Annotated in this window: 394 protein-coding genes, 4 tRNA genes, 8 pseudogenes and 1 riboswitch (2 of these 407 cut by a window edge); of the genes and pseudogenes, 202 read left to right on the top strand and 204 right to left on the bottom strand. The window is 59.9% G+C overall.

Going from position 1 to position 461,373, the window contains the following annotated elements:
- The 14 genes from PSH64_RS03260 to PSH64_RS03195 form a co-directional block, all read left to right on the top strand.
- Nucleotides 1-170, top strand: the end of a protein-coding gene (locus PSH64_RS03260; protein ID WP_305479890.1) for a methyl-accepting chemotaxis protein. Its footprint begins 1,777 nt before the window's first position; the window shows 170 of its 1,947 coding nt (coding positions 1,778-1,947); its start codon lies off the left edge, out of view; the stop codon is at nucleotides 168-170.
- Nucleotides 171-449: 279 nt separating this feature from the next.
- Nucleotides 450-818 (top strand): hypothetical protein, encoded by a 369-nt coding sequence (locus tag PSH64_RS03255; protein WP_230175426.1) that lies wholly within the window; start codon nucleotides 450-452, stop codon nucleotides 816-818.
- 199 nt (nucleotides 819-1,017) lie between these two features.
- Complete coding sequence (locus tag PSH64_RS03250) at nucleotides 1,018-2,766, top strand: protein-disulfide reductase DsbD (protein WP_305479889.1); 1,749 nt, start codon at nucleotides 1,018-1,020, stop codon at nucleotides 2,764-2,766.
- A 132-nt stretch (nucleotides 2,767-2,898) separates the two neighbouring features.
- Nucleotides 2,899-3,351, top strand: a complete 453-nt coding sequence (gene aroQ / locus PSH64_RS03245) for a type II 3-dehydroquinate dehydratase (RefSeq protein WP_007937215.1) — start codon at nucleotides 2,899-2,901, stop codon at nucleotides 3,349-3,351.
- Nucleotides 3,352-3,399: 48 nt separating this feature from the next.
- Complete coding sequence (accB, locus tag PSH64_RS03240; protein ID WP_105340403.1) at nucleotides 3,400-3,861, top strand: acetyl-CoA carboxylase biotin carboxyl carrier protein; 462 nt, start codon at nucleotides 3,400-3,402, stop codon at nucleotides 3,859-3,861.
- A 17-nt stretch (nucleotides 3,862-3,878) separates the two neighbouring features.
- Nucleotides 3,879-5,237: an acetyl-CoA carboxylase biotin carboxylase subunit gene (gene accC / locus PSH64_RS03235; RefSeq protein ID WP_105340404.1), complete on the top strand. Its 1,359-nt coding sequence runs from the start codon at nucleotides 3,879-3,881 to the stop codon at nucleotides 5,235-5,237.
- 254 nt (nucleotides 5,238-5,491) lie between these two features.
- Nucleotides 5,492-6,370 carry a 50S ribosomal protein L11 methyltransferase gene (gene prmA / locus PSH64_RS03230; protein WP_105340405.1) on the top strand — a complete coding sequence of 293 codons (879 nt, stop codon included), beginning with the start codon at nucleotides 5,492-5,494 and terminating at the stop codon, nucleotides 6,368-6,370.
- 30 nt (nucleotides 6,371-6,400) lie between these two features.
- Nucleotides 6,401-7,630 carry a DUF3426 domain-containing protein gene (locus PSH64_RS03225; protein ID WP_305479888.1) on the top strand — a complete coding sequence of 410 codons (1,230 nt, stop codon included), beginning with the start codon at nucleotides 6,401-6,403 and terminating at the stop codon, nucleotides 7,628-7,630.
- 185 nt (nucleotides 7,631-7,815) lie between these two features.
- Complete coding sequence (gene dusB / locus PSH64_RS03220; RefSeq protein WP_305479887.1) at nucleotides 7,816-8,826, top strand: tRNA dihydrouridine synthase DusB; 1,011 nt, start codon at nucleotides 7,816-7,818, stop codon at nucleotides 8,824-8,826.
- A complete protein-coding gene (gene fis / locus PSH64_RS03215; protein WP_007907419.1) occupies nucleotides 8,823-9,143 on the top strand; it encodes a DNA-binding transcriptional regulator Fis in 321 nt (106 codons plus the stop codon). Before dusB ends, fis begins: the two co-directional genes overlap by 4 nt.
- An 81-nt stretch (nucleotides 9,144-9,224) precedes the next feature.
- A complete protein-coding gene (purH, locus tag PSH64_RS03210) occupies nucleotides 9,225-10,832 on the top strand; it encodes a bifunctional phosphoribosylaminoimidazolecarboxamide formyltransferase/IMP cyclohydrolase (protein ID WP_105340408.1) in 1,608 nt (535 codons plus the stop codon).
- A gap of 155 nt (nucleotides 10,833-10,987) precedes the next feature.
- Nucleotides 10,988-12,283 (top strand): phosphoribosylamine--glycine ligase, encoded by a 1,296-nt coding sequence (purD, locus tag PSH64_RS03205; RefSeq protein WP_305479886.1) that lies wholly within the window; start codon nucleotides 10,988-10,990, stop codon nucleotides 12,281-12,283.
- 99 nt (nucleotides 12,284-12,382) lie between these two features.
- The gene (locus tag PSH64_RS03200; RefSeq protein ID WP_305479885.1) at nucleotides 12,383-15,157 is read left to right on the top strand and encodes a hybrid sensor histidine kinase/response regulator; all 2,775 of its coding nucleotides are present in this window, start codon (nucleotides 12,383-12,385) and stop codon (nucleotides 15,155-15,157) included.
- 82 nt (nucleotides 15,158-15,239) lie between these two features.
- Entirely contained in the window at nucleotides 15,240-15,836 is a 597-nt protein-coding gene (locus PSH64_RS03195; protein ID WP_018928428.1) for a MarC family protein, read from the top strand.
- A gap of 88 nt (nucleotides 15,837-15,924) precedes the next feature.
- Here PSH64_RS03195 and PSH64_RS03190 read toward each other — a convergent pair whose 3' ends face one another.
- The 5 genes from PSH64_RS03190 to cobG all read right to left on the bottom strand — a co-directional run bounded on the left by PSH64_RS03190 (nucleotide 15,925) and on the right by cobG (nucleotide 27,818).
- Entirely contained in the window at nucleotides 15,925-22,992 is a 7,068-nt protein-coding gene (locus tag PSH64_RS03190; protein WP_305479884.1) for a TcdA/TcdB pore-forming domain-containing protein, read from the bottom strand.
- A 471-nt stretch (nucleotides 22,993-23,463) separates the two neighbouring features.
- The gene (gene cobJ, locus PSH64_RS03185; RefSeq protein WP_305479883.1) at nucleotides 23,464-25,167 is read right to left on the bottom strand and encodes a precorrin-3B C(17)-methyltransferase; all 1,704 of its coding nucleotides are present in this window, start codon (nucleotides 25,165-25,167) and stop codon (nucleotides 23,464-23,466) included.
- Nucleotides 25,167-25,898 carry a precorrin-2 C(20)-methyltransferase gene (locus PSH64_RS03180; protein WP_018928431.1) on the bottom strand — a complete coding sequence of 244 codons (732 nt, stop codon included), beginning with the start codon at nucleotides 25,896-25,898 and terminating at the stop codon, nucleotides 25,167-25,169. The genes cobJ and PSH64_RS03180 overlap by 1 nt, the downstream gene beginning before the upstream one ends.
- Nucleotides 25,898-26,524 carry a precorrin-8X methylmutase gene (locus PSH64_RS03175; protein WP_007937188.1) on the bottom strand — a complete coding sequence of 209 codons (627 nt, stop codon included), beginning with the start codon at nucleotides 26,522-26,524 and terminating at the stop codon, nucleotides 25,898-25,900. Before PSH64_RS03175 ends, PSH64_RS03180 begins: the two co-directional genes overlap by 1 nt.
- Complete coding sequence (cobG, locus tag PSH64_RS03170; protein ID WP_305479882.1) at nucleotides 26,517-27,818, bottom strand: precorrin-3B synthase; 1,302 nt, start codon at nucleotides 27,816-27,818, stop codon at nucleotides 26,517-26,519. Before cobG ends, PSH64_RS03175 begins: the two co-directional genes overlap by 8 nt.
- A gap of 143 nt (nucleotides 27,819-27,961) precedes the next feature.
- Between cobG and cbiE the strand changes: the two genes are divergently transcribed.
- From cbiE to ureC, 24 genes are all read left to right on the top strand, one after another.
- On the top strand, nucleotides 27,962-29,173 hold the full coding sequence (gene cbiE / locus PSH64_RS03165) for a precorrin-6y C5,15-methyltransferase (decarboxylating) subunit CbiE (protein ID WP_305479881.1): 1,212 nt from the start codon (nucleotides 27,962-27,964) through the stop codon (nucleotides 29,171-29,173).
- The gene (locus PSH64_RS03160) at nucleotides 29,166-30,263 is read left to right on the top strand and encodes a cobalt-precorrin-5B (C(1))-methyltransferase (RefSeq protein ID WP_105340414.1); all 1,098 of its coding nucleotides are present in this window, start codon (nucleotides 29,166-29,168) and stop codon (nucleotides 30,261-30,263) included. Before cbiE ends, PSH64_RS03160 begins: the two co-directional genes overlap by 8 nt.
- Nucleotides 30,260-30,982 carry a cobalt-precorrin-6A reductase gene (locus tag PSH64_RS03155; protein WP_305479880.1) on the top strand — a complete coding sequence of 241 codons (723 nt, stop codon included), beginning with the start codon at nucleotides 30,260-30,262 and terminating at the stop codon, nucleotides 30,980-30,982. The genes PSH64_RS03160 and PSH64_RS03155 overlap by 4 nt, the downstream gene beginning before the upstream one ends.
- Before the next feature lie 254 nt (nucleotides 30,983-31,236).
- Entirely contained in the window at nucleotides 31,237-31,548 is a 312-nt protein-coding gene (locus tag PSH64_RS03150) for a hypothetical protein (RefSeq protein ID WP_105340416.1), read from the top strand.
- A 49-nt stretch (nucleotides 31,549-31,597) separates the two neighbouring features.
- Entirely contained in the window at nucleotides 31,598-31,996 is a 399-nt protein-coding gene (locus tag PSH64_RS03145) for a DUF2946 domain-containing protein (protein WP_305479879.1), read from the top strand.
- 48 nt (nucleotides 31,997-32,044) lie between these two features.
- Entirely contained in the window at nucleotides 32,045-32,524 is a 480-nt protein-coding gene (locus PSH64_RS03140) for a copper chaperone PCu(A)C (RefSeq protein WP_305479878.1), read from the top strand.
- Nucleotides 32,525-32,545: 21 nt separating this feature from the next.
- Nucleotides 32,546-33,013, top strand: a complete 468-nt coding sequence (locus PSH64_RS03135) for a DUF2946 domain-containing protein (RefSeq protein ID WP_305479877.1) — start codon at nucleotides 32,546-32,548, stop codon at nucleotides 33,011-33,013.
- 84 nt (nucleotides 33,014-33,097) lie between these two features.
- Nucleotides 33,098-35,215, top strand: a complete 2,118-nt coding sequence (locus PSH64_RS03130) for a TonB-dependent copper receptor (RefSeq protein WP_305479876.1) — start codon at nucleotides 33,098-33,100, stop codon at nucleotides 35,213-35,215.
- Nucleotides 35,216-35,427: 212 nt separating this feature from the next.
- Nucleotides 35,428-36,807, top strand: coding sequence for a PepSY domain-containing protein (locus tag PSH64_RS03125; RefSeq protein WP_305479875.1), 1,380 nt, complete (start codon nucleotides 35,428-35,430; stop codon nucleotides 36,805-36,807).
- Nucleotides 36,808-37,010: 203 nt separating this feature from the next.
- Complete coding sequence (locus PSH64_RS03120; RefSeq protein ID WP_019582251.1) at nucleotides 37,011-37,799, top strand: ABC transporter ATP-binding protein; 789 nt, start codon at nucleotides 37,011-37,013, stop codon at nucleotides 37,797-37,799.
- Nucleotides 37,796-38,743, top strand: coding sequence for an ABC transporter substrate-binding protein (locus PSH64_RS03115; protein WP_064616048.1), 948 nt, complete (start codon nucleotides 37,796-37,798; stop codon nucleotides 38,741-38,743). Before PSH64_RS03120 ends, PSH64_RS03115 begins: the two co-directional genes overlap by 4 nt.
- Nucleotides 38,740-39,750: an iron ABC transporter permease gene (locus PSH64_RS03110; RefSeq protein WP_305479874.1), complete on the top strand. Its 1,011-nt coding sequence runs from the start codon at nucleotides 38,740-38,742 to the stop codon at nucleotides 39,748-39,750. The genes PSH64_RS03115 and PSH64_RS03110 overlap by 4 nt, the downstream gene beginning before the upstream one ends.
- A gap of 460 nt (nucleotides 39,751-40,210) precedes the next feature.
- Nucleotides 40,211-40,579 carry a DUF6124 family protein gene (locus PSH64_RS03105; protein ID WP_305479873.1) on the top strand — a complete coding sequence of 123 codons (369 nt, stop codon included), beginning with the start codon at nucleotides 40,211-40,213 and terminating at the stop codon, nucleotides 40,577-40,579.
- A 451-nt stretch (nucleotides 40,580-41,030) separates the two neighbouring features.
- Nucleotides 41,031-42,296 carry an urea ABC transporter substrate-binding protein gene (gene urtA / locus PSH64_RS03100; protein WP_105340426.1) on the top strand — a complete coding sequence of 422 codons (1,266 nt, stop codon included), beginning with the start codon at nucleotides 41,031-41,033 and terminating at the stop codon, nucleotides 42,294-42,296.
- Nucleotides 42,297-42,461: 165 nt separating this feature from the next.
- Entirely contained in the window at nucleotides 42,462-43,964 is a 1,503-nt protein-coding gene (gene urtB, locus PSH64_RS03095) for an urea ABC transporter permease subunit UrtB (protein ID WP_305479872.1), read from the top strand.
- Nucleotides 43,964-45,043, top strand: a complete 1,080-nt coding sequence (gene urtC, locus PSH64_RS03090) for an urea ABC transporter permease subunit UrtC (RefSeq protein WP_105340429.1) — start codon at nucleotides 43,964-43,966, stop codon at nucleotides 45,041-45,043. The genes urtB and urtC overlap by 1 nt, the downstream gene beginning before the upstream one ends.
- Complete coding sequence (gene urtD / locus PSH64_RS03085; protein WP_305479871.1) at nucleotides 45,040-45,909, top strand: urea ABC transporter ATP-binding protein UrtD; 870 nt, start codon at nucleotides 45,040-45,042, stop codon at nucleotides 45,907-45,909. Before urtC ends, urtD begins: the two co-directional genes overlap by 4 nt.
- A gap of 131 nt (nucleotides 45,910-46,040) precedes the next feature.
- Nucleotides 46,041-46,739, top strand: a complete 699-nt coding sequence (gene urtE / locus PSH64_RS03080; RefSeq protein WP_305479870.1) for an urea ABC transporter ATP-binding subunit UrtE — start codon at nucleotides 46,041-46,043, stop codon at nucleotides 46,737-46,739.
- 30 nt (nucleotides 46,740-46,769) lie between these two features.
- Complete coding sequence (locus PSH64_RS03075; RefSeq protein WP_305479869.1) at nucleotides 46,770-47,609, top strand: urease accessory protein UreD; 840 nt, start codon at nucleotides 46,770-46,772, stop codon at nucleotides 47,607-47,609.
- 158 nt (nucleotides 47,610-47,767) lie between these two features.
- The gene (ureA, locus tag PSH64_RS03070; RefSeq protein WP_007937143.1) at nucleotides 47,768-48,070 is read left to right on the top strand and encodes an urease subunit gamma; all 303 of its coding nucleotides are present in this window, start codon (nucleotides 47,768-47,770) and stop codon (nucleotides 48,068-48,070) included.
- Between the two features lie 9 nt (nucleotides 48,071-48,079).
- A complete protein-coding gene (locus PSH64_RS03065; RefSeq protein WP_305479868.1) occupies nucleotides 48,080-48,613 on the top strand; it encodes a GNAT family N-acetyltransferase in 534 nt (177 codons plus the stop codon).
- A gap of 6 nt (nucleotides 48,614-48,619) precedes the next feature.
- Nucleotides 48,620-49,153 carry a GNAT family N-acetyltransferase gene (locus PSH64_RS03060; RefSeq protein ID WP_018928452.1) on the top strand — a complete coding sequence of 178 codons (534 nt, stop codon included), beginning with the start codon at nucleotides 48,620-48,622 and terminating at the stop codon, nucleotides 49,151-49,153.
- Entirely contained in the window at nucleotides 49,153-49,458 is a 306-nt protein-coding gene (locus PSH64_RS03055; protein ID WP_008146494.1) for an urease subunit beta, read from the top strand. Before PSH64_RS03060 ends, PSH64_RS03055 begins: the two co-directional genes overlap by 1 nt.
- A 141-nt stretch (nucleotides 49,459-49,599) precedes the next feature.
- Nucleotides 49,600-51,300: an urease subunit alpha gene (gene ureC, locus PSH64_RS03050; RefSeq protein ID WP_105340433.1), complete on the top strand. Its 1,701-nt coding sequence runs from the start codon at nucleotides 49,600-49,602 to the stop codon at nucleotides 51,298-51,300.
- Between the two features lie 73 nt (nucleotides 51,301-51,373).
- Here ureC and PSH64_RS03045 read toward each other — a convergent pair whose 3' ends face one another.
- The gene (locus tag PSH64_RS03045; protein WP_305479867.1) at nucleotides 51,374-56,290 is read right to left on the bottom strand and encodes a dermonecrotic toxin domain-containing protein; all 4,917 of its coding nucleotides are present in this window, start codon (nucleotides 56,288-56,290) and stop codon (nucleotides 51,374-51,376) included.
- Between the two features lie 241 nt (nucleotides 56,291-56,531).
- On the opposite strand from PSH64_RS03045, the gene PSH64_RS03040 reads away from it, so the two are divergent.
- Entirely contained in the window at nucleotides 56,532-57,659 is a 1,128-nt protein-coding gene (locus PSH64_RS03040) for a sensor histidine kinase KdpD (RefSeq protein ID WP_105340434.1), read from the top strand.
- Nucleotides 57,660-57,720: 61 nt separating this feature from the next.
- On the opposite strand, the gene PSH64_RS03035 is transcribed toward PSH64_RS03040, so the two are convergent.
- Nucleotides 57,721-58,026, bottom strand: coding sequence for a chaperone modulator CbpM (locus PSH64_RS03035; protein ID WP_105340435.1), 306 nt, complete (start codon nucleotides 58,024-58,026; stop codon nucleotides 57,721-57,723).
- Nucleotides 58,027-58,051: 25 nt separating this feature from the next.
- A complete protein-coding gene (locus tag PSH64_RS03030) occupies nucleotides 58,052-58,999 on the bottom strand; it encodes a DnaJ C-terminal domain-containing protein (RefSeq protein WP_305479866.1) in 948 nt (315 codons plus the stop codon).
- Between the two features lie 296 nt (nucleotides 59,000-59,295).
- On the opposite strand from PSH64_RS03030, the gene PSH64_RS03025 reads away from it, so the two are divergent.
- Complete coding sequence (locus PSH64_RS03025; RefSeq protein WP_105340436.1) at nucleotides 59,296-60,570, top strand: Hsp70 family protein; 1,275 nt, start codon at nucleotides 59,296-59,298, stop codon at nucleotides 60,568-60,570.
- A gap of 134 nt (nucleotides 60,571-60,704) precedes the next feature.
- On the opposite strand, the gene PSH64_RS03020 is transcribed toward PSH64_RS03025, so the two are convergent.
- The 3 genes from PSH64_RS03020 to PSH64_RS03010 all read right to left on the bottom strand — a co-directional run bounded on the left by PSH64_RS03020 (nucleotide 60,705) and on the right by PSH64_RS03010 (nucleotide 63,056).
- Nucleotides 60,705-61,718 carry an AI-2E family transporter gene (locus PSH64_RS03020; RefSeq protein ID WP_007937079.1) on the bottom strand — a complete coding sequence of 338 codons (1,014 nt, stop codon included), beginning with the start codon at nucleotides 61,716-61,718 and terminating at the stop codon, nucleotides 60,705-60,707.
- A 171-nt stretch (nucleotides 61,719-61,889) separates the two neighbouring features.
- A complete protein-coding gene (locus tag PSH64_RS03015) occupies nucleotides 61,890-62,195 on the bottom strand; it encodes a PsiF family protein (RefSeq protein WP_105340437.1) in 306 nt (101 codons plus the stop codon).
- A 72-nt stretch (nucleotides 62,196-62,267) separates the two neighbouring features.
- Entirely contained in the window at nucleotides 62,268-63,056 is a 789-nt protein-coding gene (locus PSH64_RS03010; RefSeq protein WP_105340438.1) for a helix-turn-helix transcriptional regulator, read from the bottom strand.
- A gap of 98 nt (nucleotides 63,057-63,154) precedes the next feature.
- On the opposite strand from PSH64_RS03010, the gene PSH64_RS03005 reads away from it, so the two are divergent.
- A complete protein-coding gene (locus PSH64_RS03005) occupies nucleotides 63,155-64,042 on the top strand; it encodes a DMT family transporter (RefSeq protein ID WP_019582233.1) in 888 nt (295 codons plus the stop codon).
- Nucleotides 64,043-64,156: 114 nt separating this feature from the next.
- Here PSH64_RS03005 and PSH64_RS03000 read toward each other — a convergent pair whose 3' ends face one another.
- The 3 genes from PSH64_RS03000 to PSH64_RS02990 form a co-directional block, all read right to left on the bottom strand.
- The gene (locus PSH64_RS03000; RefSeq protein ID WP_305479865.1) at nucleotides 64,157-65,047 is read right to left on the bottom strand and encodes a triacylglycerol lipase; all 891 of its coding nucleotides are present in this window, start codon (nucleotides 65,045-65,047) and stop codon (nucleotides 64,157-64,159) included.
- Between the two features lie 106 nt (nucleotides 65,048-65,153).
- Nucleotides 65,154-65,459 (bottom strand): multidrug efflux SMR transporter, encoded by a 306-nt coding sequence (locus PSH64_RS02995; protein WP_008068934.1) that lies wholly within the window; start codon nucleotides 65,457-65,459, stop codon nucleotides 65,154-65,156.
- A complete protein-coding gene (locus tag PSH64_RS02990; protein ID WP_105340442.1) occupies nucleotides 65,460-66,098 on the bottom strand; it encodes an FMN-dependent NADH-azoreductase in 639 nt (212 codons plus the stop codon). It abuts the gene before it with no gap.
- Between the two features lie 121 nt (nucleotides 66,099-66,219).
- Between PSH64_RS02990 and PSH64_RS02985 the strand changes: the two genes are divergently transcribed.
- Nucleotides 66,220-67,164 carry a LysR substrate-binding domain-containing protein gene (locus PSH64_RS02985; RefSeq protein WP_305479864.1) on the top strand — a complete coding sequence of 315 codons (945 nt, stop codon included), beginning with the start codon at nucleotides 66,220-66,222 and terminating at the stop codon, nucleotides 67,162-67,164.
- 202 nt (nucleotides 67,165-67,366) lie between these two features.
- Here the strand turns inward: PSH64_RS02985 and PSH64_RS02980 are convergent, their stop codons facing one another.
- Complete coding sequence (locus PSH64_RS02980) at nucleotides 67,367-69,442, bottom strand: AsmA family protein (RefSeq protein ID WP_305479863.1); 2,076 nt, start codon at nucleotides 69,440-69,442, stop codon at nucleotides 67,367-67,369.
- Nucleotides 69,443-69,820: 378 nt separating this feature from the next.
- Here PSH64_RS02980 and PSH64_RS02975 point away from each other — a divergent pair, with 378 nt between their 5' ends.
- The 7 genes from PSH64_RS02975 to PSH64_RS02945 all read left to right on the top strand — a co-directional run bounded on the left by PSH64_RS02975 (nucleotide 69,821) and on the right by PSH64_RS02945 (nucleotide 75,008).
- Entirely contained in the window at nucleotides 69,821-70,291 is a 471-nt protein-coding gene (locus tag PSH64_RS02975) for a hypothetical protein (protein ID WP_105340445.1), read from the top strand.
- 159 nt (nucleotides 70,292-70,450) lie between these two features.
- A complete protein-coding gene (locus PSH64_RS02970) occupies nucleotides 70,451-71,083 on the top strand; it encodes a TetR family transcriptional regulator (protein WP_008009759.1) in 633 nt (210 codons plus the stop codon).
- A 181-nt stretch (nucleotides 71,084-71,264) separates the two neighbouring features.
- A complete protein-coding gene (gene ureE / locus PSH64_RS02965) occupies nucleotides 71,265-71,765 on the top strand; it encodes an urease accessory protein UreE (protein ID WP_105340446.1) in 501 nt (166 codons plus the stop codon).
- Nucleotides 71,762-72,436, top strand: a complete 675-nt coding sequence (locus tag PSH64_RS02960; protein WP_105340447.1) for an urease accessory protein UreF — start codon at nucleotides 71,762-71,764, stop codon at nucleotides 72,434-72,436. Before ureE ends, PSH64_RS02960 begins: the two co-directional genes overlap by 4 nt.
- A 23-nt stretch (nucleotides 72,437-72,459) precedes the next feature.
- A complete protein-coding gene (gene ureG / locus PSH64_RS02955; RefSeq protein ID WP_018928472.1) occupies nucleotides 72,460-73,074 on the top strand; it encodes an urease accessory protein UreG in 615 nt (204 codons plus the stop codon).
- A gap of 34 nt (nucleotides 73,075-73,108) precedes the next feature.
- Nucleotides 73,109-73,681, top strand: a complete 573-nt coding sequence (locus tag PSH64_RS02950) for a HupE/UreJ family protein (protein ID WP_105340448.1) — start codon at nucleotides 73,109-73,111, stop codon at nucleotides 73,679-73,681.
- Between the two features lie 199 nt (nucleotides 73,682-73,880).
- Entirely contained in the window at nucleotides 73,881-75,008 is a 1,128-nt protein-coding gene (locus tag PSH64_RS02945; RefSeq protein WP_305479862.1) for an AGE family epimerase/isomerase, read from the top strand.
- 136 nt (nucleotides 75,009-75,144) lie between these two features.
- Here PSH64_RS02945 and PSH64_RS02940 read toward each other — a convergent pair whose 3' ends face one another.
- The 8 genes from PSH64_RS02940 to PSH64_RS02905 all read right to left on the bottom strand — a co-directional run bounded on the left by PSH64_RS02940 (nucleotide 75,145) and on the right by PSH64_RS02905 (nucleotide 85,123).
- Complete coding sequence (locus PSH64_RS02940) at nucleotides 75,145-75,915, bottom strand: SDR family oxidoreductase (protein ID WP_305479861.1); 771 nt, start codon at nucleotides 75,913-75,915, stop codon at nucleotides 75,145-75,147.
- 828 nt (nucleotides 75,916-76,743) lie between these two features.
- Nucleotides 76,744-77,460, bottom strand: a complete 717-nt coding sequence (locus tag PSH64_RS02935; RefSeq protein WP_105340451.1) for an ABC transporter ATP-binding protein — start codon at nucleotides 77,458-77,460, stop codon at nucleotides 76,744-76,746.
- On the bottom strand, nucleotides 77,457-78,329 hold the full coding sequence (locus PSH64_RS02930; protein WP_105340452.1) for an ABC transporter ATP-binding protein: 873 nt from the start codon (nucleotides 78,327-78,329) through the stop codon (nucleotides 77,457-77,459). The genes PSH64_RS02935 and PSH64_RS02930 overlap by 4 nt, the downstream gene beginning before the upstream one ends.
- Nucleotides 78,326-79,606 (bottom strand): high-affinity branched-chain amino acid ABC transporter permease LivM, encoded by a 1,281-nt coding sequence (gene livM, locus PSH64_RS02925; RefSeq protein WP_105340453.1) that lies wholly within the window; start codon nucleotides 79,604-79,606, stop codon nucleotides 78,326-78,328. The genes PSH64_RS02930 and livM overlap by 4 nt, the downstream gene beginning before the upstream one ends.
- 3 nt (nucleotides 79,607-79,609) lie before the next feature.
- Nucleotides 79,610-80,524: a branched-chain amino acid ABC transporter permease LivH gene (locus PSH64_RS02920; protein ID WP_105340454.1), complete on the bottom strand. Its 915-nt coding sequence runs from the start codon at nucleotides 80,522-80,524 to the stop codon at nucleotides 79,610-79,612.
- A gap of 171 nt (nucleotides 80,525-80,695) precedes the next feature.
- Nucleotides 80,696-81,829, bottom strand: a complete 1,134-nt coding sequence (locus PSH64_RS02915) for a branched-chain amino acid ABC transporter substrate-binding protein (RefSeq protein ID WP_105340455.1) — start codon at nucleotides 81,827-81,829, stop codon at nucleotides 80,696-80,698.
- Between the two features lie 363 nt (nucleotides 81,830-82,192).
- Nucleotides 82,193-83,476, bottom strand: coding sequence for an FAD-binding oxidoreductase (locus PSH64_RS02910; RefSeq protein WP_105340456.1), 1,284 nt, complete (start codon nucleotides 83,474-83,476; stop codon nucleotides 82,193-82,195).
- A gap of 156 nt (nucleotides 83,477-83,632) precedes the next feature.
- A complete protein-coding gene (locus PSH64_RS02905; protein ID WP_305479860.1) occupies nucleotides 83,633-85,123 on the bottom strand; it encodes an aldehyde dehydrogenase family protein in 1,491 nt (496 codons plus the stop codon).
- Nucleotides 85,124-85,312: 189 nt separating this feature from the next.
- Here PSH64_RS02905 and PSH64_RS02900 point away from each other — a divergent pair, with 189 nt between their 5' ends.
- The 3 genes from PSH64_RS02900 (at nucleotide 85,313) to nadE (ending at nucleotide 88,513) form a co-directional block, all read left to right on the top strand.
- Nucleotides 85,313-86,224 (top strand): LysR family transcriptional regulator, encoded by a 912-nt coding sequence (locus tag PSH64_RS02900; RefSeq protein ID WP_105340458.1) that lies wholly within the window; start codon nucleotides 85,313-85,315, stop codon nucleotides 86,222-86,224.
- A gap of 230 nt (nucleotides 86,225-86,454) precedes the next feature.
- The gene (pncB, locus tag PSH64_RS02890; protein ID WP_105340459.1) at nucleotides 86,455-87,681 is read left to right on the top strand and encodes a nicotinate phosphoribosyltransferase; all 1,227 of its coding nucleotides are present in this window, start codon (nucleotides 86,455-86,457) and stop codon (nucleotides 87,679-87,681) included.
- Nucleotides 87,682-87,685: 4 nt separating this feature from the next.
- A complete protein-coding gene (nadE, locus tag PSH64_RS02885; RefSeq protein ID WP_105340460.1) occupies nucleotides 87,686-88,513 on the top strand; it encodes an ammonia-dependent NAD(+) synthetase in 828 nt (275 codons plus the stop codon).
- Nucleotides 88,514-88,698: 185 nt separating this feature from the next.
- On the opposite strand, the gene azu is transcribed toward nadE, so the two are convergent.
- The gene (gene azu / locus PSH64_RS02880) at nucleotides 88,699-89,145 is read right to left on the bottom strand and encodes an azurin (protein ID WP_105340461.1); all 447 of its coding nucleotides are present in this window, start codon (nucleotides 89,143-89,145) and stop codon (nucleotides 88,699-88,701) included.
- A gap of 345 nt (nucleotides 89,146-89,490) precedes the next feature.
- Between azu and PSH64_RS02875 the strand changes: the two genes are divergently transcribed.
- Entirely contained in the window at nucleotides 89,491-90,078 is a 588-nt protein-coding gene (locus PSH64_RS02875) for a TIGR00730 family Rossman fold protein (protein WP_007902708.1), read from the top strand.
- A gap of 68 nt (nucleotides 90,079-90,146) precedes the next feature.
- Entirely contained in the window at nucleotides 90,147-90,338 is a 192-nt protein-coding gene (locus PSH64_RS02870) for a hypothetical protein (RefSeq protein WP_105340462.1), read from the top strand.
- A 151-nt stretch (nucleotides 90,339-90,489) separates the two neighbouring features.
- On the opposite strand, the gene PSH64_RS02865 is transcribed toward PSH64_RS02870, so the two are convergent.
- From PSH64_RS02865 to rnr, 13 genes are all read right to left on the bottom strand, one after another.
- Nucleotides 90,490-91,380 carry a transglutaminase family protein gene (locus tag PSH64_RS02865; protein ID WP_105340463.1) on the bottom strand — a complete coding sequence of 297 codons (891 nt, stop codon included), beginning with the start codon at nucleotides 91,378-91,380 and terminating at the stop codon, nucleotides 90,490-90,492.
- Nucleotides 91,380-93,866, bottom strand: coding sequence for a circularly permuted type 2 ATP-grasp protein (locus PSH64_RS02860; RefSeq protein ID WP_305479859.1), 2,487 nt, complete (start codon nucleotides 93,864-93,866; stop codon nucleotides 91,380-91,382). The genes PSH64_RS02865 and PSH64_RS02860 overlap by 1 nt, the downstream gene beginning before the upstream one ends.
- An 88-nt stretch (nucleotides 93,867-93,954) precedes the next feature.
- Nucleotides 93,955-97,230 carry a DUF2126 domain-containing protein gene (locus tag PSH64_RS02855; RefSeq protein ID WP_305479858.1) on the bottom strand — a complete coding sequence of 1,092 codons (3,276 nt, stop codon included), beginning with the start codon at nucleotides 97,228-97,230 and terminating at the stop codon, nucleotides 93,955-93,957.
- 188 nt (nucleotides 97,231-97,418) lie between these two features.
- Nucleotides 97,419-97,868, bottom strand: a complete 450-nt coding sequence (locus PSH64_RS02850; protein ID WP_305479857.1) for a hypothetical protein — start codon at nucleotides 97,866-97,868, stop codon at nucleotides 97,419-97,421.
- Nucleotides 97,865-98,785, bottom strand: coding sequence for an NAD synthetase (locus tag PSH64_RS02845; protein ID WP_305479856.1), 921 nt, complete (start codon nucleotides 98,783-98,785; stop codon nucleotides 97,865-97,867). Before PSH64_RS02845 ends, PSH64_RS02850 begins: the two co-directional genes overlap by 4 nt.
- A gap of 214 nt (nucleotides 98,786-98,999) precedes the next feature.
- The gene (locus PSH64_RS02840) at nucleotides 99,000-101,303 is read right to left on the bottom strand and encodes a YgiQ family radical SAM protein (protein ID WP_105340466.1); all 2,304 of its coding nucleotides are present in this window, start codon (nucleotides 101,301-101,303) and stop codon (nucleotides 99,000-99,002) included.
- 191 nt (nucleotides 101,304-101,494) lie between these two features.
- Nucleotides 101,495-102,889 (bottom strand): replicative DNA helicase, encoded by a 1,395-nt coding sequence (gene dnaB / locus PSH64_RS02835; protein ID WP_105340653.1) that lies wholly within the window; start codon nucleotides 102,887-102,889, stop codon nucleotides 101,495-101,497.
- 136 nt (nucleotides 102,890-103,025) lie between these two features.
- On the bottom strand, nucleotides 103,026-103,472 hold the full coding sequence (rplI, locus tag PSH64_RS02830) for a 50S ribosomal protein L9 (protein ID WP_003197251.1): 447 nt from the start codon (nucleotides 103,470-103,472) through the stop codon (nucleotides 103,026-103,028).
- 19 nt (nucleotides 103,473-103,491) lie between these two features.
- A complete protein-coding gene (locus tag PSH64_RS02825) occupies nucleotides 103,492-104,385 on the bottom strand; it encodes a hypothetical protein (RefSeq protein ID WP_105340467.1) in 894 nt (297 codons plus the stop codon).
- 36 nt (nucleotides 104,386-104,421) lie between these two features.
- A complete protein-coding gene (gene rpsR / locus PSH64_RS02820; RefSeq protein WP_002551829.1) occupies nucleotides 104,422-104,652 on the bottom strand; it encodes a 30S ribosomal protein S18 in 231 nt (76 codons plus the stop codon).
- A gap of 28 nt (nucleotides 104,653-104,680) precedes the next feature.
- Nucleotides 104,681-105,103, bottom strand: a complete 423-nt coding sequence (gene rpsF / locus PSH64_RS02815) for a 30S ribosomal protein S6 (protein WP_105340468.1) — start codon at nucleotides 105,101-105,103, stop codon at nucleotides 104,681-104,683.
- Between the two features lie 317 nt (nucleotides 105,104-105,420).
- Complete coding sequence (gene rlmB / locus PSH64_RS02810) at nucleotides 105,421-106,188, bottom strand: 23S rRNA (guanosine(2251)-2'-O)-methyltransferase RlmB (protein WP_018928494.1); 768 nt, start codon at nucleotides 106,186-106,188, stop codon at nucleotides 105,421-105,423.
- Entirely contained in the window at nucleotides 106,185-108,815 is a 2,631-nt protein-coding gene (gene rnr / locus PSH64_RS02805; RefSeq protein WP_305479855.1) for a ribonuclease R, read from the bottom strand. The genes rlmB and rnr overlap by 4 nt, the downstream gene beginning before the upstream one ends.
- A gap of 226 nt (nucleotides 108,816-109,041) precedes the next feature.
- On the opposite strand from rnr, the gene PSH64_RS02800 reads away from it, so the two are divergent.
- The 4 genes from PSH64_RS02800 (at nucleotide 109,042) to PSH64_RS02785 (ending at nucleotide 112,193) form a co-directional block, all read left to right on the top strand.
- A tRNA-Leu gene (locus PSH64_RS02800) sits at nucleotides 109,042-109,128 on the top strand.
- 165 nt (nucleotides 109,129-109,293) lie between these two features.
- Nucleotides 109,294-109,380: transfer RNA gene (locus PSH64_RS02795), tRNA-Leu, on the top strand.
- 237 nt (nucleotides 109,381-109,617) lie between these two features.
- Nucleotides 109,618-110,628, top strand: a complete 1,011-nt coding sequence (locus PSH64_RS02790; RefSeq protein WP_305479854.1) for an extracellular solute-binding protein — start codon at nucleotides 109,618-109,620, stop codon at nucleotides 110,626-110,628.
- A complete protein-coding gene (locus tag PSH64_RS02785) occupies nucleotides 110,628-112,193 on the top strand; it encodes an iron ABC transporter permease (protein WP_105340471.1) in 1,566 nt (521 codons plus the stop codon). Before PSH64_RS02790 ends, PSH64_RS02785 begins: the two co-directional genes overlap by 1 nt.
- A 52-nt stretch (nucleotides 112,194-112,245) precedes the next feature.
- On the opposite strand, the gene PSH64_RS02780 is transcribed toward PSH64_RS02785, so the two are convergent.
- The 12 genes from PSH64_RS02780 to PSH64_RS02725 form a co-directional block, all read right to left on the bottom strand.
- Nucleotides 112,246-114,180, bottom strand: coding sequence for a methyl-accepting chemotaxis protein (locus PSH64_RS02780; RefSeq protein ID WP_305479853.1), 1,935 nt, complete (start codon nucleotides 114,178-114,180; stop codon nucleotides 112,246-112,248).
- Between the two features lie 139 nt (nucleotides 114,181-114,319).
- Nucleotides 114,320-115,612, bottom strand: coding sequence for an adenylosuccinate synthase (locus tag PSH64_RS02775; protein ID WP_105340473.1), 1,293 nt, complete (start codon nucleotides 115,610-115,612; stop codon nucleotides 114,320-114,322).
- A 54-nt stretch (nucleotides 115,613-115,666) separates the two neighbouring features.
- A complete protein-coding gene (locus PSH64_RS02770; RefSeq protein WP_305479852.1) occupies nucleotides 115,667-116,854 on the bottom strand; it encodes an ATP phosphoribosyltransferase regulatory subunit in 1,188 nt (395 codons plus the stop codon).
- A gap of 317 nt (nucleotides 116,855-117,171) precedes the next feature.
- Nucleotides 117,172-118,041: a protease modulator HflC gene (hflC, locus tag PSH64_RS02765; RefSeq protein ID WP_086944078.1), complete on the bottom strand. Its 870-nt coding sequence runs from the start codon at nucleotides 118,039-118,041 to the stop codon at nucleotides 117,172-117,174.
- The gene (gene hflK / locus PSH64_RS02760) at nucleotides 118,041-119,213 is read right to left on the bottom strand and encodes an FtsH protease activity modulator HflK (protein WP_105340474.1); all 1,173 of its coding nucleotides are present in this window, start codon (nucleotides 119,211-119,213) and stop codon (nucleotides 118,041-118,043) included. The genes hflC and hflK overlap by 1 nt, the downstream gene beginning before the upstream one ends.
- A 96-nt stretch (nucleotides 119,214-119,309) precedes the next feature.
- Nucleotides 119,310-120,611 carry a ribosome rescue GTPase HflX gene (gene hflX / locus PSH64_RS02755; RefSeq protein WP_105340475.1) on the bottom strand — a complete coding sequence of 434 codons (1,302 nt, stop codon included), beginning with the start codon at nucleotides 120,609-120,611 and terminating at the stop codon, nucleotides 119,310-119,312.
- 12 nt (nucleotides 120,612-120,623) lie between these two features.
- A complete protein-coding gene (gene hfq / locus PSH64_RS02750) occupies nucleotides 120,624-120,884 on the bottom strand; it encodes an RNA chaperone Hfq (RefSeq protein WP_007902656.1) in 261 nt (86 codons plus the stop codon).
- A gap of 94 nt (nucleotides 120,885-120,978) precedes the next feature.
- The gene (gene miaA / locus PSH64_RS02745) at nucleotides 120,979-121,950 is read right to left on the bottom strand and encodes a tRNA (adenosine(37)-N6)-dimethylallyltransferase MiaA (protein WP_105340476.1); all 972 of its coding nucleotides are present in this window, start codon (nucleotides 121,948-121,950) and stop codon (nucleotides 120,979-120,981) included.
- Nucleotides 121,950-123,860 (bottom strand): DNA mismatch repair endonuclease MutL, encoded by a 1,911-nt coding sequence (mutL, locus tag PSH64_RS02740; protein ID WP_105340477.1) that lies wholly within the window; start codon nucleotides 123,858-123,860, stop codon nucleotides 121,950-121,952. The genes miaA and mutL overlap by 1 nt, the downstream gene beginning before the upstream one ends.
- Nucleotides 123,857-125,287: an N-acetylmuramoyl-L-alanine amidase gene (locus PSH64_RS02735; protein WP_105340478.1), complete on the bottom strand. Its 1,431-nt coding sequence runs from the start codon at nucleotides 125,285-125,287 to the stop codon at nucleotides 123,857-123,859. The genes mutL and PSH64_RS02735 overlap by 4 nt, the downstream gene beginning before the upstream one ends.
- Complete coding sequence (tsaE, locus tag PSH64_RS02730) at nucleotides 125,288-125,758, bottom strand: tRNA (adenosine(37)-N6)-threonylcarbamoyltransferase complex ATPase subunit type 1 TsaE (protein ID WP_105340479.1); 471 nt, start codon at nucleotides 125,756-125,758, stop codon at nucleotides 125,288-125,290.
- Complete coding sequence (locus PSH64_RS02725; RefSeq protein WP_305479851.1) at nucleotides 125,746-127,245, bottom strand: NAD(P)H-hydrate dehydratase; 1,500 nt, start codon at nucleotides 127,243-127,245, stop codon at nucleotides 125,746-125,748. The genes tsaE and PSH64_RS02725 overlap by 13 nt, the downstream gene beginning before the upstream one ends.
- 63 nt (nucleotides 127,246-127,308) lie before the next feature.
- On the opposite strand from PSH64_RS02725, the gene queG reads away from it, so the two are divergent.
- Nucleotides 127,309-128,373 carry a tRNA epoxyqueuosine(34) reductase QueG gene (queG, locus tag PSH64_RS02720; protein WP_105340481.1) on the top strand — a complete coding sequence of 355 codons (1,065 nt, stop codon included), beginning with the start codon at nucleotides 127,309-127,311 and terminating at the stop codon, nucleotides 128,371-128,373.
- Nucleotides 128,374-128,400: 27 nt separating this feature from the next.
- Here the strand turns inward: queG and PSH64_RS02715 are convergent, their stop codons facing one another.
- On the bottom strand, nucleotides 128,401-129,012 hold the full coding sequence (locus PSH64_RS02715; RefSeq protein ID WP_105340482.1) for a trimeric intracellular cation channel family protein: 612 nt from the start codon (nucleotides 129,010-129,012) through the stop codon (nucleotides 128,401-128,403).
- A gap of 200 nt (nucleotides 129,013-129,212) precedes the next feature.
- On the bottom strand, nucleotides 129,213-129,755 hold the full coding sequence (orn, locus tag PSH64_RS02710) for an oligoribonuclease (protein WP_018928509.1): 543 nt from the start codon (nucleotides 129,753-129,755) through the stop codon (nucleotides 129,213-129,215).
- Nucleotides 129,756-129,862: 107 nt separating this feature from the next.
- Between orn and rsgA the strand changes: the two genes are divergently transcribed.
- From rsgA to PSH64_RS02690, 4 genes are all read left to right on the top strand, one after another.
- Entirely contained in the window at nucleotides 129,863-130,894 is a 1,032-nt protein-coding gene (gene rsgA, locus PSH64_RS02705; RefSeq protein ID WP_105340483.1) for a small ribosomal subunit biogenesis GTPase RsgA, read from the top strand.
- A gap of 211 nt (nucleotides 130,895-131,105) precedes the next feature.
- Nucleotides 131,106-131,513 carry a TIR domain-containing protein gene (locus PSH64_RS02700; protein WP_305479849.1) on the top strand — a complete coding sequence of 136 codons (408 nt, stop codon included), beginning with the start codon at nucleotides 131,106-131,108 and terminating at the stop codon, nucleotides 131,511-131,513.
- Nucleotides 131,514-131,515: 2 nt separating this feature from the next.
- The gene (locus PSH64_RS02695; protein WP_305479848.1) at nucleotides 131,516-132,475 is read left to right on the top strand and encodes a caspase family protein; all 960 of its coding nucleotides are present in this window, start codon (nucleotides 131,516-131,518) and stop codon (nucleotides 132,473-132,475) included.
- On the top strand, nucleotides 132,475-132,960 hold the full coding sequence (locus PSH64_RS02690; RefSeq protein ID WP_305479847.1) for a toll/interleukin-1 receptor domain-containing protein: 486 nt from the start codon (nucleotides 132,475-132,477) through the stop codon (nucleotides 132,958-132,960). Before PSH64_RS02695 ends, PSH64_RS02690 begins: the two co-directional genes overlap by 1 nt.
- Before the next feature lie 204 nt (nucleotides 132,961-133,164).
- On the opposite strand, the gene PSH64_RS02685 is transcribed toward PSH64_RS02690, so the two are convergent.
- From PSH64_RS02685 to motA, 6 genes are all read right to left on the bottom strand, one after another.
- Entirely contained in the window at nucleotides 133,165-133,926 is a 762-nt protein-coding gene (locus PSH64_RS02685) for a hypothetical protein (protein WP_305479846.1), read from the bottom strand.
- Nucleotides 133,920-135,074 carry a hypothetical protein gene (locus tag PSH64_RS02680; RefSeq protein WP_305479845.1) on the bottom strand — a complete coding sequence of 385 codons (1,155 nt, stop codon included), beginning with the start codon at nucleotides 135,072-135,074 and terminating at the stop codon, nucleotides 133,920-133,922. Before PSH64_RS02680 ends, PSH64_RS02685 begins: the two co-directional genes overlap by 7 nt.
- 211 nt (nucleotides 135,075-135,285) lie before the next feature.
- Nucleotides 135,286-135,555 (bottom strand): hypothetical protein, encoded by a 270-nt coding sequence (locus PSH64_RS02675; RefSeq protein ID WP_305479844.1) that lies wholly within the window; start codon nucleotides 135,553-135,555, stop codon nucleotides 135,286-135,288.
- Nucleotides 135,556-136,017: 462 nt separating this feature from the next.
- Entirely contained in the window at nucleotides 136,018-137,184 is a 1,167-nt protein-coding gene (locus PSH64_RS02670) for a sterol desaturase family protein (RefSeq protein WP_305479843.1), read from the bottom strand.
- A 110-nt stretch (nucleotides 137,185-137,294) separates the two neighbouring features.
- Entirely contained in the window at nucleotides 137,295-138,341 is a 1,047-nt protein-coding gene (gene motB / locus PSH64_RS02665; protein ID WP_305479842.1) for a flagellar motor protein MotB, read from the bottom strand.
- 3 nt (nucleotides 138,342-138,344) lie between these two features.
- Nucleotides 138,345-139,196 carry a flagellar motor stator protein MotA gene (motA, locus tag PSH64_RS02660; RefSeq protein ID WP_105340487.1) on the bottom strand — a complete coding sequence of 284 codons (852 nt, stop codon included), beginning with the start codon at nucleotides 139,194-139,196 and terminating at the stop codon, nucleotides 138,345-138,347.
- A 166-nt stretch (nucleotides 139,197-139,362) separates the two neighbouring features.
- On the opposite strand from motA, the gene PSH64_RS02655 reads away from it, so the two are divergent.
- From PSH64_RS02655 to PSH64_RS02640, 4 genes are all read left to right on the top strand, one after another.
- Nucleotides 139,363-140,895: an HDOD domain-containing protein gene (locus PSH64_RS02655; RefSeq protein WP_105340488.1), complete on the top strand. Its 1,533-nt coding sequence runs from the start codon at nucleotides 139,363-139,365 to the stop codon at nucleotides 140,893-140,895.
- Nucleotides 140,896-141,182: 287 nt separating this feature from the next.
- Nucleotides 141,183-141,998 (top strand): thiosulfate sulfurtransferase, encoded by an 816-nt coding sequence (rhdA, locus tag PSH64_RS02650; protein WP_305479841.1) that lies wholly within the window; start codon nucleotides 141,183-141,185, stop codon nucleotides 141,996-141,998.
- An 18-nt stretch (nucleotides 141,999-142,016) separates the two neighbouring features.
- The gene (gene asd / locus PSH64_RS02645; RefSeq protein WP_305479840.1) at nucleotides 142,017-142,877 is read left to right on the top strand and encodes an archaetidylserine decarboxylase; all 861 of its coding nucleotides are present in this window, start codon (nucleotides 142,017-142,019) and stop codon (nucleotides 142,875-142,877) included.
- Between the two features lie 103 nt (nucleotides 142,878-142,980).
- Nucleotides 142,981-144,771, top strand: a complete 1,791-nt coding sequence (locus tag PSH64_RS02640) for a molecular chaperone (RefSeq protein ID WP_305479839.1) — start codon at nucleotides 142,981-142,983, stop codon at nucleotides 144,769-144,771.
- A 123-nt stretch (nucleotides 144,772-144,894) separates the two neighbouring features.
- On the opposite strand, the gene serB is transcribed toward PSH64_RS02640, so the two are convergent.
- On the bottom strand, nucleotides 144,895-146,109 hold the full coding sequence (gene serB / locus PSH64_RS02635; protein WP_105340493.1) for a phosphoserine phosphatase SerB: 1,215 nt from the start codon (nucleotides 146,107-146,109) through the stop codon (nucleotides 144,895-144,897).
- Between the two features lie 134 nt (nucleotides 146,110-146,243).
- Here serB and PSH64_RS02630 point away from each other — a divergent pair, with 134 nt between their 5' ends.
- Complete coding sequence (locus tag PSH64_RS02630) at nucleotides 146,244-147,770, top strand: AhpA/YtjB family protein (RefSeq protein ID WP_305479838.1); 1,527 nt, start codon at nucleotides 146,244-146,246, stop codon at nucleotides 147,768-147,770.
- A gap of 235 nt (nucleotides 147,771-148,005) precedes the next feature.
- Here the strand turns inward: PSH64_RS02630 and PSH64_RS02625 are convergent, their stop codons facing one another.
- The 9 genes from PSH64_RS02625 to PSH64_RS02585 all read right to left on the bottom strand — a co-directional run bounded on the left by PSH64_RS02625 (nucleotide 148,006) and on the right by PSH64_RS02585 (nucleotide 157,299).
- Nucleotides 148,006-148,719: a membrane integrity-associated transporter subunit PqiC gene (locus PSH64_RS02625; RefSeq protein ID WP_105340495.1), complete on the bottom strand. Its 714-nt coding sequence runs from the start codon at nucleotides 148,717-148,719 to the stop codon at nucleotides 148,006-148,008.
- A 176-nt stretch (nucleotides 148,720-148,895) separates the two neighbouring features.
- Nucleotides 148,896-151,160 carry a DNA topoisomerase IV subunit A gene (gene parC, locus PSH64_RS02620; protein ID WP_305479837.1) on the bottom strand — a complete coding sequence of 755 codons (2,265 nt, stop codon included), beginning with the start codon at nucleotides 151,158-151,160 and terminating at the stop codon, nucleotides 148,896-148,898.
- 10 nt (nucleotides 151,161-151,170) lie between these two features.
- On the bottom strand, nucleotides 151,171-151,692 hold the full coding sequence (locus PSH64_RS02615; protein WP_305479836.1) for a TIGR02281 family clan AA aspartic protease: 522 nt from the start codon (nucleotides 151,690-151,692) through the stop codon (nucleotides 151,171-151,173).
- A complete protein-coding gene (locus PSH64_RS02610; RefSeq protein WP_105340498.1) occupies nucleotides 151,689-152,678 on the bottom strand; it encodes an esterase-like activity of phytase family protein in 990 nt (329 codons plus the stop codon). The genes PSH64_RS02615 and PSH64_RS02610 overlap by 4 nt, the downstream gene beginning before the upstream one ends.
- Complete coding sequence (parE, locus tag PSH64_RS02605; protein ID WP_019582186.1) at nucleotides 152,678-154,585, bottom strand: DNA topoisomerase IV subunit B; 1,908 nt, start codon at nucleotides 154,583-154,585, stop codon at nucleotides 152,678-152,680. The genes PSH64_RS02610 and parE overlap by 1 nt, the downstream gene beginning before the upstream one ends.
- A gap of 42 nt (nucleotides 154,586-154,627) precedes the next feature.
- Nucleotides 154,628-155,236, bottom strand: a complete 609-nt coding sequence (locus tag PSH64_RS02600; RefSeq protein WP_105340499.1) for a YqiA/YcfP family alpha/beta fold hydrolase — start codon at nucleotides 155,234-155,236, stop codon at nucleotides 154,628-154,630.
- 74 nt (nucleotides 155,237-155,310) lie between these two features.
- Nucleotides 155,311-156,126 carry a 3',5'-cyclic-AMP phosphodiesterase gene (cpdA, locus tag PSH64_RS02595; RefSeq protein WP_105340500.1) on the bottom strand — a complete coding sequence of 272 codons (816 nt, stop codon included), beginning with the start codon at nucleotides 156,124-156,126 and terminating at the stop codon, nucleotides 155,311-155,313.
- Nucleotides 156,127-156,238: 112 nt separating this feature from the next.
- Nucleotides 156,239-156,691 (bottom strand): DUF1249 domain-containing protein, encoded by a 453-nt coding sequence (locus tag PSH64_RS02590; RefSeq protein ID WP_007939629.1) that lies wholly within the window; start codon nucleotides 156,689-156,691, stop codon nucleotides 156,239-156,241.
- The gene (locus tag PSH64_RS02585; protein WP_105340501.1) at nucleotides 156,682-157,299 is read right to left on the bottom strand and encodes an NUDIX domain-containing protein; all 618 of its coding nucleotides are present in this window, start codon (nucleotides 157,297-157,299) and stop codon (nucleotides 156,682-156,684) included. The genes PSH64_RS02590 and PSH64_RS02585 overlap by 10 nt, the downstream gene beginning before the upstream one ends.
- A gap of 229 nt (nucleotides 157,300-157,528) precedes the next feature.
- On the opposite strand from PSH64_RS02585, the gene PSH64_RS02580 reads away from it, so the two are divergent.
- Entirely contained in the window at nucleotides 157,529-158,275 is a 747-nt protein-coding gene (locus PSH64_RS02580) for an RsiV family protein (protein ID WP_105340502.1), read from the top strand.
- On the opposite strand, the gene cytX is transcribed toward PSH64_RS02580, so the two are convergent.
- From cytX to PSH64_RS02565, 3 genes are all read right to left on the bottom strand, one after another.
- A complete protein-coding gene (cytX, locus tag PSH64_RS02575) occupies nucleotides 158,244-159,536 on the bottom strand; it encodes a putative hydroxymethylpyrimidine transporter CytX (protein WP_305479835.1) in 1,293 nt (430 codons plus the stop codon). The two genes, PSH64_RS02580 and cytX, sit on opposite strands and share 32 nt — an antisense overlap.
- 104 nt (nucleotides 159,537-159,640) lie before the next feature.
- Nucleotides 159,641-161,530, bottom strand: a complete 1,890-nt coding sequence (gene thiC / locus PSH64_RS02570; protein ID WP_105340504.1) for a phosphomethylpyrimidine synthase ThiC — start codon at nucleotides 161,528-161,530, stop codon at nucleotides 159,641-159,643.
- 166 nt (nucleotides 161,531-161,696) lie between these two features.
- A riboswitch (TPP riboswitch) is annotated at nucleotides 161,697-161,802 on the bottom strand.
- Between the two features lie 7 nt (nucleotides 161,803-161,809).
- Nucleotides 161,810-161,977, bottom strand: coding sequence for a hypothetical protein (locus tag PSH64_RS02565; RefSeq protein WP_181150631.1), 168 nt, complete (start codon nucleotides 161,975-161,977; stop codon nucleotides 161,810-161,812).
- 31 nt (nucleotides 161,978-162,008) lie between these two features.
- Between PSH64_RS02565 and PSH64_RS02560 the strand changes: the two genes are divergently transcribed.
- On the top strand, nucleotides 162,009-163,442 hold the full coding sequence (locus PSH64_RS02560) for a TolC family outer membrane protein (protein ID WP_105340505.1): 1,434 nt from the start codon (nucleotides 162,009-162,011) through the stop codon (nucleotides 163,440-163,442).
- A 100-nt stretch (nucleotides 163,443-163,542) separates the two neighbouring features.
- On the opposite strand, the gene waaA is transcribed toward PSH64_RS02560, so the two are convergent.
- Entirely contained in the window at nucleotides 163,543-164,820 is a 1,278-nt protein-coding gene (gene waaA, locus PSH64_RS02555; protein ID WP_305479834.1) for a lipid IV(A) 3-deoxy-D-manno-octulosonic acid transferase, read from the bottom strand.
- Nucleotides 164,821-164,842: 22 nt separating this feature from the next.
- On the bottom strand, nucleotides 164,843-165,733 hold the full coding sequence (locus PSH64_RS02550) for a LysR family transcriptional regulator (RefSeq protein ID WP_305479833.1): 891 nt from the start codon (nucleotides 165,731-165,733) through the stop codon (nucleotides 164,843-164,845).
- A 103-nt stretch (nucleotides 165,734-165,836) separates the two neighbouring features.
- Here PSH64_RS02550 and PSH64_RS02545 point away from each other — a divergent pair, with 103 nt between their 5' ends.
- The 4 genes from PSH64_RS02545 (at nucleotide 165,837) to PSH64_RS02530 (ending at nucleotide 169,368) form a co-directional block, all read left to right on the top strand.
- Complete coding sequence (locus PSH64_RS02545) at nucleotides 165,837-166,169, top strand: multidrug efflux SMR transporter (RefSeq protein WP_007939639.1); 333 nt, start codon at nucleotides 165,837-165,839, stop codon at nucleotides 166,167-166,169.
- Nucleotides 166,170-166,385: 216 nt separating this feature from the next.
- Nucleotides 166,386-167,561: an FAD-binding oxidoreductase gene (locus PSH64_RS02540; RefSeq protein WP_305479832.1), complete on the top strand. Its 1,176-nt coding sequence runs from the start codon at nucleotides 166,386-166,388 to the stop codon at nucleotides 167,559-167,561.
- Complete coding sequence (locus PSH64_RS02535; RefSeq protein ID WP_105340510.1) at nucleotides 167,558-168,370, top strand: aldo/keto reductase; 813 nt, start codon at nucleotides 167,558-167,560, stop codon at nucleotides 168,368-168,370. The genes PSH64_RS02540 and PSH64_RS02535 overlap by 4 nt, the downstream gene beginning before the upstream one ends.
- Before the next feature lie 32 nt (nucleotides 168,371-168,402).
- Nucleotides 168,403-169,368 (top strand): metal ABC transporter ATPase, encoded by a 966-nt coding sequence (locus PSH64_RS02530; RefSeq protein WP_105340511.1) that lies wholly within the window; start codon nucleotides 168,403-168,405, stop codon nucleotides 169,366-169,368.
- Nucleotides 169,369-169,447: 79 nt separating this feature from the next.
- Here the strand turns inward: PSH64_RS02530 and PSH64_RS02525 are convergent, their stop codons facing one another.
- The 6 genes from PSH64_RS02525 to msbA form a co-directional block, all read right to left on the bottom strand.
- Entirely contained in the window at nucleotides 169,448-170,254 is an 807-nt protein-coding gene (locus PSH64_RS02525) for a hypothetical protein (RefSeq protein ID WP_305479831.1), read from the bottom strand.
- A gap of 52 nt (nucleotides 170,255-170,306) precedes the next feature.
- On the bottom strand, nucleotides 170,307-171,011 hold the full coding sequence (locus tag PSH64_RS02520) for a hypothetical protein (RefSeq protein ID WP_305479830.1): 705 nt from the start codon (nucleotides 171,009-171,011) through the stop codon (nucleotides 170,307-170,309).
- A gap of 3 nt (nucleotides 171,012-171,014) precedes the next feature.
- Nucleotides 171,015-171,989, bottom strand: coding sequence for a glycosyltransferase (locus PSH64_RS02515; RefSeq protein ID WP_305479829.1), 975 nt, complete (start codon nucleotides 171,987-171,989; stop codon nucleotides 171,015-171,017).
- Nucleotides 171,990-172,111: 122 nt separating this feature from the next.
- Nucleotides 172,112-173,533: a bifunctional D-glycero-beta-D-manno-heptose-7-phosphate kinase/D-glycero-beta-D-manno-heptose 1-phosphate adenylyltransferase HldE gene (hldE, locus tag PSH64_RS02510; protein ID WP_105340515.1), complete on the bottom strand. Its 1,422-nt coding sequence runs from the start codon at nucleotides 173,531-173,533 to the stop codon at nucleotides 172,112-172,114.
- Between the two features lie 220 nt (nucleotides 173,534-173,753).
- The gene (locus tag PSH64_RS02505) at nucleotides 173,754-174,458 is read right to left on the bottom strand and encodes a sulfotransferase family 2 domain-containing protein (RefSeq protein ID WP_305479828.1); all 705 of its coding nucleotides are present in this window, start codon (nucleotides 174,456-174,458) and stop codon (nucleotides 173,754-173,756) included.
- 184 nt (nucleotides 174,459-174,642) lie between these two features.
- The gene (msbA, locus tag PSH64_RS02500; RefSeq protein ID WP_105340517.1) at nucleotides 174,643-176,445 is read right to left on the bottom strand and encodes a lipid A export permease/ATP-binding protein MsbA; all 1,803 of its coding nucleotides are present in this window, start codon (nucleotides 176,443-176,445) and stop codon (nucleotides 174,643-174,645) included.
- A 156-nt stretch (nucleotides 176,446-176,601) separates the two neighbouring features.
- Between msbA and PSH64_RS02495 the strand changes: the two genes are divergently transcribed.
- Nucleotides 176,602-178,467 carry a bifunctional O-antigen ligase/aminoglycoside phosphotransferase family protein gene (locus tag PSH64_RS02495; protein ID WP_105340654.1) on the top strand — a complete coding sequence of 622 codons (1,866 nt, stop codon included), beginning with the start codon at nucleotides 176,602-176,604 and terminating at the stop codon, nucleotides 178,465-178,467.
- A 160-nt stretch (nucleotides 178,468-178,627) separates the two neighbouring features.
- On the opposite strand, the gene PSH64_RS02490 is transcribed toward PSH64_RS02495, so the two are convergent.
- The 7 genes and pseudogenes from PSH64_RS02490 to PSH64_RS02460 all read right to left on the bottom strand — a co-directional run bounded on the left by PSH64_RS02490 (nucleotide 178,628) and on the right by PSH64_RS02460 (nucleotide 186,209).
- On the bottom strand, nucleotides 178,628-179,512 hold the full coding sequence (locus PSH64_RS02490; RefSeq protein WP_105340518.1) for a glycosyltransferase: 885 nt from the start codon (nucleotides 179,510-179,512) through the stop codon (nucleotides 178,628-178,630).
- The gene (locus tag PSH64_RS02485; RefSeq protein WP_305479827.1) at nucleotides 179,509-180,663 is read right to left on the bottom strand and encodes a glycosyltransferase family 4 protein; all 1,155 of its coding nucleotides are present in this window, start codon (nucleotides 180,661-180,663) and stop codon (nucleotides 179,509-179,511) included. Before PSH64_RS02485 ends, PSH64_RS02490 begins: the two co-directional genes overlap by 4 nt.
- A pseudogene (locus tag PSH64_RS02480) lies at nucleotides 180,660-180,920 on the bottom strand (hypothetical protein); the annotation flags it as partial. The gene PSH64_RS02485 and the pseudogene PSH64_RS02480, both read right to left, overlap by 4 nt.
- Before the next feature lie 79 nt (nucleotides 180,921-180,999).
- Nucleotides 181,000-182,433 (bottom strand): PIG-L deacetylase family protein, encoded by a 1,434-nt coding sequence (locus tag PSH64_RS02475; RefSeq protein ID WP_305479826.1) that lies wholly within the window; start codon nucleotides 182,431-182,433, stop codon nucleotides 181,000-181,002.
- A gap of 8 nt (nucleotides 182,434-182,441) precedes the next feature.
- On the bottom strand, nucleotides 182,442-183,338 hold the full coding sequence (locus PSH64_RS02470; protein WP_105340521.1) for an antimicrobial resistance protein Mig-14: 897 nt from the start codon (nucleotides 183,336-183,338) through the stop codon (nucleotides 182,442-182,444).
- Nucleotides 183,338-184,468, bottom strand: coding sequence for a glycosyltransferase (locus PSH64_RS02465; RefSeq protein ID WP_105340522.1), 1,131 nt, complete (start codon nucleotides 184,466-184,468; stop codon nucleotides 183,338-183,340). The genes PSH64_RS02470 and PSH64_RS02465 overlap by 1 nt, the downstream gene beginning before the upstream one ends.
- Nucleotides 184,452-186,209 (bottom strand): carbamoyltransferase, encoded by a 1,758-nt coding sequence (locus tag PSH64_RS02460; RefSeq protein WP_105340523.1) that lies wholly within the window; start codon nucleotides 186,207-186,209, stop codon nucleotides 184,452-184,454. Before PSH64_RS02460 ends, PSH64_RS02465 begins: the two co-directional genes overlap by 17 nt.
- A 297-nt stretch (nucleotides 186,210-186,506) precedes the next feature.
- Here PSH64_RS02460 and PSH64_RS02455 point away from each other — a divergent pair, with 297 nt between their 5' ends.
- Nucleotides 186,507-187,310 (top strand): hypothetical protein, encoded by an 804-nt coding sequence (locus PSH64_RS02455; RefSeq protein ID WP_146114666.1) that lies wholly within the window; start codon nucleotides 186,507-186,509, stop codon nucleotides 187,308-187,310.
- A gap of 81 nt (nucleotides 187,311-187,391) precedes the next feature.
- On the opposite strand, the gene PSH64_RS02450 is transcribed toward PSH64_RS02455, so the two are convergent.
- From PSH64_RS02450 to glnE, 9 genes are all read right to left on the bottom strand, one after another.
- Nucleotides 187,392-187,727, bottom strand: a complete 336-nt coding sequence (locus PSH64_RS02450; protein ID WP_105340656.1) for a YceK/YidQ family lipoprotein — start codon at nucleotides 187,725-187,727, stop codon at nucleotides 187,392-187,394.
- A 212-nt stretch (nucleotides 187,728-187,939) separates the two neighbouring features.
- On the bottom strand, nucleotides 187,940-189,391 hold the full coding sequence (locus PSH64_RS02445; RefSeq protein ID WP_305479824.1) for a lipopolysaccharide kinase InaA family protein: 1,452 nt from the start codon (nucleotides 189,389-189,391) through the stop codon (nucleotides 187,940-187,942).
- Entirely contained in the window at nucleotides 189,391-190,143 is a 753-nt protein-coding gene (locus tag PSH64_RS02440) for a lipopolysaccharide kinase InaA family protein (protein WP_105340526.1), read from the bottom strand. Before PSH64_RS02440 ends, PSH64_RS02445 begins: the two co-directional genes overlap by 1 nt.
- Complete coding sequence (locus PSH64_RS02435; RefSeq protein ID WP_105340527.1) at nucleotides 190,140-190,874, bottom strand: lipopolysaccharide kinase InaA family protein; 735 nt, start codon at nucleotides 190,872-190,874, stop codon at nucleotides 190,140-190,142. The genes PSH64_RS02440 and PSH64_RS02435 overlap by 4 nt, the downstream gene beginning before the upstream one ends.
- Nucleotides 190,874-191,680 carry a lipopolysaccharide core heptose(I) kinase RfaP gene (gene rfaP / locus PSH64_RS02430; protein ID WP_105340528.1) on the bottom strand — a complete coding sequence of 269 codons (807 nt, stop codon included), beginning with the start codon at nucleotides 191,678-191,680 and terminating at the stop codon, nucleotides 190,874-190,876. The genes PSH64_RS02435 and rfaP overlap by 1 nt, the downstream gene beginning before the upstream one ends.
- Nucleotides 191,680-192,801 carry a glycosyltransferase family 4 protein gene (locus PSH64_RS02425; RefSeq protein ID WP_305479823.1) on the bottom strand — a complete coding sequence of 374 codons (1,122 nt, stop codon included), beginning with the start codon at nucleotides 192,799-192,801 and terminating at the stop codon, nucleotides 191,680-191,682. The genes rfaP and PSH64_RS02425 overlap by 1 nt, the downstream gene beginning before the upstream one ends.
- The gene (gene waaC, locus PSH64_RS02420; RefSeq protein WP_105340530.1) at nucleotides 192,801-193,862 is read right to left on the bottom strand and encodes a lipopolysaccharide heptosyltransferase I; all 1,062 of its coding nucleotides are present in this window, start codon (nucleotides 193,860-193,862) and stop codon (nucleotides 192,801-192,803) included. Before waaC ends, PSH64_RS02425 begins: the two co-directional genes overlap by 1 nt.
- A 1-nt stretch (nucleotide 193,863) precedes the next feature.
- On the bottom strand, nucleotides 193,864-194,898 hold the full coding sequence (waaF, locus tag PSH64_RS02415) for a lipopolysaccharide heptosyltransferase II (protein WP_305479822.1): 1,035 nt from the start codon (nucleotides 194,896-194,898) through the stop codon (nucleotides 193,864-193,866).
- A 349-nt stretch (nucleotides 194,899-195,247) separates the two neighbouring features.
- Nucleotides 195,248-198,184, bottom strand: coding sequence for a bifunctional [glutamate--ammonia ligase]-adenylyl-L-tyrosine phosphorylase/[glutamate--ammonia-ligase] adenylyltransferase (gene glnE, locus PSH64_RS02410; RefSeq protein WP_305479821.1), 2,937 nt, complete (start codon nucleotides 198,182-198,184; stop codon nucleotides 195,248-195,250).
- Nucleotides 198,185-198,568: 384 nt separating this feature from the next.
- On the opposite strand from glnE, the gene aceE reads away from it, so the two are divergent.
- The 5 genes from aceE to msrA all read left to right on the top strand — a co-directional run bounded on the left by aceE (nucleotide 198,569) and on the right by msrA (nucleotide 208,605).
- A complete protein-coding gene (gene aceE / locus PSH64_RS02405) occupies nucleotides 198,569-201,214 on the top strand; it encodes a pyruvate dehydrogenase (acetyl-transferring), homodimeric type (protein ID WP_105340533.1) in 2,646 nt (881 codons plus the stop codon).
- 11 nt (nucleotides 201,215-201,225) lie between these two features.
- Nucleotides 201,226-203,184, top strand: coding sequence for a dihydrolipoyllysine-residue acetyltransferase (aceF, locus tag PSH64_RS02400; RefSeq protein ID WP_305479820.1), 1,959 nt, complete (start codon nucleotides 201,226-201,228; stop codon nucleotides 203,182-203,184).
- A gap of 273 nt (nucleotides 203,185-203,457) precedes the next feature.
- Nucleotides 203,458-204,852 (top strand): alkaline phosphatase D family protein, encoded by a 1,395-nt coding sequence (locus tag PSH64_RS02395; protein WP_305479819.1) that lies wholly within the window; start codon nucleotides 203,458-203,460, stop codon nucleotides 204,850-204,852.
- A gap of 223 nt (nucleotides 204,853-205,075) precedes the next feature.
- Nucleotides 205,076-207,769, top strand: coding sequence for a bifunctional diguanylate cyclase/phosphodiesterase (locus PSH64_RS02390; RefSeq protein WP_305479818.1), 2,694 nt, complete (start codon nucleotides 205,076-205,078; stop codon nucleotides 207,767-207,769).
- A gap of 188 nt (nucleotides 207,770-207,957) precedes the next feature.
- Nucleotides 207,958-208,605, top strand: coding sequence for a peptide-methionine (S)-S-oxide reductase MsrA (gene msrA / locus PSH64_RS02385; protein WP_305479817.1), 648 nt, complete (start codon nucleotides 207,958-207,960; stop codon nucleotides 208,603-208,605).
- 123 nt (nucleotides 208,606-208,728) lie between these two features.
- Here the strand turns inward: msrA and PSH64_RS02380 are convergent, their stop codons facing one another.
- The 7 genes from PSH64_RS02380 to putP all read right to left on the bottom strand — a co-directional run bounded on the left by PSH64_RS02380 (nucleotide 208,729) and on the right by putP (nucleotide 220,328).
- On the bottom strand, nucleotides 208,729-209,568 hold the full coding sequence (locus PSH64_RS02380; RefSeq protein ID WP_105340538.1) for a 23S rRNA (adenine(2030)-N(6))-methyltransferase RlmJ: 840 nt from the start codon (nucleotides 209,566-209,568) through the stop codon (nucleotides 208,729-208,731).
- A gap of 255 nt (nucleotides 209,569-209,823) precedes the next feature.
- Nucleotides 209,824-210,147 (bottom strand): hypothetical protein, encoded by a 324-nt coding sequence (locus tag PSH64_RS02375; protein WP_305479816.1) that lies wholly within the window; start codon nucleotides 210,145-210,147, stop codon nucleotides 209,824-209,826.
- A gap of 362 nt (nucleotides 210,148-210,509) precedes the next feature.
- On the bottom strand, nucleotides 210,510-210,926 hold the full coding sequence (locus PSH64_RS02370) for a hypothetical protein (protein WP_305479815.1): 417 nt from the start codon (nucleotides 210,924-210,926) through the stop codon (nucleotides 210,510-210,512).
- 11 nt (nucleotides 210,927-210,937) lie between these two features.
- Nucleotides 210,938-215,728: an RHS repeat-associated core domain-containing protein gene (locus PSH64_RS02365; protein WP_305479814.1), complete on the bottom strand. Its 4,791-nt coding sequence runs from the start codon at nucleotides 215,726-215,728 to the stop codon at nucleotides 210,938-210,940.
- On the bottom strand, nucleotides 215,728-216,465 hold the full coding sequence (locus PSH64_RS02360) for a DUF4123 domain-containing protein (RefSeq protein WP_105340542.1): 738 nt from the start codon (nucleotides 216,463-216,465) through the stop codon (nucleotides 215,728-215,730). The genes PSH64_RS02365 and PSH64_RS02360 overlap by 1 nt, the downstream gene beginning before the upstream one ends.
- Nucleotides 216,455-218,467, bottom strand: a complete 2,013-nt coding sequence (locus PSH64_RS02355) for a type VI secretion system tip protein VgrG (protein WP_305479813.1) — start codon at nucleotides 218,465-218,467, stop codon at nucleotides 216,455-216,457. Before PSH64_RS02355 ends, PSH64_RS02360 begins: the two co-directional genes overlap by 11 nt.
- 376 nt (nucleotides 218,468-218,843) lie before the next feature.
- Nucleotides 218,844-220,328 carry a sodium/proline symporter PutP gene (gene putP / locus PSH64_RS02350; RefSeq protein ID WP_105340544.1) on the bottom strand — a complete coding sequence of 495 codons (1,485 nt, stop codon included), beginning with the start codon at nucleotides 220,326-220,328 and terminating at the stop codon, nucleotides 218,844-218,846.
- Nucleotides 220,329-220,790: 462 nt separating this feature from the next.
- On the opposite strand from putP, the gene putA reads away from it, so the two are divergent.
- A complete protein-coding gene (gene putA / locus PSH64_RS02345; protein WP_305479812.1) occupies nucleotides 220,791-224,744 on the top strand; it encodes a trifunctional transcriptional regulator/proline dehydrogenase/L-glutamate gamma-semialdehyde dehydrogenase in 3,954 nt (1,317 codons plus the stop codon).
- A 258-nt stretch (nucleotides 224,745-225,002) separates the two neighbouring features.
- The gene (locus PSH64_RS02340; RefSeq protein WP_305479811.1) at nucleotides 225,003-226,805 is read left to right on the top strand and encodes an acyl-CoA dehydrogenase; all 1,803 of its coding nucleotides are present in this window, start codon (nucleotides 225,003-225,005) and stop codon (nucleotides 226,803-226,805) included.
- A gap of 143 nt (nucleotides 226,806-226,948) precedes the next feature.
- On the opposite strand, the gene PSH64_RS30365 is transcribed toward PSH64_RS02340, so the two are convergent.
- From PSH64_RS30365 to PSH64_RS02325, 4 genes and pseudogenes are all read right to left on the bottom strand, one after another.
- The gene (locus tag PSH64_RS30365; RefSeq protein ID WP_370694471.1) at nucleotides 226,949-227,656 is read right to left on the bottom strand and encodes a methyl-accepting chemotaxis protein; all 708 of its coding nucleotides are present in this window, start codon (nucleotides 227,654-227,656) and stop codon (nucleotides 226,949-226,951) included.
- A 204-nt stretch (nucleotides 227,657-227,860) separates the two neighbouring features.
- Nucleotides 227,861-228,724, bottom strand: a pseudogene (locus tag PSH64_RS30360) (cache domain-containing protein); the annotation flags it as partial.
- 262 nt (nucleotides 228,725-228,986) lie between these two features.
- Complete coding sequence (locus PSH64_RS02330) at nucleotides 228,987-229,289, bottom strand: cell division protein ZapA (protein ID WP_007903196.1); 303 nt, start codon at nucleotides 229,287-229,289, stop codon at nucleotides 228,987-228,989.
- Nucleotides 229,286-229,516: a hypothetical protein gene (locus tag PSH64_RS02325; RefSeq protein WP_007903194.1), complete on the bottom strand. Its 231-nt coding sequence runs from the start codon at nucleotides 229,514-229,516 to the stop codon at nucleotides 229,286-229,288. The genes PSH64_RS02330 and PSH64_RS02325 overlap by 4 nt, the downstream gene beginning before the upstream one ends.
- A 169-nt stretch (nucleotides 229,517-229,685) precedes the next feature.
- Here PSH64_RS02325 and PSH64_RS30355 point away from each other — a divergent pair.
- From PSH64_RS30355 to trxC, 6 genes and pseudogenes are all read left to right on the top strand, one after another.
- A pseudogene (locus PSH64_RS30355) lies at nucleotides 229,686-230,513 on the top strand (MCP four helix bundle domain-containing protein); the annotation flags it as partial.
- 30 nt (nucleotides 230,514-230,543) lie between these two features.
- Complete coding sequence (locus PSH64_RS30350) at nucleotides 230,544-231,416, top strand: methyl-accepting chemotaxis protein (protein ID WP_370694470.1); 873 nt, start codon at nucleotides 230,544-230,546, stop codon at nucleotides 231,414-231,416.
- A gap of 259 nt (nucleotides 231,417-231,675) precedes the next feature.
- Entirely contained in the window at nucleotides 231,676-233,418 is a 1,743-nt protein-coding gene (locus PSH64_RS02315; RefSeq protein WP_105340549.1) for a potassium/proton antiporter, read from the top strand.
- A 34-nt stretch (nucleotides 233,419-233,452) separates the two neighbouring features.
- Nucleotides 233,453-236,803: a mechanosensitive channel MscK gene (mscK, locus tag PSH64_RS02310; RefSeq protein ID WP_105340550.1), complete on the top strand. Its 3,351-nt coding sequence runs from the start codon at nucleotides 233,453-233,455 to the stop codon at nucleotides 236,801-236,803.
- A 48-nt stretch (nucleotides 236,804-236,851) separates the two neighbouring features.
- A complete protein-coding gene (selO, locus tag PSH64_RS02305; RefSeq protein WP_305479809.1) occupies nucleotides 236,852-238,315 on the top strand; it encodes a protein adenylyltransferase SelO in 1,464 nt (487 codons plus the stop codon).
- A 174-nt stretch (nucleotides 238,316-238,489) separates the two neighbouring features.
- The gene (gene trxC, locus PSH64_RS02300) at nucleotides 238,490-238,924 is read left to right on the top strand and encodes a thioredoxin TrxC (protein ID WP_305479808.1); all 435 of its coding nucleotides are present in this window, start codon (nucleotides 238,490-238,492) and stop codon (nucleotides 238,922-238,924) included.
- A gap of 133 nt (nucleotides 238,925-239,057) precedes the next feature.
- Here trxC and PSH64_RS02295 read toward each other — a convergent pair whose 3' ends face one another.
- Complete coding sequence (locus tag PSH64_RS02295) at nucleotides 239,058-239,828, bottom strand: ParA family protein (RefSeq protein WP_105340553.1); 771 nt, start codon at nucleotides 239,826-239,828, stop codon at nucleotides 239,058-239,060.
- A 357-nt stretch (nucleotides 239,829-240,185) separates the two neighbouring features.
- Here PSH64_RS02295 and PSH64_RS02290 point away from each other — a divergent pair, with 357 nt between their 5' ends.
- From PSH64_RS02290 to queC, 22 genes are all read left to right on the top strand, one after another.
- Nucleotides 240,186-240,911 (top strand): beta-ketoacyl synthase chain length factor, encoded by a 726-nt coding sequence (locus tag PSH64_RS02290; RefSeq protein WP_105340554.1) that lies wholly within the window; start codon nucleotides 240,186-240,188, stop codon nucleotides 240,909-240,911.
- Nucleotides 240,887-241,696, top strand: a complete 810-nt coding sequence (locus PSH64_RS02285) for a 1-acyl-sn-glycerol-3-phosphate acyltransferase (protein WP_105340555.1) — start codon at nucleotides 240,887-240,889, stop codon at nucleotides 241,694-241,696. The genes PSH64_RS02290 and PSH64_RS02285 overlap by 25 nt, the downstream gene beginning before the upstream one ends.
- Nucleotides 241,677-241,937 (top strand): phosphopantetheine-binding protein, encoded by a 261-nt coding sequence (locus PSH64_RS02280; RefSeq protein ID WP_105340556.1) that lies wholly within the window; start codon nucleotides 241,677-241,679, stop codon nucleotides 241,935-241,937. Before PSH64_RS02285 ends, PSH64_RS02280 begins: the two co-directional genes overlap by 20 nt.
- A gap of 9 nt (nucleotides 241,938-241,946) precedes the next feature.
- Nucleotides 241,947-242,201, top strand: coding sequence for an acyl carrier protein (locus PSH64_RS02275; protein ID WP_105340557.1), 255 nt, complete (start codon nucleotides 241,947-241,949; stop codon nucleotides 242,199-242,201).
- Entirely contained in the window at nucleotides 242,198-242,743 is a 546-nt protein-coding gene (locus PSH64_RS02270) for a hypothetical protein (protein WP_105340558.1), read from the top strand. Before PSH64_RS02275 ends, PSH64_RS02270 begins: the two co-directional genes overlap by 4 nt.
- Entirely contained in the window at nucleotides 242,740-244,422 is a 1,683-nt protein-coding gene (locus PSH64_RS02265; protein ID WP_105340559.1) for an acyl-CoA synthetase family protein, read from the top strand. Before PSH64_RS02270 ends, PSH64_RS02265 begins: the two co-directional genes overlap by 4 nt.
- The gene (locus PSH64_RS02260) at nucleotides 244,415-245,149 is read left to right on the top strand and encodes a glycosyltransferase family 2 protein (RefSeq protein ID WP_305479806.1); all 735 of its coding nucleotides are present in this window, start codon (nucleotides 244,415-244,417) and stop codon (nucleotides 245,147-245,149) included. Before PSH64_RS02265 ends, PSH64_RS02260 begins: the two co-directional genes overlap by 8 nt.
- A complete protein-coding gene (locus tag PSH64_RS02255; RefSeq protein WP_305479805.1) occupies nucleotides 245,146-246,093 on the top strand; it encodes a glycosyl transferase in 948 nt (315 codons plus the stop codon). Before PSH64_RS02260 ends, PSH64_RS02255 begins: the two co-directional genes overlap by 4 nt.
- Entirely contained in the window at nucleotides 246,074-247,618 is a 1,545-nt protein-coding gene (gene hutH, locus PSH64_RS02250) for a histidine ammonia-lyase (RefSeq protein ID WP_105340562.1), read from the top strand. The genes PSH64_RS02255 and hutH (PSH64_RS02250) overlap by 20 nt, the downstream gene beginning before the upstream one ends.
- Nucleotides 247,611-248,036 (top strand): thioesterase family protein, encoded by a 426-nt coding sequence (locus PSH64_RS02245; RefSeq protein ID WP_105340563.1) that lies wholly within the window; start codon nucleotides 247,611-247,613, stop codon nucleotides 248,034-248,036. The genes hutH (PSH64_RS02250) and PSH64_RS02245 overlap by 8 nt, the downstream gene beginning before the upstream one ends.
- Before the next feature lie 167 nt (nucleotides 248,037-248,203).
- A complete protein-coding gene (locus PSH64_RS02240) occupies nucleotides 248,204-248,770 on the top strand; it encodes an outer membrane lipoprotein carrier protein LolA (RefSeq protein WP_105340564.1) in 567 nt (188 codons plus the stop codon).
- Nucleotides 248,754-251,093: an MMPL family transporter gene (locus PSH64_RS02235; RefSeq protein ID WP_305479803.1), complete on the top strand. Its 2,340-nt coding sequence runs from the start codon at nucleotides 248,754-248,756 to the stop codon at nucleotides 251,091-251,093. The genes PSH64_RS02240 and PSH64_RS02235 overlap by 17 nt, the downstream gene beginning before the upstream one ends.
- Nucleotides 251,093-252,250, top strand: coding sequence for a sodium:proton antiporter (locus PSH64_RS02230; protein WP_305479802.1), 1,158 nt, complete (start codon nucleotides 251,093-251,095; stop codon nucleotides 252,248-252,250). The genes PSH64_RS02235 and PSH64_RS02230 overlap by 1 nt, the downstream gene beginning before the upstream one ends.
- On the top strand, nucleotides 252,237-253,484 hold the full coding sequence (locus PSH64_RS02225) for an NAD(P)/FAD-dependent oxidoreductase (protein ID WP_105340567.1): 1,248 nt from the start codon (nucleotides 252,237-252,239) through the stop codon (nucleotides 253,482-253,484). The genes PSH64_RS02230 and PSH64_RS02225 overlap by 14 nt, the downstream gene beginning before the upstream one ends.
- Entirely contained in the window at nucleotides 253,481-254,206 is a 726-nt protein-coding gene (locus tag PSH64_RS02220; RefSeq protein WP_305479801.1) for a class I SAM-dependent methyltransferase, read from the top strand. Before PSH64_RS02225 ends, PSH64_RS02220 begins: the two co-directional genes overlap by 4 nt.
- Complete coding sequence (locus PSH64_RS02215; protein WP_105340569.1) at nucleotides 254,206-254,688, top strand: DUF3261 domain-containing protein; 483 nt, start codon at nucleotides 254,206-254,208, stop codon at nucleotides 254,686-254,688. Before PSH64_RS02220 ends, PSH64_RS02215 begins: the two co-directional genes overlap by 1 nt.
- Nucleotides 254,685-255,881, top strand: a complete 1,197-nt coding sequence (locus PSH64_RS02210) for a beta-ketoacyl-[acyl-carrier-protein] synthase family protein (RefSeq protein WP_305479800.1) — start codon at nucleotides 254,685-254,687, stop codon at nucleotides 255,879-255,881. Before PSH64_RS02215 ends, PSH64_RS02210 begins: the two co-directional genes overlap by 4 nt.
- Nucleotides 255,878-256,333, top strand: coding sequence for a hotdog family protein (locus tag PSH64_RS02205; protein WP_105340571.1), 456 nt, complete (start codon nucleotides 255,878-255,880; stop codon nucleotides 256,331-256,333). Before PSH64_RS02210 ends, PSH64_RS02205 begins: the two co-directional genes overlap by 4 nt.
- Entirely contained in the window at nucleotides 256,333-257,061 is a 729-nt protein-coding gene (fabG, locus tag PSH64_RS02200; protein WP_305479799.1) for a 3-oxoacyl-ACP reductase FabG, read from the top strand. The genes PSH64_RS02205 and fabG overlap by 1 nt, the downstream gene beginning before the upstream one ends.
- The gene (locus PSH64_RS02195) at nucleotides 257,061-258,287 is read left to right on the top strand and encodes a beta-ketoacyl-ACP synthase (RefSeq protein WP_305479798.1); all 1,227 of its coding nucleotides are present in this window, start codon (nucleotides 257,061-257,063) and stop codon (nucleotides 258,285-258,287) included. Before fabG ends, PSH64_RS02195 begins: the two co-directional genes overlap by 1 nt.
- Nucleotides 258,288-258,315: 28 nt before the next feature.
- Nucleotides 258,316-258,759, top strand: coding sequence for an excinuclease (locus tag PSH64_RS02190; protein ID WP_305479797.1), 444 nt, complete (start codon nucleotides 258,316-258,318; stop codon nucleotides 258,757-258,759).
- Between the two features lie 338 nt (nucleotides 258,760-259,097).
- The gene (gene queC, locus PSH64_RS02185; RefSeq protein ID WP_305479796.1) at nucleotides 259,098-259,796 is read left to right on the top strand and encodes a 7-cyano-7-deazaguanine synthase QueC; all 699 of its coding nucleotides are present in this window, start codon (nucleotides 259,098-259,100) and stop codon (nucleotides 259,794-259,796) included.
- A gap of 34 nt (nucleotides 259,797-259,830) precedes the next feature.
- On the opposite strand, the pseudogene PSH64_RS02180 reads toward queC, so the two are convergent.
- Nucleotides 259,831-259,974 (bottom strand): annotated as a pseudogene (locus PSH64_RS02180) (VUT family protein); the annotation flags it as partial.
- A 162-nt stretch (nucleotides 259,975-260,136) separates the two neighbouring features.
- Here PSH64_RS02180 and PSH64_RS02175 point away from each other — a divergent pair.
- Complete coding sequence (locus PSH64_RS02175) at nucleotides 260,137-260,391, top strand: hypothetical protein (protein WP_305479795.1); 255 nt, start codon at nucleotides 260,137-260,139, stop codon at nucleotides 260,389-260,391.
- 45 nt (nucleotides 260,392-260,436) lie between these two features.
- Here PSH64_RS02175 and PSH64_RS02170 read toward each other — a convergent pair whose 3' ends face one another.
- On the bottom strand, nucleotides 260,437-261,339 hold the full coding sequence (locus PSH64_RS02170; RefSeq protein WP_305479794.1) for a LysR family transcriptional regulator: 903 nt from the start codon (nucleotides 261,337-261,339) through the stop codon (nucleotides 260,437-260,439).
- A gap of 118 nt (nucleotides 261,340-261,457) precedes the next feature.
- On the opposite strand from PSH64_RS02170, the gene PSH64_RS02165 reads away from it, so the two are divergent.
- Nucleotides 261,458-262,732 (top strand): MFS transporter, encoded by a 1,275-nt coding sequence (locus tag PSH64_RS02165; protein WP_105340574.1) that lies wholly within the window; start codon nucleotides 261,458-261,460, stop codon nucleotides 262,730-262,732.
- 156 nt (nucleotides 262,733-262,888) lie between these two features.
- Here the strand turns inward: PSH64_RS02165 and hemE are convergent, their stop codons facing one another.
- The 11 genes from hemE to PSH64_RS02110 form a co-directional block, all read right to left on the bottom strand.
- On the bottom strand, nucleotides 262,889-263,956 hold the full coding sequence (hemE, locus tag PSH64_RS02160; RefSeq protein ID WP_018928609.1) for a uroporphyrinogen decarboxylase: 1,068 nt from the start codon (nucleotides 263,954-263,956) through the stop codon (nucleotides 262,889-262,891).
- 251 nt (nucleotides 263,957-264,207) lie between these two features.
- Nucleotides 264,208-265,626, bottom strand: a complete 1,419-nt coding sequence (locus PSH64_RS02155) for an FAD-dependent oxidoreductase (RefSeq protein WP_105340576.1) — start codon at nucleotides 265,624-265,626, stop codon at nucleotides 264,208-264,210.
- A gap of 33 nt (nucleotides 265,627-265,659) precedes the next feature.
- The gene (gene gltB, locus PSH64_RS02150) at nucleotides 265,660-270,105 is read right to left on the bottom strand and encodes a glutamate synthase large subunit (RefSeq protein WP_305479793.1); all 4,446 of its coding nucleotides are present in this window, start codon (nucleotides 270,103-270,105) and stop codon (nucleotides 265,660-265,662) included.
- Nucleotides 270,106-270,455: 350 nt separating this feature from the next.
- On the bottom strand, nucleotides 270,456-272,063 hold the full coding sequence (locus PSH64_RS02145) for an AAA family ATPase (RefSeq protein WP_305479792.1): 1,608 nt from the start codon (nucleotides 272,061-272,063) through the stop codon (nucleotides 270,456-270,458).
- Nucleotides 272,064-272,073: 10 nt separating this feature from the next.
- Complete coding sequence (gene aroB / locus PSH64_RS02140) at nucleotides 272,074-273,174, bottom strand: 3-dehydroquinate synthase (RefSeq protein WP_305479791.1); 1,101 nt, start codon at nucleotides 273,172-273,174, stop codon at nucleotides 272,074-272,076.
- Between the two features lie 150 nt (nucleotides 273,175-273,324).
- Complete coding sequence (aroK, locus tag PSH64_RS02135) at nucleotides 273,325-273,843, bottom strand: shikimate kinase AroK (protein ID WP_019581860.1); 519 nt, start codon at nucleotides 273,841-273,843, stop codon at nucleotides 273,325-273,327.
- Between the two features lie 4 nt (nucleotides 273,844-273,847).
- A complete protein-coding gene (gene pilQ / locus PSH64_RS02130) occupies nucleotides 273,848-275,923 on the bottom strand; it encodes a type IV pilus secretin PilQ (protein WP_305479790.1) in 2,076 nt (691 codons plus the stop codon).
- A gap of 13 nt (nucleotides 275,924-275,936) precedes the next feature.
- Nucleotides 275,937-276,464, bottom strand: a complete 528-nt coding sequence (locus PSH64_RS02125) for a pilus assembly protein PilP (protein ID WP_105340581.1) — start codon at nucleotides 276,462-276,464, stop codon at nucleotides 275,937-275,939.
- Nucleotides 276,461-277,084 carry a type 4a pilus biogenesis protein PilO gene (pilO, locus tag PSH64_RS02120; protein ID WP_105340582.1) on the bottom strand — a complete coding sequence of 208 codons (624 nt, stop codon included), beginning with the start codon at nucleotides 277,082-277,084 and terminating at the stop codon, nucleotides 276,461-276,463. The genes PSH64_RS02125 and pilO overlap by 4 nt, the downstream gene beginning before the upstream one ends.
- Nucleotides 277,085-277,648: a PilN domain-containing protein gene (locus PSH64_RS02115; protein WP_305479789.1), complete on the bottom strand. Its 564-nt coding sequence runs from the start codon at nucleotides 277,646-277,648 to the stop codon at nucleotides 277,085-277,087. It abuts the gene before it with no gap.
- The gene (locus PSH64_RS02110; RefSeq protein WP_305479788.1) at nucleotides 277,648-278,712 is read right to left on the bottom strand and encodes a pilus assembly protein PilM; all 1,065 of its coding nucleotides are present in this window, start codon (nucleotides 278,710-278,712) and stop codon (nucleotides 277,648-277,650) included. The genes PSH64_RS02115 and PSH64_RS02110 overlap by 1 nt, the downstream gene beginning before the upstream one ends.
- Nucleotides 278,713-278,926: 214 nt before the next feature.
- Between PSH64_RS02110 and PSH64_RS02105 the strand changes: the two genes are divergently transcribed.
- Nucleotides 278,927-281,368, top strand: a complete 2,442-nt coding sequence (locus PSH64_RS02105) for a penicillin-binding protein 1A (protein ID WP_105340585.1) — start codon at nucleotides 278,927-278,929, stop codon at nucleotides 281,366-281,368.
- Nucleotides 281,369-281,633: 265 nt separating this feature from the next.
- Here PSH64_RS02105 and PSH64_RS02100 read toward each other — a convergent pair whose 3' ends face one another.
- The 3 genes from PSH64_RS02100 to rpmE form a co-directional block, all read right to left on the bottom strand.
- Nucleotides 281,634-282,902: a malic enzyme-like NAD(P)-binding protein gene (locus tag PSH64_RS02100; protein ID WP_018929144.1), complete on the bottom strand. Its 1,269-nt coding sequence runs from the start codon at nucleotides 282,900-282,902 to the stop codon at nucleotides 281,634-281,636.
- A gap of 183 nt (nucleotides 282,903-283,085) precedes the next feature.
- Nucleotides 283,086-283,874, bottom strand: coding sequence for a thermonuclease family protein (locus PSH64_RS02095; RefSeq protein ID WP_305479787.1), 789 nt, complete (start codon nucleotides 283,872-283,874; stop codon nucleotides 283,086-283,088).
- Nucleotides 283,875-283,909: 35 nt separating this feature from the next.
- On the bottom strand, nucleotides 283,910-284,128 hold the full coding sequence (gene rpmE / locus PSH64_RS02090; protein ID WP_105340587.1) for a 50S ribosomal protein L31: 219 nt from the start codon (nucleotides 284,126-284,128) through the stop codon (nucleotides 283,910-283,912).
- Between the two features lie 330 nt (nucleotides 284,129-284,458).
- Here rpmE and PSH64_RS02085 point away from each other — a divergent pair, with 330 nt between their 5' ends.
- The 10 genes from PSH64_RS02085 (at nucleotide 284,459) to PSH64_RS02040 (ending at nucleotide 297,550) form a co-directional block, all read left to right on the top strand.
- Nucleotides 284,459-286,678, top strand: a complete 2,220-nt coding sequence (locus PSH64_RS02085; protein ID WP_105340588.1) for a primosomal protein N' — start codon at nucleotides 284,459-284,461, stop codon at nucleotides 286,676-286,678.
- A gap of 239 nt (nucleotides 286,679-286,917) precedes the next feature.
- Nucleotides 286,918-288,654 (top strand): arginine--tRNA ligase, encoded by a 1,737-nt coding sequence (gene argS / locus PSH64_RS02080; RefSeq protein ID WP_105340589.1) that lies wholly within the window; start codon nucleotides 286,918-286,920, stop codon nucleotides 288,652-288,654.
- Nucleotide 288,655: 1 nt separating this feature from the next.
- On the top strand, nucleotides 288,656-289,363 hold the full coding sequence (locus PSH64_RS02075) for an SPOR domain-containing protein (protein WP_305479785.1): 708 nt from the start codon (nucleotides 288,656-288,658) through the stop codon (nucleotides 289,361-289,363).
- Between the two features lie 298 nt (nucleotides 289,364-289,661).
- The gene (hslV, locus tag PSH64_RS02070; protein ID WP_007936812.1) at nucleotides 289,662-290,192 is read left to right on the top strand and encodes an ATP-dependent protease subunit HslV; all 531 of its coding nucleotides are present in this window, start codon (nucleotides 289,662-289,664) and stop codon (nucleotides 290,190-290,192) included.
- Between the two features lie 54 nt (nucleotides 290,193-290,246).
- Nucleotides 290,247-291,587: an ATP-dependent protease ATPase subunit HslU gene (gene hslU, locus PSH64_RS02065; RefSeq protein WP_105340591.1), complete on the top strand. Its 1,341-nt coding sequence runs from the start codon at nucleotides 290,247-290,249 to the stop codon at nucleotides 291,585-291,587.
- 166 nt (nucleotides 291,588-291,753) lie between these two features.
- Complete coding sequence (locus PSH64_RS02060) at nucleotides 291,754-292,131, top strand: gamma-butyrobetaine hydroxylase-like domain-containing protein (RefSeq protein WP_105340592.1); 378 nt, start codon at nucleotides 291,754-291,756, stop codon at nucleotides 292,129-292,131.
- 258 nt (nucleotides 292,132-292,389) lie between these two features.
- Nucleotides 292,390-294,069, top strand: coding sequence for a class II poly(R)-hydroxyalkanoic acid synthase (gene phaC, locus PSH64_RS02055; RefSeq protein ID WP_105340593.1), 1,680 nt, complete (start codon nucleotides 292,390-292,392; stop codon nucleotides 294,067-294,069).
- 134 nt (nucleotides 294,070-294,203) lie between these two features.
- Nucleotides 294,204-295,058: a poly(3-hydroxyalkanoate) depolymerase gene (phaZ, locus tag PSH64_RS02050; RefSeq protein ID WP_086944125.1), complete on the top strand. Its 855-nt coding sequence runs from the start codon at nucleotides 294,204-294,206 to the stop codon at nucleotides 295,056-295,058.
- 129 nt (nucleotides 295,059-295,187) lie between these two features.
- The gene (gene phaC / locus PSH64_RS02045; RefSeq protein WP_305479784.1) at nucleotides 295,188-296,870 is read left to right on the top strand and encodes a class II poly(R)-hydroxyalkanoic acid synthase; all 1,683 of its coding nucleotides are present in this window, start codon (nucleotides 295,188-295,190) and stop codon (nucleotides 296,868-296,870) included.
- A gap of 59 nt (nucleotides 296,871-296,929) precedes the next feature.
- Nucleotides 296,930-297,550 carry a TetR/AcrR family transcriptional regulator gene (locus PSH64_RS02040; RefSeq protein WP_105340595.1) on the top strand — a complete coding sequence of 207 codons (621 nt, stop codon included), beginning with the start codon at nucleotides 296,930-296,932 and terminating at the stop codon, nucleotides 297,548-297,550.
- Between the two features lie 192 nt (nucleotides 297,551-297,742).
- On the opposite strand, the gene PSH64_RS02035 is transcribed toward PSH64_RS02040, so the two are convergent.
- The 3 genes from PSH64_RS02035 to PSH64_RS02020 all read right to left on the bottom strand — a co-directional run bounded on the left by PSH64_RS02035 (nucleotide 297,743) and on the right by PSH64_RS02020 (nucleotide 299,505).
- Nucleotides 297,743-298,552: a phasin family protein gene (locus PSH64_RS02035; protein WP_305479783.1), complete on the bottom strand. Its 810-nt coding sequence runs from the start codon at nucleotides 298,550-298,552 to the stop codon at nucleotides 297,743-297,745.
- A gap of 10 nt (nucleotides 298,553-298,562) precedes the next feature.
- Nucleotides 298,563-298,985, bottom strand: a complete 423-nt coding sequence (locus PSH64_RS02030) for a phasin family protein (protein WP_105340597.1) — start codon at nucleotides 298,983-298,985, stop codon at nucleotides 298,563-298,565.
- 244 nt (nucleotides 298,986-299,229) lie between these two features.
- A complete protein-coding gene (locus PSH64_RS02020; protein ID WP_018929158.1) occupies nucleotides 299,230-299,505 on the bottom strand; it encodes a polyhydroxyalkanoic acid system family protein in 276 nt (91 codons plus the stop codon).
- Between the two features lie 153 nt (nucleotides 299,506-299,658).
- Between PSH64_RS02020 and ubiE the strand changes: the two genes are divergently transcribed.
- The 11 genes and pseudogenes from ubiE to PSH64_RS30340 all read left to right on the top strand — a co-directional run bounded on the left by ubiE (nucleotide 299,659) and on the right by PSH64_RS30340 (nucleotide 307,856).
- Complete coding sequence (ubiE, locus tag PSH64_RS02015) at nucleotides 299,659-300,429, top strand: bifunctional demethylmenaquinone methyltransferase/2-methoxy-6-polyprenyl-1,4-benzoquinol methylase UbiE (RefSeq protein WP_007936800.1); 771 nt, start codon at nucleotides 299,659-299,661, stop codon at nucleotides 300,427-300,429.
- Nucleotides 300,429-301,052, top strand: coding sequence for an SCP2 domain-containing protein (locus PSH64_RS02010; protein ID WP_305479782.1), 624 nt, complete (start codon nucleotides 300,429-300,431; stop codon nucleotides 301,050-301,052). The genes ubiE and PSH64_RS02010 overlap by 1 nt, the downstream gene beginning before the upstream one ends.
- Nucleotides 301,049-302,653 (top strand): ubiquinone biosynthesis regulatory protein kinase UbiB, encoded by a 1,605-nt coding sequence (gene ubiB, locus PSH64_RS02005; RefSeq protein WP_105340599.1) that lies wholly within the window; start codon nucleotides 301,049-301,051, stop codon nucleotides 302,651-302,653. Before PSH64_RS02010 ends, ubiB begins: the two co-directional genes overlap by 4 nt.
- A 91-nt stretch (nucleotides 302,654-302,744) precedes the next feature.
- Nucleotides 302,745-303,146 (top strand): phosphoribosyl-AMP cyclohydrolase, encoded by a 402-nt coding sequence (gene hisI, locus PSH64_RS02000; protein ID WP_007936797.1) that lies wholly within the window; start codon nucleotides 302,745-302,747, stop codon nucleotides 303,144-303,146.
- On the top strand, nucleotides 303,139-303,471 hold the full coding sequence (locus PSH64_RS01995) for a phosphoribosyl-ATP diphosphatase (protein WP_007899279.1): 333 nt from the start codon (nucleotides 303,139-303,141) through the stop codon (nucleotides 303,469-303,471). The genes hisI and PSH64_RS01995 overlap by 8 nt, the downstream gene beginning before the upstream one ends.
- Before the next feature lie 24 nt (nucleotides 303,472-303,495).
- Entirely contained in the window at nucleotides 303,496-303,774 is a 279-nt protein-coding gene (locus PSH64_RS01990; protein ID WP_105340600.1) for a twin-arginine translocase TatA/TatE family subunit, read from the top strand.
- A 10-nt stretch (nucleotides 303,775-303,784) separates the two neighbouring features.
- Nucleotides 303,785-304,237, top strand: coding sequence for a Sec-independent protein translocase protein TatB (tatB, locus tag PSH64_RS01985; RefSeq protein WP_305479781.1), 453 nt, complete (start codon nucleotides 303,785-303,787; stop codon nucleotides 304,235-304,237).
- The gene (gene tatC, locus PSH64_RS01980; protein ID WP_007936792.1) at nucleotides 304,234-305,028 is read left to right on the top strand and encodes a twin-arginine translocase subunit TatC; all 795 of its coding nucleotides are present in this window, start codon (nucleotides 304,234-304,236) and stop codon (nucleotides 305,026-305,028) included. Before tatB ends, tatC begins: the two co-directional genes overlap by 4 nt.
- On the top strand, nucleotides 305,025-305,732 hold the full coding sequence (locus PSH64_RS01975; protein WP_018929166.1) for a 16S rRNA (uracil(1498)-N(3))-methyltransferase: 708 nt from the start codon (nucleotides 305,025-305,027) through the stop codon (nucleotides 305,730-305,732). Before tatC ends, PSH64_RS01975 begins: the two co-directional genes overlap by 4 nt.
- 207 nt (nucleotides 305,733-305,939) lie before the next feature.
- Nucleotides 305,940-306,950: pseudogene (locus PSH64_RS30345) on the top strand (methyl-accepting chemotaxis protein); the annotation flags it as partial.
- A gap of 33 nt (nucleotides 306,951-306,983) precedes the next feature.
- The gene (locus PSH64_RS30340; protein ID WP_370694469.1) at nucleotides 306,984-307,856 is read left to right on the top strand and encodes a methyl-accepting chemotaxis protein; all 873 of its coding nucleotides are present in this window, start codon (nucleotides 306,984-306,986) and stop codon (nucleotides 307,854-307,856) included.
- 158 nt (nucleotides 307,857-308,014) lie between these two features.
- Here PSH64_RS30340 and PSH64_RS01965 read toward each other — a convergent pair whose 3' ends face one another.
- The 21 genes from PSH64_RS01965 to hutC all read right to left on the bottom strand — a co-directional run bounded on the left by PSH64_RS01965 (nucleotide 308,015) and on the right by hutC (nucleotide 334,073).
- A complete protein-coding gene (locus tag PSH64_RS01965) occupies nucleotides 308,015-308,749 on the bottom strand; it encodes an amino acid ABC transporter ATP-binding protein (protein ID WP_105340604.1) in 735 nt (244 codons plus the stop codon).
- Nucleotides 308,742-309,701, bottom strand: coding sequence for an amino acid ABC transporter permease (locus PSH64_RS01960; RefSeq protein WP_305479780.1), 960 nt, complete (start codon nucleotides 309,699-309,701; stop codon nucleotides 308,742-308,744). The genes PSH64_RS01965 and PSH64_RS01960 overlap by 8 nt, the downstream gene beginning before the upstream one ends.
- Nucleotides 309,702-309,868: 167 nt before the next feature.
- A complete protein-coding gene (locus tag PSH64_RS01955; RefSeq protein WP_305479779.1) occupies nucleotides 309,869-310,666 on the bottom strand; it encodes a transporter substrate-binding domain-containing protein in 798 nt (265 codons plus the stop codon).
- A 228-nt stretch (nucleotides 310,667-310,894) separates the two neighbouring features.
- A complete protein-coding gene (gene mdoH / locus PSH64_RS01950) occupies nucleotides 310,895-313,465 on the bottom strand; it encodes a glucans biosynthesis glucosyltransferase MdoH (RefSeq protein WP_105340607.1) in 2,571 nt (856 codons plus the stop codon).
- On the bottom strand, nucleotides 313,458-315,272 hold the full coding sequence (locus PSH64_RS01945) for a glucan biosynthesis protein G (RefSeq protein WP_105340608.1): 1,815 nt from the start codon (nucleotides 315,270-315,272) through the stop codon (nucleotides 313,458-313,460). The genes mdoH and PSH64_RS01945 overlap by 8 nt, the downstream gene beginning before the upstream one ends.
- Before the next feature lie 321 nt (nucleotides 315,273-315,593).
- Nucleotides 315,594-316,031: a D-aminoacyl-tRNA deacylase gene (dtd, locus tag PSH64_RS01940; protein WP_105340609.1), complete on the bottom strand. Its 438-nt coding sequence runs from the start codon at nucleotides 316,029-316,031 to the stop codon at nucleotides 315,594-315,596.
- On the bottom strand, nucleotides 316,028-316,999 hold the full coding sequence (gene pip / locus PSH64_RS01935) for a prolyl aminopeptidase (RefSeq protein ID WP_105340610.1): 972 nt from the start codon (nucleotides 316,997-316,999) through the stop codon (nucleotides 316,028-316,030). The genes dtd and pip overlap by 4 nt, the downstream gene beginning before the upstream one ends.
- Nucleotides 317,000-317,114: 115 nt before the next feature.
- Nucleotides 317,115-318,035, bottom strand: coding sequence for an alpha/beta hydrolase (locus PSH64_RS01930; protein WP_305479778.1), 921 nt, complete (start codon nucleotides 318,033-318,035; stop codon nucleotides 317,115-317,117).
- Nucleotides 318,036-318,147: 112 nt separating this feature from the next.
- On the bottom strand, nucleotides 318,148-319,095 hold the full coding sequence (locus PSH64_RS01925; protein ID WP_305479777.1) for a choline ABC transporter substrate-binding protein: 948 nt from the start codon (nucleotides 319,093-319,095) through the stop codon (nucleotides 318,148-318,150).
- A 257-nt stretch (nucleotides 319,096-319,352) separates the two neighbouring features.
- Entirely contained in the window at nucleotides 319,353-320,156 is an 804-nt protein-coding gene (gene hutG / locus PSH64_RS01915; RefSeq protein ID WP_305479776.1) for an N-formylglutamate deformylase, read from the bottom strand.
- Nucleotides 320,157-320,166: 10 nt separating this feature from the next.
- Nucleotides 320,167-321,372 carry an imidazolonepropionase gene (gene hutI / locus PSH64_RS01910; RefSeq protein ID WP_305479775.1) on the bottom strand — a complete coding sequence of 402 codons (1,206 nt, stop codon included), beginning with the start codon at nucleotides 321,370-321,372 and terminating at the stop codon, nucleotides 320,167-320,169.
- A 17-nt stretch (nucleotides 321,373-321,389) separates the two neighbouring features.
- On the bottom strand, nucleotides 321,390-322,799 hold the full coding sequence (locus PSH64_RS01905) for an amino acid permease (protein ID WP_305479774.1): 1,410 nt from the start codon (nucleotides 322,797-322,799) through the stop codon (nucleotides 321,390-321,392).
- Between the two features lie 82 nt (nucleotides 322,800-322,881).
- Nucleotides 322,882-324,420, bottom strand: coding sequence for a histidine ammonia-lyase (gene hutH, locus PSH64_RS01900; RefSeq protein ID WP_305479773.1), 1,539 nt, complete (start codon nucleotides 324,418-324,420; stop codon nucleotides 322,882-322,884).
- Between the two features lie 111 nt (nucleotides 324,421-324,531).
- The gene (hutH, locus tag PSH64_RS01895) at nucleotides 324,532-326,070 is read right to left on the bottom strand and encodes a histidine ammonia-lyase (protein WP_305479771.1); all 1,539 of its coding nucleotides are present in this window, start codon (nucleotides 326,068-326,070) and stop codon (nucleotides 324,532-324,534) included.
- Nucleotides 326,071-326,240: 170 nt separating this feature from the next.
- Complete coding sequence (locus tag PSH64_RS01890; RefSeq protein WP_305479770.1) at nucleotides 326,241-327,071, bottom strand: glycine betaine/L-proline ABC transporter ATP-binding protein; 831 nt, start codon at nucleotides 327,069-327,071, stop codon at nucleotides 326,241-326,243.
- Nucleotides 327,068-327,919 (bottom strand): proline/glycine betaine ABC transporter permease, encoded by an 852-nt coding sequence (locus tag PSH64_RS01885; protein ID WP_008058061.1) that lies wholly within the window; start codon nucleotides 327,917-327,919, stop codon nucleotides 327,068-327,070. Before PSH64_RS01885 ends, PSH64_RS01890 begins: the two co-directional genes overlap by 4 nt.
- A gap of 70 nt (nucleotides 327,920-327,989) precedes the next feature.
- Nucleotides 327,990-328,958: an ABC transporter substrate-binding protein gene (locus PSH64_RS01880; RefSeq protein ID WP_305479769.1), complete on the bottom strand. Its 969-nt coding sequence runs from the start codon at nucleotides 328,956-328,958 to the stop codon at nucleotides 327,990-327,992.
- Between the two features lie 68 nt (nucleotides 328,959-329,026).
- A complete protein-coding gene (locus PSH64_RS01875) occupies nucleotides 329,027-330,499 on the bottom strand; it encodes a cytosine permease (protein ID WP_305479768.1) in 1,473 nt (490 codons plus the stop codon).
- 153 nt (nucleotides 330,500-330,652) lie between these two features.
- Nucleotides 330,653-332,335, bottom strand: a complete 1,683-nt coding sequence (gene hutU / locus PSH64_RS01870) for a urocanate hydratase (protein ID WP_105340621.1) — start codon at nucleotides 332,333-332,335, stop codon at nucleotides 330,653-330,655.
- Nucleotides 332,336-332,782: 447 nt separating this feature from the next.
- The gene (locus PSH64_RS01865; protein ID WP_305479767.1) at nucleotides 332,783-333,352 is read right to left on the bottom strand and encodes a HutD family protein; all 570 of its coding nucleotides are present in this window, start codon (nucleotides 333,350-333,352) and stop codon (nucleotides 332,783-332,785) included.
- Nucleotides 333,353-333,362: 10 nt separating this feature from the next.
- Complete coding sequence (hutC, locus tag PSH64_RS01860) at nucleotides 333,363-334,073, bottom strand: histidine utilization repressor (protein WP_162135916.1); 711 nt, start codon at nucleotides 334,071-334,073, stop codon at nucleotides 333,363-333,365.
- Between the two features lie 146 nt (nucleotides 334,074-334,219).
- Between hutC and PSH64_RS01855 the strand changes: the two genes are divergently transcribed.
- Nucleotides 334,220-335,584: a formimidoylglutamate deiminase gene (locus PSH64_RS01855; RefSeq protein ID WP_305479766.1), complete on the top strand. Its 1,365-nt coding sequence runs from the start codon at nucleotides 334,220-334,222 to the stop codon at nucleotides 335,582-335,584.
- 133 nt (nucleotides 335,585-335,717) lie between these two features.
- Here the strand turns inward: PSH64_RS01855 and PSH64_RS01850 are convergent, their stop codons facing one another.
- Together PSH64_RS01850 and PSH64_RS01845 are read right to left on the bottom strand one after the other, a co-directional pair.
- Nucleotides 335,718-336,287 carry a lipocalin family protein gene (locus PSH64_RS01850; RefSeq protein WP_105340624.1) on the bottom strand — a complete coding sequence of 190 codons (570 nt, stop codon included), beginning with the start codon at nucleotides 336,285-336,287 and terminating at the stop codon, nucleotides 335,718-335,720.
- Nucleotides 336,288-336,320: 33 nt separating this feature from the next.
- The gene (locus PSH64_RS01845; protein WP_019581819.1) at nucleotides 336,321-336,575 is read right to left on the bottom strand and encodes a hypothetical protein; all 255 of its coding nucleotides are present in this window, start codon (nucleotides 336,573-336,575) and stop codon (nucleotides 336,321-336,323) included.
- A gap of 284 nt (nucleotides 336,576-336,859) precedes the next feature.
- Here PSH64_RS01845 and PSH64_RS30335 point away from each other — a divergent pair.
- Both PSH64_RS30335 and PSH64_RS30330 read left to right on the top strand, forming a co-directional pair.
- Nucleotides 336,860-337,846: pseudogene (locus PSH64_RS30335) on the top strand (cache domain-containing protein); the annotation flags it as partial.
- A gap of 141 nt (nucleotides 337,847-337,987) precedes the next feature.
- The gene (locus PSH64_RS30330) at nucleotides 337,988-338,752 is read left to right on the top strand and encodes a methyl-accepting chemotaxis protein (RefSeq protein WP_370694468.1); all 765 of its coding nucleotides are present in this window, start codon (nucleotides 337,988-337,990) and stop codon (nucleotides 338,750-338,752) included.
- Nucleotides 338,753-338,814: 62 nt separating this feature from the next.
- On the opposite strand, the gene PSH64_RS01835 is transcribed toward PSH64_RS30330, so the two are convergent.
- The 5 genes from PSH64_RS01835 to PSH64_RS01815 all read right to left on the bottom strand — a co-directional run bounded on the left by PSH64_RS01835 (nucleotide 338,815) and on the right by PSH64_RS01815 (nucleotide 348,424).
- Nucleotides 338,815-339,417 (bottom strand): DUF924 family protein, encoded by a 603-nt coding sequence (locus PSH64_RS01835; RefSeq protein WP_105340626.1) that lies wholly within the window; start codon nucleotides 339,415-339,417, stop codon nucleotides 338,815-338,817.
- A 3-nt stretch (nucleotides 339,418-339,420) separates the two neighbouring features.
- Nucleotides 339,421-340,431 (bottom strand): class 1 fructose-bisphosphatase, encoded by a 1,011-nt coding sequence (locus PSH64_RS01830; protein ID WP_105340627.1) that lies wholly within the window; start codon nucleotides 340,429-340,431, stop codon nucleotides 339,421-339,423.
- A gap of 302 nt (nucleotides 340,432-340,733) precedes the next feature.
- The gene (locus PSH64_RS01825) at nucleotides 340,734-342,101 is read right to left on the bottom strand and encodes a DUF3999 domain-containing protein (RefSeq protein ID WP_305479764.1); all 1,368 of its coding nucleotides are present in this window, start codon (nucleotides 342,099-342,101) and stop codon (nucleotides 340,734-340,736) included.
- The gene (locus PSH64_RS01820; RefSeq protein WP_305479763.1) at nucleotides 342,098-345,685 is read right to left on the bottom strand and encodes a DUF2339 domain-containing protein; all 3,588 of its coding nucleotides are present in this window, start codon (nucleotides 345,683-345,685) and stop codon (nucleotides 342,098-342,100) included. Before PSH64_RS01820 ends, PSH64_RS01825 begins: the two co-directional genes overlap by 4 nt.
- 288 nt (nucleotides 345,686-345,973) lie before the next feature.
- Complete coding sequence (locus PSH64_RS01815; protein WP_105340630.1) at nucleotides 345,974-348,424, bottom strand: glycogen/starch/alpha-glucan phosphorylase; 2,451 nt, start codon at nucleotides 348,422-348,424, stop codon at nucleotides 345,974-345,976.
- 255 nt (nucleotides 348,425-348,679) lie between these two features.
- Here PSH64_RS01815 and PSH64_RS01810 point away from each other — a divergent pair, with 255 nt between their 5' ends.
- Nucleotides 348,680-349,117 carry a YkgJ family cysteine cluster protein gene (locus tag PSH64_RS01810; protein ID WP_105340631.1) on the top strand — a complete coding sequence of 146 codons (438 nt, stop codon included), beginning with the start codon at nucleotides 348,680-348,682 and terminating at the stop codon, nucleotides 349,115-349,117.
- A 219-nt stretch (nucleotides 349,118-349,336) separates the two neighbouring features.
- Here the strand turns inward: PSH64_RS01810 and typA are convergent, their stop codons facing one another.
- Nucleotides 349,337-351,157 carry a translational GTPase TypA gene (gene typA, locus PSH64_RS01805; RefSeq protein ID WP_008028025.1) on the bottom strand — a complete coding sequence of 607 codons (1,821 nt, stop codon included), beginning with the start codon at nucleotides 351,155-351,157 and terminating at the stop codon, nucleotides 349,337-349,339.
- A 139-nt stretch (nucleotides 351,158-351,296) separates the two neighbouring features.
- Nucleotides 351,297-352,751, bottom strand: a complete 1,455-nt coding sequence (gene thiI / locus PSH64_RS01800; RefSeq protein ID WP_105340632.1) for a tRNA uracil 4-sulfurtransferase ThiI — start codon at nucleotides 352,749-352,751, stop codon at nucleotides 351,297-351,299.
- Nucleotides 352,752-353,079: 328 nt separating this feature from the next.
- Here thiI and glnA point away from each other — a divergent pair, with 328 nt between their 5' ends.
- From glnA to ntrC, 6 genes are all read left to right on the top strand, one after another.
- Nucleotides 353,080-354,486 carry a glutamate--ammonia ligase gene (gene glnA / locus PSH64_RS01795; RefSeq protein ID WP_018929197.1) on the top strand — a complete coding sequence of 469 codons (1,407 nt, stop codon included), beginning with the start codon at nucleotides 353,080-353,082 and terminating at the stop codon, nucleotides 354,484-354,486.
- A 134-nt stretch (nucleotides 354,487-354,620) separates the two neighbouring features.
- Nucleotides 354,621-355,169: a chorismate mutase gene (locus PSH64_RS01790; protein WP_305479761.1), complete on the top strand. Its 549-nt coding sequence runs from the start codon at nucleotides 354,621-354,623 to the stop codon at nucleotides 355,167-355,169.
- 101 nt (nucleotides 355,170-355,270) lie between these two features.
- Nucleotides 355,271-355,786 (top strand): DUF4124 domain-containing protein, encoded by a 516-nt coding sequence (locus PSH64_RS01785; protein ID WP_305479760.1) that lies wholly within the window; start codon nucleotides 355,271-355,273, stop codon nucleotides 355,784-355,786.
- The gene (locus tag PSH64_RS01780; RefSeq protein ID WP_105340636.1) at nucleotides 355,783-356,391 is read left to right on the top strand and encodes a DUF4124 domain-containing protein; all 609 of its coding nucleotides are present in this window, start codon (nucleotides 355,783-355,785) and stop codon (nucleotides 356,389-356,391) included. Before PSH64_RS01785 ends, PSH64_RS01780 begins: the two co-directional genes overlap by 4 nt.
- A gap of 230 nt (nucleotides 356,392-356,621) precedes the next feature.
- Nucleotides 356,622-357,707: a nitrogen regulation protein NR(II) gene (glnL, locus tag PSH64_RS01775; RefSeq protein ID WP_105340637.1), complete on the top strand. Its 1,086-nt coding sequence runs from the start codon at nucleotides 356,622-356,624 to the stop codon at nucleotides 357,705-357,707.
- A complete protein-coding gene (gene ntrC / locus PSH64_RS01770; RefSeq protein WP_105340638.1) occupies nucleotides 357,704-359,140 on the top strand; it encodes a nitrogen regulation protein NR(I) in 1,437 nt (478 codons plus the stop codon). The genes glnL and ntrC overlap by 4 nt, the downstream gene beginning before the upstream one ends.
- A 556-nt stretch (nucleotides 359,141-359,696) precedes the next feature.
- Here the strand turns inward: ntrC and PSH64_RS01765 are convergent.
- The gene (locus PSH64_RS01765; protein WP_105340639.1) at nucleotides 359,697-360,137 is read right to left on the bottom strand and encodes a hypothetical protein; all 441 of its coding nucleotides are present in this window, start codon (nucleotides 360,135-360,137) and stop codon (nucleotides 359,697-359,699) included.
- Between PSH64_RS01765 and trmL the strand changes: the two genes are divergently transcribed.
- Entirely contained in the window at nucleotides 360,136-360,591 is a 456-nt protein-coding gene (gene trmL / locus PSH64_RS01760) for a tRNA (uridine(34)/cytosine(34)/5-carboxymethylaminomethyluridine(34)-2'-O)-methyltransferase TrmL (RefSeq protein ID WP_007939438.1), read from the top strand. The genes PSH64_RS01765 and trmL overlap by 2 nt on opposite strands.
- Before the next feature lie 131 nt (nucleotides 360,592-360,722).
- Here the strand turns inward: trmL and secB are convergent, their stop codons facing one another.
- From secB to PSH64_RS01745, 3 genes are read right to left on the bottom strand one after another with little or no spacing between them, the layout of a single operon-like run.
- Nucleotides 360,723-361,208 (bottom strand): protein-export chaperone SecB, encoded by a 486-nt coding sequence (gene secB, locus PSH64_RS01755; protein WP_007897410.1) that lies wholly within the window; start codon nucleotides 361,206-361,208, stop codon nucleotides 360,723-360,725.
- Between the two features lie 54 nt (nucleotides 361,209-361,262).
- Complete coding sequence (gene grxC, locus PSH64_RS01750; RefSeq protein ID WP_007939440.1) at nucleotides 361,263-361,517, bottom strand: glutaredoxin 3; 255 nt, start codon at nucleotides 361,515-361,517, stop codon at nucleotides 361,263-361,265.
- 1 nt (nucleotide 361,518) lies between these two features.
- Nucleotides 361,519-361,932, bottom strand: a complete 414-nt coding sequence (locus PSH64_RS01745; protein ID WP_105340641.1) for a rhodanese-like domain-containing protein — start codon at nucleotides 361,930-361,932, stop codon at nucleotides 361,519-361,521.
- Nucleotides 361,933-362,085: 153 nt separating this feature from the next.
- On the opposite strand from PSH64_RS01745, the gene gpmI reads away from it, so the two are divergent.
- The 5 genes from gpmI to PSH64_RS01720 all read left to right on the top strand — a co-directional run bounded on the left by gpmI (nucleotide 362,086) and on the right by PSH64_RS01720 (nucleotide 368,690).
- Nucleotides 362,086-363,615, top strand: a complete 1,530-nt coding sequence (gpmI, locus tag PSH64_RS01740) for a 2,3-bisphosphoglycerate-independent phosphoglycerate mutase (RefSeq protein ID WP_105340642.1) — start codon at nucleotides 362,086-362,088, stop codon at nucleotides 363,613-363,615.
- A gap of 292 nt (nucleotides 363,616-363,907) precedes the next feature.
- A complete protein-coding gene (locus tag PSH64_RS01735) occupies nucleotides 363,908-365,200 on the top strand; it encodes a murein hydrolase activator EnvC (protein WP_305479758.1) in 1,293 nt (430 codons plus the stop codon).
- Nucleotides 365,201-365,234: 34 nt separating this feature from the next.
- On the top strand, nucleotides 365,235-366,554 hold the full coding sequence (locus tag PSH64_RS01730; protein WP_105340644.1) for a S41 family peptidase: 1,320 nt from the start codon (nucleotides 365,235-365,237) through the stop codon (nucleotides 366,552-366,554).
- A 1-nt stretch (nucleotide 366,555) separates the two neighbouring features.
- The gene (locus tag PSH64_RS01725; protein ID WP_105340645.1) at nucleotides 366,556-367,353 is read left to right on the top strand and encodes a divergent polysaccharide deacetylase family protein; all 798 of its coding nucleotides are present in this window, start codon (nucleotides 366,556-366,558) and stop codon (nucleotides 367,351-367,353) included.
- Nucleotides 367,354-367,451: 98 nt separating this feature from the next.
- On the top strand, nucleotides 367,452-368,690 hold the full coding sequence (locus PSH64_RS01720; protein ID WP_305479757.1) for a serine protease: 1,239 nt from the start codon (nucleotides 367,452-367,454) through the stop codon (nucleotides 368,688-368,690).
- Between the two features lie 3 nt (nucleotides 368,691-368,693).
- Here PSH64_RS01720 and PSH64_RS01715 read toward each other — a convergent pair whose 3' ends face one another.
- From PSH64_RS01715 to PSH64_RS01685, 7 genes are all read right to left on the bottom strand, one after another.
- Entirely contained in the window at nucleotides 368,694-369,449 is a 756-nt protein-coding gene (locus tag PSH64_RS01715) for an ABC transporter substrate-binding protein (RefSeq protein ID WP_105340647.1), read from the bottom strand.
- 73 nt (nucleotides 369,450-369,522) lie between these two features.
- Entirely contained in the window at nucleotides 369,523-370,293 is a 771-nt protein-coding gene (gene hisF / locus PSH64_RS01710) for an imidazole glycerol phosphate synthase subunit HisF (protein WP_007897430.1), read from the bottom strand.
- A gap of 9 nt (nucleotides 370,294-370,302) precedes the next feature.
- Nucleotides 370,303-371,040, bottom strand: coding sequence for a 1-(5-phosphoribosyl)-5-[(5-phosphoribosylamino)methylideneamino]imidazole-4-carboxamide isomerase (gene hisA, locus PSH64_RS01705; RefSeq protein WP_019581800.1), 738 nt, complete (start codon nucleotides 371,038-371,040; stop codon nucleotides 370,303-370,305).
- A 42-nt stretch (nucleotides 371,041-371,082) separates the two neighbouring features.
- Nucleotides 371,083-371,340 carry a DUF2164 domain-containing protein gene (locus PSH64_RS01700; protein ID WP_018929213.1) on the bottom strand — a complete coding sequence of 86 codons (258 nt, stop codon included), beginning with the start codon at nucleotides 371,338-371,340 and terminating at the stop codon, nucleotides 371,083-371,085.
- Nucleotides 371,341-371,979 (bottom strand): imidazole glycerol phosphate synthase subunit HisH, encoded by a 639-nt coding sequence (gene hisH / locus PSH64_RS01695; RefSeq protein ID WP_105340648.1) that lies wholly within the window; start codon nucleotides 371,977-371,979, stop codon nucleotides 371,341-371,343. It abuts the gene before it with no gap.
- A complete protein-coding gene (hisB, locus tag PSH64_RS01690; protein WP_305479756.1) occupies nucleotides 371,979-372,572 on the bottom strand; it encodes an imidazoleglycerol-phosphate dehydratase HisB in 594 nt (197 codons plus the stop codon). The genes hisH and hisB overlap by 1 nt, the downstream gene beginning before the upstream one ends.
- Before the next feature lie 547 nt (nucleotides 372,573-373,119).
- Nucleotides 373,120-374,781, bottom strand: a complete 1,662-nt coding sequence (locus PSH64_RS01685) for an OFA family MFS transporter (protein WP_105348865.1) — start codon at nucleotides 374,779-374,781, stop codon at nucleotides 373,120-373,122.
- Between the two features lie 265 nt (nucleotides 374,782-375,046).
- Between PSH64_RS01685 and PSH64_RS01680 the strand changes: the two genes are divergently transcribed.
- The 5 genes from PSH64_RS01680 (at nucleotide 375,047) to PSH64_RS01660 (ending at nucleotide 379,276) form a co-directional block, all read left to right on the top strand.
- Nucleotides 375,047-375,451, top strand: coding sequence for an acetyl-CoA sensor PanZ family protein (locus tag PSH64_RS01680; protein WP_105348862.1), 405 nt, complete (start codon nucleotides 375,047-375,049; stop codon nucleotides 375,449-375,451).
- A 78-nt stretch (nucleotides 375,452-375,529) separates the two neighbouring features.
- Nucleotides 375,530-377,764: an AsmA family protein gene (locus tag PSH64_RS01675; protein ID WP_105348860.1), complete on the top strand. Its 2,235-nt coding sequence runs from the start codon at nucleotides 375,530-375,532 to the stop codon at nucleotides 377,762-377,764.
- Entirely contained in the window at nucleotides 377,761-378,828 is a 1,068-nt protein-coding gene (gene mutY, locus PSH64_RS01670) for an A/G-specific adenine glycosylase (RefSeq protein ID WP_305479755.1), read from the top strand. The genes PSH64_RS01675 and mutY overlap by 4 nt, the downstream gene beginning before the upstream one ends.
- Nucleotides 378,825-379,097 carry an oxidative damage protection protein gene (locus tag PSH64_RS01665; protein WP_007939458.1) on the top strand — a complete coding sequence of 91 codons (273 nt, stop codon included), beginning with the start codon at nucleotides 378,825-378,827 and terminating at the stop codon, nucleotides 379,095-379,097. The genes mutY and PSH64_RS01665 overlap by 4 nt, the downstream gene beginning before the upstream one ends.
- A gap of 103 nt (nucleotides 379,098-379,200) precedes the next feature.
- A tRNA-Phe gene (locus PSH64_RS01660) sits at nucleotides 379,201-379,276 on the top strand.
- Between the two features lie 84 nt (nucleotides 379,277-379,360).
- On the opposite strand, the gene PSH64_RS01655 is transcribed toward PSH64_RS01660, so the two are convergent.
- Nucleotides 379,361-379,810, bottom strand: a complete 450-nt coding sequence (locus PSH64_RS01655; protein ID WP_105348834.1) for a hypothetical protein — start codon at nucleotides 379,808-379,810, stop codon at nucleotides 379,361-379,363.
- A 264-nt stretch (nucleotides 379,811-380,074) separates the two neighbouring features.
- Here PSH64_RS01655 and PSH64_RS01650 point away from each other — a divergent pair, with 264 nt between their 5' ends.
- The 6 genes from PSH64_RS01650 (at nucleotide 380,075) to vapC (ending at nucleotide 383,884) form a co-directional block, all read left to right on the top strand.
- Entirely contained in the window at nucleotides 380,075-381,130 is a 1,056-nt protein-coding gene (locus PSH64_RS01650) for a YhcG family protein (protein WP_305479754.1), read from the top strand.
- 69 nt (nucleotides 381,131-381,199) lie between these two features.
- Nucleotides 381,200-382,174: an alpha/beta fold hydrolase gene (locus PSH64_RS01645; RefSeq protein WP_305479753.1), complete on the top strand. Its 975-nt coding sequence runs from the start codon at nucleotides 381,200-381,202 to the stop codon at nucleotides 382,172-382,174.
- A 36-nt stretch (nucleotides 382,175-382,210) separates the two neighbouring features.
- The gene (locus PSH64_RS01640) at nucleotides 382,211-382,627 is read left to right on the top strand and encodes a hypothetical protein (RefSeq protein ID WP_305479752.1); all 417 of its coding nucleotides are present in this window, start codon (nucleotides 382,211-382,213) and stop codon (nucleotides 382,625-382,627) included.
- Between the two features lie 6 nt (nucleotides 382,628-382,633).
- Nucleotides 382,634-383,086 (top strand): hypothetical protein, encoded by a 453-nt coding sequence (locus PSH64_RS01635; RefSeq protein WP_105348824.1) that lies wholly within the window; start codon nucleotides 382,634-382,636, stop codon nucleotides 383,084-383,086.
- A 160-nt stretch (nucleotides 383,087-383,246) separates the two neighbouring features.
- Nucleotides 383,247-383,477: a type II toxin-antitoxin system VapB family antitoxin gene (vapB, locus tag PSH64_RS01630; protein ID WP_105348822.1), complete on the top strand. Its 231-nt coding sequence runs from the start codon at nucleotides 383,247-383,249 to the stop codon at nucleotides 383,475-383,477.
- Nucleotides 383,477-383,884, top strand: a complete 408-nt coding sequence (gene vapC, locus PSH64_RS01625) for a tRNA(fMet)-specific endonuclease VapC (RefSeq protein ID WP_105348820.1) — start codon at nucleotides 383,477-383,479, stop codon at nucleotides 383,882-383,884. The genes vapB and vapC overlap by 1 nt, the downstream gene beginning before the upstream one ends.
- Nucleotides 383,885-383,962: 78 nt before the next feature.
- Here the strand turns inward: vapC and gabP are convergent, their stop codons facing one another.
- Together gabP and PSH64_RS01615 are read right to left on the bottom strand one after the other, a co-directional pair.
- Nucleotides 383,963-385,354, bottom strand: coding sequence for a GABA permease (gene gabP, locus PSH64_RS01620; RefSeq protein ID WP_105348817.1), 1,392 nt, complete (start codon nucleotides 385,352-385,354; stop codon nucleotides 383,963-383,965).
- Between the two features lie 215 nt (nucleotides 385,355-385,569).
- On the bottom strand, nucleotides 385,570-385,791 hold the full coding sequence (locus PSH64_RS01615; RefSeq protein ID WP_146114721.1) for a hypothetical protein: 222 nt from the start codon (nucleotides 385,789-385,791) through the stop codon (nucleotides 385,570-385,572).
- Between the two features lie 116 nt (nucleotides 385,792-385,907).
- Between PSH64_RS01615 and PSH64_RS01610 the strand changes: the two genes are divergently transcribed.
- The 14 genes and pseudogenes from PSH64_RS01610 to PSH64_RS01545 all read left to right on the top strand — a co-directional run bounded on the left by PSH64_RS01610 (nucleotide 385,908) and on the right by PSH64_RS01545 (nucleotide 400,421).
- On the top strand, nucleotides 385,908-386,681 hold the full coding sequence (locus PSH64_RS01610; protein WP_007897462.1) for an ABC transporter ATP-binding protein: 774 nt from the start codon (nucleotides 385,908-385,910) through the stop codon (nucleotides 386,679-386,681).
- 13 nt (nucleotides 386,682-386,694) lie between these two features.
- A complete protein-coding gene (locus tag PSH64_RS01605; protein WP_019581788.1) occupies nucleotides 386,695-387,441 on the top strand; it encodes an ABC transporter substrate-binding protein in 747 nt (248 codons plus the stop codon).
- A 78-nt stretch (nucleotides 387,442-387,519) separates the two neighbouring features.
- Entirely contained in the window at nucleotides 387,520-388,215 is a 696-nt protein-coding gene (locus tag PSH64_RS01600) for an ABC transporter permease (protein ID WP_007939468.1), read from the top strand.
- Entirely contained in the window at nucleotides 388,212-388,901 is a 690-nt protein-coding gene (locus tag PSH64_RS01595) for an ABC transporter permease (RefSeq protein ID WP_007897471.1), read from the top strand. The genes PSH64_RS01600 and PSH64_RS01595 overlap by 4 nt, the downstream gene beginning before the upstream one ends.
- Nucleotides 388,882-390,114, top strand: coding sequence for a methyltransferase (locus tag PSH64_RS01590; RefSeq protein WP_305479751.1), 1,233 nt, complete (start codon nucleotides 388,882-388,884; stop codon nucleotides 390,112-390,114). Before PSH64_RS01595 ends, PSH64_RS01590 begins: the two co-directional genes overlap by 20 nt.
- A 337-nt stretch (nucleotides 390,115-390,451) precedes the next feature.
- Nucleotides 390,452-390,616 (top strand): annotated as a pseudogene (locus PSH64_RS01585) (FkbM family methyltransferase); the annotation flags it as partial.
- 78 nt (nucleotides 390,617-390,694) lie between these two features.
- Nucleotides 390,695-390,770 (top strand) — tRNA-Thr (locus tag PSH64_RS01580).
- Between the two features lie 171 nt (nucleotides 390,771-390,941).
- Nucleotides 390,942-392,264 (top strand): integrase arm-type DNA-binding domain-containing protein, encoded by a 1,323-nt coding sequence (locus PSH64_RS01575; protein ID WP_305479750.1) that lies wholly within the window; start codon nucleotides 390,942-390,944, stop codon nucleotides 392,262-392,264.
- A 907-nt stretch (nucleotides 392,265-393,171) separates the two neighbouring features.
- Nucleotides 393,172-394,152 carry an integrase domain-containing protein gene (locus PSH64_RS01570; RefSeq protein WP_305479749.1) on the top strand — a complete coding sequence of 327 codons (981 nt, stop codon included), beginning with the start codon at nucleotides 393,172-393,174 and terminating at the stop codon, nucleotides 394,150-394,152.
- On the top strand, nucleotides 394,149-394,424 hold the full coding sequence (locus PSH64_RS01565) for a hypothetical protein (protein WP_134660395.1): 276 nt from the start codon (nucleotides 394,149-394,151) through the stop codon (nucleotides 394,422-394,424). Before PSH64_RS01570 ends, PSH64_RS01565 begins: the two co-directional genes overlap by 4 nt.
- A gap of 394 nt (nucleotides 394,425-394,818) precedes the next feature.
- Nucleotides 394,819-396,300 carry a class I SAM-dependent DNA methyltransferase gene (locus PSH64_RS01560; protein WP_134660394.1) on the top strand — a complete coding sequence of 494 codons (1,482 nt, stop codon included), beginning with the start codon at nucleotides 394,819-394,821 and terminating at the stop codon, nucleotides 396,298-396,300.
- The gene (locus tag PSH64_RS01555) at nucleotides 396,300-398,015 is read left to right on the top strand and encodes a restriction endonuclease subunit S (protein WP_305479748.1); all 1,716 of its coding nucleotides are present in this window, start codon (nucleotides 396,300-396,302) and stop codon (nucleotides 398,013-398,015) included. Before PSH64_RS01560 ends, PSH64_RS01555 begins: the two co-directional genes overlap by 1 nt.
- 10 nt (nucleotides 398,016-398,025) lie before the next feature.
- Entirely contained in the window at nucleotides 398,026-399,930 is a 1,905-nt protein-coding gene (locus PSH64_RS01550; protein WP_305479747.1) for an AAA family ATPase, read from the top strand.
- Nucleotides 399,931-400,277: 347 nt separating this feature from the next.
- A complete protein-coding gene (locus tag PSH64_RS01545) occupies nucleotides 400,278-400,421 on the top strand; it encodes a hypothetical protein (protein WP_305481110.1) in 144 nt (47 codons plus the stop codon).
- A 453-nt stretch (nucleotides 400,422-400,874) separates the two neighbouring features.
- Here PSH64_RS01545 and PSH64_RS01540 read toward each other — a convergent pair whose 3' ends face one another.
- The 8 genes from PSH64_RS01540 to PSH64_RS01505 all read right to left on the bottom strand — a co-directional run bounded on the left by PSH64_RS01540 (nucleotide 400,875) and on the right by PSH64_RS01505 (nucleotide 405,762).
- The gene (locus tag PSH64_RS01540; RefSeq protein ID WP_305481109.1) at nucleotides 400,875-401,624 is read right to left on the bottom strand and encodes a hydroxypyruvate isomerase family protein; all 750 of its coding nucleotides are present in this window, start codon (nucleotides 401,622-401,624) and stop codon (nucleotides 400,875-400,877) included.
- Between the two features lie 179 nt (nucleotides 401,625-401,803).
- Entirely contained in the window at nucleotides 401,804-402,082 is a 279-nt protein-coding gene (locus tag PSH64_RS01535; RefSeq protein WP_305479746.1) for a hypothetical protein, read from the bottom strand.
- Nucleotides 402,083-402,125: 43 nt separating this feature from the next.
- Entirely contained in the window at nucleotides 402,126-402,524 is a 399-nt protein-coding gene (locus PSH64_RS01530) for a carboxymuconolactone decarboxylase family protein (protein ID WP_007939479.1), read from the bottom strand.
- Nucleotides 402,525-402,838: 314 nt separating this feature from the next.
- Nucleotides 402,839-403,549: an SDR family NAD(P)-dependent oxidoreductase gene (locus tag PSH64_RS01525; protein ID WP_105348870.1), complete on the bottom strand. Its 711-nt coding sequence runs from the start codon at nucleotides 403,547-403,549 to the stop codon at nucleotides 402,839-402,841.
- 42 nt (nucleotides 403,550-403,591) lie between these two features.
- Nucleotides 403,592-404,248 (bottom strand): DsbA family oxidoreductase, encoded by a 657-nt coding sequence (locus tag PSH64_RS01520; RefSeq protein ID WP_105348793.1) that lies wholly within the window; start codon nucleotides 404,246-404,248, stop codon nucleotides 403,592-403,594.
- Nucleotides 404,245-404,466, bottom strand: coding sequence for a 4-oxalocrotonate tautomerase family protein (locus tag PSH64_RS01515; RefSeq protein ID WP_105348790.1), 222 nt, complete (start codon nucleotides 404,464-404,466; stop codon nucleotides 404,245-404,247). The genes PSH64_RS01520 and PSH64_RS01515 overlap by 4 nt, the downstream gene beginning before the upstream one ends.
- Nucleotides 404,467-404,674: 208 nt before the next feature.
- A complete protein-coding gene (locus tag PSH64_RS01510; protein WP_105348788.1) occupies nucleotides 404,675-405,352 on the bottom strand; it encodes an RES family NAD+ phosphorylase in 678 nt (225 codons plus the stop codon).
- Nucleotides 405,352-405,762, bottom strand: coding sequence for an MbcA/ParS/Xre antitoxin family protein (locus PSH64_RS01505; protein ID WP_105348786.1), 411 nt, complete (start codon nucleotides 405,760-405,762; stop codon nucleotides 405,352-405,354). The genes PSH64_RS01510 and PSH64_RS01505 overlap by 1 nt, the downstream gene beginning before the upstream one ends.
- Before the next feature lie 624 nt (nucleotides 405,763-406,386).
- Between PSH64_RS01505 and PSH64_RS01500 the strand changes: the two genes are divergently transcribed.
- Entirely contained in the window at nucleotides 406,387-407,313 is a 927-nt protein-coding gene (locus PSH64_RS01500; protein WP_305479745.1) for a LysR family transcriptional regulator, read from the top strand.
- On the opposite strand, the gene PSH64_RS01495 is transcribed toward PSH64_RS01500, so the two are convergent.
- The 11 genes from PSH64_RS01495 to PSH64_RS01445 form a co-directional block, all read right to left on the bottom strand.
- On the bottom strand, nucleotides 407,230-407,547 hold the full coding sequence (locus tag PSH64_RS01495; protein WP_105348781.1) for an AzlD domain-containing protein: 318 nt from the start codon (nucleotides 407,545-407,547) through the stop codon (nucleotides 407,230-407,232). The genes PSH64_RS01500 and PSH64_RS01495 overlap by 84 nt on opposite strands.
- Nucleotides 407,526-408,242 (bottom strand): AzlC family ABC transporter permease, encoded by a 717-nt coding sequence (locus PSH64_RS01490; RefSeq protein WP_105348778.1) that lies wholly within the window; start codon nucleotides 408,240-408,242, stop codon nucleotides 407,526-407,528. The genes PSH64_RS01495 and PSH64_RS01490 overlap by 22 nt, the downstream gene beginning before the upstream one ends.
- Complete coding sequence (locus PSH64_RS01485; protein WP_181150740.1) at nucleotides 408,239-408,652, bottom strand: GNAT family N-acetyltransferase; 414 nt, start codon at nucleotides 408,650-408,652, stop codon at nucleotides 408,239-408,241. The genes PSH64_RS01490 and PSH64_RS01485 overlap by 4 nt, the downstream gene beginning before the upstream one ends.
- A gap of 46 nt (nucleotides 408,653-408,698) precedes the next feature.
- Complete coding sequence (locus PSH64_RS01480; RefSeq protein ID WP_105348776.1) at nucleotides 408,699-409,445, bottom strand: 2OG-Fe dioxygenase family protein; 747 nt, start codon at nucleotides 409,443-409,445, stop codon at nucleotides 408,699-408,701.
- 230 nt (nucleotides 409,446-409,675) lie between these two features.
- A complete protein-coding gene (locus tag PSH64_RS01475; RefSeq protein ID WP_305479744.1) occupies nucleotides 409,676-410,962 on the bottom strand; it encodes an OprD family porin in 1,287 nt (428 codons plus the stop codon).
- Nucleotides 410,963-411,200: 238 nt separating this feature from the next.
- The gene (locus PSH64_RS01470) at nucleotides 411,201-411,596 is read right to left on the bottom strand and encodes a nuclear transport factor 2 family protein (protein WP_105348772.1); all 396 of its coding nucleotides are present in this window, start codon (nucleotides 411,594-411,596) and stop codon (nucleotides 411,201-411,203) included.
- Between the two features lie 17 nt (nucleotides 411,597-411,613).
- Nucleotides 411,614-412,285, bottom strand: a complete 672-nt coding sequence (locus PSH64_RS01465; RefSeq protein ID WP_305479743.1) for a DsbA family protein — start codon at nucleotides 412,283-412,285, stop codon at nucleotides 411,614-411,616.
- A gap of 202 nt (nucleotides 412,286-412,487) precedes the next feature.
- Nucleotides 412,488-412,700: a hypothetical protein gene (locus PSH64_RS01460; protein ID WP_030129326.1), complete on the bottom strand. Its 213-nt coding sequence runs from the start codon at nucleotides 412,698-412,700 to the stop codon at nucleotides 412,488-412,490.
- Between the two features lie 245 nt (nucleotides 412,701-412,945).
- Nucleotides 412,946-414,052 (bottom strand): agmatine deiminase, encoded by a 1,107-nt coding sequence (aguA, locus tag PSH64_RS01455; protein ID WP_105348767.1) that lies wholly within the window; start codon nucleotides 414,050-414,052, stop codon nucleotides 412,946-412,948.
- 4 nt (nucleotides 414,053-414,056) lie between these two features.
- A complete protein-coding gene (gene aguB, locus PSH64_RS01450) occupies nucleotides 414,057-414,935 on the bottom strand; it encodes an N-carbamoylputrescine amidase (protein WP_305479742.1) in 879 nt (292 codons plus the stop codon).
- A 209-nt stretch (nucleotides 414,936-415,144) separates the two neighbouring features.
- Nucleotides 415,145-418,057: an aminotransferase gene (locus PSH64_RS01445; protein ID WP_305479740.1), complete on the bottom strand. Its 2,913-nt coding sequence runs from the start codon at nucleotides 418,055-418,057 to the stop codon at nucleotides 415,145-415,147.
- 179 nt (nucleotides 418,058-418,236) lie between these two features.
- Between PSH64_RS01445 and rfbC the strand changes: the two genes are divergently transcribed.
- The 4 genes from rfbC to PSH64_RS01425 all read left to right on the top strand — a co-directional run bounded on the left by rfbC (nucleotide 418,237) and on the right by PSH64_RS01425 (nucleotide 422,584).
- Entirely contained in the window at nucleotides 418,237-418,782 is a 546-nt protein-coding gene (gene rfbC / locus PSH64_RS01440) for a dTDP-4-dehydrorhamnose 3,5-epimerase (protein WP_305479739.1), read from the top strand.
- Nucleotides 418,783-418,888: 106 nt separating this feature from the next.
- Nucleotides 418,889-420,697 carry an ATP-binding protein gene (locus PSH64_RS01435; protein ID WP_105348757.1) on the top strand — a complete coding sequence of 603 codons (1,809 nt, stop codon included), beginning with the start codon at nucleotides 418,889-418,891 and terminating at the stop codon, nucleotides 420,695-420,697.
- On the top strand, nucleotides 420,694-422,088 hold the full coding sequence (locus PSH64_RS01430; protein ID WP_305479737.1) for a sigma-54 dependent transcriptional regulator: 1,395 nt from the start codon (nucleotides 420,694-420,696) through the stop codon (nucleotides 422,086-422,088). The genes PSH64_RS01435 and PSH64_RS01430 overlap by 4 nt, the downstream gene beginning before the upstream one ends.
- Before the next feature lie 40 nt (nucleotides 422,089-422,128).
- Nucleotides 422,129-422,584 (top strand): YiiD C-terminal domain-containing protein, encoded by a 456-nt coding sequence (locus PSH64_RS01425; RefSeq protein ID WP_105348752.1) that lies wholly within the window; start codon nucleotides 422,129-422,131, stop codon nucleotides 422,582-422,584.
- Between the two features lie 65 nt (nucleotides 422,585-422,649).
- On the opposite strand, the gene cysQ is transcribed toward PSH64_RS01425, so the two are convergent.
- Together cysQ and nudE are read right to left on the bottom strand one after the other, a co-directional pair.
- A complete protein-coding gene (cysQ, locus tag PSH64_RS01420) occupies nucleotides 422,650-423,477 on the bottom strand; it encodes a 3'(2'),5'-bisphosphate nucleotidase CysQ (RefSeq protein ID WP_305479735.1) in 828 nt (275 codons plus the stop codon).
- Between the two features lie 11 nt (nucleotides 423,478-423,488).
- Nucleotides 423,489-424,055 (bottom strand): ADP compounds hydrolase NudE, encoded by a 567-nt coding sequence (gene nudE, locus PSH64_RS01415; protein WP_105348747.1) that lies wholly within the window; start codon nucleotides 424,053-424,055, stop codon nucleotides 423,489-423,491.
- 90 nt (nucleotides 424,056-424,145) lie between these two features.
- On the opposite strand from nudE, the gene yrfG reads away from it, so the two are divergent.
- The gene (gene yrfG / locus PSH64_RS01410; RefSeq protein WP_305479732.1) at nucleotides 424,146-424,808 is read left to right on the top strand and encodes a GMP/IMP nucleotidase; all 663 of its coding nucleotides are present in this window, start codon (nucleotides 424,146-424,148) and stop codon (nucleotides 424,806-424,808) included.
- 117 nt (nucleotides 424,809-424,925) lie between these two features.
- Here yrfG and lysM read toward each other — a convergent pair whose 3' ends face one another.
- A complete protein-coding gene (gene lysM, locus PSH64_RS01405) occupies nucleotides 424,926-425,366 on the bottom strand; it encodes a peptidoglycan-binding protein LysM (RefSeq protein ID WP_105348741.1) in 441 nt (146 codons plus the stop codon).
- Between the two features lie 137 nt (nucleotides 425,367-425,503).
- Between lysM and PSH64_RS01400 the strand changes: the two genes are divergently transcribed.
- The 4 genes from PSH64_RS01400 (at nucleotide 425,504) to PSH64_RS01385 (ending at nucleotide 430,512) form a co-directional block, all read left to right on the top strand.
- Nucleotides 425,504-426,391, top strand: a complete 888-nt coding sequence (locus PSH64_RS01400) for a LysR family transcriptional regulator (protein WP_105348739.1) — start codon at nucleotides 425,504-425,506, stop codon at nucleotides 426,389-426,391.
- A gap of 95 nt (nucleotides 426,392-426,486) precedes the next feature.
- Nucleotides 426,487-427,326, top strand: coding sequence for a formate dehydrogenase accessory sulfurtransferase FdhD (fdhD, locus tag PSH64_RS01395; protein ID WP_105348736.1), 840 nt, complete (start codon nucleotides 426,487-426,489; stop codon nucleotides 427,324-427,326).
- The gene (locus PSH64_RS01390; protein WP_105348734.1) at nucleotides 427,323-429,671 is read left to right on the top strand and encodes an FdhF/YdeP family oxidoreductase; all 2,349 of its coding nucleotides are present in this window, start codon (nucleotides 427,323-427,325) and stop codon (nucleotides 429,669-429,671) included. Before fdhD ends, PSH64_RS01390 begins: the two co-directional genes overlap by 4 nt.
- A gap of 355 nt (nucleotides 429,672-430,026) precedes the next feature.
- Entirely contained in the window at nucleotides 430,027-430,512 is a 486-nt protein-coding gene (locus tag PSH64_RS01385) for a glycine zipper domain-containing protein (protein WP_105348731.1), read from the top strand.
- A gap of 67 nt (nucleotides 430,513-430,579) precedes the next feature.
- Here the strand turns inward: PSH64_RS01385 and PSH64_RS01380 are convergent, their stop codons facing one another.
- The 4 genes from PSH64_RS01380 to PSH64_RS01365 form a co-directional block, all read right to left on the bottom strand.
- Entirely contained in the window at nucleotides 430,580-431,011 is a 432-nt protein-coding gene (locus PSH64_RS01380) for a thioesterase family protein (protein ID WP_305479728.1), read from the bottom strand.
- Between the two features lie 175 nt (nucleotides 431,012-431,186).
- A complete protein-coding gene (locus PSH64_RS01375; protein ID WP_105348726.1) occupies nucleotides 431,187-432,413 on the bottom strand; it encodes a 3-hydroxyacyl-CoA dehydrogenase in 1,227 nt (408 codons plus the stop codon).
- Between the two features lie 216 nt (nucleotides 432,414-432,629).
- Complete coding sequence (locus PSH64_RS01370) at nucleotides 432,630-434,564, bottom strand: ATP-dependent DNA helicase RecQ (RefSeq protein WP_305479726.1); 1,935 nt, start codon at nucleotides 434,562-434,564, stop codon at nucleotides 432,630-432,632.
- Nucleotides 434,565-434,984: 420 nt separating this feature from the next.
- Entirely contained in the window at nucleotides 434,985-435,488 is a 504-nt protein-coding gene (locus PSH64_RS01365) for a polysaccharide deacetylase (protein WP_105347261.1), read from the bottom strand.
- A 305-nt stretch (nucleotides 435,489-435,793) separates the two neighbouring features.
- On the opposite strand from PSH64_RS01365, the gene PSH64_RS01360 reads away from it, so the two are divergent.
- The 5 genes and pseudogenes from PSH64_RS01360 (at nucleotide 435,794) to PSH64_RS01340 (ending at nucleotide 438,611) form a co-directional block, all read left to right on the top strand.
- A complete protein-coding gene (locus PSH64_RS01360) occupies nucleotides 435,794-436,081 on the top strand; it encodes a hypothetical protein (RefSeq protein ID WP_305479724.1) in 288 nt (95 codons plus the stop codon).
- A 96-nt stretch (nucleotides 436,082-436,177) separates the two neighbouring features.
- Nucleotides 436,178-437,305 (top strand): hypothetical protein, encoded by a 1,128-nt coding sequence (locus tag PSH64_RS01355; protein ID WP_305479722.1) that lies wholly within the window; start codon nucleotides 436,178-436,180, stop codon nucleotides 437,303-437,305.
- Nucleotides 437,306-437,645: 340 nt separating this feature from the next.
- Nucleotides 437,646-437,945, top strand: a complete 300-nt coding sequence (locus tag PSH64_RS01350) for a type I-C CRISPR-associated protein Cas8c/Csd1 (RefSeq protein ID WP_253417255.1) — start codon at nucleotides 437,646-437,648, stop codon at nucleotides 437,943-437,945.
- Nucleotides 437,946-438,058: 113 nt separating this feature from the next.
- Nucleotides 438,059-438,190, top strand: a pseudogene (locus PSH64_RS01345) (transcriptional regulator); the annotation flags it as partial.
- A 67-nt stretch (nucleotides 438,191-438,257) separates the two neighbouring features.
- A complete protein-coding gene (locus tag PSH64_RS01340) occupies nucleotides 438,258-438,611 on the top strand; it encodes a DUF1493 family protein (protein ID WP_305479721.1) in 354 nt (117 codons plus the stop codon).
- Nucleotides 438,612-438,763: 152 nt separating this feature from the next.
- On the opposite strand, the gene PSH64_RS01335 is transcribed toward PSH64_RS01340, so the two are convergent.
- The 3 genes from PSH64_RS01335 to PSH64_RS01325 all read right to left on the bottom strand — a co-directional run bounded on the left by PSH64_RS01335 (nucleotide 438,764) and on the right by PSH64_RS01325 (nucleotide 442,030).
- A complete protein-coding gene (locus PSH64_RS01335; RefSeq protein ID WP_105347275.1) occupies nucleotides 438,764-440,305 on the bottom strand; it encodes a phosphoenolpyruvate carboxykinase in 1,542 nt (513 codons plus the stop codon).
- A 179-nt stretch (nucleotides 440,306-440,484) separates the two neighbouring features.
- Nucleotides 440,485-441,387 carry an Hsp33 family molecular chaperone HslO gene (gene hslO / locus PSH64_RS01330; RefSeq protein ID WP_105347278.1) on the bottom strand — a complete coding sequence of 301 codons (903 nt, stop codon included), beginning with the start codon at nucleotides 441,385-441,387 and terminating at the stop codon, nucleotides 440,485-440,487.
- Nucleotides 441,388-441,622: 235 nt separating this feature from the next.
- Nucleotides 441,623-442,030, bottom strand: a complete 408-nt coding sequence (locus PSH64_RS01325; RefSeq protein WP_305479719.1) for an RNA-binding S4 domain-containing protein — start codon at nucleotides 442,028-442,030, stop codon at nucleotides 441,623-441,625.
- Nucleotides 442,031-442,303: 273 nt separating this feature from the next.
- On the opposite strand from PSH64_RS01325, the gene PSH64_RS01320 reads away from it, so the two are divergent.
- Together PSH64_RS01320 and rimK are read left to right on the top strand one after the other, a co-directional pair.
- Nucleotides 442,304-442,723, top strand: coding sequence for an ATP-dependent zinc protease (locus PSH64_RS01320; protein ID WP_230138903.1), 420 nt, complete (start codon nucleotides 442,304-442,306; stop codon nucleotides 442,721-442,723).
- A complete protein-coding gene (gene rimK / locus PSH64_RS01315; RefSeq protein WP_007903081.1) occupies nucleotides 442,720-443,625 on the top strand; it encodes a 30S ribosomal protein S6--L-glutamate ligase in 906 nt (301 codons plus the stop codon). The genes PSH64_RS01320 and rimK overlap by 4 nt, the downstream gene beginning before the upstream one ends.
- A gap of 128 nt (nucleotides 443,626-443,753) precedes the next feature.
- Here rimK and PSH64_RS01310 read toward each other — a convergent pair whose 3' ends face one another.
- Both PSH64_RS01310 and ompR read right to left on the bottom strand, forming a co-directional pair.
- Nucleotides 443,754-445,067 carry an ATP-binding protein gene (locus PSH64_RS01310; protein WP_105347286.1) on the bottom strand — a complete coding sequence of 438 codons (1,314 nt, stop codon included), beginning with the start codon at nucleotides 445,065-445,067 and terminating at the stop codon, nucleotides 443,754-443,756.
- Nucleotides 445,068-445,182: 115 nt separating this feature from the next.
- Complete coding sequence (ompR, locus tag PSH64_RS01305; RefSeq protein ID WP_105347289.1) at nucleotides 445,183-445,923, bottom strand: two-component system response regulator OmpR; 741 nt, start codon at nucleotides 445,921-445,923, stop codon at nucleotides 445,183-445,185.
- Nucleotides 445,924-446,284: 361 nt separating this feature from the next.
- On the opposite strand from ompR, the gene PSH64_RS01300 reads away from it, so the two are divergent.
- The 7 genes from PSH64_RS01300 to tauD all read left to right on the top strand — a co-directional run bounded on the left by PSH64_RS01300 (nucleotide 446,285) and on the right by tauD (nucleotide 454,799).
- Nucleotides 446,285-448,609 (top strand): Tex family protein, encoded by a 2,325-nt coding sequence (locus PSH64_RS01300; RefSeq protein WP_105347291.1) that lies wholly within the window; start codon nucleotides 446,285-446,287, stop codon nucleotides 448,607-448,609.
- The gene (locus PSH64_RS01295; protein WP_105347293.1) at nucleotides 448,609-448,992 is read left to right on the top strand and encodes a PaaI family thioesterase; all 384 of its coding nucleotides are present in this window, start codon (nucleotides 448,609-448,611) and stop codon (nucleotides 448,990-448,992) included. The genes PSH64_RS01300 and PSH64_RS01295 overlap by 1 nt, the downstream gene beginning before the upstream one ends.
- Before the next feature lie 293 nt (nucleotides 448,993-449,285).
- Nucleotides 449,286-450,869: a glutamate--cysteine ligase gene (gshA, locus tag PSH64_RS01290; RefSeq protein WP_105347296.1), complete on the top strand. Its 1,584-nt coding sequence runs from the start codon at nucleotides 449,286-449,288 to the stop codon at nucleotides 450,867-450,869.
- A 337-nt stretch (nucleotides 450,870-451,206) separates the two neighbouring features.
- A complete protein-coding gene (tauA, locus tag PSH64_RS01285; protein WP_305479716.1) occupies nucleotides 451,207-452,184 on the top strand; it encodes a taurine ABC transporter substrate-binding protein in 978 nt (325 codons plus the stop codon).
- A gap of 16 nt (nucleotides 452,185-452,200) precedes the next feature.
- Complete coding sequence (tauB, locus tag PSH64_RS01280) at nucleotides 452,201-452,995, top strand: taurine ABC transporter ATP-binding subunit (protein WP_305479715.1); 795 nt, start codon at nucleotides 452,201-452,203, stop codon at nucleotides 452,993-452,995.
- The gene (gene tauC / locus PSH64_RS01275) at nucleotides 452,992-453,825 is read left to right on the top strand and encodes a taurine ABC transporter permease TauC (RefSeq protein WP_105347307.1); all 834 of its coding nucleotides are present in this window, start codon (nucleotides 452,992-452,994) and stop codon (nucleotides 453,823-453,825) included. The genes tauB and tauC overlap by 4 nt, the downstream gene beginning before the upstream one ends.
- A gap of 131 nt (nucleotides 453,826-453,956) precedes the next feature.
- Nucleotides 453,957-454,799, top strand: coding sequence for a taurine dioxygenase (gene tauD, locus PSH64_RS01270; RefSeq protein WP_105347310.1), 843 nt, complete (start codon nucleotides 453,957-453,959; stop codon nucleotides 454,797-454,799).
- 123 nt (nucleotides 454,800-454,922) lie between these two features.
- Here tauD and mgrA read toward each other — a convergent pair whose 3' ends face one another.
- Entirely contained in the window at nucleotides 454,923-455,960 is a 1,038-nt protein-coding gene (gene mgrA / locus PSH64_RS01265; RefSeq protein ID WP_105347311.1) for an L-glyceraldehyde 3-phosphate reductase, read from the bottom strand.
- A 226-nt stretch (nucleotides 455,961-456,186) separates the two neighbouring features.
- Nucleotides 456,187-457,077 carry a LysR family transcriptional regulator gene (locus PSH64_RS01260; RefSeq protein ID WP_305479712.1) on the bottom strand — a complete coding sequence of 297 codons (891 nt, stop codon included), beginning with the start codon at nucleotides 457,075-457,077 and terminating at the stop codon, nucleotides 456,187-456,189.
- 125 nt (nucleotides 457,078-457,202) lie between these two features.
- Here PSH64_RS01260 and PSH64_RS01255 point away from each other — a divergent pair, with 125 nt between their 5' ends.
- Together PSH64_RS01255 and PSH64_RS01250 are read left to right on the top strand one after the other, a co-directional pair.
- A complete protein-coding gene (locus tag PSH64_RS01255) occupies nucleotides 457,203-457,943 on the top strand; it encodes an SDR family oxidoreductase (RefSeq protein ID WP_305479711.1) in 741 nt (246 codons plus the stop codon).
- A 62-nt stretch (nucleotides 457,944-458,005) separates the two neighbouring features.
- Nucleotides 458,006-458,266: a hypothetical protein gene (locus PSH64_RS01250; RefSeq protein ID WP_305479710.1), complete on the top strand. Its 261-nt coding sequence runs from the start codon at nucleotides 458,006-458,008 to the stop codon at nucleotides 458,264-458,266.
- 14 nt (nucleotides 458,267-458,280) lie between these two features.
- Here PSH64_RS01250 and betT read toward each other — a convergent pair whose 3' ends face one another.
- A complete protein-coding gene (gene betT, locus PSH64_RS01245; RefSeq protein WP_305481108.1) occupies nucleotides 458,281-460,236 on the bottom strand; it encodes a choline transporter BetT in 1,956 nt (651 codons plus the stop codon).
- Between the two features lie 425 nt (nucleotides 460,237-460,661).
- Nucleotides 460,662-461,373: the 3' portion of a serine O-acetyltransferase EpsC gene (gene epsC / locus PSH64_RS01240; RefSeq protein ID WP_305479709.1), read on the bottom strand. Its footprint extends 215 nt past the window's final position; the window shows 712 of its 927 coding nt (coding positions 216-927); the start codon falls outside the window, past its right edge; the stop codon is at nucleotides 460,662-460,664.

Raw genomic sequence — 461,373 nt, 5'->3', positions numbered from 1 at the left:
TCACTGCCCAGCAGAGCGGCGCTGTCAGCGAAATCCGCGATCACAGTGAGCGGATTCATCAATTGGGTGGGGATAACTTGCTGAGGATTGGTGAAGGGCGCAGCCAAGGCGAACATTTACTGACATTGGGTGGGCAGTTGCATACAGCGGTGCAGGCATTTCGGGTTTAAGGGCTCGGGCCTGAACGCTACCAACGAGCAAGATTATCGACACCTGAGTTTTTGTATGAAAACTCCTGTTTATCTATACGGTGCTTTTAGTCATCGTTTTGATGCTAGAGTTTAGCGCTTCAATCAATCGAGCGTGCACAGGAGTGCCCCGTGATAGTTCCAACGTCGCCCCCTGGCGTATCAACGTCCGATACAGGAACTACTCAAAAAACTGCATACACAATCGTCGCCTCCTCCCTGCTAGCTGTATGCTTGGCTTACATCGGCTGGACATGGCTCATGTCTTCCGGCAACCCAGTGCTGACCGATGTAGTACTTAAACTACCCCTTGGCGAAAACGGCTTCATCTACGGCGTCAAAGATGATCGAGGCGGAGCAACAGTACCGTTCAGCTATCGATACTATGTCTATCGCGAACTGACATCCAACGAGCAAATAGCGTCTGAACTCAAGACCGCTGGTCCGTTCTTAGTCACCCGAGATCCAGCCATAAAGGTCGATATCCAAGGTTCAACTATCAATGTATCGACCAACCAGGAAGTCTATGAGTATCACAGCAGCACGCTGTTTCGACATACCAACAGTAACCACTACACCCCTGTAACAATCAACTTGTGTAAACACTCCAGCGATCAACCAACAAAGTAAGCCCGAAGCCTGACTGAAACACCTCCCTGCAGGAGCTGCCGAAGGCTGCGATCATTTGATGTTGATCCTGGCGGCGGATCGAGCGTTGAAGATCAAAGCAAAATATCGCAGCCTTCGGCAGCGCCTACGGGAGATCGGCGTAGTCGCATACATTGCACACTCAGCTATCATGCCCGCACCTCCAATACGCGAGATTGTCATGCGCCGTTTGCTCTGCCTGCTGTTTTTAGTGCTCGCCCTCCCGGCCTCCGCCGCCGGGTTGCTGGACAGTCGCCCCAGTTCCACCCTGGGTTCGATCAACAACAGCGCCGATTTCCTGCCGGTGCGCGAAGCCTTTCAGTTGAGCCTGGTAGAAAGCACGCCGCAATCGATCAAGCTGCGTTTCGTCGCCACCGAGGGTTACTACCTCTACCGCCATCGTTTCCAGTTCCGTGCCGAGCCGGCTGACGTCGGCCTCGGCGCGGCGCAACTGCCCAAGGGCGAACAGAAGCACGATGAATACTTCGGCGATGTCGAGGTTTACCACGGGATTCTCGATGTAGAGCTGCCGCGCACCGATTCCCGCGCCTTTACGCTCGCCGTGACCTATCAGGGCTGCGCCGACAAAGGCCTGTGCTACCCGCCCGAGACTGAGCGCCTGAGTATTGATGGCAGCGGCACCACGACCACGACGACAACCTGGAGCTGGCGCGAACTGGCGCTGTTTTTCCTCGCAGGCCTCGGCCTGACTTTCACCCCGTGCGTGTTGCCAATGCTGCCGATCCTTTCCGGCGTGGTCTTGCGGGGCCAGGTCGGCGGCATACGTGGCTTCAACCTGTCGCTGGCTTATGTGCTGCCGATGGCCATCTGTTTCGCTCTGCTGGGTGCCTTGATGGGCATGTTCGGCGCACAGCTCAATCTACAGGCACGCTTGCAGTCAGCCTGGGTGCTGGCGCCGTTCGCGCTGTTTTTCGCGGTGTTTGCCTTGGCAATGTTCGGGGTGTTCGAACTGAAACTGCCCTACGCCATCAGCAGCCGCCTGGACCGCATCGCCGGGCGTACCGAAGGCGGCTCATTGTGGGGCGCGGCGGTGCTGGGCGTGGTGTCCAGCCTGCTGGTTTCGCCCTGCGTTTCGGCGCCCCTGGCCGGCGCGCTGCTGTATATCAGCGCCAGTGGCGATGCTCTGGGCGGCGGTTTGAAGCTGTTCATGCTCGGCCTGGGCATGGGCGCGCCGCTGTTGCTGGTGGCAACCGGCGGCGCGGCCTGGCTGCCGAAAAGCGGGCCATGGCTGATCTACGTGAAAAACGCGATTGGTGTATTGCTGCTGGGGCTGGCGATCGGTTTGCTCAGCCGGGTATTGCCGGGTCAGATCACCTTGCTATTGATCGGCTTGCTCGCCGGTGGCGTCGGTTTGTTCATGGGCGCGCTGGAATTCGTCTATAAACCGCCGAGAAAACGCCTGGGGCAATTGCTGGGGATGTTCCTGCTGTTTTATGCGCTGGCCTGTTGGTATGGCGCGTTCAGCGGTCAGACCGATCCGTTCAACCCCATTGGCCAGGCCCGCATCGTCGCCCGCAACGAGCAGCAACCGCAAATCACCAGCACCTGGCAAACCATCACTACTCCAGCCGAACTGGACCGCGTTCTCGCCGAAGCCAAAGCCTCCGGCACGCCGCTGCTGCTCGACTGGTACGCCGACTGGTGCATCAGCTGCAAAGTCATCGAACACGAAGTGCTCAACGATGCCAACGTCGTCGAACGCCTCAAAGGTTATCGACTGATCCGCTTCGACATCACCGCCAGCAACACCGAACAACGCGCCCTGCTCGACCGCTACAAGCTGTTCGGCCCTCCAGCGTTGATGTTTTTCAGCAAGGACGGTGTCGAACGCACCGATGTGCGAGTGATCGGTGAGATAAACGCCGCGGACTTCGCCGAACGTGTTGTGAAAGCAAATGACCGGATTTAATCACCCGGTCACATATTTCGCGCAAACATCGGCCATCGTGCTGGCTATTGCATAGAACTGGACAGTCACAAAGGCTTTGCGGCATAGTCGCCGGGTTCTGACAATTGCACACAGTTAACAAAGGAGCAGCAGATGGCGACCCTATTGGTTTTGCACGGCCCCAACCTGAACCTGCTCGGCACCCGGGAACCGGGCGTCTACGGTGCAACCACCCTGGCGCAAATCAACCAGGATCTGGAACAGCGCGCGCGCAATGCCGGCCACCATTTGCTTTACCTGCAAAGCAACGCCGAGTACGAATTGATCGACCGCATCCACGCTGCCCGCGGCGAAGGTGTGGATTTCATTCTGATCAATCCAGCAGCTTTTACGCATACAAGTGTCGCATTACGTGACGCGCTGCTGGCGGTGAGCATCCCATTCATCGAAGTGCATTTGTCTAACGTGCACAAACGCGAACCTTTCCGCCATCACTCTTACTTCTCCGATGTAGCGGTGGGAGTGATCTGCGGCCTTGGCGCCAGCGGTTATCGACTGGCCCTGGAGGCCGCACTAGAGCAGCTTGAAAGACAGGCAACGGCTTGAACAACAAGCGTTAAACGCCCCTGACCGACCCTTGGGAGTTGATGATTCATGGATATCCGTAAAGTTAAGAAACTGATCGAATTGCTGGAAGAGTCCGGCATCGACGAGCTCGAGATCAAGGAAGGCGAAGAGTCCGTACGCATCAGCCGTCACAGCAAGACGCCGGCTCAGCAGTACTATGCACCGGCGCCAATGCATGCACCGGCGCCTGCGCCAGTTGCTGCTGCTCCGGCTGCCGCCGCTGCTCCTGCGGCTCCAGCTGCGCCTACGCTGAACGGCAATGTTGCCCGTTCGCCGATGGTCGGCACTTTCTATCGCAAATCCTCGCCGTCCTCGCCGTCCTTCGTTGAAGTCGGCCAGACCGTGAAGAAAGGCGACACCCTGTGCATCGTCGAAGCCATGAAGATGATGAACCACATCGAGGCTGAAGCCAGCGGTGTGATCGAATCCATCCTCGTCGAAGACGGCCAGCCGGTTGAGTACGACCAACCGCTGTTCACCATCGTTTGAATCGCGGAGAGCCTTTGATGACTGCGAAGTTGGAAAAAGTTCTGATCGCCAACCGCGGTGAGATCGCCCTGCGGATTCTGCGTGCCTGCAAGGAAATGGGCATCAAGACCGTCGCCGTTTACTCCAAGGCCGACAAAGAGCTGATGCACCTGGGCCTGGCAGACGAATCCGTCTGCATCGGTCCGGCCTCCGCTGCGCACTCCTACCTGCACATTCCGGCCATCATCGCCGCCGCTGAAGTGACCGGCGCAACCGCCATTCACCCAGGCTACGGTTTCCTTGCGGAAAACGCCGACTTTGCCGAACAGGTCGAGAACTCCGGCTTCGCGTTCATTGGCCCGAAAGCCGAAACCATCCGCCTGATGGGCGACAAGGTATCGGCCAAGCACGCCATGATCGCCGCTGGCGTTCCAACCGTTCCGGGTTCCGACGGCCCATTGCCTGAAGACGAAGAAACCGCCCTGCGCATCGGTCGCGAAGTCGGTTATCCGGTGATCATCAAAGCTGCTGGCGGCGGCGGTGGTCGCGGCATGCGCGTGGTGCACAAAGAAGAAGACCTGATCTCCTCGGCGAAACTGACCCGCTCCGAAGCGGGCGCAGCGTTCGGCAACCCGATGGTCTACCTGGAAAAATTCCTGACCAACCCACGTCACGTGGAAGTTCAGGTACTTTCCGACGGTCAGGGCCACGCCATCCATCTGGGCGACCGCGATTGCTCGCTGCAACGTCGTCACCAGAAGGTTCTCGAAGAAGCGCCGGCCCCGGGCATCGACGAGAACGCACGCGAGGAAGTCCTCGCCCGCTGCGTCAAGGCGTGCATCGACATCGGCTATCGTGGTGCCGGCACTTTCGAGTTCCTGTACGAGAACGGCCGCTTCTACTTCATCGAGATGAACACTCGTGTCCAGGTAGAGCACCCGGTATCGGAAATGGTCACCGGCATCGACATCGTCAAGGAGATGCTCAGCATCGCCGCCGGCAACAAGCTGTCGTTCACCCAGGATGACGTGATCATCCGCGGTCACGCGCTGGAATGCCGGATCAACGCCGAAGACCCGAAAACGTTCATGCCGAGCCCAGGCACGGTCAAGCATTTCCACGCACCAGGCGGCAACGGCGTTCGCGTCGATTCGCACCTGTACAGTGGCTATGCCGTTCCGCCGAACTACGACTCGTTGATCGGCAAGCTGATCACCTACGGCGCAACCCGCGACGAAGCCATGGCGCGCATGCGCAATGCGCTGGACGAAATCGTTGTCGACGGGATCAAGACCAACATCCCGCTGCACCGTGATCTGACCCGCGACGAAGGCTTCTGCAAAGGGGGCGTGAACATTCACTACCTCGAGCACAAGCTGGCTGGCGAGAAGCACTAAGCTTCAGCCGGAACATGACAAAGCCGCTTTCGAGCGGCTTTGTTGTTTCTGGGGATTTCATCCAAATTGAAGCAACACCCATTACCTGTGAGAGCGGGCTTGCTCGCCAAAGCGGTCTGTCAGTTACATCAATGCTGGATGTGCCGACGCCTTCGCGAGCAAGCCCGCTCCCACAAAAGCTCCGCGCTCGCGTAAACTTGCGCGCTTCTCGCAGCCCGCTAGGCTGCAATCTATATTTTTCAAAGGTGCCCGCCATGCCTTGGCTGCAAGTCCGTCTCGCCATCAGCCCAGAACAAGCCGAAACCTACGAAGACGCTTTCCTTGAAGTGGGCGCCGTATCGGTGACCTTCATGGACGCCGAAGATCAGCCGATCTTCGAGCCGGAACTCAACACCACCCCGCTGTGGTCGCACACACACCTGCTGGCCCTGTTCGAAGGCGGCACCGAGGCGGCCAGCGTGCTGGCCCACCTTGAGCTGCTGACCGGCAGCCCGTTGCCCGAGCATCACAGCGAAGTGATCGAAGACCAGGACTGGGAACGCAGTTGGATGGACGGTTTCCAGCCGATGCGCTTCGGTCAGCGCCTGTGGATCGTCCCGAGCTGGCACGCCGCGCCCGAGCCGGACGCAGTGAACCTGCTGCTGGACCCGGGCCTGGCGTTCGGCACCGGCACTCATCCGACCACCGCGCTGTGCCTGGAATGGCTCGACAGTCAGGACCTGAAAGGTTGCAACGTGCTCGACTTCGGTTGCGGCTCGGGGATTCTGGCGATTGCCGCCCTGCTGCTCGGCGCGAAAGAAGCGGTCGGGACCGACATCGACGTGCAGGCGCTGGAAGCCTCCCGCGACAACGCCGGGCGCAACAACATTGCCGAAGAGCTGTTCCCACTGTACCTGCCGGAAGATCTGCCACAGGTGCAGGCCGATGTGCTGGTGGCCAATATTCTTGCCGGTCCGCTGGTGTCCCTGGCGCCGCAACTGTCCGGCCTGGTCAAGCCCGGTGGTCGCCTGGCGCTGTCGGGCATCCTTGCCGAACAGGGTGAAGAAGTCGCCGCCGCCTATGCCCAGGACTTCGATCTGGACCCGATCGCCAATCGCGATGGCTGGGTGCGCATCACTGGCCGTCGGCGCTAGAATGAGCGCCTGCATAAACCGGATTGCCGCATGACCGATAGCTTCGTCACCCAGTGCCCGCATTGCCAAACCAGCTTCCGTGTCAGCCATGCTCAGTTGAGCGTGGCCCGCGGAGTGGTTCGTTGCGGCTCGTGCTTGCAGGTATTCAACGCCGCCAGGCAGTTGCTTGAGCAGCGGGCGGGCAAGGAGACGGTCAAACCGGTTGCACCGGCGCCCGTCGAACCGCCCGTGCAGCGAGCCATCAGCCAAAAGCAATGGACCGCCGCCGAAATGGATCTGGACAGCCTCGACCTGGACGAAGAACTCGCCCGGCTCGAGCAGCGGGAAATCCAGCCGACGACAGAATTCGGTCGTCCCCGGGAAGACAGCCTCAGCGCTCGCCGCGACAGCGCCGAGCACGACGACACTCCCTGGTCCGACAGCCTCTTCAGTGAATCGGCCGCCGATCGCGCGCCAGTCGTCGACGTGCAGATACCAGAACCAACGGCCGAACCGACGATCGAGCCGGGCAAACACTCGCGCACCGAGCCTTCGCTGTCCCTGGAGCCCGTGGCGCTGGGCGATGAGCCCGAAATACAGCAACTGCGCCTGCACGACCCACTCGACGCCCCGATCCCCTTCGCAAGCCTGTCGGCGAAAACCGATGACGATGAGCTCGACGACGACTTGCCCTCGGTCGAAACCCTGCGCAAGCGACGCGAGCCGGCCATGCGCGCTGAAGTTTTGCAGGATCTGACCGACGACCCGCTGCAACTGGATTGGCAGAGACGCCGCTCACCCTGGGGTCGGCGTTTTTTCTGGTTGCTGTTGATCCTGCTCGCTGCCGCCGGCCTCGCCGGCCAATACGTCGCCTACCATTTCGACGAACTGGCGCGCCAGGATCAATACCGCCCGTGGTTTCAGCAACTGTGTCCACGAATCGGCTGCACAGTGCCATCCAAGGTCGACATCGCCAAAGTCAAAAGCAGCAATCTGGTGGTCCGCAGCCACCCTGACTTCAACGGGGCGCTGGTGGTCGACGCCATCATCTACAATCGTGCGCCCTTCTCCCAGCCGTTCCCGCTGCTGGAGCTGCGCTTTGCCGACCTTAACGGCCACCTGATCGCCAGCCGCCGCTTCAAGCCCGGCGAGTACCTCAACGGCGATCTCGAAGGCCTGGTGGAAATGCCGCCGCAAACGCCGATCCACATCGCACTGGACATTCTCGACCCAGGCCCCAAAGCGGTGAACTACAGCCTGAGCTTCCACTCGCCCGAGTGAAACGGCACATCGTTACAGGCTTGACGGCAGATTTCTGACTCTGACCGTTCAAACCAAACCGTTGGCGATAACAGAATAACTGTTCAGATTTTGTTCAATTCAGCCTTTATCCAGTCATCGAGAGCGGGTATCATGCCAACCCTTTTTCGAACTCTCATGATCCGGCCCCACAACAGGGAAGTCCTATGTCGGCGGTACGCATCGGTCCATACACGTTGCACAACGGTTTGATCCTCGCCCCCATGGCGGGTGTCACCGACCAACCCTTTCGTCAGCTGTGCAAACGTCTGGGCGCAGGACTTGTAGTCTCGGAAATGGTCACCAGCGACATGAGCTTGTGGAACACCCGCAAATCGCGGATGCGCATGATTCACGACGGTGATCCCGAGCCCCGCTCGGTACAGATCGCTGGCGGTGATGCGCAGATGCTGGCGGATGCGGCCCGGGCCAACGTTGAACTGGGCGCACAGATTATTGACATCAACATGGGCTGTCCGGCGAAGAAGGTCTGCAACAAGGCTGCCGGCTCCGCACTGTTGAAGGATGAAGCATTGGTGACCGAGATCCTGCAGGCCGTGGTGGCCGCAGTCGATGTGCCGGTCACCCTGAAGATCCGCACCGGCTGGGACCGGGCGAACAAGAACGGTCTGACGGTGGCGAAGATCGCCGAGCAGGCAGGCATTACGGCGCTGGCGGTGCATGGCCGCACCCGTGCCGACCTGTACACCGGTGAAGCCGAGTACGACACCATTGCCGCGATCAAACAGGCGGTGTCGATTCCGGTCTTCGCCAACGGCGACATCGATTCGCCCGAGAAAGCCCGGTACGTACTCGATGCGACCGGTGCCGATGGCCTGTTGGTGGGTCGGGCTGCCCAGGGGCAGCCATGGATTTTTCGTGAGATCGACCATTATCTGCGTACCGGCGAAAAACTCCCGGCACCGGAACTGATCGAGGTGGAACGTATTCTGCTTGAGCATCTGGCCGCGCTGCATGCCTTCTATGGCGACCTCATGGGCGTGCGCATAGCTCGCAAGCATGTGGGCTGGTATCTCGCAACCTTGCCGGGCGCCAGGGAGTTTCGCGCCCACTTCAATCGTTTGGAAGATACGGAAGCACAATGCGCCTACGTTCGGGGCTTCTTCACCGAACGTTACAAGAGCCTGACAGGGGACGGAGAAGGGGTGGCCGCATGACGATGATGACCGAGACTTTAGTGAGTGGAACAACACCCGTGAGCGACAACGTGAATTTGAAACAGCACCTCAATACACCGAGCGAAGAAGGTCAGACCCTTCGCGGGAGTGTCGAGAAGGCGCTGCACAATTATTTCGCCCACCTTGAGGGCGCTGCCGTCACGGATGTGTACAACCTGGTGCTCTCCGAAGTCGAGGCTCCCCTGCTCGAATGCGTGATGAACTATGTCAAGGGCAACCAGACCAAGGCCAGTGAGCTGCTCGGACTGAACCGCGGCACCCTGCGCAAGAAACTCAAGCAGTACGATTTGCTGTAAGCATTCAATCAAACCAGAAAGGCGCCCGCGTAAAACCGGTCGCCTTTTTTGCTGACTCCTTTGCTTTTGATGGAAATTGAGATGACCGACCAGACTACCCGCCTGCCGATCCGCCGCGCCTTGATCAGCGTTTCCGACAAGACCGGGATCCTTGAATTCGCCAAAGAGCTCGAAGCCCTGGGCGTCGAGATCCTCTCCACCGGCGGGACGTTCAAGCTGCTGCGTGACAACGGCGTTGCCGCAGTGGAAGTCGCGGATTACACCGGCTTTGCCGAGATGATGGACGGTCGGGTGAAAACCCTGCACCCGAAAATCCACGGCGGGATCCTCGGTCGTCGCGGTATCGACGACGCCATCATGAACGAGCACGGCATCAAGCCGATCGATCTGGTAGCGGTCAACCTGTATCCGTTCGAAGCCACCATCAACAAGCCGGGCTGCGACCTGCCGACCGCCATCGAGAACATCGACATCGGCGGCCCGACCATGGTCCGTTCGGCAGCCAAGAACCACAAAGACGTGGCCATCGTGGTGAATGCCAGCGATTACGCCAGCGTCCTGGAAAACCTCAAGGCCGGCGGCCTGACCTACGCTCAGCGCTTCGACCTGATGCTCAAGGCCTTCGAACATACCGCTGCCTACGACGGCATGATCGCCAATTACATGGGCACCGTGAACCAGGCGGCTGAAACCCTCTCGACCTCCGGCCGCAGCGAATTCCCGCGCACCTTCAACAGCCAGTTCATCAAGGCTCAGGAAATGCGCTACGGCGAGAACCCGCACCAGAGCGCGGCGTTCTACGTTGAAGCCAAACCTGCCGAAGTCGGCATCGCCACCGCGACCCAACTGCAAGGCAAGGAGCTGTCGTACAACAACGTGGCCGACACCGACGCCGCGCTGGAATGCGTGAAGAGCTTCGTCAAGCCGGCCTGCGTGATCGTCAAGCACGCCAACCCGTGCGGCGTGGCCGTGAGCCCGGACGCCGAAGGCGGCATCCGTCAGGCCTACGAACTGGCCTATGCCACCGACACCGAGTCGGCGTTCGGCGGCATTATCGCCTTCAACCGCGAGCTGGATGCTGAAACCGCCAAGGCTATCGTCGAGCGTCAGTTCGTCGAAGTGATCATCGCCCCAAGCGTCAGCGAAGAAGCCCGCGCCATCGTGGCGGCAAAAGCCAACGTACGCCTGCTGGCCTGCGGCGAGTGGTCGGCTGATCGCGTTCCGGCCTGGGACTACAAACGTGTCAACGGCGGTTTGCTGGTGCAGAGCCGCGACATTGGCATGATCAGCAGCGAAGACCTGAAAGTGGTGACCAAGCGCGCCCCGACCGAACAGGAAATCAACGACCTGATCTTCGCCTGGAAAGTCGCCAAGTACGTCAAGTCCAACGCCATCGTCTACGCCAAGAACCGTCAGACCATCGGTGTCGGTGCCGGTCAGATGAGCCGCGTGAACTCTGCGCGCATCGCCGCGATCAAGGCTGAACACGCAGGCTTGCAGGTTCAGGGCGCGGTCATGGCCTCGGACGCGTTCTTCCCGTTCCGTGATGGCATCGACAACGCGGCCAAGGTCGGTATCACTGCGGTGATCCAGCCAGGTGGCTCGATGCGTGACAGCGAAGTGATTGCAGCCGCCGACGAAGCGGGCATCGCGATGGTGTTCACCGGCATGCGCCACTTCCGTCACTGATACGACGATCAACTGTGGGAGCGGGCTTGCTCGCGAAGACGGCGGCACATCCAGCATTGATGTGACTGACAGACCGCTTTCGCGAGCAAGCCCGCTCCCACATAAGAGCACCCCAGCGGTGCTATCAAGAATTAGCGTCATCCGAGGTTTTTGAAATGAATGTTTTGATCATTGGCAGCGGTGGCCGTGAACACGCCCTGGCCTGGAAAGTGGCTCAGGATCCGCGCGTGCAGAAAGTGTTCGTTGCCCCGGGCAACGCCGGCACCGCCATTGAAGCCAAGTGCGAGAACGTCGCCATCGAAGTGCTCGCCCTCGAGCAGCTTGCAGATTTCGCGGAGAAAAACGTTTCCCTCACCATCGTCGGCCCGGAAGTACCGCTGGTCGCCGGTGTCGTCGATCTGTTCCGCTCCCGTGGCCTGGATTGCTTCGGCCCGACCGCTGGCGCTGCTCAGCTGGAAGGTTCGAAAGCCTTCACCAAAGACTTCCTGGCGCGCCACAAGATCCCGACCGCCGACTACCAGAACTTCACAGAGATCGAGCCGGCCCTGGCTTATCTGCGTGAAAAAGGCGCGCCGATCGTGATCAAGGCCGATGGCCTGGCCGCCGGTAAAGGCGTAATCGTAGCCATGACCCTGGCCGAAGCCGAAGACGCCGTGCGCGACATGCTCGCCGGCAATGCATTTGGCGACGCCGGTTCGCGCGTGGTGATTGAAGAGTTCCTGGACGGCGAAGAAGCCAGCTTCATTGTCATGGTCGATGGCAAGAACGTGCTGCCGATGGCCACCAGCCAGGACCACAAACGCGTCGGTGACGGCGACACCGGCCCGAACACCGGTGGCATGGGCGCTTACTCCCCGGCTCCGGTCGTCACGGCCGAAGTCCATCAGCGGGTCATGGACCTGGTGATCTGGCCGACCGTTCGCGGCATGGCCGAGGAAGGCAACGTCTACACCGGTTTCCTCTATGCCGGCTTGATGATCGACAAGGCTGGTAACCCAAAAGTTATCGAGTTCAACTGCCGTTTCGGCGATCCTGAGACCCAACCGGTGATGCTGCGCTTGCAGTCGAGCCTGGTGTTGCTGGTCGAAGCTGCTTTGGCGCAAGCGCTGGACAAAGTCGAAGCGCAATGGGATCCACGTCCGAGCGTCGGCATCGTATTGGCCGCCGGTGGTTACCCGGGTGACTACGCCAAAGGCGTCGCCATCAACGGTCTGGATGCAGCAGCGGCACTGGAAGGCAAAGTCTTCCACGCCGGCACTGCACTCAAGGACGGTCAGGTGGTGACGGCCGGTGGTCGGGTGCTGTGCGCAACCGCCATGGGTACCAGCGTCGACGCAGCCCAGCAGCAGGCTTACAAACTGGCGGCTAAAATCGACTGGGAAGGCTGCTTCTATCGCAAGGACATTGGCTACCGCGCCATTGCCCGCGAGCGTGGCGAAAATCAGGAATAAGCCATCCTTTCGGCCAGGCAAGGGCTTGCGGCCCTTGCCGGACTATTCCGGCGCCGCGCATAGTTATATTCTGGCATCAACCTACGAAGGGATTTCGCCGTGCGCTGGCTCAGGATTGCCATAGGCTTCACCGTCACTCTGCTGACCTTGCTCTGCATGCTCCCGGCCCAGGCCGCGCAAGGCAGTGGCTGGGCGGTATTGCTCGACGAACAGGGCGATCTGCAGCTGAGCGATATCCGCTCCAGCCGCTACACCAATCAATTCAGCCCCACCGAACTCGAACGCCTCACCGCGGCCGGGCCCGAGGGCGCGTTATGGCTGCGTTTCAGGCTCGCACCCGGCAAACACGAACAATTGCTGCGGGTGTTCGCACCGGACCTGTCGCACCTCAATCTGTATGTGCTCGACGGCGACCAGCTGATCGATCAATTGAATACCGGTACCGGGCAGCCCCAGGCTGAACGCCCCCTGCCCAGCAGCGACTTCATGTTGCCGCTGCCACAAAGCGACAAAACCCTCGATGTCTATCTGCGGCTGGTCTCCGAACACCAGTTGCGGCCTTACGTCACCCTGCAATCAGCGATCATGTCCGCGGCCACTCAGAGCCAGACACTGATCTATGGCCTGCTCTTTGGATGCATCGGGATGCTGATCCTGCATAACCTGACGCGTTACGCCTACACCCGTTCGCGCAGCAGCCTCTGGCTGGCGGCATGCGAAGGGTTGCTGCTGCTCAGTCTGGTATTGCTGCTGAACCTGGCCCGGCCATGGTTGCCGAACTGGTCCGCCGTGCAGACGCCCGGCGCCTATCTGGCCTTGCTGCTGACCGCACCTTGCGGCCTGATGTTCGCCTACCGCTTCTTCGCCCCGCTCGGCCCACACCCGCTGAACAAGCTGTTGCTGGGGGACATCCTGATCATCGTGGCCTGCGGCCTGCTGTTGTTGTTCGTCAACACACTGCCGCTGAACCTGATCACGTACGCACTGGTTGCCCTGGCGGGCCTGAGCATGTTGTTCGTCAGCGCCCATCACTGGCAAAAAGGCTATCGCCCGGCGCGCCTGTTCGTGGCGGCCATGGTGGTGTTCAACCTCGGCACATTGATTATCCTGCCGGCACTGCAGGGGTTGACCCTTGTCGCCCCTCAAGGCCTGATCATCACCCTGCTGGTGTTTATCTGTATCAGTGGCCTGCTGATGAGTATTGCCCTGGGCGAGCGACAGCGCAGCATCACCGAAGACCGTTTCAGCGTCAGTCGCGATCTGGCTGCCAGCAATGCCGAAATAAACGCCAAGGCCGAATTCCTGGCGAAAATCAGCCACGAAATCCGCACCCCGATGAATGGCGTGCTGGGCATGACCGAACTGCTGTTGGGCACACCGCTGTCGGTCAAGCAGCGCGACTATGTGCAAACCATCCATAGCGCCGGCAACGAACTGCTGACCCTGATCAACGAAATTCTCGACATCTCCAAGCTCGAGTCCGGGCAGATCGAACTGGACGACGTGCAGTTCGACCTCAATGCCCTGATCGAAGACTGCCTGAGCATCTTCCGCGCCAAGGCCGAGCAGCAGAACATCGAGCTGATCAGTTTTATCCAGCCGCAGGTACCGCGCGTCATCAGTGGTGATCCGACGCGCCTGCGCCAAACCCTGCTGAGCCTGCTGGAAAACGCCCTGAAGAAAACCGAAGAAGGCGAGATTCTGATCGTCGTCGCGCTGGATGAGCGCAGCGCCAAACCGCGGTTGCGTATCGCCGTGCAAGACAGCGGCCCACCGATGGAGGCTGAAGAACGCGACGCACTGATGCACGCTGAATTGCACAGCAAGCACTTCCTTTCGGCCACCAGCCTGGGGGGCAATCTGGGGCTGGTGATTGCCCGGCAGCTGATCCGTTTGATGCAGGGCGAGTTCGGCATCAAGAGCGGCGCCAACCAGGGCAGCACACTGTGGCTGACCCTGCCACTGGACCCGGACCGCCTCGAACATCCGACCTCGGACCTGGACAGCCCGTTGCAAGGCGCACGCGTTCTGGTCGTGGACGACAACGACACCTGTCGCAAGGTGCTGGTGCAGCAGTGCAGCGCCTGGGGCCTGAACGTCAGCGCCGTGCCGTCCGGCAAGGAGGCCCTGGCGCTGCTGCGCACCAAGGCCCACTTGCGCGATTATTTCGACGTGGTCCTGCTGGACCAGAACATGCCCGGCATGACCGGCATGCAACTGGCCGCCAAGATCAAGGAAGACCCGAGCCTGAACCACGACATCCTGCTGATCATGCTCACCGGCATCAGCAACGCGCCGAGCAAGATCATCGCGCGCAACTCCGGGGTCAAGCGCATCCTCGCCAAGCCAGTGGCCGGCTACACCCTCAAGACCACCCTGGCGGACGAGCTGAACCAGCGCAACAAAGGCCCGGCCACTTCGCAGCATCTGCCCACCGGCCCAACCCTTCCGGTCAAGGTCCCCAGCGACTTCCGTATTCTGGTGGCCGAAGACAACAGCATCTCGACCAAGGTCATTCGCGGCATGCTGGGCAAGCTCAACCTGCAACCGGACACCGCCAGCAACGGCGAAGAAGCCCTGGTGGCGATGAAGGCCCAGCGTTACGACCTGGTGTTGATGGACTGCGAAATGCCAGTTCTCGACGGCTTCTCCGCCACCCAGCAATTGCGTGCCTGGGAGGTCGGCAACCAGCGGATTCGCACCCCCGTGGTGGCGCTGACCGCACACATCCTCGCCGAGCACAAAGAGCGCGCGCGCCAGGCCGGCATGGACGGGCACATGGCCAAACCTGTCGAACTGTCGCAGCTGCGCGACCTGATCGAGCATTGGGTTGCCCAGCGCGATCATCAGAATCGTACGGCTTCGACGTTCTGAGCAATCTCCCGTCGCGCGCCGACAACTTTCTAAACCGGCTGATAGACTCCGCTCCAACAATCTCCTGCCACGAGTCGACATCATGCTCCACGTGTTATTCAGCGTTTACCTGAAGATGCTGGTGCTCTACAGCCCGTTCTTCGTGTTGTCCTGTTTCATCAGTCTGTCCCGCGGTTATTCGCGCAAGGAACAACGTCGCCTGGCCTGGAAAGTGGCAATTGCCACACTGGTTTCCAGCGTCTTGCTGTACCTGTTCGGGAGAGTGATATTTGACGTGTTCGGCATTACCGTGGATGCATTTCGTATCGGCGCCGGCAGCGTGCTATTCATCTCGGCGCTGGGCATGGCCCAGGGCAAGTCGGTGGTGCAGACCGATAACGTGCAGCAGGACGTGACCATCGTCCCGCTGACCATCCCCCTGACCGTCGGCCCGGGCACCATCGGTGCGCTGTTGGTGATGGGTGTCAGCCAACCGCACTGGGACGACAAACTCACCGCGATCCTCAGCATTGCCCTGGCTAGTTTCACGGTGGGGGTGGTGCTTTACTTGTCGAACCGCATCGAGCGAATTCTCGGCGACCAGGGCCTGCAGATCGTCAGTCGCTTGATGGGACTTTTTGTCTGTGCACTGGCGGCACAGATCATCTTTACCGGCGTGAAAGGCTATCTGGTGCCCTGAGAGGCGCACAGCTCCGTCATCCCGTGAACGTGGGCCGCGAACGGAATCGTTCGCGGCCTTTTTTCATGAAACCTGCCCCAGTCGCCGCTTAACCTGCGACTGCCGGCTCCGCCAACAGCTCCTGCAGCGTTGCACTGCCGGCTTTTCCTTTCCTGTCGCGCAACCGCGCCACGAACATCGATACCGGATGTGATTGCAGCTTTTCAAACGCAAGGAACACATCACCGCGCAATGCCGGGTCGGCGGAACACACATCGCGGAAGATCAGACTGTGTTCACTGTCCGGGTCAACGATGACCAGATGCTCCTGAACAATCTCGAACTGCAATCTTTGCGGCTCATCGAAGGCCCAGATCAATTTGCCTGGAATGGCCGGCACTTCACCCAGCGCGTGCCGGCAGTCGACGATGACTGAGTCGAGCCTCAGCCAGACAGCCTTCGTCAGGTGACAAGTCACGGCGCCCTGCCCCAATCGCAGAATCAACGTATTGACGTCATCGGGAATCAGCGGCAGGAGATCACCCAAGGTCTTTTCTCCTTCGACAACCAGCACTTCGGCGTTGCGCTGGACATAATCGAACGGCCCGATGCTTCGCCTGTCCGGATACACACGCACCCGTCCTTCCCGGGCCTCATGCAGCAACACATTGACCTGGCCTTGAGTGCCCAACAGCGCATAGTCCGCGGGTAGATCCTTACCGGTAATCCGGATCAGCCGAGCGCTTTGGACGGCATACCACTGCAAGCTGTCGGGTTCGGACTCCACAGATACAAATTCGCCATGCTCCTCCGTTTCCAATAACGCCTGGAGATCTTCGATCAAGTGGTCGCCATGGGCGCTCGCCCAGTCGTGGCTGACGCCGGTGATGATCTCCACCTCTTGATGGCGCAGCTCCAGCAATACGCCGTCAACGGTTGTCCCACGCAAGCCGGCACCCTCGATGGTCACGTCGGCAAAACGCCAATCCGCCCACCTTTGTTGATGAGCCGGCAACCTGTCGTTCAGCAACAGTCGCGAGCCCGTGCCGAATGCCTGATCAAGTTGCTGCGGATCGATGAACATCTGACTCCAGATTTCACCGCTGGACAGATCGAACAGCCAGACCGCCTGATTGTCCGGGGTAACGCCAAGCAGGCGAATTTCCTTGTCGAGCCCCGGATCGCACAGCACCAAGCGGTTATTCACATACCAGGCACACACGTTGCCGTTATCGGCGAAATTGCGCAGACCGACAATGGCAATATTGTTGCCCGGGTAACGCTCGGCAATCGGCTCCAGCGCCTGCCACCACTGGGCACGACCCTTGAGCCACTGCTCGCTCAGGCCGCCCAGCTGCACCTCGCCTTGCGCGCTCAGGTTGAAAAACAGCCCGTCCTCATCGAGTGCCACATAGCCGCTCTCCACGGCCACGACCTGCTTGAGCCCGGCGGGCTGCACCCATTGGTGGGCCCATTGTCCCTTGCCCTCTGTCATGGTCCGTTGCAGTCGGCAAAGGGTCTGGGCGAGCCGGTCGTAAATGAAGAATATGTCGCTGTCGTCGGCCATCGGCAACAGCAGCAGATCGTTCAGGTGCTTGATCGAATCAGCCCAGCCACGCGTGTGTTGAGGCCGGGGCAGGGGATGAATGAGCAACTGATCGCGACTGCGAACCCACGCCATATCTCGCCGATCCGGGTCAAACTTCCAGCAGATCGAAACGTAAGGCGCCGGCTGCCAGTCGACCGTCGTGAAGCCGTCCCGCTCAGGAACTGGATTGAGGGACACATACTTGCCAAACACCGATGACCAGTCGGCCAGCGTTTCACTGGCAAACACCAACGCCTGCAGCTCCCGCGCCATATCGTGAGTCACGGCACTCAACAGCAGTCGCCCTTCATGAATCAGGTAACGGTACTGCCTGGCGGCCTGATTGCCCGCGACGTACTCCTGCACGACATGAATCACACCATGAGCATCCGCTTCGAGGCTGCGAATGGAGCCTTTGCCCTCCTCTAGCAGTAAGCGATAACGATTCTTGAGCAAGCCTGTGGCGGCATCGACCTGCCAGATCTGGTAGCCCTCCGGTTGGTAGAAATAGGCAAAACCCTCAACCACCATCGACAGCTGTGCCTCATCGGCTTCAAGGACGGTTTCGTTGCGGATATACAGGAAACGATCTTCAGCGCAGTCATACCAGGCATTGGTGTAACGGGGCTTGTCCGGCGCCTCGAACGGAATCAGATAACGATGGATCTGCGTGTACGGCAATACCAGTCGATGCTCCTGCGCGAGGCCTTTGTAGTGCGCCAGCAATGCCTGTTCATCGAGTCCTTCAGGCGCTGTCTGCTGGAGAATGTCCAATCGGCGTTTGCCAGGATCAACGCTGAACAACTGCTGATCCGCCACCCGGATCAGCACCTCATGACGACCTTTGCCGGAAATTTTCACATGGACAGTACCTATGTACAGTTCGCCGTAAGGCTCGACGCGAATATCACTTTCACTCGCCCAACTAGCCTGCAACACCCAGCGGCATTGCTTCAGGCTTGGAGAGACAAGACTGATACTTGCACCGGGATTGAGCATCAATGAACAGCTCCCCCCCGCGCCTGTCAGCTCATACGACAGCTTGTCGTGCCAGGCATCCGGCAAAACGGGGACCACCAGTGAACGATCCACCCCATCCAGTTGCACCTCGATGACTGTTTCGCGATACACCGGATTCAGGCGATGGAGGATGTAATGCGACGGAAAGGAATAGAACGTAAACAGAAATAGCCACCGACCATCCGCTTGCTTTTTTTCAAGGCGCCGGGCCGTGTCAAAACCGGGGTCGTGAAATGCGAAGGCAAAAGGCAGCGCCTTGTACTCATAGCCGTAAAAGGTTTGCGGTGTGCATGGCAGCACAATGGTTTGCCCTGTGGGCGGTGCAAATTCTTTTTGACCGGGCAGGTTCAATTCCTGGCGGATATTGATCGCCCGCGTGTAATCAACATCGAAACCCGGCACTCCAAAGTGGTCGTGCAGTGGAAACAGCTTCGGGCTGTCGAGCAGCAACTTGCCAGCACCCAGATCTATGCGCTGGACGATCAGCGAAGGCCGCACGACCCAGGCGCCAACGGTGTGATCGAACCGGTAACCGTGCGAGCGATAACCCCGATCCATGTCGTCGAAGAACTTGCCGACCTCCTCGGCGTCTCGCAAGATGCTGGCAAACCCTTGGGCGAGTGCAGCAACACCAATGGCCAGGCCACCAAGAATCACCCCGGCGCCACCGAGCACCGCAGCGGCGGTCGATGCGCCGGCCAATCCTGCACCGATACCGCCTGCCGTGAGCGCCAGGCTGGCGGTATCGAATGTCAATTGAGTACCGAACTGGGCCTTCTCGACTTCGTTTTGCGCCGTCGACAACTGATAAATATCAAAGCCGACATTGGCCAGCCCCAATACGGCGCCGACACCTTCACCGGCTGCGTGCCCCAAAGCTTCGCCGACGACCGGAGCGCAAGTACGGGCGATGATTTTCTCTTCTCTCAGCGCGGTGCGAACCAACTGCACCAGGCCAACCACATCCACGACGGTGCCATGCGCCAACTGGGCATAGTTGACGTAAGCGTGCAGGCGCACGGCGGTAGTCAGTGTCCGGCCCTCCCCTTCCCGTCCACGCAACGCGTTCATCAACGCCTGAATGGCGAACCCTGCGTTGAGGGTGTGAACACTGCCGACTTCGGTCGGATCCACGACGCCGCCCGTCTCGACCGGTTTACGCGCCAGGGTCGAAAACTGTTCCGACAGCCAATTCTTGATCCGCAACAGACGGTGATCGCCGCTGATCACCTGAACCTCGTGTTCCGGGTCTGACGGATTGATCAGACTCAGCCGATATTTGCCCTCGGGGGTAATTTCCAGTGTTTCGAACAACGGCACCAGCGGCGTTACCGACGCATGCAAGTCCTGCAAACCGACGCTGGCGTGTGCGATCTGCTGTCCCCACCAGTGGCTATCGAGCTCCAGCAAACTGCTGCCCAGGTGCCAATTGTCGACCAGCGATTGCCCACGGGCACTGTTCAGGCGCTGACGAACCGGACGCAGCGGTGCTCCCGGCAACGGTTCGGACTTCAGTAGCTGCTCCACGGCAAATCCGGCAGACAGCCTCAAGACAGACACTTTTTCCCCATGCAGGTCAATCAGGTCAAACTCCGGCCGGGCTTGCGAGCCATAGGCTGCGTAATGCCGCGCCATGCCTTGCTTCAGAAAAAAGTATTCCAGTGCCCGCTTGAACATGGCCGGTTGCTCGAATTCGAACAACGCAAAGTTGGGGTCGTAAAAATGATAAGTGGTGTGATCGCCCTCTACGGTCTTGGCCACCAGCATCGAATGATTGTCGGAGTTAAGCATCAGCGTGCGGCTGCCTTCATGTTGCTCGAGAGCGGCAGTGACCTGATCCAGATCCGCGCGGTCAAGCGGTGCCCCTACATCGTTCAATTGCACATCCCGCAGCTCTTCGAGCGATTGAAGGAAGGTTGCCGAATCAGCTTGGTCGGGATCGATGGCGGACAGATAGAAACGCTCACGCAACTGTCGAGAGGCCACGTCGTCCTGCAGCAGTGCCGCGCTCATCACCAGGGCCAACGGGTAGCACCGGCCGCCAACCGCCTCGCCACCGCTGCGCAGCAGCAGATCCTGGGGAACCAGTTTGATGCTGCTGGCTTCGATCTCGTCGAGTATCTGCCCCACCTTCTCGACGATCTGCATGCGATGTTCAAGGGTGGCCACTTGCTGGATTTGCGCCACATGGCGACCCCACTGGCCCGTCGTCTGCGCCTGTGTCAATGCAGCCTTTTTCAGTTCAAGCGCGCTGCCGGCCGTCCTCGGCGCCGGTTCTGAATCGCTGATCAGACCGACCATGAACCCCGGGGCCTCGCGCTTGTACAGTTGCCGCTCAATGACGGCGTAACGGCCTGAAGCGCCTTGCCCGACCATGCTGTTGGCCAGATTGTCCAGCTCACCGGTGAACTCTACAAAGCGTTGGTTATGCAGTGAGTCCATCCCCAACAACACCCCCAGCGCCAGCCTCTGCAAGGGGGTCGTCTCGACGAAGTGACGGGAGCCATTGGCGATGTCGCTCAGCACCTCGTCGACACCCAGGTTGCGGTTTTGCCCTTGGCTCAGGAAAGCAGGGGCTTGCGATTCGAGGGGCTGATTACGGATTGCCTGGCGATCATCAAAACTCAGCGGCAGTGGAACCTCGAAGCGGATAGCGCCAGTGTGCCCCCGACTCATCGCCGCCATGAACGGCTCGCCCAGCCCTTCGACCAGACGCTCCAGCACGTGGGTCAGCAGCACCGGCCGCTCTTCGATCACCGGCCAGCCCTGCTCGAACTCAATCGTCGGGCCTTTGAGTAATTGCCCGATATCGCCGCTGTAACGGGTCTTGTATTGGCCTTCCTGCCAGCGTTTCTGCTCATTACCGACCCATTTATCAGGGTCGGTTTCATTGTCCTTCCAGGAATGGTCCAGTTCTTCTTCGGTGGCGCGGTTGACCGACGCGTAGCGCGCGATGGCGGCCTCCTTGCGCACGGTCTCAGCCACCGAGGGGGTAAAGTGGGCTCTTGCGTAATCGGCCATGCCATCACGCACGGCTCCAGGGCCGGTCAGATAAATAGTCCCTTCGCTCTGAAGCCGAATGCCGTCGCGAAAGTAGGTCGCAATGGCATCGATCAGAAACCCTGCAAATATTTCCTCTTCCATCGACAGCTCAATCAGCGGCCCATACGTTCCTTCCACCACTTCCTGCACCAGCGGCGCCATGGCATCAACATCGCTCAAAGCAATGCCTCGTCGGGCGGCCAACCGGTTCGAAGCCTCAATCACCTCATAGTTGAACCGGAAACGCTCGAGCACGGTTTGCAGAATCGTCGAGCGGGGATGCGCCATCAGAAATGCATTCGTTATCGAACTGCCTTCCGACGCCGCTCGCAGCATAAAGGGTCGGGCCAACCGATCCGCCGGTGGCTGAAATACCTCACTCAGGCCCGGCCGGCTTTTTACAAAAGCCTCCAGTGCCGGCAAATGCTCAGGGGGAATTGTCTCGATGTAACTGGAGGATGCCCGACGCCCAGGCATCCATTCGGGATTGTCATTGAGCAATAACTGCAAAATCCCCAAATGCGCATCGGAACCCAAACCGTGGAGATCGACTCCGCCCAGCGTTCTCGATAACGGCGGCAGGTTATCCACATCGGCATAGATGCCACCTTCGCCAAACAGAACTTCAACACGCACCACATCGGACGCCGCCGCCAGATTGCCGCGCAATCGCATTTCCTGTTCGTAGATGCCCTGTAATTGCAACGGCACCTCGGCCGCATCAAGATCGCGCAATTGGAAACCGTTCATGTCCTGCACACTGCGGTGATTGCTTTCCTTCAACGCTTGCAGCTGCGCCGCATCCTGGCCGTAGGCCCGGGTCAGCAGGTCCATCCGTGCCTCGTCGGCTGATTCACCGTTTGCCACTGCCGCATTGATGTGTGCGTACATCTGTTGCTTCAGAACAATGGCGCGTTCCTCATACAGGGTCGCCAGCTCATCTTCGGAGATACTTTTGTCTGCGACCTGCATCAGGGCATGCGCCTTGGCGGCTTCTACAATCAGTTTGTTGGTTTGATAAGCCAGCAGCGCATCGCTGTCATACCAGAGATTGAGGGTGTAGCCATGCTCGGCCAACACCTGTTTCCACAGGTTGAGGTAATCGCGCTGTATGGCGCCGAGACCGCCACCGAGCCAGACAAAATGCAACACCTTGGGAACTTCCGTCGCCACTGTGTTCATCTGCTCGACACTGAACCGAAGACGCGACTCATACCGTTCGACTTCGTCATGTATCTGCGATAGTGGCATCGCGGTGTCGTCAGCATTGCCCGGCGTCTGCGAATCAAGATTGCGCTTGACCCGATTGTTGCCCAGCAACAGTGTCAGCGTGTGTTTGAATAACCCTAACGGTTCGAGCAGTCTTGGCGACTCCAGCAGCCCCACACAGGCAAAGTAATAACGCAATAGTTCCTCGTAGTGTGGACTGTCTTTATGCGACGACAATCCGCGCTCAAGATCCGCCAGTTTGAAAAGACTGACAAAATCAACATAACCATCCTTGTTCCGGCGCTCAATATCGTCCATACGTACCCCGTTACTGTTTCGATAATTATCAACAAATAGACCAACCAATAAGCACAGACACTCAAACAGCAGAGCATCTAAAACCTTGATTTGAAAGTTGAAAACTACGCTTTGAAACAGGCAAGCTCAAACAGGAAAAAATTCAATTGATTTCAATAAAACAGAAACAAAATATTCAACCACATGCACTACCGACACCAAAAGTTACTTAACACCTCGCCAATAAACATGAAACTACTGCCCACTCAAACAAACCTGCCACGCACACAACAATGCAAAATATTTAATATTTCCGAATAAATAAAACAAGACATTAGTGACCGAAAAAAGACGACAGGCAACCGCGCCAAATCCCATGACAGCCGCTGAAAAGGACGACACGTTCAAACGTGGAAAAAACCATCCCGAGCACTGGGATTCCAGCGCGGTGAAGTGACGGAAAAGACCGCGGCCCCGAAGGGCCGCTGGCTATCAGGATGCCGGCTTTTCACCGTACCAGCGTGGCGTATACACCCAATCACCACCCTCGGCACGAGGGAACGCGCAGGTGGTGGACGAGCCGACGAGCACCATGGTGCGCATGTCCACTTGATCCGGGGTCAACGCCCCCAGGGTGGTCGTGCGCAAGGTCTGTCCCGGTCGGCCGATATCCCGTCCCAGCACCACCGGCGTTTCAGGTTTGCGATGCTGCGCGACGATCTCCAGCGCACGCCCCAACTGCCATGGCCGTGAACGTGAGATCGGGTTATAGAACGCCAGGGCCAGGTCCGCTTCGGCGGCCAGGTCCAGACGCTTTTCGATGATCGACCACGGCTTGAGGTTGTCCGACAGGGACATCACGCAGAAGTCATGCCCCAGCGGCGCACCGGCCTGGGCAGCGGTGGCGAGCGACGCGGAGACGCCCGGCAGGATCTCCAGCTCGACAGTGTGCCAGGCCGGGTCACTCGACTCGTGCAAGGCTTCGAGCACCGCCGCCGCCATCGCGAACACGCCCGGGTCGCCTGAGGACACCACGATCACCGAACGGCCCCGGGCCGCCAGTTCGAAGGCGTGGCGGGCACGCTGCATTTCTTCACGGTTGTCGGTGCAATGCAGCACCTGATCCGCGCGGAAGGGACCGGCCATGCGCACGTAGGTTTCGTAGCCGAGCACATCGGTGGCCCGGGCCAATTCGGCCTTGACGGCGGGCACCATCAGTTCGGCGGCGCCCGGTCCGAGGCCGATCACGGCCAGACGCCCGCGTGGGCGGCCGATTTGCGTGAGGTCCAGCGGCTGTTCGGTCACGGCCACAGCCGCATTGTTTGTCGTTGCGATGATCGTCGCCTCGGGCACCGCGCTACGGGCCAATGCGCCGATGTCGCTCGCCGGCGCGACAAAACGCAGCGGCACTCCCAGCGCAATGGCCGCTTCATGCAACGCCGGGCTGGCCATTTCAGTGTCAGCCGCCACCAGACAGGCCAGCGCCTGCACCGCGATGTTCGCTTGCTGTAACGCCGCGCGAACAGCGCTCGGCAAATCCGCCGCGGCAGCACCAATCGCCACCGCAACACTGCGCGGATAAATCACCAGCTCATTGGCACTCGCCTCACGGGCGTCGCTGCCGACATGGATCGAACGCTGCGCCAGCGGATCTTCCACCAACTGCGCCTGCTGCAGCCACGGCGCCGCGCCTTCGATGCGCACGCTGTGCCCGGCGAGCAAATCAGAGACAAAACGCTTGCCCAGTTCCAGATCGCCAAGGGCGTAACCGCTTGGCGGATTGAGCAGGCAGGTGCCAAAGCGCAGTTCACCGCTGGTGGTGATCGCCGCGGCGACCTGCAAACCGGCAGCGATCTTGCGCGCCATGACGTTCACGCCACCGAGGCCACCGAGCAAGGGCACCACCGCGCTGCCGTCTTCGGCCACGGCCAGCACCGGCGGCTCGGCGCCCTTTTCCAGCAACAGCGCCGCCAGGGTGCGAATGACGATCCCCGCCGCGCACAGGGCAATGATCGGCGTGTCCTGCTGATACAGCTCGCGCAGGGTCGCGCCGAATTCGGGATAAGTGCGGTCGGCGCCCTCGACCCTTCCGGCCAGGCCGTGGATCAACGCGGCCGGATACACCTGTTGAATGCGGCGGGCAGTGGCCAGACTGCCCTGGCCGAGAATGACGATTGCGGGCGTGGAATGAGTCATCAGCCTTGCCACCGCTCGCCGGGAACGATGATCAGCGAGAAATACGGCGAGGACATCGGCTCGACCTGATCCAGCGGCACGATTTTCTGGTTGGCCATGGTCGCGCGCTCGACGTACAGCGCACGCTCTGCCAGACCGAGTTCTTCGAGCACCTGACGGACCTTGGGAAAGTTGCGCCCCAGTTTCATGATCACTGCCGCATCGGCATCGGCCAGGCGACGCTTGAGGTCTTCGTGGGGCAGCACGCCGGACAACACCGACAGGCTCTGATTGCGATACACCAGCGGTGCACCGAGTACCGAGGCACCGCCGAGCATCGAGCAGACACCCGGCACGACTTCGGCTTCGTAACGCTCGGCCAGTCGATCGTGCAGGTACATGTAGGAGCCGTAGAAGAACGGATCGCCTTCGCAGATCACCGCCACATCACGGCCGGCGTCCAGATGCGCGGCGAGTTGTTCAGCGGCCGTATCGTAGAAATCGCTGATCACTTGTTCATACGACAACGGCGCCGGCAGCGCTTCGGTGGTCACCGGATAAACCAGCGGCAGCAGGGTTTGTGGATCTTGCAGATGCGCTTCGATGATGCCGAACGCATTACCCTTCTTGCCCTTGGCGACGAAGTACGCCACCACCGGCGATTCGCGCAGCAGGCGCAAAGCTTTGACGGTAATCAGTTCCGGATCACCGGGGCCGACGCCCAGGCCAATCAAACGTCCAGGTTGCTGCATCATTCGATCTCCGTGGCGAGGGCATTGACGGCGGCGGCGGCCATGGCGCTACCGCCCAGCCGGCCTTGCATGATGACGAAAGGCACGCCACGGCTGTCCGCCGCGAGCATCGCCTTGGATTCGGCGGCGCCGACGAAGCCCACCGGGAAGCCGAGAATCAGTGCCGGCTTCGGCGCGCCGGCATCGAGCATTTCCAACAGATAAAACAGTGCGGTCGGTGCGTTGCCGATCACCACCACGCTGCCTTCCAGATGCGGGCGCCACAGCTCCAACGCGGCGGCGGAACGGGTATTGCCCAACTCGCGGGCAAGCTCCGGCACGCTGTCGTCGCGCAGGGTGCAGATCACCGGGTTGTTGGCCGGCAAACGCGCGCGGGTCACGCCCTCGCTGACCATCCGCGCGTCGCACAGAATCGGCGCGCCAGCGGCCAGCGCATCGCGCCCGGCCTTGCCGGCGCCTTCGGAAAACTGCAGACCATCGATGGCCTCGACCATGCCGCAGGCGTGGATCACCCGCACGGCGAGTTTCTCCAGATCGGCCGGAATACGCGCAAGGTTGGCCTCGGCGCGAATGATCGCGAAGGAGTTGCGATAGATCTCCTGACCGTCGCGGATGTAATCAAGCATCAAGGGAACTCCGTGAGCGGGCGTCGAGCAAGGCTGCGACCGCTTCAATAGTAAGGTTGTGTGCGTGCAGGGCGCCGAAACCCGGCTGCCCTGCATCGCGAAAATAGAGGTCGTAGTGACCAGGGGCGACAGCCAGCAGCGTGACCGGTGCTACATGGGCCGCGGCGCAGGAACGCTGGCAGCCGGACAAATGCACTGCTTGATCGTGACGTTGCAACAGCGCGGCCAATTGCATGGCGTCGCTCTTGGTATCGGCCAGGCCCTTGCCGCAGCCAGCGGAACCGGTGCAGGCGATCAACCGTGACAAAGGCTGATCAGCGCCACATAGCAGGCCCAGTTGCTCCAGACGCCTAATCACTTCAGGCGCCCGCTCTTTGCGAACGTTGGGCAGCAACAGACTTTGCCATGGAGTGAAACGCAGACTCGCGTCGCCGAATTCCCACGCCAGTTGCGCCACGCCCCTGAGCATGACGGGATCGAGCCGCCCCAAAGGCGGGACGGCGCCGACATAGACGTATTCGGTTCCAGCCTGTGGATGATCGCCGATGTGCAGGGCACCTGGGGTCAACAAGCGCTGCCAATCGGTAATCGACTTCAAGGGCACACGCTCGGCCAGGCGAGCGAGAAACTCTGCGAGTGGATACTCGGCCAACAAATGACGCATCCGTGTTTGATCTGGACGCGCCAGGTCGAGAAACAACTCCAGCACCGCTACCACCAGTGCGTGCCCCTGCTCGCGTGACACCGCGCCTGCGGGCCTGTCCGTAGGGCAACCCGCCAGACCGAACGCCAGCAACAGCTCGCCATTTCGCTCAGCAGCAGACAACCACAGATCATGCGGGTGTTCGAGCATCGCCAACGCCTCGCCGCCATCGAGTTGCACGGCAAACTTGGCGCTGAGTTCGTGGAAACGTTCGTGACTCTGCAGCGTGGTGAGAATCTGCTCCGCCAGCGCATGCGTGTCGAAGAGCATGTGCCGATCAATCCCGGCGGTCGGGCTGAGCATCAGATTGCGCACATCGTCGCCCGCCGCGGTACGCGGCCCCAACCCTGCGGCGAGCAGGCTGTCGATCAATGCCGCCTGTTCACGGCCGATCCCGCGAATCTGCAGGTTGGCCCGGTTGGTCGCCTCGATCACGCCCCCGGCAAAGCGTTCGGCCGCGCTGGCCACCGCTTCAGCCTGGGCCGCGCTGATCGAGCCGCCGTTCAATTTGATCCGGCAGATACCGCCATCCAGCGCCGGGACAATACGCAGCAACCCCGGGCAAGCCGAGGGGCGTAAGGCGGAAGACATCGGGCGTTCGTTCAAAGGGGCGACCGGCTGTGTGGGAAAAGCGCTTCGCGGGCGAAGGCGCGGTATTATGCCTGCTTTGTCCGACGGCATGAAAAGCCTGCCCGTCGGAACATCCCGTTTGAGGCATTTTTTGAGGACTGCAGATGTCGCCCTGGCTGACAGTAGTAGGTATCGGTGAAGACGGCTTCAAGGGGCTGGGCAAGAACGCCCGTCGCGCCCTGCTGGGCGCTTCGCGGATATTCGGCGGCCAACGGCAACTGGATTTGTTGCCTGTGTGCATTCGCGGCGAGCGCCAGCTCTGGCCCAGTCCATTTTCCCTTGAACCCCTATTGGCGCTGCGGGGCGAGCCGGTTTGCGTGCTGGCCAGCGGCGACCCGATGTTCTTCGGCGTCGGTGCCAGCCTGGCGCGGCAACTGCCCGGCGCAGAAATGCTGATACTGCCCGCCCCATCTTCCGTGTCACTGGCGGCCGCTCGCCTGGGCTGGCCGTTGCAGGATGTGGTGACCCTGTCGGTGGTCGCCCGTCCCGTCGCCGCGCTCAATGCTCATTTGTTCAGTGGTGTGCGTTTGCTGGTGCTGAGCAACGACGGCCAGAGTCCAGCGGCCATTGCGGCGCTGCTGCGTGAGCGCGGTTTCGGGCCGAGTCGCCTGACCGTGCTGGAACATCTGGGCGGCGAAGCCGAACGGCGCATCGAGGGCGCTGCCAACGACTGGAGCGACCCGGCGATCGCCGATCTGAACCTGATCGCCATCGAATGCATCGCTGAAACAAACACACCGCGCCTGTCGCGTCTGGCCGGCCTGCCGGACTCGGCCTTCCAGCACGACGGCCAACTGACTAAACGCGACGTGCGCGCCATCACCCTCGCCCGCCTCGCCCCGATCCCCGGCGAACTGCTGTGGGACGTCGGCGCCGGCAGCGGTTCGATCGGCATCGAATGGATGCGCGCTCACCCGAGTTGCCGGGCGCTGGCCATCGAAGCGGATGAGGGACGGCAGTCGTTGATCGAACACAACCGCGATGCCCTGGGCGTTCCCGGCCTGCAACTGATTCGCGGCAGTGCGCCGCGAGCCCTGAACGGGCTCGAACGCCCGGACGCGATTTTCATCGGCGGTGGCGTCACTCGTGAGGGCGTGCTCGATACCTGCTGGGCGCAACTCAAACCCGGCGGCCGGTTGATCGCCAACGCCGTCACCCTGCAAAGCGAAGTGACCCTGATGGCCTGGCGTGAACGGCATGGCGGTGAGCTGACCCGCATTCACGTCGCCCAGGCGCAACCGTTGGGCGAGTTCGATACCTGGCGTCATGCGCTGCCCATTACCTTGTTGGACGTGACGAAACCCCTCGATGCGTGACGAAACCGCCGAACAACCCGCCCCGCTGCGCAGCGGCTTGACCACCGGCAGCTGCGCCACCGCCACCAGCCTCGCGGCCGCCCGCCTGCTGCTCGGCGGCGTGGCAGCGGACGCCGTCGAGATCATTCTGCCCAAAGGCAAACGGGTGCAAATGCGCCTGGAATTCTGTCGGCTGACGGACGACGGCGCCGAAGCCGGAACGATCAAGGACGCCGGCGACGACCCCGACGTGACCCACGGCGCCCTGCTGTTTTCCCAGGTGCGCCTGCACAGCGAACCGGGTATCCGCTTCAGCGCCGGCCGTGGCGTCGGCACCGTCACCCGGCCCGGGCTGGTGCTGAACGTCGGCGAACCGGCGATCAACCCGGTGCCGCGCAAGATGATCACTGATCACCTGACGTTGCTGGCCGAGGAACTGAATTACCAGGGCGGCTTCGAGGTCACGGTGAACGTCGAGGACGGCGAAGCCCTGGCGCTGAAAACCATGAACCCGCGGCTGGGCATTCTCGGCGGCTTGTCGATCCTCGGCACCAGCGGCATCGTCCGGCCATTCTCCTGCGCCGCCTACATCGCCTCGATTCACCAGGGCATCGACGTCGCCAAAACCAACGGTTACCTGCACATCGCCGCGTGCACTGGCAACGCCAGCGAAGACACCATGCGCCGGGTCTACGACTTGCCGGAAATCGCCCTGATCGAAATGGGCGACTTCGTCGGCGCGGTGCTCAAGCACTTGCGTAAAGTACCTGTGGAAAAACTCAGCCTGTGCGGCGGCTTCGGCAAGATCAGCAAACTGGCGGCCGGGCACATGGATTTGCACAGTCGGCATTCAAGCATCGACCTGCCGCAACTGGCCGAATGGGCCGCGGCGGTCGGTGCCGATGCGGCGTTGCAACAGGCGATCCGCGACGCCAATACCAGTCAGCAAGCCTTGGCCATGGCCAGCGCCGCCGGGATCGCCCTCGGCGACGCGGTGTGCCAGCACGCCCTCGACTTTGCCCGCAGCGTGGTGCCGGCGCAGGTTCAGGTCGAAGTGTTCGCCATCGATCGCCAGGGCGGGATTGTCGGCCATGCGGGAGTTTTTCAATGAAGCGCGTGTTGTTGCTCGGCGGTGTCACTGAGGCATTGGCCATCGCCCGAACCCTGGGGCCGGAGCACATCTACAGCCTGGCTGGCGTCGGTCGTGTGCCGACGGATCTGAACTGTCAGGTCCGCGTTGGCGGCTATGGCGGCGCCGAAGGTCTGGCGCAGTTCATCCGCGATGAAGGTATTGACCTGCTGCTGGATGCGACCCACCCCTACGCGGCCCGCATCAGCCACAACGCCGCCACCGCCGCGAAGTTGAGCGGCATTGCCTGCTGGGCCTTGCGCCGTCCGGCCTGGCAGCCACAAGCCGCAGATGACTGGCGCGAAGTCAGCGACTGGGCCGAGCTGATCCACACGCTGAAAACCTTTCGCCGACCGCTGTTCACCCTCGGTCGCGAGCCATTGCAACACCTGCACGAAATCCCGCCGGAGCAATTCTGGACGTTGCGTGCACTGGACGTTTATCCGGGCAACGAGCGCTGCGAAGTGATCGGCGCCCGTGGGCCGTTTCTGATCGAGGATGAACGCGCGTTGTTCGAACGTCGGCAGATCGATGTGTTGATCAGCAAAAACAGCGGCAGCACTGCCACCGAGCCGAAACTCGAAGTGGCGCGGGAGCGTGGAGTGCCGGTGCTGGTGTTGAAGCGGCCGGTGTTGCCGGGGGTTGATAGGGAATTTGGGTCTGTGACTGAGGTTTTAGCGGCCCTCACACAAAACCTGTAGCAGCTGCCGAAGGCTGCGTTCGGCTGCGCAGCAGTCGTAAAATCAAACACCACGGTCTGCCAGGTTGACTGTGGCGCATGGGATCACGACTGCTACGCAGCCGAACGCAGCCTTCGGCAGCTGCTACAGAGAATGTGCAACGCCCTACATATCCGTCGGACCTCACGCACAACATTATCCAAATCGGCTGACTTGTGGGCTCATAACCCCATCCCTATATTTCAGAGCTCCACGAATGTAGCGAGAAGTGCCGAATGCCCGAGAAATTCACACGCTTCGATATCACTGAGTTTCTCCTGGCACCTGCCGACTTGCGGAACTACATCAAGGCCTGCGAAGAGGAAGACCTGGGTGATGGGAGCTTCAATCGTGTAGCGCTCAGAGATGTCAAACACACAATCCGGGCAAGAATCCAAATCGACCCTCAATTCGCTCAGGCATTAAGAATCGAAGTCGCTACACTCTTTCAAAACGGCGAGGCTGAGCTTGCACGTCGGCTGCTCGACATGTTGACTGACGCACTGCGACACCAAACCGCACGCGGCCTTTTTACTTATCGCCCCTGATCAGGCTAAATAGCCGCGCCTGATTGCTCACTCAACCGGATCTGCCCTCATGTCCCGACAACGGCTTGCATTTGCCTGGATCGCCTGCTTTGCAGTGCTGTTCAACATGCTCGCCATGCCGATGTCCGGAGCGATGGCCCAAACGGCGAAATCGCCGGCCGAACAGTTGCTGTGGGGCAGTTTCTGCTCTTCCAGCGGCACGAAGCTGGTGGCGATTTCCCTGGGCGACATCGAGCAGAAAGCCCCGCAGAGCGACGATCATTCCAACATGCAGCATTGCTGGTGTTGCTCGGGCTCCGCGCCGTTGGTGGCGTTGCTGGGGCATGCGCCGCAATTGTATTACGCGCGATTCGAGGCCAATCGAAGCGTGCCGCCTGCCACGCTCGACACACCGACACCGCGCCAGCAATGGCCCAGCCTCAACCCCCGCGCGTCCCCTCTGGTGTGATTCCTTCTCGCAATTGACCTGCGTTTTGAATCATTCTGGAGAACTGCCATGTTGAACAAACTCATCGTCCTGGCTGTGTTGCTGCTGCCTGCCTGTTTTGCCAATGCCCACGAATACAAGATTGGCGAACTTGAGATCGCCCATCCGTGGTCGCAGGAGTTGCCGCCCAACGCGCCCACCGTCGCCGCGTACTTCGTGATTCACAACAGCGGCAAAACCGCTGATCGGCTGCTCAGCGTCGGATCGCCAATATCCGGCAAGGCCGAGTTGCACGAACATGTGATGCAAAACGATCTGATGAAAATGCAGCAAGTGCCCGACGTCGAAATCCCGGCTGGCGGCGAAGTCACCTTCGCCCCGATGGCGTACCACGTGATGCTGCTGGAGCTCAGAGACCGCAGCCTGTTGAGCGACGGCAAGCACTTTCCACTGACCCTGCACTTCGAGAAGTCCGGTGATGTAACGGTCGAGGTCTCGGTGCAGAAAAAGGCGCCGGACAGCATGCAAGCGCACATGCACGCCCAGTAATCGCCCCCGTTGAAAACGCCTATGCGCCCGCATAGCGCCAGGCCATCCGTTCGCCGCCGTCAGCCAATGAGCCTGACCCGCGGCAGCTGGATCAGCCTGTTCGCCATGCTGATGATCTTTATCGGCCCGCTGATTTCTCAGTCGATGCCGATGGATTCGCGCGCGGCGGCTTCGAGCATGGCGATGGGCATGTCCATGAACATGTCGATGGACATGGGCTCGGACATGTCGGCGATGGAGCACGCCGACCACGACGCACAACCGGCTGCCGAACACTGCCGGCCGACAGCCGAGCATCACGCGCTGTGGGAAAAATGCGGCTATTGCAGCCTGCTGTTCAATTGCCCGGCGCTCACCGGTGGCGCTTCATTCACCGCGTTCGACACCCCGCCCGCCCCCACCTTCACCACACCCGCCACCCGCCTGGGCCACGCCCGGCAAACCTTCTTCCCTGGCGCCCGCACCCGCGCCCCGCCCATCGTCACGTAAACACCCACCTCCGATCTCACACGGTTTAGAAGACAGCCCCAGGCTGCCGGCCGTGTCGTTTACGACTGTTCGATGGAAATTGTCATGTCAAGGTTTTCTGCTGACACACGTTTGGGCGCTGCCCAGGCTTTTTTTGCCCTGAACCCATCACGCGTTCATTTCATGCGCGCCACCGCCGTCCTTTGCGGCTTGTTGCTGACACCGCTGGTGCTGGCCGATGAACACGCCGGCCACACCGAAGAACTGAGCCCGACGGTGATCACCGCCATCGCGCCGAGCTCGCCGCTGACCGTCGTCACCAACCCCAAGGACCCGCGCCAACCGGTGCCGGCCAGCGACGGTGGTGATTATCTGAAGACCATCCCCGGCTTCGCCCTGGTGCGCAACGGCGGCACCAACGGCGACCCGGTGCTGCGCGGCATGTTCGGTTCGCGCCTGAATATCCTCACCAACGGCAGCATGATGCTCGGCGCCTGCCCCGGCCGGATGGACGCGCCGACCTCGTACATCTCACCGGAAACCTACGACAAACTCACCGTGATCAAAGGCCCGCAAACCGTGCTCTGGGGCCCCGGCGCATCGGCCGGCACCATCCTGTTCGACCGGGAGCCGGAAAGCTTCGGCGAACTCGGCACAAGGGTGAATGCCAGCGTATTGGCCGGCTCCAACGGCCGCTTCGACAAAGTGCTGGACGCCGCCGCTGGCGGGCCGCTGGGTTACGTGCGAGTGATCGGCAACACCGCGCATTCCGATGACTACAAGGACGGCAACAACGACACCGTGCCCTCGCGCTACGACAAATGGAACGGTGATATAGCGCTGGGCTGGACGCCGAACGCCGACACCCTGCTGGAATTGACTGCCGGCAAGGGCGACGGCGAAGCCCGTTACGCTGGGCGCAGCATGGACGGTTCGCAGTTCTTGCGCGAAAGCCTGGGGCTGCGCTTCGAACAGTCGAACATCGGTGAGGTGCTGGATAAGGTCGAGGCGCAGGTCTACTACAACTACGCCGACCACGTGATGGACAACTACACCCTGCGCACGCCGTCCGGCACCGGGATGATGGCCGGCCCCATGGCCTCCAACGTCGACCGCCGAACCCTCGGCGCGCGGATCAAAGCCACCTGGCGCTGGGCCGATGTGCAATTGATCAGTGGCCTGGATGCGCAGACCAACGAGCACCGCCAACGCAGCGCCATGGGTATCGACACCTACAAGGATGTGCCCCGCAACAAGGACGCCGACTTCCACAACTACGGCGTGTTCAGCGAACTGACCTGGTACGCCGCCGACCGTGATCGACTGATCACCGGCGCACGACTGGACCGTGCTTCGGCCAAGGATTATCGACAGACCATCGGCTCCGGGATGATGGCCCGCGCCAACCCGACCGCCGACGACACCCGCGCCGACACCCTGCCCAGCGGTTTCGTGCGTTACGAGCATGACCTGGCCGACAGCCCGACCACGCTGTATGCGGGCCTCGGTCATGCCCAGCGGTTCCCGGATTACTGGGAGCTGTTTTCGCCCAACTCAGGCCCTGCCGGTTCGGTGAATGCGTTCGACTCGATCAAACCAGAGAAAACCACCCAACTCGACTTCGGCCTGCAATACAAGACCGCCGACCTCGAAGCCTGGGCCTCGGGATATGTCGGGCAGGTGCGTGACTACATCCTGTTCAACTACACGCCGGGGATGATGGGCATGACCTCCCAAGCCGAGAACATCGACGCGCGAATCATGGGCGGCGAACTCGGCGCGGCCTACAAGCTGACGGCCAACTGGAAAGCCGACGCGACCCTGGCCTACGCCTGGGGCAAGAACAGCAGCGACGGCAGCGCCCTGCCGCAGATGCCACCGCTGGATGCGCGCTTCGGCCTGACCTACAGCGAAGACAACTGGAGCGCCGGCGCCTTGTGGCGGGTGGTCGCGGCGCAAAACCGCATCGACCGGAACAAGGGCAACGTGGTCGGCAAAGACTTCGACAAAAGTTCGGGGTTCGGCGTGTTCTCGCTCAACGGCGCGTACCGGATCAACAAGAACTGGAAGGTCAGCAGCGGCGTCGACAACTTGTTCGGCAAGGCCTACGCCGAACACCTGAACCTGGCCGGCAACGCCGGTTTCGGCTTCCCGGCCAACGATCCGCAAGCCATCAACGAACCGGGGCGCACGCTCTGGACCAAGGTCGACATGAGCTTCTAAGAGCATCGCGAGCAGGCTCGCTCCCACATGGACAGTGTTGAACCTGTGGGAGCGGGCTTGCTCGCGAAGACGGCGGCACAGCCAACATTGATGGCGCCTGACACACCGCTTTCGCGAGCAAGCCCGCTCCCACAGGGGTTGTGGTGTTCAACCCTTGCCCACCATCGATTGCCATACAACTAAAACAGATCCAAGCCTAGCGGAGCACACGAATGCAACAGCCCAAACCGAATTTCTACAACCTGGCCTGGCGTTGGCATTTCTACGCCGGCCTGTTCGTCGCACCCTTCATGGTGATGCTGGCCCTGACCGGCATCGTCTACCTGTTCAAACCGCAACTCGATCCGTTGATGTACGGCAGCCTGCTGAACGTCCCGGCCGGTCATCACACAGTCGCCGCCGACGACCTGCTCAAGCGGGTAAAAGAGGCGTATCCACAAGGCCAGATCAAACAATACCTGCCGCCAGTGAACGCCGAACGCAGCGCGCAATTTGTGGTGATCAATGAGGGTCATGAACTGAACGTGTTCATCGATCCGTACCACGGCGACATCCTCGGCGAGCAAGACGCGAAGAACAATCTGCAAGCGCTCGCGCGCGCGATTCATGGCGAGTTGATGATCGGCACCGTTGGTGATCGGCTGGTGGAACTGGCCGCCGGCTGGGGCGTGGTGCTGGTGGTCTCCGGCGTCTTTCTGTGGTGGCCGCGTGGCCAGCGCGCCGGGATTCTCTGGCCGCGCTTGAACAGTCGTGGTCGCGTGCTCTGGCGTGACCTGCACGCGGTGACCGGGTTCTGGGGCGCGGCATTGCTGCTGGTGATGCTACTCAGCGGCATGACCTGGACCGGCTTCTGGGGCAAACAATACGCCGACCTCTGGAACCGCTTCCCGGTCGCCATGTGGAATGACGTGCCCAAGTCCGACGTCGAGGCCCGCAGCCTCAACAGCGCCACGCGCCAGACCGTGCCATGGGCCATGGAAAACACGCCGATGCCGATGTCCGGCGACCATGCCGAACACATGGCTCACGCCAGTACCCAGGCCGGCCCGGCGGCACCGACCATCAGCCTGCAAGACGTACAAAACATCGCCGTGCAGCGCAAGGTCGAGCCCGGCTACAGCATCACCTTCCCCACCACCGCCACCGGCGTGTTCACCATCGCAGTGTTCGCCGATGACCCGCGCAACGATGCCACCCTGCACGTCGACCAGTACACCGGCAACGTCCTCGCCGACGTGCGCTGGCAGCATTACAGCAACGTCGCCCGCGCCACGGAAGTCGGCGTGATGCTGCACGAAGGCAAAATGTTCGGCCCGTTCAATCAGATCATCGTGCTGCTGATCTGCCTGATGATTTTGCTCAGCGCCGTCAGCGGCGTGGTGATCTGGTGGAAGCGCCGGCCACAGGGCAAGTTCGGTGTGCCGCCGTTGCGTCACGACCTGCCGAAATGGAAAACCGCAATGGTCATCATGTTCGCCCTGGCGGTGATGTTTCCGTTGGTGGGGGCTTCGCTGGTGGTCGTATGGGTATTGGATTGGGGGCTGCTGTCGCGCTTGGGCCGGCAAACTGAATCCACTTCACCTTCATTATGAAAACAGGCGAGATACGTGTACGCGCAAAGCCAATACAATGCGGGCCGGACTGTGATCGTTCTTCGTCACCGCTAATTATCAGTTTTGAAGCATAGGACCCCTTCGCGAGCAAGCCCGCTCCCACATTGGAATGCGATCAAATGTGGGAGCGGGCTTGCTCGCGAAGGCGTCATCAGCAACACCGAATATTTCAGAGAACACGCATGACCTCGCTGAACCTCACCAACCTCGCCTGGACACCCCTGGGCCACGGCCACTGCCATCACCAGTTCCAGCTGCGTGACGCCTCCTTGCACGTGGCCGCCGGTGAGTTCGTCGGGTTGATCGGCCCCAACGGCAGCGGCAAGACCAGCCTGCTGCGTTGTGCCTATCGTTTCAGCAAACCGGAGAGTGGCGAGGTCAAGCTCGACCATCACAACGTCTGGAAGCAATCCTCCCGCTGGTGCGCGCAACGCATCGCGGTGGTGTTGCAGGAATTCCCCGACGCCTTCGGCCTGACCGTCGATGAAGTGGTCGCCATGGGCCGCACACCGCACAAAGGTCTGTTCGATGGCGATACTCTCGAAGACCGGAAGCTCGCAACCCAAGCCCTCGAATCGGTCGGCCTCAAGGGCTTCGAAGACCACGCCTTCGCCACCCTGTCCGGCGGTGAAAAACAGCGCGTGATCCTCGCCCGCGCCCTGGCCCAGCAACCGCAATTGCTGATCCTCGACGAGCCGACCAACCACCTCGACCCGCGCTATCAACTGGAACTGCTGCAACTGGTCAAACGCCTGCAGATCGGCACATTGGCGAGCATCCACGACCTCAATCTGGCGGCGGCCTTCTGCGATCGGCTGTACGTGATCCATCACGGTCGCATCGTCGCCAGTGGCACCCCCAAAGAAGTCCTGACCACACACCTTTTGCACAACGTGTTCGGCGTCGACGCCCTGATCGATGACCATCCCTTGCACGGCTACCCTCGAATCACCTGGATAACCCAACCATGACATTGCGTTCCCTGCTTTGCGTCGCGTTGTTGCTGGGCAGTGCCCATGCCTTCGCCGAGGCCACGAAATACCCACTGACCGTCCAGAGTTGCAACCGCGCAGTGACCTTCAAGCAAGCGCCGAAACACGCGGTCAGCCACGACATCAACATGACTCAGATGATGCTCGCCCTCGGTCTCAAACCCAGGATGGCCGGCTACAGCGGCGTGACCGGATGGAAATCGGTGACGCCTCAGATGCAGACCATCCTCGATGGCTTGCCGGAACTGGCGGCCAAGTACCCGTCGGTGGAAACCCTGCTCAACGCCAACGTCGATTTCTTCTTCGCCGGTTGGGACTACGGCATGCGCGTCGGTGGTGACCTCACGCCGCAAACCCTGCAACCGCTGGGGATCAACGTCTACGAGCTCACCGAGTCCTGCGCGTTCGTGATGAAGCGTCCACCGGCCAGCCTGGAAGACACCTACAACGACCTGCGCAACCTCGGCAAAATCTTCGACGTGCAAGACCGCGCCAACGCCGTGATCGCCCGGATGCAGGCGCAAGTCGCCGAGGTGCGCCAGGATCTGCCAGCGGACAAGCCTCGGGTATTTCTGTACGACAGCGGTGAAGACCGGGCCATGACCTCCGGGCGCCTGGGCATGCCGCAGGCGCTGATTGACGCGGCCGGCGGGCGCAACATTCTCGACGACGTCGAGGCGAGCTGGACCCGGGTCAACTGGGAGAACGTGGTCGAGCGCAATCCGCAGGTGATCGTGATCGTCGATTACGGCGAAGTCACCGCCGAGCAGAAGGAGCAGTTTTTGCTGAACAACCAGGCCCTGCAATCGGTGGATGCGATCAAGAACCAGCGCTTCATCGTCATTCCTTACGTACAGGCCACACCGGGGATCGACAACGTGCTGGCGGTCGAAACCCTGGCCAAGGGTTTCCACGGCGAATGATCGACCGTCGCTATGCCTTGTTGCTGATCGGCCTCGGCGTGCTGTTGCTGATGTCGTGTGTGGTATCGCTGGGCTTCGGCCCGGCGCGGGTACCGGTGGAGGTGGTGTGGCAAATTCTGCTGCACAAGGCCTTCAGTGTTGGCGAGCAGAGCTGGACGGCCGGACAGGAACACATCGTCTGGCTGATCCGCGTGCCGCGCATGTTGCTCGGCGCGCTGGTGGGTGCCGGCCTGGCGTTGATTGGCGCGGTGCTGCAAGCGGTGACGCGCAATCCGCTGGCCGATCCGCACCTGCTCGGCGTGACCTCCGGCGCGACCCTCGGCGCGGTGATTGTGGTGTTGCATGTCGGTGAAATCGTCGGCCTGTTGACCTTGCCCATCGCGGCGTTCATCGGCGCGCTGCTGAGCATGTTGATCGTGCTGATGATCGCCAACTGTCATGGGCGACTGGACAGTGATCGGCTGCTGCTGTGCGGCGTGGCGGTGTCATTCGTAATGATGGCGATCGCCAACCTGCTGCTGTTTCTGGGCGACCATCGCGCCAGTTCGGCGGTGATGTTCTGGATGCTCGGCGGCCTCGGGCTGGCGCGCTGGGAATTGCTCGCCGTACCCGCCGCGAGTGTGTTGCTCGGGTTGGTGTTGTTGCTGGGCATGGCCCGGCCGTTGAATGCGTTGATGGCCGGCGAGCAGACCGCCGTGACCCTGGGCCTCAATGCCCGCACCGTACGGCTGCGGGTGTTTTTGATTGCCTCGCTGATGACCGGGGTGCTGGTGTCGATCAGCGGCTCGATTGGTTTTGTCGGGCTGATGGTGCCGCACATTGCCCGGCGATTGGTGGGTGCCGAGCATCGGCGGTTGCTGCCGGTGTGCGTGTTGTTGGGCAGCCTGTTCCTCGTCTGGGTCGACGTGGCCGCACGCACCCTGATCGCCCCGGAAGACCTGCCCATCGGCGTCGCCACCGCCGCGATTGGCGGGCTGTTCTTCATCGGCCTGATGCGCCGCCGCTGACTCACCCCATTCAAAACTGTGGGAGCGGGCTTGCTCGCGAAAGCGGTCTGTCAGACACATCGGTGTCGGATGTGCCGCCGTCTTCGCGAGCAAGCCCGCTCCCACAGGGATTGCAATTCTGCGTCTGTTTTTGTGTGTTTATGTGAATGCCAAAACACCAGACCTTTCCCACACATCTTTCAGGTTGTCCGTCGGAAGCGGGCTCTCTAGTCTTTGGCTGTCGCTGAAAACTCAGTGATCGGGTGTGAGAAGCCCGGCAACTTATGGTCATCCAGTGTCTGTACACGCATAATCGCCGCCAGCTTATTAGCTGCCTGCAAATGTGTTATGGCGGCTGTGTGCGGGCGGACTTCGGTCCGGCCGGGTGTCCATAACCGGTCTTCTCACCTCGCACATAGCTGCCACCTCTTCCCGTGTGAGAAGCGGCAAGTGGAGGCTCCAACGCTGGAGAAATTTTTCAATGGACAAATTAATTCCTGACCCACCCTTCAACACCACCACCCCCAACGCCGAAGCCTCGCGCAACGAAGAATTACTCAAGGATCGCGAAGCCATCAAACGCGCCCTCGACTACTACCTCGATCCCCCGGCGCCCTACACCGAAAAACCCCGCCGCCCCAGCACCATGTTCATCGTCGCACCGAATATGGATACCGAAAGCCTGCTGGCCCACGCCTGTGAATCGTTGGCCACGGCGAGTGTCCTGACCAGCGACTTCGCCAACGACCTGACCGCCCCACAGCGCTACACGGCGCTGGCGATTCAACAGAGCATCATGCTGGCGGAACTGGCGGTTAACCGGGCGCTGGATAACGTCGACCCGGCGTAGTCCCCTGTGGGAGCGGGCTTGCCCGCGAAGACGGCGGTACATCCAACATCACCGCAGCTGACACACCGCTTTCGCGAGCAAGCCCGCTCCCACATAGGTTCATCGTCGTTCACAGATTTCGCGTACGACACACATTTACTGTGGGAGCGGGCTTGCTCGCGAAGGCGGCGGCACACTCAACATCCCTGTGACTGACACACCGTCTTCGCGGGCAAGCCCGCTCCCACATTTTGATCTGTGGTGGTCCGCACTGTCTGCGCCCCAATGTGGCGCATCTTCTCGCACCAACGCGCCAGCCCCGTCCCTTCATGGTGCGTCACGCAAACCCCGCAACCACTCTAATACGACATTTCCTTGCCCGTCCCCGACCGGGCACAGCCCTTGCAAAACAGCCTTCAGTCGTCCGCATCTGCCAACCATAAAAAACTTTAACGTTCATGGAGATCGCACAATGAAGCGTCGCAGTTTGATCAAGGCTTTCACACTCACGGCAAGCATTGCCGCGATGGGCATGACCTGGACTGTCCAGGCCGCCGAGACCATCAAGGTCGGTATTCTGCATTCGTTGTCCGGGACCATGGCGATCTCCGAAACCTCACTCAAAGACATGGCGTTGATGACCATCGACGAAATCAACGCCAAGGGCGGTGTGAACGGCAAGATGCTGGAACCGGTGGTCGTGGACCCGGCATCGAACTGGCCGCTGTTCGCCGAAAAGGGCCGGCAGTTGCTGACCCAGGACAAAGTGGCGGTGGTGTTCGGTTGCTGGACCTCGGTGTCGCGTAAATCGGTGCTGCCGGTGTTCGAAGAGCTCAACGGCCTGCTGTTCTACCCGGTGCAATATGAAGGCGAAGAGATGTCGCCGAACGTGTTCTACACCGGCGCGGCGCCCAACCAACAGGCGATTCCGGCAGTGGAATACCTGATGAGCGAAGAAGGCGGCAGCGCCAAGCGCTACTTCCTGCTCGGCACCGACTACGTTTACCCGCGCACCACCAACAAGATCCTGCGCTCGTTCCTGCACTCCAAAGGTGTGGCGGACAAGGACATCGAAGAGGTCTACACCCCGTTCGGCCACAGCGACTATCAAACCATCGTGGCCAGCATCAAAAAATTCTCTGCCGGTGGCAAGACGGCGGTCATCTCCACCGTCAACGGCGACTCCAACGTGCCGTTCTATAAAGAACTGGCCAACCAGGGCCTGAAAGCCACCGACGTACCGGTCGTGGCGTTCTCCGTGGGCGAAGAAGAATTGCGCGGCATCGACACCAAACCGCTGGTGGGCAACCTCGCGGCGTGGAACTACTTTGAGTCGGTGGAAAACCCAGTGAACAAGAAGTTCGTCGATGACTGGAAAGCCTACGCCAAGAAACACAACCTGCCGGGCGCCGACAAAGCGGTGACCAACGACCCGATGGAAGCCACTTACGTCGGCATCCACATGTGGGCGCAAGCCGCCGAGAAAGCCAAATCCACCGACGTCGACAAAGTCCGCGAAGCCCTGGCCGGCCAGACTTTTGCCGCACCGTCCGGCTACACCTTGACCATGGATAAGACCAACCATCACCTGCACAAGCCAGTGATGATCGGCGAGATTCAGGCCGACGGTCAGTTCAACGTGGTGTGGCAGACCGAAGGGCCGATCCGCGCCCAACCGTGGAGCCCGTTTATCTCAGGCAACGACAAGAAGCCGGACTATGCGGTGAAGAGCAACTGAGCCCATTGGATGTCGGCCTCGGGCACCCAACCCCAGGCTGACACAAATCCCTGTGGGAGCGGGCTTGCTCGCGAAAGCGGTATGACAGGCAACATTGATGGCGACTGACACACCGCCTTCGCGAGCAAGCCCGCTCCCACATTTAGTCCGCGCAAGGCCAAGCATATGCCCACCGCCCTTTACCGCTTGATCCTCGCCATCGCGCTGCTGTTACCGATGGCCACCCACGCCGGCGACGCCGAAGACTTCGTCGCGGCCAATCCCGTGCAGCAAGCCAAGCTTCTGGAAACCTGGGCCGCGCAGCCCGATCCGGCCCGTATCGAACTGATCAACGCCCTGCAACAAGGCGAGCTGACCATCGATGGCCAACCGAAAACCCTGCGCCTGAACAATCGCCTGCGGGGTCTGATCGACACCGCTCTGGCCAGCCACCAATTGCTCGCCGCCGACGCCAAAATCCGTCTGGCCGCCGCGCAGCAATTGCAGAAAAGCGCCAAACCGGCGCAGCTGAAATTCCTCGACCAACAGTTGACCAGCGAACAAGACGAAACCGTTCACGCCGCCCTGAGCCTGGCCTTGGCCAATCTGCAACTGGTCGACAGTGACCCGACCGTGCGCCTCGCCGCCGTGCGTTTGCTCGGTGAAACCGGCGACCCACTGGCCCGCACCCGCCTAGAAGGCTTGCTCGAACCCGGCGTCGAAGCCGACGCCAGTGTGCACACCGCCGCCGAAACCAGCCTGGCCCAGGTCAAACGCAAACTGCTGATCGGTGAGATGCTCGGCCAGGCCTTCAGTGGCATGTCCCTGGGTTCGATTCTGCTGCTCGCGGCATTGGGCTTGGCGATCACCTTCGGCCTGCTCGGGGTGATCAACATGGCCCACGGCGAGATGCTGATGCTCGGCGCTTACTCGACGTACGTGGTGCAGCTGATGTTCCAGCGCTTCGCCCCACAAGCCATCGAGTTCTATCCGCTGATTGCGCTGCCGGTGGCGTTTTTCGTTACCGCCGCCATCGGCATGGCGCTGGAGCGCACGGTGATTCGCCACCTCTACGGCCGCCCGCTGGAAACCCTGCTCGCCACGTGGGGCATCAGCCTGATGCTGATCCAGTTGGTGCGACTGGTGTTCGGCGCGCAGAACGTCGAAGTGGCCAACCCGGCGTGGTTGTCGGGCGGAATTCAGGTGCTGCCCAACCTGGTGCTGCCATACAACCGCATCGTGATCATCGCGTTTGCCTTGTTTGTGGTGGTGCTGACCTGGCTGCTGTTGAACAAGACGCGCCTTGGCTTGAACGTGCGCGCCGTCACCCAAAACCGCAACATGGCCGCCTGCTGCGGCGTACCCACCGGGCGCGTCGACATGCTCGCCTTCGGTTTAGGCTCGGGCATCGCCGGGCTCGGTGGCGTGGCGCTCAGCCAGATCGGCAACGTCGGCCCGGACCTCGGCCAGAGCTACATCATCGATTCGTTCCTGGTGGTGGTGCTCGGCGGTGTCGGTCAATTGGCCGGCAGCGTGCTGGCCGCGTTCGGCCTGGGCATCGCCAACAAGATTCTCGAACCGCAGATCGGTGCGGTGCTGGGCAAGATCCTGATCCTCGCGCTGATCATTCTGTTCATCCAGAAACGTCCGCAAGGCCTCTTCGCACTGAAAGGACGGGTGATCGACTGATGAATCAGCCCCTGATGCTCACGGCTACACAAAAGGCCGGCCCCAAAGTCACCATCGCTGTTGGCGCGGTGATTCTCGTTTTGCTGCTGGCGTTGCCGCTGCTGTCGCTGTTATCGCCCGTCAGCGTTTTTCACGTCTCGGCCTACACATTGACGCTGGTGGGCAAAATCCTTTGCTACGCCATCGTCGCCCTGGCCCTCGATCTGGTTTGGGGCTACGCCGGTTTGCTATCGCTGGGCCATGGTCTGTTCTTCGCCCTCGGCGGTTATGCGATGGGCATGTACCTGATGCGCCAAGCCTCGGGTGACGGCTTGCCGGCGTTCATGACGTTCCTGTCGTGGACCGAATTGCCGTGGTACTGGACCGGCACCAGCAGCTTCCTCTGGGCCATGTGCCTGGTGGTATTGGCGCCGGGTTTGCTGGCATTGGTATTCGGTTTCTTCGCCTTCCGCTCGCGGATCAAAGGCGTGTATTTCTCGATCATGACCCAGGCCCTGACCTTCGCCGGGATGCTGCTGTTTTTCCGCAACGAAACCGGGTTTGGTGGCAATAACGGCTTCACCAACTTCCGCAGCATTCTCGGGTTTGGCATCACGGAACCGGGGACTCGCGCAGTGTTGTTTTTCGCCACGGTACTGCTGCTGGTGGCGAGCCTGTTCATCGGCTGGCGGCTGGCGCAAAGCAAATTCGGCCGGGTGCTGACCGCGTTGCGCGATGCCGAGAACCGCCTGATGTTTTGCGGCTACGACCCGCGCGGCTTCAAGCTGTTTGTCTGGGTGTTGAGTGCGGTGTTGTGTGGCCTGGCGGGGGCGTTGTATGTGCCGCAAGTCGGGATCATCAACCCGAGCGAAATGTCGCCGACCAACTCGATCGAAGCGGCGGTCTGGGTTGCCTTGGGGGGGCGCGGCACGCTGATCGGCCCGCTGCTGGGTGCCGGCGTGGTCAACGGGATGAAGAGCTGGTTCACCGTGGCGTTTCCGGAATACTGGCTGTTCTTCCTCGGCGCGCTGTTCATCGTCGTGACGTTGTATCTGCCTAAGGGTGTGATCGGTCTGCTGAAGAAAAGGGGCGAACAATGAGGATCACTGCAACGGCTGAATTCATGCTCGAACCGGCCTTTTTTCCACCGCAGCCCAACAAGGACGCCGGCAGCAGCCGCGACGCCATCGGCCTCGGCCAACGTGTCGGCCCCGGCCTGAATACACGTCACGGCACCATCCTGACCCTGGAAGACATCAGCGTCAGCTTCGATGGTTTCAAGGCCCTCAACAATCTGAACCTGTACATCGGTGTCGGCGAATTGCGCTGCATCATCGGCCCCAACGGCGCGGGCAAGACCACGCTGATGGACGTGATCACCGGCAAGACTCGCCCCAGCCACGGCAAGGCCTGGTTCGGCGAAACCCTGGACCTGACGCAGATGAGCGAAGTGCAGATCGCCCAGGCCGGTATCGGTCGCAAGTTCCAGAAACCAACCGTGTTCGAAGCCCTGAGCGTGTTCGAAAACCTGGAGCTGGCGCAGAAAACCGACAAGTCGGTGTGGGCCAGCTTGCGGGCTCGCCTGAGCGGCGAACAAAGGGATCGCATCAGCGAAGTGCTGGAGACCATTCGCCTGACTGCCTCGGTCAATCGCCCGGCGGGTTTGTTGTCCCACGGTCAGAAGCAGTTTCTGGAAATCGGCATGTTGCTGATGCAAGACCCGCAACTGTTGCTGCTCGACGAGCCGGTGGCGGGCATGACCGACGCCGAAACCGAATTCACCGCCGAACTGTTCAAGCGCCTGGCCGGCAAGCATTCGCTGATGGTGGTGGAACACGACATGGGCTTCGTCGGCTCGATCGCCGACCACGTCACCGTGTTGCACCAGGGCAGCGTGCTGGCCGAAGGGTCGCTTGCACAGGTGCAGGACAATGAGCGGGTGATCGAGGTGTACCTCGGTCGGTAAATTGCAAACACATTCCAATGTGGGAGCGGGCTTGCTCGCGAAGGCGATGTGTCAGGCCACTCAAATGTTGAATGTAAATCCGTCTTCGCGAGCAAGCCCGCTCCCACAGGGGATTGAGGGGAATTTTGAACATGCTGCAAGTCGACAAGCTGCACCAGTACTACGGCGGTAGCCACATCCTGCGGGGCCTGACGTTTGAGGTGAAAGTCGGCGAAGTCACCTGCCTGCTCGGGCGCAACGGCGTGGGCAAGACCACCTTGCTCAAATGCCTGATGGGTTTGCTGCCGGCCAAAGAAGGCGCGGTGAACTGGGAAGGCCAACCGATCACCACGCTCAAGCCGCACCAACGGGTGCATGCCGGTATCGCTTATGTGCCTCAGGGTCGGGAAATCTTTGGTCGACTGACTGTGGAAGAAAACCTGCTGATGGGCCTGTCGCGATTTCCCGGCTCCGAAGCCAAAGAGGTCCCGGCGTTCATCTACGAGCTGTTCCCGGTGCTGCTGCAAATGAAGCAACGCCGTGGCGGTGACTTGTCCGGCGGTCAGCAACAGCAGCTGGCAATCGGAAGAGCGCTGGCCAGCCGACCACGGCTGCTGATTCTCGACGAACCCACCGAAGGCATCCAGCCGTCGGTGATCAAGGAAATCGGCGCGGTGATCAAGAAACTTGCAGCCCGTGGCGACATGGCGATTTTGCTGGTGGAGCAGTTCTACGATTTCGCCGCCGAGCTGGCCGATCAGTACCTGGTGATGTCCCGGGGCGAGATTGTGCAGCAGGGTCGTGGCGAAAATATGGAAGCCGAAGGTGTGCGCGGACTGGTTACGATCTAACCTGCAGACTCCTGACGATAATTAAAAATCATGAATTTACCTGCCCCCATCACGCTGTTCACCCCGAGCTGGCATGCCGAGCTGGAACTGGGCTATGCCCGCTTCGGCGATGGCACACGCCCGGTGCAGCGCCGTCACAAAGGTCCGCTGCGGGTGCAGAAGCACCTGTATGCCGAAGGCCCCGAGGTGTGTCAGCACATCATCGTCCACCCGCCGGGCGGGATTGCCGGCGGTGATCGGCTGGACATCTCGGCCAGCGTCGGCACCCACGCCTGGGCACAAATCACCAGCCCCGGCGCCGCCAAGTGGTATCGCGCGGCCGGGCCGGCTTATCAGAAACTCGACTTGCGCGTGGCTGCCGGTGCTACGTTGGAGTGGTTGCCGCAAGAGACGATTATCTTCAGCGCGGCCCAGGCTGAACTCAGCACGAGCATCGACCTTGAGGGCGATGCCCGGCTGTTCTACTGGGACGTGGTCGCGCTGGGTCGCCCGGCCAGTGGCGAGCGCTTCGACCTCGGGCACTTTCAGGCGCACCTGGATATCCGCCGCGACGGCCAGATGCTGTGGCACGAACGCCAGCGCATTGCCGGGGCTGACGGTTTGCTCGATTCGCCGATCGGGCTGGATGGCCAACCGGTGTTTGCGACGTTGCTGGTGACCGGGGAGATTGATAGCCAACTGCTGGAGAAGTGCCGCTCGCTGCCCAATGAAGTGCGCGGGGATCTGACGCAATTGCCGGGGCTGTTGGTCGCCCGGTGCCTGGCCAGCGAGGCGCTGTTGGCGCGTGGTTGGCTGATTGATTTGTGGCGATTATTGCGCCCGACACTATTGGGTCGCGAAGCCATGCCACCACGAATCTGGAACACCTGAAATGCGATTCAATGTGGGAGCGGGCTTGCTCGCGAAGGTGGTGTGACAGACAACACCGATGGCGACTGACACTCCGCCTTCGCGAGCATGCCCGCTCCCACAGGGGATCTGTGCAAGCAGATCCAACTCTTTTTAATCTGCCCTGATGGATTTCTACGATGGACCTGACCCCACGCGAAAAAGACAAGCTGTTGATTTTCACCGCCGGCCTCGTGGCCGAGCGGCGTTTGGCTCGCGGCGTGAAACTCAATTACCCGGAGGCCATGGCCTACATTTCCGCGGCGCTGCTCGAAGGCGCGCGTGACGGCCAGACCGTGGCCGAGCTGATGCATTACGGCACCACCCTGCTCAGCCGCGAACAAGTGATGGAAGGCATCCCGGAAATGATTCCGGAGATCCAGGTCGAGGCGACGTTTCCCGACGGCACCAAACTGGTCACCGTTCACCAACCGATCGCCTGAGGCCGCGCCATGACTTACCACATCCGCGATGCGCTGCACGCCGATCTGCCGGCGATCCGCGACATCTACAACGACGCCGTGCTCAATACCACGGCGATCTGGAATGAACAGGCCGTGGACCTGGGCAACCGCCAGGCCTGGTTCAGCGCTCGGCAGGCCCTGGGTTATCCGGTGCTGGTGATTGTCGACGGCGACGACAACGTACTCGGCTACGCTTCATTCGGTGACTGGCGGCCCTTCGACGGGTTTCGCCACACGGTCGAGCACTCGGTGTACGTGCGCAACGACCAACGTGGCAATGGCCTCGGCCCGCAACTGATGGACGCGCTGATCGAGCGCGCCAAAGGCTGCAACAAACACGTGATGGTCGCCGCCATCGAAAGCGGTAACGGTGCCTCGATCCGGCTGCACGAGCGGGCCGGTTTTGTCGTCACCGGCCAAATGCCGCAGGTGGGTACCAAGTTCGGCCGCTGGCTGGACCTGACCTTCATGCAACTGATCCTCGACCCCGGCGTAATGCCACCCGGTCCCCACAAGGAGTGATGCCCCATGAACGCCGCCCAACTGCGACGCGTCAATGTTGAAAGCTTTGCGCACTATCGTCAGGGATTGATTGATCTGCTGCTCGACGCCGTCGGCTATGGCGCCAGCGTCGGGTTCATGGCGGATCTGGATGCCACCCAGGCCCGAGCCCATTTCGATGAAGTCCAGGACAACCTGAACAAAGGCAACGTGCTGCTGTGGGTGGTGGTCAAGGACGAACAGGTGCAGGCCAGTGTGCAACTGAACCTGTGCCAGAAAGCCAATGGGCTGAATCGCGCCGAAGTGCAGAAACTGCTGGTGCGTGAACATGCCCGTCGTCGCGGCCTGGGCCAGCAGTTGATGCATGCCCTGGAGCTCGCCGCCCGCCAGCATAAGCGCGGCATGCTCTACCTCGACACCGAGGCCGGCTCCCCCGCCGAAGACTTCTACAAGGCCCTGGGTTACACCCGCGCTGGCGAAATCCCTGACTACGCCTGCGACCCGAACGGGCGCTACAAACCGACCGCCCTCTACTACAAGATTCTCCAAGGAGCCCAGTGATGATTCCCGGTGAGTACCAGATCCAGCCCGGCGACATCGAGCTTAACGTGGGCCGACGCACTGTCAGCCTGAAGGTGGCCAACAGCGGTGACCGGCCGATCCAGGTCGGCTCGCATTATCACTTTTTCGAAACCAACGACGCCCTGACCTTCGACCGCGCCGCCAGCCGCGGCATGCGCCTGAACATCCCCGCCGGCACCGCCGTGCGCTTCGAGCCGGGGCAGAGCCGCGAGGTCGAGCTGGTGGACCTGGCCGGGCATCGCCGGGTGTTCGGGTTTGCCGGCAGGATCATGGGCGACCTTTAAGTAATGTGTTGCCTGCACTGGCCCCTTCGCGAGCAAGCCCGCTCCCACAGGGGAATGCGATCAAATGTGGGAGCGGGCTTGCTCGCGAATCTGTGAGCGAAGCGAACAGCCTCAAAATCAATTGAATCTCAAGGCGAACGAATGAAGATTTCCCGTCAGGCCTATGCCGACATGTTCGGCCCCACCGTCGGTGACAAGGTCCGTCTGGCCGACACCGAGCTGTGGATCGAAGTGGAACAGGACTTCACCACCTACGGCGAAGAAGTGAAATTCGGCGGCGGCAAAGTCATCCGCGACGGCCAGGGCCAAAGCCAACTGCTGGCCGCCGAGGTTGTCGATACCCTGATCACCAACGCGCTGATCATCGACCACTGGGGCATCGTCAAGGCCGACGTCGGCCTCAAGGACGGGCGCATCGCGGCCATCGGCAAGGCCGGCAACCCGGACATCCAGCCTAATGTCACCATCGCGGTGGGCGCCAGCACCGAAGTGATCGCCGGTGAGGGCATGATCCTCACCGCCGGCGGCATCGACACCCACATCCACTTCATCTGCCCGCAGCAGATCGAAGAAGCGCTGATGAGCGGCGTCACCACCATGATCGGCGGCGGCACGGGGCCTGCCACCGGCACCAACGCCACCACCTGCACGTCAGGGCCGTGGCACCTGGCGCGCATGCTCCAGGCCGCCGATGCGTTCCCGATGAACATCGGCCTCACCGGCAAGGGCAACGCCAGCCTGCCGGAGCCGTTGATCGAGCAGGTCAAGGCCGGTGCCATCGGTCTGAAGCTGCACGAAGACTGGGGCACCACCCCGGCGAGCATCGACAATTGCCTGACCGTGGCCGACCAGTACGACGTGCAGGTGGCGATTCACACCGACACCCTCAACGAGTCCGGTTTCGTCGAAACCACCCTCGCCGCCTTCAAGGGCCGCACCATCCACACCTACCACACCGAAGGTGCCGGTGGCGGTCATGCCCCGGACATCATCAAGGCCTGCGGTTTCGCCAACGTGCTGCCGAGTTCGACCAACCCGACCCGGCCGTTCACCCGCAACACCATCGATGAACACCTCGACATGCTGATGGTCTGCCACCACCTGGACCCGAGCATTGCCGAAGACGTGGCCTTCGCCGAAAGCCGCATCCGCCGCGAGACGATTGCCGCCGAAGACATCCTGCATGACCTTGGCGCGTTCTCGATGATCAGCTCCGACAGCCAGGCCATGGGCCGCGTCGGTGAAGTCATTACCCGCACCTGGCAGACCGCCGACAAGATGAAAAAGCAACGCGGCCCGCTGCCACAAGATGGTGAAGGCAACGACAACTTCCGCGCCAAACGCTACATCGCCAAGTACACGATCAACCCGGCGATCACCCACGGCATCAGCCATGAAGTGGGTTCGATCGAAGTGGGCAAGTGGGCGGATCTGGTGCTCTGGCGTCCAGCGTTTTTCGGGGTAAAGCCAACGCTGATCCTCAAGGGCGGCGCCATTGCGGCCAGCCTGATGGGCGACGCCAACGCGTCTATTCCAACGCCGCAACCAGTGCACTACCGCCCGATGTTCGCCAGTTACGGCGGTTCGTTGCATGCCACCAGCCTGACCTTTATCAGCCAGGCGGCGCAGGAGGCCGGTTTGCCTGAAGCCCTGGGGCTGAAGAAGAAAATCGCGGTGGTCAAAGGCTGTCGCGAGGTGCAGAAAACCGACCTGATTCACAACGACTACCTGCCGGACATCGACGTCGATCCGCAGACCTATCAGGTCAAGGCCGACGGTGTGCTGCTGTGGTGCGAGCCGGCGGATGTGTTGCCGATGGCTCAGCGTTACTTCCTGTTTTGAGATTCGCTCAGGTATAAAAAACCGGCACGAAGGGCGTCAGTCTTCGTGCCGGTAGGGTTGTTTGTCAGGTCAATCAGTGACTCGGTTCGACCGTGAAGGGAATCTCTACCCTTTGCAGCTTCGCCCGATCCATCGCCTGCTGGGTCAGGGTCTTCATCAGCGCTTTCATCTCGGTGTTGATCGCCTCCAGCTCGGCGGCATAAGCCTCGTCAGTCATGACCTCTCCCGGAGCAATCGCGCTTTCCGGTTTACCCAACTCTGCGGCGAGGACCCGCAGTTCTTCTTTGAGAGCTGCCTTGGCCTCGACCGATAGATTCGGTTCGGTCGCGCGCTTATCAAGCGCCATGTAAAACTCCGTCGTCGCATCGATTCGACGCCTGAAGACTTTGAAGGCGCTTCGATTCAAGCGCTGGATGAAAGTCTCCCAGAACGGCTGTTCGATGATCGAATCACGCAATAAGTCGCCGGCTTCCAGAGCCAGTACCCGCTGATAGGCACTTTCGATCATCTCGGGGGTGACACCGGTGTGCGTGCGAAATTGCAAGTCACGGGATTGCCAGGGCAGATCCAGTCGTTCGGCCAGGTCCGTCATGTAGGCCAGGTGCACCTCGACTTCATCGATGCTCCCCGAGACTCGGCCGTCAGCATCGACAACCCTGAATTGCTCACCGTTCTGCAGTCGCTCGGCGACCTCCTTGTGGGCAATCCGGCTCAACTCATCCAGTCGGGATTTGCCTCTGGCCAACTGCACCAGTTCCGCCTCCACCAGAGCCGGATTGCCCAGCTCATAGGCCTCGTGGATCAGCACCTCCACCCCCATCGCGTTGAACAGCTGTGCCCCGGCATCGACACAAAGGGTGACCTCATCCCTGCCCATGACAAAAAGATTGCGCCGCAGCTCGCTGTCCCTGGACATCGCTTCCAGCATTCTCCAGACCTTGCTCGTCATGTCCTTCCTGAACGCGAGGTCATGCTTGAAATGGCTGGACTGGGTCAGTTGCCTGATCTTGTTGAAAAAAGGCACTGAGCCGAACTCATCCTCAACGCTGTTCCAAACATCCTGTTTGGCCACCCACTCAGGTCGCGTCAAGCCTTCCTCCCACTCGAGGCTGTCACGTACACCGCGAGGCGGATATGGACGATCGGGGTCCAGACCGACGGACCGGATATAGCCTCTGAGCGTTTCCAGGTTGTCGGCCGACAACCACGGCGGGTCGCGATTCAATACCGTGCGCGCCAACAGCTCCGCGGAGGCTGAGCCGGGCGTCACCTGCGGGATAACGGTCAGTTCGTTGCGCTGCAGGTTCAGGTAAAAGTGCCGGAACCTGGGTTGAGCGAACAGCCCGTCCGGCCAGGTATTAATCCCGGTGTCACCCAGCATCAGGGTATGCAGCATGCGCATCCCACCGATATCGGGCACTCTCCCCAACGGGTTTCCTTGCAGATCCAGACTTTTCAGCCGGGAGAGCCATCTCAAGTAGGTAGCTCCCTGGGCATCCAGCACTATCCGGTTATCGCCGAGGTTCAGTTCGGTCAGCCCACGCATTCGCCCCACCGCACGAGGAAATTGCGTGAGCTGGTTACCGGTGAGATTCAGCGAACGGAGTTTCGGGAAATGAACCAGAAAAGTGACGTGGGCATCGTTCATTCCAGTGCCCAGCAAGTTCAGACTGGTGACGTGCTGAAAATCGGCTTCCAGCAGAGGCATGCTTCCCAAGTGTCGCCCCAGGGGAACGTTACTGAAATCAAGCGCTGTCCCGTACCGATTTCCCAAAGGGTCCACATCCCTGGGCCCGGTGTGCTGCCAGCACTGGCGAATGGTTGTGTAGATCGAGTTTCGGGTCTGCCATTCGGCAATGCCGGCAGGGCTGTACCTGAACGCTTCGGTGGGTAAATTGAGCCAGTGCCGGAAATTGGCATTGAGGCGATCGAACTCCGCCTCCAGTGCGCTTGCCCGCTGCTCCGGGGTAACGTCGTCGCCCCCGCCGTCCAGGTAAGCCTGGGCCTCGGTTTCCGTCCACCCGGGGCGCACACTCCTGACCCGCTCCTGCGGCGTCACTCGGCCGGTCAGTTGTCGAATGCCCTGAGAGGCAAACATGCCACCGCGCAACTTCATCGTTTCGGGATCGTAGGCGGGCTTGCGCAGAGGATTGTCCGCCAGCATCGGGCGCAGCTTGTCACGCGCCAACGGGGCATTTTGAACAGTGCGTTTGAGGGTCGCGCCTTGATAGATCTCGTAACCCAGCGCTTTGCGTTCGGCGTCGGGCAGGGCATGCAAGACGGATGAAAAAAGATCGTCGGCACCCCGCAGATGGTTATCCTCGGCATCCCGCGCTTCATAGCCCTCGTCCGTACTGACCAGCACTTTGCGCGTACGTGCGTTCTCCGGGCCGATGCTGTCGCGCAGGAGCCCGGTGAACGAATGTTCGCGAACTTCAATGCGCACGTCGCCCGGCCAGTTCGGCAAGGTCCCCAGGGTGTGCAGCGCCAGCCTTTGCGTATCAGGAGCGTGCATCGAGTCAAGGAACAGCCCTTCATAGGCGCGCGCCAAACGTACCTCCAGCAAGGCCGCCCGCACCTGTTGCCGCAGGTGCAAGGCAATGCGCTTTTGTTCGGCCAGTACTCGCAAATCCGCCGGGTCAGCGGCGGCCAGCAGTTCCTCGGCCACGCCGTCGGGCAATTGCGCAAAAGCATCCTGCAGCACCCGCACATTGGCATTGTCTGATGACGACAGACCGCTCTGTGGCAGCTTCCCCGTGTCCGCCCACGTCTTGAACCGTTCAATTGTGTCGACCAGCAACGCCGGCGGTGCTTCGTTTTCGACATGCAGCCGACGCAACACATCTGCTTCGACGCCACTGGCGATCCGGATCTGCTCAAGCGTTGCATCGTCGAACGTTTCTACCCTCGCCCCCAACCGTCGCATGAGTTCGGTCGAGGTCCATTCGACAGGGCGGTCGAGCTCGGTATGCCAGGTGCCGGCGCCATTGTGTTCAAGCTTCGGTTGGTAGGCCATCGCTCGATCCGGATGGAGAATCCGCGGTTGCCCCGTGAGTGGATCGTCTTGCACTGCAAAGTATTTACCGCCGATCGACAGAAATTCCTGATCGTTGTGCAGATACAGGCCTCGCTCGTTTGGCTTCGTATCCGGACTCAGACTGACTTGATGTTCATACGGACTCAGGTCCGGATTCCAGAGACGGGTCTTGCCGTCAGCGAGCACCACCGGCTTCAGCTGTTCGACAAAAGATGAAGGCCGGACCGCCGCCGCTGCGCCCGTGGGTAAAACATGCCCTGCCGCCATGATTGCCAACTGGGCAGCATTGATCAGGACACCGCACAGAAGCGCCGCCGCTTCTTCCTTGTCTCCCTTGCTCCAGTCCTCAATGCCCTCCATGGTTTCGAGCAGCATTTGCCCGACCATCACGCCCAACATGGCCTCTCCCAGGCCCGGCACCAGCATTGCGCCGAAGTTGAACACATTCCAGCCGATGTTCGCGTAACTCCTCAGCCGCGCCCAGCGGGCATTGGCATCTTCGTCGCCTGTGGGCACGGCGATATGTCGCGCATCGGCGATGGCCTTGTCGCGCCGCCATCGACTGAGCTGAGGCCAGAGCGCGCCTTCGATCACATGGGTGATCGGCTCTGCGTCGGGATTTTCCACTGCGGTTTCCCGCCACCATGGCCCCATGTCCAACGGTTCCCGCTGCTGCCAGGTGAAGGTGCTGAAGCGCTCCCTGACGCGAGCGAAAAACCTGCCCTGGTCTTTTTGCGGTACGAACCGACTGAAGAACTGCTGATAGTCCGACGAGCGCAACTGGCTCGTCAGCTCCTTCATGAAGTCGGTAAAGGACGGATATTCCTTCAAGGGATGTTCAGGGTCGTCCGGTACGTAGGCGATCAAGGCGCCATCGAGCCGGCTCTGCGTGAAAATATCGTTCCTGCCCAGCATCTCGTCGACCACACCGCTTGGCCCGTTGGCAAAAAAGGCCTTGAGCAGTTTGAATTGATCAAACTCCTGCCCGGGTAAAATGGCCAGTTTGCGCGACCACTCCATCATTGTTCGTTGGTCTGCCGGAACCAGGCTGTTGTAGATTCGCTTTACTCGTGTCGGATCAGCCACTGCACTGAACAACACGATACCCGACAGCTTCACGCCCAAAAGAGTCAGCCGATGAGACTGTAACGGGCGATTGCCCATCGTGACGTTTGTCTGGTTGTCTCGCAGTTGCTGCAACTTGCCATATGCATAAGAAGTGATATCACTCTTCAAATAGGCAATCAGCGCTGACTCATTGAACGCGGCCTTTTCGGTCCCGATGAAGTGCTGCTCAAGCGAGGCCTTGGCATCAACCGCCGAAGGGGCCAGCAACCCTTTGATGTGCCGCTGATATTGCCCACCGAGATCCAGATCCCTGCAAAGGCTCGCAAAACTTTCGATGGTCAACGAATGGCGCGTCAGGGCTCCTTCGGCGTCGGCAGTGAAAATGCCGGAGCCATCACGAAAGGCGCCAGCACGGGTTTCAGAGTCTTCGAAGTTATGGAGGGCGGCCTCCAGCAGAGTTGACTGCCTGAGCCGACTGGCATTGGTGTCGACGCCAAAACCCAGGAGCGCCGGAATATACAGCCGTACCGATGTCGCATGAACATCCAGATCCAGGTTCAGCTTTTCTTTCAGGGCCTGAACAAGCAAGGGTTCGGCGAACTTATTGATGTCCTTTTGTAAATCGCCCAGTGTGTCATCCAGACTGTCTTGCAACCGCCAGCGCTCACTGATGAGTTCGTTGAGATATTGACGGTTGATAGCACTTGCCTTGATGTACCACTCGGGAACGTCGGGTTTGATATCGGTAGTTGATACAAACCTTGATACAGACGGCTTCTTTATGAATGCGGGAACTTTAGTTGCAAGATAATTCAAATAAACATTGGCGCCTGCCGGCATCTCTTGAGAGATATCGGAAACGCCCCCTTCTGACAATTCATTCATTGCGCATGTATCCCTATGCGTTTGAGAAGAATGCCAAGCTTATTCAATACCTGCAAAAACAAAAGATTAAATAACTGTTGGAAAACAGCGACAAAACAAACAACACCTTCCAACTTAAGAATCTAAAAAACATATAAATACCACCTGCAAGACATGCAAGCATGATCCGGCGTGTCAGCGGTAGTTTTTACCGATCTACAAAGAGGCTAAGATGCCCAGACTCTCCAGGCAGGTAACGGCCATGCGCTTATCCGAATTCATCAGGCAACACGTGGACCGTATCGTCGATGAATGGGAACAGTTCGCCAGAACGATCACCCCGGCGGCCGAGTACATGGATCGAGCAGCCTTGCGCGATCACGCCAAGGCGATTCTGCTGGCGGCAGCGCGGGACATGACCACCGCGCAAACCGCCAGCGAACAGCTCGCCAAGGCCAAGGGCGAAGGCCCGGAGAAAACCCCAAGCCTGGATGAAGCGGGTGCCAGCCATGGCGAACTGCGGCATACCGTGGGCTTCGACCTGGTGCAGATGACCAGCGAGTTCCGCCATTTGCGGGCCTGTGTGATTCGGTTGTGGGTCGACAGCCTGGAGTCACCGGACCTGACCTATTTCCAGGACATGATCCGTTTCAACGAAGCCATCGATGAGGCCCTCGCCGAATCCACCGCCGCCTATGCCGAACAGGTCAACCATTCACGGGATCTGTTTCTGGCGATACTCGGGCATGACTTGCGAGCGCCATTGCAGGCAGTGAGCATGTCCGCCGAGTTACTGCTGCGTAAAGCCCCCCTTGAAGGCGATGCTTTGGCCTGTGCCAACAACATCAAGGATGGCGCGCGGCACATGGCGGTGCTGGTCAGCGATTTGCTGGAACTGGTGCGCAGTCGCCTGGGCAAGCGCCTGCCGATCGAACCGGCGCCCATGGACCTGGCCGAGACGGCTCGCGAAGCGATTGCCCAGGCTTGCGCTGCTCATCCGCAATGCGATCCGGTACTGAGCGTCGAAGGCGATACCCGGGGTGTCTGGGATGGCCGAAGGCTCGCTCAAATGCTGCAGAACCTGATCGGCAATGCCTTGCAGCACGGTTCGAACCACAGCGTGATCAAACTGACTCTCATGGGCGAAGCGGACAGCGTTCGGCTCACCGTGCACAACGACGGCACGCCGATTCCGCCCGAGGTCATCGGCACAATCTTCGATCCACTGGTACGCAGTGCCGACGAAGAACTCGGCGGGCCGAGCACCAGCCTTGGCCTGGGGCTGTTCATCGTCAAGGAAGTGGTTGATGCCCATGAAGGGACGATCGAGGTCAGTTCCAGTGAGGCCGAGGGCACACTGTTTACCGTGGTGTTGCCCAGGAAGGTGTGACGCCTTGGGACCGCTGTGGCGAGGGGGCTTGCCCCCCTCGCCACAGGTTTAGTGTTTACAGCTATTCGATCACCAGCCGCCCCAACCGCTGCTTGAGCATGCGGTTCTCGGCCCGCAGTTGCTGGACCTCGTCAAGCAGGTCCAGCGCCAGGGCGACGCCTTCCCATTCCAGTTCCAGGTCGCGCCGCAGCTTGGCGGCGCGCTTGGCCAGTACCAGTTCATAGTCGGTGAAACGCCAATTCTTGGGCTCTGTCCCCTGTGGTTCGAGGATGCCGTGTTCGACGATCTCGATCACATGCACGTCCGACAACTCGGTCGCCTCACAGAATTCTGCCAGGTCCAATAGAACGATCACGGGGTCGCTCATGATTGGGCTCCTCCTTATCTCGGAATCAAAAATTCTCTCGCGGATCGAAAGCGGCTTTTTTCGCCAACTCCTCCCACAACGCCTTGACGTCATGGTCGAGTTTTTTCGGCATCACCGCCTTGAGCTGCACGAACAGGTAACCACGGTGCCCGGCCTTGTGCATCAGGCCGTGGCCCTTGGCGCGCATGCGCTGGCCATTCTGGCTGCCGGCCGGCACCTTGAGGTTGATCTTGCCGGTCAGGGTCGGCACCGCGACTTCGGTCCCCAGCGCCAGCTCCCACGGTGCCAGCGGCAAGGTGATGATCAGGTTCTCGCCTTCGACATCGAATTTGGGGTGCGGCGAAAAACGAATGGTCAGGTACAGGTCGCCATTGGCCCCGCCACCGATGCCCGGAGCGCCCTGGCCCTTGAGGCGGATGCGCTCGCCGTCGGTCACGCCGGCGGGAATTTTCACGTTCAGGCTTTTACTGGTGTTGCTGACATGCTGGCCGGCAGCGTTGTACTGCGGCACCTGGAAGCTGACCTTCTTCGATTCGGTCGAGAGGGTTTCTTCCAGAAAAACCGGTAATTCCATTTCCACGTCTTGCCCTCGACGACCGGCGCTATGGCCCGACCGTCCACCACCACCGAAACCCGAACCACGGTTGCCGAAGATCGAACTGAAGAAGTCCGAAAAATCGCCCGTGTCCTGACCACCACCACCGAAACCACCACGACTCTGCCAACCCGGCGGGCCCTGGAACGGCTGGCCGTGGTGACCGTATTTGCGCAAGTCGTCGTATTCGGCGCGCTTGTCGGCGCTCTTCAGCGCTTCATAGGCTTCCGACGCGTCCTTGAACTTGGCCTCGGCGTCCTTTTCCTTGCTGACATCGGGATGGTATTTGCGCGCCAGCTTCCGATAGGCGGCCTTGATCGCCTTATCGTCCGCGGTCGGCTCCACGCCGAGAATCTTGTAATAGTCTTTGAAGTCCATCGAGGGAATCACCATCCATTATCGAAATCGCGCCGCTCGGTACAGCATGCTCTGGTTTACAGCGTTTGAATTGATCAATCTCAACTTTGTGACCGGGCAGCGCATCAGTAGTTTATCGGCAACCGGGCGCAGTTCTTGCTGTCGCCCAAGGATTGCCAAACCTATGCAGGGAAGTTTGGGGGCGATGGCCCATCTTTCAAGCGCAGATCAATGCGATTTAACAGATAGTCGGCCTTCGAATCTGCGCCGCACTGACATACACTGCGCGGCCGTTTTTTAACCGGAACTTGAAAGACATGAAAAACGCATCTCCAGCCCGTGCCTGCGGTATCGACTTCGGCACGTCCAACTCCACCGTCGGCTGGCTGCGCCCCGGCATGGAAACGCTGATCGCGCTGGAGGACGACAAGATTACCCTGCCCTCGGTGGTCTTCTTCAATATGGAAGAACGCCGCCCGGTGTACGGCCGGCTGGCGCTGCACGAGTACCTGGAAGGTTACGAGGGCCGCTTGATGCGCTCGCTCAAGAGCCTGCTGGGCTCCAAACTGATCAAGCACGACACCAGCGTCCTCGGCACGGCGATGCCGTTCAAGGACCTGCTCGGGCTGTTCATCGGCCAGCTGAAGAAGCGCGCCGAAGCCGCCGCCGGTCGGGAGTTCGAGGAAGTGGTGCTAGGCCGTCCGGTGTTTTTCGTCGACGACGATGAACTGGCCGACCAGGAAGCCGAAAACACCCTGGTGGACGTGGCCCGTGCCATCGGTTTCAAGGAAGTCTCGTTCCAGTACGAACCGATTGCAGCGGCGTTCGACTATGAATCCACCATCGAAAAGGAAGAGCTGGTACTGATCGTCGACATCGGCGGTGGTACGTCCGACTTCTCGCTGGTGCGCCTGTCCCCTGAGCGACGCGGACATGACAACCGTCATGACGACATCCTCGCCACCGGCGGCGTGCACATCGGCGGGACCGATTTCGACAAACAGCTGAGCCTGCAAGGCCTGATGCCGCTGTTCGGCTACGGCAGCCGGATGAAAAGCGGCGCCTACATGCCCACCAGCCACCACATGAACCTGGCGACCTGGCACACCATCAACTCGGTGTACTCACAGAAGTCGACCCTGGCCCTGGGCAGCATGCGCTACGACATCGAAGACACCGGCGGCATCGATCGCCTGTTCAAGCTGATCGACCAGCGCGCCGGGCACTGGCTGGCGATGGAAGTGGAAGAAACCAAGATTCAGCTGACTCATGCCGACAGCCGCCATGTGCCGCTGGACCGCATCGAACCGGGTTTGAGCGTTGAGTTGACCCGGGCACTGTTCGAGTCGGCCATCGACAATCTGCTGGAGCGGGTGCGCAACAGCGTGACCCAATTGCTGAACGACGCCAATGTGCGGGTCGATCAAGTCGATACGGTGTTCTTCACCGGCGGCTCGAGCGGGATTCCGGCACTGCGCAACAGCGTCTCGGCGATGTTGCCGAAGGCGCAGCATGTTGAGGGGAATATCTTCGGCAGCATCGGTAGCGGGTTGGCGATCGAGGCGATGAAGCGCTACGGCACTTTGGCCTGACGTAAGTTCTGCGGTGCGCCCTTCGCGAGCAAGCCCGCTCCCACATTCGACCGCATTCCATCTGGAGGAACTCGGTCGAATGTGGGAGCGGGCTTGCTCGCGAAGGGGTCAGTTCAGGCGACACATCTGCCGGATCAAACCATCCCCACCTGCTTCAACTCACTCTTCAGGTACGCGTAGTAAATCGGCCCTGCCACCACCCCCGGCAGGCCGAACGCGGCCTCGAACACCAGCATCGCCAGCAGCAACTCCCACGACTTGGCACTGATCTGCCCGCCGACGATGCGCGCGTTGAGGAAGTATTCGAGCTTGTGGATAAAGATCAGATAACCCAGCGCCGCCACCGCCACCCAGATCGACAGCGACAGGCCGACGATGGTGATCAAGGTGTTCGACATCAGGTTGCCGATCACCGGCAACAAGCCGAGCAGGAAGGTCAGCACGATCAGGGTTTTGGTCAGCGGCAGCTTGATCCCGAACATCGGCAGGATCACCGCGAGGAAAATTCCGGTGAAAAAGGTGTTGAGCAGGGAAATCTTGATCTGCGCGAACACGATGTTGCGAAACGCCTGGACCAACAGGTGCAAGCGGTCGAACAGCGCCGCGGCCAAGGGCTTGCGCTTGGTCAGGTCCGGCACGCGCTGCAAGGCGATGATCGCCCCCAACACCATACCGATCAGCAGCGTCACGAACATGTGCGCCGCGTCCTTGCCCACCAGTTGCAAGTCGCTCAAGTGCTTGCTCATCCACTCGCCGATGGCCACTCGGAACTCGGCGGCACTGGCCGGCAAATAAGCGTCGATGAACGGCGGCAGCTGCCCGCGTGCCCGGTCGACCACGCCCATGAATTTGTCGAGGGAAGCACCGGGGTTTTCCGCCTCGTGCAGCAGAAAACTGATCGCGCCGGCAAAGATCAGCGCCAGCACACTGACCACCAATGTTCCCAGCAATGCCACCGCCAACCAGCGCGCACGGCGGCCTTCGATCAGCCGTTGCAATTGCGGCGTGAGCATGTTGACCAGTTCGAATACCAACAACCCGGCCAGCAGGCTGGGCAGCAATCGCAGAGGGATCACCAGTAGCAAACCGCCAAAAATGATGACCCAACTGATGAGCAACAAGACCTGACGCTGAGAAAACGCTGACATACAGCCTCAAAACGAACGACGTGAAAGGATTGGCAGTCTGCCAGCGTTCCGGCGCCGAAGCGAGCGGAGACCCACAAGCGGCGTCACCCCGAAAAGATCGCAGCCTGTGGCAGCGCCTACAGGGAACGCGATCTCATGCGGGAGCTGCCGCAGGCTGCAATCTTTTGATGTTTATTTTTTCTTCAGGCACTCGCTCATGAACGCTTTGCGCGCATCGCCCTTGAGGGCCTTGGTGGCGGCATCGGCGTTGCAGGTTTTCATTTTTTCTTGCTGAGGAGTCAGGGGTTTGGCGGCATCGGCGGCCGGGGCGGCTTTGAGGCAGGTGCTCATGAAGGCTTTGCGCTCGTCGCCTTTAAGGCTCTTGGCGGTAGCGTCGGCATTGCAGGTAGTCATTTTGTTCTGTTGGGCAGTGGCAGCAAAACCCTGGGAGCAGAGCAGCAGACCGATCATCAACAACGGGGCACGCAACATCTTCATGGAGTTTTCTCCTTGTTACCGCACCGATGGGTACGGCCTCGCTCTGGAGTGTAGACAAAGCCTGTTACACGTTCACCTGCTATCAAGGTGGCTGCGTCGATACTGTTCCGGCGTGCACCCGGCTTGGCGCTGAAACATCGCGATAAACGCCGAGCCGGTGCTGTAACCCATGTCGAAGGCGATTTCCTGAATGCTGCGGCGGCTGTCCAGCGCTTCGATCGCCGCCAGAAACCGCAACCGTTGCCGCCATTCACCGAAACTCATGCCCAACTCGCGAACAAACTGCCGGGCCAGCGTGCGTTCGCTGACGTGAATCTGCCCGGCCCAATACGCCAACGGCCGGTTATCCCCAGGCTCGGCCTGCAAGGCTTCCAGAATACCAAGTAACCCGGGGCTGCTGGCGTAGGGCAAATAGCACTCATGCATGGGCGCCTGTTGCAGTTGGTCCACCAGCACTTGAGCCAGACGCTGGTCCGCGTCGTGCTCGGGAATTTTCACATCGCGGGCGGCGAAGTCTTTCAGGATCGCCTTGAGGATGTCGCTGATCGCCAGGGTGCAGGCCTGTTGCGGCAGATCGCGGCACAGCGTCGGCGCCAGGCAGACCGCGCGATAGTTGATCGGCTGATGGCTATAGAAACTGTGCTCGGTCCCGGGCGGCACCCATACCGCGTACTGCGGTGGCGACATGAAACGGCTGCCATCGACTTCCATGTGCAACACGCCATGGGCCGCGTACTCCAGCGTGCCCCACGGATGCCGGTGAGGGGCGGCGAATTCGTGGGCGTTGAAGTCCGCATAGCGGAAATACACCGCCGACGGCAGTTCGCTGAAATCCAGTAGGTCGATGTGTTTACTGTTCATGCTGTCTGGAATCAGGGGCAGGTTGTCTGGATCGAAGTATAGGCTTGTATCCAGACAGGCGGATAATCCCCCCTCACTAACGTTCTGGCTTTTTCCCGATGCAATACGCTTATCCCCTGCTGGCCATTTTCATTTGGGCCGGCAACACCGTGATCAACAAACTCGCGGTGGGCGCGATCTTTCCCGCCGAAATCGGCTTCTACCGCTGGCTGCTGGCCGGGATTCTGTTCACGCCTTTCATGCTTAAGCCGGTGATCGCCCATTGGCCGGTAATACGCCCAAACCTGGGGAGGATCTTCATCCTCGGCGTGCTCGGCATGGCGGTTTATCAGAGCCTGGCCTACTTCGCCGCAACGCTGACGTCGGCCACCAACATGGGGATCATTTTGTCGCTGATGCCATTGATGTCGCTGGCCATGGCGATGGTCAGCCTCGGCCAACGCCTGACCGCCGGTGCGCTGGCCGGCGCGGTGCTGTCGTTTGCGGGGGTTTTGGTGGTGGTGTCGTCCGGCAGCCTCGGCGCATTGCTCGAACACGGGGTGAACCTGGGCGACGCGATGATGCTGATCGCCACCCTGGCGTATGCGGTTTACAGCACCTTGCTGAAAAAGTGGCAGCTGCGCTTGCCGCCGCTGGTGTTGCTGTATTTACAGGTGCTGGTGGCGGTGGTGGTGCTGTTTCCGCTGTTCCTCGCCTCACCGAAAATCGGCCCGACCCTGCATAACATTCCGCTGGTGCTTTACGCCTGCCTGCTGGCCTCGATGCTTGCGCCGCTGGCGTGGATGCAGGCCGTGGTACGCCTGGGCCCGAGCCGGACCACGCTGTTTTTCAACCTGCTGCCGTTGATCACCGCGCTGATTGCGGCGGTGGTGCTGCATGAGCAGTTGGCGCTGTATCACCTGGTGGGTGGGGTGTTGACGTTGGGTGGGGTGATTTTGTCGGAGCGCTGGACTACCGTGCTGGGCCGCAAGAACAGCGTTGCCTGACCGGACGCCTTCGCGGGCAAGCCACGCTCCCACAGGTTTGGCGTCGTGCCCATTGCCAGCGTCAACGCCAAACCTGTGGGAGCGTGGCTTGCCCGCGAAGAACGATAACGCGGTCTAAACCCCCGCCGCCTTCAACCGCGCGGCATGCTCGACAAACAACCGCACCGGCTCTGCCCCTTTGCCCACCAGCCCCAGGGATTGGTTGACGATATCGAAGTGATCCATCGGGTATTGATCGCCAATCACCGTTCCCAGATGCGAGCTGTAGCGCCCGACCATCCCGTCGCACTGCCCCGCTTCACGCACGAAGGTTCTGGCAAACAACCGGCAACTGCGGTTGGTGCCGTCGAACAGGTTGCACCCGCGATCGGTCTTGCCCGGCTGCAAAGTCCCGGACCAGGAGTAATAGCGCACGCCATTGACCACTTCCGGGCCATGCCCACCCCAGGTGTCAGGCAGCCCCTGTGGATAACGCTGGTTGAACAGCGCCACGCCGGCCGTGGTCAGCGACTGGTGCGAAGCCGGGATGTCCACCGGCAGCCTCGGCCCGCGATACCCGGTTTCCAGCAGGCACATCAACGCACTGATCAACCACAGTAAAAAGCTGAGCAACCGGCCCTTGGCGCTGTCCGCCGGATAGTGATCATGCAGGTAGTCCGCCAGCTCCGAACCGTGATTGGGCCCGGCCACCGAGGTCACCGAAGCCACCTGGTCCGGGCGTTTTGCGGCGGCGTAACGGGCAGTCAGCGAGCCCTGGCTATGGCCGATCAGGTTGACCTTCTCGGCCCCGGTGTCGCGCAGGATTTCTTCGATCCGTGCCAGCAATTGTTCACCGCGCACCTCGGTTGAGTTGAGCGGTGAAACCTGCACCGCGATCACGGTCGCCCCATCCCGGCGCAATGCCGAAATGATCCCGAACCAATACGGATAGATCAGCAGACGGATAAACCCGAGCATCCCCGGGACCAGCACCAACGGGTAACGCGTGGCGGAGCCTTGCGACATGGATGAACATCCTTGTGGTCGGTGAGATGAAGCAAGGCTGGATGCAAGGCCTCAACCAAGCATCGCCACCCAAGATGACAACTCGACGACCAGTCTATGACATCCCCTACTTCAACCCCACCACGCCCGCCACAATCAGCCCGACCGACACCAGTTTGAGCGCCGTCAGGCTTTCGCCCAATAACGCAAAGCCGAGGAACACCGTGCCCAGTGAACCGATAGCGGTCCAGATCGGGTAGGCGATGCTCACCGGCAATTCGCGCATGGCCAGGGTCAGGAAATAGATCCCACCCACGGCCGCCACCACGGTGATCACCGAAGGCCAGAGCCGGGTGAAGCCTTCGGTGTACTTCATGCCCATGGCGAAGGTGACCTCAAACCCGGCGGCAATCAGCAAGAACAGCCAGGCCATCTAGAACTCCCTGGCCAGCGTCAGCAAACGCTGTTCGGCCTCGGCCACGGAAACCTGGAAGGTGCGCTCGGCGGACTCCTCACCCTCGGCGGCGACAACCGTGACGTCAGTGATGCCGATGAACCCCAGTGCCGTGCGCAGCAACGGGTCGGCATGGTTCATCGCTTCAAGCTCGCCACCGGGGCCGAAGCCAAACCCGCCGCGACTGGTGACGATCAACGCCTTCTTGCCCCGCACCAGCGGTTCGTACTGCGCGATGCCGTTGTCCAGGGTGTGATTGAACGTCAGCCCGAGCCGCACAATCTGGTCGATCCAGGCCTTGAGGCCACTGGGCACGCTGAAGTTGTACATCGGCGTGGAAATCACCAGCAGATCATGACCGAGCAACTCCCCCACCAACTCATCGCTGAGTGCCAGGTCGGCCTGCATCGACAGCGGTCGCGCTTGAGGCTCCGGATGAAAAGCAGCCGCTACGAAGGCTTCGTTGACGGCCGGGATCAAGGCCCGGCCGACTTCACGGCGGGTCAATTGCGACTGCGGGTTACGGACCTGCCAGGCTGAAAGAAACACCTCGGCCAACCGCCGCGAATGAGAGCGTTCGCCACGGGGGCTGGCGTGAATGGCAAGAATTGTGCTCATCTGAATCTCCTTAAGGGCTAAACTGAAACGGCTTGTGGCTGCAGCTTGAAGCGCACAGCCGCCTGCCTTCAAATGAGCAAAAATCAGTCTGGATGAATCTATTTCATCCATGGAGTTTTAAATGTTTGCCTCGCTGCCATTGACCGCCCTGCGGGCTTTCGAATCCGCCTCGCGCCTGCTGAGTTTCAAGGCTGCCGCCGAAGAGCTGTCCGTGACGCCGACGGCGGTTTCCCACCAGATCCGCTCCCTGGAAAACTGGCTCGGCGTGCCGCTGTTCGAACGACTGCCACGCCAGGTGCGCCTGACCGAGTGCGGCGAACGGCTGTTCCGCAGTCTGCACGGCGCCCTGCTGGAAGTGGCGCAGAGCGTCGATACCTTGCGCCCGCAACGCAGCGGCACGAGTCTGACGATCTCCACCACCGCCGCCTTCGCCGCCCTCTGGCTGGTGCCTCGACTGGGACGGTTCTACACCCGGCATCCGCACATCAGCGTGCGGCTGGACACTCACTGCGAAGTCATCGACTTGCATCAGGACGCCAGCGTCGAACTGGTGCTGCGCTACAGCCTCGACGATTATCCGAACCTGTATGGGTTGTGCCTGTTCGACGAATCCTTCGGGGTTTATGGCTCGCCTGAACAAGTGGCCCTGGCGACCAGTCGGGTACCCACCCTGATCAGCGTGCAGTGGCATAACTCCAAACTGTATGCCCACGGTTGGGAAGCCTGGTGCGCGCAATCCGGCGAAACCTGGCTGACCGGGCAGCCAGCGGTACGTGAATACGACGAAGAGCATTACGCCCTGCAAGCCGCCATCGCCGGGCAAGGCCTGGTACTGGCGAGCAATATTCTGGTGTCGGAGAGTGTGACCAGCGGTTTGCTGGTGCCTTATCGGGGTGAGATTCAGGTTGATGGGGCTGGATACAGCGCACTGTGCGTACCGGGACGCGAGCGGCATCCGCCGGTGCGGGCGTTTTTCGCGTGGTTGCAGGAGGAGGCCCGATTGTCTGGTCTGTTGCCAAGATCGCAGTCTGCGGCAGTTCCTACAGGGGAACGCATTCCAATGTAGGAGCATCGAAGACATCCTGGCCTGGGACATAGAGCATGCAGATGACTCGCCGATATTCTGAAAGATCTCTAGCGATTCTTGAACCGCCTTCGCGGGCAAGCCACGCTCCCACGGGTTTTGCGTCGTGCCCATTGTCGGCATGCGACACGAAACCCGTGGGAGCATGGCTTGCCCGCGATGGCGTCTTTACAGTCACCGCAAATTACTTGGTTGGCTTGACCGTCACCGGCGCCTTGCCCGCCTTCATCTGCTCCAGCAACGGCGCACACTGATTCGGCTCGCCGGCGCTCGGCGCGATCAGCGCCAGCAGGCCCGCCGCCGGCGCGGCAATCACCCCCAGCGCCACCATCCCGGCCCCACGCAGCATCAGCGGCACCGGTTTGACCCCTGCGTCCGGCTTGATGAACTTGCCCCGCACATACAGCGGCGAACGCAGCGAAATCAAGCGCCAGCCCTTGGATTCCGGGCTGATGGTCAGGTCCAGTTGCTCGGTCGCCATGTTCGCCGTGCCATCGATGTAGACAATCGCGTTCTCGGTATCGAAGACGAACAACTGCGTGGTCGCCAGACCGCTCTTGATGTCGAAATTGGCCGCCGCGCAGTTGATCTTCACTTCCTTGTCGCCAAAGATTTTCCCGACCACATAGTTGCCGACATTGAGCCCCGCCAGCTCCATCAACTCGCGACTGATCGCGCCATCATTGATCAGCATCTTCAAATTGCCGTCGGCAGTGCCCAGCAACTTGGCCACCGAGTTGCCACGACCGACAAGGTCGGCATCGCCATTGAGCTCACCAAAACTGGTTTTCATTCGCTCGATGGAGGGAAACAACTGCTTGAGCTTGAACTTGCGCGCGGTCAGTTTGGCCCGGCCTTCCAATGGCTCGGCGCGCCCGTTCAGACGAATCTGCGCATCCAGATTGCCGCCGGCCACGCCGAAACGCAGAGGTTCGAGGCTGAGCACGCCATCGGTGAGCACCAAATGGGTGTAGAGGTCGTTGAACGGCAGTTTTTCGCTGTGGACAATGCGCTTGCCAGTGAACTCGACGTCAGCGTCCATATCGCGCCAGCGCTCGGTCTTGAATTCCTCGACCGGCAGTATCTTGTCCGCCGGCTGCTTGCTTTCACCGCCGCGGGCCTTTTGCCTGGCATTGGAGTCGGCGCCGATCAGTGGGGCCAGGTCGGCAAACAACAGTTGATTGGACTCCACCGCCCCGCTGAGCTTGGGCCGCGGTTGGCTCGCGACATAGGCCAGATTGCCATGGATATCACTCTCGCCGATCTTGCCGTTGAAGTCCTCATAGCGGTAAACCGCCCCGCCCGACTCATGCAACTTGGCGGTCAAATGCCCATCCGTGGCGTACGGCGGGGTATCCGGCAGGGTCACGCCGATCAGCGGATAGAGATTGCCCAGGCTGGCACCGGCCAGCTTCAGGCGCAGATCCAGGGCGCCGAGGTTCAATGGATCGGTGAGCGTGCCGGCCAGTTCGACGCTGGTGTCGGCAATCTTCATTTGCGCATGAAGCGGGAACGGCTTGGCGGCATCCTGTAAGGCCAGCAAACCACCGATTTTGCCTTGGCCGGCCAGATTCTGGCCGTGGTATTGGCCTTTGACCTTCAACGCGAACGCGTAATCCTGCGGCGAACCGCCCTTCTCAAGCGCGGTTTTCGCCGCTTTGTCGCCGACGATGTCGCTGAATGGAATCGGCTTGCCCAGCGGATCGATAAGCAGATCCAGTTGAGTCTTCAGGCTCTGGTCGTCGAGCGTGATGTGGCCCTTGTCGAAGCCGATGGCGCCGATGTCCAGCACCCAGTTCGAAGGCTCGGCGTTCGGGTCCTTGGGGTCGAACTTGAATGTCCAGTTGGCGCGGCCGTCGGCCAGACGTTGTAGGTCGGCATTGGGCCCGGTCAGGTCGATGCGCGGGATCACCACCCGTTGCGTCAGCAAGGCCAGTGGCGAAATGCGCAGTTCGACACGCTTGAGAGTGGCCATCTGCGGTTGCTTCGACCAGTCAGGGTTGCCCAGGCTCAGGTCTTGCGCCACCACATGCGGCCACGGCACCCAGGCGCGCCAGCCACCTTCGTCGGGCTCGCGCTGCCAGGTCACAGCAAGGTTGCCATTGATAGCGAAAGGACGATGCAGCTCTTCGGATACTTTGGCGTTCAGTGGCGGTTTGATCCGGTTCCAATCGAAGAACGCGATGATCAGCACCAGGATGGCCAGCAGGACAACCAGCCCGGCAAAGGTCCATGTAAAAACTTTACGAGTGCGCGTCATTGCACAGAGCTCCTGAATACGACTGAGCGCCCTGACAACGACGCACTGATGAAACGTTAGGCCAGAACCGGCCTGTCATGAAATGTACGACTGGAAAATGGCTCGCAGGTTTAACCGGAAGACGATTCGGACGCAAATGACCGTCCCGCCTCGCCCCTTTTTGCGTTACTTGGCCCGCACTTTTGCGAGGCAAAAGTGAGTCGAAAATACCCACCTCAGTGCAAAATCACTCGCCGGAAACGCCCGTTCTAGAGCCATCCGGCGAAACAATCAATTCCGTTGATTATTACCATTGCGTTTATGAACTTTTATATCGACTTATCGAGAGTAGCATTGTTCTCGTACCCACTTTATCGCCCTCCCAAGGAGCAACCCATCATGAAACGCGAATTACTGCTTAGCCTGACCCTTTCGATGTTAGCCAGCACCGCTTTTGCCCTGCCAGCCGCTGATCAGGCCACTCCACAAGTCAAAGACAGCCACTCGGTGTTCAGCCAAACCGTTGCTGCTGACGGTACCGACCGTACCCCACAAGGTCAGACCCTTGCCGAAGGTGGCAATGATCGCCTGAAAGAAAAAGGCCTGATCACTCAGGATGGTTCGGACCGCACTCCACAAGGCCAGACTCTGGCTGCCGACGGTACCGACCGTACCCCACAAGGCCAGACCCTGGCTGCCGACGGTACCGACCGCACCCCACAAGGCCAGACCCTGGCTGCCGACGGTACAGACCGCACCCCACAAGGCCAGACCCTGGCTGCCGACGGTACCGACCGCACCCCACAAGGCCAAACCCTGGCTGAAGGTGGTGGTGACCGTGTGATCGAACGCAACAGCGCTGTGAGCTAAGCCCATGACGGCCTGGAAAAAAAGCCCAATCTCCGGATTGGGCTTTTGACTTTATAGCTGCTGCATTTTCCCCGCGTGATCCCCCGACAGTCCGTTCGACGCCAGCGAAGCCGATTTGTTAGAGTGCGCCGCTGTCCCTGTCCAGAAAACACCTTTGCGATGCTGCCCCGCGCCGAACAGAAACAACAGACCCGCAACGCCCTGATGGACGCTGCCCGCCACTTGATGGAAAGCGGCCGAGGATTCGGCAGCCTGAGCCTGCGTGAAGTGACCAGGACCGCCGGAATCGTGCCCACCGGTTTCTACCGGCATTTCGCCGACATGGATGAACTGGGCCTGGTGCTGGTGAGCGAAGTCGGCCAGACCTTCCGCGAAACCATCCGCCTGGTGCGCCATAACGAGTTCGTCATGGGCGGCATCATCGACGCCTCGGTGCGGATCTTCCTCGACGTGGTCACGGCCAACCGCTCGCAGTTCCTGTTTCTGGCCCGTGAGCAATACGGCGGTTCGCTGCCGGTGCGCCAGGCCATTGGCCGTTTGCGTGAAGACATCAGCTCGGACCTGGCAGCCGACTTGTCGTTGATGCCAAAACTGCAGCACCTGGACATCGCCGGCCTGAGCGTCATGGCCGATCTGATCGTCAAGAGCGTGTTCGCCACCTTGCCGGACATCATCGATCCGCCCGCCGAAGCGCTGCCGGAGCATCTGACCCCACAGGCGAAAATCACTCAGCAGTTGCGGTTTATCTTTATCGGCCTCAAACATTGGCAAGGGCTCGGCAGCACCGAGTAACGCTCCCACACAGGCGCTCGCTGCAATTTGGTGCAGTAAAAAAACCATCGCACCAATTTAAATCAAAATCCCGCAACATCTTGAAACATCCGCTACGCTCCGACAGGGATTTCCTACGCCTCCCCCGATTGGCAAGCCCCTTGCTCTAGCCTGAGCATTGTCCATTGCTGGAAGCCTTCCGATGCTGGTGATTCATCGCAGAATCGACCCTCAACCCGTCTGGGCCGCCGAGTTGCACCTGACCTTCGAAGCCAGGAGCAAAAGCCGCTTGCGCTGTTTCAGTGCCGAGGGTGAAGACGTCGGCTTGTTTCTGGAGCGCGGCCAGCCGCCGCTGTATGACGGCGAATGCCTGCAAGCCGAAGACGGGCGCGTCGTTCGCGTCTGTGCTCGTCCCGAGCAACTGCTGCATGTCACCTGCGCCAATGCATTCGAACTGACCCGCGCCGCCTATCACCTGGGCAACCGCCACGTGGCCCTGCAAGTCGGCGACGGCTGGTTGCGCCTGCTCGACGATTACGTGCTCAAGGCCATGCTCGAACAGCTTGGCGCCAAGGCCGAGAACATCGAAGCACCGTTCCAGCCGGAACACGGTGCCTACGGTGGTGGCCATCACCACTCGCGCCACGGTGACGAGGACTTCAACTACCCGCCGAAACTGCACCAGTTCGGCGTGCGTTTATGAACCCAGCCTGGGCGCTGCTGCGCCTGGCCAGTCCGCAGCTGCCGATTGGCGGCTACAGCTATTCCCAGGGCCTGGAAATGGCGGTGGATAACGGCCGGGTCAATGATCCCGACAGCGCGCGACGCTGGATCAGCGATCAGTTGCTGTTGAACCTGGCGCGTTTCGAAGCACCGCTACTGCTCGCCCATTGCACCGCCGCCGCCGAAGAAAACTGGGCCGAGTTGCTGCAACGCTGCGAAGAACATCGCGCCAGCCGCGAAACCCGCGAGCTGCATCAGGAGAGCCGGCAGATGGGTTATTCGCTGCAGCAACTGCTCAACGGCTTGCCGGAACTGGATGCGCCGGCCCGGGCCTTTCTTGACCAACGCCCCGAACCGCATCTGGCCCTCGGCTGGGCGCTGGCGGCTCGCGCCTGGAACATCAGCCCGCAAGACGCGCTGGCCGCCTGGCTCTGGAGCTGGCTGGAAAACCAACTGGCGGTGTTGATGAAGACCCTCCCGTTGGGCCAGCAAGCCGCACAACGCCTGACCAGCGAACTGCTGCCGTTGCTGCAACAGGCGCAGCAAGACGCCACCCGAATCAATCCCGAACACTTCGGCAGTGCCGCTTTCGGCCTGTCCCTGGCGTGCATGGCCCATGAGCGCCAGTACAGCCGTCTGTTCCGTTCCTAGGGCCTTTTAGTTTGGAGAAGCACATGAACACACAACCCCTGCGCGTCGGCATCGGCGGCCCGGTCGGCTCCGGCAAAACCGCCCTGACCCTGGCCCTGTGCCTGGCCCTGCGCGAACGCTACAACCTGGCCGTCGTGACCAACGACATCTACACCCGCGAAGACGCCGACTTTCTGGTGCGCAACGAAGCCTTGGCGCCGGAGCGGATCATCGGCGTGGAAACCGGCGGCTGCCCGCACACGGCGATCCGCGAAGATGCCTCGATCAACCTCGAAGCCGTGGATCAACTGAACCGGCGCTTTCCGGGGCTGGACCTGATTCTGGTGGAGTCCGGGGGCGACAACCTCTCGGCCACCTTCAGCCCGGAACTGTCCGACCTGACCATTTACGTGATCGATGTCTCGGCCGGCGACAAGCTGCCGCGCAAAGGCGGGCCGGGGATCTGCAAATCCGACTTGCTGGTGATCAACAAGATCGACCTGGCCCCACTGGTGGGCGCGTCGCTGGAGATGATGGACAGCGACACCCAACGCATGCGCAACGGCAAGCCGTTTGTCTTCAGCAACCAGAAAACCGGCCAGGGCCTTGAAGAAATCATCGCCTTCATCGAACGCCAGGGCTTGCTGACGGCGGCCTGATCACGCTCACACTTATCAACAAGGAAGCTAATCCATGACACTGAAACGCATTCTGGGCGCCATGGCCCTGCTGTTGACCCCGGCCATCGCCTTCGCCCACCCGGGCCATGGCGATAATGGCCTGATCGCCGGCATCAGCCATCCGATCGGTGGCCTCGATCACTTGCTGGCGATGGTTGCCGTAGGGTTATGGGCCGCGCAGCAGAAAGGCGCCGCGCGCTGGGTGCTGCCGTGCACGTTCGTCGGCACCATGCTGATCGGCGGTTTGTTGGGTTTTGAAGGGCTGGACCTGCCGGCGCTGGAAAGCGGGATTGCGGCATCGGTATTGGCGCTGGGCCTGGCGGTGGCGTTGGCAGTGCGTCCGCCATTGAGCCTGGCGGTGGCGGCGACCGCGTTGTTCGCGCTGTTTCATGGCGTGGCGCATGGTTTGGAATTGCCGGACATGTCCAGTCCCTGGGCGTATGCCGCAGGGTTTGTGGTGGCGACAGCGGCGTTGCATGCCGCGGGTTATGCGGTGGTTCGCCTCTTGCCTCAGGCCGCGGCGCCGCTGGTTCGGCTGGCGGGTGCGGCGTCGGCGGCGACCGGGGTGTGGTTGCTGGCGGGTTAATTCTAGCGTCTGGATTGGCCCCTTCGCGGGCAAGCCCGCTCCCACAGGATATTCGCTGCCGGACAGGTTGTGTGAATACCGAAAGATCCCTGTGGGAGCGGGCTTGCCCGCGATAGCGTCCGATCAGACACCGCCTCTCTCAAGCCTGCCTCTCTGCTACCATGTCGCGCAATCGCCCCTGCCGTGACGACGCCAGCCAATGCTCCCTGTTTCCCGCTCTGCCTCCCAGCCTGAATTGACCACCCTGTTCGCCTCGGTGCAACAGCACTTCCAGAACGTGATCGTGCCGCTCTGGCAAGGTCCCGGCTGGAACGCCGACATGGCATTGCCTTATGAAGCGCTGGACGCCGAGCATCGACCACTGCCCCCTCAGCGCTACCGGGCCATGGCCTGCGCGCGGCAGCTGTACCTGTTTTCCAGCCTGATCGGCCAGGTGCCCCAGGCCGAAGAGCGTGCGGCGGCGCTGTTTCGTTCCTTGCAGCGGCATTTCCACGATGCCGAGCATGGCGGCTGGTTCTACAGCATCGACCCGCAAGGTGCGCCGCTGGATCAGCGCAAAGACCTCTACACCCACGCCTTCATCCTGTTTGCCTGCGCCCATTACTGGGACAAGGTTCGCGAACCACTGGCGGAGTCGGTACTCAACGCCGCGCTGGAAGTGGTTGCGCGGCGTTTCGCCACGGGCGACGGCCTGTACGAGGCCAGCCTTGACCGGGATTGGTCCTCGCTCGAGTCCGGGCCGCTGCAGAATCCCTTGATGCATTTGGCCGAAGCCTTCCTTGCCACCCTTTCGGTGCGCGAAGACGTGGCCGTACAAAAAGCGCTCCTCGAGTTATGCACAGCCATGCACAAGCGCTTCATCGACCCGCAACACGCGGTATTGATGGAAAAGCCGCTGGGCGCTGTGGATAACTGGTTCGAGCCGGGCCATCAGTTCGAATGGTATTTCCTGCTGGAGTCCTCGCCATTGCTGCGCGGTTCGAAACTGCACGCCTCGCTGGAGCGCGCGTTTACGCTCACCGAACAACGGGGCATCGATCAGCAGACCGGTGCCGTGCGCGCAATGCTGGAACTGGACGACCGCCCACGCGACGCGACCCAACGCATCTGGGCCCAGGCCGAATACCTGCGCGCCCTGACCTTGCGTCCGGGCAGCGAAGCCTCTGTACAGCGCCAATTGCAGGCGTTGCAACAGCGTTTTCTGCATGCAGGCGGCTGGTATGAGTGTCGCGACGAGCAGGGCGAAGTGAGCCGCAAGGACATGCCTTCGACCACGCCTTATCACTTGGCGACCTGTTATCGCGGGTTGGTCGAGTATCTCGCCTGAGTTTTTTGTGGCGAGGGGGCTTGCCCCCGTTGGGCTGCGCAGCAGCCCTAGTGTTTTATCAGTTGCATCGCAGGCGGCTGCTTCGCACCCGAACGGGGGCAAGCCCCCTCGCCACAGGCAAGCCCCCTCGCCACAATTACGCCTTGCCGCCATCACGCTCAATGGCAAACCCGCTCCAGGTCTGGCTCACCGGCATCAGTTCGAGGCTGTTGATATTGATGTGGGCCGGTGCATTGAGCACCCAGAAAATGGTCTCGGCGATGTCTTGCGGCTGGATCGGCTCGGCACCGGCGTAAGTCGCGTTGTAACGTTCCTGGTCACCGGCGAAACGCACCAGCGAGAACTCGCTCTCACATAGGCCCGGCTCGATATTGCTGACCCGCACGCCCGTACCTTGCAGGTCGCAACGCAGGTTCAGGGAGAACTGTTTGACGAACGCCTTGCTCGCGCCGTACACGTGGCTGCCCGGGTACGGGTAGTTGCCGGCGATGGAGCCGAGGTTGACGATGCTGGCGCCACGACCATGGGCGATCAGACGCGGCAGCAGCAAGCGAGTGCTGTACATCAAACCTTTGATGTTGGTGTCGACCATGGTGTCCCAATCATCAAGATTGCACTTGGGCGCCGGGTCAACGCCCAGGGCCAGGCCAGCGTTGTTGATCAGCCCGCGCAGTTTGGCGAAGGACGGCGGCAGGTTGGCAATCGCCTCCTCCATGGCCTTGCGATCGCGTACGTCGAGCACCAGGCCATGGACCTCGGTCTGCTTCGACAGCTCGGCGCACAGGGCATTGAGGCGCTCTTCACGACGACCTGTCAGCACCAGTTTCCAGCCAGCCTCGGCAAAACGACGGGCACAGGCTTCACCAAAACCGGAGGTCGCGCCGGTAATAAACAGGGTGTTGGACATCGTGTTCTCCTTGCTACGGCTGATCGACAGCCCTGAATTAGAAAATCAGTTACCAGCATGCCCGGCCTTGCCCACAGCGGCAACCGTCGCAAAAACCGTACAAAAAACGATCAATGCCGGCAACGCCATATAGACCGTGGCTTACAGCCATGTACGCGCACCTTATCCACAGGCCGGTCCACAGTTTCCGGGGGCAAGTGGAAAAGCTGAAAGCCGCTATTCACAAGGCTTTGCGGGCAGATTAGAAAGTTTTTTCCTTGACCCTGTGGCATCTGTTGTGTAACCCCGGGCAATTTGCACGACCGAGCGGTCAAACCGACGATGGCGCCAAGCCAGTAACCACGGCCCTCAGCCGAGTCTTTCCAGAGTTTAATCACAGACTTATCCACAGGCTTGCCCACCTCGATTCGTACCCTGTCCACCCCTAACAAAAAGGTTGACAAAGCCGGCTCGAGGTCCGTCAAAAACACCTGATCAAAAAACAACCACATCTCTGTAAGCCACGGATTCAAAGGCTTGCAGCCAGCTACTCCCACGTTATTCACAGCCAGCTCCACAGCAAACGGGGACAAGTCAAAACCTTGATAAAACAGCAATTTGCAGCGGCTTTATGTCGCGCTTTACGAGGTCGTGAATATTGTTTTCCACAATTTTCCGCAGTCCCTGTGGGAGCGGGCTTGCCCGCGAAGAGGGAGTGTCATTCGACATCAATGTTGCCTGGCACACCGCCTTCGCGGGCAAGCCCGCTCCCACGGGGCGAGTGATGTTTGATAGATAGAAAAAAGCCCCGGCGATTGCTCGTCGGGGCTTGTTGCCGCGAGGCTGAACTCAGTGCCCGCCGAGGTAGGCGTTACGCACTTCCTCGTTCACCAGCAGCTCCTTGCCGGTGCCGCTGAGGCGGATCTGACCGTTGACCATCACATATGCCCGGTCCGACAGCTTGAGGGCGTGGTTGGCGTTCTGCTCCACCAGGAAAATGGTCATCCCTGTCTTGGCCAGTTCCCGCAGAGTCGCGAAGATCTGTTTCACCACAATCGGCGCCAGCCCCAGACTCGGCTCATCGAGCAGCAACAGCTTCGGCCGGCTCATAAGCGCCCGGGCGATGGCGAGCATTTGCTGTTCGCCGCCCGACATGGTCATGGCACGTTGGGTACGCCGCTCTTCGAGCCGTGGAAACAACTCGAACATGCGCTGCATGTCTTCCTTGGCGTACTTGTCACCGATTGGAATGGTACCCATCAACAGGTTTTCCTCGACGGTCATGTCAGGGAACACCCGCCGACCTTCCGGCGATTGAGCGATACCGTTGGAGGCGATGTAGTGGGACGACTTGTGAGTGATATCCACACCCTGATAGACGATTTGCCCATCAGCCGCCCGTGGCTGGCCGAAAATCGACATCAGCAGAGTCGACTTGCCGGCACCATTGGAGCCGATCAGGCTGACAGTCTCCCCTTCATTGATGTGCAACGAGACTTTCTTCAAGGCCTGGATCGGTCCGTAGAACACGTCGATCTCTTTCAGTTCGAGGATCGGTTGACTCATACCAGTTCCTCTTCGTCGGCGCCCAGGTAGGCGGCAATCACTTTCGGATCGTGTCGGATCGCTTCGGGCCCGCCCTCGGCGATGACAACGCCGTGGTCCAGCACCACGATGTGGTCGGAAATGCTCATGACCATGCCCATGTCGTGTTCGATCAGCACCACGGTCAGATCATGCTCGTCACGCAGCAGCCGGATCATCGCGCTCAGCGCTTCGGTTTCCTGAGGGTTGAGGCCGGCGGCCGGTTCGTCGAGGCAGATGATCTGCGGCCGGGTGCACATGGCCCGGGCGATTTCCAGACGGCGTTGCTGACCGTAGGACAGTTCACCGGCCAGGCGGTTGGCGCAGTCCACCAGGTCCACCACTTCCAGCCAGTAGAACGCGTGGTCCAGCGCATCGCTTTCGGCCTTGCGGTACCCCTTGGTGTTGAGGATACCGGCCAGCATGTTGCGGTTGACCCACATGTGCTGGGCTACCAACAGGTTTTCCAGCACCGACATCTCCTTGAACAGGCGAATGTTCTGGAAAGTCCGCGCCAGACCGGCACGGTTGATCAGGTGCGTGCCACCGAACATCTTGTAGTGAAGCCGGCCGATGAAGCTTTTTGGCGAAACGAAATCGATTGCCTTGAACGGCTCCCCGAGCATTTTAATGACGTCGGTTTTCACCCCACGGGTATTGAGTTCGATATGCCCGCCGGTCGCTTTGTAGAACCCGGTCAAGCAGTTGAACACGGTGGTCTTGCCCGCGCCATTGGGGCCGATCAACGCGAAGATCGAATTGCGTTTGACCTTCAGGCTGACGTCACTCAGCGCCTTGATGCCACCGAAGTGCATCATCAGATTTTCGACCGAGAGTACGACTTCACTCATGGCGCTACTCCTTTACGCGGGGCCACACCGGTGCGGCTGATCCGAATCAGTCCGCGCGGTCGCCAGATCATCATCAACACCATCAGGATGCCGAACAGCAGCACGCGATATTCAGCGAAGCCGCGCAGCAGTTCCGGGGCGACGGTCAGCACGAATGCGGCCATCACCACGCCGATGGTCGAACCCATGCCGCCAAGTACCACGATGGCGAGGATCAATGCCGATTCGAAGAAGGTGAACGAGGTCGGGTTCACAAAGCCCTGGTAGGTCGCGAAAAACACGCCGGCCAGACCCGCCGTCGATGCGCCGATGGTGAACGCCGACAGTTTGACCAGTACGTGATTCAGCCCCATGGAGCGACAGGCGATTTCGTCTTCACGCAAGGCTTCCCATGCGCGACCGACCGGCATGCGGGTCAAGCGATGCTTGATGTACAGCACGGCCATGACCACCAGGAACAACACCGTATAAATGAAGTAGTACTTCACATCCGGGTTGTAGGCGATGCCGAAGAACTCATGAAAAGGTACCCCGCCGTCCTTCGCTCGTTTACCGAATTCGAGACCGAAGAAAGTTGGCAACGGCGCCGCCATGCCATTCGGGCCACCGGTCAGGGACAGCCAGTTATTGAGGATCAACCGGATGATTTCACCGAACCCCAGGGTCACGATCGCCAGGTAATCACCGTGCAGGCGCAACACCGGGAAGCCCAGGATGCACCCGGCCAATCCGGCGGTGATCGCCGCCAGCGGCAATACGGTCCAGAAGCCCAGCCCCAGGTATTGGTAACCGAGCGCAAGGCCGTAAGCACCGATGGCGTAGAACGCCACATAACCCAAATCGAGCAGACCGGCCAGACCGACCACGATGTTCAACCCCAGCCCCAGCAGCACGTAGATCAATCCAAGAATGACCACGCCCAACAGGTAAGAGTTGGAGAAGAACGGGAATACCACGGCAACAACGATCACCAGCGGGACGACCCAGCGCAACCGGGATTTGTAATCAGGCGCCAGAACATGAACCCCGGAGCCGGTGCTCTCGAAGCCTTCGAGAATTCTCAGGCCTTTGGGGGTTTGCAAGAACAGGCTCAGGGCAAAGCGGCCAGCCATGACGATGGCGACTATCCACGCCACGCGCGTCGGTTGCAGGTTGAAGCCGTAGCCGTCGAGGACCACGCCAACAATCGGGCCGAACACAATCAGGGCGATAAGGCCGGCAAGAATCGCGTCAACCAGGCTTTTTTTGACATCAATGGTTTTAGTGGTTGAAGACATCGCTTACACCTTCGACACAAGAGGACGGCCGAGCAGGCCTTGAGGCCGAAAGACCAGAACAAGAACGAGCAGCGAGAAGCTGAAAACGTCTTTGTAATCCGAGTTGACCAGCCCCGAGAACAGCGACTCGGAGATCCCGAGAATGATCCCTCCCAGCATGGCGCCGGGCAGTGAGCCAATGCCGCCGAGTACCGCCGCGGTGAACGCCTTGATCCCGATGACGAAGCCCGCATAGAAGTCGAACGTGCCGTAGTTCATGGTGATCAGCACGCCGGCCAGGGCCGCCATTGCTGCACCGATGATGAACACATAGGAAATCACCCGATCGGTGTTGATCCCCAGAATCGAAGCCATCTTGCGGTCTTGCTGGGTGGCACGGCACATGCGGCCGAGTTTGGTGTACTTGATGACGTAGGTCAGCAATCCCATGCCGACGAACGCGGCAACCAGAATGAAGATCTTGGTGTAGGTGAGCTGGACGAAGCCACTCCCGACCTCGACTCGCCATGCACCGGTCAGCAGTGTGGGTACACCCTGTTGACGGGCACCCTGGGCAATCTGTGCATAGTTTTGCAGGATCAGCGAAATACCGATGGCACTGATCAGCGGTGCCAGTCGAGTGGAGTTGCGTAGCGGTTTGTAGGCGACGCGCTCGATGACCCAGCCATACACCGCAGTGACGACAATGGTGAATACCAGTGTGCCGAGCATCAGCAGAGGAAAGGATTCAATACCGAAGTATGCCAGCAGAGCCAGACTGATCGCCGCGAGGTACGCAGAAATCATGTAAACCTCGCCATGGGCGAAGTTGATCATGCCGATGATGCCATAGACCATTGTGTAGCCGATGGCGATCAGGCCATAGACCGACCCGAGGGTCAGGCCGTTGACCAGTTGCTGCAGGAAAATACCATCCATAACGCAATCTCACGCACTTGAGAGACTGCACAGAAGCCAGTTGCAACGGACCGGGGTTCAGCCGCCGATGCAACACGCTGGTGTGCAGCTCTACGAGAAAAGACAGGTACTGCACGGACATGCTCTTTGACTGCCCGGCGCACGCGGCGTCGGGCAGATCAGCAGCTCATATCACTTCTGTTTTTCCAGTTGGTGGTATTTACCGTCCTTGTCCCACTGGTAAACCACATAGTCGGAGACTTTAAGGTCGCCTTTGGAGTCCCAGGTCTTCTCACCCATCACGGTTTTTACCGGGTGGGCTTTCAGCCATTTGGCCGCATCGTCGCCCTTGTTGGACTTGGCGCCATTGAAACCAGCCGCCAGGGCCTGAACCGAAGCGTAGGCGTAGAGCGTGTAGCCTTCAGGCTCAGTGCCTTTTTTGCGGAACTCGTCCACGACAGTCTTGCTGTCTGGCAGCAGGCGTGGGTCGGCGCCAAAGGTCATCAGCACGCCGTCGACGTATTGTGGGCCGCCGGCAGTGGTCACCAGTTCGTCGGTCACGATGCCGTCATCGGACATGAACTTCACGTCTTTCAGGCCTTCGGTACGCAGCTGTTTAACCAGCGGACCAGCCTCTGGGTGCAAACCGCCGAAGTAGACAACATCGGCACCGGCCGCACGGATCTTGGTGACCACGGCGCTGAAGTCTTTCTCGCCGCGAGTCAGGCCTTCATACAGCACTGGTGTTACGCCACGCTTGATCAGCTGAGCCTTGGTGGCATCCGCCAGACCTTGGCCATAGGTGTCTTTGTCGTGCAGCACGGCAACTTTCTTGCCCTTGAGCACGTCGACGATATAGTCGCCGGCGACGATGCCTTGCTGGTCGTCACGGCCGCACATACGGAACATGGCGCTCAGGCCGCGTTCGGTGACCTGTGGGTTGGTGGAGCCTGGAGTGATTGCGATGATGCCCGCTTCGTCGTAGATCTCGGAGGCCGGGATGGTCGACGAGGAGCAGAAGTGACCGACCACGCCGGCGACTTTCTGGTTGGTCAGGTCCTTGGCGACCGTCACAGCCTGTTTCGGTTCGCAGGCGTCATCGCCTTTGACCAGTACGATTTTTTCCCCATTGACACCGCCGGCTGCGTTGACCGCATCAGCGGCTGCCTGTGCACCCTTCATGTACTGCTCGCCAAATGCCGCGTTGGCACCTGTCATCGGACCCGCCACACCGATTTTCACATCAGCCTGTGCAAACGCAGAAACACCCAACGCAGCTGCCACTGCGAGGGCCAGAAAGCCTTTCTTGTAAAACGTCTGGGACATGAGGTGGTGCTCCAAGGTTTTTTTTAGTTGGCACTGCGACTTCACTGAATGCTCAGAGCAAGGGCCGTGCCATCGGTTTTTTATTCTGAAAAAAGTCGCTGCTTTCTTGTTATTTCGACTGTTTCGATCCCATTTTCATTGGGTGTGCAACCGTCTAAACCGCGGGAGGTGATACCTTTTATTTTTTAAGGCGCAACCCGCACGCGCCATCATTGCAACCACGACGCCAAACGATGTGCAACCTGCCTGTAACAGCCTGCGTCACCGAACTGCACACTGCTGGTGCGCAATTGCTACAACCCGCACCATTACAGGCTAGCCGCTTCGTCGAAAAGCGCCGCTTCCAGCAACATATTTCGACAATCAAATCACGATCCGCAGGCACTGGCCCGCGTGATACAGCGAAAATCCAGCCTCATATAGACAGCTTCTCAGCCCCACACCCGCCAATGGCTGCATGGGTGCAAAGGGAATCGGCAAGGCTTGCGGATTTCCGTTACACAAATAGTCGGCGAAGGCTTTGCCGACTACTGTACCGGTGGTCACGCCTCGACCGTTGTAACCGGTAACGGCCACCAGACCTGGCGCCGGTTCGAACAGACGCATCAAATGATCGGGAGTAAAGGCGATACAGCCAGTCCAGGTGCACTCCCACTCCACCGGTTTCAGGTAGGGGAAATAATGCTGTTGAACCCGGTCGGCCCAGGCTTTAAGGAACCAGGTCGGTTTCTGATTGCCATTGCCCAGGCTGCCGAGCAACAACCGCCCTTCGGCATCGCGACGGATGCTGCTGAGCACCTGCCGGGTGTCCCAGGAACCCTGGCCACCGGGCAGAATCCGTTGCGCAGCCTCTTCGGTCAGCGGCACCGAGGCCACTTGATAGTAATAACCGGGGAAGAAGTTGCGACGCAGCTCCGTCCAGTCACCTTCGGTGTAGGCATTGGAGGCGATCACCACCTGCTCGGCCAGCACCGAACCCTGGGCGGTCTGCACCGACCAGCGCTGCCCCTGACGTTCGAGCCGGGTCACCGGGGAATGGTCGAACAACTGACCGCCGAGACCGATGGCCGCATTGGCCAGTCCCGTGGTGTAGGCCATCGGGTTGATTGTGCCGGCCCGTCGGTCGAGCAATGCGGCGGCGATCTTTTTGGTGCCCGTGGCTTGTTCGCAGGCATCGCCGGTCAGCAACTCCACCGGTGCTCCGCGGCGCTTCCATTGCTCTTCACGACTTCGCAGATCCGCTTCGCCACGGGCGTTGTGCGCCATGTGCAGCGTGCCTTCGCGGCGTAACTGGCAATCGATGTTGTATTTGTCGACCAGACTGAACACCAGCGACGGCGCCGCACCAAGCATACGGTTGAGCTGACTGCCGACTGTCTCGCCAAACCCTGCTTCGATTTCGTCCGGAGGAATCCACATCCCGGCGTTGACCAGCCCGACGTTACGCCCCGAACCGCCATGCCCGGCGCGATGTGCTTCCAGCACACAGACACTTTTGCCTTGTTCCAGCAGATGCACCGCCGCCGACAGCCCGGTAAAACCGGCACCGATGACGCAGACATCCACCGTCACTTCCCCTTTGAGCGCCGCGTGGTCGGGCCTTTGCGGCGTCAGTTTTTCCCAAAGACATTCTTCGCGTAACGGCATTGCCAGACTCCGAAAATGAAACCTAACCAACACACCATTTCCCTGTGGGAGCCGGCTTGCCCGCGAAGACGGCAGCACATCCAACATTGATGTGACTGCCAGACCGCATTCGCGAGCAAGCCCGCTCCCACATTGGATCACTGTTCGATTTGAGGTTTAGTCGAACGTAATGCCCTGAGCCAACGGCAGCTCCAGCGAATAGTTCACGGTGTTGGTCTGACGGCGCATGTACCCGCGCCATGCATCGGAACCCGACTCACGACCGCCGCCCGTTTCCTTCTCGCCGCCAAACGCGCCGCCGATTTCCGCGCCGCTCGGGCCGATGTTGACGTTGGCGATGCCGCAATCGCTGCCCACCGCCGACATAAACCGCTCGGCTTCACGCACGTCAGTGGTGAAAATGCATGACGACAGCCCTTGTGGCACGGCGTTGTTCAGGCGCAATGCCTCTTCGAAATCGGTGTATCCGATCACGTACAGAATCGGCGCGAAGGTTTCGTCGCGCACCACGTCGCTCTGCTCCGGCATTTCGACGATGGCTGGCGAAACGTAGTAAGCGTTGGGGAATTTGTCTTCCAGCTGACGCTGGCCGCCAAACACCCGACCGCCTTCACTCAAGGCCTGCTCCAGCGCTTCCTGCATGTTTTCGAAGCTGTTCTTGTCGATCAGCGGCCCGACCAGGTTACCTTCCAGAGGATGGCCAATGCGCACCTTGGAGTAAGCGGCTTTCAGGCGGGTGACGATGTCTTCTTTAACCGACTCGTGAGCGATCAACCGACGCAAGGTGGTGCAACGTTGACCGGCAGTGCCGACGGCGCTGAACAGAATCGCCCGTACGGCCATGTCCAGATCGGCGCTCGGGCCGAGGATCATCGCGTTGTTACCGCCCAGTTCCAGGATGCTGCGGGCGAAACGCGCAGCGATTTTCGGCGCCACTTCGCGGCCCATGCGGGTGCTGCCGGTGGCGCTGACCAGCGCGACACGCGGGTCATCGACCAGGGCTTCGCCAGCATCGCGGCCACCGATGATCACTTGGCTCAGGTGCGGCGGGGCATCGCTGAAGTTCTTCAGGACGCGATCGAACAGCGCTTGGCAGGCCAGCGCGGTCAACGGGGTTTTCTCCGAGGGCTTCCAGATCACCGGGTTACCGCAGACCAGCGCCAGCGTCGCGTTCCAGGCCCAGACGGCAACCGGGAAGTTGAACGCGCTGATCACGCCAACGACGCCCAACGGGTGCCAGGTTTCGCGCATGTGGTGGCCAGGACGCTCGGAGGCGATAGTCAAGCCGTACAGCTGACGGGACAGACCGACCGCGAAGTCGCAGATGTCGATCATTTCCTGAACTTCACCCAGGCCTTCCTGAGTGATCTTGCCGGCCTCCCAGGACACCAGCTCACCGAGATCGGCCTTGTATTCACGCAGGATGTCGCCCAATTGACGCACCAGTTCGCCACGGCGCGGTGCCGGAACCTTGCGCCACAGTTCGAACGCATGATCTGCGCGACTGATGTGCTGCTCGACTTCAGCAGCCCCTTCCCAGTTCACGGCAGCAATACGGCTGCCATCGATCGGCGAGTGCACCGGCACTTTGCCGTTCTGGTACAGGGCCTGGTTTACACCAAGACGATCAAGCAATGCGGCAACCATGGGGTCACTCCTCAAGCAGAAAAACAGAAACGTACAGCCGGATTGATTCGACTGATCAGGCCTGTAGTTTTAGCGCTCCCGAGGTTCTCCAACAAACGACGATTAAGCGAGATATCATTCCGTTTATTCATGCTGTGAATCTGCCGGCAACGTAAAGTGCCAGTAGAGCGACAAGAACAAGGAGAACCGATGCTGAATAAACGCTATTTGCCGTCGATCACTGCGCTGCAGTGTTTCGAAGCGGTGACCCGGCATTTGAGCTTCACCCGTGCTGCCGAAGAGCTGAACCTGACGCAGAGCGCCGTGAGCAAGCAGGTCGCGCAACTCGAAGAATTGTTGCAGCACCTGCTGTTCCGTCGGGTGCGCCGCCGTTTGCAAATGACCCCGGCGGGGGATTTGTACTTGGTGGAAGTACGAAAAATCCTCACCCAAGTCGAAATGTCGACCCATTACCTGCGCTCTTACGGCGGTGACACCGAAGTCTTGCGTGTCTCCACGCCTCCGACCTTCGGTGCACGCTGGCTGGTGCCCCGTCTGAAAGGCTGGCGTCTGCGTCATCCGTCAATTCATCTGGACCTGTGCAGCGAACAGGAGGCCGACGATCTGCTGCAAGGTCGTAGTGACCTGGCGTTTTATTTCGGCCAAGGCTCACGGCCCGGCACCGAATGCCTGAAGCTGTTTGGCGAAGAGCTTGTTCCTGTGTGCGCACCGGGCAGTCTGCCGGACACGCCGTTCACCGATCCTACGCAGCTTACCGACCTGGTCCTGCTGCAAAACGCCTCCCGGCCCCAGGCCTGGCATGACTGGTTCGACAGCCAGGGCTACCACACCGAACACAGCTACCACGGCCCGCGTTTCGAAACATTCTATATGTGCATCCGCGCCGCCCAGGTCGGCTGCGGCGTGGCGCTATTGCCGAAGTTTCTGGTGGAAGAGGAATTGGCCGACGGCAAACTGGTCATTCCCTGGAAGCATGCAATGCCCAGCACCGACGCCTATTACCTGGCGTACCCGGAGCATGCGGCGGAAGTGCCCAAGGTACGGGATTTTGTGAAGTGGATGCTGGAGCAGCTCGATAGTCCGGACATGCCACAAATTTAGGGTTGTACCTGATACCTGTGGGAGCGGGCTTGCTCGCGAAAGCGGTGTGTCATTCAACATTGATATTGAATGTGCCGGCCCCTTCGCGAGCAAGCCCGCTCCCCCACGGATCTGCTGCGATCCAAAAAATTGCTGGCAATCCTCACCGCTGATATGCGCCACTAGCCCCATTCATTGAAACAGCTGCAACGTCGCTGCCACAGACCGCGGCCCGCCTGGAGAACCCCGTTATGAGCGAGAGTGTGTTTGCCGATCGCATCGTGCAGAACCTGCTCGACACCGACTTCTACAAACTGACGATGATGCAGGCGGTGCTGCACAACTACCCTAACGTGGAAGTCGAATGGGAGTTTCGTTGCCGTAACAGCGAGGACCTGCGCCCGTATCTGGCGGAAATCCGCTTCCAGATCGAACGCCTGGCCGAGCTGAGCCTGAGCGCCGATCAGTTGAGTTTCCTGGAGCGCATCAGTTTTCTGAAACCGGATTTCCTGCGTTTTCTCGGGCTGTTCCGTTTCAATCTGCGTTATATCCACACCGGCATTGAGAACGGCGAATTGTTCATCCGCCTGCGCGGGCCATGGCTGCACGTGATTCTGTTCGAAGTGCCGCTGCTGGCCATGGTCAGTGAAGTGCGCAACCGCTATCGCTACCGGGAAATCGTCCTGGAACAGGCCCGCGAGCAGCTCTATCGCAAGTTCGACTGGCTGACCGCCAACGCCGGCAGCGATGAATTGTCCGAGTTGCAGGTAGCCGATTTCGGCACTCGCCGGCGCTTCTCGTACCGCGTGCAGGAAGAAGTGGTGAACGTGCTCAAGCATGACTTCCCCGGTCGTTTCGTCGGCACCAGCAACGTGCACCTGTCCCGGGAGCTGGACATGAAGCCATTGGGCACCATGGCCCATGAGTGGATCATGGCCCACCAGCAACTCGGTCCGCGACTGATCGACAGCCAGATTGCCGCCCTCGACTGCTGGGTCCGCGAGTACCGTGGCCTGTTGGGGATCGCCCTGACCGACTGCATCACTTCCGATGCCTTCCTCAGCGATTTCGACCTGTTCTTTGCCAAGCTCTTCGACGGCTTGCGTCACGATTCCGGTGATCCGGTGCTCTGGGCGGAAAAAGCCATCGCCCACTACCACAAGTTGGGCATCGACCCGATGAGCAAGACCCTGGTGTTTTCCGACAGCCTGACGTTGCCCAAGTCTCTGGAGATTTTTCGGGCGTTGCGCGGTCGGATCAATGTCAGCTTCGGTATCGGCACTAACCTGACCTGCGATATTCCGGGTGTCGAACCGATGAGCATCGTGCTTAAAATGACTGCGTGCAACGGCCAACCGGTGGCCAAGATTTCTGATGAGCCTGGCAAGACTCACTGCAAAGACCCGAATTTCGTCGCCTATTTGCGACACGTTTTCCAAGTACCTGCCACCCTTTCCAGTACATCAAGCAAGGAGTGAATTCATGCAAGCCGTACAGCGTGAGATTGCTGAACAGCTCAAGGTCCAACCGCCCTTCGCAGATCAACTCGCCCTCGAGGCTGAAGTCGCCCGGCGGATCACTTTCATTCAGGATTGCCTGGTCAATTCCGGGCTCAAGACGCTGGTGCTCGGCATCAGTGGCGGTGTCGATTCACTGACCGCCGGCCTGCTGGCCCAGCGCGCCATGCGTGAACTGCGCGAGCGCACCGGTGACGACAGCTACAAGTTCATCGCCGTGCGCCTGCCGTACCAGACGCAGTTCGATGAGCTCGACGCCCAGGCCTCGGTGGACTTCATTGCCCCGGACGAGCGCCATACGGTGAATATCGGCCCGGCGGTCAAGTCCCTGGCCAGTGAAGTGGCGGCGTTTGAAGGCAAGCAAGCGGTCTGGGTGGATTTCGTATTGGGCAACACCAAGGCGCGGATGCGCATGGTCGCGCAATACACCATCGCCGGCGCGGCTCATGGCCTGGTGATCGGCACCGATCACGCAGCGGAAGCGGTAATGGGCTTCTTCACCAAATTCGGTGACGGCGCCTGCGACCTCGCCCCGCTGAGCGGCCTGGTGAAAAATCAGGTCCGGGCGATTGCCCGCAGCTTCGGCGCGCCGGAGTCGCTGGTGGAAAAAGTCCCGACCGCCGACCTCGAAGACCTGTCGCCGGGCAAACCGGACGAAGCGTCCCACGGCGTGACCTACGCCGAGATCGATGCCTTCCTGCATGGCGAACCGGTGCGGGAGGAAGCGTTCAAGATCATCTGCGATACGTACAAGAAGACCCATCACAAGCGGGTGATGCCATTCGCGCCGTGAACCGTGAATGAACGAAAAAGCCCACTGAGGAGTTGATCCTCAGCGGGCTTTTCTTTGGCTTAAGCATTTGTCGATGCTGAAGGCCCATTCGCGAGCAAGCCCGCTCCCACATTTGATTTGTATACGACACAGATTCAATGTGGGAGCGGGCTTGCTCGCGAAGAACGATAACGCGGTAGCCCGCCTTACTTCAGGGTCACAGTGCCTTTCATCATCGAGATGTGGCCCGGGAACGAGCAGAAGAAGCCGTATTTTCCGGCCGCATCGAGCTTCGATACATCGATGGTCAGAGAATCCTTTTCGCCAGCGCCAATGACTTTGGTGTGAGCGATGACGCGGGTATCACCTTCTTTCAGGTAATTCTTGTCGATGCCAGCCGCCAGGCCGTCGGTGGCGATCGGCTGCATGTCAGCCTCTTTGCTGATCACCAGGTTATGGCCCATGACGTTTTTCGGCAAGCTGCCGGAGTGGGTCAGTTCAACGGTGAAGGTCTTGCAGCTTTTGTCGATTTCAATGGCCTTGGTGTTGAAGGACATCTGATCGGTGGAGTCGATGGTCGTCTTGCACTCGGCAGCCATCAATTGGCTGCTGGCCAGTGTCAGCAGGGATACCGCAACAAGTTTGGCAAACATGGTGAATCTCCAAGGCAGGGTTAACGAAAGTGCTAATGGACAGAAGACTGCCTGAAATCTTCGCAAGTTCCTATGACCTGAATCAAAAATTGTATACAACTTTCGGGCTATGACACCCATCGAAACAATCTACCAGCCAGACCTCTGGGACGGCCCTATCATCAGGGCCGTCATCTCTCATTTGGAGCGTCTGTCATGTCATTGAACAGCTTATTGAGCAGTTTGCTCGCCGCCTACGCCTGCGGTGCCAGTGGCACCTGCGAAACACCTGAACGCGAGGTTTAATCCTTGGAACGATGCAAGCCTGCCTTTACTCTGTGCTCCTGATTGACCATGGAGTAAGGCATGTCTTTAGCGTCCGTTTGTGTATTTTGCGGTGCCAGCACCGGCACCAATCCGGCTTATCGTGAAGCGGCTGTCGCCCTGGGGCGAGCATTGGCCGAGCGCAAGCTGACCCTGGTCTATGGCGGTGGTGCCGTCGGGCTGATGGGGATTGTGGCCGACGCCGCACTGGCGGCCGGTGGTGAAGTGATCGGGATCATCCCGCAGAGCCTCAAGGACAAGGAAATCGGCCACAGTGGCCTGACCCGCCTGGAAGTGGTCGACGGCATGCATGCGCGCAAGGCGCGAATGGCTGAGCTCAGCGATGCCTTCATCGCCCTGCCTGGGGGCCTGGGCACGCTGGAGGAGCTGTTCGAAGTCTGGACCTGGGGCCAGCTCGGCTATCACGGCAAGCCGCTGGGTTTGCTGGAAGTGAACGGTTTCTACAGCAAATTGACGTCTTTTCTCGATCATATCGTCGGCGAAGGCTTCGTTCGCGAAGCACACCGTGACATGCTGCAAATGAGCGAATCGCCGCAAACCCTGCTCGATGCATTGGACGCCTGGCAACCCTCGGTGCCGCCAAAATGGACCGAGCAAAAACCCAGCTAACGGCTCGGTGCCGATACAGGGCAGAATATGCGCCGCTCAACCTCACCTTCGACCCCAGAGGATCGCCCATGGCTAAACCTAATTATTCCTTCGCCAAACGTCAGAGAGACTTGGCCAAGGAGCAGAAGAAAGAGGAAAAGCTTCAGCGCAAGAAAGCTACAGCTGAAGAAGAAGCAGCCGCACTGAACCCGGATACAGAAGGTGAAGTGGCCGCAGAAAGTGATGTTGAAGCACCGAAAGATCAGGCGCCCGACGCCTGAGACCCTCAGGGCCCGATGATCTGATCAGGCCCACCGGATCTGTGTCCAGGGTCAGCAACGATGTTGCTGACCCTCACAGACCAGTCTGAAATCCCTTCAAAAAACTGCACATACCCTGTGGGAGCAAGCTCGCTCCCACACTGGATCTTCGTTACTCCAATGGCATTACCGTTACCCTAACCTCGGGATCATGGCTGCCACCGCCCAGAATCACTCCACGCAACGGCGACACATCGGAAAAATCCCGGCCCCAGGCCAGAGTGATGTGCTCCAGCGCCGGTTGCACATTGTTGGTCGGGTCAAAATCCACCCACCCCAGCACCGGGCAAAACACCGACACCCAGGCATGCGACGCATCGGCGCCGATCAGCCGCGGCTGGCCCGGCGGTGGCTGGGTCAGCAGATAGCCGCTGATGTACCGCGCCGCCAACCCGCGCGAGCGCAGGCAAGCGAGCATCAGATGGGCAAAGTCCTGGCAAACCCCACGCCGCCGCTCCAGCACTTCCACCAGCGGCGTCGCCACTTGAGTCGCCTCGGCGTCGAAGGTGAATTCGCTGAAGATCTTCTCCATCAATGCTTGAACACCCAACAGCAATGGCCGACCAGCAGGAAAGCAACTTTCGGAGAACTCGACGAAACTGCGCTTCAAATGCACGTAGGGCGATTCGAATCGGTAACGGCAGGCGTCCAGCAGCTCTGGGGAGAGTGGTTGAGTGCTGTAGGTCAGCGCGTTGCAGGTCTCTTCCCAGGCCGGCGATTGATTGAAGTCCAGCGACGGCCGTTCCAGCACTTCGACGGTGAGCCGAGCGTTGACCAGCAATTCATCGTGGGGGCGCTCGAACGCCAACCGGGTCAGCGGATTGCCGAACACATCCAGCTCATCCCGGCGTGAAGTCGGCTCGGGACTGATCTGCAACTGCTGTTCGGTGCAGCGCTGCCAGGCACAGGCGCGCGGCCACAGATGCGCTAGTTGCTGGGCCAGGGACACCGGGCTGTCGTAGTGATAATGGGTGTCGTGGAAAATCTGGTAATGGGCGCTCATCAGACGGACACCGTGCGCTGGCTGACATCATCGACATGGGCGAAATGGCGCAAGGCCAGGCGATCCGACACCTGTCCGCTGGCATCGGCGATCTCCTGCAGCAGATCGGCCAGCCCTTCTACAGCGGCGCGAACACTGGCCTGGCCGAACAGCGAGTTCTCCAGGCAGCCCAGATCGAAGCGCGCCAGCCGCTCCACCAATTGCGGCAGACCTGGTTCGCGCGGCGCGCCGAAGTCGTCGTTCAAGCGCTTCAACGTACGGGTCACCAGTTTCAACTGGAACAGCACCGCGTGCGGGTTTTGTTCATCGAGCAGCAACAGGTCGAGCACCGGGATCAATTGCGCCACCGCCAGGTACCGCGAGCGGTAGGTGATGCTGCTGTTACCCAGTTCCAGCAGCCACTCCAGCCCGGCCTGATCGAAAGCCCCGGCGCCGCGCAAAAACGCGGCCAGGCTGCCGCTGAGAAATTGCAGCCGCTCGATCCGTCGACCGATCATCAGGAAGCGCCAGCCTTCATCCCGGGTCATGTCGTCGAGGGCAAAACCAGACAACGCCGCCAGCGACATCACCAACCGGTTGAGGAAATCCAGCAACTCGCCGAAATCCGGCTCTTCGGTTTCCAGCTCCATGGCCTCGCGCTGCAACTCCACCAGCGCTTGCCAGTTCTCTCGCGAGAGCTTGCCGCGTACTTGCGACGCCGCCCACTGCAAACGCTGCAGATTGGAGCGCAGGCTGAACGGCCAATCATCGCCGAGCAGCGCCGCCAGCAATCGCTGCGGCAACTCGCCCTCCTCCGGCAACAGATTCAGGCGCTCACCTAGATCGACCGCCGCTTCCAGGGCTTGCGGGTCATCGCCATCGACATAGCGTGCGAGCATGACCCGCAGCAGCCGCGCGCTGTCATCGCAGCGCTCGCAGTAACGACCGAACCAGAACAGGTTCTCGACCACCCGCGATGGCAGATACGGATCGCGGCGCACCAGATCGTGAACGCCAATGTTGCGCTGGGCCCTCCATTGTTCACCGCTGGGCGGCCGATCGCCCAGCACCCAGGTGTCCTTGCTCGCGCCACCGCGTTGCATCGACACCGCTTCGGCATCGGCCTCGGCGGCAACCCGGGTCAGGCCACCGGGCAGCACGCGATAACCCTCCCGACTGGCCACCGCATACACGCGCATGCCGATGGCTCGCGGTTGCAACTGTCCGCCTTCGGCCTGCCAGATCGGCGCCTGGGACAGTTGCGCCAATTCTTGCGCAACATAGGCGTAAGGCCGTGCCTGCATGCGCTCGGCCAGAGCCTGGCGCTGTTTTTCACTCAAATCGCGACCAAATACCGGCGCGAAGCTCTGTGACGGAAACGCCGGCTTGATCAACAGTTCCGGCAGTTTTTCCAGGGCCTGGGCCAGCACCGGCGCTTCACCGCACCACCAGGTCGCGATGGACGGCAGGATCAGTTCTTCACCGAACAGGAACTGATTGATCTTCGGCAGGAAACCCAGCAACCCCGGCGACTCCAGCACGCCGCTGCCGAGGGCGTTGGCCACCAGCACCCGGCCCTGACGCACCGCTTCGAGCAGCCCCGGCACGCCAAGGGCCGAGTCGGTGCGCAGCTCCAGCGGATCGCAGAAGTCATCGTCGAGCCGACGCATGATCGCGTGAACCCGGCGCAGGCCGCTCAAGGTCTTCAGGTATACCGTGGCATTGCGCACGGTCAGGTCGCCGCCTTCCACCAATGGATAGCCGAGCTGGCGAGCCAGATACAAGTGTTCGAAATAGCTTTCGTTGAAACGCCCCGGAGTCAGCAGTACCACCAGCGGCACTTCGTCGTCGCTCGGCGCCTGACGGGCAAGGGTTTCCTGAAGGGTGCGGAAGAACCCGGCCAGGTGCCGCACCTTCAAGTCGCGGTACAGCTCGGGGAAGGCACGGGACACGATGGTGCGGTTTTCCAGGGCGTAACCGGCACCGGATGGCGCTTGAGTGCGATCCGCGGTCACCCACCAGCAACCGTCAGGCGTGCGCGCCAAGTCCACGGCATACAGATGCAGAAAGGCCCCCTCGGGCGGTGCAATGCACTGACACGGCCAAAGGAAATTGTTGTGACCGAATACCAGCTCAGCCGGCAGCAGGCCTTCGGCGATCAAACGCTGCGGACCGTACAGGTCCGCCAGCACAGCATTGAGCAAACGCGCCCGTTGCGCGATCCCGACCGATAACTGCTGCCACTCATCGGCGGCAATCACATGGGGGAGCAGGTCCAGCTCCCACGGCCGGTCGGCCCCCTTGGGGTCGGCGTAGACGTTGTAGGTCACGCCGTTTTCCTGGATCTGCCGAGCCAGCAGTGCCTGCCGCTGCACCAGTTGCGCTGGCGTGCTGCGTTGCAATTGATCGAACAGCCGCCGCCAGTGCGGGCGCACGGCGCCGCTGTCGTCGAGCAGTTCGTGGTAAGTGCCCGCGGTCAGCGGGTAGCGGTCAAGCAGGTCAGGCATGGAAAGCTCGGCAGACAGCAAAGAACGATCAGACTACCGCAGGCTCATGACGCCCGGATATACGAAAAATCCGAGCGTCGCGTACGGTTTAGAAACGTCGTAAATCGAGCGTCATCGGCAGCTCGTCGTTGATTTCCAGTTTCGGTACAGGAAGTTTCCCAGGCGTGTGTCCGATACGGAAGAAACGCGCCATTCGCCGGCTCTCGGCCTCATTGGCGTTCACCGGAAGGCTGTCGTAGTTGCGCCCGCCCGGATGGGCGACGTGGTACTGACAACCGCCCAGAGAACGCCCCATCCAGGTGTCGAGCAAATCGAACACCAGCGGCGCATGGACCGGGATGGTCGGCTGCAGGCAGTTGTATGGTTGCCAGGCACGGAAACGTACACCGGCGACGAACTCGCCGACCCGACCGGTAGGTTGCAACGGCACCGGAATGCCGTTGCAGGTCAGCAGATAACGTTGCGGCGGTAGCCCCGTAAGCTTGACCTGCAAGCGCTCTAGGGACGAATCCACATAACGCACCGTACCGCCCGCGCTGCCCTCCTCGCCCAACACATGCCAAGGCTCCAGCGCCTGACGCAATTCCAGTTCGATGCCGCTGACGGCGTAGTCGCCGACCTTGGGAAAACGGAACTCCAGATGCGCCGCGAACCACTCGGCCCGCACGGGATAACCGGCGGCATTGAGGTCGACGATCACATCGGCGAAATCCTGCTCGATGAAGTGCGGCAGCAGGAACCGGTCGTGCAGTTCGGTGCCCCAACGCGCCAGCTTCGGCGGCGCATAAGGCTCGCGCCAGAACCGCGCCACCAGCGCCCGCAGCAACAACTGCTGAGCCAGGCTCATGCGCGCATGGGGCGGCATTTCAAAGGCTCGCAGTTCCAGCAAGCCGAGGCGCCCGGTGGCGCCGTCCGGCGAATAGAGTTTGTCGATGCAAAATTCAGCACGGTGAGTGTTGCCGGTCACGTCGATCAGCAAATTGCGCAGCAAGCGGTCCACCAGCCATGGCGGGCACTCTTCACCCGGCTTCGGCATCTGTGCAAAAGCGATTTCCAGTTCATACAACGAATCGTTGCGCGCTTCGTCCACCCGCGGTGCCTGGGATGTCGGGCCGATGAACAGCCCGGAAAACAGGTAGGACAAGGACGGGTGGTTATGCCAGTAGCTGATCAGGCTGCGCAGCAGGTCGGGACGACGTAGAAACGGCGAGTCAGCCGGGGTTGCGCCCCCCAGGACGAAATGGTTACCGCCGCCGGTGCCGGTGTGCCGGCCGTCGATCATGAATTTCTCGGTGGTCAGCCGGGTCTGGCGCGCCTCTTCGTATAGGAATTCGGTGCGTTCCACCAACTCATCCCAGGTCGCGGACGGCTGGACATTGACCTCGATCACCCCCGGATCCGGGGTAATGCGGAAGTTGCTCAGGCGCGGATCGCTCGGTGGCTCATAGCCTTCCAGCAGAACCGGGCAATGCAGTTCCTCGGCGGTGGCTTCGATGGCGGCAACCAGTTCGAGGTAATCCTCGACCCGCTCCAGCGGCGGCATGAACAGGTACAACCGGCCTTCTCGGGCTTCGGCGCAGAACGCAGTGCGAGTCAGCCAGTCGGCGGATTGGTCGATCTCGGGCACACGTTCGTCAGCCGTTTTCGGTTGAGCGTGATTCCGTAGCTGGTCGGTACCCGGCAGCTCAGGGAAGTCCTGATTCGGGTCCGTGGGGTGAATGAACGGGTACTCCGCGGCTTTCACCCAAGGCTGCGAGCCGAGCGGCAAGCGATAACCCAGCGGCGAATCCCCCGGTACCAGCCGGCAGTGTTCTTCGCGCAGGTACCAGCGGCCGCTTTGCCATTGATCGCCCTTGGCGGTACGCGCCAGCGGCAGGACCTGACCGATCACCTTATCCAGGCCCTGACTGAAGACTTTGCGCAGTCGCGCCCGCTCCAGCGGCTCTTCCAGGCGTGAGTCTTCGGCGCTGACGTTCTGCGGCAATGCGCCTTCGCGCCAGAGGTAATAGAAATTGTCTTCGTAGGCCGGGAACACGAAGCGTGTCGGAATTTTCAAGCGCTCGGCGACACTCGCCAGAAAACGCCCGGCCAGTTCACCATCGGCGCCGTAGTCTTCCTGCTCATCGGCGATCAGCGCGCTGTTGTGCCAGATCGGCACGCCATCGCGGCGCCAGTAGCAGTTCAGCGACCAGCGCGGCAGTTGCTCGCCGGGGTACCACTTACCCTGACCGAAATGCACCAGGCCCTTGGGCGCGTAATGCTTGCGCATGCGCTGGAACAGTTCGGCTGACAGCCGACGCTTGTCTGGCCCGAGCGCGGCAGTGTTCCACTCGGCGCCGTCCGGGTCATCGATGGAAACGAACGTCGGCTCGCCGCCCATGGTCAGGCGCACGTCACCTTCAAGCAAATCAGCATCAATCTGCCGGCCCAAGGCCTGAATCGCCAGCCATTGGTCTTCGGTGTAGGGTTTGGTAACCCTTGGCGCTTCCCAAATCCGCTCGACTGACATTTCGTGGGTGAATTCGCACTCGCACGGTTCCACCAGGCCACTGATCGGCGCCGCAGAGGACGGATCGGGACTGCACGCCAACGGAATGTGTCCTTCACCGGCAAACAGCCCTGAGGTCGCGTCCAGGCCGATCCAGCCGGCGCCGGGTAAATACACTTCGCACCAGGCGTGCAGGTCAGTGAAATCCACGTCGGTGCCCGAGGGGCCATCGAGGCTTTTGACATCGGCAGTCAGCTGGATCAGGTAACCGGAGACGAATCGTGCCGCCAGGCCAAGGTTGCGCAGCAATTGCACCAGCAACCACGCCGAGTCACGGCAGGAACCCGAGGCCTGTTCAAGGGTGTATTCCGGGGTCTGTACCCCCGGTTCCATACGAATCAGATAACCGATGTCTTCGCTCAGGCGCTGGTTGAGTGCGACGAGGAAATCCACGCTGGGCAACGGCGTGCGGTCGATGCCGTCCAGATAGGCCTTGAATGTCGGCGTCAGCGGCAAGGTTTCCAGGTACGGCGCCAGCTCTTTGCGCTCGTCCGCTGCATAGGCGAAAGGGATCTTCTCGGCGTAGGGCTCGAGGAAGAAGTCGAAGGGATTGAAGACTGCCATCTCGGCCAGCAGGTCGACTTCGATCCGCAGCTCATCGGTTTTCTCCGGGAACACCAACCGCGCCAGGTAATTGCCCTGGGGGTCTTGCTGCCAGTTGATGAAATGCTGCTCGGGCGAGACTTTCAGCGCATAGGACAGTATCCGCGTGCGGCTGTGGGCAGCCGGGCGCAGGCGAACGATCTGCGGACCGAGCTCGACGGCGCGGTCGTAGCGGTAATGCGTGACGTGATGCAATGCGACATGAATCGACACGGCGGCCTCCTGCGAGCCAGGGCATAGACACAAAGCGCGCAAGACTTATGCCAGAGCGGCGGTCATTGCGCTTTATCAACAGACCCGGTGCAGTACAGCACCAAAACGGCGCCGTGGCCGCGGTTATGGTGCGAGAGTTGCACATATTTGTGGCGCACGTGTGAAGGGCGGGGCCCGAATCTACTCAACTAACGGGCTTTGTGCTTTGCAATAACAGCTTGGCGCAAGTGACGTACTTCAAGCAGCTTCTGGCGCATCTCGCGGTGACGCTTGCTGTTGAGCAGCAATAGCGCCAGCAATGGGAACAACAACGTCACAGCATAAGTCAGGGGATGCACCTCATATGCAATGGTGGGCAATACCCCAAGAAAACAAAGGGCCAGAAGCACAACCAGAGGCCGCACCCAATGCGGACGACCGCGCGCGACCATGAAATGGCAGTGCGCGACAATGAGGGTCAGCGCGATCCCCCCGAAAAACGAGTACTTGGCGCTGTCAGCCAACGGAAGGTTTCGAAAATAGCTTTCGAAAAACAAAGGCACCGCAAAGACCAGGGTAAAAATTGACGCGAATATTGCCCCCATGAAGACCGGGAAATACTTCGATAGAAAATTGCGAATGCTGGGCAGCTCATTCATTGCTCAGCCTCCTCGTACAGACCTACGGCAATGGTGCGGACATTGCCCGAAATTGCACTGCCGGTAAAACCGATAGCGGCGCCCAAGGCGTCTTTTATCTGAGTGACCGTTGCATTCTTGACCTCGGTGGGTGTGAAACGCTTGGGCAATTCACCCGACAACTGCTTCAACTTGATCATCTTCGACGTCAAGCGCGGGTCGTTGATGCTCAATAGTTCTTTGGTCAGTTTGGCACGCTCCTGTCGATTCAGCCCCCTGAGCACTTCCCTGACACTTTTCCCGGTCGTGGCCTTATTCAGCCTGACCAGTTTGAGCGTTGTCAGCGTGGATGCGCCTACCCCGACCAAGGACGCAGCATCCAGCGCAATCATGGTGTACTGGTACCACTCTTCGCTGTCGAGCTCATCGTTACGGGCGGGGTTGACGATCTCATTGCGGGTCCGATAGCCGCTGGCAAAACACTGCACTGAGCTGGCAGCCGCAGCGGTATAACCGAGCGCAGCGACCACCGTACTTGCCCCTGCCGAAAACGGAATAGCCACGGAGCCACTGAGCACTACGATCCAGCCGATCACTGCACCCGCGCACGATAAGCTGGTGTTGACTGCCTCACCAACCAGGCGCGATTCGCGCGGATTGTCCTGCACCTGCTGGACGAATTGCGCAGGCGCAATGTACTTCTGCGCCTCGCGCAAAATGATCCGCTTGGGCTTGATGCTGCAAATCGGCTTGAACTCGCGCAGGGTCACTACGTTGAACTCAGCGTCAATGTACACAACGCCCGCGCCGACGATTCCGGGGTCGGCGTCGATGGCGGCGAACAGGCGTGGCAGGTTGATCTGGCTTTCGATGCGTTGGCGGGCCATGAACTGGGAGGGGCTGTAATCCATGCCGATACCCGGTAAGGGGTTGCTCATGTAAATCGTCCTTGAGAATCGGGGGTGAGATCTTTATTGCCTGTGCCGCCGTCATCGCGGGCGAGCCCGGCTCCCACAGGATTGGGCGTTATACAGGGAAATCGGTTGTCCGGGCAGCCGTTGAAGTGCGCGCCACCTTAGCAAACAGGCCGCACACTCGCTAGAAAACAAAACGCCAGCACTGAGGCTGGCGTTTTGCGATATGGCGCGGAGATTAACGCGGCACGACCGGCTTGCGCGCAGGCTTCGGCCCCTTGCCCTTGGCCGCGTCCTTGCGCTCCTTGGCCGCCTGCTGGTTGCGGGCGAATGCCGCTGCCTTGGCCTGTTCACGCTTGTCCCACGGGTTACCGCCATCACTGGCGCGCGGTGGCAGGCCGGTGTGCTGGGTCAGGATCTTGGTGGTCTTTTCCTTGGCCACTTTGTGGCTGCCAGCCGGCGTCGAGTTCTTGCGACGGGCGCTCTGGTAGCTGTCGGTCGCCGGCTGGTGCAGCGGAATCAACTGGTTCTTGCCCGGCCCGATCAAGTCAGCACGGCCCATGCGGGTCAGCGCTTCACGCAGCATCGGCCAGCCTTTCGGGTCGTGGTAACGCAAGAACGCCTTGTGCAGACGACGCTGCTCTTCGCTCTTGACGATGGTCACGCCGTCGCTCTTGTAAGTGACCTTGCGCAGCGGGTTCTTGCCCGAGTGGTACATTGCGGTGGCGGTGGCCATCGGCGACGGGTAGAACGCCTGCACCTGGTCGGCACGGAAACCGTTGCCCTTGAGCCACAGGGCCAGGTTCATCATGTCTTCGTCGGTGGTGCCCGGGTGCGCGGCGATGAAGTACGGAATCAGGTACTGCTCTTTCCCGGCTTCCTTGGTGTACTTCTCGAACATGCGCTTGAACTTGTCATAGCTGCCGATGCCCGGCTTCATCATCTGGTTGAGCGGACCTTCCTCGGTGTGTTCCGGGGCGATCTTCAGGTAACCACCGACGTGGTGGGTCACCAGCTCCTTGACGTATTCCGGCGACTCGACCGCGAGGTCGTAGCGCAGGCCGGAGGCGATCAGGATCTTCTTCACACCCGGCAAGGCACGGGCGCTGCGATAGAGCTGGATCAGCGACGAGTGATCGGTGTTGAGGTTTTCACAAATACCCGGGAACACGCAGGACGGCTTGCGGCATGCGGATTCGATGACCGGGCTCTTGCAGGCGATGCGGTACATGTTCGCGGTCGGGCCGCCGAGGTCGGAAATCACCCCGGTGAAGCCTGGCACCTTGTCGCGGATCTCTTCGATTTCGCGAATGATCGACTCTTCGGAACGGTTCTGGATGATCCGGCCTTCGTGCTCGGTGATCGAGCAGAACGTACAGCCGCCGAAGCAGCCACGCATGATGTTCACCGAGAAACGGATCATGTCGTAGGCAGGAATCTTTTCCTTGCCGTACGCAGGGTGCGGAACCCGTGCGTAAGGCATGCCGAACACGTAGTCCATTTCTTCTGTGGTCATCGGAATCGGAGGCGGGTTGAACCAGACGTCCACTTCGCCATGCTTCTGCACCAGCGCACGGGCGTTGCCCGGGTTGGTTTCCAGGTGAAGCACGCGGTTGGCGTGGGCGTAGAGCACCGAGTCGCCACGGACTTTTTCCATCGACGGCAGACGGATGACCGTTTTCTCACGAGTGAGACGCGGGTTCGGCAGCAATTGCACGACCTTCGCTTCGTTCGGATCCTCCACCGGACCCTTTTCCTGCTCGATGGCGCAAGCCTGGGTGTCCTGGGTGTTCACGTACGGGTTGATGATCTTGTCGACCTTGCCCGGACGGTCGATGCGCGTGGAATCGATCTCGAACCAGTCTTTTGGCGTGTCGCGACGAATGAACGCGGTACCGCGCACATCGGTGATGTCTTCGATCTTGTGACCGAACGACAGACGCTGGGCGACTTCGACGATCGCACGCTCGGCGTTGCCGTAGAGCAGGATGTCGGCGCAGGCGTCGATCAGGATCGAGTTACGCACCCGGTCCTGCCAGTAATCGTAGTGGGCGATGCGGCGCAGGGACGCTTCGATGCCACCGAGCACGATCGGCACGTGCTTGTAGGCTTCCTTGCAGCGCTGGCTATAAACCAGGCTCGCGCGATCCGGACGTTTGCCCGCCAGGCCACCGGGGGTGTAGGCGTCGTCGGAACGGATTTTCTTGTCGGCGGTGTAGCGGTTGATCATCGAGTCCATGTTGCCGGCCGCGACACCGAAAAACAGGTTCGGCTCGCCGAGCTTCATGAAGTCGTCTTTGGACTGCCAGTTCGGCTGCGCGATGATCCCGACGCGGAAGCCCTGGGCCTCCAGCAGCCGGCCGATGATCGCCATGCCGAACGACGGATGGTCGACGTAGGCATCACCGGTGACGATGATGATGTCGCAGGAATCCCAGCCGAGCTGATCCATCTCCTCCCTGCTCATCGGCAGGAATGGCGCTGGCCCGAAACATTCGGCCCAATATTTTGGATAGTCAAATAATGGCTTGGCTGCTTGCATGTCGATGACCGGTGTTGAGATGAAAAATCGCGGGCGCGGAATATAGCACAAAAAATAACCAATTCCGACGGCTATAGTCGGAAATTACGCGTAACCCAAATGGGAGCGGACTTGCTCGCGAAAGCGGTGTGCCATTCAGCAATCAGGTTGAATGTACTGCCGCACTCGCGAGCGAGCCCGCTCCCACAAGGTTATTCGTCGTCGAAGTTGTAGCTGCCCGGCGCGAGGTTCTCGAAGCGGGTGTATTTACCGATGAACGCCAGTCGGGATGTACCGATCGGGCCGTTCCGCTGCTTGCCGATGATGATCTCGGCGATGCCTTTGTGCTCGGTTTCCGGGTGGTACACCTCGTCCCGGTACACGAACATGATCACGTCAGCATCCTGCTCGATCGCTCCGGATTCCCGGAGGTCGGAGTTGATCGGGCGTTTGTTCGGTCGTTGCTCCAGGGAGCGGTTGAGCTGGGACAACGCCACCACCGGGCAGTTGAATTCCTTGGCCAGAGCCTTCAAGGAACGGGAGATCTCGGAAATCTCGTTGGTCCGGTTGTCGCCGCCCGAACCCGGGATCTGCATCAATTGCAGGTAGTCGATCATGATCAAGGCGATGTCGCCATGCTCACGCACCAGGCGCCGGGTCCGCGCACGCATTTCCGATGGGCTGATACCGGCCGTATCGTCGATGAACAGCTTGCGATCATTGAGCAGATTGACCGCAGAGGTCAGGCGCGGCCAATCGTCGTCGTCCAGGCGACCGGCACGGACCTTGGTCTGGTCGATACGGCCAAGGGATGAAAGCATACGCATGATCAGCGATTCACCTGGCATCTCCAGCGAGTAGACCAGTACGCACTTATCGCTGCGCAACACGGCGTTTTCCACCAGGTTCATCGCAAAGGTGGTTTTACCCATGGACGGACGGCCGGCGACAATGATCAGGTCGGCCGGTTGCAGGCCACTGGTCTTCTCATCGAGGTCGGTGTAACCGGTGGACAGACCGGTGATCGAGTTATCCGTGTTGAACAGGGTGTCGATACGGTCGATGGCCTTGGTCAACAGGTCGTTCACGCTCACCGGGCCGCCGGTTTTTGGCCGGGCCTCGGCGATCTGGAAGATCTGCCGTTCAGCTTCGTCGAGGATCTCTTCAGCCGTGCGCCCTTCCGGGTTGAAAGCGCTGTCGGCAATCTCAGTGGCGATGCCAATCAGCTGTCGCAGGGTCGCCCGCGCGCGGACGATCTGCGCATACGCCTTGATGTTGGCGACGGACGGCGTGTTTTTTGCCAACTCACCGAGGTAACCGAGGCCGCCAACCTGGGAGGTCTGCCCTTCCTTGTCCAATTGCTCGGCCAGGGTCACGACATCGATCGGCTGGTTCTGGTCCGCCAGTTTGGCGATCGCACGGAAAATCAGGCGGTGGTCATGCCGATAGAAATCGCCGTCGGAGACTTGATCGAGTACGCGTTCCCAGGCGTTGTTGTCCAGCATCAGACCACCGAGCACGGCCTGTTCGGCCTCGATGGAATGCGGCGGCACCTTCAGGGCAGCGGTTTGCAGATCGTATTGCTCAGGAGCGGAGATATCGTTCATGGCCACTTGGTTTATTCAGGAAAAGCAGGGGTTGTGAAAATCAGGTACTGCAGAAAGACAAAGGGCACGACCTGTAAACAGGATCGTGCCCGATGTTACCGGCAAGCACCCGAGGGTGCCAGCCGACAAGTACTGCTTAAGCTGCTACCACGACAACGCGTACGGTGGCTTCAACTTCGGCGTGCAGGTGCACGGCTACGTCGAATTCGCCTACGTTGCGGATGGTGCCGTTCGGCAGACGAACTTCGCTTTTTGCAACTTCAACGCCAGAGGCGGTCAGTGCATCAGCGATGTCGTGGGTGCCGATCGAACCGAACAGCTTGCCTTCGTCACCGGCGGTGGCAGTGATAGTCACTTCCAGCTCAGCCAGTTGGGCGGCACGGCTTTCAGCCGAAGTTTTACGGTCTGCTGCGGCTTTTTCCAGCTCAGCGCGACGCTCTTCGAACGCAGCCAGGTTGGCAGCGGTCGCAGCGGTAGCTTTGCCGTAAGGCAGCAGGTAGTTACGACCGTAACCAGCCTTAACGTTCACTTTGTCACCCAGGTTGCCCAGGTTGGTGACTTTTTCCAGAAGGATCAGTTGCATGTGAAAATCCTCTTAACTTTTAACCTTCACCGTTCGCGTTATCGGCATCTTTCGGCGCCGAACGACCGCGAAAATCAATCAGGCTGTCGACGATGGCCAGGACCACCAGCAACGGATAGATCAGCTGCATGAACAGCAACAGCGTGACGTACAACCCCACCAGCCAGAATTTGGCCAGCCGCTTTTGCGCCACCAGCCCGTGAATCAGGGCCAGCCCGGCGAACACCAGCGGTACGCTGCACAACGGCGTCAACATGGCCATCTGCGGGCCCAGATTTGGCCCCAGAAGCATTAACGCCAGCAGCAACATCGCCGGTCCCAGCGGGATTCGGATGGCGCGAAACTCGCGACCAAAACCACCCGGGTTGTACAACAACGCCTGCCAGTAGCGCCCTACAATCAGGCTCAGCACACTGACGATTTGCAACAAGGCCGCAATCAGGCCGGTCAGGACCGGTGCGATCAGGGACGCGAAACGCGCTTGCTCGTCTACCGACAATTGCTGGTAGACATCACCGAGTAGCGACGGCATGACTTTTATCAAAGCCTGCGCCAGCATCTCGATCTGGGGCGCAAAAGCCGCCCCCAGCACCACTGAAAACACCAATCCCATCGCTATGCTGACCAGCAGCACGCGGTTCCAGGACTCGCTTGCGCGCAAAACCAGCGCAAGGCCCGAAGACCCCAGCAGCACCAGAAGTGCCCGTGGGTCGTCGGAGTAAAGCCACCAGATCAACGCCGGCAGCAGTCCCAGAGCAAGTACGCCAACGGCGTCCTTCAATCCGCGCCGCAGGAGCACAAGGCATCCGGCGGCAGCACCCAACCAATACAACAACGGCAATGTTGCGCATCCGGCCACTACCAGAGTGGCCTGCATACGGCCGCGCATGATGAACTCAGCTAAGGCGCGCATGCATTCAATCCTTTGCTACGTGTCGACTGCCCGGTCTCAGCGGCCGTGGCTGTCGGTGTAGGCCAGCAGGGCCAGGAAGCGGGCGCGCTTGATAGCGGTGGCCAGCTGACGCTGATAACGTGCTTTGGTACCGGTGATGCGGCTTGGAACGATTTTGCCGGTCTCGGATACGTAAGCTTTCAGAGTGTTGAGATCTTTGTAATCGATCTCTTTCACGTCTTCAGCGGTGAAGCGGCAGAATTTACGACGACGGAAGAAACGTGCCATGTAATAGGCTCCTCAAAAGGTCCGTGGATTACTCGTCAGCGTTATCGCTGTCGGCGCTGTCATCACTGTCAACGCCTTCAGCGTCGGAGTGCTCAGGACGATCGCGACGCTCACGGCGCTCACTGCGGTTTTCTTCAGCCTTGAGCATCTCGGATTGGCCGGTAACGGCTTCTTCGCGACGGATGACCAGGTTACGGATCACTGCATCGTTGTAGCGGAAGTTGTCTTCCAGCTCGGCCAGGGCCTTGCCAGTGCACTCAACGTTCAGCATCACGTAGTGAGCCTTGTGAACATTGTTGATTGCGTAGGCCAGTTGACGACGGCCCCAATCTTCCAGACGGTGGATTTTGCCGCCGTCTTCTTCGATCAGCTTGGTGTAACGCTCAACCATGCCGCCGACTTGCTCGCTTTGATCCGGGTGGACCAAAAAGATGATTTCGTAATGACGCATGAATGCTCCTTACGGGTTGTAGCCTGCCGCTCAAAAGCGGTCAGACAAGGAGTGAATGACACTTATGGACTTGCTTGCGATAGACACATGCGTGCCTGCCGTCACAGCAAGGGGCGCAATTGTAGAGAAGGGTCGAGAGAGGTGCAAGGCAATTGGTGATTATTTGAACAGTTCGTTCACACCATCAAGTTTTGCCCTGACACAAACCATTGTGGGAGCGGGCCTGCTCGCGAATGCGGTATCACATCCAACATTTTTGCTGAATGACACTCCGCTTTCGCGAGCAAGCCCGCTCCCACATTTGGATCGCGTGCGGCTTAAGACTTTTTGGCGGTCCCGGCAGCTTTGACGCCGCGCTGGCGCAGCGCTTCGAACAGGCAGACACCGGTGGCGACGGATACGTTGAGACTGCTGACGCTGCCCGCCATCGGCAGGCGTACCAGATAGTCGCAAAGGTCGCGAGTCAGGCGGCGCATGCCGCTGCCCTCCGCACCCATGATCAGGATGGTCGGACCGGTCAGATCCTGCTGATACAGATCCTGCTCAGCCTCACCCGCCGTACCGACGACCCACAAGCCACGCTGCTTGAGCTTTTCCAGAGTGCGCGCCAGATTGGTCACCGCAACCAGCGGAATCACTTCCGCCGCGCCACAGGCGACTTTCCGTACCGTCGGCGTCAGGGTGGCTGACTTATCCTTCGGCACGATCACCGCCAGCGCACCGGCCGCATCGGCCGAGCGCAGGCAAGCGCCAAGGTTGTGCGGATCGGTCACGCCGTCTAGCACCAGCAGCAACGGCGCGCCTTCGGTGCGATCCAGCAATTCGTCAAGCATCGCCTCGCCCCAGACCTGGCTCGGGCTCACGTCCGCCACCACACCCTGGTGCACGCCTTCAACCCAGGCGTCCAGCTCACGGCGCTCGGCCTGACCGACGGCTACGCGATTTTCGGCAGCCAGTTCGATCAACGTCTGCACCCGCGGATCACTGCGGCCTTCAGCCAGCCAGATCTGCTTGACGCGTTTTGGGTGATGACGCAGCAACGCTTCTACCGCGTGCACGCCGTAGATCTTTTCCAACTGACTCATGACTTGGCCTTAGGTTTACGCGCCCCGCCGCTTCTGGCGGCTGGAGCGGAACCCGCTTTTGGCGGGCCTTTACGGTGTTTGCTTGGTTTGGCTGGCTTGCCGCCGGAGGCCTTGTCAGGCGCCGACCGCCCGGTCTTTCCCCCAGACGCCGCTTTACCGCCGCTTTTCGCTTCAGACAGCAACGCCTGTTTCAGTTCACGGCTTTTGCGCAACTCGGCATTTTTTGCCGCCGCATCGCTCGGGCGATAGGCCTCGACGACCTTTTCCTTGGCAGGACGACGCCCGGCTTTCGCCGGTGCCGGCTCGGCAGTTGTCTTGGCAGCAGGCGCTGTGGTTTCAGTGCCACGTTTCTTGCGACCGATCGGCGCGCTGAGGGTTTTTTCAGCCATCTCGAAGTCGATCTTGCGTTCGTCGAGGTCGACGCGCATCACGCGCACCTCAACGGTGTCGCCCAGGCGGAAGGTGCGACCGGTACGCTCACCGGCGAGGCGGTGATGCACAGGATCGAAGTGGTAATAGTCGCCCGGCAGCGCGGTGACATGCACCAGGCCTTCGACATAAATGTCGGTCAGCTCGACGAACAGGCCAAAACCGGTCACGGCAGTGATCACACCCGGGAACGATTCGCCTACGCGGTCTTTCATGAACTCGCACTTGAGCCAGTTCACGACGTCGCGGGTGGCTTCGTCGGCACGGCGCTCGCTCATCGAGCACTGCTCGCCGAGCTGCTCCAGGATCGCTTCGTCGTACGGATAGATTCGCGCCTTCGGAATGGTCATCGCGCCGGCACGGCGAACGTGCGGGGTGTCCATTTTCGAATGGATGACGCTGCGGATCGCCCGGTGCGTGAGCAAGTCCGGGTAGCGGCGGATCGGCGAAGTGAAGTGGGTATAGGCTTCGTAATTCAGACCGAAGTGGCCCTGGTTATCGGCGCTGTACACCGCCTGGCTCAACGAGCGCAGCATGACGGTCTGGATCAGATGGAAATCCGGACGGTCCTTGATACTTGCCAGCAATGCCTGGTAATCCTTCGGCGACGGACCGTCCTTGCCTTTGTGCAGGGACAGGCCGAGCTCGCCGAGGAAGGCGCGCAGTTTTTCCAGACGCTCCGGTGGCGGACCATCGTGGACGCGATACAACGCAGGGATTTCGTGCTTTTTCAGGAATTCGGCGGTGGCCACGTTCGCCGCCAGCATGCATTCCTCGATCAGCTTGTGCGCATCGTTGCGCACGGTCGGACGGATTTCGGCAATCTTGCGCTCGGAACCGAAGATGATCCGGGTTTCCTGGGTTTCGAAATCGATCGCGCCGCGCACATGACGGGCCGCCAGCAGAACCTTGTACAGCGCGTACAGCTGCTTGAGGTGCGGCAGGACGTCGGTGTATTCACCACGAAGCTGACGCGCTTCGGTGGCTTTCGGCGTTTCCAGCATGGCGCTGACTTTGTTGTAGGTCAGGCGGGCATGGGAGTGAATCACCGCTTCGTAGAAGCAGTAGTCGGTCATTTCACCGGATTTGGAGATGGTCATCTCGCAAACCATGGCCAGGCGATCGACGTGCGGGTTCAGCGAACACAGGCCGTTGGACAGCTGCTCAGGCAGCATCGGCACCACGCGCTCGGGGAAGTACACCGAGTTGCCACGAACCTGGGATTCGTTATCCAGCGCCGAACCGATTTTCACGTAGCTGGAAACGTCGGCAATCGCCACGTACAACTTCCAGCCGCCGGAGAACAGGCGCAGTTTGCCCGGTTTGGCTTCGCAGTAAACCGCGTCATCGAAGTCGCGCGCATCTTCGCCATCGATGGTCACGAACGGCAGATGACGCAGGTCGATGCGTTTCTCTTTGTCTTTTTCTTCGACTTCAGGCTTGAGCTTGGCGGCTTCTTTCAAGACCGCTTCAGGCCAGACGTGCGGAATATCGTAAGTGCGCAGGGCAACATCGATTTCCATGCCCGGGGCCATGTAGTTGCCCACGACCTCGACCACGTCACCTTGCGGCTGGAAGCGTGGCGTCGGCCAGTGAGTGATCTTCACTTCGACGAACTGACCGATCTGCGCGTTGGCGTTGCGGCCCGGCGTCACCAGCACTTCTTGCTGGATCTTCGGATTGTCCGCAACGACGAAACCGATACCGCCCTCTTCGAAGTAACGACCGACGATGCTTTCGTGGGCACGAGACACCACTTCGACGATCATGCCTTCGCGTCGACCGCGACGGTCGAGGCCGGAAACACGTGCCAGGGCACGGTCGCCATCGAACACCAGGCGCATTTGCGCCGGGCTCATGAACAGGTCATCACTGCCGTCGTCCGGGACCAGGAAGCCGAAGCCGTCACGGTGACCGCTGATGCGGCCCAGGATCAGGTCGAGCTTATCCACCGGCGCATACGTGCCGCGACGGGTATAGATGAGTTGAGCGTCGCGCTCCATGGCGCGCAGACGGCGGCGCAGGGCTTCGATCTGGTCTTCCGTGGTCAGACCAAACTCTTCGACCAGCTGCTCGCGGTTAGCAGGCGAACCTCGATCAGCAAGGTGCTGAAGGATCAGTTCGCGGCTAGGAATAGGGTTTTCATATTTTTCCGCTTCACGAGCGGCCTCGGGATCGAGGGACTGCCAATCGGCCATTAGAGAGTTTTCACCTTGTCTATATGCGGGTTAGTTTGGCATAGGCGTAATGAAACGGGAAATTTCAAGCTATGACAGCCCATCTAAAGCTCTTTATCGACACCGCAAAGCTGATTTGAATGCCGCCGGTAAAATTTTCCAGGTTTTTTTGATGGCAGGGGTTTACAGTTAAAAAGACGCTCCGTATAGTGCGCGCCATCGACGACGCACTAGCGCTGTCGATACTGCCCAGATGGTGAAATTGGTAGACACGCCAGCTTCAGGTGCTGGTGACCGCAAGGTCGTGGAAGTTCGAGTCTTCTTCTGGGCACCAATTTCGAGCTTGAGATTAGATCAATTTCAAGGCTCACACAAAAACCCGCGAAAGCGGGTTTTTGCATTTCAGGCTTCTGATTTATTAAAACCAAATCAGGGGTTTACAGATCAAAATGCTCTCCGTATAGTGCGCCACATCAACAGCGGCAACGCTGAAGATCATGCCCAGATGGTGAAATTGGTAGACACGCCAGCTTCAGGTGCTGGTGACCGCAAGGTCGTGGAAGTTCGAGTCTTCTTCTGGGCACCAATTCAAATTCAAGGTCACGATCTTGAATTTCACAAAAACCCGCGAAAGCGGGTTTTTGCGTTTCTGGCTTTCGAAAAACTCATGAGCATGTCAGCACGGTCTCTGTAGGGAGATCAAGTGCCAGGCCCGCCCTGCCCCTCTAGCAAACACTCCTCAGGCCCACAAGCCGCACATGAGAAACAATATCGTTTATCATTGTTTCAAGTTTTTGCAATGCGACAGTGAGGAACCCTGCGAATGATGCTTCGAAATACCCTGCGCCGCGGCCTGACCATCACCCTCCTCGGCCTGACACTCGCCACTCCCCTCACCCAAGCCGCCGACCCGGTTTCCCTGACGCTCTATAACGGCCAACACAAGGAAGTCGGCGACGCCGTCGCCAAAGCCTTCGAAGCCAAGACCGGGATTCACGTCAATGTGCGCAAGGGCAGCAGCAACCAGCTCGCCAGCCAGATTGTCGAAGAAGGCGATCGCTCCCCCGCCGACGTGATCTATACCGAAGAATCTCCGCCACTGAATAAACTCGGCGAACAAGGCCTGCTGGCGAAAGCCGATGCCTCCACCCTTGAAGTCCTGCCCAAGGACTACGTTGCCGGCAACGGCACCTGGATCGGTATCACTGCGCGTGTCCGGGTCGTCGCGTTCAACCCCAAACTGATCGACGAAAAAGACCTGCCCAAGTCGGTCATGGAATTCTCCGATCCAAAATGGCAAGGCAAGGTCGGCTTCGTGCCCAGCAGCGGCGCGTTCCAGGAACAGGCCGTGGCGATCATCAAGGTCCACGGGAAGGACGCGGCCGAAGAGTGGCTGACCGGCCTGCGGGCATTCGGCAAGACCTACAGCAACAACATGGTGGCGTTGAAGGCCGTGGAAAATGGCGAAGTCGCCACCGTACTGGTGAACAACTATTACTGGTTCGCCCTGCAGCGTGAAAAAGGCCAGCTCGACTCGAAACTGCATTATTTCACTGGCGGCGATGTCGGCGGACTGATCACCGTTTCCAGCGCTGCGGTACTGAAATCCAGCAAACATCCAAAAGAAGCCCAGCAGTTGCTTGCCTATATGGCCAGTGAAGAAGGTCAGCGCTTGATCACCCAGACCACCGCCGAATACCCGCTGCACAAAGGCATGGAGTCTGATCGCGGCCTCAAACCGTTCAGTGAACTGCAAGCACCGAAAGTCACACCGGCCGACCTTGGCAACGCCGAAGAAGCCCTGGACCTGGAACGCGACGTTGGCTTGAACTGATGAGCGCATCGTTACCCGCCCCCGCCTCGCGCGGGGGTTACCTGCCACGACGCAAGCGGCCATCAATCTGGTTGCTGCTGCCGGTTCTTTTGCTGGTGGTGCTCAGTCTGCTGCCGCTGGCTTACGTCGGCCTCAAAACCTGGCAAGCCGGCTGGGCCGAGGCTCTGCATCTGCTGTGGCGCCCGTATGTATTTGGCCTGCTGCGCAATACACTGGCGCTGATGGTGGGCGTCACACTGGCCTGCGGCGTGATTGGCTTGTCGCTCGCCTGGTTGCTGGAACGCAGCAATTTGCCGGGGCGACGGCTATGGGGCGTGATCCTGTGTCTGCCGTTCGCGGTACCAGCGTTTGTCAGCAGCTTTACCTGGGTCTCCTTGAGCGCTCACTTCGAAGGGTTGGGCGGGGCGATCCTGGTGATGACCCTGTCCAAGTACCCGCTGATCTTTCTGCCGGTCGCGGCGACGCTGCGCAATCTCGACCCTTCTCTTGAGGAGTCCGCACGGACCCTGGGACAGAATCGTTGGGGCGTGTTTTTCAAAATCACCCTGCCCCTGCTCTGGCCGTCACTGCTGGCCGGATCCCTGCTGATTGCGCTGCACATGCTGGTGGAGTTCGGCGCGCTGTCGATCATCGGCCTGCAAACGTTTACCACGGCAATCTATCAGCAGTTCGAACTGGAGTTCAGCAACGCCAATGCGGCGATGCTTTCCGCGGTATTGCTGGCGCTGTGTCTTATGCTGCTGTGGCTCGAATTGCGAGTGCGTGGCAAAGGTCGACATGTACGCACCGGCCAAGGCGCGGCGCGGCAAGCCGGGCAGGTTCGCCTGGGGCCATGGGCGACGGCCGGACAGCTCTACTGCTTGTCGCTGGCAATCATCGGCAGCGGCATTCCACTGGGAATGCTGGCGTACTGGCTGATGGTAGGTTCATCGGCGGCGTTCCCGGTCGCAGCAATCAGTGAGGCATTGTTATCGTCCCTGGCACTGTCACTAGGCGGCGCCGGGCTGTGCCTGGTGCTGGCGGTGCCGGTGGGGTTGCTGGTGGTCCGTCACAAAGGCCGCCTGGCGATCTGGGCCGAGCGCTTGCCGTATCTGTTGCACGCACTGCCGGGACTGGTGATTGCGCTGACCCTGGTGTATTTCGCCCTGCATTACGTGCCAGTGCTGTACCAGACCTCGGCGCTGCTGCTGATTGCCTATGCGCTGCTGTTTCTGCCACTGGCGCAGGCGCCGATTCGCACTGCGCTGAACAAGGCCGCGCCGCAACTGGAAGAGGCTGCACGCACGCTGGGGGCATCGTCTTTCAGCGCGTTTTGTCGGGTGACTCTGCCCATCATCTTTCCCGCCCTGGGCGCAGCGTTTGCGCTGGTGTTTCTGGACGCGATGAAGGAGCTGACGGCGACGCTGCTGCTAAGTCCGACCGGACTGAATACGCTGGCGACGGAAGTCTGGGCGCACACCGCGAACGTGGAGTTTGCGGCGGCGGCGCCTTATGCGGCGTTGTTGATTGTGGTGTCGGGGTTGCCGGTTTATCTCCTGACGACTCGGATGTATTTGAGCCGCTGAGATCGCCATCGCGGGCAAGCCCGCGATGGCGTCCGCACAAACAATACTAAACTCAAGCCCTGAACTGCCCCAGGCTCGCCTTCAACTGCGCCGCCAAACTATCCAGAACCTTGCCACTGGCCGTAGTCTCCACCACTGCCCGTGCCGCTTTCTCAGCTTGAGCGTGGATAGTCTCAACCCGCCCACGCACCGCCTGCGCACCTTGCGCCTGATGCGCCGCGGCCTGGGTCGCCAGACCGATCGCCGCATGCACCTGCTCGACCGACGCCTGCACCGACTGCTGCAACCGCGCACTGTCGCGCAACACCAGCAATCCTTCACTGGCCTGACGCCCAGCCTGCCCGATTGCCGCAACAGCCTCGCGCGCGCCCTGCTGCAGCGCAACGATGTGCGCCTGAATGTCGCCGGTGGAGCTCTGCGTCTTGCTCGCCAATGCCCGCACCTCGTCCGCCACTACGGCAAATCCGCGACCGGTCTCGCCGGCACGCGCCGCCTCAATCGCCGCGTTCAACGCCAGCAAGTTGGTTTGCTCGGCAATCCCGTGAATCACCGTCAACACCACTTCAATCTGCTCACTCTGCTGCGCCAGGCGCTCGATGACTTTCGCCCCGGTGTCGACTTGCCCGGCCAATGCCTCGATGAGGCTGCCGACTTTCGCCGAAGTACGGGTGTTCTCATCCGTAGCCTGACGAATATCCACCACCTGCTTCAAGGCGGCCTGCATGGCGTGACTTTCAGACTGAGCCTCGTCAGCCATTTGCGATAACGCGCGCAAGCTTTCCGCCACTTCGTCGCGCTGCATACCGGCCGCCGCATCGGCACCGGCATTACGCAGGGTCATGGCGCCGATTTCCACGCCGGTACGCTGGGCCACATCGCCTGCCTCACGCACGATCGGCTGCAACTTATCCACAAAGCGATTGACCGCCGAGGCCATGTCACCGATCTCATCCTGGCTGTTGATCTGCACACGCTTGGTCAGATCGCCCTCACCCGCCGCCAGGTCATCCATGGCGGCGATCAGCATTTTCAAGCGATTGACCACTCGGCGACCCAGCACCACCGCCAGCAACAGCAGCACACCGAAACCCACCACCGCCAGGCCCATGCCGATGCGCCAGCGCAAAGCCCCCGCGGCTTCCTGCACGGCACCAGTGGTGTTGGCTTTCATTTCAGAGGCCGTGGACTGCGCCGACTGCAGACGCCCGCGCATCGCTGTTGCGCTGTCCGCCGCGGCGCCTTTAAGGCTGTCACCCACCAATTGATCGCCACTGGCGATCAACGCCGAGAAGCGCTTGTCCAGCGCCGCCAGATCGGTTTCCACGGAGGCGGTGGAGACACCCATCACGACCTTGCCGATTTCCACCCCATTGGGGTTGATCGAGGCTTCGAGGTAGTAGACCGACGGATCGTTCTTCGCTGCATCCAGCACCTTGTCCAGCGCCCGCTCGCCCTGGCCTTTCTCCAGCAGTGCCTTGTTGATCGGGTTCTCCCGGTTGAGGTAGCGCGTCAGGTGCTGGCCCGTGGCGTCGTCGTAGACCACGAACAACACATTGGGATTACGCTGGGCGCGGCGAGCGAATTCAGACAGGGTGGGAATGTCGCTGTCCCACATGGCACGGGGCGCGACCGAGGCCAGAAGTTGCGCCATGTCGTTGGCCGATTCCTTCAGGTCCTTCTCCAGCGTCGTACGCAGTTGAGCCTGTTCGTCTTTCAGGCGCGCAGACAGCCCGGCAGTCAGGCGCTGGCGGGTGCTGCTGGACAGGTTATCCAGACTCGACGTGACTTCACGCCCGGCTTGCTCAAGCTCACCGGAGAGCTTTTGGCTATCGGCGCTCAGGCGCACACCCAGATCAGCTTCCAGTGCAGTCACCGTGCTTCGGGTCAGAGCAACAGCCACCAGCACTTGCACCAAAAGGGCGATACCAAGGGTAACGAACACAGGCCGCAGGAGACGGCTTTGTAACAATGAGAGAACGGCCGACACGAGAAATCCCTCCGCTTGGGCGCCATTAAATTGATGGCACACCAGAAGGTGATAATCACAGCAAAGGTCATGCCGTGCGACAGGCATAAACGACAAAGGCCCCGATGAAGGGGCCTTTGTGTTTTACATCAACGACTTATTAAGCGAACGGGTGACGCAGAACGATGGTTTCGTTGCGGTCCGGGCCCGTCGAAATAATGTCGATCGGCGCACCGACCAACTCTTCAACGCGTTTGATGTAGTTGCGTGCAGCCTGAGGCAGCTCTTCCAGGGTCTTGGCACCGACGGTGGATTCGGTCCAGCCTGGCATTTGCTCGTACACCGGCTCCAGGCCGATGTAGCTATCGGCGTCAGTCGGTGCGTCGATCACCGCACCATCCTGGTTCTTGTAGCCTACGCAGATGTTGATGGTTTCCAGACCGTCCAGCACGTCCAGCTTGGTCAGGCACAGGCCCGAAATGCTGTTGACGTCGATGGCGCGACGCAGGATGACGGCGTCGAACCAGCCGCAACGACGGGCACGACCGGTGGTAGCGCCGAACTCGTGACCACGCTTGGCGAGGAAAGCACCTACGTCATCGAACAGCTCAGTCGGGAACGGACCCGAACCGACACGGGTGGTGTAGGCCTTGGTGATGCCGAGGATGTAATCCAGGTACATCGGACCAAAACCCGAACCGGTAGCGATGCCGCCCGCGGTGGTGTTGGAGCTGGTCACGTATGGGTAGGTACCGTGGTCGATGTCCAGCAGGGAGCCCTGGGCGCCTTCGAACATGATGTCTTTGCCGTCGCGACGCAGGTTATGCAGTTCGGCGGTGACGTCGAGCATCATCGGTTTGAGCAGCTCGGCGTATTCCATGCACTCGTCGAGTGTCTTCTGGAAGTCGATCGCAGGCTCTTTGTAGTAATTGACCAGTACGAAGTTGTGGTAATCCAGCAACTCGCCCAGCTTGGCGGCGAAACGCTCGCGGTGGAACAGGTCACCGATGCGCAGACCGCGACGGGCAACCTTGTCTTCGTAAGCCGGGCCGATGCCGCGACCGGTGGTGCCGATCTTCAGCTCGCCACGGGCCTTTTCACGGGCCTGGTCCAGCGCTACGTGGTAGGACAGGATCAGCGGGCAGGACGGGCTGATACGCAGGCGCTCGCGCACCGGTACGCCTTTCTCTTCCAGCTTGATGATTTCCCGCAGCAGGGCATCGGGTGCAACCACCACGCCGTTACCGATCAGGCACTGCACGCCTTCGCGCAGCACGCCCGACGGAATCAGGTGCAAGACGGTTTTTTCGCCGTCGATCACCAGGGTGTGGCCAGCGTTGTGGCCACCTTGGTAGCGCACTACGGCGGCAGCATGTTCGGTCAGCAGATCAACGATCTTGCCTTTGCCCTCATCACCCCATTGGGTGCCCAGGACTACGACATTCTTACCCATAACACTTGTCCTCATTCGCGCAAACTTGGTGCCGGCGGCGGCCGGCAGGAAAACTCAAGAAGCCAGTGGCGATACTTGCCAAAGCCCGTTCTGCTGAATCAATTGCCGGTCGCAGTCCGCTTCACGGGCGGCGGCCAAAGGTTGCCCAGGCAATGCCTGAACGACACGCTGACCCTCACTGCGCAACTGGCAAACCTGCTGCCAGAGTGCTGCATCCGTACTGTCAGGCATCCAGATACCGCCAGACGGTAACTCGATCTCAGCACGCCCCAGGGTCACCAGGGTTTTCAAATCGGTGGAGAAACCCGTCGCCGGACGGGCGCGGCCGAAGTCGGCGCCGATGTCGTCGTAACGACCGCCCTGAGCGATGGACTGGCCGACACCCGGTACGAACACAGCGAACACCACACCGGTGTGGTAGTGGTAGCCGCGCAACTCGCCCAGGTCGAAGTACAACGGCAACTCCGGAAAACGCGTGGACAGGCGTTCGGCAATGGCCAGCAAGTCGTCCAGCGCCGCCAGAACAGCCGCTGGCGCATTGGCCAGACGCTCGCGGGCAGCACTCAACACTTCACGCCCGCCACACAGGTCGACCAGCGCCCGCAGCATGCCCGACAAATCGGCAGGCAGGCCTTCGGTCAAGGTAATGACCTCGTCGATGGCTTTACGTTGCAAAGCATCGAACAACTGTTGCTCGACTTCGCCGGACAAACCGGCGGCACGGGCCAGGCCACGGTAGATGCCGACATGACCGAGGTCCATGTGTACATCCGGCACATCGGCCAGTTGCAGCATGGCCAGCATCAGGCTGATGACTTCCACGTCGCTGCTCGGGCTGGCATCGCCGTACAACTCGGCGCCCAGTTGAATCGGGCTGCGCGAGGACGACAAGGCACGCGGCTGAGCATGCAGCACGCTACCGGCATAGCACAGACGGCTCGGGCCTTCGCGACGCAGGGTGTGCGCATCGATGCGTGCCACTTGTGGCGTGATGTCGGCACGGAAACCCATCTGCCGACCCGACTGCGGGTCGATGACCTTGAAGGTGCGCAGATCGAGGTCCTGGCCTGCGCCGGTCAGCAGGGATTCCAGGTACTCGATATGGGGGGTCACGACAAACTCGTAACCCCAGCTCTGGAACAGATCCAACACCTGGCGACGCGCAACTTCAATGCGCGCAGCCTCCGGTGGCAGTACTTCTTCGATGCCATCTGGCAGCAGCCAGCGGTCTACCGTTGCCATTACGCCATTCCCCTATGATCCGGGCAGCCAGCCTTTGGGCGAGCCTTGAGTGAAGCAGAAAATGATCGGTTCATGCGCACAAACCCCGCGCATGAACAACGTGGCGAACAGCCTGTAACCGGCTTCGCCAACCACTTTCCTCGAAAAACCTGTCGAGTCATTCAACTCGGGCGCCTGCATAAAAACAGCAATCAAACGTGCAGACGCAAAAAAGCCGGGAATTTCCCGGCTGCCGCATCATACACACGTTTTCCCAAAGGATCACCCCGCCCGAGGCTTTAGCCGCCAAGCGGGGGATGATTCAGGTCAACGCCGTATCAAGGCTTGGCTTTTTCCAGGTAGCGGAAGAAGTCACTGCTCGGGTCCAGGACCATGACGTCGGATTTGTTCGCGAAGCTTTCACGGTAGGCGCGCAGGCTACGGTAGAACGCGTAGAACTCCTGATCCTGACCGTATGCCTTGGAGTAGATCGCAGCTGCCTGGGCGTCACCATCACCACGAACCTCTTCGGATTCACGATAGGCTTCAGCCAGCAGCACGCGGCGTTGACGATCGGCATCGGCACGGATGCCTTCGGCCAGCTCGTTACCCTTGGCGCGGTGTTCGCGGGCTTCACGCTCACGTTCGGTGCTCATACGCTCGAACACGCTGCGGTTCACTTCCTTCGGCAGGTCGATGGCCTTGACCCGGACATCGACAACTTCAATGCCCAGCTCTTTTTCCGCCATCTTGTTCAGCGAAGCGGTGATGTCCGCCATCAGCGCATCACGCTCACCGGACACGACTTCGTGCAGGGTGCGCTTACCGAACTGGTCACGCAGGCCCGACTCCAGACGACGGGACAGACGTTCGTCGGCAATCTGCTTGAGGCCGGAAGTCGCGGTGTAGAAGCGCTCGGCATCCTTCACGCGCCATTTGGCATAGGCATCGACCATCACGGCTTTCTTTTCCAGCGTCAGGAAGCGCTGCGTCGGTGCATCCAGCGTCATCAGGCGCGCGTCGAATATGCGCACCTTGTTGACGTAAGGCACTTTCACATGCAGGCCCGGCTGAACATCGGCCTGGACCACGCGACCGAACTGCAGCAACACCGCGCGCTCGGTCTGAGCCACGATGTAGAAGCAGTTCCAGGCAACGATCGCCACGACGACGCCGATAATAAGGGCGATCAGCGATTTATTGCTCATCAGCGACTCTCCCTGGTACGTGCCTGCTGTTGCTGCAGATCAGCTGCCGCACGCACATTCACTTCATTGCTGCTGGCTGCCGCGCCGGTCACCGGAGCGCTGGTGCGGCGACCATCCTCGACCATCTTGTCCAGCGGCAGATACAGCAGATTGCTCTGGCCATTCTTGTTGCCGGTCACGAGAACCTTGCTGGTGTTGCTGAAGATTTCCTGCATGGTGTCCAGGTACAGACGCTGACGGGTAACTTCAGGCGCCTTGCGGTACTCGGCCACCAGCTTGGTGAAGCGGTCAGCCTCACCCTTGGCGCGGGAGACGGTCTCGTCGCGGTAACCGTTGGCATCCTCGAGGATGCGCTGGGCCTGACCACGGGCTTCCGGCACGACGCCGTTGGCATAGGTTTCAGCCTGGTTACGCGAACGCTGCTCGTCTTCACGGGCGCGGATCACGTCATCGAAGGCTTCCTGGACTTCACGCGGTGCGGCAGCACTCTGCACGTTGACCTGAGTGACGGTGATACCGGTGCGATAGGTATCGAGGAAACGTTGCAGACGCTCCTTGATTTCGCTGGCCATCAATTCACGACCTTCGGTCAGCACCTGATCCATGGCGGTAGAACCCACCACGTGGCGCAAGGCACTGTCGGTCGCATGCTGCAGGCTGATTTCCGGCTGATCGACGTTCAGCACGAAGTCCTGCAGGTTGCTGATCTTGTACTGCACGGTCAGCGGCACTTCGACGATGTTTTCGTCTTCAGTCAGCATTTGACCCTGCTTGGTGTAGGCACGCTCACGCGTGACGTTTTCCAGGTACTTGCGATCGATCGGCGGGAAATAGATGTTCAGGCCCGGGCCGACGGTTTCATAGTATTTGCCGAAGCGCAGCACCACGGCCTGCTCCTGCTCGTCGACCACGTATACAGCGCTGTACAGCCACACGGCCGCCAGCACGGTCAGACCGATGCCGAGCAGGCCGCCAAAGCCGCCACTCTTGCCCGGACCACCGCCCTCGTCACCGCGTTTCTTGCCACCACCGAACAACCCGTTCAGGCTTTCCTGCAGCTTTCGGAAGGCCTCGTCGAGATCCGGTGGTCCCTTGCGGTCGCCATTATTGCGGCGCTTGCCACCCCAAGGATCCTGATTATTCGAGTTGCCACCCGGCTCATTCCAAGCCATAGCGCTCTCCATCTGATAAAGCAAAGACGCACCCACGGCGCGCCGACCAATGCTACAGAATGCCTGTCACCGCGGCACAACCGCTTTCTCAGGCTTTTATTGCAAAGTGTGTTGCTCGATGAATTCCATCGGTTGCAAACCCTCGCGGCTCACGAGTCGATTCAATTCGATCCGTGGCAAGCGAACGGCCAGCAGGCTGATGCCTTCTTCGTCGTGTTCTTCTTTTTGCACCGCACCGAGTTCGAAAAACTGCGCACGCAGTCGAGCAAAACGTTGCGGCAAGCGCAAGGTGCCAACAAACAAATCACTGCCCAACAGTTCCGCCACGGCCTGCCTGAGCAAGTCCAGACCGGTACCGTCCTTGGCCGACAACCAGACCCGCTGCGGCTTGCCATCGGCATCGCGCTGGATCTGCGGCTCAACCCCCTCGAGCAAATCGAGTTTGTTGTATACCTCAAGGATCGGCAAGTCTTGTGCTCCGATCTCCTGGAGCACCACCATGACCTGTTCGATCTGGGCCATGCGTTCAGGCTCGTGCGCATCGATCACGTGCAGCAGCAGGTCGGAGTTGCTCGACTCTTCGAGCGTAGCCCGAAATGCCTCGACCAGTTTGTGCGGCAAGTGGCGAATGAAGCCCACGGTGTCGGCCAGCACGATCGGCCCGAGGTCATCGAGTTCGAGTCGGCGCAAAGTCGGGTCGAGGGTCGCGAATAGCTGGTTGGCGGCGAAGACGTCGGAATCGGTGACCGAGTTGAACAGCGTCGATTTGCCGGCGTTGGTATAGCCCACCAGTGAAACCGTCGGAATGTCAGCACGTTTGCGCCCGCGACGAGACTGCTCGCGCTGGCTGCGGACCTTTTCCAGGCGCCCCTTGATCTGCCGCAGGCGAACCCGCAACAGGCGCCGGTCGGTTTCCAGCTGGGTTTCACCCGGGCCGCGCAGACCGATACCGCCCTTCTGCCGCTCAAGGTGAGTCCAGCCGCGAACCAGCCGCGTACTCATGTACTCAAGCTGGGCCAGTTCGACCTGCAGCTTGCCTTCATGGGTGCGGGCGCGTTGGGCGAAGATATCGAGAATCAGCCCCGTGCGATCGATCACGCGACACTCGAAAATACGTTCGAGGTTACGTTCCTGACTGGGCGTGAGGATGTGATTGAAAATCACCAGATCAACCTGTTCGGCTTTGACCAGGTCGCGTAACTCTTCGACCTTGCCGCTGCTGATCAGGGTTTTGGCGGTTGGCCGATGACGCGGCACGTTAAAAAACGCGACGGTCTCGGCACCAGCCGAAATTGCCAACTCCTGAAACTCCTGCGGATCTTCGCGCGCCTCAGGGTCCTGACCATCCAAGTGAACGAGAATTGTCCGCTCACCACCACCGTGGCGCTCAAAGAACAAAGGAGACTCCTATCAGGCGTTACCTGGCTCAGCGTCACCTGCTTCGGATTCGGTTGCGCTAGGCAGACGAATTGGACGAACCGGCACCACTGTAGAGATAGCGTGTTTGTAAACCATCTGGCTAACGGTGTTTTTCAGCAGGATAACGAACTGGTCGAAAGACTCGATCGTGCCTTGCAGTTTGATCCCGTTGACCAGGTAGATGGAAACCCCCACTTTCTCTTTACGTAAAGTATTCAAGTAAGGGTCTTGTAGCGAATGCCCTTTTGACATGTGCCGCACTCCTTTAAGGATTCAATATAAAAAATAGGTAAACAGATGGCTTGGGGCCGTCACACCCCCAAGGATAGACGGCAATTGCAAGGACTCAGCTCAATATGGAGATGGTCCCGAGGTATTTCAAGGCGCGCGGCAGATTGTCGCAATCGAGGCTGTCCAACCAGTGTAAATCAGCCCAACTGCGCAGCCAGGTGAACTGACGTTTCGCCAATTGGCGCGTGGCAATGATTCCACGCTCCTGCATCTCGGCTTGCGTCAGCTTGCCATCCAGGTAATCCCAGACTTGTCGATAGCCTACAGCACGTATAGACGGCAACCCTGAATGCAGGTCACCTCTATCTCGCAGGGCTACGACCTCGTCTATGAATCCCTGTTCCAACATATTTGTGAATCTTTGTTTAATGCGCTCGTGCAGTACTTGGCGATTTGCCGGAGCGATGGCCAAGTTCGCGACAGTATAGGGCAATTGTTGCAGTCCCGAAGCGGCTGCTTCAGTACTTTGCGCAGATTGTCGCAAGCGTAGCTCAGTCATGCTCTGACCACTGACGCGATAAACTTCCAGTGCACGACTGAGGCGCTGCGGATCGTTCGGGTGAATACGTGCCGCAGATTGCGGATCGATTACCGCCAATTGATCGTGCAGGGCCTGCCAGCCAAGGCGTGCAGCCTCTTCTTCGATTTGCGCGCGAACGGCCGGATCGGCCGCCGGCATGTCTGCCAGACCTTCGAGCAAAGCCTTGTAATAGAGCATTGTACCGCCCACCAGCAGCGGAATGTTGCCCCGTGCGGTGATCTCGGCCATGGCTTGCAGCGCATCGTGGCGGAAATCCGCGGCGGAATAACTCTCGGCCGGATCGAGGATATCGATCAGACGGTGCGGGAATTCGGCCAGAATCTCTTTGGAGGGTTTGGCGGTGCCGATGTCCATGCCGCGATAAACCAGCGCCGAATCGACGCTGATCAGCTCGCAAGGCAGTACCTTGGTGAGTTCGATGGCCAGGTCGGTCTTGCCGGCAGCCGTCGGCCCCATCAGGAAAATCGCGGGAGGGAACTGGCTCATCAACGACCGCGCAAGAACAGTTTGTCCAGATCGTCCAGGCCCAGCTGGGTCCAGGTCGGTCGGCCATGGTTGCATTGGCCGCTGCGTTCGGTGTTTTCCATGTCCCGCAGCAGACCGTTCATTTCCGGCAAGGCCAGGCGCCGATTCGCACGAATCGCGCCGTGGCAGGCCATGGTGCCGAGCAGTTCGTTCAGGTGCGCCTGAATACGGTCGCTGGTGCCGTATTCCATCAAATCCGCCAGCACATCGCTAACCAGTCGGTTGGCCTCGGCCTGTTTCAGCAACGCGGGGATTTGCCGAATCGCCAGGGTTTCCGGGCCAAGGCGCTGCAATTCAAAGCCCAGCCGCTGGAACCAGGCGACGTTTTCTTCGGCGCAATCGGCTTCGCGCTGGCTGACCGCCAGGGATTCCGGCACCAGCAACGGCTGACCGCTCAGGCCTTCGCTGGCCATGGCGACTTTCAGGCGTTCGTACATGATCCGCTCATGGGCGGCATGCATGTCCACCAACACCAGGCCTTGGGCGTTTTCCGAAAGAATGTAGATGCCCTTGAGCTGCGCCAGTGCATAGCCCAACGGCGGAATGTCATCTTGCCCGGCCGGCAGCGCGACTGCGTTGGCTTCGGGTAACGGCGCGAAGAATTCGCGATAGGCCGCCTGGGCTTCAGCGACGGGCACGCCGGACTGAGGCCTCGGCGTGTATTGATACTGATAACCCGCGCCAGCGCCGGAGCCGGCCGGAGTGTTGAACGACGGTTGGGCCTGAGGCTGTTCCAGCAACGCGTTAGCCGCCAGACGCATCTCGCCCTGCGGACCAAACTCGCCGGCTTCGATCCCGCTCGGTCGGACCATGGCTGTCGCGACAGGCGCGGCCAACTGGTCTTCCGGACGCACATCGCCCAAGGCGCGGTGCAAAGTGCCGTAAAGGAAATCGTGAACCATGCGCCCGTCACGGAAACGCACTTCGTGTTTGGTCGGGTGCACGTTGACGTCGACGCCCGCCGGATCGACTTCGAAAAACAGCACGAATGTCGGGTGCCGACCGTTGAACAACACGTCGCGATAAGCCTGACGCACCGCGTGCGCCACCAGTTTGTCGCGCACGGCACGGCCATTCACAAAGAAATACTGCAAATCCGCCTGGCTGCGGTTGAAGGTCGGCAACCCGACCCAACCCCACAAATGCAGGCCATTGCGTTCGATTTCGATCGGCAGCGCCTGCTCCAGAAAGCCCGCCCCGCAGATCGCCGCCACACGCCGGGCGCGGGCCGCGTCATCATGGGCTTCGTGCAGGCTGAGGATGGTTTTGCCGTTATGGCGCAGATGGAACGCCACATCGAACCGCGCCAGCGCCAGACGCTTGATCACTTCTTGCAGGTGATCGAATTCGGTTTTTTCGGTCTTGAGAAACTTGCGGCGCGCCGGGGTATTGAAGAACAAATCGCGCACTTCCACCGAAGTGCCCACCGGATGGGCCGCCGGTTGCACGCGGGGCGCCATGTCCCGGCCTTCGGTTTCCACTTGCCAGGCCTGATCGGCATCGCGAGTGCGGGAAGTCAGGGTCAGACGCGCCACGGAACTGATGGAGGCCAGCGCCTCACCACGAAACCCCAAGCTCATGACCTGTTCGAGGTCTTCCAGGTTGCGAATCTTGCTGGTGGCGTGACGGGCCAGGGCCAGGGGCAGGTCATCGGCGGAAATGCCGCTGCCATCGTCGCGCACCCGCAGCAGCTTGACGCCGCCCTGCTCCACATCGACATCAATGCGCCTGGCGCCGGAGTCGAGGCTGTTTTCCAGCAACTCCTTGATCACCGAGGCCGGGCGTTCAACCACTTCACCGGCGGCGATCTGGTTCGCCAGCCGCGGGCTGAGTAGCTCGATACGCGCCGTGTTGGTCAGCACCTGGTTCATTCTTTGGCCGCCAGTTCTGTGCCGGGAATGGTCAACGTCTGACCGATTTTCAACTCGTCACTTTGCAAGTTGTTGGCGCTGCGCAAGGTGGCCGCGGACACCTGATAACGCACGGCGATCATCGCCAGGGTTTCGCCGGGGCTCACGCGATGGTCACGCGGGCCTTGGGCGATCTTGCCGGAATCACGCAGCCAGGCAATGTAGGTGCCCGGCGGCGGGTTCTGCTGGAAGAACTGCCGCACGCCGCTGCTGATGGAGCGCGCCAGCGCCTGCTGGTGGCTCGATGCCGCGAGTTTCGAAGCTTCGTTGGCGTTGGAGATGAACCCGGTTTCCACCAGGATCGAGGGGATGTCCGGCGACTTCAACACCATGAATCCGGCTTGTTCCACGCGCTGTTTGTGCAGCGGCGTGACACGACCGATGTTGCTCAGAACCTTCTGGCCAACGTTCAGGCTGGAGGTCAGGGAAGCGGTCATCGACAGGTCGAGCAGCACGCCGGCCAGCATCCGGTCTTTGTCGTCAAGGCTGACGTTGCCGGCACCGCCGATCAAGTCGGAACGGTTTTCGCTGTCGGCCAGCCAACGGGCGGTCTCCGACGTAGCGCCACGGTCGGACAGCGCGAACACCGACGCACCGAACGCGGCCGCTGAAGGCGCGGCGTCGGCGTGGATCGAGACGAACAGGTCGGCGCCTTTCTTGCGGGCGATTTCAGTACGGCCACGCAACGGAATGAAGTAGTCGCCGGTACGGGTCAGTTCCGCACGGAAACCTTTCATGCCATTGACCTGCCGCTGCAGCTCGCGGGCGATGGCCAGCACCACGTCTTTTTCACGCTGACCGCGAGAGCCCGAGGCGCCCGGGTCTTCGCCACCGTGGCCGGCATCGATCACCACGATGATGTCGCGCTTGCCGGCCGGAGCGGGCGGCAGTTTGAGCGAAGGCTCGGATGGTGTGACGGGCACAGCGGGCAACGTGGCCACAGATGGCGTTGGTGCAGGCGGTGGCGCGGCGTCGGACGGGTTGTCGAACAGGTCGACTACCAGGCGATTGCCGTATTGGGCATTCGGCGCCAGGGTGAAGCTTTTCGGTGTGACGGCTTTTTTCAGGTCGATGACCACCCGCAGATCGGTCGGCGTGCGCTGGGCCGAACGCATTGCCGTAATCGGGGTGTTGGCAGTAGAGACGTTCAGTGGCGAACCCAGTGTCGCGCCATTAATGTCGATCACCAGCCGGTCCGGCGCGCTCAGGGTGAAGACGCTGTGTTGGACTGGTCCCGTCAGGTCGAACACCAGTCGAGTGTTGTCCGGCGCCCGCCACAGGCGAACACTGTTGACCTTGGTCTCGGCCACAGCGTCGACGGTCACCGCCAAAAACAACACCCCTACGGCAGCAACCAACGCGCGAAAGCGCATACCTAACCCCATCATTTAATTGGATTCCAATGCCAAAGCGGCACACCACGACTCGCCACGCGAGCCCTGGGGCAAAATTTTCAGCGAACGCCCGCTGTCTTGCGGGCTAATGGTAATGGTCAGGTCGGGCTTTGGCAAAAAGCCTGCACCCTTCTGGGGCCATTCAATAAGACATAATGCGTCGTCATCGAAATAGTCGCGGATGCCGAGGTACTCCAGCTCCTCGGGGTCGACCAATCGATATAAGTCGAAATGGAAGGCGCGGACGTCGCCGATCTCGTAAGGCTCGACCAGGGTGAAGGTCGGACTTTTTACCGCGCCGGTGTGCCCCAGGCCACGAATGATGCCCCGGGACAGCGTGGTTTTCCCCGCGCCCAGATCCCCCTCAAGAAAGATCAGACCGTGCCCTCCGGTGGTTTTGGCGATACGTGCGCCAAAATCGCTCATGGCCTGTTCATCGGCCAAGTACAGGGTTACTTCAGACACGGCGCTTGCTCCTCCAACAACTGACGAATGGCTGGAATCAGATCACTGGCCGCCAGCCCGCGGCCGAATTTACCTTGTTGCTCGCCGGCATTGGCGTGCAGCCAGACCGCCAGGCACGCCGCGTCATACGCGTCCATGCCCTGAGCGAGCAAGGCGCCGAGCAGACCAGCCAACACATCGCCCAAGCCCGCGCTGGCCATGGCCGGATGGCCCTGATGAGACAACGCCAGACGCCCATCGGGGCTGGCGATCAAACTGCCGGAGCCCTTGAGCACCACCACCGCTGTATATTTTTTGCTCAACGCATGGGCCGCAGCCGGGCGGTCGGCCTGAACCTCGACCGTCGATATTCCCAGTAATCGCGCCGCTTCGCCCGGATGCGGGGTGATGACACAGCCTGCAGGCAAGCTCACGCCACCTTCGGCCAACAGGTTCAGCGCATCGGCATCCCAGACTTGTGGCACTGATGCATTGGCCGCGGCCGACAACAGACTGCGCCCCCAGGCGGCCTGCCCCAGCCCCGGGCCGACCACCAGCACGGTGGCCTTGTGCAGCAGGCCCATCAACTGATTGGCCGACGACGTGCCGAGCACCATGGCTTCAGGTAAACGCGCCAGGGCGGCGGGGACATGTTCGCTGCGGGTAGCCACGGACACCATGCCGGCACCGCTGCGCAGGGCACTTTGTGCGCTGAGCAGGATGGCGCCGCCAAAACCGCGATCCCCGCCGATGAGCAATACGTGGCCGAACTTGCCTTTGTGGGCGGTTGGCGCTCGACCCGCCAGACGCGGCACATTACCGGCCGTCAGGCGACAGGCACTGATCTCGGCCCCTATATATGTCTCGGGGGCGGCTTGCAGATCGTTGAAGACCAAATCGCCCACCAAGTCGGCAGCGTCACCGGTGAACAGCCCCAGTTTCAAACCGATGAACGTCACCGTCAGGTCGGCTCGCACCGCCACGCCGAGCTGGCGCCCCGTATCGGCGCACAGCCCCGAGGGGATATCCACCGCCGCAACCGGTAGCCCACTGGCGTTGATCGTGGCGATGACGCTGGCGTACGGCTCGCGCACTTCCCCGGTCAGGCCGGTGCCGAGCAAGGCGTCCAGCACAATGCCGCGTAATTCGGAGTGCGGGCTCCAGCTTTGAATGGCGACACCTTCGGCCACCGCCTCGGCATGGGCCGACGCGGCATCGCCTTGCAAACGCCCTGGGTCGCCAGCCGCCAATACCCGCACATGCCAGCCGGCGCGTCGGGCCAGCACCGCCACCAGATAACCGTCGCCCGCGTTATTGCCGTGGCCGGCCACCACGCTCAATTCGTGTGCCGTCGGCCAATGGCGGACCAGCGCACGCCAGGTCGCCCGCGCCGCACGCTGCATCAATTCAAAGCCCGGTGTGCCGGCCGCGATCAGGCTCGCATCGAGCCCTCGGACTTGGGCGGCACCATACAGCGCGTCGGGTAATTCATCTTTAGTGTGCGGCATGCGTCTTCAGGCTCCGATGTCTGGCAGAATTATACGCATCTCAGCTCCGGTTTCTCTCGCCTCATGCCCGCTATTACCACAGACCTGCCCGCCCTCGCCCAATCCATCAAGGACTGGGGCCGCGAGCTGGGCTTTCAGCAAGTCGGCATCAGCGGCCTCGACCTGGCCGAGCATGAGCAGCACCTGGAACGCTGGCTCGCCGCCGGCTACCACGGCGAAATGGAGTACATGGGCGCCCATGGCAGCAAACGCTCGCACCCGGAAGAGCTGGTGCCGGGCACCCTGCGGGTGGTTTCCCTGCGCATGGACTACCTGCCGGGCGACACGCACATGGCGCAACGGCTGGCCCAACCGGAAAAAGCCTACGTCTCGCGTTATGCCTTGGGCCGCGATTACCACAAATTAATTCGTAAACGTGTGCAACAACTGGCAGAAAAAATCCAGGCAGTGATTGGCCCGTTCGGCTACCGCGCCTTCGTCGACAGTGCCCCGGTGCTGGAAAAGGCCATCGCCGAACAGGCCGGCCTGGGCTGGATCGGCAAAAACACGCTGGTCTTGAATCGCAAGGCCGGCAGTTACTTCTTCCTCAGCGAACTGTTCGTCGACCTGCCGCTACCAGTGGACCCGCCCCACGCCACCGAACACTGCGGTCGCTGCACGGCCTGCCTGGACATCTGCCCGACCAACGCCTTCGTCGGTCCCTATGTGCTGGACGCCCGGCGCTGTATTTCGTACCTGACCATCGAACTGAAAAGCGCGATCCCTGAAGATTTGCGACCGCTGATCGGCAATCGGGTGTTCGGTTGCGATGACTGCCAGATCGTCTGCCCCTGGAACCGTTTCGCACGACCTTCCGGGGAAAGCGATTTCAAGCCCCGGCACAACCTGGACAACGCCGAGCTGGCCGAACTGTTCATGTGGGACGAAGAGAAATTCCTTAGCAGCACCGAGGGCTCACCGCTCAGACGTGCGGGTTACGAGCGCTGGTTGCGCAATCTGGCGGTCGGCCTGGGCAATGCGCCGTCGAGTATTCCGGTGCTGGAGGCACTGAAGGCCCGGCGGGACTATCCGTCGGAACTGGTGCGCGAACACGTGGAATGGGCTCTGAAACAACACGGCCTCGCGTAGGAACGCCCCTAAAAGGCAAGGATCTGGTCAGGCCTCGTCGTTATAAACAAACTTGGGCATTTCCCAGTGGAAACGGATTGCCAGCAAGCGCAGCAGAAAGCCGCCGAACAGGGTGATCAGGATTGCCTGTTCACCGGGTAATTGCAGGTAGATGCAGAGCAGATAGCACCATGCCGCGGCGAACGAGACGCTGGCGTAGAGTTCGCGGCGGAAGATCAGCGGGATGTCGTTGCAGAAGATGTCCCGCAGAATGCCACCGAATACCCCGGTGATCACGCCGCTGACCGAGGCCACCAGCATGCCGTGGCCCATTTCCAGGGCGGTCATGCAGCCGATCAGGGTGAACGCCACCAGGCCCACGGCGTCGAGCACCAGAAACAGCGAGCGCAGATGGCGCATCCAGCGCGCCGCGAAGACGGTGAACATCGCTGCGATCGACGTCAGCACCAGGTATTCCGGGTGTTTGACCCAGGTCAGCGGGTAATGGCCAAGCAACACATCGCGCACCGAACCGCCGCCCAACGCCGTGACGCATGCAATCAATACCACGCCAAACCAGTCCATGCCGCGACGGCCCGCAGACAGGGCGCCAGTCATGGCTTCGGCAGTAATGGCGATCAGGTAGAGCATCAGCAACATGGTGGCGGTCCTTACAAGAAGGCGCGCAGTCTACTCACTTCACTGAAGCACCAAAAGAGCGCACCCAAGAACTTTCACCTCGCACAATCACAGGGTGACTGGGCGGACGCTATCGCGGGCAAGCCCGCTCCCACAGGGTCGGCGAACAACCTTGTGGGAGCGGGCTTGCCCGCGATGAGGCCAGTGCAGGCCCCGCTGAATCAGAACTTGATGAAATTCTTGCGGTAGTGCTGCAGCTCGGCGATCGATTCGCGGATGTCGTCCAGGGCCAGGTGCGTGCTGCCCTTTTTGAAGCTGTCGCGCACGTCCGGTGCCCAGCGCGCGGCCAATTCTTTGAGGGTCGACACGTCGAGATTGCGGTAGTGGAAATAGCTTTCCAGGGATTTCATGTGGGTATAAAGGAAGCGACGATCCTGGCAAATGCTATTGCCACAGATCGGCGACTTGCCCTTCGGTACCCATTTTTCCAGGAAGGCGATCGTCTGCGCTTCTGCTTCGGCCATGCTGATGCGGCTGTCGCGAACCCGTTGGGTCAGCCCGGAGCCGCCGTGTTGACGGGTATTCCACTCGTCCATGCCGGCGAGGATCTCGTCGCTGTGATGGATGGCGATCACCGGACCTTCAGCCAAGGTGTTCAAATTACTGTCGGTGACGATGGTGGCCATTTCGATGATGACGTCGGTATCAGGGTTCAGCCCGGTCATTTCCAGGTCGATCCAGATCAGGTTCTGCGGGTTCTGCATATGTCGGCTCCTCGGCGTAGGTTCGCAGTTTAGCCTAGGGAGGCGGCCGGGCGTGCTAAACTCGCGGCCGTTTTACCTAATCGCTGCATTCTCGATACGGAACACCCATGGCCAAACGCCAACTCAATCGTCGTCAAAACTGGCGCATCGAAAAGATTCAGGGCGAGCGCGCTGCCCGCGCCGCCAAACGCGAGTCCTCGGCTGTCGAGGCACTTGAGGGTGGCGACCTGGGTCCGGAACAGACGGGCCTGGTGATCGCGCACTTCGGTGTTCAGGTTGAAGTCGAAGCCCTCGATGGCGAGCTGGCCGGCCAGGTATTCCGCTGCCACTTGCGCGCCAACCTGCCGGCGCTGGTGACCGGCGATCAGGTCGTATGGCGTGCCGGCAACCAGGGCATCGGCGTGATCGTGGCGCAACTGCCACGCAAAACCGAACTCTGCCGCCCGGACAGTCGTGGCCAGCTCAAGCCGGTGGCGGCCAACGTCGACATGATCGTCATCGTCTTCGCCCCGCTGCCCGAGCCTCACGCCAACCTGATCGACCGTTACCTGGTCGCCGCGGAACACGCCGGTATCCGGCCGTTGTTGCTGCTGAACAAATTCGACCTGATCGACGAGCAGAACGCCCCGGCGCTGAATGCCTTGCTGGCGGTTTACCGCACCCTGGGTTACCCGGTGTTGGAAGTGTCGGCGCACCACGGCAACGGCATGGAACAACTTCAAAAACTGTTGGATGGGCACATCAGTGTGTTCGTCGGCCAGTCTGGTGTCGGCAAATCATCCTTGGTCAACAGCCTGCTGCCGGAAGTCGAAACCCGCGTCGGCCCGCTGTCCGAGTTGTCGGGCCAGGGCACCCACACCACCACCACCGCGCGGTTGTTCCACTTCCCCGGTGGCGGTGAATTGATCGATTCCCCGGGTATCCGCGAGTTCGGCCTGGGTCACGTCAGCCGTGCCGACGTCGAAGCCGGCTTCATCGAATTCACCGACCTGCTCGGCACCTGCCGCTTCCGCGACTGCAAACACGACCGTGAGCCGGGTTGCGCCCTGCTCAAGGCTTTGGAAGAGGGTCGTGTGCAGCAGCAGCGAATGAATAGCTACCGGTCGATCATCGCCAGTTTGCCTGAAAGCAGCTATTAAACAGGTGTGCCGGCGACTCTCAGCCTGAAAGGCTGCCAGTCGCCAGTTCCGCCTTACAAAATCCTGCCGAATCTAAACGTCAGACCTTTCTGAAGGGACTGCGCGCGCCTGCTTGCAGGACATTTCTCTTTAACCGCTCAAGCCTTGTGGGCGTCATTCAGATGCCTACATTCGGTTCCTCTTCGCGCTTTCGCGACTCCGAGGACACCCCATGCAAACCTATCATTTGTTCATCAGCCATTCGTGGACCTATCCCCACGCTCACGACAATCTCGTACGCCTGCTGGGCGCAGAGCCGGACTTCAGCTTCAAGAATTTCTCGGTGCCACCGCACAACCCGATCATGGGCGCCCGCACCGACAAACAGCTCGAAGAAGCCATCGAAAACAAGATCCGCCCCTGCTCGGCAGTGCTGATCATGGCAGGCATGTATTCGACCTACAGCAAGTGGATCAACAAGGAAATCGAGATCGCCAAACGCATGGGCAAGGTGATCATCGCGATCAAACCGTTCGGTGCCGAGCGGATTTCTGCCGTGGTGCGCAACGCCGCGCATGCCGAATGCGCGTGGAACACCAAGAGCATCGTCAGCGCCATCCGCCAGCAAACGGCGGTGTGATCATGCGCAAGGGACTGTTTATCGGTATCAACCACTACTCGCATATCGCGCCGCTCAGTGGCTGTAACAATGACGCCATCGCCATGGCCTCGATACTGGAACGACATGCGACGGGTAAGCCCAACTTCAAAAACCTGGTGCTGACGTCCGCCGAGGAGTATCTGACTCGCCAGATGCTGGAAGAGAACATCAAGCAATTGTTCTCCGGCGACTGCAATGTGGCACTGCTGTACTTCGCCGGACATGGCCACTTCGAAAGCGGTATCGATGAAGGCATGCTAATTCCACAGGATTACCGCTGCAGCAACGATGGCATTCGCATCAGCGACATCCTTCAGTGGGCGAACGCTGCCGACAAGATCAAAAACAAAGTCATCATTCTCGATTGCTGCGAAGCTGGCGCCGCGGGCGAGATGCGCGGCCTGCGCGGTGGCGCCAGCGTCATCGGCGAAGGCATGACGATATTGACCGCCTGCAAGAAAGCCCAGCCCGCCCTGGAGGAGTCCGGCCATGGCGTGTTCACCGGACTGCTGCTGCAAGCGCTTCACGGCGGCGCCGCCAACGTATTGGGCGAGATCACGCCTGGCAGCCTGTATTCGTTCGTCGATAACGCATTGGGCGCCTGGGATCAGCGTCCGGTGTTCAAAACCAACGTGTCGCAATTCATCGCCCTTCGCGAAGTCCCGCCGCTGATTCTGGAAGAAATATTAAGCCGCTTGCCCGAGTGGTTTCCCGAGGCACAGTCGGTCTATGCACTTGACCCCAGCTACGAGCCCACCGAAGCCACGTACGACCCGGACCACGGCCACATCTTCAAACAACTGCAAAAGTGCAACCGCCACAGCCTGATCGTACCGGTGGACGCCGAACACATGTACTACGCGGCCATCAACTCCACCGGTTGCCGCCTCACGGCACTCGGTGCCTATTACCGCGAACTCGCCCTCAAAGGACATTTCTAATGCCCGTATTCATCAGCTACCGCCATAGCGATCGGCCCCACGCCATCGCCATCAACACTCGCCTGAAGCAGGCAAACATCAAAACTTATCTGGATGTGCTGGATCCCGAATCCCAGACTACCGACGACATCACTGGGGTGATCACCCGCAACATCACAGAATGCACACACTTGCTGGCTGTCGTTTCCGAGAGGACCGCACACTCCTGGTGGGTGCCGTTCGAAATCGGGGAGGCGACCATCAGCAACCGGCGGATCTGCTCATTCAAGACCGGACCGGCGGAGCTGCCGCTGTACCTCGATAAATGGCCAAAACTCAGCACTGACAAGGATCTGGATTTTTTCATTGATGCCTACCGTGAAGAAGTGGCGACCAAGCGCTCCATGACGCTGGATTCGATCAGCGAATCCCTTTACGGCACCTACAGACGCAATGCCGAGGTGTTCCACGACCAGCTCAAAAACCGCATCCGACGGGGTAACTGACAGGTGCAAAAAAGCCGCGATGATCGCGGCTTTCTGGTCTTTAGCAAGCCTTGGATGCGCTGGGCTGGAAGCTGACGCACTGAGCAGACTTGCCCAGCCAACATACCTTACGTCCAAAATCGGCGTTACAGAGCCATCTTAACAGCCAAATAACAGGATTTACGCACGCTATCAGCGCCTACGATACCGTGCGAAAAAAAAGAATTAATTGAGGCTGAAGGCTTCTTGAATGGTCTTGATCAAGCGGTCGCCATCCACCCCTTTGTAACCTTGGGGGTTTGACGCAAGCTCAGCGGGCACTTGGCTGAGAAATGACGTCAAATCGAGAGCCATTCGTTCAGGGAGTTCGGTCATTCCTTCCGTAAGACCGACAGAAAGCAAGATCACATCTCTGAAGTGCTTCTTGATATCGCGACTGTCCACTTGCACGCCGTTCTCGATCTGCGCCTTCTTGTTAAGCCAGGCATGGGCTTTGAGCGGAACGAGCCTGTCGGCCCCAATGTGACTGATTTCCTGGGTTTGATCGACGCCGGCCAGGAGAAAGTTGTAATACTCATCATCGAGGATGATCGCAGAAAGACTTGCGGCTTGCTCTTCTACGGGGATTCTGGTCATTCGGGCCGCTTCTTCGTGTTCCAGGCCATCTGGGAGACGAGAAAAAAGCTCGATCTGAACTGGAAAGGATTTGTCCTCGGGATTCTGGAAGCGATAGAACACAGGGGAGTCCCCTTCTCTGTCTCCATTTTGGCGAATGGCATATCCGCCGTCCTTGATGAACTTCCAGAACTGACCTACGAACTCACGATTGAGAGCCTCAACGACCAGTACGACATCCAGGTCCTTGGTGGGTCGAAACCGCTCACCCAGATCCTCCATGGTTATCGAGGCTGCCACCCCGCCTATCAGAACGTAGCTGCCCTGATAGTCTTTGAAATACTCTCTAAACCGGTCGATACCCACTACCATTTCACGTTCTCCATCATTTCATCCAAACACATTTGCACCCGGTCATCATGGTCATCCTTGAGACTTAGATAGAGAGAAAATGGGTCGACAACTCCAATAGCTATGTTGCTGTGCAGTGGCTCATAGTTCCAAAACTGGATGCAGCACGCTGCATGGTTTTGCGGCACCTCAAAATAGGGAAACGTGGTCTCGCGTTTAGATTTGGCCGTCTTTGAAGTCGAGCCCCAAAAGCCGATCTCTACCCCATATGCAGTATTCACTTTTTGGAGGTGATCAGACTGAGCAAGCTCTCGAATGTGATCGAACTGCGCAGTCGTCATTGCAAAGCCAGGTACTTTTGGACTGGCGAGAAGGCTCATCTCTGCCAGGGCCGCCTCCCCCGCCAGCAGCATTGGGGTGTCAAACGCCTCAGGAATTGCATTTAACCAAAGCGTTTTTTTGACCGGCGTACGCATGTAGTCTTTCGCCATTTCCCAAGTCTCTTTAGGAGACAAGTGAAAAAAGATCGCGGCTTCACCCATTTCCTTTCCAGGCTGAACGATGTCCAGATCGGTCAGCTCTTTAATGGCTCTGGTAACGGTCATTTTTGCGTAGGTAAAGGACTTCTCGAAAGTAGAGCGAGTGGTCAGTAACCGGGGCTGCCATCCTTTGATCAAGAATTGAATAAGCATGGATTGAGTGGCGGGGCTCAGAACCTGAGGTTTTTCCAGGCGCTGCCTGTAGTACTCACGCAAATCCATTCCAAACGCAGGAAGATAAAGCTGGTTTCCCGGCACGATGAATTGGACGCCTTTCTCGACCAGTCGTTTTCTGTCATAGCTCGGGAGCGCGTCTGTGACGAAAACCATGAGGTCACTGGTTTCGGGCGACTTCTTCTCCAGCAGCTTGTTGATTGCCTGCATATGCTTGGCTACATCCGCAACGCTAGCTTCCCGCTGTGGATGCTCCTTGAGGATAAGGCACTTGGCACCCAAGATTTCCGTGACGAAAAATTCGTATCGGTCACGCAGCACATACGGAAGGATTTTGACGTGCTCCCACGGTTTTAAGCGCAGCTTGAGACCAAGCACACTCTCTACATAGACCTTGAGCTCGATCAGGTCACGCCTCTCAGGGAGGTCGTGGTCGTAGCTGGTAAAATCAACCATGGTCATTCTTCCGTATCACGATTTCATCACGATATCAGAGGCTCTGATAGCGTGCAAAATTCCTGATATTCTTCCGTGAATTCTGCTGCAGAGTCTCTGTGAAGCGAGATAAAAGATAATGGCCAGGGAGCGAGTGACTGTCGCGGTAGGGATAGAGTTATCTACAACCCCTACCGCGACCAGATGCGCGACGATCGCGGCTTTCCGGTCTTCAACGTGCGGCTTTTTCCAGCTTCCAGCCCAAAGCATCCAAGGTGTCACAGCCGTCCTGAATCAACAGGTGTGCAGCATTGGCGAAATGCTCCAGATCGTGACCTTCGACGTTTTTGATGCACAGGCAGGTGACGCTATTGAGCAGATTGCGCGCGGCTTTGATTCGGTGAGTGGCGGTTTCGAGGAGATCCGAGACTTTGGCTTCGGTGTCGATATACAGAGTCGGGCCGACGCTGAAATTGCCTTGCAAGGGGTGATACTTAGCCATTAGGTCTAACTCCGGTCACTTGGGTGAGGATTCATCTTTGTTTCGACCGGCTAAGATCGATCGCTGATTCGTCAGCGACGAGCGAACTGTAGGCGAGCAATCTGGGTAAGTAAACCCGGCCAATACGCCTCGGAACTGTCCTACATCATTCTCCGAACAAGCCTCACTCCTTGATTTTTACCGCTGGCACCGTCAGCCCATCGCGCGGTTAATCAATCCACCTTCCGTTCGTTGCTGTCTTATTCGAGTTCCAGATCGACAGTCGCTGCCCGCCTTTGCCGATCATTTTCGTGACGCCACGAAAATGATTAGCGGCATCCAATCCAGCGGTTTTGCCGTTGAAGCTGTGGCAAGGAGTGATTGTCCATAACGACTTCCTGATAAGAAGCCAGAAGGTGTAAACCTTATTCAGGACGAAGCAGCAGAGACAAAAAAGCCGCGATCATCGCGGCTTTTTTTACCTCAGGAAACCGCGGCCGGCGGTTTCGGTTCGACGCTCTTCAGCTCGGGCTTCTGAAACGGGTACAAGTGCTGGCGCAGGATACCGCCCGGCAAGTCCTTGCCAAAAACCCCGTAGCGCGTCGGCCACTCCTTGGGTGGCAACTTGAAGGTGCCGAACAGCATATCCACCAGCGGCGTATGGATCGCATAGTTCTTGTAGATGTAATCCTTGTGCCGGGCATGATGCCAATGGTGATAACGCGGCAGGACCATCACATAATTCAGCCAGCCGCCGTTGATCCGCACATTGGCGTGGGCCAGCACGGCCTGTACGCCGACCAGAATCACGTAGGCGTTCAACGCCTGTGGCGCGAAGCCCAGCAGCATCAAAGGCACCAGCACGCCGGTGCGAGTCAGCAAAATCTCGATGAAGTGGACACGCGAACCGGCGAGCCAGTCCATGTGCGTGCTTGAGTGATGCACGGCATGCATACGCCATAACCACGGCACGACGTGATACAGCCGATGCAGCCAGTACTGACCGAGGTCGGCCACCAGCACCGCCAGCAAAAACTGCACAACGATCGGCAGGCTTTGTACGTTGGCCTGCAAGTCTGTCGACACCGCCCAACCGGCCACATAGCTCGAAGAGGCTGTGATAAAAATCAGGATGAACTGCACCAGCATATGACTGACAAAAAAGTAGGTCAGGTCAGTGCGCCAATGCGGACGCAGAATATTTTGCTCGGGGTCCTTGGAATAGAGTTTTTCCAGGGGGATAAAGACGATGGCCGACACCAGCAGGGCCAGGACGAACCAGTCCAGCCCCAGCGAATACGGTGTTTGCCCAATCGAACTGATCTGCACATTGGTGCCGCCGAGAAACACCGCCAGACCCGAGGCGACAAGTCCGGTGATCCCCAGGCGCTTGCGCTTGTTAAGCAGGATATTCAGGGTGCCCAGGCTGAAGGACAGTACCAGCCCGAGCAATAGCGTGGTGCGCGCAAACTGTTCGTCGTACACCTTGCGCAGTTCGGCGGTGGTCAGCCATTCAGGAAAGAGAAAGCAGAATACCGCCAGCAGGCTCAATAGCCCGAGTGTGGCCGAGATGTAGCCACTGACCCGCCCTTCACCAAACTTGAAGGGCGCATTGCCATGCTGCTGAAAATAGAACTTGAGTCTTTCCATTACTGATCTTCCATGATTCCGAAAACAAACTTGCAGTGAGTCGAGTCATTGCGACGCTGCAGTGACGTAGCCAGAAACAAAAAAGCCACTCATGGTGGCTTTTCTGCAGGTTATTGCTTGGGCGGTACAGCAGGTTTGGGCGGCTCGCCCGGCTTCGGCGCCGGATTATCAAACAGATTCAAACGCTCACGAAGTTCGTGTGCCGGCAGCGGTTCTTTGTCCGCCGGCAATGCGTTCGGATCGGCTGGCGGCGCAGGCACTTCGCCCGGACCACCCTGCCCTTGCGTCGGCGCTGGCGCCGGTTCGGCACCTTGCTCACCTTCGATGGCGCGCTGGGCTTTCTTGGTCAGCACCACAATGTCGATCCGGCGGTTGACCGGGTTGAACGGGTTCTCCCGGTCGAACAGTGCCGATGAGGCATAACCCACGACGCGCGCCACTTGCGAGTCTGGATAGCTGCCGGCGACCAACGCACGACGAGCCGCGTTGGCGCGGTTGGACGAGAGTTCCCAGTTGCCGAAATCGCCGGTGCCCGAGTACGGCTTGGCATCGGTGTGGCCACTGATGCTGATCTTGTTCGGCACCGCTTTGATGGTGTCGGCCATGGCCAGCAGGATGTCTTCGAAATACGGCTTCAGGCGCGCACTGCCGGAGTCGAACATCGGGCGGTTTTCAGCGTCCATGATCTGGATGCGCAAACCGTCCTGGGTAATTTCGAAGAGGATCTGGTCCTTGAATTTCTGCAACTGCGGGTTTTCATCGACCTTGTTCTGCAGCTCTTGCAGCAACAACTCCAGGCGTTCCTTCTCGACCTGTTCGGCCATGCTTTCGACCTGTTCGGTGTCGACCGTCACCTTGTCCGGCTGCGGCTGGGATTTCACCTCGGGGTTGAGGGTGGTCTCCGGCGCCAGGGTCGGCGAGCCGCCCAGATCGATGATGTACGGCGTACCGCTTTCGGTAAAACCGACCGGGTCCTTGAAGTAACCGGCGATGGCGATCTTCTGTTCCGGTGTTGCCGTGGACAACAGCCACAGCACCAGGAAGAACGCCATCATCGCCGTCGCGAAGTCCGCGAAGGCGATTTTCCAGGAGCCCCCGTGATGCCCGCCCGCGTATTTCTTTACGCGCTTGATGATTATCGGCTGGTTATTTTCCATGACTTAGCGACCGCGGACCGCTTGTTCCAGCTCAGCGAAGCTAGGGCGGTGCGCCGGGTACAGAACCTTGCGGCCGAATTCCACCGCCAGCGATGGCGGCATGCCGGAAGCCGAAGCCACCAGCGAGGCCTTGATGGCTTCGTAGACGTTCAGTTCTTCCTTGGCGTCGTGGCCCAGGGCATGGGACAACGGACCAAAGAAACCGTAGGCGGCGAGAATACCGAAGAAGGTACCTACCAGCGCCGCACCCACGTGCAGACCAATGGACTTCTGGTCGCTTTCACCCAGGGAGGCCATGGTCACAACAATACCCAATACTGCCGCGACGATACCGAAACCAGGCATGGCATCGGCGACGCCGCTGACGGCGTGGGAAGGGTGGTCCAGGTCTTCCTTGAGGCTGGTCAGCTCCATGTCGAACAAGCCTTCAAGCTCATGGGGAGCCATGTTGCCGGAGGACATGATGCGCAGGTAATCGCAGATGTACGCGGTCATGCGTTCATCTTTCAGCACCGCCGGGTACTTGGCGAAGATCGGGCTCGCGGCGGCATCTTCGATGTCGCCTTCGATCGCCATCATGCCTTCGCGACGGCTCTTGTTGAGGATCTCGTAGATCAGCCCCAGCACCTCCAGGTAGAAGGTGTGGTTGAAGCGCGAATTGAACATGCCCAAGGCTTTCTTGAGCACGTGCATCGTCATATGGCCGGGGTTGGCCTGCAGGAAGGCGCCAAGGGCCGCGCCACCGATAATCATCACCTCGAAAGGCTGGATGAGAGCGGCAATCTTGCCGTGGGAAAGCACGTATCCGCCGAGCACGCTCGCGAATACGACGATGATGCCGATAATTTTAGCCATAGGTAGGAGAGCACTTACTGAGTCGGGTTCAAGGTCATATTCGGAAGTTAAAAAATCTCTTCTTCTACTTATCGGCAAAACTGCGCCAGACTATAGCCAGTTCAGGCGAAAAGCCAATTTGACCCACCTCGGGCATAGGTAATGCAGACGATGATCGCCTCCAGACATGGCTAACGAAACGAACGTCCCAACACCAAAACCGACCACTCTCGAAGGCTGGGTCAAGCTTCTCGACGGCGTGCGTCTACCGGTTCCGCAAGCCAGTCACGACCGCGTCTGCAAAGCCATCCGCGATAATCGCAGTTCGTTGCGCGACATCGCCGAACTGATGCAGGACAGCCCGGCCCTGGCCTTGAGTGTGATTCGCGAAGCCAACCGCCACAGCCACGGCAGCATGACGACACCGGCTGAAAACCTTGAGGTGGCGATCAATCGCCTCGGTTTGAAACGCACCGAAGAACTGCTCGATCGCCTGCCCGCCGAACCCCAGTTGCAGATCCCCGTCGCCCTGCGCCAGCTTCAACTGATCAGCCAGCACGCCACCCAACAGGCCAATGGCTTTTTTGCCAGTCGCCTGGCGCGCCTGTGGCAGGACATCCACTGGGGCAGTCTGTTGTTTCTCTCGCCACTGTGGCCCATGGCGTTGACCCATCCGCAGTTGCTTGAGGAGTGGGAGCTGCGGGTCATCCATAAAGGCGAGTCGGCACGCAAAGTCGAAAAGCAATTATTCGGTGTTCGCCTGCTGGAAATCTGCCTGGCACTGGTGGACGTCTGGCGCCTGCCGATCTGGGTCCAACAGGGTTATCGGCTGCTGCGCAGCGAGCAACGTGAGCTGGTGAAAGTCCTGCGCATCGCTCGCGACAGCGATCATCCATTGCGCCAACAGAATCGCCTCGATGACGACCCGACGTTGCGCCGCTGGCTCAATCAGCCCGCCAATACCGTGCTGTTGGCCAACGGCCTGGCATTGGCGGCACAACAGGCCTGGGACAGTCCCCATTGCGAGCGCTGGCAGTACCTGACCAGCCTTTACCTGCAAATGCCGATGGATGAGGTGCAGCAACAATTGCACCAGCAAGCCGTCAACAGTGCGCGCCAACATGCCATGCCGGATCTCTGGCACCCGGCCGAAGCACTCATCTGGCCGTCGGGCACCAGGCGCATCCACGCCGGTTTGCTCCCCGCCCCGGCCCCCACCGCCGAAGACCTGGCGAAATGGCGCAAGCAATGTGCCGAATTGCTGGTGGAGCCAAGCCGCTTCACCAATGCCATGCACTTGACCACATCGGCCCGAGACGCCTTGGTGGCGTGCGGCATGCGGCGGGTGATGATCCTGATGGCCGACCGCACGCACGCCAATCTGCGCGTGCACCAGACCGCCGGGCTGCCCAGGGAAGTGGCCGGCCTGAACCTGGCGGTCAGCCAGAGCACCGTGCTGCAACGCCTGCTCGCGCAACAGGCCCAGGTACGCCTGACGCCTGCCAACAATGCGCAATTCTCGGCCCTGTTGCCGGCCAGCCTGCGCTCTCAGTTCAGTGGTGAACACCTGCTGCTGCGCTCACTGGTCAACAACGGCCGGGTAATCATGATCGTGGTAGCGGATCAGGGCGGCGGCCCGTTCTCGGAAATCACCGTGCAAGCTTTCGGCAAAACCGCGCAGTGCATCGAAAAGGCCCTGCACAACTTCAGCCACCGCTAGGGCCGTGTAGCAGCTGCCGAGCCTGCGAGGCTGCGTTCGGCTGCGCAGCAGTCGTCAAACCAGAACTTGCGGTGCATCAGGCAGACCACATCAGCCGGATTCACGACTGCTGCGCAGCCGAACGCAGCCTCGCAGGCTCGGCAGCTGCTACAGATCGCATTACGACTTAACTGACCGGCATTAACCATCAGGGCCTGTTTTCAGTTACTTCCTGTGCCGAAATAACTGATAACAGGCCCTCATGACGCTGCGCTACAATCCTCCCCTTTGTGCTCTGGAGACCTCACATGTCTGACTTCTCTGGCTTGGCGCTGGTGATCGAACCGAGCGACCTGCTCCCGCGTCTCGACTCCCGCGAACTGATTCTGGTAGACCTGACCAGCAGCGCCCGCTATGCCGCAGGGCATATCCCCGGTGCACGCTTTGTCGATCCAAAACGCACTCAGCTGGGCCAGGCGCCTGCGCCCGGCCTGCTGCCGACCCAAGCCGCGCTTGAAGCACTGTTCGGCGAACTGGGGCACAACCCCGATGCGGTCTATGTCGTCTATGACGATGAAGGCGGCGGTTGGGCAGGACGTTTTATCTGGTTGCTGGATGTCATCGGCCACCGCAAATACCACTACCTGGACGGCGGCCTGCCGGCCTGGCTGGCGGAAGGCTCGCCCATGTCGATCCAGATCCCGCCTCCAGTCGGTGGCCCGGTTGCGTTGACCTTGCACGACGAACCCACTGCCACCCGCGAGTACCTGCAAAGCCGTCTCGGCGCCGCCGACCTGGCGATCTGGGACGCGCGCGGGCCGCTGGAATACTCCGGCGAAAAAGTGCTGGCGGCCAAAGGCGGGCACATCCCCGGCGCGGTCAATTTCGAATGGACCGCCGGCATGGATCAGGCGCGCAACCTGCGTATCCGCACCGACATGCCGAAAATCCTGGAACAACTCGGTATTACCAAAGACAAAGAAGTCATTACCCACTGCCAGACACACCATCGTTCTGGCTTCACCTATCTGGTAGCCAAATCGCTCGGTTATCCGCGAGTCAAAGGCTACGCCGGCTCCTGGGGCGAATGGGGCAACCACCCCGACACGCCCGTTGAGATTTAAGTTTTTCAAGGACAGTTAATGAATAAGCGTTTGTTTATCCTCAGCCAATACCTGCTGCCCCATCACTTGCTCTCGCGACTGGCCGGCTGCATTGCCGAATGCCGCGTGCGCTGGTTCAAGAACGCCTTTACCGCCTGGTTCGCCAAGCGCTATCAAGTGGACATGTCCCAGGCGCTGGTCGAGGACCTGACGGCTTACGAGCACTTCAATGCGTTCTTCACCCGCGCCTTGAAAGACGGCGCTCGCCCGCTGGACCCAACCCCTGGCGCGATCCTCAGCCCGGCCGACGGTGCCGTCAGCCAGCTCGGCCTGATCGAACACGGACGCGTTTTCCAGGCCAAGGGCCACAGCTTCAGCGTGCTGGAACTGCTGGGCGGTGACGCGGCCAACGCCGCGCCCTTCATGGGCGGTGATTTCGCCACCATTTACCTGTCGCCGAAAGATTACCACCGCGTGCACATGCCGCTGGCCGGCACCCTGCGCGAGATGGTCTACATTCCCGGCCGCATCTTCTCGGTCAACCAGACCACCGCTGAAAATGTGCCGGAACTGTTTGCCCGCAACGAGCGTGTAGCGTGCATTTTCGACACCGAGCGCGGGCCGATGGCCGTGGTGCTGGTGGGCGCGATGATTGTGGCGTCGATCGAAACCGTCTGGGCCGGGCTGGTCACGCCGCCCAAGCGCGAACTGAAAACCTTCCGTTACGACGAAGCTGCGCGTGCGCCGATTCACCTGGAAAAAGGTGCGGAACTGGGTCGGTTCAAGCTCGGCTCCACGGCGGTCGTGCTGTTCGGACCGGATCAAGTGAAATGGGCTGAAGGGCTGGGCCCACTTTCGCCAGTGCAAATGGGCCAGAGCATCGGCCTGCCAGTAGCCTGATCCCTCGGTCCGCCCCCACGAACATTCTTCGTGGGGGCCTCGCTCATAGCTGCTACAGTCAAGTCATTCACTGCCCATTTCCCGGTCGGAGTTTGTCTACGGCATGAATGAGACCAATCCTGTCCTGCTGCTACGCGCACCGATCCCGACGCAGTCGGGTCTGTCTTTCTGCGAAGCCACGCCTCGCGACCTCAAGCGCTGGATCGCCAACCTGCCCAAAGCCAACATCGGCGAAACCGCTCGCCAGTTGTATCAAGGCTTGAGCGAACTCAATCAACTGCTCACCCCCAGCGATAATCGCCTGCAATTGCTCGAACTGTTGCGGCCCGAGGTGTATTACGTCTGCAAGCACCTGGAGCGGCATTTCCTGCATCAGGCGATTGTGCTCGACGAGCGCTCGCGCAAGGTTGCCAACCTTTGCCAGGCGCTGCAGAGCCACTTGGCGATCGGCTACAAGCAAATCGTCATCCGCATCGCACCGCGCTTGAGCAAGGACCGTGCGCCGCTGCTGACCCAGGCGTTGCAACGGACCATCCATTGCCTGAACGGCGCATTGATCCGCGCCACCGAGCTTTATTGCCCAGTACCCGAAGGGCTGTGGCTGGAACTGCATCAGCTGTATCGGATCGGCTGTCAGTTCCAACTGCAACATTTGAGCGTGCGTGATGAACTGGCCAGCCAGACGCAAAAACTGAGCATCGAGCAAACCTACGTCGTCGCCCTTCTGCTGGGCGCTTCCCGCTGCAATCAACTGCGCCAGAACCAGATCGCCCGGCTCGCCGAGGTGCTGGAACCCTGGAGCCAATGGATCAAGCTGCAACCAGACAAACCGGACAACGGGCTGTTTGCCGTCGCGCCGGATCTCGATACCGGCCCGCGTTACCGCTCCAAATTCCTGCCCGAACAACAGGCGCGTTTGTTGGGGATCGATCCGCAGCCACTGGTCACGGCCATCGAAGTCCACCTGCAACAGTCGGCCGATAAAGCATCGCCATTGCCGGTGCCGATGGGGCTGAATCTGGACACACTGCAACACCTGCATGCCGCCTGGGGCCAGGCCGCCGAGCGTGGTTTCCAGCGCACCGTCGGCCACGGCACATTGACCTTGTGCGTGGGGATGAGCGCATTGCACTTTTATCTCGGCGGGCAGCGCTCGTTCAGTGACATCCTGAAAAAAACTGGCGCCCGTCCCGCGCAGTTCTCGGTTACCGAACCGGCCGGACGCGCCAAAGACCAATGGAACAAAGCCTTCGACGCCGCCCCCCATGGCACGGCAGACACTTTGCTGCCTTACGAAGAGATCGAATACCCGCACCTTCAGAACGATGACAGCCACGAGGCATCCGACCGCCAGCAGCAGTTCCCGACCTATGCACTACCGGTGATCAATCACAGCCCTGGCGGTTATTGCCTGGCCTGGCCCGGCGCAGTGCCCGCCGAACTGCAGGCCGGCGAGATGGTCGGTATCGAGGATACGGCCGGCCAAGGCTGGAGCATTGCCGTGGTGCGCTGGATACGTCAGGTACGGGGCGGCGGCACGCAGATGGGTATCGAACAAGTTGCGCCATACGCCGAGCCCTGCGGCCTGCAACTGATGCGCTCCGGCGACGAGCACAGCCAGTACCTGCGCGGGCTGTTACTGCCCGCCATCAGCGCCATCGACCTGCCGGCCACCCTGCTCGCCCCGCGCCTGCCGTTCCAGGAAGGCAATAAGGTGTTGATCAACACCAACGGCCAGGAACGCCGGGCCGAGCTGGAGCGACGGGTGGCGAGCAGCAACAGCTTCAATCAGTTTGCCTACCGTTCGCTGGAGGTAGCCACTAACGAAAACGCCGCTCAAGGCGGCGTGGTCGGGGTAACGCAAGAGTTTGATTCGTTGTGGAAGTCGCTGTGAGCGTAAGCCTATAAACCGCGGCGCGCCCTTCGCGAGCAAGCCCGCTCCCACATTGATCGTGTGATCGACATAGATGTGGGAGCGGGCTTGCGCGCGAAGAGGCCCTGTCAGTCAATACAAAACTCAGAGCTGCCCGTCGCGATCGCGGAAGCCCAGCAGATACAGGACGCCATCCAGCCCAAGGGTGGAAATCGCCTGCTTCGCCGATTGCTTGACCAACGGCTTGGCACGGAACGCCACGCCCAGACCGGCAATCGCCAGCATCGGCAAGTCGTTGGCACCGTCACCGACGGCAATTGTCTGTTCCAGGCGCAAGCCTTCCTTGTGCGCCAGTTCACGCAGCAGGTCGGCCTTGCGTTGCGCATCGACAATCGGCTCGACCGCCACACCCGTGACTTTGCCGTTCACCACTTCCAGTTCGTTGGCAAACACATAGTCGATGCCCAGCTTGGCCTGCAATTGCTTGGCGAAGTAGGTGAAGCCGCCCGACAGAATCGCGGTCTTGTAGCCCAGGCGCTTGAGTTCGGCGAACAGGGTTTCGGCGCCTTCGGTCAGGCGCAGGGAGGCGCCGATGGAATCCAGCACGCTGACGTCCAGCCCTTGCAGCAAGGCCAGGCGTTCCTTGAAGCTGGCGCGGAAGTCCAGCTCGCCGGCCATCGCCCGTTCAGTGATCGCGGACACCTGATCGCCAACGCCGGCGGCCTTGGCCAGCTCGTCGATGACTTCGGCTTCGATCAGCGTCGAGTCCATGTCGAACACCGCCAAACGACGGTTACGGCGGAACAGCGAATCTTCCTGGAAGGCGATGTCGACGTTCAGCTCCTGCGCGACGCTGAGGAATTCGGCCCGCAGCGCTTGCGGATCAGCCGCTTCGCCACGCACGGAAAACTCGATGCAGCCCTTGCCCTTGTCGGCCGGGGTGTCCAGCGGCATGCGCCCGGACAGGCGATCGATATGATCGATGTTCAGGCCATATTTGGCAGTGATCGAGCTCACACGCTGCAATTGCTCGGCAGTCACTTTGCGGGTCAATAGGGTGACGATGTGGCGTTTCTTGCCCTGGTTGCCGACCCACTGCTGGTAATCCTCTTCGGACACCGGCGTGAAACGCACCTGCTGCTCAAGCTCATAGCCTTTGAACAGGATGTCTTTGAGCACCGAATTACCTTGTACGGTGTCGGGAATTTCAACCAGGATGCCGAACGACAGGGTGTCGTGGATCACCGCCTGACCGATGTCGAGAATGTTCACACCACCCTGGGCCAGAACGCCGGTTATGGCCGCAGTCAGACCCGGACGGTCGACTCCCGTGATGTTTATCAGGACGATTTCGCGCAAGGCGCACCCCCGCAGGTGGAAAAAAACCGCATTCTACCCATTTTCAGTGACCATCGGGCACCGCGAGCGCTTTGACGGCCTAGGGCCTGTCGCTATACTGCGCGTCAACTTCACGGACAAAGAGCCGAGCTCAAGTGAACCGGCCCACGCCAGTAAAAACCGATAACTTCTTTCTGCTGATCTTCCGGGCACTGCGTCATCGCCGTGTACCGATCGCATTACGCATCGCCAGCCATAACGTGATCCTGGTCGCTCTGGCCCTGGTGATCTATGCCTGCGTGATGGGTTTGCAGTTCAAGCAGGCCATGCACGAGCAGGCGGATGCCCTGGGCGAAAGCCTGACCACCCAGACGGCTACGTCGGCCACGGAGCTGTTGGTGTCCAATGACATCCTCAGCCTCAACGTGCTGCTCAATAACCTGACCAAGAACAAACTGGTGGCCCACGCCGCCATCTACAGCGTGGATAACCGCATCCTCGCCGAAGCCGGTCAGCGCCCCAAGCATAGCCTGCTGGGCGAAGCCGAAGGCATGTACCAGAGCAAGATCACTTTCCAGGACGTGACTGCCGGGCAATTGCGCATCAGCCTGGACATGGATCAGTTCCAGCAGCCGATGACCATCAGCCTGCAAAGCATGGGTATTCTGAGTGCGATTCTGCTGGCCCTGTCCCTGGCCTTGAGCCTGCGCCTGGGGCGCAATATCTCCACGCCGCTGCTGCAATTGCGGGTGTGGCTGCGCAATATCGACGAATACACCCCGGCCACCGAGCGTCAGGATGAAGTCGGCGACCTGGCTCGTCAGCTGCACGCCAATTTCGCGCCGGAGCCGGCTGAACCTGAGCCTGTTCCGGAGCCCGAGTTCGACGACAGCGATGACGACGAAGAGGTCGATCCGGCCTTCGAAGTGCGCAACCTGCGCGATCCAAGTTTCGATGAAACCAAGCCTGCCGCCGGCCTCAAGCCCGCGCCACGGCGCATTGTCAGCACCGTTGAAGACGATGATGACGAAGATCCGTTTGCCGATCTGCGTGACGACTCGGCAGACAGCGCACCGAAACCCGTGGTAAAGCCACAGGTATCGAACCTGCCGCAACACAGCGCGGTACTGGCTGTGCAACTGGGCGCACAGGATCAACTGCGCCGCCTGCCCCGCACACGCCTGGAAGAGCTGCTCAAGCGCTACCGCGATTGCCTCGATCAGGCCGCCTCGCTCTACCAGAGCGAACTGCACACCCTGAACGATGGCAGCACGCTGATGCTGTTCCATACCGAAGACAGTGGCGATGACTACCTGACCAACGCCATCTGCTGCGGTGAGTTGCTACGCGCCCTGGGCCATCAGTTGCAGATCGAAGTCGCCGACAGCGGCATCACCCTGCAATTGCAACTGGGCCTGACACTGGGCGACGAGTTGTTCGGCCTGACCCAGATCGACCTGCTGCTGACCGAAACCGCTCAAGATGCCCTGGCCCTGTCGCAACACAGCCGCAACCTGCTGCTGGTGGAGCGCAAGATCAGCGACGACGCGCTGATTCGCCAGCGTGCACGAATCCGGCCGATCGCAAGTCCGGAGGGTGCGTGCTGCGTAGAGCGCCTGATGGAGCCTTATCCGTCGATGCTGGAGCGGCAACTGGCGCGGATGCACGAACGTCGGACGTAGGCCTTGAGCCCGTAACAACAAAGCCCGCAGATGAGTGATCATTCTGCGGGCTTTTTGTTGCCTGTCCCGGCCTTCTTCGCGAGCAAGCCCGCTCCCACAGTGGATCTGCGTCGTTCACAAATCCACTGTGGGAGCGGGCTTGCTCGCGAAGAGGCCATCAGAAGCGCTGAAGATTTCATTCCGCGGAAACAACAAAGCCCGCCAATGGCGGGCTTTGCTTTGGATCAATCCAGGCTCAGAACCTGAATACTTCCATATCCGTACGTATCGGCGAAGCCATCGGGATTTTCGGTTGTTTTTCCGGCTCTGCTGCCGGAGCCACAGGCTTGGCGGCCGGTTTGCGCGGTGCTTCGGCGATCGGTGGCTGGTTGGCCAATGGCTTGAGCGCTGTCGACAATTGCTCGGCCAGACGCTGCAGCAACACACCCTGGGCCTGAACCTGAGCCGCCGTGCCGCCGGCGTGCTGTTCCTGCAGATGAATGATGCGGTTATCACGCACCTGACCACGACGGTCGATCAGGCGCCATTGCGCATCCAGGATCGCCGGTTGCGACTCCCCCGAGTCCAGACGCGTGATCGTCAATAGAACCTGGACGTCAGGCGTGAAACCTATCGTTGCAGGCGCCAGGACAACACGCTGGCTGTCCAGATGACCGGCGACCTGCCGCAGCAACAGCTGATCGATGTCCGCTGACAGGCTGCCCGCCCAACGACCGTCGGTCGATGCTTGAAGACTGCCATCCGGCTGACGCTGCAACAAGGTTTCGCGTTGCAGGTAATCGGCAACCGTCACCGGGCCCAACAATACCGCCATGCCCGCGCTTTGCGCAGGCTGAGCCGGACTTCCGCTGTCCAGCTGATACAGCGACACCGGCTGGTGAACGCTGCAACCCGCCAGGCCAAGAACGCCAGCGAGCATCAAAATAAAAGGAAGGCGCAGAGCAGTCATCGTCCCATCCAGGTGGCTGCCACAAGGCTCACCACAGTGAAAATACTCAAAAAATATGAAGAACACTCGGCCACGCCGGCGCTTGAAAGGCCATATCATCCGTGAATATGCGTTCCGACTCCAGCGCCAAAGCGTCGATCTACGCGTTAAATCGTAGATCGAGCGCTCTAGGACGCTTAATTGAGGTTTTCGACGAACAGCGCATCCACCCTCTGAAAGCCACGTGGCAGTTTGTTACCGCGACGCCCACGCTCACCTTTGTAGTGTTCGAGGTCATCCGCCTTCAGTGACAAGGTGCGTTTGCCGGCCTGCAGCACCAAAGTGGCGCCCTCCGGTAAAACGGCGATGTCCGTGACATATTCTTCGCGACTGGCAACACGCTCACCAGGAATCCCGATGATCTTATTCCCTTTACCTTTACCTAATTGTGGCAGATCGCTGATTTTGAAGATCAGCAGGCGACCCTCGGTGGTTACCGAGGCCAGCCAGTTGTGCTCACGGTCGGCCACCGGGCGCGGCAGGATGACCTTGGCGTTGTTCGGCAGGCTCAACAGGGCCTTGCCCGCCTTGTTCTTGGCTTGCAGGTCTTCGCCCTTGACCACGAAACCGTAACCGGCGTCGGATGCGATCACGTACAGCGCATCGTCCTCAGGCATCAATACACATTCAAAGCTCGCCCCTGGTGGCGGCGTCAGGCGCCCGGTCAGCGGTTCGCCCTGGCCACGGGCCGACGGCAAGGTGTGGGTCGCGACCGAATAACTGCGACCGGTGGAGTCGATAAACACGGCAAACTGGTTGGAACGCCCGGCCGCCGAGGTCTTGAAGCCGTCCCCGGCCTTGTAGGACAACCCGGTGGCGTCGATGTCGTGACCTTTGGCGGAGCGAACCCAGCCTTTTTCCGACAGCACGACCGTCACTTTCTCGTTCGGCAGCAGATCGTGCTCGGTCATTGCCTTGGCTTCGGCACGCTCGACGATTGGCGAACGACGGTCGTCGCCGTAAGTTTCGGCGTCTTTGATCAGCTCGCTGCGTACCAGTTTCTTCAGTTTGGCTTCGCTGCCCAACAGGGCTTGCAGCTTGGCCTGTTCCTTGAGCAGTTCATCCTGCTCGGCCCGCAGTTTCATTTCTTCCAGTCGCGCCAACTGACGCAAACGGGTGTCGAGGATGTAATCGGCCTGGATTTCGCTCAGGGCAAAGCGCTCGATCAGGCTGGCCTTCGGATGCTCCTCGGTACGGATGATGTGAATCACTTCGTCCAGGTTGAGGTAGGCAATCAGCAAACCGTCCAACAGATGCAGGCGACGCTCGACCTTGTCCAGACGGAATTGCAGGCGTCGACGCACGGTCCGCACGCGGAATTCCAGCCACTCCACCAGCAATGCGCGCAGGTTCTTGAGCTGCGGCTTGCCGTCCAGACCAATGATATTGATGTTGACCCGGTAGCTGGACTCAAGCTCGGTGGTCGCGAACAGGTGCTGCATCAGCGCTTCGTGATCGACCCGGCTGTTGACCGGAATAATCACGATGCGGCAAGGGTTCTCGTGGTCCGACTCGTCGCGCAAATCCGCAATCTGCGGTGCTTTCGACGGTTTTGCCTGCATCATCGCGGCAATCTGCTCGAGCACTTTGGCGCCGGAAACCTGATGCGGCAGCGCCGTTACGATGATGTCGCCATCCTCGACGTGGTACACCGCACGCATACGCACCGAACCGCGACCGGTTTCGTAGATTTTCAGCAGGTCGGCACGCGGCGTGATGATTTCCGCTTCGGTCGGGTAATCCGGGCCCTGGATATGTTCACAGAGCTGCTCGACCGTGGCTTTGGGCTCATCCAGCAAACGTACGCAAGCGGTGGCGACTTCGCGCAGGTTATGCGGCGGGACATCGGTGGCCATGCCCACGGCGATGCCGGTGGTGCCGTTGAGCAGGATGTTCGGCAAACGGGCCGGCAACACCAGAGGTTCTTCCAGCGTGCCGTCGAAGTTCGGGCCCCAGTCCGCGGTGCCCTGGCCCAGCTCGCTGAGCAGCACTTCGGAATAACGCGACAACCGCGCCTCGGTGTAACGCATGGCCGCGAAGGACTTGGGATCGTCCGGCGCACCCCAGTTACCCTGGCCGTCGACCAGCGTGTAGCGGTAGCTGAACGGCTGGGCCATCAGCACCATGGCTTCGTAGCACGCCGAGTCGCCGTGTGGGTGGAATTTACCGAGCACGTCACCGACAGTACGCGCCGACTTCTTGTGCTTGGAATCGGCGTCCAGCCCCAACTCGCTCATCGCATAGACGATGCGTCGCTGTACCGGTTTCAGGCCGTCGCCGATATGCGGCAAGGCTCGGTCCATGATCACGTACATGGAGTAGTTGAGGTAGGCATTTTCGGTGAAGTCAGCCAGTGACCGGCGCTCTACACCGTCCAGGCTGAGATCAAGGGAGTCGCTCATGCGGGCCTCATTATTTCGTGGTCTGGCGCAGCAGCATGGTGCCACCGCGCTGGGTAAATTCAAGTTTGTTCAGTGCGCTCATACCGAGCAGCACCTGATTGCCGTGCAAACCGGGCGCCACCAACGCGCGAACATCACGCAGCACGATGCTGCCCAGTTGCAGCCGATCGAGGCGGGTTCGATAGCCCTCGCTCAAGCCATTGGCCGTGCTCAGGGTCACCCCGAAGCCTTTTTCCAGCTTCAGCCGCTCGGCCATTTCGGCCGGGATCGACACATCGGTCGCGCCGGTATCGAGCATGAACTCCACCGGCTGGCCGTTGATCTGGCCGGAGGCGACAAAATGCCCCTGGCTGTTGCCGATCAGCTTCACCTCGATAAAACCTTCGCCCTGCTCAGAGCTGACGACGGTGTTGGGATTCTGTTGACGCGCCTCCCACTGACCGAAGAACCGCGTCGCCAAAAACAGTGCGGCGCACCAGGCCAGCACCATCAACACCCGACCGGCACGTTTGCCCGGCGGTTGCTGGCTCACGGCTTGGCACTCCAGCCACCTTCAGGCGCGGCAAAGCGCCAGACAATCGGGCGTACCTCACCGTCGGCGCGCGCACCGTTGTTGTTGTCGATACCGATCCAGGCACCGTCGGCGTCCACGATCAACGCTTCCGCCAACCCAAAGGGCTGTGAATAACGACGGTTTTCCTGCAAGGCCTCGGCGGCAAACGACCAGCAGCGCTCGACCTTGGTCGTCACCGCATCACGGCGACAGATCTGAAAGGCGTTGCGCTCAAGGGTAAACAGCTTGCCGTCGAACAATGACAGATCGGCAAAGTCCCGAGGGCGCGCTCTGGCGTGGGGAAATTGCGCCGGCTGCATTTCCATCCCGCCTTCACTCAGCAGCACACAACCACCGTCGCAGTCCCAGACCGTTTGCTGGCGCTTGATCAGCAGCAGACCGCGGCGTTCGCGCTCGGCGGCCAGCCACAGCGTATCACCGGCCGGATTGATCGCCAGGCCTTCGAACAACGCATTGAAGTGCAACAACATACCGCTGGCCCGCGCTTCGCGTACCAGCATCGGCGAAATTTTCAGCCAGGACGCAGGCCCGATCGGCGGAACTTGCAACACCGCGGCATGGCCTTCACTGACGATGTAACGATTGCCGGCGCTGTCGCAGGTGATGCCTTCGAAATCCAGGTCCCCACCCCGCACGAACGATGCCGCCCAGGTTCGCGAACGCAAGCCCCAGGGCAAACCGCTGTCGGGCACCAGGGGTACGTCAATGTGCACGGTTTCCGCTTGCCAGGTGGGGTTGCGGGTGTCGAGGCGATAGATTTGATCATCGTCGCGATCCGAAACGGTCCACAGCTCCTTGCCACACTGGGCCAGCCCTGACAGATTGCCGCCGCGCATGCCATCGACGGCATGTTCGGACAACAGGCGCAGCTCTGGCGCGGGTTCCGCGCAAATCGTCACCGAAGTCAGCAGCAACGCACACGCCAGGGCCCAGCCAAAGCGCATCAGCCCAGAACCTCGGCCAGGTTGCCTTTGGATTCCAGCCAGGTCTTGCGATCACCAGCGCGTTTTTTCGCCAGCAGCATGTCCATCATTTCCGAGGTCTCGGCGAAATCTTCACCCAGCGTCAGCTGCACCAGACGCCGCGTGTTCGGGTCCATGGTGGTTTCACGCAGCTGCGGCGGGTTCATTTCACCCAGCCCCTTGAATCGGGTGACCTGCGGTTTGCCGCGTTTCTTCTCGGCCACCAGGCGATCGAGGATGCCGTCGCGCTCGGCCTCGTCCAAGGCATAGTAGATCTCTTTGCCCAGGTCGATACGGTACAGCGGCGGCATGGCGACATAGACGTGACCGGCATCCACCAACGGGCGGAAATGCTGGACGAACAAGGCGCAGAGCAAGGTTGCGATGTGCAAGCCGTCGGAGTCGGCGTCGGCGAGGATGCAGATCTTGCCGTAACGCAGCTGGCTCATGTCCGCCGCGCCTGGATCGACACCGATCGCCACGGCGATGTTGTGCACTTCCTGGCTGGCCAGCACTTCGCTGCCGTCGACTTCCCAGGTGTTCAGGATCTTGCCGCGCAATGGCAGGATCGCCTGAAACTCTTTGTCCCGCGCCTGCTTGGCCGAACCGCCGGCGGAGTCACCTTCCACCAGGAACAGCTCGGAACGCATCGGATCCTGCCCGGCACAGTCGGCGAGCTTGCCTGGCAGTGCAGGCCCTTGGGTGATGCGTTTACGCTCGACCTTCTTGCTGGCCTTCAGACGACGGCCCGCGTTGTTGATCGCCAGTTCGGCCAGCAACATGCCGGTTTCCGGGTTGGCGTTGAGCCACAGGCTGAAGGCGTCCTTGACCACGCCGGAAACGAAGGCGGCCGCTTCACGGGAGGACAGGCGCTCCTTGGTCTGGCCGGAGAATTGCGGTTCCTGCATCTTCATCGAAAGGACGAACGCGATACGCTCCCAGACGTCTTCCGGCGCCAGCTTCACACCGCGCGGCAATAGGCTGCGGAACTCGCAGAACTCACGCATGGCATCGAGCAAGCCCTGACGCAGACCGTTGACATGAGTACCGCCCTGGGCGGTCGGGATCAGGTTGACGTAGCTTTCCTGAACGCTATCGCCGCCCTCTGGCAACCACAGCAGCGCCCAGTCGACCGCTTCCTTGTTACCGGCCAGGCTGCCGCAGAATGGTTCGTCCGGCAGGCGTTCGAATTCGCTGACGGCGTCGACCAGATAGGAGCGCAGGCCGTCTTCGTAATGCCATTCGACTTTCTCGCCGGTGGCCTTGTCTTCAAAACTGACCAGCAGCCCCGGGCACAGAACGGCCTTGGCCTTGAGTACGTGCTTGAGGCGGCTGATGGAGAATTTCGGCGAATCGAAATACTTCGGGTCCGGTGCGAAGAACACACTGGTGCCGGTATTGCGTTTGCCGACGGTGCCGATGACTTCCAGCTCGGTTTTCTTGTAACCGTCGGCGAATGTCATCTGGTATTCGTTGCCGTCACGTTTTACACGCACCCGGACTTCAGTCGACAAGGCGTTGACCACGGAAATACCCACCCCGTGCAAACCGCCGGAGAACTGGTAGTTCTTGTTGGAAAACTTGCCGCCGGCATGAAGCTTGGTGAGGATCAGCTCGACACCCGACACACCTTCTTCCGGGTGAATGTCCACCGGCATGCCACGGCCGTCATCGCTGACTTCCAGGGAGTGGTCGGCGTGCAGGATGACTTGCACCGATGTCGCATGCCCGGCCAAGGCTTCGTCGACGCTGTTGTCGATGACTTCCTGGGCGAGGTGGTTCGGCCGACTGGTGTCGGTGTACATGCCGGGGCGTTTGCGCACCGGGTCGAGGCCCGAGAGGACTTCGATGGCGTCTGCGTTATAAGAGCTAGCGCTGGGAGTGGCCATGGGGTCTCGTCGTCAGTGTTCCAGTGAAAAAGGGGCAAGGACTCACAGTGCCGTGAAATCGATTGCCTGATACAAATCTGCGCCGATGCCGGCAAAACTCAGTATGGCCGGCAGTTGCGCGGCAAAACCCTGGAAACTATGGTCGCCGCCGGCCTGAATGCGCAAGGCACAGGCCCGGTAATACTGCTGGGCGAGGCGATAATCCAGCGTTTCATCAGCGGTCTGCAACCACACCTGAAACCGCTGCGGATCCTGGGGCGCCGGCACTTCCAGCTCGGCCAGGGCCGTCACATGGTCGTGGGTCATTTCCCAGGTCTCATTGGTATACAGGTTTTTCTGCGTTCCCAGAAATCCGTCGAACATCCGGTGCGGGCTGACGGCCGGGTTGATCAGCAGGGCTTTCAAGCCATGGCGCTCGGCCAGGTGAGTCGCATAGTAGCCGCCGAGTGAGCTGCCGACCAGCAGTGGCCGCCCCAGCTCGGCAATCGCCTGCTCCAGCTGACCGATGGCCTCGCGGGGATGGTGATGCAAGGCCGGCACGCGCAACTGATCGCTCAAGCCCAGCCGCTCCATCACATTCATCAACTGACAGGCCTTTTTCGATGCGGGCGCGCTGTTGAAACCGTGGATATAAAGGATCGAACCAGACATTTGAGCTCCCTGTACGTCGGGTAAAGAAGACGGAGTTTACAGGGTGTCGGGGGAATCGGGGATAGGCGTGGAAATCAGTAGCCGCTGGAACCGTAATCGATCTGGAAATCGAAACCGGTAACGCGCTCAACACCAGTTTCAAGCTGACCATCCGGCAAAAGCCGCAACCACCGATACCCCGGCGCCTGCTCACTCACTTTGAAATCCTCACTGCCCGGCTCGAACTGAATGCAGGTCGAGGGTGATGCGATCAGGCGAACACCGTTGCGCATCTGGTCAATTTCCTGATGCACATGCCCCCAAAGCACCGCACGCACGTGTGGAAAGCGATCCAGCACCGCGAACAACGCTTCTGGATTGCGCAATCCAATGGGCTCCATCCACGCACACCCGATCGACACCGGATGATGATGGAAACACACCAGATGATGCCGCTGCGGCGCTTCGCTCAACGAACGGGCCAGCAATTGCAACTGCTCATCCTGCAAATACCCCGGCACCGACCCCGGCACCGCCGAATCAAGCAACGTAACCCGCCAGTTGCCGATGTCCACCACCGGCTCCAGCAGCGCACTTTGCACGGCGGCCTCGGCCATGATCCGCGGCTCGTCATGATTACCGGGAATCCAGCGCGCCGGGGCATCGATCTGCCGCGTCAGGTCGCGAAACAACTGGTATGACTCCAGCGTCCCGTCCTGGGACAGATCACCACTGGCGATCATCAGATCGATCCGCGGCTGCTGCTTCAATACCAGCTCGATCACCTGTTGCAGGCTGTCGCAGGTATTCATGCCCAGCAACGTCCCGTTCGCCTCGGCAAACAGATGACTGTCGGACAGTTGCACCAGCAACGCCGCATCGGCGGTGGTCAATGTGGATACGCTCGGCAAGGCATTCTCCCAGGGCGTGATCACGGGGTTGGTTAAGTGCCGTAATTATGCTGGGGGACGATCAAAAGAGGAAACCTGTGAACCGGACGCAGTTCACAACTACACAGGGCTCTTAGCGCACAACGGCATACTCGTGTCCGCAAGCCAGGCAATGACTCAGCCATTCCCCCAGGAACAGATTGAGCTGGGCCTTTTCGTCCGGCTGATGCATCGCGGCGTTCGGGTAAGGATAGATGCCGCGAAAGCGTCGTGCATGTTCGGCGCTGATAACTTCGGCCATGCGCGCGTCGTGGTACACCTGAACTTCCAGTTGCGGCACCGGCAACCAGGGCAGGCTGTGTTCCTGGCGCACTTGCAAGGTGGTGGTGTATGGACAGGCTTGCAGCACTTCCAGGGCCAGCACGCCGAGCATCTGGTCGCCCTGGGTCACGGCAATGCGCCGGGCCGCCGGATCGTTGCGCATGTCTGGCAATAGCCGCATCAGGCGCGCGTAGTTGGCCTCGCAGGAAGCTTGCAGCCCCACGAGATCGACCCGATAGCGATCGCGCAGCTTGTTTACGACCATAACCCCCTCACTTCAACGCGATTCAAAGCCAGCCATTGCAAGGCAATGATGCTTGGCGCGTTGGCAATACGTCCGTCGCGCACGGCTTGCAGGGCATCGTCGAAAGCCCAGACCGTGACGCGAATATCTTCTGCCTCTTCCTCCAGCCCATGCAGGCCGCCAACCCCGGCACTGTCACAACGCCCCAGATACAAATGCACGAATTCGTTACTGCCACCCGGCGATGGAAAATATTTGGTCATCGGCCAGAGTGCCCCGAATACAAGCCCAGCTTCCTCCTGCGCTTCGCGGTGAGCAACTTCTTCCGGTATTTCGTCCTTGTCGATCAGACCGGCGACCAGTTCGATCAGCCACGGATTGTCGGTCTTGCCCATGGCGCCGACGCGAAACTGCTCGATCAGCACCACTTCGTCGCGCTGCGGATCGTAAGGCAACACACACACCGCATCGTGGCGCACGAACACTTCACGATTGATCTCGCGACTCATGCCTCCGGCGAACAATTCGTGGCGCAAGTGCACACGGTCGAGCTTGTAGAAGCCCTCATAGCACTTTTCGCGCCGAACGATATCAACGGCGGTCGGAATGGCGTTGGCAAAATCAGTCATGAACAATCCTCGTTTACTCAAATCCTGTACGAGGCTCCTTTTTGTTACTTGCAACCTCGACTTCGCGCCATCCTAACGCGCCCGCCATGTTTGATGCAGCCCCTTTACAGTCAGCGGGATAGACGGTGAGGGCGAAACCAACTCTAATTAGCTTAGTGGCGAACTGACTGCTTCGTTGAGAGTCGAAGCGGGTAACTTTTCGCCTTCCCCTGTTTCATTAAGGACGCCCATGTCGCTTTTCAAGATCGCCTCTGTGGCCGCCATCGCCCTGACCCTGGGTGCGTGCCAGAGTCTGTTCCAGCCCAATTACCGGGCGCCGCTGGAAACCACCCGCGACGCTTCCGAACAGCTGAAACCAGGTTGCGCCAATCCTGATTGCCCGCTGGTGAACATCGATACGCTGCGTTTCCCGGCTGAACCCGCGCTGGACGGCATCATCGAAAAACGCCTGCTGCAAATGACCCGCATCGCGCCCGACGCCCCTGTGGCACCGACGCTGGCGGCGTATCGAGAGCAGTTTTTAAGCAGTGCCGGGCCGCACTACAGCAGCTACCTGCAAGCCAAGGTACGTGAACAGCATGACGGCTTGGTGATCATTGAATTGTCCAGCTACCTGGACACCGGCGGTGACCATGGCACGCCGGGCCGCGGTTTCATCAACTATTCACGTCAGCAGCATAAAGTGCTGACCCTCTCGGACATGGTGATCCCGGGTCAGGAAGAAGCGTTCTGGAAAGCGGCCCAGGTGGCGCACAACAGCTGGCTGATCAGCACCAAGCTCGATCAGGAGCCAGAGTTCGTCAAACGCTGGCCCTTCGTCAAAACCCAGAACGTGGCGCTGACCTACGGCGGGGTGATCCTCAAGTACGAAGTGAGCACCCTCGCGCCTTACGCACTGGGCCACGTCGAACTGAAGATCCCCTACCCGCGCCTGAACGGCATTCTCAAGCCTGAGCTGTTTCCCGGCCGTAGCTGAAGGCCCGACCAAGCACCAGTTGCAGCAGCCCTGCCAGTACCAGCGACGGCAGGGTTGCGCCGATGTCCGGATAGAGATTGGCCAGCAGGTGATAGGTGCTCACCCCGCCCAACCAGGCGAGCAACGCCGGCCAGCGCAAGGCAGCCGACGCCACCTGGCTACTGCGTTTGCGCAGGATGAAATGATCCACCAGCACCACGCCGAACAGCGGCGCAAACACCGAACCGATCAACAGTAGGAAGTTCTGGTACTGGGCCAATGGCGCCAGGCAAGCGATAAGCGTGCAGATCACGCCGATGGCCAAGGCCAGATGCTCGACTTTCAAGCGCAGCAGAATCCCGCTGGACACCGCTGCCGAATGAATATCGGCAAAGGCATTTTCCGACTCGTCCAACAGAATCAGTAGCAGTGGAATGCCCAGACCGGCACCGGCCAGCGCCAGCAGCAAGGCATTCACTTCACCGCTCGGCGCGAACGCCAGGGTGTAGGCCACGCCCAGGCTCATCAGCCAGAAGTTACCGATAAAGAAACCCAGTGCCGTACCGCCGAAGACATTCTTCGCACGCTTGCCGAAACGCGAGTAGTCGGCAATCAGCGGCAGCCAGGACAGCGGCATCGCGATCGCAATGTCGAAGCCCACGGCGAACGGCATCGAACCATCACCGGCCTGCGCCCACAACGCCGCCAGATCGGCCTTGGCGAACAGGTTCCAGGTCAGCCAGATGCATGCGGCCAACAGCAGCCAGATGCCCCACTTGCGCAGGATCTTGCGCACGAAAGTCAACGGGCCGCTGACCGCCAGCAAGGTCGCCAGTGCACCGAAGAACAGCGTCCACAAAAGCGGATTCGACCACAGGCTGCCTTCGCTGAATGCACGGGCGCCGAGCAGGCTGGCGGCGTCGCGCATCACGATGATTTCGAACGAGCCCCAGCCAATCAGTTGCAGCAGGTTCAGCACCGCCGGAAGGCTCGCACCTTTTTTACCGAGGCTGAGTTTCAGCGCGGCCATCGACGACAGCCCGGTGTCGCTGCCGATCACGCCGACAGCGGCCAGCAACAGCACGCCGACCAGCGTGCCGAGAAAAATCGCCAGCAATGAGCCGGACAGGCCCAGCCCCGGAGCGAGCAGCGCGCCGGTCTGCAACACCATCAGGCCGATGCCGAGGGAGAACCACAGGGAAAACAGATCACGACCGCCGAAGACGCGCTTGTCGGTCGGTACCGCGGTATCCGGGGAGTAAGTGCTGGGTTGGATGCTCAAGGGGGTGTTATCTCGGAGGGATAAGTGTGTCTGTGGGATTTTTGGTGCCTGATCTGGCGCTTTCGCGAAGACGGCAGCACAGCCGCCGTCAATCACAGGTCAGATCAAACCTTCTTGTACAGCTGACTACCTTCCTGCTTGAACCGCTCAGCCTGTTCCGCCAGTCCCTTGGCGACGTCGGCGTCGACAGTTTCGATCCGCTGGTTGGCCGCGTATTCACGGACTTCCTGGGTGATCTTCATCGAGCAGAATTTCGGTCCGCACATGGAGCAGAAGTGCGCGACCTTGGCCGAATCCTTCGGCAGGGTTTCATCGTGGTACGAGCGCGCGGTGTCCGGATCGAGACCCAGGTTGAACTGGTCTTCCCAGCGGAACTCGAACCGCGCCTTGCTCAAGGCGTTATCGCGAATCTGCGCGCCCGGGTGCCCTTTGGCCAAATCGGCAGCGTGAGCGGCGATCTTGTAGGTGATGATCCCGGTCTTCACGTCATCCTTGTTCGGCAGCCCCAGGTGTTCCTTCGGCGTCACGTAGCAGAGCATGGCGCAACCGAACCAGCCGATCATCGCCGCACCGATACCGGAGGTGATGTGGTCGTAGCCCGGGGCGATGTCGGTGGTCAGCGGGCCGAGGGTGTAGAACGGCGCCTCGTCGCAGCACTCGAGCTGCTTGTCCATGTTCTCTTTGATCAACTGCATCGGCACGTGGCCGGGGCCTTCGATCATGCACTGCACGTCGTGCTTCCAGGCGATTTTGGTCAGCTCGCCGAGGGTTTCCAGCTCACCGAATTGCGCTTCATCGTTGGCGTCGGCAATCGAGCCCGGACGCAGGCCATCGCCCAGCGAGAAGCTGACGTCGTAGGCCTTCATGATTTCGCAGATGTCTTCGAAATGGGTGTAGAGGAAGTTTTCCTTGTGATGCGCCAGGCACCACTTGGCCATGATCGAACCACCACGGGAGACGATGCCGGTCACGCGTTTTGCGGTCAGCGGCACATAGCGCAGCAACACGCCGGCGTGGATGGTGAAGTAGTCGACGCCCTGCTCGGCCTGCTCGATCAACGTGTCGCGGAACAGCTCCCAGGTCAGGTCTTCGGCGACGCCATTGACCTTCTCCAGTGCCTGATAGATCGGCACGGTACCGATCGGCACCGGCGAGTTACGGATGATCCATTCGCGGGTTTCGTGAATGTGTTTGCCGGTGGACAAGTCCATGACCGTGTCCGAACCCCAGCGAATGCCCCAGGTCAATTTCGCCACTTCTTCTTCGATGGACGAACCCAGCGCGCTGTTGCCGATGTTGCCGTTGATCTTCACCAGGAAGTTACGGCCGATGATCATCGGTTCCAGTTCGGTGTGGTTGATGTTCGCCGGAATGATCGCGCGACCGCGGGCGATTTCTTCACGGACGAATTCCGGGGTGATGATTTTCGGCACGCTGGCGCCAAAGCTGTGGCCGGCGTGTTGCTGGTCCAGCAGGCCTGCGGCACGGGCCACTTCGAGCTTCATGTTTTCGCGGATGGCGACGTATTCCATCTCGGCGGTGATGATGCCTTTGCGGGCGTAGTGCATCTGGCTGACGTTGGCACCCGCCTTGGCGCGGCGTGGGTTGTTGACGTGGGCGAAGCGCAGCTTGGTCAGCTCCGGATCGGCGAGGCGTTCCTGACCGAAGTTGGAACTCAGGCCGGACAGACGCTCGGTGTCGCCACGGGATTCGATCCACGGCGAACGCACATCGGCCAGGCCTTTGCGCACGTCGATGATGACGTTGGGGTCGGTGTACGGGCCCGAGGTGTCATACACCACCACCGGCGCGTTGATTTCACCGCCGAAGTCGGTCGGGGTCACATCAAGGCTGATTTCGCGCATCGGCACGAGGATGTCGGGGCGCGTGCCCTGGACATAGATTTTTTGCGAGCGGGTAAACGGCTGAACCGATTGCTGATCGACCTTGGCCGAATCACTCAGGTTGGTTGCGATTTTTGATTTTGTAGTCATCACGGGCTCTCCAGACACACATCCAGGCAGTGGATTTTTGTCGGAGCGAACCTGTAAACGAATGGACGCACGGGCGCTGGAAATTCCAGCAGGTGCTGTGCTCGATGCTCGAGGGGTGTTCGATTGTCGAACAACATCCCGGACGAAGCACAAGAGGACTCGCCGGGTGACGAGAAATCTTGTTCCCTACGCAGGCGCTAACCTGATCAGGTTCAACGGGATCCGAAATTATTCGATCTCAGCCTCATAGCAAGGCACCCCGACAAGAACCCGGCCAGTCTAGACATAACCGGCAAAGAACGCCAACACCACGGTAAACACCGTGATGAATGGCGCAATCAGCGGATTGTTGCCGTGACTGCGTGCAACTACACTCGCTACGCCGTGCCGCGCCTTGACGCTCTGCCTTGACGCTGCAGTGCGCCGCGCCGTAGCCTTGGCGTTCAAATTATCAGCATAATTTTTTAGGGATGGCCTCATGCTGCGCAAACTCTCACTGGCCCTTGCCGTGTCTTGTGCGTCCAATGGAATGGCCTGGGCAGCAGAAGCGCCCTTATCGACCAAGACCGACCTGGTCAGCGTCTATCAGGAAGCGGTGGACAACAACGCCGATATCGCCGCCGCCCGCGCCCAATACGGCGCCCAGAAGGAAGTCGTGCCCCAGGCCCGCGCCGGGTTGCTGCCCAACCTGTCGGCCGGTGCCAACCTGAACGACACCCGCACCGCGCTCGATCAGCCATCGGTAACCTCGAACCGCAGCGGCACGGTGTATCAGGCGACCCTGTCGCAACCGATTTTCCGCGCCGACCGCTGGTTCCAGTTCCAGGCCGCCAAGGACGTCAATGAACAGGCCGCCCTGCAACTCTCGGCTACCGAACAGAACCTGATCCTGCAAAGCGCCGAAAGCTACTTCAACGTGCTGCGCAGCCAGGACAACCTGGCCTCGACCAAAGCCGAAGAAGCAGCCTTCAAGCGCCAGCTCGACCAGTCCAACGAGCGCTTCGACGTCGGCCTGTCGGACAAGACCGATGTGCTGCAATCCCAGGCCAGTTACGACACCGCGCGGGCCAACCGGATTCTCGCCCAGCGTCAGGTGGATGACGCGTTCGAAGCGCTGATCACCCTGACCAATCGCCAGTACAACTCGATCCAGGGCATCGTCCACACCTTGCCGATCCTGCCGCCGGCACCGAACGACGCCAAGGCCTGGGTCGATACCGCCGCCAAACAGAATCTGAATTTGCTGGCCAGCAACTACGCGGTGAGCGCCGCCGAAGAGACCCTCAAGCAACGCAAGGCCGGGCATGCCCCCACCCTGGATGCGGTCGCGCAATACAAGAAAGGTGACAACGACGCCCTCGGCTTTACCAACCCGAGCGCGACCGGCGTGCGTTACGGTGGCGATGTCGAACAACGCACCGTCGGCCTGCAATTGAGCATCCCGATCTACAGCGGCGGTCTCACCAGCTCCCAGGTGCGTGAGTCTTATTCACGGCTGGATCAGACCGAGCAACAACGCGAAGCGTTGCGTCGCCAGGTCGTGGAAAACACCCGCAATCTGCACCGCGCCGTGAACACCGACGTCGAACAGGTGCAGGCGCGTCGGCAGTCGATCATTTCCAACCAGAGCGCGGTGGAAGCGACCGAAATCGGTTATCAGGTGGGGACGCGCAACATCGTCGACGTGCTCGATGCCCAGCGTCAGCTGTACACCTCGGTGCGCAACTACAACAACACCCGCTACGACTACATCCTCGACAACCTGCGCCTGAAGCAGGCCGCCGGCACCTTGAACCCGGGGGATTTGCAGGACCTGACGCGTTACCTCAAAGCCGACTACAACCCGGACAAGGACTTCTTGCCACCGGATCTGGCCAAGGCTGCGGCGGAACAGCTCAAAGCCAAACCTTAAAAGCAAAAGATCGCAGTCTTTGGCAGCTCCTGCATTGGGATCGATGTACACCCTGCAGGAGCTGCCGAAGGCTGCGATCTTTTTGTTTCAGGCAACCGGTCTAACGCTCGATCAACCGCCCCAACCCATCCAGCAACCGCTGCAACGCGCCCTGATTGGTGCGCATCACCTTCAGCCCCGCCTCCGCCATCCGCTGCGCATCGCGCGGCAGTTCGAACAGCCGCTGCACCGCCAGCGCCAGCCCTTCGGCATCATCGACCTCGGCCAACGCTCCGGCGCTGCGTAACTGCGCGGCGATTTCGAGGAAGTTGAACAGGTGCGGCCCGCTGAGCACCGGTTTGGCCAGGGCCGCCGGCTCCAGCAGGTTATGGCCGCCGTTGGGCACCAGGCTGCCGCCGACGAAAGCGCTGTCGGCCAAGGCATAGAGAAACAGCAACTCGCCCATGGTGTCACCCAGCAGCACCGACGTGTCGGCGGTCACCGGCTCACCCGTCGAACGCCGTACCGTGGCGAAACCTTTTTGCCGGCACAACTCGAACACCGGATTGAAACGCTCCGGGTGACGCGGCACCAGAATCAGCAAGGCATCGGGGTGATTGGCCAGTAGCCGACGATGGGCATCGAGCACCACTTCGTCTTCACCTTCATGGGTACTCGCGGCGATCCACACCGGGCGTTCCAGCGCCTGCCATTGTCCCCGCAATTCGGCGGCACGCTGCAACAGCTGCGGATCGATAGTCAGGTCGAACTTGATCGAACCAGTCACTTCGACGGTTTCCGGGCGCGCGCCCAAATCGCGAAAACGCTGGGCCTCGGCTTCGGTCTGCACCGCGAACAGGCTCATCTCGGCGAGCATTGGCCGGGTCAGTTTATGGAAGCGGCCATAACCTTTGGCCGAGCGCTCTGACAGTCGTGCATTGGCCAGGGCCACGGGAATCCCGCGTTTGGCGCACTGATGGATATGGTTGGGCCAGAGCTCGGTTTCCATGATCACCGCCAGTTTTGGCCGGGCCCGATCAAGGAATCGCGCCGCGGCGCAGGGCAAGTCGTAGGGCAGATAGCAGTGCTGAATGCGTGGCTCATTGGCAAACAATGCCTGGATGCGCTCGGACCCGGTCGGGGTCATGCAAGTGACGGTAATCGGCAGCGTCGGATAACGTTGCAGCAGGGCACGAATCATCGGTGCCGCGGCGATGCTTTCACCCACCGATACCGCGTGCACCCAAAGGCCGCCCGGCTTCATCGCCGGCAGCGCGAGGGAGAAACGTTCGCCGATGCGTTTGGCGTACGCCGGCGCCTTGCGCGCCCGCAGCCAAAGCCGAATCGCTACCAATGGCAGCCCCAGGTAAAACAGCGCGGTGTAGAGAGTTCTATTCATGACGGCGGAGTTTATCGGTTTTTTAGCCGATCGCCTGCAAGTGCACGGCAAAACGTTCCGCCAGCCAACGGGCTGCCGGGCCGAGGGGCTCGTCGCGGCGCCAGACCAGTTCCACAATCAATGCCGGGGGCGTCCATTCACTGGTCAGTTCAACCATCAGATTCTGATACGCCGGGTACTGCACCACATGGCGCGGCAACCAGGCCCAGCCAAGGCCGCGCATCACCCATTCGGCCATCACGTAGAAACTGTCGGCACGCCACACCTGCGGGCTGGCCGGCTCACTGCCGGGGTAGACGCTGGACTGCGTGGACATCAGCAACTGTCGATGCTGCGCCAGTTGCTGGCAATCGACCTGCATCTGCCTGGCCATTGGATGCCCCACGCCGCACACGGTGACCATCTCGACACTACCCAGCACACGCCGTTCGAGGGCTTCGGGAATCTGCTCATGATAAAACAGCAAGCCCAGGTCCGCCCGGCGCTCCACCAGTTTGCGCGCCACATCGCCCTGAGCGGCGCTGGTCAGCTGCACTTCGAGGCTGGGAAATTGTTCAGCCAGGGCCTCGAAGCTTTCAACCACCGCCTGATAGGGCATCGCCTCGTCCTGGGCCACACGCAGACTCGCTTCCTGACCGCGCATCATCGCCAATGCCCGGCCGTTGAGGCGCTCACATTGGCGCAGCACTTCCCGCGCCTCTTCAAGCAGGGCGGTACCGGCTTCGGTGAGTTTCGGCTGACGACCACTGCTGCGGTCGAACAGGCTGACGCCCAAGTCCTCCTCCAGCAGCGCAATCGAACTGCTGACCGCCGACTGCGCCTTGCGTTGATCCCGCGCCACCGCGGAAAACGATCGTTGCTCCGCTACCCTGACAAACAAGCGCAGCTGTTCCAGATTCCATTGCATGTTCATGGCTCAACCCATCTTCAGAACAGATAGGTAATGACTTTACCGCATCTGGCCAATCACTAAAATGCCGACCTCAGAGAGCAACACTTCTTACGAGGATTGAACCATGACCGCTTACTACTACCTGGCCATTGCCATCTGCGCCGAAGTGATTGCTACCGTTTCGATGAAAGCGGTCAAAGGCATCAGCACGCCACTGCCGCTGCTGCTGGTCATCGTCGGTTACGGCATTGCTTTCGGGATGCTGACCCTGGTGGTGCGCAGCGTTCCGGTCGGCGTGGCCTACGCGGTGTGGGCCGGCATGGGCATCGTGATGGTCAGCGTCGCGGCGCTGTTTATCTACGGGCAGAAACTGGATGTACCGGCAATGCTGGGGATGGCGCTGATTGTGCTGGGTGTGGTGGTTATCCAGCTGTTCTCGAAGACTGCCGGACACTAAAACCCGAAGCACGATCTATTGTGGGAGCGGCGGTGCGGCGATCCGACTTGCTCGCGAAAACGGTGTGCCAGGCAACAACATTGATGTCGACTGACATGCCCTATTCGCGAGCAAGCCCGCTCCCACAGGTTTTGCATCTCCCTATTGATCACCAACAAATCCCCTGCGCATCGAGTCTGTATACTGCGCCCTCGTCTTGAACACTGAGGTCGCTGCATGCCATCCGTTATTTCCACCGACGTTCTGATTGTCGGCGCTGGTGTCGCCGGCCTCTGGCTGAATGCGCGCCTGCGCCGCCAGGGCTTTTCGACCGTGCTGGTGGAAAGCGCCAGCCTCGGCGGCGGGCAGAGCGTGAAGTCCCAGGGCATCATCCATGGCGGCGCCAAGTACGCCTTGCACGGTGCCCTGACTGGCGCCTCGGAAGCCATTGCCGACATGCCGCGACGCTGGCGTGAAGCCCTGGCCGGCGCCGGCGAGCTGGACCTGTCGGGCGTGCGCCTGCTCTCCGAAGCTCATTATCTCTGGTCCCCCGGCACCCTCGCCGGCAACCTCACCAGTTTCTTTGCCAGCAAGGCCGTGCGCGGGCGGGTCGATCAGGTCAAGGGCGAACAACTGCCCCCGGCCCTGCAAGACAAGCGCTTCAAGGGCAAGGTCTATCGCCTGGCAGAACTGGTGGTCGACGTGCCGAGCCTGATCCGGCGCCTGGCCGAGCTGGCCGGCGACGGCCTGCTGGCCGGTCAGCACATTGAACCACTGCTGGAAAACGGCGTACTGGTCGGTTTGAAAGTCGACGAACGCGAGATCCGCGCCCAACGCATCGTTCTCAGCGCCGGTGCCGGCACCGCCGACCTGCTCACGGCACTGGGCCTGAGCCAGCCGGCCATGCAACGCCGCCCGCTGCACATGGTCATCGTCAAGGGCCCAGGCCTCAAACCGCTGTACGCCCATTGCCTGGGTGGCGGGCCGAAGCCGCGCATCACTGTGACCACTCACCCGGCCGCCGATGGCCAGTGGGTCTGGTACCTGGGTGGCGACATTGCCGAAGCCGAAGGCGTGGCCCGCGATCCTGCCGCGCAAATCGCCACCGCCCAGAAGGAACTTGGCCAACTATTGCCGTGGATCGACCTGAGTACCGCGCAGTGGGCAACCTTGCGGGTCGACCGCGCCGAGCCGTTGCAATCGGGCCTAACCCGCCCGGACAACGCCTTTCTCGCCGAGCAGGATCGTCTGCTGGTGGGCTGGCCCACCAAGCTGGCCCTGGCGCCGGACTTCGCTGACCGCGTCATCGCCTCACTGCAACGCGACGGCATTCAGCCGAGCCATCCGGCGCCGTTGCCGGAACTGCCGAAACCGCCGATGGGCATTCCTGCCTGGGAGCAACTGCTGCCATGAGCCAACCGACCCTGCACGACTTGCATCGCCCATTGGGCAGCACCGGCCTGCTGGTCTCGCCGCTGGGCCTGGGTACGGTGAAACTTGGCCGCGATCAAGGGGTGAAATACCCCAACGGTTTTCAGATCCCCGGCGATGACGAAGCGCGCAGGTTGCTCAAACTCGCGCGCGACCTGGGTATCAACCTGATCGACACTGCACCGGCCTATGGCCGCAGCGAAGAGCGCCTCGGCCCGCTACTGCGAGGTCAGCGTCAGGACTGGGTAATCGTCAGCAAGGTCGGCGAAGAATTTGCCGACGGCCAGTCCAGCCATGACTTCAGCGCGACGCATACCCGGTTCTCGGTGGAACGCAGCCTGCAACGCCTGGAAACCGATGTTATCGACCTGGTGCTGGTGCATTCCGATGGCAACGACCTGGCAATCCTCAATGGCAGCGAGGTGTATGCGACCCTTGCCGAGCTAAAACGCGAAGGCAAGATTCGTGGCTTCGGCTTCTCCGGAAAAACCGTCGACGGCGGTTTGAAGGCTCTGGAACAAGGTGATTGCGCGATGGTCACCTACAATCTGAACGAACAGAACGAGAAGGCCGTCATTGACTATGCTGCTGCTCACGGCAAAGCGATCCTGGTTAAAAAGGCCCTGGCCAGCGGCCATGTGTGCCTGAGCCCGGGCGTGGACCCGGTGCGCGCCAGCTTCGAACTGTTGTTTGAACACCCGGGGGTGGCCAGTGCTATTGTCGGGACCATCAATCCGCTGCACCTCGCCCATAACGTCGCGACCGTTGCCCAGGTCCTTCGTAGAAACTGATGCCGCCCACGCGGCCTTAAGCAGGAGCCGACATGCCGCGTACGCTCATAAGAAAGAACCCGAGCAACTTCAAGACCCTGCCGTTATTCGTGGAAGCGACACCCGAAGGCCTGAGTTATCAGAGCGTCGGGATGCCGCTGAATTTTTCCCAGACCCTGCAACGCCGCCGTCCGGTGACGGTGGCCGACAGCGAGCGGTTTGCCCTGGAGTTGGCGAACCTTGGCGTTTCGGTGCGCCTGACCCTGCATTGGCAGAATCGCGATTACTGGGTGTTGGTGCGTCAGCGTCGACAGGACCGCGGCGATGTGGTCCTCAAGCTGATCTCCGGTTACGTGCCAGCCCATGAACTGAACCTGCCGCTGCACACGGCAACCCAGGAAATTGCCGAAGAGTGCCTGCTGGAAACCCCGGAAGGCTGGCTTGGCGGCCGTTTCAACGAAACCTGGCTACCCGCGCCCTACTCCTCTGCGCTGCACTATCGCGAGGCTTTGCCGTTCCGCCTGACCCCGTTGTCCGGCTCGGCGCGGCCGGTGCGCTGCGCCAACATGCCGCTGATCGAACGCCCGCAGGCTTACGTGCACTTGCCGACCGCATCACTGCAATTGATCTACGACTTGCGCCTGGACGTGCCCAAGGAAGCCAAATCCCTGAGTCTGTTCCATGTCGACGAACGGCTGGAGGGCGATCAACTGGTGGCCCGGCTTGATCGCAAACGTCCCGACTTGTACTTGATGCCCCTTGAAGATGGGGTGCCCCTTCCCGAGTTGTATACGCTCAAGCGCGATAAACTTTTACCGGCCAGTACCCGTGGACTGTATCTGGCGGAGAGCTTTGCTATCCAGCAAGGCTGGGTGGTCCGTGAAGAACGTATTCGCTGGAAGGACTGGATCGCACAACAAGGGCTGGGAGTACCGAAAGCTCAGCGACCAGGGTTGAAGCAACTGAGCGTAAAGGCTCTCCGACTGGTGAGGCTGGTGCGGGGAACGCTGAGTAAATAATGGTGAAGTCGTCGCGGCTGTTGAGTGAGATTTCCAGATTGGCGTTACGATCCAAAGCCACATCTCACGCGACTTTCGCCTAGCCAGATCGCTGCTTGTCCATGAACGTGCGCAACTGCGCAAATAAATGAAAGTAGCGATTCTCGCGTTTGCCCATGCCTCGCTTGGGAGAGAACGACTCATCAGCAAATGCACCGGTAATACGAACACGGGAAGCCTGGGTATCCATGGTGCAGATCCTGGCTCCTGCCTGTTGCAGTACGTATTTGAGCAGTCGTTCGGAATGTAACGTCCTTCCTGTCGCTTTGCAGAAGTCGAAGATGTGCTCAATCCTTTTCCCATAAGCCCTGTAGGTATCACGCCCACAAATGGCAAAACGATCGTTCAGCCCTCCCCACCACTGCCAATCAGGGATATAGCTATTCCGCCGCCTGGCTTCGGGGTGGTTGAACACATAAGCGGGAAGGGGTGTGTGATAGAAATTATCCGGCCGAACGAATACAACGAAATCAGGATTGAAGGACTCCATCATGGCCGTGACGGTGTGCAGCGAATTCAGCTGATAGATCAGGTTGCGAAGTGATGCGTACTCATCCGCCCAGGTATCGCCGAGTGCCTTGACTTGTTCAAAGTTCCAATGTTCCAGAACACCTTCCGTTGAGGTGAGCAAGCCCGTCATTGACTCGAAGGCCTTGTAGTTGTCCGCCTTCAGTTCACCTCTTTCACCTGAACGCGTGTTCTGGATTTCGTCGATTTTATACAGATGATAAAAGCATTTTACGTTGCTGTTCGGAGGCAACTGCGCAAGAACGCTTTCTTGAATGGAGGGAAAGCAGATTTCCGAGTTTCTTGGAATACCAAAAAAAGCCACCGCAATATTTAACACTCGACAACACCCCTGAAAGAAAACGAGCCCACTTTGCCGCGTCCGGCTGGCGTCATTTGCGACGAAGCAATACTTGCCACCAACGACGACGCTGCAAAGGCACGACAATGACGTCCGACTTCTGCAACCAGTCCCGCTCATAGTCCCAGGCATGCCCGCTCCAGAGCTTCCCTGCCTCGTTGGAAAAACCCAGCGTCATCAGTTGATAGGTATAACCGGTGTGGCTGCGCAGCCAATCGAACAACACCAGCGCATTGAAGCCGGTGGAAGGTCCAACATAACGTTTGCCTCCCGGTCGATCGACCGGGTAGTTCCACAGCGCCGGTAAAGGAATACGCTCCCAAAAAAGAGCTACTCGCGGCAGAGGGCACATCGCCTGCGTACTTCCCACCAGCATCGTGAAGCAACGCTCGCCAGCGTGTTGGAAAAGTCGCTGCACTTCAGCTCCATAGGGAAGGCCGAAGAAGTAGGCATCCGGCGCATTGAAACCATGCACGAATACATTGACGCTCTGCGGGCAAAGCAATGCTGATTTAACACAGGTATTGAAACTGACCACTACGTCATCGATGCCAATATTCAGCGCCTGGAAATCGGCCGACGTAATAGCCGGATTATTGGCTATAAGCACAACACGAGCGGCCGTGCGCAAGCACTCTTTCAACGCTTCCGGCAGTCCATCCATAACGGACTGGTGCCCACCAGGCAGCCCATCCAGCGCTACTTGTTCACAGGCTTGAGGCTTTTGACCGTCCATAAGCTACTCCGGAACCTTCATCCCATGGCGTAACTTGACCCACAGGCGAGTGAATGCTGATGGCGGTCGCCAAGGACGCATTTCACGCTGGATTTCAACAGCGAGGGTACGCCCCACGCGTGCGAAGGAATACTGGCTCTCAGCGAACACCTGCCCGTTACTGGCGATACGAGCCGCTAACGCAGGGTCACTCTCCAACAGCTTGAGTTTTTCCAGTGCCTCATCTTCGGAGCGATAGAACACGGTGTTGTGCATATCCTGAAAACCCAACAACCGATCTTCTTCACCCTGACTCCAGGCCAGCAATACACAGCCACAGGCCATGGCTTCAAAGTTCTTGATCATGAATTCGCCCATGCCTATATCGGCACTGACAAAAATCTTGATGCGATTGAGTGTTTCCAGATATTCGGCGCCTGACTGGGTCCGGGTTACCAACATGCCGGTACGCCGAGCCAGCGATTCAAGGACTGCCTTGCGCTGCGCATATTCGGTACTTTTCAGACTGCCCAGAAAACCGATCGGAATGTCTCGAACACCGCCCATGTTATGCAGCATCTGTTCGTCATACCCTTTTGAAACGAACACTGCATCAATATTTTCAGCTTGCATCCTACGCGCAACAACAGCTCCAGAAACCAGTACGCGAGAGCTTGGGAGACGACTATACAGGCGCGAATATACCCGCCGGTACTTACTGTTGGGCATGTAGTTCTGATAGGCGTCATGTTCGAGAAAAATCAGCCCGGGAATACACTTCAGAACTCTGACCTGCGGGACGAGGCGCTTGACCCTGGAGAAAACCACGACTCGGTCGAAGTTCTGATAATTGACTGAAGCCAGAAACGGACCGAGATTCATCTGTTGTGGTTTGCTTAGGCGATAGACAACGCAATCGGTGCAATTCTGCTGCACGATTTCATACAGGCGGTCCAATATGACGCGCTGCTCATCCATCACCAGGAGCATGACTTTCATAAAATAATTACCACAAGACAAAAGCAGGTAAGCGCGGGTTCGTACCGGCCAACGTCAACGGAAACGGTTATACCCTCACGGTAAAACCGTTCACATACAGTACAAAATGAGAAACACCCACCTCAACGACTGCGGATCTTCTCGACGATCGCCGTCGTCGAGCTGTTTTCCACCAGCCCCAGCACTTTCACCGTCCCGCCGTAAGCTTTGACGATGTCTGCACCGACCACTTGGTCGATCCCATAATCACCGCCTTTGACCAGTACGTCCGGCTTGACCTCGCGCAGCAGGTTTTCCGGGGTGCCTTCAGCGAAGCTGATCACCCAATCCACTGCGCCAAGCCCTGCCAGTACCGCCATGCGACGATCGACGCTGTTGATCGGACGACCCGGCCCTTTCAGGCGGCTCACCGACGCATCGTCGTTGACCGCTACGATCAGACGATCACCCTGGGCCCGCGCCTGTTCAAGGTAGGTCACATGGCCGGCATGCAGGATATCGAAGCAGCCGTTGGTGAAGACAATTTTCTCATTGTGCGCACGTGCGTCATCGACCGCCAGCAGCAACTGCTCCAGACCCAGCACTCCACGCTCGGAGCCCTCTTCACGCTGGATCGCGCGCCGCAGTTCCGGCGCGCTGATGGCAGCGGTACCGAGCTTGCCGACCACGATACCCGCCGCCAGGTTAGCCAGGGCCACCGCATGGGGCAGTTCTTCGCCAGCGGCGATCGCCGCCGCCAGGGTCGAAATCACCGTGTCACCGGCGCCGGTCACGTCAAACACTTCACGGGCACGGGCCGGCAGGTGCAGCGGCGGATGATCCGGACGCAGCAGCGTCATCCCGTGCTCACCACGGGTCACCAGCAGCGCGCCGAGGTCCAGGTCGTGCATCAACTGCGCCCCCTTGCTCACCAGCTCGTGTTCATCGGCGCAACCGCCGACGATGGTTTCGAACTCGCTGAGGTTCGGGGTGATCACGCTCGCCCCACGGTAGATCGAGAAATCCTTGCCCTTGGGATCGGCCAGCACCGGAATGCCACGGGCACGGGCAGCCTGGATCAGTACCTGGTGGTTTTTCAGCGCGCCTTTGCCATAGTCGGACAACACCAGCACCTTGATGCCTTCGAGCAGCTCGTCAACTTGCTCGCCCAGCGCCAGGGCGTCGGTTGCGAAAGGCTCTTCGAAGTCGATACGCAGCAATTGCTGGTGACGGCTCATGACCCGCAACTTGACGATGGTCGGCTGGTGCGCGATGCGCTGGAACAAGGCCCGCACGCCGGCGCCCTTGAGGCTATTGACCAGGCTGTCGGCCGCTTCGTCGTCGCCGGTCACGCCAACCAGCGAGGCCGGAGCACCGAGCGCGGCAATGTTCAGGGCGACGTTGGCGGCACCACCCGGGCGGTCTTCGATTTGCTCGACCTTGACTACCGGTACCGGCGCCTCAGGGGAGATCCGTGAGGTACCACCATGCCAGTAACGGTCGAGCATGACATCGCCGACCACCAAGACAGGGGCTTGATTGAATCGCGGCATGGACAACTTCATGGAGCAACCCACATACAAAATGAACAAGGGCGCGATATTAGCACAGGGTTGGCGCTGGCTTGCGTGATGGCTGCAACCGGATGAATCGGCGGGATTTTCTGTTCATTTATTAAGCAGAAATGACGATAACTTGCGACAGGCGTCCGCGAGTTGCAGCGTTTGGGTATCGATCTCGCATTCCGCCGTCAGCGGCGCCTCGGGAACCGGCATCGACAAGGTCTCACTCATAACCGAGCATTTCGTAATCGCGCTGGTACACCCGCCGCACCAGCCGACGGGTACGCACCGAGCAGAAATCACGGGCAAGCATCGGGCGCCGCTGTTGCGAGCAGTTGACGTGGGGCAACACCAGCGAGCGACCCAGTTGCTCACAGACCAGCCGGAAATCCCGCTCCAGATATTCCTGATAGCCGATGAAATCCAGGGCCAGGCGCCCCAGGGAATCGGTGAGAAAATCCGTTTGCGCGGCAAAATGCATTTGTAGGCTGATCGTCTCCGAATGCAGCCAGCGAGCAACGAAATCATCGAAGTCGCGGTAGTGGCTGACCAGTTTCTGCGCCGTCTTATCCCGTCGCCCCAACTCGTTGCCCCGTAAAAAAGCATAAGCCGAGTAGGCCCTTTCCAGCGGATCACGAACGAAGGCGAACTTGAAACTGGCGGCAAACTGCTCGGGAAATTGCTGTTCGTACCAATACAACGGCAAGTGCCCGGGGCTCCAGCCATCGAACATCGCCACACACACACTGCCCCCGGCACATTTGGGGACATGAATGAATAGACAGGAATGCTGTTCGAAGGCCTGGGGAAAGCTCAGATTGGCCGACATCGACGTGTTGACCACCTGACGGTCCACAACCGAAAGGCGCCCCAGCAGAAAAGCCCGCTGCGGTTTGGGCAATAGTTTCCAGAGATATCGTTGCAGCATGGCAGCACCCGCGCGAAAGGGATCATCCTCTCGATTCAAGTCAACGTTCGTTCAGGAACCTTAACAAGCGCGTTGCCGAGATTTATTCCGGCTTGGTCAAGAAGCGTAAGTATCTGGATACAAACCACCGGACGCGTTGCACGCCGGCAAATGCGAGGGTGAGCCAGGCTCACCCTCATAGAAGTCAGGCGATATCTTCAGCCGGGGCGTCGAGGCCCATGGCGTTCAAGCGGGCGTAATAGCCGTTCTGCGCCAAAAGCTCGGCATGGGTGCCACGCTCGACGATCCGGCCCTGATCCATGACCAGAATCAGGTCAGCCTTCTCGATCGTCGACAACCGGTGAGCGATCACCAGGGTGGTCCGGCCTTTCATGACCTGATCCAGCGCAGCCTGGATATGCCGCTCGGACTCGGTATCGAGGGCCGAAGTGGCTTCGTCGAGGATCAGCAACGGCGCATTCTTCAGCAGGGCCCTGGCAATCGCCAGACGCTGACGCTGACCGCCGGACAGCAATACGCCATTCTCGCCTACCTGGGTGTCCAGGCCTTCGGGCAATTGCGCGATGAAGTCCATCGCGTAAGCATCTCTCGCCGCTTTCTCGATGTCTTCGCGGGGTGCGCCGGCCAGATCGCCATACGCAATGTTGTTGGCCACGGTGTCGCTGAACAGTGTCACATGCTGGGTCACTTGGGCGATGTGCTTGCGAAGGTTCAATAATTTGTACTGTTCCACTTCAATGCCATCGATCAGGATCTCGCCCTTGTCGTGGTGATAGAAGCGCGGAATCAGGTTCGCCAGGGTTGACTTGCCACTGCCCGAACGTCCCACCAACGCCACCATTTGCCCAGGTTCGACCGAGAAACTGATGTCATCGAGCACCTGACGCTCGGTGCCCGGATAGGTGAAGGACAGGTGGCGCACATCCAGCCGACCGCTGACGGCATCGCGCTCGATAGTGCCGGTATCGACTTCGGGTTCGACGTCCAGTTGCTCGAAGATACTTTCGGCGCCGGCCACTCCTTTCTGGATGGTCGAGCTGACTTCGGACAATTGGCGGATCGGTTTAGGCAGCAGGCCTGCCAGGGTGATGTAGGCCACCATGTCACCGGCGGATGCATCACCACGCAAGTACAGCACCAGGAACATCAGCGCCGCCATGGCGCTGTAGATCACCAGTTGCAGCAGCGGCGTATAGATGGCGCCGGTGCGGGTCATGCGCAGTTGCTTTTCGGTGTTGCCCTGGCTGGCGTTGAAGAAACGCTTTTCTTCGTAGACTTCGCCGCCGAAGCTGCGCACCACGCGATAGCCCTGGATAGTTTCCGAAGCCACGTGGGTGACGTCACCCATGGCGGCCTGGATCTTCTTGCTCTGTTTGCGGAATTTCTTGCTGGCGGTGCCCACCATCAAGGCAATCAACGGCAGGATAGCAACCATGACCAGCGTCAGCCGCCAGTTCATGAACAGCAGCGAGGCGAACAGGAAGATCACCGTCATGCCTTCACGGATTACGACCTTGATCGCATCTGTGGCCGCCCCCGTGACCATGGTCACGTTAAAGGTGATGCGCGATATCAGATGACCCGAGTTATGCTTGTCGAAATAACGGTTGGGCAAGACCAGCAAATTGTTGAACAACTGCACCCGCAAATCGTGGACCAGCCCGAGGGAAACCTTGGCCAGAAAGTAGTTGCCCAGATAAGATCCCAGCCCCTGCCATGCCGCGATCAGGATGATCAGCAGAGGCACTGCCTGCAGCAGTTGCAAATCGCGCAGGTACGGCACGGTTGGAAACAGCACCGCTTCGGGATTGGACAAGCCGTCGACGAAATACTTGAGGATGTAGCCGAGCATCGGCTGAGTCGAAGCGAAAATCAGAAAGCCGACGATGCTGATCAGAAACAGACTGATGTACGGCCGGACATAGCCGAGCAGGCGGAAGTAGATTTTCAAGCTCGATGGGCTTGCGCTGAGACTGGAGTCGGTCATATCACGCGAATGTCGATAAAAAGGACGCTGACTTTAGCACAGCTTCTTCCGGGTTCTGGCAATCGCATAAAGGCTGTTATTGTTATGCGTCATATCAAGCATCAAATAGCCATCACGCCGAAATGGCCGATCAACTTCAGGATTGAATCTTTCAGCATGCAACTCAGTGGTTTCAACAGCACGTCCAATCGAGTCTTCGATTTCATTTGCCTCTGGATTCTTCCACTCGGCTACTTCCTGCTTCTGTGCGCGCTGTTCTTTCTGCCGGGCCGCAGTCTGCATCACAAGCTTTTTTATGGCCTGTTCAGTATTCCATCGTTTATTGCCCTGTGCCTGCGTCCCCGTGAGCTCAAAGAGTTGCTGCGCGAACCGATCTTCGTCGCGGCACTGTTGTTCGTCGCCTGGGCCTTGCTCAGCCTGAGCTGGGGGCCGCCGATGGAGCGAAGCATCGTTGGCCAGTTCAAACCCTCCTTGCACACGCTATTGCTGTTCGCCGGCAGCTACCTGCTGGTGCGCTATCGAAGCGAGATCGTCCAGCCCTTGCTGTTCAGTGCCGCGATGGTCGGGCTGATCGTTTCGATCTACAACCTGTTCATGTTCAGCCGCATTTACGAACCGGGCATGCGCCTGATCGGTGGCGGCGCATTCGACAATCCGTTGCTCAGTTCCCATGTGTTCGGCTTCTTTTGTACCTACTGGATAAGCCTGAGCATGACCTGCAAGCGTCGCCAGATGCTCTGGTTGAGCATCCCGGCGATGGCGATCATGTTCACTGCGGTGATCGCTACCGGCTCCAGAACCCCGCTGGTTGCATTGACACTGGCTGCGCTCTGGCTGAGCTTCATTTGCTGGAACCGTCGCTCTTTCGTGTTGCTGGGCGCCCTGGTTATCAGCGGCGCAGGGGTTGCCGTACTGTTTTCGCAGATGATCATCGAACGCGGCGACTCCTACCGCTTCGAAATCTGGCAGTTGGCCCTGCACAAAATTGCCGATCATCCGTGGATCGGTCATGGCTACAACGCCCCCCTGACCCTCGACCCCGGTATCGGTTACACCCTGCAAGAGCCCCACAGCTTCGCCTTGGGTGTGCTCTATTACGTCGGTATTTTCGGTTTGCTGCCGTGGCTGTTCTTCCAGGCCCGGGGCTTGCTGAACAGCTGGTACTATCGCCTGCAACCGCTGTTCATCATCGCCTCGAGCTGGCTGGTATTTGGCATCGGCGCAGGCATGACCGAAGGCGGCGGGATAATCTCCCGGCCGAAGGAGCACTGGTTCCTGCTGTGGATTCCGCTGGCATTGATCGCCGCGCTGAGCATCAACCAGCGTGCCAGACGCCTGTTGGCGATGTCGATTAAAACGTTGACGCCAATGGCCGAGCAACAACTGATCGCCAATGCCCAAGTGATTGAAGAAGACGGGCTGGGCCCCAAAGTCTTGCGCCTGATCGATGGCAGCTTCCTCAAGCTGTTCCGTCCTCGTCGCTGGTACACCTCGGGCAGTTTCAATCCCTATTCCGAACGCTTTGCCTCCAACAGCGTGCAATTGCGCAACATGGGAATCCCGACCCCGCAAATTCTGGACCTGTACCGATTCAGGGACGGCAGCAGTGCCGTGCATTATTCGCCGCTACCGGGCAACACCTTGCGCCAGGTGCTTCAAGGCATCACCGCGCCTGCGGTGCGCCAGGCGCTGGTTGAGCGTTTCGGCAAGTTCATGGCACAGCTGCATGAACAAGGTGTCTATTTCCGCTCCCTGCACCTGGGCAATGTACTGGTCCTGGATGACGGTGAGTTCGGCCTGATCGATCTGGCGGATATGCGCATTTATCCGTCATCGCTGAGCCTTTCCCTGCGCAAACGCAATCTGCGCCATATGCAGCGTTACACCGAAGATCGACGCTGGCTGTTCGAAGACCACTTTGACGCACTGCTTCAGGGATATGCCGTGATGGCGTCGAAATCAGCCGTGGCTAATCTGCACAGGCAAGTGCTGGCAGGGAGTCATCCCGCCCGGGCCCATTAACGGTTGTTGGCCGCCAAGGTTTCATCCATCGTGAAAGCTGGCTACAAGTGGTGCTGCGCCTGATCGGCATCTACACCCTGTATCAGCTTGTCTGGCGGCCGAGAAGATCGCTCGTTAAAGCTTGATCACACAATCCAGGCAAGAACGCGCCAGGGCGGGTTCAGTCTTTCTCCAGCGGCGAGAAATACAACCGCCCCAGACCACGCCAGGTCTTCTTGTTCCAGGCCTTGAACGGTATCTGCGCCAGCAGTTCACGCGCCAGCTTGCGGTCGCGATTGGAGGTTTTCAGGAACATCGAGCTGAGGAATTTGTAGCGTACCTCGTCGTACAGCGGATGATCGCTGAACAGCGCGTAGGAGCGCAGGATGTTGTCGATCATGAAGCGGTTATTCTTGTAGGAATTGGTGGCGTGCTTGCGATAGCGCGCCATCAGCACATTCAGGCCATCAATGAAGTAACCGGCGCGGGTCACCTTCAATTCGATCAGCAAGTCCTCCAGCCGAATGTTCGGATCGAAGCCGCCCACCTTGTCCAGCGCTTCGCGGCGGATCATCAAGGTCGGTGCCGGCGGATAGGGCTTGCGCTCCAGAAACATGTCATCGAAATCCAGACGACGGAACGGTACATCGCGACGCTGACGTTTCTCCGGATAGAGGTTGCCGTCGGCGTCGATCAGCTCGATGTTGCCGGCGCAGATCCCGACCTCGGGTTTGCCGTCCATATACGCCACCTGGGTGGCGATGCGCTCCGGCAGCATGATGTCATCGGACCCGAACGGCACGATCAAACTACCCTTTGAGCGCGCAATGGCGCCGTTGAGGGTGTTGGTCAGCCCCTGGTTCTGCTGGACCCGGAAATCGAAACCGTGCCGCGCCTGCAAGGCATTGATGCGCTCGACGCTGTCATCGCTGGAGCCATCGTCGATGACCAGCAACTCGATATTTTTGTAGGTCTGATTGAGGACGCTGAGAATGCTTTCCTCGATATAACGACCATGGTTGTACGACGCGATGATGACCGTGACAAGAGGTTGCGCGTCACTCATGGTTGCTCCTTGCGGGCTTGGCTCAAGCCGGAATCGATCAGGTTCAGGTACTCCTGACGGAACACCTCGATGTCGTGTTGCTCCTGGAGATAACGATAGGCCTGTTCGCCCTTGGTCTTGAGCTCGTCATCCGACAGCCCCAGGTAATTGTCCAGCGCAGCGACCAGCGTCGGCACGTCCGCCGGGGTAATCGCCAGCCCCCCTGCGCCCTGAATCAGCGGCAACATCGCCGGTACGTTCGAGGCGATCACCGGCAGATGCCCGCTCATGCCCTCGAGCAACGCCAGCCCCAGGCCTTCGGCCAGCGATGGCATGGTCCAGATGTCGAACGCCCGAACATACTGCAAGGCGTTTTCCTTGAAACCCAGCAAATGTGCGCGACCGGTCAGCCCCAGGCGCTCGATCTCGGCGGCCAGGCGCGATTCTTCACGCCCCGCACCAATGATTGCCAGTTGGGTGTTCGGGTATTTGTCCTTGAGGGTGGCAAAGGCCTGCAGCAGATAGGTGTGGCCCTTGACTGGCACCAGCCGGCCCAATGCGCCGATCAAGCGCACTGACGGATCGATACCCAACAATTCGCGGGCACGCTCGCGGCTGTGCTGCAAACCTTCAGCCTGCTCGATGTCGATGGCGTTGGTGATTGCGTAGGTATTCTGGTCGGTAAAGCCGCAGTCGCAATCGAGCAGGTACTGTTTGACCGCTGGCGACACACCGACGAAGCGCCAATGGCGATCGATCAGGCGTTGGGTCTGGCGGCGCCGGTAAAACCGGTCGTACTCGCCAAAACCGTGGGAGATGCCGATGCACAGCGGCACCTTCAACCAGCGGTTGAGCGCCAGCATCATGTTCACCGGTTTGAAGCGGTTGCAAATCACCACGTCGAATTTTTCTGTGCGGCAGAACTTGTACAGCTGCCACATGGCGCGCAGGCGCATGCCCTTGAGGGATTTGTCGGAAAACTCGAAATACACCGAGCGGTCGGCGCGACTCACTGCCTCGCCAGCCCCCGGCTTGCCGCGCAGGAACGCCGCGGTCACTTCATAGCGTTCGCTCGGCAGGGCCTTGACGATCTGCTCCGCGAGGTCGGCAAAATCATGGGCTTTGACGTTGTAGTCAGGCTGCAACTGCAGAACCTTTGACCGTTGACTCATAACTCTCCCCGGTGAAAACCAGTCGCATCGATGACCCAGGCCGGCTCGGCGGCGAGGCGCCTGATCTCGGCTGGATCGGGTGGGGGCAACCGTGACCACTCGTTGCGTTTCCAGCAGACGAAGTGGAAATACGGAAACCGGCGATCGCCATCGCGATCGTTACTCAAACAGCCATTGCGCCAATACCATTGGTGTGGAAAGTCATCCGTGCCATCGTGCCACTTGATGCAACCACCTGGGGTAAATACGGAATCAGTAAGAATACGTGGGCATGGATTGATCACAGAAATACTCATTGCTGCCTGGACACGCCGCCATGCCAAGCCACGCGATATGTCATTTCTGCCTCACAGAGGTTTCACCATGCTTCAGAACCCAGAACAACTCATGGCGCCTGACCGCCTTGCGAAAGAATTCATTCTCTCCATAGACCGGCGGCACTCTACGGGCCAGCAACCACTGTATCAACCGTCGCAAACGGCGCTTGAACGGCATGGGCGGTTGCAGGTCGTGCATCATGCCCAGCGCCATGGCTTTATCACGCTGACGCGCCAAAGGCATTGGCAGGCAGCAGGGCTGCATCGGCGTTGTCGAATCGAACGCCGGCGGCAGGGCGATGCCATGAGCCGCATCCCCCATTGGCCAACGATCATTGTCATGCAGATGGTTGGCGTAGCCAAGCATGGTGGTCGGCTGCCACTCCAGGCCGCTCAACGCTTCCAGAACCGCTGCCTGGGCACAGATGTGATCCGGGTGCGGGTCGAGGGTCGGGTGCGGCAATACGATCACTTGCGGACGCGCCCTCAGCAACAGCTCACGCAGATCGGCCAGCAAATTATTCCAGGTCGGCGCACCATCGACATCGCCCGGCAGGGCAAATGGATTCAACTGACGAAACAACCGGGTGTCGCTCAAATCCGCTTCGCGCGACCCCACCGGCGTGGCCGGCTCGGCCTGCATCTTGGCCAGTTGCAGGCAAAAATACCCCAACTGCACACAATGGGCCTCGGGCACCCCGGCCCAGCGCGGTACAGCGATGCTGTCCCAGGCCCGCAAACGGCCCTTGAGGCGAGCCGCCTCGACCGTGTTCAGGCCCATCTGTTGATAATGTTCGGCTTCGATTTCACCGGCAGTCAGGGTGACGATCCAGGCTTCGTCGGCCTGGCTGTACAAACCGTAGGCGGCCAATTCAGCGTCGTCGGCATGGGGCGCAATCACCATCACTCGCTGACGGCGGTAGTCCGGTTGTTCGAACGCCCAGAGTACAGGCTCGCCGAGCAATCGGCAGAAACGCCCGCGCAAACGCAACTTACCTTGCGACAGCACGTGTGCCTGACCACTGAGATTGAGGTAACGCAAGCCGTTTACACCGCGCTCGAATGTTTGCCGGTCGGGACTATCGCCCCCCAGCAACTCGACCACCGGATCGATAAAGCGTCCCAGCCAGGTACTTTTCACCCGTAGCGCCAGTATCAGCGTGGCGTCATCGACCAGCATGACGCCCTCATCCAGGCACAGCCGTTCACCGTCCAGGTGGATCTTGGGCTGTGGGGTATACGGCGGGAAGCTGTATTGGTAATCGTCTTGGGAGGAATAAAACAGATGGTCGGCAAACCACGCCTCGTGGGCGATCCAGCCCAGCACCGCAAGCACCAGCGGCAGCCACCAGGCCACCAGCACGCCGATGGCGATCAGTAGCATCAACGCAATCAACAGACCGATGCGTTTGTTGCGCCGATGACGCTTGAGCAGTTGCTGTTTGCGGCTCATGGATTGGCTCATACCGTGAAGACCGGCACAGAATTGCACCAGCGATCCTTGTACTCACGGTCGGTTCGACCAAAGGAAAACCGCAGGGGCTTATCCAACGCACGAGCATGTTCCCAGGCGCTTTGGGTATTGAGGAAGCTCAGCACGCTGCCTGGGCTGAATTCACGGGTCTGGGGATCGACACCGCCGTTGACGTATTCGACGCTGATCCATTGCGGCGCCTCGACGCGGTACACCAGTTGAGTCGCAATCGGTGCGTCGTTGAGGAAAATCACCGAGCCGATCAGCAACTCGCGCAACAACTCGATCACCTCGCCCATGCGCTCGGCACCGGTGGCCGGAAAGCCCCAGCGACGCTGAAACAGGTCGCAATAGATCGCTGCCAGTTCACCGCTGGAAAACTCGGCAACCGGCCGCACCACACCGCCCGCCTCTTCCAGCAGGCGCAATTCGCGGCGCTGGTTGTAGCGAAACTTCTTCGACAGCTCTTCAGGTGTCCGGGCCAACGCCAGTTGTTCGGCCTGCAGCTTGATACCGGTAAAACGACCTTCGCTCAGCGCCGACAGGTAACGCCCGCGATGGCGCAGCGGTGCCTGGGCATCAGCGGCGGCCGGCAGGATCAGTTCGGCATTGCCGAGATCGAACAGACCCTTTTTACCTGTGCGCTTGAGCACGTCCTTGGACAGCGCCAGGTCGCGTCCCCAGGTCGGGATGGCGGCTTTCACTTCGCCGTCCTGCTCCCAAGCCAGGTAGCGCACCGGGATGTCGGCCAACTGTGCCAGACGCTCGACCACCAGAGGATGCGTCGCGACACTGCCGCCAAAACGTTGCCAGGCTTGTGCATAAGTCGAGGCGTCGACTTGCACCCAGCCACGCTCGCGCCAGCCTTTAAATCGGTTGAGCATCAGCCCCTCGGTGCCAGTTCGGTAACGTGCGGCAAATGCCAGAAAGCTTCGCGCACCGCGCGATCGGAAAAGCGCTCGCGCAAGCGGTCGAACATCAGCTCGGCACACTGACGACGTTGCTGCTCGTCCATCGCGGCCAGATGCTGCAGCCCTTGCGCCAGGTGCCCGGCATCTCCCTGCGGAAACAGAATGCCCACGCCTTCGACCACTTCCCTGGCTCCGCCACACGCGCTGGCGAGCAACGGCACACCGGCGGCCATGGCCTCCAGCAACACCATGCCGAACGGCTCGTTATCAGAACTCAGGGCAAACACATCGAAAGCGCGGAAGTAACGTCGCGCCTCGGGCACCTGGCCGAGGAACAGCACGCGATCGCCAATACCCAGTTCACGCGCCAGGGCCTTGAGGTCCTGTTCCAGGCGACCACTGCCCAGGATCACCAACTGACTGTTGGCCGGCAACCCCGGCAATGCCTCGGCAAAACCATGCAGCAGCGTGGTCTGATCCTTGTCCGGATGCAGGCGCCCGACATTGCCGACAATCCAGGCATCCATCGACAGACCGAGGGTTTCCCGAGCCTCGCGGACCGATACCTGACTGGTCTGCAACGCAGATACGTCAATACGGTTATAGAGCGTCTGAATCCGCTCGACTGGCCATTTCGGCAAGCAACGACGCATGTCGTCACGCACCGCATCGGAGACCCCGAGCAGGCTCAGGCGCTTGCGGAATATGTGCGCGAACAGTTTGCGGGTGCCGCGCTGGTAATCGCCAAATGCGTGATGCACGCCAATGACCGGCAACGAAGTGCCGAGCAAGGCGATGTAGATCGGTTTGAAACGGTGAGCAATGCAGAAACTGAAATTGCGCGAGGCGGCGATCTTGCGCAGATCGCCGATGGCGCCCAGCTTCAGGCCACGAATGGCCTTGGAGCTGTATTCCATGAACAGCACTTCATCGGAAGCGCAGCTCGCGGCGACTTCGGCATCGGCAGCCCCGGTCAGAAACACCGTGGTCACTCGATAACCGGTCCCCGCGAACAGGCTGGCGTACTGCCGCGCGCAGTCCAGAAACGGCCCGTCATAGCCGTGACAGAACTGCAGCACATGGCGTTCAGCCGAGCGTGTCATAAGCGTCCGCACCTTCTTTGACCACCAGAATGTCTTCCATGATCAGGTACTGCAGGTCGGAGCCGAAGAACATATTCAAGGCATCGGTCGGCGAGCAGATCATCGGCTCGCCACGACGGTTGAGCGAGGTGTTCAGCGACACGCCGTTACCGGTCAGCACTTCCAGCGCCTTCATCATGTCGTAGTAGCGCGGGTTGTATTCGCGCTTGAGCACCTGGGCCCGAGACGTGCCGTCTTCATGGACGACTTCCGGCACGCGGGTTTTCCACTCTTCAGCCACTTCGAAGGTGAAAGTCATGAACGGTGCCGGGTGATCGATCTTGATCATCTGCGGTGCAACGGTGTCGAGCATCGACGGGCAGAAAGGCCTCCAGCGCTCGCGGAACTTGATTTGATGGTTGATGCGATCCGCCACACCGGCCACGCTCGGGCAGCCAATGATCGAACGACCGCCCAAGGCGCGCGGACCGAATTCCATGCGGCCCTGGAACCAGGCCACCGGGTTGCCATCGACCATGATTTTGGCGATCTGCTCCGGCATGTTGTCGAGCTTGCGCCACTTCGGTTTGTCGGCGTGACGGGCGCAGGCCGCGATCACGTCTTCGTTGCTGTAGGACGGGCCAAGGTAGACGTGTTCCATCTTCTCGACCGGTACACCACGGGCGTGGGACACGTAAGCCGCCGCGCCGACCGCGGTACCGGCATCGCCGGAAGCAGGCTGGACGAACAGCTCTTTGATGTCGTCGCGGGCGATGATTTTCTGGTTCAGCTTGACGTTCAACGCACAACCACCGGCGAAGGCCAGCTTGCCGGTTTCCTTGAGCACATCGCCCAGGTAGTGGTCGATCATCTGCAACGCCAGTTTCTCGAACAGCGCTTGCATGCTCGCGGCGTAGTGAATGTAAGGCTCGTCGGCGATGTCGCCTTCGCGTTTCGGACCCAGCCACTCGATCAGCTTCGGCGAGAAGTAGAAACCCTTGCCCTTCTCTTTATAACGACGCAGGCCGATGACGTTGGCGTAGTCGGTGTTGATCACCAGCTCGCCGTTCTCGAACGAGGCCAGACGGGAGAAATCGTATTTGCTGGCATCGCCGTAAGGCGCCATGCCCATGACCTTGAATTCACCGTCGAGCATCTCGAAACCGAGGAACTCGGTGATCGCGCCGTACAGGCCGCCGAGGGAGTCCGGATCGAAGAATTCCTTGATCTTGTGAATTTTGCCGTTTTCGCCATAGCCGAAGAAGGTCGTAGCGTACTCGCCCTTGCCGTCGATCCCCAGGATCGCGGTTTTCTCTTTGAAACCGGAGCAGTGATAAGCACTGGAGGCGTGGGCCAGGTGGTGCTCGACCGGCTCGATCTTGATTTTCTTCGGATCGAAGCCCAGTTGCTCGAGGCACCAGACAATCTTGTTGCGATAGCGCTTGTAGCGACGGTTGCCCATCAGGATCGCGTCGAGGGCGCGGTCCGGGGCGTACCAGTAACGCTTGGCGTAGTGCCAGCGAGCTTTGCCGAACAGGCTGATCGGCGCGAACGGAATCGCCACCACATCAACGTCGGATGGCTTGATTCCCGCCTGTTCAAGGCAGAACTTCGCCGATTCGTAAGGCATGCGGTTCTTTGCATGTTTATCGCGCACGAAGCGCTCTTCTTCAGCCGCCGCGACCAGCTTGCCGTCGATATACAAGGCTGCGGAAGGATCATGGCTAAGGGCGCCGGACAGGCCAAGAATCGTCAATGCCACAGGGGTCTAGCCTCTTTAGTCTGCATGCAGGCGCAACGCGCCTCAGAAATTAATGTGTCCTCGCAAGGGGCGAGAGACAGCTAAAGGGCGGGATTATAGCAAGGAATGTTAGTCAGGCTGACATTGGTTTGAACGCATCGGCGCAGAGTGAAAGACCTGCGCGCTTATAACGAATCAGCATAGCGTCAGCCATCAAGATCGTTCGTTCAATCTAAATAACTGTTACTTATGTCAGTAGCCAGCCCCCCTCCTTCCGCGCAATGTATTCACACACCCCACAGAAACAAGGAGCAGCATGTGATGGTGGAGATACCAGGCGATCACGTAGTGGGCTTTTCCCATACCCCTCACTCAAAAACATTGGCGCCTCGCACTGGCGGAACCCTTGGCCCACCTGTTCTGGGCTATAGAACCGTGCACACGGGGCTGCCCCGGTACTTTTGGGGGGCAGACAAATGGGGGGTTATTTTGCCGATGGAGGTGGCAAAGGATTTGCGGACCTTCGTACTGATCAACACCCGCAAGTCGGATGAAGGCGCCAATGCTGTCGTCAACTGGACTGCCATGGATGGCTCTGCCTCCCATGACTTCAAACCTGTTCCGATCACCGATCCCGGGAATGATCAACCGCTCGAATTCACTGCCGATGAAATCGAAAGGTTTATCGGCAAGAAGGTAAAAATCAGCTACACAATCGTGCTGAATGGCAACGAAACCGGCTCCCCCGTGCTAGAGGCAGAAGTGGTGCCTGAGCTGAAATACCCGCGGGCCATTGTCGAAGGACTGATCGGCAACGTACTCCCGATCTCTGACTACCCCAGCGGTCTGACAACGAGCGTACCGCTCATAGAGAATTTGCGCGAATACAACGCCTCGTCCCTCAGGTGGACTGTGACGATCAATTCCGAACAGATTTTCCAACACGTGGAAACTGTCCCCGCACCCCGACCGACCGAGCCCTTCATATTCATGATCCCGCCTCACGCCTATATGCCCTATGCAGGATGCACGTGCAGCGTCCAATACATCATTTGGCTAGGAGCCGAAGGAGACCCGGACTTGCAATGGAATACACGGCCTGTCCAGTTCGCACTCAACTAGATTCTGGCTGACAAGAGCGACTACACCCGTCAATTACACATAGCCGTGCTTTCTATGACGGGCTGGACGCTCTCTCCCTGCTTAGCCACGACCTGGCCGCCAGTAAATCCGCAAATTGCCGTCCGTTGCCTGCCGGTAAATCGTGTACGGCAAGACAACGGTGTCCAGTACACCGGACAAGGTCAAATCCAGCAATACGAATGGAACCAGAATCCCGGTGGGATCAGGCGGCGCATGCAGAAGGCAAAAGTCGTGAGCCAGACCGCTATAGATACGAGGGATGGACTGGCAGTAGGTCTTTTGTTTCCTGAGGCTACGGGCGGCCTCTTCATCGTCCTGCAGCACCGTAACAGAGGTTCCGCAGCCGGATAGCGCCAATGAGAAAGTGCTCAGCAATACAGCCATTTTTATCGTCAAAGTCTGCCCTCCGAAAACCTCAGGCAAACTAGCATCGTGGCTATTCAGGGCACAGTTCATGGCCTCTGCAGATCATGTAGGACGATTCACAAGAACTTGTCCGCCAGATCTCGGGAGACTGATCTGGCACCATCGCGGGCAAGCGCGCTCCCACAGGTTCGGCGCTAACCTTGCGGGAGCGGACTTGCCCGCGACAGGGTCGACGACCCGATTCAGGCAGCGCTGGAGATATCTTTGGGCAGACGCTGATCAATCACACGATACAGCGCACTGCTCTCGGGCCAGTTGCGCATGAACCGCGCCCGATCCCGCGCATACGCTGGAGCGAAGCTGCTGAGTGAGCCATGCTGGCACAGCGAATCCAGATCGATCAGCGCCCAACGATCCTCCTGCCAGAACAGGTTATGGCCCTTGAAATCGCCATGACTGATCCGTTCGCGAATCAGCTCGGCAAACAGGTGATCCAGCGCCTGCAATTCAGCCTCTGGCGCCTCTCCACTTTTTACGTACGGCGCGAAGCGCTCGATGATGTCGGGCCCCGGCAAATACTCGGTCACCAGGTACGCCTGGCCACGCAGCCAGAGAAAACGCTTCTCCAGCAACGCCAACGGCTTGGGTGTGGCGATGCCCAGGAACGCCAGGCGATTGCCTTCACACCATGAGTGCCATGCGCGGCTCGGGCGCCAGAAACGTTTGAGCCAGTGAGCAAAGCCCTTGATGTTGTAACGCTTGACCACCAACGCGCGCCCGGCCACCTCGACCTTGCCGACACTCGCCGCGCCACCGGTCTTGTACAGGTGCCCCTGATCGAGCAAGGCATCGGCGCGCGCCAGCACCGGCAGCATCGCGGCCTCTTCCTCACGGCGAATCGCCCGCAAACCGAACGCTCCACGCTGGACGCTGAACAACGTGCATTCGCGACCGACCTTGATCAGGAAGTCCTTCAAACGCCAGCGGCGGACCTTGTCGATCTGCTTCTGCAACGCCTCCATCGGCAAGGCATGCTCGCCGTTACTCAGCAGGTAATACACCAGCAACTCTTCGGTGAAGGGTTCCAGCGCTTTGGGCAACTGGGCAAAAAACACCCCGAGGTTTTCCAGGACTTTGTGCTGCGACAGTGGCTTGCCGGCCGTCTCGGCACAGATCCCGGCGCCATCGATCAAATACAGCTGGCCGCCATGGCGCAGCAGGTTGTCCAGGTGCAGGTCTTCCTGCCACAGGCCCTTGCTATGCAGTTGCCCGATGGCGCCCAAGGCCTCGGCCAGCACTGTGGATTGTTCATCCGCCAACGCGGGCAAGTGCTCGACCTGTTTCCAGGCATCCCCCAGACTCTCGGCGCCCTCCAGGAAGTCGAACAGCAGCCAGCCGCCCTCGCCGTCCTTGAGGCCATCAGCCAATAACAACGGCGTGGTCAGCCCTTGAGCGGCAAGCAAACGCACACCGTCCAGCTCACGTTGAAAATGCCGCGCCGCTTTGCTACCGACCAGCAACTTGGCCAACACTGGCCGACCGCGCCAGACACCGGCGCCCACATAACGCTGCCCCGGCAATACCCGCAGCAGATTCAGCAACTGCAACTCGGCAGGCCCTGCGGCATCGGCCAGTGGAATGCTCAGTGGCAGGCTCGGACTGCGGCCGGCGTTTTTCAGTTCGGACAAACGCATCAACGCGTCTCCTTATGACTGCGCCGCGCGGTCAGCCGCGACACCCAGCGGTCCACCCGCAAACTGTTCAATGGCTGCTCCAGATAAACCGCCAGCAGCTCGTGCAGCTGACTTTCTCTCCATTCCGGCGCCCGACGCAGCAGCGGCTCCAGATCCCTGACCCGATCACGCCGGCCGAACAGCAGTGGACGGGTTTTTTCCAGATCGATCAGCTGAGCCCGATAACCATCACCGGTGGCCTTGAGAAAAATATGCTTGGGATAAAAGCAACCGTGGACCTGACGCACACCGTGCAGGCGCAGCGCCAATTGTCCGCAGGCCTTGAGAATCGCCGAATGCTGCGCAGCGCTCAGGTCCGACCAGCGCTGCAACAGCGAATCCAGATCATCCCAACCATCGAGTGCACGGGTCAGCAGAATCGCCCGGACTTCGCCCTCGACCTTGCGCTTACCGAAGAACGCAGCCTGCAGCGCCGGAATACCCAGTTTCCGATAACGACGGATGTTGCGAAACTCCCGGGCAAAACTCGGCTCGCCCAAGGGCGAATGCAAGGTACGCGTCAGGTAGTTGCTTTGGCGTTTGAGGTAATAACCATGACCTTCCAGATCCAGTCGAAACACACTGCTCCAACCACCCCGACCGGTGTTGGGCTCATCCACTGCTTCGAGCTGTTTAGCCCAAAGCGTGTCGAAGGTGCCGAGGCCATGACGCTCAAGCAGCGCGCGGTCTTCAGCAGCCAGAAAATCAGTCATTCGCGCCCCTCAAAAAATCTCACCACATGCCGAATACGTTTCTTGTCCGCGGCATTGAGCCGGGCGCATTGGCGGTATTGCAGGTAAAAGCGCAGGCGCTGGGTGGCCGACAAGTGATACTTGGCAACCTTGTCCAGGCAAGCCAGGTCTTTGGTAATGCGGTATTTGAGCCAGAAGCCGTGCCAGAAATCGCCGTTGGGGCAATCGATCAGGAACAGCCGGGCTTCATCGTCGACCAACAGGTTGCGCCACTTCAAATCGTTATGAGTAAAACGGTTGTCGTGCATGGTCCGGGTGTAACCGGCCAATTGGCGACTGATGGTATCGACCCAGGCGCGGTCCGCCAGTTTCGGATCATGCCGGTTAGCCAGGGCCGACAAGTCTTCGGTATGCGGCAGTTCGCGGGTGATCATCGCCCCCCGCACGTACGCCGCGCCGCGCCGCTCCAGCCCCCAGGCCACCACTTCGGCGGTGGGAATGCCCCACTTGGCGAAACGCTTGAGGTTCTGCCACTCGGCTTTGACCCGGGGTTTGCCCAGGTACCGGCGCAGGCCTTTGCCGGCACTGACGTAGCGTTTGACGTAATAGTTGACGCCATTGCGCTGAACACGAATGACATCGGACAGTGGATCGCGGGTCACTTGCTCACCGTTGAGGGCAAACACCGCATCAAGACTGCCGAAATCTTCTGCCAGATCGCTATACGCCGGCTCCAGCTTCCAGCCCGGCATCAGAGCGCATCCCCGTAGCGCTGTTTACGCTCGTAGAGCTTGTTGGCCTTGCCTTCGAGCCATGCCAGCAACCCGGCTTCTTCAGCCAGAATCTGACGCAGCGGCTGCTGGAAATACCCTTTGAGGAAACGCAACTTGTCGCGACGGGTCAGGCCAATGTCCAGGGCCGAAAAATACAGCGCCGCCAGGTCCTTGTTGCGCCAGCGTCGGGTAATCGTCGGGCGGGTCTGGGCGCGGTGCAGATCGATCACCGAGAGCTTGAAGTCCTCGGCTGTCACTGGCTTGTCGGTGTGCAGCAGGAAGTGGCAGATGTAGCAATCGCGGTGGTTGACCCCGGCGCGGTGCATCATGCCGGTCATGCGCGCGACTTCGGCGATCAGGGCGCGCTTGAGCTTGGGCTCGGGCGGGTGCTTGACCCAGTCGATGCTGAAATCTTCAAGGCTGACGGTGGGCGCCAGTTCTTCGGTGACGATGAACGAATGCTGGTCTGCCGGGTTGCTGCCCTTTTCGCCGTAGGCGACGGCGGTCATGGTCGGCACACCGACTTCCTGCAGGCGTTGAATGGCCTTCCACTCCTGACCCGCGCCAAGCACCGGCAGCTTGGCGGTCAGCAGGTTCTTGAAGATCTCGCCCCAGCCGATGCCACGGTGGATCTTCACGAAAAACCCGTGGCCGTCCACTTCAGTACGCAGTGTCCGGCGTGCTTCAAGCTCGCGGTACACCTCGCCCTTAAGGCCCTCGACTTCGACGAACGGGTCGCGTCCGGCCCAGAGGCTCTTGAACGGTTCAGCCAGCATCAACTTCATTAAGCGTGCTCCGCCAGAATCACATCGGCCGCGTGTTGCGGCATGCTGTAGAGGTCGGCCGTCCCGGCGAAGGCCAGACCGTTGCGGCTACAGGCCGCCCGTGCATCGACGTCGTTCAACATGCCGGTCAGGTACTGAGTCAGTTGCGCCTGATCGAAGGGTTCGTCCAGCACCAGGCCGGCGTCGGCCTCGGCGATGTAATGAGCGTACCCACACACCGCGCTCACCAGCACCGGCAACCCGGCCACCAGCGCCTCGAGCAATACAGTCCCGGTGTTTTCGTTGTACGCCGGGTGGATCAACAGATCGGCACCGAGCAGGAAACGCGGGATATCGCTGCGGCCCTTGAGGAACTGCACGTTGTCGCCGAGCCCCAATGTGGCGCTCTGCAATTGGAATACTTTGGGGTCGTCCTGGCCAATTACAAACAGCCGGGTGCGTTTTTTCAACTCGGCGGGTAATGCGGCCAGCGCCTTGAGGCTGCGGTCGACACCTTTGGTCTTGAACCCGGAACCGATCTGCACCAGCAGCAGCTCATCGTCCTTCAGGTTGAATTCGGCGCGGAACCCGGCGCGAATTTCATCCGCGTTCGCAGGGCGACGACGGTCCTGGGCGATGCCCGGTGGCAGCAGATGGAAGCGTGCAAGCGGCGTGTCGTAATGCTTGATGAACAACGGCTGCTGGACTTCGGAAATCATCAGCACTTCGGTCTTGGCATCTTTGGCAAACACCGCGCGCTCGTACTCGGCGAAATGCCGGTAGCGGCCCCAGCGACGGTACAACGAGTTGCGCAGGTTTTGCGCCTTGTCTTCGAAGCAGCCGTCGGCGGCGTAGTAAACGTCCAGGCCCGGCATTTTGTTGAAACCGATCAGCCGGTCCACCGGACGCCTGGCCAGATCGGCCTCCATCCATTCGGTGAGTTTCTCGTTACGCCGATGATTGAAGAACGCCTTGACCGGCGCCACCAACACTTCGAACCCTGGCGGGACGTCGCCTTCCCAGATCAACGTGTAGACACGAATCTGATGGCCGCGCTGCTGGCATTCAAGGGCGATGCGCATGAAGTCGCGCTGCAAGCCGCCAAAGGGAAAGTACTTGTACAGGACAAATGCCAATTGCATCAGCGCAGCTCCTCAGCCAGTAACAACGTGCTCAGTCGGCTCGCGACACGCTCGGGATTCAGACGCGTGAAGCACAGGGGCCACTCGCGTTTCAGGTCGAACCGACGGGCATCGTCGGCCGTCGGTTGATAGGTGCATTTCTTTTGCAGGCACGGTGCGCAAGGAAAGTCGCTGGCCATGTGAATCTGCGATTTGCCGTAAGCACCGGTCAGGCCCGGATTGGTCGGACCGAACAGCGACAGGGTCGGCACGTCCAGCGCCGCAGCCAGGTGACCGAGGCCGGTGTCCACCGCCACACAGGCTTGCGCCCCGGCCAGGACTTTGCCAACACCCGCCAGGTTGAGCTTGGGTAGCACCTCGACGTGTTTCATGTCTTTGGCGATGCGCTCGGCGCGGGCCTTTTCGACCGGGTTGCCCCACGGCAGCTTTACCGCCACACCGAGATAGCCCACCCGTTCGGCCAGCTCGCGCCAATAAGCTTCAGGCCAGTGCTTGGTGTCCCAGGTGGTGCCGTGGAGAAACACCACGTACGGATTCTTGCGCGGCAGCTCCACCAGCCGTTCGACGTTCAGACCATAGTCGCCCAGCCCTTTGGGCAAGTCGTAACCCAGGGCCAACGCGAACAACTGACGCACTCGTTCAACCGCGTGCTGCCCACGGGCCACGGCCAGACGTCGGGAATAGAAGCGCGCGGCGATCGGCTCACGGGCCGAGTTTTTGTCCAGCCCGGCTACCGGGGCTTTGGCATAGCGAGTCAGCAACGCGCTTTTCAGCAGGCCCTGGGCATCGATCACCAGGTCGTATTTCGTTGCGCGCACACTTTGCTTGAAACGCTTCCACTCGCCACTCTTGATGGTCTGCCAGATGTTCTTGCGCCAGCGACGGATCGCTACCGGAATCACCTTGCCCACGGCCGGATGCCAGGTCGGGATCTCGGCGAAGCCTTCTTCCACCACCCAGTCGAATGTAATGCCGGGAATTGCCCGCGCCGCATCGGTCAATGCGGGCAACGCGTGAATCACGTCGCCCAGCGAAGAAGTCTTGATCAACAGTACCCGCAAACTATTTGACCTCGACCACAGTGCCCAGCAACCGCTGCAAGGCTTCGTTCACTGCTTGCGGCATGAGCTGACGCAAGCAGTTGTAATGACCGAAACGGCAGGTGCGATCGAAACACGGACTGCATTCGATGCCCAGGCGCACGATCTCGACGTGTTCGGCCAGCGGCGGCGTGAAGCCCGGCGACGTCGAGCCGTACACCGCCACCAGCGGGCGGTTCAGCGCGGCGGCCACGTGCATCAGGCCGGAGTCGTTGGAGACCACCGCGTCGGCGCAGGACAGCAGATCGATGGCCTCGGCCAGGGAAGTGCCGCCGCTGAGGTTCACCGACTCTTCACGCAGCCCCGGAATCAGCCGAGCACGGATGTCTTCACCCACCGCGTGATCATTTTTTGAGCCGAACAGCCAGACCTGCCAGCCTTCACGAATCCTTGCTTCAGCAACCTTGGCGTAATGCTCGGATGGCCAGCGCTTGGACTCACCGAACTCGGCGCCGGGACACAGTGCCAACACCGGACGGTCGAGGGCCAGACCGAACTTGGCCAGCGCGGCGTCGCGCGTCACCGGGTCGATCCGCAGGCTCGGCCGTGGATACGGCTTCGGCAAATCAGCGCCGGGTTCATGGGCCAGGGCCATGAAGCGCTCGATCATCAGCGGGTAACGTTCTTTGTCGAGCGTGCGCACGTCATTGAGCAGGCCATAGCGGAACTCGCCGCGCCAGCCGGTACGCTTGGCGATGCCGGCAAAAAACGGCACCAGTGCCGACTTCAGGGAGTTGGGCAGCAGGATGGCCTGGTCGTATTGTCCGGCCAGGGATTTGCCGATGCGCCGACGCGTCGCCAGTTCCAGCACGCCGTGGCCGAGCGGGAAGCTCAAGGCCTGACGTACTTCGGGCATGCGCTCGAGGATGGGCCGGCTCCACTCAGGGGCCAGCACGTCGATTTCGCACTGCGGGTGGCGTTGCTTGAGACACTGAAAAAGTGTCTGCGCCATCACCATGTCACCGACCCAACTGGGCCCAACGATCAGAATTTTCATGTGGTTTCCAAAAACGAACCGGGGAGGCATACGCCTCCCCGCCTCGAGAATCACTGTGGAAGTCTGTTTGACCGCGATGGGATCATCACCTTCGACATTATCGTCGACTGTCACTCCGCTATCGCGAGCAAGCTCGCTCCCACATTGGGTATTGGTGCACATCCAGTGCGGTACAGCTTAGCGCGCTGCCTGCTGCCTTCAATCCAAAAAACACTGCAGCTCTAATGTGGGAGCGGGCTTGCTCGCGAAGAGGCCGTCACATTCAGCAAAAATGGTGACTGACACTCCTCTTTCGCGAGCAAGTCGAATCGTCGCACCGCCGCTCCCACATTTGAATCTCGTTGCCTGTTCAGCTTAGCCCCAACTCACGCCAGATCCGCATGACCTGCCGTCGTTCATCCACGAACTGGTCGCCCGGTATCACGCCGGAGTCCTTCTGCAAGGCCTCCCGGTGAGCGGCGGAGCGGTAGGCCTTATAGGCCTCGCGCAACAGGCTGGCGTCTTCGGCGGGTATCAACCCTTGCGCCTCCAACCCTTCCAGAATGCGGATATTGTCGGTATAGCGCAGCAAGGACGGATGTGCTTCAGACCACGCCAGAGCCGCGTATTGCACCATAAATTCAATATCGACGATACCTCCGGCGTCCTGCTTGAGGTCGAACGGCGCCGTGGCCTCGAAGGCATTTGCCGCGGTGCCCGCCGCAGTGCTCTTGCTGCCCAGATTATCGCGCATCTTGGCACGCATCTCGCTGACCTCCTGGCGCAAGGTCGGAAGATCCCGCGATTTGGCCAATACCGCCGCGCGAACCTTCTCGAATGCCTGGCCGACATCCTGACTGCCCACCAGCACCCGCGCCCGCACCAGCGCCTGATGTTCCCAGGTCCAGGCTTCGTTTTCCTGATAACGGGCAAACGCCCCCAATGAACTCACCAGCAAACCGGAAGCACCGGACGGCCGCAGGCGCATGTCCACTTCATACAGCTGACCGGAGTTGGTCTGGGCCGTCAGCAAGTGAATGATCCGCTGCCCGAGCCGGGTGAAGAACTGTGCGCCATCGATCGGTTTCGGGCCGTCGGTTTCCGCTTGCGGATCCGCGTCATGAATGAATACCAGGTCCAGGTCTGAACTGTGCCCCAGTTCCAGACCGCCGACTTTCCCGTAACCGACAATAATGAATCCAGGGTCGCACAAGCTGCCGTCGGTGCGCAGCGGCGTACCGTACTTGGCCACCGTCTGGCGCCAGGCCAGGGCCAGCACTTGTTCGAGGATCGCTTCGGCAAGCCAGGTCAGGTAATCGCTGACCTTCATCAACGGCAAGCTGCCGGCGATTTCCGAAGCGGCGACGCGCAAGCGGTGCGCCAGTTTAAAATGCCGCAGGGCTTCCATTTGTTGTTCGAGGTCGTCCTCGGGAATCCGGGTCAGACGCTCACGCAACTCGGCCGCCAGTTCCGGCGCCAGCGGCGGCTTGAACAACCGGCCTTCGTTGAGCAATTCGTCGAGCAGCAACGGGAAACGCGTGATTTGTTCGGCAATCCACGGGCTCGCCGCGCACAGTGTCAGCAGACGGCGTAGTGCGCCGGGGTTTTCGGTCAGCAGCACCAGATAGGCGGAACGCCGCGCCACTGCTTCAACCAGTGGCAGCACCCGCTCCAGCACCAGATCGGGATTGGCATGCTCCACGGCCTGAGCCAGCAAGCGCGGAATAAAGGCATCGAGGCGTTCCCGCCCCAGGCGCTGCATGGCACGCAATTGCGGGCTGCCGCGCAAACTGGCCAATGCTTTCAGCGCCTTGGCGGCATCGGTGAAACCGCCCTCCTGGAGCTGGCGACACGCGGCTTCTTCGTCCTGGGCTTCCTCCCACAGCGGCAGCCACTCCCCGCCGACCACCACTTCGTTCTCGGTGCCTTCTTCATCAGGATCGGCGATCACCTGACCGAAGTGCCAGGCCACCCGGCCACGCCAGTACATCAGCTGTTCGTGGAACGCCGTCCAATTGGCAAACCCAAGCATAAAGGCAATGCGCGCCTGGTCCTGTGCACCATCGGGCAACATCTGGGTCTGGCGGTCGGCAATTGCCTGGATCGCGTGTTCGGTGTAACGCAGGAACTCATAGCCTTGGCGCAGTTCGCTGACCACCGCCGGCGGCAGGTAGCCCTGCCCTTCCAGGGTGCTCAGCACTTTTAATAGAGGACGTTGCTGCAGGCTCAGGTCGCGGCCACCGTGAATCAGCTGGAAGGCCTGGGCAATAAATTCGACTTCACGGATGCCGCCAGAACCGAGCTTGATGTTATCGGCCATGCCCTTGCGCCGGACTTCCTGCTGGATCAGCTGCTTCATGGTGCGCAGCGCTTCGATGGCCGAGAAGTCCAGGTAACGCCGATAAACGAACGGCCGCAGCATGTCGAGCAACTGGGCGCCGGCCACTTGATCGCCGGCCACTACCCGCGCCTTGATCATCGCGTAGCGTTCCCAATCACGGCCTTGATCCTGGTAATACTGTTCCAGCGCATTGAAGCTCAGCACCAGAGCGCCGGACGAACCGTAAGGCCGCAGGCGCATATCGACGCGGAACACGAAACCATCGACGGTCATCGGGTCCAGGGCCTTGATCAGACGCTGACCGAGGCGAATGAAAAACTCCTGGTTATCCAGCGAGCGCTTCACGCCGACGGTTTCGCCGCCTTCGGGGTAGGCAAAGATCAGGTCGATGTCCGATGACAGATTCAGCTCCACCGCGCCGAGCTTGCCCATGCCGAGGATGACCATCTGCTGCGGCTCGCCGCTGCGCCGCCCGGTGGGCACACCGAACTGCTGGCAATGCCGCGAGTACAACCACTGATAGGCCTGATCGATGCTGGCATCGGCCATGTCCGAGAGGTCGCGACAGGTCTGGACCAGGTCAGCCTGGCGGGTCAGGTCGCGCCAGATGATCCGCACTTGCTGGCGGGCGCGCTGGCGGCGCAGGGCGCGGCCAAGTTGGTCGTCGGTTTCGGCGGCGCTCACCGCCGTCGCAATCTGCGCGCACAACTCGCCCGGCGCCAGGGGGCGATCCAGTTCGCCGGACTGCACCAGTTCCAGCAACATCAAAGGGTCACGCAGGCTCTGTTCAATCACAAAGTCGCTGGCAGCGGTAACGCGGGCAAATTGCGCCCAACGCTCGGGTGTCCAGGTAGCCAGCCCATGATCGTCGGGAAGAACCCCGACGGTCGTACGGAACGACTGCTCGGCACGGGTGACAAATGGCAGGAGGCCGTCGGGCAGTTCTACAAGCGAAGGCAGGCTCATGGTCTATCCTTGATCGGCGTGCGAAGGGCTGCATGTAGTGATTCGTGAAAACGCGCTACGTGATCAACTGTCGAACAAAGGTTAGAAATAGCTGATATTTCTTTATTTTTAGCAGCAATCATCAAGCTTCCACCTTTTTTGGTTGGAAAAAGACCAACCTTAACGATTATTCTCACAACGTAGCCGGAGGCCACAAGCCAATCATCTGTAGTTTTACTACTCGTCTATACATTCGAAAGGCTGAAATGCCCGATGATTTGTAGTAAAACTACACGCCGCCGGAACCTACCTCTCGGCAATCCAAGAATTTATATCGTCTGCCCACAAGGCCAGTCGCAAACTCAGGCAACCGATTCTGGAAGCCTTTCCGCCCTGGAGCAAGCCATGCAAGACCTCGATCCCGTCGAAACCCAGGAATGGCTGGACGCCCTGGAATCGGTTCTCGACAAAGAAGGCGAAGACCGTGCTCACTATCTGATGACCCGTATGGGCGAACTCGCAACCCGCAGCGGTTCGCAATTGCCTTACGCCATCACCACGCCATACCGCAATACCATTCCCGTTACCCACGAAGCACGCATGCCTGGCGACCTGTTCATGGAACGCCGCATTCGCTCGCTGGTACGCTGGAACGCGATGGCCATGGTGATGCGCACGAACCTGAAAGATTCTGACCTGGGCGGTCACATCTCCAGCTTCGCCTCCAGCGCAACCCTGTACGACATCGGCTTCAACTATTTCTTCCAGGCCCCGACCGACGAACACGGCGGCGACCTGATCTACTTCCAGGGTCACACCTCGCCAGGCGTTTACGCCCGTGCGTTCATGGAAGGCCGCATCACCGAAGAACAAATGAACAACTTCCGCCAGGAAGTCGACGGTCAGGGCTTGTCGTCCTACCCGCACCCTTGGCTGATGCCTGACTTCTGGCAGTTCCCGACCGTATCCATGGGTCTGGGTCCGATCCAGGCGATCTACCAGGCACGCTTCATGAAGTACCTGGAAGCCCGTGGCTTCATCCCGGAAGGCAAGCAGAAAGTCTGGTGCTTCCTGGGCGACGGCGAGTGCGACGAACCGGAATCCCTGGGCGCCATTTCGCTGGCCGGCCGCGAGAAGCTCGACAACCTGATCTTCGTCATCAACTGCAACCTGCAGCGCCTCGACGGCCCGGTTCGCGGCAACGGCAAGATCATCCAGGAACTCGAAGGCGTGTTCCGCGGTGCTCAGTGGAACGTGACCAAAGTCATCTGGGGCCGTTTCTGGGACCCACTGCTGGCCAAAGACGTCGACGGCATCCTGCAACGCCGCATGGACGAAGTCATCGACGGCGAGTACCAGAACTACAAAGCCAAAGACGGCGCGTTCGTGCGTGAACACTTCTTCAACTCGCCAGAACTCAAGGCGATGGTTGCAGACTTGTCCGACGACGAGATCTGGAAACTCAACCGTGGCGGCCACGACCCGTACAAGGTCTACGCGGCGTACCACGAAGCGGTCAACCACAAAGAACAGCCAACCGTCATCCTGGCCAAGACCATCAAGGGTTATGGCACCGGTGCCGGCGAAGCGAAAAACACTGCGCACAACACCAAGAAAGTCGATGTCGACAGCCTGAAGTTGTTCCGCGATCGCTTCGACATCCCGGTCAAAGACGAAGAACTGGAAAACCTGCCGTTCTTCAAACCAGAGCCAAACAGCGCCGAAGCCCGCTACCTGAGCGAGCGCCGTACTGCACTGGGCGGTTTCGTGCCACAGCGTCGCGCACAGAGCTTCAGCGTACCGACCCCGTCGCTGGACACCCTCAAGGCCATTCTTGATGGCTCGGGCGACCGTGAAATTTCCACCACCATGGCGTTCGTGCGGATCCTCGCGCAACTGGTCAAGGACAAGGAAATCGGCCCACGCATCGTTCCGATCATCCCGGACGAAGCCCGTACCTTCGGTATGGAAGGCATGTTCCGTCAGTTGGGCATCTACTCCTCCGTCGGCCAGCTCTACGAGCCGGTCGATAAAGACCAGGTGATGTTCTACAAAGAAGACAAAAAGGGCCAGATCCTCGAAGAAGGCATCAACGAAGCAGGCGCCATGAGCTCCTTCATCGCGGCCGGTACTTCGTACTCCAGCCACAACCAGCCGATGCTGCCGTTCTACATCTTCTACTCGATGTTCGGCTTCCAGCGTATTGGCGACCTGGCCTGGGCCGCCGGTGACAGCCGTACCCGTGGCTTCCTGATCGGCGGCACCGCCGGCCGTACCACCCTGAACGGTGAAGGCCTGCAACACGAAGACGGTCACAGCCACATCCTGGCTGCCACCATCCCGAACTGCCGCACCTACGATCCAACCTACGGCTACGAGCTGGCGGTGATCATTCAGGACGGCATGAAGAAGATGACCGAAGAGCAACAGGACGTCTTCTACTACATCACCGTGATGAACGAGTCCTACCAGCAGCCAGCCATGCCGGCCGGTGCCGAAGAAGGCATCAAGAAAGGCATGTACCTGCTCGAGGAAGACACCCGCGAAGCGGCGCACCACGTGCAGCTGATGGGCTCCGGCACCATCCTGCGTGAAGTCCGTGAAGCGGCGAAGATCCTGCGTGAACAGTTCAACGTCGGCGCCGACGTGTGGAGCGTTACCAGCTTCAACGAACTGCGTCGCGATGGCCTGGCCGTTGAGCGTACCAACCGTCTGCACCCTGGCCAGAAGCCTAAGCTGAGCTATGTCGAAGAATGCCTGAACGGCCGTAAAGGTCCGGTCATCGCCTCTACCGACTACATGAAGCTGTTCGCTGAACAAATTCGTCAGTGGGTCCCGTCCAAGGAATTCAAAGTCCTGGGCACCGATGGTTTCGGCCGCAGTGACAGCCGCAGGAAGCTGCGTCACTTCTTCGAAGTCGACCGTCATTTCGTGGTGTTGGCAGCCCTGGAAGCCTTGGCTGACCGTGGTGACATCGAACCTAAAGTGGTGGCTGAAGCCATCGCCAAGTTCGGTATCAACCCGGAAAAACGCAACCCACTGGACTGCTGAGGAGACACTCTGTGAGCGAACTCATTCGCGTACCTGACATCGGCAGCGGTGAAGGTGAAGTAATTGAACTGTTTGTGAAGGTCGGCGACCGTATCGAAGCCGACCAGAGCATCCTGACGCTGGAATCGGACAAGGCGAGCATGGAAGTGCCTGCGCCGAAGGCCGGCATCATCAAAAGTCTGAAAGTGAAGCTGGGCGATCGCCTGAAAGAAGGCGACGAACTGCTGGAGCTGGAAGTCGAAGGTGCCGCTGCGCCAGCCCCTGCGGCTGCTGCGCCAGCTGCCAAAGCCGAAGCCAAACCGGCTGCCGCACCTGCGCCGGCGGCGCCTGCTGCCGCGCCGGCGGCTGCCAGCATTCAGCAAGTGCACGTGCCGGACATCGGTTCGTCGGGCAAGGCCCAGATCATCGAGATCCAGGTCAAGGTCGGCGACACCGTCGAGGCTGATCAGTCGCTGATCACCCTGGAATCCGACAAGGCCAGCATGGAAATCCCTTCGCCCGCCGCTGGCGTGGTCAAGGCCATCAGCGTCAAGCTCAACGACGAAGTCGGCACGGGCGACCTGATTCTGGATCTGGAAGTGGCGGGTGCTGCGGCCCCTGCTGCTGCCGCTCCTGCCCAGGCTGCTGCGCCTGCTGCCGCTGCTCCGGCGCCAGCCGCCGCGGCTCCGGCAGCACCGGTTGCCGACAGCGTTCAGGACATTCACGTCCCGGACATCGGTTCGGCGGGCAAGGCCAAGATCATCGAAGTACTGGTCAAGGCTGGCGACACTGTTGCCGCCGATCAGTCGCTGATCACCCTGGAATCCGACAAGGCGAGCATGGAAATCCCATCGCCTGCCGCTGGCGTGGTGGAAAGCGTTTCCATCAAGCTGGATGACGAAGTCGGTACCGGCGACCTGATCCTGAAGCTGAAAGTCAAAGGCGCGGCACCTGCTGCAGCCCCGGCTCCGGCTGCCGCTGCTGCGCCGAGTGCTCCAGCGCCTGCCGCTGCTGCTCCGGCTGCCGCCGCTCCCGCTGCTGCCCCGGCTGCTGCTCCTGCCAAGCCTGGTGCGAAAGTTCATGCCGGCCCTGCCGTGCGTCAACTGGCCCGCGAGTTCGGCGTCGAGCTGAGCGCTGTCGGCGCCAGCGGTCCACACGGTCGCATCCTGAAGGAAGACGTTCAGGTTTACGTCAAGGCCATGATGCAGAAGGCCAAGGAAGCTCCGGCCGCTGCGGCTGGCGCAACCGGCGGCGCGGGCATCCCGCCGATTCCGGTCGTGGACTTCAGCCGCTTCGGCGAAATCGAAGAAGTGCCGATGACCCGCCTGATGCAGGTCGGCGCCGCCAACCTGCACCGCAGCTGGCTGAACGTGCCACACGTGACGCAATTCGACTCGGCGGATATCACCGAGCTGGAAGCGTTCCGTAACGCCCAGAAAGCCGTTGCAGAGAAGGCCGGCGTCAAGCTGACCATCCTGCCGCTGCTGCTCAAGTCCTGCGCACACCTGCTCAAGGAACTGCCGGACTTCAACAGCTCGCTGGCTCCAAGCGGCAAAGCGATCATCCGCAAGAAATACGTAAACATCGGCTTCGCCGTCGACACCCCGGATGGCCTGCTGGTACCGGTCATCAAGAACGTCGACCAGAAGAGCCTTCTGCAGCTGGCCGCCGAGGCTGCTTCCCTGGCTGAAAAAGCCCGGACCAAGAAGCTTTCGTCGGACGAAATGCAAGGCGCCTGCTTCACCATTTCCAGCCTCGGCCACATTGGCGGCACCGGCTTCACGCCGATCGTCAACGCGCCGGAAGTGGCGATCCTCGGTGTTTCCAAGGCAACCATCCAGCCAGTCTGGGACGGCAAAGCCTTCCAGCCGAAACTGATGCTGCCACTGTCACTGTCCTACGATCACCGTGTGATCAACGGCGCCGCTGCTGCACGCTTCACCAAGCGTCTGAGCGATCTGCTGGCGGACATCCGCACCATCCTGCTGTAACACCGACTGGCCCTCCCTGACCGGAGGGCCAATCGCGTTCCACGTTTTCCGAGCGCCACGCTCGTACCTCAACCCCGTCGATTTGGCGGGGCTTTTTTTTGCCTTGAAGAAACCGCTTACTCCTACACCCGAGGCTTACATTGCCTACAACCCAAGTCCACTTCCGCCCGATATTTTTTGCGACTCAGTAACTAGGCTTAGTTGCGGAAACTTTCAACATAAACTTCAACCAATCAATCTGCTTAGTTAGCATTACTTCGAACGGATTCGAACATGTTCAAACCCACTATCGGCCCGATTATTGGCCACACCACAACTAACCACGCCCGTATTTTCTTGCGCGGCGAAATACAGGACGATGCCTTGGTATTTGCAGGCATCCGTTATCGACGCACCGGTGAGCAATACTGGTCCAAAGGCATATTTGCAAAACTGACCGTCTTGCGCGACATGTCCGATGTGATTGCACTCAACGATCTGGCCACCGACACCGACTATGAATACCAGGCAGGCTGGTTCAGCCCCATGAACCCGGTGCATACCGTGGAGACGGTTCAGGAACTGCCGCTGCAATGGCCCCGGGAGATTTACCGCTTTCGCACGCAGTCCAGCAAAACCACCCAGCCACGGGCCTATGTCGTCGGCTCATGCCGTTACCTGCGATTGACCGCCGGCATTGCATTGGCGCCGCAGCGGGGCGACCGGATTTTTGCCTCGATCAACGACCTGGCGGAACGCGCCGAACCGCCCATCAGCGCCATGCTGATGACTGGCGACCAGATTTACGTCGATGACCTGAACCTCGTGGCCCCCGACCGGGAATACACGGACATCCTCAAAAAGTACCGCACAGCCTTTTCGCAGCCTCATATTTCCAGGTTAATGTCGGGCATTGCGACTTATATGATCCTCGACGACCATGAAATTGAAGACAACTGGCCCGCCAATAAAAGCAAGGACGATAATCACTTATATAAAAATGCCATTGCAGCGTATGAGTTATATCAAGCCAGTCACAGCCCCGCGCATAAACTACTGGCCAATGGGCAAGTAAGTAAAAGACTGGACCAGTATTGGTATCAGTTCTCCGAGGGCGATATCGAATGGTTTGTCACTGACAGCCGAACCCGGCGCAATCTGTCGGCCAGCGACCGGCGCATCCTTGATGAAGAGCAGGAACAGGCGCTGTGCAAATGGCTGATCAACAGCACGGCCCGGGTCAAATTCGTGGTCACCAGCGTCATGTTCTACCCCGACCGCAAACTTAACGGCGATGACGCCTGGAAAGCCTTCCCGGAGCAACGGCTACGACTGCTGGAGACCATTCGTACACGCGGGATCAAGAACGTCTTGTTCATTTCCGGCGATGTCCATGGCTCCCTCACCAGTCGCCTGACCCACAGCGAGGACCCGGATTTCGAAGTCCACACCATCGTGTCTTCACCGTTGTGCAACAGCAAATTGCTGCCGTACGCCAAGGCCTCGACCTTTATCCTCGATCAAGCCCTGGCCCGAACAGCGGCGGGGGACTATCGGCATGAACTGACCAGCGGGGTAATCAGCCAGGACAACTTCGCGCATCTGATCGTCGAGGCCGAGCAGGTTCGCGTCAATTATCACGATCGGGACGGCAAGCCATTGCAGTCGATCAGCATCAAATTACGTTGACCCTTGGAAAAGATCGCAATCTTCGGGCTGCGATCTTTTGACTCACAACATTACTTTCAGGCGCCTCGCTGGAGAAATCTTCGCGCCTGCCGACATATTCTTATAGCACTTGGCCTTCATGTCTCTTGTCAGTCGGTGTCGCAATGATGCAACCTTGCCGCAGGCAACAGTAAAGAGGGCGAGAGCCCGGCGCGATCAGCATATTCGAAGCGAGTTTCCCTCAATGAAAAGCCAACCCGATGCCGCCAGCCGTATGGTGGCCGAGGTAGTGACGCAGTTGCCTGTGCCCTCGCGGCTCGGCATGCTGCGTTTCGAACGGCTGAATGAACCGAGCTGGGCGCTGCTGTTTCTCGATCCCAATTGTGAACGGCAGTTCGGCCTGCCGGCGGTAGAGCTCTGTGCTCTGGTCGGCTCACCCTACGCCAGCCTGATGGAGCCCGAGGCGCGCTATCAACTGCACGACACAATCCAGCAACAGCTCACCGAAAACCCGCATTACCTGGTCCGCTACACCTTGCACACCGCCGCCGGCGTTCTGAGCCTGCTGGAATTGGGCGAAGCCTACAAACAACACAATCGACACTTGCTGCGCGGCTACCTGATGGTGGTCGACGGCCTGTTCGACGGCGAACCGTTGCTGCCGGCGCTGGATCTGGAAACCCAGAACTCACGCCTGCAAATCGCCCTGGAACTCAATCAACGTGCCCAGCAGGAACAACTGCAGCATCTGGACCGGGTGCGCGCCCAGCAAGACCTGATCCTGCTGCTGACCCGCCAGCGCTACAGCACCAACAATTCCCTGCAAGAAGCCGCCGAACTGATCACCCGCAGCGCCTGCGATATCTATGAAATCGACTGCGCCAGCCTGTGGAACCTCGACGGCTCGCTACTGACACCGATCTCGGCCTATCACCGCGCCACCCGGAATCACCAGCTGCCGGAGCCGATCGACGCCAGTGGTTTTCCCGATTACCTCGAGGCCTTGCACACCGGCCGCGCCATCGACGCCCACAACGCCATGCGCGACCCGCGCACCCGGGAAATCGCCGAGCACCTGCGCCCGCGCGACGTCAACGCCATGCTCGACGCCAGCATCCGCGTCGATGGCCAGGTGGTCGGCGTGCTCTGCCTGGAACAGATCGGGGCGACCCGCGCCTGGCAGTCGGACGAAATCGCCTTCGCCGGCGAACTGGCGGACCAGTTTGCCCAAGTCATCAACAACCACAACCGCCGCACCGCCACCAGCGCCCTGCACCTGTTCCAGCGTGCAGTGGAGCAAAGCGCCAACGCCTTTCTGCTGGTCAATTGCGACGGCGTGGTGGAGTACGTCAACCCAAGCTTCACCGCGATCACCCAGTACACCACCGAGGAAGTCCACGGCCAGCGGCTGTCGGAACTGCCGGCGCTGGAAAATCTCAGCGAACTGCTGTTCGATGCCCCGTCGGCGCTGGCCAAGAGCAACAGCTGGCAGGGCGAGTTCAAGAGCCGGCGTAAAAACCTCGAACCCTACTGGGGCCAGTTGTCGATTTCCAAGGTGTACGGCGACAACCGTGAGCTGACCCACTACATCGGCATCTACGAAGACATCACCCAGACCAAGCTCGCCCAGCAACGCATCGAGCGCCTGGCTTACACCGATAACCTGACCAACCTCGGCAACCGTCCGGCGTTCATCCGCAACCTCGACGAACGCTTCGCCCGAGACAGCGATACGCCAATCAGCCTGCTGCTGGTGGACATCGACAACTTCAAGCGGATCAACGACAGCCTCGGCCACCAGACCGGCGACAAACTGCTGATCAGCCTGGCCCGGCGCCTGCGCAACAGCCTGAGTTCGAGCGGCAGTCTGGCGCGCTTTGCCAGTAACGAATTCGCGGTGCTGCTGGACGACACTGACCTCTCGGCAGGCCAGCAGGTTGCCAACCAATTGCTGGCAACCCTCGACAAACCGATGTTCGTCGACAACCAGTTGATCAGCGTCACCGGCTCCGTGGGCCTGGCCTGCGCGCCGCTGCACGGTCGCGACCCGCAAACGCTGATGCGTAACGCCGGCCTGGCGCTGCACAAGGCCAAGGCCAACGGTAAACACCAGGTGCAAGTGTTCACCGAAGCACTGAATGCCGAGGCCAGCTACAAACTGTTCGTCGAAAACAACCTGCGCCGCGCCCTGACCCAGAACGAACTGGACGTGTTCTACCAGCCCAAGCTGTGCCTGCGCAGCGGTCGCTTGCTGGGCATGGAAGCGCTGTTGCGCTGGAACCATCCGGAAAAGGGCATGATCCGCCCGGACCAGTTCATCAGCGTGGCCGAAGAAACCGGGCTGATCATCCCGATCGGCAAATGGATCGCCCGCCAGGCCTGCCGCATGAGCAAGGATTTGACCGCCGCCGGCCTCGGCAACCTGCAAGTGGCAATCAACCTGTCGCCCAAGCAGTTCTCCGACCCGGACCTGGTGGCGTCCATCGCCAACATCCTCAAGGAAGAAGCGCTGCCGGCAAACCTGCTGGAGCTGGAACTGACCGAAGGCCTGCTGCTGGAAGCCACCGAAGACACGCACTTGCAGCTCGATCAGCTCAAGCGTCTGGGCCTGACCCTGGCGATGGACGACTTCGGCACCGGTTACTCGTCGCTCAGTTACTTGAAAAAATTCCCGATCGACATCATCAAGATCGATCGCAGCTTCATCCACGAAATCCCGGACAACCAGGACGACATGGAAATCACCTCCGCCGTGATCGCCATGGCCCACAACCTGAAACTCAAGGTCGTGGCTGAAGGCATCGAGACTGCCGAGCAACTGGCTTTCCTGCGCCGCCACCGCTGCGACGTCGGCCAGGGCTACCTGTTCGACCGTCCGATCCCGGGTTCGGAGCTGATCGAAAAGCTCAAACGTTATCCGCGCGGCCCACTCGTCTGACGGCAGTGTCGCAAAACCTGTGGGAGCGGTCTTGCTCGCGAAGGCGGCGTGACAGTCGGCGTCAATGTTGTGAGATGTACCGCGTTCGCGAGCAAGCCCACTCCCACAGGGATAGTGCTTAACTGGTCGGCATTAGGCACACTTGTAGTCTGTCTACTTATATTCCAACCTGACTGAGAGGACTGATCATGGTTCTGCGCTCGGAAATTCTGGTGAACAAAAACGTGCTCCCGACTAAAGAACAAGCTCTGCCTGGCCGTGAAACCCCGATGACCGTGCCGGAAAAACACTTCGTCCACGACGCCCCGCTGCTGGGCCCATTCGCGATGGACGTGGATTTTGCGATCTTCGGCCTGGGCTGCTTCTGGGGCGCGGAGCGCAAATTCTGGCAGCGTGAAGGCGTGGTCAGTACGGCGGTGGGTTACGCCGGAGGCTTTACGCCGAACCCAACCTATGAAGAAGTCTGCTCGGGCCTTACCGGCCACAGCGAAGTGGTATTGGTGGTCTACGAGCCGGCAAAAGTCAGCTACGAAGCACTGCTGAAGATGTTCTGGGAATTGCACAACCCGACCCAGGGCATGCGCCAGGGTAATGACATCGGCACCCAGTACCGCTCGGTAATCTATGCCACCAACCCGGCTCAACTGGCTGCAGCCAAGCACAGTAAAGAGGTGTTCCAGGCCGAACTGACCAAGGCTGGAAAAGGCGAAATCACCACCGAAATCGAAGAGGCACCGACGTTCTACTTCGCCGAGGCCTATCACCAGCAATACCTGGCCAAGAATCCTGAAGGGTATTGCGGGATTGGCGGTACAGGCGTGACGTGCCCGATCTGATTTTCGGGCCCTGAAAAGCATCGCGGGCAAGCCCGCTCCCACAGGGATTTATGTCGATCACATAACCTGTGGGAGCGGGCTTGCCCGCGAAGGCGTCCGACTAGACGCCACAAATGCAACTGATCAGCTCTCGGCGATCAACCAATCCATCTGCCACCCACCCTGGGTCTGCCCCAACTTCTTGGACAACCACGGCAGCAACTCACGCAATTCTTCCTCCAGCCCCCACGGCGGATTGGCAATCGCCAACCCCGAGCCGTTCAGGCTGTTCGGCGTATCCAGCGGATGCACCAACAACTCCACCCGCAACAACTTCGGCGCGCCCGAACCAGCCAAGTCCTGATAGAAGCGCCGCAACGCCCGCTGATCCTTCACCGGATACCAGATCGCCGCCACCGTCTGGCGCATCCGGCCGATCGCCTCTTTGAGCGACGCAGCACAACGCTGCATCTCATCAAGCTGTTCGAACGGCGGATCAATCAACATCACCGCCCGCTTCTCCGGCACCGGCAACAACGCACGCGGCACATGCCAGCCTTCGCCCAGGTGAACCTTCACCCGACGATCGCCCTTCATGTTGTCCTTGAGCAACAGACCGTCTTCCGGGTGCTTCTCGTTCAACAACACGCGATCCTGCGGCCGGGTCAAACGCCGCGCCAACTCCGGCGACCCCGGGTAATAGCGCAACTGGCCATCCGGGTTCATCTCGTGCAGCACCTTCATGTAATCGGCGGTCAGCGCCGGCAAATCCGGCTGATCCCACAACCGCGCGATGCCTTCCAGGTACTCACCGGTACGACTGGCCTGATCGCCCTGCAGGTCATACAGACCGATGCCGGCGTGAGTGTCGAGATAGGCAAACGGCTGCTCCTTGCGCGACATCAGGGCAATGAGGCGGGTCAAAGTCAGGTGTTTGAACACATCGGCGTGATTGCCGGCATGGAAGGCGTGACGATAATTCATGGCTGCTCCTGCGAAGGCCGGGAAGTTTACCCTGTACCGCGCAGAACGTCAGGGGTTCGCGGCTGAGCGGGCAAGTACAACCCCAATACCGCGCCAATCCATAAACCCTGTGGCGAGGGGGCTTGCCCCCGTTGGGCTGCAAAGCAGCCCCCAAAACCTACGCCACGGTTCAGCCAGACACACCGCAGAATTCGGTTTACGACTGCTGCGCAGCCGAACGGGAGCAAGCTCCCTCGCCACAAAAGCCACTCGACGTTATTCCGAAGGCCGAGCCCGCAACCGCCGCCCAACCACATCCAGCACATCACACCCATCGCGTAATGGAATGGCACAGAGCAAGGCAAAATCACTAAGAATGAAAGATTCGCACTCAACCGAGCCGCGCATGGACATGTTTTCCAGCACCTGAGTAACGGCGCGAATTCGATAGCTGGCAGTGTCAGTCAAGATATCCAGCGGCGCGTGGGTATCGACGAACAGGGTCGGCATGTCGGTGCAGTTGCCGGTTAGGGCCATGAAGCGGTTGGCGGGATGGGGGATTGGTTTTTCGTAGGGTGGATCGGGTGTAAATGTTTTCATTTTTGATAGACCTTGGTGGATAAATTCAAGCTACCAACGGCCTTTCCTACGGGCTTGGGTGGCAGCCGTACGCGAGAGTAGGAAACTGAGGATCCACCAGACTCAGCCACGCCGAAGCGTGTCCCGCGCACAGCCGCCATGAACGATCTTACGGACACGAATTAAGTGCCGCAATCAAACGACAGCGCTGACACGCGGTGAATCTCCAAGGGTTCCTACACCCTGTCACTGTGTTTTGCAGTGACAGCCAAAGATTATCCATGGAGTTCACTCCGCACCAGTTCATGAAAACCGCTACGACTTGAAGGAAACTTCCGACGACCTTGCCCAGAAATTTCGCTGCCTCCTCATGCCCCTCTCTGTCACCAAGTAGATTGGTCTTCAAGGCGGGCCTTATGTAGGTCGTCTTTCCATTCTTCGATTGCCAACTTATATATATCTTCAAAAAAACCACGAGGATCGTCTATCTCTGTTTCATCCCAAGCCATAGACGTATTGGCGTCGTAGTCGCTTTCAAACTGAGTAGAAAAGTCAAAACTTTCCTGCATCAAGGCATCTTCGAGGATTTTAAACATCAAAAATCGGTGTCTATACGGCAGATACTCAAGATTACTTAACACAAACAACTTAATAATTTTTTCTCTATCAGACTTATCATTCGGATTATATACCCACAAAGCCTCGCCAAGGGTTTCCTCACGATCAAAAATAGAAATACCTCCCAACCAATACAACAGTGTCGGCTCGAAAGGAAGATCATACATAGGCCACTTTAACATTTTCACTTATCCTAATCTGGGAATGCAGTATAGGGTTTAACTACACCACCTTGACGAAACCTAACCTCTGAATAATTTAACTCATCTATATATTTCGGGTTTTGTAAATCCTTTTTATTAGGCTTATACCCTCTACCGCCACCCGGCATTTCTCTCCTTACAACGGGATCCCCTGATTGAGTAAAACCCGTGGGAGCTGGAGGCTTTCGACTCATTCTAGAAACAGCATCATTTATTGCATGCATCTGGAGCAACCAGCTTTTAAACTGGGAACTGGGGTTAATCTTCTCCTTTTTGCCTTTCTTTGTTGGGTGACTGCCATCAATAGATCTCTGCTTTAGCGCTTTGCCAGGTATTTCCGGATTATGTTTTGCCACGGTGTGCATGCCGTACTTTTTCTCAAACTCTATGACCCGCCTCTTAGCATTTGCTTCAGCCAACTCATCAATCCGCGCCCTCCGCTGATCACCTGTCAGCTTGGGCAGCGGCGGCTCACCCTCATCAACCCCAACGCCAGTCGTATCATCCGGTGCCCCACACCCCGGCTTATTCGGCGGCGGGCAATTCCCGCTCAACCCCAACGGATCAACCCACCCCGTCGGGTTCGGCGTGTACTGGTACTGGTTCAGCCCACCCGCCAACTTGATCGGATCCGGTGTCAGATACCGACCAACCTCTGGATCATAGTATCGATGCCGGTTGTAGTGCAGACCGCTCTCGGCGTCGAAGTATTGGCCCTGAAACCGTAACGGTTGTTCCAGTTGCTCGCCCCCGCCGAACGCCAGGTGCGTGACTTTTCCGTAGGCGTTGTACTTCGCCGACCAGACGATCTCACCACCAAAATCGGTCAGCTCCAGCGGTGTACCCAGGTGGTCGAGCTGGTAGTAGAAGGGACAAGCCTTACGCGGGCCTTTGCCGTCGAGCATGGCCAGCGGGCGGAAGCTGCCGGGCTCATAGACGTAGCTGCGGTAGTGCTCGCGGCTGCTTTCGGCGACGAGGTTGTCGCCTTGCCAGAAGAACTCGGTGGTTTTGCCGTCGACGGTTTTGCTGATGCGGCGGCCGAAGGCATCGTAGCGGTAGCTTGAGCAACGACCGTCCGGCGTGGTGACGCCGATCAGCCGATGCTGGCAGTCATAGCGGTACTCGGTGACGAGTTTCTGCCCGTTGCCGCGACGTTCACGGATGAGGTTGCCGAAGGCGTCGTAGTCGTAATGCCGGTCGCCTTGCATGAGCAGGCGATTACCGAGCACCTTCGCGGCGCCGGGGCGGTCCTGCATCAGCAGGTTGCTGGCCGGGTCGTGGGCGAAGGTTTCCGGTGGGTCGTCGCGGGTGTGGCGCACGCGGGTCAGGCGGTTGAGTGCGTCGTAGTAATAGCTGCGCTGGCCGTGGCGGCTGTCGGCGATGGTCGCCAGGTTGCCGTTGACGGCGTAGCTGTAGTGGCGCAAGTACAGCGGTTTGGTTGATTGGTTGATCGCGTGGGCCTGCAACCGGCCCTGTTCGTCGTAGTGGTACTGGCTGGTCAGCTGTCCTTGCTGGCGCTGCTGTTCGCGGCCGAAGACGAATTGGTGGCTGGTGAGGCGTGCGCCGTTAAGGTCGATAGCCGTGAGCGCGCCGCCCTTGGCGTGGTGGTAATCGAGTTTGCTGCCGTCCGGCAGGCGCAGGCGGTTGAGCTGGCCGCAGGCGTCGTAGCCATAGCGCAAGGTGCCCCAGCCCTGGTGCTCGGTGATCAGGCGGTCCTGCAGGTCGTACTCGAACTCCAGCGGGCGATCGTGGCCATCGTCGACGCCGGTCAGTCGGCCCAGCGAGTCGTAGCGGTATTCGACCTTAACCCCGTCGGGCAAGGTCTTGACCAACAACCGTCCGGCCGAATCTCGTTGATAGCCCGTAACCAGCTGCGAGCCGTCATCGCCGAATTCGGTTTTCTCCAGCAGATGGCCGTTGAGGTCGTAGACGTAGGCGGTGCGGCGGCCGTCGAAGCCGGTTTCCTGTCGGATCAGGCCGTTGGGCGTGTAGTCCAGCCGATAGTGTTCGCCGGATTCGTTTTCGATTTCCGTGAGCAGCAGCTGCGCGTTGTCGTAGCGGTACTGGAGCTGGGTGCCGTCGGGGTTGATCCGGCGGCTGACCAGATGCAGATCGTCGACGTATTCGTAGCGGGTGACACGGCCCAGTTCGTCGCGTTCGGCGGTGATCTTGCCGTAGGCGTTGTAGCTGAAGGCGCGAGTGGCACCGGTAGGCAACGTCGTCTGGGTCAGTCGGCCAACGGCGTCCCATTGGTACTGAGTGAGCGCACCGTGTTCGTCCTGACGAGTCGTCTGCCGCCCCAGCGCATCGTAGGAAAACGCTCGCTGACCACCGTCCGGCAGTGTTTCCTCGAGCAATTGCCCCAGGGCATTCCAGACGAACACATGCCGACTGGTGTCCGGGTAGCGGATCGACAGCAACTGACCGTAGTCGTCGTAGTGGTAATGGGTGACCTGGCCATCGGGATCGGTGGCTTCGGTGACATCGCCCTGGGCATTGCGCTGGTATTTCCACACCGCCTGGCCGCGATAGCGCGCATGCAGGAAACCGTTGCGATACTCGTAGGCCGTTGGCTCGTCGTCCGGTGGAATCAGCGCCACCAACCGTCCGACTTCGTCGTAGCGGTATTCGGTGACGGCTCCGAGCGGATCCTGCTCGGCGACCAACCGGCCCTGCTCGTCGTAGGCCTTGAGGTGTTCGCCACCATCCAGCTCGACCTTACGCACCAACCGCGCTCGATCATCGTGGACGTAAACCTCTTCACCGCCGTCGATGTTCCGGACCGTGACGCTGCCCTGGTCATCCCAGACATAGCGCGTGTCCATCTGCGCAAACGACGCCCAGTGGCGAATACATCTGGCCGCCTTGCCAGACCGTTCCCACTCCCAGAAGAAACTTGCGCCACCGGCCAGTTGCCGCTGCAAAATTACGTGCTGGTCGTCGTAGTCGTAACGCTCGCTTTCGCCGGCGGCGTTGCTCGCTTCGATCAGTTGATCGCGTTCGTCGTAGTGGTAACTGACTAAGGTTTGTTCGGTGTGCCACGCCTCGGCGAGGGTCTGGGCCGGGCGGAAACACTGATAATCGACAGCGATCAGGTGGGCGCGGTCGTAACGCAACAGCAAGGCACGACCGGCACCGTTGTCGAGGCGCTGGATGCGTTCCTGGCGGTCGCGGGTGATGCGCAGGCGGTTGTCGTAGGCGTCGCTGATCGCCGTCAGTCGACCGTGGTGAAAGTGGTAGAACCGCGCTTCATCGCCGGCCTGGGCGAGGATCAGTTCCTCGGGGTCATCACCGCGATAAATCGCCGCGCGCGATAGGCTGTTGTGGATCGCCGGGCGTTCGCTGCTCGGCAGCGGGAACGTGGTGCGGCGGTTTTCGTGGTCGATCCAGATGACCTGGTCGCCGTCGATTTCCAGCCGATGGGCGAGCGAATGACTCCAGCCAAAACCGAGGCCGACATCGATCTCGGCGGCGCTGGTGCGGTAGAGGCGGGTGAAGTCAAAAGGCAGAATGCCGTCCAGCGAGCCGTCGGTGAGGGTCAGCAGTTCTTCGCCGGTGACCATCGACACCGGGCAGCCGTTTTTGCAGGTAGACGGCACGCACGTGGCGCTGTCGCCGTTGGGGTTTATCGCCTGATCCGGGGAGTCGTCGTGGTGTTCGTCTTTTTTCAGCGTGGTGTTGCGTTTGGCATCCCAGCGCAGTTGCATCCGGCCTTTTTTCAGACCCGCGGCAACACCGCGTGCGGCGACCGCTTTGTACTGGTCGACGTACTGCATGAAGGTGCTGAGGATATTGAAAGTGGCCTCGACGAAGCGCATCGCGAGACTGGCCAACCCCATCCCGTATTTGAGGCCGCGAGCCGTTAAATAGGCTTTGGCGGCGGGTATGCCGACACCTGTGAAAGCCAGTACCGAAGCAATCAGAATATCGATCAGCACCGAGACGATGACTTGGCTGGCCGCCTCTGCCGCGTTGCCGGCGATCTCGCTGGGCGGCAGCATTTCCAGCCAGAGACTGGCAGTACGCAACAGTAAACACAGCGCCGCTTCGTCACTGGCCAGCAGTTGGACTTTTGCCATGACTTGCGGCGCTGTTTCCGCGAGCCTGACCAACTCATCAGCGCCGCTGCCCAAACGCTCAACGAACTTGCGGGGATCCTGAAGAATGTCCGAGAGCAGGCTGAGGCTGTCCCAAACGCCCATGACCGCCGCCCAACTTCCCGCGAGCATGCCGTTACCGGCAGCCGCAAAAGTCGATTGCGACCACAGCGGCTTGAACCCTTCCCACTCACTGCGTAACCAGCCCTCCAAGTCGCTGGAGAGGCCTTTGTAGGAATCAAAAAGTTCGTTGATCTTCGAGGGCGCAACTTCACCCTGGACATGAACGCGATAGAACTTTCCCGGTGTGCCTTCGAACTGCCCTTTACCGTTTTCATCGAGCAAGACCGGTGTGCTTTCACCGCCATCAACGGCAATCACATCGACCGAAATATTTCCCAACGGGATGTCATAAACCGATTCGAACTTGCTCTCGATCTGCAGAGTCCCGCCGTCCGGACACTGCGCGATACCGGACAGAAAATCATCGTCACGACTACTCACCGCTGTAGTCGTAGTGCCGAGTTTTATCACCCGTTCCATGTCCAACAGCGAAGGCACGTCCATCGCCCGGCTGACCCTGTCCGCATTCCGGCTCAAGAAGTTGCCAAGCTGTTGGCGATACAAACTCAAGGTGTCTTTGAAACCGTCGAGCTCCTGCTCGATCCGTACGATCTGATCCATCAGTCCAGCTCCGTCATCAGGTAATCCACCAACGCTGATTTCGGCGCTTGAGGCAGGTCGGGCGTCTCAAGAAAACTCGCGACTTTGTGCCGCAACACGCTTTCGGAGAACGCCTCATAAAGATCAGGGCGGTCCTCGCTCAACCACTTCAGCAAGTTGTTGATGTGAGTTGTTGCAGACTCCGTGGCGAGGTGTTTGAGCAGTGACTCGGAAACTTCCCACCAGGGGAAAACCCTGGCGGTTTTCAGCGCGCTGCCACCAATATCCAGCGGCTGGCCATTGATCAGGCAGCGCCCGATCACCGGCATCAGTTGCGCAGCATTGACCTCGGCAGACTGCAGAATCGGCAGCAAATAGCGCCCATCCCAATAGCGGAAAAACACCGCGTTACCGTTGGGCAGCAGAACTTGTGTAAGGCTGCGCAAATGCTCGAGCAGCGCTTCTTGAGTGGCGCAAGACACCGCCAGCCAACCCCAATCGCGGGACTCAGTGGCGGCGATCCAGTCCAGAAACTCACTGTCAGCGGTGACGATTCCGACATAGGGCATCACCGCTTCCCACTCGGCATAGGCAGTGCCGGCCCAGATCGGGCTCGGCGCTTGTGCGGTGATCGAGCGTTGCCAGGTTTTGAACGGTTCAGCGGCACTGGCGCTGCTGAAAATCGCGAACAGTTGCTCCGACGGTTGCAGTGGCTGGCGCTCCAGCCAGGCGTGAGGCGACAAAACATCAGGCAGCACAGACACCGCCCTTGCAGCGCTCGCATTCTTCGCAGAACGGCGCATCGCTTTGCAGGCTGAGAATCTGCGCGGCACTGAGCAGCGCCGCCGGGGCTGCTGCAAGTTTCAACGGCACATCCGGCAAGCTCGGCGCAGAGGCCATGGCCGCCATCGGAGCACCACCGACCTGAATCGGCACGCTGCTGAAAATCCCGCCGGGGCCGATGTTGATCCACTGCCCGCCCGCCTGAATGGTCGCGCTGGCGCCGCCGTCGATGACCACTTGCTGGCCGGCGCTGACGTGGAATTGCTGACTGGCATTGAGGGCTTGATTGCTCACACGAATGTGCCGGTCGCCGACCACCACCAGGTGATCGTCCAACCGTACTTCGGTCTGGCGCTGGCCGTGGGTGATGCGTTTTTCGTCAGCCTTCAGCTCATGGCGGGCAGTGCCGGTGACGACGATGCTGCGCTGGTTATCAACCTGCACCTGTTGATCGTTGAGGACGTGCTGAGTCCAGTTGCGCTGGGCGCGCAGGTAGATTTCCTCGGCGCCCTTGCGATCCTCGATGCGCAACTCGTTGTAACCGCCGCCACCGGGACTGCTTTGGCTGCGGAAAATGCTGCGGGTCTGGTCCGCCGGCAGATCGAGGGGCACTGGAGTCGCGGCGTTGGGCAGGCACCCCATCACCAGCGGCTTGTCGGCATCGGCATCGATAAACCCCACCAACACTTCCATGCCGACGCGGGGAATCAGCATGCTGCCATAACGGTCATGGGCCCAGCCGGAAGCGACGCGCAGCCAGCAACTGGAGTGTTCGTTGAGCTGACCGTCACGGTCCCAGGCGAGTTGAACCCGGCCGTACTCGTCGCAATGGATTTCGCTGTCAGCCGGGCCGGTGACCACGGCGGGTTGATAGCCGAGCATCCGTGGTTTTTCCGGCCCCAGCGGCGGGCGAAAGGAAACGTCCCACGGCGTCGCCAGAAAGGTATTGCGATAGCCCTGGAAATCATCCGGGCTGTCGCTGGTGGCCGACTCTTCCAGCACTTGCGGCTGACGGCCGCGGTGTTCGATTTCGGTGATCAACCACAAGTCATTCCACGCCTGACGCGGGTGTTCGGCCAGGTGTAGGAAATGCCCGCTGACCAAAGCGGATTCATCGCCGCGACCTTCGGCCTGACGGTAATCCGCGCCGTGCCGCTCCAGCGCTCGCTGAGTCAGGTGTTTGCCGTGTTCACGGTCGGTGAAGTGGCCGGGAAAGTGGTAGTCCTCCAGCACTGGCCGCTGTTCGCTGTCGAGGCGGCTTTCGAGTTGCAAGCGCGGCTTCTTGAAGTCGTAGTCGCGGCGGGTGACTGCGGTGGTGCGGGTTTCCAGCCGTACATTGAAACGCTTGATGGCCGGTGCATCCGCAGCCATCCCGCTGCCCGGCAGGTACAGCGTCGGCTCGGGCAGACGTGGGAAAACCGTCTGATCATCGCCGAATACCAGCAGGTGCCCGTCGGGGCTGTGCTGGAAGTGGTAGTGAATGCCGACCTCGGCACACAGTCGCTGGATGAACGCCAGATCGCTTTCAGCGTATTGCACGCAGTACTCGCGATCGGGGTAGTCGCTGCCGAGCCGGAACTCGAAGGCGTCGCGCTGGATGCCGTGGTCCTTGAGGATTTGCGCAACGATCGTCGGCACGCTTTTGTGCTGGAAGATCCGCTGATTGATACGTCGCCCAAGATATGTCAGGCGCGGTACGAGACTGATCTGGTAGCCCGTCAGACGGTGCCCGGAATCGCTCTGGCCAACGCGAAAAACCTGACCATGAATACCGGAGCCTTGCGTATCGAAACTCAGAAACGCCTGACGATGCAGCAGGCTTTCGAGCTCTAGATCAGGCCGTTCGCTGACCAGTTCCAGGTCAAAACGGTAGGGTTGGCTGATGGCTTCCTTGCCCGTGAACTCAAGCACCTTGAGCTCATTCTGGACGCCGTCGAGGGTCAACGTGAAACGCGGTTGATTGGCAGGCGCGAACATCCGATGTGTCTCTGCAGAATGAAGGCGGGCGATTCTGCATGAGCGACAAGGGGTGTTGATGGAGGGACAAGGAAATCAGATTTTCCCTACTTTTTTAGGGATTTTTCCTTCACAAGTTGAGATATAGAACTACAGACATTCCTGTCAGAAGCACCGCCGAACAATGTGGGAGCGGGCTTGCTCGCGAATGCGGTGTGTCAGTCGACATCAACGCCGCCTGTCACACTGCATTCGCGAGCAAGCCCGCTCCCACAGTGGAATTTCGAGGCTTCACGCCTTGCGCCAAAAGAAAACCGCAAAAAAAAACGGCCCGCCTCCAAAAGGAAGCGGGCCGTTTTCATGTTCGGCGAAAAGTCAGAGCCTCAGCTCATCCCCCTCACTGGTTCAGGCGGAAATCCTTCTCGGCCGCGGCGAAGCGCGAAAGCATGCCGCTGGTCGGCGTGCCCATTTTGCTGACGATGTAGATCGCCAGGCTGGCGAAGATGAAACCAGGGATGATTTCGTACAGGCCCAGCAGCTCGAAGTGTTTCCAGACGATCACAGTGATCGCGCCGACCAGGATGCCGGCCAGCGCGCCGTTACGGGTCATGTTTTTCCAGATCACGGAGATCAGGACAACCGGACCGAACGCAGCACCGAAACCTGCCCAGGCGTAGCTGACCAGACCCAGTACGCGGTTATTCGGGTTAGCCGCCAGAGCGATAGCGATCAGGGCTACCAGCAGCACCATGGCGCGGCCGACCCAGACCAATTCAACCTGGGAAGCGGTTTTACGCAGGAAGGTTTTGTAGAAGTCTTCGGTCAGGGCGCTCGAGCACACCAGCAGTTGGCAGCTCAGGGTACTCATCACCGCCGCCAGAATGGCCGACAACAACACACCGGCAACCCACGGGTTGAACAGGATTTTCGCCAGTTCGATGAACACACGCTCGTGGTTCTCGCTCACCGGCATGGCCACGGCGGGGTTTGCCGAGAAGTAAGCAATGCCGAAGAAACCTACAGCGACGGTGCCGCCCAGGCACAGGATCATCCAGGTCATGGAGATGCGACGGGCGTTGGCGATCGACTTGACCGAATCCGCCGCCATGAAACGCGCCAGGATGTGCGGCTGGCCGAAGTAGCCCAGGCCCCAGCCCATCAGCGAAATCACGCCGATGAAGGTGGTGTTTTTCAGCATGTCGAAGTTGCTTGGGTCTTGCGCTTCAATGGCCAGGAACGTGGTGTCGATGCCGCCAGTGGCCAATAGCACGATGATCGGCGTCAGCAACAGGGCGAAGATCATCAACGTGGCTTGTACGGTGTCGGTCCAGCTCACTGCCAGGAAACCACCAACGAAGGTGTAGGCAATCGTCGCCGCGGCACCGGCCCACAGCGCGGTCTCGTAGGACATGCCGAAGGTGCTTTCGAACAGACGGGCACCGGCCACGATGCCGGAAGCGCAGTAGATGGTGAAGAACACCAGGATCACGACCGCGGAGATGATCCGCAGCAGGCCGCTTTTATCTTCGAAACGGCTGGAGAAGTAGTCCGGCAGGGTCAGCGCATCGCCGTTGTGCTCGGTCTGCACGCGCAGACGACCGGCGACGAACAGCCAGTTCAGGTAAGCACCGATGATCAGGCCGATGGCGATCCAGCTTTCGGAAAGACCGGACATGTAGATAGCGCCCGGCAGGCCCATCAACAACCAGCCGCTCATGTCGGAAGCACCGGCAGAGAGTGCGGTCACGACACTGCCCAGGCTGCGACCGCCCAGAATATAGTCAGAAAGGTTGTTGGTGGAGCGATAGGCCATGAAGCCGATCAGCACCATTGCTGCGATGTAGATCACGAACGTGATCAGGGTTGGATTGCTTACGCTCATTGAGTTACGCCCTGGCATTGTTTTTATGTAGCGGCGGCTGGTGAACCGCTGGCAAACGACGACGTTTGACTGACGATTCGGGGTCCCGCGCATTTATGACTGATGTTTCCCCAGGAAAGCCATCAGCCGGTGCACCGATCTTTTTGACCCGGTTGCACCTTGGCCGCGAATGCTATTCAACAAAGCAAATAAGGTGCAACCAGTTTCGTGCGAATAAGTTGCACCTAGTCGGATTTTCTCGAAATGAGTCGGTTTTTGCTCCTTTTTAGGGCGTTTTTCTGGTTGCGCTAGAAGCAAAAGCACCAAGCAGGCGCGGGATGGATGTACCAGAATTTATTTCCTGACGAGCTGCTTATTATTCCGACAAAAAAAGGGTTGCACCCGGTTGCACCTCGACCAGAGCACGGCTAATCTTGCCGCCAGCTGATGCCACGCGGTCGTGGCAAACATGAGGATAAAAATATGGCTACCACCACCCTTGGGGTCAAACTTGACGACCCGACCCGCGAACGCCTCAAGGCCGCCGCGACCTCGATTGATCGCACGCCGCACTGGCTGATCAAGCAGGCAATTTTCAATTACCTGGAAAAACTCGAGGGTGGTGCAACCCTGTCCGAGCTGAATGGTTTGAACGGCAAGGAAGTTGACGAGGCCGGCGAGGTCCACGTCGATCACGCACACCAGTGCTTCCTGGAATTCGCCGAAAGCATCCTGCCGCAATCGGTACTGCGCGCTTCGATCACCGCCGCCTACCGTCGCCCGGAACCCGAAGTGGTGCCGATGCTGATCGAGCAGGCGCGCCTGCCGGCACCGATGTGCGACGCCACCAACAAGCTCGCCGCCTCGATTGCCGAGAAACTGCGCAATCAGAAGAGCGCCGGCGGCCGTGCCGGGATTGTTCAGGGCCTGTTGCAGGAATTTTCCCTGTCGTCCCAGGAAGGCGTGGCGCTGATGTGCCTGGCCGAAGCGTTGCTGCGCATCCCGGACAAAGGCACCCGCGACGCGCTGATCCGCGACAAGATCAGCACCGGCAACTGGCAGCCGCACCTGGGCAACAGCCCGTCGCTGTTCGTCAACGCCGCCACCTGGGGCTTGCTGCTGACCGGCAAACTGGTCGCCACCCACAACGAAGCGGGCCTGACCTCGTCCCTGAGCCGCATCATCGGCAAGAGCGGCGAGCCGATGATCCGCAAGGGCGTCGACATGGCCATGCGCCTGATGGGCGAGCAGTTCGTCACCGGCGAAACCATCGCCGAAGCCTTGGCCAACGCCAGCAAGTTCGAAGCCAAAGGCTTCCGCTATTCCTACGACATGCTGGGTGAAGCCGCACTCACCGAACATGACGCCCAGAAGTACCTGGCCTCGTACGAACAAGCCATCCACTCGATCGGCAAAGCCTCTCACGGTCGCGGGATTTATGAAGGCCCGGGCATTTCGATCAAGCTGTCCGCCCTGCACCCGCGTTACAGCCGCGCCCAGTACGAGCGCGTGATGGACGAGCTGTACCCGCGCCTGCTGTCGCTGACCCTGCTGGCCAAGCAATACGACATCGGCCTGAACATCGACGCCGAAGAAGCCGACCGCCTCGAGCTGTCGCTGGATCTGCTGGAGCGCCTGTGCTTCGAGCCACAGCTGACCGGCTGGAACGGTATCGGTTTCGTGATCCAGGCTTATCAGAAGCGTTGCCCTTATGTGATCGACTACGTGATCGACCTGGCACGCCGCAGTCGTCATCGCCTGATGATCCGTCTGGTGAAAGGCGCGTACTGGGACAGCGAGATCAAGCGCGCCCAGGTCGAAGGCCTGGAAGGCTATCCGGTGTACACCCGCAAGGTGTACACCGACGTGTCCTACATCGCGTGTGCCCGCAAACTGCTGTCGGTGCCGGAAGCCATCTACCCGCAGTTCGCCACCCACAACGCCCACACGCTGTCGGCCATTTACCACATCGCTGGCCAGAACTATTACCCCGGTCAGTACGAGTTCCAGTGCCTGCACGGCATGGGCGAACCGCTGTACGAACAGGTTGTGGGTAAAGTGTCCGAAGGCAAGCTGAACCGTCCGTGCCGCGTGTACGCACCGGTCGGCACCCACGAAACACTGCTGGCGTACCTGGTGCGTCGCCTGCTGGAAAACGGCGCGAATACTTCGTTCGTCAACCGTATCGCAGACCAGTCGATTTCGATTCAGGAGCTGGTGGCCGATCCAGTGGCCAGCATCGAGCAGATGGCCACGCTGGAAGGCGGTTTCGGCCTGCCGCACCCGCGTATCCCGCTACCGCGTGATCTTTATGGTGCCGAGCGCGCCAACTCCAGCGGCATCGACATGGCCAACGAACATCGTCTGGCTTCGCTGTCCTGCGCGCTGCTGGCCACCGCTCATAACAACTGGAAAGCCGCGCCGATGCTCGGTTGCGCCTCCAGCAGCGAAACCCCTGCGCCGGTGCTGAACCCGTCGGATCTGCGCGACGTGGTCGGCCATGTGCAGGAAGCCACCGTCGAAGACGTCGACAACGCGATCCAGTGCGCACTGAATGCCGCGCCGATCTGGCAAGCCACGCCGCCGGCCGAACGCGCGGCGATTCTGGAACGTGCCGCCGATTTGATGGAAGGCGAGATCCAGCCGTTGATGGGCCTGCTGGCGCGCGAAGCCGGCAAGACCTTCGCCAACGCCATCGCCGAAGTGCGTGAAGCCGTGGACTTCCTGCGTTATTACGCAGTGCAGGCCCGCAACGACTTCACCAACGACGCCCACCGCCCATTGGGCCCGGTGGTGTGCATCAGCCCGTGGAACTTCCCGCTGGCAATCTTCAGTGGTCAGGTCGCTGCGGCCTTGGCCGCCGGCAACCCGGTACTGGCCAAACCTGCGGAACAAACCCCGCTGGTGGCGGCTCAAGCCGTGCGCCTGCTGCTCGAAGCCGGAATTCCGGAGGGCGTGCTGCAACTGCTGCCGGGCCGTGGCGAAACCGTCGGTGCCCGTCTGGTCGGCGACGATCGGGTCAAAGGCGTGATGTTCACCGGCTCCACCGAAGTCGCGCGCCTGCTGCAACGCAACGTCGCCGGTCGCCTGGACGCCCAGGGCCGTCCGATTCCGCTGATCGCCGAAACCGGCGGCCAGAACGCGATGATCGTCGACTCTTCGGCACTGACCGAACAGGTGGTGATCGACGTGGTGTCGTCGGCCTTCGACAGCGCCGGTCAACGTTGCTCGGCACTGCGGGTGCTGTGCTTGCAGGAGGATTCCGCCGACCGTGTCATCGAAATGCTCAAGGGCGCCATGGCGGAATGCCGTCTCGGTAACCCGGAGCGTCTGTCCGTGGACATTGGCCCGGTGATCGACGCCGAAGCCAAGTCCGGCATCGAGAAGCACATCCAGGCCATGCGCGACAAAGGTCGCAACGTGTACCAAGTGGCGATCGCCAACAGCGAAGAAGTCAAACGCGGCACCTTCGTGATGCCGACCCTGATCGAACTGGAAAGCTTCGACGAGCTGCAACGGGAGATCTTCGGCCCGGTGCTGCACGTGGTGCGCTACAAGCGCAAAGACATCGACCAACTGATCGGCCAGATCAACGCATCCGGCTACGGCCTGACCCTCGGCGTGCACACGCGCATCGACGAGACCATCGCCAAGGTGATCGACAACGTCAACGCCGGTAACGTCTACGTCAACCGCAACATCGTCGGTGCCGTGGTCGGCGTGCAACCGTTCGGCGGCGAAGGCCTGTCGGGCACCGGTCCGAAAGCCGGTGGTCCGCTGTACCTGTACCGCTTGCTGTCGACACGTCCTACCAATGCGATCGAACAATCCTTCGCTCGCGGCGACGCCATCGCCGCACCGGACGTACGTCTGCGTGACGCCATGAGCAAACCGCTGACCGCGCTGCAAGCCTGGGCCGACAGCAACAAGCTCGCGGACCTGAGCGCCCTGTGCGTGCAGTTCGCGGCGCAATCGCAAAGCGGGATCACCCGCGTGCTGGCCGGCCCGACCGGCGAGCGCAACAGCTACGCCATCCTCCCGCGCGAACACGTACTGTGCCTGGCGGACGTCGAAGGCGATCTGCTGACTCAACTGGCGGCGGTATTGGCCGTCGGCGGCTCGGCGGTGTGGCCGGACGCGGAACCGGGCAAGGCCTTGTTCGCACGTCTGCCGAAGGAAGTGCAGGCGCGAATCAAACGGGTGGCCGACTGGACCAAGGACGAAGTGGTGCTCGATGCGGTTCTGCATCATGGCCATTCCGACCAGTTACGTGCGGTGTGCCAGCAAGTGGCCAAGCGTGCCGGGGCGATTGTTGGGGTTCAGGGGTTGTCCCAGGGTGAAACCAACATTGCGCTGGAGCGTTTGGTGATCGAGCGTGCGTTGAGCGTGAACACCGCTGCGGCGGGTGGTAACGCCAGCTTGATGACGATCGGTTAAACCGCTTCAAACCCAGGCACCCGCAATAGGTGCCTGGTTTGCACAATCCCTGTGGGAGCGGGCTTGCTCGCGAAAGCGGTGTGTCATCCAACATAGATGTTGAATGTGCAGGCCTCTTCGCGAGCAAGCCCGCTCCCACAGTTGCTTGTATCGCCTGCTAAGCCGCCGCGCTGCTCCACCATCACCCTCATCAATCATCCTGTTCAACCTCTATTCCCCCACCTAGACTCGGTCCATCCCAAATAAAGGTAGGCCGCCATGTCCGAGACGTTGCTCAGTTCCCGCAATCTGGCTTTCGAGCTGTATGAAGTCCTCGATGCCGAGGGCCTGACCCAGCGTGAGCGTTTCGCCGAGCACAACCGCGAGACCTTCGATGCCGCCATCGGCACCGCCCGCAATATCGCCGAGAAGTTCTTCGCCCCGCACAACCGCAAGGGCGATGAGAACGAGCCGCGCTATGAGGACGGCCGGGCGATTCTGATTCCGGAAGTGAAACCGGCGGTGGATGCCTTCCTCGAAGCCGGTTTCCTCAACGCCGCGCGCAGTTTCGACGCGGGGGGCATGCAACTTCCTACACTACTGTCCCAGGCTTGCTTCGCGCATTTCCAGTCGGCCAACGCGGCGTCGACCTCCTACCCGTTCCTGACCATGGGCGCGGCCAACCTGATTGAAAGCTTCGGCACCGACGAGCAGAAGCAACGTTTTCTGCAGCCGATGATCGACGGTCGCTTCTTCGGCACCATGGCGCTGACCGAGCCCCACGCCGGCTCGTCACTGTCGGATATTCGTACCCGCGCCGAGCCGGCGTCCGACGGCACCTATCGACTCAAGGGCAACAAGATCTTCATCTCCGGCGGCGATCACCCGCTGTCGGAAAACATCGTGCACATGGTGTTGGCCAAGTTGCCGGACGCGCCGGCCGGGGTGAAGGGGATCTCGCTGTTTATCGTGCCCAAGTTCCTGGTCAACGATGACGGCAGTCTCGGCAAGCGCAACGATGTGCTGCTGGCCGGTTTGTTCCACAAGATGGGCTGGCGCGGCACCACCTCCACCGCGCTGAACTTCGGCGACAACGGTGAGTGTGTCGGCTATCTGGTGGGCAAGCCATACCATGGCTTGAGCTACATGTTCCAGATGATGAACGAGGCGCGGATCGGTGTCGGCATGGGCGCGGTGATGCTGGGCTACGCCGGGTATCTGTATTCCCTGGAATACGCCCGCGAGCGTCCGCAAGGTCGGGTGCCGGACAGCAAGGATCCGACCACCGCACCGGTGGCAATCATTCAGCACGCCGACGTCAAACGCATGCTGCTGACCCAGAAAGCCTACGTCGAAGGCGCGTTCGACCTGGGGTTGTACGCGGCGCGGCTGTTCGATGACACCACGACTCTTGAGAGCGAAGCCGAGCGCAAACAGGCCCATGAGCTGCTGGATTTGCTGACGCCGATCGTCAAATCCTGGCCGTCGGAGTTTTGCCTGAAGGCCAACGAACTGGCGATCCAGATTCTCGGCGGTCACGGCTACACCCGTGAATACCCGGTGGAACAGTATTACCGCGACAACCGCCTGAACCCGATCCATGAAGGCACCCACGGCATTCAGTCGCTGGACTTGCTGGGGCGCAAACTGGCGCAGAACGGTGGTGCGGGGCTCAAGCAATTGATCCGCCTGATCGCCGACACCGCCGCGCGGGCACAAGCGCATGAATCGTTGACCGCGTTGCGTGAACCACTGGAGAAACTGGTGGCTCGCCTGCAAACCGTGACCATCGGCCTGCTGACCGATCTGGCTCAAGGCAAGGTGAACAGCAGCCTGGCAAACTCGGCGCTGTACCTCAAAGTGTTCGGTCACACGGTGATCGGCTGGCGCTGGCTGGAACAGGCGATTCGCGCCGAGGAAGGGTTGGCCAAGGGGAATGCGGCGGATGTGAGCTTCTATAAAGGCAAGCTGCAGGCGGCGCGGTATTTCCTGACGTGGGAAGTGCCGGGTTGCCACCATGAACTGGCGATTCTTGAGGCTCGGGATGATGTGTGCCTGGGCATGCAGGATGAGTGGTTCTGACCCTGCCCTTGTGGTGCTGCTGAAATTCGCGAGCAAGCCCGCTCCCACACTCGATCGTAGGCGTTCACAAATGATGTGTTCGCCGCAGAATCAGTGTGGGAGCGGGCTTGCTCGCGAAGGCGTCAGTTCAGGCAGCACTTGGATCAGCTCAACCGAAACCCACCCATCTGCCGCGCCAGATCATCGGCCAGACGCTGCAACGTCTGACAGTCTTCACGGCAAGCCCTGACCTCCCCCGCCGTCGCCCGCGCCAGGTCGGAAATCCCCTGAACGTTGCGGTTGATCTCCTCGGTCACCGCCGACTGCTCTTCCGTCGCCGTCGCCACCTGATGGTTCATGTCGCTGATGTGCTCGACCTGCCCGGTAATCGCTGTCAACGATGCCCCGGTGCGCTGGCTCGACTCCACCCCCGTGCCGGTCGCCGCTTGCCCGGCGTGCATGGAAGACACCGCATGCTCCGCGCCCTGCTTGAGGCTGCCGATCATCTGCTGAATTTCGTCGGTGGACGACTGAGTCCTCCGCGCCAGGGTCCGCACTTCATCGGCCACCACCGCAAACCCGCGCCCCATGTCCCCGGCCCGCGCCGCTTCAATGGCGGCGTTGAGCGCCAGCAAATTGGTTTGCTCGGAAATCCCGCGAATCACCGCCAGCACCTGATCGATGGACGCCACCTGCTGGGCCAATTCGCCCACCGCCCTGGCGGCGATGCCGATCTCGTCGGACATGCTTTCGATGTGCCGGATCGATCCACCCACCACTTCCCGCGCCTGCAGCGCTTCATCCCGCGCGGTTTGCGAAGCGACCGCCGCGTGGCCGGCGTTCTGGGCGATTTCCTGCACGGTCAGCCCCATCTCATGAACGGCGGTGGCGACCATGTCGGTCATTTCCTGCTGACGCCCGGAACGCCCGGCGGTGTTGTCCACCACCCGCGCCACCTGGCCGACCGCCGTGCGCAAACGCTCACTGGTGGCCAGCACTTCGCCGATCATCTCGCGCTGACTTTCCAGGAACCGATTGAAGCCACGAGCCAGGTCTCCCAGCTCATCGGCGCGGCTGGAATCTAACCTGTGGGTCAAATCTCCACCACCGCTACCGATGGCAACCAACGCCGCTGTTACCTGACGAATCGGTCGCACCAATCCACGGGCCAGCAACACCACCAGCAACAGGCACACCAACGCCACCGCCAGACCAATGCCGCCGCTCATCCACATCGCCCGGCGAGCTTCGGCGTAGATCTGCGACTGCGGCACTTCGGCCACCAGGGTCCAGCCCAGCTCACGCAGCGGCAGGCTCAAGGCCAGAAACTCTTCGCCATCGCGGGCAAAACTGCTGCTGCCAGACGCGGTGGAGGTCATCACCGCTTGCGCCGCCGAAGCGCCGATCTGTTCGACCAGCGTACGTTTGCCGCTGAACTGCGCCTCGGGATGAACCTGGATCAAACCGTCGGAGCGCACGAGATAGACCTTGCCGCGCTCACCGAAGTTGAAGTTGTGGATCAGCTCCGACAGCTCTTTCATGCTCAGGCCCAGCCCGGCCACGCCCACGACTTTGCCGGCCTGTTCGACCTTGAGGTCGATGAACAGCGCCAACTCGCCAGTGGCGGTGTCATTGTCGATATTGAGGGTGCGCGGCTGATTGCTGTCGAGGAACGAATAGAACCAGGCGTCGCTGGGATTGGAGCGGCTGAGTGTGCGATCCAGGCCTTTTTCGGTGAAGTAATGGTTTGAAGCGGCGCCGATAATCAGCGCGGTAAAGGCTTTGTGCTCGGCGCGGATGCCTTCCAGGTAACTGACGAAAGCCGCGGTCTGGGCTGGGTTTTCGCCCCCTGCCAGCCAGTCACGCACCATGCTGTTACTGGCAATGTCCTTGGCGGCGGTGAGGGGTTGGACGAGGATGCGCTCGATGTCGTTGCGCATCGCTTGGATGCTCGACGGCAACGCCTGCTCGACCAGATAGCGCTGGGCGAGGCGGTTGACCACGAGGGTATAAATGCCAACCACGATCAGAATACTGACCAGCAGGGCGGTGCCCATGCTCAAGATCAACTGCCATTGAATACTGCGTCGCCAGAACTGCATGGAGCACCCCCAAAGAATAAAGGGCTGAAACACTGCAACAGCCATGCCGATTGTATACAACTAAATCGACAATTTATTCTTTGGTTGTGCGCAAAGCCCCTCAGGCCTGGTTGATCGTCTTGGCGATCACTTCAACCGTGGCGCTGACTTGCTCTTGGTAACGGTCGAGTTCCTGCTGGTGACGCTTTTGCATTTCGATCTGCTGCGAGCACAGATTCATCGCCGCCAGTACCAGCAAGCGGTCACCGATCAGCGTCGGGTATTTCTTTTTGGTCTCGGCCAGAGCGGCCTTCAACATTAATGCGGCGTCCAGCAGGGTCTGCTCTTCCCCGGCCGGCGCCTTGATCGAATAGTCCTCCCCCAGAATCGAGACGACTTTTACCCCTGCGGCGCCGTAACTCATGCGCTGACAGGGCCGGCGCTGACGCGCTCAACCAAGGCCTGGATGCGTGCGGCGGTGGCGCCTTGTTTCTCTTCCTGTTCCATCAGGCTCAGTTGCAGGCTTTCGTTTTCATCCTTGACCTGGGCCAGTTCCGCGCTCAGGGATTGGTTGGTGCCAAGCAGGGTCTGGTTCTGTTGCACCAGGTCGCTGACCAGTTGTTCCAATTGGCTTAGGGATGCTTCCAACATTTTGATTTCCGGGCATTTTCAAAGGGCGCGTACGATAAAGAAAAGTCACCGTGGATGCCAGGGTTATGCAGGCGCAAGGCCTTGATTTTCCTGGCGGGCAACCTTCCTCGCGAGTTTTAAAGACTGTGATTGGCGGATCTGGTTCCTGCACTTCGTCGCCGCGGCCCTTATGCGACAAATACGCGCAGCGCCTCAAGACTTTAGTCGTATGACCGATAAGTCATCCATACAACAGTCTCAGCCTCGCACGGATGCGCTTTTTTCGGTGAACACCATGTCCCTACGAAATATGAATATCGCCCCGCGGGCGTTCCTCGGTTTCACCTTGATTGGCGCCATGATGCTGATCCTGGGTGTGTTCGCCCTGAACCAGATGAGCAAGATTCGCGGCGCCGCCGAGGAGATCACCTCGAACAGCGTACCGAGCATCAAAAGCCTCGACGAATTCACTCAGCTGACCCTGCGCCTGCGTGTGCTGTCTTATCGCTTGTTGGTGAATCGTGAGCCGGACGTCCAGCAAAAAACCATCGAGCTGCTGGAAACCCGTAACCAGCAGATTCGAGCGGCGCAGGCGAGCTACGAAAAGTTGATCGCCAGCCCGCAGGAACGTGCAGCCTATGATCAGTATGTGCAACTGCTGGGTCAGTACCGCCAGATCGAAGACCGGATGAAGAGCCTGTCGCGCAACAATCAGGTCGACGAACTGCGCACGCTGCTCAACACCGATTTGCTGAACAACTCTGAAGCCATCAACACCGTGCTCAACCGCTTGCTGGAGATCAACACCCAGCAGACTGTCGACACCAACCAGCAAGCCGCCGACCAGTACTCCTCGGCCTTTAACCTGGTGGTGACCCTGCTGGTGATCGCCACCGGCCTGACCCTGCTGTTCGCCTGGCTGCTGACCAACAGCATCACCAAGCCGATCGCCAACGCCCTGAGCGCCGCCGAAGAAATCGCCGAAGGCAACCTGACGCGCCCGATCACGGTCGACGGTGCAGACGAAGCCGGTCGTCTGCTGGCCGCCATGGCGAAGATGCAGGAAAAACTGCGCGACACCCTGCAACGGATTTCCGGTTCGGCCACGCAACTGGCGTCCGCCGCGGAAGAGCTCAACAGTGTCACCGACGAAAGCGCCCGTGGCCTGACCCAGCAGAACAACGAAATCGAACAGGCCGCCACCGCCGTCAACGAAATGACCAGCGCCGTGGAAGAAGTCGCGCGTAATGCCGTGAGCACCTCTGAAGCCTCGAAAAACGCCACCACTTCGGCGGGCGACGGTCGTGACCTGGTGCAGGAAACCGTCAGTGCCATCGAGCGCATGAGCGCTGACGTACAGAGCACCGCCACTCTGATCGGCGATCTGGCCAACGAGTCGCGAGACATCGGCAAAGTGCTGGACGTGATTCGCGGCCTGGCCGACCAGACCAACCTGTTGGCGTTGAACGCTGCCATCGAAGCGGCCCGTGCCGGTGAAGCCGGCCGTGGTTTTGCGGTGGTTGCCGACGAAGTGCGGGCCCTGGCCCATCGCACCCAGCAGTCGACCAGCGAAATCGAACGCATGATCGGCAGCATCCAGAGCGGTACCGAACACGCCGTGGATTCGATGCGCAACAGCACCGAGCGTGCCGAATCGACCTTGAACATCGCCCGTGGTGCCGGCCTGTCGCTGGATACCATCAACAGCGCCATCGTCGAAATCAACGAGCGCAACCTGGTGATCGCCAGCGCGGCCGAAGAGCAGGCGCAAGTGGCCCGTGAAGTGGACCGCAATCTGGTGAACATTCGCGACCTGTCGGTGCAATCGGCCACCGGTGCCAACCAGACGAGTGCGGCCAGCAACGAACTGTCGCGCCTGGCGCTGGACCTGAACAACATGGTTGGGCGATTCAGCCTGTAACGGCTGCCCCCCTGTGGCGAGGGGGCTTGCCCCCGTTCGGCTGCGAAGCAGTCGCAATTGACCCACGCGTTGAACCTGGCGCACCGCAGCGCCGGTTTGGGGGTCGCTGCGCGACCCAACGGGGGCAAGCCCCCTCGCCACAGGGGATGATCGCCGTCAAAAGCTTTTTGACAGCATCACATTTCAACAGGTTAGAATCGCTGGCACGCGGACTGCATGGTCAGTTTGCGCCCGCCTTTACGCTTCTGGAGTACTGCCTTTGAATGCGACGACCATCAACAGCCTGTTCTTGATCGGCGCGTTGCTGGTAGGTGCGAGCATTCTGGTGAGCTCACTTTCATCGCGCCTCGGGATCCCGATTCTGGTGATCATCCTCGCGGTGGGCATGTCGGCCGGTGTCGACGGTGCCGGCATTATTTTCGATAACTACCCCACGGCTTATCTGGTCGGCAACCTCGCCCTGGCGGTGATCCTGCTCGACGGCGGCTTGCGTACCCGGGTGGCGAGTTTTCGCGTGGCGTTATGGCCGGCGCTGTCGCTGGCCACGGTCGGGGTGCTGATCACCACCGGGCTGACTGGCATGGCCGCCGCGTGGTTGTTCAATCTGAACCTGATTCAAGGCCTGCTGATCGGCGCCATCGTCGGCTCCACCGATGCCGCGGCCGTGTTCTCGCTGCTCGGCGGCAAAGGCCTGAACGAACGGGTGAGCGCAAGCCTGGAAATCGAATCCGGCAGCAACGACCCGATGGCGGTGTTTCTCACCGTCACCCTGATCGACATGCTCGCCAGCGGCCAGACCGGCCTGCACTGGAGCCTGCTCGGGCACTTGCTGCGTGAGTTCGGTATTGGCGGCGTCATCGGCCTCGGCGGCGGTTGGCTGATGCTGCAACTGGTCAACCGTATCCACCTGGCCACCGGCCTTTATCCGATTCTGGTGATTGCCGGCGGCCTGGTGGTATTTGCCCTGACCAACGCCCTGCACGGCAGCGGCTTTCTGGCGGTGTACCTGTGCGGTCTGGTGATCGGCAACCGCCCGGTGCGCAGCCGTCACGGCATTTTGCATATGCTCGACGGCATGGCGTGGCTGGCCCAGATCGGCATGTTCCTGGTGCTGGGGCTGCTGGTCACGCCCCATGACCTGCTGCCGATTGCTTTGCCGGCGCTGGGCCTGGCGCTGTGGATGATTCTGTTCGCCCGCCCGCTGTCGGTGCTGGCTGGCCTGCTGCCCTTCAAAGCGTTCCATGGACGCGAAAAAGCATTCATTTCCTGGGTCGGTTTGCGCGGCGCCGTCCCGATCATTCTGGCGGTGTTCCCGCTGATGGCGGGGCTGCCCAATGCTCAGCTGTATTTCAACCTGGCGTTCTTTATCGTGCTGGTGTCGCTGTTGGTGCAGGGCACAAGCCTGCCGTGGGTCGCCAAGCTTTTGAAAGTGACCGTCCCGCCGGAGCCCCTGCCGATCTCCCGATCGGCGCTGGAAGTGCATGTCACCAGCGAGTGGGAGCTGTTCGTGTATCGCCTCGGTGCCGAGAAATGGTGCATCGGCTCCCCCCTTCGCGATCTGAAAATGCCCGAAGGCACCCGTATCGCGGCCCTGTTTCGTGGCCAGCAACTGCTCCATCCGTCGGGTAGTACGGTGCTCGAAGTCGATGATTTGCTCTGCGTGATCGGCCACGAACACAACCTTCCGGCGCTCGGAAAACTCTTCAGCCAGGCACCTCAACGGGGGCTGGATTTGCGTTTCTTCGGCGACTTCGTACTCGAAGGAGACGCCCAGCTGGGCGCGGTTGCGGCCCTGTACGGGTTGAAAGTCGAGGGCATCGACCCGAACATGTCCCTGGGCCATTTCATTGCCCAGAAAGTGGGGGGTGCTCCAGTCGTCGGTGACCAGGTGGAGTGGAACAACACCCTCTGGACCGTCGCGGTCATGGAAGGGAACAAGATTGGGAAAGTGGGCGTCAGATTCCCCGAAGGAAGTCGCCCCGGCCCCGGCCTGTTCCTCTAAACTCCACACTTCGTCTCGTTTTCGATCGGTCTCTATGTCAACTCTGCGCACCTTTTTCATCATGGCCCTGCTGGGCTTGAGTCTTTCCATCAACACGCTGCAAGCCGCCGAGCCGCCGTCCAGCGAAGCCGTGCAGGCGAGCCTGGACAAAATCGCCGAGCGCAAACTGCCGGAGGCCGATCAGAAAGCCCTGCAAGCGATCCTGCAGAGCACGCTCACCCAGCTCAACAACCGGCGTGATTACGATCAGAAACTGATCAATCTCAAGCAGCAGTTGACCAACGCTCCAAGGCAGAACATCGAGAACCAGCGCGAGCTGACCCGCCTCAAGGCCACCAAAGTGGTGCCGGTGGCGCAACGCTATACCAAAGAATCCATCCAGCAGCTGGAGCAACTGCTCACTGAGCGTTCCACCCAGCAAAGCGATCTGCAAAAAGCCCTGGCCGAAGCGAACAGCCTGATCATCACCGCCCAGACCCGCCCCGAGCGCGCCCAGGCTGAAATCTCCGCCAGCCAGACGCGCATCCAGCAGATCAACAACACCCTCAAGCTCGGCAAGGACAGCGGCAAACTCTTGTCCCCGGAGCAACGCGATCAGCTCAACGCCGAACTCTCGGCGCTGAACGCCTTGATCCCGTTGCGGCGCCAGGAACTGGCCGGCAACAGCCAGTTGCAGGACCTGGGCAACAGCCAGCATGACTTGTTGTCGGAAAAATCCGATCGCCTGGATCAGGAGATCCAGGACCTGCAAACCCTGATCAACCAGAAACGCCTGGCCCAGTCGCAAGAGACAGTGACCCAACAGTCGATCGAAGCGCAGAAGGCTGGCGGCAGCAGCCTGCTGGCCACCGAAAGCGCGGCCAACCTGAAACTCTCCGACTACTTGCTCAAAAGTACCGACCGCCTCAACGAAGTCACTCAACAGAACCTGCAGACCAAGCAGCAACTGGACAGCGTGACCCAGAGCGATTCGGCGCTGGACGAACAGATCAACGTGCTCAAGGGCAGCCTGCTGCTCTCCAAGATTCTCTACAAACAGAAACAGGCCCTGCCGCGCCTCAAGCTCGACCGCGACCTGGCCGATCAGATTGCCGACATTCGCCTGTATCAGTTCGAAGTCAGTCAGCAACGGGAACTGCTCAGCAACCCGACCACCTATGTCGACAACCTGCTGGCCACTCAACCGCCAGAGCAAGTCACCCCGCAACTGCGCAAGAGCCTGCTGGAACTGGCCACCACCCGCGCGGACCTGTTGGAGCGTTTGAATCGCGAACTGAGCGCGGTGCTCAACGAATCCATCACGTTGCAACTCAATCAGAAACAACTGCTCAGCACCGCGCAAAGTCTGCGGGCTACGCTGGACGAGCAGATGTTCTGGATTCCCAGCAACAAGCCGCTGGATATTGAGTGGATGCACGGCGTGCCGGAACGCTTGCAACGCCAGGTCACGACCCTGCCGTGGGCTTCGAGCCTGAGTGAATTGACCGACGGCCTGACACAGCGACCGCTGCTGTTCCTGCCGCTGGCCTTGCTGATCGGCGCGCTGCTGTGGCGCCGCAAAAATCTCTATGCCCGCCTGAACAAAGTTCACCAGGACATCGGCCATTTCAAGCGCGACAGCCAGTGGCACACCCCGCAAGCGATTCTGATCAACATCCTGCTGGCGATGCCGGTCTCCCTGGGCCTGGCCTTGTGCGGCCTGGCCCTGCAGATCGACGCCCGCGGGCAGAACGCCAATATGGGTGCGGCGCTGTTGCAAATGGCCCAGGCCTGGCTGGTGTTCTACACCGCCTACCGCATCCTCGCGCCGGGTGGCGTGGCCGAACTGCATTTCCGCTGGGAAAAACCCCAGGTCGAATTCCTTCAAGGCTGGATCCGCCGGCTCGGGCTGGTGGTGATGGCCCTGGTGACCGTGGTGGCGGTCGCCGAACTGCAACCGGCGGCACTGGCCGATGACGTGCTCGGCATGCCGGTGGTGCTGACCTGCTATGCCTTGATGGCCTGGCTGCTCAGCCGCCTGCTGGTCAGCAGCCCGACCCACGAAAACGCCTCGCTGTTCCGCAAGGCCGTGGGAGTCATGTTCACCGTTCTGCCGATCGCGCTGTTCGTCGCCGTATGCTTCGGCTACTACTACACCGCGCTGAAACTCAGCGACCGGTTGATCAACACCCTGTACCTGCTGATGTTCTGGCTGGTGATCGAAGCCACCTTCGTGCGCGGCCTCAGCGTTGCGGCGCGGCGCCTGGCCTATCAGCGCGCCCTGGCCAAACGCCAGGCCGCCAAAGAGGCCGGCGATGGCGAGGCGGTGATCGAAGAACCGACTCTGGACATCGAGAAAGTCAACGAACAGTCCTTGCGACTGATCCGCCTGGCCCTGCTCGGCGGCTTCATCGCGGCGCTGTACTGGGTCTGGTCGGACCTGATCTCGGTGTTCTCGTACCTGGACAACATCACCCTCTACGAATACACCAGCGGCACCGGCGCCAACATGAGCATGGTGCCGATCAGCATCGGCGACATGCTCGGCGCGCTGATCATCATCGGCATCACCTTCGCGCTGGCGCGCAACCTGCCGGGTCTGCTGGAAGTGTTTGTGCTGTCCAAGCTCAACCTGGCCCAGGGCAGCTCCTACGCCACGACCACGTTGCTGTCCTATGTGATCGCCGGTGTCGGTTTCGTCTCGACCCTGTCCACGCTCGGCGTGAGCTGGGACAAGTTGCAATGGCTGGTGGCGGCGCTGTCGGTGGGCCTGGGTTTCGGCATGCAGGAAATCTTCGCCAACTTCATCTCCGGCATCATGATCCTGTTCGAACGTCCGGTGCGGATCGGCGACACCATCACCATCGGCAACCTGTCGGGCACGGTGAGCAAGATCCGCATCCGCGCCACGACCATCACCGACTTCGACCGCAAGGACATCATCGTTCCGAACAAGACGTTCATCACCGGGCAACTGATCAACTGGTCGCTGACCGACACCATCACCCGGGTGACCCTCAAGCTGGGCGTCGACTACGGCTCGGACCTGGACCTGGTCAAAGAGTTGCTGCTCAAGGCGGCCCGGGATAACCCGCGCGTGCTGAAGGACCCGGAACCCCACGTGTACTTCCTCAACTTCGGCGAAAGCACCCTCGACCACGAGTTGCGCATGCATGTGCGCGACCTGGGCGACCGTAACCCGGTGCTCGATGAGGTCAACCGCTTCATCAATCGCGAGTTCAAGAAGCAGCACATCAACATCTCGTTCCGGCAGATGGAGGTCTACCTCAAGAACCTTCAGGGCCAGGAATACAAAATGGTGCCGGTCGAACCGGAAACCAAAACCATTGTGCCGATGCCTGCCAGCAAACCGCGGCAAGAGCCGCCGCCTGTGGAACTCGACTAAGCGCGCTATCCCTAGCAGAATGCTCGGACATTCTGCTGGAGATGGCCGTTGAAAGCCCTCGACGAACTGACCTTCGATAATCGCTTCGCCCGCCTGGGCGACGCGTTCTCAACCCATGTGCTGCCCGAGCCCATCGCCGCGCCGCGACTGGTGGTCGCCAGTCCCGCCGCCATGGCGTTGCTGGATCTGGACCCGGCCGAGGCCGAGACACCGGTGTTCGCCGAGCTGTTCGGTGGCCACAAGCTGTGGGCCGAAGCCGAGCCGCGGGCGATGGTCTACTCCGGGCATCAATTCGGCTCCTACAACCCGCAGTTGGGCGACGGGCGCGGCCTGTTGCTGGGCGAGGTCTATAACGAAGCCGGCGAGCATTGGGACCTGCACCTCAAGGGTGCCGGTCAGACGCCGTATTCACGCATGGGCGATGGACGCGCGGTGTTGCGTTCGTCGATCCGCGAGTTTCTCGCCTCCGAAGCCCTGCATGCCCTGAACATTCCCACCACGCGCGCACTGTGCGTGATCGGCTCCGACACACCGGTCTGGCGTGAGAAACAGGAACGCGCAGCCATGGTCTTGCGCCTGTCACCGAGCCATGTGCGCTTCGGGCATTTCGAATTCTTCTACTACACCAAGCGCCCCGAACAGCAGAAAACGCTCGGCGAGCACGTGCTGGCCATGCACTTCCCACACTGCCTGGAACAGCCGGAACCGTACCTGGCAATGTTCCGCGAAATCGTCGAGCGCAATGCCGAGCTGATCGCCAAATGGCAGGCCTACGGGTTCTGCCACGGCGTGATGAACACCGACAACATGTCGATCCTGGGCATCACTTTCGACTTCGGCCCGTTCGCCTTCCTCGACGACTTCGACGCCCATTTCATCTGCAACCACTCCGATGACCAGGGCCGTTATTCCTTCAGCAACCAGGTGCCGATCGGCCAGTGGAACCTCAGCGCCCTCGCCCAGGCCCTGACGCCATTCATCAGCGTCGAAGCCCTGCGCGAAACCCTCGGCCTGTACCTGCCACTGTTCCAGGCCCACTACCTGGACCTGATGCGCCGCCGCCTCGGCCTTACTACCGCCGAAGACGACGACCAGAAACTGCTGGAGCACCTGCTGCAACTGATGCAGAACAGCGGCGTCGATTACAGCCTGTTTTTCCGCCGCCTGGGCGATGAGTCACCGGAACTGGCTGTCGCCCGTCTGCGCGATGACTTTGTCGACATCAAGGGCTTCGATGCGTGGGGCGAGCTTTACGCCGCCCGGGTTGCCCGTGAAGGCGTGATTGATCAGGAGCAGCGCCGCAAACGAATGCATGCGGTGAACCCGCTGTACATCCTGCGCAATTACCTGGCGCAAAAAGCTATCGATGCGGCGGAAAGCGGCGACTATTCAGAAGTTCGTCGACTGCACGCGGTACTGAGCAATCCGTTCGAGGAGCAGCCGGGGATGGAGAGCTACGCCGAGCGGCCACCGGAATGGGGCAAGCATCTGGAGATCAGTTGTTCGTCGTGAGACTGAACAACACTGAATATTCAGACGGGTGCTCGCCGGCGCTTTTGGTCATAGGCTTCGATAGGGTCGCCTATGATGTCCACCAGGTTATTGCGTACAAACTTGCGCCTTGATAAACATCATTTCCGACTCCAGATCAGTTCCATAGATTGCCTACTCATCCGGAACCCGATCATGACCGACCCACTCCTCATCCCCTGCCCCCACTGCAACGGCCTGAACCGCATCCCCGCCGAACGCGTCAACGATCATCCAAAGTGCGGCCGCTGCAAGGCCGAGGTCTTGCTGAGCAAGCCGTTCGAATTGACGCAAGGCGATTACGCCAGTCAGATCAAGGGTGACCTGCCGTTGCTGGTGGATGTGTGGGCGGATTGGTGCGGGCCGTGCAAGTCGTTTGCACCGGTGTTCGAGCAGGCGGCGGGGCAATTGGCGGGCAAGTGTCGGCTGGCCAAGCTGGACAGCGAGGCGAATCAGCAGTTGTCGGCGCAGTTGGGGATTCGCTCGATCCCGAGCCTGATTCTGTTCAGGAACGGTCGGGAAGTGGCTCGTCAGAGCGGGGCCTTCCCGTTGCCGCAGTTGATGAGCTGGTTGCGCAGTCAGGGGATTTGAAAACTACACGAGGCCAAATGTGGGAGCGGGCTTGCTCGCGAAAGCGGTCTATCAATCAACGATGATGTTGACTGTTATGGCCCCTTCGCGAGCAAGCCCGCTCCCCCATGGGGTCCGCGCCAACAACAGCGATTCAGGTATTTTCCAGCAGAGCGTGCAGGTCGACGAATTGCTGGGTCAACTTGTGTCGCGGGTCGAGGTGGATCAGTGGCGTGTTGGCCTGGTGGGATTCGCGCATGCGCACCGAACTGGCCAGGTACACCGGCAGCACCGGCAGCCCTTCGGCGATCAGTTCGTCGAGGATTTGCTGCGGCAGGCTGGCGCGGGCCTGGAACTGATTGACGACGATACCTTCGACTTCCAGCCCTTCATTGTGGTCGTCCTTCAACTCTTCGATTTCCGCCAGCAGGCCATACAGCGCCTGGCGCGAGAAGCTGTCGCAGTCGAAGGGGATCAGCACACGATCAGCGGCGATCAAGGCCGAGACGGCATAGAAATTCAGCGCTGGCGGGGTGTCGAGGTAGATCCGGTCGTAATCGCCGTCCAGTTCCTCGAGCAATTTACGCAGCTTGTTGATCTTGTGTTTGGCCTCAAGCTTGGGCTGCAGGTCAGCCAGTTCGGCGGTGGCGGTGATGACGTGGAGGTTATCGAACGGGGTTTCGTAGATGTCGACCTGGTTTTTCTTGGAGAACGGCCCGGAAGACAGGGTCTGCTTGAAGAAGTCGGCAATGCCCATCGGGATATCATCACCGGTGAGCCCCGTCAGGTATTGAGTGGAGTTGGCCTGGGCATCGAGATCCACCAAGAGCGTGCGATAGCCTTCGCTGGCGCTGACCGCCGCCAGATTGCAGGCAATGCTTGATTTGCCCACGCCACCTTTCTGATTGAACACCACGCGCCGCATGTCTAAACCTCCGTGTATCAAAGAATGATCGAGTGTAGTAGTCCACGACGCTGCTTCGCTACCTTGCCGGCATAGGGACTACACAGTCATCGGTAAATCTCCGGTAGAAAAAGCCGCCAACTCGTCCATTAATAGCCGATACAGCCGACAGACATATTTGCCGCACCGTGGATAATGGCCAAACGACAGCTTTTTTCGCGAACCAGACGGTACATTTTATTGCGCAAAATGTAACCAGCATTTGCTACACGCCCGCAGCACCGGGATAATGCGCGCCACTGGGCGTTAAGCGCCATGTCAGGTCAGCCGCGGCTTTGCGACTCACCGCGTCAAAGGAAGCCCGCAGGGGCGGGATGAATGTCTGTGATCAACTTCAACATCGCCCAATGGCGCGCGTGGGCCCCTGGGCTTGAAAGCGTGGATGATTGGCAGGCCTGGAGCCGACAACCGGTCGTGCTCGAACCCAGCGATGCCGCCCCCGATGTGTCGTTTCTGCCGGCCATGCAGCGCCGGCGACTCAGCCGTCTGGCGCGGATGGCGTTCAGTGTCGGCTGGCCCTTGGCTGATGGTCGTCCCAACCTGCCGTTGGTCTTTATTTCTCGCCACGGCGAAACCCCGCGCACCTTCGAGATTCTCAGCGATCTGGCGACCGACCAGCCATTGTCGCCCACCCAGTTCAGCCTGTCGGTGCACAACGCGGTGATCGGCTTGTGGTCGATCATGCGCGGCGAAACCAGCGAAATGACCGCCATTGCCGCGGCCGGCGATGGCCTTGAACACGGCATGCTAGAGGCCGCGGCGCTGCTTGAGGAAGGCGCGCCCGCGGTACTGCTGGTCGTCACCGAAGAACAACCACCCGCCGCCTACTCGGCCTGGATCGATGATGTGCCGTTTCCTTACGCGGTCGGCCTGCTGATCACTCCCGGTAATCAGTGGCAGCTGTCGCTGAACAGCACCTCGCAAGCGTTGTCCAAAACCCACTGGCCGCATGCCCTGAATCTGATGCCTACCCTGCTCGGCCAGCAGACTACCTGCCAACATGCCTGGAAAAATCGTGTATGGACCTGGCAACGCAACCCGTAACCGATAAAAACCGCGACGCCTACTACTGGCGCCTGCTGGCCACTGCCGCAAGCTTCACCCTGTTCGGGTTGAGCAGCCTGTGCCTGCGACTGGTGGTGTTCCCGCTGTTGAATTGCCTGCCGGGAGGCGCCCAGGCCCATCGTCAGCGAGCTCGGCAGACGGTCAGCCGGTGTTTCTGGTTTTTCATTCGTTTCATGGCGCGCAGCGGTGTGCTGACCTATGACATACAAGGGGCGGAAAAACTCGGACGGCCAGGCCAGATGATCGTCGCCAACCACCCATCGCTGATCGATGTGGTGTTTTTGATCGGGCTGGTGCGCCACGCCAATTGCGTGGTCAAGAAAAGCCTCTGGGAAAACCCGTTCACCCGCGGTCCGCTACGCTGTACCGAATACATCAGCAACGATGGCAGCATGGACATGCTCGACGCCGCTGCCGATGCGCTGAAAAGCGGTCAGACCCTGATCATTTTCCCCGAGGGCACCCGGACCCAACCCGGCCAACCGCCGGCCTTTCATCGGGGGGCGGCGGCAATCGCCCTGCGCGGTGCGAGAATCCTCACCCCGGTGATCATCAAGGTCAACCCGACCACATTGACCAAGGCCGAACCCTGGTATCGGATCCCCAAACGCCGCGTGCACTTCAGTTTCCGCGTCGGGGCCGATATAGATCCACAGGCCTTCGCTACGCAGGGGCCTGCGCCCCAGGCCTCGCGCAAGCTCAATGATTATTTGCACCATTACTTTATTAAGGAGCTCGCCGAAGATGAGCGATCTACACCGTGAAATCAAAGAACTGATCATCGAAGCCCTGGGCCTGGAAGACATCAGCGTCGACGACATCGGCGACGACCAGACGCTGTTCGGCGAAGGCTTGGGCCTGGACTCGGTAGACGCGCTGGAACTCGGCCTGGCGATCCAGAAAAAGTACGGCATCAAGATCGATGCCGACGCCAAAGACACCCGTAAACACTTCAGCAACGTGGCGAGCCTTGCGGCGTTCGTCAGTGCAACACAGGCAGCTTGAGACCGGACCATGCAAACTCGTGACGATATTTTCAACACCCTGCGCGATGCTCTGGTCGAACTCTTCGAGCTGGACCCCACGCGCATCAGTCTGGAATCCAACCTGTACCAGGATCTGGAAATCGACAGCATCGATGCGGTCGACCTGATCGATCACATCAAACGCCAGACCGGCAAGAAAATCGCCGCCGAAGAATTCAAGTCGGTGCGCACCGTCAGCGACGTGGTCGAGGCGGTCTACCGTCTGGTTCAACCCGCCGCATGAGCCGACTGATCGGCCTTGGCCTGCTGCTCGCAGGCCTGCTGTACCCCTTTGCGGTGTATTTCGGCATGGAGCACTTCGCCCCGTGGCAGTTCGGTCTGCTGCTGGGCAGCCTGTGGCTGGCGCGAGCCCTGACCGGCAAGCGGCGGCCCGGCAGCCTGTGGATGGCCACGGTCGCCATCGGGTTCTGCCTGCTGCTGGCAGTATTCGATAGCCCGGTGCTGCTGCGCTGGTACCCGGTGCTGATCAGCGCGTTCATGCTGGTGCTGTTCAGTCTCAGCCTGAAGTACGGCCCGCCGATGGTCGAACGCCTGGCCCGCCTGCGAGAGCCGGAGTTACCGGCCAGGGCCATTCGCTACACCCGCCAGGTGACAATTGCCTGGAGCGTGTTTTTTCTTTGCAACGGTTTGTGCGCCGCCGCCCTGACCCTTTGGGCGCCGCTGAGCTGGTGGATGTTGTACACCGGCCTGATCTCCTATGGATTGATCGGCCTGATGTTCGCCATTGAATGGCTCATACGACAACGGGTACGAGGCCACCCATGAATTGGATAAAACTTGAGCAACTGTTGCTCAAGGCTCAGCCGGAGCGTGCCGTGACGGCCGAACCGGCGTTGAATCACGCGCAATTGTGCGACCAGGCCCTGAGCCTGGCTGCCGGCCTGCAAGCTCAGGGTGTGCAGCGCATCGCCGTGCACCTTGAAGACGCCGCCGACCTGGCCATTGCCCTGCTCGGCGCCTGGCGCGCCGGAGTCAGCGTGCTGTTGCCCGCCGACCTGCAAGCCCAGACGCGCCAGCGCTGGTCGACCGAAGTCGATTTGTGGCTGACCGATCAGGCCGATGATGCACACCTGAGCGATTATCGGCATCCGCCGCTGCCGGCCAACCCGCTGGACCTGGATCGCTGTCAGTTGAGCCTGTGCACCTCCGGCTCCAGTGGCGAACCCAAGCGCATCGACAAAACCCTGCGCCAACTGGCCAATGAAGTCGAAGCGCTGGAGCAGCTGTGGGGCGCAGATCTGGGCCAATCCTGCATCATCGGCAGCGTCGCCACCCAGCACATCTACGGGTTGCTGTTTCGGGTGTTGTGGCCGTTGTGCGCCGGGCGTTCGTTCGTGCGCAAGCAACTGGCGTTCCCGGAAGACTTGCAACGGGCCAGCCGCGAACACCAGGCCTTCGCCTGGGTCGCCAGCCCGGCGCTGCTCAAGCGCATGGGCGACAACCTCGACTGGCCAGCGCTGAGCGCGGTACGCCGGGTGTTTTCCTCCGGTGGCGCGTTGCCCGCCGAAGCGGCGCAGAGCCTGCACCAACGCCTGCAACAATGGCCGACGGAAATCTTCGGCAGCTCGGAAACCGGTGGCATCGCCTGGCGTCAGGGCCAGAATCTCTGGCAGCCCTTTGCCGGCGTAGAGCTGAGCCAGGACAGTGACGGTGCCCTGCTGATCGCATCGCCGTACTTGCCGGCCGGCTACATCGAACACACCGCCGATGCCGCGCGCATCACCGCCGACGGCCGTTTCGAGCTGCTGGGGCGGCTGGACCGAATCGTCAAACTGGAAGAAAAACGCATCTCGCTACCCATGCTTGAACACGCGCTGATGGCGCACGCCTGGGTCGCCGAAGCGCGCCTGGGCGTGGTACAGGAAAACCGCGCCTCATTGGGGGCGTTGCTGGTGCTCAGCGAGCAAGGTATGCATGCGCTGCGCAATCAGGGGCGACGCAGCCTCACTCAAGCCCTGCGTCAGCATTTGAGCCAGCATTGTGAAACCCTGGCCTTGCCACGACGCTGGCGCCTGTTGCGGCAACTGCCGCTGAACGCGCAAGGCAAGCTTCCTCAGGCCGAGGTTGAAGCCTTGCTGCTGGCACCCCGCCCAAAGGTACCGCAAGTGCTGGAGCAACTCGAAGTCGACGGCGAGTGGAGCCTGCAACTGGCCGTCCCGCCGGACCTGGCATATTTCAGCGGGCACTTTCCCCGGGCGCCGGTATTGCCCGGCGTGGTGCAGGTGGACTGGGCTCTGAGCCTGGGCCAGCAATTGATGGACCTGCCGGCAAAATTCGCCGGCATGGAAGTGCTGAAGTTCCAGCAACTGGTGCGCCCCGGCGATGAAATCCAGTTGCACCTGCGCTTCGACCCGGTGCGCGGAAAATTGTATTTCGCCTATCGCAACGAAGCCGCCACCTGCTCCAGCGGGCGGATTTTGCTGGAGGCTGCCGGCGATGCATAACCCCTGCGCCATAATCCCGGTCTACAACCACGAAACCGCCATCACTGCCGTGGTCGATGCGCTGCTTGCCTATGGCCTGCCCTGCATTCTGGTGGACGATGCCAGCAGTCCTGCCTGTGCCAAAGTGCTGGACCAACTCGCTCAACGCGACAGGGTTTACCTGATCCGGCTCACCGTCAATCAGGGCAAAGGCGGCGCGGTGATGACCGGTCTGCGGGAGGCTTCGCGCCTGGGCTTCAGCCATGCCTTGCAGGTGGACGCCGACGGCCAGCACGACCTGCAAGACGTCAAAGTCTTCATCGAATGCTCACGCAACCATCCCGAGGCGGTGATCTGCGGCTATCCGCAATACGACGCCAGCGTGCCGAAAGGCCGTTTGTACGCACGCTACCTGACTCACGTCATGGTCTGGATCAACACCCTGTCGCTGCAGATTCGCGACTCGATGTGCGGTTTCCGTGTCTATCCATTACCACCGACCCTGGCTCTGATCGACTCGACCAGGATCGGCAAACGCATGGACTTCGACTCCGACATCCTGGTGCGCCTGGCCTGGCGCAATCTGCCGATGCAGTGGCTGAAGACCAGGGTCCATTACCCTCTGGATGGCGTTTCACATTTCCGGCTGTTCTACGACAACATACTGATCACGAGCATGCACACCCGGCTGTTCTTCGGCATGTTACTGCGGGCGCCGGTGATCCTCTGGCGACGGTGGCGGGCATGAACGGCAACGCAGACAAACAGCACTGGGCCGATCGCCAGGAGCGCGGCAGCTTCTGGTTGATGAAGTTCACCGCACTCTGCGCAAAAGTCTTGGGCCGCCGACTGTTGAGCCCGCTGCTGTACGGCATCGTGCTGTACTTTTTCCTGTTCGGGCGCAGCGCCCGCCAAAGCGCCTGGCAATACCAGCAGCGGCTCGCCGACTGGAGCGCTCGCACTGAGTTGCGCCCGACCCATTGGCGGGTGTTCGGCCAGTTCATGGCCTTCGCCGATTCCATGCTCGACAAACTGGACGTGTGGAACGGCAAGCTGAGCATCGAGCAGATCGAAATCATCGACCCGGCGTTGCTGCGCAATAAACTGCGCGGCACCCGCGGGCAGATGCTGGTGGGCGCACACCTGGGCAATCTCGAGGTCTGCCGGGCACTGGCCGAGATCGGCGAGAAAGTCACCATGAACGTGCTGGTGCACACCAAGCACGCCGAACAGTTCAACCGTCTGCTGGGCGAAGCCGGGGCGACCAATCTGCGGCTGATTCAGGTCAGCGAGCTCGACCCGATGATCATGCTGCAACTGCATGAACGCCTGGAACGCGGCGAATGGCTGGCAATTGCCGGCGACCGCGTGCCGTTGCATGGCGGGCGCAGTGTGACGGTGGATTTTCTCGGCCATCAGGCAGCCTTTCCCCAGGGTCCGTGGCTGCTGGCCGGCCTGCTGAAATGCCCGGTCAATCTGTTGCTGTGCCTGAAGAAACCCACGGGCGACTATCGACTGACCCTCGAGCCGTTCACCGAGGCAGTGGTGTGGAAACGCAGCGACCGCGAACAGGTCATTCATCAGTGGGCCTCCCGCTACGCCGAACGCCTGGGTCACTATTGCCTCGAAGCGCCCCAACAATGGTTCAACTTTTACCCTTTCTGGAAGACCGATGACGACGCCAACGCTTGAGCCGGTAACCTTCGGCGAACTCCCTTTGCGCATCGAAGACGTGCTGGCCCTGGCCAACCGTCAGGTGCCGACGCAGTTGCAGGGCGACTCCGCGTTTCGCCAGCGCATTGCCAAGGGCCCGCAGTTCCTTGACTCCCTGCTGGACAAGGAAGGCGTGATCTATGGCGTGACCACCGGTTATGGTGATTCCTGCGTCGTCGCGGTACCGCTGCACCACGTCGAGGCGTTGCCTCGTCATCTGTACACGTTCCACGGTTGCGGCCTGGGCAAACTGCTCGATGCCCAGGCTACCCGCGCGGTGCTGGCGGCGCGTTTGCAGTCGCTGTGCCAAGGTGTGTCCGGGGTGCGCGTGGAACTGCTGGAACGCCTGCAAGCGTTCCTCGAACACGACATCCTGCCGTTGATTCCGGAAGAAGGCTCGGTAGGCGCCAGCGGCGATCTGACGCCGCTGTCCTACGTCGCCGCGACCTTGTCCGGCGAGCGCGAAGTGATGTTCCGCGGCGAACGCCGGCAAGCGGCCGATGTGCACAGGGAACTGGGTTGGCAGCCGCTGGTATTGCGCCCCAAAGAAGCACTGGCGCTGATGAATGGCACCGCCGTCATGACCGGCCTCGCCTGCCTGGCTTACGCCCGCGCCGATTACCTGCTGCAACTGGCCACGCGCATCACCGCGCTGAACGTGGTCGCGTTGCAGGGCAACCCGGAACACTTCGACGAGCGCCTGTTCGCCGCCAAACCCCATCCGGGGCAAATGCAAGTCGCCGCATGGCTGCGCAAGGATCTGGCGATCGATGCGCCGACCGCGCCACTGCATCGCCTGCAGGACCGTTACTCCCTGCGCTGCGCGCCGCACGTGCTCGGTGTGCTGGCCGACAGCCTGAACTGGCTGCGCTCGTTCATCGAGATCGAACTCAACAGCGCCAACGACAACCCGATCATCGACGCCGAAGCCGAACGCGTGCTGCACGGCGGGCACTTCTATGGCGGCCACATCGCGTTCGCCATGGACAGCCTGAAAAACCTGGTGGCCAACGTTGCCGACTTGCTCGACCGTCAACTCGCGCTGCTGGTGGACGAGCGTTACAACCATGGTTTGCCGAGCAACCTGTCCGGCGCCCCCGCCGACCGCGCGATGCTCAACCACGGCTTCAAGGCTGTGCAGATCGGCACCAGTGCCTGGACCGCCGAAGCCCTGAAAAACACCATGCCGGCCAGCGTTTTCTCGCGCTCCACCGAGTGCCACAACCAGGATAAGGTCAGCATGGGCACCATCGCCGCCCGCGATGCGATCCGCGTGTTGGAGCTGACCGAACAGGTTGCCGCCGCCACGCTACTGGCGGCCAATCAAGGCGTGTGGCTGCGCGGCCAGGCTGAAGACGCGCGCCCACTGCCACCGGCCCTGGCCGCGATGCACGAAGAATTGGCCAAAGATTTCCCGCCGGTGATCGAAGACCGTGCCCTGGAAGGCGAATTGCGCCTGTGCCTGCAACGCATCGCCGAGCAACACTGGAGGCTGCATGCGTAGCAAGGGAGTGCTTCACACCGATACGGAAATCCTCGTCCCGTTCTTTGACGTCGACACCATGAACGTGGTCTGGCACGGCCATTACGTCAAATACCTGGAAGTCGCCCGCTGTGCGTTGCTGGACAGGATCGGCCACAACTACGACGCCATGGTTGCGTCGGGTTACGCCTGGCCGGTGATCGACTTGCAGCTGCGTTATGTGCGTGGTGCCGTGTTCGGCCAGAAGCTGAATGTGCGCGCCAGTCTGGTGGAATGGGAAAACCGCCTGAAGATCAATTACCTGATCAGCGATCTCGCAACCGGCGAACGTCTGACCCGCGCTGTTTCAGTACAGGTTGCCGTCGACATGAGCCGCCGCGAAATGCAGTTGGCTTCGCCCAAGGTGTTTACCGACGCGGTTGAAAGGGTGCTGCCATGAATTTGCGATTCCTTTGTAGCAGCTGGCGAAGCCTGCGTTCGACTGCGCAGCAGTCGCCACCGGATATGTCTGAAGCACCGCGAGTTGAGGCTCTACGACGGCTTCGCCGCCGGACGCAGCCTCGCAGGCTCGGCAGCTGCTACGGGATTGGTGTGAGCTTGATATTGATGCTGGGCTTTTCTTCGTTGGCCCAGGCCTTCGATCTGCAGCAACTGAGCGATCAGCTGGCCAAACCCGATGTGATCCACGGCAGCTTTATCCAGGAAAAACACCTGCGCGCCCTGCCCCAGCCGTTGACCAGCAAGGGCACCTTCGTTCTGGCGAAAAATCACGGCCTGCTCTGGCTGCTGAAAACACCCCTGCAACAGGACTACCGCATCAGCGACAAGGGCATTGCCCGGCGGGATGCCAGCGGTTGGCAAATGCTGCCGAACAAGAGCGCCGGCGCCGAACAGAACCGGTTGTTCCTCGCCGTGCTGCAAGGCGACAGCAGTGGCCTGCAACGGGATTTCGAGCTGTCGCTGAGCGGCGACGCACAGAACTGGAAGCTGACCCTGACTCCGCGCTCGATGCTGCTCAAGCAGGTGTTCAATCAAATCAACATTGACGGCGGCGAACTGGTGCACAGCATCGAGCTGCTTGAAACCCAGGGTGACCGAACCCTGTTGCGCATGCAGGACAGCACCAGCGCCCAACCTTTGAGTGATGCGGAGCAACATGACTTTGCCGAGTGAACGGATGCTGCCACGGCTGTTTCTGATACTGCTGTTGGCGGTGCTCGCACTCGCCGGTTGGCAGTGGCGCGACGGCACTCCGCTGTCGGCCAACCTGATGGAACTGGTGCCAGGCACCGCGCCAGATGCCCTGGAGCTGCGCGCCGAACAACGCATGCAAGAACCGCTGAACCGGGAAATGCTGGTGCTGGTCGGCCATAAGGATCGCCAGCAAGCCATCGCCATGGCGCAAAAACTCGGTGAACAGTGGCAGGCCAGCGGCGTGTTCGAAAAGGTCAAATGGAACCTGCAAGCCGACTTGCCGGCACTGCGTACGCAATTGCTGCAAGGCCGACTGGCGATGCTGTCCGCCGCCGACCGCCAGCAACTCATCGAGCATCCCGACGCCTTTATCCAGCAACGGGTGCAAGCGCTGTTCGACCCGTTCACCGGGTTCAGCCTGGTGTCGAGCCAGGATGACTGGCTCGGTTTGACCGGGCGCATCCAGAACAGCCAGCCACAGCGTGGCTCCGTGCAACTGGACATCGGCAGCGGCGCACTGGTCGCCGATGCCGATGGCAAGAGTTGGGTGATGCTGCGGGCGCGAACCGCCGGCAACGCGTTCGACATGAACCTGCCGCTGCAAGTGGCCGACCTGCTTCAGCGCAGTCGCGAAGAAGCCGCCCAGGCGGATGTGCAACTGCTCGCCGCCAGCGGCCTGCTGTATGCCGCCAGCGGTCAACGGCAAGCCGCGCGCGAGATCACCTGGGTCGGCGGCGGCGCCACCGTGGGGATTCTGTTGCTGCTGTTGCTGGCCTTCCGGCGTTGGCGGGTGATGCTGGCGTTCGTCCCGGTGTTGGTGGGCATGCTGTTCGGCGCGGTGGCCTGCGTGGCGCTGTTTGGTCAGATGCATGTGATGACGCTGGTGCTGGGCTCAAGCCTGATCGGCGTGGCGGTGGATTACCCACTGCATTACCTGTCGAAAAGCTGGAGTCTGAAACCCTGGCACAGTTGGCCGGCGTTGCGCCTGACCCTGCCGGGGCTGACGCTGAGCCTGATCACCAGTTGCATCGGCTACCTGGCCCTGGCCTGGACACCGTTCCCGGCCCTGACTCAAATCGCCGTGTTCTCCGCCGCCGGCCTGCTGGGCGCCTATCTGTCGGCGGTGTGCCTGCTGCCGGCGCTGCTCAAGGGCGCGCAGTTGCGTCCGGCGCAATGGCCAATGCGCATCGCCGGGTTTTTGCTGAATCTGCGTGAAACGTTGCTCAAATACGTTCGCACGCCAGTGCTGCTGGCGCTGCTGATCGCTTTCTGTGTCGGCGGGTTGTTGCAGCTGCAAACCAAAAACGACATTCGCCAATGGGTTGGCACACCACAGCAGCTGACCGACGAAGCCCAGGCCATCGCACGCATCACTGGCTATCAACCCACCAGCCAGTTCTTCCTGGTGCGCGCGGCCAATCAGCAGCAATTGCTCGAACGCCAGACGGCCCTGAACGAGCGTCTGGATCAGTTGGTCAACCTGGAGAAACTCCAGGGCTACCTGTCGCTCAACCAACTGGTCAGCCAACCGAGCGAACAGCGCAAAGTGCGTGAAGCACTGAACAAGCTGCCGCAGTTCTGGCAACCGTTGCTCGACCTGGGCGTGCCTGTTGACGCCTTGAAAGCCGAGTTGGCGCAGTTGCAGGCACTGCCCGTCGAAGACATCGACACAGCGCTGGCCGGGCCATTGGCCGAGCCCTATCGCACCCTGTGGCTGGGGCCTACCGATGACGGCGTGGCCGCGATGGTGAGCCTGCAAGGCTTGAACAACCCCGCGCTGTTGCAGGTCCAGGCACTGGGCTTGCCGGGAGTGCAACTGGTGGACCGCCTCGGCGACCTGAACAAGGTATTCGCCGCGACCCAAATCAGCGCCGCTGAATTGAAACTCGCCTCCTGTGTGTTGATCGTGCTGGTGCTGATCCTGCCATTCGGTCTTGGCGGCGCGTTGCGAATCGTCTCCCTGCCACTGCTGGCGGCCCTGTGCAGCCTGGCAAGCCTCGGCTGGCTCGGTCAGCCGCTGACACTGTTCAGCCTGTTCGGCCTGCTGCTGGTGACGGCCATCAGCGTCGACTACGCGATCCTCATGCGCGAACAGATCGGCGGCGCCGCGGCGAGCCTGTTGGGCACCATGCTGGCAGCCGCAACCACATGGTTGTCGTTTGGCCTGCTGGCGGTGTCCAGCACGCCGGCGGTGAGCAACTTCGGCCTGTCGGTGAGCCTCGGCCTGGCGTACAGCTTCATCCTCGCGCCGTGGGCCGGGCGCCAAATCCACGCCGCCCCGGTTGCGGAGCCTGCAGCGTGATGGTCGCGGCGTTTTGGCTGATGGCGCTGATGTTGTTCGCCGTGGCCACCCGTGTCGGCCGACGTTTCGGTCTGATTCCGATCGTCAGCCAGTTATTGCTGGCAACCTTCGCCCTGCCGCTGCTGATGTACTTCTGGATCGAACCAGGCTGGCACCTGAGCGGTGCCGACCTGATCTCGCCGGATTGGCTGAAGAACCTCTACAGCCTGAGTTTTGCCTTGTTGCTGGGGCACATCCTCAGCGACGTGATCGACCTGCGACTGGATCGCCAGAGCCTGAAAATCGCCCTGCCGAGTTTCTGCATTCCGTTTGCCTGCGGGCTGGCGATAGCCGTCTGGTTGTTGCCGCCACAGCCGTGGATCAGCTCGCTGGCGGTCGGCCTGCTGTTCGCCATCACCGCGATTCCGGTGTTGTACCTGTACCTGCGCCACATCAACTACCCACCCGCCGCCACCCGGCGGCTGGTACAGACCGCGATCCTGATCGACCTGACCTGTTGGACCCTGTTCGCGTTCGCCCAAGGCAGCCTGCACCTGAGCAGCCTGTTGCTGCCGCTGGCCGGCGCCTGCCTGCCGTTGTTGCTGCGACTGCTCGGCTTGCGCCAACCGTTGCTGTACAGCGGCGGCTTCTTTGCACTGCTGGTGGTCGCCGAACATTTCAAGCTCAATGCACTGATTTTCGGCATCGGTTATCTGCTGTGCATGGCCGCGCTCAAGATGCCATTGGTGCTGCCGTTGCCGACGGCGTGGATGAGTCATTTGCAGACCTGGATCGCCATCCCGCTGATCCTCACGTTCGGTATCGTGCAGATCAACGTGCACAGCGCCCTCGACAGCCTCGGCGGTATGCAGCTGGTCGCGCTTTTGCTGTTGCCGATTGCCAGCAAACTGTTGGGCAACTGGCTGGGCCTGGGTTGGGCCGGTGTCTCGTTTGAAGGGGCCAGCCGTTGGCGGGAAAGCCTTTTACTGAATATCCGCGGCTTGAGCGAGATCGTCTTTCTCAACCTGCTGCTGCAGCAACACCTCATCAGCCCGGCGCTGTATTTCGCGCTGATGTTGATGGGCCTGATCGCAACCCTGCTGCCGGCACTCGCCGGCATGCACCGAATCCCTTTGAACATCGCCGCCCCGGCAAGGAGCTCCCGTGCCAACAGTTGAAATGGAACATCGTCAGGTGGTGGTGATCGGTGCCGGCCCCTCGGGTGCTATCGCCGCCGCGCTGCTCAAGCGTAAAGGTCATGATGTGCTGATGATCGAACGCCAGCATTTCCCACGGTTTTCCATCGGTGAAAGCCTGCTGTCCCACTGCCTGGATTTCGTCGAAGAAGCCGGCATGCTGGAGGCGGTCAATGCGGCCGGTTTCCAGGTGAAGAACGGTGCGGCATTCGCCTGGGGCGATCAGTACAGCGCCTTCGATTTCGGCGAGACGTTCAGCAACGGCAAGCCGACGACGTTCCAGGTCCTGCGCGCCGACTTCGACAAGCTGCTGGCCGATCAGGCTGAGCTGCAAGGTGTCGATGTCCGCTACGGCGAGGCCATTGTCAGCGTCGATTTCAACCTGCCAAAACCACAACTCGATGTGCTTCGCGAAGACGGCAGCCAATACCGCGTCGAGGCCGATTTCGTGCTCGATGCCAGCGGCTACGGTCGCGTGCTGCCGCGCTTGCTGGACCTTGAAGCACCGTCGAACTTTCCTGTGCGCCAGGCCGTGTTCACCCATATTGAAGACCGCATCGACAGCCCGGCTTTCGAGCGGGAAAAAATCCTCATCACCACCCATCCGACCCAGCGCGACATCTGGTTCTGGACCATTCCGTTCAGTAACGGTCGTTGCTCGGTGGGCGTGGTGGCCGCTGCCGAACACTTCGAAGGCCGCACCGAAAATCTCGACGAATGCCTGCGCGGCTTTATCGCTGAAACTCCAAGCCTGGCCGGGGTGCTGAACAACGCCGTGTGGGATACCCCCGCACGGACCATCGGCGGTTATTCGGCCAACGTCAAAACACTGCATGGCCCTGGCTTCGCCTTGTTGGGCAATGCCGCGGAATTTCTCGACCCGGTGTTCTCCTCCGGCGTGACCATCGCCATGCGTTCGGCGAGCATGGCCGCCGGCGTGCTGCATCGCCAACTGCAAGGTGAAAGCGTCGACTGGCAAACCGAGTTCGCCGAACCGCTCAAGCGCGGCGTCGACACCTTCCGTTGCTACGTCGAAGGCTGGTACGCCGGGACTTTTCAGGATGTGATTTTCTATCAGGGCGGTACAGCGGATATCCGCCGCATGATCAGCTCGATCCTCGCCGGTTACGCCTGGGATGAACGCAACCCGTTCGTCAGCGAAGCCAAACGTCGACTGCGGATGATCTCGGATCTGTGCGCAAGGGAAGCGACATGAGTTATTTGAGCGACAACTACGTCGAAGAAACCCGTTTCGGCTTCTGGTTCCTGCGCAGCCACACCTGGCAGCACCACGTATTGCGAGTGGCGATCAACGACTTGCGCAGCCTGTTCAGCACACCGTTGCCCAGCAATCCGGTCTTGCTGGATGCCGGGTGCGGCCAGGGCAAGTCGTTCCAGTACCTGCGCCAGACCTTCGCGCCCAAACGCCTGATCGGGCTGGATGCCGACCCTCACAGCCTGAACCTGAGCGGCGAAGAAGCGGCCCGTCAGGGCATGGATGTCGAGCTGATCGGCAGTGACTGCGCCAGCATCAACGTGCCGGACGCCAGCGTCGATCTGCTGTTCTGTCACCAGACCTTCCATCACCTGGTCGAACAGGATCAGGCCCTGGCCGAGTTCTATCGGGTGCTCAAGCCGGGCGGCTATTTGCTGTTCGCCGAGTCCACCGAGGCTTACATTGATACGTGGGTGATTCGCTGGCTGTTCCGCCACCCGATGCACGTGCAAAAGAGCGCCGCCGGGTACCTGGAGATGATTCGTCGGCAGGGTTTTGAATTTGGCCCGCAGAACGTGTCTTACCCTTACTTGTGGTGGAGTCGCGCCAAGGATTTCGGCCTGCTCGAACGCTTCGGCCTGCGCCAGCCAAAACCCTTTGGCCAACGGGAAGAAACCCTGGTCAATGTGGTGGCGCGCAAGCCCCTTGAAGAGAGTGTCTGATGATCCGTTTCCTGCTTCTGGGTTGTGTCCTGCTGCTGAGCGCCTGCGCCAGCCAGACGCCGCTGCCCGAGCGAACCCCGAACCTGGCGTTGCCGCTGCAATTGCACATCGAACGGCAGATGGCCGAGCAGCGTCAGGACTGGCTGCTGGTGATTCAGCGTGAAGGCCCGGGCATTCGCTGGTCGATGATGGACCCGTTGGGGATTCCCGTGGCACGACAGAAACTGATCGATGGCCAATGGCAAGCCGACGGGTTGCTGCCACCCAATCCGGAAGCCCGGGAGCTGTTCGCCGCCCTGTTGTTTGCATTGACCCCCGAAGGCGAGTTGCACGGCAACTATCCCGCCGCCCGGCAGCATGACGGGCAACGGTCATTGTCACCGCGCTGGAACATCCGCTATTCACAACCACTGAGCTTTGAATTGAACGTGTCCCAAGGCCCGCACTATCGCATCACCCCGTTAGGCGAGAACACGCCATGACCGCTTACCTGAACGCCCTCGGGGTGATCTGCGCCCTCGGTCGCGACAAGCAGGAAGTCGCCCGCAACCTGTTTGCCGGCGATTGTTCGGGCATGCGCAGCGAGGCCGGCTGGGTGATGGAACGCTCGTTGCCAGTGGCGGCGGTGCGCGGCGAGCTGGCGCCGATTCCGGCTGAACTGGCGCATCAAAGCAGTCGCAACAATCAGTTGCTGCTGGAGGCCGCGCTGCAAATTCGCCAAGACATCGAGCAGGCGATCCAGACGTACGGCCGCGACCGTATCGGCGTCATTCTGGGCACCAGCACCTCGGGCATCGACGAGGCCAGCCGCGGTCTGGCCCATTACATCCGTGAGCATCACTTCCCTGCCGATTATGACTATCAGCAGCAGGAGCTCGGTGCACCGGCGACGTTTCTCGCCGACTGGCTGCAATTGAGCGGCCCGGCCTATGTGATTTCCACCGCCTGCACCTCCAGCGCCCGGGCGCTGATGAGTGCCCAACGACTGCTCGACCTGGGCATGTGCGACGCCGTGTTGTGCGGCGGTGTCGACAGTTTGTGCAAGCTGACCCTCAATGGCTTCTCAGCCCTGGAAGCGGTGTCCGAGCAGCGCTGCAACCCGTTCTCGGCGAACCGCAACGGCATCAATATCGGCGAAGCGGCGGTGCTGTTCCTGATGAGCAAAACCGCCGGCAACGGCCAGCCGATTGCCCTGCTCGGCAGTGGCGCCAGCTCCGATGCGCACCATATTTCCGCGCCGGAACCCACCGGCCGTGGCGCCCGGCAAGCCATGCACAAAGCCTTGAGCCGCGCGGGCCTGCAACCCCAACAGATCAGCTATCTGAACCTGCACGGCACCGCCACCCAACACAACGACGCCATGGAAAGCCAGGCCGTGACGGCGCTGTTTCCGCAAGGCGTGCCCTGTTCGTCGACCAAACCGATGACCGGCCATACCCTCGGCGCCGCTGGTGCCCTGGAAGCGGCGTTCTGCTGGTTGAGCCTGAGCGCGGATAACCACGAACATGCCCTGCCGCCCCATGTCTGGGACGAGCAGCCCGACCCCGAGTTGCCGGCGTTGCATTGGGTGACCCCGGCCGACCACCTGACGTCCATTGCACCCCGCTACCTGATGAGCAATTCCTTCGCCTTTGGTGGCAATAACGTCAGCCTGATTATCGGAGACGCCCCATGATGACCTGGCCGCTCGCCGAACTGCTGCCCCATGCCGGCGACATGATCCTTATCGATCAGATCCTGTCGTTCGACGATGAGCAGATTCACACCCGACTCACCGTCAAACCCGGCCTGTTCAGTCGCCCCGATGGCAGCCTGCCGGCCTGGGTCGGCATCGAGCTGATGGCCCAGAGCGTCGCCGCTTATGCCGGTTGCCACGCGCGCCAGAAAGGCAATGCGGTGGAGCTCGGGTTCCTGCTGGGCACCCGTAAGTTCGAATGCAACGTGGAACACTTTCCCGCCGGCACCGAACTGATCATCCACGGGATACGCTCGCTGGAAGATGACAACGGCATGGGCGTGTTCGAATGCCACATCACCGCCCCCGGCATCCACGCCACCGCCCGGCTGAACGTGTTCCGCCCGCCTCAGGCCGCTCAATATCTACATGAATCCCAAGGAGTCGAGTGATGACTGAATCCGTACTGGTCACCGGTTCCAGCCGTGGTATCGGCCGAGCTATCGCATTGCGTCTGGCCCGGGCCGGGCATGACATCGTGCTGCACTGCCGCACTGGTCTGGCCGACGCCGAAGCCGTCAAAGTCGAAGTCGAAGCCCTCGGGCGTAACGCGCGCATCCTGCAATTCGATGTCAGCAACCGCGCCGGCTGCAAAGCCATCCTTGAAGCCGACGTGGAAGCCCATGGCGCTTATTACGGCGTGGTCCTCAACGCCGGCCTGACCCGCGACGGTGCTTTTCCGGCCCTGAGCGAGGACGATTGGGACGTGGTGATGCGCACCAACCTCGACGGCTTCTACAACGTGCTGCACCCGGTAATGATGCCGATGATCCGTCGTCGCGCCGCCGGGCGGATTGTCTGCATCACCTCGGTATCCGGGTTGATCGGCAATCGCGGGCAGGTCAATTACAGCGCCTCCAAGGCCGGCCTGATCGGTGCGGCCAAGGCGTTGGCGATTGAACTGGGCAAGCGCAAAATCACGGTTAACTGTGTCGCACCCGGCCTGATCGACACGGCGATGCTCGATGAAAACGTGCCGGTGGAAGAACTGATGAAGATGATCCCCGCACAACGCATGGGTACCCCGGAAGAGGTGGCTGGTGCAGTGAATTTCCTGATGTCGGCGGAAGCCTCGTACATCACCCGGCAGGTTCTGGCCGTCAATGGAGGCCTGTGCTGATGAAGCGCGTCGTCGTCACCGGCATGGCCGGCATCACCTCACTGGGCAGCGACTGGGATACCATCGCCGGCAACTTCGCCGCCAACCGCAGCGGCATCCGCCGCATGGACGAGTGGGATCGTTTTACCGAACTCAACACCCGCCTGGCCGGGCCGATCGACGACTTCCAGGTGCCCGGCCACTGGACGCGCAAGCAACTGCGCAGCATGGGCCGGGTATCGCGGCTGGCCGTCGGCGCGGCGGAAAAAGCCCTGGAGGACGCCGGGCTGCTGGGTGACGAGTCGATCAAGGACGGGCGCATGGGCGTGTCCTGCGGCTCGTCCACCGGCAGCACCGACGAGATCAAGGCGTTCGGCAAAATGTTGCTCAACTCGGTGGCCGAAGGCCTGAACGCCAACTCTTACGTGCGGATGATGCCGCACACGACAGCGGCGAATATCAGCATCTTCTTCGGCCTCACTGGCCGACTGATCCCGACCTCCAGTGCCTGCACCAGTGGCAGCCAGGGCATCGGTTACGCCTACGAGTCGATCAAGTTCGGCCGTCTGCCGCTGATGCTCGCCGGCGGTGCCGAAGAGCTGTGCCCGACCGAAGCCATGGTGTTCGATGCGCTTTACGCCACCAGCCTGAAAAACGACGCCCCACAAACCAGCCCGCGCCCTTACGACACCAACCGCGATGGCCTGGTGATCGGTGAAGGCGGCGGCATGCTGGTACTCGAAGAACTCGAACACGCCCTGGCGCGTGGCGCCCGCATCCACGCCGAGATCGTCGGTTTCGGCAGCAACGCCGACGGCCAGCATGCCACCCGCCCCGAGCTGATCACCATGCGCCGTGCGATGGAACTGGCCCTGGAAGACGCCGGGCTCGAACCGAGCGCCATCGGCTATGTAAACGGTCACGGCACGGCGACAGAACAGGGCGACATTGCCGAAACACTGGCGACCAACAGTTTGTTCGGCGAACACATGCCGATCAGCTCGCAGAAGAGTTTCCTCGGCCACACCCTGGGAGCCTGCGGCGCGCTGGAATCCTGGTTCAGCATCGAAATGATGAACCGCGACCTGTACGTGCACACCTTCAACCTCGATGAGGTCGATCCGCAGTGCGGCAAGCTCGATTACCTGCGCGGCGAATTCCGGCAGATGAGCAACCAGTATGTGATGAACAACAACTTCGCTTTTGGTGGGGTCAACACCTCGTTGATTTTCCGCCGCTGGTCGTAAACGAAATACCAGGGTCAAGGAGACCACCATGCACTTCAAGAAACTCGCTGCCGCCACTCTGCTGATGTGCGCCTTGCCGGGCATCAGCCAGGCGCGAGACACGGCGCTGTACCTGCCGTTTGACAAAGCCGTTGCCGAGGCCACCCGCACCGGCAAAATCGATGGCAGCGTGAAGTTCTACCTAGCGGGTAATACACCGGCCGGCAACGTCACCGTACTCAGCGCGGGTGCCGTGACCAACAAGAAAACCAACGCCTTCAACAAGTCGGACGAAGTAGCCTGCGAATGGGTCGTGCAATCGGCAATCATCAGCTTGCACCAAGCGGCGAAAAACGCCGGCGCCAACGCCGTGACCAACATCGTCAGCTTCTACAAGAGCAATGAGCGCAAGGATGCCAAGACCTATGAATGCCACGCAGGAGCGATCATGGCCGGGGTTGCGTTGAAGGGGGATTTGGCGAAGGTTCAGTAAAACCAAAAACGACAAAGGGCGCCTTTCGGCGCCCTTTCACAAACAGGTCGGCTTGTCATCGCCCGGTACCTGCCTGGCTCTGCGATGGCTGGTTGTCCAGGATCCTCAGAGTCTCACAAGCCCCTTTCGGGAACGCCGGCAGTATTGCTTGAAACTGAACGGGAGACAACGGGTGGCGACAACGGGCCTCGCCACATCTACGTTCTAAGTAAACAAATGAAACAAAGGGAAAGCGGAGTATGTCATTTCGGAAACGTCCCACAGCCAGCGTTTCAGCTTCCCGGTAGGGTCCATGTTCCCCAGCGACAGGTTGGGATTACCCCAAGGATGAGAACAACATGAATAACAAGGCAGTCATTGTTTTTAGTGGCGGACAAGACTCAACAACCTGTTTGATCCATGCATTGCAAACTTATGATGAAATACACTGCATTACGTTTGATTACGGTCAGCGCCATCGCGCAGAAATTGAAGTGGCGCAACAGCTTTCGGCAAAGCTTGGCGTGATAGTTCACAAGGTGCTCGACGTTTCATTATTAAATGAGTTAGCGATCAGCAGCCTGACTCGCGACAACATTCCAGTACCAACCACCGCCAGTTCAGGGGCGAGCCTGCCAAACACCTTCGTACCCGGTCGAAATATTCTTTTTTTAACGCTGGCTTCTATTTATGCCTATCAAGTTGGCGCCACATCTGTAATCACAGGTGTTTGTGAAACCGACTTTTCAGGCTATCCGGATTGCAGGGATGAATTCATCAAAGCGATGAATAAAGCCGTTGAATTGGGGATGGACTATAAATTACGAATTGAAACACCGCTCATGTGGCTGAATAAGTCTGAAACTTGGGCCTTGGCCGATCATCATGGAAAGCTTGAATTGATACAGCACCACACACTGACTTGCTACAACGGAGTAATAGGCGGTGGATGTGGTGACTGTGACGCGTGCAATCTTCGAGCAAAAGGCTTTGATGGGTATCTTGAAGACAAATCAACGGTGATGAAAAGCCTGAAGGAAAAACTGCAAATTAAATAGCGTAGCCGTGCAGGGGGAGCCTCACCCCCTGCCGTTACGCAGCCTGTGTTCCAGCCACATACCTCTTAAATAAGGATCTTGCTCCATACGCAGGCAAAACGTTAAAAACAGCGAAACACATTTTTATGGCGATCTGGACATAAACAATATTAAGTAACTCCGCATTCGTCATGGCGCCCGCGCCGCAATGTGGCGTTGGCCATCCAGCAACTGGCCGTGCTTGGGGAGTTATTGGTCAATCGGGTGCTAGACAAACTGGACCTATCCGATGGGTCGGCAGCTCCGTCAAACGGCCAATGCTGAGTAGTACCGTTCAGTTTCCAAATGGAGGTTTTTTGTCATGGATCGATACATGCCTATCACCGGCATCGACTGCACCATCGCATCGTTGGTGATCGACACCGAAGCACCGCTGGACGTGTTGCACGAAACCGCGGCCTACCGCATTCGCACCGCGACCCAACTACTGGAAAGTTTCGCGTTTGGCGAGGGTATTCACAGTGAGTTGGCGCGGGTATTGGTGACTTCATTGCGCGATGGTTGCGATTTGATGGACGTCATTGGTCGACGATTGCAGGTACAGGTCTCGGTGTAGTGCTTGGTAAAGAAAAACGGGTGACCTCAGTGAGGTCACCCGCAGTTACGGCTTCAAAGGCTCAACCTTACGCGTCAACAACTCCACAAACGCCTTCGCCATCGGCGACTTCTGATCCTTGCGCTGCACCAGCCACACCGCCGAAATCGCCTCTGGATCGAGCAACGGCCGATACACCACGCCATCAATGCGCATCCGCTGATAAGAAGCCGGCAACACCGATACCCCCAAACCCGCCGCCACCAACCCGATGATGGTCATCGCCTCGCCAGCCTCCTGGGCAAAGTGCGGGCTGAAGCCGGCGTCCCGCGCCAGGTTGAGCAGTTGCGCGTACAGACCGCTGCCATAGCTGCGCGGAAAAAATACGAACGGCTCGAGGGCCAGGGCGGACAGGAACAGGCCTTCTTCGCTGCCATCCACCAGCGGATGCTTGGAACTGAGCACCGCCACCAATGGCTCACGCATCAGTTCCACCACGCTGAGGGAATCAGGCAAGCCCAACGGTCGCATGATGCCGACTTCGATCGACTCATCCACCAGTGCGTCAGCCACTTGAGTGCTGCTCATTTCCCGCAGGTTCAGGTGCACCGCCGGGAAGCGCTGGCGAAACGAGAAAATTGCCTGGGGAATGGTCGAGTTGAACGGTGCCGACGAGGTGAAGCCGATCTTCAGTTCACCCAATTCACCGAGTTGTGCCCGCCGAGCCACATCCGCCGCTTTGTCGACCTGCGCCAGCGCCAGCCGCGCCTCTTCCAGAAACAGCCGACCGGCCTCGCTGAGTTCGACCCGACGATTGGTCCGCTCGAACAGACGCGCCCCCACTTCCTGTTCCAGCGCCTGAATCTGCTGGCTCAGCGGCGGTTGCGAGATGCCCAGCACCTGGGCAGCGCGGCCGAAATGCAGTTCTTCGGCGACGGCGATGAAGTAGCGCAGGTGACGCAATTCCATGGAAACTCCATTAGGTCGTTAAACCTATCAAACAGGTCGAACAATATATTGGATAGAAACATTAGCCAGCTATATGATTTTTTCATTGCCTGATCGGCTGCACCCTCCGAGGTCCGAAGTGAAAACTGCTCTCGCCCCGCTCGCCCATGAAACTCCACCCGCCGCGCTCAATGATGTCGTCGCTGAACGAAGCGAGATCTACATCGAGAAAGGCACGCCGATGTTCATGCGCACGGTGCTGGCGCTGTTCTGCGGCGGCTTCGCGACCTTTGCCCTGCTCTACTGCGTGCAGCCGATGATGCCGCTGCTGTCCCGCGAGTTTTCCATCAATGCGGCCCAGAGCAGCCTGATCCTGTCGGTCGCCACCGGCATGCTGGCCATCGGCTTGCTGATCACCGGCCCCATCTCTGATCGCATCGGACGCAAACCGGTGATGGTCGCCGCGCTTTTTGCCGCCGCACTGTGCACCATCGCCAGCGCGATGATGCCGGGCTGGCAAGGCGTGCTGGTGATGCGGGCGCTGGTGGGGCTGTCGTTGAGCGGTCTGGCGGCGGTCGCGATGACTTACCTGAGCGAAGAGATCCACCCGCAGCACATCGGCCTGGCGATGGGCTTGTACATCGGTGGCAACGCCATCGGCGGCATGTGCGGACGACTGATCCTCGGGGTATTGATCGACTTTGTCAGCTGGCACACGGCAATGCTGGTCATCGGTGGACTGGCGCTGATTGCCGCCGCGGTGTTCTGGAAAATCCTTCCCGAGTCGCGCAACTTCCGCGCTCGTTCGCTGCATCCGCGCAGCTTGCTGGATGGCTTCACCATGCATTTTCACGACGCCGGCCTGCCGCTGTTGTTCCTTGAAGCTTTCGTGCTGATGGGTGCATTTGTCACGCTGTTCAACTACATCGGCTATCGCTTGCTGGCCGAGCCTTATCACATGGATCAGGCGTTCGTCGGACTCCTGTCGGTGGTCTACCTGTCAGGCATCTACAGCTCGGCAAAAATCGGCTCGCTGGCTGACAAACTGGGCCGGCGCAAAGTGCTTTGGGCGACGATCGTGCTGATGCTCGCAGGCCTTGCGTTAACGATGTTTACGCCGCTGCCGGTGGTGATCATCGGCATGCTGATCTTCACCTTCGGTTTCTTCGGCGCGCACTCGGTGGCCAGTAGCTGGATCGGCCGCCGGGCGGTCAAGGCCAAGGGCCAGGCATCGTCGCTGTACCTGTTCAGTTATTACGCCGGGTCGAGTATCGCGGGTACGGCCGGCGGCATGGCCTGGCATCTGGGTGGCTGGAACGGGATCGGGCTGTTCATCAGCGGATTGCTGATGATTGCGCTGTTGGTGGCATTGAAGCTGGCGAAGTTGCCGCCGTTGGAGAATTTGAAAGCCTGATGCACAACCCTGTGGGAGCGGTGGGGCAGTCGGCATCGATGTTGAATGACCCACCGTTTTCGCGAGCAAACCCGCTCCCACATTGACCGAGTACTACCTGAGATCTCACACAAAAACGCCCGGCATAAGCCGGGCGTTTTCATTATCGGGTTGCGATCACTCGTGATACTGCGCCGACAGTTCATGCACTGCACGCAGGAACGCACCGGCGTGCTCCGGGTCGACTTCCGGGGTAATGCCATGGCCAAGGTTGAACACGTGGCCGCTGCCCTTGCCGTAGCTGGCGAGGATCCGGCCGACTTCGGCGCGGATGGCCTCTGGCTTGGCGTAAAGCACGGTCGGGTCCATGTTGCCTTGCAGGGCGACTTTGTTGCCGACGCGCTGGCGGGCTTCGCCAATGTCGCAGGTCCAGTCCAGGCCCAGTGCATCAGCGCCGGCATCGGCGATGCTTTCCAGCCACAGGCCGCCGTTCTTGGTAAACAGGATGACCGGCACTTTGCGGCCTTCGTGCTCGCGGATCAGGCCGCTGACGATTTTGCGCATGTAGGCCAGGGAGAACTCCTGGTACGCCGCCGCCGAGAGATTACCGCCCCAGGTGTCGAAGATCTGCACCGCTTGCGCGCCGGCCAGGATCTGGCCGTTGAGGTACGAGGTGACCGACTGCGCGAGCTTGTCCAGCAGCAGGTGCATGGCTTGCGGGTTGTCGTAGAGCATGGCCTTGGTCTTGCGGAAGTCTTTCGACGAGCCGCCTTCGACCATATAGGTGGCCAGGGTCCATGGGCTGCCGGAGAAACCGATCAGCGGCACGCGGCCGTTCAGTTCGCGGCGGATGGTGCTGACCGCGTCCATGACGTAGCCGAGGTCTTTCTGTGGATCAGGAATCGGCAAGGCTTCGATGTCGGCCAGGGTGCTGACGACCTTCTTGAAGCGCGGACCTTCACCGGTCTCGAAGTACAGGCCCTGGCCCATGGCATCGGGGATGGTCAGGATGTCGGAGAACAGGATCGCCGCGTCCAGTTGTGGATAGCGGTCGAGCGGCTGCATGGTGACTTCGCAAGCGAACGCCGGGTTCATGCACAGGCTCATGAAGTCACCGGCCTTGGCACGGCTGGCGCGGTATTCCGGCAGGTAGCGACCGGCCTGACGCATCATCCACACGGGGGTGACGTCTACGGGTTGCTTGAGCAGGGCGCGAAGGAAACGGTCGTTCTTCAGGGCAGTCATGTCGGCATCCGGAAAAAAAGTGCGGGCATTTTCTCAGAGCGCGACGCAAAAGGCACGGCAAGAGCCGTTCCTTTTGTCTATCGGGTCAATTTGTCGCGGTGGAACCCAGTATTTGCAACACCCTGAAACCAATGTGGGAGCGGGCTTGCTCGCGAAGGGGTCGTCACATACAACAAAGATGTTGACTGACAAACCGCCTTCGCGAGCAAGCCCGCTCCCACATTTGATCGCATTCCACTTCTGGAAAGTGATCAGACGCCCAGGTAGTCCAGGATCCCTTCGGCGGCATTGCGGCCTTCGAAGATCGCTGTCACCACCAGGTCGGAACCGCGCACCATGTCGCCACCGGCGAAGATTTTCGGGTTGCTGGTCTGGTGCTTGTACTGACCTTGTTCCGGTGCCACAACGCGGCCCTGGCTGTCGGTCTGGATGCTGAACTGTTCGAACCACGACGCCGGGCTTGGGCGGAAACCGAACGCGATGACCACGGCGTCGGCCGGGATGATCTCTTCGGAACCCGGGATCGGCTCGGGGCTGCGACGGCCACGGGCATCCGGTTCGCCGAGACGGGTCTCGACCACCTTCACGCCTTCGACACGGTCTTCACCGACGATCGCGATCGGCTGGCGGTTGTAGAGGAACTTCACGCCTTCTTCCTTGGCGTTCTTCACCTCTTTGCGCGAGCCGGGCATGTTCGCTTCGTCACGACGATAGGCACAGGTCACCGACTTGGCGCCCTGACGAATCGAGGTACGGTTGCAGTCCATCGCCGTGTCGCCGCCGCCCAGCACCACCACTTTCTTGCCTTTCATGTCGACGAAATCTTCCGGCGACTTTTCAAAGCCCAGGTTGCGGTTGACGTTGGCGATCAGGAAGTCCAGCGCGTCATAGACGCCCGGCAGGTCTTCACCGGCAAAGCCGCCCTTCATGTAGGTGTAGGTGCCCATGCCCATGAACACGGCATCGTATTCTTCGAGCAGTTGCTCGATGGTCACATCCTTGCCCACTTCGGTGTTCAGGCGGAACTCGATACCCATGCCGGTGAAGACTTCGCGGCGATTGCTCAACACGGTCTTTTCCAGCTTGAACTCGGGAATGCCGAAGGTCAGCAGACCGCCGATTTCCGGGTTCTTGTCGAACACCACCGGGGTCACGCCGCCGCGTACCAGCACGTCGGCACAGCCCAGGCCCGCAGGGCCGGCGCCGATCACCGCAACACGTTTGCCGGTCGGCTTGACCTTGGACATGTCCGGGCGCCAGCCCATGGCGAACGCGGTGTCGGTGATGTACTTCTCCACCGAGCCGATGGTCACCGCGCCGAAGCCGTCGTTGAGGGTGCAGGCACCCTCGCACAGACGATCCTGCGGGCACACCCGGCCGCAGACTTCCGGCAGGGTGTTGGTCTGGTGCGACAGTTCGGCGGCCTGGAGGATGTTGCCCTCGGCCACCAATTTGAGCCAGTTGGGAATGAAGTTGTGCACCGGGCACTTCCATTCGCAATACGGGTTACCGCAGCCCAGGCAGCGGTGGGCCTGGTCGGCCGACTGCTGGGGTTTGAACGGTTCGTAGATTTCCACGAACTCTTTCTTGCGTTGACGCAACAGTTTCTTCTTCGGATCCTTGCGCCCGACATCGATGAACTGGAAGTCGTTATTCAGACGTTCAGCCATTGTTAAAACCTCATCAAACTCTTCAGGCGCATATCACTGCGGGTTGGCACGGGTGCTGGAAAGCAACGATTTCAGGTTGGCAGCCTTGGGCTTGACCAGCCAGAAACGACGCAGATAGTCATCGAGGTTTTCAGCGAGGTTACGACCCCACTCGCTGTCGGTTTCCTCGACGTATTCGTTCAGCACGCGTTGCAGGTGGCTGCGATAGGCTTCCATCGCCTCACCGCTGATCCGCTGGATTTCCACCAGTTCGTGATTGACCCGGTCAACGAAGGTGTTGTCCTGGTCAAGCACGTAGGCGAAACCGCCGGTCATGCCTGAGCCGAAGTTGTAACCGGTCTTGCCCAGAACGCAGACGAAACCACCGGTCATGTATTCGCAGCAGTGATCGCCCGTGCCTTCCACGACGGTGTGAGCACCGGAGTTACGCACCGCGAAACGCTCGCCCGCGGTACCGGCGGCGAACAGCTTGCCGCCGGTGGCGCCGTACAGGCAGGTGTTACCGATGATGGCACTGTCCTGCGTCTTGTAGAGGCTGCCTTTCGGCGGAACGATGACCAGTTTGCCGCCGGTCATGCCTTTGCCGACGTAGTCGTTGGCATCGCCTTCCAGGTACATGTTCAGGCCACCGGCATTCCACACGCCGAAGCTCTGACCCGCCGTGCCTTTGAAGCGGAAGGTGATCGGCGCATTGGCCATGCCCTGGTTGCCGTGCTTGCGCGCGATTTCACCGGAGATCCGCGCGCCGATGGAACGGTCGCAGTTGCAGATATCCAGGGCGAAATCGGCACCGCTCAGGTCGTTGATGGCCGAGGCGGCCATGTCGACCATTTTCTCGGCCAGCAGGCCCTTGTCGAACGGCGGGTTGCGGTCGACCTGGCAGAATTGAGGCTTGTCTGCCGGGATGTGATCGCTGCCGAGCAACGGAGTCAGGTCCAGGTGCTGCTGCTTGGCGGTCTGCCCTTCGAGCACTTCCAGCAGATCGGTACGGCCGATCAGCTCTTCGAGGGAGCGCACGCCCAGTTTGGCCAGCCACTCACGGGTTTCTTCGGCGACGTAGGTGAAGAAGTTCACCACCATGTCGACGGTTCCGATGTAGTGATCCTTGCGCAGCTTCTCGTTCTGAGTCGCAACGCCGGTGGCGCAGTTGTTCAGGTGGCAGATGCGCAGGTATTTGCAACCCAGGGCGATCATTGGCGCGGTGCCGAAGCCGAAGCTTTCAGCGCCGAGAATGGCAGCCTTGATCACGTCGAGGCCGGTTTTCAGGCCGCCATCGGTTTGTACCCGGACTTTGCCCCGCAGGTCGTTGCCACGCAGGGTCTGGTGGGTTTCGGCCAGGCCGAGTTCCCACGGTGCGCCCGCGTATTTGATCGAGGTCAGTGGCGATGCACCGGTACCGCCGTCGTAGCCGGAGATGGTGATCAAGTCCGCGTAGGCCTTGGCCACACCGGCCGCGATGGTGCCGACGCCCGCTTCTGCCACCAGTTTCACCGAAACCAGCGCATTCGGATTGACTTGTTTCAGGTCGAAAATCAGCTGCGACAAGTCTTCGATCGAATAGATGTCGTGGTGCGGCGGAGGCGAAATCAGGGTCACGCCCGGCACTGCGTAACGCAGCTTGGCGATCAGACCGTTGACCTTGCCGCCTGGCAACTGACCACCTTCGCCGGGCTTGGCACCCTGGGCGACTTTGATCTGCAGCACTTCGGCGTTGACCAGGTATTCCGGGGTCACACCAAAGCGGCCAGTGGCGACCTGCTTGATTTTCGAGCTCTTGATGGTGCCGTAGCGCGCCGGGTCTTCACCGCCTTCGCCGGAGTTGGAACGCGCACCGAGGCGGTTCATGGCTTCGGCCAGGGCTTCGTGAGCCTCTGGCGACAGGGCGCCGAGGGAGATACCGGCAGAATCGAAGCGCTTGAGCACCGATTCCAGCGGTTCGATCTCGCTGATGTCCAGCGGCGTGTCCAGGGTCTTGACCTTGAGCATGTCGCGGATCATCGACACCGGGCGGTTATCCACCAGTGACGTGTATTCCTTGAACTTGGCGTAGTCGCCCTGCTGCACAGCGGCTTGCAGGGTGTTGACCACATCCGGGTTGTAGGCGTGATATTCGCCACCGTGGACGAACTTCAACAGACCGCCCTGCTGGATCGGCTTGCGCGGGCTCCAGGCTTCGGCTGCCAGGGCTTTCTGCTCGGCTTCGATGTCGACGAAACGCGCCCCCTTGATGCGGCTTGGCACGCCACGGAAGCTCAGCTCGCAGACTTCTTCGGACAGGCCGATCGCTTCGAACAATTGTGCTCCGCGATAGGAGGTGATGGTCGAGATACCCATCTTCGACAGGATCTTCAGCAGGCCCTTGGTGATGCCTTTGCGGTAGTTCTTGAACACCTCATAGAGGTCGCCCAGTACTTCACCGGTGCGGATCAGGTCGCCCAGCACTTCGTAGGCCAGGAACGGATAAACCGCCGAAGCACCGAAGCCGATCAGCACCGCGAAGTGATGCGGATCGCGAGCGGTTGCGGTTTCCACCAGGATGTTGGAATCGCAACGCAGGCCTTTTTCGGTCAGGCGATGGTGTACCGCGCCGGTGGCGAGCGAAGCATGGATCGGCAGCTTGCCCGGGGCGATGTGACGGTCACTCAGCACGATCTGGGTGCGACCGGCGCGCACGGCTTCTTCAGCCTGATCGGCGACATTGCGCACCGCGGCTTCAAGGCCGACGCTCTCGTCGTAGTTGAGGTCGATGATCTGGCGTTCAAAGCCTGGACGATCGAGGTTCATCAGCGAGCGCCACTTGGCCGGGGAAACGACCGGCGAGCTGAGGATCACGCGCGAGGCGTGTTCCGGCGATTCCTGGAAGATGTTGCGCTCGGCGCCGAGGCAGACTTCCAGCGACATGACAATGGCTTCGCGCAGCGGGTCGATCGGCGGGTTGGTGACCTGCGCGAACTGCTGACGGAAATAGTCATACGGCGTGCGCACGCGCTGGGACAGCACGGCCATCGGCGTATCGTCGCCCATCGAGCCGACGGCTTCGTAGCCTTGCTCGCCGAGCGGACGCAGCACCTGGTCGCGCTCTTCGAACGTGACCTGGTACATCTTCATGTACTGCTTGAGCTGATCGACGTCGTAGAACGCCGAACCGTGGTCGTTGTCTTCCATGGTCGCCTGGATGCGCAGGGCATTCTTGCGCAGCCATTGCTTGTACGGATGACGGGACTTCAAGCGGTTGTCGATGGCATCGGTATCGAGGATCTGGCCGGTTTCGGTGTCCACGGCGAAGATCTGGCCCGGGCCAACGCGGCCCTTGGCGATCACGTCTTCAGGCTGGTAGTTCCAGACACCGATTTCCGAGGCCAGGGTGATGAAACCGTTCTTGGTGGTGACCCAACGCGCCGGGCGCAGACCGTTACGGTCGAGCAGGCACACCGCGTAGCGACCATCGGTCATGACCACGCCGGCCGGGCCGTCCCACGGTTCCATGTGCATCGAGTTGTATTCGTAGAACGCACGCAGGTCCGGGTCCATGGTTTCGACGTTCTGCCACGCAGGCGGAATGATCATCCGCACGCCACGGAACAGGTCGATACCACCGGTGACCATCAGCTCGAGCATGTTGTCCATGCTGGAGGAGTCGGAACCGACACGGTTGACCAGCGGACCGAGTTCTTCCAGATCCATCAGATCGTTGGTGAACTTGGTGCGACGAGCCACAGCCCAGTTGCGGTTGCCGGTGATGGTGTTGATCTCGCCGTTGTGGGCGAGGAAACGGAACGGCTGCGCCAGCGGCCATTTCGGCAGCGTATTGGTCGAAAAGCGCTGGTGGAACACGCAGATCGAGGTTTGCAGGCGCTGATCGCTCAGGTCTGGATAGAAGGCGGTCAAGTCCGCCGGCATCATCAGGCCTTTATAAATAATGGTCTTGTGGGAAAAGCTGCAGATGTAGTGATCGACATCGGCGGCGTTGGCCACGGACGAGCGACGGCGAGCGCTGAACAGCTTGATCGCCATGTCCTGATCGCTCAGGCCTTCCCCGCCGATGAACACTTGCTCGATCAACGGCAGGCGCTCGAGGGCCAGGCGGCCGAGGACGCTGGTATCGATCGGCACTTTGCGCCAGCCGACCAGGGTCAGGCCTTCGGCCAGGATTTCGCGGTTCATGTTCTCGCGAGCGGCTTCGGCTTTCACCGGATCCTGGTTGAAGAAGACCATGCCCACGGCATATTGCTTGGGCAGTTCGACGCCGAAGGTTTCCTGGGCGATGGCACGCAGGAACACATCCGGCTTTTGAATCAGCAGACCGCAACCGTCACCGGTCTTGCCGTCGGCGTTGATCCCACCGCGGTGGGTCATGCAGGTCAGGGCCTCAATGGCCGTTTGCAAAAGGGTATGACTGGGCTCGCCCTGCATATGGGCTATCAGGCCGAAACCGCAGTTATCCTTGAATTCATCTGGTTGGTACAGACCTGCTTTCATAGACACTTTCTCACCAGGCTGCCTCTTGTCGAGGCAAATTTCTTTTCAATTCAACCAGTTACCATTCGCGCCGAACGTACGCCAGCTTTGCGGGGGCAAAAGGGAGGTCATTGTACACACCGGCACAGAGGCTCACAAATTTGACGACGAAATGTCGCAAATCTATGTCGCATTTGTGAAAGGTTTAAAGCGATATGCTGTGCTAGTCAAAACTTTTTTAATTTTGACCGCCGCGACTCAAAGACTACTGTGACGCAGACACCACAAGGCACGCGGCCTGTAGAGGCGGCGCGCACTTGCAGAAATTTTGAGGTGCTTGGAGAGGCGGCCTGGGTAAGGCCGCCGAATCTTCAGCGAGTTGTTGCCAGTTCCTGTTGGACACTGGCGACAGTACGAGGCCAAGGTTTACCAGCCTGAACCTTCGCTGGCAAGGCCTTGATGGCAGTAACGGCTGCATCGCGGTTGGCGAAACTACCGTAAGTGATGACGTAAAGCGGCTTGCCGTTGAGCACTTTCTTGAAGTAGCGGTACTCACCGCCTTGCTCTTTGACGAAACTTTGCGCGGCCGATTCGGAGCTGGTGCCGAGGATCTGCACCACGTAGTTGCCCGGTGCCTGGCCTGCGTACCAGCTGCCGCCAGTGGCTTTGGCTACGGTAGCCGGCTTCTCGGCAGGTTTGGCCACGACGGCCGGCTTGGCGGGCGCTGGAGCCGGTTTGGCCGCAGGTGCAGGCGCTGGCTTGGCCACAGGCGCTACAGGCTTGGCGGTCGCGACTTGAGTCGGCGCAGGTGTCGGCTTGGCGGCCGGTGTCGGCGCTGGACCCGCTGGAACACCTGTCGGCGGCGCGGTGGTGGTCACGGTCGGCGGAGTAGCGCTGGAACCTTCGACGGGTACGCCGTCATCGCCTTCGGTAATGCCACCCGCCGCTTCGGCCAACGGACCACGCATCACCGGCTGCGAATTACCGACCAGCGGTAATGGCATCGGTTGCGAGTTACCGGCGAATTCCACGGCGGGAGCGCCTGCGCTGTTAGGTTTTGGCGTGCCCTGGCCCAGCGGCAGTTGCGCCTGCTCGTTGGCCGGCGCGCCGGTGGTCGGTGCTTTGCTGCGACCCGGCATCAACCAGGCGGCGGCTACCGCGACCACGACAACGGCGGAAATCGCCAATACGTGTTTCTTCGGCATGTTGAACCCCATACTTGGACGCTTGACCGCTGAGCGGCTGGCAATCATGGCTTCGATCATTGCATCGCGGGCGACCTGGTTGATGTTGCCAGGCCAACCGTCGGAGCTTTCGTGAATATCAGAGATCTGATCCGCGGTGAAAAGTTCGATTCCCCGACCGGCGCCTTCGAGACGCTGATCCAGATATTCGCGGGTTTCTTCTTCGGTGTAGGGCTGCAATTCGATGACGTGAAAACGCTCTTCCTCGAGGTTCAGCGCTTCAAGTTGAGCAATCAGCGAGGACTCGCCGAACAGGAACACATGCGGACGACCTTCCGGTGCACCGGCAGCCAGAGCCAGCAACGCTTCCAGTGCGGACTCATCGAGTTGCTCGGCGTCATCCACCAGCAAATAGACTTCCTGCCCCGTGAGCGCAAGCTGCACCACTTGAGCCAGGATCGCACCGATCTCGGCCTGGGCAATATTCAGTGCCTGGGCCACTTGATTCAGCACGCCAGCCGCATCGCCAGCACCACGGGCGGAAACCACCACGCTCTGCACTGACTGCTTGTTGGTACTGGCCACCAGGGCCTGTCGCAACAGGGTTTTGCCGCTGCCTTGCGGGCCGGTGACCACCAGCAGCAGCTGACTGTAACGAGCCAGGTGGTGCAGCTGTCCCAGCACCGGTTTGCGCTGGGCCGGGAAGAATTTGAAGCCAGGCACCCGTGGAGCGAAAGGGTCATGACTTAACTGGTAGTGGCCGAGGAAAGCCTCGTCGGCATGCAAACTAGTCATCGGGATCTTATTAACCTTTAAGCTGAGCCAGGGCGCGGTAATCCGCTCCCAGCGTGGCCTGTAAAACCTCTTTCGGATAATCGTCGGTCACTACCGCTTCGCCCATGTGGCGCAGCAGCACCAGGCGCAAACGACCGTCGATCACTTTCTTGTCAATTGACATGTGTTCGAGAAAATCGGCTTCGGTCATCTCTTGCGGCGGGATGACCGGCAGGCCCGCACGCTGGAACAGGCGAATACCGCGATCACGCTCCTGCTCACTGATCCAGCCCAGGCGCGCGGACATTTCCAGAGCCATTACGGTGCCAGCAGCGACTGCTTCACCGTGTAGCCAGACACCATAGCCCATATGGGTTTCGATCGCGTGGCCGAAGGTGTGGCCGAGGTTCAGCGTGGCGCGCACACCGGTTTCTTTTTCGTCGGCGCCGACCACTGCAGCCTTGGCCGCACAGGAGCGCTCAATGGCATAAGTCAGGGCAGCCTGGTCCAGCGCTCGCAGCCGATCGACGTTGTCTTCGAGCCAGGTCAGGAACGGCTCGTCACAGATCAGCCCGTACTTGATGACTTCCGCCAGCCCGGCAGACAGTTCGCGGGCCGGCAGGGTGTTGAGGGTGGCGGTATCGATCAGCACCACGTTGGGCTGATAGAAGGCGCCGACCATGTTCTTGCCCAACGGGTGATTGATCCCGGTCTTGCCGCCCACCGAGGAATCGACTTGCGACAGCAACGTGGTTGGCACCTGGATGAAATCGACACCACGCTGGTAACAGGCGGCAGCGAAACCGGCCATGTCACCGATCACCCCGCCACCGAGGGCGATCACCGTGGTGCGGCGATCGTGCCGCGCGGTCAGCAGACCGTCGAAAATCAGCTGCAGGGTTTCCCAGGTCTTGAAGGCCTCTCCGTCGGGCAACACCACGGAAATCACCGAGAACTGCGCGAGACTGCGGGTCAGACGCTCCAGGTAGAGCGGCGCAACAGTCTCGTTGGAGATGATCGCCACCTGCCGCCCGCGGATATGCGGGGCCAGCAACTCAGGCTGATCCAACAGACCTTCGCCAATATGAATCGGGTAGCTGCGCTCGCCTAGATCAACCTTGAGTGTCTGCATGTGTCCCCACAGTGAAGATGGAATCAGGCATCCTGCCTTGAGTTTACGAATTCCACGGAGTCTGCTGGTGTGACGCCGTTCGGTAGCCATCCGCCACAACCTTGAGCGGCTGCGACAGGACGCCGAGGATAGCGCATTTTGCGCCACGCATTAACGGGGCGGTAGCTGCTGCAGGCGCTCGAGAATGTCGAGCACTACCATCCGCGGAGGCCGCTCATCGGTTTCCACCACCAGGTCGGCAATTTCCCGATACAGCGGATCACGGATCGCCAGCAAGTCCCGCAGGGTCTTGGCCGGATCGGCGGTGCGCAACAATGGCCGATTGCGGTCGCGAGCCGTTCGGCCGACCTGCTGCTCGACAGACGCATGCAGATAGACCACCCGACCTCCGGCGTGCAGCGCCCGGCGATTGGCCTCGCGCATCACCGCTCCGCCACCGGTCGCCAACACCACGCCGTCGGACGCGCACAGCTCGGCAATCATCGCCTGCTCGCGGTCACGAAAGCCTGGTTCGCCTTCCTTATCGAAAATCCACGGGATATTGGCGCCCGTGCGCAATTCAATTTCCTTATCGGAATCTTTGAACGGCAGGCGCAGCTCTTTGGCCAGCAACCGGCCGATGGTGCTTTTACCAGCCCCCATCGGTCCAACAAGAATCAAATTTCGCACAGAATCAATGACTCACAGCAATCGCCTGATTGTTCATGATACGCGGAGTGAGAAACACCAGCAGCTCGGATTTTTTCTCCGAGACCACGTCACGCCGGAAAAGGCGGCCAAGATACGGCACATCGCCGAGAAATGGCACCTTATCTACAACCTTGCTCTGAGTATTTGAGAAAACCCCACCAATGACGATGGTCTCGCCGTCGTTGACCAATACCTTGGCGTTGACCTCGTTTTTCTTGATCGGTGGTACGTCCTGCACTTTGTTCAGGTAGTCCGGTTCGTCCTTGGTGACCTTGACCTCCATGATGATGCGGTTGTCCGGGGTGATTTGCGGCGTCACTTCCAGAGACAGCGAAGCCTCCTTGAACGACACCGAGGTGGCGCCGCTGGAGCTGGCTTCCTGGTAGGGAATCTCGGTGCCCTTGAGGATTTTCGCGGTTTCCTTGTCGGACGTGACCACCTTGGGCTGCGAGACGATTTCCCCGTTACCGGTTTTTTCCATGGCCGTCAGCTCAAGGTCCAGCAGCACATTGTCGGTGATGAATGCGATGCCGATCCCCGAGGTATTGGCCGAGGTCCCCAGGTCGACGAACGGTGAGTTGGTGCTGGTACTGCCCGGTGTGCCGGCGGTGGTCGAAGAGCCGTTGACCCCGGATGTGTTCCAGTTCCCCTTTTGCGCCGAACCACCCCAGCGCACGCCAAGGCTTTTGTCGTAATCGACGTTGGCTTCGACGATGCGTGCCTCGATCATCACCTGGCGCACCGGAATATCCAGTTGCGCCACGATGCGACGCAGTTCGTCGAGGCGATCCTGAGTCTGATAGACAATGATGTTATTGGTTCGCTCGTCAACAGTGATCGAGCCACGCTCATCGGTTTTTGCGTCGGCACTAGTCACCGACTTGAACAGCTCTGCGATGTCCTTGGCCTTGGCGTAGTTGACCTGCAGCAGCTCACGACGCAGCGGCGCCAGTTCCGCAATCTGTTTTTGTGACTCCAACTCTTGCCGCTCACGTGAGGCGATTTCAGAGGCGGGCGCCACAAGGAGCACGTTACCGATCTTGCGCTTGTCTAAATCTTTAGTTTTCAGCACCAGGTCCAGTGCCTGGTCCCACGGCACGTTCTGCAGTCGCAACGTAATACCGCCCTGCACCGTATCGCTGGCCACCAGATTGAGGTTGGTGAAATCGGCGATCAATTGCAGCACCGAGCGCACATCGATGTCCTGAAAGTTCAGCGAGAGCTTTTCACCGCTGTAGGCAAAACGCTCGGCGTTGCGTTTCTGCAAGTCATCGACCGTCATCGGGCGGATGCTGACCGTCAGTTTGTTATCGGTCTGATAGGTCGAATAATCGAAGGCGCCGCTGGGCTCGATACTGATGATGGCCCGGTCGCCCGTGGCGCTGGCGTTGACGAACTGCACCGGGGTAGCGAAATCCTTGACGTCCAGACGTACGCGCAACCGTTCAGGCAATTGAGTCTTGGTGAAACCGACGACGATCTTGCCATCGCGCTCCTGGATGTCCGGGGCAATGGACGGATCCGACAAATCGATAACCACATTGCCTTCACCCTGGGTGCCACGCTGGAAATCCACGCCACGGATGGCCTTGCCCACGGGAGCACTGGCTCTGGCGGGTGCGGGTACCGCAGTGGCCGCGCGCGGTGCGCTGGCAATCGGTTTGGACGCCTTGCTACCGGCCGCCTGCCCGACGACCACAAACAGGTTGTTGCCTTCAACACGTGCGTTATACGGAGTCAGCTGAGTCAGACTGATGATCAACCGCGTGCGGTCCTTGGCTTCCACCACGGTGGCGCTGCGGGCATTGCCGCCGCCCAGGTCTCGGCTCTTGCTCGCCAGCTGGCTGGTAACCCCCGGCAGGTCCAGCGCAATCCGCGCAGGCTGCTCAGTCGTATAGCCATGAGGCTGCGGCGGCGGCCCGTCGAACGACAACTTCAGTTCGACACGGTCACCAGGCAGCGCGGCGACATCCAGCGCTTTGAGGTTGGCCGCCTGTACCAACGGCGACAGAAACGCTATCCATAGCGAAATACCGAAGGTTGAGAAAATCCTGTTCATTGTTCGAGTTCCACTATGAGTGCTCTTTCAAAGGGATGGTTCGCGGCCGCTCCAGCCAGGCGCCTTCGCCGTCGGGAACGATTTCGACCACATCGACTTGCGAAGCGCTGATGGCGACGATCCGCCCATCATTACGTCCCAGGTAATCGCCGACTTTCAGCCGATGCACTCCGCCCGCCCCACGCAGCAGCGCAAAGGAGCCCGAGGCATTGGAGATGGTGCCGACCATTTCAAATTGCTCGATGTTGAAGCCTTCGAGGAATTGCTTGACCCGGTTGGGATCGGGTTTGACGTTGCGCGAGCCGTGCTTCTGACCGGCCAGATCGACTCTGACTTGCCGGGAAAACGGGCTGCGCAGGCTGGCAGCGTTGTAGGTGAATGTCGGATAAGACTGGAACGTCGGCGTTGGTTCAATTTTTCCGGGCGCACGCAGACGCACTTCGTTCAGGTACGCGTCGATGTCGCTGAACCCATTGTCGCCACCACAACCGGCCAGGACGACCAGGCACATAACCATCGACAGGCAACGAATCGGGCTCATTTCTGCAACCCCTTGTCGTTGTAGCGGTAGGTCTTGGCAAGGATGCTCATGCGCAACTTCGGACCGCCATCGGGATTGGCCGGCACCAGGTCAAAGTCATGCAGGGTGACGATTCGCGGCAACCCCGCCACGCCGCTGACGAACGTGGCCAGGTCGTGATAAGCGCCGGTGACGGTGATCTGTATAGGGAGTTCGATGTAGAACTGCTGGGTGACCTCCGGCAGCAGCTTGATCTCTTCGAACTCCAGGCCGCTGCCCAGACCGGCGCGGGTGATGTCCTCCAGCAGTCCGGGCACTTCGGTGTCGCTGGGCAATTGCCGTAATAACATGCCGAAGGAGTTCTCCATTTCCTTCATCTGCTGGGTGTACAGCTCCAGATTGGCCGCCATGTGGGCTTTGGTCGCAAACTGCTCCTTGAGCGTGGACTCTTCCTCGCGCTTGACGTCCAGGTGGCTTTGCAGGTCGCTGATCAAGAAGCTGTAGCCCATGGCCAGCACCAGAACCATGAGCAAAGCACTCGCCAGGGCCTTGATCGCCGGTGGCCAGGACCCCATGTTGTTGGTGTCCAGATCGTTGATGTCGATCTGACGCAACCCCTCGAACCATTCGGACGGCCTCATTTAGCCCCCCCCCACAATGGCCGGCTGAGTCTGACGGACGGTCAACTGGAATACATTGGCCTGATCCAGCTGACCGGCAGTGGTCGCTTTGACTTCCGTGAGATTGGGCGCCTCGAACCAGTCGGACGCATCAAGATTGCGCATCAAATCCGAAACACGATTGTTGGACTCCGCCGCGCCGGTGATGGACAAGGTTTTGCCGACCATTTTCACTTCGGTGAAATACACACCGTCCGGCAAGGTACGCGCCAACTGATCGAAAATCCTCCCGCTGATCGGCCGGTTACCTTGCAGGTCCTGGATGATGCGCATGCGCTCGACGAGTTGCTGGCGACGGGCCTTCAGGTCGCTGATCTGTTTGATCCGCTCATCAACCACGGCAATCTGCCTGGCAATGTAATCGTTACGGGCAACTTGCCGATCAATGGCGCCGTTAATGATCTGGTCCGTGATCAGCAGCGCCCCGACCGATCCCACCAGCACACCGACCAATGCCAGTAAAAAGCGTTTGCGACGCGCTTCGCGCAACTCTTCACGCCAGGGTAATAGATTGATCCGTGCCATCAGTCGAAACTCCTGAGGGCCAGCCCGCAGGCGATCATCAGTGCCGGCGCATCGCTGGCCAGGGCACTGGCGTTGACCTTGCTGCCAAGAGTCATGTTGGAGAATGGATTGGCAACCTGGGTCGGTGTACCCAGGCGCTGCTCGATCAACCGGTCCAGCCCGGGGACCGAGGCGGTGCCGCCGGCAAGGAGGATGTGATCGACCGAGCTGTACTGGCCGGAGGCAAAGAAAAACTGCAACGAACGCGACACCTGTTGCACCAACGCATCACGAAACGGCTGCAAGACTTCATTGACGTAATCATCCGGCAGACCGCCCTGCTTCTTCGCCAGCCCCGCCTGCTCGACCGTCAGGCCATAACGGCGCTGGATTTCTTCTGTCAGTTGACGACCGCCGAACAATTGTTCGCGGGTATAGATGATCCGCCCATTGTTCAGCACGCTCAGGGTGGTCATGGTGGCGCCGATATCGACCACCGCCACGGTCAGATGCTCCTGAGAGGCGGCCAGCTGGGTTGCCAGCAGGCCGAACGATCGCTCCAGGGCATAGGCTTCGACATCGACCACTCGCGCGGTCAACCCGGCCAGGGCCAGGGCCGCCTCACGAACCTCGACGTTTTCCTTGCGACAGGCGGCCAGCAGCACATTGACCCGCTCGGGGTTGCGCGCCGATGCGCCCTGCACTTCGAAATCGATCGCGACTTCATCCAATGGATAAGGGATGTACTGATCGGCCTCGATCTTCAGCTGATTTTCCATCTCGTCGTCGGAAAGACCGGCGTCCATCTCGATGGTCTTGGTGATCACCGCCGAACCGGCGACAGCCACGGCGACGTTCCTGAGGCTGGTTTTGGCCTTGAGCAGCACGCGCGCAAGAGCCTGCCCCACGCCTTCGAGCTCGGCGATATTCTTTTCGACCACGGCACTGGCGGGCAGCGGCTCGACCGCATAGGCCTCGACCCGGTAACGGTCGCCCTGGCGGCTTAACTCCAGCAGCTTCACCGACGTGGAGCTGATGTCGATCCCCAAAAGCGCACTGGTTTTTTTATTGAAGAGTCCTAGCACTACCAATTCCCTATGACTATCCGTGAGTTACGGACTCTGTAATATCCATTGCGTTCAATACCCCCCGTCTTGACAGAAGCGCAAATGACGCTCCAGGCGGAAAAATGCTTATAATGCCGAGCGTTTTTCCGCTTTCACTGCAAGCGCGGGTCATTCTCTGTATAGCCTGAACCCTGATGCCTAATTCATTCTTTGCCCTGGATATCCAAAAGCCTTGATTCGTCTGCTGAAATTTTTCGGTTGGTCCATCGTCGCCGTTTTCTGCGGACTGCTCCTGGGTCTGAGTGGCGCCTTTCTTTACCTTAGCCCTGGATTGCCATCCGTGGAGGCGCTGAGAAGTATTCAGTTGCAGATTCCTTTGCGGGTGTACAGCAGCGACAACAAATTGATCGCAGAATTTGGCGAAATGCGCCGCACGCCAATCCGTTTCGCCGACATTCCGCCCAATTTCATCAATGCGTTACTAAGTGCTGAAGACGATAATTTCGCCAACCACTACGGCGTCGATCCCAGCAGCCTGATGCGTGCCGCCACCCAACTGGTGAAGAGCGGACACATTCAGTCCGGCGGCAGCACCATCACCATGCAGGTGGCGAAGAACTTCTTCCTGACCAGCGAACGCAGCTTCTCGCGCAAGACCACCGAAATCCTCCTGGCCCTGCAGATCGAACGGCAGTTGACCAAGGACGAAATCCTCGAGCTGTACGTCAACAAGATTTATCTGGGCAACCGCGCCTATGGCATCGAGGCGGCGGCGCAGGTCTATTACGGCAAGTCGATCCGTGACGTCAGCCTGGCGCAGATGGCGATGATCGCCGGCCTGCCAAAAGCCCCGTCGCGCTTCAACCCGCTGGCCAACCCGGCCCGCAGCAAGGAACGTCGCGACTGGATCCTGGGGCGCATGTACAAGCTCGGCAAGATCACCGAAGCCGACTACACCGCGGCGATCAACGAGCCGCTGAACGCCAGTTACCATGTGCCGACCCCGGAAGTGAACGCACCGTACGTCGCCGAAATGGCCCGTGCCGAAATGGTCGGCCGCTATGGCAGCGATGCGTACACCGAAGGCTTCCGCGTCACCACTACGGTGCCGAGCGATTTGCAGGAAATGGCCAACACCGCGATTCACGAAGGTTTGATGACCTACGATCAACGGCACGGATATCGCGGCCCCGAGTCCCGCCTGCCGGGTAAAACCCGAGAAGCCTGGACCCTGGAACTGACCAAGCAGCGGACCATCAGCAGCCTGGAACCGGCGATCGTGACCCAGGTCGACAAGAACGGTGTGCAGGTGTTGACCCGCACCGGCGAAGAACACGTCGCCTGGGACACCATGAAGTGGGCCCGTCCCTTCCTGAACACCAACAGCATGGGCGCCAATCCGAAGCAGCCGTCGGATGTCGCCCAGGTCGGTGATCTGATTCGCGTGCAACGTCAGCCGGACAACTCGCTCAAATTCAGCCAGATTCCGCAGGCCCAAGGCGCACTGGTTTCCCTCGATCCGCAGAACGGTGCCATTCGTTCGCTGGTCGGCGGTTTCGCCTTCGAGCAGAGCAATTACAACCGCGCCATGCAGGCCAAGCGCCAGCCGGGCTCGAGCTTCAAGCCGTTCGTCTATAGTGCCGCCCTGGATAACGGCTACACCGCCTCCAGCCTGGTGAACGACGCACCGATCGTGTTCGTCGACGAATACCTGGACAAGGTCTGGCGCCCGAAGAACGACACCAACACGTTCCTGGGCCCGATCCGCATGCGTGAAGCGCTCTACAAGTCGCGCAACCTGGTGTCTATCCGCCTGCTGCAAGCGCTGGGCGTCGACCGCACCATCGACTACATCAGCAAGTTCGGTTTCAACAAGCAGGACCTGCCACGCAACCTGTCCCTGGCACTGGGCACCGCGACCCTGACACCAATGGAAATCGCTACTGGCTGGAGCACTTTCGCCAACGGCGGCTACAAAATCAGCCCGTACATCATCGACAAGATCGAAAGCCGTAATGGCGACACGCTGTTCGTCGCCAATCCGCCGAGCGTTCCAAAAGGCAACGTAGTCAGCGACGGCATCGCCATTCCGGCCGCCAATACCTTCACGGTCAACGCCATCCCAGGCGAAGCGCCGGGCGCCCAGCCAGTGTCACAAGCGCCAGCGGTGGCCGAACGTATCATCGATGGTCGCACCACCTACATCCTCAACAGCATGCTCGAGGACGTGATCAAACTCGGTACCGGCCGTCGCGCGCTGGCCTTGGGCCGCAGTGACATCGCGGGCAAGACCGGCACCACCAACGAGTCCAAGGACGCCTGGTTCTCCGGCTACAACGCCGATTACGTGACCACCGTCTGGACCGGCTTCGACCAACCGGAAAGCCTGGGCAAACGCGAGTTCGGCGGCACCGTCGCCCTGCCGATCTGGATGAACTACATGGGCGCCGCCCTCAAAGGCAAGCCGCCTCATACCCAGCCGGAACCGGAAGGCATCCTCAGTCTGCGGGTCGACCCGGTCAGCGGCCGTGCAGCCACCCCAAGCACCCCTGGCGCCTACTTCGAACTGTTCAAGGCCGAAGATACGCCACCGTCAGTCAACGAGCTGGGTAACGGCAATGCGCCAGGCAGCCCGCTGCCTGCGGATGAGGCGGCGCCGATCGATTTGTTCTGATCGTCGCACACCAAAAAGCCCCGCCTTCGAAAGAAGTGCGGGGCTTTTTTATGTCTGCCGGTTATGCGTTGAATGACCCGGCGCTTCGCGGGCAAGCCCGCTCCCACAGGGATCTCGGTGATTCGTAACCCCTGAAAGCGCCACGGAATCTTGTGGGAGCGGGCTTGCCCGCGAAGGCCCCCTGACAAACGATGCAAATCTCTCAGATACAAAAAAGCCCCGACTCAGAATGAGCCGGGGCCTTTGCTTGAAGCGTTACAACGACTTAGCCGTTGAACACATCATCCACGCTTTTGAGCGGGTAGTTCTTCGGATACGGCAGGGTCGCCACGCCGGTCTCGATTGCGGCCTTGGCCACGGCATCGGAGATCAGGGTGATCAGACGAGCATCCATTGGTTTCGGGATGATGTACTCACGACCGAATTCCAGCTTGATGCCGCCGTAGGCGTCGCACACTTCCTGAGGCACTGGCAGTTTGGCCAGTTCACGCAGGGCGTTGGCGGCAGCCACTTTCATTTCTTCGTTGATGCGCTTGGCGCGAACGTCCAGGGCACCACGGAAGATGAATGGGAAGCCCAGTACGTTGTTGACCTGGTTCGGGTAGTCCGAACGGCCGGTGGCCATGATCACGTCGTTGCGAGTGGCGTGCGCCAGTTCCGGGGAGATTTCCGGATCCGGGTTCGAGCATGCGAACACGATCGGGTTGGCCGCCATGGACTTCAGGCCTTCAGCGCTCAGCAGGTTCGGACCGGACAGGCCAACGAATACGTCAGCGCCTTCCAGTGCGTCAGCCAGGGTGCGCTTGTCGGTCGCGTGAGCGAAGACGGCCTTGTACTGGTTCAGGTCGTCACGGCCGGAGTGGATCACACCGGTACGGTCAACCATGTAGATGTTTTCGATGTTGGCGCCCATGCTCACCAGCAATTTCATGCAGGAGATGGCGGCAGCACCGGCGCCCAGGCAGACGATCTTGGCTTCCGGCAGGGTTTTACCGGCGATTTCCAGGGCGTTGATCATGCCGGCAGCGGTCACGATCGCAGTACCGTGCTGGTCATCGTGGAATACCGGAATGTCGCACTGCTCGATCAGAGCGCGCTCGATTTCAAAGCACTCAGGTGCCTTGATGTCTTCCAGGTTGATGCCACCGAAGGTGATGGAGATACGCTTGACGGTGTCGATGAAGGCTTGCGGGCTTTCGGAGTCGACTTCGATGTCGAACACGTCGATGCCGGCGAAGCGCTTGAACAGAACACCTTTACCTTCCATCACCGGCTTGGAAGCCAATGGACCGAGGTTACCCAGGCCCAGAATCGCGGTGCCATCGGAAATGACTGCAACCAGGTTGCCTTTGCCGGTGTATTTGTAGGCCAGTTCAGGATCGCGGGCGATTTCGCGTACTGGTTCGGCTACGCCGGGGCTGTAGGCCAGCGACAGGTCGCGGGCGGTAGCAGTGGCCTTGGTGAGCTCGACACTCAGCTTCCCTGGACGAGGATTGGCGTGATATTCGAGAGCGGCAGTTTTCAAATCAGACATGTGGGCATTCCGCTTTTTACTGTTGGACAGACGGACCGCCGAGGATACTCGTGTCGCAAAGTCCCCACAAGACTGACCAGTCACCCCTGTCAAGCGCCCTACTCTACGACTTTGGGCCAAGAGCCACGGAACACAAGGGATAGACTGTTCACAATCGACAGAATAAATGTCTACAATTTTTTCTTACGGTGCGACCTGCAGCATCGCCGGATCAGTCAGCGGCAAAAGCCAGCGCGCCTGCCCGGGCTTCAGCCCGCCACGGCGCGAACGATCCACGACCCAGCCACGAGCCTCGATTTGCTTGCCTTTGAGCTTCTCAAGCGACGCATCATCGAATTGCCCCAGCCTATTGGGTGCAACCCGCAATACAACCGAATCCTGCAACTCGATCCAAACCCCGCCGCGATTGCGCTGAACTTTGCTCACACGACCACTGAGCACGGCGAAGCCTGACGCGTTGATCTGCTCCGCTTTCAGTACAGGTGATTGTCGCCACAGCCCGAGGCCGGCCTGACGGGCACTGCGTTCCGCCGCTTGCTGGCAGCCGACCAAATCGACGTTCGGCGCTACCGCGACCTGAAAACCGAGACCTTCAGCAAGCATCTGTGCTTCGAGGTTGGTACCGTCGACGCCGTAGACATGGGCCAGGGTGCGACCGTAATGGTCCTTGCTTTCTTTACCCGGCAGCAAACCGACCCGCCCGTCGCTGGCGGCCACCAGGGCTTCCAGGCGCTTGCGCGCGGCCACGGCGAACGGCTCGTCGGAACGACCATGCTTGCCCAGCTCCGGAGTGTTCAAACCGATCATGCGCACACTGCGTCCATCGCTCAGACGCAAGGTGTCGCCATCCACCACCCGCTGCACCGCGACCGGCGTCAGCCCGCTCGGCGCCGGGCAGAAGGCCTGGGCAGCGGAAAGCCAAATCGCAGACATAAAAAAGGCGCCCGCGAGGGACGCCTTTTTCATCAGCATGGAAAAACCGTAACGGCTTCCCAAGTTGATCGGCCTTAGGCCTTTTTCGCGCCGAAAGCACCGAAACGGTCTGCGAAACGCTGAACGCGGCCGCCAGTGTCCAGAGTCTTTTGCTTACCGGTGTAGAACGGGTGGCATTCGTTGCAAACGTCGATCGCCAGGGCTTTGCCGTAGGTCGAACGGGTTTCGAACTTGTTGCCGCAGCTGCAAGTTACGTCAACTGCTGGGTATTCTGGATGGATATCGGCTTTCATGGTGTCTTCCTCAGGCTAGCGTGCCGCCACCCAACACTATTGTTGAATACCGCACGTAATTAGGCCGCGGATTCTACCAGACCTTTGCGATCACGCAAGCTGTCGTGGGTGCCCTCCATCAGGAAAGACTGTTCAATGTTGACGGCGTCTTTTAACGCCATGCTGCGTTGCTACTCCTCCCCATAGCGCGCTATGAGTCGTCGTAGCGCCTTGCCTGGCATTAAAATCCACTCGTCAACACTTGAACGCTTTCCTGATGGAGGACACAAATCCGACCGTCTGCTAGGCTCCCGGCCTTCGTCATCGCTCCCTCATCGAGAAAACAATCGCGTGCCCAACGCTATTCTGCGCCTCGCCCTGCCTTCGCCCCTGCGCCGCCTGTTCGACTATCGCGCCCCGGCCGGAGTCCTGCGCGCCCAGCTTCACCCGGGCATGCGTTTGCGGGTGCCATTCGGTCGGAGGGAGATGATCGGGATTCTGGTAGAGGTCACCGACACCAGCGAAGTGCCGGCAGAAAAGCTCAAACCGGCCCTGGCCCTGCTCGACGTCACGCCGCCGCTCCCCCCCGCGCTGTTCAAGCTGTGCCTGTGGACCTCTCAGTATTACCAGCACAGCCTCGGCGACACATTGAGCTGGGCGCTGCCGGTGTTGCTGCGTCAAGGCGAACTGGCAGAAGCCCGCCAGGAGCGTTTCTGGTCCGCCGCCCCCGGCGCCAGCCTCGATGATCCGCGCATCGCCCGCGCCCCGCGGCAACGTGAAGCCCTGGCGACCCTGGCCCAGCACCCCCACGGTGTCGCCCATCAGCTGCTGAGCAAACTGATGCTGAGCAAGGACAGCCTCGATCTGTTGCTGGCCAAAGACCTCGTGCAGGTGGAAATCCGCAAACACGCCCCCGGCGCTCGCCACGAACGCTGGCTGGCGCAACCGGAATTACCGCTCAACCCCGAGCAGCGTGCTGCTTACGAGGCGATTCGCGCCGGGTTCGACAGTTATCACGCGTTCCTGCTGGCCGGCGTCACCGGCAGCGGCAAGACCGAAGTCTATTTACAGCTGATCCGCGAAACCCTCGAGGCCGGCAAGCAAGCCCTGGTGCTGATCCCGGAAATCAACCTCGGCCCGCAAACCCTGGCGCGCTTCGAACAGCGCTTCAATGCGCGCATCGCGCTGATCCATTCCGCGGTCAACGACCGCGAGCGCCTGGACGCCTGGCTGGCCGCACGGGACGGCGAAGCCGACATTATTATCGGCACCCGCTCGGCGCTGTTCACGCCGATGAAAAACCCCGGCCTGATCATCATCGATGAAGAGCACGACGGTTCCTATAAACAGCAGGAAGGGCTGCGCTACCACGCCCGCGACCTGGCGCTGGTTCGCGCCCGGCAGGAAAACATCCCGATCGTGCTCGGCTCCGCTACGCCGTCGCTGGAAAGCCTGCAAAACGCCTACACCGGTCGTTACGGCCTCTTACGCCTGAATGAGCGCGCCGGTGGCGCCAAGCAACCGCGCTTCCTGCGCCTGGATGTGAAAAGTCGTCCACTGGACAGCGGCATTTCCGGACCGATGCAGCAAGCCATCGGTCAGACTCTCGCCGCCGGCCAGCAGGTGTTGGTATTTCTCAACCGCCGAGGGTTCGCCCCGACGCTGCTCTGCCACGATTGCGGCTGGATGTCCGAATGCCAGCGCTGCGACGCGCGAATGACCGTGCACCAGCGCTCGGGCGAACTGCGTTGCCACCACTGTGGCTACGTCGAACGCGTGCCCCGGCATTGCCCGAAGTGCGGCAAGGTCGACCTCCGACCGGTAGGCGCCGGTACCGAGCGCGCCGAGGAACGCCTGGGGATTCTGTTCCCGGACGTCCCGGTACTGCGGGTCGACCGCGACAGTACTTCACGCAAAGACGCGATGAATCAGTTGTTCGCGACCATCCAGAAAGGCCAGCCGTGCATTCTGGTCGGCACGCAGATGCTTGCCAAAGGACACCACTTTCCTCGGGTGACCCTGGTGTCGATTCTCGATGCCGATGGCGGACTCTTCTCCGGCGACTTCCGCGCCAGCGAGCGCATGGCGCAGTTGATCGTCCAGGTCGCCGGGCGCGCGGGGCGGGCCGAAGAGCCGGGTAAAGTGATCATCCAGACGCACCTGGCCGACCATCCGCTGCTGGTGCAGTTGACCGAACAGGGCTATTTCGCCTTTGCCGAACAGGCGTTGAGCGAACGCCGCTCCGCGGGTCTGCCGCCGTTTGCGCATCTTGCGCTGCTGCGGGCCGAAGCGCACAAACCGGGGCAGGCCGAAGGCTTTCTGGATGAGGCGTGCAGCGAGGCCGAGCGACTGCTGGCCGAGCAGCATCTGACCGGTATCGAGTTGCTGGGGCCGGTACCGGCGCCAATGGAACGACGGGCCGGGCGCTATCGCGCGCAGTTGTTGCTGCAAGCCACGGCCCGGGCGCCGTTGCATCGATTATTGAGCAGTTGGTTGCTGGCTTTGGAGCAGATGCCGAGTGGGCGAGCGGTGCGGTGGTCTTTGGATGTCGACCCTGTGGATTTGTATTGATTGGAAGATTGCTTTCGCGAGCAAGCCCGCTCCCACAGGGGTTTTGAGGCGGCCCCCGAATATGTGAACACTTGGGATCCCGTGTGGGAGCGGGCTTGCTCGCGAAGGCGGCCGATTTGTCACCACATATCCATAACCTGCCCGCTATAGTTGGCAAGCCCGTCTTCGCAACGGATAATGCCCAGTTTTTCCACCAGCGCACTGAAGCGCCGCCGCGCCTGCGGTCGAAAGAGAAGACCATGAAAGACACCATTCGCCAGCTGATCCAACAAGCCATCACCCAACTCGTCAACGAAGGTGTGTTGCCTGAAGGCCTGTCGCCGGCGATCCAGGTGGAAAACTCCCGTGACAAGACTCACGGCGACTTCGCCAGCAACATCGCGATGATGCTGGCGAAACCGGCCGGTATGAAACCCCGTGACCTGGCCGAGAAAATCATCGCCGCGCTGCCGGCTGACGAGAACGTCTCCAAAGCCGAAATCGCCGGCCCTGGCTTCCTGAACTTCTTCCAGAACACCCAAGCCCTGGCGACCCGTCTGGACGCGGCCCTGGCCGACGACCACATCGGCGTGCGCAAGGCCGGCCCGGTGCAGCGCACCGTAGTCGACCTGTCGGCACCGAACCTGGCCAAGGAGATGCACGTCGGCCACTTGCGCTCGACCATCATCGGCGACGGCGTGGCGCGGGTTCTGGAATTCCTCGGCGACACCGTGATCCGTCAGAACCACGTCGGCGACTGGGGCACCCAGTTCGGCATGCTGATGGCTTATCTGCAGGAAAACCCGATCACCAGCGACGAGCTGTCGGACCTGGAAAACTTCTACCGCGCCGCCAAGCAGCGCTTCGACGAATCCGCAGAGTTCGCCGACCGCGCCCGTGGCCTGGTGGTCAAGCTGCAAGCCGGCGACCCGGACTGCCTGGCGCTGTGGACCAAGTTCAAGGACATCTCGCTGTCCCACTGCCAGAAAATCTACGAACTGCTGAACGTCAAACTGACCATGGCCGACGTAATGGGCGAAAGCGCCTACAACGACGACCTGATCAACGTGGTCAACGACCTCAAGGCCAAGGGCATGCTGGTCGAGAGCAACGGCGCTCAATGCGTGTTCCTCGACGAATTCAAGAACGCCGATGGCGATCCGCTGCCGGTGATCATCGTCAAGGCCGACGGCGGCTACCTCTACGCCACCACCGACCTGGCGGCCGTACGCTACCGCAGCGGCGTGCTGAAGGCCGATCGCGCGCTGTATTTCGTTGACCAGCGCCAGGCGCTGCACTTCCAGCAAGTGTTCCAGGTCGCGCGCCTGGCCGGCTTCGTGACCCATCCGATGGAAATGGAACACATGGGCTTCGGCACCATGAACGGCGCCGACGGCCGTCCGTTCAAGACCCGTGACGGCGGCACCGTGAAGCTGATCGACCTGCTGACCGAAGCCCAGGAACGCGCCTACACGCTGGTGAAGGAGAAGAACCCGGAGTTGGCCGAAGACGAGTTGCGCAACATCGCCAAGGTCGTTGGCATTGGCGCGGTGAAGTACGCCGACCTGTCCAAGCACCGCACCAGCGACTACAGCTTCAACTTCGACCTGATGCTGAACTTCGAAGGCAACACCGCGCCATACCTGCTGTACGCCTATACCCGGGTGGCCGGCGTGTTCCGCAAACTCGGCAAGGACTTCAGCGAAGTCGAAGGGCAGATCGTCCTCGAAGCGCCGCACGAGCATGAGCTGGCAGCGAAACTGGCGCAGTTCGGCGAAATCCTGAATAACGTGGCGGACAAAGGTACACCGCACATCCTCTGCACCTACCTGTACGATGTTGCCGGCCTGTTCTCCAGCTTCTACGAGAACTGCCCGATCCTCGGCGCCGACACCCCGGCGCAAATGCAGAGCCGTCTGCGCCTTGCCGCGTTGACCGGCCGCACTCTCAAGCAAGGCCTGGAACTCTTGGGTCTGGAAACTCTGGAGCGTATGTAAGTTGGCTGCCAAGAAAAAACCTGCACCCAAGCGTGGCGCCAGCCGTTACCAAGCTCCTGCAAAGCAACCGATCCCGGGCTGGCTGTGGATGGCCATCGGCCTGACGGTCGGCGCGTTCATTGTGTTCCTGATGAAGCTGGAGCCGGGCAAGGGCAGTGACAGCGTCAAGCGCGAGAAGGTCGAGCAGCAGAAAGCCACCAAGATCGCCGAGGCCAACAAGACCCCGCCGAGCCCGACGCAACCGGTGAAGCCGAAGTACGACTTCTACACCTTGCTGCCGGAATCGGAAGTGATCGTGCCGCCGGACGCGGTGCCGGAGAAGACCCTGCCGACGCCACAGGTACCGGCCATTCCGACCACACCGGTCACACCGGCGGAAGCGGCGAAGATCGACACCGCCCGGGCGCAAGCGGCATTGGCCGGCATCACCCCGCCGCCAGCACCACCGGTGGCAAAAGCGGCGCCGGTGACCAAGTTCTTCCTGCAGGCGGGATCGTTTCGCAAGGAAGCCGATGCCGACAAGGTTCGGGCGCAGATCATCCTGCTGGGGCAGGCCGTTGCGGTTGAGTCCGGGACGGTGAAGGACGAAACCTGGTACCGGGTGCTGGTCGGGCCGTTCAGCAACCGCGAACAGTTGACCACCGCCCAGAAACAATTGGCGGGCAGCGGCTTCAGCAACCTGCTGTTACAACAACGCCAGAGCCGCTGATCCCACTGTACTGGCAGAAGCAATCTGCTTTTGTGGCGAGGGAGCTTGCTCCCGTTCGGCTGCGAAGCGGCCCTAAAATCGACCGCCAAGGTCTGTCTGGCCAACCGCGGCGACCGACTTTAGGGCCGCTTCGCGCCCCAACGGGGGCAAGCCCCCTCGCCATAGGGATTCACTTGCACCCGCCTTCGCAAATGACACACCGCTCGTCCCCCGCCGCGTCCTGCAGTTGAAAAACGCTCCACCACCCCCATATGAGTTGGCATAAGGCATTTTCGCCCCGCTGCGTGGAGACTCTCCCTTGACCACCATCGTTTCAGTTCGCCGCCACGGCAAAGTCGTCATGGGCGGCGACGGCCAGGTTTCGCTCGGTAATACCGTGATGAAAGGCAATGCGAAAAAAGTTCGCCGCCTTTACCACGGCCAGGTTATCGCCGGTTTTGCCGGGGCCACTGCTGACGCCTTTACCCTCTTCGAACGTTTTGAAGGTCAGCTAGAGAAGCATCAAGGCCACCTGGTTCGCGCCGCCGTCGAACTCGCCAAAGAATGGCGCACCGACCGCTCCTTGAGCCGCCTCGAAGCCATGCTTGCGGTCGCCAACAAAGATGCCTCCCTGATCATCACCGGCAATGGTGACGTGGTTGAGCCCGAAGAAGGCCTGATCGCCATGGGTTCCGGCGGTGGCTACGCCCAGGCGGCGGCCAGCGCGCTGTTGAAAAAGACTGACCTGTCGGCCCGGGAAATCGTCGAAACCGCTTTGGGCATCGCTGGCGACATCTGCGTGTTCACCAACCACAACATCACCATCGAGGAGCAGGATCTCGCTGAGTAAGCCTGTACCGGCCTAGCGCCACGGCTCACTTTTGCTTGAGGACCGCCAATTACTATGCCCATGACCCCCCGTGAAATCGTCCACGAACTCAATCGCCATATCATCGGCCAGGACGATGCCAAACGCGCCGTCGCCATTGCCTTGCGCAACCGCTGGCGCCGGATGCAGCTGCCCGAAGAGCTGCGTGTCGAAGTCACCCCCAAGAACATCCTGATGATCGGCCCGACCGGTGTCGGTAAAACCGAGATCGCCCGTCGCCTGGCCAAACTCGCCAACGCACCGTTCATCAAAGTCGAAGCAACCAAGTTCACCGAAGTCGGCTACGTCGGCCGCGACGTCGAGTCGATCATTCGCGATCTGGCTGATGCCGCGATCAAACTGCTGCGCGAACAGGAAATGACCAAGGTTCGCCACCGCGCTGAAGACGCCGCCGAAGAACGCATCCTCGACGCGCTGCTGCCACCGGCACGCATGGGTTTCAACAACGAAGACGCCGCCCCGGCCCAGGACTCCAACACCCGTCAGCTGTTCCGCAAACGCCTGCGTGAAGGTCAGCTGGATGACAAGGAGATCGAAATCGAAGTGGCCGAAATCACCGGCGTCGATATCTCCGCCCCACCGGGCATGGAAGAAATGACCAACCAGCTGCAAAGCCTGTTTGCCAACATGGGCAAGGGCAAACGCAAGAACCGCAAGCTCAAGGTCAAGGAAGCACTGAAACTGGTTCGCGACGAAGAAGCCGGTCGCCTGGTCAACGAAGAAGAATTGAAGGCCAAGGCCCTGGAAGCCGTCGAGCAGCACGGCATCGTGTTCATCGATGAAATCGACAAGGTCGCCAAACGCGGCAATACCGGTGGCGTCGACGTGTCCCGTGAAGGCGTACAACGCGACTTGCTGCCGCTGATCGAAGGCTGCACCGTCAACACCAAGCTGGGCATGGTCAAGACCGACCACATCCTGTTCATCGCCTCCGGTGCGTTCCACCTGAGCAAGCCGAGCGATCTGGTGCCGGAACTGCAAGGCCGCCTGCCGATTCGCGTCGAACTCAAGGCCCTGAGCCCGGAAGATTTCGAACGCATCCTCAGCGAGCCGCACGCATCGCTCACCGAGCAGTATTGCGCGCTGCTGAAAACCGAAGGCCTTCTCATCGAATTCCAGCCCGATGGCATCAAGCGCATTGCCGAGATCGCCTGGCAGGTCAATGAGAAGACCGAGAACATCGGTGCCCGTCGCCTGCACACCCTGCTCGAGCGCCTGCTCGAAGAGGTGTCGTTCAGCGCCGGCGATCTGGCCAGCACCCACGAGGAAAAGCCAATCCTGATCGATGCCGATTACGTCAACAGCCACTTGGGCGAATTGGCGCAGAACGAAGACCTGTCCCGTTATATCCTGTAAGCCATACTTACAGTGGTAGCGGATCCGCAGGGATAAAAATGTGGGAGCGGGACTGCCCGCGAAGGCGTCCTCAAGGGCGATAAAAGCTTCGCGGGCAAGCCCGCTCCCACAGGGTTCAGCGTCGACCCGCAACCCCTGTCGACCCACTCAGAACGGACGCCAGGCCATGACCCAACTCCCCACCGACATCAAACTGCACAAAGCCTCGAAAACCCTGACGCTCAAATACGCGTCCGGCGAGGAGTATCACCTGAGCGCCGAATTCCTTCGCGTGCACTCTCCTTCCGCCGAGGTCCAGGGCCACGGCAAACCTATCCTGCAATTTGGCAAGATCGGCGTAGGCCTGAGCAAGGTCGAACCGGCCGGTCAGTACGCACTGAAATTGACCTTCGACGACGGCCACGACAGCGGACTGTTCACCTGGGAATATCTGTACCAGTTGGCGGTGCGCCAAGAGGATCTGTGGAACGATTATCTTGCGGAACTCAAAGCGGCTGGAAAGACCCGAGATCCGAACGAGTCGGTCGTCAAGCTGATGCTCTAGGTCAGGCCTCGGGGTATTTAGAGGGCATTTTCTAATTCCATCTGTTTGAATGCTTGGCTGCGGTGTCAACGATTGGCCCGCTTGCGAAAAAAATTAAACTCGGGTAACCAATGGAGCTGGCAAGTTCCGTGCAGTGCTCTCTGAACTGAAAAGCAGCTATGCGCAATTAACGGTCACCCGAGCAGTAGTACCTGGCGTTTGCTGTGTGACTTCACAGTTGGGCTCAGGTACTCGCCTCAGGACAATGGAGCGTCGTAGATGAGTAACAAGCAAAACGATGACCTGAAATTCCAGGCTTCAGAAAATACCTTGGGACTGAATCCTGTTGTGGGTCTGCGTAGAAAGGATCTACTGGGCTCTGCCCGAATGGTGCTGACCCAGGCCATCAGGCAACCCATCCACAGTGCCAGGCACGTCGCCCATTTCGGCATCGAACTCAAGAACGTGCTGTTCGGAAAATCCGAGCTTCAACCGCAAAGCGACGACCGCCGTTTCCTCGACCCGGCCTGGAGCCAAAACCCTCTCTACAAACGTTATTTGCAAACTTATCTGGCGTGGCGCAAGGAGCTCCACACCTGGATCGATAAGAGCAATCTCTCGCCCAAGGACGTCGCTCGCGGGCATTTCGTGATCAACCTCATGACCGAAGCCATGGCCCCGACCAACACGGCGGCCAACCCGGCGGCGGTCAAGCGCTTCTTTGAAACCGGCGGCAAAAGCCTGCTCGACGGCCTCTCCCACCTGGCCAAGGATCTGATCCACAACGGCGGCATGCCGAGTCAGGTCAACATGGGCGCGTTCGAAGTCGGCAAGAGCCTGGGCGTGACCGAAGGCGCCGTGGTCTTTCGCAACGACGTGCTGGAGCTGATCCAGTACAAGCCGATTACCGAGCAAGTGCATGAGCGCCCACTGCTGGTGGTGCCGCCGCAGATCAACAAGTTCTACGTTTTCGACCTGAGCCCGGACAAGAGCCTGGCGCGCTTCTGCCTGCGCAACAATGTGCAGACCTTCATCGTCAGCTGGCGCAACCCGACCAAGGAGCAGCGCGAGTGGGGCCTGTCGACCTACATCGAGGCGCTCAAGGAAGCGGTCGATGTCGTCACCGCGATCACCGGCAGCAAAGACGTGAACATGCTCGGTGCCTGCTCCGGCGGCATCACCTGCACTGCCCTGCTGGGTCATTACGCAGCGATCGGCGAAAAGAAAGTCAACGCGCTCACACTGCTGGTCAGCGTGCTCGACACCACCCTCGACAGCGACGTGGCCCTGTTCGTCGACGAGCAGACCCTCGAAGCCGCCAAGCGCCACTCCTATCAGGCCGGTGTGCTGGAAGGTCGCGACATGGCGAAAGTCTTCGCCTGGATGCGCCCCAACGACTTGATCTGGAACTACTGGGTCAACAACTACCTGTTGGGCAACGAGCCACCGGTTTTCGACATTCTGTTCTGGAACAACGACACCACTCGCCTGCCGGCAGCGTTCCACGGCGACCTGATCGAGATGTTCAAAAACAACCCATTGATCCGCCCCAACGCACTGGAAGTGTGCGGCACGCCGATCGACCTCAAAAAGGTCGACGCCGACATCTTTTCCCTGGCTGGCACCAACGATCACATCACTCCGTGGAAGTCCTGCTACAAGTCGGCACAGTTGTTCGGCGGCAAGGTCGAGTTCGTGCTGTCCAGCAGCGGTCATATCCAGAGCATTCTGAACCCGCCGGGCAATCCGAAAGCGCGCTACATGACCAGCACCGACATGCCGGTCAAAGCCGAGGAGTGGATGGAAAACTCCACCAAACACACCGACTCCTGGTGGCTGCATTGGCAGGCATGGCAGGCAGAACGCTCGGGCAAACTGAAAAAGTCCCCCGCCAACCTTGGCAACAAGGCCTATCCCGCGGGTGAAGCGTCGCCAGGCACGTATGTGCACGAACGTTGAGCTTCAAACAACTCGCAGTCCGCGGCACTGGAAGGTGCCGCGATTGTTATTAATCAGCCTCGAGGCCAGCCTCGAACATTCTGCGACGGCCCGGGATGGCCCGATCAGCGTTTAAAACCTACAGGGCTTCGTGCATGCCGCAACCGTTCGTATTTCGTACCGTCAACCTGGATGGGCAAACCCTCCGCACCGCGGTACGCCCCGGCAAGCCTCACTTGACGCCCTTGCTGATTTTCAACGGCATCGGCGCCAACCTGGAGCTGATATTTCCGTTCGTCCAGGCGCTGGATCCGGACCTGGAAGTCATCGCCTTCGACGTACCCGGTGTCGGCGGCTCATCGACGCCCAGCCGACCGTATCGCTTTTCGGGCCTGGCGAAACTGACGGCGCGAATGCTCGACTATCTCGATTACGGGCAGGTCAATGTAATCGGTGTGTCGTGGGGTGGCGCCCTGGCGCAGCAATTTGCCTATGACTATCCCGAGCGCTGCAAGAAGCTGGTGTTGGCGGCCACGGCGGCCGGCACAGTGATGGTGCCGGGCAAGCCGAAAGTGCTGTGGATGATGGCCAGCCCGCGGCGCTACATCCAGCCGTCCCATGTGATTCGCATCGCGCCGATGATCTATGGCGGCTCGTTCCGTCGCGATCCGACCCTGGCTGCCAGTCACGCCGCCAGAGTCCGTTCGGCCGGCAAACTGGGCTATTACTGGCAACTGTTCGCCGGCTTCGGCTGGACCAGCATTCACTGGCTGCACAAAATCCAACAGCCGACCCTGGTGCTGGCCGGCGACGATGACCCTCTGATCCCGCTGATCAATATGCGCATGCTGGCCTGGCGAATTCCCAATGCCCAACTGCACATCATCGACGACGGTCATCTGTTCTTGATTACCCGGGCCGAAGCGGTGGCACCGATCATCATGAAGTTTCTCGAAGAGGAACGTCAGCGCGCGGTGATGCATCCGCATCCGGCGCCATCGGGCAGTTGACCGGCCCCGGCTTTGGTTCAGGAAAAGAGCGTCGACAGGACGTCGTACCGCGCAACAATCCGCAACAACGTCTATGGTGATTTGTTCGGTGAGTTTGTTTTTGGCCTGATGACGAAGGAGTGTTGACTCATGCGCGACAAACCAGCGAAGGGCTCCTTGCCCACTCCCGCTGCATTCATCAACGCACAGAGTGCGGTGACCGGTCTGCGCGGCCGGGACCTGCTTTCGACCTTGCGCAGCCTGGCCACCCACGGCCTGCGTAACCCGGTGTACACGGCCCGGCATGCCTTGAAGCTGGGTGGCCAGCTTGGCCGCGTGCTATTGGGTGAGACCCTGCACCCGATCAATCCGCAAGACAGTCGCTTTGCCGACCCGACGTGGAGCCTCAACCCTTTTTATCGCCGCAGCTTGCAGGCCTACCTGAGTTGGCAGAAGGAGGTCAAAAACTGGATCGACGAAAGCAACCTGAACCCGGACGATCGCGCCCGCGCCCACTTTGCCTTTGCCTTGATCAACGACGCCGTGGCGCCCTCCAACACCCTGCTCAATCCGCTGGCGATCAAGGAATTTTTCAACTCCGGCGGCCACAGTCTGGTGCGAGGTATCGGCCATCTGCTCGACGATCTTATGCACAACGACGGCCTGCCCAGACAAGTCACCAAACAAGCATTCGAGGTGGGTAAAACGGTCGCCACCACTACCGGGTCCGTGGTGTTTCGCAATGAGCTGCTGGAGCTGATCCAGTACAAGCCGATGAGCGAAAAACAGTATTCCAAGCCGTTGCTGATCGTGCCGCCACAGATCAACAAGTTCTACATTTTCGACTTGAGCCCCAGTAACAGCTTCGTCCAGTTCGCTCTTAAGAACGGCTTGCAGACATTCATTATCAGCTGGCGCAATCCTGATGTGCGTCACCGCGAATGGGGGCTGTCGTCTTACGTCGAAGCCACCGAAGAAGCGATGAATGTGTGCCGGGCGATCACCGGCGCGCGTGACGTCAACCTGATGGGTGCCTGCGCCGGCGGGCTGACCATCGCTGCGCTGCAAGGGCACTTGCAAGCCAAGCGGCAGCTGCGGCGGGTGTCCAGCGCGACCTACCTGGTCAGCCTGCTCGACAGTCAGATAGACAGCCCGGCCACCCTCTTCGTCGACGAACAGACGCTGGAAGCGGCCAAGCGCCGCTCGTATCAGAAGGGCGTTCTGGAAGGTCGCGACATGGCCAGGGTGTTCGCCTGGATGCGTCCCAACGATTTGATCTGGAATTACTTCGTCAATAACTACCTGCTGGGCAAGGAGCCGCCGGCGTTCGACATCCTTTACTGGAACAATGACAACACGCGCCTGCCGGCAGCGTTTCATGGCGACCTGCTGGACTTCTTCAAGCACAACCCGCTGAGTCATCCGGGCGGGCTGGAAGTGTGCGGCACACCGATCGATCTGCAGAAAGTCACCGTCGACAGTTTCAGCGTGGCCGGCATAAACGACCACATCACCCCGTGGGATGCGGTGTATCGCTCGACCTTGCTGCTGGGTGGCGAGCGGCGATTCGTGCTGTCGAGCAGCGGTCATGTGCAGAGCATTCTCAACCCGCCGCACAATTCGAAAGCCAACTACGTCGAGAACCCGAAACTGAGCAGCGACCCGCGGGCCTGGTATTACGACGCCAAACGCGTCGAGGGCAGTTGGTGGGCGCAATGGCTGAGCTGGATTCAGGAACGCTCCGGCACTCAACACGAAACCCTGATGACCCTTGGCAACCAGAACTATCCACCGATGGAGGCGGCGCCCGGTACTTACGTGCGCGTGCGCTGACGTTCAATGAACCACGGCCGCCAATGGCCGTGGCCTGACTCGACCATTAAGAAGACTGGATGAAAACCCGCGACCGGATTCTCGAATGTGCCCTGCAGTTGTTCAATGAGAAGGGCGAACCGAACGTGTCCACCATGGAAGTGGCCAACGAAATGGGCATCAGCCCCGGCAACCTCTACTACCACTTCCACGGCAAGGAACCGCTGATCCTCGGGCTGTTCGAACGCTTCCAGACCGAACTGACGCCCTTGCTCGATCCACCGTCCGATGTGGAATTGGCACCCGAAGATTACTGGCTGTTCCTGCACCTGATCGTCGAACGCCTGGCCCAATACCGGTTTCTGTTCCAGGATCTGTCGAACCTTGCCGGCCGCCTGCCGAAACTGGCCAAGGGGATACGCAACCTGCTCAATGCGTTGAAGCGCACACTCGCCTCATTGCTGGCGCAGTTGAAGGCTCAGGGTCAACTGGTCAGTGACACCCAGGCGCTGGGGCAACTGGTGGAGCAAATCACCATGACGTTGCTGTTCTCGCTGGACTATCAGCGGATTCTCGACCGTGAAGGTGAAGTGCGGCTGGTGGTGTATCAGATCATGATGCTGGTGGCGCCGCACTTGCTGCCGCCGGTGAAAGTCGCGACCGAGCGGTTGGCGTTGCAGTACCTGGAAGAGCACGACTAACCCTGTGGGAGCGGGCTTGCTCGCGAAAGTGGTTCATCATTCAAGATTGATCTCGACTGACACGCCGCTTTCGCGAGCAAGCCCGCTCCCACAGTAGATCCGTGGTGCTATTTAGAATGTATCCGCAAACAAAAACGCCCGACCTTTACAGGCCGGGCGTAATCGTTCCCACGCGGAGCGTGGGAACGATCATCAGGACTGACTGGTTGGCGCCGATGTAGTCGGTGCGACAGTCGGGCTTACAGCAGGGGTCGGCGCAGTGCCGGAGTTCGCCGTGCTGACCGGGGTTACCGGTTTAGCGGGTGCCGCTGCTGATTTTGGCGCTGCCGCTTTCGGGGCTGCCGGTTTTTTCACTGCTGGCTTCTTCGCTGCAGCGGGTTTGGCCGCTGCGGTTTTAGCTGCAGGTTTGGCCGCCGCTTTAGCAGCTGGTTTTGCAGCAGCTTTTACAGCGGGTTTAGCGGCCGCTTTGGCTGCAGGTTTCGCAGCTGCAGTTTTGGCTGCCGGTTTCGCTGCGGCCTTGGCCAATGGCTTGGCAGCACTTTTGGCTGCAGGTTTGGCCGCCGCGGTTTTCGCCGCAACAGGCGCAACCTTGGCGCCGGTGAGTTTTTCGATTTGCTTGGTCAGGGTATCGACCTTGCTGTGCAGTGCCTTGACCTCATTGCGGCTCGGCACACCCAGGCGCGAAATGGCGCTGTTCAGGCGCTTGTCAAAAGCCCCTTCCAGCTCATCCCACTTGCCCAGTGCGCGATCTTTCACGCCACTGATACGCGATTTGGCCGACGAAGCCGAATCCTTGGCGGCATCGACTTTCTTGCCGACAGCGCTCTTGGTGAGTTTCTCGGCTTTCTCGCCGTCCTTAACCAATGCATCGAAGAGTTTGCTGCCGTCAGTGTCAATCTTCGAGTACACGCCTAAACCAGCCAGCCAGATCTTGCGGGAGTAGTCTTCGACCTTCCCGATCCACGAGCTGCCTTCTTTTTCAGTATTCTTTTTGCCAGCCATCCCGTTCTCCTTAAGATTTACGCGCGACACGTTCGAGCAATGCCGTCAGCTCATCGAGCTTAGCAGAGAGTGTCTCCACGTCATGTTTAGACGGAATACCGATACGATTCAAGGCACTTGCGATACGCGTATCGAAAGCCTTCTCGACCTTGTCGAGTTGAAGTTCGACTTTGCCCTTGAAAGTACTCACTTCACTCTTGGCTTCATCGATCTCGGCATTAGCCGCTTCAAGCTTTTCAGTGACGACTTTTTTACCTTTCTTTTCAACAGCTTGACCGGCCTTGATCAACTCTTGAACGTACTCGCTACCCTCTTGGCCGACCTTGGTGTAGGCACCCAGGCCTGCCAGCCAGATCTTGCGGGCATACGATTTGACGTCGTTCAGAGTGTTGGTCTCAACGTCGACTTTTTTCTTCAAAATAACTTTGGCCATGGTGCACCTCACGCGCAGAAGGGTTGAGGAACTGCCCGCGAAAGTGTCGGGCTCAGGCACAAAGTAGGGAGAAAAATTAGAAACGGCACCCTAACAAATGACACAAAACCTGTAGATGCAGAACAGATGCGGGAGCGGGCTTGCTCGCGAATGCGGTGTGTCACTCAGCATTGATGTCGACTGACACACCGCATTCGCGAGCAAGCCCGCTCCCACATTAATCGCATTCCACACAATAACCGGATTACGCCAACGCTTTGTCGAGCGCCCTTTCGATTTCCGATTTGATGGTCCCGCTCATAGCAGACATCAACAGCCCCAGTTCGACATCGACCCTGATCGAATCCTCGCCCACATGCACCGCGCCCTTCACCCCGGAACGCTTGAGGTTCAAGGTGTCGCCGGACCACTGCGGCTCCAGGCCATATTGATCGGACAGTTTCTGCGCCAACTTGTCGGCCTTCTCGCGGGCCGCTTCCTTACCCAGGCCGTGGGCACGCTCAACACTGATATGGGCCATCGAATGACTCCTGCTTTATGAATACTTCCTGAGTCATCTTGACCGTTGCTGCGTCAAAACGTCCCGGTTTCTCTATATCTTACCTTCAGCCTTGCCAAGACAAAGCAGGCTACCGGGATTAGAATGCCCGCATTCTCTTTTGGTGACAGCGATATGACTGATCAGCGCAAAGGCAGCGATGCCGAACCCACCACTCACTTCGGCTTCAAAAACGTTCCGGAAAGCCAGAAAGCGGAAAAAGTCGCTGAGGTTTTTCACTCGGTAGCCGCCAAGTACGACCTGATGAACGACCTCCTGTCGGGCGGCATGCACCGTCTGTGGAAGCGTTTCGCGATCGAACTGTCGGGCGTGCGCGCCGGTAACCGTGTGCTGGACATCGCCGGTGGCACTGGCGACCTGACCAAAAAGTTTTCGCATCTTGTGGGACCGACTGGTCAGGTAGTGTTGGCCGACATCAACGAATCCATGCTCAAGGTCGGTCGTGACCGCCTGCTGGATCTGGGTGTGTCCGGCAACGTCGAATTCGTCCAGGCCGACGCTGAAAAGCTGCCGTTCCCGGACAACCACTTCGACTGCGTGACCATCGCTTTCGGCCTGCGCAACGTGACGCATAAAGAAGACGCCCTGCGCTCGATGCTGCGCGTGCTCAAGCCCGGCGGTCGCCTGCTGGTGCTGGAGTTCTCCAAACCCACCAACGCACTGATGTCCAAAGCCTACGATGCCTATTCGTTCGCCTTCATGCCGTTGATGGGCAAGCTGATCACCAATGATTCGGAAAGCTATCGCTACCTGGCCGAATCGATCCGCATGCACCCGAATCAGGAAACCCTGAAGTCGATGATGGTCGAGGCCGGTTTCGACCGCGTGACCTACCACAACATGACCGCAGGCATCGTCGCCCTGCACCGTGGCATCAAACCCTGATGTTGCTGGCCGGCCTGCTCGCCAGCGTTGAACTCGGCCTGAACCGGGTGCTGCGTCTCGACAGCACGGCGCTGCCGCGGCTGGCGCATTTGAGTGGCAAGGTGATTGCCGTCGACTGCCGCAGCCCGGCGCTGCAAGTGTTCATCCTGCCCAGCGATGAAGGTCTGATGCTCGCCTCCCACTGGGAAACCGGTGCCGACTGCACCTTGCGCGCACCGGCCTCAAGCCTGCTGAAACTGGCGACGAGCAAGGACAAGACTTCGGTTCTGCATGCCCCGGAAGTCGAACTCGACGGCGACAGCGGCGTGCTGCTGGAACTGGCGGCGGTCCTGCAGGACCTCGAACTGGACTGGGAGTACGAACTCTCGCGCTGGCTGGGACCTGTGGCCACGCAACTGGTCGGCGGTCACCTGCGCAGTCGCGCACGCTGGTATCAGCAAGGGTTCGCCAGCCTCAACCAGAACCTGGGCGAGTACCTGGCCGAAGAATCGCGCACCCTCGTCGGTCAGCGCGAAGCCGAGGCCCGTTTCAGTGAACTGGACCAGATCAAACTCGATCTGGAACGTCTCGAGGCGCGTTTCGAGCGCCTTTCCCGATCCCTCGACCCAAGCGATAACGCATGAAGCTGCTTGCCGTCCGCCGTTTGTTGCGCATCCAGCGCGTCGTGATCCGCTACCGCCTCGATGACCTGTTGTTCGCCCTGCCGCTGCCCTGGTTTTTGCTGGCGCTGCGCTATGCCTTGCCGTGGCGCTGGTTCCCGCGCAAGCCCCTGGACCTGAGCCGTGGCGCGCGATTGCGCCTGGCGCTGCAGGACCTGGGGCCGATTTTCATCAAGTTCGGCCAGATCCTTTCGACGCGCCGCGACCTGCTGCCCGAAGACATCGCCGATGAACTGATGATGTTGCAAGACCGCGTGCCGCCGTTCGATTCGCAAGTGTCGGTCCGACTGATCGAAGAGCAGCTCGGCAAAAAGATCAGTGAAGTATTCAGCCGTTTCGACGTTGAACCGCTGGCCTCGGCCTCGGTGGCGCAGGTGCATGCCGCACAGTTGAAAACCGGTGAAGAAGTTGTTGTCAAAGTGATCCGCCCGGGCCTGAAACCGATCATCGCCCAGGATCTGGCATGGCTGTTCATTCTTGCTCGCGCCGCGGAAAAACTCTCGGCCGACGCCCGCCTGCTGCACCCGGTGGACGTGGTCAGCGACTACGAAAAAACCATCTATGACGAACTCGACCTGCTGCGCGAGGCGGCCAACGCCAGCCAGTTGAAGCGCAACTTCGACGGTTCGCCGCTGCTCTATGTGCCGCAAGTCTATTGGGACTGGTGCCGGCCGAAGGTGCTGGTGATGGAGCGCATCTACGGGATTCAGGTCACTGACCTCGCGACCCTGGCCGACCAGCGCACCGACATGAAAATGCTTGCCGAACGTGGCGTGGAGATCTTCTTCACCCAAGTGTTCCGCGACAGCTTCTTCCACGCCGACATGCACCCCGGCAATATCTTCGTCAGCACCGTGCAGCCCTGGAGCCCGCAGTACATCGCCATCGACTGCGGCATCGTCGGCAGCCTGACCCCGGAAGACCAGGACTATCTGGCGCGCAACCTGTTCGCGTTCTTCAAGCGTGACTACCGGCGTGTCGCGCAACTGCACATCGACTCGGGCTGGGTACCGGCAGAAACCAAACTCAACGAATTCGAAGCGGCGATCCGCACGGTGTGCGAGCCGATCTTCGAAAAACCGTTAAAAGATATTTCCTTTGGCCAGGTGCTGATGCGCCTGTTCCAGACCGCCCGCCGCTTCAACATGGAAGTGCAGCCGCAGTTGGTCTTGCTGCAAAAAACCCTGTTGAACATCGAAGGCCTGGGTCGCCAGTTGTACCCGGACCTCGATCTGTGGAACACCGCCCAGCCGTTCCTCGAACGCTGGATGCGCGAGCGCGTCAGCCCCAAAGCCTTGCTGGGCAACGTGCAGAGCCAGTTCGAACAGCTCCCGCACCTGGCCAACATGGCCCGCGACCTGCTTGAGCGCATGTCCCAACCCCACGCCAACGACCCGCCGCCTCCGTGGCACCGGCGCAAGGACGACGTGTTCCTGCGCCTGCTCGGTACCGCTCATCTGGCGGGTGGCACGATACTCGCCGCCGGTGGCCCGTTGCACGAACTGGGGCATTGGCCCGCCGGAATCATGGTGGCGATCGGCTTGTATCTGGTCGTTCGCCGATAGCCAGTTGGATCATCGGCTGGCACACTGTTTGAACGCTGAATTTGAACATTGGCCTCAACTATTGAAGTAGAGCCCGCTGTCGGAGTCGAAGATGAAAAACTGGCTGGACGAGATCAAGTGGGACGCCGATGGCCTGGTGCCGGCGATTGCCCAGGATCACAAGACCGGACGCGTCCTGATGATGGCCTGGATGAACCGTGAAGCACTGCAATTGACCGCCGCCGAGAACCGTGCCATTTACTGGTCACGTTCCCGTGGCAAGCTGTGGCGCAAGGGCGAAGAGTCCGGCCACGTGCAAACCCTGCATGAGATGCGCCTGGACTGTGACGCTGACGTGATCATCCTGATGGTCGAGCAGATCGGCGACATCGCCTGCCATACCGGCCGTCAGAGCTGCTTCTATCGCGTCTTCGAGAACGGCGACTGGAAAACCGTCGACCCGGTTCTCAAAGACCCGCACGCCATCTACTCCGCAGGACATACCCATGAGTGACACCCTGACCCGTCTGGCCCAGGTGCTGGAAGAGCGCAAAGGCGCCGCCGCCGACAGCTCGTATGTCGCCAGCCTGTACCACAAAGGCTTGAACAAGATTCTGGAAAAAGTCGGCGAAGAGTCGGTCGAAACCATTATCGCCGCCAAGGATGCCGCCATCAGCGGTGACTGCAGCGATGTGATCTACGAGACCGCCGACCTGTGGTTCCACAGCATGGTCATGCTCGCCCAGTTGGGGCAACATCCACAGGCTGTGCTCGATGAACTGGACCGTCGCTTCGGTCTGTCCGGACACGCCGAGAAAGCCTCGCGCCCGTCCGCCTGAATAATTATTGGAGAGGAACGCAACATGGGCATTTTTGACTGGAAACACTGGATCGTCATCCTGATTGTCGTGGTACTGGTGTTCGGCACCAAGAAACTGAAAAACCTCGGCACTGACGTGGGCGAGTCGATCAAGGGCTTTCGCAAGGCCATGAACGACGAAGAGAAACCGGCCGACCCGACTGCGACTCCGGCCCAACCGGTTCCGCCGACCCAGCCACAGGCCACAACGTCTGTGAACCCGCCGCACACCATCGACGTGCAGGCGCAAAAAGTCGAAGAGCCGATCCGCAAAGACTCGTGAGCACTGACTAATGTTTGGTATCAGCTTCTCTGAACTGCTGCTCGTCGGCCTCGTCGCCCTGCTGGTGCTGGGCCCCGAGCGCCTGCCGGGTGCTGCGCGCACCGCCGGCCTGTGGGTCGGGCGGCTGAAGCGCAGCTTCAACGCGATCAAACAGGAAGTTGAACGTGAAATCGGTGCCGACGAGATTCGCCGGCAACTGCACAACGAGCACATTCTGTCCCTGGAACAGGAGGCGCGGAAGATTTTCACGCCGACTCAGCAGGAACCAACGCCGGTAGAACCTGTGACGACGCCGACGATTCATGCGCCGGTCGCCGAGGCTGCGCCTGTCACTGCACCGACAGAAACCGTAAAAGCCGCTGAAGCGGCAGCGGTTATCGCGCCGGTCGAACCCGTTTCTCCTGCGGCGGCGCCGACAGCTCCCGCCCCTCATGACCCAACATTGCCGCCGCGAGCCCCATGAGCGATCTCCCCGAAAACGACCAGCACATGCCACTGGTCTCGCACCTCACCGAGTTGCGCACCCGCCTGCTGCGCTGTGTAGCGGCGATTTTCATCATCTTCGCCGGGTTGTTCGCCTTCACCCAGCAGATCTACACCTTCGTCTCCACGCCGCTGCGCCAATACCTGCCGGCCGGCGCGACGATGATCGCCACCGACGTGTCGTCACCGTTCCTGACGCCGCTGAAGCTGACCATGATGGTTTCGCTGTTCCTGGCAATCCCGGTGATCCTGCATCAGATCTGGGGCTTCATCGCGCCGGGCCTGTACAAGCATGAGAAGCGCATCGCCGTGCCATTGCTGGTCTCCAGCATCCTGCTGTTCTACACCGGCATGGCCTTCGCCTATTTCCTGGTGTTCCCGCTGATCTTCAAGTTCTTCGCCGCCGCCACCCCGGCCGGCGTGGAAATGATGACCGACATCACCAGCTACCTCGATTTCGTCATGACACTGTTCTTCGCCTTCGGCGTGGCGTTCGAAATCCCGGTGGCCGTGGTATTGCTGGTATGGATCGGCGTGGTCAACGTGACTTACCTGAAGAAGATCCGCCCGTACGTGGTCATCGGTTGCTTCGTGGTCGGCATGATCCTGACGCCGCCGGACATCTTCTCGCAGACGCTGTTGGCCGTACCGATGTGGTTGCTGTTCGAGATCGGCGTCCTGTTCGGCGGCCTGATCAGCAAGCGCGGCGAGCACCCGGACGAAAAACCGGCTGACGATCACAACGACCAGCCGCCAGCGACCCAAGCGTGAACCTGCTACTCCTCGAGGAGGCCGATTTCATTGCGGCCGACCGGGCGATCCTGCGCGATCGCCGCTTGACTCATATGCAGGAAGTCCACCGCTGTGAAGTGGGTGACAGCATGCGCGTCGGGCGAATCGGCGGGCTCATGGGTGCCGCCGAAGTACTGCGCCTGGACGCCGACGAAGCCGAGTTGCGCGTCACTCTCGACCAACCGCCGCCGGCCAAGCTGCCACTGACCCTGGTACTGGCCCTGCCACGGCCGAAAATGCTCCGTCGGGTGTTCCAGACCGTGGCCGCCATGGGTGTGCCACGAATCGTGCTGGTGAACAGCTATCGCGTCGAGAAGAGCTTCTGGCAAACCCCGTTCCTGGAACCGGAAGCGATTCGGGAGCAATTGATCCTGGGTCTTGAACAAGCCCGGGACAGCGTGCTGCCAGAGGTCGTCATCGAGAAGCGCTTCAAACCTTTTGTCGAAGACCGTCTGCCGGCCATTACCGAAGGCACCCTCGGTCTGGTCGGCCATCCCGGTAACTACCCGCCCTGCCCCCGCGGCCTGGACGAACCCGTGACTCTGGCCATCGGCCCCGAAGGCGGCTGGATTCCCTACGAAATCGACCTGCTGGCCAAGGCCGGCTTGCAACCGGTGCAGCTTGGCGAGCGCATCCTGCGGGTTGAAACCGCCGTCACTGCACTGCTTTCGCGGCTGTTTTAAAGTCAAACACCACACCAGTGGGAGCGGGCTTGCTCACGAAGACGGCGGCACAGTTGATGTTGATGTCGCCTGACATACCGTTTTCGCGAGCAAGCCCGCTCCCACAGGATCTTCGTCGCCCGAACATCGCGCCGCGTCTACAGAATGGCGTCTACCTGCCGATACAGTCCCCATAAAACCGAATAATGGTCCGAGGGGAGTTGCAGCATGTACCGTTGGCTAGCCGAGAAACTGGGGAACGTAAGCGTCAATCGCAAACTGGGTGTCGGCTTCGGTCTGGTGCTGCTTCTCACCTTGTTGATCACCTTCACCGGCTGGACCGGCCTGAGCGGTGTGATCAGCCGTGGCGACACGCTCGGGTTTATTTCCAGCCTCAATGAGCTGACCAAAGACCTGCGCCTCGCCCGTCTGGACTACGACATGCGCCGCGGCGAACAAGGACCGGGCGCCGTCAACGAACTGATCGGCAAACTCGATGCCGGCCTGAAAACCGCCCGCACCCTGATCGAACAACCTGACAACGTGGCATTGATCGACCAACAAGTGGCCGCCGTCAGCGAGTACAAACGCGCCTTCGCCGATCTGACCCAGACCACCACCGCTCGCGAAGATGCGCGCAGCAAGCTGGGCGCCACCGCCGACAACGCCGTGGCCCGAGTTGCTGAAGTCGAAAAATCCCTGTTGCAAGGCGACAGCGTCGCTCAATTCAACAGCGTGATCGAACTGAGCAAACTGATCCAGCAAGCGCGCTTCCAGGTTCGCGGCTACACCTACAGCGGCAAACCCGAGGCCGAGCAGCCAGCACTGGACGCCATCGACAACGCCCTGAAAAACCTCGAAAGCCTGCCATCCAAACTGCCGGAGCAACACATCGCCAACCTGCAACAGGCGACCGATTCGCTCAAGGCCTATCGCGCGGCTGTCAGCCAGTTCCGCGACTCCCAGGTCGCCAGCGCTGCCGCCTTCAAACGCATGAGCGCCCAGGGCGACATTCTGTTCGACGTCAGCAAAAAGCTCACCACCTCGCAAACCGCCGTGCGTGACGCCGATACGGCGCATGCCAAGAATCTGCTGCTGATGGCCACCATCCTGGCGTCGGCCTTTGGTCTGTTTGCGGCCTGGGCCATCACCCGGCAGATCGTCATTCCCCTGAGCCAGACCCTCAAAGTGGCCGAGCGTGTCGCCGCGGGTGACCTGAGCCACAACCTGATCTCCGAACGTCAGGACGAGCTGGGCCAACTACAGCGCGCCATGCAAAGCATGACCCTGGGCCTGCGAGAACTGATCGGCGGCATCAGCGACGGCGTGACCCAAATCGCCAGCGCCGCCGAAGAACTGTCTGCCGTTACCGAGCAGACCAGCGCCGGGGTCAACAGCCAGAAGGTTGAAACCGATCAGGTGGCCACCGCCATGCACGAAATGACCGCCACCGTGCAGGAAGTCGCGCGTAACGCCGAGGAAGCGTCCGAAGCCGCCGTCGCCGCCGACCAGCAGGCCCGCGAGGGCGACAGGGTGGTCGGCGAAGCCATCGCCCAGATCGAACGCCTGGCCCTCGAAGTCGGCAACTCCACCGCCGCCATGGGCGACCTGAAGCGCGAAAGCGACAAGATCGGCAGCGTACTCGACGTGATCAAATCCGTGGCCCAGCAAACCAACCTGCTGGCGCTCAACGCCGCCATCGAAGCCGCCCGTGCCGGTGAAGCCGGTCGCGGCTTTGCGGTGGTCGCCGACGAAGTCCGCAGCCTGGCCCAGCGCACCCAGAAGTCCACCGAAGAAATCGAAGAGCTGATCGTCGGCCTGCAAACCGGCACTCAGCAAGTGGCGACGATCATGGACAACAGCCGCAGCCTGACCGACAGCAGCGTCGAACTGACCCGCCGCGCGGGTAGCTCGCTGGAAAGCATCACCCGCACCGTGTCGGCGATCCAGTCGATGAACCAGCAGATCGCCGCTGCCGCCGAACAACAGAGCGCGGTGGCCGAGGAGATCAATCGCAGCGTGTTGAACGTGCGTGACGTGTCCGAGCAGACCTCGGCCGCCAGTGAAGAGACCGCGGCCTCCAGCGTTGAGCTGGCGCGGTTGGGGACGCATTTGCAGATGCTGGTGGGACGGTTCAAGGTTTGAGGTGATGCTGATATCTCGGTTCACTTGAAACCGGGGTGATGCATTCGCGAGCAAGCCCGCTCCCACATTGGATCTTCTGCGAGCTCGCTATAGGTGAACACCGGAGATCCAATGTGGGAGCGGGCTTGCTCGCGAAGGCGGCCTGAAAGGCGCTGAATCTATAAAACCTGCCGCAAAAACGCCTGCGCACGCGGATCCTTCGGTGCATCGAAGAACTCGGCCGGCGAGGCGTCTTCCAACAATTTACCGTGATCGAAGAACAGCACCCGATCCGCCACTTCCCGGGCGAAGCCCATTTCGTGAGTGACACAAACCATGGTCATGCCTTCCACGGCCAGGGTTTTCATCACATCCAGCACTTCACCGACCATTTCCGGATCGAGCGCCGACGTCGGCTCATCGAACAGCATGACCTTCGGCTCCATGGCCAATGCCCGGGCGATGGCCACGCGCTGCTGCTGCCCACCGGACAGGCGCGATGGAAACTCGTGGGCCTTCTGAGCGATTCCGACCTTTTCCAGCAACGCCAGGGCCTTGGCCTCGCGCTCCTTCTTGCCGCGCTTGCGCACGACCTTCTGGGCCAGGCAGAGGTTCTCCAGCACGGTCATGTGCGGGAACAGGTTGAAATGCTGGAACACCATGCCGACTTCGCGGCGGTAAGCGTTGACGTCGGTTTTTGGATCGGCCAGTTGCAGACCGTCGATGCTCACCGAACCGGAGTCGAACGCTTCCAGGCCATTCAAGCAGCGCAGAAAGGTCGATTTGCCGGAACCGGACGGGCCGATCACCACCAATACTTCGCCCTTCGCCACTTGGGTGGTGACGTTGTCCACCGCGCGAACCACCTGGCCGCGGGTGTCGAAGACTTTTATCAGATCGCGAACTTCAATCACTTTGCGCGAGCCTCCGCTCAAGCCGACCGGCGATTTTCGACAGCGGCAGATTGATCAACAGGTACAACCCAGCCACGCAGAACAGGATTTCGAACGGCGAAAACGAGGTGGTGATGACTTCGCGACCGCTTTTGAGCAGTTCGGTAATCGCGATCACCGACACCAGCGAGGTGTCCTTGACCAGACTGATGAACTGCCCGGCCAGCGGCGGCAGCACGCGCTTGAATGCTTGCGGCAGCACCACGTGGCGCATCGACTGGCCAGCGCTCAAACCGAGAGAGCGCGCTGCTTCGTTCTGGCCGCGTGCAATCGATTGCACGCCGGAACGGATGATCTCCGCCACGTAGGCACCGGTGAACAGCGACAACGCGGCGATTCCGGCGAACTCCCGGGAGAGGTTCATCACGGTGCCGATGAAGAAGTAGAAAATGAAAATCTGCACCAACAGCGGCGTGCCGCGCACCAGTTCGACGTAGATCGTCGAGAGGTCGCGCAGGGTCGGGTTGTTCGACAGGCGGCACAGCCCGGTGGCCAAGCCGATCAGCAGACCCAGCAGGCCTGACACCAGGGACAGCCACAACGTGGTCCAAAGCCCCCAAAGCAGCGGTCCGGCGGCCCAATGCCGGGTCACACCGATCACGTCGCCTTCGGCCACATCATCGCCTTGCGCGACTTGCAGGCTGTTGTCGTCGACCGTCAGGTGCTGCTCATCCCCGGCATCATTGCGCAGGGTGACTTCAGCCTTGCCACCCTTGCGCACCAGCTCACTGACGGTGGAGATGTCGGCCGCGCGCTGGGACTCCTCGGCGTGGTAGGCGAAGTACTGCGGCACGCGGTTCCAGCGCCATTCGTAGGACATCAGCGAGGTGGCGTAATACAACGCGCCGGCCAGGCCGATCAGCACTAGCACGGTTAATACGTGCCAGGGCCATTGGGCTTTTTTCTGTTTCATTGCAGGTTCCGGGATTTGTATTGCCTGGGAGGCCGCCTTCGCGGGCAAGCCCGCTCCCACAGGGTCCGCGCCGGACACAAAAATTGTGTTCAGTCAGATCAACTGTGGGAGCGGGCTTGCCCGCGAATGGAGCGACGCGGTCTATGCGACCGGTCGCCTGCTCAGCCTTATTCCATGTCCTTGAGCCAAGCGGTGTCTTTAAACCACTTGTCATGGATGCGATCGTAGGTGCCGTCTTCGTGGATCTGGTGCAGGAAGTTGTTGATGAAGTTGAGGCTGTCGTAGTCACCCTTCTTCAGGCCGAAGGCCAGAGGCTCATAGGTGAACGGCTTGTCGAGGAACACCAGTTTGCCATTGCCGACCTTGTTCACCGCCACGACGTTGTAAGGCGCGTCGTAGATGAAGGCGTCGGCCTTGCCGTTGACCACATCGAGCACCGCTTCCTGCTCGTTGTCGTAGCCGTGGTATTTGGCTTTGGAGATGAGTTTTTTGGCGACCATCTCGCCGGTGGTGCCAAGCTTGGAGGTGATGCGGTAGTCGGCGGTGTTCAGGTCTTTATAGGACTTGATGGTGCCTTCCAGTTCCTTGCGGATCAGCAGCGTCTGGCCAACCACGATGAAGGGCTCGCTGAAGTTCAGGCGCAGGTTGCGCTCCTGGGTCAGGGTCATGCCGCTGCCGATCATGTCGAACTTGTCGGTCAGCAGGGCCGGGATGATCCCGTCGTAGCCGGTGGAAACCATTTCCAGTTTGACGCCCATGGCCTTGGCCATGGCTTTGAGGATGTCGACTTCGAAGCCGATGATCTCGCCGCGCTTGTTGGTCATTTCGAATGGCATGTAGGTCGGGTCCATGCCGACTTTCAGCGTGCCGCGCTTGACCGCGTCATCAATGGCACCGGCCTGCGCCGCGCTGACTGCAACCAATGCCGTGACGCCGACCAGCAGCATCGACAGATACTTCTTCATCTTCAAGTCCCCAAACCATCGCGTTGTAAGGCACGCAAACTGCAGATTTCCTTTGGAAAACCGGCAGATACGAACAGAAAATTGTCCGGGCGCACCAATTCGGAGACGGATGCTAACGCACTCGTTCGTTTGCACAAGGGGTTGAGGGAGATTTGTTTGATCACTCCCACGCAGAACACGGGGACGATCATCAGCACAAAAAAAACCCCGCTTTCGCGGGGTTTTTCATTATGCCAACTGAGGCTGCACGCTCAACGGCTTGAGCGGCAACAGCGGCGCATGGGGATCGGCATCCACCGATGTGCGCCAGGCTTGCAGCCACTCGGCATGGCCTTCGTTCCAGACCTGCTCATGCAAGCGACCCAACGCCACCGGATCACTCAACAACGCCACGCGTTCGTTGTTGGTCAGCCCCTCGGGCCCGACCTTCATCGCATGACGAACCCGCTCGATACGCAGCCATTCGATCGGCTCGGCCTCACGGTGACGGGAGGTCGCCAACGCACATGCCAACGCGTTCTGCTGAGGATCGACCACCGACCGGACGAAGCCGTCGTGCAGTGCGTGCCAGCGGTTTTCGTGGGTGTATTGATCGGTCGCCAGCAACGCCTGAGGCGGCGCGTATTCCTCAGGAATCAGGAACAGGCTTTCGTCACGGGACTTGAGGCCCAGACCCACACGACTGGAGATCACCGACACCGGAATCGACAGCATCAGCGAACCGACGATCGGCACCAGCCACCAGAGAAAGCTCGGGTTCAGCCAGATCACCAGCAGGGCCCAGAAGAAGCCCAGCAAGGTTTGCGGACCATGGCGCTTGACCGCTTCGCTCCACGGCGTGGAGTCGTCGTCACGTTGCGGCGAGTTCCAGGTCGCGGCCCAGCCGAGGAACGCGGCGAGCACGAAACGGGTGTGGAAAATCATCCGCACCGGCGCCAGCAGCATGGAGAACAACATCTCCAGCAGCATCGACAGCGTCACCTTGAACTTGCCACCGAACTCTTTCGCGCCTTTGGCCCAGATCAGGATGATGCTCAGCAGCTTCGGCAGGAACAGCAGCACGATAGTCGTCGAGAACAGTGCGATCGCCTTGTCCGGGTGCCATTGTGGCCACAGCGGATAGAGCTGGCGCGGTTCCAGGAAGTACTGCGGCTCCATCAGCGTGTTGGTCGCCAGCAGGGCTGTCGACAGCACGAGAAAGAAGAACCACAACGGCGCCGACAAGTAAGACATCACGCCTGTCAGGAACACCGCGCGGTGTACCGGGTGCATGCCTTTGACCAGGAACAGCCGGAAGTTCATCAGGTTGCCGTGGCACCAGCGACGGTCACGCTTGAGTTCGTCCAGCAGGTTCGGTGGTAGTTCTTCGTAGCTGCCCGGCAAGTCATAGGCAATCCACACGCCCCAGCCGGCACGGCGCATCAGCGCCGCTTCGACGAAGTCGTGGGACAGAATCGCACCGGCGAACGCGCCTTTACCGGGCAACGGCGCCAGGGCGCAGTGCTCGATGAACGGCTTCATGCGGATGATTGCGTTGTGGCCCCAGTAGTGGGATTCGCCCAACTGCCAGAAGTGCAGGCCAGCGGTGAACAGTGGACCGTACACACGGGTGGCGAACTGCTGCATACGCGCATAAAGGGTGTCCATGCCCGACGCACGCGGCGCGGTCTGGATAATCCCGGCGTCCGGCGTGGCTTCCATCAGGCGCACCAGGCTGCTCAGGCATTCGCCGCTCATCACGCTGTCGGCGTCGAGCACCACCATGTACTTGTAGTCACCGCCCCAACGACGGCAGAAGTCATCGAGGTTACCGCTTTTACGTTTTACGCGGCGGCGACGGCGGCGGTAGAAGATCTTGCCGAAGCCCTTGGCTTCACGGCAGACGTCCAGCCAGGCCTGCTGCTCGGCGACGCAAATGTCGGCATCGTTACTGTCACTGAGCACGAAAAAGTCGAAGCGATCCAGGTTACCCGAGGCCGCAACCGACTCGAAGGTCGCCCGCAAACCAGCGAACACCCGCGGCACGTCTTCGTTGCAGATCGGCATCACCAATGCGGTGCGTGCGTCCTTGGCGATCGGCTCGTTGCCAGCGCTGGCACCGGAAATGCGGTACTTGTCACGGCCAGTGATCAACTCGAGGAAGCCCATCAACGCGGTCCAGAAACCGGCCGACACCCAGCAGAACAGAATCCCGAAAAGGATCAGGATGCTGGTTTGCAACGCATAAGGCAGCACCTGGGCCGCGGTTTGCAGCAGCGGTTGGTGCAGCACTTCTTCAAGATCGACGAACGACCAGCCCTGGTACGGCATGATGCCTTTCATGTACCAGCCGGCGACGATCGTCTGACCGAGCATCAGCACCAGCAGAATGTAGCGCCGGATCGAACCGACGGTGCGCCAGCGAGCCGCCGGCAGCACGTTCTCATCCTTCGGCGCGGCCGGCGGATTGGTGCGACCGGTCAGCCGACGCCAGCCACGCACCAGAATATTGGTGCGCCACGGCTCCGGCACGACTTTGGTCCGGCGGATCGGCGGGGTCGCCTTGAGGCAAACCCGGCCACTGGCGTCGAGCCCCAGCATTTCCGCCTCCACCAGTTCTTCGGCGGTGTTCAGGGTCAGGCGCCGCCCGACCGATGCCTGAGCGGCCTCGGTCGGTGCGTCGAACGTCGAAGACGACAGACGCTCATGCAGTTCACTGAAAGACTTGCAGCCCGCGAGTTCCGCGCGCTGCTCGTCGGTCATCGGCAGATGCGCCAGGTACTCGGCAAGCGTTTGTGGCTGTATTTGTGAATTACTCATCGGCGGGCAACTGATAGCTCCAGGTCTCGGTCAGGACTTGTTCAGTCGGTGCCGATTCCGTTGTGGCTGGGGCCGCTTCGGCAGCGACAGGCTGCTTGGCGTCTTTGTTGTCCTTGTCCTTGGTGTCCTTGACTTGCTGAGCTTGCGCTTCAGCTTGCTTGGCTTCCTTGGCTTCTTTGTCCTTCTTCTCCTGCTGGCGGGCGGCGATCTTGTCGGCCTTGGCAACGGAAGAGCTGGACGCCGGCGCCGTGGTCTTGAGCGCCTCGGCAGGCGTGATGGTCTTGACCAGTGCCGCACGCATCTCGGTGGACTTGCCCGGATCCTTGATCTTCATCCGCAGGGTCAGGCGCCAGCCCTTGGTTTCAGGGTTGTAACGCACGCTGTTTTCGACCAGCTCCGCGTTGTCGCCAACGCTCACCTGGCTGCGCACTTCGGCATCTTCCGGCAAGACTTGCAGGGACGGGCCTTCGAAATCCACCAGATAGGCCACGCTGCCGTCCGGCTGACGAATCAGGTTCGACTGCTTCACATCACCCGTGGAACGCAGGGTCTGTTGAACCCAGGCGCTGTCCGGCGAATGCAGGGCCGCTTCGTCGATGGTCCAGTGCATGCGATAGGCGACATCCAGGGACTGGCCAGGCTCCGGCAGTTTTTCCGGGCTCCAGAAAGCAACGATATTGTCGTTGGTTTCGTCGGCGGTAGGAATCTCCACCAGATCGACGGAGCCCTTGCCCCAATCGCCTTTCGGTTCAATCCAGGCACTTGGGCGCTTGTCGTAGCGGTCGTCCAGGTCTTCGTAGTGGCTGAAGTCACGGCCACGTTGCAGCAAGCCGAAGCCACGCGGGTTCTCGATCGAGAAGTTGCTCACGGCCAAGTGTTTCGGGTTGTTCAGTGGACGCCAGATCCATTCGCCATTGCCGGCATGGATCGACAGACCGCTGGAGTCGTGCAGTTCGCGACGGTAGTTCAACACTTTCGACGGCTGGTTGGCGCCGAACAGGAACATGCTGGTCAGCGGCGCAACGCCAAGCTTGGTGACTTTGTCACGCAGGAACATCTTGGCCTTGACGTCGACGACCGTGTCGCTGCCCGGACGCAGGGTCAGGCGATAGGCACCGGTGGCGCGCGGCGAATCCAGCAGGGCGAAGATCACCAGGTGCTTGTCGCCCGGCTTCGGCTGTTGAATCCAGAACTCGGTGAAACGCGGGAACTCTTCACCGGACGGCAACGCGGTATCGATGGCCATGCCGCGAGCGGACAAGCCATAGGTATGGCCCTTGCCGACGACGCGGAAGTAACTCGCGCCGAGCATGGTCATGATTTCGTCTTGCTTGTCGGCCTTGTTGATCGGGTAGAGCACACGGAAGCCGGCATAACCCAGCTGTTCGGTGGCTTTAGGGTCGAACTTCACATCGCCGAAATCGAAACGACTTGGGTCGTATTTGATCTCTTCGACGGTGTTGGCCGTGATTTCGTTGATTTTCACCGGCGTATCGAAGTGCATGCCCTGATGATAGAACGACAGCTTGAATGGGGTTTTCTGGTTAGCCCATTCGGCTTTTTCGGTGAGGAAGCGAATTTTTTGATAATCCGCGAATTTCATCTCACGAAATTCATTCGGCAGGTTACTGCGCGGGGCTTCGTATTTTTGCCCGGCCAGCTCTTTTGCCTTGACCGATACGTCATCCAGATTGAATGCCCAAAGCTGGCCGGCGCTGAACAGGCAGAGCAGTGCAGAGCCCGCTACCAGAGCGTTTCGAAACCGTTTGGCAGACAATTTTGGTGCATTACAGGGACTAACAATCACGAGCAACCCTCGCCGAAAACAGATCAAAAAACCAACGGCCAGTTAAAGTGTCAGCAAGGCGTGCGGTGTTAAAAAACCGACCCTGCGAACCACTCTTGCCAAGTTGGCGAGCATTGTTCCGACTCCCATGGGGCAAAATGATTCCCCAACAGGTCCCGGACAAGTCTCTACCTAAGTCAAAATGGACCAACGAACGCTGATCCCCGTAGCGCGCGATTATCTAGTAGGCCGCGTTACAACGCATCAGGGGAAACCAAGTATTTATCGGGAAAAACCCCTGTTTTCAGCCGAAATGCCCTTAAAAAGATGTTTCAAGCGCTTTTACGTCTGTAACAGGAAGGTTACCGGGCCATCATTGACCAGGTGCACCTGCATATCCGCGCCGAATCTACCTGATGCCACAGTGCCATGCACCTGTTTCGCTTTGCCCAATAAATAGCCGAAAAGTTCCTCACCCAAGGCCGGAGGAGCCGCCGTCGAAAAACTTGGGCGCAACCCGTTCCTGGTGTCGGCGGCCAGGGTGAACTGCGAGACCAGCAGCAACCCGCCGCCCACGTCCGCCAGGGACAGATTCATCTTGCCCTCGGCGTCACTGAATACTCGATAGTTAAGCAGTTTATGCAGAAGTTTGTCGGCGCTGGCCCGCGTATCGTCGGGTTCGACCGCCACCAGCACCAGCAACCCCTGATCTATCGCCCCAACCACCTCTCCCGCGATCTCGACTCGCGCGCCGCGCACGCGTTGCAGCAGGGCCTTCATGCTTCGTCAGGCGACAGGTCGAGCAAGCGACGGGCCATCTGATCGGCGGCGCGTACCAATGCATCGGTGATCCCCGGTTCGGACGCCGCATGGCCGGCGTCGCGGATCACCTGCAATTCGCTGTTCGGCCAGGCTTGATGCAGTTCCCAGGCGTTGTCCAGCGGGCAGATCACGTCATAGCGACCATGGACGATGACGCCGGGCAAATGGGCGATCTTACCCATGTCGCGGATCAGCTGATTCGGCTCCAGGAAAGCGTTGTTGGTGAAGTAGTGACATTCGATACGGGCGATGGACAACGCACGTTGAGGTTCGGAGAAACGGTCGACCACCAGCGGATTCGGACGCAGGGTCGCGGTACGACCTTCCCAGATGGACCAGGCCTTGGCCGCATGCATCTGGGCGATCTGGTCGTTGCCGACCAGGCGTTTGTGGAAAGCGGTGAGCAAGTCGTCGCGTTCGTCCAGCGGGATCGGCGCGATGTAGTCCTGCCAGTAATCGGGGAACAGACGACTGGCGCCACATTGGTAGAACCACTCGATTTCCTGGGGGCGGCAGAGAAAAATCCCGCGAAGAATCAGACCGTGCACGCGCTCCGGATGGGTTTGCGCATAAGCCAGGGCCAGGGTCGAACCCCAGGAGCCGCCGAACAGCACCCATTTGTCGATGCCCAGGTGCTTGCGAATCCGCTCAAGGTCGGCGACCAGATCCCAGGTGGTGTTGTTCTCAAGGCTGGCGTGGGGCGTGGAGCGACCGCAACCGCGCTGGTCGAAGGTGACGATGCGATACAGGTTCGGATCGAAATACCGGCGGCTTTGCGCATCGCACCCGGCACCGGGGCCGCCGTGAATGAACACTACCGGCAAACCTTCCGGTGAACCGCTTTCGTCGACATACAGCGTGTGGGTTTCATCGACGGCCAGATCGTGCCGGGCGTGGGGTTTGATCTGCGGGTACAAAGTCTGCATTGCGCGCTCCGTAAGGGGTCGAGGTCATCCCTGTAGGGACTTCTATTATTCTGCCGTCCGGCATCATAAACCCGAATTACTTCAATGAGCATGCCCCTTGCAGCGTCAGAGTCTGTCAGCCCGTCTTCTCGGCCAAATAGCCGAGCAGGGTTTCATAGAGTCGGTCGACCTCGGCGACCTGCCCCCGCGCCCGCAGACAGCCGTGGACCAGCCCCTCTCCGTAGTAAAGCGTTGCGCTCCCGCCGGCGGCGTCGAGTCGCTCGGCGTAGAGCACGCCGTCATCGCGCAACGGGTCGAACTGCGCCACGGCGATCAATGCCGGCGGCAGACCGCTGAAATCGTCGCCGAGCAACGGCATCGCATAAGCGCCCGGCTGTCGGGTTCCGCGTAAATACAACGCGTGATAACAATCCAGATCACCGCTGCTGAGCAACGGCGCGTCGGCGCATTCGCTGCGCGACGGCAATCGATGATCACCGCCCAGGCCCGGGTAGATCAGCACCTGTGCACAAGGCGCCAGTTCGCCGGCATCGCGCAAGGCCAGGCACAGCGCAGCGGCGAGGTTGCCGCCAGCGCTGTCGCCGGCCACCAGTGTCCGCGCCGGGTCGAGCTGAAACGGCGCCGTTTGCAGCGCTCGCCAGACACTCAGGCAATCATCGAACGCTGCCGGAAACGGATGCTCCGGCGCCAACCGATAATCGACGGCGATCACCAGTACGCCGAGCGCCGACGCCAGTTCGGCGCAGATGAAGGCGTGGGAATCCAGATCCCCCACCACCCAACCGCCGCCATGCAGATACACAATGCAGGGCCAACCGCTGGTCGGCGGCGGAACCGGTGGTTGCCAGGCGCGCACCGCCACTCCCGCCAACTCGAAATCGACCACCTCAAGCCCCTCGGGACAGGGCGGAGTGAACGCCCGGCACATCTCGTGGTAGGCCTGACGTAACCCCGTGAGGCTGCTGTCAGTGCTGTTGAAGCTGACGGTTTTCTCGACGAAAGCCGCCATTTGTTCGGAGAGAGGATAAGAAGCCATGAGCCTGCAGCCAGCCGAATAATGGAATGGGGGTCTGTGGTGATGGGAGAGATTTGAGCGACGAAAACCCTGTGGGAGCGGTTTCCTCGCCACGCTGGTCTCGCTCGACCAGTCAGTGTTTCAAACTGGCCTGAACGGTTGCCACGCCATCCTTGCCATCGAAACTGCTGACACCCGCCAGCCAGCGCTGAAGGTCTTCGGGATGATCACGCAACCACTGTTTGGCGACATCCTGCGGCGTCTTGCGTTCCATGATCGGCACCATCAACTGGCTTTCCTGAGCCGCGGTGAAGGTCAGGTTTTCCAGCAGGCGGTTCACGTTCGGGCAACGCTCGGCATAGTCCGGCGCGGTCACGGTGGAAACGGTCGCCGCGCCTTCGTTCGGGCCGTAGACGTCTTCGCTGCCGGTCAGGTAGGCGATGTTCATGTTGATGTTCATCGGATGCGGGGTCCAGCCGACGAATACCACGAACTCCTTGCGATTGACCGCCCGTTGCACGGCGGCAAGCATCCCGGCCTCACCGGACTCGATCAGTTTGAAGTCTTTCAAGCCAAAGCGGTTGGTCTCGATCATGGTTTTGATGGTGGTGTTGGCGCCGCTGCCCGGCTCGATGCCGTAGATCTTGCCACCGAGCTGCTCCTTGAATCTGGCGATATCGGCGAAGGTTTTCAGGCCGGCGGCAGCGACGTAGTCAGGTACGGCGAGTGTTGCCTGGGCGTCGGCCAGGCTCGGTTTGTCCATGACTTTCACCTGATTGGCGGCGACGAACGGGGCGATGTTCTTGTCCATCGCCGGTCTCCAGTAACCAAGGAAAATATCCAGACGCTTGTCGCGAATGCCGGCGAAGATGATTTGTTGCACGGCGCTGGTTTGCTTGCTTTCGTAGCCAAGACCGTTGAGCAGCACATCGGCCATGCCGCTGGTGGCGATGACGTCGGTCCAGTTGACCACGCCCATGCGCACGGTCTTGCAGGAAGCGGGGTCGTTAGCGAAAACGCTGGTGCTCAGAAGAGCAGTGCCGGTGAGGATTAACAGACAGCGGTTGAACAGTCGTTTCATCGGGAAGGCTCGCTCGGCAGCAGATTATTGTGGGCCCGGTGTCTTTGTGCACCGTGCCCACAACGTTACGCAGCGCCGAGTCGGCAAAAGTGACCTGTGGCGACCGTGTTTTGCACGGTGGCGACAGTCCCGATCAGGTATTGAGGCGAATGATGACCTGTGGGAGCGGGCTTGCTCGCGAAGGCGGTGTACCAGGCAACATTAATGTCGACTGACACGCCCTCTTCGCGAGCAAGCCCGCTCCCACAGGTCAGTGTTTAAGCTTGATATCGCTGCCGCCCCCACGCCAACAACCCTTGCAGCAACTCCCTGAGCACCACTTGCGTCGGTGCAGCCAGGTCCGGGCGATAACGGAACGGCTGGAACTCTTCCATATAGGTGCACTGGCCCAACTCCAGTTGCACGGCATGAATGTTCTCGGCCGGGTTGCCGTAATGCCGGGTGATATGCCCGCCCTTGAAGCGACCGTTCAGCACATGGCTGTAATCGGTGTGCTTCGCGCAGATCGCTTCCAGCTGTGTGGCCAACTGCGGATCGCAACTGGCGCCGTTGAAGGTGCCGAGGTTGAAGTCCGGCAGCTTGCCGTCGAACAGGTGCGGGATGATCGAGCGGATCGAGTGCGCGTCGAACAGCAGCGCATAGCCGAACTCGGCTTTCAGCCGTGCCAGTTCTTCCTGCAAGGTGCGGTGGTACGGCGTCCAGATCTGCTCCAGATACATTGCCCGTTCTGCAGCCGACGGCTCCAGGCCTTCGCGGAACAACGGCACGCCGTCGAACAGCGTCGCCGGATACAGACCAGTGGTGGCGCCGACATACAAAGGCTTGTCGTCGGACGGCCGGTTCAAATCGATGACAAACCGCGAGTACTCGGCCGCCAGGGTGCTGGCGCCCAGTTCGTCGGCAAACTCGTAAAGCCGTGGGATGTGCCAGTCCGTATCCGGCAGGCTTTTCGCGTCGGGGATCAACCCCGCTTCCACCGCAGGAGTCAGGCGCAGGCCGGCGTGGGGCATGCTGATCAGCAGCGGCACGCGGCCTTGTTTGAAGTTCAGAACCTTATCCACAACTGCTCTCCTAAACGCTTGTTTCAACGCCGTGACGCACGACGCGTTTTTCCAGATCGCCACCCAACCAGTACGACAGGTCGGCCGGACGATCGATTTGCCAGGCGACGAAGTCTGCGACCTTGCCGGCTTCCAGCGAACCGTGGGTTTGGCCCATGCCCAACGCGGTGGCCGCGTGGATAGTTGCGCCCGCCAGCGCCTCTTCCGGGGTCATGCGCAAGCAGGTGCAGGCCATGTTCAGCATTAAGCGCAACGACAACGCCGGCGAAGTGCCCGGGTTGAGGTCGCTGGCGATGGCGATTTTCACACCGTGTTTGCGCAGGGCTTCCATCGGCGGCAATTGGGTTTCCCGCAGGAAGTAAAACGCGCCGGGCAGCAGTACCGCGACGGTGCCGGACTTGGCCATGGCAATGGCGTCGTCTTCGGTCATGAATTCCAGATGATCGGCGGACAGCGCGTGGTAACGCGCCGCCAGGCTCGAACCGTGCAACGACGACAATTGCTCGGCGTGCAGCTTCACCGGCAAGCCAAGATTCTGCGCGGCGACGAACACCCGCTCGACCTGCTCTGGCGAAAACGCCAGGTATTCACAGAAAGCGTCCACCGCATCCACCAGCCCTTCAGCCGCCAGGGCCGGGAGCATTTCGCTGCAGATGTGATCGATGTACGCGTCGGCGCGGTCGACGTATTCCGGCGGCAAGGCGTGGGCCGCCAGGCACGTGCTGCGCACGCTGACGGGTAGCTCGGAGCCGAGACGACGGATCACCCGCAGGATCTTGCGTTCGCTGGCCAGGTCCAGGCCGTAGCCGGATTTCATTTCGACCGTGGTCACGCCATCGCGCATCAGGCTTTTCAGCCGCTTGGCAGCGCTGGCGAACAGCTCATCTTCACTGGCGGCACGGGTGGCGCGCACGGTGCTGGCAATGCCGCCGCCGGCTGCGGCGATTTCCGCGTAGCTGACGCCTTGCAGGCGCTGCTCGAATTCGCCGCTGCGGTTGCCGCCGAACACCGTGTGGGTGTGGCAGTCGATCAGGCCCGGAGTGACCCAGGCCCCCTTGAGGTCATTGACGGCCGGGTACTCACCAGCCGGCAGTTCATCGCGCGGACCAATCCACTGAATGTGCGCACCGGACGTCACGATGGCCGCATCCTCGATGATCGAGTAGACGCCTTGCGCCATGGTTGCGACGTGGCAGTGTTGCCAGAGCGTTTTCATCCTTGGCCTCCGTTAGGTTATCGATGAGAAAAAGAAGGTTCCTGCTCCACCGGTACCGCCTGCCCTGCCGCCGGTTTGACCCACGTCAGATAGGCCAGCACCAGCAACACAATCCAGACCACGCCGACGATCAACGCCGCCTGGGTGTCGGGGAAATAGCCCAGCACGCCGAAGATGAACAGCATGAAGGCAATCGCCGCCATCGGCGCATAGGGCCAGAACGGCACCGGGAATTTCAATTGTGCGACCTGCTCGGCACTCATGGAGCGACGCATGGCCACCTGGGTGAACAGAATCATCAGCCAGACCCACACCGTGGCAAAAGTCGCGATGGAGGCGATCAGCAGAAAGACGTTTTCCGGGATCAGGTAGTTCAGCAACACACCCAGCAACAGCGCGCAGCTCATCACCATCACCGTCAACCACGGCACGCCATTGCGCGACACGCGGGCGAAGCCTTTCGGGGCGTGGCCTTGCTGAGCCAGGCCATACATCATGCGGCCCGCACCGAAGATGTCACTGTTGATGGCCGACACCGCCGCCGAGATCACCACGATGTTGAGGATGGTCGCCGCCGAGCTGATCCCCAGGTTGTCGAAAATCTGCACGAACGGGCTGCCTTGGCTGCCGATCTGCTGCCACGGGAAGATCGACATCAGCACCAGCATCGTCAGCACGTAGAACAGCAGGATGCGCAACGGTACGGTATTGATCGCGCGAGGCAGCACATGCTGCGGGTCTTTGGCTTCACCGGCGGTAACGCCGATGATTTCAATACCGCCAAAGGCAAACATCACCACCGCAAACGAGGCGATCAGGCCGCCCACGCCATTGGGCATGAAGCCGCCCTGGGTCCAGAGGTTGCTGATATCGGTCGCCTGGGCACCGGGCGCATTGCTGATGCCGAACAGCATGATGCCGAAACCGCCGAGGATCATCGCGACGATGGCCGCGACCTTGAGCAGCGACAACCAGAACTCCATTTCGCCGAAGACTTTGACGTTGCACAGGTTCAAGCCGCCGACCACCGAAACGATGCCCAGCACCCAGATCCAGCGGGAGACTTCCGGAAACCAGAAACCCATGTAAATGCCGAATGCGGTCACGTCGGCCATACCGACGATGACCATTTCAAATGCGTAGGTCCAACCGAGGATAAAGCCCGCCATTGGCCCCAGGTAGGTGCTGGCGTACTGGCCGAATGAACCGGCCACCGGGTTATGCACCGCCATCTCGCCAAGGGCGCGCATGACCATGAACACCGCCGCGCCACCGATCAGGTAAGCGAGCAGGACCGCGGGGCCGGCCATTTGAATAGCCGAGGCAGAACCGTAAAACAGCCCGGTGCCGATCGCCGACCCCAGTGCCATGAAGCGAATATGTCGGGCAGAGAGCCCGCGTTTCAAACCTTTTGCTGGCTGTTGCATCTCTCGTCCTTAATTATTCTTATTCGACGCTAAATGATCGTTCCCACGCTCCGCGTGGGAACGATCATCAGGGAAGGAGCTATTACAGGCTAGGCAGCAACTTCGCCGTCACCAGGTCATTCAGGCAACGCGTCGCCAACAACTCACTGGCCGCATTGATGTCCGGCGCAAAGAAGCGGTCCTTCTCATAGAACGGCACTTCAGCACGCAGGATCGCCCGGGCTTTTTCCAGTTTTGGCGAAGTTTTCAGACCGTCGCGCAGGTCCAGCCCCTGGGCCGCGGCCAACCATTCCACCGCGAGAATCCCGCGAGTGTTCTCGGCCATTTCCCACAGACGCTTGCCGGCAGCCGGCGCCATGGACACGTGGTCTTCCTGGTTGGCGGAAGTCGGCAGGCTGTCCACCGAATGCGGATGGGACAGCGCCTTGTTCTCGCTGGCCAGTGCCGCCGCAGTCACCTGGGCGATCATGAAACCGGAGTTCACGCCGCCATTGGCCACCAGGAACGGCGGCAGTTGCGACATGTGCTTGTCCATCATCAGCGAGATGCGGCGCTCGCTCAGGGAACCGATTTCGGCGATGGCCAGGGCCATGTTGTCGGCGGCCATGGCCACCGGCTCGGCGTGGAAGTTACCGCCGGAAATCACGTCGCCTTCAGCGGCGAACACCAATGGGTTGTCCGATACGGCGTTGGCTTCGATGGCGAGCACTTCGGCGGCCTGACGGAACTGGGTCAGGCAGGCGCCCATGACCTGCGGTTGGCAACGCAGGGAGTACGGGTCCTGGACCTTTTCGCAGTTCTGGTGCGAGTCGGACACTTCACTGCGCTCGCCCAGCAAATCGCGGTAAGCAGCAGCGGCGTCGATCTGGCCTTTCTGGCCACGAGCCGCGTGGATGCGCGCGTCGAATGGCGAGCGCGAGCCCAGTACCGCTTCGACCGTCAGGCCGCCAAGGGCCAGGGCGCCGGCGAACAGATCTTCGCCTTCGAACAGGCCACGCAGGGCGTAGGCGGTGGACACCTGAGTGCCGTTAAGCAGCGCCAGGCCTTCTTTCGCTGCCAGGGTCAGCGGCGTCAGACCGGCGACTTTCAGCGCTTCGGTGGCGGGCAGCCATTCACCTTTGTAACGCGCCTTGCCTTCGCCCAACAGCACCAGCGACATATGCGCCAACGGCGCCAGGTCGCCGGATGCACCGACTGAACCTTTCAGAGGAATATGCGGGTAAACCTCGGCATTGATCAGTGCGATCAGGGCATCGATCACCTGCCGACGAATGCCGGAGAAACCACGGCTCAGGCTGTTGACCTTGAGCACCATGACCAACCGCACCAAAGCGTCGCTGATCGGCTCGCCGACACCGGCGGCATGGGACAGCACCAGCGAGCGCTGGAGGTTTTCCAGGTCTTCGCTGGCGATGCGGGTCGAGGCCAGCAGGCCGAAACCGGTGTTGATGCCATACGCGGTGCGGTTCTCGGCGAGAATCTGTTCCACGCAGGCAACACTGGCTTCGATTTGCGCCGCAGCGCTTTCGTCGAGGGTGATTTTCACCGGTTGCTGATAAACATCACGCAGTTGGGCAAGGCTCAGTTGGCCGGGAATCAAATTAAGCGCAGTCACATTCATTCTCCTTTTGAGAGTTTTTTATTAACTCACCAGACGCTCCGGAGATGTCCGTTGTCCGTCGCTTCCCACCTTTTTGGGGGGCCGCGCCTTGGCACGCTGGTGTGGTGGAAATCAGTTGAGGTTCGGTAAAGCCTTGTGCAGCAAAATCGGGTCTTTCAAAACAGCAGCGGCGCAGGCGATGTCCGGTGCCAGCCAGCGGTCCTGGTCATAGGCCGGAATACGTTCGCGCAGCAGGCGCCACGCGGCACCGGTGCCGGCGCCAAAACCCGAGCCCTTGGAAAAGTCAGCCTTCAAGAATTCAAAAGCCTGAGCTGCCAACAAGTATTCGATGGCGAGGATCTGCGTGCAGTTTTCCAATGCGCGATGCAGCTTCAGCGCAGCGTTGGTGCCCATGCTCAGATGGTCCTCCTGCAAGCCCGAAGTGACATAGTTATCGAGCACCGCCGGTTGTGCCAATTGGCGGTTTTCCGCGCACAGTGACGCGGCGACGTATTGCACGATCATCATCCCGGAGTTCACACCCGGATTGGCCACCAGAAAGGCCGGCAAACCGCTGACGTGCGGGTTGACCAGGCGGTCCAGGCGACGTTCGGCGATGGAACCGATTTCGGCCATGGCGATCGCCAGCAAGTCAGCCGCCAAAGCAACCGATTGGCCGTGTGGATTGGCCTGGGACATGACGCGGAAATTGTCCGGCGTGCCCAGCAGCAACGGGTTGTCGGTCGCGGAGTTGAGCTCGGTTTCGATCTGTTTTCTGGCGTGTTCCAGCTGATCGCGGGCAGCGCCGTGCACTTGCGGAATCGAGCGAATGCTCAGCGCATCCTGAGTGCGAATGCCTTTGCTGCTGGCGATCACTTCACTGCCGTCGAGCAACGCTCGCAGATTGATACCCACCTGTTGCATGCCCGGATGCGGTTTGAGCGCAATGATCTCGGCATCGAACGCGGCAATCTGGCCACGCTGGGCTTCGAAGCTCATGGCGCCGACCACGTCGGCCCACTGCACGAGACGGGTTGCATCGGCCAGGGCCAGGCAGCTGAGGCCAGTCATGCACGGTGTGCCGTTGACCAGGCACAAACCATCTTTGGCACCCAGTTGAACCGGTTGCAGCCCTTCTTCGGCCAAGGCTTGTTGTGCGGAAACGATCTGCCCGCGATAGCTGACATTGCCGACGCCCAGCAGCGCGATGCCAATGTGGGCCATGTGGGTCAGGTAACCGACCGACCCCTGGGACGGCACTTGCGGGGTGATGCCGCGATTGAGCAGCGCCAGCAACGCTTCGACCACCCGGCGATGAATGCCGGATTTGCCGTGGCTGTAGTTGTGGATCGCGGCGCAAATAATCGCGCGGGTCTGTTCGTCGGCCAGCGGTGCGCCAACGCCACAGGCATGGCTGAGCAGGGTGTTGCGCGACAGTTGGCTGAGTTGTTCGTCCTTGAGCGAAACGTTGCACAAGGCGCCCAGGCCGGTGTTGACGCCATAGGCGCGCTCGCCGCTGGCGACGATGCGCTGGACGATCGCCTGGGCATTTTCGATCCGCGCCCAGGTTTGGGCCGACAGCTCGAGCTGCGCGCCATGGCGGGCGACCGCGACCACATCCTGCCAACGCAACGGGGCATCGGCGATAACGATTTTTTCAGCCTGGGACATCATTGACCTCGTGCGTACAACTTGAATATTTGATGCAGCTTCACCGCCGCCTTCGCGAGCAAGCCCGCTCCCACACTGGATCTGTGTAGAACACAAATTTTTAATACACCAACAATCCAATGTGGGAGCGGGCTTGCTCGCGAAGAGGCCAGCACAATCACCGCAAACCTTTAAACCACCGCCGCCCGCCGCTGTACGAACCGGTCTACATACTCGTCCGCCGGCGAATGCAGGATCTCCCGTGGCGTACCGACCTGAATCAGCCGGCCATCCTTGAGGATCGCGATGCGGTTGCCGATACGCACGGCCTCGTCGAGGTCGTGGGTGATGAAGACGATGGTCTTGTGCAGGGTCTTTTGCAGTTCCAGCAACTGATCCTGCATTTCAGCGCGGATCAGCGGGTCGAGGGCGCTGAAGGCTTCGTCCATCAGGATGATGTCGGTGTCCGCCGCCAGTGCCCGCGCCAGGCCCACACGCTGGCGCATGCCGCCGGAAAGCTGATGCGGGTATTTGTTTTCGTAGCCCTTCAGGCCCACGGTGTTGATCCAGTGCAGCGCGCGTTCGGCACACACCTGCTTGCTCTCGCCACGCACTTTCAGGCCGTAGGCGACGTTATCCAGCACGGTCTTGTGCGGCAGCAGGCCGAAGCTCTGGAATACCATGCTGATCTTGTGCCGGCGAAATTCGCGCAGGGCTTCCATGTCGTATTGCAGGATGTCCACGCCGTCCACCAGGATCGCACCGCTGGTGGGGTCGATCAGGCGGTTGAAGTGGCGCACCAGGGTCGACTTGCCGGAACCCGACAGGCCCATGATCACGAAGATCTCGCCGGTGGCGATGCTCAACGACAGGTCATTCACGCCGACCACGCAACCGGTTTCGGCCAGCACCTGGTCTTTGGTTTTGCCCTGGCTAATCATCGCCAGCGCATCCTTGGAACGGTTGCCGAAAATCTTGAAGACGTTTTTGACTTCGATCTTGCTGATGGCTGCGCTGCTCATTTGCTCACCTCATGCCGTGCACGACCGTACGCCTGTGTAATGCGGTCGATCACCACTGCCAGAATCACGATCGCCAGACCGGCCTCAAGGCCACGTCCGACGTTGAGGGTCTGAATCCCTACCAACACATCTTCACCCAAGCCACGGGCACCGATCATCGAGGCGATCACCACCATCGACAGGGCCATCATGGTGGTCTGGTTGATCCCGGCCATGATGCTCGGCAGGGCCAGCGGCAGTTGCACGCCGAACAGTTGCTGCCAGCGGTTGGCACCGAAGGCGTTGATCGCTTCCATCACTTCACCGTCAACCTGGCGAATACCCAGATCGGTCAGGCGGATCAGCGGCGGCGCAGCGTAAATAACGGTAGCGAAAATCGCCGGGACCTTGCCCAGGCCGAACAGCATCAGCACCGGGATCAGGTACACGAAGCTCGGCATGGTTTGCATGATGTCCAGCAACGGCATCAACACCGAACGCAGGCGATTGCTGCGCGCAGAAAGAATGCCCAACGGAATGCCGATCAGCACCGAGATGACCGTCGCCACCATCATCAACGCCAGGGTCTGCATCAGCTTGTCCCAGAGGCCGACCGCGCCTACCAGAAACAACAGACCGACGATAACTGCCGTGGTCACGACTTTGCGGGTCGCGTGCCAGGCCACGCCCGCCACGATCGCCAGCATCAGCCACCAGGGCGCCGCACGCAGCAACCCCTCAAGGTTGACGATGGCCCACAGCAGGGTGTCGGAGATGCTGCGGAATACGTCGCCGTAGTTGGTAACCAGCGAATCGACCCAACCATTGACCCAGTCGGCGATGGAAAAGGTAAAGCTTTCGGGAAACATAAGAGACTCTCAATCAAGGGGTTGCGATCAAGCATCCGACTGCCGTTGCCGACAGTCGGAGAGGCTCAACCTACAAGGCCGCGTCGATTTTCTTGGCTGCGTCTTCGCTCACCCACGCGTGCCAGACTTCAGGATGTTCCTTCAAGAAGATCTTGGCCAGTTTTGGCGACTCGATCCGCTCTTTGGCCATACGCCCCAGGTTCTGATTCAACAGGTCGATCGGCAGGTTGACCTTTTCCAGCACGGTCACCAGTTCCGGGGCCTGCTCGTGGAAAGTCTTGGAGAGGCCGACCTTGATGGTCACGCGCTTGTCGACACCCGGTTTTTCTTCCAGTTTGACCACGTCGATCTGGCCCATCAGCGGGGTTGGCGACCAGTAGTAGAACAGGATCGGCTCGCCACGCTTGTAGCTCGACAGCACCGCCGCATCCAGCGCCGGGCCGGTGCCTGGACGGAAGTTGGTGTAGCTGTTTTCCAGGCCGTAGCTTTTCAGCATTTCGCTGTTATCCAGCTCGCAGGTCCAACCGGCCGGGCAGTTGTAGAAACGGCCCTTGGAAGGCTCTTCGGCGTCCTTGAACAGCGCGGAATACTTGGCCAGGTCGGCAATGTTTTTCAGGTCCGGCGCCTTGGCTTCCAGTTTGCGCTTGGCGTCGCCTTCGATCACGTAGCGCGGCACGTACCAGCCTTCGACGGCACCCACCACCGGAGCGCCGACACCGACGACCTTGCCGGCCTTCTCGGCCTTGTTCCAGACTTCGCTACGGCCGACCCACTCTTCGGCGAACACCTGGATATCGTTGCTGCTCAGGGCGTTTTCCATGGTGATGGAGTTGCCTGGCAGGCTGTCGGTCTTGCAGTCGTAGCCTTTCTCCAACACGACTTGCAGCACGTCGGTCAGCAGCATGGCGCTTTCCCAGTTCAGGCCGGCGAATTTCACCGGTTTACCCGATTCGCACCAGCCAGCCGCTTGGGTAGCACCGGCACTGGCCAGCAGGCCCATGGAAAGCAATGTGGTCAGCAGGGTCTTGTTCGATTTCATTGTGTGACGCTCCTAATCATGAGTTGGCTTACGGCAGTCAAGAGGCATCCAGCCCTGTCCACGTCCAATCAGGCCTGCGCCGCAGCGCGACCGGTCCCGCTTGTTTTAGGTTGTACAACGCTGTCCTGCTCGACCGGCAGGATCAGTTGGTCGGGCACTGCGCTGTGCCATTTTTTCGCGCACACGTAATACAGGGCTGCGGGAAGCACCAGACCGATGATCCAGGAAATATCCACCCCCCCCAGAGCCTCCACCAGCGGACCGGTATAGAACTTGGTAGAGATGAACGGCAGTTGCACCAGCACACCGAAGACATAGACGCTGATACCGAGAGGATTCCAGCGGCCGTAGCGACCGTTCGGATCGGCCAGCGCCGGCACGTCATAGCGCTCGCGGGTGATGCAGTAGTAGTCCACCAGGTTGATCGCGCTCCATGGCGTGAAAAAGGCCAGCAAAAACAGGATGAAGGACTTGAACGCACCGAGGAACGAGTGCTGACCGAGCAATGCGATCAGGGTCGCAGTGCCGACGATGACCAGCACGAAGACCAGACGCTGCAAGCGCGTTACCCGCAGGTCACCTCGGAAACCGCTGATGACGGTCGCAATGCACATGAAGCTGCCGTAGGAGTTCAGCGTAGAGATGGTGACCTTGCCGAATGCGATGCTGAAGTACAGCAGCGCAGCGGTGGCACCGCTGCCGCTCAAACCAACGATGTAAGCCACTTCATGGCCGGCGAATTGCCCGTTGGCCATGGCGGCGGCAAACACGCCAAGGATCATCGCCACCTGTGCACCGATAACCGAACCGGCGCCGGCGGCGAAAAAGGTTTTCACCGAAGACGTGCTGCTCGGCAGGTAGCGTGAGTAGTCAGCCACGTAGGGGCCGAAGGCGATCTGCCAGGACGCTGCGAGCGATACCGCGAGCAGGAAGCTGCTCCAGCTGAAGTGACGGATTTGCAGGAGTGCGCCAATGTCAGTCTGGCTCATCAGGCGACTGAACAGGTAAACGAAGGCAATCACGCCAATGACGCTGGCGACACGGCCGATGAAGTGAATCACCCGATAACCGAGCACCGTGACCAGCACGATGACACTGGCGAAGATGAAGATCCCGACGCTGTCGCTGACGCCAAACAACTGGCCCAGCGCCTGGCCGGAAAGCACGGTGCCCGTTGCGGTGAAGCCCAGGTACATCAGGCACACCAGCACGATCGGGATGGCCGCGCCATAAACACCGAACTGCACCCGGCTAGAGATCATCTGCGGCAAGCCAAGCTTGGGCCCTTGCGCCGCATGCAGCGCCATGACGCCACCGCCGAGCAGTTGACCGATCAACAGACCAATCAACGACCAGAACACATCACCGCCCAGCACCACGGCCAGGGCCCCGGTGACAATCGCGGTGATTTGCAGGTTGGCCCCCATCCACAGGGTGAACTGGCTCAATAGACGACCGTGTCTCTCCGCTTCCGGGATGTAGTCGATCGAACGTTTCTCGATCAACGGTTTACTGCCTGCACGATCGTTATTAACAGCCATTGTTCAACCTCTGTGGATTGTTGGAAAGCCATGTGGAATTGCTTTTTTGTGGGAGCGGGCTTGCTCGCGAAAGCGGTGGCTCAGCCAGCACAGATGTTGAATATGCCGGCCTCTTCGCGAGCAAGCCCGCTCCCACAGGTAAAGCAATCTGCGTTACTTGCCGGTAATCATCGGCAGGTTCAGGCCCTGCTCCTTGGCGCAGTCGATCGCGATCTGGTAACCGGCATCGGCGTGACGCATGACGCCGGTGGCCGGGTCGTTGTGCAGCACGCGAGCGATACGCTCGGCCGCTTCGTCAGTACCGTCGCAGACAATCACCATGCCCGAGTGCTGGGAGAAGCCCATGCCGACGCCGCCGCCGTGGTGCAGGGAAACCCAGGTCGCGCCGCTCGCGGTATTGAGCAGGGCGTTGAGCAGTGGCCAGTCGGATACGGCGTCGGAACCGTCCTGCATCGACTCGGTTTCGCGGTTCGGGCTGGCAACCGAACCGGAGTCCAGGTGGTCACGACCGATCACGATGGGCGCGGACAATTCACCGCTGCGCACCATTTCGTTGAACGCCAGACCGAGCTTGGCGCGCAGGCCCAGGCCAACCCAGCAGATACGTGCCGGCAGACCCTGGAAGCTGATGCGCTCGCGGGCCATGTCCAGCCAGTTGTGCAGGTGGGCGTCGTCCGGGATCAGTTCTTTGACTTTGGCGTCGGTCTTGTAGATGTCCTGCGGGTCGCCCGACAGCGCAGCCCAACGGAACGGGCCGATGCCACGGCAGAACAGTGGACGAATGTAAGCCGGTACGAACCCTGGGAAGTCGAATGCGTTTTCCACGCCTTCTTCTTGCGCCATCTGACGGATGTTGTTGCCGTAGTCGAAGGTCGGAACCCCCATTTTCTGGAAGTCCAGCATCGCCTTAACGTGCACGGCCATCGATTGCTTGGCGGCTTTGACCACGGCAGCAGGCTCGGTCTTGGCGCGAGCGCGGTACTCCTCCCAGGTCCAGCCGGCTGGCAGGTAACCGTTGAGCGGGTCGTGGGCGCTGGTCTGGTCGGTGACCATGTCCGGACGTACGCCGCGACGGACCATTTCCGGCAGGATTTCAGCCGCGTTACCGCACAGGGCGATGGAGATCGCCTTGCCTTCAGCGGTGTACTTGGCGATACGGGCCAGTGCGTCGTCGAGGTCTTTGGCTTGCTCGTCGACGTAACGGGTTTTCAGGCGGAAATCGATGCTCACTTGCTGGCATTCGATGTTCAGCGAGCACGCGCCGGCCAGGGTTGCAGCCAGAGGTTGCGCACCACCCATGCCGCCCAGGCCCGCGGTCAGGACCCACTTGCCTTTCAGGTCATCGTTGTAGTGCTGGCGACCGGCTTCGACGAAGGTTTCGTAGGTGCCCTGGACGATGCCTTGGCTGCCGATGTAGATCCAGCTGCCGGCGGTCATTTGGCCGTACATGGCCAGGCCTTTGGCGTCGAGTTCGTTGAAGTGTTCCCAGCTCGCCCAGTGCGGCACCAGGTTGGAGTTGGCGATCAGCACGCGCGGGGCGTTGCTGTGGGTTTTGAACACGCCGACCGGCTTGCCGGATTGCACCAGCAGGGTCTCGTCGTCGTTCAGGTTGGTCAGGCTTTCGACGATCTTGTCGTAGCATTCCCAGTTACGTGCCGCACGACCGATACCACCGTAAACCACCAGTTCTTTAGGGTTCTCGGCGACTTCCGGGTCAAGGTTGTTCATCAGCATGCGCAGCGGCGCCTCAGTCAGCCAGCTCTTGGCGGTCAGCTTGTTACCGCGGGCAGCACGGATTTCAACGTCACGAAACTTAGTAGGTTTATTCTCAGTCACGAAAAGAACTCCTCAGCAATCAATCCAAACCAACCCAGGCAGTGGGTGAGCAAGCCGATGGGCATCAGTGCACATCAGCGAATCAGTGGACGATGGTTGAGTCTTCGTGACTCATACACATACGTCTTTACTTGTACATACAAGCATATGCAATCAAGCGGCCAACTTGTTGAATGAGCATCCAGGAAAATTTTCCAAAGGGCTGGAAAGCGCCTGGATCAAGGGTTCTGGCGAAGATGAAATTTTTCGGCGGGATTTTTCGGGGACGTGCGGGTTGTTACTTGAGCGTGGTTTTGCGCCATGCTGGGGCGTTCGGTAACAAATTGGTGCGCAGCGGGAAACGGGTTTTGAGCCCTGAAAAGCATCGCGGGCAAGCCCGCTCCCACAAGTACGATGATGTCCCTGTGGGAGCGGGCTTGCCCGCGATAGAGGCGACTCGGCGCTGGCTCAGCGTGCGATCAGCTCGATTACACAGCACTGACCCTTGATAGAGATATCCAGCAGGCCAACGTTACCGTCTAGCTGCAGACAATCATGGCGCCCTAGCTGAGAGGCGCCGCTACCAACCGTCACGTCAAGTTGTTCAGACACACTGAACACCAACACGGTACCGGCCGAACTGAAAAACCGCTGTTCACCCTCCAGCCACTGCAAGCGCGCACTGTAACGGTCTGGTGCATAAATCAGATTGAAATCGCGAATCGGCCCGCCGAGCAAGGTGCACGACACGTGACTTTCACCCCTGAAAGCAAATGGGTCCAGGGGTAACAACGCCCGCGTATCCTGACCATCGACGCGCAAGGTCATGCCCTCGCCTTGCAGCACGGTGATCACCCGCTCATAACCGGCAAAGGTGGAAAACCCGCCCGACTCGCCGATGTCGGCAATCGACAGGCGCCAGCCAAAACCATCAAGACCCACGCCGGTATCGCGGGTGATTTCTTCGGTGCTGCCACCGCCGTTTTTCCACGGCATGCGCGGGTAATCTGCTGCGCGTAAAACTTTCAACTGGCTCATTTATGGCTCTTTATTTATGGAACCGTCCTTCCAGACGATGACGGGAACCGGGGTGGATCAAACGGGCGGCGGTCACTGGCTGACGGCCGGACCAAGTGCGGCGACGAATCAGCAGGCACGGCTCGCCCTTTTCAATTTGCAGCAACTTGCATTCGGACGGCTCGGCGAGAATCGCTTCCACCACATGTTCGCCTTCGGTCAACGGCGCGACCTGATTCAGGTAGGCATACGGCGTTTGCAGGGTGAAGTCTTGCTTGAGGTAGTCCGGCGCCACCAGCGCATTGACGAAACGGTCTTCGATTTGCACTGGGATATCGTTTTCGAAATGCACGATCAGTGAGTGGAACACCTTCTGGCCTTCACGCATGTCCAGGGCCAGGGCCCGCTCGGAACCGGCGGCCTCTTCCTCGAGGGTAATCACCTTGCAGGTGTGGCGATGGCCACGGGAGGCGATCTCGTCAGCGATGTTGTGCACTTCAAACAGCGCAGACTGACTTTTCGGCTCGGCGACGAACGTTCCGACGCCTTGCATACGCACCAACAGGCCGTCGGCGGTCATCTCGCGCAGGGCGCGGTTGATGGTCATGCGGCTGAAGCCCAACTGGCTGACCAGCTCGCTTTCCGACGGAACGCGGTAGTGCGGCGGCCAGTTACCACTGTCGATTTGCTGGGTGATCATTTGTTTTACGCGGGCGTACAAGGGCGCCGGACTGTCGCCCATGTTCGCGGCCAACGGGGAGACTGCAGGCGGAGTCGGCACGGTTAATCCTTGTTCATCGGTTAGAAGTTGCTAGCTTGCCGGAGTTTACCGAGCAGGCAAACGTCTGTATATGTATATACAAATAACACACGATGGGGTACTGAACCATGTCCGCCTTCTTTGCCGAACGCGCGCTGCTGCCTAGTGGATGGGCCAACAATGTACGTCTTGAGGTCAGCGCCGATGGCGTTCTGACCCATATCCAGGCCAATTCCCACGCAGACGGCGCTGAACGGTTGAGCGGTCCATTGCTGCCGGGGATGCCGAATTTGCACTCCCACGCTTTCCAGCGGGCCATGGCCGGGCTGGCGGAAGTAGCGGGCAATCCTAACGACAGTTTCTGGACCTGGCGCGACCTGATGTACCGGCTCGTCGGAAAAATCAGCCCGGATCAGCTTGGCATCATCGCCCGTCAGCTCTATATCGAAATGCTCAAGGCCGGTTACACCTCGGTCGCGGAATTTCATTACGTACACCACGACAGCAACGGTCAACCCTACGCGGACCCGGCTGAACTGGCACTGCGCATCAGCCAGGCCGCCAGTTCAGCCGGTATCGGCCTGACCCTGCTGCCGGTGCTCTACAGCCACTCCGGTTTCGGCGGCCAGGCCCCGAATGAGGGCCAGCGCCGTTTTATCAACAGCACCGAAAATTATCTAAAACTTCAATCACGCTTGCAGCCGATCCTGGCACAGCAACCGGCACAATCGCTCGGCCTGTGTTTCCACTCGTTGCGCGCGGTAACACCGCAGCAGATCAGCGAAGTGCTGGCAGCCAGCGACAAGCAGTGCCCGGTACACATTCACATCGCCGAGCAACAGAAGGAAGTCGACGACTGCCTGAGCTGGAGCGGTCGCCGTCCGCTGCAATGGCTGTACGAAAACACCGAAGTCGATCAGCGCTGGTGCCTGGTCCACGCCACCCACGCCGACCCGCAAGAGGTCACGCTCATGGCCAAGAGCCGCGCCATCGCCGGCCTGTGCCTGACCACCGAAGCCAACCTCGGCGACGGGATTTTTCCGGCGGTGGACTTCCTCGCTCAGGGCGGGCGCATGGGCATCGGCTCCGACAGCCATGTGTCGTTGAGCGTGGTGGAAGAATTGCGCTGGCTGGAATACGGCCAGCGTCTGCGCGATCAGCGGCGTAATCGTTTGTATGGGGCGGATCAACCAATGGTCGGCCGCACACTGTACGACGCCGCGCTGGAGGGCGGTGCCCAGGCATTGGGGCAGCCGATTGGTGCACTGGAAGTCGGCAAGCGCGCGGATTGGTTGGTGCTCGATGGCAACGATCCATACCTGGCGACAGCCAGTGGCGACGGGATTCTCAATCGTTGGTTGTTCGCCGGAGGCGATCGTCAGGTGCGGGATGTGCTGGTCAACGGCCAGTGGGTCGTACGTGACGGGCGACATGCCGGCGAAGAAGAGAGCAACCGGGCATTCACCCAAGTCCTGCGCGATCTCTTGGGCTGACGCAAAAAAATGTGGGAGCGGCGGCGCGACGATTCGACTTGCTCGCGAAGGGGCCGTCATCTTCAACACAGTTGTTGACTGACAGACCGCTTTCGCGAGCAAGCCCGCTCCCACATTTAATCTTCGTTGGCAGTCAGTTCGAAGTCTTGGCCATCTTGCTATCTGACGTACGCCAGATCAGCCGTGTCGTGTCATAGCCCTGCTGACGTGCCCTGCTCAACAGCTCTTCACGCACTACGCCATTGACTGTCGGGGTGCGTGACAGCAGCCAGAGGTGATGGCGGCTCGGGTCGCCGACAATCGCGGTCTTGTAGTCATCGCTGACGTACAACACCCAATATTCCCCCTTCGACACACCAGGTATCAGTCGCGAGAACCAGGTATCGAACTCGACCCACAACTTGTCGGCCTTGCCGGGTACCTGTGGATAAGCCCTGCCTTTGGCTTCTTCCCATTGCCAATCCGATGTCAGACAACGGTTCAGCACCGCCATTTCACCGTCAGGCTTGAGGCTGTAATGGGCTTCGGATTGCGCGCAGTTGCGCTGGAAATACACTGGCAGCCGCGCCAACTCATACCAGGTTCCCTGGTAACGCTTGAGGTTGACGCTGTTGACGGTCTTGGGCGCCAACGGATCTACACCAGAAGAGGCGCAGCCGGCCAATACCAGGCCGGCAAAAAGAACGATCAGGAACCGCTTCATTATTTTTTTCTCCCGTGGGCGAAAAGCCCCGGTTTACTTCAGGCCTTGGCCCGAAAACATCAGCACTTTGTCACCGGCGTACTGCACGCTGATAAAGCTGTTTTTGTCGCCCCAGGTGCAGCTGGACATGCCGAGTGCGCCCGAGCAATCAGTGGGTTTGCCCAGCAAGGTTTCAACCTCGGCCTTGGGCATGCCGGTCGACAGCTTCGAGTAATTTTCCTGATTGATCTTGCTGCACGCGGCCAACAACACGCAGAACGAGAGCAAGGCGATAGAACGCAGCGACATGGTGTAACTCCTGGAACGGAAGAGGGGTGGCATGTTGCCAACCAGAAGCTTAGAAGAGAAAACCCTAATCTGGTTCCCCGACCGTCCGGCTATTTATTAGGCCACTCGTCAGCCTTTTACCGATAAATCAGCCACTTTCTCGCGCCATTGAGTATTTCGTCGATTTTCGTCAATACCTGCCTAATCTTTGGCGCTGGCCAGTCGACATAAAAGCAGCGACAAGCCCTCTACTGTGGCAAATTGACGCCCCCTTGTTGACCAGACACTGCGCGGTAGATCACTTAATGACCAGAAACATGAAGTTCAGCCACAAGATCTTGCTGGCAGCCGCTCTCGTTGTTGCCGTTGCATTCGCCTGTTTCATCCTGTTCAACGATTACCGCCAGCGTCAGACCCTGCGCAACAGCACTGATTCCTCGATGCAGGAACTCGGCAGCCTGACCACCAGCAACATTCAGACCTGGCTGGAAAGCCGCATCCAATTGCTGCAATCGTTGTCCCAGCAGATCGCCGTGGACGGCAGCACCCAGGCCAGCCTCAAGCGCGCCATCGACTTGCCGGCCTACACCAGCAACTTCCAGTTGAGCTACTTCGGCGGCACCGATGGCGTGATGTTCTCCGTCCCGACCGGCAACCGCGCCGCGGACTACGACCCACGCGCCCGTGGCTGGTACAAGGCAGCCAACAACGCGCAACAGACTATCGTCACCGAACCCTACATCGCGGCGTCATCGGGCAAGCTGGTGATCACCGTGGCCACGCCGGTCAAGCACCAGAACCAGATGATTGGCGTCGCCGGCGCGGATATCGACCTGTCCAGCGTCAGCGCAATCATCAACTCGCTGAACTTCGGCGGTCATGGCCATGCGTTCATTGTCGGCGCCGACGGCAAGATCCTGATCCACCCTGACAGCAAACTGGTACTCAAGAATCTGGCCGACGCCTACCCCAACGGCGCGCCGAAAGTCAGCCCGGGCCTGAAGGAAGTCGAACTGGACGGCAAAACCCGGTTCATCTCCTTCACCCACATCAACGGTGTGCCGTCGGCGGACTGGTACGTGGCGCTGGTGCTGGACAAGGACACCGCGTTCTCGATGCTCAGCGAATTCCGCACCTCGGCGATCATCGCCATGGTCATCGCCGTCGTGATCATCATCGCCTTGCTGGGCATGCTGATCCGCGTGCTGATGCAACCGCTGCTGACCATGGGCCGCGCCATGCACGACATCGCCGAGGGCGAAGGCGACCTGACCAAACGCCTGATCATTCACGGCCAGGACGAATTCGGTGCGCTGGGCACCTCGTTCAACCGTTTTGTCGAGCGTATCCATACCTCGATCCGCGAAGTGTCTTCCGCCACCGGCCAGGTCAATGAAGTCGCCCTGCGTGTAGTGGCGGCTTCGAACTCGTCGATGTTCAACTCCGATCAACAGGCCTCGCGCACCAGCAGCGTGGCGGCAGCGATCAACCAGCTCGGCGCCGCCGCCCAGGAAATCGCCCAGAACGCCGCCCTCGCCTCGCAACATTCGAGCGACGCCCGGGCCCTGGCCGAAGACGGTCAGCAAGTGGTGGATAAAACCATCGCCGCGATGCAGCAGCTGTCGGCAAAAATCAGCGATTCGTGCGGCAACATCGAAACCCTGAACAGCAACACGGTGAACATCGGCCAGATTCTGGAAGTGATCACCAGCATCTCGCAACAGACCAACCTGCTGGCGCTCAATGCGGCCATCGAAGCGGCCCGTGCGGGTGAAGCCGGCCGTGGTTTCGCCGTGGTGGCCGACGAAGTACGCAACCTCGCCCACCGCACACAGGATTCGGCGCAGCAAGTGCAAAAGATGATCGAAGAGCTGCAAGTCGGCGCCCGGGAAGCGGTCAGCACCATGACCGACAGCCAGCGCCAGAGCGAAAGCAGCGTCGGCATCGCCAACCAGGCCGGTGAACGCCTGGGCAGCGTGACGCAGCGCATCGGCGAGATCGACGGGATGAACCAGTCGGTGGCCACCGCGACCGAAGAGCAGACGGCCGTGGTGGAGTCGATCAACGTCGACATCACCGAGATCAACACGCTGAACCAGGAAGGTGTGGAAAACCTGCAGTCGACCTTGCGTGCGTGTGCTGATCTTGAGCAGCAGGCGGCGCGGTTGAAGCAGTTGGTGGGTAGTTTCCGGATCTAAGGCGCTCTCACTGGCCTCATCGCGGGCAAGCCCGCGATGGCGGCATCAGCGGCAACGAAAAGCTAGAAGCGCGATCCTGGCCCCGAAAGAAACTCCAGCTCCTCAGCCGTAGACTCACGCCCCAACACCGCGTTGCGATGGGGAAACCGCCCAAACCGCGCAATGATCTTCTGATGCCGTTCGGCGTAATCCAGGTTGTTGGCAAACACCGCCCGATCCGCCTCGGGCTGCTGTTCAACCAGATCGATAAACCGCGAAACCGCCTCGTTCTGCACCGCCAGGTTTTCGCAGTGTTCGAACACCAGATAGATAAACACCCGCTGGATCGGTCGCAGTTGCCGATCGAAATCCGCAGCAATGCCTTGCGCTACCAGTGCCTGAGCCCTGAGATCGCCGGAAAAGGATTTGGGGGTGTCGCGAAAGATCATTCGCGGCAGTTGATCGAGCAACAGCACCAGGGCCAGCCAACCTTCGGGGCGTTGCGCCCATTCGGTCAATCCACCGGCCAGTGCCTGCTCGACCAGGTCCCCGAAACGCATCCGCGCTTCGAGGTCCTGACTGTCGCGCTTGCCGAACCATAACTTGCCCTGGGCTGCCGCTATTTCGTTGGGTGATTCGAAAGATCCGAACCACCAGTCGAGTAACGGCTGCCAGGGCGCGGTCATGTTTTATTCCTTGTGGTAAGCCGTGACGCGGGCAACTTCTTCTTTCGAACCAAGGAACACCGCAACACGCTGGTGCAGGCCTTCCGGCTGGATGTCGAGGATGCGCTGATGGCCGTCAGTGGAGGCGCCACCCGCTTGTTCAACCAGGAACGACATCGGGTTGGCTTCGTACATCAGGCGCAGTTTGCCCGGCTTCGACGGCTCGCGGCTGTCGCGTGGGTACATGAACAGACCGCCGCGGGTCAGGATGCGGTGCACGTCGGCCACCATCGCGGCGACCCAACGCATGTTGTAGTTCTTTTTCAGCGGGCCTTCTTCGCCTGCCAGTAATTCGCCCACGTAGCGCTGTACCGGAGCTTCCCAGTGACGCTGGTTGGACGCGTTGATGGCGAATTCCTGGGTGGCTTCAGGAATGGTGATGTCTTCATGGGTCAGGACGAAGCTGCCCATTTCACGGTCCAGGGTGAAGCCTTTTACGCCGTCGCCCAAGGTCAGCACCAGCATGGTCTGCGGGCCGTAGATGGCATAACCGGCGGCTACCTGCTCGGTGCCTGGCTGCAGGAAAGCCTTTTCGTTCAGAGGTTCGTTCTGGCTCAGGTATTCGTTCGGGCAACGCAGCACCGAGAAGATAGTACCGACCGGTGCGTTGATATCGATGTTCGACGAACCGTCCAGTGGGTCGAATACCAGCAGGTACGCGCCTTTCGGGTATTTGCCCGGGATCTGGTAGGCATTGTCCATTTCTTCGGACGCCATGCCGGCCAGGTGACCGCCCCATTCGTTGGCTTCAAGCAGGATCTCGTTGGACAGCACGTCGAGTTTCTTCTGCACTTCGCCTTGGACGTTTTCGGTGCCCATGCTGCCCAGGACACCACCCAGGGCGCCTTTGGAGACGGCGTGGCTGATTTCTTTACAGGCACGCGCCACCACTTCGATCAGGAAGCGCAGATCGGCAGGAGTGTTGTTGCTGCGGGTCTGCTCAATCAAATAGCGACTCAGGGTAACGCGGGACATGGAAGACTCCGGAGGAAGGGGGGGCTAAAAACCCGCGCAGTTTAACGCGAGTCGAGGCGCATTTCCTCCTATCAGACGTGATACACCCGATAGAGTTCATGCGTGTAGTTGAGGGTAGTTCGAAATGTCGCCAATGTTGCTTGCGGATTGGCGGCAGCTTGAGGTTTTTTTGTGGCTGACAGAGCGCTTTCGCGGGCATGTCCGCTCCCACAGGATCTCAGCCATACACAAACTTTATGTACGCTGAAGATCTACTGTGGGAGCGGGCTTGCCCGCGATCTGGCGCACAGCGCCGGCCATCTTCAGGGTTTGGCAGCGGGCTTGCGCAGCAAGCTGAACGCCATCGCCCCCAGAACCAGCACACTGAGCAACAGCACCGCCCACAGCCCGATTTTCTTCCAGTTCGTCTCCAGCACCGTTGGCGCTGTCGCCACCGGGGTCACCACCGCCCCGCCATCCAGCGTCGCCTTGCCCAACGCCGCCAGCTTCGCCGCACTGTAATCGGGAATCAGCGTCGACAACGGCAAGCTCGCCGCTTTCACCGTCGCACTCCCCAGCGCCAGGGTATAAGGGCCGGCTCCGCGCGCCAGGAACACCAACTGTGTGGAGCGCACCGCAAACCGTACGGTAGGTGCTTCGGCGCCCAAGCCACCGCCGCGCTCATCCACCGTCAGCTTCAATTGCTGCACGGTCTGGCCCGGTAGCTGCAATTCGTTCTGCACCACGTCCTGGCCATTCTGGGTCAGGCGATAGAGCAAACCGCTGGTCAACGGTTGCCACGGCAGGCTGGTCTCCCGGCGACCGGACAACGTCACCGGTGCCAGGCTGTTGGGCTGACTCAGCTCGATCTGCACGCGCTGGACATTCAACCCCATCGGCAATTGCCAGATGTATTCACCGGCCCTCACGCGGCTGCCGGCCAACGGCTGTGACCAGACCAACGGCAGCGGCAAGGTGCGTGGGTTAGTGCTTTCCAGTTGCGCCGAGGTCAGCACCGGTGCCGATTGCGGTGAACTCCACAGCAAGCGCAAATAGCGCGCCGATTGACCCGGCAGGCCGACTTCATGCTGCTCGACCCGCTCGTCGGCAAACGTCAGACGCGCCACCTGCCCATCGCCCCACGACTGCCAATGCTGCAGATCGTTGCTGGCTTCGATGCTGAAACGCTGGAAACCGTCGCGTTCGCTGGTCCAGTCGAGAATCAATTGCTGCAACGGCGCCTTGATGCCGCTGGCGTCGAGTAGCCAACCGCGCAGCTCTTCTTCGCCCGCCTCCAACTGGCTGGACGGCTGCACTTCGACCAACGTGCCATTGGCGCTCGATTGCACCCTTACGCTCGGTGCGCGTTCAGTGTCGTCCGCCGAGTTGTACAACGGAAACCACTTCACGTCCGTGAGCGAGCGGTTTTCGTGGGTCTGCGCGGGTTCTCGGGCCAGGGCATAGGCCTGCGGTTCACCGGCGGCGTTGAACACGCGCACATCGCTGAGATCGGTCTGTCGCGCCTTCAGCTGCACGTCCAAGGGTAACTCCAGGCGATACCACGGGCCTTCGCCAGCCACCGACAACGGCACCTGCGCGGCAAAATCAGCAAGTTTTTCCTGCGCGCCGGCTGACAGCGTCACACCCAGCACAACAGCCGCCCACCAGCCCTGGTTCAGCTTCTGACTCAAGATGACACTCCTTCGGTTTCAGGGGCCGGTTTTTCAACATCCGGCGCGGCTTCGGCACGCTTGGGTGGCAACGGGGCGAAGTAGCCCACCACCAACAGCAGCACGCCAACGCCGATAAACGATACGATCCGCGCCAGCCCGCCACGGTTGCTCAATTCCACGAAGAACAATTTGGCGACCACCAGCGCGATCAGCGCCGCGCCGATCAGCCAGACTTCACGGCGATGACGCAGGTGCCCACCGATCATCAGGCTCAGGGCCATCAAGGTCCAGACGATGGACAGGCCGGCCTGCACCAGCATCGACTCCAGCAATAGATCCAGCGCGAACGGCACGCCACCCCAGTGGTGGGCCGCACGCATCACCAGCGCGGTGAAGAAGGCAAACAGTGAAACACCGGCAATCACCTGCGTGGCGTTATCGGCGTAATCCTCTCGGATCGCCAGTTGCGTGACTGCGTTGCGGGACCAGACATAAACGCCGAACAGAGCGAACAACAGGCCCAGCTCCAGCGGGTTGATCAGCGGCACATACGGCAATGGCTCGGCGGTGCCGTCACTGGCGATGTTCGCCAGCCAGAACCAGCCGAGCATCAACACCGCCAGCGGCGCGGCGGCATACACCCGGTATTCGCGGGAATAGGCCGACACTGGCCATGGCCAAGCCCGTGGTGCAGCCATCAATACCAGATACAGGCTCGGCAGAATCGCCCAGCCCAACCAGCGCCAAGCGTTGTACTGCTCCGACAACAGCAGCAAGCCGTAACGCAACTCCAGGGCCAGCACGCCGATCAACAGCCAGCAGCCAAGCACATGGGCGGTGCTCAGGGCTTTTTCGGGCAGCATCGGCGCCAGTCGCCGCAGCGAGGTGAAATGCACGACGAACACCGCAGCCCAAACCAGCCAACCGAAATTGGCTGCCGGGTGATAACGCGAATACCAGGCCGCGAGTAATACCAGACCGGCGGCGGGAATCAGCAAGGTGCAGAGCAAACCCAGCGACGACCACTTCAGGCGCAGCGCCAGCACCGTCCACAACGCGACACTCACGGCGGCGACTGCCAGCAACAAGGTCGCTTGCAGATTCACAGGTGCGAAGCGCAGCACTTCGCTGATCCACGCCAGCGCCCACCAACCGGCGCCCCATACCAGCAACACCTCGGACAAACGCTGCAAACTCAACACATCGAAGGCCGAAGCATGATTGCCAAGCTGCAAACGCCAGGCCCCGACGAATGCCGCCAGCCCCAGCACCAACGGTGTCCAGAATCCGCTATGCGCCAGTGGTCGCAACCCTTCGCTGAGCAAAGGCCCGAACAGGTCCGGCCCGGCGAACAGGAACGCTACGCCACCAATCACCTGCAACAGCAGACCAAAGACAAAACTCACGCGCTGCTTCAGGTACAGGCTCAGCCAGATGATGAACAAACCACTGGCCGCCCACACCGCGCTCGCGGTTTGCCATGGCAATACGAACAGCACGGCGAGGTTGATCAGCACCAGACCGGCCAGCAATACCACCGACAAGCCGCGCAGCAAACGCACGTCACTGCGCACCATTTCGTCGCGAGCCGCCAGCAGCATGCCCGCAATCAACGCCAACCCGATCAGGGACGCGCTGAGCAAGCCGCTCCAACCGGCGCTGAACACCGCAGCCGATTCACCGCCCGCTCCTTGCAGCCGCAACAGGAACAACGCACCACCGAGCAGTTGCACGGCGAATGCACTGAACAGGAACGCTCGCGATTGCAGACGCAGGCCGATGAACAGCGTCGCCAACCCGGCCAGCGCCCAACTGATCGCCGTGCCGTGAGTGAAGAAGAACAGCGGCGCCAGCAGATAGAGGAACGTCAGCCCCAGGCAGGCCAGTACCGGCAACCCTTGGCGCTCCCACGTTGATACCTGTTCGGGTGACGCTTTGCGCAATTGATTGAAGCTGAACAGCAGCGCCACGCCAAGCATCAGTGCCCCCAGCGGCGCACCGTCGAGCAGGCTGCTCTCGCCGCCGTGCAATTCGCTGAAAAAGGCCAGCGCCGAGCCCAGTTGCAGCAACAAGGCAAAGGCCCGCGCCAGCGGTCGTTGCTGACGCAGGCCGAGCCAGAAAATCCCCGCGCCTTCCACCGCCCAGGCTGCCGCAGTCCAACGCGTGTCGAGCCCCAGGGGGATCGCCAGGCTGGCGAAGATCACCCCCAGTGCCAGACAGGTTTCCGCCAACAACAGCGCTCGTCCGCCCATCAGCAACCGGGCCAGGCCCATGTAGATCATGCCCAGGGCCAAGGCACTGAAGGCAGCGGCAAATTCAAAGTGCTCCACCAGCGCGAACTGCAGACCGAAGCCCACCAGCGGTGGCGCGAACAGCATGGTGCCGTCAATGTAATCGCCCTTGTGCGCCGACCAGCGCAGCAATGCTTCGCGGCTGTCGTCCTCGGGCGCGTCGCTCATTTCCAGCAACTTGCGCCGGGTGAACAACAAACCGATGGCCAGGTACATCAGGAAAAACAGAATCAGGAACGGCTCGGTGCTCCATAGCAGCTCCGGCTTATAGGAGCGCAGGCCCCAGGCAAAGCCGATGCCGAAGGTGCCGACAAACCCGATCAGGTTGAGCAGCCGCCAGGCCTTGAACCACGCGATGGCGAGGATGCCGGCGTTGAGCAGGGCGAAATAGCTGAACAGCGCGACGTGATTGCCGGCGCCGGTGGAGGTCAGGATCGGCGCGGCGAAACCGCCCAACGCGGCCGCGGCGGCCAGGCCCAACGCATTTTGGGTAATGGCGAGAATCGCCGAGAACACCGTCACCACCACCAGCAGGCCCAATGCTGCCTTGGGATCGAGCAACGGATGCAGACGCATCGCGGCAAATACTGTGAGGTACAACACCGCGATCCCGGTGCCTTGCAGCATCAACGCGTAGTTGCTGTTGCGCAGGCGCAGCCACCAGCCCAGGGCCAGCAAACCCAAGGCTGCCGCCGCGACACCGGCGTAGCGCAACTCGATCGGCACCACCATGCCTTCGGTGGCATAACGCAACAGGAAGGCCAGGCCGAGGAACAACAGCACCACGCCGACCCGCAACACCGTATTGCCGCCGAACAGCCAATTGCGCGCGCCGCTGATGGCGCGTTCGATGAAATTCGGGCCGCGTGGCTCAGCCGGTTGCTGCGGTTCGCGGGTGACCGGCTCGGGTTGCCAGACATCAGCGGGCAACGGACGACTGGTTTCGGCCGCGGCCGCGGTGATGGGTTCAAGTTCGGGGGGTAGCTCCCAGACCAGCTCCGGGGGAGCGACAGGGGCTTGTTCAAGAATGATTTCAGGGGATGAAACGGGTTCACTGGCAACCGTTTCGCCTGGCTCAGGCGCCTTGACACCCGACGTCTCCAGCAACGCCAGTCGCTGCTCGACCGAATTCAGCGCAACCTGCGCCTGATCAAGCAAGCGCCGCTGCTCGGCCGTTTGAGTGCTCAAGCGGCCGATGCGAATGGCCTGGCCGAGACCCAGCCCGAGCAACGCACCCAACAGCGCGTCGCTGAACGACTCATCAAGCATCCAGCCCAGCAGCAGCCCAATCAGCATGAACATCCATTGCATGGTCGATATCCCTAAGCGGCCCCATGGCGGGGCTAATCCGTGCGATACAGCTTCAGGCTCAGTCTAGTGAGCAGACACCCGCAGTCCAGTGTGGGAGCAGATTGCATCTGCACCACAAATCCAATGTGGGAGCGGGCTTGCTCGCGAAAGCGGACCGACATTCGACATCGATCTGAATGTCAGGCCCTCTTCGCGAGCAAACCCGCTCCCACAAAGGGTCAAATGGGTGCTTAGTATATCGATCAGGCCCAACGGACGTTGGGCCTTGCGCACATTTGTCGCAAAAAATTACTCCAAAGCCCTCCAAATGTCCGTGGCGTACTCGCGAATGGTCCGGTCGGATGAGAACCAACCCATCCGCGCAGTGCTCAATACCGCCGAGCGCCACCACTCTTTCGAGTCGTGCCAGTGTTCTTCAACGCGCATTTGCGCGTTCCAGTAAGAGTCGAAATCGGCGCAGACCAGGAAGCGGTCGTAGTCCACCAGTGAATCGATCAGCGCGGTGTAACGGGACGGATCGTCTGGCGAAAACACCCCGCTGCGAATCGCCTGCAGCACGTCACTGAGTCGATGGGAGGCGGCAATATCCGGCTCTGCGTTGAATTCATGGTTGCGCTTGCGCGCCTCCACTTGCTGGGCGCTGAGGCCGAAGATGAACATATGCTCGGCACCGATGCGCTCGCACATTTCCACGTTGGCCCCGTCCAGGGTGCCGATGGTCAGCGCGCCGTTGAGGCCGAACTTCATGTTGCTGGTGCCCGAGGCTTCGAAGCCGGCGGTGGAAATCTGCTCCGACAAGTCCGCCGCCGGAATGATGCTTTCGGCCAGGCTCACGTTGTAGTTGGGCAGGAACACCACTTTGAGCAAGCCGCGCACCGTCGGGTCATTGTTGACCACCCGGGCGATGTCGTTGGTCAGTTTGATGATCAGCTTGGCCTGGTGATAACTGGCCGCCGCCTTGCCGGCGAAGATTTTCACCCGCGGCACCCAGTCGATTTCCGGCTCGGCACGAATCGCCTGATACAGCGCGACGGTGTGCATCAGGTTAAGCAACTGACGTTTGTATTCGTGAATCCGCTTGACCTGCACATCGAACATCGCCGCCGGATTGACCGCGATCCCCAGCCGTTCATGGATCAGGTACGCCAGGGCTTTCTTGCTGTGCAGCCGCTGTTCGGCGAACTGCTTGCGAAATGCAGTCTTCTCGGCAAACGGTTCCAGATCGAGCAAGCGCTCCTCGGGGTTGTCCAGCAGGCTCGGGCCCAGGGCCTCGACCAGCATGGAGGTGAGCTCGGGGTTGGCCTGATAGAGCCAGCGGCGGAAGGTGATGCCGTTGGTCTTGTTGTTGATCCGGTCCGGGTAAAGCTTGTGCAGTTCGGAGAACACCGTGCTGCGCATCAGCTGCGTGTGCAGGCCGGATACGCCATTGACGCTGTGGGAGCCAAGAAACGCCAGGTTACCCATGCGCACGCGGCGACCGTTGTCTTCCTCGATCAGCGAAATCGCACGCAGCACGTCGAAATCGTGAACGCCCTTGGCTCGCAACGAGTCGATGTGCTGGGCGTTGATCAAATAAATGATCTGCATGTGCCGGGGCAGCATCCGCTCCATCAAACCGACCGGCCAGGTTTCCAGCGCTTCCGGCAACAGCGTGTGGTTGGTGTACGACAGCGTGTCGACCGTGATCTGCCACGCCGCGTCCCACGCCACGTCATAGACGTCGACCAACTGACGCATCAGTTCGGCCACGGCGATCGAGGGGTGAGTGTCGTTGAGTTGAATGGCCGCGTGATCGCCCAGGGTCAGCACCGAGGTGTGCATGTTGCGATGGCGACGCAACAAGTCCTGCAAGGACGCGGAGACAAAGAAATATTCCTGGCGCAGGCGCAACTCCTGGCCGGCCTCGTTGCTGTCCGCCGGGTAGAGCACGCGGGAGATACTTTCTGCCCAGGCCACTTCCGCTACCGCGCCCAAGTGGTCGCCAGCGTTGAAGCGCTCCAGATGCAACTCCTCCATGGCCCGGGCGCGCCACAGCCGCAGGGTGTTGACACTCGCGCCACGCCAACCGACCACCGGGGTGTCGTAGGCAATGGCCCGCACCGTTTCCGCCGGGGACCAGACTTGCCTGGTTTTTCCGGCCTCATCGGTCACGGTTTCGACACTGCCGCCGAAGCCGATCGGGTAGGCCACCTCTGGCCGCTCGAACTCCCACGGGTTGCCGAAATCCAGCCAGTGTTCGGTCTGTTCCTGCTGCCAGCCATCGACGATGGCCTGACGGAACAAACCGTGTTCGTAACGAATGCCATAACCATGGCCGGCGATGCCGAGGGTCGACATGCTTTCCATGAAGCACGCCGCCAGGCGCCCGAGGCCACCGTTGCCCAACGCCGCATCGGGCTCCAGCAGACGGATGCGTTCGATGTCGACACCCAGCTCGGTCATGGCCTCGCGGGCTACATCGAGCAGGCCGAGGTTGCTCAGACTGTCGTAGAGCAAGCGGCCAATGAGGAATTCAAGGGAGAGGTAATAAACCCGCTTCTGGCCTTTGCGGTAGATCTGTCGGGTATGGTCCATCCAGTGCTCGACCATGTGATCGCGCGCCGCCAGGGCAATGGCTTCGAACCAGTCGTGGTCGAAGGCGTGATCCGGGTCTTTGCCCACAGCGTAAGTGAGCTTGGTCAAGACGGCGTCGCGGAATGCGGCCACCTCTGCTTCGCGAACAAGTGGTTCTTGAGTCATCGATAGGACCTCGAGCGAGCGTGAAGTTGTCTGAGCCTAGTCGGTCTGACAGACCATAGAGACTCTGGTTCGGCAGTTTTCCCTGTTAGTGCGAGATAGTTCGACATTACGTTGTCGCGTGCCTGAAACAATGCAGGGGCCGTGCCGGACACGGGACTATTTTGCGACAAGCAAAAAAATCTGGCGAAAGGTTGTTCAAAAATCCACCAGTCCCGGTATGATCGCGCGCCCTGATGCACACGCTGGTAACAACCGATGATGAAGCCCAACCTGATCGCCGCCGCAGAGATCGATCGCCTCGATACCTGGGCCAAGTACTCTGCCCCAATGTGCGGCTCGTGCATGTCCAGCTGCTGCACGCTGCCGGTCGAGGTCAAGATCAAGGATCTGATCCGCATCGGCATCGTCGACGAATTCGAACTGGGTGACCCACCCAAGAACATCGCCAAGCGCTTGCAGAAGGAAGGGATTGTCGAGCGCTATAACCAGAAGTCCGAGATCTTCACTCTCCAGCGCATGAGCAACAACGATTGCCTGTACCTGGATCGTAAAAGCCGTTTGTGCACTATTTATGAAAAGCGCCCGGATACGTGCCGCAACCATCCCAAGATCGGGCCACGGCCGGGGTATTGCGCGTACAAGCCAAAAGAAGTGGTGCGCGAGAACAATCCGCGAACCCTCGACAAATTCTGATCGATCGCTGAGCCCTGCAGCGACTGTTAGACCGCCTTTGCGAGTAAGCCCGCTCCCACATTTGATCGCCAGTGAGCACTAAACGTGTGGTCAGCGCCGATTCAATGTGGGAGCGGGCTTGCTCGCGAAGGGGCCCGAGAAAACACCGCACAAAACCCAGACAAACAAAAACGCCCCCGGCCTTTCGACCGGGGGCGTTTTCATTCAGCCTGAGTTAACTCAGTTCTTGGCTTTCTTGGCAGCGCGGGTACGCTCGCCTTCGTCCAGGATCTTCTTACGCAGGCGGATCGACTTAGGTGTCACTTCGCACAATTCATCGTCCTGGATGAATTCCAGGGCCTGTTCCAGGGTGAAGCGAACAGGTGGAACCAGGGCGATGGTTTCGTCTTTACCCGAAGCACGCATGTTGTCGAGCTTCTTGCCTTTGGTTGGGTTGACGCCCATGTCGTTGTCACGGCTGTTCAGACCAACGATCTGACCGTTGTAGATCTCTTGACCGTGTTCAACGAACAGCTTGCCACGCGCCTGCAGGGTTTCCAGGGAGTAGGTCAGTGCCTTGCCGGTTTCTACCGATACCAGAACACCGTTCTGACGGCCGGACATGTCGCCGGACTTCATGGTGTCGTAGCGATCGAAGATCGAGGTCAGGATGCCAGCACCGTTGGTCAGGGTCAGGAACTGGTTACGGAAACCGATCAGACCGCGAGCAGGGATGTTGTACTCCAGACGAACACGGCCTTTGCCATCCGGCACCATGTTGGTCAGGTCGCCTTTACGCAGGCCCATCTCTTCCATGACCTTGCCCTGGGATTCTTCAGGGGTGTCGATGGTTACGTTTTCGAACGGTTCCTGCTTCACGCCGTCAACTTGACGGATGATCACTTCCGGACGACCAACGCCCATTTCGAAGCCTTCGCGACGCATGGTTTCGATCAGTACCGAGAGGTGCAGCTCACCACGGCCGGAAACCTTGAACTTGTCAGCCGAGTCGCCTTCTTCAACGCGCAGTGCAACGTTGTACAGCAGCTCTTTGTCCAGACGTTCCTTGATGTTACGGGAAGTCACGAACTTGCCTTCTTTACCGCAGAAAGGCGAGTCGTTTACCTGGAAGGTCATGGAAACGGTTGGCTCGTCAACGGTCAGAGGCTTCATCGCCTCGACGTTGTCCGGCTGGCACAGGGTGTCGGAGATGAACAGCGAGTCCATACCGCTCACGCACACGATGTCACCGGCAAACGCTTCTTCAACGTCGATACGGTGCAGGCCGTGGTGACCCATCAGCTTCAGGATACGACCGTTACGCTTCTTGCCGTCGGCGCCAATGGCCACGACTGGAGTGTTCGGCTTGACGCTACCACGAGCGATACGGCCAACACCGATAACACCCAGGAAGCTGTTGTAGTCCAGTGCCGAGATTTGCATCTGGAACGGGCCTTCACGGTCAACTTTAGGAGCCGGTACGTTGTCGACGATCGACTGGTACAACGGGGTCATGTCTTCAGCCATGTCGGTGTGGTCCAGACCGGCGATGCCGTTCAGGGCCGAGGCGTAGACGACTTTGAAGTCCAGCTGTTCTTCGGTGGCACCCAGGTTGTCGAACAGGTCGAAGATCTGGTCCAGAACCCAGTCCGGACGCGCGCCTGGACGGTCAACCTTGTTGATGCACACGATCGGACGCAGGCCGGCTTCGAAAGCCTTCTTGGTCACGAAACGGGTTTGCGGCATAGGGCCGTCTTGGGCGTCAACCAGCAGCAGAACGGAGTCGACCATCGACATTACGCGTTCAACTTCGCCGCCGAAGTCGGCGTGGCCCGGGGTGTCCACGATGTTGATGTGGTAGCCGTTCCAGTTGATGGCGGTGTTTTTCGCCAGAATGGTAATACCGCGTTCTTTCTCCTGGTCGTTGGAGTCCATCACGCGCTCGTCGTTGAGCTCGTTGCGCTCCAGGGTGCCGGATTGACGCAAGAGTTTGTCTACCAGGGTGGTTTTACCATGGTCAACGTGAGCAATGATGGCGATGTTGCGTAGATTTTCGATCACTTGTGTATCTCGATCAGAGGATTCGGTGTGCTGACAAGTCTTGGCAGCGATTTACAGTAGAGTCAGGCCTTGCCGTTACAGCTTGACGGCAGAGTCGGGGGGCCGGTGACGCAGGCCACAGGCAAACAGCCCCGGGCTCTTAGCTCGGTCGATAAACGCGCACATTGGCATGCCCCTCACTGAGCAAATGGTGGGCATGCAGGCGACTCATCACGCCTTTGTCGCAATACAGCAGGTACTGGCGAGTAGGGTCCAGTTCCTTGAAACGAGCGTTCAGTGCATAAAACGGCATCGTCTGTACCTCGATACCAGGAAGCTCCAGCGGGTCGTCTTCGGCGGCATCCGGGTGACGGATGTCGATGATGATCTGGCCCGCCAGCGCTTCGCTGACTTCTTCAATCTGCAAGTCCTGGCCCAATTCGTCGATCACGCGATCGATCGGCACCAGTTTGGCGTTCTCGAGCGCACGCTCAAGCACCGCCATGTCGAATTCTTTCTCTTCATGCTCCACGCGCGGACGCTTGGCATGGGTTTTCGGGTTAACCGAAATGACCCCGCAGTATTCCGGCATGTGCCTGGCGAAGTCGGCGGTGCCGATTTCGTTGGCCAGGTCGATGATGTCCTGCTTGTGACTGGCGATCAGTGGACGCAAGACCAGTTTGTCGGTCACGCAGTCGATCACGGACAGGTTCGGCAATGTCTGGCTCGACACCTGGGAAATCGCTTCGCCGGTGACCAGCGCTTCGATGTCCAGCCGATCGGCAATACGGGAAGCAGCGCGTAACATCATACGCTTCAAAACTACGCCCATATGACTGTTATCGACTTTCCCGAGAATTTCTCCCAGGACTTCCTCGAACGGCACACTGACAAATAACACGCGCTGGGAGCTGCCGTACTTCTTCCAGATGAAGTGCGCGACTTCCATCACGCCCAGTTCATGGGCTCGCCCGCCCAGATTGAAGAAGCAGAAATGGCTCATCAGCCCGCGACGCATGATCTGGTACGCAGCCACGGTGGAATCGAAGCCGCCGGACATCAGCACAAGCGTCTGTTCCAGGGCACCCAGCGGATAACCGCCGATGCTGTTGTGCTGGCTGTGGATCACGAACAACCGTTTGTCGCGAATTTCGATGCGAACTTCGATTTCAGGCTCTTTCAGGGAAATACCGGCGGCGCCGCACTGACGACGCAGTTGGCTGCCGACGTATTTCTCCACGTCCATGGAGCTGAATTCGTGCTTGCCGGCACGCTTGCAGCGCACCGAGAAAATCTTCCCGGCCAGCGCATCGCCGAAGTGCAGCTTGCACTTCTCGACGATGTCGTCGAAGTCGCCCAACGGGTATTCATCGACCTGCAGGAAATGCGCGATGCCCGGCATGCAGCTCAGGCGCTCGGTCATCTCCTTGAGGGCTTTGGGGTCGCTGACGCGGGTTTCCAGCTCGAGATTGTCCCACACGCCGTTCACCACCACGGCCGGGTCCAGATCGCGGAGCACGGTACGGATGTTTTTGGCCAATTGGCGGATGAAACGCATCCGTACCGGGCGGCTCTTGATGGTGATCTCGGGGAAGACTTTTACGATTAGTTTCATGAAAACAGCGCGCGCAGGGCCAGCCGAAAAAGGGGGGCGCGGATTATAGCGGAAATTGCTCAAGGTTTAACCAGTTAATGTGCAGAAGGTTTTGCGCGCACCAAAACAGGTCATTTATGGAAATCAACGCTACATTACAGGGCGATATTTTGCGCTTTATGGTGCGCCGCCTCCTTGGAAGCGTGATATTGGGGCAAAAAACCCACGATGAGGCACTGGCATGCAATTTGCTCCCTTGTGAGGCAGGTTGCCATGGCAGAGTATTCGCGCCGGCATCACCCACATTTAAGGGCATCCATTACTAGCCCTAAGCCACCCGGAGGACACTATGTCGAAGTCGGTTCAACTCATCAAAGATCATGACGTCAAGTGGATTGATCTGCGCTTCACGGACACCAAAGGCACTCAGCACCACGTGACCATGCCGGCTCGCGATGCGCTGGATGAAGCTTTCTTCGAAGAAGGCAAAATGTTCGACGGTTCCTCCATCGCTGGCTGGAAAGGCATCGAAGCTTCCGACATGATCCTGATGCCGGACGACACCACTGCCGTTCTCGACCCGTTCACCGAAGAGCCGACCCTGATCCTGGTTTGCGACGTGATCGAGCCTTCGACCATGCAAGGCTACGACCGTGACCCACGGGCGATCGCCAAGCGTGCCGAGGAATACCTGAAGTCGACCGGTATTGGCGACACCGTATTTGTGGGTCCAGAGCCTGAGTTCTTCATCTTCGACGAAGTGAAGTTCAAGTCCGACATCTCTGGCTCGATGTTCAAAATCTACTCCGAACAAGGTTCGTGGATGTCCGACCAGGACGTGGAAGGCGGCAACAAAGGCCACCGTCCAGGCGTCAAAGGCGGCTACTTCCCGGTTCCGCCGTTCGACCACGACCACGAAATCCGTACCTCCATGTGCAACGCCATGGAAGAAATGGGCCTGACCATCGAAGTTCACCACCACGAAGTGGCGACTGCCGGTCAGAACGAAATCGGTGTGAAGTTCAACACCCTGGTGGCCAAGGCTGACGAAGTTCAGACCCTGAAATACTGCGTACACAACGTAGCTGATGCCTACGGACGCACCGCGACCTTCATGCCTAAGCCGCTGTACGGCGACAACGGTTCGGGTATGCACGTTCACCTGTCCATCGCCAAAGATGGCAAGAACACCTTCGCTGGCGAAGGCTATGCCGGCCTGTCCGATACCGCCCTGTACTTCATCGGCGGCATCATCAAGCACGGTAAGGCTCTGAACGGCTTCACCAACCCGTCGACCAACTCCTACAAGCGTCTGGTCCCAGGTTTCGAAGCTCCAGTGATGCTGGCCTACTCGGCTCGCAACCGTTCCGCTTCGATCCGTATTCCTTACGTGTCCAGCCCTCGCGCTCGCCGTATCGAAGCCCGTTTCCCGGATCCGGCAGCCAACCCGTACCTGGGCTTCGCTGCACTGTTGATGGCTGGCTTGGACGGCATCCAGAACAAGATCCACCCTGGCGACGCAGCTGACAAAAACCTGTACGACCTGCCGCCTGAAGAGGCGAAAGAGATCCCACAAGTTTGCGGCAGCCTGAAAGAAGCCCTGGAAGAGCTGGACAAAGGTCGTGCGTTCCTGACCAAAGGCGGCGTTTTCAGCGACGACTTCATCGACGCTTACATCGCTCTGAAAAGCGAAGAAGAAATCAAAGTTCGTACCTTCGTACACCCACTGGAATATGAGCTGTACTACAGCTGCTGATCCGGTAGCGCTGCACTACGCAGCGTGACAAAAGAGAGGCCTCCTTCGGGAGGCCTTTTTTGTGGGCGAACGTCTGTCATCGGATGCCCGGTTGCGTGCATCATGGCCTTCACCCGATAAAGTCGAGATCCTCCATGCGCCTACGCTCATCCCTTGCCTTGCTCACTGCCCTGCTGGCCAACAGCGCTTTCGCCAGCCCGGCCCCTGCCGCTCTCGCTCCATTGCTGGGCACCATCGAGGAGCGCCTGGCGATTGCCGACCAGGTCGCACTGAGCAAATGGGACAGCGGCAAACCTGTCGAAGATCGTCAGCGCGAGCGTGAGGTAATTGCAGGTGCTGTCGCCTTGGCTCCTGACTATAAATTGAGCAACGAAGCCGTCGAACAGTTTTTTTCGGCGCAGATCGAGGCCAACAAACTGGTGCAATACGCACACCTGTCTGACTGGCATGCACAGGGCAAGGCGCCCGCTGATCCTCGCCCGGATCTGGTCGGGCAGATCCGCCCGCAACTTGATCGGTTACAAAAACGCCTGCTGCAACAACTGGCCGATTTCAGCCCTTATCGCACTGACCCGCAGTGCCCGTCCTGGCTGGCCAAGGCCAACAAAACCGGCACCCAAGTATCTCTGCGCGAGCTCGCCAAGGTACGCGCCAGCGCTGAGTTGTGCAGCGCCAGCCGCTGAGCCGGCCTGCCGACATGCGCTGATGTGCTCTATGCTCAGCGCTTAGTCGCCACGAACGGAACAGGGCCGGACACTTGCCCAACGGCCAATGGAAGCCTGCAATGCGCTCATTGTTGTTATGCCTGCTCGTACTGATCGCCCTGCCCGCCGCCGCGCAGATCTATAAGTACACCGACGCCAATGGCAACACCGCCTACAGCAATCAGCCGCCCGACGGCGTCAAAGCCCGGCCGGTCGAATTGCCACCGCTCAACAGCGTCGAGCGTCAGTCGCCCAGCGAACCCGTAGCACCTGCGCAAGCCAGTGGCCGTGACCAACCGCACAGCGCCTATCAGGTGCTGGAGCTGAGCGGCCTGCCCACCGAAGAAGCCTTGCGCGCCAACAACGGCACGTTCACCGTCAGCGTATTGATCAATCCACGCCTGCAAGGTGCTCATCGATTGAGGCTGTTACTGGACGGTCAACCCTACGGCCAGCCGAGCAACGTGCCGATTCTGCAACTGGTGAACATCGACCGTGGCGAACATAACCTTGCGGTTCAGGTGATCGACGGGCAAAACGTCGTGCAACAGAGCCCCACCGTGACGTTCACCGTGCAACGGGTGCATAAACCTTGAGGGCCTGGCTGTTGATCGCGTGCCTGGTCAGCCTGCCGGCAATGGCCGAGGTCTTCACATATATCGACGCTCAGGGTAATCGAGTCTTCACCGATCAGCCGGGCACCCGCAACGCCAAACGTGTGCCGTTGGCGACAAGCAATCGAATGTCAGCCAACCCGAGTGGCGCAGCGCCCATGACGGCCGCGAAAACAAACCCGGCCAACCCCCTGTTTCATTACGACATGCTTCGTGTGCTGGTGCCGGAGCCGGATGCCACGATCCGTAGCAGTGCCGGTGAATTGATCGTCAGCGTTACCAGCGAACCCGGCCTGCAACGGGGCCATCGTTACCGTTTGCTGCTGGACGGCCACCCCACTGCCGAACCCGGCCCAAGCCCGGTGTTCGCCCTGAGCAATATCGACCGTGGCAGCCATCACCTGTCGGTGGAAATCCTCGACGAACAGGGCCGCACCGTCGAACGCACGGCTAATCAACCGTTCCACATGCTACGCATTTCCCTGGCGCAGAAACGCCAAGCCAAACCATGCACCCTCACCGACTACGGCCAACGGCCCGAATGCCCTCTCAAAGACAAGCCCGAAGAAGAAAAAAGCTTCTTCTAACTTCGTTCAGGTTTGCGCACCATGTTGGTGCAAACATCTGCACCATACCCACATCTCAACCCATTTTGGTTCGAAAGTACCCGTGAAAGCTGGCAGAACGCCACGCAAACGAGCGTAAAACGCCCGTTTCAGGCTCTAAACGCTTCTTTTCGGAGCCTTGGTTTGGTTTTTGCATTTTCCTCATACCGGCGCGTTATTCATGCGCATGCCCTGCTCCAAAAGAGGTCCTGATGACCATTAGCGACGTACTACACCGCTTGCTACTCGACAACCTGACCACCGCCACCATCCTGCTCGACGCCGAACTGCGCCTTGAGTACATGAACCCGGCGGCGGAAATGCTCCTGGCCATCAGCGGCCAGCGTAGCCATGGGCAGTTCATCAGTGAGTTGTTCACCGAATCCACCGAAGCGCTGAATTCCCTGCGCCAGGCGGTCGAGCAGGCGCACCCGTTCACCAAGCGCGAAGCGATGCTCACCGCCCTCACCGGCCAGACCCTGACCGTCGACTACGCCGTGACGCCAATCCTGAGCAATGGCGACACGATGCTGCTGCTGGAGGTTCATCCTCGCGACCGCCTCCTGCGGATCACCAAGGAAGAGGCACAACTGTCGAAGCAGGAAACCAGCAAAATGCTGGTGCGTGGCCTCGCCCACGAGATCAAGAACCCTCTCGGCGGCATTCGTGGCGCGGCTCAGTTGCTGGCCCGTGAGCTGCCGGAAGAAAGCCTGCGCGATTACACCAATGTCATCATTGAAGAGGCCGATCGCCTGCGCAATCTGGTGGATCGCATGCTCGGTTCCAACAAATTGCCGTCGCTGGCCATGTGCAACGTCCATGAAGTGCTGGAGCGCGTGTGTCAGTTGGTGGAAGCCGAAAGTCAGGGCTGCATCACTTTGGTGCGCGACTACGATCCAAGTATTCCGGATGTCTTGATCGATCGCGAACAGATGATTCAAGCCGTGCTGAACATCGTGCGCAACGCGATGCAGGCCATCAGCAGCCAGAACGAGCTGCGCCTTGGTCGCATCAGCTTGCGTACCCGCGCCATGCGCCAGTTCACCATCGGCCACGTGCGCCATCGCCTGGTGACCAAGATCGAAATCATCGACAACGGCCCGGGGATCCCCGCCGAGCTGCAGGAAACAATCTTCTTCCCCATGGTCAGCGGCCGCCCGGACGGTACCGGGCTGGGCCTGGCCATTACCCAGAACATCATCAGCCAGCACCAGGGCTTGATCGAATGTGACAGCCATCCAGGCCACACCACGTTCTCGATCTTTCTGCCACTGGAACAAGGAGCCACATCGACATGAGCCGTAGTGAAACCGTGTGGATCGTCGATGACGACCGTTCTATCCGTTGGGTCCTGGAAAAAGCCTTGCAACAGGAAGGCATGACCACCCAAAGCTTCGACAGCGCCGATGGCGTGATGAGCCGCCTGGCGCGCCAGCAGCCGGACGTGATCATCTCCGACATTCGCATGCCGGGTGCCAGCGGCCTGGACCTTCTGGCGCGGATTCGCGAACAACACCCACGACTGCCGGTCATCATCATGACTGCCCACTCCGATCTGGACAGCGCTGTCGCGTCCTATCAGGGCGGCGCATTCGAATACCTGCCCAAGCCGTTCGATGTCGACGAAGCCGTTTCCCTGGTCAAGCGCGCCAACCAGCACGCTCAGGAACAACAAGGCCTGGAAGTCGTCCCGACGCTGACCCGCACCCCGGAAATCATCGGTGAAGCGCCGGCGATGCAGGAAGTGTTTCGCGCCATCGGGCGCTTGAGCCACTCCAACATCACCGTGCTGATCAACGGCGAATCCGGTACCGGTAAAGAGCTGGTGGCCCACGCCCTGCACCGTCACAGCCCACGGGCGGCCTCGCCGTTCATCGCACTGAACATGGCGGCGATCCCCAAGGACCTGATGGAGTCCGAGCTGTTCGGCCATGAAAAAGGCGCGTTCACCGGAGCGGCCAACCTGCGGCGCGGGCGTTTTGAACAGGCCGATGGCGGCACCCTGTTTCTCGATGAAATCGGCGACATGCCGGCGGACACCCAGACTCGCTTGCTACGGGTACTGGCGGACGGTGAGTTCTACCGCGTCGGTGGTCACACGCCGGTAAAGGTCGATGTACGCATCATCGCCGCGACACACCAGAATCTGGAAACCCTGGTGCACGCCGGAAAATTCCGTGAGGACTTGTTCCACCGCCTCAACGTGATCCGCATCCACATTCCACGGCTGTCGGACCGTCGCGAAGACATCCCGACCCTGGCCAAGCACTTCCTCAGCCGCGCCGCGCAAGAACTGGCGGTAGAGCCGAAGCTGCTGAAAGGTGAAACCGAGGAATACCTGAAAAACCTGCCGTGGCCAGGCAACGTGCGCCAGCTGGAGAACACCTGCCGCTGGATCACCGTAATGGCTTCAGGCCGCGAAGTGCACATCAGCGACCTGCCGCCAGAGCTGCTGAGCCTGCCGCAGGATTCGGCACCGGTGACCAACTGGGAGCAAGCGCTGCGCCAGTGGGCCGACCAGGCTTTGGCACGCGGCCAGTCGAGCCTGCTTGACAGTGCCGTGCCGAGTTTTGAGCGGATCATGATCGAAACCGCCCTCAAACATACCGCCGGCCGCCGCCGCGACGCCGCCGTGCTGCTGGGCTGGGGCCGCAATACCTTGACGCGCAAGATTAAGGAATTGGGGATGAAGGTAGATGGTGGGGATGATGATGAAGGGGATGAGGGCTAAACAGTCTTTGGATCTGCGCTGATCTCTGGCTAACAGCGAACCAATGTGGGAGCGGGCTTGCTCGCGAAGGGGCCTTAACATTCAACATCTTCGTTGACTGTTACACCGCTTTCGCGAGCAAGCCCGCTCCCACATTCAGGGCTTGATGCACCGACTGAATGCACCGTGAACCGCAATCGCGCACGGCAACCGATCCAAAATCCCGCCTTCGCCGCCAACAAAATCAATATCACAAAAACACCAAAGCCCCGAATTACGGGGCCTCCAGCGCTGTTCAGCGACTTTCTGTTTCAGTTTGTTAAAAACTGGCACGCCCCCTGCAATAGTCCAATCAGTGATTCGATTCACTACCCAGTTTCGGGGACCTTGGTACAGGCAGGCCGGGGATTCCCCTCTTTACACCGGGCTCATGCCGCAGCAGCGGCGAACCCATCCCGTTTTGGGGTCCTTGGTACAGGCAGGCCGGGGATTCCCTCTTTACACCGGGCTCACGACACAAAACGCGAGCCCTCCCGTTTCGGGAACCTTGGTACAGGCAGGCCGGGGATTCCCTCTTTTATTGCTCCCGGAGATGGATCTCCAGCCGCCAGCGGCCATCGACCTCGCTACCGGCCCACTCACCCTGCAGTGGCCGGGCCGCCACCACGGTCAGCAACAATCCCCCATCACTCAAACGCGTTCGCCAGTTCACGTCCTTGCCGTTGAGCTTGAGTTGACCTTTCTGCGCACGGCCTTCGGCCTCGAACAGCAATGCCACGCTGCCGTCGACCAGCTCGCCGTGGGTTTTGGGTTCGTTGTTGAACCACACCAGCAACCCATCGTTGGTCACCTCGACCTGCTGTAAAACACTGGGGTCGGGCGCGGTCAGGCGACCGATCATCAGGCCCACCATCATCCCGACAATTGCCAGCGAAGCCATCACCCGCGGGAATAGTTTCGAACGAGGATCCTTTGGCGGCGTAGAATGCCCGTCATCTTTACCTTCGGAGCCGTGCATGTTTCACGTCATCCTTTTCCAACCAGAAATTCCGCCGAATACCGGCAACGTTATCAGGCTGTGCGCCAACAGTGGCTGCCACCTGCATTTGATCGAACCGCTGGGCTTCGAGATGGACGACAAGCGCCTGCGCCGGGCCGGCCTCGATTACCACGAGTATGCCACCCTGCAACGCCACGCAGACCTCGCCAGCTGTCTGGAAAGCCTCGGCCATCCTCGGCTGTTCGCCTTTACCACCAAGGGCTCCCGGCCATTTCACGATGCCAGCTTCGCCGAGGGCGATGCCTTCCTGTTCGGCCCGGAAAGCCGTGGCTTGCCAGCCGAAGTGCTCGACGCCCTGCCCGGCGAACAACGCCTGCGTCTACCCATGCGCGAAGGCTGCCGCAGCCTGAACCTGTCCAACACCGTGGCCATCGCGGTGTACGAAGCCTGGCGTCAGCTCGGTTTTAAATAACCCACATAACAAATGTGGGAGCGGGCTTGCTCGCGAAGGGGCCATCAGCTTCAACATTGATGTTGGCTGACACACCGCTTTCGCGAGCAAGCCCGCTCCCACATTGGACTTGCTGCGTCGTTCAAGACCGCTTACTGAACAGTTGGAGTCTCGCCAGCCGCCTGCATGCGTTGCAGCTCTTGTGCGTACAGCGCGTCGAAGTTCACCGGAGCCAGCATCAGGGCCGGGAACGAACCGCGGGTCACCAGGCTGTCCAGGGTTTCGCGAGCGTACGGGAACAGGATGTTCGGGCAGAACGCGCCCAAGGTGTGGCTCATCGAAGCGTCGTCCAGGTTCTTGATCAGGAAGATCCCGGCCTGTTGTACTTCAGCAATGAACGCCACTTCTTCACCGTTTTTCACGGTGACCGACAGGGTCAGCACGACTTCGTGGAAGTCGCCTTCCAGCGCCTTCTGGCGGGTGTTCAGGTCCAGACCGACACTCGGCTCCCACTGCTGGCGGAAGATTGCCGGGCTTTTCGGGGCCTCGAAGGACAAGTCACGTACGTAGATGCGCTGCAAGGAGAATTGCGGTGCGGTTTCTTCTTCGCTAGCTGCAGTGTTCTGTTGGTCAGTCATCTCAGATCCTTTCTGATCTCGGGTCTTGTAGGGTTGGCTATTTCTAAAAGGCAGTCAGGCCTTGAGCATGGCGTCGAGCTTGCCGGCGCGCTCCAGGGCAAACAAATCATCACAGCCGCCAACGTGGGTGCTGCCGATCCAGATCTGCGGCACGGAGGTACGCCCGGCCTTCTGAGCCATCGCGGCACGCACCTGCGGCTTGCCATCGACCTTGATCTCTTCGAAGGCTACGCCTTTGTTCTCGAGCAGGTACTTGGCTCGCGAGCAATAAGGGCAGTAATCGCTGGAATAGACGACGACGTTGTTCATATCACTTCACCAGTGGCAGATTGTCGGCTTTCCAGCTGGAAATACCGCCAGACAGCTTGGCAGCGGTGAAACCGGCTTTCACCAGTTCACGGGCATGCGTACCGGCGGTCTGGCCCATGGCGTCGACCAGGATAATGGTCTTGGCCTTGTGTTTTTCCAGTTCGCCGACGCGAGCGGTCAGTTTGTCCTGAGGAATGTTCAACGCGCCAACGATGTGACCGGCGGCGAAATCCTTGGTCGGACGAATGTCGACCACCACGCCTGCGTCCTTGTTGACCAGCCCGGTCAGTTCACCGGTGCTCAGGCTGCGGCCGCCGCCTTGCATCTGATAAGCGATCAGCAACGCCAGCAGTACGACGAAAATACCGACGAGCAGATAGTGGTTAGTGGCAAATTCAATCAGGTGAGCAACCATCGAAGGAGGTTCCAGGGCGTTAAAATGTCGGCCAGTATACACAGCCACTATGGTGGGCCAAACCCCGTCCGGCGGTGACGGCGCCGGAACTTAGCTTTAAACTCCTACTCCCTTTTCCATCGCCCTCTTTTAATTCAGCCACGAGTGGAATCCATGACTACCACGCCTAAACCTTTGGTCCTGATTATTCTCGACGGCTTCGGTCACAGTGAGAGCCCTGAATCCAACGCCATCTTTGCGGCGAAGAAGCCCGTACTGGACCGTCTGTGGGCCACCGTGCCGAACGGCCTGATCTCGGGCAGCGGCATGGACGTCGGCTTGCCGGACGGCCAGATGGGCAACTCCGAAGTCGGCCACATGAACCTCGGCGCCGGTCGGGTGGTGTATCAGGACTTCACACGCGTGACCAAAGCGATCCGCGACGGCGAGTTCTTCGAGAACCCGACCATCTGCGCCGCGGTGGATAAAGCCGTTGCTGCCGGCAAAGCCGTGCACTTCATGGGCCTGCTGTCCGACGGCGGCGTTCACAGCCACCAGGACCACCTGGTCGCCATGGCTGAACTGGCCTTCAAGCGCGGCGCCGAGAAAATCTACCTGCACGCCTTCCTCGACGGCCGCGATACGCCGCCGAAAAGCGCTCAGTCGTCGATCGAATTGCTGGATGCAACCTTCGAAGCCCTCGGCAAAGGCCGGATCGCCAGCATCATTGGCCGTTATTACGCCATGGACCGTGACAACCGTTGGGATCGCGTGTCCCAGGCCTACAACCTGATTGTCGACGGCGCCAGCGAATTCAACGCCGCCACCGCCCAGGAAGGCCTGCAAGCCGCGTACGAGCGTGGCGAGAGCGACGAATTCGTCAAAGCCACCAGCATCGGTGAGCCGGTGAAGGTCGAAGACGGCGACGCCGTGGTCTTCATGAACTTCCGCGCCGACCGTGCCCGCGAACTGACCCGCGTGTTCGTCGAAGACGATTTCAAGGAATTCGAACGTGCTCGCCAGCCAAAACTGGCCGGTTTCGTCATGTTGACCCAATACGCCGCCAGCATCCCCGCGCCGTCGGCCTTCGCCGCCGGCAGCCTGGAAAACGTGCTGGGTGATTACCTGGCGAAAAACGGCAAGACGCAGCTGCGCATCGCCGAAACCGAGAAGTACGCTCATGTGACCTTCTTCTTCTCCGGCGGTCGCGAAGAACCGTTCCCGGGCGAAGAACGCATCCTGATCCCGTCGCCGAAAGTCGCCACCTACGACTTGCAACCCGAGATGAGTGCCCCGGAAGTCACCGATCGCATCGTCGATGCCATTGAAAACCAGCGTTACGACGTGATCGTGGTCAACTACGCCAACGGCGACATGGTCGGCCACAGCGGTGTATTCGAGGCGGCGGTGAAAGCCGTGGAATGCCTGGACACCTGTGTCGGCCGTATCGTCACAGCGCTGGAAAAAGTCGGCGGCGAAGCCCTGATTACCGCCGACCACGGCAACGTCGAGCAAATGTCCGACGCTTCCACTGGCCAGGCCCACACCGCCCACACCACCGAGCCGGTGCCGTTCATCTATGTCGGCAAGCGTGACTTGAAGGTTCGCGAAGGCGGCGTTCTGGCCGACGTGGCGCCGACCATGCTGATGTTGCTGGGGCTGGAGAAGCCTGCGGAAATGACCGGAACTTCGATTCTGGTGTAATCCGCCGTTCAAACACCACACAACCCTGTGGGAGCGGGCTTGTATGGTGAGGGGGCTTGCCCCCGTTCGGCTGCGCAGCAGTCGTAAACCATTGCATGCGGTGTACCTGGTACACCGCGATTGCAGATTTTGGGGCCGCTTCGCGATCCAACGGGGGCAAGCCCCCTCGCCACACAGGCTCGCTCCCACATTGGTTTTCAGTCCAGTTATCACACAGTCCCAATTGGGCGTTTTTTTTGCAGCGTGGGGCGGGCATACTAGGCCGTCCCTTTCCCTGGTGTCGCCCGCCTCTATGCTTCGCGTCCTGATAGCCCTCGCTCTGACTTGCCTGCTCCAACCGGCCTTTGCCGACGAGCGCGCGCAAACCCAACAACAGTTGGACGCCACGCGTCAGGACATCGCCGAGCTGAAAAAACTGCTGGGTAAACTCCAGGAAGAAAAATCCGGGGTGCAGAAAGACCTCAAAGGCACCGAAACCGAGATGGGCAAGCTCGAGAAGCAGGTCGAGGCGCTGCAAAAAGAGCTGAAGAAAAGCGAATCCGAGCTGCAACGACTCGATACCGAGAAAAAAAAACTCCAGAGCGCGCGCATTGAACAGCAACGACTGATCGCCATTCAGGCCCGCGCGGCCTATCAGAACGGCCGCCAGGAGTACCTCAAGCTACTGCTTAATCAGCAGAACCCGGAAAAATTCGCCCGCACCCTCACCTATTACGACTACCTGAGCCAGGCCCGCCTGGAGCAGCTGAAGAATTTCAACGAGACCCTGCGTCAACTGGCCAATGTCGAAAAAGACATCTCGATGCAGCAAGCCCAGTTGCTGGTGCAGAAAAGCAGCCTCGACAGCCAGCGCGACGAACTCGACAAGGTCCGCAAGGAGCGCCAGCAAGTCCTGGCCAAGCTCAACGACGACGTAAAGGCTCGCGATCAGAAACTGGCCGCCCGCGAGCAGGATCAGGCGGACCTGTCTAAAGTCCTTAAAACCATTGAAGAAACCCTGGCCCGTCAGGCCCGTGAGGCAGAAGAAGCGCGGCAAAAAGCGTTGATCGCCCAGCAGGAAGCTGAAAAAAAGCGGTTACGTGAGGCTCAGGCTCAAGCAGACGCCACTGACGCCCCGCGCAAACCCGCCAAATCGACGCCCGGCGCTCTGGTTTCAAGTTCAGGCGAGACCTTCGGCGGGCCTTTTGCTTCAACTCGCGGCAAACTTCCATGGCCGGTTGATGGTCGACTGCTGGCGCGCTTCGGTGAAAGCCGGGGCGACGATGCCCGAACCAAGTGGGATGGCGTGATGATCAGCGCCTCCGCCGGCAGCCAGGTGCATGCCGTTCACGGCGGTCGCGTGGTGTTTGCCGACTGGTTGCGTGGCGCCGGGCTGCTGGTGATTCTCGACCACGGCAACGGTTTCTTGAGTCTTTACGGTCACAACCAGACGCTGCTCAAGTCTGCCGGTGACGTGGTAAAAGCCGGTGAGTCCATCTCCACTGTCGGTAACAGTGGCGGGCAGGACACACCAGCACTGTATTTCGCTATTCGTCAGCAGGGTCACCCGAGTGATCCAGCGCAATGGTGCCGCGCGCAAGGATAGGCGTTGAGTCACCTACATTAGGAGTTCGTTCGACATGCTGCATTTGTCCCGCCTTACCTCGCTGGCCCTGACGATCGCCCTGGTGATCGGCGCGCCGTTGGCGTTTGCCGCTCAACCGGCCCCGGCGGTCGCGCCTGCCGGCACCGCTGCGACCACCAAGGCGCCATTGCCGCTGGACGAGTTGCGCACCTTTGCCGAAGTCATGGACCGGATCAAGGCAGCCTATGTAGAACCGGTGGATGACAAGACCCTGCTGGAAAACGCCATCAAAGGCATGCTCAGCAACCTTGACCCGCACTCTGCGTACCTGGGCCCGGAAGACTTCACTGAATTGCAGGAAAGCACCAGCGGCGAATTCGGCGGCCTTGGCATCGAAGTCGGCGCTGAAGACGGTTTCATCAAAGTGGTTTCGCCCATCGATGACACCCCGGCCTCCAAGGCTGGCATCCAGGCCGGCGATTTCATCGTCAAGATCAACGGCCAGCCGACTCGCGGCCAGAGCATGACCGAAGCCGTGGACAAGATGCGCGGCAAGATCGGCCAGAAGATCACCCTGACCCTGGTGCGCGACGGCGGCACTCCGTTCGACGTGACCCTGGTCCGCGCCACCATCCAGGTGAAAAGCGTCAAGAGCCAGTTGCTGGAGTCCGGCTACGGCTACATCCGCATCACCCAGTTCCAGGTCAAGACCGGCGAAGAGGTCTCCAAGGCCTTGGCCAAGCTGCGCAAGGACAACGGCAAGAAGCTCAGCGGCATCGTCCTCGACCTGCGTAACAACCCGGGCGGCGTGCTGCAATCGGCGGTGGAAGTGGTCGACCACTTCATCACCAAGGGCCTGATCGTCTACACCAAGGGCCGCATCGCCAACTCTGAACTGCGCTTCTCCGCCACCGGCAAGGACGAAAGCGAAGCCGTGCCAATGGTCGTGCTGATCAACGGCGGCAGCGCCTCGGCCTCGGAAATTGTCGCCGGCGCCCTGCAGGATCAGAAACGCGCGGTGGTCATGGGCACCACCAGTTTCGGCAAAGGCTCGGTCCAGACCGTGTTGCCGCTGAACAACGACCGCGCCCTGAAAATCACCACGGCGCTGTACTACACGCCGAACGGCCGCTCGATCCAGGCTCAAGGCATCGTCCCGGACATCGAGGTGCGCAAGGCCAAGATCACCAACGAGCAGGATGGCGATTACTTCAAAGAGGCCGATCTGCAAGGTCACCTGGGCAATGGCAACGGCGGCGCCGACAAACCGACCGGTTCCGGCAGCAAGGCCAAGGCCATGCCGCAGGATGACGATTACCAGCTGGCCCAGGCCCTGAGCCTGCTCAAAGGACTGAGCATCACCCGCGGCCACTGAGATGCGCTTGCGGGTCCTCCTTGGTCTGCTGTGCTGCCTGGCGGGCGTTGCTCACGCCGCGCCCGCCACGTCAGCAGCCACACCTCACAAGGCTTATCTGAGCCTGATCATCGATGACCTGGGGCAGAACCTGCCCCGGGATCGCCGTGTGCTGGCTCTGCCCGGCCCGGTGACCACAGCCATCATGCCCGATACACCCCACGCCACCGAATTCGCCCGCCAAGCCCATCGCGCCGGCAAGACCGTCATTCTGCACATGCCCATGGACCCGGCCACCGGGCCGTTCGCCTGGCACCCCGAGCTGCCCATCGAAGAACTTGAAAAGCGCCTGAACGCCGCGTTCAACAGGGTGCCCTATACCGCCGGCATCAATAACCACATGGGTAGCCGCATGACCGCTCAGCAACCGGCCATGGCCTGGCTGATGGCGGACTTGCAGCGTCGGCACATGTTCTTCGTCGACAGCCGCACCAGTGCGCAAACCGTGGCGGCCGCCGAGGCGCAGAAGATTGGTTTGGCGAGTGTTTCGCGGGATGTGTTTCTGGATGATGAGCGCACCGAAGCGGCGATCTTCACGCAGCTTCAAACTGCGATCAGCCTGGCACGCAAGCAGGGCTCGGCGATTATGATCGGGCATCCATATCCGCAGACCCTGGCGGTACTGGAGCGTGAGTTGCCCAAGCTCAAGGCACAGGGAATTGACTGGATCGACATCAAATTGATGATCAGCGTGCGCGGCAATCGTGCCACGGCTGCTCATGGCAAGGATGGGCAATACCGTCTACCGCCCGGTCAATAATCAAGCTCCTTCTGTCTCTCGATAACTATATAGGCCTCTTGGTATCCAGCGTCGTGCCACGATTGCGCACACCTGAATTTCATCACCAAGGAATGGCCATGAAATACCTTAGCTACAGTTGCCTGACGGCCTTGATCGGCGTGGCAACAGATACCTCTGTACAGGCGCGCGACCTTGGAGAAGGCGCCGTCAATGGCTCAACGTCGAGAGCGCTGCAAAACAGCGAGCATCATTATGAACTCTGGAGCGGCATCGGACGCCTGAACTTGCCATCGAGGCAATCCTGCAGTGCCGTACTTCTGGACACGCGAAACAGGCAAGGCCGTGCCACCGGCCCTGCCTATCTGCTCACCAGCGGCCATTGCGTGTTCTTTCAGTTCGGTTCGGCGCGGACCCATCTGCCTGTGCAGGCCAACATCACCTTCCACTACTTTTATGACACGCCCCAGCGTCATCGCCGATACGCCGTCCGCACCGCCCGGTGGAGCAGCCTGGTGGGAACTGATCTGGCAGTACTTGAGGTCGATGCCACCTTGGCCTCGCTGATACAGGCCGGGATCAGCCCGCTGAAGCTGGCGCCCCGGCAAACCTATGAGAGCCATGATGTGCTTAACGTCGGCGCGCCCAGCGGCTTCACTGAACGCGGGCTTCGATTGAGCGTTTGTGCCGAGCAAACCGCCGGAACGTTCATCGATCACCCCGGGGTCTTCCCTTTGTCCACGAGAAACCGTTGCGACCTTCACCCTGGCAGCTCCGGCAGCCCGATGTTGAACCGCCGCACCAACGAAATCACCGGTATCGTCAGTCAAGTCGCAACCTACCGCAATACGCCAGAGCCGCCCGACTGCGAACATTCGCCATCCTGCCAAGCTGCGCGCTTCAACTACAGCTACTCTGCCAACTTTCTCTCCCACTGCTTTATTGACGGTGTCTTCACCAGCAACGGGGCGGGCTGTTCGTTGGAACCGGTCGAGCTGACTGTCACGGAGCCCTGGAAGCTCGAGTCATACGTTCATGGAACACAAAACGCGGATGGGCAGGTCGTATTGCCGACGTGGAATTTCAGGTTCACCCTTGCTGCGCGCTTCTACCGCTACAAAACGGTCCGTAACGCCAGAGACTGCAAGGTTCCCGACCATTACAGCGCCGTCATCAGTGCGGAAGATGCTTATATCAATACCGAAATCGGGTCACAAAGCGGCGCACATGCACTCTGCATTATCGGCGTCGATTCCGGACAACAGAGCCTGACAAGGGCAACATTGAATAACGTATTCACGAGAGCTGTGTACTTGAGCCCGGTGCTGGTCGCTTCCGTTCAGGCCAGGTCCAGGTAATGACTACAAATACCGCCCCATGATGTCGTCCACCACACCTTCCTTGCGCAACTGATCCAGCGCGGCTTGCAGCTTGGCGACGGTCTCATCCGGCACGTCCTTGTTCAGTGCCAGGTACAGCTCGGCACTGTTGAAGCGCAGTACGGTCTTGAGCCCGGTTACCCCGTCCTGCCGCGCCAGGTAACGCCCGGCAGGATCGCCGGTGGCCCACAGGTCAATCTGACCGTTAACCAGCTTCTTCGCGTTATCCTGGTCGCGCAGCACCACAATCGGCTTCAGCCCTTGCTTGGCCAATGTCTCGGCAATCGCATCACCCTTGTAGGCACCAATCTTGTATTTATGCGCCTGATCCAGCGACTCCAGGGTGATCTTGCTGTCAGCCTTGGCCAGCATGATCCAGTCGTCCGGGCCGATAGGACCGACCCACTTGAAGAGTTTCTCGCGGTCCGGCAACCGCGCCATCACGAACACGCCATAACCGGGTTTTTCCAGGGCGAGTTTGTAGATTCGCTCCCAAGGGAAACGCAGCGTCAGGCTGTAGGGGATGTCGGCGCGCTTGAACATCTCGCGGACAATGTCCACGGCGATGCCATTGATGTTCTCGTCCTGGGCGAAGTTCTTGCCGTTCTTCGCCATGTTGTACGGAGGGAAGTTTTCCGTCAGCAGCACCAGGCCGGAGTCGGGACTTTCTTCGGCATGAACTCCGTTGATGAACAACAGCGAAGCGCTGGCGAGAACAAGAAGAAGTCGTTTAAGCATGTCGGGGCTACCGGAATCCATGGCGTGCCCAAGAGTGCCTTGAGCCCGCCATACTGTCCACTGGCCTGTATGGTTAACGCATCACGATTCCGCGATGAGCCATGTAGGCCTTGGCTTCCTGCACGGTGTATTCGCCGAAGTGGAAAATACTCGCCGCCAGCACCGCGCTGGCGTGGCCTTCGAGAATGCCGTCGGCCAGGTGCTGCAAGTTGCCGACACCACCAGAGGCGATCACCGGAATCCCCAGCGCGTCGCTGATGGCGCGGGTAACGCCCAGGTCGAAACCGTTTTTCATGCCGTCCTGGTCCATGCTGGTCAGCAGGATTTCACCGGCACCGAGGCCTTCCATTTTCTTCGCCCACTCAACGGCGTCGAGGCCGGTAGGTTTGCGACCGCCGTGGGTGAAGATCTCCCAGCGCGGGGTTTCGCCCGGACCGGAGACTTTCTTGGCGTCGATGGCGACGACGATGCACTGCGAGCCGAAATGCTGAGCCGCTTCGCCGACGAATTCCGGGTTGAATACTGCGGCGGTATTGATCGAGACCTTGTCCGCGCCGGCATTGAGCAGGTTGCGAATGTCTTGCACGGTGCGCACGCCACCACCCACGGTCAGCGGGATGAACACCTGGCTGGCCATGCGCTCGACGGTGTGCAGCGTGGTGTCACGGCCGTCGACGCTGGCGGTGATGTCGAGAAAGGTAATCTCGTCGGCACCCTGCTCGTCGTAGCGACGGGCGATCTCCACCGGGTCGCCGGCATCGCGAATGTTCTCGAACTTGACGCCCTTGACCACCCGGCCGTTATCCACGTCCAGGCAAGGGATGATGCGTTTGGCCAGCGCCATGGTGAGTCCTCAGCCTTTGTACGAATCGCAGAAAGCTTGCGCTTCAGCGACATCGAGGGTGCCTTCGTAGATCGCCCGGCCAGTGATGGCTCCGATGATGCCTGGCGCCTTGGCGTCAAGCAGCGACTTGATGTCACCCAGATTGTGGATACCGCCGGATGCAATGACCGGGATCTTCGTCGCGGCAGCCAGAGCAGCGGTGTAAGAGACGTTGCAGCCCTGCATCATGCCGTCTTTGGCGATGTCGGTATAAACGATCGCGGACACGCCGTCGGCCTCGAATTGCTTGGCCAGGTCGATGACCTGCACGGTACTGATTTCAGCCCAGCCGTCGGTGGCGACAAATCCGTCTTTGGCATCCAGGCCGACAATCACCTTGCCTGGGAACGCGCGGCAGGCTTCGGCGACGAAGGCCGGATCTTTCACGGCCTTGGTGCCGATGATCACGTAGCTCACACCCGCTTTCACGTAGTGTTCGATGGTTTCCAGGGAACGGATACCGCCGCCGATCTGAATCGGCAGGTTCGGGTAGCGCTTGGCGATGGCGGTGACCACTTCGCCGTTGACCGGCTGGCCTTCGAACGCACCGTTCAGGTCGACCAGATGCAGACGACGGCAACCGCCCTCCACCCACTTGGCAGCCATGCTCACCGGGTCATCGGAGAACACTGTGGAATCTTCCATGCGGCCCTGGCGCAGACGAACACAGGCACCGTCTTTGAGATCGATAGCGGGAATAATCAGCATCTGGCAAACCTTCAAATTCGAGTATTCAGCTTCGCTCGGAAATCAGTTTTTCTCGAGCGCCCACAGGTCGCTTTCGATGCTTTCGAACCTCTCTTTGAGGTGCGTCTGCACATCGAAAATCGCCCTGTTGTAATAGTGCGGAGCAATTTCGCGGGTAAACAGCTCAAGGATTTCAGCCGCTTCGAACGAACCCAGGTCCAGTTCGAAGCGATCCTCCATGAAGCGCTTGATCTTGTGATTGGCCTCGCTCTCCTGCTCGGGAGTGAGGGTCAGGATCGGCGGCTTCTTTTTGGCAGCCATTTACCAGCGACCATCCCACGCGGCGAAGTTCTGCAGCAATTGCAGGCCATGGGTATGGCTCTTCTCCGGGTGGAACTGCACGGCGAAACGCGAGCCATCGGCCAGCGCGGCGGCGAAATCGACCCCGTAATGACCGCTACCCACCACCTGCCGCGCATTGCCGGCGGCGATGTAGTAGCTGTGTACGAAGTAGAAGCGCGCCAGGTCCGGAATGTTGTGCCACAGCGGGTGAATCACCGTCTGCTTCACTTCGTTCCAGCCCATGTGCGGGACTTTCAAATGTTCGCCGTCTTCGTGCAGATCCTTGCCGAAGAACTTCACCTGGCCTGGAAACAAGCCGATGCAATCGACGCCGTCGTTTTCTTCGCTGCGGTCGAGCAAGGCTTGCATGCCCACGCAGATGCCGAGGAACGGACGGTCCTGGCTGACTTCACGCACCAGCGAATCGAAGCCCAGGCGACGGATCTCCGCCATGCAATCGCGAATCGCGCCAACGCCGGGGAATACCACCCGGTCGGCTTCGCGAATCACATCCGCATCGCTGGTGATCAGCACCTTGCCGGCACCGACATGCTCGAGGGCCTTGGCCACCGAGTGCAGGTTGCCCATGCCGTAGTCGATAACCGCGACCGTCTGCATTACAGAACGCCTTTGGTGGACGGAATCTGACCGGCCATGCGGTCATCCAGCTCCACGGCCATGCGCAGGGCGCGACCGAAAGCCTTGAACACGGTCTCGATCTGGTGGTGGGTGTTGTGCCCACGCAGATTGTCGATGTGCAGGGTGACGTTGGCGTGGTTGACGAAGCCCTGGAAAAATTCCTGGAACAGGTCAACGTCGAAACCGCCGACGGTGGCGCGGGTATACGGAACATGCATCTGCAGGCCAGGACGGCCGGAGAAGTCGATCACCACACGCGACAGCGCTTCATCGAGCGGCACGTAGGCGTGGCCGTAGCGACGGATGCCTTTCTTGTCGCCGATGGCTTTGGTGAAGGCCTGACCCAGGGTGATACCGACGTCTTCCACCGTGTGGTGGTCGTCGATATGCAGGTCGCCCTTGCTGACAATATCCAGGTCGATCAGCCCGTGACGGGCGATCTGGTCCAGCATGTGCTCAAGAAAAGGCACACCGATATCAAATCGGGCCTTTCCGGTGCCATCCAGGTTGATCGAGGCTTTGATCTGGGTTTCCAGAGTGTCGCGCTCGACAGACGCCATACGTTCGGCCATCACCAGCTCCGCAAAAAATCATTGGGGCGAAAAAGGCAGCCATTATAGGGTCGCGGGCGCTAAACAGAAACACAGGAGGCAATATCACTGACGGAGTGAACCCCGTGCTGTCGGGGATAGACATGTCAGTACAAGCAGGTGAACACAAAGTTTGTGTCCATGGAGATCAATGTGGGAGATCGGCGCGATAGACGAGCACCTCAGCCTTGGCCACATCAACACCCACGACCGCTTGCGAAGTAAGGATTGTCATGACGAATCCTCGGAGCTAGGGTTTAAGAGCTTGTTGGGGTCTACCGTTGCGCTGGCTTGTCTCTATCGTCGGCCTAGCCGATGAATTCCTTATTGGCGCTTTTAGGTAGAAGGGGTGGGACGAAGTCTCCCACGGTCTGTACTGGCTAGAGTCAGAATCGGGCTTTTAGTCCCACCCACCCCTTCAAGTCTAAACATACAAGCGGGCTTGCTCGCGAAAGCGGTGTACCAGGCAACATTGATATCGACTGACACGACCTCTTCGCGAGCAAGCCCGCTCCCACAGGGTTATGCGTTAGTGAAACAGCACCGCCGTTTTCTGCAAGGTCACCCAAATCCCCCACGCCAACGGAATCCCCACCACCAGCCACGCCGCCACCGCCAAAGGCTTGGTGCCGGCATCCGCTTTCCACTCCAGCACAGTGCTGGCGTCAGCACCCTTGTCGTGGCCCAGCGCCTGTTCGGCGGCCAGTTCGGCGTCGGTCATGAAGTACTTGTCGGCCACCGGACGCACCAGCAGGTTGCAGATGAAACCCAGCACCAGCAGGCCCGCGAGGATGTACAAGGTGATGTCGTAAGCCGCGGCACGTTCAACGCCGATGCTCAGCTGATATTCACGCAGATAGTTCACCAACACCGGCCCCAACACACCCGCCGCCGCCCAGGCCGTCAACAGACGCCCGTGGATGGCGCCGACCATTTGCGTACCGAACAGGTCCGCCAGGTAAGCCGGCACCGTGGCAAAGCCACCACCGTACATCGACAAGATGATGCAGAACGCCGCCACGAACAGCGCGACGCTGCCCAGGTGACCCAGGTTCGGGATCAACGCGTAGAGGGCAAAACCCAGGGCGAAGAACACGAAATAGGTGTTTTTGCGGCCCAGATAGTCCGAGAACGAAGCCCAGAAGAACCGGCCACCGATGTTGAACAGGCTCAGCAAACCGGTGAAACCGGCAGCAATCGCCGCGATCGAAGCCAGTTGCGAAGCATCCAGCTGACCGAACGTCAGATCGTTGCCGAGCAATTTACCGGCAAACACTTCCTGCAACAGCGGCGAAGCCATGCCGAGGATGCCGATACCCGCCGAGACGTTCAGGCACAGCACCAGCCACACCAGACGGAACTGCGGGGTCTTCCACGCTACATTCACGTGAACGTGACGGTGAGTGATCATCGCGTTCGAGGCTTTTTTCGCCGGCGCCGTCCAGCCTTCAGGCTTCCACCCGGTTGGCGGAACGCGATAGGACAGCGCGCCGCCGATCATGAACACGAAATAGATCGCGGCCATCACCAGGAAGCTCTGCCATACGCCCACGCTGGTTGGCGAAGCGAAGTGGCCCATCAGGGCTGCAGCCAGTGGAGCGCCGACCATCGCACCGCCACCGAAACCCATGATTGCCATGCCGGTCGCCATACCGCGCTTGTCCGGGAACCACTTGATCAGGGTCGAAACCGGCGAGATGTAACCCAGGCCCAGGCCGATACCGCCGATGACCCCGGAGCCGATCCACATCAGCCAGATCTGGTGGGTATAGACCCCCAGCGCCGAAATCAGCAGACCGCCACACCAGCACAGTGCCGATACAACACCTGCCTTGCGTGGGCCTGCGTGTTCGAGCCAACCGCCCCAGATCGCTGCCGAGCAACCCAGGAAGATGAAGAACAGGGTATAGATCCAGCCGAGCATCGAGATCGGCCAGTCGCATTGCGACGAAAAGACCTGAGCGATAAAGCTCATGTCCGGCGCACAAGCCACGGCTTTGGTGACGCCCAGGGCTTTGGACAGCGGCAGCCAGAACACCGAAAAGCCGTAGGCCATGCCGATGCAGAGGTGGATGGCCAGAGCGGCCGGTGGTACAAGCCAACGGTTAAAACCGGGCTTGGCGATGATGCGCTCCTTGGACAGGAACGCGGGCCGGTCGGCAAAGCCGTCCGCCGTGATGCTCGTAGTCATGGTGTTTCCCCCAATTATTAGTAGGGTTCGCCAGCCGCTCTTCACCCCCAGCCTTATATGCACGCAGGCATGACTTCTTTTAGGTGAAGCTTCATTTTGGTGCGACATCGCGCCGCAGAAGGACGGACGAACGGGCAGAGGTTACCATTTGCACGTGACAGAAAAACCAAACTGATATCACCTTTTGTACGTCATCTGATCTCGTACCACTGGATGAGCGTGTTTTCAGGCCACCGGGCCGGATTAATTTTTCAAAGGAGGCGTCATGCCGATCATTGTCGAACTGCTGAAGGAAGCCACTTATCAGGATCAGCAAGATCTGCAGAAGATTTACCGCGACGCCCCGGACTGGCTGTTTGCACCCTTTACAGGGGATACCGAGCTGATCGAAAGCTGCCTGCGGGACGGCTCGTTGATCGCCGGACGCTTCAACGATCGACTGCTGGGTGCGGCACGTTTGCAACGGCACCAGGATGTCTGGCATTTGTCCCAATTATGCGTACGAAAAATTACCCGTCGTCGCGGCGTCGCCGAGCGCCTGGTGAACGAAGCACAGAAAATGGCGTCGCAATCGGGCGCGACATTGCACCTGCTGGTGCCTGCCGGGCACCTCGAAGCCCAAGCTCTGGCGGCTAAGCTGAAGGTGCCGCTGGATATACTCCCTACGTGATCGCTGACCGGTCGGCCACTTCGGAGCGCTATACTCCCCGGCTAAATTTCGAATTCGACTAAATACAAGGACTCGCCCATGAAAGCGTTCGGCAAAATCCTGGGTCTGGTACTTCTCGGGCTGTTGCTGATCATTGTGGCGCTGGGCTTTGCCCTGACCCACTTCTTCGATCCCAACGACTACAAAGACGAGATTCGCCAGATTGCCCGCGACAAGGCCCACATCGAGCTGACGCTCAATGGCGATATCGGCTGGAGCCTGTTCCCCTGGCTGGGGCTGGAATTGCACGAAGCCAGTGTTGCGACCCTGGCCAAGCCCGCCGAGCCATTTGCTGACTTGCAGATGCTCGGCCTCTCGGTCCGGGTCATTCCGCTGCTGCGCCGCGAAGTGCAGATGAGCGATGTGCGCGTCGAAGGCCTGAACCTGCGCCTGAACCGCGACAAGGACGGCCACGGCAATTGGGAAGACATCGGCAAGGTCCCGGCGCCTGCCACTGCGACCACGTCGACCACGCCGCCCGCCGCTAGCGGCGAACCTGCCCCGGCAACTGCTACTCCGATGGAAAAACCGGCGCAGCCGATCCGCCTGGACATCGACAGCCTGACGGTCAACAACGCCCGCGTTGAATACAACGACGAGAAAACCGGCAAGCAGTTCAGCGCCGAAAGCATCCAGCTGAGTACCGGCCCGGTCCATGACTCGACCAACATCCCGGTCAAACTCACGGCGTTCCTGGGCACCAACCAACCGGTTCTGCGGGTACGTACCGAGCTGGCCGGCGAGCTGCGTTTCGAGCGCGCGCTGCAACGCTACAAGTTCGAAGACATGAAACTCTCCGGTGAAGTTGCCGGGGATCCGCTGCAAGGCAAGACCATGACCTTCGCCGCTCAAGGTCAGCTGCTGCTGGACAAGGCCGCCAACGTCGCCGAATGGACCGGCATCAAGATCTCCGCCAACCAGCTGCGCGCCCTGGGCGAACTGAAAGCCAACGACCTCGACAAGACTCCGCAAATCAGCGGCGGCCTGTCGATTGCCCAATTCGATCTGGCGAAATTCGTCGACAGCATCGGCCAGAAACTCCCGGCGATGGCCGAAGGCAGCCTGAGCAAAGTCGAACTGGTCAGCCAGGTTGCCGGCACGCCGACCAGCCTGTCGCTCGATAACATCAACCTGAAACTCGACGACAGCAACTTCAGCGGCCGCATCGCCATCGAAGACTTCGCCAAGCAATCGCTGCGGGCAACCCTCAAGGCTGACACCTTCAACGTCGACCGTTACCTGCCGCCGAAATCCGCCGAAGCCAACAGCGCAACACAGGTGCGCAAGGCTGAAGTGGCCAGCACCGAGGCCGATGCCCTGGCTGGCCCGGGCAACACACCGCTGCCGCCATCACCGACCAAAGGCCCGTGGAGCAGCGACCGCCTGTTCCCGGTGGAGCGCCTGAGCAAACTCGACGTGGCCGCCGACCTGACCTTCGGCCAACTGACCCTCGACAACCTGCCGATCCAGAACGCAGCACTCAAGGCCACCGGCCAAGGTGGCTTGTTGACCCTGGAGAATCTGCGCGGCGATCTGTACGACGGCAACTTCGAAGCCAAGGGCACCCTGGATGTGCGCCAGCAAGTGCCGGCGCTGAACATGCAGACGCGCATCAACAACGTGCCAGTGGAGAAAATCCTCGAGAGCCAGGGGAAAAATCCGCCGGTCAAAGGCCAGGTCACGCTCAACAGCGCCCTGACAGGCAGTGGCAATAGCCAGAGCGCGCTGATCGAGAGCCTCAACGGCAACGCCAGCTTCGTCATCAACAACGGTATGTTGCTCAATGCCAACCTTGAGCAACAACTGTGCAAAGGCATCGCCATCCTGAATCGCAAAACCCTCAGTGGCGAACCACGGGGCAAGGACACACCGTTCGAAGAACTCAAGGGCAACCTGGTTTTGCGCAACGGCGTGGCCAATAACCCGGACCTGAAAGTGCGCGTCCCGGGCATGACCGTCAACGGTAACGGCGACATCGACCTGCGGGTGCTGGGCATGGATTACCGCCTGGGCATCATCGTCGAAGGCGACAAGAGCGACATGCCGGACCCGGCCTGTCAGGTCGGCGAGAAATACGTCGGCATCGAATGGCCGCTGCGTTGCCGTGGCCCACTGGAGCTGGGCGCCAAGGCTTGCCGCCTCGACAACGAACGCATGAGCCAGGTCGCCAGCAAACTGGCCGGCGAGCGCATCAGCGAAAAAATCGATGAGAAACTTGGCGATAAAGTCAGCCCGGAACTGAAAAACGCGCTCAAGGGGCTGTTCAAGCGATGAGAGCCGAGCAGTTTTCAACGGCCGTGCTGGACTGGTACGACCGCCACGGTCGCCATGACTTGCCGTGGCAACAGGGCATCACCCCTTACCGGGTGTGGGTCTCGGAAATCATGTTGCAGCAGACCCAGGTCAGCACCGTGCTGAACTACTTCGACCGGTTCATGGCCTCGCTGCCAACCGTCGAAGCCCTGGCCGCCGCGCCGGAAGACGAAGTGCTGCACCTGTGGACCGGCCTCGGTTATTACACCCGGGCGCGCAACCTGCAAAAGACTGCGAAGATTGTGGTTGCCGAATATGGCGGCGAGTTTCCCCGCGATGTGGAGAAACTCACCGGGCTGCCGGGTATCGGCCTGTCCACCGCCGGGGCGATTGCCAGCCTGAGCATGGGCATCCGCGCGCCGATCCTCGATGGCAACGTCAAACGGGTGCTGGCGCGCTTTACCGCGCAAGAGGGTTATCCCGGCGAGCCGAAGGTCGCCAAACAGTTGTGGGCGAACGCTGAGCGCTTCACGCCGCATGACCGGGTCAACGCCTATACCCAGGCGATGATGGATCTGGGCGCCACGCTCTGCACCCGCAGCAAGCCGAGCTGCCTGCTCTGCCCACTGAAAAAGGGCTGCGAAGCACACATGCTCGGCCTGGAAACCCGCTACCCGATCCCCAAGCCGCGCAAAGCCGTGCCACAGAAACGCACACTGATGCCGATGCTCGCCAACGGCGACGGTGCGATTCTGCTTTACCGTCGCCCTTCCACGGGCCTGTGGGGCGGTCTCTGGAGCCTGCCGGAACTCGATGACCTCGACGACCTGCAACATCTGGCTTCGCAGCACTCGCTGGAACTGGGCAGCCAACAGGCACTGCCGAGCCTGGTACATACCTTCAGCCACTTTCAATTATCCATCGAACCCTGGCTGGTCCAGGTGCAGGAGGCCGGCCATCACGTGGCCGAGGCCGACTGGCTCTGGTATAACCTCGCCACCCCGCCGCGCCTGGGCCTTGCCGCCCCGGTCAAAACCTTGCTCGAACGCGCGGCCGCCGTATTGAACGCAGGAGAGTCGTCATGACCCGCACCATCATGTGCCGCAAGTACAAAGAAGAACTGCCCGCCCTGGAGCGCGCTCCATTTCCGGGTGCAAAAGGTCAGGACATTTTTGACCACGTCTCGGCCAAGGCCTGGGCCGACTGGCAGAAACACCAGACCCTGCTGATCAACGAAAAACGCCTGAACATGATGAACGCCGAAGACCGCAAATATCTTCAGGGCGAGATGGACAAGTTCTTTTCCGGCGAGGAATACGCCAAGGCCGAAGGCTACGTTCCACCTGCTCAATAATTGATCAAAATCCGGGGTCGGCACGTAAGCGACGGTAATAATTAAATATTTTTTGAAAACTTGCTTGACGACCCCCTGAAAAACCCGTTTAATGCGCCCCGTTGCCCAGATAGCTCAGTCGGTAGAGCAGGGGATTGAAAATCCCCGTGTCGGCGGTTCGATTCCGTCTCTGGGCACCAAATACCGAAAACCCTGAATCGCAAGATTCAGGGTTTTTTTATGCCTGGGATTTAATCAGATATCACCCAAGCCACCTCTCCTGACTAGTTTTCACCGCCCCAATGGAAAACCAGGTTGCGAGCGGCACCACTGCCCACATCCGCGGTATCACGCCGCACCTCACCTTTATGCGTCGCGACAACGGTGTACTTGCCGGCAGGCAGCTGAACGTAAACCAGCGGCCCGGCCTGACTCAGTGTCAGCACGGTCTGCCCTGCGGCTTTCTGGATAACCAGATCCACATCGGGAATGTATTCATCCTGAGGCCCGGTGGAGAAGGTCATGTGCAGGTTATAGCCCTTGGTTTGCTGAATGGCTTTGGCCTCGTCCTCTCCGATCCCCCCGGACAAGTAGGCAATCCCGTTTTGTTGTTGCTGCTGGACTTGCACGGCTGAACTGTCGATCGGTTCAAGACTGGCGGCGTTAATCGCGACTGGAAACATCAGTACGCCGACAGCGGCGATGGGCAGCATGAATGAATGGACGTACTTCATGATGGTGACTCCCGGGGTTGCGCAGAACCCACTCGTTACTCCTTTTAGATTTGCCTCTGAATACTCAAGTTTTAGATCGATTCGGAATGGGGCTCACTGCGAATCGGACTACACGATTTGCTCCTCAAATACGAGCTGTAGTCGGTGACGTCCTGCAAGACGAATCCGGTATTTCCTTCCGGTTTACCAGTAGCGCCCGGCATCGCCGACTATCGCTCTCTTGCCATCCTCTTGCGCCTGTTTCCTTCAACCGCGGAAGAAGTCATGAGCCACCTCAAACCCGATAACACTCAAGATCCACAAATGGCTTCACTGCTCGGCAGTCTGGGCGAGCTGATCCGTGACGCGCGCCAAAAGGTGCTGCGAGCGGTCGATACCGTTCAGGTGCAAACCTGTTGGCAGATCGGCCGGCATATCGTGGAGTTCGAGCAGGAAGGGGCTCGGCGGGCAGCTTATGGCAAGCAGCTGCTCTCGACACTGGCCAAAGTCCTGACTTCCGAGTTTGGAAAAGGTTTTGACGAACGCAACCTGCGATACATGCGGGATTTTTATCAGACCTTTCCAATCTGGAACGCAGTGCGTTCCGAATTGAGCTGGACCCACTACCGCAGGCTGCTGCGAGTCGACAACGACAACGCTCGCCACTGGTACATGAACGAATCAGCACTCCAGAACTGGTCAAGTCGCGCCCTTGAGCGCCAGATCAACACCCTCTACTACGAACGCCTGCTGGCGAGCCGCGACCGGGTTGCCGTCAAGCAGGAAGCCGCCATCAACATCCAGCAAATGAACGCCAGCCCTCGGGATTTCATCCGGGATCCGGTGCTGCTCGAGTTTCTCGGCCTGCCCAATGCAGGCCGGGTTCAGGAAAGCGATCTTGAGCAAGCACTGATCGATCAACTCCAGGGTTTTCTGCTCGAACTGGGCAAAGGCTTCGCCTTCATCGCTCGCCAGCAACGTATCAGTACCGACAGCAGAGACTTCTACATCGACCTGGTGTTCTACAACTACCTGCTCAAGTGCTTCGTCATCTTCGACCTCAAGCGCGGCGTACTGACTCACCAGGATGTGGGCCAGATGGACATGTATGTACGCATGTACGACGACCTCAAGCGCGGACCGGAGGATGGCCCCACCGTCGGCCTCATTCTCTGCGCGCAAAAAGATGAATCGGTGGTGCGCTATTCAGTGCTGCAAGGCAACGAACAACTGTTCGCAAGTACCTACAGACTGGTGCTGCCGAGTGAGGAGGAACTTCGCACAGAACTGGATCGGGAATGGGCGGTGCTTGAGGAGCGGTTACTCAAGCGCCCCCGATAAGCGCGGGCAGATTGTTCATAAACGGCATGACGACTATGGTGAGTAACTGGTCGCAAAGGTTCAAAGCCGATGAACTTACAGGACATACCCTCACTGGCCCCGACGCAACTCGAGTTGCCGTTGCCCACCCGCACACCCGGCGAATCCTTCAGGGAGCCCGCCGCCGATGGCTTCCTCCTTGGCGGCTTCACCTGGCGGCACACCCATCAAGACCCAACTCGCCCGGTGGTTATCGTCAACGCTGCCACCTCTGTCCGTTGCCGACACTATTCGCGCTTCGCCGATTACCTGTTCGCCAACGGCTTTGACGTGATCACTTATGACTACCGAGGCATCGGCGAGTCGCGTCCCGCATCGTTGAAAGGGCTCGAGGCCTCATGGTCCGACTGGGGCGCGCTGGATTTCGAGGCGATGCTGCAAAGAGCGCAACGCGAATTTGCGGGACAACCCATCAATGTCGTCGGCCACAGCTTCGGCGGCTGTGCTGCGGGGCTGGGGGCCTCCGGGCATTTGATCCGACGCCTGGTGACAGTGGGCGCGCAGTTCGCTTACTGGCGCGACTACGCCCCCGCTCATCGCTGGCGGATGTTCGCCAAGTGGCACGTGGTGATGCCGTTGATGACGATGCTTTGCGGCTACTTCCCCGGCAAACGCCTGGGTTGGCTCGAAGACACCCCCGCCGGCGTGGTTCGCGACTGGAGCACGCCCAGCAACCGATATGAGAAACGCCCCAGCGGTCGCCTCATCCACGCCAGAACCGGTCGACTGCCCTTCGCCAACGTCAGCGCACAAACCCTGGCCATCAGCCTCAGCGACGATCCCTACGGCACGATTCCAGCCATAGAACGCCTGCTTGGCTACCTCACCGGCAGTACAAATACCCACCTGAGAATCACACCTGAGGACATCGGCGAAGAAGAAGTCGGACATTTCGCCTTTTTTCGCAGCGCATACCAAGCCACACTATGGCCCATTGCATTGTCCTGGCTGCAGACCGGCGAACTGGCCCCCAACACCCCTGGGCGGCGAGTGCCACGCAGCTGATTGATGCGCCCTCTCACGAATTACGGAATGACGCCCATGGCCTCCGCCAACAAGCAGAACAAACGCGCCTCCCGCGCCAAAGCCAAGGCCAAGCAGAACCGCACCCAGCGGGCCGCCACGCCGGTCGAGCTGGACCCGAACGACGATCGCATCGACTTCGAATCGGTGGATCTGACCGAACTGTTCAAGAAAATGATCGACGCCGAAAAAACCAGTCAGCAAGCGATGTGCGCGGCCTTCCTCGAAGACCCGCTGCTGGAGCTGGTGTACGAACAGGAAGGTGAAGAAGGCGCGATGGATTTCATCCTCGCGGCACTCATCGAGTATCGCCAATGGTCCACCGAGACCGACGAAGCCGGCGCCCTGGCGTGGATCGAATCCCCGGCCTTCCAGGCTGATTACGTGGCGGCGTCCGACGCCATCGCGGCCCAAACCCAACAGAAAACCAACTGAGTTCCCATGGCATCCCTGAACAAGCAGCAGAAACGCGCCAAACGCGCAAAGGCCAAGGCCAAACAAATCCGCATGGTCGGCAGAAAACCCGCCGAACTGAACGATGACCTGGGTGAACCCGGCGAGCCGATCCCCGAATACACCCTGGCGATGTTCAGCAAAATGCGCGACGCCGAGGCCATCAGCCGCAACGACATGCTGCTGGCCCTGCTGTCGAACCTCGCCGGGATCATCAGCGACCATCCAGAACTGCTGGATATGGAAAACGCCGACAACGAAGCCATGGCCGCCACACATCTGGCCGCCGACATGCTGATCGACTACCGCATGTGGGCCGATGGCATGGACCTCGATGCCGCCCAGGCCTGGCTGACCGACCCGCAATTCATCACTGACTTTGGCGATGCGCTGGACAGTTATCGTCAGTCGCTGGACCTGCCGGTCGAAAAGGCCGAGTAAGGCTACCCCGCAAGTAAAAACGGCTGCTTGTCATCACTGACAGCGGCCGTTTTTTTGTAGCCTGCGCGCTATCAACACCCTTCGTCAGCAGCCACGTATATCCCATTGACATATCCCACCGAAATTCTATCCTTTTGACTTCAAAACGCAGGAGGCCATCATGGAACAGACCACCCTTTTTATGAGCAATCGAAGCCAGGCCGTTCGCCTGCCCAAAGCCGTCGCAATGCCCAGCGACGTGAAACGGGTCGATGTTATCGCTATCGGCAGGGCTCGCATCATCACCCCGGCAGGAGAGGCCTGGGACAGCTGGTTCGATGGTGAAGGTGTGAGTGCAGACTTCATGGCTGATCGTGAACAGCCAGTCGATCAGGAGCGTGAGTCGCTCTAATGATCAAATTCATGCTCGACACCAACATCTGCATCTTCACTATCAAGAACAAGCCACAGGCTGTACGTGAAGCCTTCAATCGTCATCACGGCCAGCTTTGCATCAGCGCTGTCACCTTGATGGAGTTGATCTACGGTGCCGAAAAATCTGCCGCCCCCGAAAAAAACCTCGCTGTCATCGAGGGCTTTGTTGCCCGTCTTGAGATCTTGCCTTTCGACTATGAAGCAGCCGCGCACACCGGAATGATTCGCTCGGAACTGGCTAAAGCAGGGACACCAATAAGCCCTTATGACCAGATGATTGCCGGCCACGCGCGCTCACGAGGATTCACCATCGTGACGAATAACCTTCGGGAATTTGAGCGTGTATCCGGTTTACGGGTTGAAGACTGGGTTCATCCCGTTTGAATATCGAGTACAACAGACAAAACAAAAACGGCCGCTTGTCATCACTGACAGCGGCCGTTTTGCGTTACGCGGTACGAATCAGTTCAGCACCACCGCGCCCACTTTCTGCAGCCTGCGACGGCGAGCCACAAACAACCCGGCAGCCACCACCAACACACTCAGCAGACCCGTCGCGAGGATTTCCACGCGATGCGCCTCCTGGAACAGCATGATGGTCAGGGCCGCGACGATGAATACGATCACCGCGTAGGTCAGGCCCGGGAACAGCCACATGCTGAAGGCGATTTTTTCGCCGCGAGCCATACGCTGTTTGCGCATACGCAGTTGCGAAAAGGCGATCACCAGGTACACCAGCAACGCGATGGCGCCAGAGCTGGCCAGCAGGAATTCAAACACCGCAGCCGGGGCCACGTAGTTGGCGAATACGGCAACAAACGCGGCCGCGGTCGACAGCATCACCGCCCAGTAAGGCGTGCCGCTCTTGTTGGTGCGCTGGGAAACGGCCGGCGCATCGCCGCGCTTACCCAACGAGAACATCATGCGCGATGCGGTGTAGAGCGCCGAGTTCAGGCAGCTGGTTACCGCAACCAGAACCACGATATCAACGATCAGCTTGGCATTCGGGATACCCATGCGCTCCAGCACGGTCTGGTAGGAACCGACGCTGGCGAGAATCGGGTCGTTCCATGGCACCAAGGCCACTACGATGAAGATGGAGACGAGGTAGAACAAACCAATCCGCCAGATGACCGAGTTGGTAGCCTTGGAAATCTGCTGGCCCGGGTTCTTCGATTCCGCGGCCGCGATGGTCACGATCTCGGTACCCATGAAGGAAAACATGGTGGTCAGAATGGCGCCCAGAACCGCGCCCATACCGTTTGGCAGGAAGCCTTGAGTGTCAAACAGATGCGACACACCGCTGACCTGGCTGGAGGGCAGGAAGCCAAAGATCGCCAGAATGCCAAGACCGATAAAGCCGATGATCGCGACGACTTTGACCAAGGCGAACCAGAACTCGAACTCTCCATAATTTTTCACGCTGAACAGGTTGGTCACCGTCAGCAGCAACGTGATGATCAAGGTGAAGGCCCAGATCGCCACATTCGGAAACCAAGCGTGCAGGATGGTTGCGGCAGCATTAGCCTCCAGCGGGATCACCAACACCCAGAACCACCAGTAAAGCCAGCCGATGGTGAAACCGGCCCAGTGACCGATTGCACGATCGGCGTATGTCGAGAAGGAGCCTGTGTCTGGCGATGCAACGGCCATCTCGCCGAGCATGCGCATGACCAGAACCACCAGCGCACCGGCGGCGGCATAGGCCAACAGCACGGCCGGGCCTGCAGCGGCGATGGCGTGGCCGGAGCCGACGAACAGCCCGGCGCCGATTACCCCGGCGATCGACAGCATGGTCACATGACGCGGTTTAAGCCCCTGTTCGAGGCCATTGGAGCTTTGCGTACTGCTCATTGAAACTACCTTTGCCAGGAAATCGATTCAGTCCACCCCGCCTGAAAATCCCTTCTCGTAAAAAGAATCCAACAGAGTGTTCCTTATTCTGCACGCAATAATTGCGCCAAAATGTTTCACACTCCCGGTATACGCGGCCTGTGCGCCGATGGAGCCCTTATCGCAAGTCATTGAGATTAATGGCGTTTAGCCAGAGCGTTACCTTGCCACCCACTTCAGGAACGAATCTGTGCACCAGAAACACACTGAAAAAGGCAGGCACGCACAATAAAAGTGCAGATCAGGAACGTTTGTCCGGTTAGCGCTTCCAACACCCCGTCAAAGCTGGCAACATCGCGCCTTTTTTTACGCGACAGCCGTGCCGAAGCTTGTTCAAACGGCTGTTCGGTTGTTGATGGGGCGACAGTCTGCTGTGCCGATGCGACAACCTGCCACATGCCACCCGTTTACCGTCCGTAGCGCTGTTGGCTGCCATTCGAACGCTATGCTAGCTTGGCCGCCTCGCCAGGAAGGCCACCAACAGCAGGAGCGCAACACACTATGAGGAACGCACATGGCTGAGGCCACGCCCGCGCTTGAAATCCGCAACTTGCACAAACGCTACGGACAGCTTGAGGTGCTCAAAGGCATCTCGCTGACCGCCCGCGACGGCGACGTGATCTCGATCCTCGGCTCCTCCGGTTCCGGCAAGTCCACGTTCCTGCGTTGCATCAACCTGCTGGAAAACCCGCACCAGGGCCAGATCCTGGTGGCCGGCGAAGAACTCAAGCTCAAGGCCGCCAAGAATGGCGAACTGGTCGCTGCCGACGGCAAGCAGATCAATCGCCTGCGCAGCGAGATCGGTTTTGTATTTCAAAACTTTAATCTCTGGCCGCACATGAGCGTGCTCGACAACATCATCGAAGCCCCACGCCGCGTGCTCGGCCAAAGCAAGGCCGAGGCCATCGAAGTCGCCGAAGCCCTGCTGGCCAAGGTCGGCATCGCTGACAAGCGCCACGCCTACCCGGCGCAACTCTCCGGCGGCCAGCAGCAACGCGCGGCCATCGCCCGCACCCTGGCGATGCAACCCAAGGTGATCCTGTTCGACGAGCCGACCTCCGCCCTTGACCCGGAAATGGTCCAGGAAGTACTTAATGTCATCCGCGCGCTGGCCGAAGAAGGCCGCACCATGCTGCTCGTGACCCACGAAATGGGCTTCGCCCGTCAGGTTTCCAGCGAAGTGGTGTTCCTCCACCAGGGCCTGGTAGAAGAACAAGGATCGCCGCAGCAGGTGTTCGAAAACCCGCTTTCGGCGCGCTGCAAACAATTCATGTCCAGCAACCGCTAACGGAGCTACCCGCATGCAGAACTACAAAAAAATCTTCCTGGCCGCAGCCGTCACCCTGGCCTTCAGCGCCGGTGCCGCCGCCGAGACCTTGAAGATGGGCATCGAAGCGGCCTACCCACCGTTCAACAACAAAGATGCCAGCGGGAATGTCGTCGGCTTCGACAAAGACATCGGCGATGCCTTGTGCGCCAAGATGAAAGTCGAGTGCACCGTGGTCACCTCCGATTGGGACGGCATCATTCCGGCCCTGAACGCCAAGAAGTTCGACTTCCTGATCTCCTCGATGTCGATCACCGACGAGCGCAAGCAAGCGGTGGACTTCACCGCCCCGTACTACTCCAACAAACTGCAGTTCATCGCCAAAAAAGACGTCGATTTCAAAACCGACAAGGCTTCGCTGCAAGGCAAGGTAATCGGCGCCCAACGCGCGACCCTGGCCGGCACCTGGCTGGAAGACAACATGGAAGGCGTCGAAGTCAAACTCTATGACACCCAGGAAAACGCTTACCTGGACCTGACTTCCGGTCGTCTGGACGGCATCCTGGCCGACAAGTACGTCAACTATGAGTGGCTGAAAAGCGACGCAGGCCGCGCTTACGAATTCAAGGGCGACCCGGTAGAAGAAAGCGACAAGATCGGTATCGCCGTTCGCAAGAACGACCCGATCCGCGAGAAGCTGAACGCTGCGCTGAAAGAAATCGTCGCTGACGGCACCTACAAGAAGATCAACGACAAGTACTTCCCGTTCAGCATCTATTGATTCTGACCTGCCCGACTGGCGCCGTTCGCTGACGGCGCCAGTCCTTGGCATTGCCTGCCGCGATTTGAAAAGAAATCCATGATTATCGACCTCTACGGATTCGGCCCGGCGCTCGCCGCTGGCGCGCTGATGACTGTGAAACTGGCACTCTCGGCCTTGTGCCTGGGGCTGGTGCTCGGTCTGCTCGGCGCCTTGGCCAAGACTTCCCCGTACAAGCCGTTGCAATGGCTTGGCGGCACCTATTCAACGCTGGTTCGCGGCATCCCGGAATTGCTCTGGGTGCTGTTGATCTACTTCGGCACAGTCAACCTGATGCGTGCGCTGGGTGAGTTCTTCGGCAACCCCGAGCTCGAACTCAACGCCTTTGCCGCCGGCGTGATTGCGCTGGGGCTGTGCTTCGGTGCCTACGCCACGGAAGTGTTTCGGGGCGCGATTCTGGCGATCCCAAAGGGTCACCGTGAAGCCGGCGTGGCTCTGGGCCTGTCGAAATTCCGCATCTTCACCAAGCTGATCATGCCGCAGATGTGGCGCATCGCCCTGCCGGGCCTGGGCAACCTGTTCATGATCCTGATGAAAGACACCGCGCTGGTGTCGGTCATCGGCCTGGAGGAAATCATGCGTCACGCGCAAATCGGCGTGACCGTGTCCAAGCAACCGTTCACCTTTTATATGGTGGCCGCCTTCATGTACCTGGGCCTGACCATTCTGGCCATGACCGGCATGCACTTTATGGAACGACGCGCCGCTCGCGGCTTCGCGAGGAGCACCCAATGAACTGGGAAGTCATCATCAAGTGGTTGCCGAAACTGGCTCAGGGCGCGACGCTGACTCTGGAACTGGTCGCCATCGCCGTAATCGCCGGGTTGCTGCTGGCGATTCCGCTGGGCATCGCTCGCTCGTCGCGACTCTGGTACGTGCGGGCATTCCCCTACGGCTACATCTTCTTTTTCCGTGGCACGCCGTTGCTGGTTCAGCTGTTCCTGGTCTACTACGGCCTGGCGCAGTTCGACGCGGTGCGTAACAGTTCGATGTGGCCGTACCTGCGCGATCCGTTCTGGTGCGCCACCGCGACCATGACCCTGCACACCGCGGCCTACATCGCCGAGATCCTGCGCGGCGCGATCCAGGCGATTCCACCGGGTGAGATCGAAGCGGCGCGGGCGCTGGGCATGTCCCGGGCCAAAGCGCTGTTCTACATCATGCTGCCCCGTGCCGCGCGTATCGGCCTGCCGGCCTACAGCAACGAAGTGATCCTGATGCTCAAGGCCAGCGCCCTGGCCAGCACCGTGACCTTGCTTGAGCTGACCGGCATGGCCCGCACCATCATTGCCCGCACTTACCTGCCGGTAGAGATCTTCTTCGCCGCGGGTATGTTCTATCTGCTCATGGCTTACGTGCTGGTTCGCGGCTTCAAGCTGCTGGAACGCTGGCTGCGCGTCGATGCCTGCCAAGGGCGTTGATTCCTCCGACGTGCTGACGGGCGAGGCCCTACTCGCCCGTTTCATCGCGCTGGATGCTTTCCTGCTTGAGCATCAGACGCTATGGAAGCCCCGACCGTTTACCCATCTGCAACTGCCTTGGGAAGCGTCCTACCCGGAGTTGGCTCAATGGCTACGCGGGCGGTCGCTGGAGGAAGCGGAAAACAGTCATAACCAACCTTGCTTGCTCGACGCGCCGGAGCCGTTTGCTTCATTGGCGCGGATGTCCGTTGCACTGAGTGCGGTGGGTGAATTGCCGACACATGCGCTTGAAGCCGCGGGCCATCGGTTGAATGTGGATGTGCCGGGGCGCAAGTGGCAACAGATTGAAGCGTTCGCCAGTTGCCTGCAGTTCGCTCATGCCCCAACGCATTGGCTGGATTGGTGTTCGGGTAAAGGGCACTTGGGGCGACGTCTGCTGCGAACCGGGCAACAATTGACCTGCCTGGAATACGACCCGGCACTGGTCGCCAGTGGTCAGGCACTGAGCCAGCGCCATCAATTGCATGCGCTGCATGTCGAACAGGATGTACTCGCGCCTGGCGCAGCCTCTTTATTGAATGCCGATCACACGCCGGTCGCGCTGCATGCCTGCGGGGATCTGCATGTACGACTGATCCAGCTCGCCAGCGCCGCCGGTTGCAAACAACTGGCCATCGCCCCTTGCTGCTACAACCGGATCAGCCTGAACAGCTATCAGCCGCTTTCCTGTGCGGCTGAGCGCTCCGGCCTACACCTTTCCCTCGATGATCTTGCGCTGCCGATAAGCGAAACCGTCACCGCTGGCGCTCGCGTCCGACGCCAGCGCGACACCTCCATGGCCCGACGCCTGGCGTTCGACCTGCTGCAACGGCAACTGCGCGGCATTGACGAATACCTGCCTACCCCTTCCCTGCCCAGCGCCTGGCTGGACAAACCCTTCGCCGATTACTGCCGCGATCTGGCCGCACTCAAAAACTTATCCACAGTCGGTACGCCAGATTGGACCGAACTGGAAGCCGCCGGTTGGCAGCGACTGGCCGAAGTGCGCAACCTGGAGCTGCTGCGAGGCCTTTTCCGACGGCCTCTGGAGCTGTGGCTGGTACTCGATCGGGCACTTTTCCTCATTGAGCAGGGTTATGTCGTTCGTCTCGGCACCTTCTGCGAATCCCCGCTCACACCGCGCAATTTCCTGCTTCTGGCAGAGCGCCCTTAAACAGTCGCAACCTGTGGATAACTCTGTTGATGGAATTATCGTGGATCCAATATCCACGCTGTTTTACGCCTAAAACACTACTGGTCATTTTTTGTTCACAAAAATAAAAAACCCGCAAAACAGGCATTTGCGGACAAATGAGAACGAGTCCACAAAAGCGCAATGATCAAGCAGATTCCGCCAGCCCGTTGTGCATAAGCATTCAATCAAAACGACATAACCGCCGAATTCCGGACATCACGGGCGGAAAATTGCGCCTGGCAATGCCCCTTGCTATACACGCATACGAGGGTGCCGACAGTGCGGCCATGAACAAGAAAAAACTTCGACCGTGACGTTCTGTAGAGGCCATCAATCCAGCCACCCCGTCACCAACACCGAAAACCACCTCCCCGCCGCCCTGCAACGCGCTGAACACGCCGAAGCGCAACTGCGGGCGATGCAAAACAGCCGAGCCTGGCGCACCCTGCAAAAACTCAAGAAAGTACTGCATCGCGCCTGACCGAAAGCCTGCGCAAAAATAGTCTGAATTCAGGGGTTTACAGAACCAACCCAATCGCTATAATCGTCGCCCTGACACGCCGGTATAGCTCAGATGGTAGAGCAACTGACTTGTAATCAGTAGGTCCCGGGTTCGATTCCTGGTGCCGGCACCATACAAGGTTCCAGAGAAGGCTTTCAAAATCTCTGGAACCCCCGAAAAACCCGCCTTCTGGCGGGTTTTTTCGTTTTGGCGTTCCATCGATTTCCGTCAGAAACTGGTGGATTCCAACCGTTTTAGGGGTAGTGTTAGGGGTAAGGTAATTCGATAAAGGGGGAGTACCCTTATGTCGCGCACCACTGCTCCACTCTCCGATTCGGCTTGCCGCTCAGCCAAGCCCACCGACCGCGCTTACAAGCTTTTCGACGGCGACGGCCTCTACCTTCTAGTCCAACCCAATGGCCGTAAAGGCTGGCGTCTCAGGTATGTAAAACCTGATGGCCGCGAAGGACTGACCTCGTTCGGCAGCTACCCCGTGGTCGGCCTCGCCGATGCTCGCAACAAGCGCCTGGAGGTCAAGCGGATGCTGGCGAAAGGCATCGACCCCATAGAGACCAAACACCAAGCCAAGACGCAGGCCGCAATCAAAGGCCGAACCTTTGAAAGCGCTGCACTGGAATGGCACAAAGCGATGTCTGCCAAATGGGCACCGGGCCATGCCAAGACCGTTCTGAGCCGCCTCAAAACCCATGTCTTCCCGCTGATCGGCGCTCGCTCTATTGTCGATCTGGACACCCATGACCTGATGCAACCTCTGGAGGCGATCCAGAAGCGCGGCACGATTGACGTCGCTTTAAGGGTACAAAACTACCTGCAAAGCATCATGCGCGAGGCGAAGCGTACACGGCAGATCACCGCAAACCCTGCCTACGACCTCGAAGGTTTGATCAAAGCCCCGAGAGTGATTCATCGTCCCGCTCTACCCTTATCGCGTCTGCCTGAATTGCAGGAGCGTATCGACACCTACAAAGGCCGCGCACTTACCCGGCTGACGGTCATGCTCTCGCTGCATGTGTTCGTCCGCTCCAGCGAACTGCGCTTCGCCCGCTGGAGCGAGTTCGACCTCAAGCGCGGCACCTGGGAGATACCAGACACTCGACCTGCGTTGGACGGCGTACCCTTTTCAACAAGGGGTACGAAGATGGCCGGGGACATCCACCTTGTCCCCTTATCGCCGCAAGCCGTTGCCCTGCTTGAACAGATCCACGCCCTCACCGGCAAATTCGACCTGGTGTTTGCAGGCGATGCCAAGCCCTGGAAACCCATGTCTGAAAACACGGTGAACAGCGCACTCAGAAAGATGGGCTACGACACCAAAACTGAAATCTGCGGCCATGGCTTTCGCTCAATGGCCTGTAGTGCGCTGATTGAATCTGGACTGTGGTCCGAGACCGCCATTGAAAGACAGATGAGCCACAAGGAACGCAACAACGTCCGCGCCGCTTACATTCACAAGGCTGAGTTCATCGAGGAGCGTAGGCTGATCATGAACTGGTGGAGCCGGTATCTGGAGGCCAACCGGCAGGAGCACGTCACTCCGCATGAATTCGCGAACCAGACCGGAGCGAACGTTACTCGCCTAAAAGCAAAACGTGGCGCAACCGAGTAAGCGCTCGGTCTCATATCTCAGTGATCCGCTTGTCCACGCGGGTCCATCCAAACAGGGCTGCAAAGCCGCCCTGCTTGGATGGACCTCACTTAAAAAATCTAAAGCCCACGCAACTGTCTGTGGAAAACCACAGATTTCCACCGGTGGATAATTTCATCCACAGCCGCAGAACTCCCAAAAAATCGAGCCTTGACCCGAATTATCCACAGGCGTAGAAAAGATCGGGCAAAGCGCTGTCGTTGACAGCAACCCCAGGTAGCCAGAACCTTTAAGGCTACGCCACACTGTGGTGGTTCTCCCAAAGTGCGATTAGCGTCCGGCGGCTCGCACGGTCACAGCGATGTGATGGATGCCTACTTTTACCAGTGTGCCCACTGCGGCAACTCATCCCCCTTTCATAGCTGCCCTGCAGCAACCTATCCGCTCGGCCATTCCCGTGCGCCAACCTGCGCCCGTCTCTTTCTCCCGGAAAGAGACGGGCGCTCCTACCACTGCTGCAGCCCAACTCGTACAAGGCTTTGCGGCATTCCCCCTCGTGACAATCGGCGTGACAAACACCGAAATCACCAGCAACAGAGATGCAGATGATGGTGCCGCAGCCCAAGGAATGGACTGCACCTGACTGACTGTCAGGCATGCCCCGGTCATCGCATCACTGCCTTCACCTGACTCAGGATCTCGCGGCGCTGGTCTCGTCAGCCAGTGCAGCCTCCACCCGCCCACTTCTTCGGAAGTGCTCAGGAGGTCAGATCATGAGATGCCCAAGCTCCCGGTCGTAAGGAGTCGCTAGTCCCGCGTTAGTGGACATCCCCACAGGCCGCAGGGGCCTTGATCCCTGATAACACTCAGCATTCTTGGCGGGATGAAGTGGGGCGAAGACCGGCGAAAAGGATATGAGGTAACCGACATGGCGTTAGTGGGTAGACGTGATGGCCGAAATTTCGGCTACGGCAGGCAATTAAGCTACGCAGGGCCGCAGGCTCTAAAAGACATGTTCGGCGGTGGCCATTACGGCACGGTCAAAGCGCACTCTGATCGATGGCAGTCGTTCGTGAAGTGGTGTCGTTCCGAAGAAGGTCCCGGAATCAATGATGCGCGGCAGATTGATCGGGAAATAATGTCGGATTATGCGGCATACCTTCATGACCTGGTTGGGCTGGGCCACCTTGCTATCAGCACTGCCCAAAACCGGCTATCCAGCGTTAACAGGACCATGGCAGCGCTTCGCGGTGATCAGTGTGTGAAATTGCCAAGTCCGAGCGAGGCGTTGGGTATGCGCCGTAGCGGGATTCGTCACGCGGTACCGCAAGGCCAAGACCGCGAACAGGTTCAGCTGATCGTCGACGCGCTTTGCAGCCATCACCAGCTACGGGCCGCAGCGATCGTTAAGTTGGCACGAGCCACCGGCATGCGTTTGCGTGAGGCCATCTTGGCTGACTTACCACGGCTAAGCCGTGAGGCTAAAGACTTCGGCAAAATCAACATCCAGGACGGCACCAAAGGCGGCCGCTCCGGTGCCTCGGCGCCTCGTTGGATTGTGGTGGATGACCATGTTAGCGATGCGCTTAAATTTGCGGAGCAGGTATCGCCCGCGGGTAGCCGCAACCTGATTGCTCCAAGTGAGAGCTACCTGAGCGTTCTGCGGGAAGCCGTCCGTCCTGCGCGGGGCATTCTCCATGCACTCAAACTAAAAGGCTTTCATGAATTACGGGCGGCGTACGCTTGTGAGCGCTATGAGCAGATCATCCAGCACCGCGCGCCTATAAACGGTGGTAGATGCTGCCAGATAGACCGACGCCTTGATCGTGAGGCCCGAAGGCAAATCAGCTGTGAGCTAGGGCACGGTCGAGTTGATATAGTTGCCGCCTATATTGGGGGGCGAGCATGAGTAAGCCATTCGATATGGAGTTGTTCTTGGCTGGCGTGCTGACCGGGTCGCACGCGACGCAGCAACGCCATTTGCGGCAAGCGAAAATTATCCAGGCTAAAATTGCGGACCGCTGGCAGCGAGAGACACCCTGGGCTTGGCAGAGAAAGCATGTGGTTTGGTTTCTCGATCATCACATAGCCAAGCGCAGTGCGGAGACGCGGTATTACTATTTGCTGACTTTACGGCTGCTCGCTCGTCGGTTGGAAAAATGTTGGATGCTCGATCTCTGAACGAGCATCGAATTTCGATAGCCACGGTCGACAATGTATCTGTTCGCGGCCGGCCACAAGCAGGCGCTCGGCGCTACGCCCATTTTTGCCGAGTTGCGCCTCTTGGAGTGAGGCTAAAAAATTGTGGCCTAGTCATGCCTGCGGTCAACCTGGCGATATCAGCTATACATTCTTCCCTGCCAGGTTGAGAGGAGGAAGCAGTGACTACCCAGTGAGCCAAGGCTTTCTTGGCCGGAAAGACTGAATCGCCCCTACGTCCATTGACTCTAGGATGCAATGCCATCACCGTCACCCTTGCATTCATTCTGAGTTTTCGGCGGTAAGATCTATAAGTCATCTACGTATTCGAACAAACGCAGCGCGCCACCTGAAAAATTAATGTTAGGAAGTAATCATGTCTCTCGCAACCCTCATCAAATCCATTCAGGACATCATGCGAAAAGACGTCGGTATCGATGGCGACGCCCAACGCATCAGCCAGATCTGCTGGCTGCTGTTTCTGAAAATTTTCGATGACAAAGAGCAGGAATGGCTAACCAGCATTGCTGGTTACAAGTCGCCGCTGCAGAGCCGTTTTCGTTGGAAGAATTGGGCAAAAAGCTCGGACGGTATGACCGGAGACGAACTAATTGACTTCGTCAATAATGATCTTTTCCCCTCGCTGAAGAAGCTGGCAATCTCTGCGGGTGTGTCGGCTCATGGACGCGTCATAGGCTCGGTTTTTGAAGATGCCTACAACTATATGAAGTCTGGTACTCTGCTACGTCAGGTAATCAATACCATCGAAGAAGATGTGGATTTCAATTCTCCCAATGATCGCCATCTATTCAACGATATCTACGAAAAAATCTTGGCTGACTTACAATCCGCTGGCAATGCGGGCGAGTACTATACTCCGCGTGCAGTCACCCAGTTTATGGTCGATGTCCTCGATCCCCAAATCGGCGAAAGTATCCTTGACCCAGCTTGCGGCACAGGAGGTTTTCTCACCTGCGCCATCGAAAGTCTCAAGAAATTAGTTAAAACACCGGTAGACCGGCAGCGCCTGCAAGAAAGCATCCATGGTGTGGAGAAAAAGCCTCTGCCTCATATGTTGGCTATGACCAATGTGATGTTGCACGGAATTGATATTCCTACAAATATTCGCCATGAAAACACACTGGCCCGTCCCTTCAAAGACTATAGCGCACTCGACAGCGTAGATATCATCATAACCAATCCGCCTTTTGGAGGCATGGAAGAGGATGACATCGAAAAGAATTTTCTCGCAAAGTATCAAACCCGCGAAACAGCTGACCTTTTCATGGCACTAATCATGCGATTGCTCAAACATGACACTGGTCGCGCTGCTGTAGTGTTACCGGATGGCTTTTTGTTCGGCGAAGGTGTCAAAACAACACTCAAACGTGAGCTTCTAGAGGAGTTTAATCTCCACACCATCGTGCGTCTGCCCAAGGGCGTTTTTGCGCCCTACACCAGTATTTCCACCAATATCCTGTTCTTCGAAAAAGGTGGCCCTACCAAAGATGTTTGGTTCTTTGAGCATCCCTACCCAGCTGGTTACAAAAGCTATTCACGTGGTAAGCCTCTAACCATCGAAGAGTTCGATCTTGAAAAAGCCTGGTGGGGTGGAGCGGCACGGAAAGGTCGTAAAACGACCCCAAACGCTTGGAAGGTCTCAGCTACGCAGATTGTAGAAGAAAATTACAACCTCGATAAAGTAGGCAAGAACCCCTATAAATTTGAAATCGAACATAGCGATCCTGAAGAACTGATGGCTGAGTATCAACAGATTTCCCGTCAGTTGCAGGAGGTTCAAGAGACCCTGAAAGCTGAACTGTTGACAGCGCTCAAAACTGCGACAGGACCTCTCTAATGGTAATTAGAGCATCGCATTTTGACGCTGCCTTTGAAGCACCTAATGGCGTAGAGAAACTGCGTGAATTTATTTTGACGCTGGCCATGCAAGGCAAACTCGTTTCGCAAGATCCGAATGACCAGCCAGGTAGTGAATTGTTCGCAGAGATCGAAGCCAATAAAAGCAGGTTACAAGCGGAAGGTCAGATCAAAGTTCCAAAACCACTGCGGCCAGTAACTACTGAGGAAAAACCATACGCACTGCCACAGGGATGGATTTGGGTGCGACTCGGCTCTATCTGCTCATATATTCAGCGGGGTAAAAGTCCAAGCTATGTGGAAATCTCACCAAATAAAGTGATTTCTCAAAAGTGTGTCCGCTGGAATGGGTTAGATATAGAGCCGGCCCGGTATATTGATCCTTCTTCATTAGAAAATTATGAATCAATCCGATTTCTACGCCGTGGCGATCTTCTGTGGAATTCGACAGGGACAGGTACTATTGGCCGAGCCTGCTTAGTTCCTGACTCTTTTGATGGGGCAAAGCTAGTAGCTGACACGCACGTGACAGTTGTTCGTTCGTTATTGATTGATAAGAGCTTCCTTTGGCGCTGGATTCAAAGTCCTATGGTTCAATCGAAAATCGAGAGTTTCGCGTCCGGCACAACAAATCAGATCGAGCTAAACACATCGACAGTTCTCTCTCATCTTATTCCGTTGCCGCCTTTGGCGGAGCAACACCGCATTGTTACCAAACTTGACGAGTTGATGGCACGCTGCGATACGCTGGAAAAACTACGTGCGGAGCGAAAGAAAAAAAGGATCACCATTAATGCAGCAGCTATTAAGCAACTGTTGACCTCCTCAGCAGCACATGACCAACTGCGCGCACAAGACTTTATTGGTCGGCACTTTTCCGAACTTTACACGGTCACGCAAAACGTTACCGAACTGCGCAAGGCTATTATACAACTGGCGGTTCTAGGAAAACTTGTGCCGTCGATCCAAAATGCGTCACCTTCCAATTTTTTGATACAAAAAATTCACAGCGAAAAAAATTTGCTGCTCAAGGAGGGAAAAATCAAGGCGCCTAAGCCACAGCGGCCCTTGACGTCGGAGAATATGTCTTACCCTTTGCCCGACGGATGGCAATGGGTCCATCTTCAAGATTTAATCATTTTCGGTCCCTCAAATGGTTTTTCTCCTAAAGCTGTCGAATATGAAACAAAAGTGCGTTCTCTTACTCTGAGTGCCACAACTAGCGGAAAGTTCAAGGAGGAGTTTTACAAGTACCTTGATATTGACGTGCCCGAGGACTCGAAGTTATGGCTTCAGGACGGAGATATATTGGTTCAAAGGGGAAATTCGATGGAATACGTTGGTGTGTCCGCAGTCTATCGAGGGGAATCAAAAAAATATATCTACCCTGATCTTATGATGAAGATTAGACTAACTAAAGAAGTTGATACTGACTACGTATATTACGTTATGAGCTCTGAGCAAAGTCGTGACTATTTTCGGAGCAATGCGTCAGGTACTTCTGGGACGATGCCAAAAATCAACCAACAAGCGCTAGTCAGCCTTCCAATACCACTACCACCTTTTGAAACACAAAAGAAAATTGTTGATAGCGTTGAACGCCTCATGAAGTTATGCGATGCGTTGGAGCATCAGATTCAAGCCTCTACTACGAAGCAGGCTGAACTACTTAAATCCGTCCTGGCACAGGCGTGAGTACCTATATATGCGCCTAAAATCTCTTTACATCGCCCAGTACAAAAACTTACGTGACTTTTCTCTTATCTTTGAAGACAGCAATTTTATCGACGTTTTTGTCGGTACTAACGGCAGTGGAAAATCCAATCTATTTGAAGCTCTTATTGAGATTTTTCGCCATCTCGATCAGCTGGAACGAGCCGATAATGAGATAGCGTTCGACTACAAAATAAACTACGAGATCGACGGTATCGAGACCGAGATTGAGTGGAATGGCGGTAAGCTGCGTATCAACAAGGACCAAAATCGTACAAGTCTAGGCCAAACACCGTTTCCTGATAATGTGCTGATTTATTACTCTGGCCACAACACTACCGTATCAAATCTTATAGATAGCTACACGGAGAGTTTTCGGCGCCGCATCAAGGGAGCCAGCCTTGAAGATTCACGGCGTTTCATTGGTATCGGACCTGAGTACAAAGCTCTGTTGCTTGCGGTGCTACTAGTGCAGCCTGAAGGAACTACAGCTCGTACGTTTATTTCTAAAAAGCTGGGAATCGAAAAACTAGGCATCACCAAGCCTGGGACCGTTGAAGTCACCGAACCTGTACTCCGTATCGAGTTGCGGCGCCCCGAGTATGCCGAAGGAAAAGATGAGTTCAATTTCGAAAATAATGATGATGATCGATATTGGAAAGCTCAGGGTATTACTAAGGACTTTTTGGATATTCTGAGGAGCTGTACTTGGGGAAATTCAGAAGGGCTAACAGTTACTGAGGGCTATCTTTCCGGTAGCGATCGTTATGTACTGTATATTTCAATCAATAAGCTTCAGCAGGCATTCGCAGATAAATTGCAGGATTTATTCCTTTATTTTGACAATCTAAAAACATTGGGAATGTTGGCGGATGTCTCGGTTCCCCTGCGGCTTATCTCCGGAGGTGAAGGTAACCTTAATCACTTCAGCGACGGTCAGTTTCAATCGGTATATATTTATTCCATAGTCGAGCTCTTCAAGGGCCGGAACTGCTTGACATTACTTGATGAACCAGATGCGTTTTTACATCCAGAATGGCAGTTTCTTTTCCTCAAGCAGGTGTTCGAAATCACGAGTAAGGCTGTAAGGAATAACCATATACTAATGAGTAGTCACAGTGCGTCTACTATTACTAGCGCTGACCAGAATCAGATAAATCTGATTTCATTTGATGGGACCAAAGTCTCGTCCCGTAGGGCGAATAAAGATGAAATTATCCGTTCGCTGTCTGCTGGACTGATTTCGTTCTCAGAGAGCGAAGCTAGATTAAATATAAATCATATCCTTCGAGGCACATCAGGTGCAGTTCTGTTTGCAGAAGGAATCACAGATGAAATGATTCTTGAATTGGCCTGGTCAAAACTTTATCCAGATGCAGAGTGTCCCTGCGGAATACAAAATGCATTTGATCGTATATTTTTAAGAAATCTATTTTCTCGCGAAGATTTGAAGAATAACTTTCCTGAGCGGAAAATGTTTGCCTTGTTTGATTTTGATGAGGCTTTCGATGACTGGAATGGTCTAAAGAAGGCACGTGACGAAGTCACCGACCCTCATCTAGGTTTAACAAAGCAACTCGTTTATCCTCACCATTACGCCACGCTCCTTCCTGTGCCTAATGTTGATGCGCTCAAGTGCCAAGTTCTGGACAAAACAGGTAAGCCATGGGGGCGTGGCCAGGACTCCCATTTGTCTATTGAGTTGCTTTTCTATAGCGAAGAACAAATGGGAAAATGGTTTAGGCTGAGGCCGACTCCTGGTGGTGGCGAAATTATTGAATTTTTTGGGGATAAAGTTGAGTTCGCTAAAACTTTCGTTCCAACATTATCGGCCGAATACTTTGCCCCGTTCAGACCACTGTTCGACTTTATCATTGCAAAGTGTCGCACCGAGTAAATATTAGTTTCTTCCGTAACATATTACACTTGGTGTGCGATGACGTTTTCAGTATAGAGTTCGCAAAAGAAATTAAAACTACTTCAGCAGGGAGAGAGTAGCGCCGAATTTAGGGCTTACAAGTCGTGCGAATGATTCAGAGTGTAGTCAGTAGTCTCATCGCCCCCCTTAATTTGCCGGGGGCCTGATGAGGTTTGGTTAGGATGAGCGGAGTGATTTCCTTACTACAGGTATATGCAGCCGCGGCGTGCTTGCCCTGCGCCACTTCCTACAGTTCGCCGAATCGGCCATATGCTGTATAACCGCGAAACAGGCAGACGTCAGATTATGACTGGGAATTCGCCGCTATTGAGGAGCTAGAGCGCCAAAGCTATCAGTGCGAGCCTCCGCTCGGTGCCGCAGGCTTCTTCATCGATCTGGCTGTTCGCGATCCTTGCCAGCTTGGCCGCTATTTAATGGGTATTGAGTGTGATGGCGCGGCCTACCACTGAGACGTAGCTGCGTTTGTAGGTTCGCCATGACTGTATATGCCCGTTAGCTGTCCCCGCGAAAAAGGCAGATGAGTCGTTTGCTGCAGTTAACCGTTAGTAGACCGCCGCGGCCCCAAATAGGGGTCATGTGAATCACGACAGCAATTCTGGCGCAAAGTGGTCCCCTACGCATCCTGCTTTGGATATTTTTGACAGCTGAAAGCGATCAGACAAGTATCTGGGGATAGATTTAGAGATAGAGTTCCCCACCAATAACAATAATCATCTTAAAAATTATACACTTGTGTTATTTTTCGACTCCTGGTGCCGCACCATACAAAACAAAGCCCTCGTAGAAATACGAGGGCTTTGTTGTTTCTGGCATCTAGAAAAACAACCCTTGTAGATACCGTCTTAATCCTCCCCTGCGCCAAATCTACCTGCACACCGCCCCATCACAATTTCACTTCAGCGCTAAGCACTTAACTGCCTAATCCAGTCAAGACTCGCCACCGTAGAGCCGGAAGGCCGGTATTCACACCCGATCCATCCTGTGTAGCCACGCTGCTCCAGTGCCGCGAACAAGGCTGCAAAGTCGATGCTCCCCGTTCCCGGCTCGTGGCGCCCCGGGCAGTCGGCAATTTGCACATGAACTGTTCTGTCGTAAAACCGAGCCAGAATATCTGCTGCGTCTCCAGTCAGAAGCTGGGCATGGTAAAGATCGAGGATCAGCCCGACACTCGGGAAGGTTTCCAGCACTTGTTGCGCCTTGCTGAAGTCAGCCATGTAATAGCCCGGCATCTCCTGCGCACAAATTACTTCGATAAGCGGCCGCAAACCCTGATCCTCGAAGTACTTGACGGCATACTCCAGGTTGCTCCCGAAGACACGCCCTGCGTCATCCTGCGTCGTAACACCAGACATAATATGGACATCCGAACATGCCAGCGCCTTTGCATAGCTGGCGGCCCGGAGCAATCCGTTGCGAAACTCTTCCTCCTTGCCCTGCAAGGCAGCGATGCCTTTGGTAACGCCAGCCGGTGCAGCGAATTGAATCAATGGCAGACTGTATTGAGCCAGATGGTCGGCCAAGAGACTCGCGTCGAACTCATAGGGTGATGGGAACTCCACCGCCCGAAAACCAGCTGCGGCGGCTGCTTCGATGCGTTGCAGAAAAGGCAATTCATTGAATTGGAAGCCGAGATGAGCATTGAACTTGAGCATTGGGTAAATATCCATCCTGGGAAGAAAATCATCAGCCTGGAGCATCCTTTGCAACTCCGGCACTGCACTATAGGTTGACGCTGTCAGCAAGCTCAAATCGTGCAGGTCTTTTTTGCTCAAAACCATGGGATAAACGATGGTTTCCATTTGGGAACATAAAGTTGTCCCTTTTCCACTTCTCAGAGGTCATTGTCCCCAGATACCGTTCCTGGCTGAGGCTCTTTGCCAATAAAAGGGGCGGTTTCCACTTCCAGCATCAGCAACACCATTTCCGTTAACTCGGCGTCGGACTTCTGTCCCGCATAGAGGTCATGGAGTGCTTTGGCGAAGGGGATGCGCAGGTCCTGGTTTTCTTCGCGGGCGGTATCGCTGGATTGCATGAGTTCGCTGATGGCTCGCAGCACAGCCGCTTGCCACCGAGCGGTGGTCCTGGGACCACCGCTGGTGATTGCAATCAACTTATCCTTCGTCAGCTGGCGAAGGGCAGGTTCTCGCAACGGCTTATGCGGCTTTGGGTTGCGAGTGATCTTTGACATACCGGACGATACTCAGCGTTTCCTGCCGGAACTGCTCGTAGTCGATCTGCTGGGCGTTAATAAAGGTGCTGCCCATCATGGTCAGCGAGCCCATAAAGCTGGCTTCGGAAATTTCCTCATCGCTCGCGCCAAACAAGCGCGCGGCTTCGGTATGGAACAGAGCGCAATACTTGCAACGGGTCGCCCCGGATACCGCCAGACCTATCAACTCCTTGTACTTATTAGGAATCTTGGTATCTGCCAGCCAGAAATCCCGGGCTACGCCCCAGAATCCGATCGCGCCGCCTTCCGGCATCTGCTTGATCCACTCCGGAACCAGACCCAGGGTCTGTTCAATTTCCTGATAGGTATCACGAATGGCCATTTGACACCTCCTTACCTCTGTAGAGACATCTTCTATAGAGATATAACTAGTTTAGTTCCCTGGCGGCCATGCCAGAGCCGGCTGCAGCACGACTTCAGCAAATGAACTCTTAACCATCGTAGAAACAACAGGATGGATTTAGACTTTTCGGGCGCAATGACGTACCGCTCAGTACCTGGAGTTATCAGACTTGGCGGGTTGGCTAAGAGACGATCTTCGGATGATGCACGTGCTGGTAAAGCGTGCACCATACAAAACAAAGCCCTCGCAAAAACGCGAGGGCTTTGTTGTTTCTGATGTTTAAAAAACAGGTCTTAGTGACCCGCACTCTGCCCACCATCAACGTGCAGGATTTCCCCGGTGACAAAGTTGGCGCTGTCCAGATACACCACAGCCTGAGCGATATCGCCGATTTCGCCCATATGCCCAACCGGGTGCAAACTCCCCAGCGCTTCATGGGTTTCCTCACCATGCATCGGCGTCTTGATGATGCCAGGGCTAACCGCATTCACCCGAATCCCGCGCTTGGCGTACTCGATGGCCAGGGATTTAGTCGCCGCGTTCAAGCCACCCTTGGTCAACGACGCCAGTACCGATGGCACACCGTCAATCGCGTGGTCCACCAGGCTGGTGGTGATGTTGACGACGTGGCCTTTACCCTGTTTTTCCATCTCGGCAATCGCAAGCTGAGTGATGTAGAAGAAACCATTCAGGTTCACCGACAGCACCGCGGCATAGTCTTCAGGGGTGTAAGCAGTGAACGGCTTGGCGACGAAGATCCCGGCGTTGTTGACCAGGGTGTCGATGCGGCCAAAACGGGTGATCGCTTCACGAATGACTTGCTGAGCGACTGCCGGGTCGCCAATGTCGCCCGCCACGGTGAGGATGTCCGGGTCGGTGGACGGTTTGATCGAACGCGAGGTGGCGACAACCTTGTAATCGAGGTCACGGAAAGCCTTGACCATGCCTGCGCCGAGGCCTTGGGATGCGCCAGTGATAACGATGACTTTTTTCGAATTGCTCATGATGAACCTCAACTGATAAATGATGGTTTGAAAAGTGATCAATCAAGCTTCGGCTGGCGCCTGCGCCATTTGCCTCAGCATCTGTTCGTAGTACTCGACCGATTGCGAACCGGACACCAGGTGACGACCGTTGAGAATCATGGCCGGTACCGAATTGATGCCGCGCTCGCGGTAAAACGCCTCCAGCTCACGCACCTCGTTGGCAAACGCTCCGGACACCAACACCTCACGCGCACTCGCCGCATCCAATCCCACTTGCGCCGCCAGTCGAACCAGCGTCTCGCGATCGTTCGGGTTCTGGCCGTCGGTGAAATAAGCACGCAGCAAGGCTTTCTTGAGTGCGATCTGCCGCCCTTCCTGCAACGCCCACAACAGCAACCGGTGAGCATCGAAGGTGTTATGGAAGTGGCTGCGTTTCTCCAGATCGAACTTGAACCCAATGGCCTCGCCCCGAGCGATCTGCATCGCTTTGCCGGCGGCGACGTCCTCGGCGCTGCGCCCGTACTTGCGCATCAAATGCGCAACCGCGTTCTCGCCTTCAGCCGGCATGTCGGGGTTCAGCTCGAAAGGCTTGAAGGTCAGCTCGACCGAGACTTCACCCGCCACGTTCTCGATCGCTTGCTCCAGCGCCGTCGCACCCAAGGCGCACCACGGGCACACCACATCGGAAATGAAATCGATGGTGACGGCCGCAGTCATGACTGCCCCTCCGCCTCAGCCAATTGCTTGCGGTACTGGGTGGTAGTCATCCCGGCATAACCCCAGTTATCGGTGTCGACTTCCTCGATCACGATGTGGGTCAGGTCCGGGCGTTTGTTGAGGACGCGTTCCAGGGTTTCAGTGATTTCGGCGATCACCTGAGCTTTCTGCTCTGAGGTAACGCCATCGCGGGTAATGCGTACGCTGACAAAAGGCATGATGAGTCTCCAGTGACCTGCCCTTCGGGATGAGGGGTAGGTGGGTGGAGCTCAATGTAAGAGGTTGGTTTGGGGGGATAAAGGTGGGGGCGGGAACATCATTAGTGACATGGCGTAATGAGTTCAGGTGGAACGTATCGCTATTTTCTGAAATATCGCGCATAAAAAAGCCCCGAATCAATCGAGGCTTTTTGCGTTTCGCCGTGCTTCACATCTCACTGACTTCAAACACAAACGAAATCCTGCGACTGCTCGCACTCCATACATACCGAATGTGCTTCCCCTGCTTGGGAATGGACACGGCCGGCGGTCGAAACGCGGCCACACATTCATGCCCAGGCAATCGGACGCTGTTGTAGAGCAATCCCCAGGACAACGTTTCGCGCAGTTGCCGGGCAAAGGCCTGGGCCGGGCCGTAGGCGTCGGGATCCGGGTCGTGCAGGTGTGGATAGTCGGCGCGGATGTCGTGCAAAGGTTTGACGACCCGGTTGACGTAAGTGCGCATGGTCAACTCAAGGTCCGGCTCGTTGGTCGCGGCGAGGAAACGTTCCTGGTGATAGCTCGTCTCGGCAATGGCGGCGGCCTGGCTGCTGGCGGCGTAGTAGACGCCGAAGGTGCCGTCGGTGAAGCGGCTGGTTTTGCCGATGTGGGTGAAAGCAGCCATTACCGGTGTGGAGCCGGGGCCGGAGATGCGGTCTTCGGGGCGTACGCGGGCGAGCACGCCGGCTTCTTCCATCAGCCGATCATTGGTCAGGGCTTCCAGCGCATAGGCGGTGGGCAGGTCTTCGGGGTCGAGTACGTCTTCGAACAACGAGATCGGCGGGAAGCAGCTGTTGACGATCCGATAGGCCCGCGGCCACTGCGGATCGGCCAGCTCCGGCGCCATCAACCGCGCACTCCGTCGAGGTAGCGGCGCACATCAGCGATGTCGACCACGCGACCGGCCAGCATGTAGCTCAATGCCGACTGGCCATTGAACGGCGCAGCGGTGTTGGGACTGCTGACCCATGTGTAGGCACGCTCGCGACTGTTGCTGAAGATGATGCTCAACGCTTTGTGGATGCCCATCAAATACGAGATGCGCTCCAGGGTGTCGTGGGGCAGACGCACGTTGGGCGGCAGGTGTTTGTATTTGTAGAAAGTCGTATTGCCGACTTTGCCCAGGAGCGTGCGTTGTTGCTCGGCGGTGCAGCCCCAGCGTTCCATGAGGTTGAAGAAGAACTTGAGCGCGACTCGACCGGCTTCGGGGGTCTCGAGTTGTTGCTGTGGGCTTAATGCAGTGGATGAGGCAGGCATGGGGATGGCCTCCTTGTATGTTCGATGTCTTGATCTCAGACTAGTACAGATACGAACAAAAATATATTTTTTATTCGTAAACGTATCGGCTGTTCCCCGTCCCGAAAAATGCATTTCGCCTTTCTTCGGCCCCCGAAAAAGACGCCGACGCACGGTCATAAACTCACGTTGACACCCCCATGATAGAGGCAGAGAATTTAATCGAGAGCGCGAAACCGACTGCCTCCAAGTGGCAATAGTCGGCGGAGGAACCCCGTTGATGACTTGGAAATCAACGCTTGGTGAGACCTCTTCTCCCCTGCTTGAGGGAGCACAATATCAAGCACCCATTCATGAAAGCAGCCTGATCAGGCTGCTTTTTTTTGTCTTGAAAAAGGGCGGGTCGTTGATAAACAAACACCCGATAACCGCCCGATTCGAGCCACTTTTTTGACCCCGATCACCTGCCCCCCACCAAAAACCCCGATCCTGTGTCAGCCTCCAGCCATCGGACGCAGAATCATTTCGCTACTAAACTCGGGACAAGCATGCTCTGGTGCAGGATCATAGCCAGCACGCGACCGACACCCACCAGGCGGCAAGGTCCACAACAATAGCCAGCCCACTTTAGAGGGCATTACCCAAATGGATAGCAGAACCTTACGCAACCTCATGCGCATCGTGCAGACCGGCTCATTGTCGGCGGCGGCTGAGCATTCCTGTTTGACCGTGCAAGCATTGGCCGCGCAGTTGAACAAGGTCGAAGAGCAGTTCGGTTTTCGGTTGTTTCGTCGCTCCAACAAGGGGCTGACCCTGACAACCCAGGGCACGGAGCTCACGCCCTACATGGACAAAGTCTTGGTCGCCACGCGGCAAATGGAAGAGAAAGTCGCCGCGCTCAAGGTTCCCGGGCAGCGCACGCTCAAGGTCGCGCTTAACACCACCCTCTCGGCTGACTTCAACCGGCGAATGATCGGGCGCCTCATCGAGGTGTTTCCCGACTATCAACTGGAATTCAGCTATGCCGAGTCGATGGAAAACCTCAGCAAATTGAAGAATGAGGACTTCGACCTGGCGGTGCTGATCGGGCCGCAACAGCCGGGGTTGCCCAGCATTGCCCTGCCTGATGTGCAGGTACAGGTGGTCGGTGCTCATTGCGGTCAGGAAAACGACCCGCTGGTGCTGCTCGGCAATAAGCTTCAGGTTCGTCCGGCCGACGATTGTCCGTATTCCCACAGCTTCTTGCGCTTTCTCGACGCCGGCCTTGGCAACTACGACTCAGGCAAGCGGATGATCTATTCCTGCAGCGAAACCCTGACGCTGTCGTTGATCACACAAATGGACGGCCTGGGCATGGTTTCCCGTGAAGCTGCCCTGCGCAATGGCCTGACCATTTTCCCGGATTTCGAGGATTCGCTCGAAGTGCGGCTGGCGGTCAATAACCCCGAGCTATCGGGCCAGGCCTTGAATTCCGTGATCGACCTGCCGCTACATGAACGAGCCGAGCGCAATGTACGCAACCGTTCCCACCGCAACGGAGAGAAAGAGGTTTTTGCTGAAATACGCACATAACAACGTCGGAATGGCTGCATAAAATTCCGGGCGATCGAGCTGTACATGCTGATCCTTGATCAACAGGGGCGTAAGGCTGATGGCAGCGACGATCGCCACCGGCAGGTATTCCAGCGCCCGGGCGACCAGGGGTGGCCAATGGTCGGTGTTGACCTGCAGCGGCAATGCGCGCGGCAGAAACGTCACGGCCATCATCAGCGCAACGACCAGGATCAGGAACGTTTGGTCAGGCATACACCCACCCCGCAGCCCACGAATGTGGCGATGAACACGTTGAAAGGTGAGTTGCCGATCAGGCTCAGGGCACCCATGCAGGCGACCGCGGCCAGTGCAGCGATCAGTTTGTTGCGAGTGTTGCACAGCGATACCAGCACGTAGAGCATCATCGCGGTCAGCGCATAGTCGAGCTGGTATTTGATCAGGTGCGCCGCATACTGCGCGCAGATCGCCCCCAGCAAACCACCGAGCACCCACGACGTGTGGCAATACAGATTGAAGCCGATCAGGTAACGCACATTGACCGGCGAGCCCTTGCCCAGCTTGACGCTGTGGAAGGCGAACGATTCATCGGTGAGCCCGCCCGCGTAACACCAACGCTCCAGACGACTGAGTCCCATCGCCTGCAGGGCCTTGGCCATGTAGACCGACATCAGCATGTGCCGCGCATTGATCAGAAACGTGGTGAGGATGATGGTGGTCAGCGACGCACCACTGGAGATCAGCGCCAGGGCGGCGAACTGCGAGGCGCCGGCGTAGACGAACAGGCACATCGCGACCGGCAGCCATACGGGCAACCCGGCATTGACGGCCATCAAACCGAATACGAACGACACCGTGAAGTAGCCCGCAACAACCGGGCTGGCTTCAGCGAACGTGCGCGAGGGCTGGGGCTCGACCATCAGCGGCTGGCTGCTGGACGTCTCATTCATAGGTCCCTCTCAAAGGTCGTTTCGCCGCGCGGCTCACAAAAGCCCTGGGCACTCCAAAAACGTTTGCCGGCAAGGTTAGCATCGTCGACAAACAGGAACATCCGCAGCACACCCACCCGTTTCATGTCCGCCGAAGCCGCTTCCACCAGGCGCTGACCGACACCCTGGCTGCGATACGACGGGCTCACCGCCAAATGATTGATGGTGCCACGGCTGCCGAGCATGCCGCCCAACACCGCGCCAACCACTTCGCCGCAGACATCGAGCGCGAGGAACGCAGTGGTGGTTTTCTGCACCAGTACACCGCTCAGGCATTTGGCGTCCTGCCATTCACAAAACGAAACTTCTTCGAATTGCCGGAAGAAGCGCTCCAGACGTTGAGCATCCTTGGCCGTCGCACGCAGCAGCATCACCGGCGCAGGGCACTCGGCGATGTTCATCCTGGGGTCGAACTGTTCAGCGAACAATGTCGAAAGCGGTCCCGGGCCGCGAGAAGGAAATGGCCAGGATCTGCCGATAGGCCATTTCGTGAGCATGGATGTTGCGTGCCGGGGTCACGTAGTGACGCATGTCGCGATCGAGGAAGTACGTGGTGTCGAGGATTTCCAGATAGGTCGTTGCCGCCAACTGTTCCTCTTGGGCCGAATACAAACGGCTCTCCGCTCCGTCCACGTTGTTGCGGCCCCAGAAATGCACACCGCTGAACGGATAACCGTCGCAGTGAATGCCTTCCGGGGTAATTTCCAGTTGCTTGCCCGGCTTGATCTCGATGCGGATCTGATGGATCTGGCATTGCCAGATTTCATCGTGCAACTCCGGCGGCAATACGTGTTTGTACACCTCGAAATCCGCATCGATGAGGCTGCGCATCACCGGCGAATTGATGACTTCATTGGAGAAGTCCTGGAAGTGCCGCTCCAGTCCACCGACATAGCTGTTGTTGGCCTTCGATTGCACGTAGGCGCGGTGTTCCAATTGCTTCAAGTCACGGGTAACCGGGTTGTATTCAAAATCGCTGTAGCGACGAAAACGCATGCCCGCATCGGCCTGGCCGTAATAACTGTCCGGCTCCATGTTTTCCCAACTTTTGGTCAGTCTGACGAAGTCGGAAAAATGACCGAAGAGATTGAAGTCGGCTCCCTGGACGTTGACATACTTGTCGCGCCGTAGCGATTCGCCAACTTCTCTGTTCAACACGATCATTACTAGGTCTCCGCTGCATTAAGCGGCCTAATCTAGTAGGTGCCGGATTGACGGCCCATGAGAAAGAATTTCAGGCATATCAAGCGTTGCTTGAAACGCAGGATGAAGTTGCTTCAATTCGACTTTTTACGATCGAAAACAGCCGTTTTCGGTGTTTTTATACGGTTATGAGGCAAAAAAACCCCGAACCAGTCAGGGTTTTTATCGAGTCTGAACAACTCAGCCGATCATCAGAAGATGTTGATCGGGTAATCCACGAATACGCGCAGTTCGTTGCCGCTGACGTTGTACTCGCTGGATTTCTGCGATACACGCAGAATCGAGCTGCGCACCTTCACGCTCAGGTCTTTGGCCGGGCCACTTTGCACGACGTATTTGAACTGGTTGAAGATTTCGCGCTCGGTGCCACCTTCACTGGTGGAGGTGGTGATGTTGTCACCGCGCACGTAGGCCACGTTGTAGCTCAGGCCCGGAACGCCGAAGGCGCTGAAATCCAGACCGTAACCCAGCTGCCAGCTGCGTTCGTCTTCGGCGTTGAAGTCGGACCAGTAGGAGTTCGCCAGGTAAATGGTATTGCCGCCATCGCCGACACGGTTTTGGCCGCGCTGATAACCACCGTAGGCATAACCCAGGTTGCTGTCGCCGGTGCTGCGCTGGTGGGCGAGGGTGAACGAGTGCGGGCCGGTGGCGAAGGTGGCCGCCAGGCTCCAGATTTTATTGTCGTCGCCGGTGACACCGTTTTCGCGGACGTAGGAATTGTCCAGCTTGGTGCGGTAGCCGTTGAAGTCCAGGGTCAGGGACTGATCCTTGGCGATCGGGAACACGTAGTTGGCGTTCACGTATTGTTTCTTCAGCACATCTTCAACGTCGGAAGCGTACAGCGCTGCCTTGAACTGTTCGGTGAACTGGTAGCTACCGCCCAATACGTTGATCGACTTCAAGCCACCACTGTCACGGCCTTCAGCACTTTTACGCGATTCGGCAGTGAAGCGGCCGGCGTTCAGCTCCAGGCCTTTGATCTCTTTGGAGGTGATCAAGGTGCCGGTATAGCTTTCCGGCAGCAGGCGGGAGTTGTCGTAGTTCAGCACCGGCAGGGCCGGCATCTGGTCACCGTAGGTCAGGACGGTGTTGGAGATACGGAATTTGACCGCGCCACCGAACCTGGACAGGTCATCGGCCGCGTTGCCGCTGTCGCCCTGCTTGAAGAAGTCGATACCACCGGCGCCGCTGCGGCCTTTGCCGCCGTCCAGACGCAGTGCGTACAGACCGAAGGCATCCACACCCACACCGACGGTGCCTTGGGTGAAACCGGACGAGTAAGTACCGATGGCCGCTTGGCCCCACTCGGCTTTATCCGGGTTGCCGTCTTTATAGTCACGATTGATATAGGCGTTGCGCAGCAACACTTTCAGGCTGCTGTCTTCAATAAAACCCTTGGATTCGGCCTGGTCGTTAGCCATGGCCTGCGTGGCGCTCAACATCCCCAGTGCGATCAGGCTGATTCGCTTGTTCAACATGTTATTTTCCTTATTACGGGTTGATACGCTCTGTGCCGAACAGCTGAAACGGCGCTATCGCACTCTTTTTTCACCGCGAAAACAAAAAGGCCCGCCCACGAAAATTCGCGGCGGGCCTTTTATTGTTTTGTGCGGTCATGGCGGTTAGCCACAGGCGTTGGGGCGCATCCTATCTGCGCCCTTAATGATGTGTCAATTTCGTGAATCGTCTGTAAATAGGCGAAAATCGTCTAAGAAATCACTTGTCAGCGATAGCCAACTGCACGGTATGGCTGTCGACGAATTGCTCGAAATGGGTGACTTTGCCGTCGGCCAGAGTCCACAAATGCGCGACCCGGACATTCATCGCGCGGCCGGTGGCTTTGTAGATGCCGCTGTAATTACCGTAGGCAAATACCTTGTCGCCCTGAGCGACATAGTTTTCGACCTTGAACTGAAAATCTTCCCACTCGGTGGCCAGGCGCTTGAAGACATTTTCGACGATAGCGTCGAAACCGATGTAGGTGCCGGCGTAGGGGAAACCCGCCGCTTCAGTCCAACGGGCATCATCGGCCAGGGCCTCTGCGGTGTTGCGCGCATTCTCCTGGGAATTGGCGCCTTCGTAGGTGCTTTTGATCAGGCTCAGGTTATCCATGGTGACTCCAGATGAATTCAATGGGCGCAGCCGTCGAGGCCACAGGCTTGAAACGCAGATGAAGAGTCTTTTGCCGCAACCGACTGGTTCAACCATTGGGCGAAGGCTTGCGGCTTGCCGAGCCAAGGGCCGATATCGACCAGGGTGAACCGGCCATCCTGTTCCAGTGCAAAGGTCGGGAAGCCCTGACCGCCGACACGGGCCAAGAGTGCGCGGCTGTCCTTGATATGGCGATCGGTATCGGCTGCACTAAATGCCTGCTGGAAAGCCTCGGGTTCAAGACCTGTCTGAGCGGCGAGTTCAAGCAAAACAGCCTCGTCAGCGATGCGTCGACCTTCCACGTAATGAGCCGTCTGCAAACACCCCAGCAACTCCAGTCCGCGCCCGGCGATCTGCTCGGCTGCCAGCACGGCGGCAATCGGTGGCGTGGAATCGAACACCGCCGTTTCATCACGCAGCAAGCCCTCAAAATATGCCTCGCCAAACGGTTGGCCGGTGTACTCGGCGATACGTCGGTCGTGGGGCATGACGTAATTGCGCAGTTGTGGCGAAACGCTCTGGCGATTGGTACCGCTCATCATGCCGCCACCGTGGGCGATTACGGGCAACACGGCTTGGGCGGCCTGCACCAATGGTTTGGCGCCGTAGCACCAACCGCACAATGGGTCGTAAATGTAGTGAAGGGTCATGGGAAGACTCCGGCAACAAAGTAGGAAAACTCAATGCCGGCAGACTAATACTCAGATCGTTTTGGAAAAACGCCGGAATCGATTTCAGTCTGTTTCAAGAATCGGTCGAATGACCCTCATCTTGCAGGCGCGCACTTTTGCGACGGGCATAAAAAAGCGCCGCCTTCCCGGCAGCGCTTTTATCAATCCGTTGTTTTTCTTCTTATCCTTCCATCACATCCCACAATGCTTCCAGTTCCGCCTCGCTGAATAAACCAGCGGGGTAGCGCTCGATCATCATCCGGCGCGGATCAGGTTCTCTGATCTGACGCGTTCCATTGGACTTTAACCATTGCGCCAGGACCTGGAGCGATTCGCTGTTAACTGCCAGGGGATGCAGTGCCCGCTCGCTCACGACATTCATTTCGGCGTTCATCTCAGCGCTCTCTCCTGGTTTGTGAGCGGCTAACTTATCCAAGGTTTATGACAGAACATCGAAGTTCTCTCCCTCCCCGTGTTGCGCCATCGAAGATACAAGAGCTGTGCCAATGTTTTCGAAGTGTCGATAAGTGGATACAAAAAAGCCCGCAGTCCTGACGGGCTGCGGGCTTCCTGTGAAGCGACGAGGCTAAATCGTTGCTTAATCGTTTTTTCAAACGACCCAAGCTGTTACGACCTCACTCACTCCTTGTGCGGCGCGGGCTGTTGTTGGGTAAGGCAATGAATGTTACCGCCCCCCAGTAACAGTTCGCGACCCGGCACCATGACCACTTCGTGTTGCGGGAACAAGCTCTGCAATATCTCTTTGGCCGGGCCGTCCAGCGGGTCATCGAAGCTCGGCGCGATGATGCCGCCGTTGACGATCAGGAAATTCACATAGGAACCAGCCAGACGAACGGTCGGATTGCGCTCCTGAGTGCCGTCCACCGGATCGACACCTGCACACTCTTCTTCGGTCGCATACAGCGGCCCCGGAATCGGCATTTTGTGCACCGTGAACGGGCGACCCTTGGCATCGGTGCTGTTTTGCAGCACGTTCATGGCCGCCTGGCAGCGCGGATAATTCGGGTCCTGCGGGTCGTCGGTCCAGGCCAGCAGCACTTCACCCGGACGCACGTAGCAGCAGAAGTTATCCACATGACCGTCGGTTTCGTCGTTGAACAAGCCATCCGGCAGCCAGATGATCTTATCCACAGCCAGATTCGCGCTGAGCACCGCTTCGATTTGCGCACGGTCCATGTGTGGGTTGCGATTGCGGTTGAGCAGGCATTCCTCGGTGGTGATCAGGGTGCCTTCGCCGTCGACATGAATCGAACCGCCTTCGAGCACGAAGCCCTCGGTGCGGTAGCGCGGGCTGCGCTCGATTTCGAGGATCTTGCCCGCCACCTGCGAATCGCGGTTCCACGGCGAATACAAACCACCGTCGAAACCGCCCCAGGCATTGAAGTCCCAGTCCACACCCCGGACTTCGCCGCGGTTGTTGATGACAAACGTCGGGCCGGTATCCCGGACCCAGGCGTCATCGCTGGACATTTCCACTACACGAATATTCGGCACGTCCAGACGGGCACGGGCATTTTCATACTGGCCAGCGGATACCGCCACGGTCACTGGCTCGAAACGCGCGATGGCTTTGGCCACCGCAACGTGCGCCGCTTGCGCCGGTTTGCCACCCAGGCGCCAGTTATCCGGGCGTTCGGGCCAGACCATCCAGGTCTGGGTCTGTGGCGCCCATTCGGCGGGCATGTAAAAGCCGTCGGCGCGAGGGGTGCTGTTCAAAGTGGTCATGGCTTCAGGACTCCAGAATACCGTCGAGGGTTTTGATCGCGCCGTACAGGTTCGGACGACGGTCACGGAACGAACCCCAGGCGCTGCGAATGTGCTCCAGCTCATCGAGGTCGAAGCTGTGAACCAGAATGCCTTCTTCGGTTTCGTTCAGCTCTTGGACTTTCTCGCCAAACTGGTTGGCGATGAACGACGAGCCGTAGAAGGTAATGTCGTAGCCGTCCTGCTCTTCGTTACCGATGCGGTTGCTGGCGATCACGGGCATCAGGTTGGCGCCGGCATGGCCCTGTTGCACACGCTGCCAGTGGTCGCGGGACGAAATGGTCTTGTCGTGCGGCTCACTGCCGATGGCGGTCGGGTAGAACAGAATTTCCGCGCCTTGCAGCGCCATGCTGCGGGCGCACTCGGGGAACCACTGATCCCAGCAGATGCCCACGCCGATTTTCGCGTAACGGGTATTCCAGACTTTGAAACCGGTATCGCCCGGGTTGAAGTAGTACTTTTCGTGGTAGCCAGGGCCATCCGGGATGTGGCTTTTACGATAAATCCCGAGGTTGCTGCCGTCGGCATCGATGATCGCGATGCTGTTGAAACGTGCGCGGCCAGCCAGTTCATAGAAGCTGATCGGCAGCACCACTTGCAGTTCTTTGGCGACTTTCTGGAAGTGCTTGATGGCAACGTTGTCTTCGACCGTCGTGGCCAGTTGCAGGTAGTCCGGGTTCGGCTTCTGGCAGAAGTACGGAGCCTCGAACAGCTCCTGGATCAGGATGATTTGCGCGCCTTTCGCCGCGGCCTCACGGACCAGCTTTTCAGCGGTCTCGATGTTGGCTTCAAGGTCCCAGGAACAAGCCATCTGGGTAGCGGCGATGGTAACGATACGGCTCATGAATCATCTCCTGGGCAAGTGCTTGAGGGTCAGTGTGGCATCGACCGATGACAGAAACGGGAATCACCGGGCGTGGTTTGTCCACACCGTGGGCAGTGGCGACTTTATAGCCGATAAAAATCGACTTTAAAAGCTATAAATACTCACAGCTTTGAAATAACATCAAAAATTCCCGATAACAATCGACATTCTCAACCTCTACGAGCTGCCTACAAACCTTCGCCCAGCACCTTCGACAGCATGTCCACAAAGAAATCCACGCTCTGCCGCGACGTGACCATCGGCGGTTTGATCTTGAGGATATTCAGGTGATCACCCGTCGGCTGCATGAAAATCCCCAACTCACGAAGGCGATCGCACAACGCCGTGGTTTCTTCGGTCGCCGGTTCAAGGGTTTCGCGATTACGGATCAACTCCACACCCAGATAGAAGCCGGAACCATGTACCGCCCCCACCAACGGATGCCGGTCGATCAAGGCTTCAAGACGTTCCTTGAAGTACCCGCCCACAACCTGGGCATTTTCCCAGAGTTTTTCTTCTTCCATCACATCCAGCACCGCCATGCCGATCCGGCAACTGACCGGGCTGCCACCGGCCGACGAGAAGAAGTAACCCTCGGCCTCCAGCGCTTCAGCGATTTCCCGGCGGGTGATGACCGCACCCAACGGCTGGCCGTTACCCATGCCTTTGGCCATGGTGATGATGTCCGGCACCACGCCCTGCTCTTCGAAGCCCCAGAAGAATTTGCCCATGCGGCCGTAACCGACCTGCACCTCATCGGCGATGCACACCCCGCCCTGCGCCCGCACCAATGCATAGACTTGCTTCAAATAGCCCGGTGGCAGCGAGATACCGCCGGCATTGCCGTACACAGGCTCGCAGATAAAACCGGCGAGCTGGCGTTTCTGCCCGGCGATTTTCGCCAGGTTGTGTTCGACGCTGCGCACGTAGTCCGGCGCACTGTCCGGACCACGGAATTCGCCGCGATAGGTATTCGGCGCGGTCACCGGATGCACCCAATCGGGACGGCTGCTCAAGGCCTTGGGGTTGTCGGCAATCGAAGTCGAGACGGCATCCGCCGCCACCGACCAGCCGTGGTACGCCTCCAGCACACTGAGCATGTCGCGACCGCCGCTATAAGCCCAGGCCAGCCGAATCGCCAGGTCATTGGCCTCGGTGCCGCTGTTGACCAGAAATACCCGGTCCATGTTGTCCGGTGCCAGCTTCAGCAAACGCTCGGAAAATTCGGCAATCGCTGCGTAGTGAAAACGCGAGTTGGTATTGAGCAACGACCATTGACGGCCGGCGACGGCGGCCATGCGTGGATGGCCATGCCCCAGTACCGCGACGTTGTTGAGCATGTCGAGGTAGGAGCGGCCCTGCATGTCGATCAGGTGATTGCGCCAGCCACGCTCGATGCGCGGCGGGTCGACGTAATAATGCTTCTGGGATCGGGCAAAACTGGCATCGCGGCGGGCCAGCAACGTCTGCGGGTCGAGTTCTTCTTCTGCATCGCAGGCCAGGCCCAGCAACGCAGCTGGCGACGGGCACAACGCCTGCCAGGCGGCGGCGCGTGAAGGTGTGCAAAACAACGGCGCGTCGAGCTGAGCGCTTCGACACAACTGCACGATCAACGGCCCGCTGACCTCGCCCAGCACCTGGCCTTTGACCAGCGCCGCGCCCGCGTGCAGCGACGGCGTCACCCCCCATAACCGCACACTCAGTTGTGGGCCATCCAGTTGCAGTACACCCGCCGCCGGCTGATGAACCACTCCGGCAAACGGCGATTCGACCGCCGTGCCGTAGGGCACTCGCAACTCGACGTGCAGAGGGCAAGTGGCCGGTTCAGTGGCGCTGTCCGGTTGGGTGCGAGACAGACGATATTGCCCATAACGACTGGCCGCCAGACCATGAGCCGCAGCAGCTTCGGTCAACAGACGCTGGTCGATCCCCTCCTGCTCCCAGTTACCCGCTTCGAAGTGCGGGCTGAGCACGCCCAGATCGATCAAGGCAAACTCACGCCCCACCAGACTCGGCAACAAGGGCGCAAAACCTTCGCTGGCGATACCCGGCAGGCCTTGACCGACCGCGGCCAGAATCGCTGCCTCCATCAACGCCAACGGCACCGATGTGGCAACGCGGAAAATCTCCCGCTCGTGGGTCAGGTTGTCGCGACTGTAGTCATTGCCCGGATCGATGCTGACCTGCTGTTCGCCACTGAGCACCAACACCGCCGAGCGGGCAACGATCAGCGGCCAGAGCGCCAGCAATTCTTCATGTTGCAACGGATTGACCGCGTGATAAGCCCGAACCGCCGGCAAAATGTAGAACGGATCGCCATCGGCATGGTGCAGCAGCGCGGCACAGGTCACCGACAGGTCGGTGATCCGCCAGGTACGGACCAGGTCGCCGAAATCGATCACGCCCTGCAACTGCCATTGGCGCTGCGAATCCCGCTGCCAGACCACGTTGTCGTCGGTGATGTCCATGTGAATCGCCTGCACCGGCAGCTTATCCACCAAGGGCTGCAAATGGCGCTCAGCCTGTTCGGCCGCATCAGCAATCCGCTTGCGTTGCTGGTCATCCTTGATCACCGGCAACAAATGCGCGATCAACGCATTGGCGTGGCGGGCATCCCATTGAAGGGTGCGCTCAAGGCCAGGATGGTCGAAATCGGCCAGTGCCAAGTCCATCTCGCCGCAGAGCCGGCCGAAACCGGCGACCACTGTCTGGCTCAGATGATCGAGGTGCGTGAGGGATTGGCCGTCGATGTAATCGAGCAGACGTACATGCACCGCTTGACCGCCGACATCGAGAGAGAGCAAATCTGCGCCGTTTATCGCCGGGATCACTCGCGGCACCGGCACGGCGGCGTGTTCAGCCAGATGCTTGAGACCGGCGTGTTGGGCTTGCAGCTCCAGCACCGAGTAATCGCCACGGCAGATTTTCAGGACGAAACGTCCCTGATCGCTGTCGACCCGGTAGTTGAGATCCTGCTGGCTGCCCAGGGCCTGCAACCGTCCGCTCAGCCCGTAATGTTCTTCCAACAGTTCTAGCGCTTGCGCCACAGACACCTGCGGGCTGGGCAGACTGGTGCGGTGAATCAACGTGGCGAGCGGCATACAATGACCCCTGAAATTTTATTAGGCGCTTATATCGCCACTGCCGGGGGCGATACGCAACCCCCTCCCTGGTTGGCGCGGATCAAATGCCCGAACAACTCTCTTCACTGCACTACTCGCACCCACCGCCACTTTGCGTAAGAATGTCGGCCATCAACGCCTATTGCTGGAGAAACACCATGAATGTAGTCACCACCGACCTGCCCGGTGTTCTGATCATCGAACCCAAGGTATTTGGTGATGAGCGCGGCTTCTTCTATGAAAGCTTCAACGCCAAGGCTTTCGAAGAAGCAACCGGGCTGAACACCCAATTTGTTCAGGACAACCATTCCCGCTCGCAAAAAGGCGTACTGCGCGGCTTGCACTATCAGCTGGAAAACACTCAGGGCAAACTGGTCCGCGTCACCGCTGGTGAAGTCCTCGACGTGGCAGTGGACATTCGCCGCAGCTCGCCGCATTTCGGCAAATGGGTCGCGGTGCGCCTGTCTGCCGACAACCATCGTCAACTCTGGGTACCGGAGGGTTTTGCCCATGGTTTCGTGGTACTGAGCGAGTTCGCCGAATTTCTCTACAAAACCACCGACTACTACACCCCGTCAGCCGAGCGCAGCATTCGCTGGGACGACCCGGACCTGGACATCGACTGGCAGTTGGACGAAGCACCGCAACTGTCGGCCAAGGATCAATCCGCCGCGTTCTTCAAGGACGCTGAAGTCTTTTCCTGAGTTGCTGTCTGAATTTTCACCGCCAGCGTGCACTTGATCCAGGGCGCGCAGACTGCGCCCGTAAGCCTAGGCATAATGCGTCTGTACCCACAGGCGCTCGCTGCTCATGAATACGACCCTCCCCCGCAGACCCCGCTGGCGCAGCCTGGCCCTGCTTGCGCTGTGTCTGGCGCCCTTGCTGTGGCCGCTGCAGCATCTGGCCGAGCGTTACTACCGCAGTGAACTGGCCGGGCAGAACCGCCAGACCCTCGATCTCTACGTCGCCAACCTGCTGGGCACCCTGCACCGTTATGAAGTGTTGCCGCAGATTCTCGGTGAGCTGCCCGCCCTGCGCGCGACATTGGCCACCCCCGACGAGGGCGTGGTGCAAGGCAATGCCAATCGTCTGTTGAAGAACATCTGTGCCCAGACCGGCGCCGAAGTCATGTACCTGATGGACGCCACAGGCAAGACATTGGCCGCCTCCAACTGGGACAAACACGACAGTTTCGTCGGCCGTAATTTCGCCTTCCGCCCTTATTTCAGTGAAGCCATGGCCGGGCGCCTGGGGCGTTTCTTCGGCCTGGGTACCACCTCGGCCAAGCGCGGCTACTTCTTTGCCGCAGCGGTACGTGATCGCGAAAAAATCATCGGTGTATTGGTGGTCAAGGTCGATCTCGATCACACCGAAAGCCTCTGGGGCAAAACCCCGGAACAACTATTGGTCACCGACCATAACGGTGTGGTCATCCTCACGTCGCGGCCAGAGTGGCGTTTCCGCTCGACCCGTCCATTGAGCGATGAAGAGAACAAGGCAGTCGCCGCGATTCAACCCTATCCAACCCGCGATCCAAAGCCGTTGAGTCTTGACCCCAATGCCTGGCTGACCCAAACCCGGCAGATCGAAGAAACCGGCTGGAGCGTCAGTATCCTTGCTCCGCGCACCCTGATCGACCGCCCCGTGCGCACGGTCGTGGCCATCGGCGGCGCAACGCTGCTGGTATTGATGCTGCTGCTCGGCCTGATGATGCAACGCCGACGCCATTACCTTGACCGGATTGCCTTCGAAGCCAAGGCCCGCCAGGAACTGGAAGGCCGGGTCGCCGAACGGACCAGCGACCTCGAGGGCCTCAACCGTCGACTGAAACAGGAAGTGCTGGAGCGCGAACACGCCCAGCAGGAATTGGTGCGCGCTCAGGACGACCTGGTACAGGCCGGCAAGCTCTCGGCGCTGGGGACGATGTCGGCGAGCATCAGCCACGAACTCAACCAACCGCTGGCGGCCATCCGCAGCTACGCGGAAAACGCCGAAGTGCTGCTCGATCACCAGCGCACCGAGGACGCTCGCGGCAACCTCAAGCTGATCAGCGAACTGACCGGGCGCATGGCCTCGATCATCGCTCACCTGCGCGCCTTCGCCCGGCGTGATCGCCACGCCCCGGAAAGCGTGGCCCTGCAACCGGCGCTGGACGATGCCCTGGCGTTACTGGCCAAGCGTCGGCGCAGCATGGAAGTCGAGCTGATCCGCGACCTGCCGGCCGCCACCCTGTGGGTCGAAGCCGGGGAAACCCGTCTGCGCCAGGTTCTCGGCAATCTGCTGGCCAATGCCCTCGATGCGCTGACGGAAAAAGGCCCGCCGCGTAAACTCTGGTTGAGTGCCCAATCCACCGCCGACGGCGTCAATCTGTACATTCGCGACAACGGCCCCGGGTTCTGCCTGGAAGCGCTGGGTCGTGCCGGCGAGCCCTTCTACACCACCAAGACCCGCACTCAGGGGCTTGGCCTGGGGTTGGCGATCTGCGACACACTGATGCGCGCCTTCGGTGGTGAACTGTCGTTCTCCAACCACAAGGAAGGGGGCGCCCTGATTACCCTGAAGTTGCGCGCAGGCGCACCGGGCGTGAGCCTGCAACCGTCCGAGGACCGAAGTGCATGACCATCGACAACCGCATCCAGGTCGTGTTGATCGACGACGATCCCCACCTGCGCCAGGCCCTGAGCCAGACCCTGGACCTGGCCGGCCTGAAGATCCTGCCACTCGCTGAAGCCAATGGCCTGGCCGGGCAACTGGAACGCGATTGGCCGGGCGTGGTGGTCAGCGACATCCGAATGCCCGGCATGGACGGTATCGAACTGCTGACCGAACTCCACGCCCTGGACCCGGAGCTGCCCGTACTGCTGATCACCGGCCACGGCGATGTGCCGCTGGCCGTACAGGCCATGCGCGCCGGGGCTTATGACTTTCTGGAAAAACCTTTCGCCAGCGACGCCCTGCTCGACAGCGTGCGCCGTGCCCTGGCCCTGCGCCGCCTGGTGCTGGACAACCGCAGCCTGCGCCTAGCCCTGAGCGATCGCAACGAACTGAGCGCCCGACTGGTCGGGCAATCGGCGCCGATGCTGCGCCTGCGCGAGCAGATCGGGGCACTGGCGGCGACCAAGGCCGACGTGCTGATCCTCGGTGAGACCGGTGCGGGCAAAGAAGTCGTGGCCCGGGCGCTGCACGATTTGTCGAGTCGGCGTAACGGCCCGTTCGTGGCAATCAACGCCGGAGCCCTGGCGGAGTCGGTAGTGGAAAGCGAGCTGTTCGGTCACGAACCCGGTGCATTTACCGGCGCGCAGAAGCGCCGAATCGGCAAGTTCGAATTCGCCAATGGCGGCACGTTGTTCCTTGATGAAATCGAAAGCATGAGCCTGGACGTGCAGGTGAAATTGCTGCGCTTGCTGCAAGAGCGGGTCGTCGAGCGCCTGGGCGGCAACCAACTGATCCCGCTGGACATCCGCATCATCGCCGCGACCAAGGAAGACCTGCGGCAATCCGCCGACCAGGGGCGCTTCCGTGCCGACCTGTATTACCGGCTGAACGTCGCGCCGTTGCGCATTCCGCCGTTGCGTGAGCGGGGCGAAGATGCGCTGGTGCTGTTCCAGCATTTCGCCGATGAAGCCAGTGCCCGCCACGGCTTGCCGCCCCACGAATTGCAACCGGGGCAACGGGCGCTACTGCTGCGCCACACTTGGCCAGGCAACGTGCGGGAACTGCAGAATGCCGCCGAACGCTTTGCCCTGGGCCTGGAACTGGCCCTGGACAACAGCGCGCCGGATGGCGGTGTCAGCACCCCAGTTGAAGTGGTCAGCGGCGGTTTGAGCGAGCAAGTCGAGAACTTCGAGAAGAGCCTGATTGCCGCCGAACTGGCACGCTCCCACAGTTCCGTGCGCAGCCTCGCCGAAGCGCTCGGCATTCCGCGTAAAACCTTGCATGACAAACTGCGCAAACATGGCCTGAACTTCGCCGACGGTGGCGCCAGCAGCCATACCGACGACCTCGATTGAGCTACCGTAAAATCACCCTCTTCAAACAAAGGGCCCACGAATGAACCGCGACAGTCGTCACCTGGAATCAATCCTCTATCGCGACATCCCCCTCACCCGGGACATGGGCCTCAAAGTGCTCGACTGGCACGACCAGCAACTGCGCCTGCACTTGCCGCTGGAGCCCAACGTCAATCACAAGAGCACCATGTTCGGTGGCAGCCTGTATTGCGGCGCGGTACTGGCCGGCTGGGGCTGGCTGCATTTGCGTTTGCGTGAAGAAGGTATCGAAGACGGGCACATCGTGATTCAGGAAGGGCAGATCAACTACCCGCTGCCGGTCACCATGGACGCGACAGCGATTTGCCAGGCGCCGAATGCAGCAGTGTGGAGGAAGTTCCTGGCGATGTATCGACGCTATGGGCGAGCGCGGTTGACGCTGCATTCGCGGATCGTGAATGCCGGGAGTGATGAGGATGCGGTGAGGTTCGTGGGGCAGTACGTACTGCACCGCTAGGAACCAGGGCCAATTGATCGTTCCCACGCAGAACGTGGGAACGATCTCACAGAAGTTCGGCGTGCTCAGGAACGAGCGAGCGCCAATAGCTTCTCCCGCCATGCCGCTTTAGCCGGCAGCGCCAGGAAGAACTCATTCAGCAACGATTCCCGCGCCGGATAGCAGAACGGCGCGCCGCTCAAATCCAGTACCTCACCACCCGCGCCTTCCAGTACACCTTGAGCCGCGGCCGTGTCCCACTGCGAAGTCGGCGCCAATCGCGGATAACAATCCGCCGCCCCTTCAGCCAGCAGGCAAAACTTCAGCGAGCTGCCGATATTCGCCAGTTGCAGCTCACCCAGGCTGTCGCTCAGCCCCGCGAGCAATCGCTCCTGCTCAGGGCTCGAATGCCGACGACTGGCGACCACCGTGAAAGCTTCACCCGCAGCCGGAACCTCACGAACCTGAATCGGCAACGGCTCGGCACCTTTATCGCCGCGCCAGGCACCCAACCCGGCACCGCCGACATAAAAACGCCCGTTGGTCGGCATCGACACCACGCCGAACACCACACGTCCCTGCTCGATCAGCGCAATGTTGACGGTGAACTCTTCGCTGCCGGAGATGAACTCCTTGGTCCCGTCCAGCGGGTCGACCAGCCACCAGCGCTGCCAGCCGGCACGCACGCTCCGGGGGATGTTGGCGTCCTCTTCGGACAGCACTGGAATACTCGGGTCCAGCGCCGTCAGCCCGGCCAGAATCACATGGTGAGCGGCCATGTCGGCAGCCGTGACCGGCGAATCATCGGACTTTGCTGTCACGGCAACGTTGACGCGCCAGAACGGCAGGATCGCCTCGCCAGCCTTCAAAGCCAGTTCGACCACCGGCGCCATCAACGGATGGGGAAAAGTCATGAACGTCTCACTCATAATTGGAAAATACCGCGCTGGCTCAACAAGTCCCGGGCCAGATACAGCGCCGCCAAGGCACGGCCCTCGGTGAATCGCGGGTTCTGCGCCAACGAAGACAATTCACGCAGGTTGATCTTGTCCACGCCCATCGGCTCGGGCTCGTCCCCCTCCAGACGTTCTTCATACAAATCGGTGGCCAGAACCACCTGAATCTTCTGGCTCATGTAGCCGGGGGACAACGACAACTCGGTCAGATGCTCCAGCTGCCGCGCGCCATACCCCGCCTCTTCCTTGAGCTCCCGCTCGGCCGCCGCCAGCACGTCTTCGCCCGGCTCGATCAAGCCTTTGGGCAGGGACAACTCGTAGGCATCGGTCCCACCGCAGTACTCCTCCACCAGCACCGCGTGGTCTGCGTCGAGCATCGCCACGATCATCACCGCGCCATAACCGGCGCCTTTGCCGACCAATCGCTCGTAAGTACGTTCCACGCCATTGGAAAAGCGCAGCTTCAGCTCTTCGACACAGAATAATCGGCTGGTGGCGACGATCTCGCGGGCGAGTACGGTGGGTTTCTGGCGCATGGGCAGCTCCTTGGCGTAAGCGGGTTACTATACCCGGCCTATCCTGATTGTTTACCTCGGATATCTTTTTTACCGCTGGAGAAGTTCTTTATGTCCCCGCTGCCCTGGCGCGACATCGATACCGTTCTGCTGGATATGGACGGCACACTGCTGGACCTGCATTACGACAACCATTTCTGGATGGAGCACCTGCCACAGCGTTATGCCGAGCTGCACGGAGTGAGCCGCGCCATGGCGGAAATGGAATTGCAGCCACTGTTCGAACGCCATGCTGGTCAGTTGCAGTGGTATTGCCTGGACTTCTGGAGCACCGAACTGAAGCTGTCGGTGCGCGAGCTGAAACTGGAAACCGCGCACCTGATCGCCCTGCGCCCCGATGCAGACACTTTTCTGGCGGCGATCAAACAGGCCGGCAAGCGTGTGGTGCTGATCACCAATGCTCACCGCGACTCACTGTCATTGAAGCTGGAGCGAATTGAACTGGCGCCGTATTTCGAACGCTTGATCAGCTCCCACGATTACGGTTTCGCCAAGGAAGACCCGCAGTTCTGGGATGCTTTGCAGGCCGATATCGGCTTCGACCCGGCACGCTGTCTGTTCATCGACGACACCTTGCCGATCCTGCGCAGCGCACGCAATTTTGGTGTGGCGCATTTGCTGGCCGTGAGCGAGCCGGACAGCCGCAAAGGGCCGAAGGACACGGCAGAGTTTGCGGCGGTGGGGGATTATCGGGAGCTCATCGCAGGGCTTTAGACCGAGTTGCCTGCTTCGCGAGCAAGCCCGCTCCCACAGGGTCTGTGTCGTTTGCATCCTTCGCGAACGACACAATTGCTGTGGGAGCGGGCTTGCCCGCGATAGCGATCTCAAGCCTTATTCAGGAATCCGCAACACCTGTCCCGGATAGATCTTGTCCGGGTGCGAAAGCATTGGCTTGTTGGCCTCGAAGATTTTGTTGTACTTGTTCGCGTCGCCGTATTCCGCCTTGGAAATCGCGCTTAGGGTGTCGCCTTTTTTCACCGTAACGAAACGGGCAGCCTTTGCTACCGGGCCGGTCACCGTGATCTGGTCATCCACGCTGCCAACACCGGCAATGTTGCCCACGGCCAGCAGAATCTTTTCCTTCTCTTCCTGGCTCGCCACTTCACCAGTGACGGTGACTCTGTCGCCATCGATGGTCGCCTGAACATTCGGGTTACCCAGGCCGACCTTGCTGATGTGTTCCTTCAACTGCTCGCTGGCATTGGCATTGCCGGGTGTCAGCAGATCGATAAGCTTTTCGCCTGCTTCCTTCACAAAGCTGAAAATACTCATGGTGCGCTCTCCTTGGGGTTTAGGTTCCAGACGCCCAAGCCTAGACCAGCCGTTCGAAGACCGGTCCCCAACCGACCAATGACCCAATCCCGCGCAGGCGGTAGAATCGCAAACCTTGCCGGCGCCCTGGAGCGAAGATGGACATCAAGCAGCTTAAATTCCTCATCGCTCTAGACGAAACCCGCCACTTCGGCCAGGCCGCCGCGCGTTGTCACATCACCCAGCCGACTTTGTCCATGCGCCTGCGCAGCCTTGAAGAAGAACTCGAGCTGCCGCTGGTCAATCGTGGCCAACGCTTCGAAGGTTTCACCGCCCCCGGCGAGCGGGTGCTGGCGTGGGCACGTACGGTATTGGCGGCCTATGACGGTTTGCAGGCCGAAGCGGCAGCCTGTCGCGGCAACCTGGTGGGTACGTTGCGCCTGGGCGTGGTGCCGTTGTCGAGTTTCGACCCGGTGCCGCTGATGCAACGCCTGCACGTGGAACACCCGAACCTGCGCTTCGAGCTCTCGGCCCTCAGTTCCGAACAGATCCTTGAACAACTGGCGAATAACCGTCTCGACATCGGCGTCTCCTATCTGGAACGCCTGGACGGCGAGCGTTTCGACTCCCTGGCTTTCAGCGGAACACATATGGGCCTGCTCTATGATCGGCGTTTCTTCAGTTTCGGCGAGGCGCCACTGAGTTGGGAGTCGCTGATTGAACTGCCCTTGGGCATGCTCACCAGCGGCATGCATTTTCGCCAGTCCATCGACCATAATTTCCATAGCCGTGGCTTGACCCCGCAGCCGTTGCTGCAAACCGATGCAGTCCATCAATTGTTACAAGCAGTACACGGTGGCCTGTGTTGCGCAGTGATGCCTCTGGACAGCGGCCTCGAAAACCTTACCGATGATCTGCGCCTGCAACCCATCGAAAACGCCCAGACCCTCGCCCGGCTGGGGTTGATCATGCGTCGCAGCGCTCCACGTTCAGCCCTTGCGGAAGCCTGTTTCGCGATCTATCAGAAATCACCGACAGACTCTTGATCGAGCCCATCTATCGGCAGATCAGTAATAGCGATTAGACGCGACAAGTTGACGCGCATAGGCTTAAAGCTGACCAAACCTGTCGGTGATGCCTAATGAACGCCAAGCGCCCTCCCCGCGCGGCGCCTGCACTTGAAACGCCCGCGCCCGCCGCAAGCCAGACGTACAGTTACTGCAACCTTGAACACTCCGAGTCAGCCAGCACCGCGCTGGCCGAAGAAGTCGCGCTGGCGATCGCCTACAACGGCATCAGCCAGGCGGTCATGCTGGTGACGCCAACGGATCTTGAAGACTTCATTGTCGGCTTCAGCCTCGGCAGCGGCATCATCGAAGACGCCTCAGACATCTACGACTTGCAACTCAGCGGCACCGGGTCGGCGCAATACGCGCAAGTGACCATCGCCAACCGCGCCTTCTGGAATCTCAAGCAACAGCGTCGGCAACTGGCCGGCACCAGCGGTTGCGGGCTCTGCGGAGTGGAAGCGGTGGAGCAGGCATTACCCGATCTGAAAGTGTTGCCCGGCGCCCCGCTGCCCCCGGCCGAATGGCTGGACGGCCTGCGCCAGCGCATCGGCGAATTCCAGCCTTTGGGCCAGCATTGCGGCGCGGTGCATGCGGCGGTGTTCATGAATGGCAAAGGCGAATTGCTGCTGGGCCGCGAAGACATCGGCCGGCACAACGCCCTCGACAAGCTGATCGGCGGGTTGGTCCGTCAGAAAATCCCGACCACCGATGGGCTGGCGATTGTCACCAGCCGTTGCAGCCTGGAATTGATCCAGAAAGTTTTACGCGCCGGCATCCAGACGCTGGTCAGCCTGTCCTCGCCCACGGGCCTGGCCGTGCAATGGGCCCGTCGACACAACCTCAATCTCATCCACCTGCCGCAGAAAAGTGCGCCGCGGGTCTACAGCCCCGCGACGGAGAATCAAGCGTGAGCCAACACCAACAAGCCGACCAGAAACCAACCCCTCGTTATAAGCCTTACAAAGGCCCGGCCGGTGGCTGGGGCGCGCTGGCCAGCGTGGCCCGGGCCTGGTTGACCAGCGACAACGCGCTGAAAAACCTGCGCATGATGCTCAAGACCAACAAGAACGGCGGCTTCGACTGTCCCGGTTGCGCCTGGGGCGATTCTCAGGAAGGCGGCATGGTGATGTTCTGCGAGAACGGCGCCAAAGCAGTGAACTGGGAAGCGACCAAACGCCGTGTCGACGGCGCGTTCTTCGCCAAACACAGCGTCAGCTCGCTGCTGCAGCAGAGCGACTATTGGCTTGAGTATCAGGGCCGATTGACCGAGCCGCTGAGCTACGACGCCGAGACCGATCGCTACAAACCCATCAGCTGGGAAGATGCCTTCGCGTTGATCGGTAAACACTTGCAGGGCCTGTCGAGCCCGCACCAGGCCGAGTTCTATACTTCGGGCCGTGCCAGCAACGAAGCGGCGTACCTTTATCAGCTGTTCGTGCGCGCCTACGGCACCAACAACTTCCCCGACTGCTCGAACATGTGCCACGAGGCCAGCGGCGTGGCGTTGGCGCAAAGTGTCGGTGTCGGCAAAGGTACGGTGACCTTCGACGACTTCGAACACGCCGATGCGATTTTCGTCTGGGGCCAGAACCCTGGCACCAACCATCCGCGGATGCTCGAACCGCTGCGTGAAGCAGTGAAACGCGGCGCTCAAGTGGTATGCATCAACCCATTGAAAGAGCGTGGCCTGGAGCGTTTCCAGCACCCGCAGCATCCGCTGGAAATGCTCACCAACGGCGACAAACCGACCAACACCGCGTACTTCCGTCCGGCCCTTGGCGGCGACATGGCGGTACTGCGCGGCATGGCGAAATTCCTGTTGCAATGGGAGCGTGACGCACAGAAAACCGGCGCCCCGGCGGTGTTCGATCACGACTTCCTCAATGAACACAGCGCCAACGTGCTGGAATACCTTGGCATCATCGACGACACCCCCTGGGAGCAGATCGTCGAGCAGTCCGGCCTGACTCTTGTGGAAATCGAGCAAGCGGCGCGCATGTACGCCAAAGGCAAGAACGTGATCATGTGCTGGGCCATGGGCATCACCCAGCATCGTCATTCGGTGGCGACCATCCAGGAAATCGCCAACCTGATGCTGCTGCGCGGCAACATCGGCCGGCCCGGTGCCGGTCTGTGCCCGGTGCGTGGCCACAGTAACGTGCAGGGCGACCGGACGATGGGCATCAACGAACGTCCGCCGGCGGCATTCCTCGATTCCCTCGAGCGGCGCTTCCAGCTCAAGATGCCCCGTGAAAACGGCCATAACGTGGTCGAGGCGATTCACGCCATGGCCGAAGGTCGTTCGAAAGTCTTCATCGCACTGGGCGGTAACTTCGCCCAAGCCACCCCGGACAGCCCACGGACCTTCCAGGCCCTGAGCAACTGCGACCTGACCGTGCAGATCAGCACCAAGCTCAACCGCAGCCATTTGGCCCACGGCAAAGACGCACTGATCCTGCCGTGCCTGGGCCGTACCGACATCGATATCCAGACCGAAGGCGCCCAAGCGGTGACGGTGGAAGACTCCTTCAGCATGGTCCACGCCTCCAACGGCCAGTTACAGCCGCTGTCGAACCAGATGCGCTCGGAGCCTGCCATCATCGCCGGCATCGCCGCCGCGACCCTGGGCAGCAAACCGGTGGACTGGAACTGGCTGGTAGCCGATTACAGCCGTATCCGCGACCTGATCTCCGACACCATTCCGGGCTTCCGGGACTTCAACGAGAAAATCCAGAACCCCGGCGGTTTCTACCTGGGCAGCAGTGCCGGCGCACGTCGCTGGAATACCCCATCGGGTCGGGCCAACTTCCGTGCGAACATCCTGCCCAAACACCTGGTGCACGAACGCACCCGCGCCACCGGCGTGCTGCCGGACCTGATCATGCAGTCGATGCGCTCCCACGATCAGTACAACACCACCATTTATGGTCTTGATGACCGTTATCGTGGGGTGAAAGGTCAGCGCAATGTGTTGTTCGTCAATGAAGCCGACATCATTCGCCTGGGCTTCAAACCCGGGCAGAAGGCTGACATTGTTTCAATCTGGGATGACAGCCGTGAGCGCCGAGTGAAAGGCTTTACCCTGCTGGCGTTTGATATTCCTGCCGGGCAAGCGGCCGCTTACTATCCGGAAGTGAACCCGCTGGTGCCGCTGGAAAGCACCGGGGATGGCAGCCATACGCCAACGTCGAAGTTTGTGGCGATCCGGTTGGAAGCGGCGAGTGAGACAGGGTTGATCATGGCCAGGTCGGCTTAACGCGGCGTCTGGTCTGGCCTCTTCGCGAGCAAGCCCGCTCCCACCTCAAATCTCAGCCGCACGCAAAATCTGTGTTCGCTGAAGATCCACTGTGGGAGCGGGCGTGTTCGCGAAAGCGGTGGATCATTCAGACAGTTTTTCCGATCCAGCACTTTCCAATCGCCCACAAAAAAGGCCGTTTTCCTATGAAAACGGCCTTTGCGAAGTAGTAAAAGACCGGCGAAAAATACTTAAGTTCCGCCCAAAAAACAGCAACTTATATAAATGTGCTCAAGTCGTGTTATTCGTCGGATTTCTATTGTCACAACCATGACACAGCCTCAGGATCGCGCCGTCATCCCCTTGAGGTTCCTCTATGAAGTTCTCCTCGATTCTCTTGTTGTCCCTTGGCCTGGTCAGTGGCTTCGCTTCTGCTGGCGGCACCACCGAAGCAGGTGTGGGCGGCGCATTGGGCGGGGTACTTGGCTCGGTCGTCGGTCAATCGCTAGGCGGCAGTACAGGTTCAACCATTGGCGCGGCCCTGGGCGGCGCGGGTGGTAGCGCAGTTGGCGCAGACAGACACAGCCGTGGCGAAGCCGCCATTGGCGGTGCGTTGGGCGCAGCTGGCGGTAACGTGGTCGGCCGCAGCATGGGCGGCACCACCGGTAGCCTGATCGGCTCCGCAGCAGGCGGCGGCCTCGGTGGCGCGCTGGGTAACCATATGGGCAACAACAGCGATGATGATCGCCGTTCCTACCGTCGTGGTTACGACGATGATGATCGTCGCTACTACCGTGACGGCCATCCAGGCCGTGGCCATGCCTACGGCCATCGCAAGCATCACCATCGCTATCGCGACTGAGGCTTGAATCGCCTCGTTTGCCGGTAGATCAAAAAATCGCAGCCTTCGGGCTGCTTTTTTTTTGCCCTCAGATCGCCAGTCGCTCCAATGCCCCACGCAATCCGGCAGGAATCGCCACCGGCTGATTCGACAGCCGATCCACGAATACATGCACAAAGCGCCCCGCCGCGCAGGCTTCGTCTTCGCCTGCCTTGAACACCGCCAATTCGTATTGCACCGAGCTATTGCCCAGCTTGCCGACCCGCAGGCCGATCTCGATCCGCTCCGGGAAAGCGATAGACGCGAAGTAATCGCAGGCCGAACTCACCACAAAACCCACCACCTCACCGTCATGGATATCCAGACCGCCGACCTCGATCAGGTAGGTGTTCACCGCCGTGTCGAAGAAGCTGTAGTAGGTGACATTGTTGACGTGACCATAGGCGTCATTGTCATGCCAGCGGGTGGTGATGGGCTGGAAATGGGGGTAGTCGGTGCGTTGGGGCATCGGGTTGGACATCAGTGTCGGTTCCTGGAGTTGGATAGCCAGTCTAAGGCGAAAACCGCGTTATCGTTCTTCGCGAGCAAGCCCGCTCCCACATTAAATCTGCGTCGTACATAAAATCTGCGTTCGCTGAAAATCCAGTGTGGGAGCGGGCTTGCTCGCGAAGGCGCCGTGGCAGGCGCCTCCTGAATCACTTGTCGGCAAACCCTCGGCCCTGAGCCGCCAACTCCCCAATCAACCGCGCCGGCGCCCAGTGATCACCCTGCTTGGTTTCAAGCTGCAACAACCGCAGATGAATATCGTCCAGCCCTTGCCGATCCGCCCAGGCCATCGGCCCGCCCTTGTCCGCCGGAAAACCATAACCGTTGAGGTACACCAGATCGATGTCGTGTGCCGACGCCGCAATGCCCTCCTGAAGGATCTTCGCCCCTTCATTGACCAATGCCAGCAAGCTGCGCTCAAGAATCTCCTCAGGCCCTATCTCACGACGCTGGAACCCCAACCCTTCGCTGATTTCCAGCACCAGCGCGTCGACTTCCACATCGTGCTCAGCCTGACGACTGCCCGGCTCGTAGTGGTAATACCCGTCGCCGCTCTTCTGCCCGAAACGCCCCAGCTCGCACAGGCGATTGTCCACCTGAACCTCCGGCGCATCCTGGCCCTTGCCAGCCAGTTCCCGCGCGCGCCATTCCAGGTCGATACCCACCACGTCGTACATGCGGAACGGCCCCATGGCGAAACCAAAACCTTGCAGCGCCGCATCCACTTGATAAGGCAAAGCGCCTTCCAGCAACATCTTGCGCGCTTCGAGCACGTAGGGGTGCAGCATGCGGTTGCCGATGAAACCGTGGCAGTTGCCCGAAACCACGCTGACCTTGCCCATGCGTTTGCCCAGCGCCAGGGCTGCATCAAGCACCGCCGGTGCTGTCTGGGCACCGCGCACGATCTCCAGCAACTTCATGATGTGCGCCGGGCTGAAGAAGTGCAGGCCCAGGACCTGCTGTGGACGGCGAGTGGCGGCGGCGATGGCGTCGATGTCCAGCGCCGAGGTATTACTGGCCAGAATCGCTTCCGGCTTGAGCAAGCCATCGAGTTCGCCAAAGATTTTCTGCTTCAGCTCGAGGTTTTCGTAGACCGCTTCAATGACCAGATCGACATCGCGGATCGCCGCGTAATCGGCAGCGGCTGTCACCCGAGCAACACATGCATCCGCCTCGGCCTGATCGATCCGCCCCTGACGCACGTTGTGGGCGTAGGTGTCAGCCACGCTGGTCAGTGCCTGCTCAAGCATCTGCGGATTGTTATCGACCCACTGCACCGGCACCCCGGCACTGGCCAGGCACATGACAATGCCACGGCCCATGGTGCCGGCACCAATCACGGCGGCGCGCTGAATATCGAACGATGTCTGGCTCATGGTTATTCTCTTGTTGGCGATCCTAAGACAGTCCTCACCATAGTCAGCCGATGGGTGTTTTTGAAGTTTATTCCTGTGATGGGCGACATTCAGCGGATGGATAAGCTTCTATCCCTGTGGGAGCGGGCTTGCTCGCGAAAGCGGTGTATCAGGCAACATCAATGTTGAATGTGATGGCCCCTTCGCGAGCAAGCCCGCTCCCACATTGACGGTGTTTCAACTTGGTAGATGCGTTTGAGCCCACTCCCGCACCTCGGCATACGGATAATCCTCCAACGCCGCAAACCCCGGAATCGACCGGGCCTTGAGCCTGGTAAACAACGGCACGCTGATCCCACACAGAAACCGCGTCACACGCTCCGCCGACGGGACCCTCCTCGTGTACTGCTCGTGCCTGTGGATAAAATCATTGCACAGCGCCTCGAAATTTTTATCCACAAGCGCCGGCAACTCCGGTGGCTCGGGTAGTCGCGCTACATGGCCGTGACACACCGAACAATGCCCGCACCGCCGCGGCGCATTTTCGTCGCCGAAGTATTCGGCCAATCGGTAGCCCAGGCAGCGCTCGGTGGCGAACAGATCCAGCATGGCGTGAATGCGCGCAATCTCGGTGCGTTCGTGCTGGGTGAAGCAGGAGTGCAGGTCGGTGCTCAAGGCCTGAGAATCGAAGTCGGCTTGCAGCAGGCTATAGACCTCCGTCATTTGCTTGCTTTCCAGCTCGACCCAGCCCTTCTCCTGAAAGTAATCCAGCGCCTTGACTACCCGACTGCGCTCAGCGGAATGCTGTTCATACAGCGCATCGAAATTCACCGTGGCCCAGGTCCGCGCGCGACTGGAGGTCTGGATGATCGCCGAAACGAAATCCCTGCGCTCCCCCTCGAACCGGGCCAGCAAAGCCTCGGGCTCCTGCAAATACTTGAAGCGGTATTCGGCGTAATAGGCGTAGCGCGGCGCGATCAGCCCCCGCAGCTCCAGCTGCACCAGCAGGGTCTTGAGCGGTAACTGGCGGATGTTGCTCTGATCGGCCAAAGGCCCCAACAAAAACTCCCACTGCCCCTCGGGTGTGGCCGCTTGCAGCTCGTCGAGCACGCAACGAATGCCGTCCCGTTCCGGTGTGTCGCCGTAGACGAAGTTCTCCAGCACGTTGAGGCTGTCACGGTTGGCCAGCACCAGACAATCGGAAGGCTGGCCGTCACGCCCGGCGCGGCCGATCTCCTGGCTGTAGTTTTCAATGGATTTGGGCAGGTCGAAGTGCACCACATTGCGGATGTCACTTTTGTCGATGCCCATGCCGAAGGCGATGGTGGCGACGATGCAATTGGATTGCCCGCCCATGAACCGGCGCTGGATCGCTTCCCGTTGTTCGTGGGGTAAACCGGCGTGATAAGCCTCGGCCTGAATGCCGTTGCGCCCCAGGTGTTCGGCGATGTGCTCGGCGGTTTTCTGCAGGGTGACGTAGACGATGCTCGGCTGGCCGGGGCGCTGGCTCATCCACTCGACCAGGCGGCGGCGCTTGTCCTGGCCACGCACCGGTTCCACCAACAGATTAAGGTTGGGTCGGTAGAAACCGGTGGTCACCACATCCCCTGGGGCGATGGCGAATTTGGCCTGCATGTCGGCGATCACCCTGGGTGTCGCGGTAGCGGTCAGCAGCAACGCCTGGGGGATGTTGAACTGGCGCTGATAGTCCGGGAGCTTGAGGTAGTCGGGGCGGAAGTTGTGGCCCCATTCCGAGATGCAGTGGGCCTCGTCCACCACCAGCAGCGAGATCGGCACCTGCTGCAAAAAATGGCGGAAGCGCTCGTTCTTCAGACGCTCCACGGAAATCATCAGAATCTTCAATTCGCCGGACTTGGCCCGGGCCATCACATCGCTGGCGTCGTCGCGGCTCTGGGCCGAATCGATGCTGCCCGCCGCGATGCCGTGGCGTTGCAAGAACGCCAACTGATCCTGCATCAACGCCAGCAAAGGCGAGACCACCAGCGTCAGATGCGGCAGCAGGATGGCCGGTAACTGATAGCACAGGGATTTGCCCGAGCCGGTAGGGAAAATCGCCGCCGCCGAGCGCCCGGCCAACACCGCGCTGACCGCCGCCTCCTGGCCGGGCCGAAACTGTGGATAACCGAAAACCTGTTCCAGGGTGTTGTGCATAAGCTGTCACTCCGTTGACCGCTGCGAAGCCCAAAGCCTAGCCGGCGAACGCAGCAAGTCGAGAAAAGGTCGGGGGCAAAAACGATACGGGATGATACAGCGTCGGCCCATCGATGCCTTCGCCACAGATTGAAACAAACGAGGCACTTTGCCCCCTGACATCAGTCCCCTGGCAACCGGTAAGGTTCAGCTCGAGAAAAACCATTATCCGCGAAGTTTTCATCAAGGCAGGACGCCTGCACGCGGATCCTCACGAAGGAACAATCATGCCTGACACTCTGTTTTTCCCAATCGCTCTTGTCCTTGCATCCCTGCTGCTGAACGGGTGCATGAAGCTCCCTGACGACCCCCTCTACGCTGCGCCCACAACCCTGGACAGCGCCTCACAGACCTAGTCATCGATCGACTGACCTCGGGTAGCTACGGCACCAATACCGCCACCCGCAACTGCTCATCCAGCGCCTGTTCATGAAATACCCGGCTCTTGCTCGCCCACGCCGCATAAGCCGGGCTTATTTCCCCCGTAAACGCCGCCGCCAGCTGACGCAAATCAGCGACCCTACGCACGCGAGGACAGAAGAGCTGGCCATCGCAGTTCTGACTGGCGTTACGATAGGTGATCAGCAACCGATCCCACATCCCGTCACGCAGCTGCCTGACCGCCTTGAGCTTCACAGCCTGCACGCCCAGTCGCTGTTTCAGACCCTGTTCATCCAGCGCTTCGCTGGCCAGCAGCGCCTTGCCCACCATCAACACCTCGGCGCGAGATGCGGTGTCGATATCCGCCTGAGTGTTCAGCGCATCCGGCCAACCGGTGCGGTCCATGTTGGCGAAGATCAACGAATGGCCAGCATCGGCAGCGCCCGCCATCCGACAGACGCCCGCCCATAACAACAAAATCGAGGCCATACGCAGCCATTGCATACCTAATTCCTTTTAAGAGTCGACTCAGATGCTTCGAAACGTCCTACAAATTCTGACGCGCACCGTACAGAGGTTTGATGCGCTAAACCTGATAATCCCGTAGGAATATCGACCTCCAGGGGAAAAGCTTAAAAAATAGTCGGGATGTGCGTAGGCAAAGGGCGATAGCGCCGGTAAATACCCTACAAAACCTGTCCATTTGCGCCACCTTGCGACGCCTCGCCGCCGCCCTTTATAGTTTTCGACGCGGCTGAAAACACTGTATCGGCCTGCCGGAGCGACTTCGTACAGGACAAGCCTCAACCATGAATACGTTCAACCCGTTGACCAACCGCTATCGTCCACTCAAGACCAGCTATAGCGACACCCCAGTGTTGGTCATCGACACCAGTGCCAGCCATGGCGACCTGCTCGATGCCGCCCACCAGCGCCTGCGTGCGGCCAGCGATCTGCTCGAAACACTTTACTGTTTATGTTTCAAACAGGCGGATGTGAAAGACATTCCCAATATCGTCAATGCGCTTTATTTATTGACACAAGACGGTTGCGAACTACTTGAAGTTGCAAAACAACAACAAACACATCCAGCCTGAAACAATCAAACTACAAATCCCGCAACAACCAATCGCTTTATCATTACAACAACCAGCATTAGCCTGCTTGCTCTTACATTAACTAAGGGCAACACCATGACCGTATTAACCATTTTCTTTTGCGGCACCGGCTCGACAAAATTCGACAGTCAGAACCCAACTTACTGGAACGGTGAGTTGGTCTCGACACTGGCATCCCATCACGGTGGTCGCGAGTTTGCCGAATGGATCGTGATCGATGGTCCCGGCACCGGTAACCTGCAAGCTGACGAGTTGTTCACCCAATCCAAGGACTATGGGCTGAGCGGTACGCTGTTCGGCAAAGGCTGGGAAGAGAACGTCCAGCACGCCATCAACATCATCAAAGGCAAGTGCGACTGGGAACGAGAGAAGCTGACCGAGGCTGAATACAACCGACTCAAGGCTGCCGGCATTCCTATTGAGGAGGTCATCGTCGAAGGTTCCTGGATGTGGCGCAAATACAACTACGGTGACCGCAGCGTGACCCAACAGAAGTTGCAGGAACAAATCATCAAGACGTTTCGTAAAGATGGAGTTATCCCCACCAAAGTTAACTTGGTAGGTTGGAGTCGCGGCGGTATCAGTTGCCACATGTTGGCCAATGCCATGTTCAAGGACAGCGCCCTGAAGAACATCCCGGTGAATATCTTTGCGATTGACCCGGTGCCGGGCATCGGCAACTTTCAGGAAGACAAAGTAAAGCTCAATACCAACGTAAAGGAATACGTCGGTTTCTACGCCCGAGACGAGCGCTCCAAAGGCTTCAGCTGCGTCGTCCCACAAACGGCCACCGGCACCCGAACCCACATTTACCCCATGCCCGGCCGCCATGGCACGCTGGTCGGTAACGCCGCAGCAGACGGGGTCAGCGGCCCCAAAGCATTGGCCGAACCAGGGCGCATCGTCCGCCACTTCGCCGAAGTCTGCCTCCAGCGTTGGGGCGTGCTACTCAACAAGCCGCTGAACCTGACCCAGGCCGATCTGGATAACCTGCGCAAGACCATGGTCAACGACGAAGCCAAGTACCGGCTGATGCACAAGTATTCCTACACCTACTTCACCGAATTGGATCAAGGCGAACGCTACGTTTCGCTGGGCAGCAATGGGGTCAGCTTCTCGGCGGTGAAAGGCACGATCTACACCCCGGCGACCGGGCTGACTACCAGCGTGCTGGATGGTGCAGCGTATCGGTCTATTTGTTGAAAACGATGGCGGATCGGTAGGAACGGCCTATGAAATCTTCATACCGTTCCTACAACAGAAGGCACCTTGTCGCCTATCGCCGCCCTGTAGCTCAAATCTATAGTCGTAACCGTCGCTGCCAAATCAGCGGCTCGGGCTTGGTCACCCGATGGAATACATAAACGCGTCCGTTGTATGCTGCCGGCACTCAAGTGTCTGCACGCTTATGGTGGCTGTGTTTGGGACGCCTTAGGCGTGCCGGTCTTATGTATTCCTCCGGTTGACCAACCCGAACACAGTCCGCCTCCATCGCTTGGTCACGATGGCGGTGCTTTCATCTGATGCATTAGGAATACATAAAATGAATACATGGAATCCGCTCACAAACGATCGTTACCTTCCGCTCCAATCCAACCTCACCGACACCCCGCCCCTGATCATCGACACAGAGGCCAACCCCCAAGACATCCTCGAAGCCGCCCTCCAGCGCATCCGAGCCTCCAGCGATCTCCTCAAAACCCTGCACTGCGTTTGCTTCAAACACGGTGACGTCGAAGATATTCCCCACATCACCCATGCACTCTTCCTCCTGACCCAGGACGGCTGCGACCTGCTGAAAGTCGCCCAGCAACGCATGATGAACTGGACAGCGCCTGCCTGACGCCGAATGAAGATCATTCCCACGCTCCGCGTGGGAATGCCTCTACGGACGCTCCGCATTCGGCTCTTGGGACGCAGAGCATCGAAAGCCGTCATCGAACACTGGAGATTACGATGAGCAAATTTTTTGATGAGCTAATGGAAAGTGTGCAGCAGATGAACGAAATCTTACGCGATGAGCGAAAGCCTCCCCGCGAACTCCATGCTGATGCGTTACAAGTCAAAAAAATTCGTAAGGCTGCCGGGTCTCTCAAACTCGCCCAAATCAGACTCAAGCCACTTCATCGGCATACCCCCTTACGGACGACGCACCATGAACCTCGCCCCCAACTTCCCCGACGACCACGCCATGCACCTGCTCATGCAGCTGCTGCACGAAGAACTCGGCCTGCCCGAACGCAAAACCATCTGCCTCAGCACCTCAATCAACTTCGACCTGGGCTGTAACGGCGCGGATGCTCGGCAGCTGATGGAAGCGCTGGAGGAACAGTTCTCCATCGACTTTATCGACTACGACGCGTATCGGTACTTTCAGCCTGAAGGGTTTGATGTGTTTCTCAAGCGCCGGGCGAAGGGTCGTGGCGATAAAGTGCCGCTGACCATTGGGATGCTCTACAAAGCGGTCAAGAAGCAACGCTGGGACACGCAGGAAGTGGAAGAGGTCTAGTGGATCAGGACAAAAGAAGTGGAATTATTCTGGCTGTTTAGCATGTTTACTGCGCAAATATTGTCAGTTCTGCTTCAAGGGAAATGAATCGGCGCCCACAAAAAAGCCGCCCCGAAGGGCGGCTTTCTCTTACCTCAAACCACTCCCGATTCTTACAACTTCGGCCCAGCAGCCTTGATCGCGTCGCTCACGTCGAACTTCTTGAAGTTCTCAACAAACAACCCGGCCAGTGCCTTGGCAGCTTCATCATAAGCAGCCTTGTCAGCCCAGGTGTTACGTGGGTTCAACAGGCCAGTCTCAACGCCCGGTACGGCTTTTGGCACGTTGAGGTTGATGATGTCGAGGTGTTCGGTTTCTGCACCGATCAACGCGCCGCTCTGGATCGCTGCGATCACGCCGCGGGTGGTCGGGATGTTGAAGCGTTTGCCGACGCCGTAGCCGCCGCCGGTCCAGCCGGTGTTGACCAGGTAGACCTTGGAGCCGAAGCCGCGGATGCGCTTGATCAGCAGTTCTGCGTATTCGCCAGCCGGACGCGGGAAGAACGGTGCGCCGAAGCAGGTCGAGAAGGTCGACTTGATGCCGCTGCCGGAACCCATTTCGGTCGAGCCCACCAGTGCGGTGTAGCCGGACAGGAAGTGGTAGGCCGCTTGTTCTTCGCTGAGGATCGACACTGGCGGCAGTACGCCGGTCAGGTCGCAGGTCAGGAAGATTACCGCGTTGGGCTCGCCACCGAGGTTCTTCTCGGAACGCTTCTCGACGTGCTCCAGCGGGTAGGCCGCGCGGCTGTTCTGGGTCAGGCTGCCGTCGGCGTAGTCAGCCTTCTTGGCGTCGTCCAGCACAACGTTTTCCAGGACCGCGCCGTGCTTGATGGCTTTCCAGATGACCGGCTCGTTCTTCTCGGACAGGTCGATGCACTTGGCATAGCAACCGCCTTCGATGTTGAACACCACGCCCTCGCCCCAGCCGTGTTCGTCGTCACCGATCAGGTAACGGCTTTCGTCAGCCGACAGAGTGGTTTTACCGGTGCCCGACAGACCGAAGAACAGGGTCACGTCGCCCGCTTCGCCGATGTTGGCGGCGCAGTGCATTGGCAACACGTCGGCGGCCGGCAGCAGGAAGTTCTGCACCGAGAACATGGCTTTCTTCATCTCACCGGCGTAGCGCATGCCGGCAAGCAGCACTTTCTTCTGGGCGAAGTTGATGATCACGCAGCCGTCGGAGTTGGTGCCGTCGCGCTCTGGCACGCACTCGAAGTTGGCGACGTTCAGAACTTGCCACTCTTCACGACCGGCCGGGTTGTACTGGGCCGGGTTGATGAACAAGCAACGACCGAACAGGTTCTGCCAGGCAGTCTGGGTGGTCATTTTCACGGCCAGGTAATGCTCTTCAGCCGAACCTACGTGAACATGGGAAACGAAATGCTCTTGCGCGTTGTTGAACGCCTCGACGCGAGCCCACAGGGCATCGAACTTGTCGGCCGGGAACTTGCGGTTGATCGGGCCCCAGGCAATGGCGTCCTGGGTGGTCGGCTCTTCAACGATGAAACGATCGACTGGCGAACGGCCGGTACGGTGACCGGTGCGAACAACCAGCGCGCCGGTATCGGCAAGCTCGCCTTCACCGCGATTCAGGGCTTCTTTAACCAGATCATCAACACTCAGATCGGTGTACACGGCGTTATTGGCTTGCGTCATGAGGTTCCCCGTCGGCCAGTGGCCGAGTGCTCCAAACGTTTTGTAGTAGAAAGTCGTGCACTACTACCGCGAAAAAAGTGGGCCGGATTATGCCAGAAAAGCCCAAAAAGTGTAGGGCCCTCCCGTCAGAACGGCGTTATTCCGGCGTTAAGCAGTGAATTTACCTGTGCTGAAGCGTTTTAGTGACGGGTATCTGACGGCGTATCAACCCCTGCACCAGCAAACAATTGGGTGATATCGGCCGCGTCGAACAGGTAGCGCTCGTTGCAAAACTGGCAATCGATTTCGATGGCCCCACCGTGTTCGATGACAAGTGCCTGGGCATCATCCAGACCCAAACTGACCAGCGCATTGGCAGAACGTTCGCGCGAGCAGCTGCAACGGAAACGTAGTTTCTGCACATCGAACAGGCGCACTTGCTCTTCGTGGTAAAGGCGATGAAGCACGGTTTCGTTGTCCAGGCTCAGCAATTCGTCAGCGGTCAGGGTGCTGGCCAGGGCGGTGATGTGCTGCCAGCTGGCGGCGCGTTCTTCTTCATCTTTCAGACGGTCGGCCGGCAATTGCTGCAACAACAGACCCCGGGCGCGACGGCCATCGGCGTAGAGCCAGAAGCGGGTATTGGTCTGTTGAGACATGACGAAGTAGTTGGTGAAGCACTCCGACAGGGTTGCGCCGTCGAGGTCGACGATGCCCTGGTAACGCTTGCCCTGGGTCGGGTCGACGGTCAGCGCCAGCACGCCATCGGGCATCAGGTCGGCAAGGGTCGCGTCAGGGGCGATCTGCTCGGCGTGGTAACGGGCCAAACCACGAATTTCGCGCTCGCTGGAGCATTCGATCATCAGCAATGGCACCGGGCCTTCGGAACGGGCCTGGAGAATCAGCAAGCCATCGAACTTCAAGGTGCCGACCAGCAACGCTGCCGCCGCCATCAGCTCACCCAGCAGTTGCGCGACCGGTTCCGGATAGGCGTGCTTGGCGAGGACTTCGGCATAGCTACGCTCCAGCCCAACCAGTTCGCCGCGGGTGTCGCTGTCATCGAAGATGAAGCGTTGGGTGTAGTCGTTATCCGGTAGATCGGTCATAGGTCTGGGTATCTGAGGTGGTAACAAAAGTGGTTACAAAAAATGAAAGTCGCGCCGCACGTTGGGTGCGCAAGTTCAGCCTTAGGGCATTTTATGAACAATCCGGGGTTGTTCCAAGCAAGGTCAATCCCGGATTTTCGACGAACGGCATTTTTATCCCTGCCATGCGCTGCCGGCGAATAACCCATATGGCTGCACGGGCAGGCGATTGCAAGTCTGCGCCCGACGACCGTCACTACTCGTCGTTGCTGTTACCGCGGAACTTGAACAGATCCCGGCGCTGCTTCTTGCTCGGCTTGCCGTCGGTGCTTACGCCCAGCGCCCCAGCCTTGCGCATGGCGGCAGCCGCTTCGCGCTTGGCGATGCTGGCTTCGGTTTCGGCATACAGGGCCTGGGCCTCTGGAGCGCCACGGCGCACGATCGACAGCGCCTGGACCACCACCGTGCGTTCCTCGAAGCCGGCACGAATCTGAAACTCATCGCCGATCCTCGGCTCCTTGCCAGGCTTGCAGCGCTCTCCCCGACAATGCACCTTGCCGCTTTCAATCGCGGCCTTGGCCAAGGCACGTGTTTTATAAAACCGCGCGGCCCACAACCATTTATCGAGACGGACCTTGTCGTCCTCTTCGCTTTTTTGTGCCATTGGATGACCTCATTCTGAAATATCGATGAACTGTACTACCGTTTCTGTCGTGCCATGAATCATCACGCCGTGGATTAGAATGCAGGCATTCCCCCCTGCTTGAGGGCCGGAAATCCGGACAGTAGATAACTGTCGCCTTTTACCCATTATTCTGCGTGAATACCGCGAATTCGGCCGCACGCGGTCTGAGCGTTTTTTGCCGGTTGAGCACTTTTGAAGACATTTGATCATTTGACCGTTATCGGTCTGCGCGAGTGGGTGGCGCTCCCGGATTTGGGAGTCGCGGGCCTTCGGGCAAAAATCGACACCGGCGCCAGTACCTCCAGCCTTCACGCCACTGACATCGAGCCGTTCGAGCGCGACGGTGAACAGTGGGTGCGCTTCACCGCGCACCTGGGCACGGTGGTGCAATTGCGGCACCGGCGCTGCGAAGCACCGCTGGTGACGATGAAAACCATTAAAAGCTCCAATGGCCACGCGCAGATGCGCTATGTGGTCAGTACCACCCTGGCCCTCGGTGATCGGGTCTGGCGGGTCGAGTTCACCCTCGCCTGCCGCAAGTCCATGCGTTATCGCCTGTTACTCGGTTCCAAAGCCCTGATCGACGGCCAGTTGGTGGTCAATCCGGGCATCAAATATGTACAAGACAAGCCGGTGTTCCCGGTATCTACCCTCTCCACAGGTGTTGCATGAAGATCGCTGTGCTGTCGCGGAACCCGCGTCTGTATTCCACCCGTCGTCTGGTCGAAGCCGGTATAGAGCGTGGCCATGAAATGGTGGTGATCGACACCCTGCGCGCCTACATGAACATTGCCAGTCACAAGCCGCAAATCCACTACCGCGGCAAACCGCTGGAGGGTTTCGATGCAGTGATCCCGCGGATCGGCGCATCGGTCACGTTTTATGGCTGCGCGGTGCTGCGCCAATTCGAAATGATGGGGGTGTTTCCGCTCAATGAATCGGTGGCCATCGCCCGTTCGCGAGACAAACTGCGTTCCCTGCAATTGTTGTCGCGCCGGGGGATCGGTTTGCCGGTCACCGGTTTTGCCCACTCCCCGGATGACATTCCCGACTTGATCGAGATGGTCAACGGCGCGCCGCTGGTGATCAAGGTGCTGGAAGGCACCCAGGGCATCGGCGTGGTGCTGTGTGAAACGGCCACGGCGGCGGAGTCAGTGATCGAGGCCTTCATGGGCCTGAAGCAGAACATCATGGTTCAGGAATACATCAAGGAAGCCGGCGGCGCGGACATCCGTTGTTTCGTGGTGGGCGACAAGGTGATCGCGGCGATGAAGCGCCAGGCCAAGCCGGGGGAGTTTCGCTCCAATCTGCATCGCGGTGGCAGTGCGAGCCTGATCAAGATTACCCCGGAAGAGCGCATGACCGCGTTGCGCGCGGCGAAGGTCATGGGCTTGGCGGTGGCGGGTGTGGATATCCTGCGCTCCAATCATGGACCGCTGGTGATGGAAGTGAACTCGTCGCCGGGGCTGGAAGGGATCGAAACCACCACCGGGAAGAACGTGGCCGGGATCATCATTGAGCACTTGGAGAAAAATGGCGGGCCGAATATGACTCGGACCAAAGGCAAGGGTTAAACCCTGAAATTTATGGCGGCTGGAAGGCCGCCTTCGCGGGCAAGCCCGCTCCCACAGGATTCAGGTGATCCCAGTGGAAGCGGGCTTGCCCGCGAAGGGGCACTCAGCAACGCCGAAGATGTCGGCGCTTAAACTGCGTCCCTTGGCAACATCAACCCCAGCGGCAACCGCACCCGCGCTTCCAGCCCACCACCGGACCGGTTGCGCAATTCGACATTCCCGCCATGCATCGAGGCGATCCGCTTCACGATCGCCAACCCCAACCCGGTCCCCTTCCCGCCTCGGGCCCGATCGCCACGGGTGAACGGGTTGAAAATCGCCTCCAGTTCCGACGGATCGATCCCCGCGCCACGGTCCATGACACTCAGCACCACATACGGCGCACTGGTATCTCCGGACACATAAGCCGCCACTTCCACTCCGCTGCCGGCGTGATGCAGGGCATTGCCGATCAGGTTGTTCAGCAAGCGCTTCATCGACACCCGACGCAGCGGAAACGGCTGGATCGGTTCCAGGCGCAAGTGCACTTTCTCTTCGTTCTGGTTGTACGGCGCGGCGACTTCGCGAACCAGATCGCTCAGGTCCACTTCTTCCACCGACTCGTCACGTCCGTCGCGGATGAACGCCAGGAACTGGTCGAGAATCGCGTCCATGTCTTCGATGTCGCGGATCATGTCGTCCGTCAGGTCGCTGTGGTCGCCCATCAGCTCCAGTGACAGGCGCAAACGGGTCAGCGGCGTGCGCAGGTCGTGGGACACTCCGGCCAGCATCAGCTCGCGCTCGCGACCAGCCTGTTCGACGTCTTCGGCCATCTGGTTGAAGGCCCGATACACCTCGGTCATCTCACTCGGCGTATCGCTGATCGGCAGGCGCACGCTGCGGCCCTGACCGAGTTGCCGCGCGGCATAGACCAGACGTTTCAACGGTTGATTGAGCTGGCTGACGAAGATCCACGCCGAGGCAGTGGACAACAAGCCGATGGCGAGGAACCAGCCAAGCACGTTCCAGATCTTCTGACCGCGCAACGGATGCGGGTACAGCGGCACTTTCAGCCAGCCATCGCCCAGGCTTGGCGCCCGAACCCACAGCGCCGGCGGCGAGTGCATGCGTAATCGCACTTCGGTGTCGGCCCCCAGTTCGGCCTGCATCTGTCGCTGGTAGATCTCGCTGTACGGCCAGTGCTGTTCGCCTTCCGGCACACCGGCGCCCACCACCCGGATCAGGGTGGCGGCATCGGCAATCTTGGCACGGTTGGTCTCATCGGCGGCCCAGTAGGCACGCAGCGTCAGGGCGACGCCGTGGCTGTATTGGCGGTCCACCAGCACGTCTTCGTTCATCAACAGATAAACCAGGGTCAGCGCCTTGGAAAACAGGACGACGATCAGCACCAGCCACAGGGTGCGGGAGAAGAAACTCTGGGGGAACCAAACGGGGGTTTTCATGGATAACCGCTACACACTTGCAGGAGCGAGCGATGCTCGCATATTGCGGATCGCGAGTCTGCGGGCAAGGTCTTCTGACTCGTTACCCGCAGGACCCGCTCCTACAAATCACCGATCACTTCGTGGCGGTGCCGTCCGGAACGAATACGTAGCCCACGCCCCAGACGGTCTGGATGTAGCGCGGTTTGGATGGATCCGGCTCGATCATCCGGCGCAGACGGGAGATCTGCACGTCGATTGAACGCTCCAGGGCATCCCACTCGCGGCCACGGGCCAGGTTCATCAGCTTGTCGCGGGTCAGTGGCTGACGCGCATTCATGACCAGGGCCTTGAGCACCGCGAACTCGCCGGTGGTGAGCATGTGCACTTCGTCGCCGCGTTTTAGTTCGCGGGTGGCCAGGGACAGCTCGTAGTCACCGAAGGTCACGCTTTCGTCTTCGCTGCCCGGTGCACCCGGCACCGGTGCCGCCTGACGCCGCAACACCGCTTTGACCCGGGCCATCAGCTCGTCCGGGTTGAACGGCTTGGCCAGGTAATCGTCGGCGCCCAGCTCCAGGCCTTTAATGCGGCTCAGCTCGTCACCCTTGGCGGTGAGCATGATGATCGGAATTTGATTGTTCGCCGTGCGCAGGCGGCGGCAGGCGGTCAAGCCGTCTTCGCCGGGCAGCATCAGGTCGAGAACGACCAGGTTGAACACTTCGCGCGCCAGCAGGCGATCCATCTGCTCGGTGTTCGGGACGGCGCGGGCCCGATAGCCCTTGCTGACGAAAAAGCGTTCCAGCAGGCTGCTCAGCCCCGGATCGTCGTCAACGATAAGAATTTTTTCGCCTTCAGCAGTTTGTGCAGTGCTGCTCATTGGATGCTCCTTTGATCTCGGCGCGCATTATGGCGTAGCTGCCGTTATACGCACCGTGTGCATTGTTAGCAGATTTTTCCTGCCCCGCCAGAAAACCGGACTTTATGCCCACAGCCTGCGATGCCCCCGAATGGCCGAACGCTGGTTATAATGCGCGGCCTTTTGTGTCAGGCAACGTCTGATCGTTACCGCAGGTAGCCGCTTTTTATTTTCACGGCACAGGCAGTAATTGTTCGATTTCACGGGTCAACGGCAAGCCTGTTGATCCAGGTAGCGGCGCATGCCAGGCCGCTCAACCAGACTCGCCGAGCCTTTATCTATGCGCCTGCGAGCCTGCTTTCACAATTTGTCAGGTGGTTTTATGGACAGCATCAACAGCCGCATCGCCGAGGAACTCGGTGTACGCCCACAACAGGTCGAAGCGGCCGTCGCGCTACTCGATGAAGGCTCCACGGTGCCCTTCATCGCCCGCTACCGGAAAGAAGTGACCGGCAGCCTCGATGACACGCAATTGCGTCATCTGGAAGAGCGACTGCGCTACCTGCGAGAACTCGACGAACGGCGTATCAGCATCCTCGCCAGCATCGAGGAGCAAGGCAAGCTGACCCCGCAACTTGAGCGCGACATCAAGCTCGCCGACACCAAGACCCGCCTCGAAGATTTGTACCTGCCGTACAAGCAGAAGCGCCGCACCAAGGGCCAGATCGCCCTGGAAGCCGGCCTCGGCGAGCTGGCCGACGGCCTGTTCAACGATCCGACCCTGAACCCGGAAACCGAAGCCGCGCGCTTCATCGACGCCGAAAAAGGCGTGGCCGATGTGAAGGCCGCCCTGGAAGGCGCCAAGTACATCCTCATGGAGCGCTTCGCCGAAGACGCGGGCCTGCTGGACAAGCTGCGCAATTACCTCAAGCAGGAAGCCACCCTCAGTGCCCGCGTGATCGCCGGCAAGGAAGAGGAAGGCGCCAAGTTCCGCGACTACTTCGAACACGATGAACCGCTTAAAAGCATGCCGTCCCACCGCGCGCTGGCGATTTTCCGTGGCCGCAACGAAGGCATTCTCAGCTCCGCGCTGAAAGTCGGCGACGAGCTGCCGGGCACCATGCACCCGTGCGAAGGCATGATCGGCCAGCAATTCGGCATCCAGAACCAGAACCGCGCCGCCGACAAATGGCTGGGCGAAGTGGTGCGCTGGACCTGGAAGGTCAAGCTCTACACCCACCTGGAAACCGACCTGCTGGGCGAGCTGCGCGATGGCGCGGAAACCGAAGCGATCAACGTATTCGCCCACAACCTGCACGACTTGCTGCTGGCCGCGCCGGCCGGCCCGCGTGCCACCCTGGGCCTCGACCCGGGCCTGCGCACCGGCTGCAAGGTGGCCGTGGTCGACGCCACCGGCAAGTTGCTGGACCACGCCACGGTCTACCCGCACGTGCCGCACAACAAGTGGGACCAGACCCTCGCCGTGCTCGCCGCCCTGTGCGCCAAGCATTCGGTGGACCTGATCGCCATCGGTAACGGCACCGCCAGCCGCGAAACCGACAAACTGGCTGCTGAACTGATCAAAAAATACCCAGCCATGAAGATGACCAAAGTCATGGTCTCCGAGGCCGGTGCATCGGTTTACTCGGCCTCGGAACTGGCTTCCAAGGAATTCCCGGACCTGGACGTGTCGATCCGTGGCGCGGTGTCCATCGCCCGTCGCTTGCAGGATCCGCTGGCCGAACTGGTGAAGATCGACCCGAAATCCATCGGCGTCGGCCAATACCAGCACGACGTGTCGCAGCTGAAACTGGCGCGCGGCCTGGACGCAGTGGTCGAAGACTGCGTGAACGCCGTGGGCGTCGACGTCAATACCGCGTCCGTGGCGCTGCTGGCGCGCATCTCCGGCCTCAACGCGACCCTGGCGCAGAACATCGTTGCTCACCGTGACGAACACGGCGCGTTCAAAACCCGTGCGGCATTGAAGAAAGTCGCCCGCCTGGGTGAAAAAACCTTCGAACAGGCCGCCGGCTTCCTGCGTGTGATGAACGGCGACAACCCGCTGGATTCGTCGGCGGTTCACCCGGAAGCCTACCCGCTGGTGCAGCGCATTGCCGCTGAAACCGACCGCGACATTCGCTCGCTGATCGGCGACGCCGCGTTCCTCAAGCGCCTGGATCCGAAGAAGTACACCGACGAAACGTTCGGCCTGCCGACGGTCACCGACATTCTGCAAGAGCTGGAAAAGCCCGGCCGCGACCCACGTCCCGAGTTCAAGACCGCCGAGTTCCAGGACGGCGTCGAAGACCTCAAGGACCTGCAACTGGGCATGATCCTCGAAGGCGTGGTCACCAACGTGACCAACTTCGGCGCCTTCGTCGACATCGGCGTGCATCAGGACGGTTTGGTACACATCTCCGCGCTGTCGGAGAAGTTCATCAAGGATCCGCGCGAAGCGGTGAAGGCCGGTGATGTGGTCAAGGTGAAGGTCATGGAAGTCGACATCCCGCGCAAACGCGTTGGCCTGTCGATGCGCATGAGCGACACCCCGGGCGAGAAGATCGACGGTGCTCGCGGTGCACGTCCGGGGTCGGCTCCGCGCCAATCCCAGAACACCGCGCCGCGCAAGGAAACCCCGGCAGCGGCCCCGACCAACAACGCCATGGCGTCGCTGTTCGCCAACGCCAAGCAGTTGAAGAAACGTTGATGGAGATCCCGGCCGGCTTGACCGAAAGCGCATTTTTCAAGCTGCTGGGGTGTCGCTTGCACAGTCTGGAAGCCGGGGTGGCGCAAGTCGCCCTGGCTCTGGAGCCTCAGCTGCGCAATCGCGGCGGCAAGCTGCACGGCGGGGCGTTGTTCAGCCTGGTGGACATTGCCATGGGGCTGGCCTGCTCCAGCACCCACGGCTTTGACCAGCAGAGCGCGACCATCGAGTGCAAGATCAACTACATCCGCGCCGTCGCCGACGGTGAAGTGATGTGCACGGCCAGGGTGATCCACCCGGGCCGCCGCACACTGGTCGTTGAAGCCGATGTGATGCAAGGCGACAAACTGGTCGCAAAAGCACAAGGCACGTTCGCTGTCCTATAGCTCCCTATCATCGATTTAGGTTAATTTCGGCGCTGTGATTGCAGCGTCGGAATTTTCTGTGGGAGCGGGCTTGCTCGCGAACGCGGTGTGTCAGGCGACTTCAATGTTGACTGACACGCCCTCTTCGCGAGCAAGCCCGCTCCCACAGGGGATTGTGGCGATCAATCCTTGGCTGGCTGGCAGCAGTCCTGTGCGGCCCGAAAACCAGGCGAAAACGCCAGTTTCAACTTCACCCTTGTAGACCGTCTTGCCCACCCCCATATTGGGGCGACTGACGCGTGAAGGAATCCAACTTGAGCGAACTTCTCAACCGCCGCCTGGCTCTGCTCGGCGAGCGCGCTAACCTCTCTCTGCTCGAACAGTGCCTTCACGGCATCGAACGTGAATGCCTGCGTGTGACGGGCGAAGGGCGCCTGGCGCAAACGCCGCACCCCGAAGCACTGGGTTCCGCGCTGACCAACGAACAAATCACCACTGACTACTCCGAGTCGCTGCTGGAGTTCATTACGCCAGCCCTGCCAGACCCGGCGGACACCCTGGCGAGCCTGGACAGGATTCACCGGTTTGCCTACAGCAAGCTCGGCGACGAGTACCTGTGGAGTCCATCGATGCCGTGCCCGTTGCCGGCCGAGGAAGACATCCCGATCGCCTATTACGGCACCTCCAACATCGGTCAGCTCAAGTACGTCTATCGCAAGGGCCTGGCCCTGCGTTACGGCAAGACCATGCAGTGCATCGCCGGGATCCACTACAACTTTTCCCTGCCGGAAAAGCTCTGGCCGCTGCTTAAAGAGGCCGAAGGTTTTGTCGGCACCGACCGCGATTATCAGTCGTCGGCCTACATCGCGCTGATCCGCAACTTCCGCCGCTACAGCTGGCTGCTGATGTACCTGTTCGGCGCCTCGCCGGCGCTGGACGCCGGTTTCCTGCGCGGTCGCTCGCATCAGCTGGAGCAACTGGATCCGGACACCTTGTACCTGCCGTACGCCACCAGCCTGCGCATGAGCGATCTGGGTTACCAGAGCAACGCCCAGGCCGGCCTGACACCGTGCTACAACGACCTCACCAGCTACACCGACAGCCTGCGCAAAGCGGTGGCTACGCCGTATCCACCGTACGTCGAGGTGGGTACGCACAAGGACGGTGAGTGGGTTCAGCTCAACACCAACATCCTGCAGATCGAAAACGAGTACTACTCCAACATCCGCCCCAAGCGTGTGACTTACACGGGCGAACGGCCGATTCAGGCACTGGTAGCCCGTGGCATCCAGTACGTTGAAGTCCGCTGCCTGGACATCAACCCGTTCCTGCCGATGGGTATCGACCTCACCGAGTCGCGGTTCCTCGACGCATTCCTGCTGTACTGTGCGCTGAACGACAGCCCGCTGCTCACCAGTACCAGCTGCGGTAACGCGACCTCGAACTTCCTCAGCGTGGTCAAGGAAGGTCGTCGTCCGGGCCTGCAACTGCAACGCGACGGGCAAGCGGTGGACATGAAGGCATGGGCCGGCGAATTGCTGGAAAAAATTGCGCCAATAGCAGCATTGCTGGATCAGAGCCATGGCGGCGATGCCCACAGCAAGGCGCTGGATGCTCAACTGGCCAAGGTCCAGGACTCGTCCCTGACGCCATCGGCCCAGGTGCTGGCTGCGATGGCCGAGCACAAGGAAAGCTTCGCCCGGTTCTCCTTGCGCCAGAGCCAGGTGCATGCGGAGTTTTTCCGCAGCGAGCCGCTTCCCCGCGAAGAACAGGCTAAATTTGAAGCGTTGGCGCGTTCGTCGCTGGCTCAGCAAGCGGAGCTGGAACAGAACGAAGTCGGCGATTTCGATGTGTTTGTCGGGGCGTATCAGGCGAGCATTCTGGCGATCAGCAACTAAACTGCCAGAGCAAGTCCCCTGTGGCGAGGGGGCTTGCCCCCGTTGGACTGCGCAGCAGTCCCAAAAACGATACGCGCAATATTTCGGATAAATGATCGTTCCCACGCTCTGCGTGGTAATGCCTCAAGGGACGCTCCACGTCCAGGTGACGCGGAGCGTCACCGACTGCATTCCCACGCAGAGCGCGGGAACGATCGAAAAGCCCCCTCGCCACAACGGTCTCCCTTAGAATTTTCCGCTCATATGCTAATTCTAAAAAGTTATTTATTTTAAGTTTCTTATATCATTTAGTCTCTTTTTCACGCCGACTCCCGGTCGTCTGAAAAGGAGCTTCCCGATGAAACTGATTTTCCCCCTTCGCCTCCTGGCGGCCGCGTCGCTGGCTGCGGCGAGTTTCCTGGCTCAGGCGGCAGATGTGACCGTTGCCTACCAGACCACCGTTGACCCGGCCAAAGTCGCCCAGGCCGACGGCGCCTACGAAAAAGCCACCAAAGCCAAGATCGACTGGCGCAAATTCGATAGCGGCGCCGACATCATCGCCGCCATCGCTTCCGGCGATGTGCAGATCGGCTACCTCGGCTCCAGCCCCCTGACGGCGGCAATCACCCGCAAAGTTCCGGTGGAAACCTTCCTCATCGCCACCCAGATCGGCGCCGCCGAAGCGTTGGTCGTGCGCGACGGTTCCGGGATCAAGACCCCGCAGGACCTGATCGGCAAGAAAGTTGCCGTACCGTTTGTCTCCACCGGCCACTACAGCCTGCTGGCCGCGCTGAAACACTGGAACATCGACCCGTCGAAAGTCACCGTGCTCAACCTCGCGCCGCCAGCCATCATCGCGGCATGGAAACGCGGTGACATCGACGCCACCTACGTGTGGGACCCGGCCCTCGGCGTGGCCAAGGAAAACGGCAAAGTGCTGATCACTTCCGGCGAGCTGGCCAAGTTCGGCGCGCCGACCTTCGATGCCTGGATCGTGCGCAAGGACTTCGCCGAGAAGCATCCGGAGATCGTCACCGCCTTCGCCAAAGTGACCCTCGATGCCTACGCCGACTACCGCAAGGATCCGCAAGCCTGGCTGGCCAATCAAAGCAACGTCGACAAACTGGTGAAACTCTCCGGTGCCAAGGCCAGCGATATTCCGCTGCTGCTGCAAGGCAACGTGTATCCGCTGGCGGCTGATCAGGTGATCACCCTCGGCGCGCCGACCACCAAGGCCATTACCGACACCGCCGCGTTCCTCAAGGAACAGGGCAAGGTCGAGGCCGTGCTGCCGGACTACGCGCCGTACGTCAGCGCCAAGTACATCACCAACTGATCGGGAGTTAACCGCGATGGCTTTGCTACAGCTGGAGCGCATCAGCGCACAGTACCCCGGCAGCCCGGAACCGGTGCTGGCGGATATTTCCCTGAGCCTGGGGCCCCGGCAATTGCTGGTCGCCCTCGGCCCGTCCGGCAGTGGCAAGACCTCGCTGTTGAACCTGATTGCCGGTTTCGTCGAGCCCAGTGCCGGGCGCATCACCCTTGACGGCGTGCCGGTCAAAGGCCCGAGCGCCGAGCGCGGCGTGGTGTTCCAGGATGACGCCCTGCTGCCTTGGCAGGACGTTCTGGCCAACGTCGGATTCGGTCTGGAACTGGCCGGCGCTCCCCGGGAAAAACGTGAACAGCGCGCCCGGGAAATGCTCGCGCTGGTGGACCTTTCCGATTTTGAGAACCGTCGCATCTGGCAACTTTCGGGCGGTCAGAAACAACGTGTCGGCCTGGCTCGTGCCCTCGCCGCCGACCCTCGTGTGTTACTGATGGACGAACCCTTCGGCGCCCTCGACGCCTTCACCCGCGAGCAGATGCAGGAGCTGCTGCTGCAAGTCTGGCAACGCACCGCCAAACCGGTGTTCCTGATTACCCACGACATTGAAGAAGCGGTGTTCCTCGCCACCGACCTGATTCTGCTGGCGCCGAATCCCGGGCAAGTCGTCGAGCGTCTGAGCCTGGATTTCGGTCAGCGTTACGCCGCCGGCGAGTCGGCGCGCGCGATCAAATCCGACCCGCGCTTTATCGAAACCCGCGAGCATGTGCTCGCCAAAGTATTCTCCCAACGCAGTGCCGTTCAGCGGCAGGAGCGCGCATGAGCAGCTATCACATTCCCGCCACCACGGTGAAACCGGGCTCGACGGTGATTGTGCTGCGTCGCAGCGTCGGCACACGCACAATCAGCGTATTAACCTTGATCGCATTGTTGGCGATCTGGTGGGCCGTCACCGCCACCGGGTTAATCGAACCACTGTTCCTGCCGCCCCCCTCCGCCGTATTGCAAAAAGGCTGGCTGCTGGTGACCACCGGCTACATGGACTCGACCTTGTGGCAGCACCTGGGCGCAAGCCTCAGCCGCATCGGTTTGGGCCTGGGCTTCGCGGTGCTGACCGCCGTGCCGGTCGGCATTGCCATCGGCCACAACCGCATCGCGCGCGGCATTCTCGATCCGCTGATCGAGTTCTATCGCCCGATTCCGCCCCTGGCTTATTTGCCGCTGATCGTGATCTGGTGCGGCATCGGTGAATTGTCGAAAGTGTTGCTGATCTACCTGGCAATTTTCGCTCCGATCGCGATTGCCACCGCCACTGGCGTGCGCACCGTCGACCCGGCGAAATTGCGCGCCGCGCAGTCGTTGGGCGCGACTCGGGCACAGTTGATTCGGCATGTGATTCTGCCCAGTGCCCTGCCGGATATTTTGACTGGCGTGCGCATTGGTCTGGGTGTGGGCTGGTCGACGCTGGTCGCCGCCGAACTGATCGCAGCCACCAGCGGTTTGGGCTTCATGGTGCAGTCGGCCGCGCAGTTCCTGGTCACCGATGTGGTGGTGCTGGGGATTCTGGTGATCGCGTTGATCGCCTTCGCCATGGAAATGGGCCTGCGTGTGCTGCAACGCAAACTGGTGCCGTGGCATGGCCAGGCCCACTGAACAATTATTGTGGGAGCGGGCTTGCTCGCGAATGCGGTGTATCAGTCACAGCACAGTTATCTGACACGCCGCATTCGCGAGCAAGCCCGCTCCCACAAATATCTCTGCGCCCCGAATTCAAGAGAACCACCATGAGCAGCCTGAACATCGTCCCCTTAAGCTGTGCCCTCGGCGCGCAAATCAGCGGCGTCGACATCAGCCAGCCGCTGAACCTGGAACAACGCGACGCCATCGAGCAAGCGCTGCTCAAGTATCAAGTGCTGTTCTTCCGCGACCAGCCGATCGAGCCGCAGCAGCAAGCGCGATTCGCCGCCTATTTCGGCGACCTGCACATCCACCCGATTTACCCGAATGTGCCGGAGCAGCCGGAAGTGCTGATCCTCGACACCGCCGTCACCGACGTGCGCGATAACGCGATCTGGCACACCGACGTGACGTTCCTGCCGACCCCGGCGATGGGCGCGGTACTCAGCGCCAAGTTGCTGCCGGAGTTTGGCGGCGACACCCTGTGGGCCAGCGGCATTGCGGCGTATGAAGCGTTGTCCGCGCCAATGAAAACCTTGCTCGATGGGCTGACCGCCACTCACGATTTCACCCGTTCGTTTCCACTGGAGCGCTATGGCAACACGCCGCAGGCGTTGGCCCAGTGGGAGGAAGCCCGGCGCAAGAACCCGCCGCTGTCACACCCGGTGATTCGCACGCACCCGGTGAGCGGGCGCCGGTCGTTATTCGTCAACGAGGGCTTCACATCGAAGATCAACGAACTGTCGGAAACCGAGAGCGAAGCGCTCCTGAAGTTTTTGTTCGCCCACGCCACACGGCCGGATTTCACCATCCGCTGGCGCTGGCAGAAAGACGACATCGCGTTTTGGGACAACCGCGTGACCCAGCATTACGCGGTGGATGATTACCGCCCGGCGCGGCGGGTGATGCAGCGGGCGACGGTGTTGGGGGATGTGCCGTTTTTCCGCTGAGCCGATCGTTCCTGCGCTCTGCGTGGGAATGCCTCAACGGACGCTCTGCGTTCGGCTTTGGATGGGACGCGGAGCGTCCCGGGCAGCATTCCCACGCGGAGCGTGGGAATGATCAGTACGGGGTTATTCAGCCGTCGAAGGCTTCTCCCACAGATTGATCCCGCCCTCCTGGGCAAACCGGTCAATTTCCGCCAGTTCTTCCACGCTAAAGCTCAGGTTCTTCAACGCCCCGACGTTCTCGATGATCTGCTCCGGCCGGCTCGCGCCGATCAGCGCCGAGGTCACCCGTGGATCACGCAGCGTCCACGCCAACGCCAGTTGCGCCAGGCTCTGACCGCGACGCTTGGCAATTTCGTTGAGCCCACGCACATGGGCGATGTTGGCTTCGGACAGGTGCGAAGACTGCAATGAGTCCCCGCCCGGACGATTGACCCGCGCATCCTTCGGGATGCCGTTGAGGTACTTGTCGGTCAACAGCCCCTGCGCCAACGGCGTGAAGGCAATCACGCCGGTGCCGAGTTCGTCGGTGACATCCAGCAGGTCCTTTTCCACCCAGCGATTGAGCAGGTTGTAGGCCGGCTGGTGGATCAGCAACGGGACTTTCCACTCCTTGAGTAACGCGGCCATTTCCCGGGTTTTCACCCCGGAATAGGACGAGATACCGATGTACAGCGCCTTGCCCTGCTGCACGGCGGTGGCCAGTGCGCTGGCGGTTTCTTCCAGCGGGGTGTCCGGGTCGAAGCGGTGGGAGTAAAAGATGTCCACATAATCCAGGCCCAGGCGTTGCAGGCTCTGGTCGAGGCTGGCCAGCACGTACTTGCGCGACCCGCCGCCCTGCCCGTAAGGACCGGGCCACATGTCCCAACCGGCCTTGCTGGAGATAATCAACTCGTCGCGGTACTGCTTGAAGTCTTCTCGCAGCAAACGGCCGAAGTTGATCTCGGCGCTGCCGTACGGCGGGCCATAGTTGTTGGCCAGGTCGAAGTGGTTGATGCCTGAGTCGAACGCGGTGCGCAGCAACGAGCGCTGGGTGTCGATCGGCGTGCTGTCGCCGAAGTTGTGCCACAGCCCCAGCGACAGTGCCGGCAGCACCAGCCCGCTGCGGCCTACGCGGCGGTAAGGGATGGAGTCGTAGCGGTTTTCGGCAGCGGTGTAGGTCATCGAATCCTCTCTTGTGGGTCTTGAATGGGGTATCGACTGCTTTGCAAGCTGCCCAGCATACGCCCAGACAAACGCCAGGAAACCCCGGATTCGACTAATTGCTGAAACGTTTCATAGATTCAATCTTCAGCGTCAGACCTATCACCAAGATCGCAGCCTTCGGCAGCTCCTACATGGAGATGGCGTACCTCTGTAGGAGCTGCCGAAGGGTGCGATTTTTTGATTTTTACCTGGCCTGTGCAAACACCTCCCCCAACCAATCCACAAACACTCGAACCCGTGGCGACATGTGTCGGTTATGCGGATACAACACCGAAACCGGCATCGATGGCGGCGGTGTGTCGGTGAGGATTTCCTGCACCAACCCTTGGGCAATTTGCGTTTCCATTCGGTAATGCGGGCACTGAATCAGCCCCAACCCGGCAATTGCCGAGGCCGCATAAATCTCCGCGCCGAACACCGATAACGCGCCATCGATGGCCACTTCTTTCAGCTCGCCATCCACCATGAACTCGAATGGAAACAGCTTGGCCGTGGTGCGCGAAACGTAGTTCACCGCGCGGTGTTTTTTCAGGTCTTCGAGGTTTTTCGGTTCGCCGTAGTTACGCAAGTATGCCGGGCTGGCGCAGGTGATCTGGCGCAAGTTGGCGACACGTTTACCGATTAGCGCCGAGTCACCCAAGGTGCCGGCGCGCAACACGCAATCAACGCCTTCGGCGATCAGGTCGACGAAGCGATCGGCTTCGCTGATGGACAGTTCGATGTCCGGGTAGCGCGCCATGAATTGCGGCAACGCCGGGATTACAAAGTGCTTGGCCAACGTGCCATGCAGATCCACCCGTAATCGGCCTTTCGGCGCAACGCCGCGAAATGCCAGTTCGGCTTCTTCCAGTTCTGCCAACAACTGCACGCAACGCAGGTAGTACGCCTCGCCATCCAGCGTAGGACGGACCTTGCGCGTGCTGCGCTCCAGTAAACGGGTACCGAGCCAGGCTTCAAACTGATTCAGCGTGTGAGTCAGCGTCGCACGCGGCAGGTTCAGGTCATCGGCCGCCAGCGTGAAGCTGCTGCGCTCGTAGATCCGCACGAAAACCTTCATCGCCTTGACTTGATCCATACGGCGCTCCTGACGATCGATTGTTGGCGATTATTGAACAGTCAAGGCAACTCTCGTGCATTTATCGCCCTGAGTAAACATGTGAGTCTGGCACCACACCCAAGCCACTCCAAGGAATCAAAACCATGACTGCTCAAACTTCGAAAGTTGCCATCGTGACCGGCGCCTCCCGCGGCATCGGTGCCGTGATCGCCAGACAACTCGCCAACGAAGGTTTCGCCGTCGTTATCAACTACGCCAGCAGTGCCACCGAAGCATCAAAACTGGTTGTAGAGTTGCGTCAGGCCGGGCATCAGGCCATAGCGGTCAAGGCTGACGTGGCCAACACCGACGACGTGCGCCGGCTGTTCGACGAGACCGAAACCCAGTTGGGCAAGGTCGACGTGCTGATCAACAACGCCGGCATCCTCAAGGTGCTGCCGCTGGCGCAGCACAGCGACGAGCTGTTCGACCAGACCTTCAACATTCACGCCCGCGGCACCTTCAACACCCTGCGTGAAGCGGCGACCCGCCTGAACAACGGTGGTCGGATCATCAACTTTTCCAGCAGCACTGTCGGCCTTAACTTGCCGGGTTATGCGGTGTACATCGCCAGCAAGGCGGCAGTGGAATCCCTGACCCAGGTGTTCGCCAAGGAGATGCGCGGGCGCAATATCACCGTCAACGCCGTGGCGCCTGGCCCGGTGGCGACTGAGCTGTTTTTGCACGGCAAGAGCGAAGAACAGATCCAGACCTTCGCCAAGATGCCACCGCTGGAGCGCCTGGCTCAGCCAGAAGACATCTCCCGCGTCGTGTCCTTCCTGGTCGGCCCGGATTCGGCCTGGGTCAACGGGCAAATCCTGCGCATTAACGGCGGGTTGGTTTAACTATGCTCGATGTATTGGGCTGAATCCGTAAGGCAGCACACATCTGAAGGGAGGAACCCATCATGCACACCACGATCATCATCACCTTCGGCCTGATCCTGCTGGCACTGATGCTGTTCATCGGCGAGAAAATCGGTTTCTCCCGTCAGACCCTGGCCTACAGTTTTGTCGTGCTGTGGCTGGCGTTAACCTTGATCAACGGCGCGGTCGGCATGGTCAACGCCGGCCAACCGTTGAGTGCGGAACTGGTGGTGGGCAGCGCGGTGTTTGGCGTACCGGTGGCGGCTCTGGTGCTGTTCATGGTGTTGAGCAGCGAGACCTGAGCGCCACCGGTCGATCAACGCACCAAATGCAAAAACTGCATGTGCCGTTCGTACTGGTCGAGGATGTCGTTGATCACCTGATCCTTGGTGTAACCCACCAGATCGTAGTCCTGACTGCCCTCGCGCAAATGCACTTCGGCACGGTGGTAGCGACGGTTGTTGAGTTGCTTGGAACCCATGCCACCCCGGGCGAAAGACGGGGTGAAGTACCCGCGCATCTGCACCTGATAAATGAACGGATGCAGTTCGCCGTGACCGATTTCCAGGCTGACGTTGTCGTTGGCCGGATCGGGCTGAGTGACCACATGCAATCCCTTCTCGACAAACACGGCGGTCACTTCCTCGATAGCCGGGCGCACCGTTGTATCCAGGAAGCGATAGACCTCATCCCGAGATGGAAAATGCACCGCCTGACTCAAGCGCTGACGCCATCCACCGCGTCGCGAACCGGACACCGGCGCCAGGGAATGCAGTTGTGCGATTTGCTTCTGCGACTCCAGATAAAACGCCTTGTGCAGCCCCCACATCATCAGTAGCAAAATCATCGAGAACGGCAACGAGGTCAGCACCACCGCTGACTTCAACGCATCGATGCTGCCGGAGAACAACAGCGCGCTGGTCACCAGCGCGGTCATCGCGCCCCAGAACACTCGCAGCCATTTCGGCCCGTCTTCATCCGGGTTACCGCCCTTGGCGGACAACGTCGACAACACCACGGTGCCGGAGTCGGCGGAGGTGACGAAGAACACGAAGCTGATGAACACCGTGACCGCAATCACGGTTTTGCTCCAGGGGTAGGTTTCCAGCAGCAGGTACAACGTCATCGACGGGTTGTCGATGGCCGACAGGCCGAGCGCGCTCATGCCGTGGTTGAGAACCTGGTCGATGGCGCTGTTGCCGAAGATCGACATCCACGCCAGGGTGAAACCGAGCGGGATCAACAGCACGCCGAAGACGAATTCGCGGATGGTCCGGCCACGGGAAATCCGCGCAATGAACAGGCCCACGAACGGCGACCATGCAATCCACCAGGCCCAATAGAACACCGTCCAGCCGCCCAGCCAGTCGCTCGGTTTGTCGTAGGCGTAGAGGTCGAAACTCTTCATCGGCAAGGCGCCGAGGTAATCGCCAAGGTTCTGGATCAGGGTATTGAGCAAGTGCTGGGTGGGGCCGGCGAACAACACGAACAGCAGCAGCGCACAGGCCAGCAGCATGTTGATGTCTGACATTACCCGCACGCCTTTGTCGACACCGGACACTGCGACGATGATCGCCGCGCCCATCATCAGCGTGATCAGGCCGACCTGAATCCACTGGGTGTGGGCGATGCCGAACAGGTAGTCCAGACCGGAGTTGAGGTGCAATACGCCGAAGCCCATGTCGGCGCCGAGGCCGAACACCGTGGCGATGATGCCGAAGCCGTCCACCGCGTAACCGATGGGGCCGTTGATGCGCTTGCCGATCAGCGGGTACAGCGCCGAACGCAGGGCCAGCGGCAAATTGTGGCGATAAGCGAAGTAGGCCAGCGCCATGCCGACGAAAGCGAACACGCCCCAGCCGTGCAGGCCCCAGTGCAGAAACAGAATCTGCATCGCCTGACGCGCCGCCTCCGCCGTGCCGGCCTCACCTTGCGGCGGTTGCGCCAGGTGTGTCAGCGGTTCGGACACGCAAAAGAAAAACAGCGTGATGCTGATCCCGGCGGCGAACAGCATGCCGGCCCAGGACAAGTAACTGAATTCGGGCTCGTCGTGGTCGGCACCGAGCTTGATCTTGCCGTAGCCGGACAAGGCGGTGACCACCACGAAGACCAGATACAGCGTCATCGCGAGCATGTAGTACCAGCCGACCGTGTTGGCCGCCCAGTTTTGCGCTTGCAACAGCCAGGCACCGGCCTGTTCGGGCATTGCCATGACCACGACGGCGAACAACAAAATGAAGGTCGCCGCGAAATAAAACACCGGCGGATTCATGCGGACAAGGCCGCTTGCGGGGGTGGACGATGCACTCATGAACGGTGCACCTCAAGGGGGAGAAACGTGGCTGTAAAAATCGGACTCAGCAAAGGCAAGCCTCCTGTTGTGAGCGGGCGGCGAACCACCGGTTTAACTTGAATGAGCGTTCAAGTTAAACATGAATAGGGTGCTAAGGACTAATCGCAGGGCTTGGCGGTAGCTTTCCTGCGCTGGCTCAAGGAAGGGGTATGACGCGGGGTTTGCGGGATTCGTTCAGCGGAAAATCAGCTAAAGGCCATTATTTCGCCCGGCTTGAAACCATCGCGGGCGAGCCACGCTCCCACAGAGTTTGTGTCGTTCACGGAATTACCGTTCGACACAAACTCTGTGGGAGCGTGGCTTGCCCGCGATGGCGTCAGAAAGACCACTAGAGATTTTGGACCCTATTTCTGCGTCCCATCATCATGCTGCAGATTCGCCTGGGTCAGGTTGCACCCGGCCGGCACGCTGCGGGTCAGCCAGACGTTGCCGCCGATCGTCGAGCCCTTGCCGATGGTGATCCGCCCCAGAATCGTCGCGCCGGCATAGATCACCACGTCGTCCTCGACAATCGGGTGCCGCGGATGGCCTTTCTGCAACTGACCGTCTTCGTCCGCCGGGAAGCGCTTGGCGCCCAAGGTCACCGCCTGATAGATCCGCACGCGTTCGCCAATGATCGCAGTCTCGCCGATCACCACACCCGTGCCGTGGTCGATGAAGAAACTGCGACCGATCTGCGCCCCCGGATGAATATCGATGCCGGTGGCCGAGTGGGCGATTTCCGCGCTGATCCGCGCCAGCAACGGCAACCCGGCGCGGTACAAATGGTGGGCCAGACGATGGTGAATCACCGCCAGAATTCCCGGATAGCACAGCAACACTTCATCGACACTGCGAGCGGCCGGATCGCCGTGATAGGCCGCCAGCACATCGGTGTCCAACAGGCTGCGCAATCCCGGCAGGGCGAGGGCGAAGTCCTGAATGATCTCGATGGCCCTGGCTTCGACTTCAGTGTCGGCCCGGGCACCATGGCGAGCGGCGTAACGCAGTTCGAGTCGCGCCTGAGCCAACAACGCGTTCAACGCCACATCCAGGGTGTGGCCGACGTAGAAGTCT

Source organism: Pseudomonas sp. FP1742, assembly GCF_030687145.1.
In the GTDB taxonomy this organism is placed as follows: domain Bacteria; phylum Pseudomonadota; class Gammaproteobacteria; order Pseudomonadales; family Pseudomonadaceae; genus Aquipseudomonas; species Aquipseudomonas frederiksbergensis_D.
The sequence above is the reverse complement of the archived record's forward strand: the minus strand, read 5'-3'. Positions and strand labels throughout refer to the sequence as shown.

Bases quoted from the DNA above. Each gene is read 5' to 3' on its own strand.
- PSH64_RS03255 (WP_230175426.1), top strand. From the start codon at position 450: ATGTCTTCCGGCAACCCAGTGCTGACCGATGTAGTACTTAAACTACCC.
- PSH64_RS03250 (WP_305479889.1), top strand. From the start codon at position 1,018: ATGCGCCGTTTGCTCTGCCTGCTGTTTTTAGTGCTCGCCCTCCCGGCC.
- aroQ (WP_007937215.1), top strand. From the start codon at position 2,899: ATGGCGACCCTATTGGTTTTGCACGGCCCCAACCTGAACCTGCTCGGC.
- accB (WP_105340403.1), top strand. From the start codon at position 3,400: ATGGATATCCGTAAAGTTAAGAAACTGATCGAATTGCTGGAAGAGTCC.
- accC (WP_105340404.1), top strand. From the start codon at position 3,879: ATGACTGCGAAGTTGGAAAAAGTTCTGATCGCCAACCGCGGTGAGATC.
- prmA (WP_105340405.1), top strand. From the start codon at position 5,492: ATGCCTTGGCTGCAAGTCCGTCTCGCCATCAGCCCAGAACAAGCCGAA.
- PSH64_RS03225 (WP_305479888.1), top strand. From the start codon at position 6,401: ATGACCGATAGCTTCGTCACCCAGTGCCCGCATTGCCAAACCAGCTTC.
- dusB (WP_305479887.1), top strand. From the start codon at position 7,816: ATGTCGGCGGTACGCATCGGTCCATACACGTTGCACAACGGTTTGATC.
- fis (WP_007907419.1), top strand. From the start codon at position 8,823: ATGACGATGATGACCGAGACTTTAGTGAGTGGAACAACACCCGTGAGC.
- purH (WP_105340408.1), top strand. From the start codon at position 9,225: ATGACCGACCAGACTACCCGCCTGCCGATCCGCCGCGCCTTGATCAGC.
- purD (WP_305479886.1), top strand. From the start codon at position 10,988: ATGAATGTTTTGATCATTGGCAGCGGTGGCCGTGAACACGCCCTGGCC.
- PSH64_RS03195 (WP_018928428.1), top strand. From the start codon at position 15,240: ATGCTCCACGTGTTATTCAGCGTTTACCTGAAGATGCTGGTGCTCTAC.
- PSH64_RS03190 (WP_305479884.1), bottom strand. From the start codon at position 22,992: ATGGACGATATTGAGCGCCGGAACAAGGATGGTTATGTTGATTTTGTC.
- cobJ (WP_305479883.1), bottom strand. From the start codon at position 25,167: ATGACTCATTCCACGCCCGCAATCGTCATTCTCGGCCAGGGCAGTCTG.
- PSH64_RS03180 (WP_018928431.1), bottom strand. From the start codon at position 25,898: ATGCAGCAACCTGGACGTTTGATTGGCCTGGGCGTCGGCCCCGGTGAT.
- PSH64_RS03175 (WP_007937188.1), bottom strand. From the start codon at position 26,524: ATGCTTGATTACATCCGCGACGGTCAGGAGATCTATCGCAACTCCTTC.
- cobG (WP_305479882.1), bottom strand. From the start codon at position 27,818: ATGTCTTCCGCCTTACGCCCCTCGGCTTGCCCGGGGTTGCTGCGTATT.
- cbiE (WP_305479881.1), top strand. From the start codon at position 27,962: ATGTCGCCCTGGCTGACAGTAGTAGGTATCGGTGAAGACGGCTTCAAG.
- PSH64_RS03160 (WP_105340414.1), top strand. From the start codon at position 29,166: ATGCGTGACGAAACCGCCGAACAACCCGCCCCGCTGCGCAGCGGCTTG.
- PSH64_RS03155 (WP_305479880.1), top strand. From the start codon at position 30,260: ATGAAGCGCGTGTTGTTGCTCGGCGGTGTCACTGAGGCATTGGCCATC.
- PSH64_RS03150 (WP_105340416.1), top strand. From the start codon at position 31,237: ATGCCCGAGAAATTCACACGCTTCGATATCACTGAGTTTCTCCTGGCA.
- PSH64_RS03145 (WP_305479879.1), top strand. From the start codon at position 31,598: ATGTCCCGACAACGGCTTGCATTTGCCTGGATCGCCTGCTTTGCAGTG.
- PSH64_RS03140 (WP_305479878.1), top strand. From the start codon at position 32,045: ATGTTGAACAAACTCATCGTCCTGGCTGTGTTGCTGCTGCCTGCCTGT.
- PSH64_RS03135 (WP_305479877.1), top strand. From the start codon at position 32,546: ATGCGCCCGCATAGCGCCAGGCCATCCGTTCGCCGCCGTCAGCCAATG.
- PSH64_RS03130 (WP_305479876.1), top strand. From the start codon at position 33,098: ATGTCAAGGTTTTCTGCTGACACACGTTTGGGCGCTGCCCAGGCTTTT.
- PSH64_RS03125 (WP_305479875.1), top strand. From the start codon at position 35,428: ATGCAACAGCCCAAACCGAATTTCTACAACCTGGCCTGGCGTTGGCAT.
- PSH64_RS03120 (WP_019582251.1), top strand. From the start codon at position 37,011: ATGACCTCGCTGAACCTCACCAACCTCGCCTGGACACCCCTGGGCCAC.
- PSH64_RS03115 (WP_064616048.1), top strand. From the start codon at position 37,796: ATGACATTGCGTTCCCTGCTTTGCGTCGCGTTGTTGCTGGGCAGTGCC.
- PSH64_RS03110 (WP_305479874.1), top strand. From the start codon at position 38,740: ATGATCGACCGTCGCTATGCCTTGTTGCTGATCGGCCTCGGCGTGCTG.
- PSH64_RS03105 (WP_305479873.1), top strand. From the start codon at position 40,211: ATGGACAAATTAATTCCTGACCCACCCTTCAACACCACCACCCCCAAC.
- urtA (WP_105340426.1), top strand. From the start codon at position 41,031: ATGAAGCGTCGCAGTTTGATCAAGGCTTTCACACTCACGGCAAGCATT.
- urtB (WP_305479872.1), top strand. From the start codon at position 42,462: ATGCCCACCGCCCTTTACCGCTTGATCCTCGCCATCGCGCTGCTGTTA.
- urtC (WP_105340429.1), top strand. From the start codon at position 43,964: ATGAATCAGCCCCTGATGCTCACGGCTACACAAAAGGCCGGCCCCAAA.
- urtD (WP_305479871.1), top strand. From the start codon at position 45,040: ATGAGGATCACTGCAACGGCTGAATTCATGCTCGAACCGGCCTTTTTT.
- urtE (WP_305479870.1), top strand. From the start codon at position 46,041: ATGCTGCAAGTCGACAAGCTGCACCAGTACTACGGCGGTAGCCACATC.
- PSH64_RS03075 (WP_305479869.1), top strand. From the start codon at position 46,770: ATGAATTTACCTGCCCCCATCACGCTGTTCACCCCGAGCTGGCATGCC.
- ureA (WP_007937143.1), top strand. From the start codon at position 47,768: ATGGACCTGACCCCACGCGAAAAAGACAAGCTGTTGATTTTCACCGCC.
- PSH64_RS03065 (WP_305479868.1), top strand. From the start codon at position 48,080: ATGACTTACCACATCCGCGATGCGCTGCACGCCGATCTGCCGGCGATC.
- PSH64_RS03060 (WP_018928452.1), top strand. From the start codon at position 48,620: ATGAACGCCGCCCAACTGCGACGCGTCAATGTTGAAAGCTTTGCGCAC.
- PSH64_RS03055 (WP_008146494.1), top strand. From the start codon at position 49,153: ATGATTCCCGGTGAGTACCAGATCCAGCCCGGCGACATCGAGCTTAAC.
- ureC (WP_105340433.1), top strand. From the start codon at position 49,600: ATGAAGATTTCCCGTCAGGCCTATGCCGACATGTTCGGCCCCACCGTC.
- PSH64_RS03045 (WP_305479867.1), bottom strand. From the start codon at position 56,290: ATGAATGAATTGTCAGAAGGGGGCGTTTCCGATATCTCTCAAGAGATG.
- PSH64_RS03040 (WP_105340434.1), top strand. From the start codon at position 56,532: ATGCGCTTATCCGAATTCATCAGGCAACACGTGGACCGTATCGTCGAT.
- PSH64_RS03035 (WP_105340435.1), bottom strand. From the start codon at position 58,026: ATGAGCGACCCCGTGATCGTTCTATTGGACCTGGCAGAATTCTGTGAG.
- PSH64_RS03030 (WP_305479866.1), bottom strand. From the start codon at position 58,999: ATGGACTTCAAAGACTATTACAAGATTCTCGGCGTGGAGCCGACCGCG.
- PSH64_RS03025 (WP_105340436.1), top strand. From the start codon at position 59,296: ATGAAAAACGCATCTCCAGCCCGTGCCTGCGGTATCGACTTCGGCACG.
- PSH64_RS03020 (WP_007937079.1), bottom strand. From the start codon at position 61,718: ATGTCAGCGTTTTCTCAGCGTCAGGTCTTGTTGCTCATCAGTTGGGTC.
- PSH64_RS03015 (WP_105340437.1), bottom strand. From the start codon at position 62,195: ATGAAGATGTTGCGTGCCCCGTTGTTGATGATCGGTCTGCTGCTCTGC.
- PSH64_RS03010 (WP_105340438.1), bottom strand. From the start codon at position 63,056: ATGAACAGTAAACACATCGACCTACTGGATTTCAGCGAACTGCCGTCG.
- PSH64_RS03005 (WP_019582233.1), top strand. From the start codon at position 63,155: ATGCAATACGCTTATCCCCTGCTGGCCATTTTCATTTGGGCCGGCAAC.
- PSH64_RS03000 (WP_305479865.1), bottom strand. From the start codon at position 65,047: ATGTCGCAAGGCTCCGCCACGCGTTACCCGTTGGTGCTGGTCCCGGGG.
- PSH64_RS02995 (WP_008068934.1), bottom strand. From the start codon at position 65,459: ATGGCCTGGCTGTTCTTGCTGATTGCCGCCGGGTTTGAGGTCACCTTC.
- PSH64_RS02990 (WP_105340442.1), bottom strand. From the start codon at position 66,098: ATGAGCACAATTCTTGCCATTCACGCCAGCCCCCGTGGCGAACGCTCT.
- PSH64_RS02985 (WP_305479864.1), top strand. From the start codon at position 66,220: ATGTTTGCCTCGCTGCCATTGACCGCCCTGCGGGCTTTCGAATCCGCC.
- PSH64_RS02980 (WP_305479863.1), bottom strand. From the start codon at position 69,442: ATGACGCGCACTCGTAAAGTTTTTACATGGACCTTTGCCGGGCTGGTT.
- PSH64_RS02975 (WP_105340445.1), top strand. From the start codon at position 69,821: ATGAAACGCGAATTACTGCTTAGCCTGACCCTTTCGATGTTAGCCAGC.
- PSH64_RS02970 (WP_008009759.1), top strand. From the start codon at position 70,451: ATGCTGCCCCGCGCCGAACAGAAACAACAGACCCGCAACGCCCTGATG.
- ureE (WP_105340446.1), top strand. From the start codon at position 71,265: ATGCTGGTGATTCATCGCAGAATCGACCCTCAACCCGTCTGGGCCGCC.
- PSH64_RS02960 (WP_105340447.1), top strand. From the start codon at position 71,762: ATGAACCCAGCCTGGGCGCTGCTGCGCCTGGCCAGTCCGCAGCTGCCG.
- ureG (WP_018928472.1), top strand. From the start codon at position 72,460: ATGAACACACAACCCCTGCGCGTCGGCATCGGCGGCCCGGTCGGCTCC.
- PSH64_RS02950 (WP_105340448.1), top strand. From the start codon at position 73,109: ATGACACTGAAACGCATTCTGGGCGCCATGGCCCTGCTGTTGACCCCG.
- PSH64_RS02945 (WP_305479862.1), top strand. From the start codon at position 73,881: ATGCTCCCTGTTTCCCGCTCTGCCTCCCAGCCTGAATTGACCACCCTG.
- PSH64_RS02940 (WP_305479861.1), bottom strand. From the start codon at position 75,915: ATGTCCAACACCCTGTTTATTACCGGCGCGACCTCCGGTTTTGGTGAA.
- PSH64_RS02935 (WP_105340451.1), bottom strand. From the start codon at position 77,460: ATGAGTCAACCGATCCTCGAACTGAAAGAGATCGACGTGTTCTACGGA.
- PSH64_RS02930 (WP_105340452.1), bottom strand. From the start codon at position 78,329: ATGAGTGAAGTCGTACTCTCGGTCGAAAATCTGATGATGCACTTCGGT.
- livM (WP_105340453.1), bottom strand. From the start codon at position 79,606: ATGTCTTCAACCACTAAAACCATTGATGTCAAAAAAAGCCTGGTTGAC.
- PSH64_RS02920 (WP_105340454.1), bottom strand. From the start codon at position 80,524: ATGGATGGTATTTTCCTGCAGCAACTGGTCAACGGCCTGACCCTCGGG.
- PSH64_RS02915 (WP_105340455.1), bottom strand. From the start codon at position 81,829: ATGTCCCAGACGTTTTACAAGAAAGGCTTTCTGGCCCTCGCAGTGGCA.
- PSH64_RS02910 (WP_105340456.1), bottom strand. From the start codon at position 83,476: ATGCCGTTACGCGAAGAATGTCTTTGGGAAAAACTGACGCCGCAAAGG.
- PSH64_RS02905 (WP_305479860.1), bottom strand. From the start codon at position 85,123: ATGGTTGCCGCATTGCTTGATCGTCTTGGTGTAAACCAGGCCCTGTAC.
- PSH64_RS02900 (WP_105340458.1), top strand. From the start codon at position 85,313: ATGCTGAATAAACGCTATTTGCCGTCGATCACTGCGCTGCAGTGTTTC.
- pncB (WP_105340459.1), top strand. From the start codon at position 86,455: ATGAGCGAGAGTGTGTTTGCCGATCGCATCGTGCAGAACCTGCTCGAC.
- nadE (WP_105340460.1), top strand. From the start codon at position 87,686: ATGCAAGCCGTACAGCGTGAGATTGCTGAACAGCTCAAGGTCCAACCG.
- azu (WP_105340461.1), bottom strand. From the start codon at position 89,145: ATGTTTGCCAAACTTGTTGCGGTATCCCTGCTGACACTGGCCAGCAGC.
- PSH64_RS02875 (WP_007902708.1), top strand. From the start codon at position 89,491: ATGTCTTTAGCGTCCGTTTGTGTATTTTGCGGTGCCAGCACCGGCACC.
- PSH64_RS02870 (WP_105340462.1), top strand. From the start codon at position 90,147: ATGGCTAAACCTAATTATTCCTTCGCCAAACGTCAGAGAGACTTGGCC.
- PSH64_RS02865 (WP_105340463.1), bottom strand. From the start codon at position 91,380: ATGAGCGCCCATTACCAGATTTTCCACGACACCCATTATCACTACGAC.
- PSH64_RS02860 (WP_305479859.1), bottom strand. From the start codon at position 93,866: ATGCCTGACCTGCTTGACCGCTACCCGCTGACCGCGGGCACTTACCAC.
- PSH64_RS02850 (WP_305479857.1), bottom strand. From the start codon at position 97,868: ATGAATGAGCTGCCCAGCATTCGCAATTTTCTATCGAAGTATTTCCCG.
- PSH64_RS02845 (WP_305479856.1), bottom strand. From the start codon at position 98,785: ATGAGCAACCCCTTACCGGGTATCGGCATGGATTACAGCCCCTCCCAG.
- PSH64_RS02840 (WP_105340466.1), bottom strand. From the start codon at position 101,303: ATGCAAGCAGCCAAGCCATTATTTGACTATCCAAAATATTGGGCCGAA.
- dnaB (WP_105340653.1), bottom strand. From the start codon at position 102,889: ATGAACGATATCTCCGCTCCTGAGCAATACGATCTGCAAACCGCTGCC.
- rplI (WP_003197251.1), bottom strand. From the start codon at position 103,472: ATGCAACTGATCCTTCTGGAAAAAGTCACCAACCTGGGCAACCTGGGT.
- PSH64_RS02825 (WP_105340467.1), bottom strand. From the start codon at position 104,385: ATGCGCGCCTTAGCTGAGTTCATCATGCGCGGCCGTATGCAGGCCACT.
- rpsR (WP_002551829.1), bottom strand. From the start codon at position 104,652: ATGGCACGTTTCTTCCGTCGTCGTAAATTCTGCCGCTTCACCGCTGAA.
- rpsF (WP_105340468.1), bottom strand. From the start codon at position 105,103: ATGCGTCATTACGAAATCATCTTTTTGGTCCACCCGGATCAAAGCGAG.
- rlmB (WP_018928494.1), bottom strand. From the start codon at position 106,188: ATGAGTCAGTTGGAAAAGATCTACGGCGTGCACGCGGTAGAAGCGTTG.
- rnr (WP_305479855.1), bottom strand. From the start codon at position 108,815: ATGGCCGATTGGCAGTCCCTCGATCCCGAGGCCGCTCGTGAAGCGGAA.
- PSH64_RS02790 (WP_305479854.1), top strand. From the start codon at position 109,618: ATGATGCTTCGAAATACCCTGCGCCGCGGCCTGACCATCACCCTCCTC.
- PSH64_RS02785 (WP_105340471.1), top strand. From the start codon at position 110,628: ATGAGCGCATCGTTACCCGCCCCCGCCTCGCGCGGGGGTTACCTGCCA.
- PSH64_RS02775 (WP_105340473.1), bottom strand. From the start codon at position 115,612: ATGGGTAAGAATGTCGTAGTCCTGGGCACCCAATGGGGTGATGAGGGC.
- PSH64_RS02770 (WP_305479852.1), bottom strand. From the start codon at position 116,854: ATGGCAACGGTAGACCGCTGGCTGCTGCCAGATGGCATCGAAGAAGTA.
- hflC (WP_086944078.1), bottom strand. From the start codon at position 118,041: ATGAGCAATAAATCGCTGATCGCCCTTATTATCGGCGTCGTCGTGGCG.
- hflK (WP_105340474.1), bottom strand. From the start codon at position 119,213: ATGGCTTGGAATGAGCCGGGTGGCAACTCGAATAATCAGGATCCTTGG.
- hfq (WP_007902656.1), bottom strand. From the start codon at position 120,884: ATGTCAAAAGGGCATTCGCTACAAGACCCTTACTTGAATACTTTACGT.
- miaA (WP_105340476.1), bottom strand. From the start codon at position 121,950: ATGAGCCAGTTCCCTCCCGCGATTTTCCTGATGGGGCCGACGGCTGCC.
- mutL (WP_105340477.1), bottom strand. From the start codon at position 123,860: ATGAACCAGGTGCTGACCAACACGGCGCGTATCGAGCTACTCAGCCCG.
- PSH64_RS02735 (WP_105340478.1), bottom strand. From the start codon at position 125,287: ATGATGGGGTTAGGTATGCGCTTTCGCGCGTTGGTTGCTGCCGTAGGG.
- PSH64_RS02725 (WP_305479851.1), bottom strand. From the start codon at position 127,245: ATGCCGCACACTAAAGATGAATTACCCGACGCGCTGTATGGTGCCGCC.
- queG (WP_105340481.1), top strand. From the start codon at position 127,309: ATGCCCGCTATTACCACAGACCTGCCCGCCCTCGCCCAATCCATCAAG.
- PSH64_RS02715 (WP_105340482.1), bottom strand. From the start codon at position 129,012: ATGTTGCTGATGCTCTACCTGATCGCCATTACTGCCGAAGCCATGACT.
- orn (WP_018928509.1), bottom strand. From the start codon at position 129,755: ATGCAGAACCCGCAGAACCTGATCTGGATCGACCTGGAAATGACCGGG.
- rsgA (WP_105340483.1), top strand. From the start codon at position 129,863: ATGGCCAAACGCCAACTCAATCGTCGTCAAAACTGGCGCATCGAAAAG.
- PSH64_RS02700 (WP_305479849.1), top strand. From the start codon at position 131,106: ATGCAAACCTATCATTTGTTCATCAGCCATTCGTGGACCTATCCCCAC.
- PSH64_RS02695 (WP_305479848.1), top strand. From the start codon at position 131,516: ATGCGCAAGGGACTGTTTATCGGTATCAACCACTACTCGCATATCGCG.
- PSH64_RS02690 (WP_305479847.1), top strand. From the start codon at position 132,475: ATGCCCGTATTCATCAGCTACCGCCATAGCGATCGGCCCCACGCCATC.
- PSH64_RS02685 (WP_305479846.1), bottom strand. From the start codon at position 133,926: ATGGTAGTGGGTATCGACCGGTTTAGAGAGTATTTCAAAGACTATCAG.
- PSH64_RS02680 (WP_305479845.1), bottom strand. From the start codon at position 135,074: ATGGTTGATTTTACCAGCTACGACCACGACCTCCCTGAGAGGCGTGAC.
- PSH64_RS02675 (WP_305479844.1), bottom strand. From the start codon at position 135,555: ATGGCTAAGTATCACCCCTTGCAAGGCAATTTCAGCGTCGGCCCGACT.
- PSH64_RS02670 (WP_305479843.1), bottom strand. From the start codon at position 137,184: ATGGAAAGACTCAAGTTCTATTTTCAGCAGCATGGCAATGCGCCCTTC.
- motB (WP_305479842.1), bottom strand. From the start codon at position 138,341: ATGGAAAATAACCAGCCGATAATCATCAAGCGCGTAAAGAAATACGCG.
- motA (WP_105340487.1), bottom strand. From the start codon at position 139,196: ATGGCTAAAATTATCGGCATCATCGTCGTATTCGCGAGCGTGCTCGGC.
- PSH64_RS02655 (WP_105340488.1), top strand. From the start codon at position 139,363: ATGGCTAACGAAACGAACGTCCCAACACCAAAACCGACCACTCTCGAA.
- rhdA (WP_305479841.1), top strand. From the start codon at position 141,183: ATGTCTGACTTCTCTGGCTTGGCGCTGGTGATCGAACCGAGCGACCTG.
- asd (WP_305479840.1), top strand. From the start codon at position 142,017: ATGAATAAGCGTTTGTTTATCCTCAGCCAATACCTGCTGCCCCATCAC.
- PSH64_RS02640 (WP_305479839.1), top strand. From the start codon at position 142,981: ATGAATGAGACCAATCCTGTCCTGCTGCTACGCGCACCGATCCCGACG.
- PSH64_RS02625 (WP_105340495.1), bottom strand. From the start codon at position 148,719: ATGACTGCTCTGCGCCTTCCTTTTATTTTGATGCTCGCTGGCGTTCTT.
- parC (WP_305479837.1), bottom strand. From the start codon at position 151,160: ATGAGCGACTCCCTTGATCTCAGCCTGGACGGTGTAGAGCGCCGGTCA.
- PSH64_RS02610 (WP_105340498.1), bottom strand. From the start codon at position 152,678: ATGCGCTTTGGCTGGGCCCTGGCGTGTGCGTTGCTGCTGACTTCGGTG.
- parE (WP_019582186.1), bottom strand. From the start codon at position 154,585: ATGGCCACTCCCAGCGCTAGCTCTTATAACGCAGACGCCATCGAAGTC.
- PSH64_RS02600 (WP_105340499.1), bottom strand. From the start codon at position 155,236: ATGTCTGGTTCGATCCTTTATATCCACGGTTTCAACAGCGCGCCCGCA.
- PSH64_RS02590 (WP_007939629.1), bottom strand. From the start codon at position 156,691: ATGGTCGTAAACAAGCTGCGCGATCGCTATCGGGTCGATCTCGTGGGG.
- PSH64_RS02585 (WP_105340501.1), bottom strand. From the start codon at position 157,299: ATGACTGATTTTGCCAACGCCATTCCGACCGCCGTTGATATCGTTCGG.
- PSH64_RS02580 (WP_105340502.1), top strand. From the start codon at position 157,529: ATGTCGCTTTTCAAGATCGCCTCTGTGGCCGCCATCGCCCTGACCCTG.
- thiC (WP_105340504.1), bottom strand. From the start codon at position 161,530: ATGACTACAAAATCAAAAATCGCAACCAACCTGAGTGATTCGGCCAAG.
- PSH64_RS02560 (WP_105340505.1), top strand. From the start codon at position 162,009: ATGCTGCGCAAACTCTCACTGGCCCTTGCCGTGTCTTGTGCGTCCAAT.
- waaA (WP_305479834.1), bottom strand. From the start codon at position 164,820: ATGAATAGAACTCTCTACACCGCGCTGTTTTACCTGGGGCTGCCATTG.
- PSH64_RS02550 (WP_305479833.1), bottom strand. From the start codon at position 165,733: ATGAACATGCAATGGAATCTGGAACAGCTGCGCTTGTTTGTCAGGGTA.
- PSH64_RS02545 (WP_007939639.1), top strand. From the start codon at position 165,837: ATGACCGCTTACTACTACCTGGCCATTGCCATCTGCGCCGAAGTGATT.
- PSH64_RS02540 (WP_305479832.1), top strand. From the start codon at position 166,386: ATGCCATCCGTTATTTCCACCGACGTTCTGATTGTCGGCGCTGGTGTC.
- PSH64_RS02535 (WP_105340510.1), top strand. From the start codon at position 167,558: ATGAGCCAACCGACCCTGCACGACTTGCATCGCCCATTGGGCAGCACC.
- PSH64_RS02530 (WP_105340511.1), top strand. From the start codon at position 168,403: ATGCCGCGTACGCTCATAAGAAAGAACCCGAGCAACTTCAAGACCCTG.
- PSH64_RS02520 (WP_305479830.1), bottom strand. From the start codon at position 171,011: ATGGACGGTCAAAAGCCTCAAGCCTGTGAACAAGTAGCGCTGGATGGG.
- PSH64_RS02515 (WP_305479829.1), bottom strand. From the start codon at position 171,989: ATGAAAGTCATGCTCCTGGTGATGGATGAGCAGCGCGTCATATTGGAC.
- hldE (WP_105340515.1), bottom strand. From the start codon at position 173,533: ATGAAGTTGTCCATGCCGCGATTCAATCAAGCCCCTGTCTTGGTGGTC.
- PSH64_RS02505 (WP_305479828.1), bottom strand. From the start codon at position 174,458: ATGCTGCAACGATATCTCTGGAAACTATTGCCCAAACCGCAGCGGGCT.
- msbA (WP_105340517.1), bottom strand. From the start codon at position 176,445: ATGACCGACTCCAGTCTCAGCGCAAGCCCATCGAGCTTGAAAATCTAC.
- PSH64_RS02495 (WP_105340654.1), top strand. From the start codon at position 176,602: ATGCAACTCAGTGGTTTCAACAGCACGTCCAATCGAGTCTTCGATTTC.
- PSH64_RS02490 (WP_105340518.1), bottom strand. From the start codon at position 179,512: ATGAGTGACGCGCAACCTCTTGTCACGGTCATCATCGCGTCGTACAAC.
- PSH64_RS02485 (WP_305479827.1), bottom strand. From the start codon at position 180,663: ATGAGTCAACGGTCAAAGGTTCTGCAGTTGCAGCCTGACTACAACGTC.
- PSH64_RS02475 (WP_305479826.1), bottom strand. From the start codon at position 182,433: ATGAGCCGCAAACAGCAACTGCTCAAGCGTCATCGGCGCAACAAACGC.
- PSH64_RS02470 (WP_105340521.1), bottom strand. From the start codon at position 183,338: ATGCTCAACCGATTTAAAGGCTGGCGCGAGCGTGGCTGGGTGCAAGTC.
- PSH64_RS02465 (WP_105340522.1), bottom strand. From the start codon at position 184,468: ATGACACGCTCGGCTGAACGCCATGTGCTGCAGTTCTGTCACGGCTAT.
- PSH64_RS02445 (WP_305479824.1), bottom strand. From the start codon at position 189,391: ATGCGTTTGTCCGAACTGAAAAACGCCGGCCGCAGTCCGAGCCTGCCA.
- PSH64_RS02440 (WP_105340526.1), bottom strand. From the start codon at position 190,143: ATGACTGATTTTCTGGCTGCTGAAGACCGCGCGCTGCTTGAGCGTCAT.
- PSH64_RS02435 (WP_105340527.1), bottom strand. From the start codon at position 190,874: ATGCCGGGCTGGAAGCTGGAGCCGGCGTATAGCGATCTGGCAGAAGAT.
- rfaP (WP_105340528.1), bottom strand. From the start codon at position 191,680: ATGAAGTTGATGCTGGCTGAACCGTTCAAGAGCCTCTGGGCCGGACGC.
- PSH64_RS02425 (WP_305479823.1), bottom strand. From the start codon at position 192,801: ATGCAATTGGCATTTGTCCTGTACAAGTACTTTCCCTTTGGCGGCTTG.
- waaF (WP_305479822.1), bottom strand. From the start codon at position 194,898: ATGAAAATTCTGATCGTTGGGCCCAGTTGGGTCGGTGACATGGTGATG.
- glnE (WP_305479821.1), bottom strand. From the start codon at position 198,184: ATGAGCCTGCCTTCGCTTGTAGAACTGCCCGACGGCCTCCTGCCATTT.
- aceE (WP_105340533.1), top strand. From the start codon at position 198,569: ATGCAAGACCTCGATCCCGTCGAAACCCAGGAATGGCTGGACGCCCTG.
- PSH64_RS02395 (WP_305479819.1), top strand. From the start codon at position 203,458: ATGTTCAAACCCACTATCGGCCCGATTATTGGCCACACCACAACTAAC.
- PSH64_RS02390 (WP_305479818.1), top strand. From the start codon at position 205,076: ATGAAAAGCCAACCCGATGCCGCCAGCCGTATGGTGGCCGAGGTAGTG.
- msrA (WP_305479817.1), top strand. From the start codon at position 207,958: ATGGTTCTGCGCTCGGAAATTCTGGTGAACAAAAACGTGCTCCCGACT.
- PSH64_RS02380 (WP_105340538.1), bottom strand. From the start codon at position 209,568: ATGAATTATCGTCACGCCTTCCATGCCGGCAATCACGCCGATGTGTTC.
- PSH64_RS02375 (WP_305479816.1), bottom strand. From the start codon at position 210,147: ATGAAAACATTTACACCCGATCCACCCTACGAAAAACCAATCCCCCAT.
- PSH64_RS02370 (WP_305479815.1), bottom strand. From the start codon at position 210,926: ATGTTAAAGTGGCCTATGTATGATCTTCCTTTCGAGCCGACACTGTTG.
- PSH64_RS02365 (WP_305479814.1), bottom strand. From the start codon at position 215,728: ATGGATCAGATCGTACGGATCGAGCAGGAGCTCGACGGTTTCAAAGAC.
- PSH64_RS02355 (WP_305479813.1), bottom strand. From the start codon at position 218,467: ATGTTCGCGCCTGCCAATCAACCGCGTTTCACGTTGACCCTCGACGGC.
- putP (WP_105340544.1), bottom strand. From the start codon at position 220,328: ATGAGCGTAAGCAATCCAACCCTGATCACGTTCGTGATCTACATCGCA.
- putA (WP_305479812.1), top strand. From the start codon at position 220,791: ATGGCTACCACCACCCTTGGGGTCAAACTTGACGACCCGACCCGCGAA.
- PSH64_RS02340 (WP_305479811.1), top strand. From the start codon at position 225,003: ATGTCCGAGACGTTGCTCAGTTCCCGCAATCTGGCTTTCGAGCTGTAT.
- PSH64_RS30365 (WP_370694471.1), bottom strand. From the start codon at position 227,656: ATGGGGCTGACCGTGCAGGAAATCGCCCAGAACGCCGGCCACGCGGCG.
- PSH64_RS02330 (WP_007903196.1), bottom strand. From the start codon at position 229,289: ATGAGTTACGGCGCCGCAGGGGTAAAAGTCGTCTCGATTCTGGGGGAG.
- PSH64_RS02325 (WP_007903194.1), bottom strand. From the start codon at position 229,516: ATGTTGGAAGCATCCCTAAGCCAATTGGAACAACTGGTCAGCGACCTG.
- PSH64_RS30350 (WP_370694470.1), top strand. From the start codon at position 230,544: ATGGCGAAGATGCAGGAAAAACTGCGCGACACCCTGCAACGGATTTCC.
- mscK (WP_105340550.1), top strand. From the start codon at position 233,453: ATGTCAACTCTGCGCACCTTTTTCATCATGGCCCTGCTGGGCTTGAGT.
- trxC (WP_305479808.1), top strand. From the start codon at position 238,490: ATGACCGACCCACTCCTCATCCCCTGCCCCCACTGCAACGGCCTGAAC.
- PSH64_RS02295 (WP_105340553.1), bottom strand. From the start codon at position 239,828: ATGCGGCGCGTGGTGTTCAATCAGAAAGGTGGCGTGGGCAAATCAAGC.
- PSH64_RS02290 (WP_105340554.1), top strand. From the start codon at position 240,186: ATGTCTGTGATCAACTTCAACATCGCCCAATGGCGCGCGTGGGCCCCT.
- PSH64_RS02285 (WP_105340555.1), top strand. From the start codon at position 240,887: ATGGACCTGGCAACGCAACCCGTAACCGATAAAAACCGCGACGCCTAC.
- PSH64_RS02280 (WP_105340556.1), top strand. From the start codon at position 241,677: ATGAGCGATCTACACCGTGAAATCAAAGAACTGATCATCGAAGCCCTG.
- PSH64_RS02275 (WP_105340557.1), top strand. From the start codon at position 241,947: ATGCAAACTCGTGACGATATTTTCAACACCCTGCGCGATGCTCTGGTC.
- PSH64_RS02270 (WP_105340558.1), top strand. From the start codon at position 242,198: ATGAGCCGACTGATCGGCCTTGGCCTGCTGCTCGCAGGCCTGCTGTAC.
- PSH64_RS02265 (WP_105340559.1), top strand. From the start codon at position 242,740: ATGAATTGGATAAAACTTGAGCAACTGTTGCTCAAGGCTCAGCCGGAG.
- PSH64_RS02260 (WP_305479806.1), top strand. From the start codon at position 244,415: ATGCATAACCCCTGCGCCATAATCCCGGTCTACAACCACGAAACCGCC.
- PSH64_RS02255 (WP_305479805.1), top strand. From the start codon at position 245,146: ATGAACGGCAACGCAGACAAACAGCACTGGGCCGATCGCCAGGAGCGC.
- hutH (WP_105340562.1), top strand. From the start codon at position 246,074: ATGACGACGCCAACGCTTGAGCCGGTAACCTTCGGCGAACTCCCTTTG.
- PSH64_RS02245 (WP_105340563.1), top strand. From the start codon at position 247,611: ATGCGTAGCAAGGGAGTGCTTCACACCGATACGGAAATCCTCGTCCCG.
- PSH64_RS02240 (WP_105340564.1), top strand. From the start codon at position 248,204: ATGCTGGGCTTTTCTTCGTTGGCCCAGGCCTTCGATCTGCAGCAACTG.
- PSH64_RS02235 (WP_305479803.1), top strand. From the start codon at position 248,754: ATGACTTTGCCGAGTGAACGGATGCTGCCACGGCTGTTTCTGATACTG.
- PSH64_RS02230 (WP_305479802.1), top strand. From the start codon at position 251,093: ATGGTCGCGGCGTTTTGGCTGATGGCGCTGATGTTGTTCGCCGTGGCC.
- PSH64_RS02220 (WP_305479801.1), top strand. From the start codon at position 253,481: ATGAGTTATTTGAGCGACAACTACGTCGAAGAAACCCGTTTCGGCTTC.
- PSH64_RS02215 (WP_105340569.1), top strand. From the start codon at position 254,206: ATGATCCGTTTCCTGCTTCTGGGTTGTGTCCTGCTGCTGAGCGCCTGC.
- PSH64_RS02210 (WP_305479800.1), top strand. From the start codon at position 254,685: ATGACCGCTTACCTGAACGCCCTCGGGGTGATCTGCGCCCTCGGTCGC.
- PSH64_RS02205 (WP_105340571.1), top strand. From the start codon at position 255,878: ATGATGACCTGGCCGCTCGCCGAACTGCTGCCCCATGCCGGCGACATG.
- fabG (WP_305479799.1), top strand. From the start codon at position 256,333: ATGACTGAATCCGTACTGGTCACCGGTTCCAGCCGTGGTATCGGCCGA.
- PSH64_RS02195 (WP_305479798.1), top strand. From the start codon at position 257,061: ATGAAGCGCGTCGTCGTCACCGGCATGGCCGGCATCACCTCACTGGGC.
- PSH64_RS02190 (WP_305479797.1), top strand. From the start codon at position 258,316: ATGCACTTCAAGAAACTCGCTGCCGCCACTCTGCTGATGTGCGCCTTG.
- queC (WP_305479796.1), top strand. From the start codon at position 259,098: ATGAATAACAAGGCAGTCATTGTTTTTAGTGGCGGACAAGACTCAACA.
- PSH64_RS02175 (WP_305479795.1), top strand. From the start codon at position 260,137: ATGGATCGATACATGCCTATCACCGGCATCGACTGCACCATCGCATCG.
- PSH64_RS02170 (WP_305479794.1), bottom strand. From the start codon at position 261,339: ATGGAATTGCGTCACCTGCGCTACTTCATCGCCGTCGCCGAAGAACTG.
- hemE (WP_018928609.1), bottom strand. From the start codon at position 263,956: ATGACTGCCCTGAAGAACGACCGTTTCCTTCGCGCCCTGCTCAAGCAA.
- PSH64_RS02155 (WP_105340576.1), bottom strand. From the start codon at position 265,626: ATGGCTGAACGTCTGAATAACGACTTCCAGTTCATCGATGTCGGGCGC.
- gltB (WP_305479793.1), bottom strand. From the start codon at position 270,105: ATGAAAGCAGGTCTGTACCAACCAGATGAATTCAAGGATAACTGCGGT.
- PSH64_RS02145 (WP_305479792.1), bottom strand. From the start codon at position 272,063: ATGACTAGTTTGCATGCCGACGAGGCTTTCCTCGGCCACTACCAGTTA.
- aroB (WP_305479791.1), bottom strand. From the start codon at position 273,174: ATGCAGACACTCAAGGTTGATCTAGGCGAGCGCAGCTACCCGATTCAT.
- pilQ (WP_305479790.1), bottom strand. From the start codon at position 275,923: ATGAACAGGATTTTCTCAACCTTCGGTATTTCGCTATGGATAGCGTTT.
- PSH64_RS02125 (WP_105340581.1), bottom strand. From the start codon at position 276,464: ATGAGCCCGATTCGTTGCCTGTCGATGGTTATGTGCCTGGTCGTCCTG.
- pilO (WP_105340582.1), bottom strand. From the start codon at position 277,084: ATGAGGCCGTCCGAATGGTTCGAGGGGTTGCGTCAGATCGACATCAAC.
- PSH64_RS02115 (WP_305479789.1), bottom strand. From the start codon at position 277,648: ATGGCACGGATCAATCTATTACCCTGGCGTGAAGAGTTGCGCGAAGCG.
- PSH64_RS02100 (WP_018929144.1), bottom strand. From the start codon at position 282,902: ATGTCTGATTTGAAAACTGCCGCTCTCGAATATCACGCCAATCCTCGT.
- PSH64_RS02095 (WP_305479787.1), bottom strand. From the start codon at position 283,874: ATGCTGATGAAAAAGGCGTCCCTCGCGGGCGCCTTTTTTATGTCTGCG.
- rpmE (WP_105340587.1), bottom strand. From the start codon at position 284,128: ATGAAAGCCGATATCCATCCAGAATACCCAGCAGTTGACGTAACTTGC.
- argS (WP_105340589.1), top strand. From the start codon at position 286,918: ATGAAAGACACCATTCGCCAGCTGATCCAACAAGCCATCACCCAACTC.
- hslU (WP_105340591.1), top strand. From the start codon at position 290,247: ATGCCCATGACCCCCCGTGAAATCGTCCACGAACTCAATCGCCATATC.
- PSH64_RS02060 (WP_105340592.1), top strand. From the start codon at position 291,754: ATGACCCAACTCCCCACCGACATCAAACTGCACAAAGCCTCGAAAACC.
- phaC (WP_105340593.1), top strand. From the start codon at position 292,390: ATGAGTAACAAGCAAAACGATGACCTGAAATTCCAGGCTTCAGAAAAT.
- phaZ (WP_086944125.1), top strand. From the start codon at position 294,204: ATGCCGCAACCGTTCGTATTTCGTACCGTCAACCTGGATGGGCAAACC.
- phaC (WP_305479784.1), top strand. From the start codon at position 295,188: ATGCGCGACAAACCAGCGAAGGGCTCCTTGCCCACTCCCGCTGCATTC.
- PSH64_RS02040 (WP_105340595.1), top strand. From the start codon at position 296,930: ATGAAAACCCGCGACCGGATTCTCGAATGTGCCCTGCAGTTGTTCAAT.
- PSH64_RS02035 (WP_305479783.1), bottom strand. From the start codon at position 298,552: ATGGCTGGCAAAAAGAATACTGAAAAAGAAGGCAGCTCGTGGATCGGG.
- PSH64_RS02030 (WP_105340597.1), bottom strand. From the start codon at position 298,985: ATGGCCAAAGTTATTTTGAAGAAAAAAGTCGACGTTGAGACCAACACT.
- PSH64_RS02020 (WP_018929158.1), bottom strand. From the start codon at position 299,505: ATGGCCCATATCAGTGTTGAGCGTGCCCACGGCCTGGGTAAGGAAGCG.
- ubiE (WP_007936800.1), top strand. From the start codon at position 299,659: ATGACTGATCAGCGCAAAGGCAGCGATGCCGAACCCACCACTCACTTC.
- PSH64_RS02010 (WP_305479782.1), top strand. From the start codon at position 300,429: ATGTTGCTGGCCGGCCTGCTCGCCAGCGTTGAACTCGGCCTGAACCGG.
- ubiB (WP_105340599.1), top strand. From the start codon at position 301,049: ATGAAGCTGCTTGCCGTCCGCCGTTTGTTGCGCATCCAGCGCGTCGTG.
- hisI (WP_007936797.1), top strand. From the start codon at position 302,745: ATGAAAAACTGGCTGGACGAGATCAAGTGGGACGCCGATGGCCTGGTG.
- PSH64_RS01995 (WP_007899279.1), top strand. From the start codon at position 303,139: ATGAGTGACACCCTGACCCGTCTGGCCCAGGTGCTGGAAGAGCGCAAA.
- PSH64_RS01990 (WP_105340600.1), top strand. From the start codon at position 303,496: ATGGGCATTTTTGACTGGAAACACTGGATCGTCATCCTGATTGTCGTG.
- tatB (WP_305479781.1), top strand. From the start codon at position 303,785: ATGTTTGGTATCAGCTTCTCTGAACTGCTGCTCGTCGGCCTCGTCGCC.
- tatC (WP_007936792.1), top strand. From the start codon at position 304,234: ATGAGCGATCTCCCCGAAAACGACCAGCACATGCCACTGGTCTCGCAC.
- PSH64_RS30340 (WP_370694469.1), top strand. From the start codon at position 306,984: ATGCAAAGCATGACCCTGGGCCTGCGAGAACTGATCGGCGGCATCAGC.
- PSH64_RS01960 (WP_305479780.1), bottom strand. From the start codon at position 309,701: ATGAAACAGAAAAAAGCCCAATGGCCCTGGCACGTATTAACCGTGCTA.
- PSH64_RS01955 (WP_305479779.1), bottom strand. From the start codon at position 310,666: ATGAAGAAGTATCTGTCGATGCTGCTGGTCGGCGTCACGGCATTGGTT.
- mdoH (WP_105340607.1), bottom strand. From the start codon at position 313,465: ATGAGTAATTCACAAATACAGCCACAAACGCTTGCCGAGTACCTGGCG.
- dtd (WP_105340609.1), bottom strand. From the start codon at position 316,031: ATGAAGGCCCTGCTGCAACGCGTGCGCGGCGCGCGAGTCGAGATCGCG.
- pip (WP_105340610.1), bottom strand. From the start codon at position 316,999: ATGCAGACTTTGTACCCGCAGATCAAACCCCACGCCCGGCACGATCTG.
- PSH64_RS01930 (WP_305479778.1), bottom strand. From the start codon at position 318,035: ATGGCTTCTTATCCTCTCTCCGAACAAATGGCGGCTTTCGTCGAGAAA.
- PSH64_RS01925 (WP_305479777.1), bottom strand. From the start codon at position 319,095: ATGAAACGACTGTTCAACCGCTGTCTGTTAATCCTCACCGGCACTGCT.
- hutI (WP_305479775.1), bottom strand. From the start codon at position 321,372: ATGAAAACGCTCTGGCAACACTGCCACGTCGCAACCATGGCGCAAGGC.
- PSH64_RS01905 (WP_305479774.1), bottom strand. From the start codon at position 322,799: ATGCAACAGCCAGCAAAAGGTTTGAAACGCGGGCTCTCTGCCCGACAT.
- hutH (WP_305479773.1), bottom strand. From the start codon at position 324,420: ATGAATGTGACTGCGCTTAATTTGATTCCCGGCCAACTGAGCCTTGCC.
- hutH (WP_305479771.1), bottom strand. From the start codon at position 326,070: ATGTCCCAGGCTGAAAAAATCGTTATCGCCGATGCCCCGTTGCGTTGG.
- PSH64_RS01890 (WP_305479770.1), bottom strand. From the start codon at position 327,071: ATGAGCAGCGCAGCCATCAGCAAGATCGAAGTCAAAAACGTCTTCAAG.
- PSH64_RS01885 (WP_008058061.1), bottom strand. From the start codon at position 327,919: ATGTTTCCCGAAAGCTTTACCTTTTCCATCGCCGACTGGGTCAATGGT.
- PSH64_RS01880 (WP_305479769.1), bottom strand. From the start codon at position 328,958: ATGAAATCGAACAAGACCCTGCTGACCACATTGCTTTCCATGGGCCTG.
- PSH64_RS01875 (WP_305479768.1), bottom strand. From the start codon at position 330,499: ATGGCTGTTAATAACGATCGTGCAGGCAGTAAACCGTTGATCGAGAAA.
- PSH64_RS01865 (WP_305479767.1), bottom strand. From the start codon at position 333,352: ATGAGCCAGTTGAAAGTTTTACGCGCAGCAGATTACCCGCGCATGCCG.
- hutC (WP_162135916.1), bottom strand. From the start codon at position 334,073: ATGGGCGACAGTCCGGCGCCCTTGTACGCCCGCGTAAAACAAATGATC.
- PSH64_RS01855 (WP_305479766.1), top strand. From the start codon at position 334,220: ATGTCCGCCTTCTTTGCCGAACGCGCGCTGCTGCCTAGTGGATGGGCC.
- PSH64_RS01850 (WP_105340624.1), bottom strand. From the start codon at position 336,287: ATGAAGCGGTTCCTGATCGTTCTTTTTGCCGGCCTGGTATTGGCCGGC.
- PSH64_RS01845 (WP_019581819.1), bottom strand. From the start codon at position 336,575: ATGTCGCTGCGTTCTATCGCCTTGCTCTCGTTCTGCGTGTTGTTGGCC.
- PSH64_RS30330 (WP_370694468.1), top strand. From the start codon at position 337,988: ATGTTCAACTCCGATCAACAGGCCTCGCGCACCAGCAGCGTGGCGGCA.
- PSH64_RS01835 (WP_105340626.1), bottom strand. From the start codon at position 339,417: ATGACCGCGCCCTGGCAGCCGTTACTCGACTGGTGGTTCGGATCTTTC.
- PSH64_RS01830 (WP_105340627.1), bottom strand. From the start codon at position 340,431: ATGTCCCGCGTTACCCTGAGTCGCTATTTGATTGAGCAGACCCGCAGC.
- PSH64_RS01820 (WP_305479763.1), bottom strand. From the start codon at position 345,685: ATGCAATGGATGTTCATGCTGATTGGGCTGCTGCTGGGCTGGATGCTT.
- PSH64_RS01815 (WP_105340630.1), bottom strand. From the start codon at position 348,424: ATGACTCAAGAACCACTTGTTCGCGAAGCAGAGGTGGCCGCATTCCGC.
- PSH64_RS01810 (WP_105340631.1), top strand. From the start codon at position 348,680: ATGATGAAGCCCAACCTGATCGCCGCCGCAGAGATCGATCGCCTCGAT.
- thiI (WP_105340632.1), bottom strand. From the start codon at position 352,751: ATGAAACTAATCGTAAAAGTCTTCCCCGAGATCACCATCAAGAGCCGC.
- glnA (WP_018929197.1), top strand. From the start codon at position 353,080: ATGTCGAAGTCGGTTCAACTCATCAAAGATCATGACGTCAAGTGGATT.
- PSH64_RS01790 (WP_305479761.1), top strand. From the start codon at position 354,621: ATGCGCCTACGCTCATCCCTTGCCTTGCTCACTGCCCTGCTGGCCAAC.
- PSH64_RS01785 (WP_305479760.1), top strand. From the start codon at position 355,271: ATGCGCTCATTGTTGTTATGCCTGCTCGTACTGATCGCCCTGCCCGCC.
- glnL (WP_105340637.1), top strand. From the start codon at position 356,622: ATGACCATTAGCGACGTACTACACCGCTTGCTACTCGACAACCTGACC.
- ntrC (WP_105340638.1), top strand. From the start codon at position 357,704: ATGAGCCGTAGTGAAACCGTGTGGATCGTCGATGACGACCGTTCTATC.
- trmL (WP_007939438.1), top strand. From the start codon at position 360,136: ATGTTTCACGTCATCCTTTTCCAACCAGAAATTCCGCCGAATACCGGC.
- PSH64_RS01765 (WP_105340639.1), bottom strand. From the start codon at position 360,137: ATGCACGGCTCCGAAGGTAAAGATGACGGGCATTCTACGCCGCCAAAG.
- secB (WP_007897410.1), bottom strand. From the start codon at position 361,208: ATGACTGACCAACAGAACACTGCAGCTAGCGAAGAAGAAACCGCACCG.
- grxC (WP_007939440.1), bottom strand. From the start codon at position 361,517: ATGAACAACGTCGTCGTCTATTCCAGCGATTACTGCCCTTATTGCTCG.
- PSH64_RS01745 (WP_105340641.1), bottom strand. From the start codon at position 361,932: ATGGTTGCTCACCTGATTGAATTTGCCACTAACCACTATCTGCTCGTC.
- gpmI (WP_105340642.1), top strand. From the start codon at position 362,086: ATGACTACCACGCCTAAACCTTTGGTCCTGATTATTCTCGACGGCTTC.
- PSH64_RS01735 (WP_305479758.1), top strand. From the start codon at position 363,908: ATGCTTCGCGTCCTGATAGCCCTCGCTCTGACTTGCCTGCTCCAACCG.
- PSH64_RS01730 (WP_105340644.1), top strand. From the start codon at position 365,235: ATGCTGCATTTGTCCCGCCTTACCTCGCTGGCCCTGACGATCGCCCTG.
- PSH64_RS01725 (WP_105340645.1), top strand. From the start codon at position 366,556: ATGCGCTTGCGGGTCCTCCTTGGTCTGCTGTGCTGCCTGGCGGGCGTT.
- PSH64_RS01720 (WP_305479757.1), top strand. From the start codon at position 367,452: ATGAAATACCTTAGCTACAGTTGCCTGACGGCCTTGATCGGCGTGGCA.
- PSH64_RS01715 (WP_105340647.1), bottom strand. From the start codon at position 369,449: ATGCTTAAACGACTTCTTCTTGTTCTCGCCAGCGCTTCGCTGTTGTTC.
- hisF (WP_007897430.1), bottom strand. From the start codon at position 370,293: ATGGCGCTGGCCAAACGCATCATCCCTTGCCTGGACGTGGATAACGGC.
- hisA (WP_019581800.1), bottom strand. From the start codon at position 371,040: ATGCTGATTATTCCCGCTATCGATCTCAAAGACGGTGCCTGTGTTCGT.
- PSH64_RS01700 (WP_018929213.1), bottom strand. From the start codon at position 371,340: ATGGCTGCCAAAAAGAAGCCGCCGATCCTGACCCTCACTCCCGAGCAG.
- hisH (WP_105340648.1), bottom strand. From the start codon at position 371,979: ATGCAGACGGTCGCGGTTATCGACTACGGCATGGGCAACCTGCACTCG.
- hisB (WP_305479756.1), bottom strand. From the start codon at position 372,572: ATGGCCGAACGTATGGCGTCTGTCGAGCGCGACACTCTGGAAACCCAG.
- PSH64_RS01685 (WP_105348865.1), bottom strand. From the start codon at position 374,781: ATGACTACGAGCATCACGGCGGACGGCTTTGCCGACCGGCCCGCGTTC.
- PSH64_RS01680 (WP_105348862.1), top strand. From the start codon at position 375,047: ATGCCGATCATTGTCGAACTGCTGAAGGAAGCCACTTATCAGGATCAG.
- PSH64_RS01675 (WP_105348860.1), top strand. From the start codon at position 375,530: ATGAAAGCGTTCGGCAAAATCCTGGGTCTGGTACTTCTCGGGCTGTTG.
- mutY (WP_305479755.1), top strand. From the start codon at position 377,761: ATGAGAGCCGAGCAGTTTTCAACGGCCGTGCTGGACTGGTACGACCGC.
- PSH64_RS01665 (WP_007939458.1), top strand. From the start codon at position 378,825: ATGACCCGCACCATCATGTGCCGCAAGTACAAAGAAGAACTGCCCGCC.
- PSH64_RS01655 (WP_105348834.1), bottom strand. From the start codon at position 379,810: ATGAAGTACGTCCATTCATTCATGCTGCCCATCGCCGCTGTCGGCGTA.
- PSH64_RS01650 (WP_305479754.1), top strand. From the start codon at position 380,075: ATGAGCCACCTCAAACCCGATAACACTCAAGATCCACAAATGGCTTCA.
- PSH64_RS01645 (WP_305479753.1), top strand. From the start codon at position 381,200: ATGAACTTACAGGACATACCCTCACTGGCCCCGACGCAACTCGAGTTG.
- PSH64_RS01640 (WP_305479752.1), top strand. From the start codon at position 382,211: ATGGCCTCCGCCAACAAGCAGAACAAACGCGCCTCCCGCGCCAAAGCC.
- PSH64_RS01635 (WP_105348824.1), top strand. From the start codon at position 382,634: ATGGCATCCCTGAACAAGCAGCAGAAACGCGCCAAACGCGCAAAGGCC.
- vapB (WP_105348822.1), top strand. From the start codon at position 383,247: ATGGAACAGACCACCCTTTTTATGAGCAATCGAAGCCAGGCCGTTCGC.
- vapC (WP_105348820.1), top strand. From the start codon at position 383,477: ATGATCAAATTCATGCTCGACACCAACATCTGCATCTTCACTATCAAG.
- gabP (WP_105348817.1), bottom strand. From the start codon at position 385,354: ATGAGCAGTACGCAAAGCTCCAATGGCCTCGAACAGGGGCTTAAACCG.
- PSH64_RS01615 (WP_146114721.1), bottom strand. From the start codon at position 385,791: ATGTGGCAGGTTGTCGCATCGGCACAGCAGACTGTCGCCCCATCAACA.
- PSH64_RS01610 (WP_007897462.1), top strand. From the start codon at position 385,908: ATGGCTGAGGCCACGCCCGCGCTTGAAATCCGCAACTTGCACAAACGC.
- PSH64_RS01605 (WP_019581788.1), top strand. From the start codon at position 386,695: ATGCAGAACTACAAAAAAATCTTCCTGGCCGCAGCCGTCACCCTGGCC.
- PSH64_RS01600 (WP_007939468.1), top strand. From the start codon at position 387,520: ATGATTATCGACCTCTACGGATTCGGCCCGGCGCTCGCCGCTGGCGCG.
- PSH64_RS01595 (WP_007897471.1), top strand. From the start codon at position 388,212: ATGAACTGGGAAGTCATCATCAAGTGGTTGCCGAAACTGGCTCAGGGC.
- PSH64_RS01590 (WP_305479751.1), top strand. From the start codon at position 388,882: ATGCCTGCCAAGGGCGTTGATTCCTCCGACGTGCTGACGGGCGAGGCC.
- PSH64_RS01575 (WP_305479750.1), top strand. From the start codon at position 390,942: ATGTCGCGCACCACTGCTCCACTCTCCGATTCGGCTTGCCGCTCAGCC.
- PSH64_RS01570 (WP_305479749.1), top strand. From the start codon at position 393,172: ATGGCGTTAGTGGGTAGACGTGATGGCCGAAATTTCGGCTACGGCAGG.
- PSH64_RS01565 (WP_134660395.1), top strand. From the start codon at position 394,149: ATGAGTAAGCCATTCGATATGGAGTTGTTCTTGGCTGGCGTGCTGACC.
- PSH64_RS01560 (WP_134660394.1), top strand. From the start codon at position 394,819: ATGTCTCTCGCAACCCTCATCAAATCCATTCAGGACATCATGCGAAAA.
- PSH64_RS01555 (WP_305479748.1), top strand. From the start codon at position 396,300: ATGGTAATTAGAGCATCGCATTTTGACGCTGCCTTTGAAGCACCTAAT.
- PSH64_RS01550 (WP_305479747.1), top strand. From the start codon at position 398,026: ATGCGCCTAAAATCTCTTTACATCGCCCAGTACAAAAACTTACGTGAC.
- PSH64_RS01540 (WP_305481109.1), bottom strand. From the start codon at position 401,624: ATGCTCAAGTTCAATGCTCATCTCGGCTTCCAATTCAATGAATTGCCT.
- PSH64_RS01530 (WP_007939479.1), bottom strand. From the start codon at position 402,524: ATGGCCATTCGTGATACCTATCAGGAAATTGAACAGACCCTGGGTCTG.
- PSH64_RS01525 (WP_105348870.1), bottom strand. From the start codon at position 403,549: ATGAGCAATTCGAAAAAAGTCATCGTTATCACTGGCGCATCCCAAGGC.
- PSH64_RS01520 (WP_105348793.1), bottom strand. From the start codon at position 404,248: ATGACTGCGGCCGTCACCATCGATTTCATTTCCGATGTGGTGTGCCCG.
- PSH64_RS01515 (WP_105348790.1), bottom strand. From the start codon at position 404,466: ATGCCTTTTGTCAGCGTACGCATTACCCGCGATGGCGTTACCTCAGAG.
- PSH64_RS01510 (WP_105348788.1), bottom strand. From the start codon at position 405,352: ATGGCGCCGGAGCTGGCCGATCCGCAGTGGCCGCGGGCCTATCGGATC.
- PSH64_RS01505 (WP_105348786.1), bottom strand. From the start codon at position 405,762: ATGCCTGCCTCATCCACTGCATTAAGCCCACAGCAACAACTCGAGACC.
- PSH64_RS01500 (WP_305479745.1), top strand. From the start codon at position 406,387: ATGGATAGCAGAACCTTACGCAACCTCATGCGCATCGTGCAGACCGGC.
- PSH64_RS01495 (WP_105348781.1), bottom strand. From the start codon at position 407,547: ATGCCTGACCAAACGTTCCTGATCCTGGTCGTTGCGCTGATGATGGCC.
- PSH64_RS01490 (WP_105348778.1), bottom strand. From the start codon at position 408,242: ATGAATGAGACGTCCAGCAGCCAGCCGCTGATGGTCGAGCCCCAGCCC.
- PSH64_RS01485 (WP_181150740.1), bottom strand. From the start codon at position 408,652: ATGCTGCTGCGTGCGACGGCCAAGGATGCTCAACGTCTGGAGCGCTTC.
- PSH64_RS01480 (WP_105348776.1), bottom strand. From the start codon at position 409,445: ATGATCGTGTTGAACAGAGAAGTTGGCGAATCGCTACGGCGCGACAAG.
- PSH64_RS01475 (WP_305479744.1), bottom strand. From the start codon at position 410,962: ATGTTGAACAAGCGAATCAGCCTGATCGCACTGGGGATGTTGAGCGCC.
- PSH64_RS01470 (WP_105348772.1), bottom strand. From the start codon at position 411,596: ATGGATAACCTGAGCCTGATCAAAAGCACCTACGAAGGCGCCAATTCC.
- PSH64_RS01465 (WP_305479743.1), bottom strand. From the start codon at position 412,285: ATGACCCTTCACTACATTTACGACCCATTGTGCGGTTGGTGCTACGGC.
- PSH64_RS01460 (WP_030129326.1), bottom strand. From the start codon at position 412,700: ATGAACGCCGAAATGAATGTCGTGAGCGAGCGGGCACTGCATCCCCTG.
- aguA (WP_105348767.1), bottom strand. From the start codon at position 414,052: ATGACCACTTTGAACAGCACCCCTCGCGCCGACGGCTTTTACATGCCC.
- aguB (WP_305479742.1), bottom strand. From the start codon at position 414,935: ATGAGCCGTATCGTTACCATCGCCGCTACCCAGATGGCTTGTTCCTGG.
- PSH64_RS01445 (WP_305479740.1), bottom strand. From the start codon at position 418,057: ATGCCGCTCGCCACGTTGATTCACCGCACCAGTCTGCCCAGCCCGCAG.
- rfbC (WP_305479739.1), top strand. From the start codon at position 418,237: ATGAATGTAGTCACCACCGACCTGCCCGGTGTTCTGATCATCGAACCC.
- PSH64_RS01435 (WP_105348757.1), top strand. From the start codon at position 418,889: ATGAATACGACCCTCCCCCGCAGACCCCGCTGGCGCAGCCTGGCCCTG.
- PSH64_RS01430 (WP_305479737.1), top strand. From the start codon at position 420,694: ATGACCATCGACAACCGCATCCAGGTCGTGTTGATCGACGACGATCCC.
- PSH64_RS01425 (WP_105348752.1), top strand. From the start codon at position 422,129: ATGAACCGCGACAGTCGTCACCTGGAATCAATCCTCTATCGCGACATC.
- cysQ (WP_305479735.1), bottom strand. From the start codon at position 423,477: ATGACTTTTCCCCATCCGTTGATGGCGCCGGTGGTCGAACTGGCTTTG.
- nudE (WP_105348747.1), bottom strand. From the start codon at position 424,055: ATGCGCCAGAAACCCACCGTACTCGCCCGCGAGATCGTCGCCACCAGC.
- yrfG (WP_305479732.1), top strand. From the start codon at position 424,146: ATGTCCCCGCTGCCCTGGCGCGACATCGATACCGTTCTGCTGGATATG.
- lysM (WP_105348741.1), bottom strand. From the start codon at position 425,366: ATGAGTATTTTCAGCTTTGTGAAGGAAGCAGGCGAAAAGCTTATCGAT.
- PSH64_RS01400 (WP_105348739.1), top strand. From the start codon at position 425,504: ATGGACATCAAGCAGCTTAAATTCCTCATCGCTCTAGACGAAACCCGC.
- fdhD (WP_105348736.1), top strand. From the start codon at position 426,487: ATGAACGCCAAGCGCCCTCCCCGCGCGGCGCCTGCACTTGAAACGCCC.
- PSH64_RS01385 (WP_105348731.1), top strand. From the start codon at position 430,027: ATGAAGTTCTCCTCGATTCTCTTGTTGTCCCTTGGCCTGGTCAGTGGC.
- PSH64_RS01380 (WP_305479728.1), bottom strand. From the start codon at position 431,011: ATGTCCAACCCGATGCCCCAACGCACCGACTACCCCCATTTCCAGCCC.
- PSH64_RS01375 (WP_105348726.1), bottom strand. From the start codon at position 432,413: ATGAGCCAGACATCGTTCGATATTCAGCGCGCCGCCGTGATTGGTGCC.
- PSH64_RS01370 (WP_305479726.1), bottom strand. From the start codon at position 434,564: ATGCACAACACCCTGGAACAGGTTTTCGGTTATCCACAGTTTCGGCCC.
- PSH64_RS01365 (WP_105347261.1), bottom strand. From the start codon at position 435,488: ATGCAATGGCTGCGTATGGCCTCGATTTTGTTGTTATGGGCGGGCGTC.
- PSH64_RS01360 (WP_305479724.1), top strand. From the start codon at position 435,794: ATGAATACGTTCAACCCGTTGACCAACCGCTATCGTCCACTCAAGACC.
- PSH64_RS01355 (WP_305479722.1), top strand. From the start codon at position 436,178: ATGACCGTATTAACCATTTTCTTTTGCGGCACCGGCTCGACAAAATTC.
- PSH64_RS01350 (WP_253417255.1), top strand. From the start codon at position 437,646: ATGAATACATGGAATCCGCTCACAAACGATCGTTACCTTCCGCTCCAA.
- PSH64_RS01340 (WP_305479721.1), top strand. From the start codon at position 438,258: ATGAACCTCGCCCCCAACTTCCCCGACGACCACGCCATGCACCTGCTC.
- PSH64_RS01335 (WP_105347275.1), bottom strand. From the start codon at position 440,305: ATGACGCAAGCCAATAACGCCGTGTACACCGATCTGAGTGTTGATGAT.
- hslO (WP_105347278.1), bottom strand. From the start codon at position 441,387: ATGACCGATCTACCGGATAACGACTACACCCAACGCTTCATCTTCGAT.
- PSH64_RS01325 (WP_305479719.1), bottom strand. From the start codon at position 442,030: ATGGCACAAAAAAGCGAAGAGGACGACAAGGTCCGTCTCGATAAATGG.
- rimK (WP_007903081.1), top strand. From the start codon at position 442,720: ATGAAGATCGCTGTGCTGTCGCGGAACCCGCGTCTGTATTCCACCCGT.
- PSH64_RS01310 (WP_105347286.1), bottom strand. From the start codon at position 445,067: ATGAAAACCCCCGTTTGGTTCCCCCAGAGTTTCTTCTCCCGCACCCTG.
- ompR (WP_105347289.1), bottom strand. From the start codon at position 445,923: ATGAGCAGCACTGCACAAACTGCTGAAGGCGAAAAAATTCTTATCGTT.
- PSH64_RS01300 (WP_105347291.1), top strand. From the start codon at position 446,285: ATGGACAGCATCAACAGCCGCATCGCCGAGGAACTCGGTGTACGCCCA.
- PSH64_RS01295 (WP_105347293.1), top strand. From the start codon at position 448,609: ATGGAGATCCCGGCCGGCTTGACCGAAAGCGCATTTTTCAAGCTGCTG.
- tauA (WP_305479716.1), top strand. From the start codon at position 451,207: ATGAAACTGATTTTCCCCCTTCGCCTCCTGGCGGCCGCGTCGCTGGCT.
- tauB (WP_305479715.1), top strand. From the start codon at position 452,201: ATGGCTTTGCTACAGCTGGAGCGCATCAGCGCACAGTACCCCGGCAGC.
- tauC (WP_105347307.1), top strand. From the start codon at position 452,992: ATGAGCAGCTATCACATTCCCGCCACCACGGTGAAACCGGGCTCGACG.
- tauD (WP_105347310.1), top strand. From the start codon at position 453,957: ATGAGCAGCCTGAACATCGTCCCCTTAAGCTGTGCCCTCGGCGCGCAA.
- mgrA (WP_105347311.1), bottom strand. From the start codon at position 455,960: ATGACCTACACCGCTGCCGAAAACCGCTACGACTCCATCCCTTACCGC.
- PSH64_RS01260 (WP_305479712.1), bottom strand. From the start codon at position 457,077: ATGGATCAAGTCAAGGCGATGAAGGTTTTCGTGCGGATCTACGAGCGC.
- PSH64_RS01255 (WP_305479711.1), top strand. From the start codon at position 457,203: ATGACTGCTCAAACTTCGAAAGTTGCCATCGTGACCGGCGCCTCCCGC.
- PSH64_RS01250 (WP_305479710.1), top strand. From the start codon at position 458,006: ATGCACACCACGATCATCATCACCTTCGGCCTGATCCTGCTGGCACTG.
- betT (WP_305481108.1), bottom strand. From the start codon at position 460,236: ATGAATCCGCCGGTGTTTTATTTCGCGGCGACCTTCATTTTGTTGTTC.